The organism is Hydrogenophaga sp. PBL-H3, assembly GCF_010104355.1.
Taxonomy (GTDB): domain Bacteria; phylum Pseudomonadota; class Gammaproteobacteria; order Burkholderiales; family Burkholderiaceae_C; genus Hydrogenophaga.
This window is the reverse complement of the sequence record NZ_CP044972.1, coordinates 1,564,869-2,026,241: the sequence shown is the minus strand read 5'-3', so window position 1 is coordinate 2,026,241 and position 461,373 is coordinate 1,564,869. Positions and strand designations below refer to the sequence as shown.

Annotated in this window: 376 protein-coding genes, 3 tRNA genes and 3 pseudogenes (2 of these 382 running past the window's edge); 156 read left to right on the top strand and 226 right to left on the bottom strand. The window is 66.2% G+C overall.

Going from position 1 to position 461,373, the window contains the following annotated elements; translation table 11 throughout:
• Nucleotides 1–568: the 3' portion of an AraC family transcriptional regulator gene (locus F9Z44_RS09380; RefSeq protein WP_159605520.1), read on the top strand. 326 nt of this gene lie to the left of the window's left edge; the window shows 568 of its 894 coding nt (coding positions 327–894); the start codon falls outside the window, past its left edge; it ends in the stop codon at nucleotides 566–568.
• Here the strand turns inward: F9Z44_RS09380 and F9Z44_RS09375 are convergent.
• Nucleotides 535–3,003: a DUF1631 family protein gene (locus tag F9Z44_RS09375; RefSeq protein WP_159605518.1), complete on the bottom strand. Its 2,469-nt coding sequence runs from the start codon at nucleotides 3,001–3,003 to the stop codon at nucleotides 535–537. The two genes, F9Z44_RS09380 and F9Z44_RS09375, sit on opposite strands and share 34 nt — an antisense overlap.
• A 221-nt stretch (nucleotides 3,004–3,224) precedes the next feature.
• Between F9Z44_RS09375 and F9Z44_RS09370 the strand changes: the two genes are divergently transcribed.
• Nucleotides 3,225–3,479: a hypothetical protein gene (locus F9Z44_RS09370; RefSeq protein WP_159605516.1), complete on the top strand. Its 255-nt coding sequence runs from the start codon at nucleotides 3,225–3,227 to the stop codon at nucleotides 3,477–3,479.
• A 19-nt stretch (nucleotides 3,480–3,498) separates the two neighbouring features.
• Here F9Z44_RS09370 and F9Z44_RS09365 read toward each other — a convergent pair whose 3' ends face one another.
• From F9Z44_RS09365 to F9Z44_RS09320, 10 genes are all read right to left on the bottom strand, one after another.
• Nucleotides 3,499–4,926 (bottom strand): coniferyl aldehyde dehydrogenase, encoded by a 1,428-nt coding sequence (locus F9Z44_RS09365; RefSeq protein WP_201450037.1) that lies wholly within the window; start codon nucleotides 4,924–4,926, stop codon nucleotides 3,499–3,501.
• An 86-nt stretch (nucleotides 4,927–5,012) separates the two neighbouring features.
• On the bottom strand, nucleotides 5,013–7,631 hold the full coding sequence (gene clpB / locus F9Z44_RS09360; RefSeq protein ID WP_159605514.1) for an ATP-dependent chaperone ClpB: 2,619 nt from the start codon (nucleotides 7,629–7,631) through the stop codon (nucleotides 5,013–5,015).
• Between the two features lie 127 nt (nucleotides 7,632–7,758).
• Nucleotides 7,759–8,508 carry a GNAT family N-acetyltransferase gene (locus tag F9Z44_RS09355; protein ID WP_236574311.1) on the bottom strand — a complete coding sequence of 250 codons (750 nt, stop codon included), beginning with the start codon at nucleotides 8,506–8,508 and terminating at the stop codon, nucleotides 7,759–7,761.
• Nucleotides 8,509–8,525: 17 nt separating this feature from the next.
• Complete coding sequence (locus F9Z44_RS09350; RefSeq protein WP_159605512.1) at nucleotides 8,526–8,999, bottom strand: molybdenum cofactor biosynthesis protein MoaE; 474 nt, start codon at nucleotides 8,997–8,999, stop codon at nucleotides 8,526–8,528.
• Between the two features lies 1 nt (nucleotide 9,000).
• Nucleotides 9,001–9,252, bottom strand: coding sequence for a molybdopterin converting factor subunit 1 (gene moaD / locus F9Z44_RS09345; RefSeq protein ID WP_159605510.1), 252 nt, complete (start codon nucleotides 9,250–9,252; stop codon nucleotides 9,001–9,003).
• Nucleotides 9,249–10,532: a molybdopterin molybdotransferase MoeA gene (locus tag F9Z44_RS09340; protein ID WP_159605508.1), complete on the bottom strand. Its 1,284-nt coding sequence runs from the start codon at nucleotides 10,530–10,532 to the stop codon at nucleotides 9,249–9,251. The genes moaD and F9Z44_RS09340 overlap by 4 nt, the downstream gene beginning before the upstream one ends.
• The gene (gene mobB / locus F9Z44_RS09335) at nucleotides 10,529–11,065 is read right to left on the bottom strand and encodes a molybdopterin-guanine dinucleotide biosynthesis protein B (RefSeq protein ID WP_159605506.1); all 537 of its coding nucleotides are present in this window, start codon (nucleotides 11,063–11,065) and stop codon (nucleotides 10,529–10,531) included. Before mobB ends, F9Z44_RS09340 begins: the two co-directional genes overlap by 4 nt.
• Nucleotides 11,062–12,504 carry a threonine synthase gene (thrC, locus tag F9Z44_RS09330; RefSeq protein WP_159605504.1) on the bottom strand — a complete coding sequence of 481 codons (1,443 nt, stop codon included), beginning with the start codon at nucleotides 12,502–12,504 and terminating at the stop codon, nucleotides 11,062–11,064. Before thrC ends, mobB begins: the two co-directional genes overlap by 4 nt.
• A complete protein-coding gene (locus tag F9Z44_RS09325; protein WP_159605502.1) occupies nucleotides 12,504–13,826 on the bottom strand; it encodes a homoserine dehydrogenase in 1,323 nt (440 codons plus the stop codon). The genes thrC and F9Z44_RS09325 overlap by 1 nt, the downstream gene beginning before the upstream one ends.
• A gap of 26 nt (nucleotides 13,827–13,852) precedes the next feature.
• Complete coding sequence (locus F9Z44_RS09320; RefSeq protein WP_159605500.1) at nucleotides 13,853–15,079, bottom strand: pyridoxal phosphate-dependent aminotransferase; 1,227 nt, start codon at nucleotides 15,077–15,079, stop codon at nucleotides 13,853–13,855.
• Nucleotides 15,080–15,218: 139 nt separating this feature from the next.
• Between F9Z44_RS09320 and F9Z44_RS09315 the strand changes: the two genes are divergently transcribed.
• From F9Z44_RS09315 to F9Z44_RS09305, 3 genes are all read left to right on the top strand, one after another.
• Nucleotides 15,219–15,599, top strand: a complete 381-nt coding sequence (locus F9Z44_RS09315; RefSeq protein WP_159605498.1) for an Mth938-like domain-containing protein — start codon at nucleotides 15,219–15,221, stop codon at nucleotides 15,597–15,599.
• Between the two features lie 166 nt (nucleotides 15,600–15,765).
• Nucleotides 15,766–16,242, top strand: coding sequence for a peroxiredoxin (locus tag F9Z44_RS09310; RefSeq protein WP_056276841.1), 477 nt, complete (start codon nucleotides 15,766–15,768; stop codon nucleotides 16,240–16,242).
• Nucleotides 16,243–16,428: 186 nt separating this feature from the next.
• Nucleotides 16,429–18,192, top strand: coding sequence for a PhoH family protein (locus F9Z44_RS09305; RefSeq protein ID WP_159605496.1), 1,764 nt, complete (start codon nucleotides 16,429–16,431; stop codon nucleotides 18,190–18,192).
• A 41-nt stretch (nucleotides 18,193–18,233) separates the two neighbouring features.
• Here the strand turns inward: F9Z44_RS09305 and F9Z44_RS09300 are convergent, their stop codons facing one another.
• The 14 genes from F9Z44_RS09300 to ppsA all read right to left on the bottom strand — a co-directional run bounded on the left by F9Z44_RS09300 (nucleotide 18,234) and on the right by ppsA (nucleotide 31,288).
• Nucleotides 18,234–18,596 (bottom strand): hypothetical protein, encoded by a 363-nt coding sequence (locus tag F9Z44_RS09300; protein WP_159605494.1) that lies wholly within the window; start codon nucleotides 18,594–18,596, stop codon nucleotides 18,234–18,236.
• A 48-nt stretch (nucleotides 18,597–18,644) separates the two neighbouring features.
• Nucleotides 18,645–19,040, bottom strand: coding sequence for a roadblock/LC7 domain-containing protein (locus tag F9Z44_RS09295; protein ID WP_159605492.1), 396 nt, complete (start codon nucleotides 19,038–19,040; stop codon nucleotides 18,645–18,647).
• Between the two features lie 5 nt (nucleotides 19,041–19,045).
• Nucleotides 19,046–19,609, bottom strand: coding sequence for a GTP-binding protein (locus F9Z44_RS09290; protein WP_236574310.1), 564 nt, complete (start codon nucleotides 19,607–19,609; stop codon nucleotides 19,046–19,048).
• Nucleotides 19,606–20,514 (bottom strand): hypothetical protein, encoded by a 909-nt coding sequence (locus tag F9Z44_RS09285; RefSeq protein ID WP_159605490.1) that lies wholly within the window; start codon nucleotides 20,512–20,514, stop codon nucleotides 19,606–19,608. Before F9Z44_RS09285 ends, F9Z44_RS09290 begins: the two co-directional genes overlap by 4 nt.
• Nucleotides 20,515–20,766: 252 nt before the next feature.
• Nucleotides 20,767–22,194 (bottom strand): replicative DNA helicase, encoded by a 1,428-nt coding sequence (gene dnaB, locus F9Z44_RS09280; protein WP_236574309.1) that lies wholly within the window; start codon nucleotides 22,192–22,194, stop codon nucleotides 20,767–20,769.
• Nucleotides 22,195–22,392: 198 nt separating this feature from the next.
• Nucleotides 22,393–22,845, bottom strand: a complete 453-nt coding sequence (gene rplI, locus F9Z44_RS09275; protein ID WP_159605488.1) for a 50S ribosomal protein L9 — start codon at nucleotides 22,843–22,845, stop codon at nucleotides 22,393–22,395.
• A gap of 13 nt (nucleotides 22,846–22,858) precedes the next feature.
• The gene (gene rpsR / locus F9Z44_RS09270; protein ID WP_056276851.1) at nucleotides 22,859–23,140 is read right to left on the bottom strand and encodes a 30S ribosomal protein S18; all 282 of its coding nucleotides are present in this window, start codon (nucleotides 23,138–23,140) and stop codon (nucleotides 22,859–22,861) included.
• An 11-nt stretch (nucleotides 23,141–23,151) separates the two neighbouring features.
• Entirely contained in the window at nucleotides 23,152–23,415 is a 264-nt protein-coding gene (gene priB, locus F9Z44_RS09265; protein ID WP_443135133.1) for a primosomal replication protein N, read from the bottom strand.
• A 50-nt stretch (nucleotides 23,416–23,465) separates the two neighbouring features.
• A complete protein-coding gene (gene rpsF / locus F9Z44_RS09260; protein ID WP_159605486.1) occupies nucleotides 23,466–23,855 on the bottom strand; it encodes a 30S ribosomal protein S6 in 390 nt (129 codons plus the stop codon).
• Nucleotides 23,856–23,992: 137 nt separating this feature from the next.
• Nucleotides 23,993–24,466 (bottom strand): hypothetical protein, encoded by a 474-nt coding sequence (locus tag F9Z44_RS09255; protein ID WP_159605484.1) that lies wholly within the window; start codon nucleotides 24,464–24,466, stop codon nucleotides 23,993–23,995.
• Between the two features lie 209 nt (nucleotides 24,467–24,675).
• Nucleotides 24,676–26,358 (bottom strand): MFS transporter, encoded by a 1,683-nt coding sequence (locus tag F9Z44_RS09250; protein ID WP_159605482.1) that lies wholly within the window; start codon nucleotides 26,356–26,358, stop codon nucleotides 24,676–24,678.
• Nucleotides 26,359–26,484: 126 nt separating this feature from the next.
• Nucleotides 26,485–28,548: a VC_2705 family sodium/solute symporter gene (locus tag F9Z44_RS09245; protein ID WP_159605480.1), complete on the bottom strand. Its 2,064-nt coding sequence runs from the start codon at nucleotides 28,546–28,548 to the stop codon at nucleotides 26,485–26,487.
• On the bottom strand, nucleotides 28,541–28,810 hold the full coding sequence (locus tag F9Z44_RS09240; RefSeq protein WP_159605478.1) for a DUF4212 domain-containing protein: 270 nt from the start codon (nucleotides 28,808–28,810) through the stop codon (nucleotides 28,541–28,543). Before F9Z44_RS09240 ends, F9Z44_RS09245 begins: the two co-directional genes overlap by 8 nt.
• 72 nt (nucleotides 28,811–28,882) lie before the next feature.
• Complete coding sequence (gene ppsA / locus F9Z44_RS09235) at nucleotides 28,883–31,288, bottom strand: phosphoenolpyruvate synthase (protein ID WP_159605476.1); 2,406 nt, start codon at nucleotides 31,286–31,288, stop codon at nucleotides 28,883–28,885.
• A gap of 156 nt (nucleotides 31,289–31,444) precedes the next feature.
• On the opposite strand from ppsA, the gene ppsR reads away from it, so the two are divergent.
• The 9 genes from ppsR (at nucleotide 31,445) to F9Z44_RS09195 (ending at nucleotide 44,582) form a co-directional block, all read left to right on the top strand.
• Nucleotides 31,445–32,266, top strand: coding sequence for a posphoenolpyruvate synthetase regulatory kinase/phosphorylase PpsR (gene ppsR / locus F9Z44_RS09230; RefSeq protein WP_159605474.1), 822 nt, complete (start codon nucleotides 31,445–31,447; stop codon nucleotides 32,264–32,266).
• 141 nt (nucleotides 32,267–32,407) lie between these two features.
• Nucleotides 32,408–32,578: a hypothetical protein gene (locus tag F9Z44_RS22770; protein WP_201450036.1), complete on the top strand. Its 171-nt coding sequence runs from the start codon at nucleotides 32,408–32,410 to the stop codon at nucleotides 32,576–32,578.
• 74 nt (nucleotides 32,579–32,652) lie between these two features.
• On the top strand, nucleotides 32,653–33,405 hold the full coding sequence (locus F9Z44_RS09225; RefSeq protein WP_159605472.1) for a metallophosphoesterase family protein: 753 nt from the start codon (nucleotides 32,653–32,655) through the stop codon (nucleotides 33,403–33,405).
• The gene (locus F9Z44_RS09220; RefSeq protein ID WP_159605470.1) at nucleotides 33,402–34,829 is read left to right on the top strand and encodes a serine/threonine protein kinase; all 1,428 of its coding nucleotides are present in this window, start codon (nucleotides 33,402–33,404) and stop codon (nucleotides 34,827–34,829) included. The genes F9Z44_RS09225 and F9Z44_RS09220 overlap by 4 nt, the downstream gene beginning before the upstream one ends.
• Nucleotides 34,830–34,939: 110 nt before the next feature.
• Entirely contained in the window at nucleotides 34,940–35,845 is a 906-nt protein-coding gene (locus F9Z44_RS09215) for a caspase family protein (RefSeq protein ID WP_159605468.1), read from the top strand.
• Between the two features lie 41 nt (nucleotides 35,846–35,886).
• Nucleotides 35,887–36,828, top strand: coding sequence for an N-acetylmuramoyl-L-alanine amidase (locus tag F9Z44_RS09210; RefSeq protein ID WP_159605466.1), 942 nt, complete (start codon nucleotides 35,887–35,889; stop codon nucleotides 36,826–36,828).
• A 36-nt stretch (nucleotides 36,829–36,864) separates the two neighbouring features.
• On the top strand, nucleotides 36,865–42,483 hold the full coding sequence (locus F9Z44_RS09205; protein ID WP_159605464.1) for a CHAT domain-containing protein: 5,619 nt from the start codon (nucleotides 36,865–36,867) through the stop codon (nucleotides 42,481–42,483).
• Nucleotides 42,480–43,529 carry a toll/interleukin-1 receptor domain-containing protein gene (locus F9Z44_RS09200; protein ID WP_159605462.1) on the top strand — a complete coding sequence of 350 codons (1,050 nt, stop codon included), beginning with the start codon at nucleotides 42,480–42,482 and terminating at the stop codon, nucleotides 43,527–43,529. The genes F9Z44_RS09205 and F9Z44_RS09200 overlap by 4 nt, the downstream gene beginning before the upstream one ends.
• A gap of 27 nt (nucleotides 43,530–43,556) precedes the next feature.
• A complete protein-coding gene (locus tag F9Z44_RS09195; RefSeq protein ID WP_159605460.1) occupies nucleotides 43,557–44,582 on the top strand; it encodes a pre-peptidase C-terminal domain-containing protein in 1,026 nt (341 codons plus the stop codon).
• 71 nt (nucleotides 44,583–44,653) lie between these two features.
• On the opposite strand, the gene ahpF is transcribed toward F9Z44_RS09195, so the two are convergent.
• Together ahpF and ahpC are read right to left on the bottom strand one after the other, a co-directional pair.
• Entirely contained in the window at nucleotides 44,654–46,246 is a 1,593-nt protein-coding gene (gene ahpF, locus F9Z44_RS09190; RefSeq protein WP_159605457.1) for an alkyl hydroperoxide reductase subunit F, read from the bottom strand.
• Between the two features lie 93 nt (nucleotides 46,247–46,339).
• Complete coding sequence (gene ahpC / locus F9Z44_RS09185) at nucleotides 46,340–46,903, bottom strand: alkyl hydroperoxide reductase subunit C (RefSeq protein WP_159605455.1); 564 nt, start codon at nucleotides 46,901–46,903, stop codon at nucleotides 46,340–46,342.
• Nucleotides 46,904–47,269: 366 nt separating this feature from the next.
• Between ahpC and F9Z44_RS09180 the strand changes: the two genes are divergently transcribed.
• The 7 genes from F9Z44_RS09180 (at nucleotide 47,270) to hemP (ending at nucleotide 53,581) form a co-directional block, all read left to right on the top strand.
• Nucleotides 47,270–49,411: a TonB-dependent receptor gene (locus F9Z44_RS09180; protein ID WP_236574338.1), complete on the top strand. Its 2,142-nt coding sequence runs from the start codon at nucleotides 47,270–47,272 to the stop codon at nucleotides 49,409–49,411.
• Nucleotides 49,412–49,437: 26 nt separating this feature from the next.
• Nucleotides 49,438–50,124 (top strand): Fe2+-dependent dioxygenase, encoded by a 687-nt coding sequence (locus tag F9Z44_RS09175; RefSeq protein ID WP_159605451.1) that lies wholly within the window; start codon nucleotides 49,438–49,440, stop codon nucleotides 50,122–50,124.
• Nucleotides 50,121–51,248 (top strand): alpha-hydroxy acid oxidase, encoded by a 1,128-nt coding sequence (locus tag F9Z44_RS09170; protein WP_159605449.1) that lies wholly within the window; start codon nucleotides 50,121–50,123, stop codon nucleotides 51,246–51,248. Before F9Z44_RS09175 ends, F9Z44_RS09170 begins: the two co-directional genes overlap by 4 nt.
• 205 nt (nucleotides 51,249–51,453) lie before the next feature.
• Nucleotides 51,454–52,188, top strand: a complete 735-nt coding sequence (locus tag F9Z44_RS09165; RefSeq protein WP_236574308.1) for an energy transducer TonB — start codon at nucleotides 51,454–51,456, stop codon at nucleotides 52,186–52,188.
• A gap of 27 nt (nucleotides 52,189–52,215) precedes the next feature.
• Nucleotides 52,216–52,962: a MotA/TolQ/ExbB proton channel family protein gene (locus tag F9Z44_RS09160; protein ID WP_159605447.1), complete on the top strand. Its 747-nt coding sequence runs from the start codon at nucleotides 52,216–52,218 to the stop codon at nucleotides 52,960–52,962.
• A gap of 14 nt (nucleotides 52,963–52,976) precedes the next feature.
• Nucleotides 52,977–53,387, top strand: a complete 411-nt coding sequence (locus F9Z44_RS09155) for an ExbD/TolR family protein (protein ID WP_159605445.1) — start codon at nucleotides 52,977–52,979, stop codon at nucleotides 53,385–53,387.
• A complete protein-coding gene (gene hemP, locus F9Z44_RS09150; RefSeq protein ID WP_159605443.1) occupies nucleotides 53,384–53,581 on the top strand; it encodes a hemin uptake protein HemP in 198 nt (65 codons plus the stop codon). The genes F9Z44_RS09155 and hemP overlap by 4 nt, the downstream gene beginning before the upstream one ends.
• 100 nt (nucleotides 53,582–53,681) lie before the next feature.
• Here hemP and F9Z44_RS09145 read toward each other — a convergent pair whose 3' ends face one another.
• A complete protein-coding gene (locus F9Z44_RS09145) occupies nucleotides 53,682–54,089 on the bottom strand; it encodes a GlcG/HbpS family heme-binding protein (protein WP_159605441.1) in 408 nt (135 codons plus the stop codon).
• A 249-nt stretch (nucleotides 54,090–54,338) separates the two neighbouring features.
• On the opposite strand from F9Z44_RS09145, the gene F9Z44_RS09140 reads away from it, so the two are divergent.
• Together F9Z44_RS09140 and F9Z44_RS09135 are read left to right on the top strand one after the other, a co-directional pair.
• Nucleotides 54,339–55,034 (top strand): Bax inhibitor-1 family protein, encoded by a 696-nt coding sequence (locus F9Z44_RS09140; protein WP_159605439.1) that lies wholly within the window; start codon nucleotides 54,339–54,341, stop codon nucleotides 55,032–55,034.
• A gap of 138 nt (nucleotides 55,035–55,172) precedes the next feature.
• Entirely contained in the window at nucleotides 55,173–55,517 is a 345-nt protein-coding gene (locus tag F9Z44_RS09135) for a hypothetical protein (protein WP_236574307.1), read from the top strand.
• An 18-nt stretch (nucleotides 55,518–55,535) separates the two neighbouring features.
• On the opposite strand, the gene rlmD is transcribed toward F9Z44_RS09135, so the two are convergent.
• From rlmD to surE, 5 genes are all read right to left on the bottom strand, one after another.
• Nucleotides 55,536–57,017, bottom strand: coding sequence for a 23S rRNA (uracil(1939)-C(5))-methyltransferase RlmD (gene rlmD, locus F9Z44_RS09130; protein WP_159605437.1), 1,482 nt, complete (start codon nucleotides 57,015–57,017; stop codon nucleotides 55,536–55,538).
• A gap of 100 nt (nucleotides 57,018–57,117) precedes the next feature.
• Complete coding sequence (locus F9Z44_RS09125; protein ID WP_159605435.1) at nucleotides 57,118–57,903, bottom strand: 3'-5' exonuclease; 786 nt, start codon at nucleotides 57,901–57,903, stop codon at nucleotides 57,118–57,120.
• Nucleotides 57,904–57,915: 12 nt separating this feature from the next.
• Nucleotides 57,916–58,782, bottom strand: a complete 867-nt coding sequence (locus tag F9Z44_RS09120) for a peptidoglycan DD-metalloendopeptidase family protein (protein WP_236574306.1) — start codon at nucleotides 58,780–58,782, stop codon at nucleotides 57,916–57,918.
• 85 nt (nucleotides 58,783–58,867) lie between these two features.
• The gene (locus F9Z44_RS09115; protein ID WP_159608648.1) at nucleotides 58,868–59,581 is read right to left on the bottom strand and encodes a protein-L-isoaspartate(D-aspartate) O-methyltransferase; all 714 of its coding nucleotides are present in this window, start codon (nucleotides 59,579–59,581) and stop codon (nucleotides 58,868–58,870) included.
• Nucleotides 59,582–59,691: 110 nt separating this feature from the next.
• Nucleotides 59,692–60,492: a 5'/3'-nucleotidase SurE gene (gene surE / locus F9Z44_RS09110; protein ID WP_159605433.1), complete on the bottom strand. Its 801-nt coding sequence runs from the start codon at nucleotides 60,490–60,492 to the stop codon at nucleotides 59,692–59,694.
• 126 nt (nucleotides 60,493–60,618) lie between these two features.
• Here surE and F9Z44_RS09105 point away from each other — a divergent pair, with 126 nt between their 5' ends.
• Nucleotides 60,619–61,605 carry an NADPH:quinone oxidoreductase family protein gene (locus F9Z44_RS09105; RefSeq protein ID WP_159605431.1) on the top strand — a complete coding sequence of 329 codons (987 nt, stop codon included), beginning with the start codon at nucleotides 60,619–60,621 and terminating at the stop codon, nucleotides 61,603–61,605.
• A 16-nt stretch (nucleotides 61,606–61,621) separates the two neighbouring features.
• Nucleotides 61,622–64,036 (top strand): serine/threonine protein kinase, encoded by a 2,415-nt coding sequence (locus F9Z44_RS09100; RefSeq protein ID WP_236574305.1) that lies wholly within the window; start codon nucleotides 61,622–61,624, stop codon nucleotides 64,034–64,036.
• Here the strand turns inward: F9Z44_RS09100 and F9Z44_RS09095 are convergent.
• The 4 genes from F9Z44_RS09095 to F9Z44_RS09080 are packed head-to-tail and all read right to left on the bottom strand — an operon-like array spanning nucleotide 64,025 to nucleotide 67,332.
• Nucleotides 64,025–64,783 (bottom strand): GntR family transcriptional regulator, encoded by a 759-nt coding sequence (locus tag F9Z44_RS09095; protein ID WP_159605429.1) that lies wholly within the window; start codon nucleotides 64,781–64,783, stop codon nucleotides 64,025–64,027. The genes F9Z44_RS09100 and F9Z44_RS09095 overlap by 12 nt on opposite strands.
• Entirely contained in the window at nucleotides 64,767–65,969 is a 1,203-nt protein-coding gene (locus F9Z44_RS09090) for an amidase (protein WP_236574304.1), read from the bottom strand. The genes F9Z44_RS09095 and F9Z44_RS09090 overlap by 17 nt, the downstream gene beginning before the upstream one ends.
• An 8-nt stretch (nucleotides 65,970–65,977) precedes the next feature.
• Nucleotides 65,978–66,901, bottom strand: coding sequence for a polysaccharide deacetylase family protein (locus tag F9Z44_RS09085; protein ID WP_159605425.1), 924 nt, complete (start codon nucleotides 66,899–66,901; stop codon nucleotides 65,978–65,980).
• A gap of 11 nt (nucleotides 66,902–66,912) precedes the next feature.
• Nucleotides 66,913–67,332, bottom strand: a complete 420-nt coding sequence (locus F9Z44_RS09080) for a nuclear transport factor 2 family protein (RefSeq protein WP_159605423.1) — start codon at nucleotides 67,330–67,332, stop codon at nucleotides 66,913–66,915.
• Between the two features lie 259 nt (nucleotides 67,333–67,591).
• Between F9Z44_RS09080 and F9Z44_RS09075 the strand changes: the two genes are divergently transcribed.
• From F9Z44_RS09075 to F9Z44_RS09060, 4 genes are all read left to right on the top strand, one after another.
• Complete coding sequence (locus F9Z44_RS09075; RefSeq protein WP_159605421.1) at nucleotides 67,592–68,791, top strand: ABC transporter substrate-binding protein; 1,200 nt, start codon at nucleotides 67,592–67,594, stop codon at nucleotides 68,789–68,791.
• 111 nt (nucleotides 68,792–68,902) lie between these two features.
• A complete protein-coding gene (locus tag F9Z44_RS09070) occupies nucleotides 68,903–69,781 on the top strand; it encodes a branched-chain amino acid ABC transporter permease (RefSeq protein WP_159605419.1) in 879 nt (292 codons plus the stop codon).
• The gene (locus tag F9Z44_RS09065) at nucleotides 69,778–72,330 is read left to right on the top strand and encodes an ATP-binding cassette domain-containing protein (RefSeq protein ID WP_159605417.1); all 2,553 of its coding nucleotides are present in this window, start codon (nucleotides 69,778–69,780) and stop codon (nucleotides 72,328–72,330) included. The genes F9Z44_RS09070 and F9Z44_RS09065 overlap by 4 nt, the downstream gene beginning before the upstream one ends.
• Nucleotides 72,331–72,412: 82 nt before the next feature.
• Nucleotides 72,413–75,340: a toll/interleukin-1 receptor domain-containing protein gene (locus F9Z44_RS09060; protein WP_159605415.1), complete on the top strand. Its 2,928-nt coding sequence runs from the start codon at nucleotides 72,413–72,415 to the stop codon at nucleotides 75,338–75,340.
• A gap of 122 nt (nucleotides 75,341–75,462) precedes the next feature.
• Here F9Z44_RS09060 and ltrA read toward each other — a convergent pair.
• Both ltrA and F9Z44_RS09050 read right to left on the bottom strand, forming a co-directional pair.
• Nucleotides 75,463–76,847 (bottom strand): annotated as a pseudogene (ltrA, locus tag F9Z44_RS09055) (group II intron reverse transcriptase/maturase).
• Between the two features lie 483 nt (nucleotides 76,848–77,330).
• Nucleotides 77,331–77,696: an RNA recognition motif domain-containing protein gene (locus F9Z44_RS09050; RefSeq protein WP_159605413.1), complete on the bottom strand. Its 366-nt coding sequence runs from the start codon at nucleotides 77,694–77,696 to the stop codon at nucleotides 77,331–77,333.
• Between the two features lie 255 nt (nucleotides 77,697–77,951).
• Here F9Z44_RS09050 and F9Z44_RS09045 point away from each other — a divergent pair, with 255 nt between their 5' ends.
• On the top strand, nucleotides 77,952–79,625 hold the full coding sequence (locus F9Z44_RS09045; protein ID WP_159605411.1) for an AMP-binding protein: 1,674 nt from the start codon (nucleotides 77,952–77,954) through the stop codon (nucleotides 79,623–79,625).
• A gap of 27 nt (nucleotides 79,626–79,652) precedes the next feature.
• Here the strand turns inward: F9Z44_RS09045 and F9Z44_RS09040 are convergent, their stop codons facing one another.
• The 5 genes from F9Z44_RS09040 to F9Z44_RS09020 are packed head-to-tail and all read right to left on the bottom strand — an operon-like array spanning nucleotide 79,653 to nucleotide 85,232.
• Entirely contained in the window at nucleotides 79,653–81,086 is a 1,434-nt protein-coding gene (locus F9Z44_RS09040; protein WP_159605409.1) for an aldehyde dehydrogenase family protein, read from the bottom strand.
• Between the two features lies 1 nt (nucleotide 81,087).
• Entirely contained in the window at nucleotides 81,088–82,005 is a 918-nt protein-coding gene (locus F9Z44_RS09035) for a dihydrodipicolinate synthase family protein (RefSeq protein WP_159605407.1), read from the bottom strand.
• Between the two features lie 7 nt (nucleotides 82,006–82,012).
• Nucleotides 82,013–83,185, bottom strand: a complete 1,173-nt coding sequence (locus F9Z44_RS09030; RefSeq protein WP_159605405.1) for an L-rhamnonate dehydratase — start codon at nucleotides 83,183–83,185, stop codon at nucleotides 82,013–82,015.
• Nucleotides 83,186–83,214: 29 nt separating this feature from the next.
• On the bottom strand, nucleotides 83,215–84,231 hold the full coding sequence (locus F9Z44_RS09025; protein ID WP_159605403.1) for a 4-hydroxythreonine-4-phosphate dehydrogenase PdxA: 1,017 nt from the start codon (nucleotides 84,229–84,231) through the stop codon (nucleotides 83,215–83,217).
• A 38-nt stretch (nucleotides 84,232–84,269) separates the two neighbouring features.
• Nucleotides 84,270–85,232 (bottom strand): Bug family tripartite tricarboxylate transporter substrate binding protein, encoded by a 963-nt coding sequence (locus F9Z44_RS09020; RefSeq protein ID WP_159605401.1) that lies wholly within the window; start codon nucleotides 85,230–85,232, stop codon nucleotides 84,270–84,272.
• 113 nt (nucleotides 85,233–85,345) lie between these two features.
• On the opposite strand from F9Z44_RS09020, the gene F9Z44_RS09015 reads away from it, so the two are divergent.
• Complete coding sequence (locus tag F9Z44_RS09015; protein WP_159605399.1) at nucleotides 85,346–86,284, top strand: LysR family transcriptional regulator; 939 nt, start codon at nucleotides 85,346–85,348, stop codon at nucleotides 86,282–86,284.
• On the opposite strand, the gene F9Z44_RS09010 is transcribed toward F9Z44_RS09015, so the two are convergent.
• From F9Z44_RS09010 to F9Z44_RS08925, 18 genes are all read right to left on the bottom strand, one after another.
• Entirely contained in the window at nucleotides 86,277–86,828 is a 552-nt protein-coding gene (locus F9Z44_RS09010) for a hypothetical protein (protein ID WP_159605397.1), read from the bottom strand. The two genes, F9Z44_RS09015 and F9Z44_RS09010, sit on opposite strands and share 8 nt — an antisense overlap.
• 24 nt (nucleotides 86,829–86,852) lie before the next feature.
• Entirely contained in the window at nucleotides 86,853–87,056 is a 204-nt protein-coding gene (locus F9Z44_RS09005) for a YjfB family protein (RefSeq protein WP_236574303.1), read from the bottom strand.
• Between the two features lie 185 nt (nucleotides 87,057–87,241).
• Nucleotides 87,242–88,474 carry an NF038122 family metalloprotease gene (locus tag F9Z44_RS22765; RefSeq protein WP_201450035.1) on the bottom strand — a complete coding sequence of 411 codons (1,233 nt, stop codon included), beginning with the start codon at nucleotides 88,472–88,474 and terminating at the stop codon, nucleotides 87,242–87,244.
• 109 nt (nucleotides 88,475–88,583) lie between these two features.
• Nucleotides 88,584–89,099 carry an ureidoglycolate lyase gene (locus F9Z44_RS08995; protein WP_159605395.1) on the bottom strand — a complete coding sequence of 172 codons (516 nt, stop codon included), beginning with the start codon at nucleotides 89,097–89,099 and terminating at the stop codon, nucleotides 88,584–88,586.
• A gap of 7 nt (nucleotides 89,100–89,106) precedes the next feature.
• A complete protein-coding gene (locus F9Z44_RS08990; protein ID WP_201450034.1) occupies nucleotides 89,107–90,030 on the bottom strand; it encodes a MurR/RpiR family transcriptional regulator in 924 nt (307 codons plus the stop codon).
• Nucleotides 90,031–90,071: 41 nt separating this feature from the next.
• The gene (gene hydA, locus F9Z44_RS08985) at nucleotides 90,072–91,601 is read right to left on the bottom strand and encodes a dihydropyrimidinase (RefSeq protein WP_236574302.1); all 1,530 of its coding nucleotides are present in this window, start codon (nucleotides 91,599–91,601) and stop codon (nucleotides 90,072–90,074) included.
• Complete coding sequence (locus tag F9Z44_RS08980) at nucleotides 91,598–92,833, bottom strand: cysteine desulfurase-like protein (protein ID WP_159605393.1); 1,236 nt, start codon at nucleotides 92,831–92,833, stop codon at nucleotides 91,598–91,600. The genes hydA and F9Z44_RS08980 overlap by 4 nt, the downstream gene beginning before the upstream one ends.
• Before the next feature lie 13 nt (nucleotides 92,834–92,846).
• Nucleotides 92,847–93,581, bottom strand: coding sequence for an amino acid ABC transporter ATP-binding protein (locus F9Z44_RS08975; protein WP_159605391.1), 735 nt, complete (start codon nucleotides 93,579–93,581; stop codon nucleotides 92,847–92,849).
• A gap of 28 nt (nucleotides 93,582–93,609) precedes the next feature.
• Nucleotides 93,610–94,281 (bottom strand): amino acid ABC transporter permease, encoded by a 672-nt coding sequence (locus F9Z44_RS08970; RefSeq protein WP_159605389.1) that lies wholly within the window; start codon nucleotides 94,279–94,281, stop codon nucleotides 93,610–93,612.
• A gap of 31 nt (nucleotides 94,282–94,312) precedes the next feature.
• Complete coding sequence (locus F9Z44_RS08965) at nucleotides 94,313–95,107, bottom strand: transporter substrate-binding domain-containing protein (protein WP_159605387.1); 795 nt, start codon at nucleotides 95,105–95,107, stop codon at nucleotides 94,313–94,315.
• Nucleotides 95,108–95,305: 198 nt separating this feature from the next.
• Complete coding sequence (locus F9Z44_RS08960; protein ID WP_201450033.1) at nucleotides 95,306–96,046, bottom strand: aspartate/glutamate racemase family protein; 741 nt, start codon at nucleotides 96,044–96,046, stop codon at nucleotides 95,306–95,308.
• Nucleotides 96,043–97,074, bottom strand: a complete 1,032-nt coding sequence (locus F9Z44_RS08955) for a CobW family GTP-binding protein (RefSeq protein WP_159605385.1) — start codon at nucleotides 97,072–97,074, stop codon at nucleotides 96,043–96,045. Before F9Z44_RS08955 ends, F9Z44_RS08960 begins: the two co-directional genes overlap by 4 nt.
• Nucleotides 97,071–97,388, bottom strand: coding sequence for a hypothetical protein (locus F9Z44_RS08950; protein ID WP_238407294.1), 318 nt, complete (start codon nucleotides 97,386–97,388; stop codon nucleotides 97,071–97,073). The genes F9Z44_RS08955 and F9Z44_RS08950 overlap by 4 nt, the downstream gene beginning before the upstream one ends.
• 10 nt (nucleotides 97,389–97,398) lie before the next feature.
• Complete coding sequence (locus F9Z44_RS08945) at nucleotides 97,399–98,286, bottom strand: polysaccharide deacetylase family protein (RefSeq protein ID WP_159605381.1); 888 nt, start codon at nucleotides 98,284–98,286, stop codon at nucleotides 97,399–97,401.
• Nucleotides 98,287–98,321: 35 nt separating this feature from the next.
• Entirely contained in the window at nucleotides 98,322–99,209 is an 888-nt protein-coding gene (locus F9Z44_RS08940; protein ID WP_159605379.1) for an ABC transporter permease, read from the bottom strand.
• A gap of 3 nt (nucleotides 99,210–99,212) precedes the next feature.
• Nucleotides 99,213–100,127: an ABC transporter permease gene (locus tag F9Z44_RS08935; protein ID WP_159605377.1), complete on the bottom strand. Its 915-nt coding sequence runs from the start codon at nucleotides 100,125–100,127 to the stop codon at nucleotides 99,213–99,215.
• 18 nt (nucleotides 100,128–100,145) lie between these two features.
• Nucleotides 100,146–101,429, bottom strand: coding sequence for an ABC transporter substrate-binding protein (locus F9Z44_RS08930; RefSeq protein ID WP_159605375.1), 1,284 nt, complete (start codon nucleotides 101,427–101,429; stop codon nucleotides 100,146–100,148).
• A 44-nt stretch (nucleotides 101,430–101,473) separates the two neighbouring features.
• Nucleotides 101,474–102,514 carry an ABC transporter ATP-binding protein gene (locus F9Z44_RS08925; protein ID WP_159605373.1) on the bottom strand — a complete coding sequence of 347 codons (1,041 nt, stop codon included), beginning with the start codon at nucleotides 102,512–102,514 and terminating at the stop codon, nucleotides 101,474–101,476.
• 331 nt (nucleotides 102,515–102,845) lie between these two features.
• On the opposite strand from F9Z44_RS08925, the gene F9Z44_RS08920 reads away from it, so the two are divergent.
• Together F9Z44_RS08920 and F9Z44_RS08915 are read left to right on the top strand one after the other, a co-directional pair.
• Nucleotides 102,846–103,484: a dienelactone hydrolase family protein gene (locus tag F9Z44_RS08920; RefSeq protein WP_201450032.1), complete on the top strand. Its 639-nt coding sequence runs from the start codon at nucleotides 102,846–102,848 to the stop codon at nucleotides 103,482–103,484.
• Nucleotides 103,481–104,224 carry a phosphoribosyltransferase gene (locus F9Z44_RS08915; RefSeq protein WP_236574301.1) on the top strand — a complete coding sequence of 248 codons (744 nt, stop codon included), beginning with the start codon at nucleotides 103,481–103,483 and terminating at the stop codon, nucleotides 104,222–104,224. Before F9Z44_RS08920 ends, F9Z44_RS08915 begins: the two co-directional genes overlap by 4 nt.
• Here F9Z44_RS08915 and F9Z44_RS08910 read toward each other — a convergent pair.
• The 4 genes from F9Z44_RS08910 to F9Z44_RS08895 are packed head-to-tail and all read right to left on the bottom strand — an operon-like array spanning nucleotide 104,221 to nucleotide 110,628.
• Nucleotides 104,221–107,169 carry a CheR family methyltransferase gene (locus F9Z44_RS08910; RefSeq protein ID WP_159605369.1) on the bottom strand — a complete coding sequence of 983 codons (2,949 nt, stop codon included), beginning with the start codon at nucleotides 107,167–107,169 and terminating at the stop codon, nucleotides 104,221–104,223. The genes F9Z44_RS08915 and F9Z44_RS08910 overlap by 4 nt on opposite strands.
• Before the next feature lie 51 nt (nucleotides 107,170–107,220).
• A complete protein-coding gene (locus F9Z44_RS08905; protein ID WP_159605367.1) occupies nucleotides 107,221–107,907 on the bottom strand; it encodes a response regulator in 687 nt (228 codons plus the stop codon).
• Complete coding sequence (locus F9Z44_RS08900) at nucleotides 107,904–109,073, bottom strand: PAS domain-containing sensor histidine kinase (RefSeq protein WP_159605365.1); 1,170 nt, start codon at nucleotides 109,071–109,073, stop codon at nucleotides 107,904–107,906. The genes F9Z44_RS08905 and F9Z44_RS08900 overlap by 4 nt, the downstream gene beginning before the upstream one ends.
• 10 nt (nucleotides 109,074–109,083) lie before the next feature.
• Nucleotides 109,084–110,628, bottom strand: coding sequence for a sensor histidine kinase (locus F9Z44_RS08895; RefSeq protein ID WP_159605363.1), 1,545 nt, complete (start codon nucleotides 110,626–110,628; stop codon nucleotides 109,084–109,086).
• Nucleotides 110,629–110,893: 265 nt separating this feature from the next.
• Between F9Z44_RS08895 and F9Z44_RS08890 the strand changes: the two genes are divergently transcribed.
• From F9Z44_RS08890 to F9Z44_RS08880, 3 genes are read left to right on the top strand one after another with little or no spacing between them, the layout of a single operon-like run.
• Nucleotides 110,894–111,751: a Crp/Fnr family transcriptional regulator gene (locus tag F9Z44_RS08890; protein ID WP_159605361.1), complete on the top strand. Its 858-nt coding sequence runs from the start codon at nucleotides 110,894–110,896 to the stop codon at nucleotides 111,749–111,751.
• A gap of 12 nt (nucleotides 111,752–111,763) precedes the next feature.
• Complete coding sequence (locus tag F9Z44_RS08885) at nucleotides 111,764–113,014, top strand: class I SAM-dependent methyltransferase (RefSeq protein WP_236574300.1); 1,251 nt, start codon at nucleotides 111,764–111,766, stop codon at nucleotides 113,012–113,014.
• A gap of 23 nt (nucleotides 113,015–113,037) precedes the next feature.
• Complete coding sequence (locus tag F9Z44_RS08880; RefSeq protein ID WP_159605359.1) at nucleotides 113,038–113,691, top strand: BON domain-containing protein; 654 nt, start codon at nucleotides 113,038–113,040, stop codon at nucleotides 113,689–113,691.
• Between the two features lie 71 nt (nucleotides 113,692–113,762).
• On the opposite strand, the gene F9Z44_RS08875 is transcribed toward F9Z44_RS08880, so the two are convergent.
• On the bottom strand, nucleotides 113,763–114,083 hold the full coding sequence (locus tag F9Z44_RS08875; RefSeq protein WP_159605357.1) for a hypothetical protein: 321 nt from the start codon (nucleotides 114,081–114,083) through the stop codon (nucleotides 113,763–113,765).
• On the opposite strand from F9Z44_RS08875, the gene F9Z44_RS08870 reads away from it, so the two are divergent.
• Both F9Z44_RS08870 and F9Z44_RS08865 read left to right on the top strand, forming a co-directional pair.
• Nucleotides 114,082–114,546 carry a pyridoxamine 5'-phosphate oxidase family protein gene (locus F9Z44_RS08870; protein ID WP_159605355.1) on the top strand — a complete coding sequence of 155 codons (465 nt, stop codon included), beginning with the start codon at nucleotides 114,082–114,084 and terminating at the stop codon, nucleotides 114,544–114,546. The genes F9Z44_RS08875 and F9Z44_RS08870 overlap by 2 nt on opposite strands.
• Before the next feature lie 289 nt (nucleotides 114,547–114,835).
• A complete protein-coding gene (locus F9Z44_RS08865) occupies nucleotides 114,836–115,504 on the top strand; it encodes a PEP-CTERM sorting domain-containing protein (protein ID WP_159605353.1) in 669 nt (222 codons plus the stop codon).
• Here F9Z44_RS08865 and F9Z44_RS08860 read toward each other — a convergent pair.
• The 5 genes from F9Z44_RS08860 to F9Z44_RS08840 are packed head-to-tail and all read right to left on the bottom strand — an operon-like array spanning nucleotide 115,447 to nucleotide 118,840.
• A complete protein-coding gene (locus F9Z44_RS08860) occupies nucleotides 115,447–116,403 on the bottom strand; it encodes an alpha/beta hydrolase (RefSeq protein WP_159605351.1) in 957 nt (318 codons plus the stop codon). The genes F9Z44_RS08865 and F9Z44_RS08860 overlap by 58 nt on opposite strands.
• Nucleotides 116,400–117,533 (bottom strand): polymer-forming cytoskeletal protein, encoded by a 1,134-nt coding sequence (locus F9Z44_RS08855; RefSeq protein ID WP_159605349.1) that lies wholly within the window; start codon nucleotides 117,531–117,533, stop codon nucleotides 116,400–116,402. The genes F9Z44_RS08860 and F9Z44_RS08855 overlap by 4 nt, the downstream gene beginning before the upstream one ends.
• Before the next feature lie 6 nt (nucleotides 117,534–117,539).
• Nucleotides 117,540–118,064, bottom strand: coding sequence for a flavodoxin family protein (locus tag F9Z44_RS08850; protein WP_159605347.1), 525 nt, complete (start codon nucleotides 118,062–118,064; stop codon nucleotides 117,540–117,542).
• A 7-nt stretch (nucleotides 118,065–118,071) separates the two neighbouring features.
• Nucleotides 118,072–118,566: a universal stress protein gene (locus F9Z44_RS08845; RefSeq protein ID WP_159605345.1), complete on the bottom strand. Its 495-nt coding sequence runs from the start codon at nucleotides 118,564–118,566 to the stop codon at nucleotides 118,072–118,074.
• A 25-nt stretch (nucleotides 118,567–118,591) separates the two neighbouring features.
• Nucleotides 118,592–118,840 (bottom strand): biotin/lipoyl-containing protein, encoded by a 249-nt coding sequence (locus tag F9Z44_RS08840; protein WP_159605343.1) that lies wholly within the window; start codon nucleotides 118,838–118,840, stop codon nucleotides 118,592–118,594.
• 122 nt (nucleotides 118,841–118,962) lie between these two features.
• On the opposite strand from F9Z44_RS08840, the gene F9Z44_RS08835 reads away from it, so the two are divergent.
• From F9Z44_RS08835 to F9Z44_RS08795, 9 genes are all read left to right on the top strand, one after another.
• Nucleotides 118,963–119,412 (top strand): host attachment protein, encoded by a 450-nt coding sequence (locus F9Z44_RS08835; protein WP_159605341.1) that lies wholly within the window; start codon nucleotides 118,963–118,965, stop codon nucleotides 119,410–119,412.
• 4 nt (nucleotides 119,413–119,416) lie between these two features.
• Complete coding sequence (gene acsA, locus F9Z44_RS08830) at nucleotides 119,417–121,180, top strand: acetate--CoA ligase (RefSeq protein WP_159605339.1); 1,764 nt, start codon at nucleotides 119,417–119,419, stop codon at nucleotides 121,178–121,180.
• A 38-nt stretch (nucleotides 121,181–121,218) separates the two neighbouring features.
• The gene (gene pdhA / locus F9Z44_RS08825; protein ID WP_159608640.1) at nucleotides 121,219–122,157 is read left to right on the top strand and encodes a pyruvate dehydrogenase (acetyl-transferring) E1 component subunit alpha; all 939 of its coding nucleotides are present in this window, start codon (nucleotides 121,219–121,221) and stop codon (nucleotides 122,155–122,157) included.
• Nucleotides 122,154–123,128 (top strand): alpha-ketoacid dehydrogenase subunit beta, encoded by a 975-nt coding sequence (locus tag F9Z44_RS08820; RefSeq protein ID WP_159605337.1) that lies wholly within the window; start codon nucleotides 122,154–122,156, stop codon nucleotides 123,126–123,128. The genes pdhA and F9Z44_RS08820 overlap by 4 nt, the downstream gene beginning before the upstream one ends.
• Nucleotides 123,125–124,264: a dihydrolipoamide acetyltransferase family protein gene (locus tag F9Z44_RS08815; RefSeq protein ID WP_159605335.1), complete on the top strand. Its 1,140-nt coding sequence runs from the start codon at nucleotides 123,125–123,127 to the stop codon at nucleotides 124,262–124,264. The genes F9Z44_RS08820 and F9Z44_RS08815 overlap by 4 nt, the downstream gene beginning before the upstream one ends.
• Entirely contained in the window at nucleotides 124,261–124,503 is a 243-nt protein-coding gene (locus F9Z44_RS08810) for an acyl carrier protein (RefSeq protein ID WP_159605333.1), read from the top strand. Before F9Z44_RS08815 ends, F9Z44_RS08810 begins: the two co-directional genes overlap by 4 nt.
• A gap of 68 nt (nucleotides 124,504–124,571) precedes the next feature.
• Nucleotides 124,572–125,000 carry a c-type cytochrome gene (locus F9Z44_RS08805; RefSeq protein ID WP_159605331.1) on the top strand — a complete coding sequence of 143 codons (429 nt, stop codon included), beginning with the start codon at nucleotides 124,572–124,574 and terminating at the stop codon, nucleotides 124,998–125,000.
• 5 nt (nucleotides 125,001–125,005) lie between these two features.
• Nucleotides 125,006–126,370 (top strand): trypsin-like peptidase domain-containing protein, encoded by a 1,365-nt coding sequence (locus F9Z44_RS08800; RefSeq protein ID WP_159605329.1) that lies wholly within the window; start codon nucleotides 125,006–125,008, stop codon nucleotides 126,368–126,370.
• Nucleotides 126,371–126,388: 18 nt separating this feature from the next.
• Nucleotides 126,389–127,345 carry a hypothetical protein gene (locus tag F9Z44_RS08795; RefSeq protein WP_159605327.1) on the top strand — a complete coding sequence of 319 codons (957 nt, stop codon included), beginning with the start codon at nucleotides 126,389–126,391 and terminating at the stop codon, nucleotides 127,343–127,345.
• Here F9Z44_RS08795 and F9Z44_RS08790 read toward each other — a convergent pair.
• The 4 genes from F9Z44_RS08790 to F9Z44_RS08775 are packed head-to-tail and all read right to left on the bottom strand — an operon-like array spanning nucleotide 127,296 to nucleotide 129,803.
• Nucleotides 127,296–127,832 carry a hypothetical protein gene (locus F9Z44_RS08790; RefSeq protein ID WP_159605325.1) on the bottom strand — a complete coding sequence of 179 codons (537 nt, stop codon included), beginning with the start codon at nucleotides 127,830–127,832 and terminating at the stop codon, nucleotides 127,296–127,298. The two genes, F9Z44_RS08795 and F9Z44_RS08790, sit on opposite strands and share 50 nt — an antisense overlap.
• A 25-nt stretch (nucleotides 127,833–127,857) precedes the next feature.
• Complete coding sequence (gene ypfH, locus F9Z44_RS08785) at nucleotides 127,858–128,523, bottom strand: esterase (RefSeq protein ID WP_159605323.1); 666 nt, start codon at nucleotides 128,521–128,523, stop codon at nucleotides 127,858–127,860.
• The gene (locus F9Z44_RS08780; RefSeq protein WP_159605321.1) at nucleotides 128,520–129,305 is read right to left on the bottom strand and encodes a dioxygenase family protein; all 786 of its coding nucleotides are present in this window, start codon (nucleotides 129,303–129,305) and stop codon (nucleotides 128,520–128,522) included. Before F9Z44_RS08780 ends, ypfH begins: the two co-directional genes overlap by 4 nt.
• A 42-nt stretch (nucleotides 129,306–129,347) precedes the next feature.
• Complete coding sequence (locus tag F9Z44_RS08775) at nucleotides 129,348–129,803, bottom strand: DoxX family protein (RefSeq protein WP_159605319.1); 456 nt, start codon at nucleotides 129,801–129,803, stop codon at nucleotides 129,348–129,350.
• 119 nt (nucleotides 129,804–129,922) lie between these two features.
• On the opposite strand from F9Z44_RS08775, the gene F9Z44_RS08770 reads away from it, so the two are divergent.
• From F9Z44_RS08770 to F9Z44_RS08700, 15 genes are all read left to right on the top strand, one after another.
• Nucleotides 129,923–130,867, top strand: a complete 945-nt coding sequence (locus tag F9Z44_RS08770; RefSeq protein WP_159605317.1) for a LysR family transcriptional regulator — start codon at nucleotides 129,923–129,925, stop codon at nucleotides 130,865–130,867.
• Between the two features lie 161 nt (nucleotides 130,868–131,028).
• A complete protein-coding gene (locus F9Z44_RS08765) occupies nucleotides 131,029–132,276 on the top strand; it encodes an AfsR/SARP family transcriptional regulator (protein ID WP_159605315.1) in 1,248 nt (415 codons plus the stop codon).
• A gap of 131 nt (nucleotides 132,277–132,407) precedes the next feature.
• Nucleotides 132,408–163,373, top strand: coding sequence for an LEPR-XLL domain-containing protein (locus F9Z44_RS08760; RefSeq protein WP_159605313.1), 30,966 nt, complete (start codon nucleotides 132,408–132,410; stop codon nucleotides 163,371–163,373).
• 194 nt (nucleotides 163,374–163,567) lie between these two features.
• Nucleotides 163,568–164,347 (top strand): SapC family protein, encoded by a 780-nt coding sequence (locus F9Z44_RS08755; RefSeq protein ID WP_159605311.1) that lies wholly within the window; start codon nucleotides 163,568–163,570, stop codon nucleotides 164,345–164,347.
• A gap of 77 nt (nucleotides 164,348–164,424) precedes the next feature.
• A complete protein-coding gene (locus F9Z44_RS08750; RefSeq protein WP_159605309.1) occupies nucleotides 164,425–166,299 on the top strand; it encodes an HlyD family efflux transporter periplasmic adaptor subunit in 1,875 nt (624 codons plus the stop codon).
• Entirely contained in the window at nucleotides 166,296–168,458 is a 2,163-nt protein-coding gene (locus tag F9Z44_RS08745; RefSeq protein ID WP_159605307.1) for a peptidase M50, read from the top strand. The genes F9Z44_RS08750 and F9Z44_RS08745 overlap by 4 nt, the downstream gene beginning before the upstream one ends.
• Before the next feature lie 4 nt (nucleotides 168,459–168,462).
• Nucleotides 168,463–170,463 carry a preprotein translocase subunit SecA gene (locus F9Z44_RS08740; protein ID WP_159605305.1) on the top strand — a complete coding sequence of 667 codons (2,001 nt, stop codon included), beginning with the start codon at nucleotides 168,463–168,465 and terminating at the stop codon, nucleotides 170,461–170,463.
• Nucleotides 170,460–171,305, top strand: coding sequence for an efflux RND transporter periplasmic adaptor subunit (locus F9Z44_RS08735; RefSeq protein WP_159605303.1), 846 nt, complete (start codon nucleotides 170,460–170,462; stop codon nucleotides 171,303–171,305). The genes F9Z44_RS08740 and F9Z44_RS08735 overlap by 4 nt, the downstream gene beginning before the upstream one ends.
• Nucleotides 171,306–171,617: 312 nt before the next feature.
• Nucleotides 171,618–173,084 (top strand): tyrosine-type recombinase/integrase, encoded by a 1,467-nt coding sequence (locus F9Z44_RS08730; protein ID WP_159605301.1) that lies wholly within the window; start codon nucleotides 171,618–171,620, stop codon nucleotides 173,082–173,084.
• Between the two features lie 14 nt (nucleotides 173,085–173,098).
• Nucleotides 173,099–173,815: a leucine-rich repeat domain-containing protein gene (locus F9Z44_RS08725; RefSeq protein WP_159605299.1), complete on the top strand. Its 717-nt coding sequence runs from the start codon at nucleotides 173,099–173,101 to the stop codon at nucleotides 173,813–173,815.
• Nucleotides 173,816–173,847: 32 nt separating this feature from the next.
• Entirely contained in the window at nucleotides 173,848–174,240 is a 393-nt protein-coding gene (gene tnpA, locus F9Z44_RS08720) for an IS66-like element accessory protein TnpA (RefSeq protein ID WP_159605297.1), read from the top strand.
• Nucleotides 174,237–174,569 carry an IS66 family insertion sequence element accessory protein TnpB gene (gene tnpB, locus F9Z44_RS08715; protein ID WP_159605295.1) on the top strand — a complete coding sequence of 111 codons (333 nt, stop codon included), beginning with the start codon at nucleotides 174,237–174,239 and terminating at the stop codon, nucleotides 174,567–174,569. The genes tnpA and tnpB overlap by 4 nt, the downstream gene beginning before the upstream one ends.
• Before the next feature lie 76 nt (nucleotides 174,570–174,645).
• Nucleotides 174,646–176,214 carry an IS66 family transposase gene (tnpC, locus tag F9Z44_RS08710; protein ID WP_159605293.1) on the top strand — a complete coding sequence of 523 codons (1,569 nt, stop codon included), beginning with the start codon at nucleotides 174,646–174,648 and terminating at the stop codon, nucleotides 176,212–176,214.
• Between the two features lie 150 nt (nucleotides 176,215–176,364).
• Entirely contained in the window at nucleotides 176,365–177,084 is a 720-nt protein-coding gene (locus F9Z44_RS08705; protein ID WP_159605291.1) for a Crp/Fnr family transcriptional regulator, read from the top strand.
• 337 nt (nucleotides 177,085–177,421) lie between these two features.
• A complete protein-coding gene (locus tag F9Z44_RS08700) occupies nucleotides 177,422–177,631 on the top strand; it encodes an integrase core domain-containing protein (RefSeq protein ID WP_442907285.1) in 210 nt (69 codons plus the stop codon).
• A gap of 65 nt (nucleotides 177,632–177,696) precedes the next feature.
• Here F9Z44_RS08700 and F9Z44_RS08695 read toward each other — a convergent pair whose 3' ends face one another.
• The 10 genes from F9Z44_RS08695 to F9Z44_RS08650 form a co-directional block, all read right to left on the bottom strand.
• Nucleotides 177,697–178,668: a caspase family protein gene (locus F9Z44_RS08695; protein WP_159605287.1), complete on the bottom strand. Its 972-nt coding sequence runs from the start codon at nucleotides 178,666–178,668 to the stop codon at nucleotides 177,697–177,699.
• Nucleotides 178,665–179,078, bottom strand: a complete 414-nt coding sequence (locus F9Z44_RS08690; RefSeq protein WP_159605285.1) for a TIR domain-containing protein — start codon at nucleotides 179,076–179,078, stop codon at nucleotides 178,665–178,667. The genes F9Z44_RS08695 and F9Z44_RS08690 overlap by 4 nt, the downstream gene beginning before the upstream one ends.
• Before the next feature lie 438 nt (nucleotides 179,079–179,516).
• Entirely contained in the window at nucleotides 179,517–180,314 is a 798-nt protein-coding gene (gene drmC, locus F9Z44_RS08685; protein WP_201450031.1) for a DISARM system phospholipase D-like protein DrmC, read from the bottom strand.
• 5 nt (nucleotides 180,315–180,319) lie between these two features.
• Nucleotides 180,320–182,161 carry a DUF1998 domain-containing protein gene (drmB, locus tag F9Z44_RS08680; RefSeq protein ID WP_159605283.1) on the bottom strand — a complete coding sequence of 614 codons (1,842 nt, stop codon included), beginning with the start codon at nucleotides 182,159–182,161 and terminating at the stop codon, nucleotides 180,320–180,322.
• A gap of 11 nt (nucleotides 182,162–182,172) precedes the next feature.
• Entirely contained in the window at nucleotides 182,173–185,610 is a 3,438-nt protein-coding gene (drmA, locus tag F9Z44_RS08675) for a DISARM system helicase DrmA (protein WP_159605282.1), read from the bottom strand.
• A gap of 106 nt (nucleotides 185,611–185,716) precedes the next feature.
• Complete coding sequence (locus tag F9Z44_RS08670; protein ID WP_159605281.1) at nucleotides 185,717–189,739, bottom strand: Eco57I restriction-modification methylase domain-containing protein; 4,023 nt, start codon at nucleotides 189,737–189,739, stop codon at nucleotides 185,717–185,719.
• Nucleotides 189,736–192,897 carry a DISARM system SNF2-like helicase DrmD gene (gene drmD / locus F9Z44_RS08665; RefSeq protein WP_159605280.1) on the bottom strand — a complete coding sequence of 1,054 codons (3,162 nt, stop codon included), beginning with the start codon at nucleotides 192,895–192,897 and terminating at the stop codon, nucleotides 189,736–189,738. Before drmD ends, F9Z44_RS08670 begins: the two co-directional genes overlap by 4 nt.
• Nucleotides 192,898–193,116: 219 nt before the next feature.
• Entirely contained in the window at nucleotides 193,117–193,392 is a 276-nt protein-coding gene (locus F9Z44_RS08660; RefSeq protein ID WP_159605279.1) for a hypothetical protein, read from the bottom strand.
• Between the two features lie 107 nt (nucleotides 193,393–193,499).
• Nucleotides 193,500–194,030 (bottom strand): hypothetical protein, encoded by a 531-nt coding sequence (locus tag F9Z44_RS08655; RefSeq protein ID WP_162147752.1) that lies wholly within the window; start codon nucleotides 194,028–194,030, stop codon nucleotides 193,500–193,502.
• A gap of 442 nt (nucleotides 194,031–194,472) precedes the next feature.
• A complete protein-coding gene (locus F9Z44_RS08650) occupies nucleotides 194,473–195,282 on the bottom strand; it encodes an NYN domain-containing protein (RefSeq protein ID WP_159605277.1) in 810 nt (269 codons plus the stop codon).
• A 667-nt stretch (nucleotides 195,283–195,949) separates the two neighbouring features.
• Here F9Z44_RS08650 and F9Z44_RS08645 point away from each other — a divergent pair.
• Both F9Z44_RS08645 and F9Z44_RS08640 read left to right on the top strand, forming a co-directional pair.
• Nucleotides 195,950–196,693 carry a hypothetical protein gene (locus F9Z44_RS08645; protein ID WP_159605276.1) on the top strand — a complete coding sequence of 248 codons (744 nt, stop codon included), beginning with the start codon at nucleotides 195,950–195,952 and terminating at the stop codon, nucleotides 196,691–196,693.
• Nucleotides 196,672–197,724 carry a PcfJ domain-containing protein gene (locus F9Z44_RS08640; protein ID WP_159605274.1) on the top strand — a complete coding sequence of 351 codons (1,053 nt, stop codon included), beginning with the start codon at nucleotides 196,672–196,674 and terminating at the stop codon, nucleotides 197,722–197,724. Before F9Z44_RS08645 ends, F9Z44_RS08640 begins: the two co-directional genes overlap by 22 nt.
• Before the next feature lie 10 nt (nucleotides 197,725–197,734).
• Here F9Z44_RS08640 and F9Z44_RS08635 read toward each other — a convergent pair whose 3' ends face one another.
• The 7 genes from F9Z44_RS08635 to F9Z44_RS08605 all read right to left on the bottom strand — a co-directional run bounded on the left by F9Z44_RS08635 (nucleotide 197,735) and on the right by F9Z44_RS08605 (nucleotide 204,476).
• Nucleotides 197,735–198,343: a hypothetical protein gene (locus F9Z44_RS08635; protein WP_159605272.1), complete on the bottom strand. Its 609-nt coding sequence runs from the start codon at nucleotides 198,341–198,343 to the stop codon at nucleotides 197,735–197,737.
• 151 nt (nucleotides 198,344–198,494) lie between these two features.
• Nucleotides 198,495–199,274, bottom strand: coding sequence for a plasmid recombination protein (locus tag F9Z44_RS08630; RefSeq protein ID WP_159605270.1), 780 nt, complete (start codon nucleotides 199,272–199,274; stop codon nucleotides 198,495–198,497).
• A gap of 1,336 nt (nucleotides 199,275–200,610) precedes the next feature.
• Nucleotides 200,611–200,686, bottom strand: a tRNA-His gene (locus F9Z44_RS08625).
• A 61-nt stretch (nucleotides 200,687–200,747) separates the two neighbouring features.
• Nucleotides 200,748–202,673 (bottom strand): SurA N-terminal domain-containing protein, encoded by a 1,926-nt coding sequence (locus F9Z44_RS08620; RefSeq protein WP_159605268.1) that lies wholly within the window; start codon nucleotides 202,671–202,673, stop codon nucleotides 200,748–200,750.
• A gap of 87 nt (nucleotides 202,674–202,760) precedes the next feature.
• Nucleotides 202,761–202,836: transfer RNA gene (locus F9Z44_RS08615), tRNA-Val, on the bottom strand.
• A gap of 22 nt (nucleotides 202,837–202,858) precedes the next feature.
• Nucleotides 202,859–203,131, bottom strand: coding sequence for an HU family DNA-binding protein (locus F9Z44_RS08610; RefSeq protein WP_056273362.1), 273 nt, complete (start codon nucleotides 203,129–203,131; stop codon nucleotides 202,859–202,861).
• 253 nt (nucleotides 203,132–203,384) lie between these two features.
• Entirely contained in the window at nucleotides 203,385–204,476 is a 1,092-nt protein-coding gene (locus F9Z44_RS08605; RefSeq protein ID WP_159605266.1) for a tartrate dehydrogenase, read from the bottom strand.
• A 110-nt stretch (nucleotides 204,477–204,586) separates the two neighbouring features.
• Here F9Z44_RS08605 and F9Z44_RS08600 point away from each other — a divergent pair, with 110 nt between their 5' ends.
• Nucleotides 204,587–205,567 (top strand): LysR family transcriptional regulator, encoded by a 981-nt coding sequence (locus F9Z44_RS08600; protein ID WP_159605264.1) that lies wholly within the window; start codon nucleotides 204,587–204,589, stop codon nucleotides 205,565–205,567.
• Here the strand turns inward: F9Z44_RS08600 and F9Z44_RS08595 are convergent.
• From F9Z44_RS08595 to uvrC, 3 genes are read right to left on the bottom strand one after another with little or no spacing between them, the layout of a single operon-like run.
• Nucleotides 205,524–206,414, bottom strand: a complete 891-nt coding sequence (locus F9Z44_RS08595) for a DMT family transporter (RefSeq protein ID WP_159605262.1) — start codon at nucleotides 206,412–206,414, stop codon at nucleotides 205,524–205,526. The two genes, F9Z44_RS08600 and F9Z44_RS08595, sit on opposite strands and share 44 nt — an antisense overlap.
• 10 nt (nucleotides 206,415–206,424) lie before the next feature.
• Nucleotides 206,425–206,994: a CDP-diacylglycerol--glycerol-3-phosphate 3-phosphatidyltransferase gene (gene pgsA / locus F9Z44_RS08590; RefSeq protein WP_159605260.1), complete on the bottom strand. Its 570-nt coding sequence runs from the start codon at nucleotides 206,992–206,994 to the stop codon at nucleotides 206,425–206,427.
• Nucleotides 206,995–207,042: 48 nt separating this feature from the next.
• On the bottom strand, nucleotides 207,043–209,076 hold the full coding sequence (uvrC, locus tag F9Z44_RS08585) for an excinuclease ABC subunit UvrC (protein WP_159605258.1): 2,034 nt from the start codon (nucleotides 209,074–209,076) through the stop codon (nucleotides 207,043–207,045).
• A 41-nt stretch (nucleotides 209,077–209,117) separates the two neighbouring features.
• Between uvrC and earP the strand changes: the two genes are divergently transcribed.
• From earP to F9Z44_RS08565, 4 genes are all read left to right on the top strand, one after another.
• Nucleotides 209,118–210,221: an elongation factor P maturation arginine rhamnosyltransferase EarP gene (gene earP, locus F9Z44_RS08580; RefSeq protein ID WP_442907271.1), complete on the top strand. Its 1,104-nt coding sequence runs from the start codon at nucleotides 209,118–209,120 to the stop codon at nucleotides 210,219–210,221.
• Between the two features lie 151 nt (nucleotides 210,222–210,372).
• Complete coding sequence (gene efp / locus F9Z44_RS08575) at nucleotides 210,373–210,927, top strand: elongation factor P (RefSeq protein ID WP_159605254.1); 555 nt, start codon at nucleotides 210,373–210,375, stop codon at nucleotides 210,925–210,927.
• Between the two features lie 70 nt (nucleotides 210,928–210,997).
• Nucleotides 210,998–211,876, top strand: coding sequence for an AEC family transporter (locus tag F9Z44_RS08570; RefSeq protein ID WP_201450030.1), 879 nt, complete (start codon nucleotides 210,998–211,000; stop codon nucleotides 211,874–211,876).
• A gap of 40 nt (nucleotides 211,877–211,916) precedes the next feature.
• A complete protein-coding gene (locus F9Z44_RS08565; RefSeq protein ID WP_159605252.1) occupies nucleotides 211,917–212,786 on the top strand; it encodes a TIGR00730 family Rossman fold protein in 870 nt (289 codons plus the stop codon).
• A gap of 114 nt (nucleotides 212,787–212,900) precedes the next feature.
• Here F9Z44_RS08565 and F9Z44_RS08560 read toward each other — a convergent pair whose 3' ends face one another.
• From F9Z44_RS08560 to F9Z44_RS08550, 3 genes are read right to left on the bottom strand one after another with little or no spacing between them, the layout of a single operon-like run.
• On the bottom strand, nucleotides 212,901–214,322 hold the full coding sequence (locus F9Z44_RS08560; RefSeq protein ID WP_159605250.1) for an efflux transporter outer membrane subunit: 1,422 nt from the start codon (nucleotides 214,320–214,322) through the stop codon (nucleotides 212,901–212,903).
• Nucleotides 214,323–214,338: 16 nt separating this feature from the next.
• Nucleotides 214,339–217,494, bottom strand: coding sequence for an efflux RND transporter permease subunit (locus tag F9Z44_RS08555; protein ID WP_159605248.1), 3,156 nt, complete (start codon nucleotides 217,492–217,494; stop codon nucleotides 214,339–214,341).
• A gap of 12 nt (nucleotides 217,495–217,506) precedes the next feature.
• A complete protein-coding gene (locus F9Z44_RS08550) occupies nucleotides 217,507–218,772 on the bottom strand; it encodes an efflux RND transporter periplasmic adaptor subunit (protein WP_159605246.1) in 1,266 nt (421 codons plus the stop codon).
• A 152-nt stretch (nucleotides 218,773–218,924) separates the two neighbouring features.
• On the opposite strand from F9Z44_RS08550, the gene F9Z44_RS08545 reads away from it, so the two are divergent.
• A complete protein-coding gene (locus F9Z44_RS08545; protein WP_159605244.1) occupies nucleotides 218,925–219,593 on the top strand; it encodes a TetR family transcriptional regulator in 669 nt (222 codons plus the stop codon).
• A gap of 6 nt (nucleotides 219,594–219,599) precedes the next feature.
• Here the strand turns inward: F9Z44_RS08545 and F9Z44_RS08540 are convergent, their stop codons facing one another.
• The 8 genes from F9Z44_RS08540 to F9Z44_RS08505 form a co-directional block, all read right to left on the bottom strand.
• A complete protein-coding gene (locus F9Z44_RS08540) occupies nucleotides 219,600–220,715 on the bottom strand; it encodes an MFS transporter (RefSeq protein WP_236574337.1) in 1,116 nt (371 codons plus the stop codon).
• Between the two features lie 62 nt (nucleotides 220,716–220,777).
• Nucleotides 220,778–222,154 (bottom strand): DNA recombination protein RmuC, encoded by a 1,377-nt coding sequence (rmuC, locus tag F9Z44_RS08535; RefSeq protein ID WP_159605240.1) that lies wholly within the window; start codon nucleotides 222,152–222,154, stop codon nucleotides 220,778–220,780.
• Entirely contained in the window at nucleotides 222,154–223,146 is a 993-nt protein-coding gene (locus F9Z44_RS08530) for a 2-hydroxyacid dehydrogenase (RefSeq protein WP_159605238.1), read from the bottom strand. The genes rmuC and F9Z44_RS08530 overlap by 1 nt, the downstream gene beginning before the upstream one ends.
• A gap of 18 nt (nucleotides 223,147–223,164) precedes the next feature.
• Entirely contained in the window at nucleotides 223,165–224,577 is a 1,413-nt protein-coding gene (locus F9Z44_RS08525) for a sodium:proton antiporter (RefSeq protein WP_159605236.1), read from the bottom strand.
• 23 nt (nucleotides 224,578–224,600) lie between these two features.
• Nucleotides 224,601–224,948: an FKBP-type peptidyl-prolyl cis-trans isomerase gene (locus F9Z44_RS08520; RefSeq protein ID WP_159605234.1), complete on the bottom strand. Its 348-nt coding sequence runs from the start codon at nucleotides 224,946–224,948 to the stop codon at nucleotides 224,601–224,603.
• Nucleotides 224,949–224,990: 42 nt separating this feature from the next.
• Nucleotides 224,991–225,713 carry a nitroreductase gene (locus F9Z44_RS08515; RefSeq protein WP_159605232.1) on the bottom strand — a complete coding sequence of 241 codons (723 nt, stop codon included), beginning with the start codon at nucleotides 225,711–225,713 and terminating at the stop codon, nucleotides 224,991–224,993.
• Complete coding sequence (locus F9Z44_RS08510) at nucleotides 225,710–226,159, bottom strand: acyl-CoA thioesterase (RefSeq protein ID WP_159605230.1); 450 nt, start codon at nucleotides 226,157–226,159, stop codon at nucleotides 225,710–225,712. Before F9Z44_RS08510 ends, F9Z44_RS08515 begins: the two co-directional genes overlap by 4 nt.
• Entirely contained in the window at nucleotides 226,156–227,148 is a 993-nt protein-coding gene (locus F9Z44_RS08505) for a histone deacetylase family protein (protein ID WP_159608637.1), read from the bottom strand. Before F9Z44_RS08505 ends, F9Z44_RS08510 begins: the two co-directional genes overlap by 4 nt.
• Before the next feature lie 259 nt (nucleotides 227,149–227,407).
• On the opposite strand from F9Z44_RS08505, the gene F9Z44_RS08500 reads away from it, so the two are divergent.
• Nucleotides 227,408–227,950, top strand: a complete 543-nt coding sequence (locus F9Z44_RS08500) for a phasin family protein (RefSeq protein WP_159605228.1) — start codon at nucleotides 227,408–227,410, stop codon at nucleotides 227,948–227,950.
• A gap of 199 nt (nucleotides 227,951–228,149) precedes the next feature.
• Here F9Z44_RS08500 and F9Z44_RS08495 read toward each other — a convergent pair whose 3' ends face one another.
• Nucleotides 228,150–229,112, bottom strand: a complete 963-nt coding sequence (locus F9Z44_RS08495; RefSeq protein WP_159605226.1) for a patatin-like phospholipase family protein — start codon at nucleotides 229,110–229,112, stop codon at nucleotides 228,150–228,152.
• Between the two features lie 81 nt (nucleotides 229,113–229,193).
• Here F9Z44_RS08495 and F9Z44_RS08490 point away from each other — a divergent pair, with 81 nt between their 5' ends.
• Nucleotides 229,194–230,249 (top strand): extracellular solute-binding protein, encoded by a 1,056-nt coding sequence (locus F9Z44_RS08490; protein ID WP_159605224.1) that lies wholly within the window; start codon nucleotides 229,194–229,196, stop codon nucleotides 230,247–230,249.
• 114 nt (nucleotides 230,250–230,363) lie between these two features.
• Here F9Z44_RS08490 and ppk2 read toward each other — a convergent pair whose 3' ends face one another.
• Nucleotides 230,364–231,269, bottom strand: coding sequence for a polyphosphate kinase 2 (gene ppk2, locus F9Z44_RS08485; protein ID WP_159605222.1), 906 nt, complete (start codon nucleotides 231,267–231,269; stop codon nucleotides 230,364–230,366).
• Between the two features lie 142 nt (nucleotides 231,270–231,411).
• Between ppk2 and F9Z44_RS08480 the strand changes: the two genes are divergently transcribed.
• The 6 genes from F9Z44_RS08480 (at nucleotide 231,412) to xdp1 (ending at nucleotide 242,566) form a co-directional block, all read left to right on the top strand.
• Nucleotides 231,412–232,170 carry a 3-hydroxyacyl-CoA dehydrogenase gene (locus tag F9Z44_RS08480; RefSeq protein ID WP_159605220.1) on the top strand — a complete coding sequence of 253 codons (759 nt, stop codon included), beginning with the start codon at nucleotides 231,412–231,414 and terminating at the stop codon, nucleotides 232,168–232,170.
• A 17-nt stretch (nucleotides 232,171–232,187) separates the two neighbouring features.
• Nucleotides 232,188–233,978 carry a gamma-glutamyltransferase family protein gene (locus tag F9Z44_RS08475; RefSeq protein ID WP_201450029.1) on the top strand — a complete coding sequence of 597 codons (1,791 nt, stop codon included), beginning with the start codon at nucleotides 232,188–232,190 and terminating at the stop codon, nucleotides 233,976–233,978.
• A 42-nt stretch (nucleotides 233,979–234,020) separates the two neighbouring features.
• Nucleotides 234,021–235,985, top strand: a complete 1,965-nt coding sequence (dnaG, locus tag F9Z44_RS08470; RefSeq protein WP_159605218.1) for a DNA primase — start codon at nucleotides 234,021–234,023, stop codon at nucleotides 235,983–235,985.
• A 317-nt stretch (nucleotides 235,986–236,302) separates the two neighbouring features.
• Nucleotides 236,303–238,639, top strand: a complete 2,337-nt coding sequence (rpoD, locus tag F9Z44_RS08465; RefSeq protein WP_159605216.1) for an RNA polymerase sigma factor RpoD — start codon at nucleotides 236,303–236,305, stop codon at nucleotides 238,637–238,639.
• Between the two features lie 261 nt (nucleotides 238,640–238,900).
• Entirely contained in the window at nucleotides 238,901–241,642 is a 2,742-nt protein-coding gene (gene prsT / locus F9Z44_RS08460) for an XrtA/PEP-CTERM system TPR-repeat protein PrsT (protein WP_159605214.1), read from the top strand.
• A 141-nt stretch (nucleotides 241,643–241,783) separates the two neighbouring features.
• Nucleotides 241,784–242,566, top strand: coding sequence for an exosortase-dependent surface protein XDP1 (gene xdp1, locus F9Z44_RS08455; protein WP_159605212.1), 783 nt, complete (start codon nucleotides 241,784–241,786; stop codon nucleotides 242,564–242,566).
• 79 nt (nucleotides 242,567–242,645) lie between these two features.
• Here xdp1 and F9Z44_RS08450 read toward each other — a convergent pair whose 3' ends face one another.
• The 3 genes from F9Z44_RS08450 to F9Z44_RS08440 are packed head-to-tail and all read right to left on the bottom strand — an operon-like array spanning nucleotide 242,646 to nucleotide 245,212.
• Nucleotides 242,646–243,995 carry a HAMP domain-containing sensor histidine kinase gene (locus tag F9Z44_RS08450; protein WP_159605210.1) on the bottom strand — a complete coding sequence of 450 codons (1,350 nt, stop codon included), beginning with the start codon at nucleotides 243,993–243,995 and terminating at the stop codon, nucleotides 242,646–242,648.
• A complete protein-coding gene (locus F9Z44_RS08445; protein ID WP_159605208.1) occupies nucleotides 243,992–244,699 on the bottom strand; it encodes a response regulator transcription factor in 708 nt (235 codons plus the stop codon). The genes F9Z44_RS08450 and F9Z44_RS08445 overlap by 4 nt, the downstream gene beginning before the upstream one ends.
• A 42-nt stretch (nucleotides 244,700–244,741) precedes the next feature.
• Entirely contained in the window at nucleotides 244,742–245,212 is a 471-nt protein-coding gene (locus F9Z44_RS08440; RefSeq protein ID WP_159605206.1) for a Spy/CpxP family protein refolding chaperone, read from the bottom strand.
• A 160-nt stretch (nucleotides 245,213–245,372) separates the two neighbouring features.
• Here F9Z44_RS08440 and F9Z44_RS08435 point away from each other — a divergent pair, with 160 nt between their 5' ends.
• Nucleotides 245,373–245,801: a lysozyme inhibitor LprI family protein gene (locus F9Z44_RS08435; RefSeq protein WP_159605204.1), complete on the top strand. Its 429-nt coding sequence runs from the start codon at nucleotides 245,373–245,375 to the stop codon at nucleotides 245,799–245,801.
• A 41-nt stretch (nucleotides 245,802–245,842) separates the two neighbouring features.
• On the opposite strand, the gene F9Z44_RS08430 is transcribed toward F9Z44_RS08435, so the two are convergent.
• Genes F9Z44_RS08430 through F9Z44_RS08395 form a run of 8 tightly spaced genes read right to left on the bottom strand, consistent with a single transcriptional unit; the run spans nucleotide 245,843 to nucleotide 252,526 of the window.
• The gene (locus F9Z44_RS08430; protein WP_159605202.1) at nucleotides 245,843–246,844 is read right to left on the bottom strand and encodes an aldo/keto reductase; all 1,002 of its coding nucleotides are present in this window, start codon (nucleotides 246,842–246,844) and stop codon (nucleotides 245,843–245,845) included.
• 4 nt (nucleotides 246,845–246,848) lie between these two features.
• Nucleotides 246,849–247,811, bottom strand: a complete 963-nt coding sequence (locus F9Z44_RS08425; protein ID WP_159605200.1) for a Gfo/Idh/MocA family oxidoreductase — start codon at nucleotides 247,809–247,811, stop codon at nucleotides 246,849–246,851.
• Between the two features lies 1 nt (nucleotide 247,812).
• Complete coding sequence (locus F9Z44_RS08420) at nucleotides 247,813–248,667, bottom strand: class III extradiol dioxygenase subunit beta (RefSeq protein ID WP_159605198.1); 855 nt, start codon at nucleotides 248,665–248,667, stop codon at nucleotides 247,813–247,815.
• Between the two features lies 1 nt (nucleotide 248,668).
• Complete coding sequence (gene ligA, locus F9Z44_RS08415; RefSeq protein WP_159605196.1) at nucleotides 248,669–249,109, bottom strand: protocatechuate 4,5-dioxygenase subunit alpha; 441 nt, start codon at nucleotides 249,107–249,109, stop codon at nucleotides 248,669–248,671.
• Between the two features lies 1 nt (nucleotide 249,110).
• Nucleotides 249,111–250,043 (bottom strand): amidohydrolase family protein, encoded by a 933-nt coding sequence (locus tag F9Z44_RS08410; protein ID WP_159605194.1) that lies wholly within the window; start codon nucleotides 250,041–250,043, stop codon nucleotides 249,111–249,113.
• 9 nt (nucleotides 250,044–250,052) lie between these two features.
• Nucleotides 250,053–250,736, bottom strand: coding sequence for a 4-carboxy-4-hydroxy-2-oxoadipate aldolase/oxaloacetate decarboxylase (gene ligK, locus F9Z44_RS08405; RefSeq protein ID WP_159605193.1), 684 nt, complete (start codon nucleotides 250,734–250,736; stop codon nucleotides 250,053–250,055).
• A 1-nt stretch (nucleotide 250,737) separates the two neighbouring features.
• Nucleotides 250,738–251,772, bottom strand: a complete 1,035-nt coding sequence (locus tag F9Z44_RS08400) for an amidohydrolase family protein (RefSeq protein ID WP_159605192.1) — start codon at nucleotides 251,770–251,772, stop codon at nucleotides 250,738–250,740.
• 37 nt (nucleotides 251,773–251,809) lie between these two features.
• Nucleotides 251,810–252,526, bottom strand: a complete 717-nt coding sequence (locus tag F9Z44_RS08395) for a substrate-binding domain-containing protein (protein ID WP_236574298.1) — start codon at nucleotides 252,524–252,526, stop codon at nucleotides 251,810–251,812.
• A gap of 134 nt (nucleotides 252,527–252,660) precedes the next feature.
• On the opposite strand from F9Z44_RS08395, the gene F9Z44_RS08390 reads away from it, so the two are divergent.
• Nucleotides 252,661–253,563 (top strand): LysR substrate-binding domain-containing protein, encoded by a 903-nt coding sequence (locus F9Z44_RS08390; RefSeq protein WP_159605191.1) that lies wholly within the window; start codon nucleotides 252,661–252,663, stop codon nucleotides 253,561–253,563.
• A gap of 3 nt (nucleotides 253,564–253,566) precedes the next feature.
• On the opposite strand, the gene F9Z44_RS08385 is transcribed toward F9Z44_RS08390, so the two are convergent.
• The 9 genes from F9Z44_RS08385 to F9Z44_RS08345 all read right to left on the bottom strand — a co-directional run bounded on the left by F9Z44_RS08385 (nucleotide 253,567) and on the right by F9Z44_RS08345 (nucleotide 262,822).
• Nucleotides 253,567–254,538 (bottom strand): AEC family transporter, encoded by a 972-nt coding sequence (locus F9Z44_RS08385; protein WP_159605190.1) that lies wholly within the window; start codon nucleotides 254,536–254,538, stop codon nucleotides 253,567–253,569.
• 15 nt (nucleotides 254,539–254,553) lie between these two features.
• Complete coding sequence (locus F9Z44_RS08380; RefSeq protein WP_159605189.1) at nucleotides 254,554–255,462, bottom strand: NAD(P)-dependent oxidoreductase; 909 nt, start codon at nucleotides 255,460–255,462, stop codon at nucleotides 254,554–254,556.
• Between the two features lie 7 nt (nucleotides 255,463–255,469).
• Nucleotides 255,470–256,465, bottom strand: a complete 996-nt coding sequence (locus tag F9Z44_RS08375; RefSeq protein WP_442907270.1) for a Bug family tripartite tricarboxylate transporter substrate binding protein — start codon at nucleotides 256,463–256,465, stop codon at nucleotides 255,470–255,472.
• A gap of 7 nt (nucleotides 256,466–256,472) precedes the next feature.
• A complete protein-coding gene (locus F9Z44_RS08370) occupies nucleotides 256,473–257,789 on the bottom strand; it encodes a TRAP transporter large permease (protein WP_159605188.1) in 1,317 nt (438 codons plus the stop codon).
• Entirely contained in the window at nucleotides 257,786–258,262 is a 477-nt protein-coding gene (locus tag F9Z44_RS08365; protein WP_159605187.1) for a TRAP transporter small permease, read from the bottom strand. The genes F9Z44_RS08370 and F9Z44_RS08365 overlap by 4 nt, the downstream gene beginning before the upstream one ends.
• Before the next feature lie 118 nt (nucleotides 258,263–258,380).
• Nucleotides 258,381–259,418: a TRAP transporter substrate-binding protein gene (locus F9Z44_RS08360; protein ID WP_159605185.1), complete on the bottom strand. Its 1,038-nt coding sequence runs from the start codon at nucleotides 259,416–259,418 to the stop codon at nucleotides 258,381–258,383.
• 153 nt (nucleotides 259,419–259,571) lie between these two features.
• Nucleotides 259,572–260,558: a PDR/VanB family oxidoreductase gene (locus F9Z44_RS08355; RefSeq protein ID WP_159605183.1), complete on the bottom strand. Its 987-nt coding sequence runs from the start codon at nucleotides 260,556–260,558 to the stop codon at nucleotides 259,572–259,574.
• A gap of 9 nt (nucleotides 260,559–260,567) precedes the next feature.
• The gene (locus F9Z44_RS08350) at nucleotides 260,568–261,329 is read right to left on the bottom strand and encodes a GntR family transcriptional regulator (protein WP_159605181.1); all 762 of its coding nucleotides are present in this window, start codon (nucleotides 261,327–261,329) and stop codon (nucleotides 260,568–260,570) included.
• A 404-nt stretch (nucleotides 261,330–261,733) separates the two neighbouring features.
• The gene (locus F9Z44_RS08345; RefSeq protein WP_159605179.1) at nucleotides 261,734–262,822 is read right to left on the bottom strand and encodes an aromatic ring-hydroxylating dioxygenase subunit alpha; all 1,089 of its coding nucleotides are present in this window, start codon (nucleotides 262,820–262,822) and stop codon (nucleotides 261,734–261,736) included.
• Nucleotides 262,823–262,961: 139 nt separating this feature from the next.
• On the opposite strand from F9Z44_RS08345, the gene F9Z44_RS08340 reads away from it, so the two are divergent.
• A complete protein-coding gene (locus F9Z44_RS08340; protein ID WP_159605177.1) occupies nucleotides 262,962–264,092 on the top strand; it encodes a 5-methyltetrahydropteroyltriglutamate--homocysteine S-methyltransferase in 1,131 nt (376 codons plus the stop codon).
• A gap of 55 nt (nucleotides 264,093–264,147) precedes the next feature.
• On the opposite strand, the gene F9Z44_RS08335 is transcribed toward F9Z44_RS08340, so the two are convergent.
• On the bottom strand, nucleotides 264,148–265,188 hold the full coding sequence (locus F9Z44_RS08335; RefSeq protein WP_159605175.1) for a TRAP transporter substrate-binding protein: 1,041 nt from the start codon (nucleotides 265,186–265,188) through the stop codon (nucleotides 264,148–264,150).
• 187 nt (nucleotides 265,189–265,375) lie between these two features.
• Here F9Z44_RS08335 and F9Z44_RS08330 point away from each other — a divergent pair, with 187 nt between their 5' ends.
• The gene (locus F9Z44_RS08330) at nucleotides 265,376–265,966 is read left to right on the top strand and encodes a 2-hydroxychromene-2-carboxylate isomerase (RefSeq protein ID WP_159605173.1); all 591 of its coding nucleotides are present in this window, start codon (nucleotides 265,376–265,378) and stop codon (nucleotides 265,964–265,966) included.
• A gap of 3 nt (nucleotides 265,967–265,969) precedes the next feature.
• On the opposite strand, the gene F9Z44_RS08325 is transcribed toward F9Z44_RS08330, so the two are convergent.
• The gene (locus tag F9Z44_RS08325; RefSeq protein ID WP_159605171.1) at nucleotides 265,970–267,805 is read right to left on the bottom strand and encodes an AMP-binding protein; all 1,836 of its coding nucleotides are present in this window, start codon (nucleotides 267,803–267,805) and stop codon (nucleotides 265,970–265,972) included.
• Nucleotides 267,802–268,665 carry an amidohydrolase family protein gene (locus F9Z44_RS08320; RefSeq protein WP_159605169.1) on the bottom strand — a complete coding sequence of 288 codons (864 nt, stop codon included), beginning with the start codon at nucleotides 268,663–268,665 and terminating at the stop codon, nucleotides 267,802–267,804. The genes F9Z44_RS08325 and F9Z44_RS08320 overlap by 4 nt, the downstream gene beginning before the upstream one ends.
• 148 nt (nucleotides 268,666–268,813) lie before the next feature.
• Between F9Z44_RS08320 and F9Z44_RS08315 the strand changes: the two genes are divergently transcribed.
• The 13 genes from F9Z44_RS08315 (at nucleotide 268,814) to F9Z44_RS08255 (ending at nucleotide 283,543) form a co-directional block, all read left to right on the top strand.
• Nucleotides 268,814–269,602 (top strand): crotonase/enoyl-CoA hydratase family protein, encoded by a 789-nt coding sequence (locus tag F9Z44_RS08315; protein ID WP_159605167.1) that lies wholly within the window; start codon nucleotides 268,814–268,816, stop codon nucleotides 269,600–269,602.
• Nucleotides 269,603–269,607: 5 nt separating this feature from the next.
• Complete coding sequence (locus F9Z44_RS08310) at nucleotides 269,608–271,473, top strand: feruloyl-CoA synthase (protein WP_236574297.1); 1,866 nt, start codon at nucleotides 269,608–269,610, stop codon at nucleotides 271,471–271,473.
• A gap of 10 nt (nucleotides 271,474–271,483) precedes the next feature.
• Nucleotides 271,484–272,731 carry a thiolase family protein gene (locus F9Z44_RS08305; RefSeq protein ID WP_159605165.1) on the top strand — a complete coding sequence of 416 codons (1,248 nt, stop codon included), beginning with the start codon at nucleotides 271,484–271,486 and terminating at the stop codon, nucleotides 272,729–272,731.
• 16 nt (nucleotides 272,732–272,747) lie between these two features.
• On the top strand, nucleotides 272,748–273,512 hold the full coding sequence (locus tag F9Z44_RS08300) for an SDR family NAD(P)-dependent oxidoreductase (protein ID WP_159605163.1): 765 nt from the start codon (nucleotides 272,748–272,750) through the stop codon (nucleotides 273,510–273,512).
• On the top strand, nucleotides 273,509–273,928 hold the full coding sequence (locus F9Z44_RS08295; protein ID WP_159605161.1) for an acyl-CoA thioesterase: 420 nt from the start codon (nucleotides 273,509–273,511) through the stop codon (nucleotides 273,926–273,928). The genes F9Z44_RS08300 and F9Z44_RS08295 overlap by 4 nt, the downstream gene beginning before the upstream one ends.
• A gap of 54 nt (nucleotides 273,929–273,982) precedes the next feature.
• Nucleotides 273,983–275,116: an ABC transporter substrate-binding protein gene (locus tag F9Z44_RS08290; protein ID WP_159605159.1), complete on the top strand. Its 1,134-nt coding sequence runs from the start codon at nucleotides 273,983–273,985 to the stop codon at nucleotides 275,114–275,116.
• A gap of 254 nt (nucleotides 275,117–275,370) precedes the next feature.
• Nucleotides 275,371–276,411 (top strand): branched-chain amino acid ABC transporter permease, encoded by a 1,041-nt coding sequence (locus F9Z44_RS08285; protein WP_159605157.1) that lies wholly within the window; start codon nucleotides 275,371–275,373, stop codon nucleotides 276,409–276,411.
• A 1-nt stretch (nucleotide 276,412) separates the two neighbouring features.
• On the top strand, nucleotides 276,413–278,182 hold the full coding sequence (locus F9Z44_RS08280; protein ID WP_159605155.1) for a branched-chain amino acid ABC transporter ATP-binding protein/permease: 1,770 nt from the start codon (nucleotides 276,413–276,415) through the stop codon (nucleotides 278,180–278,182).
• A 1-nt stretch (nucleotide 278,183) separates the two neighbouring features.
• On the top strand, nucleotides 278,184–278,918 hold the full coding sequence (locus tag F9Z44_RS08275; protein ID WP_159605153.1) for an ABC transporter ATP-binding protein: 735 nt from the start codon (nucleotides 278,184–278,186) through the stop codon (nucleotides 278,916–278,918).
• Between the two features lie 49 nt (nucleotides 278,919–278,967).
• Nucleotides 278,968–280,713, top strand: coding sequence for a tannase/feruloyl esterase family alpha/beta hydrolase (locus F9Z44_RS08270; protein ID WP_159605151.1), 1,746 nt, complete (start codon nucleotides 278,968–278,970; stop codon nucleotides 280,711–280,713).
• A 4-nt stretch (nucleotides 280,714–280,717) separates the two neighbouring features.
• Nucleotides 280,718–282,517, top strand: a complete 1,800-nt coding sequence (locus F9Z44_RS08265) for an acyl-CoA dehydrogenase family protein (RefSeq protein WP_159605149.1) — start codon at nucleotides 280,718–280,720, stop codon at nucleotides 282,515–282,517.
• 2 nt (nucleotides 282,518–282,519) lie between these two features.
• The gene (locus F9Z44_RS08260) at nucleotides 282,520–283,062 is read left to right on the top strand and encodes a MarR family winged helix-turn-helix transcriptional regulator (RefSeq protein WP_159605147.1); all 543 of its coding nucleotides are present in this window, start codon (nucleotides 282,520–282,522) and stop codon (nucleotides 283,060–283,062) included.
• Between the two features lie 142 nt (nucleotides 283,063–283,204).
• Nucleotides 283,205–283,543, top strand: a complete 339-nt coding sequence (locus tag F9Z44_RS08255; RefSeq protein WP_159605145.1) for a winged helix-turn-helix transcriptional regulator — start codon at nucleotides 283,205–283,207, stop codon at nucleotides 283,541–283,543.
• Here the strand turns inward: F9Z44_RS08255 and F9Z44_RS08250 are convergent, their stop codons facing one another.
• The gene (locus F9Z44_RS08250) at nucleotides 283,544–284,395 is read right to left on the bottom strand and encodes a fumarylacetoacetate hydrolase family protein (RefSeq protein ID WP_159605143.1); all 852 of its coding nucleotides are present in this window, start codon (nucleotides 284,393–284,395) and stop codon (nucleotides 283,544–283,546) included.
• 157 nt (nucleotides 284,396–284,552) lie between these two features.
• On the opposite strand from F9Z44_RS08250, the gene grpE reads away from it, so the two are divergent.
• From grpE to dnaJ, 3 genes are all read left to right on the top strand, one after another.
• Nucleotides 284,553–285,119: a nucleotide exchange factor GrpE gene (grpE, locus tag F9Z44_RS08245; protein ID WP_159605141.1), complete on the top strand. Its 567-nt coding sequence runs from the start codon at nucleotides 284,553–284,555 to the stop codon at nucleotides 285,117–285,119.
• A 94-nt stretch (nucleotides 285,120–285,213) separates the two neighbouring features.
• Nucleotides 285,214–287,145: a molecular chaperone DnaK gene (gene dnaK, locus F9Z44_RS08240; RefSeq protein ID WP_159605139.1), complete on the top strand. Its 1,932-nt coding sequence runs from the start codon at nucleotides 285,214–285,216 to the stop codon at nucleotides 287,143–287,145.
• A 93-nt stretch (nucleotides 287,146–287,238) separates the two neighbouring features.
• Complete coding sequence (dnaJ, locus tag F9Z44_RS08235; protein WP_159605137.1) at nucleotides 287,239–288,372, top strand: molecular chaperone DnaJ; 1,134 nt, start codon at nucleotides 287,239–287,241, stop codon at nucleotides 288,370–288,372.
• A gap of 64 nt (nucleotides 288,373–288,436) precedes the next feature.
• Here the strand turns inward: dnaJ and F9Z44_RS08230 are convergent, their stop codons facing one another.
• Nucleotides 288,437–288,733: a hypothetical protein gene (locus F9Z44_RS08230; protein WP_159605135.1), complete on the bottom strand. Its 297-nt coding sequence runs from the start codon at nucleotides 288,731–288,733 to the stop codon at nucleotides 288,437–288,439.
• 171 nt (nucleotides 288,734–288,904) lie between these two features.
• On the opposite strand from F9Z44_RS08230, the gene F9Z44_RS08225 reads away from it, so the two are divergent.
• Nucleotides 288,905–290,269, top strand: a complete 1,365-nt coding sequence (locus F9Z44_RS08225; protein ID WP_159605133.1) for an MBL fold metallo-hydrolase — start codon at nucleotides 288,905–288,907, stop codon at nucleotides 290,267–290,269.
• Between the two features lie 55 nt (nucleotides 290,270–290,324).
• Nucleotides 290,325–291,515 (top strand): lytic murein transglycosylase, encoded by a 1,191-nt coding sequence (locus tag F9Z44_RS08220; RefSeq protein WP_159605131.1) that lies wholly within the window; start codon nucleotides 290,325–290,327, stop codon nucleotides 291,513–291,515.
• Nucleotides 291,516–291,531: 16 nt separating this feature from the next.
• On the opposite strand, the gene F9Z44_RS08215 is transcribed toward F9Z44_RS08220, so the two are convergent.
• From F9Z44_RS08215 to F9Z44_RS08210, 3 genes are all read right to left on the bottom strand, one after another.
• A complete protein-coding gene (locus F9Z44_RS08215; protein ID WP_159605129.1) occupies nucleotides 291,532–291,879 on the bottom strand; it encodes a heavy metal-binding domain-containing protein in 348 nt (115 codons plus the stop codon).
• A 150-nt stretch (nucleotides 291,880–292,029) separates the two neighbouring features.
• The gene (locus F9Z44_RS22760) at nucleotides 292,030–292,200 is read right to left on the bottom strand and encodes a hypothetical protein (RefSeq protein ID WP_201450028.1); all 171 of its coding nucleotides are present in this window, start codon (nucleotides 292,198–292,200) and stop codon (nucleotides 292,030–292,032) included.
• Nucleotides 292,201–292,266: 66 nt separating this feature from the next.
• On the bottom strand, nucleotides 292,267–293,160 hold the full coding sequence (locus tag F9Z44_RS08210; protein ID WP_159605127.1) for a transglutaminase-like domain-containing protein: 894 nt from the start codon (nucleotides 293,158–293,160) through the stop codon (nucleotides 292,267–292,269).
• Nucleotides 293,161–293,347: 187 nt separating this feature from the next.
• Here F9Z44_RS08210 and F9Z44_RS08205 point away from each other — a divergent pair, with 187 nt between their 5' ends.
• Together F9Z44_RS08205 and F9Z44_RS08200 are read left to right on the top strand one after the other, a co-directional pair.
• On the top strand, nucleotides 293,348–295,918 hold the full coding sequence (locus F9Z44_RS08205; RefSeq protein ID WP_159608632.1) for an ABC transporter permease: 2,571 nt from the start codon (nucleotides 293,348–293,350) through the stop codon (nucleotides 295,916–295,918).
• The gene (locus F9Z44_RS08200; RefSeq protein WP_159605125.1) at nucleotides 295,918–297,054 is read left to right on the top strand and encodes a lipocalin-like domain-containing protein; all 1,137 of its coding nucleotides are present in this window, start codon (nucleotides 295,918–295,920) and stop codon (nucleotides 297,052–297,054) included. Before F9Z44_RS08205 ends, F9Z44_RS08200 begins: the two co-directional genes overlap by 1 nt.
• Nucleotides 297,055–297,073: 19 nt before the next feature.
• On the opposite strand, the gene F9Z44_RS08195 is transcribed toward F9Z44_RS08200, so the two are convergent.
• Nucleotides 297,074–298,129, bottom strand: coding sequence for a M48 family metallopeptidase (locus tag F9Z44_RS08195; RefSeq protein WP_159605123.1), 1,056 nt, complete (start codon nucleotides 298,127–298,129; stop codon nucleotides 297,074–297,076).
• On the bottom strand, nucleotides 298,129–299,319 hold the full coding sequence (locus tag F9Z44_RS08190) for a YjgN family protein (RefSeq protein WP_159605121.1): 1,191 nt from the start codon (nucleotides 299,317–299,319) through the stop codon (nucleotides 298,129–298,131). Before F9Z44_RS08190 ends, F9Z44_RS08195 begins: the two co-directional genes overlap by 1 nt.
• A gap of 140 nt (nucleotides 299,320–299,459) precedes the next feature.
• Between F9Z44_RS08190 and F9Z44_RS08185 the strand changes: the two genes are divergently transcribed.
• A complete protein-coding gene (locus F9Z44_RS08185) occupies nucleotides 299,460–301,247 on the top strand; it encodes an ABC transporter transmembrane domain-containing protein (RefSeq protein ID WP_159605119.1) in 1,788 nt (595 codons plus the stop codon).
• Between the two features lie 129 nt (nucleotides 301,248–301,376).
• Here the strand turns inward: F9Z44_RS08185 and F9Z44_RS08180 are convergent, their stop codons facing one another.
• The 27 genes from F9Z44_RS08180 to tsaD form a co-directional block, all read right to left on the bottom strand.
• Nucleotides 301,377–305,993 carry an NAD-glutamate dehydrogenase gene (locus F9Z44_RS08180; RefSeq protein WP_236574296.1) on the bottom strand — a complete coding sequence of 1,539 codons (4,617 nt, stop codon included), beginning with the start codon at nucleotides 305,991–305,993 and terminating at the stop codon, nucleotides 301,377–301,379.
• 204 nt (nucleotides 305,994–306,197) lie between these two features.
• Nucleotides 306,198–306,680, bottom strand: a complete 483-nt coding sequence (locus tag F9Z44_RS08175) for a DUF1178 family protein (protein ID WP_159605115.1) — start codon at nucleotides 306,678–306,680, stop codon at nucleotides 306,198–306,200.
• Nucleotides 306,677–307,285 (bottom strand): NUDIX domain-containing protein, encoded by a 609-nt coding sequence (locus tag F9Z44_RS08170; RefSeq protein WP_159605113.1) that lies wholly within the window; start codon nucleotides 307,283–307,285, stop codon nucleotides 306,677–306,679. Before F9Z44_RS08170 ends, F9Z44_RS08175 begins: the two co-directional genes overlap by 4 nt.
• Before the next feature lies 1 nt (nucleotide 307,286).
• Entirely contained in the window at nucleotides 307,287–307,589 is a 303-nt protein-coding gene (locus F9Z44_RS08165) for a DUF2818 family protein (RefSeq protein WP_159605110.1), read from the bottom strand.
• A gap of 58 nt (nucleotides 307,590–307,647) precedes the next feature.
• Nucleotides 307,648–309,144, bottom strand: coding sequence for an NADH-quinone oxidoreductase subunit NuoN (gene nuoN / locus F9Z44_RS08160; RefSeq protein ID WP_159605108.1), 1,497 nt, complete (start codon nucleotides 309,142–309,144; stop codon nucleotides 307,648–307,650).
• Nucleotides 309,145–309,178: 34 nt separating this feature from the next.
• Nucleotides 309,179–310,657 carry an NADH-quinone oxidoreductase subunit M gene (locus F9Z44_RS08155; RefSeq protein WP_159605106.1) on the bottom strand — a complete coding sequence of 493 codons (1,479 nt, stop codon included), beginning with the start codon at nucleotides 310,655–310,657 and terminating at the stop codon, nucleotides 309,179–309,181.
• A 21-nt stretch (nucleotides 310,658–310,678) separates the two neighbouring features.
• The gene (gene nuoL / locus F9Z44_RS08150) at nucleotides 310,679–312,715 is read right to left on the bottom strand and encodes an NADH-quinone oxidoreductase subunit L (protein ID WP_159605104.1); all 2,037 of its coding nucleotides are present in this window, start codon (nucleotides 312,713–312,715) and stop codon (nucleotides 310,679–310,681) included.
• 25 nt (nucleotides 312,716–312,740) lie between these two features.
• On the bottom strand, nucleotides 312,741–313,058 hold the full coding sequence (gene nuoK, locus F9Z44_RS08145) for an NADH-quinone oxidoreductase subunit NuoK (RefSeq protein ID WP_159605102.1): 318 nt from the start codon (nucleotides 313,056–313,058) through the stop codon (nucleotides 312,741–312,743).
• A complete protein-coding gene (locus tag F9Z44_RS08140; protein ID WP_159605100.1) occupies nucleotides 313,055–313,711 on the bottom strand; it encodes an NADH-quinone oxidoreductase subunit J in 657 nt (218 codons plus the stop codon). Before F9Z44_RS08140 ends, nuoK begins: the two co-directional genes overlap by 4 nt.
• A 57-nt stretch (nucleotides 313,712–313,768) precedes the next feature.
• Nucleotides 313,769–314,305, bottom strand: coding sequence for an NADH-quinone oxidoreductase subunit NuoI (gene nuoI / locus F9Z44_RS08135; protein WP_159605098.1), 537 nt, complete (start codon nucleotides 314,303–314,305; stop codon nucleotides 313,769–313,771).
• A gap of 14 nt (nucleotides 314,306–314,319) precedes the next feature.
• The gene (gene nuoH, locus F9Z44_RS08130; protein ID WP_159605096.1) at nucleotides 314,320–315,402 is read right to left on the bottom strand and encodes an NADH-quinone oxidoreductase subunit NuoH; all 1,083 of its coding nucleotides are present in this window, start codon (nucleotides 315,400–315,402) and stop codon (nucleotides 314,320–314,322) included.
• A complete protein-coding gene (nuoG, locus tag F9Z44_RS08125) occupies nucleotides 315,399–317,531 on the bottom strand; it encodes an NADH-quinone oxidoreductase subunit NuoG (protein ID WP_159605094.1) in 2,133 nt (710 codons plus the stop codon). The genes nuoH and nuoG overlap by 4 nt, the downstream gene beginning before the upstream one ends.
• Before the next feature lie 22 nt (nucleotides 317,532–317,553).
• The gene (gene nuoF, locus F9Z44_RS08120; protein WP_159605092.1) at nucleotides 317,554–318,924 is read right to left on the bottom strand and encodes an NADH-quinone oxidoreductase subunit NuoF; all 1,371 of its coding nucleotides are present in this window, start codon (nucleotides 318,922–318,924) and stop codon (nucleotides 317,554–317,556) included.
• Nucleotides 318,921–319,442 (bottom strand): NADH-quinone oxidoreductase subunit NuoE family protein, encoded by a 522-nt coding sequence (locus tag F9Z44_RS08115; RefSeq protein ID WP_159605090.1) that lies wholly within the window; start codon nucleotides 319,440–319,442, stop codon nucleotides 318,921–318,923. The genes nuoF and F9Z44_RS08115 overlap by 4 nt, the downstream gene beginning before the upstream one ends.
• On the bottom strand, nucleotides 319,439–320,692 hold the full coding sequence (locus tag F9Z44_RS08110) for an NADH-quinone oxidoreductase subunit D (RefSeq protein WP_159605088.1): 1,254 nt from the start codon (nucleotides 320,690–320,692) through the stop codon (nucleotides 319,439–319,441). The genes F9Z44_RS08115 and F9Z44_RS08110 overlap by 4 nt, the downstream gene beginning before the upstream one ends.
• A gap of 27 nt (nucleotides 320,693–320,719) precedes the next feature.
• Complete coding sequence (locus F9Z44_RS08105) at nucleotides 320,720–321,343, bottom strand: NADH-quinone oxidoreductase subunit C (RefSeq protein ID WP_159605086.1); 624 nt, start codon at nucleotides 321,341–321,343, stop codon at nucleotides 320,720–320,722.
• Between the two features lie 43 nt (nucleotides 321,344–321,386).
• Nucleotides 321,387–321,866 carry a NuoB/complex I 20 kDa subunit family protein gene (locus tag F9Z44_RS08100; RefSeq protein ID WP_056273769.1) on the bottom strand — a complete coding sequence of 160 codons (480 nt, stop codon included), beginning with the start codon at nucleotides 321,864–321,866 and terminating at the stop codon, nucleotides 321,387–321,389.
• Nucleotides 321,867–321,902: 36 nt separating this feature from the next.
• Nucleotides 321,903–322,262, bottom strand: a complete 360-nt coding sequence (locus F9Z44_RS08095; RefSeq protein WP_159605084.1) for an NADH-quinone oxidoreductase subunit A — start codon at nucleotides 322,260–322,262, stop codon at nucleotides 321,903–321,905.
• 47 nt (nucleotides 322,263–322,309) lie between these two features.
• A tRNA-Leu gene (locus F9Z44_RS08090) sits at nucleotides 322,310–322,394 on the bottom strand.
• A gap of 155 nt (nucleotides 322,395–322,549) precedes the next feature.
• Nucleotides 322,550–322,963, bottom strand: coding sequence for a preprotein translocase subunit SecG (gene secG, locus F9Z44_RS08085; protein ID WP_159605082.1), 414 nt, complete (start codon nucleotides 322,961–322,963; stop codon nucleotides 322,550–322,552).
• A 52-nt stretch (nucleotides 322,964–323,015) separates the two neighbouring features.
• Nucleotides 323,016–323,762, bottom strand: a complete 747-nt coding sequence (gene tpiA, locus F9Z44_RS08080) for a triose-phosphate isomerase (RefSeq protein ID WP_201450027.1) — start codon at nucleotides 323,760–323,762, stop codon at nucleotides 323,016–323,018.
• Nucleotides 323,763–323,775: 13 nt separating this feature from the next.
• Complete coding sequence (locus tag F9Z44_RS08075) at nucleotides 323,776–324,765, bottom strand: NAD(P)H-quinone oxidoreductase (RefSeq protein ID WP_159608630.1); 990 nt, start codon at nucleotides 324,763–324,765, stop codon at nucleotides 323,776–323,778.
• An 11-nt stretch (nucleotides 324,766–324,776) separates the two neighbouring features.
• Complete coding sequence (pnp, locus tag F9Z44_RS08070) at nucleotides 324,777–326,903, bottom strand: polyribonucleotide nucleotidyltransferase (protein ID WP_159605080.1); 2,127 nt, start codon at nucleotides 326,901–326,903, stop codon at nucleotides 324,777–324,779.
• Between the two features lie 260 nt (nucleotides 326,904–327,163).
• Nucleotides 327,164–327,430 (bottom strand): 30S ribosomal protein S15, encoded by a 267-nt coding sequence (rpsO, locus tag F9Z44_RS08065; RefSeq protein WP_056273781.1) that lies wholly within the window; start codon nucleotides 327,428–327,430, stop codon nucleotides 327,164–327,166.
• Between the two features lie 134 nt (nucleotides 327,431–327,564).
• Nucleotides 327,565–328,767: a pyridoxal phosphate-dependent aminotransferase gene (locus F9Z44_RS08060; RefSeq protein ID WP_159605078.1), complete on the bottom strand. Its 1,203-nt coding sequence runs from the start codon at nucleotides 328,765–328,767 to the stop codon at nucleotides 327,565–327,567.
• Nucleotides 328,768–328,787: 20 nt separating this feature from the next.
• Complete coding sequence (locus F9Z44_RS08055) at nucleotides 328,788–330,095, bottom strand: branched-chain amino acid ABC transporter substrate-binding protein (protein ID WP_159605076.1); 1,308 nt, start codon at nucleotides 330,093–330,095, stop codon at nucleotides 328,788–328,790.
• Between the two features lie 118 nt (nucleotides 330,096–330,213).
• Nucleotides 330,214–331,317 carry a tRNA (adenosine(37)-N6)-threonylcarbamoyltransferase complex transferase subunit TsaD gene (gene tsaD, locus F9Z44_RS08050; protein WP_159605074.1) on the bottom strand — a complete coding sequence of 368 codons (1,104 nt, stop codon included), beginning with the start codon at nucleotides 331,315–331,317 and terminating at the stop codon, nucleotides 330,214–330,216.
• Nucleotides 331,318–331,383: 66 nt separating this feature from the next.
• On the opposite strand from tsaD, the gene F9Z44_RS08045 reads away from it, so the two are divergent.
• The 5 genes from F9Z44_RS08045 to F9Z44_RS08025 all read left to right on the top strand — a co-directional run bounded on the left by F9Z44_RS08045 (nucleotide 331,384) and on the right by F9Z44_RS08025 (nucleotide 337,548).
• A complete protein-coding gene (locus F9Z44_RS08045; RefSeq protein WP_159605072.1) occupies nucleotides 331,384–332,652 on the top strand; it encodes a nitrate regulatory protein in 1,269 nt (422 codons plus the stop codon).
• Nucleotides 332,653–333,006: 354 nt separating this feature from the next.
• A complete protein-coding gene (locus tag F9Z44_RS08040) occupies nucleotides 333,007–334,293 on the top strand; it encodes an ABC transporter substrate-binding protein (protein ID WP_159605070.1) in 1,287 nt (428 codons plus the stop codon).
• Between the two features lie 26 nt (nucleotides 334,294–334,319).
• Nucleotides 334,320–335,237, top strand: coding sequence for a nitrate ABC transporter permease (gene ntrB, locus F9Z44_RS08035; RefSeq protein WP_159605068.1), 918 nt, complete (start codon nucleotides 334,320–334,322; stop codon nucleotides 335,235–335,237).
• 94 nt (nucleotides 335,238–335,331) lie between these two features.
• Complete coding sequence (locus F9Z44_RS08030; protein WP_159605066.1) at nucleotides 335,332–336,135, top strand: ABC transporter ATP-binding protein; 804 nt, start codon at nucleotides 335,332–335,334, stop codon at nucleotides 336,133–336,135.
• 198 nt (nucleotides 336,136–336,333) lie between these two features.
• The gene (locus tag F9Z44_RS08025) at nucleotides 336,334–337,548 is read left to right on the top strand and encodes an MFS transporter (protein ID WP_159605064.1); all 1,215 of its coding nucleotides are present in this window, start codon (nucleotides 336,334–336,336) and stop codon (nucleotides 337,546–337,548) included.
• 9 nt (nucleotides 337,549–337,557) lie between these two features.
• On the opposite strand, the gene F9Z44_RS08020 is transcribed toward F9Z44_RS08025, so the two are convergent.
• Nucleotides 337,558–339,315 (bottom strand): bifunctional protein-serine/threonine kinase/phosphatase, encoded by a 1,758-nt coding sequence (locus F9Z44_RS08020; protein WP_159605062.1) that lies wholly within the window; start codon nucleotides 339,313–339,315, stop codon nucleotides 337,558–337,560.
• A 6-nt stretch (nucleotides 339,316–339,321) separates the two neighbouring features.
• On the bottom strand, nucleotides 339,322–340,617 hold the full coding sequence (locus F9Z44_RS08015) for a type IV pili methyl-accepting chemotaxis transducer N-terminal domain-containing protein (protein ID WP_159605060.1): 1,296 nt from the start codon (nucleotides 340,615–340,617) through the stop codon (nucleotides 339,322–339,324).
• Between the two features lie 359 nt (nucleotides 340,618–340,976).
• Between F9Z44_RS08015 and nirB the strand changes: the two genes are divergently transcribed.
• The 9 genes from nirB to F9Z44_RS07970 all read left to right on the top strand — a co-directional run bounded on the left by nirB (nucleotide 340,977) and on the right by F9Z44_RS07970 (nucleotide 351,776).
• Nucleotides 340,977–343,445, top strand: a complete 2,469-nt coding sequence (gene nirB, locus F9Z44_RS08010) for a nitrite reductase large subunit NirB (protein WP_159605058.1) — start codon at nucleotides 340,977–340,979, stop codon at nucleotides 343,443–343,445.
• Nucleotides 343,442–343,843 carry a nitrite reductase small subunit NirD gene (gene nirD, locus F9Z44_RS08005; RefSeq protein WP_159605056.1) on the top strand — a complete coding sequence of 134 codons (402 nt, stop codon included), beginning with the start codon at nucleotides 343,442–343,444 and terminating at the stop codon, nucleotides 343,841–343,843. Before nirB ends, nirD begins: the two co-directional genes overlap by 4 nt.
• Nucleotides 343,844–343,916: 73 nt before the next feature.
• Nucleotides 343,917–346,679, top strand: a complete 2,763-nt coding sequence (locus tag F9Z44_RS08000) for a nitrate reductase (protein ID WP_236574295.1) — start codon at nucleotides 343,917–343,919, stop codon at nucleotides 346,677–346,679.
• Nucleotides 346,680–346,736: 57 nt separating this feature from the next.
• Nucleotides 346,737–347,666: a DNA-binding protein YbiB gene (gene ybiB, locus F9Z44_RS07995; protein WP_159605052.1), complete on the top strand. Its 930-nt coding sequence runs from the start codon at nucleotides 346,737–346,739 to the stop codon at nucleotides 347,664–347,666.
• Entirely contained in the window at nucleotides 347,650–348,435 is a 786-nt protein-coding gene (gene cobA, locus F9Z44_RS07990; RefSeq protein WP_159608629.1) for a uroporphyrinogen-III C-methyltransferase, read from the top strand. Before ybiB ends, cobA begins: the two co-directional genes overlap by 17 nt.
• Before the next feature lie 69 nt (nucleotides 348,436–348,504).
• Nucleotides 348,505–349,632, top strand: coding sequence for a sterol desaturase family protein (locus tag F9Z44_RS07985; RefSeq protein ID WP_159605050.1), 1,128 nt, complete (start codon nucleotides 348,505–348,507; stop codon nucleotides 349,630–349,632).
• Between the two features lie 23 nt (nucleotides 349,633–349,655).
• Nucleotides 349,656–350,873, top strand: a complete 1,218-nt coding sequence (locus tag F9Z44_RS07980) for an NAD(P)/FAD-dependent oxidoreductase (protein ID WP_201450026.1) — start codon at nucleotides 349,656–349,658, stop codon at nucleotides 350,871–350,873.
• 138 nt (nucleotides 350,874–351,011) lie between these two features.
• Nucleotides 351,012–351,224, top strand: a complete 213-nt coding sequence (gene rpsU / locus F9Z44_RS07975) for a 30S ribosomal protein S21 (protein WP_056273869.1) — start codon at nucleotides 351,012–351,014, stop codon at nucleotides 351,222–351,224.
• A 105-nt stretch (nucleotides 351,225–351,329) separates the two neighbouring features.
• Nucleotides 351,330–351,776 carry a GatB/YqeY domain-containing protein gene (locus tag F9Z44_RS07970; RefSeq protein ID WP_159605048.1) on the top strand — a complete coding sequence of 149 codons (447 nt, stop codon included), beginning with the start codon at nucleotides 351,330–351,332 and terminating at the stop codon, nucleotides 351,774–351,776.
• A gap of 53 nt (nucleotides 351,777–351,829) precedes the next feature.
• Here F9Z44_RS07970 and F9Z44_RS07965 read toward each other — a convergent pair whose 3' ends face one another.
• Together F9Z44_RS07965 and pmbA are read right to left on the bottom strand one after the other, a co-directional pair.
• Nucleotides 351,830–352,717 (bottom strand): DMT family transporter, encoded by an 888-nt coding sequence (locus F9Z44_RS07965; protein WP_159605046.1) that lies wholly within the window; start codon nucleotides 352,715–352,717, stop codon nucleotides 351,830–351,832.
• 4 nt (nucleotides 352,718–352,721) lie between these two features.
• Nucleotides 352,722–354,152: a metalloprotease PmbA gene (gene pmbA, locus F9Z44_RS07960; protein ID WP_159605044.1), complete on the bottom strand. Its 1,431-nt coding sequence runs from the start codon at nucleotides 354,150–354,152 to the stop codon at nucleotides 352,722–352,724.
• A gap of 97 nt (nucleotides 354,153–354,249) precedes the next feature.
• Here pmbA and yjgA point away from each other — a divergent pair, with 97 nt between their 5' ends.
• Genes yjgA through F9Z44_RS07945 form a run of 3 tightly spaced genes read left to right on the top strand, consistent with a single transcriptional unit; the run spans nucleotide 354,250 to nucleotide 356,001 of the window.
• Entirely contained in the window at nucleotides 354,250–354,903 is a 654-nt protein-coding gene (gene yjgA, locus F9Z44_RS07955; protein ID WP_159605042.1) for a ribosome biogenesis factor YjgA, read from the top strand.
• A complete protein-coding gene (gene mog / locus F9Z44_RS07950; RefSeq protein WP_159605040.1) occupies nucleotides 354,900–355,505 on the top strand; it encodes a molybdopterin adenylyltransferase in 606 nt (201 codons plus the stop codon). The genes yjgA and mog overlap by 4 nt, the downstream gene beginning before the upstream one ends.
• 19 nt (nucleotides 355,506–355,524) lie before the next feature.
• Nucleotides 355,525–356,001, top strand: a complete 477-nt coding sequence (locus F9Z44_RS07945) for an FKBP-type peptidyl-prolyl cis-trans isomerase (protein WP_056273892.1) — start codon at nucleotides 355,525–355,527, stop codon at nucleotides 355,999–356,001.
• A gap of 4 nt (nucleotides 356,002–356,005) precedes the next feature.
• On the opposite strand, the gene cysE is transcribed toward F9Z44_RS07945, so the two are convergent.
• Entirely contained in the window at nucleotides 356,006–356,773 is a 768-nt protein-coding gene (gene cysE / locus F9Z44_RS07940) for a serine O-acetyltransferase (RefSeq protein ID WP_159605038.1), read from the bottom strand.
• 9 nt (nucleotides 356,774–356,782) lie between these two features.
• Entirely contained in the window at nucleotides 356,783–357,517 is a 735-nt protein-coding gene (locus tag F9Z44_RS07935; RefSeq protein WP_159605036.1) for an RNA methyltransferase, read from the bottom strand.
• 123 nt (nucleotides 357,518–357,640) lie between these two features.
• Here F9Z44_RS07935 and F9Z44_RS07930 point away from each other — a divergent pair, with 123 nt between their 5' ends.
• Nucleotides 357,641–358,570 (top strand): inositol monophosphatase family protein, encoded by a 930-nt coding sequence (locus tag F9Z44_RS07930; RefSeq protein ID WP_159605034.1) that lies wholly within the window; start codon nucleotides 357,641–357,643, stop codon nucleotides 358,568–358,570.
• A 3-nt stretch (nucleotides 358,571–358,573) separates the two neighbouring features.
• Here F9Z44_RS07930 and F9Z44_RS07925 read toward each other — a convergent pair whose 3' ends face one another.
• A complete protein-coding gene (locus tag F9Z44_RS07925) occupies nucleotides 358,574–361,795 on the bottom strand; it encodes a PAS domain-containing protein (protein ID WP_159605032.1) in 3,222 nt (1,073 codons plus the stop codon).
• Nucleotides 361,796–362,170: 375 nt separating this feature from the next.
• Here F9Z44_RS07925 and F9Z44_RS07920 point away from each other — a divergent pair, with 375 nt between their 5' ends.
• Nucleotides 362,171–362,995, top strand: a complete 825-nt coding sequence (locus tag F9Z44_RS07920; protein ID WP_159608627.1) for a plasmid replication/partition related protein — start codon at nucleotides 362,171–362,173, stop codon at nucleotides 362,993–362,995.
• Here the strand turns inward: F9Z44_RS07920 and F9Z44_RS07915 are convergent.
• From F9Z44_RS07915 to F9Z44_RS07900, 4 genes and pseudogenes are all read right to left on the bottom strand, one after another.
• Nucleotides 362,969–363,988 carry an NAD(P)H-dependent flavin oxidoreductase gene (locus tag F9Z44_RS07915; protein ID WP_159605030.1) on the bottom strand — a complete coding sequence of 340 codons (1,020 nt, stop codon included), beginning with the start codon at nucleotides 363,986–363,988 and terminating at the stop codon, nucleotides 362,969–362,971. The genes F9Z44_RS07920 and F9Z44_RS07915 overlap by 27 nt on opposite strands.
• Nucleotides 363,989–364,792, bottom strand: a complete 804-nt coding sequence (locus tag F9Z44_RS07910; RefSeq protein WP_236574294.1) for an enoyl-CoA hydratase/isomerase family protein — start codon at nucleotides 364,790–364,792, stop codon at nucleotides 363,989–363,991.
• Nucleotides 364,793–364,802: 10 nt separating this feature from the next.
• Nucleotides 364,803–366,051, bottom strand: a pseudogene (locus F9Z44_RS07905) (acyl-CoA dehydrogenase family protein).
• Between the two features lie 13 nt (nucleotides 366,052–366,064).
• Nucleotides 366,065–367,114, bottom strand: a complete 1,050-nt coding sequence (locus tag F9Z44_RS07900) for a phosphotransferase family protein (protein WP_159605028.1) — start codon at nucleotides 367,112–367,114, stop codon at nucleotides 366,065–366,067.
• Nucleotides 367,115–367,258: 144 nt separating this feature from the next.
• Between F9Z44_RS07900 and F9Z44_RS07895 the strand changes: the two genes are divergently transcribed.
• Nucleotides 367,259–368,059 (top strand): SDR family oxidoreductase, encoded by an 801-nt coding sequence (locus F9Z44_RS07895; protein ID WP_236574293.1) that lies wholly within the window; start codon nucleotides 367,259–367,261, stop codon nucleotides 368,057–368,059.
• Between the two features lie 428 nt (nucleotides 368,060–368,487).
• Here F9Z44_RS07895 and F9Z44_RS07890 read toward each other — a convergent pair whose 3' ends face one another.
• The 8 genes from F9Z44_RS07890 to F9Z44_RS07855 all read right to left on the bottom strand — a co-directional run bounded on the left by F9Z44_RS07890 (nucleotide 368,488) and on the right by F9Z44_RS07855 (nucleotide 376,978).
• Nucleotides 368,488–370,125: a 3-(methylthio)propionyl-CoA ligase gene (locus F9Z44_RS07890; RefSeq protein ID WP_159605024.1), complete on the bottom strand. Its 1,638-nt coding sequence runs from the start codon at nucleotides 370,123–370,125 to the stop codon at nucleotides 368,488–368,490.
• Nucleotides 370,126–370,209: 84 nt separating this feature from the next.
• Entirely contained in the window at nucleotides 370,210–371,436 is a 1,227-nt protein-coding gene (locus tag F9Z44_RS07885) for an ABC transporter substrate-binding protein (RefSeq protein WP_159605022.1), read from the bottom strand.
• Nucleotides 371,437–371,540: 104 nt separating this feature from the next.
• The gene (locus tag F9Z44_RS07880; RefSeq protein ID WP_159605020.1) at nucleotides 371,541–372,341 is read right to left on the bottom strand and encodes an enoyl-CoA hydratase-related protein; all 801 of its coding nucleotides are present in this window, start codon (nucleotides 372,339–372,341) and stop codon (nucleotides 371,541–371,543) included.
• Nucleotides 372,338–373,357, bottom strand: a complete 1,020-nt coding sequence (locus F9Z44_RS07875) for a branched-chain amino acid ABC transporter permease (RefSeq protein ID WP_159605018.1) — start codon at nucleotides 373,355–373,357, stop codon at nucleotides 372,338–372,340. The genes F9Z44_RS07880 and F9Z44_RS07875 overlap by 4 nt, the downstream gene beginning before the upstream one ends.
• Nucleotides 373,358–373,360: 3 nt before the next feature.
• Nucleotides 373,361–374,233: a branched-chain amino acid ABC transporter permease gene (locus tag F9Z44_RS07870; RefSeq protein WP_159605016.1), complete on the bottom strand. Its 873-nt coding sequence runs from the start codon at nucleotides 374,231–374,233 to the stop codon at nucleotides 373,361–373,363.
• A gap of 12 nt (nucleotides 374,234–374,245) precedes the next feature.
• Nucleotides 374,246–374,965, bottom strand: a complete 720-nt coding sequence (locus F9Z44_RS07865; RefSeq protein WP_159605014.1) for an ABC transporter ATP-binding protein — start codon at nucleotides 374,963–374,965, stop codon at nucleotides 374,246–374,248.
• Nucleotides 374,962–375,786 carry an ABC transporter ATP-binding protein gene (locus F9Z44_RS07860; protein ID WP_159605012.1) on the bottom strand — a complete coding sequence of 275 codons (825 nt, stop codon included), beginning with the start codon at nucleotides 375,784–375,786 and terminating at the stop codon, nucleotides 374,962–374,964. Before F9Z44_RS07860 ends, F9Z44_RS07865 begins: the two co-directional genes overlap by 4 nt.
• A 13-nt stretch (nucleotides 375,787–375,799) precedes the next feature.
• Nucleotides 375,800–376,978, bottom strand: a complete 1,179-nt coding sequence (locus F9Z44_RS07855) for an acetyl-CoA C-acetyltransferase (RefSeq protein WP_159605010.1) — start codon at nucleotides 376,976–376,978, stop codon at nucleotides 375,800–375,802.
• Between the two features lie 140 nt (nucleotides 376,979–377,118).
• Between F9Z44_RS07855 and F9Z44_RS07850 the strand changes: the two genes are divergently transcribed.
• From F9Z44_RS07850 to F9Z44_RS07830, 5 genes and pseudogenes are all read left to right on the top strand, one after another.
• Nucleotides 377,119–377,895 carry an enoyl-CoA hydratase gene (locus F9Z44_RS07850; RefSeq protein ID WP_159605008.1) on the top strand — a complete coding sequence of 259 codons (777 nt, stop codon included), beginning with the start codon at nucleotides 377,119–377,121 and terminating at the stop codon, nucleotides 377,893–377,895.
• Between the two features lie 75 nt (nucleotides 377,896–377,970).
• Nucleotides 377,971–379,269, top strand: coding sequence for a flavin-containing monooxygenase (locus F9Z44_RS07845; protein ID WP_159605006.1), 1,299 nt, complete (start codon nucleotides 377,971–377,973; stop codon nucleotides 379,267–379,269).
• A 214-nt stretch (nucleotides 379,270–379,483) separates the two neighbouring features.
• Nucleotides 379,484–379,552 (top strand): annotated as a pseudogene (locus tag F9Z44_RS23270) (hypothetical protein); the annotation flags it as partial.
• A 102-nt stretch (nucleotides 379,553–379,654) separates the two neighbouring features.
• Nucleotides 379,655–380,752: an AAA family ATPase gene (locus F9Z44_RS07835; protein ID WP_162147740.1), complete on the top strand. Its 1,098-nt coding sequence runs from the start codon at nucleotides 379,655–379,657 to the stop codon at nucleotides 380,750–380,752.
• 134 nt (nucleotides 380,753–380,886) lie between these two features.
• Complete coding sequence (locus F9Z44_RS07830; RefSeq protein ID WP_159605004.1) at nucleotides 380,887–381,423, top strand: HNH endonuclease; 537 nt, start codon at nucleotides 380,887–380,889, stop codon at nucleotides 381,421–381,423.
• A gap of 101 nt (nucleotides 381,424–381,524) precedes the next feature.
• Here the strand turns inward: F9Z44_RS07830 and F9Z44_RS07825 are convergent, their stop codons facing one another.
• The 3 genes from F9Z44_RS07825 to tesB all read right to left on the bottom strand — a co-directional run bounded on the left by F9Z44_RS07825 (nucleotide 381,525) and on the right by tesB (nucleotide 385,492).
• Entirely contained in the window at nucleotides 381,525–382,307 is a 783-nt protein-coding gene (locus F9Z44_RS07825; protein ID WP_159605002.1) for an SDR family NAD(P)-dependent oxidoreductase, read from the bottom strand.
• 40 nt (nucleotides 382,308–382,347) lie between these two features.
• Nucleotides 382,348–384,504 carry a fatty acid oxidation complex subunit alpha FadB gene (gene fadB, locus F9Z44_RS07820; protein ID WP_159605000.1) on the bottom strand — a complete coding sequence of 719 codons (2,157 nt, stop codon included), beginning with the start codon at nucleotides 384,502–384,504 and terminating at the stop codon, nucleotides 382,348–382,350.
• Between the two features lie 97 nt (nucleotides 384,505–384,601).
• Nucleotides 384,602–385,492, bottom strand: coding sequence for an acyl-CoA thioesterase II (tesB, locus tag F9Z44_RS07815; protein WP_159604998.1), 891 nt, complete (start codon nucleotides 385,490–385,492; stop codon nucleotides 384,602–384,604).
• 183 nt (nucleotides 385,493–385,675) lie between these two features.
• Here tesB and F9Z44_RS07810 point away from each other — a divergent pair, with 183 nt between their 5' ends.
• Entirely contained in the window at nucleotides 385,676–388,387 is a 2,712-nt protein-coding gene (locus F9Z44_RS07810; RefSeq protein WP_159604996.1) for a LuxR C-terminal-related transcriptional regulator, read from the top strand.
• A 162-nt stretch (nucleotides 388,388–388,549) separates the two neighbouring features.
• Here the strand turns inward: F9Z44_RS07810 and F9Z44_RS07805 are convergent, their stop codons facing one another.
• Genes F9Z44_RS07805 through F9Z44_RS07790 form a run of 4 tightly spaced genes read right to left on the bottom strand, consistent with a single transcriptional unit; the run spans nucleotide 388,550 to nucleotide 392,566 of the window.
• Nucleotides 388,550–389,449: an SDR family oxidoreductase gene (locus tag F9Z44_RS07805; protein ID WP_159604994.1), complete on the bottom strand. Its 900-nt coding sequence runs from the start codon at nucleotides 389,447–389,449 to the stop codon at nucleotides 388,550–388,552.
• A gap of 25 nt (nucleotides 389,450–389,474) precedes the next feature.
• Entirely contained in the window at nucleotides 389,475–390,272 is a 798-nt protein-coding gene (locus F9Z44_RS07800) for an enoyl-CoA hydratase/isomerase family protein (protein WP_159604992.1), read from the bottom strand.
• A gap of 20 nt (nucleotides 390,273–390,292) precedes the next feature.
• Nucleotides 390,293–391,441, bottom strand: coding sequence for an acyl-CoA dehydrogenase family protein (locus F9Z44_RS07795; RefSeq protein ID WP_159604990.1), 1,149 nt, complete (start codon nucleotides 391,439–391,441; stop codon nucleotides 390,293–390,295).
• A gap of 27 nt (nucleotides 391,442–391,468) precedes the next feature.
• Nucleotides 391,469–392,566 (bottom strand): CaiB/BaiF CoA transferase family protein, encoded by a 1,098-nt coding sequence (locus tag F9Z44_RS07790; RefSeq protein ID WP_159604988.1) that lies wholly within the window; start codon nucleotides 392,564–392,566, stop codon nucleotides 391,469–391,471.
• A 157-nt stretch (nucleotides 392,567–392,723) separates the two neighbouring features.
• Between F9Z44_RS07790 and F9Z44_RS07785 the strand changes: the two genes are divergently transcribed.
• Nucleotides 392,724–393,860 carry an MBL fold metallo-hydrolase gene (locus F9Z44_RS07785; RefSeq protein ID WP_159604986.1) on the top strand — a complete coding sequence of 379 codons (1,137 nt, stop codon included), beginning with the start codon at nucleotides 392,724–392,726 and terminating at the stop codon, nucleotides 393,858–393,860.
• Nucleotides 393,861–393,952: 92 nt separating this feature from the next.
• The gene (locus tag F9Z44_RS07780; RefSeq protein ID WP_159604984.1) at nucleotides 393,953–394,531 is read left to right on the top strand and encodes a phosphatase PAP2 family protein; all 579 of its coding nucleotides are present in this window, start codon (nucleotides 393,953–393,955) and stop codon (nucleotides 394,529–394,531) included.
• 48 nt (nucleotides 394,532–394,579) lie between these two features.
• Here F9Z44_RS07780 and F9Z44_RS22925 read toward each other — a convergent pair whose 3' ends face one another.
• From F9Z44_RS22925 to F9Z44_RS07755, 5 genes are all read right to left on the bottom strand, one after another.
• Nucleotides 394,580–395,548 (bottom strand): SdiA-regulated domain-containing protein, encoded by a 969-nt coding sequence (locus tag F9Z44_RS22925; protein ID WP_159604982.1) that lies wholly within the window; start codon nucleotides 395,546–395,548, stop codon nucleotides 394,580–394,582.
• Between the two features lie 18 nt (nucleotides 395,549–395,566).
• The gene (locus F9Z44_RS22920; protein WP_159604980.1) at nucleotides 395,567–396,238 is read right to left on the bottom strand and encodes a lamin tail domain-containing protein; all 672 of its coding nucleotides are present in this window, start codon (nucleotides 396,236–396,238) and stop codon (nucleotides 395,567–395,569) included.
• A 176-nt stretch (nucleotides 396,239–396,414) separates the two neighbouring features.
• Entirely contained in the window at nucleotides 396,415–396,987 is a 573-nt protein-coding gene (locus tag F9Z44_RS07765; RefSeq protein ID WP_159604978.1) for a PEP-CTERM sorting domain-containing protein, read from the bottom strand.
• A gap of 26 nt (nucleotides 396,988–397,013) precedes the next feature.
• Nucleotides 397,014–398,561 (bottom strand): alkaline phosphatase PhoX, encoded by a 1,548-nt coding sequence (locus tag F9Z44_RS07760; RefSeq protein ID WP_159604976.1) that lies wholly within the window; start codon nucleotides 398,559–398,561, stop codon nucleotides 397,014–397,016.
• A 154-nt stretch (nucleotides 398,562–398,715) separates the two neighbouring features.
• Complete coding sequence (locus F9Z44_RS07755) at nucleotides 398,716–399,495, bottom strand: DsbC family protein (RefSeq protein WP_159604974.1); 780 nt, start codon at nucleotides 399,493–399,495, stop codon at nucleotides 398,716–398,718.
• A 249-nt stretch (nucleotides 399,496–399,744) separates the two neighbouring features.
• On the opposite strand from F9Z44_RS07755, the gene F9Z44_RS07750 reads away from it, so the two are divergent.
• The 3 genes from F9Z44_RS07750 to F9Z44_RS07740 all read left to right on the top strand — a co-directional run bounded on the left by F9Z44_RS07750 (nucleotide 399,745) and on the right by F9Z44_RS07740 (nucleotide 402,799).
• Entirely contained in the window at nucleotides 399,745–401,166 is a 1,422-nt protein-coding gene (locus F9Z44_RS07750) for an undecaprenyl-phosphate glucose phosphotransferase (protein ID WP_236574292.1), read from the top strand.
• Nucleotides 401,167–402,429, top strand: a complete 1,263-nt coding sequence (gene epsL / locus F9Z44_RS07745; RefSeq protein WP_159604972.1) for an XrtB/PEP-CTERM-associated polysaccharide biosynthesis outer membrane protein EpsL — start codon at nucleotides 401,167–401,169, stop codon at nucleotides 402,427–402,429.
• A 115-nt stretch (nucleotides 402,430–402,544) separates the two neighbouring features.
• Nucleotides 402,545–402,799 carry a hypothetical protein gene (locus F9Z44_RS07740; RefSeq protein WP_159604970.1) on the top strand — a complete coding sequence of 85 codons (255 nt, stop codon included), beginning with the start codon at nucleotides 402,545–402,547 and terminating at the stop codon, nucleotides 402,797–402,799.
• 38 nt (nucleotides 402,800–402,837) lie between these two features.
• On the opposite strand, the gene F9Z44_RS07735 is transcribed toward F9Z44_RS07740, so the two are convergent.
• The 25 genes from F9Z44_RS07735 to phoB form a co-directional block, all read right to left on the bottom strand.
• The gene (locus F9Z44_RS07735) at nucleotides 402,838–403,269 is read right to left on the bottom strand and encodes a hypothetical protein (RefSeq protein ID WP_159604968.1); all 432 of its coding nucleotides are present in this window, start codon (nucleotides 403,267–403,269) and stop codon (nucleotides 402,838–402,840) included.
• A 2-nt stretch (nucleotides 403,270–403,271) separates the two neighbouring features.
• Nucleotides 403,272–404,138: a DUF3047 domain-containing protein gene (locus tag F9Z44_RS07730; RefSeq protein ID WP_159604966.1), complete on the bottom strand. Its 867-nt coding sequence runs from the start codon at nucleotides 404,136–404,138 to the stop codon at nucleotides 403,272–403,274.
• A gap of 13 nt (nucleotides 404,139–404,151) precedes the next feature.
• Nucleotides 404,152–404,802, bottom strand: coding sequence for a hypothetical protein (locus F9Z44_RS07725; RefSeq protein ID WP_159604964.1), 651 nt, complete (start codon nucleotides 404,800–404,802; stop codon nucleotides 404,152–404,154).
• Nucleotides 404,802–405,665 (bottom strand): ankyrin repeat domain-containing protein, encoded by an 864-nt coding sequence (locus tag F9Z44_RS07720; RefSeq protein ID WP_159604962.1) that lies wholly within the window; start codon nucleotides 405,663–405,665, stop codon nucleotides 404,802–404,804. Before F9Z44_RS07720 ends, F9Z44_RS07725 begins: the two co-directional genes overlap by 1 nt.
• Entirely contained in the window at nucleotides 405,652–407,211 is a 1,560-nt protein-coding gene (locus tag F9Z44_RS07715; protein WP_159604960.1) for a putative porin, read from the bottom strand. The genes F9Z44_RS07720 and F9Z44_RS07715 overlap by 14 nt, the downstream gene beginning before the upstream one ends.
• A gap of 50 nt (nucleotides 407,212–407,261) precedes the next feature.
• The gene (locus F9Z44_RS07710; protein WP_159604958.1) at nucleotides 407,262–407,918 is read right to left on the bottom strand and encodes an energy transducer TonB family protein; all 657 of its coding nucleotides are present in this window, start codon (nucleotides 407,916–407,918) and stop codon (nucleotides 407,262–407,264) included.
• Between the two features lie 17 nt (nucleotides 407,919–407,935).
• Nucleotides 407,936–408,346, bottom strand: coding sequence for an ExbD/TolR family protein (locus F9Z44_RS07705; protein ID WP_159604956.1), 411 nt, complete (start codon nucleotides 408,344–408,346; stop codon nucleotides 407,936–407,938).
• Nucleotides 408,347–408,357: 11 nt separating this feature from the next.
• Entirely contained in the window at nucleotides 408,358–410,100 is a 1,743-nt protein-coding gene (locus tag F9Z44_RS07700) for a DUF2341 domain-containing protein (protein ID WP_159604954.1), read from the bottom strand.
• Nucleotides 410,101–410,206: 106 nt separating this feature from the next.
• Entirely contained in the window at nucleotides 410,207–420,556 is a 10,350-nt protein-coding gene (locus F9Z44_RS07695) for a filamentous haemagglutinin family protein (protein WP_159604952.1), read from the bottom strand.
• 19 nt (nucleotides 420,557–420,575) lie between these two features.
• The gene (locus tag F9Z44_RS07690; RefSeq protein ID WP_236574291.1) at nucleotides 420,576–422,153 is read right to left on the bottom strand and encodes a ShlB/FhaC/HecB family hemolysin secretion/activation protein; all 1,578 of its coding nucleotides are present in this window, start codon (nucleotides 422,151–422,153) and stop codon (nucleotides 420,576–420,578) included.
• 132 nt (nucleotides 422,154–422,285) lie between these two features.
• Entirely contained in the window at nucleotides 422,286–423,755 is a 1,470-nt protein-coding gene (locus F9Z44_RS07685; protein ID WP_159604950.1) for a hypothetical protein, read from the bottom strand.
• A 39-nt stretch (nucleotides 423,756–423,794) separates the two neighbouring features.
• Entirely contained in the window at nucleotides 423,795–424,673 is an 879-nt protein-coding gene (locus tag F9Z44_RS07680) for a PEP-CTERM sorting domain-containing protein (protein WP_159604948.1), read from the bottom strand.
• A 208-nt stretch (nucleotides 424,674–424,881) separates the two neighbouring features.
• Entirely contained in the window at nucleotides 424,882–425,670 is a 789-nt protein-coding gene (epsA, locus tag F9Z44_RS07675; RefSeq protein WP_159604946.1) for an XrtB/PEP-CTERM-associated transcriptional regulator EpsA, read from the bottom strand.
• Nucleotides 425,667–426,188, bottom strand: a complete 522-nt coding sequence (locus tag F9Z44_RS07670; protein WP_159604944.1) for a type II secretion system protein — start codon at nucleotides 426,186–426,188, stop codon at nucleotides 425,667–425,669. Before F9Z44_RS07670 ends, epsA begins: the two co-directional genes overlap by 4 nt.
• Nucleotides 426,175–426,570, bottom strand: a complete 396-nt coding sequence (locus tag F9Z44_RS07665; RefSeq protein ID WP_201450025.1) for a type II secretion system protein — start codon at nucleotides 426,568–426,570, stop codon at nucleotides 426,175–426,177. Before F9Z44_RS07665 ends, F9Z44_RS07670 begins: the two co-directional genes overlap by 14 nt.
• Complete coding sequence (locus F9Z44_RS07660; protein ID WP_159604940.1) at nucleotides 426,564–427,040, bottom strand: type II secretion system protein; 477 nt, start codon at nucleotides 427,038–427,040, stop codon at nucleotides 426,564–426,566. Before F9Z44_RS07660 ends, F9Z44_RS07665 begins: the two co-directional genes overlap by 7 nt.
• Nucleotides 427,037–429,163, bottom strand: a complete 2,127-nt coding sequence (locus F9Z44_RS07655) for a secretin N-terminal domain-containing protein (RefSeq protein ID WP_159604938.1) — start codon at nucleotides 429,161–429,163, stop codon at nucleotides 427,037–427,039. The genes F9Z44_RS07660 and F9Z44_RS07655 overlap by 4 nt, the downstream gene beginning before the upstream one ends.
• Nucleotides 429,160–429,678: a hypothetical protein gene (locus tag F9Z44_RS07650; RefSeq protein ID WP_159604936.1), complete on the bottom strand. Its 519-nt coding sequence runs from the start codon at nucleotides 429,676–429,678 to the stop codon at nucleotides 429,160–429,162. The genes F9Z44_RS07655 and F9Z44_RS07650 overlap by 4 nt, the downstream gene beginning before the upstream one ends.
• Nucleotides 429,678–430,217 carry a hypothetical protein gene (locus F9Z44_RS07645; RefSeq protein WP_159604934.1) on the bottom strand — a complete coding sequence of 180 codons (540 nt, stop codon included), beginning with the start codon at nucleotides 430,215–430,217 and terminating at the stop codon, nucleotides 429,678–429,680. Before F9Z44_RS07645 ends, F9Z44_RS07650 begins: the two co-directional genes overlap by 1 nt.
• Entirely contained in the window at nucleotides 430,214–430,735 is a 522-nt protein-coding gene (locus tag F9Z44_RS07640; RefSeq protein WP_159604932.1) for a PilN domain-containing protein, read from the bottom strand. Before F9Z44_RS07640 ends, F9Z44_RS07645 begins: the two co-directional genes overlap by 4 nt.
• A 2-nt stretch (nucleotides 430,736–430,737) precedes the next feature.
• A complete protein-coding gene (locus F9Z44_RS07635) occupies nucleotides 430,738–431,559 on the bottom strand; it encodes a hypothetical protein (RefSeq protein ID WP_159604930.1) in 822 nt (273 codons plus the stop codon).
• A complete protein-coding gene (locus F9Z44_RS07630; protein WP_159604928.1) occupies nucleotides 431,546–433,240 on the bottom strand; it encodes a GspE/PulE family protein in 1,695 nt (564 codons plus the stop codon). The genes F9Z44_RS07635 and F9Z44_RS07630 overlap by 14 nt, the downstream gene beginning before the upstream one ends.
• Nucleotides 433,237–434,418, bottom strand: a complete 1,182-nt coding sequence (locus F9Z44_RS07625; protein ID WP_159604926.1) for a type II secretion system F family protein — start codon at nucleotides 434,416–434,418, stop codon at nucleotides 433,237–433,239. The genes F9Z44_RS07630 and F9Z44_RS07625 overlap by 4 nt, the downstream gene beginning before the upstream one ends.
• Nucleotides 434,419–434,420: 2 nt before the next feature.
• Nucleotides 434,421–434,852 carry a type II secretion system major pseudopilin GspG gene (gene gspG, locus F9Z44_RS07620; RefSeq protein WP_159604924.1) on the bottom strand — a complete coding sequence of 144 codons (432 nt, stop codon included), beginning with the start codon at nucleotides 434,850–434,852 and terminating at the stop codon, nucleotides 434,421–434,423.
• 193 nt (nucleotides 434,853–435,045) lie between these two features.
• On the bottom strand, nucleotides 435,046–435,732 hold the full coding sequence (gene phoB, locus F9Z44_RS07615; protein WP_159604922.1) for a phosphate regulon transcriptional regulator PhoB: 687 nt from the start codon (nucleotides 435,730–435,732) through the stop codon (nucleotides 435,046–435,048).
• Nucleotides 435,733–435,887: 155 nt separating this feature from the next.
• On the opposite strand from phoB, the gene pstS reads away from it, so the two are divergent.
• Genes pstS through epsG form a run of 5 tightly spaced genes read left to right on the top strand, consistent with a single transcriptional unit; the run spans nucleotide 435,888 to nucleotide 441,053 of the window.
• Nucleotides 435,888–436,925, top strand: coding sequence for a phosphate ABC transporter substrate-binding protein PstS (gene pstS, locus F9Z44_RS07610; RefSeq protein WP_159604920.1), 1,038 nt, complete (start codon nucleotides 435,888–435,890; stop codon nucleotides 436,923–436,925).
• 45 nt (nucleotides 436,926–436,970) lie between these two features.
• Nucleotides 436,971–437,981, top strand: coding sequence for an EpsD family peptidyl-prolyl cis-trans isomerase (locus F9Z44_RS07605; protein ID WP_159604918.1), 1,011 nt, complete (start codon nucleotides 436,971–436,973; stop codon nucleotides 437,979–437,981).
• A gap of 11 nt (nucleotides 437,982–437,992) precedes the next feature.
• On the top strand, nucleotides 437,993–438,805 hold the full coding sequence (epsE, locus tag F9Z44_RS07600; RefSeq protein WP_159604916.1) for a polysaccharide export protein EpsE: 813 nt from the start codon (nucleotides 437,993–437,995) through the stop codon (nucleotides 438,803–438,805).
• 26 nt (nucleotides 438,806–438,831) lie between these two features.
• Nucleotides 438,832–440,199, top strand: a complete 1,368-nt coding sequence (gene epsF / locus F9Z44_RS07595; protein ID WP_159604914.1) for a chain length determinant protein EpsF — start codon at nucleotides 438,832–438,834, stop codon at nucleotides 440,197–440,199.
• Entirely contained in the window at nucleotides 440,196–441,053 is an 858-nt protein-coding gene (epsG, locus tag F9Z44_RS07590; protein WP_159604912.1) for a chain length determinant protein tyrosine kinase EpsG, read from the top strand. Before epsF ends, epsG begins: the two co-directional genes overlap by 4 nt.
• A 3-nt stretch (nucleotides 441,054–441,056) precedes the next feature.
• Here epsG and F9Z44_RS07585 read toward each other — a convergent pair whose 3' ends face one another.
• Entirely contained in the window at nucleotides 441,057–441,467 is a 411-nt protein-coding gene (locus F9Z44_RS07585) for a VanZ family protein (protein WP_159604909.1), read from the bottom strand.
• On the opposite strand from F9Z44_RS07585, the gene xrtB reads away from it, so the two are divergent.
• The 16 genes from xrtB to F9Z44_RS07505 are packed head-to-tail and all read left to right on the top strand — an operon-like array spanning nucleotide 441,466 to nucleotide 458,379.
• On the top strand, nucleotides 441,466–442,371 hold the full coding sequence (gene xrtB, locus F9Z44_RS07580) for an exosortase B (RefSeq protein WP_159604907.1): 906 nt from the start codon (nucleotides 441,466–441,468) through the stop codon (nucleotides 442,369–442,371). The two genes, F9Z44_RS07585 and xrtB, sit on opposite strands and share 2 nt — an antisense overlap.
• A 4-nt stretch (nucleotides 442,372–442,375) precedes the next feature.
• Nucleotides 442,376–443,086 (top strand): exosortase-associated protein EpsI, B-type, encoded by a 711-nt coding sequence (gene epsI / locus F9Z44_RS07575; RefSeq protein WP_159604905.1) that lies wholly within the window; start codon nucleotides 442,376–442,378, stop codon nucleotides 443,084–443,086.
• A complete protein-coding gene (gmd, locus tag F9Z44_RS07570; protein ID WP_159604903.1) occupies nucleotides 443,083–444,201 on the top strand; it encodes a GDP-mannose 4,6-dehydratase in 1,119 nt (372 codons plus the stop codon). The genes epsI and gmd overlap by 4 nt, the downstream gene beginning before the upstream one ends.
• Before the next feature lie 8 nt (nucleotides 444,202–444,209).
• Complete coding sequence (locus tag F9Z44_RS07565; RefSeq protein ID WP_159604901.1) at nucleotides 444,210–445,205, top strand: GDP-L-fucose synthase family protein; 996 nt, start codon at nucleotides 444,210–444,212, stop codon at nucleotides 445,203–445,205.
• Nucleotides 445,202–446,173, top strand: a complete 972-nt coding sequence (locus F9Z44_RS07560; protein WP_159604899.1) for an SGNH/GDSL hydrolase family protein — start codon at nucleotides 445,202–445,204, stop codon at nucleotides 446,171–446,173. Before F9Z44_RS07565 ends, F9Z44_RS07560 begins: the two co-directional genes overlap by 4 nt.
• Entirely contained in the window at nucleotides 446,170–447,204 is a 1,035-nt protein-coding gene (locus tag F9Z44_RS07555; protein ID WP_159604897.1) for a CgeB family protein, read from the top strand. Before F9Z44_RS07560 ends, F9Z44_RS07555 begins: the two co-directional genes overlap by 4 nt.
• On the top strand, nucleotides 447,201–448,502 hold the full coding sequence (locus F9Z44_RS07550) for a lipopolysaccharide biosynthesis protein (RefSeq protein WP_159604894.1): 1,302 nt from the start codon (nucleotides 447,201–447,203) through the stop codon (nucleotides 448,500–448,502). Before F9Z44_RS07555 ends, F9Z44_RS07550 begins: the two co-directional genes overlap by 4 nt.
• Nucleotides 448,499–449,716, top strand: coding sequence for a glycosyltransferase family 4 protein (locus tag F9Z44_RS07545; RefSeq protein ID WP_159604892.1), 1,218 nt, complete (start codon nucleotides 448,499–448,501; stop codon nucleotides 449,714–449,716). Before F9Z44_RS07550 ends, F9Z44_RS07545 begins: the two co-directional genes overlap by 4 nt.
• Nucleotides 449,713–451,299 (top strand): hypothetical protein, encoded by a 1,587-nt coding sequence (locus F9Z44_RS07540; RefSeq protein ID WP_159604890.1) that lies wholly within the window; start codon nucleotides 449,713–449,715, stop codon nucleotides 451,297–451,299. The genes F9Z44_RS07545 and F9Z44_RS07540 overlap by 4 nt, the downstream gene beginning before the upstream one ends.
• 3 nt (nucleotides 451,300–451,302) lie before the next feature.
• Nucleotides 451,303–452,505 (top strand): glycosyltransferase family 4 protein, encoded by a 1,203-nt coding sequence (locus F9Z44_RS07535; protein WP_159604888.1) that lies wholly within the window; start codon nucleotides 451,303–451,305, stop codon nucleotides 452,503–452,505.
• Nucleotides 452,502–453,668, top strand: a complete 1,167-nt coding sequence (locus F9Z44_RS07530) for a glycosyltransferase (protein WP_159604886.1) — start codon at nucleotides 452,502–452,504, stop codon at nucleotides 453,666–453,668. The genes F9Z44_RS07535 and F9Z44_RS07530 overlap by 4 nt, the downstream gene beginning before the upstream one ends.
• On the top strand, nucleotides 453,665–454,615 hold the full coding sequence (locus tag F9Z44_RS07525; protein ID WP_159604884.1) for a class I SAM-dependent methyltransferase: 951 nt from the start codon (nucleotides 453,665–453,667) through the stop codon (nucleotides 454,613–454,615). The genes F9Z44_RS07530 and F9Z44_RS07525 overlap by 4 nt, the downstream gene beginning before the upstream one ends.
• The gene (locus tag F9Z44_RS07520) at nucleotides 454,612–455,172 is read left to right on the top strand and encodes a putative colanic acid biosynthesis acetyltransferase (RefSeq protein ID WP_159604882.1); all 561 of its coding nucleotides are present in this window, start codon (nucleotides 454,612–454,614) and stop codon (nucleotides 455,170–455,172) included. The genes F9Z44_RS07525 and F9Z44_RS07520 overlap by 4 nt, the downstream gene beginning before the upstream one ends.
• Nucleotides 455,169–456,020, top strand: coding sequence for a glycosyltransferase family 2 protein (locus F9Z44_RS07515; RefSeq protein WP_159604881.1), 852 nt, complete (start codon nucleotides 455,169–455,171; stop codon nucleotides 456,018–456,020). Before F9Z44_RS07520 ends, F9Z44_RS07515 begins: the two co-directional genes overlap by 4 nt.
• Nucleotides 456,017–457,255, top strand: a complete 1,239-nt coding sequence (locus tag F9Z44_RS07510) for a glycosyltransferase WbuB (RefSeq protein ID WP_159604880.1) — start codon at nucleotides 456,017–456,019, stop codon at nucleotides 457,253–457,255. The genes F9Z44_RS07515 and F9Z44_RS07510 overlap by 4 nt, the downstream gene beginning before the upstream one ends.
• Nucleotides 457,252–458,379 carry a glycosyltransferase family 4 protein gene (locus F9Z44_RS07505; RefSeq protein ID WP_159604879.1) on the top strand — a complete coding sequence of 376 codons (1,128 nt, stop codon included), beginning with the start codon at nucleotides 457,252–457,254 and terminating at the stop codon, nucleotides 458,377–458,379. Before F9Z44_RS07510 ends, F9Z44_RS07505 begins: the two co-directional genes overlap by 4 nt.
• Before the next feature lie 87 nt (nucleotides 458,380–458,466).
• On the opposite strand, the gene F9Z44_RS07500 is transcribed toward F9Z44_RS07505, so the two are convergent.
• On the bottom strand, nucleotides 458,467–459,375 hold the full coding sequence (locus F9Z44_RS07500) for a trypsin-like serine peptidase (RefSeq protein ID WP_159604878.1): 909 nt from the start codon (nucleotides 459,373–459,375) through the stop codon (nucleotides 458,467–458,469).
• 184 nt (nucleotides 459,376–459,559) lie between these two features.
• Here F9Z44_RS07500 and F9Z44_RS07495 point away from each other — a divergent pair, with 184 nt between their 5' ends.
• Entirely contained in the window at nucleotides 459,560–460,222 is a 663-nt protein-coding gene (locus F9Z44_RS07495) for a PEP-CTERM sorting domain-containing protein (RefSeq protein WP_159604877.1), read from the top strand.
• 23 nt (nucleotides 460,223–460,245) lie between these two features.
• Here F9Z44_RS07495 and F9Z44_RS07490 read toward each other — a convergent pair whose 3' ends face one another.
• Both F9Z44_RS07490 and F9Z44_RS23135 read right to left on the bottom strand, forming a co-directional pair.
• The gene (locus tag F9Z44_RS07490; RefSeq protein ID WP_159604876.1) at nucleotides 460,246–461,013 is read right to left on the bottom strand and encodes a PEP-CTERM sorting domain-containing protein; all 768 of its coding nucleotides are present in this window, start codon (nucleotides 461,011–461,013) and stop codon (nucleotides 460,246–460,248) included.
• Nucleotides 461,014–461,049: 36 nt separating this feature from the next.
• Nucleotides 461,050–461,373 carry the 3' portion of a 5'-nucleotidase C-terminal domain-containing protein gene (locus F9Z44_RS23135; RefSeq protein ID WP_159604875.1) on the bottom strand. 2,079 nt of this gene lie beyond the right edge of the window, so 324 of the gene's 2,403 nt are visible here — the last part of the coding sequence; its start codon lies beyond the right edge, outside the window — the gene reads right to left on this strand; its stop codon occupies nucleotides 461,050–461,052.

Below are 461,373 nucleotides of genomic sequence, written 5' to 3'. Positions count from 1 at the left end.
CCTGTACATCGATGGCAACGCGGTGCCGGCGCACTGGAGCCGGTCGCGCGTGCTGGTGGTCTCACCCCTGCTGCGCGAGTTGGTGCATGCCCTGAACCGGCCCCAGCGGCCAGCGGGTGAAGCCGGGCAGGCGCTGCTCACGCTGTTGCTTGACGAGATGGAACACGCCGACACCCAGCCGCTGGGGGTGCCCATGCCGAGCGCCACCGGCGGCGATCGGCGGCTGCGCAACCTCTGCGAGGCGGTGATGCAGGCCCCGGCCCAACACGGCACGCTGGCGGCTTGGGCTGCGCACGGCGGCGCCAGCGAGCGCACCCTTGCACGCCTGTTTCGCGACGAACTGGGCACGAGCTTTCAGCGCTGGCGCCAGCAGGTGGTGCTGGCGCACGCCCTGCCCATGTTGGCGCGCGGCGTGTCGGTGGGTCGGGTGGCCGAAGCCAGCGGGTATGCAAGCGAGAGCGCCTTCTCGGCCATGTTCAAGTCGGCCATGGGCTTGCCACCCACGCGCCTGCGCGAACAGGCCAGAACACGGCCTCAGGCGGACATGGACTCGGCCGCCAGAGCCTGATCGGCCGCGATCGCGTTGATCGCCTTGCCAACCACGCTCTGGCCGTCCACCAGGCGCAGCAGGCGGTTGGCGATCAGGCGCTCGCAACTGCGCTTGGTCATGGAATGCGGGCGACCACCCCGGCTCACGAACATGAACAGCGTGCCACGGTTGCTGGCCCAGATGAGTTGCGCCCGCAGCCATTCGCGGTGCGAATACAGGTCGACCCAGTCGCCTTCGCGCAAGCCGGCCAGCAAGGCGACCGCGTCAAACGGAATGCCCTCGTCGCCATCCGGTTCGGCCTCGCCATCGGGATGGAGAGGCCCGGCTTCGTTGGGTGCACGGACTTCGATGAGTTCGGCGAAGTCGGTCGGCATGGTGTCCTGAAAACCGGCGGCTTCGAGTTCGTCGCGGCCGAGCCAGGGCTGGTCGGACTTGCGCGGTTTGCGCTGCTCGGGCGTGGCGGCCAGGGTTTCGTCGAGCTCCATCGACATGGACGAGGCTTCCAGCGGTATGGGATTCGACGCACTGGCATCGGCCCGCACGCGCGCGCGCCGCAGGCCCAGCACCGGCTGGTGCAGGCGCATGAGCGCGTCAAAGAACGGCTTGGTTTCCACACGGCTGCGCCCCAGCGACTCCAGCCCGGCGTGCAGCGTGGCCAGCATCCCGGGCACCATGTCCAGCAGTTGCGCCGGCATGCGCAGGGTGACCTCTTTCTGGGTGCTCCACAGCAGGTTGGAAACCACCTTGCGGTAGCCGCCAGGATCGGTCTGGCCCTTCTCTGCATTGAGCTGGGCCGATGCGATTGCCAACGCCCAGGGACCGTAAAGGAAATCGAGGATGAAGCCGGGCGCGTGGTCCACATCGGGGCGCTGGCTCAGCTCCCAGGCCACCTGGTCGGCGAGGGTCTGGCGGGCCTCGGCGTGGCGAATGGCCTGCAGGTTGTCGTCCTGCGCAGCCAGGTCCTGTCGGTCCTGGCCCTCCCACTCTTGCAGCAGCTCGTCCAGCGCGATGGCAAACGCCTGCGAATCCTCGGTCTCGAGTTCGTTGAGGGCGTTGAAGGCCTGCTGCACCGGCAGGAAAAATTCGGCGAATTCGCTGCCAAACTCGTCGTTGTATTTGAAGCTGCGCTGCGCCACGCACTCCACCAGGCGGCGCGCAGGGTGCGAGTCCTCGCTGAAAAAGCGCGGGTTGGCCATGGCCAGGCGTAGCAACGAGGGCTCCAGCGCCACCACGGCTTCGCGCACCGGCGCCAGCAGCAGCGGGTCTTGCGCCACCTGGTTGACCAGCTTGCGCACGACGTCGAGACCCATGGCCTGCGCAACGCGTTCGGCCTTCTGCTTGAGCTGCATGAGCACGCGGGCGCGCTCGTGGGCCGCGGCAAAGTCGCCCCAGCTTTTCTGGCTGAGCTGGGTCCCTATGTCGACTTCGCGCGCGGGCCGGTCGACCACCGGCAGCGCCTTGTACTGCTGGCTGCGCTGAACCACCATCGACTCGTCGAGCGTGGGAATGGCAGCAAACGCCTCGATGGCCGCGAGCTCCTCGCTCACCTGCTCGTAGTACTCGGGCGCCAGCGACTGTTCGTAGCGCTGCCCACCCTTCTCCAGGAAGTTGTGCAGGTACTGGTTGTCCACCAGCGTATGCAAGCGGGCCAGCTGCGGCATGTCTTGCATGAAATTGCCGAAATGCAGATCCCGCGTGCTGTCATTGCCAAAGTCCAGCGGCGCCGGGCCCGACGGGCTCCAGCCAGCCGCCCCTCCGCGTGCGGCCCGGGCTGCGTTGGCGGCCGCTCGTGCCGCGGCCCCGGGGGCTTCGGCCAGCAGGCGCACACGGTAACCGGCTTCCTGCACGTTGGCGCGCTGCAGCACCAGGGTCAGGCGGACATAGAGGGCCTTGAGTTCGTCACCGATGGCGGGACCGCAATGGCGCAGCCACAGGGCGCGGATCTGGGACTCGGGTTCATCGAGCGCCATCATGTCGCGCAGCGTGCGCACGAAGACAGCAGGACGCAGCGGGTTCAACTCGGCCTGCACAGTCGACAGGCCCTGCAGCGAGCTCATGAGCGCGTCCAGCACCTTGAGTTCCTGCTCCAGAGGTGGCAGCAGGCTCTGCAACAGGCGGGCGGATTCGATCGACTCGGTCACCGCGTCGTCTTCCACCAGGGAGAGGTAGGTGGATTCGCTGAGCAACGCCGAACGCGACGATTGCGGGGCATCGGTGGGCATGGCAAACGCTTCGCGCAGCAGCCGCGCATAGTCGCCCACCCAGCCCGCCCTCTCCTGCCGCATGCGCCACCAGGCCTGCCCCAGGCGCTCGCGCTGAGCCGTGTCGGTGGATCGCCTCTCGGCCTCTTTCAGGCTGTCCACCGCTGCGTCAAGCCAGCGCCCGAGCATCGCCGGGGCGTCTTCGAGCACCTCGCCGAGGCACTGTTGAAGCAATCTGGGAGGAACCTTCATCGGCTGGTCGCGGTCCGGGACCGCTGTATCGAAGTGTGAGACAAGTCACAGTTATACCCGCGCATACACCCTGGGGCATGACGCCTCAGAAATAAGGCGGGTATCGGCCACCGAACGGTCAACCGGGGCCACTGAATGCCCCTTCGTCAAGGCAGTGTCACAACTGGCATGCAACATGCTCGGGTGCTGTCAACACACGCGCAGGCTTCAGGGAGACAACAATGATTCAGGGCATCCGGCGTTACGCCAAGACCACCATGGCGTGGGAGGCGCTGTCACGCCCCGACGCAGTGGGCCGCCAGGCCCACACCCTCCTGCTCATGGCCAATGGCCGGCGCAGCGAGCAAGAGCTGTCACTGTTGCTGGGCTCGGACGTGTCCGAGCTGGCCTATGGGTTGATGGAGAAGGGATATCTGCAGAACACGGCGGCGGCCTTGCAGCCCGAGGCCGACGACGACGCACTGGCCGGCGCCTGAACCGCCCAACCCGGACCGGTCACAACCAGCGCTTGAGCAGGCCCATGACCTGATCGAATCGCGGACCGTAGGGCGGGTAGAACAGATGCCCCATTGAGAAGCGCGACTGCACCAGAACGGGTTTTTGCTGCGTGAAACGCAAAAAGCCGGTTTCACCGTGGTAGGCACCCCAGCCACTCTCGCCCACGCCGCCGAATGGCAGGTTTTCGTGGGCCACGTGCATAAGCGTGTCGTTGATGCTCACGCCGCCACTCACCGTGTTGGCCATCACCCGGTCGCGCGCGGCGGTGTTGGTGCCGAACCAGTACAGCGCCAGCGGGCGCGCACCGGCATTGATGCGTTTGATGGCCTCGTCCAGCGAGTCGTAGGTAAGCACCGGCAGGATGGGGCCAAAGATCTCTTCGTCCAGCAGCCGCAGGCCGGGGACGGGGTCGAACACCAGGGTGGGGTTCATCTGGCGTGCGGTACTGGCCTTGCCCGTCGTGCCCCGGGGTGCCACGTCCACCACGCGGGCACCCTGCGCGGCGGCCTCGCCCAGCAGGGCTTCCAGGCGGGCCTGGTGGCGGTCGCTCACGATGGCGGCGTAGTCGGGGTTGCCGGCAATGCTGGGAAACAGGCGCGCCACGGCGGCCGTGTAGGCCTGCTCGAAAGCGGCTTCCTGGCCACGCGGCAGCAGCACGTAGTCGGGCGCAATGCAGGTCTGCCCGGCGTTGAGCAGCTTGCCGTGGGCGATCTTCACGGCGGCCTCATCCAGATGGCATGAGGCGTCCACGATGCAAGGCGACTTGCCGCCGAGTTCCAGCGTGGTGGGCGTGAGGTTGACCGCAGCAGCAGCCGCCACCTTGCGCCCCACGGCGGTGGAGCCGGTGAAGAACAGGTGGTCGAACGGCAGGCTGGCGAACTCGTGGGCCACGTCCGCACCGCCGAGCACCACGCTGAATTCGTCGGCCGAGAAAGCGGCGTGCACCAGCGAAGCCATCAGCGCCGAGCTGTGGGGCGTGAGTTCGCTGGGTTTGAGCATCACGCGGTTGCCCGCGGCCAACGCGGTGGCGGCCGGCCCCAGCGTGAGCTGCAGCGGGTAGTTCCACGGGCCGATGACCCCCACCACGCCCAGCGGCTGGCGCTGGATGAGCGCGCGCGCAGGCTTGAGGTAGAGCGGCGTGGCCACGCGTTGCGGCTTCATCCAGCGCGGCAGCTCCTTGTGCAGCTGGCCGATAGCCGCGCGCAGCACGAAGAAATCGGCCACCTCGGTGAGCTGGCGCGAACGCACGCCAAAGTCGGCCTGCACCGCGTCCGACAGGGCTGAGCCATGCTGGTCAATCAGCGCCTTCAGGCGCGAGAGCCGATCCCGGCGCAGCGCCAGCGGCACGTCGATCTGAGCGCGACTGGCGTGGTGCTGGGCGTCAAACAGGGCCCGCAATGGAAGGGTCGGGGGTATCTGGGTCATGAGGCGGATGATAGGTCTGGCGCCCCGGCTGCGGTAGAGGCAGACCCCCATCCCGACGGAAGGGGGCCTGCCTGTTCAAGCACGGTTCAAGCCTCGGCCACCGCATCACCGAACTCGAACACGCCGGGGTTCTGCACCGGGTCCACATTCACCGGAATCGACGATTTCGGCGGATAGCGGCCTTCGAGCAGGAACCTGGAGAGCGGGTTCTCGATGCGCTGCTGGATCGCACGCTTCAAGGGCCGTGCGCCGAACACCGGGTCGAATCCGACCTTGGCCAGCTCGGCCAGCGCGGCTGGCGACACCTGCAGGTGAAGGTCCATCTTGGCCAGGCGCGCTTCGAGCACCTTGAGCTGGATCGCGGCAATCGACTCGATGTGCTGCGCATCCAGCGCGTGGAACACCACCGTCTCGTCGATACGGTTCAAAAACTCCGGACGGAAGTGGTTCTTGAGCTCGCCCCACACCGCTTCCTTCACGTCGTCGTACGGCTCGCCCACCATGGCCTGGATCATGTGCGAGCCGATGTTGCTCGTCATCACGATCACGGTGTTCTTGAAGTCCACGGTGCGGCCCTGCCCGTCGGTGAGCCGACCGTCGTCGAGCACCTGCAGCAGCACGTTGAACACGTCCGGGTGGGCCTTCTCCACTTCGTCGAGCAGCAGCACGCTGTAGGGCTTGCGGCGCACGGCTTCCGTGAGGTAGCCGCCCTCCTCGTAACCCACGTAACCCGGTGGCGCGCCGATGAGGCGGGCCACGGAGTGTTTCTCCATGAACTCGCTCATGTCGATGCGCACCAGGTGGTCTTCGCTGTCGAACAGGAAACCGGCCAGCGCCTTGCACAGCTCGGTCTTGCCCACGCCGGTGGGGCCGAGGAACAGGAAGGAGCCAGTCGGGCGGTTCGGATCGGAGAGGCCCGAGCGCGAGCGCCGGATGGCGTTGGCCACCGCGCCGATGGCCTCGTCCTGGCCCACCACGCGCTCGTGCAGCTTGCCTTCCATCAGCAACAGCTTATCGCGCTCACCCTGCATGAGCTTGCTCACCGGGATGCCGGTGGCGCGCGCCACCACCTCTGCAATCTCTTCGGCACCAACCTGGGTGCGCAGCAACTGCGGGCGGCCCTTGCCATCCTTGTTCTGCGCCTTGCCGGATTCGACCGCCTGCGCGTCCTTCAAGCGCTTCTCCAGCTCGGGCAACTTGCCGTACTGGAGCTCAGCAACCTTGTTGAAGTCGCCCTTGTCGGTGAAGGTCTTGATCTGCGAACGGATGCGGTCCATCTCTTCCATCACATCCTTGGAACCCAGCGCGGCGGCCTTCTCGGCTTTCCAGATCTCGTCGTAGTCGGAGATTTCCTTTTCCAACCGCGTGATCTCTTCAGCAATCAGGCCGAAGCGCTTCTGCGAGGCCTCGTCCTTCTCACGGCGCACGGCCTCGCGCTCGATCTGCAGCTGGATCAGGCGGCGGTCGAGCCGGTCCATCACCTCGGGCTTGGAGTCGAGTTCGATCTTGATCTTGGAGGCCGCCTCGTCGATCAGGTCGATCGCCTTGTCGGGCAGGAAACGGTCGGTGATATAGCGGTGGCTGAGCTCGGCCGCGGCCACGATGGCCGGGTCGGTGATCTGCACGCCATGGTGCACCTCGTACTTTTCCTGCAGGCCACGCAGGATGGCGATGGTCGCCTCCACCGTGGGCTCGCCCACCAGGATCTTCTGGAAACGGCGCTCCAGGGCGGCATCTTTCTCGATGTACTTGCGGTATTCGTCGAGCGTGGTCGCGCCCACGCAGTGCAGCTCACCGCGCGCCAGCGCCGGCTTCAACATGTTGCCCGCGTCCATGGCACCTTCTGCCTTGCCCGCGCCCACCATGGTGTGCAGCTCGTCGATGAAGACGATGGTCTGGCCCTCGTCCTTGGCCAACTCGTTCAGCACGGTCTTCAGGCGCTCCTCGAATTCGCCGCGGAACTTGGCGCCGGCCAGCAGCGCGGCCATGTCCAGGCTCAGCACGCGCTTGCCCTTGAGGCTGTCAGGTACCTCGCCGGCCACGATGCGCTGCGCCAGGCCTTCGACGATGGCGGTCTTGCCCACGCCGGGCTCACCGATGAGCACGGGGTTGTTCTTGGTGCGGCGCTGCAGCACCTGGATGGCACGGCGGATCTCGTCGTCGCGGCCGATCACCGGGTCGAGCTTACCCAGGCGGGCACGCTCGGTGAGGTCCATGGTGTATTTCTTGAGCGCCTCGCGCTGGCCTTCGGCCTCGGGGCTGTCCATGGACTGGCCACCGCGCACCGCCGTGATGGCGGATTCCAGGCTCTTGCGGTTCAGCCCGTTTTCGTTCGCCATGCGACCGAGTTCGCCTTTGCTGTCGGCAATGGCAAGCAGGAAGAGTTCGCTGGCAATGAACTGGTCGCCGCGCTTGATGGCTTCCTTTTCGGTCGCCTGCAGCAGCTTGGCCAGTTCCTGGCCGACCTGCACCTGGTCTTGGCCCTGCACCTCGGGCAGTCGCTTGATGGCCGCTTCAGCCGCTTTGGCCAGCCCCGGCACATTGACGCCGGCGCGCTGCAACAGCGATTGCGGGCCATCGGCCTGGCGCAGCAGCGCCAGCAGCAGGTGGGCTGGCTCAATGTAGGCGTGGTCGGCGCCCAGCGCCAGCGTCTGGGCCTCGCTCAGGGCTTCGTGGAATTTGGTCGTGAGTTTGTCGAGTCGCATGGAAATGCCTCTCCGGGAAATCAGAATTGCTTGGCATGTGGAGTTGCTCCCTCCCTTTTCAAGCCAAGACCTTCAGCCTGCGCCCACCCGAGGCAGGTGGACTTGACCCAGATCAAGCGGGCGCCAGTCAAGCCTGAGGTGGGTGCCAGTAGGCGTACTGCCAGGCCGTGGTCAGGCCAGCCCGGTGGTACAGGGACCGGGCAGCCAGGTTGCTGGCATCCACCTGCAGGAACACGCCGACCAGTCCGCGTGCGATGGCCTCAACCGCCATGGTGTGCAGGATGCGACCCGCCAGTCCGCGACCGCGCTGAGACGCCGCCGTGCGCATGCCGTGCACGCCCAGCCACCCATGGCCGAGCGACGCCGCCCCGCAAGCCACGGTCTGACCATGCTCCCGCGCCGAGGCAAACAGCGCGCAGTTCGCACGGCTGAGCGCTCTCGAGCGGCTGGCTCCGTCGGCCGGGTCCAGGCCCTCGCCGAGGAACATGGCCATCCAGGCGGCGTCGGGCCTGGCGTCCAGTTCAACGGGTGGACCGCCATGCACCTGGAGCAGTTTCTCCAGTGTCCCTGTCATGGTCAGCGTGGGCTGGTCCCGCCACCAGCCGCGCTGGGCGAGCGCTTCATGCCAAGGCCCGAACGCAGGCAGATCGGGCAAACGGAAACGAGGCTCGAACCCGGATGCGGCGTAGCTGTCCAGGATGAGGGGCAACTGGTCCACGTCATGTGCCAGGTGGTGAAGTGGCACGGCGCTGCGGGCACGGCCCACGGTGCCTCGGTCCATGGCCAGCAGCCACCCGTCGAGCGACTCCACCTGCTCGGGCGCCACCGCCTGCAGCGTGGCGCGCTCGATCGCTTCGATATCGGCAGCGGTGAGCACGGCGTCGCTGCCGCCGTTCAGCTGTTGCTGGCCACAATGCCCCAGCGCGCCAGCGCCGCGTCGTCGCTCACGCGGGCATCCACCCAGCGAGCACCTTCCGGCGTCTGTTCCTTCTTCCAGAACGGTGCCTGGGTCTTGAGGTAGTCCATCAGGAACTCGCAGGCCTGGAAGCTCTCGCCTCGGTGCGCCGAGCTCACGGCCACCAGCACGATCTGGTCCAGCGGCTGCAGCAGGCCCACGCGGTGGATCACGCGGGTGCCAAAGATGTTGAAGCGCTTGTGCGCCTCGTCGATCATGGCTTCGATGGATTTTTCCGTCATGCCCGGGTAATGCTCCAGCTCCATGGTGCTGATGCGCTGACCGTCGTTGCGGTCACGCACAGTGCCAATGAAACTGCAGACGGCGCCAATGCCCTTCTCGGTTTCGCGCAGGCGCGCAACCTCTGCGCTGAGGTCAAAATCGTCGGTCTGGATGGAGACGCGCCCGGTCATGTCAGCCGCCGGTCACGGGAGGAAAGAAACCGATCTCAGCGCCTTCGGTGAGAACAGCCGCCTCGTCGCTCATGGTCTGGTTCAAAGCCACACGCACCGACTTGCCAGGCGCCAGCGCCTCGGCATAAGCACCGCCGCGCGCCACCAACTCGGCGCGCAGCGCAGCCAGGGTGGTGGCCTGGGTGTCCAGCGATTCGCTGCCGGTGGCCAGGGACTCGCGGATGGAGGCGAAATAACGCAGTTGGACTTTCATGCGAGCAGATCCGCAAAGGAGATGAAGGACACCGGGTCACCGTGGGCAATGGTGCTGCCGGCCGGGTTGTCCACCAGACCGTCGCCCCACACCACCGAGGTGAGCACGCCCGAACTCTGATTGGGAAAAAGATCGAGGCCGCCGGCCGCATTGCGGCGCACGCGCAGGAACTCCCGGCGCTTGTCGGCCTTGCCCAGCGTGAAGTGCGCGGGCAGCGTGGTGGTCTTCAACGCAGCCGCTTCCACCCCTTGCAGGCGCAACAAGAAAGGCCGCACCAGCAGAAGGAAGGTCACGAAACTGGACACCGGGTTGCCCGGCAGACCGATGAAATGGCAGGGCTCGCCAGCAGCCGGGCCAGCTCCGGCGTCGCGTTTCACGGTGCCGTAGGCAAACGGCTTGCCCGGCTTCATGGCGATCTGCCAGAGATCGAGTTGGCCGAGCTGCTGCACGGCGGGTTTGATGTGGTCTTCCTCGCCCACCGACACGCCGCCGCTGGTGAGGATGAGGTCGTGGTGGTCGGCCGCGGTCTTGAGAGCGGCCAGCGTGGCCTCGCGCCTGTCCGGCACGATGCCCAGGTCGCTCACTTCGCAGCCCATGCGCTGCAGCAGCGCACGCAGGAAAAAGCGGTTTGAGTTGTAGATGGCGCCGGGCCTCATGGCCTGGGGCGGCACTTCGCCCGGCATGACCAGTTCGTCACCGGTGGAGAACAGCGCCACACGCGGGCGCGCCACCACGTTGAGGTGGGCCAGGCCCAGACTGGCGGCCAGACCCAGGCTGGCGGGAGACAGGCGCTCGCCCCGCGCCAGCACCACGGCGCCGCGCCTGACGTCCTCGCCCGCGCGCCGCACCCACTGGCCTGGCTGGGGCACGACCTGGATGTGCACCCCGTGGATGTTGCCCCCCACCTCGACCGTGTCTTCCTGCATCACCACCGCATCGGCACCGGCAGGCATGGGCGCGCCGGTGAAGATGCGTACACAGGTGCCGGGCTCCAGCGGCTCGCCCGCGTGGCCGGCTGCGATGCGCTGCGTGACGGGCAGCACCTGGCCCGGCTCTGTCACGTCGGCCGCGCGCAGGGCGTAGCCGTCCATGGACGAGTTGTCGTTGGGCGGCACCTGCAGCGCAGACACGAGGTCTTGCGCCAGCACGCGGCCATCCGCCTCGAAGGTGGTCACGGTCTCGGTACCCACCAGGGACGTGGCCTGGGCAAGCAATGCGACCATCGCGTCGTCCAGCGACATCAATGGCGCACGGTTCTGTGGTGGAGGGGGCGTGGTCATGGCAGGCTCAACGGAGTGCAGTATTCGAATCGGCCTTCATTGTCGACCAACCAGGCGGCCACGTCATCGGCCCGGTTCAAATCCAGCACGGTGCAGTGGCCGGACGCCGGCAATGTGTCCGGCGTGTCGGTGGCGATCGCCACGATGTGTGGGTCATCGGGAAAGCGCAGTGGCTTGCCATGGGCCCGCCGCCACACCTCCACCTTGGGCAGATCGCTCTGCTTGAAACCCTCGACCAGCACCCAGTCGACGTCGGCGCGCAGCTGGGCAATGAGGTCGTGCACCGAATGCTCGGTGATGGCCTCGATTTCGCGCATGAGCACCAGCCGTTTGGGCGAGGCGGCGAGCACTTCGAAAGCGCCGGCTTCGCGATGGCGCCAGGTGTCCTTGCCCGGGTGATCGATGTCGAAGCTGTGGTGCGCGTGCTTGACCACCGAGACGCGCTGACCCCGCAACTTGAGTGCGGGAATCAACTGCTCGACCAGCGTGGTTTTCCCCGATCCCGAGAAGCCGGCAAACCCGACGACCTTCATGCCCTGGCGCAATGCTCGGCGATGAAGGCCTGCACGACGGCCGTGCTCGCCGGCATCACCTGCACGCGCTTGGGCAGGTCTTCAATGCCTTCGAACTGCGGCGGACGGTGGGGTTGCTGGCCCAGCGCTTCCACAATGGTCTCGGCAAACTTGATCGGCAACGCCGTCTCCAGCACGATCATCGGCACTGCCGCGTCAATGTGCTCGCGCGCCACTTTCACACCATCGGCGGTGTGGGTGTCGATCATCACGCCGTGGCGCTTGAAGATGTCGCGGATCGTGTCGAGGCGGTTCTGATGTGTGCTCTTGCCACTGCAGAAACCGTAACGGGTGGCGGCGTCGGAAAACGCTGCATCAGCACTCAGGTTGAAGCTGCCTTCGCGCGCGAGTGCCTCGCCGAACAGCGCCTTGACGCGCGGGCCGTCGCGGCCCAGCAGATCGAACACGAAGCGCTCGAAGTTGCTGGCTTTGGAGATGTCCATCGACGGGCTGGAGGTCTCATGCGTGTCGGCGCTGGCGCGCACGCGGTACACCCCGGTGCGGAAGAACTCGTCGAGCACGTCGTTTTCGTTGGTGGCCACCACCAGTTGCTCAATCGGCAGGCCCATCTGGCGCGCGACATGGCCGGCACAGACGTTGCCGAAGTTGCCGCTGGGCACGGTGAAAGACACCCGCTCGGCGTCTTTCGTGGTGGCCTGGAAGTAACCCGCGAAGTAGTAAACCACCTGCGCCAGCAGCCGCGCCCAGTTGATCGAATTGACCGTGCCGATCTTGTGCCCACGCTTGAAAGCAAGGTCGTTGCTGACGTTCTTGACGATGTCCTGGCAGTCGTCGAACACACCTTCGATGGCGATGTTGTGGATGTTCTCGTCCATCAGGCTGAACATCTGCGCTTGCTGGAACGGGCTCATGCGGCCGTGCGGGCTGAGCATGAAGACGCGCACGCCTTTCTTGCCACGCATGGCGTACTCGGCCGCGCTGCCGGTGTCACCCGAGGTCGCGCCCAGGATGTTGAGCTCTTCGCCACGGCGTGCCAGCTCGTACTCGAACAGGTTGCCCAGCAGCTGCATCGCCATGTCCTTGAAGGCCAGCGTCGGGCCATTGGACAGGGCTTCCAGGTAGAACCCGGCTTCGAGCTTCTTCAGCGGCACGATCTGCGGCGTGCCGTACACCGCCTCGGTGTAGGTCTTCTCGCACAGCGCGCGCAAGTCGGCGGGGGGGATGTCGTCGATGTAGAGGGACAGCACCTCGAACGCGAGCGCTGCGTAGCCACCCGCCGCACCTTGGTTGAACACCTGACGCCAGCGCGCGAGCGCGGCGGCATCGACCTGGGGGTAGCGTTCGGGCAGGTACAGGCCGCCATCGGGTGCGAGGCCTTCGAGCAGGATCTCGCAGAAGTGCTTGCGCCCCGGGTCGCCGCGCGTGGAGAGGTACAGCATCAGTTCAGCTCTTCCTTGCGGATGCGCACGATGGGTGCGAGCACCGTGGGCAGTTTCTGCAACTGCGCCAGGGCATCGTTCATGGTGCCTTCGCGGGTGTCGTGCGTGAGGATGATCAGGTCGGTGGACGTGCCGCCCTCGCCGCTCACCTCGTCGGCTTCGCGCTGCAGCACCGCGTCGATGCTGATGCCGGCATTGGCCAGCAAGCCGGTCACTTTGGCCAGCACGCCTGCCTCATCGGCCACGCGAAGACGCAGGTAGTAGCTCGTCACCACCGCGCTCATGGGCAGCACGCTCAGGTCGCTCATCGCATCGGGCTGGAAGGCCAGGTGCGGCACGCGGTGGTGCGGGTCGGCGGTGTGCAGGCGGGTGATGTCCACGAGGTCTGCGATCACGGCGCTGGCGGTAGGCTCGCTGCCCGCACCCTTGCCGTAGTACAGCGTGGTGCCCACGGCATCGCCCTGCACCACCACCGCGTTCATCGCACCTTCCACGTTGGCAATCAGCCGTTTGGCCGGCACCAGGCTCGGGTGCACGCGCAACTCGATGCCTTGGGCCGTGCGTTTTGTGATGCCCAGCAGTTTGATGCGGTAGCCGAGCTGTTCGGCGTATTTGATGTCGGTGGCGCCCAGCTGCGTGATGCCTTCCACGTAGGCCTTGTCGAACTGCACGGGGATGCCGAAGGCGATGGCACTCATGAGAGTGACCTTGTGCGCCGCGTCCACACCCTCGATGTCGAAGGTCGGGTCGGTCTCGGCGTAGCCCAGGCGCTGCGCCTCCTTGAGCACGACGGCAAAGTCCAGGCCTTTGTCGCGCATTTCGGAAAGGATGAAGTTGGTTGTGCCGTTGATGATGCCGGCTATCCATTGAATGCTGTTGGCGGTCAAGCCCTCGCGCAGCGCCTTGATGATGGGAATGCCACCGGCCACCGCCGCTTCAAATGCCACCATCACGCCCTTGGCCGAAGCCGCCGCGAAAATCTCCGTGCCGTGCACGGCCAGCAAGGCCTTGTTGGCCGTGACCACGTGCTTGCCTGCGGCGATCGCCTCCAGCACCAGCGCCTTGGCGATGCCGTAGCCACCAATAAGCTCGATCACGATGTCGATGTCGGGGTTGGCGATCACAGCGCGCGCATCGTTCACGACCTGGACGTCCGGGCCCACGATGGACTGGGCACGCGCCACGTCCAGGTCGGCCACCATGGTGATTTCAATGCCGCGGCCGGCGCGCCGGCGGATCTCTTCCTGGTTGCGCTGCAGCACGTTGAACGTGCCGCTGCCCACGGTGCCTATGCCCAGAAGGCCTACTTGGATCGGTTTCATGTCGGTCATGGTTGGGGAGCAAAAAATCAGGTGCCGTGGCGTTTTCGCCAGCCTTCAAAAAACTTCGCGACGCGGCTGATGGCTTCGCGCAGGTCGTCTTCGTGCGGCAGGAAAACGATGCGGAAATGCTGGTTGTCGGGGTAGTTGAAGCCCGAACCTTGCACCAGCATCACGCGCGTTTCCTGCAGCAGTTCCAGAAACATCTGCTGATCGTCTTCGACCGGGTACATCTTCGGGTCGAGCTTGGGGAACATGTAGAGCGCAGCCGAGGGCTTGACGCAGCTCACGCCGGGAATGGCCGTGATCAGCTCGTAGGCGAGATCACGCTGGCGGCGCAGGCGGCCGCCCTCGCCCACCAGATCGTTGATGCTTTGGTACCCCCCCAGCGCCGTCTGGATCGCCCACTGGCCCGGCACGTTGGCGCACAGGCGCATGTTCGAGAGCATGTTCAGGCCCTCGATGTAGTCCTTGGCGGGCTTCTTGTCGCCCGAGACGACGAGCCAGCCAGCGCGGTAACCGCACGATCGGTAACTCTTGGACAGCGAGTTGAAGGTCAGGGTGAGCACGTCGTCCGAGAGGCTGGCGATGGCTGTGTGTTTGACACCGTCGTACAGCACCTTGTCGTAGACCTCGTCGGCAAAGATCACCAGGCCGTGTTCGCGCGCAAACTCCACGATGGCCTTGAGCAACTCATCGGAATACAACGCGCCGGTCGGGTTGTTGGGGTTGATGACCACGATGCCTTTGGTGGCAGGCGTGATCTTGCGACGGATGTCCTCCAGGTCAGGCATCCAGCCGTTGGACTCGTCACACATGTAGTGCACAGGTGTGCCACCTGACAGACTCACGGCGGCCGTCCACAACGGATAGTCGGGCGCTGGCAGCAGCAACTCATCGCCGTCATCGAGCAGCGCATTGGTGGCCATCACGATCAGTTCGCTCGCACCGTTGCCGAGGTAGATGTCATCCAGCGTCACACCCCTGATGCCCTGCGTCTGCGTCTCGTGCATCACCGCCTTGCGCGCGCCAAAGATGCCCTTGCTGTCCGAGTAGCCCGCCGAGTTCGGCAGGTTGCGGATCATGTCTTGCTGGATTTCCTCTGGCGCATCGAATCCAAACACCGCCAGGTTGCCGATGTTCAGGCGAATGATCTTGTGACCCTCGTCTTCCATCTTGCGCGCGGCGTCCATGATCGGGCCCCGGATGTCGTAGCACACGTTGGCCAGCTTGGCGGATTTCTGGATGGTCTTCAAAGTCACTCCCTGGGGGTTCTGGGGTCGTGCGGGGCGATGTTCCCGGTGCGTTGCAGCGGGCGTTATATTCGGTCTCGTCAGCAGGGAAAACCTGCAATTTGACCACAGTTCCGCACCCCGTTCGATTGGCCTCTGCCCCATGAAACTGCACTCCGACAAACTGGATATCCAGTCCGTCACGGCCTACGGCGACGACTGGATCGCCGTGAACGGGCAGCGCCATTCCCACAGTCTGGTACTCATGCCAAAAGGGCAACTGCAGCCCTGGCCATGCTCCCGTTTTGAGTTGATCGAGGCCTCGCACTTCGACATGCTCATTCAGCTGACCAATGAGCCTCCCGAGCTCATCGTGTTTGGCAGCGGCTCAAAGTTGCGCTTCGTGCCACCCGCCCTGCTGCGCGGCCTGATGGCCCAACGCATCGGTGTTGAAACCATGGACACAGCAGCCGCCTGCCGCACCTACAACATCCTTGCGGGAGAAGGGCGACGCGTGATTGCGGCCTTGTTGCTGGAGACCTGAGCGTCGGGCGGCCACCCCCGGTTGCCGCCGTGACGGCATGGCCCAATCAGGGTAAAATAGCCGATTGTTTCCTGCCACGGGTCCCATTGCTGCAACGCAGGGCTCGCCGTGAAACAGCCGGGAAGCCAACGCATCACCACCAACTTACGTCAGGGGTCCACGCAGTATGGCAGTCGTTGTCAATAAACCCATTCCCGAATTCGAATCGATGGCCACCGGCGGCATCAAGGTCAGCAACCAGACGCATCTGGGCCAGACCATCGTGCTGTACTTCTACCCCAAGGACAACACGCCCGGTTGCACCACCGAGGCCATGCAGTTTCGCGACAAGTACAAGGACTTCGTGAAGGCGGGTGCCCAGGTGTTTGGCGTCTCGCGCGACAACATGAAGTCGCACGACGACTTCAAAACCAAGCTTGAACTGCCCTTCGAGCTGATTGCCGACACCGAAGAGAAGATGTGCCACATGTTCGGCGTGGTCAAGAACAAGATCATGTACGGCAAGAAGGTCAAAGGCATCGAACGCAGCACTTTCCTGATTGGCCCCGATGGCGTCTTGAAACAGGAATGGCGCGGCCTGAAGGTCCCGGGCCATGTTGAAGATGTGCTCAAGGCCGTCAAGACGCTCAAGAAAGCCGCCTGATCTCCGCTTGGCCAGGCTGGACTGTTGGCGCGGGTCTTGCGTCACCGGAGTCATGCATAATGAATTCATGACGCCGGGAAGCCTCTCAGCCCCATCCCTTCTGCACTCCTCAAGCAGCCCCGAAAGCCGCCCGGTCACCCAGGCGGCTTTTTGTTTTCCAGCCCTGCGCTGAACACACAAGCCCACATGCCACTGCCTCCCGCCCCCTCCAAACGCGCCGCCCTCCTTTCATCCGAGGCCTACAGCCTCAAAGCAGCCGACGAACCGTTCGACCTCCAGGCCGATGTGCCACCCGCGCCGACGGCGCAGCCGGTCGAGCGCAAGACCGCCGCACCGGGCCTCCCTGCTGGCAAGCCGAGCGTCAAGCCTGCAGGCCGGGGTCGCAAGCCCGCTGTCGCAGCTCCTGCGGTGGCCGATGCACCAAAGGCTCAGCCTCTGCTGGAAAAATCCATTCCAACAACGGCGCTGACGTTCGATCAGGCCGCAACAAACCCTGTCTCCGCGCAGGTCACGGCGTCCTCCGGAAGCCGTCGACGCGCTAGCGGCAAGGCAAGCTCGGGACCGGCCCGGCTGTTCGTGCTGGACACCAACGTGTTGCTACACGACCCGATGAGTCTGTTCCGGTTCGAGGAACACGACATTTTCCTGCCGATGATCGTGCTTGAGGAACTCGATGGCCACAAGAAGGGCATGACGGAGGTCGCCCGCAACGGGCGCCAGACGAGTCGCACGCTCGACGCCCTGGTGGCCCAGCAAGGCGGCGACATGACCAAGGGCCTCAAGCTCTCGGCCACGGGTCACCATGGTGCGCGTGGGCTGCTGTTCTTCCAGACGGAGCCGCTGGACAACAACCTGCCTGCCAGCCTGCCGCAAGGCAAGGCCGACAACCAGATCCTGGGTGTGGTGCATTCACTGCGCGAGCGCCACCCGCAACGCGAGGTGATCCTGGTGTCGAAAGACATCAACATGCGCGTGAAAGCGCGCGCGCTGGGCCTGGCCGCCGAGGACTACCAGAACGACAAGACGCTGGACGACGGCGAGCTGCTGTATGCGGGTGCGCTGGCGTTGCCACAGGACTTCTGGACGCGTCAGAGCAAGACCATCGAGAGCTGGCAGAGCGGCAGTCACACCTTCTACCGCGTCAGCGGCCCGGCGGTGGGGCAGTTCTACATCAACCAGTTCGTCTACTTCGAAGCGCCGGGCGAGCCCTCGCTCTACGCCCGCGTGACCGAGATCCGCGACAAGACCGCGGTGCTCAAGACGCTCAAAGACTACACCCACCTGAAAAACGCCGTGTGGGGCGTGACCAGCCGCAACCGCGAACAGAACTTCGCGCTCAACCTGCTGATGGACCCGGAGATCGACTTCGTCACGCTCGCGGGCACGGCAGGCACCGGCAAGACGCTGATGGCTCTGGCCAGCGGCCTCACGCAGGTGCTCGACGACCGCCGCTACACCGAGATCATCATGACCCGCGCCACCGTGAGCGTGGGTGAGGACATCGGCTTTCTGCCCGGGACCGAAGAAGAAAAAATGGGCCCCTGGATGGGCGCACTCGACGACAACCTGGAGTTCCTGGCCAAGGGCGACGGCGGCAATGCCGGCGAATGGGGCCGAGCCGCCACCAATGAACTCATCCGAAGCCGCATCAAGGTCAAGAGCATGAACTTCATGCGCGGTCGCACCTTCATGAACAAGTACGTGATCATCGACGAGGCGCAGAACCTGACGCCCAAGCAGATGAAGACACTGATCACGCGCGCGGGCCCAGGCACCAAGATCATCTGCATGGGCAACCTCGCGCAGATCGACACACCGTATCTCACGGAGGGCTCGTCGGGCCTGACCTTTGCCGTGGACCGCTTCAAGGGCTGGCCGCATGGTGGTCACATCACGCTGGCGCGTGGCGAGCGTTCACGGCTGGCCGATTTCGCCTCCGAGGTGCTTTGATCTGCAGATAGCGGCCGCTTGGCCGCCACCGGCACTCTCGTTCAGATCGAGGCCTGAGCCTCTGCCTCAAGCACTTTGCGACGGGCCATGGCCAGGTTGGAACGCGAACGGTCGAGCACGTAGTAGATGAACAGACCTTCGTGCTTCTCGACCGGGCGGATGATGTGGTACTGGTTCTTCAGGGTGATCAGGATGTCCTCGATCTGACCATCGATGTTGAGCATCTTCATGGTCTTGATCTTGGCGCGAACGACCTCGGTATTGCCAGCGGCAGCGAGTTCCAGATCAACCCCAGAGCCAGCAGATTCGAGCAGCATGCCGCTGGTGTAGTCCACAAGCGCGGCGCACATGGCGCCCTCGGTCTGCATCAACTGGTTGAGTAGTTCTTTGGGGCTCAGGGCCATGGTGTTCTCCAGAAATATGCGCGTTGCTGCGCGGGGTTGAAAAGCAGTTCAGGTCGCGGCTAGTCGGTCAACGGTCTGGCGGCAGCTCCACAGCAGCTTGCCCAGCACAGCCTGCGCGTCGGTCACCACGGTGAGGACCAACTCGCCTGCAGGGCGGGGCACGGCCATCGCCAGGATCAGGCCCTGTGCCGATTCCATGATCATCCGGTGGGGAGTGCCGTGGCCGCTCTCGCGTGAGAGTGCGGCCGCCAGGCCACCCATCGAGCCAGCCATGGCAGAGAGCCGATCGGCCTCGCGGCTGTTGCTCAGGGTCGATGTCACAGTCAGACCGTCGGCGCTGGCCAGAGTGACGCTGACCACACCGGGCGTGTCTCGCATCAGCGCGCCCAGCAGATCCGCAAAGCGGGCGATGGTCACGAGGGGGAGATGGATGGCTTCACTCATGGTTTTCAGTTGGTTGGAATGACCGGTTCTGTTTCGGCCATGCTGACGAGGACGGACAGCAGCAAACGCACGTCTGCCTCGCGGCGCACGTCGACGTCGATCACCGGCACCACGAACCCCGCCGCCTGCAGGTGTGCGCAGTAGTCGTCCAGACCGGGTGATGGGCAGGTGTCGAGCCGCCCCACGCCCACGATGGTCCGGCGAGGCCCGATGCGCCCGGCGAACGCGCGCAGGTAGCGCTCCACCTCCGCGATGGGATCGGGCCGGCTGTTGTCAGCCAAAACGATCAGGCCGAAAGCGCCGGTGGCCAGGATGTCCCACATGAACGCAAAGCGTTCCTGCCCCGGCGTACCGAACAGCTTGAGCCGCTGGCCTCCAGCCATTTCACAGGTGCCGTAGTCCAGACCGACCGTGGTGGAGGTCTTGTCTCCGATCGGACCGCCGCTCATGGGCACGTCTGTGGACACGGTTCCGTTGTCACTGATGCAGCGGATGGCGGTGGTCTTTCCCGCACCCATGGGTCCCGTCACGACCACCTTGATGTCGCCCGCGAGGGGCTCGAGATTCACCACAGCTTGAGCCTTTCCCTGAGTTGACCTAACCAGCCGGGTGCGACGGCACCGCCGACCGCTTGAGGGGTGTGGGTGGCGTCGCGAACGCCCAGACCGAGGGCCTCGCACGTGGCGAGGAACGCATGCACAGTGGCCGACGGCAGCGCGGTGCTGGCCATCAGTTCGTCTGCGGTGTGCGCGCGCTGGGTGAGCAAAGCGGCCAGACGCGGATGTCCGGCTGTCATCAGGCCCGCCGCCGAAGGCCAGCGTTGCAGCCGCCAAGCGCCAGAGGGCGCCAGCGGTGCGGCATTGGCCGCAGCCATCGCGGCACTCAAGCGCCACAACACCTCGTGCAAGGGATGCACGGCGGCACCGTGCAGCATTTCCTCGTCCACCGCGCTGGCTGCGCGCCAAGCGCCCGCGCGGTGGGCCTGTCCGATCAACTGCTCCAGCGGCACCGCGCTCTGCAGGCGAAGGGTGACCGTGTCCAGCAACAGCAGCTTCCCTGCTCCGATTGCCAGAACAGAACGACCACCGCGCCGCAGGGCCTCACGCAGGCACGCGAACAGTGCACCTTGCCACTGGATGCGTTCGACCGGTGCTGCTGGCGCCAAGCGGGACAGCACGGCCTGAAGAACGCCGATCACACCACTCATGCGCAGCGGGCAAGGCACGAACAGGCGGTCTGGAGCGCATGCGGCCTGGTTCGATGGTTCCAGCAGCGTGACTGTGACCGCGCTGGGCATGAGCGCGCGCGTGACACCGACCTCTGCTGATACGAACACGACATCGCAATGCGACACATCGTCGTCAAAGCGCAGGTTCACGCCCAAGGTGCAGTCCAGCAAGCGCACGAGCGCTCGCAGCACCGTTTCGTCCTTGCCGGGCAGATCGATCGCACCGATCACCAGGCTGTCATTCATGGGTGTGACTGCGGCGTGATGGACTCGCCGCAACCATGCAATCAAGTAGGCGGTTTGTCTTGCCCAGCGGGGTCATGCGTGTTCCTTGAAGCCCTTTTTGAAGGGGTTGCTTCAAAGATCGGCTGCATGTCCGACCCTCTTGAGGGGTGATTCAGCTCGTTACACCGGCTCGACAGAAGCACCAATCCGGTCGATCAAGGGTGTTGACAGAAACAGCGAAAACTGAATACAGGGAAAGCTTGACTCTATGTGTCAGTAATCCCCGCCACCGGCGAGGCTTTCGAAACGCGTGAGCATGTTCAGGAAAGCCAGCTTCACCGTGCCCGTGGGGCCATTTCGCTGCTTGCCGATGATGATCTCGGCCACGCCCGGCTCCTTGCACGCGTCCTTGGTGTAGTACTCATCGCGGTAAATGAACATGATGATGTCTGCATCCTGCTCGATGGCACCCGATTCGCGCAGATCGCTCATCATCGGGCGCTTGTCGGTGCGCGTCTCCACGCTGCGGTTGAGCTGCGAGAGCGCGATCACCGGGCACTGCAGTTCCTTCGCGAGCATCTTCAAGCCTCGCGAAATTTCACCCAGCTCCGAGGCCCGGTTGTCGCCGTCGCCGCCGCTGCCGCTCATGAGCTGCAAGTAGTCGACCACGATCAGGCCCAGCTTGCCGCACTGGCGCGATAGCCGCCGCGCGTTGGCGCGCAGCACGCTGGCGGTGAGACCCGGGGTTTCGTCGATGTGCAACGAGACGTTGCGCAGCTTTTCAATCGCTTCGGTCAACCGCGGCCATTCGTCATCGGTGAGCTTGCCATTGCGCAGGTGAGACTGGTTGATACGACCGATCGAACCAACGATACGAACCGCCAGCTGGGAGGCGCCCATTTCCATTGAGAACACCGCCACCGGCAGGCCCTCATTGAGCGCCACGTGCTCGGCGATGTTGATGGCGAACGCCGTCTTGCCCATGGAAGGGCGCGCGGCCAGCACCACCAGGTCACCGGCCTGCAAGCCCGAAGTCATGCGATCCAGATCGACGAAGCCAGTGGGCACACCGGTGATGTCGTTGGGGTTGTCGGCCATTTCCTGCACACGGTCGAGCAACTCGACCACGAGCGTGTCCATGCCCTGGAAGCCTTCCTTCATCCGCGAGCCTTCCTCGCCGATGTTGAAGATCTTCTGTTCGGCCTCGTCAAGGATTTTCTCAACCGCCTTGCCCTGCGTGTTGAATGCTGCCGTGGCGATCTCGTCGCTGGCAGCAACCAGCTTGCGCAGGATGGCCCTCTCGCGCACGATCTCCGCATAGCGGCGGATATTGGCCGCGCTCGGCACGTACTGCGCCAGCGAGTTGAGGTACGCAAGGCCGCCGGCCTCCTCGGCCTTGCCCAGGTTCTGCAGGTGCTCGAACACGGTCACCACGTCAGCCGGCTTGCTGGCATTGACCAGCGTGGCAATGACGGAATACGTCAGGCGATGCTCGTAACGGTAGAAGTCGGAATCGTTGACGAGATCAGCCACCCGATCCCAGGCACCGTTGTCGAGCAACAGACCACCCAGAACACTGGACTCGGCTTCGATGGAATGAGGGGGAACGCGCAGCTGTGCGATCTGGCGGTCAGCGCCACCGCCTCCTTCGTCCAGGCCGGCATCAAAAGAAGAGAAAGAGCTGGAAAAGACGGCGGACATCGGCGTGGAAAAAGTAAAGGGCCATGGTAAGCGCTGGACCCTGGAAAGTCATGGGACAAGTCTGTGGACAAGCCCGGTAAAAGTGGTGGATGACGGGCGGGTCCATCAGGACACCCAGGCCACACAAAATCCAACAAAAAAGCCGCGGCCCGAAGGGCAGCGGCTTTTCAGCGAAGCGCCTGGGCGCCCGCGCGGGACTCAGGCGGTTTCGCCGAGCACCGTGACGTTGACGTCGACCGTCACGTCGGTGTGCAGGTTCACGCTCACCGTGTAGTCGCCCACGTTCTTCAGGGGACCGTTGGGCATGCGCACTTGCGACTTCGCAACCTTGAAGCCTTGTTTGTTCAGCTCTTCGGACACGTCGTGGTTGGTGACGGAGCCAAACAGGCGACCGTCAACACCGGCTTTCTGCGACAGCTTGACCGTCACGGCGGAGAGCTTTTCACCCAAGGCCTGGGCTTCAGCGTGCTTGGCAGCGGCCACCTTTTCGAGTTCGACGCGGCGTGCTTCGAATTCGGCGATGGCATTTTGCGTGGCGCGGCGGGCGCGGCCGGAAGGAATCAGGAAGTTGCGGGCGTAGCCGTCCTTGACCTTGACCACATCGCCGAGGGCGCCGAGATTGACAACTTTGTCGAGCAGGATGATTTGCATGTCAGGCTCTCTTTCAGACGCGGTGCTGGTCGCTGTAAGGCAACATGCCAAGGAAGCGCGCGCGCTTGATGGCGGTGTTGACCTGACGTTGGTAGAAGGCACGCGTGCCGGTCAGGCGCGCGGGGATGATCTTGCCGTTCTCGGCGATGAAGTCGCGCAGGACGTCAACGTCCTTGTAGTCGACTTCTTCGACGTTGGCCACGGTGAAGCGGCAGAAGCGCTTGCGCTTGAACAGCAGCGATTGGGTGTTGCGCTTGGGGCGCTTGTCTTTGTTGAAACGTTTGGGTGACGCCATGATGGGCCTTCCTATGTCTTGCTGAAATCTTGGATGTGGAACACCACGCCTTTGCCATTGCGCGCGTTGGTCAAGAAGCCGTGAAACTCACAAACCGAATCGAGGCCCTGTCGGGAGAGGATTTCGGCGTGCGACCCGAAGGCGATGGCCCTGAGTTGCAGTTTCACTTGCCTGGGGGTGTCCAGTTCGACAATCTGTGATTCGTGTTCGAGCACGAGGTTGACTGCCGGTATGCCTGCCGGCGTGTACCGCAGGCTCTGCACCTGCACCACCACGGCCGACAATTGAGTCTGGTTCACCCGTTGACGTTAACGCGCACCGGGCATCAAGCCTGGGCCTGTTCCTGCGGTTGGTGCTGCTGGGCGGGCTGCTGAAGCTTGCGGGCTTCTTCGCGCTCGACCGACTTCATCATCGAAGATGGGCCGGTGTCGGCTTTCTTGCGCAGCACGGTCAGGTGGCGCAGCACGGCGTCGTTGAACTTGAAGGCATGCTCCAGTTCAGCCATCACGGCCTGATCGGCCTCGATGTTGACGCACAGGTAGTGGGCCTTGGACAGCTTGTTGATCTGGTATGCCATCTGGCGACGACCCCAGTCTTCAACGCGGTGGATCTTGCCGCCGCCGGCGGTGATCATGCCCTTGTAGCGCTCCAGCATGGCTGGAACCTGTTCGCTTTGATCCGGGTGGATCAGCAAAACGATTTCGTAATGACGCATGGACTCTCCTTGTGGATTCACCCGCCGATGGGCGGGCTTGGGTTAAAGCTACCCCCAGCGTCGGATGGGGTGCAGCAAGGCAAGCCCACGATTATAGCAAAGTGTCCCTTCTGGGACGACAACACGCCTCCAGCGCCTCAAAGATCCCTCAATGCCCTGTCCAGCGTGGCGTACTTCTCAGCCCCCACGGCGTCGCGAATGCGTGGGGCCAGTGCCAGCAGTTGATCGTAGTTGCCAGCGCCCTCCACCGCCAGATTGAGGAGCACCCCACGCAACCCCAGCGCGGCGGTGAGCTGGGTGGCAATGGGATAGGCATCCTGGTAGCGCTGAGTCGGGCTGCGCGCGTTGTGAACGTTGATCGCAGCGGAGTTGAGCACCCGGGCGTCCTGCTCTGCCTGCGTCTCGACGGGAGAGGTGTCTGTGATGAGTCCCAACTGAAAGAGCTGCTCCACGTCCTCGCGCGAAACACCCATGGCTGCGGACGAGGTCAGGATTTGATCCAGCGTGCGCTTGCCGTCGATCAGGATGAACGCCGAACGCTGCCTCGGTGTCAATGGGATCGAGCGATCCTTCAATACACGGATTCCGGCTTCGGTTTTCGCAACAATCATGCTGTTCCCAATGGAGCGCTGCGTGGCTGGCCAGCGCTTGGTGACGCCAAAAAGAGGCGGTTTCGTCTACATAACTGCCAAGCTTTGCACGAGGCTGTGGTCATTTGAACTGGGGTTTGTCCATACGCTGAAAGTTGTAGCGAAAAAAAGTGCCCGCACGGGGCGGGCACTTTTGAGCGAGGAGGCACCCGCAAGGGGTGCTGTCGGCATCAGTCGCGAGCGTAGATGTCGACGTCCTTGGTTTCCTTGATGAAGATCATGCCGATGATGAAAGTGCCCGTGGCAACGATCACCGGGTACCACAACCCGTAGTAGATATCCCCGGTCGCGGCCACCATGGCAAATGCCGTGGTGGGCAGCAAGCCACCGAACCAGCCATTGCCGATGTGGTACGGCAAGCTCATCGAGGTGTAGCGGATGCGGGTGGGGAAGAGTTCGACCAACATGGCGGCGATGGGGCCATAAACCATGGTCACCAGAATCACCAGGAAGACCAGGATCACCAGCACCATGCCTTTGTTCATCTTCGCAGGATCGGCAGGCACCGTGAGGCTGGCGGCCTTGGCGGTATCGGCGAGCTCCTTGCGGAAGTCGGCAATGGCCTTGGCGCTTTCAGGTGTGAAGCCGTTGCGCTTCTCGTTGAGAACACCGACGGGAGCCGTCAATACCTTGTCACCCAACGTGATCGTTGCCGCCGTACCCGCCGTGCCCTGCACGCTGAGGTAAGGAATGTAGGACTGGGTCAAGGCGCGCTTGGCGATATCGCACGAGGTGCGGAAATCGATGTCGCGTGCAATCGGGCTTCCCTGGAACGAGCATTCCGCGAGGTTGGCCGTCACGGTCACCTTGCTGACCCGTTGTGCTTCCACCAGCGCCGGGTTGGCGTAGTTAAGCAACATCGGGAAGACCGTGAAGTAGGTCAGCGCAGCGATCAGGCAACCACCCATGATGATTGGCTTGCGGCCGATCTTGTCGGACAACGAGCCGAACACGATGAAGAACGGCGTGCCGATCAACAGCGAGGCAGCGATCAACAGGTTGGCCGTGGTGGCGTCGACCTTGGCAATCGTGGTCAGGAAGAACAGCGCATAGAACTGACCCGTGTACCAGACCACGGCTTGACCTGCCGTGAGGCCCAGCAGCGCAATGATCACGACCTTGAGGTTCTTCCACTCGCCGAAGGACTCGGTCAATGGAGCTTTCGAGGTCTTGCCTTCGGACTTCATCTTCTGGAACGCGGGCGATTCGTTGAGGCTCAGACGAATCCACACCGAGATACCCAACAGGACGACCGACAGCAGGAATGGAACACGCCAGCCCCAATCACCAAACTCCTTGTCGCCGATCGCGGTGCGCACACCCAGAATGACCAGCAGCGACAGGAACAGGCCCAGCGTTGCCGTGGTCTGGATCCACGCGGTGTATGCGCCGCGCTTGCCATGGGGCGCATGTTCGGCCACGTAGGTTGCTGCGCCACCGTACTCACCGCCCAGCGCCAGGCCTTGCAGCATGCGCAGGACGATCAGGATGACGGGAGCAGCCATGCCGATCGAGGCGTAGCTGGGGAGCAGGCCCACGATGAACGTGGAAGCACCCATGATCAGAATGGTCACCAGGAAGGTGTACTTGCGACCGATCATGTCGCCCAGCCGGCCGAAGAAGATGGCACCGAAAGGACGAACCAGGAAGCCCGCCGCGAAGGCCAGCAGCGCGAAGATGTAGGCGGATGTTGGATCCAGGCCGGAGAAGAACTGCCGCGCGATGATGGCCGCGAGCGAGCCGTAAAGGTAGAAGTCGTACCACTCGAAAACCGTGCCGAGTGAGGATGCAAAGATGACCTTGCGCTCCTCCTTGGTCATCGGTGCGGAAGCAGTTGCCGTCGATGTTGCCATGATGTGAATATCTCCTTGGTTGTGACCCGACAGGGGCAGCGGACGTAGTCTTTGAAGAGCGTCTGACTGCAAGCTGACAGAACCCATGAAGGGGGTGCAACGGACCCCCTGGATCAGTGCAAACCCCTAGGGTAAAGAGGGGCTCCGACGCCACAAACAGCTCACGGCGATGATCACGGCGAAGCCCAGCGGCACGCCAAAAACGCCGGCAGAAACGGGCTGAATGCTGAACCAGAGGTTCTGTCCCGGAGCCAGTCCCACCCAGGCGCGCACAAGCGGCGCGTTGACCATCATGTAGGCCACGGTCAGGCCCAGGCCCAGCAACATGCCGGCAACCGCAGCCGCGCCCGTGGTGCGTGACCAGAAGATGCCCATGATCATGGCGGGAACGAGCGCCGATGCAGCCAGCGAGAATGACGAGGCCACCAGCGGCAAGATCTCTGCAGGCTTGTAAGCCGCCACAAAAGCCGCCACGGTGGCCACACTCAGCAGAACGAACTTGGACAGAATCACGCGCTGCTCGGGCGGCACAACGCGCTTGACCTCACTGCAATAGGTATCTCGCACCAGCGAGTTGCTGATCGTCAGCAGCAACCCGTCAGCAGTGGACAGTGCCGCAGCCAGGCCACCCGCAGCCACCAGCCCCGACACCACATAGGGCATGCCGCCGAGCTCTGGCGTGGCCAGCATGATCACGTCGGCCCCCAGGCGGATTTCACCGAACTGCAGGATGCCATCTCCATTGACATCGCTCACCGACACCAGCGACGAATCCAGGCGAGCCCATTGCGCGATCCAGGCTGGCAGGGCATCGAAGCTGCTGCCCACCACGTTCTGCATCACCTCGAACTTGACCAGCACCGCCAGCGCGGGCGCACTCAGATAAAGCAGGGCAATGAAGAAAAGTGTCCATGCCACGGAAGCCCTCGCCGTGGCCACCGAGGGCGTGGTGAAGTAGCGAGTCAGCAGGTGTGGCAATCCGGCAGTGCCCAACATCAGGCAGAACATGAGGGCCAGAAAATTGGCGCGTGAGGACTGAAATGCCTGCTGCTGTGCCGGCGTTCCATCGGGGTCTCCCGCGAACGCCTGGCTGTGGGGCAGCAAGCCGCCGAGTGGCCGCGAACGCTCCTGGCTTTCCTTCATCGCCTGGGTCCAGCGCTCCCGCGCAGTGGCCACGTCCTTGGGCAGCGCGGAGAGCTGGCGCCCCGCAGCATTCACCAATTGTTGTGGCGCATTCTGAGCCTTGAGCGTTCGCACGTGCTCCTCCGCCAATGCGCGTTCACGTGTAAGCGTGCCTTCCACGTCCTGCAGCCACACCGCGTACTGGTTTGCCCGTCGCAGAAACTCCGCCTGCACTTGCTGCTCCGAGGGCGAGGCCATGAGTTCGTGTTCAAGCTTGGTGATCTTCTCGATCTGCTTGCCATACACCAGCGGGGCCAACGGATTGCCCACTTGTTTGTAGGCAAGCCATGAAACTGGAATGAGGAATGCCAGCAGCAAGATGATGTACTGCGCCACCTGCGTCCAGGTGATGGCGCGCATGCCACCGAGAAACGAGCACAGCACCACACCGCCAAGGCCGAGCATGATGCCGATCTCGAATTGCACGCCGGTCAGGCGCGATGCCACCAGGCCGATGCCATAGATTTGCGCCACCACATAGGTGAAGGAACACAGCACCGCGGAAAACGCCGCAATGCGCCGCGGCCAGTTGCCGCCGTAGCGCAGCTTGAAATAGTCGGGCACGGTGTAGAGGTTGAGCCGGCGCAGATGGGGCGCGATCAGCAAGGCCACCAGGCAGAAGCCGCCCGTCCAGCCCATGACGTAGGCCAGGCCGCCCACCTGACCTTCGGTGCCTCCAAAGCCTTGCAGGTAGAGGCCGCCCGCAAGGCTGATGAATGAGGCTGCGCTCATCCAGTCCGCCGCAGCGGCCATGCCGTTGTAGACGGGCGGAATACGACGCCCCGCCACGTAGTACTCCTCGGGATCGACAGTGCGCCCGTAGATGCCGATGCCCCCGTACATCATGACGGTGGAAAACAGAAAGATCGGACCGAGCCAGCTTCTCGACAAACCGCTGCGCTCGGCCCAGGCCATCAGCAGCAGGAAGGCGATCAGCGCCAGGATGTAGAGCGTCAGGATCCGGTGCAGCCGTCGTTTGTAGGCAGCGTAGGCGGGGAGCTCAGCCATCGCTGGACCCGCCCTGCTCGCTTTCTGCCTGGGCTTCCAGCCGGTTCATGGCCCACGCGTAAACCACCACGATGACGATGAACACCAGCACCGCTCCCTGGGAGGCCACCCAGAAGTGGAACGGCCAACCGAGCACCGCAAAGCTGATGTCGCGGGCAAAGAAACACAGGCCGAACGACACCGCAAACAGGACCATCAGCAACGCGGCCTTCAAGGCGAGGGCTCGGCGATCGTGGTTCTCGTTGCTGAATGGCTCTGACATTGCGGAATCATCGCATCTCGGCGCCTTGCGACGCCTAGGTGTTTCCTGGGGCCTCGGTGCGCCCGGCTGGTGTCAGCCCTTGGCCAGCAGCTGCCAGGTGTCGACCACCGAGTCCGGATTCAACGAGATCGAGCTGATGCCTTCGTCGCGCAGCCACTGCGCAAAGTCGGGGTGGTCGCTGGGGCCCTGGCCGCAGATACCCACGTATTTGCCTTCAGCCTTGCAGGCGCCGATGGCCATTCTCAGCAGCGCCTTGACGGCCGGATCGCGCTCGTCGAAGTCGTGCGCCAGCAGCTCCAGACCGGAATCGCGGTCCAGCCCCAGGGTGAGCTGGGTCAGGTCGTTGGAGCCGATGGAGAAGCCGTCGAAGTACTGCAGGAAGTCCTTGGCCAGCACCGCGTTGCTCGGGATCTCGCACATCATGATGACCTTCAGCCCGTTCTCGCCGCGCTTGAGGCCCTTGTCGGCCATGAGCTCGGTCACGCGCCTGGCCTGGCCCAGCGTGCGCACAAACGGCACCATCACCTGCACGTTGTCCAGGCCCATGTCTTCGCGCACGCGTTTGAGCGCTTCGCACTCCATGGCGAAAGCTTCGCGGAAATCTTCACTGATGTAGCGCGCTGCGCCACGGAAGCCGAGCATCGGGTTCTCTTCGTCGGGCTCGTAGCGCGAGCCACCCACCAGCTTGCGGTACTCGTTGCTCTTGAAGTCCGACAGGCGCACGATGACTGGCCGGGGCCAGAATGCCGCCGCGATGGTGGCCACCCCTTCAGCCACCTTGTCCACGTAGAAAGCGCGTGGCGAAGCATGGCCGCGCGCCACCGACTCCACCGCCTTCTTCAGATCGGCGTCGATCTGCGGGTAGTCCAGGATCGCCTTGGGGTGCACCCCGATATTGTTGTTGATGATGAATTCAAGCCGCGCCAGACCGACACCGGCGTTGGGAATCTGGCAAAAGTCAAACGCGAGCTGCGGGTTGCCCACGTTCATCATGATCTTCACGTCCAGCGGTGGCATCTCGCCACGCTGCACCTCGGTGATTTCGGTCTCCAGCAGGCCGTCGTAAATGTGGCCGGTGTCGCCTTCGGCGCAGCTCACCGTGACCAACGTGCCATCCTTGAGCAGCTCGGTCGCGTCGCCACAACCCACCACCGCCGGAATGCCCAGCTCGCGCGCAATGATGGCCGCGTGGCAGGTGCGCCCGCCTCGGTTGGTGACGATGGCGCTGGCCCGCTTCATCACCGGCTCCCAGTTCGGGTCGGTCATGTCGGTCACCAGCACATCGCCGGGCTGCACCTTGTCCATCTCGCTGATGTTGTGCACCAGACGCACCGGGCCCGTGCCCACTTTCTGGCCAATCGCGCGGCCGCTGGCCAGCACCGCACCCTTGCCTTTGAGCTTGTAGCGCACCTCGGTCTTGCCCACACTCTGGCTCTTCACCGTTTCGGGGCGGGCCTGCAGGATGTAGAGCTGACCGTCCACGCCGTCCTTGCCCCACTCGATGTCCATCGGGCGGCCATAGTGCTGCTCGATCACGATCGCGTAGCGCGCCAGTTGCTCCACGTCGGCGTCGGTCAGGCTGTAGCGGTTGCGCAGCTCCACCGGCACATCGGTGGTCTTCACCAGTTTGCCTTTGAGCGCGCCGTCGCCCGACTTCTCTGCCTCGGACGTAAAGCCCATCTGGATCAACTTGCTGCCCAAGTTGCGGCGGATCAGCGCGCGCTTGCCCGCCTTGAGCATGGGCTTGTGAACATAGAACTCGTCGGGGTTCACGGCGCCCTGCACCACGGTTTCACCCAGGCCATAGCTGCTGGTGATGAAGACAACGTCTTCAAAGCCGCTCTCGGTGTCGATGGTGAACATCACGCCGGCGGCACCCAGGTCGGAGCGCACCATGCGCTGCACGCCGGCGCTCAGGGCCACGTCGGCGTGGGCAAAGCCCTTGTGCACGCGGTAGCTGATGGCGCGGTCGTTGTAGAGCGAGGCAAACACCTCCTTCATCTTGTGCAGCACCTCTTCGATGCCGATCACGTTGAGGAAGGTCTCCTGCTGGCCGGCAAACGAAGCGTCGGGCAGGTCTTCGGCAGTGGCCGACGAGCGCACGGCGAACGAGGCGGTGGCGTTGCCATTGGTGAGCGTCACGAAGGCTTCGCGGATGGCCTTTTCCAGATCGGCCGGAAACGGCTGGTTTTCCACCATGGCGCGGATCTCGGCACCGGCCTCTGCCAGGGCGCGCACGTCTTCGGTGTCCAGTGCGTCCAGGCGCGCGTTGATGCGTTCGGTCAGGCCGTCGTATTGAAGGAATTCGCGGAACGCGTGTGCCGTGGTGGCGAAACCCGTGGGCACTTTCACGCCGGTGGGCAGTTGCGAGATCATCTCGCCGAGGCTGGCGTTCTTGCCGCCGACGGCCTCGACATCGCTCATTCGCAGGTGCTCGAACGGCACGACCAGATCGGTCACTCCAAACAGGTGGGACATGGGAAAACTCCTAAGGTTGAAAAACCGGGGTGTCCATGCGGGGCTGGTGACCTGTTGTTCTGTTGTGGGTCTGGCACCGGGCAGGGAGGCAAATGAGACGGCGGCGCCACGGATAATGGCCCCGACACAACACCCGGTATTGTAAGGACGCGCCCCATGCCCAACAGAACGGTCTTCTTCATCTCTGACGGTACCGGCATCACCGCCGAAACCTTCGGCAACGCCCTGCTGGCCCAGTTCGAGACCGAGGTGCGGCGCGTGCGCCTGCCGTTTCTGGACAGCGTGGACAAGGCCCACCAGGCGGTGCGCCAGATCAACCACACCGCCGAGGTCGAGGGCAAGCGCCCGCTGGTGTTCACCACGGTAGTCAACATGGAGGTGCTCGCGGTGTTTCAAGGACACTGCAACGGCATGATGCTCGACATGTTCGGCACCTTCGTGGAGCCCATGGAACATGAGCTGGGCATCAAGTCCAACCACCGCGTGGGGCGCTTCTCCGATGCGTCCAAGAGCAAGGCCTACAACGACCGCATCGAGGCCATCAACTTCTCGCTGGCGCACGACGACGGCCAGAGCCACAAGGACCTGCAGGGGTCTGATGTGATCCTGGTCGGGGTGAGCCGCAGCGGCAAGACGCCGACCTCGCTCTACCTGGCCATGCAGTACGGCTTGAAGGCTTCCAACTACCCGCTGATCCCCGAGGACTTCGAGCGCCGCAAGCTGCCGCCCGCGCTGGTGGCACACCGCAAGAAGATCTTTGGCCTGACCATCGCGCCCGATCGCCTGAGCGAGATCCGCAACGAGCGCCGCCCGAACTCCCGCTACGCGAGCCTGGACAACTGCCGCATGGAAGTGAGCGAGGCAGAAGGCATGATGCGCCGCGAGGGCATCCGCTGGTTGTCGACGACGACCAAATCCATCGAAGAAATCGCGACAACGATCCTGCAGGAGATCCGGCCGGAGCGTCTTGAGTACTGAGCCCGCGCCGACCCGCAAGGACCGGCGGCACCCCGCCCGTCAGAGCGACGTCAGCTTGAACCAAAAGAATCGGTTTTCGGGTTCTGCCCCTCCTTGCAACCCATGCCCCCGTGCATGTTGTGGCATCCGCCACCGAACACCATGATCAAGATCCTCATCGCCTTCGTCCTGTTTGCCGCCGTCAGCCTGTTCGCACTCATGAAGGGTGGTGACATCGACATGGGTGGAGAAAAGCACGGCGTCGATGCCTCCCCCGCCCCCGCGGAAAGCCAGGCCCCCGCTAGCCCGGCGCCTGCCAGCCAACCCAAGTAAGGGCAGGACGGCCCCCGGGCCGTGACGGAGGTGGGGAATCCCGCGCTGGTGCGCGCGGCTTGAAAGGTCTCCCCTTGAAACTGGCGCTGCTCTCCGATCTTCACGCCAACCTGCAGGCCCTTGACGCCTGCCTGGCGCACGCCCGGCAGCAAGGCGCCACTCGGTACGCACTGTTGGGCGATCTCGTGGGCTACGGCGCAGACCCCTGCGCCGTGATCGACCGGGTCGTGCAACTGGCCGCGAACGGCGCCTTGGTGCTGAAAGGCAACCACGATGCCCTGGCCGTGGCACCGTCTGCACAAGGCGCGCGGCTGGAAGATGCCACCTCGCTGTGGACCCACCAACAACTCTCGGCGGACCAGCGCACCTTCCTCGCGTCGCTGCCCCTGACCGGCCACATCGGCCACTGCTGGCTGGTGCACGCAAGCGCCGAAGCACCGGAGCAATGGCGCTACGTGGATGACGAGCGCAGCGCGCTGGCCAGCCTGGATGCGGCCACACGGCATCCCGGCGTGCGCTACGTCTTCGGCGGCCACGTTCACCACCAGACGCTGTACTACAAGGGCCGCAGCCACGGACTGATGGCGTTTGCGCCCACCCCGGGCGTGGCCATTCCCACGCCGGCCCACCGGCGGTGGATCGCCACCATCGGCTCGGTCGGGCAGCCGCGCGATGGTCAGCCACTGGCGATGTACGCGCTGTTTGACGCCGCTCAAGCCCGCCTCACTTTCCACCGCGTACCTTACGACCATGCCGGCGCCGCCGCTGCGGTGAGGCGGGCGGGCCTGCCGGAGTACTTCGCGAAACGGCTGGAAGAAGGACGATGAAACTGCTGACACCGGGCACAGCACTGGACGGGTTCGTCGTTGGCGAATGCGTGCATGCCGGCGGCATGGCGCACATCTACCGAGTCACGTACGCCGACGACCGCCACGACCCCGGATTCCCCATGGTCATGAAAGTGCCCCGCATGACGGTGGGCGACGGGGCCGAGACCATCGTGGGTTTCGAGATCGAGCACCAGTTGCTGGAGGTGCTGACGGGGCCGCACGTCCCGCGTTTCGTGGCCGCTGGCGATCTGACGCAGGTGCCCTACATCGTCATGGAACGCATTGAAGGACGCACCCTGGAGAGCTGGCTGAGGCCGTCAGACCACGGCTCGACGCTGCCGCCCGACGAGATCGCCCGACTGGGCTCTGCACTGGCCCATGCCCTGCACAGCCTGCACCGGCAAAACGTCTGCCACCACGACATCAAACCCGGCAACGTGCTCATCAGACCCGATGGCACCGCCGTGTTGCTGGACTTCGGCCTCTCCTGCCATGCCGACTTTCCCGACCTCCTGGCCGAAGAGCTGCGCCTGGCGGTGGGCTCCCCCGCCTGGATAGCCCCCGAGCAGGTGGTGGGCGTGCGTGGCGACCCTCGCAGCGATCTGTTTGCCGTCGGCGTGGTGCTCTACGAACTCGCCACCGGCGAACTGCCCTTTGGCGAGCCACAAACCACCGGCGGACTGCGGCAGCGTTTGTGGATGGACCCGAAACCTCCGCGGGCCTTGCGCCCCGACCTGCCCCCTTGGTTGCAGGAAGTGCTGTTGCGTTGCCTGGAGCCTGTCGCCGCCGATCGCCACCCTTCGGCGGCGCACCTGGCGTTCGAACTCTCGCACCCCGATCAGGTACATGTCACGGAGCGCGGCCAACGCACGCGGGGCACGAGCTTGCGAGCGCATGCGGCGCGCTGGTTCAGGGCCGCGGGACGACACTACCAACCCAGTCCCAAGCCAGCCCACCACCTGCAGAGCGTGCCGATCCTGATGGTGGCGATCGCGCACACCGACGTCAGCGATGCCACCCTTTATTCCCTGCGCGAGACGGTCGCGCGCCAGTTGCACGCACGTCCCGGTGCGCGGCTGGCCTGCGTCACGGTGATTCCGCCACTGGACGCGGCCCCCACGCGCGAGCAGGACAGCGAGACCCATGCCCACCGCCGCCAACTTGCGCGGCTGATGCAATGGGCGCAGCCGCTCGATGTGCATCCGGTGTCCTGCCACGTGCTGGAAGCGAGCGACGTTGCGCATGCGCTGGTGCGGTATGCGCAGGGCAACCATGTCGACACCATCGTGATGGGCGCTGCGACCCACGGCTTGCCGCTGCAACGCTGGGTGTCCACCGTCCCCATCAAAGTGTCCATGTCCGCGCCGTGCACCGTGATACTGGTCAAACCGCACCTCCCGTTCGAACGTCTGGCTGACTGAATCGGGCGCGCATTGACAACTGATTACATAAATAGGTTGCGTCTTGCGGGATGAGCCACCAGAATCCGTGACGGAATTCACATTCTGAAACGTGATGAGGGGGAGTGATCATGGCGAACAAGACCAACGTCAACGCCGCCAAGGGGCCTCAAGCCCTGGCACTGCACATCGGCCTCAATGAGGTCAGCGCCGCCCACTATGCGGGCTGGAGCGGGCCACTGGCAGCCTGCGAGTTCGACGCCCACGACATGGCGGCGATCTCCAGTGCCCAGGGCATGAAGAGCAGCCTGCTCATCACCAAAAAGGCCACGCGCGCCAACTTCCTCGCGGCGGTCCGCAAGGCGGCCAAGGCGCTCTCCGCTGGCGACCTGTTCTTCATGACGTTCTCTGGCCACGGTGGTCAGGTGCCCGACGTGAGCGGCGAGGAACCCGACAAGCTCGACGAGACCTGGTGCCTGTTCGACGGCCAGCTGATCGACGACGAGCTGTACTACGAGCTCAGCCGTTTCAAGGCGGGTGTGCGCATCCTGGTGCTGTCCGACAGCTGCCACAGCGGCACCGTGGTGCGCGCCGCCCGACCTGCCCCGGGCACGCCGGAGCAGCGCCCGCGCATCATGCCGCGCTCCGTGGCCCTGCGCGTCTACGGGGAACACAAGGCCTTCTACGACCAGCTGCAGAACGACGTGGCCAAGGCTGCGGGCGGCAAGGTCACCGACCCCGACACGGCCCTGGGCAATGTCACCGTGAGCGAGCGGCTCACCGCGATCGTGAAGGACTTCCACCCTGCGGTGATCCTGATCTCGGGTTGCCAGGACAACCAGTTTTCCATGGACGGCGACCACAACGGCGCGTTCACCGAACAACTGCTCAGCGTCTGGAACAACGGCAGCTTCAAGGGAAGCTACGCCAGCCTGCATGCGCGGGTGCGCGCGGGCCTGCCGCCCACGCAATCGCCCAATCTGTTCACGCTGGGGCCGGCGGCGGCCTTTCTCAAACAGGCGCCCTTCTCGCTCTGATTGCTGTCGCGTTCCTGCGTTGTTGTCCTCGGGAGGATTTCATGCTTGGCATACAGAACCACCGCCTCACCGGCCCCGACGTGAGCTTCCGGCCCACACCCAACGTGGGCGGCACCATGCGCCCGCAGTTCGTGGTGCTGCACTACACCGCCGGGCGCACGCTGGAGAGTTCGGTGGAGTCCTTGTGCACGAAGAAGCCGCAGGGCAATGCCTCGGCGCACATCGTGCTCGGGCGCGATGGGCGCATCGTGCAGCTCGCGCCGTTCAACACCGTGACCTGGCACGCCGGCGTGAGCCAGTGGAACGGCATCGACGGGTTGAACCACCACGCCATCGGCATCGAGATGGACAACGCCGGCCTGCTGCACCGCGAGGGCGAACGCTGTGTCTCCTGGTTCGGCAAGGCCTACCCTGACAACGAGGTGGTGGTGGCCGAACACCGCCACGGCGGTGGTGTGCGGCCCTGGCACCACTTCACCGAGGTGCAGATCGAACGCGCGCTGCAACTTTGCGAGGCGCTGGTGGCGCACTACAGCCTGCAGGACGTGCTGGGCCACGAAGACATCGCACGCGGGCGCAAGGTCGATCCCGGCCCGGCCTTCCCGCTGGCCGCCGTGCGGGCCCGCGCCCTGGGCCGTGGCGGTGATGTGGCGGTGCGGCTGGTGGTCACGGCGGCCAGCCTGAACATCCGCAGTGGTCCGAGCGCCGATTTCCCCAAGGTCGCGCCCGCGCTCAAGCGTGGTGCCGAGCTGGTGCTGCTCGAACCCCAGGATCGCTGGAGCCGTGTGGCTGTGGTGGGTGCCACCGACCTGGAAGGCTGGGTGTGCAACGACTTCGTGGCGCGCCAGGCGGCCACGCGCTCCCAGGCCGGTGTGCTCTCGCGCTCACAGCGCGCCGTGCCGTTGGCCACCACGGCGGCCAGCGCCCCGGCCAAGAAGCAGGCCGCGCCTGCCAAGAAAACCACCACCCGCGCCCGGCGCTGACGCCAGGCACGTGCACCCGCTGCAGAAAGTGCCTCCATGACCACCGCATCCGACCCCATCACCTTCATCGTTCGCGGTCAGCAGCAGACCGCCTTGGCCGCCACGCGCGGCAGAGCATCGGGTTCCTCGGCCAGCTTTGGCGGACGCGGGCAGACCACGCAGCGTGTGCAGGTGGGCGCCACCCGTGGCAGCAGCGACGTGGTTCGGCTCACCGCCCGCCCCGGGCTCGATGCGGTGGTGCTGCACATCACCAACGGCCCCTCGCTCATGCTGCACCCCGAGACCGCGCGCGACCTGATGCTGGCGCAGTCGGGCCTCACGCGCAGCGGTGTTGAAGCACAACCACGCAGCCGCTCCGGCGCCAGCGCAGCCAGCACCGAAATCAACGTGCCCGCGCAGCTCGGCTGGCAAGGCCTGGAGCAGGCGGGGGCTTCACGCGGCGCCTCGCGTGGGCGCCTGGGCGACGTGCTGCTCTCGGCCGTCGAGGTGGTCACCGGCCTGCTGCTGGAGCCGGCCTCGCGCATCACGGCCGCCAAGATCGCGGCACGGGTGGACAACCAGGTCGAGGCCGGCCTGTACCCGCTGTCGGCGGAGAGCTTTGCCACCGCACTCAAGGGCAATGGCCAGCGGCTCACACAGCTCGCCCCTCCCACGCCGACCGACTCACCGTTGCTCGTGCTGCTGCACGGCACGTTCTCGGAAACCCATGGCACCTTCGGCAAGTTGTGGCAGCACCACCCGAACAAGGTGCGAGAGCTGTTTGCGCGCTATGGCAACCGTGTCTACGGCTTCGACCATCCCACGCTCACGGCCAGCCCGATCGACAACGCCCTGCTGCTCGTCCGCTCGCTGCCCAAGGGCGCGCGCCTGCACCTGCTCACCCACTCGCGCGGCGGGCTGGTGGCCGAGGTGCTGGCCAGGGTGTGTGCGCGACCCGATCTCGATGAGAAATCGCTCGCCCCGTTCAAGGCGCCAGACCACCGCAACCAGTTGAAAGCCTTGCGTGACCTGGCTGCCGCGCTCAAGGGGCGCGACATCCGCGTGGAGCGCGTGGTGCGCGTGGCCTGCCCTTCTCGCGGCACGCTCCTGGCCTCCCAACGGCTCGATGCCTACGTGTCGGTGCTCAAGTGGTCGTTTGAGCTGGCCGCGATTCCGGTGGCACCCACGCTGATCGATTTCATTGGTGAAGTGGCCAGCCAGCGCACCGACCCCACGCTGATGCCCGGCCTCGAATGCATGATGCCGCAGAGCCCGCTGGTGCAGTGGCTGCACGCCAGCGAAGGCACAGACGCCGGACCACTGCCAGGCCAGCTGCGCGTGGTGGCGGGCGACATCCAGGGCGACTCCATCACTTCGTGGGTCAAGACCCTGCTGGCCGACGCGTTCTACTGGACCGACAACGACCTCGTGGTGCAGACCCGGTCGATGTACGGCGGCACGCCACGCGCGCCCGCCGGTGGTCATGCGGCGGCCACCTTTGTGCTGGAGCGCGGTGGCAAGGTGACCCACTTCAGCTACTTCAGCGAACCGCGCTCGGCCGAAGCCATCTGCAACGCCCTGGTGCAAGACAACCCTGCGGGCTTCCAGCCGATCGGTCCGATGTCGTGGGCTGGCAGCTCCAGCGACGGCCTGCGCGGCATGCCCCGCTCGGCTGGTGCGCCGCCCGCCTCCGAACGGCCCGCAGTGATCATGCTGCCGGGCATCCTGGGCAGTCACCTTGCCGTGGACGGCAAGCGCGTCTGGCTGAGTGCGCGCATTCTCGGCGGCCTGGGCCGCCTGGCCTACCCCGATGAAGGCGGGCGCGTGCTGCCCGATGGCGCCATCGGCAGCGTCTACGACGACCTGGCCACCTTCCTTTCGGACACCCATGAGGTCATCGAGTTCTCATTTGACTGGCGCCGCCCCATCGAAGAAGAAGCCGCCCGACTGGCCGACGTGATGGACCAGGCCCTGGCCGCGCGCGCCACCAGCGGCCAGCCCGTGCGACTGCTCGCGCACTCCATGGGCGGGCTGGTGGCGCGCACCGCGCAGCTGGAGCGCCCCGACGTGTGGCAGCGCTGGCTGGAACGCCCGGGCTCGCGCATGCTGATGCTGGGCACGCCCAACGGCGGCTCGTTCGCCCCCATGCAGGTGCTCTCGGGCGACGACACCATGGGCAACGCGCTCTCAGCCTTCGGCATGCCGTTTCAGGACCACAAGGCGCGCCGTCTCATGGCGGCCATGCCGGGCTTCCTGCAGCTGCAGGCCGGTCTGCTCGATCCCGCGCTGGGCCTGGCCCAGAGCGAGCGCTGGCAGGCGCTGGCCACGCAAGACATGAAGACGCTGGAGGACGCCAACTTCTGGCACAGCGTGGAGAGCCAGCGCGCCATTTACCGCTGGGGCGTGCCGTCGCAAGAGGTGCTGGATCGGGCCGTGGCGTTGCGCCGCCGACTGGACCAGCAACGCGATGCCGCACTGCCCGGCTTTCGCGACCGGCTGCTGATGGTGGTGGGTCACGCCCGCTTCACACCCGCCAGCTTCGAGATCGACGCGCGCGAGGGCCTGGTTTATCTGGACCAGCCCGATGGTGGCGACGGTCGGGTGACGCTGGAAAGCGCCCTGCTGCCCGGCGTGCGCGCCTGGAAGGTGGACTGCGAACACGGCGGTCTGCCCGATGCGGCCTCCGCATTTGCCGCCTACCTTGAACTGCTGCAGCACGGCGACACACAGCGCCTGCCCCTGGTCGGCGCGTTGCCCCTCGCGCGCAGCGGTGGCGGCGCCGTGCCGGCACTGGTGCGCAGCCGCCCATCGAGACAGCGCAGCACGGTCATGCAGCCCCCCACGGGACTGGGTGATGTGCTTGCATTGGCTGCCGAGGCGCCCATCCGCACCGAAGCACCACAAAGTGCGCTGCGCATCAGCGTGCACAACGCCAACCTCAAGTTCATCAGTTCGCCCTTGCTGGTGGGCCACTATTTTTCGTCCACCCTCAGTGGAAGCGAAGCGGTGGTCGACCGCTTCATCGGTGGCGTCATGTCGGCATCACTGGCGGCCGGCCTCTACCCGGAAGCGCCGGGCACGCACCAGATCTTCGTCAACAACCGCCAGGATCCGGACAGCCCCCTCTCCCTGCCCCGCCCGCCTCATGTGGTGGTGGCAGGCCTGGGCTCCGAGGGCAAGCTCAAGAGTGCGGCAATCACCCACACGGTGCGCCAGGCCACCTTGGCCTGGGCACAGCGGGTGGCCGAAGCGCCAGACGGAGGTGCCACCCAGTTCGAGCTGGCCGCCACGATGATCGGCAGCGGCGGCAGCGGCATCAGCGTGAGCACGTCGGCCCAGGCCGTGGCGCAAGGCGTGCGCGAGGCCAATGAAAAGCTCAGCGCGGGTGGCTGGCCGGTGGTGAGCCACCTGCGCCTGGTGGAGCTGTATCTCGACCGGGCCACCGAGGCCTGGGGCGCGCTGACCCTCCTGTGCGCGGCATCGCCCGACCACTTCGTCCTGTCTCCCTGCGTTGTCTCGGGCGTGGGGGCGCTGCGCAGGACACTGGACAACGGTTACCGCGGCACCGCCTACGACTTCATCAGCGCGGTGACCGTGACCGACGAAACGGGTGAACCCAGCATCGTCTACACACTGGACACCCAGCGCGCCCGCGCCGAGGTGCGCGCCCAGGCCACGCAGGCACGGCTGGTGGGTGAGCTGGTGCGGCGCGCCTCCAACGACGCCAACCGCGACCGCAACATCGGCCGCACGCTGTTCCAGCTGCTGGTGCCGGTGGAGATGGAGTCCAGCCTCAGTGGAACCAGCGAGCTGCTGCTGGAACTCGACGACGGCACGGCCGCCATTCCGTGGGAGTTGCTGGACGCGCCCGACGATGGCCGCGGCGGGCCCGAGGCGCCCTGGGCCATCCGCAACAAGCTGCTGCGCCGCCTGCGCACCGTCGCCTTCCGCACCCAGGTGAGCGACGCACGACTGGAAGACTGCGTGCTGGTGATCGGAGAGCCGCTGAGCGACCCGGCGCTCTACCCACCGCTGCCGGCCGCGCGGGTGGAAGCTGAAGCGGTAGTGGAAGCACTCAGCGGACAGCTTGGGCTCGACGCATCCCGCGTGCATGCCTTGATTGCGCCCGACGACGGCCTGGGACCCGACGCCGCCGCCGTGACCACCGCGCTGCTGGCGCGGCGCTACCGCATCGTGCACATCGCCGGCCATGGCGAACCCGAACTCCTGCGCCCGGGCAAGCCACCGCTGTTGCGCGGCGTGGTGCTCAGCGACAACACCTTTCTCGGCCCACGCGAAGTGCAGGCCATGCGGGTCGTGCCCGAGCTGGTGTTCCTCAACTGCTGCCACCTCGCCGCCGACCCTGACAAGCTGCTCAAGGGCGGCTACGACCGTGCGCAGTTCGCCGCTGGCGTGGCCAAGCAACTGATCCGCATCGGCGTGCGTTGTGTGGTGGCCGCAGGCTGGGCTGTGGAAGACGACGCAGCGAACCTGTTTGCCACCGAGTTCTACCGCGCACTGCTCTCGGGCCAGCGCTTCATGGACGCGGTGCAGGCCGGGCGGGTGGCCGCCTACAACGCCAACCCGCAAGGCAACACCTGGGCCGCCTACCAGTGCTACGGCGACCCCGACTGGGTCTGGCAGCGCAACGAGACCGACACGCGCCGCACCCCTCCTCCGCTGTCCAAGCTGTACGCCGGCATTGCTTCACCGGTGGCGCTGGCCCTGGCCCTGGAAACCCTGGCGGTGCAGAGCGCCACCCAGGGCGCCGCACCCGAATCGCAACGCGAAAAGATCCGCTACCTGGAAGCCCGTTTTGACAGCGAATGGGGCGGCATGGGCGCAGTGGCCGAAGCCTTTGGTGTGGCCTGGGCCGCTGCGCGCGACATCGAGCGAGCGCTGCACTGGTACCGCCGCGCGGTGGCGGCCAACGACAGCAGCGCGTCTGTCAAGGCCAACGAGCAACTGGCCAACCTCGGTGCGCGCCAGGCTTGGACGCGGCTGGAAGCCGCGGGGCGCAACGGGTCACGGCCGGCGGCGCTGAAAGCACTCGTGGAGCAGGGTCGCAAGGAGATCGGGCAGGCCATTGCCATCCTGGACGCGCTGGTCACGCTGTCGCCCACGGTGGAACGCGAAAGCCTGCTGGGCTCGACCTGGAAACGCATGGCCCGGCTCGAAGGCATGGCGGGTGCTTCGGCGGCCGCAGCCAAGGCCCATGCCATCGACCGCATGGCCGAACACTACCGCCGGGCCGAGGCCCTGGCACTGCAAGGCGGCCAGGCCGACCTGTTCTACCCCGCGCTGAACCTGGTGGCGGCCGAACTGCTGTCGCGCGGGCGTGATCGCCAGTGGGCCGGCTTCGGCGCCGAGCGCCTGCAGCGTGTGCGCCAGAGCCTGGAGCTCAAACAACGCGAAGACCCGGACTTCTGGAGCGTGGTGGGCATTCCCGAACTCAGCGTTTACGAAGCCTTGGCCAGCCACGCGCTGGAGGCGCAGCTGCCCAACATCCTGACCAGCTTCGACGACATGCACCAACGCGCCGGCACCGCCTGGATGTGGGCCTCGGTCGCCGATCAGCTCGGCTTTGTGCTGGCGCATCTCGAGGGCGTCACCCGCGCCGACCGGCAGGCCGCCGATGAGTTGCTGAGCGTGTTGAACCGCTACGCCGCCGAATGAGCCGCATCTTCATCAGCTACCGGTCGTCCGACGGCAAGAAGGACGCAGACCGTTTGTGCGCCGACCTCAGCCGGCTCTACGGCGAGGACCAGGTGTTCTTCGACAAACAGGACCTGCGGGGCGGGCACTCGTGGCGCAGCGCCATCCTGGCTGCGCTGGGCACGCGGCCGGTGGTGCTGCTGCTGATCACACCCGATCTGCTGGGTATGGTGCATCCCGAAGGTGGCAGGCGCGTCGACCGGGACGACGATCCCATCCGGGGTGAAGTGCTCACCGCCCAGGGCCATGGCGCGACCATCATCCCGCTGCTGACCGAGGGCATGTTGATGCCCGCAACCACCGACATTCCAGCACCGCTGAGGTTCCTCAAAGAGTCGCACGCGCTCAAGCTGCGCACCGAGGACTGGGCCGACGACCTGAACAAGATCGTGGCCGACCTCGCCAGCCACGGCATCCATCCGCTGACGACGCCCCCACGCAAGGAGGACCCCACGAAGCGCGGCTGGATGCTGCGCATGCAACGCGGCTTCATGTGGATCGGTGGCATCTTCGTGGGGCTGGTGGTGATCGGCCTGCTGCTACCCGAGGAAAACGAGGCTCCCCTGCCCGCGTCGGCACCGTCCGCATCACCAGCACCTGCGCCGGGTCAGAACGCTCGCGATGTCTCGGGCCTGTGGTGGTCGATCGACCAGGACAACCGGCGCCTGCGGGTGCAGTTCACCGTGAGCAATGGCACCATCGAGTTGCAGACCGACGCCTTCCCCATCGCGGGGTACCCGAAGTGGCAGGCCTACGCGCAAAGCGTTCGCGACCAGGGCCTCATCGTCACCGACGTGCGCTATGTGGGCCAGGGCGTGCTCGCCGACGTGATGGGCGTGCCGCGCATCGAGATTCCCTACCAGGCCACCACCGGCGACGGCCGCGGGCCACTGGACACCGGCAGCGTGGTGCTCACGGCCAGCGCCGACGGCCAAGAGCTCACCGGCCAGCTCTGGAGCAACGGCGAACAGGCCGAAACCCCGCTGCGGCTCGTGCGACAACCCTGACCCCACCGACAACCCAAGGAGGCCCCCATGACCAAACTCGTTCACGTCTGTACCCAGCGCGTGCTGCCCGCCGAGCTCATGCAGTTCCAGCCCACGGTGCGCAGCCGAGGGCGCACGCGTGCCGTCATGCCGCTGGGCAAGCTCTGGATGAACGGCAGCACGCTGCGCGTGCGCTTCATCGGCGGCACCGCGGCACAGCAGGCCAAGGTGCGCGAGCAGGCGCTGTGGTGGACGGCCCACGCCAACCTGCATTTCGATTTCAACAACGCTGCGGATGCCGAGATCCGCATCAGCTTCGACCCGGGCAAGGGTGCGTGGTCCTACGTGGGCACCGACAACCGCAGCATTCCGCTGGACCAACCCACGATGAACCTGGGCTTCATGGACGGCGGCACCGTGGCGCACGAGTTTGGCCACGCCATTGGCCTGGCACACGAACACCAGAACCCGGCGGGCGGCATCCAGTGGAACGAAGCCGCCGTGATCCGCGACCTCTCGGGCCCACCCAACAACTGGACCGAAGCGACCATCCGACACAACGTGCTGAACAAGTACCGGGCCGATCAGGTCAACGGCACCACCTTCGACCCCGACTCGGTGATGCTGTATTTCTTTCCGGGCAGCTGGGTGCAGAGCGGCGTGGGCACGCGCGCCAACCCTGTGCTCTCCGCGCTGGACAAGGCGTTCATCGGGGGCGCCAAGGCCTACCCCAAGACCGCACCCACGCTGCTCGATGCACAAGAGCTGACGATAGGCGCCTTGCGCCGCACCTCGGCCGCCATCGGCAAGGCGGGCGAGGAAGACCTGTTCCAGTTCAACGTGAAGACCGGGGGCAGTCACACCGTAGACACCCTGGGTCCGACCGACGTGGTGATGAAACTCTTCGGCCCCGACAGCCCCACCGCGGTGATTGCCGAGGACGACGACAGCGGCGTGGAGACCAACGCGCTGATCCGCTCAAACCTCATCCCGGGCCGCTACTACGTGCAGGTGCGCCACTACAACAAGGTCAGCGGCATGGGGAACTACTCGGTGAAGGTGCGAAGGACCTGAACGGTCTGTGCTCGCCGAAAATGAAAAAGGCTTCGGCTCCCCGAAGCCTTTTCTCCTTCAGCGTGTCGCTGTCAGGCGGCGACTGCCTCAGCCGTTTCCGAGACCACCACGGGCTGGCGGATCAGGTAGTCGAAGGCGCTGAGCGCGGCCTTGGAACCATCACCCGCAGCGATCACGATCTGCTTGTACGGCACGGTGGTGCAGTCACCCGCGGCAAACACGCCGGGTACGTTGGTGTGGCCCTTGGCATCCACCTCGATTTCGCCGTAGCGGCTGAGGTCCACCGTGCCCTTGAGCCACTCGGTGTTGGGCACCAGTCCGATCTGGACGAACACGCCCTCGAGCTCCACGTGTTTCACATCGCCACTCACGCGGTCCTTGAACGACAGGCCGTTGACCTTGCCGCCAGCACCCGTGATCTCGGTGGTCTGCGCGTTCACGTTGATGGTCACGTTGGGCAGGCTTTTCAGCTTGCTCACCAGCACCGCGTCGGCCTTGAGCGCGTCGGCGAACTCGACCAGCGTCACGTGCTTCACGATGCCAGCCAGATCGATCGCGGCCTCCACGCCGGAGTTGCCACCACCAATCACTGCCACGCTCTTGCCCTTGAAGAGCGGACCGTCGCAGTGCGGGCAGTAGGCCACGCCCTTGTTCTTGTACTCAGCTTCGCCAGGCACATTCACATTGCGCCAGCGCGCACCGGTGGACAGGATCACGCTGCGCGACTGCAGCACCGCACCGTTGGCCATCTGCACCCGCACCAGGCCGCCCGACTCGGTGGCGGGAATGATCTTGTCGGCGCGCTGCAGGTTCATGATGTCCACGTCGTAGTGGCGCACCTGGGCTTCGAGCGCGGCAGCAAACTTCGGCCCGTCGGTCTCCAGCACGCTGATGTAGTTCTCGATCGCCATCGTGTCGTTGGTCTGACCACCGAAGCGCTCGGCGGCCACGCCCACGCGGATACCTTTGCGCGCGGCGTACACCGCGGCGGCTGCACCAGCCGGGCCACCGCCGACGATCAACACGTCGAACGGGTCCTTGGCGTTGAGTTTGGCGGCTTCGCGCTCGTCGGACTTCACGTCCAGCTTGGCCACGATCTCTTCCAGCGTCATGCGGCCCGAGCCAAACAGTTCGCCGTTGAGGAAGACCATGGGCACGGCCAGGATCTGGCGCTCTTCGACCTCGGCCTGGTACAGCCCTCCGTCGATCACCACGGCCTTCACGGCGGGGTTGATGATGGACATCAGCGACAAGGCCTGCACCACGTCAGGGCAGTTGTGGCACGAGAGGCTCATGTACATCTCGAAGCGGAAATCACCTTCCAGACCTTTGATCTGATCGATCACACCGGCCTCAACCTTCGGCGGATGGCCACCGGTCCACAGCAGCGCGAGCACCAGCGAGGTGAACTCGTGGCCCAGCGGGATGGCAGCAAAACGCACGCCGGAGGCCTCGCCTTCGCGGGCAATCACGAACGACGGCTTGCGCGCATCGGTGCCTGTCTCATCAAAGCTCACCAGGTCGGACAGCTCGGCGATCTCCTGCAGCAACTCTTTCATCTCGGCCGCACCAGCGCTGGCGTCGAGCGATGCGATCAGGCGGATGGGCCGCTGCAACTTGCCGAGGTAAGCCTGCAACTGGGTCTTGAGGTTGGTGTCGAGCATGAAAATCTCCTGAATGAAGTTGAGGCATCAATGCCGCTGGTGGATGGGCCCAGGCGGCCCATCGGTCTGCGGTACTAAAGACTGCGGGGGTGCTTAGATTTTTCCAACGAGGTCCAGCGAAGGCGTGATGGTCTTGGCGCCTTCATTCCACTTGGCGGGGCAGACCTGGCCAGGGTTGTTGGCCACGAACTGGGCGGCCTTGAGCTTGCGCAGGGTTTCCTTCACGTCGCGAGCGATCGCGTTGTCGTGGATTTCGGCGGTCTTGATCACGCCTTCGGGGTTGATGATGAAGGTGCCGCGCAGTGCCAGGCCTTCTTCTTCGATGTGCACGCCAAAGGCGCGGGTCAGCGTGTGGGTCGGGTCACCGATCAGGGGGAACTTGGCCTTGCCCACGGCGGGCGAGGTCTCGTGCCACACCTTGTGCGCGAAGTGGGTGTCGGTGGTCACGATGTAGACCTCGGCACCGACCTTCTGGAACTCTGCGTAGTTGTCTGCAGCGTCCTCCACTTCGGTCGGGCAGTTGAAGGTGAAAGCAGCGGGCATGAAGATCAGGACCGACCATTCGCCGCGCAGGCTGGCGTCGGACACGGGCACGAACTTGCCGTTGTGGAAGGCTTCGGCCTTGAAGGGCTGGACGGTGGTGTTGATCAGGGACATGGTGGTTTCCTTAAGTGTGGAGTTGCAGGGAAGGGTGAAAAGGGTGCTGTTGCTGCAGCAATGGGTCAGACTATAGCTCAGGTCTATCGATAAGACGGATTGATAGTCACTATCCGATCGATAGCTGATCTGTTGCAACGCAGCATGGAAGCCAGTTTCAGCATTACATATTAATGCGAATCGTTCTCGTTATATATACAATTGCCGCTTCAAGCCAGCCAGGACGCAGACGCGTGCAGCCAGCCGAAAACCCTTCAGCTTGTTGCCACCATGTCCCATCGGAAACCCCATTCCCGCCCAGCCCCCGTCCGCCCCGCTTCTTCGACACACTCGACCGCTTCCACGGCCGTGCTGCCCTTGGGCGCCATGCTCCTGGCCGGCTCGCTGAGCGCCATGGCACAAAGCACACCGTCCGACACCCTGCCCACCGTTACCGTGCGCGAGCAGGCCGATGTGCCGCAAACCAAAAACAGTTTGCGCACCACCGAGAGCGGCATCGGCAAAGGCAACCAGGCGCTGCGCGACATCCCCCAATCAGTGACGGTGATGACCGAGCGCCTGATCGACGACCGCAACCTCGACGACTTTCGCGAGGTGCTGCGCACCACCGCCGGCGTGACTTTCCAGGCCGGCGAGACGGGCGAGGAAGACGTGCGCCTGCGCGGCTTCTCGCTGGGCCAGGCCGGCGACATCTACACCGACGGCATCCGCGACGGCGCGCTCTACGAGCGTGACACCTTCAACAACGACCGCGTGGAAGTGCTCAAGGGCTCGGCGTCCATGCTGTTCGGCAAGGGCTCCACCGGCGGCGTGGTCAACCAGGTCAGCAAGCAGCCGTTTTTGCTGGACCAGCACGAGGTGACCACCACGCTGGGCACCGGCCGCGAAGCCCGCCTGACCGGCGACTTCAATTTCATGACCGGCGAAGACTCGGCTTTCCGACTCAACGCCATGGTGCACGAGGAAAACAACTATGGAGCCAAGGTGAGCAAGCGCGGCATTGCGCCCACCTACCGCTGGGGCATCGGCTCGCGCGACGAGTTCTCGGTGGGCCTCTACCACCTGGAATCCGAAGGACGGCCGAACTACAACCACCCCTGGTTCACCCAGAACGGCGTGATCCAGCCCACGCTGTCAGCGCGCAACTACTACGGACTGGCCAGCGACCACCTCAACACATCGGCCGACTACGTCACGCTCAGTCACACCCACCGTTTTGACCGCCAGAACTCGTTGACAACGCGCGTGCGCCATGGCCGCTACGAACGCGACCTGTGGGCCAGCGTGATCGGTTTCCGCCCGGCGGCCGAACAACCTGGCGGCGTGGCTGTTTCGCCATCCACCCTCGGCCCCAACACGGTGCTCGGCCGCACGCCCAAGGGCCGCATCGGCGTCAGTGAAACCACGCAGATCCAGAGCGACTTTGTGGGCACCTTCAATGGCCTGGGCAAGAAGCACGACTTGCTCGCCGGCCTGGACCTCTACCAGGACGACGCCAGGCGCGCCAACAGCTTCGCGGGTGCCAACAGCGGCCTCACCACCACGGTGGGCACGCCCAACGACGGCGACTCGCGCGCCGACCTGCGTGGTGCCGTGCCGTTCAACACCTTCGATGCGCGCAACATCGGTCTGTACGTGCAGGACACGGTCAGCCTGACCTCCACCGTCAAGCTCATCGGCGGCCTGCGCTACGACAACTTCAGAGCCACCTACGTGACCAACACCGGCGTGGCCAACGATGTGTCGGCGAACCTGTGGAGCCCACGCGTGGGCGCCACGTTCCAGCCCGATGACGACACCTCGTACTACGTGTCGTTCGGCACCTCGTTCAACACCTCGGGCGACACCTACCAGTTCACGCCGGGCGCCCCCAACACCCGGGACGCCAACACGCCACCCGAGAAGAGCCGCAACCTGGAAATCGGCGGCAAGTTCGAGCTGTTCGAAAAACGCGCATCCCTGGGCGCGGCGCTCTTCTACTCGGAGAAATACAACGAACGCAACACCGACCCGGACACCGCCAGCCAGCAACAGCTGCTCTCGGGCAAGCGCCACGCGGCGGGCATGGAGTTCAACCTGTCCGGTCGCATCACGCCAAAGTGGGACATCTTCTACAACCACACCTGGATCCCGAGCGCGAAGATCGACCAGAGCAACGTGGCTCGCAACGCCGCCGGCACGGGCGCACAGGTGCAGGGCGACCGCCCCGCCCTCACACCCAAGCACAGCGCCAGCCTGTGGACCACCTACCTGGTGTTGCCCAAGCTGCGCGTCGGTGGTGGCCTGAACTACCGGGGCAAACAGAGCCCGGAAGGCGCGCGTCATCTCGTGGCCGACAGCTTCGTCACGTTCGACGCCATGGCCGAATACACGATCACCGAAACCACCACGCTCAAGCTCAACGTCACCAACCTGACCGACGAGCTCTACGCCGACTCGCTGTACCGCGGCTTCTACGTCCCGGGTGCTGCGCGCAGTGTCCAGTTGACCTTGAAGAAGCTGTTCTGACGCTGGCTCTACCTCACTGACACACCATGCTGCTGCACCTCAAGAACATCCTCACCGCCCCTGAGATCGACACGGCCCGCTCCCTGCTGGGCCCACAGGCGGCCTGGATCGACGGTCGCAGCAGCGCGGGCGTGCAGGCCCTGGGTCAGAAGAACAACCAGCAACTCGCTCAAGACAGCGATGCCGCGCAGTCCCTGCGCGGCATCGTGCTGGCGGCAGTCAACCGCGACCCGCTGTTTTTCTCGGCCGCCTTGCCACGCAAGGTGTTCAACCCGCTGTTCAACCGCTACAGCGGAGACTCCAATGCCTACGGCGCGCATGTGGACGGCGCCGTGCTGCATTCCAAAGCCACCCAGCAATGGGTGCGTTCCGACATCTCCTGCACCCTGTTCCTGAGCGAGCCCGACAGCTACGACGGCGGCGAACTGATCGTGCAGGACACCTTTGGCGAGCAGCGCATCAAGCTGCCCGCCGGCGACATGGTCATCTACCCCGGCTCCAGCGTGCACCGCGTCGAACCGGTCACGCGAGGCGAGCGCATCGCGAGTTTTTTCTGGGTTGAGAGCATGGTGCGCAGCGACGAACACCGCCGCCTGCTGTTCGACCTCGACATGAACCTTCTCGCGCTGCGAAAGCGCCACGGCGAAACCTCGGAAGCCACAGCCCTGACCGGCACTTACCACAACCTCCTGCGCCTGTGGGCCCACACATGAACCCCTCCCTGCTCGCCGACACCTTGCCCGATGGCATGTTCACACTCGCCGACCATGAGCACCAAGCCGGCTTGCGCCTGAGCGAAGCGGTCCGGGCCTATTTCAACGGCGGCGCCGCCGACCAGCTCACCCTGCGCGCCAACACACGGGCCTGGCAAGACATCGCTCTGCTTCCCCGGGTGATGCGGCCCCTGGCCAGTGGCCACACCCGCGTCGAGCTGCTGGGCCGCACGCTGGCCCACCCGCTGCTGGTCGCGCCCATGGCCTATCAGGCGCTGGCCCACGCCATGGGCGAACAGGCCACAGCCATCGCAGCCGCTGCGCTCGGTACCGGACTGGTGCTCAGCACCCAGTCCAGCACCCGGCTGGAACAGGTGGCGCGCGCCTACCTGCCAGATGCCGGGCGCGGCCCGTTGTGGTTCCAGCTCTATCTGCAGCCCGACCGCGGTTTCCTGCGGGAACTCATTCAACGCACCGAGGCTGCCGGCTTTGAGGCCCTGGTGCTCACGGTGGACGCTCCGGTCCATGGTGCGCGCGATGCCGAGCGCCGCGCCGGCTTCGAGCTTCCGCCTCACGTGTCGGCGGTCAATCTGAATGGCATGCGCCTGCCACCCACCACGGCCTTGCAGCCCGGCCAAAGTGCACTGTTCGACGGTCTGCTCACGCATGCGCCCACCTGGGACGACATCGCCTGGCTTCGCTCCATCACCCGCCTGCCCGTGCTGCTCAAGGGGGTGGTGCACCCGGACGACGCACGCCAGGCGTTGACCTGCGGTGCGGCCGGGGTGATCGTCTCCAACCACGGTGGGCGCACACTCGACACCATGCCCGCCACCGCCGCACTGCTGCCGCGTGTGGTGCAGGCCGTTGCCGGTGATGCACCGGTGCTGGTGGACGGCGGCATCCGCCGTGGCACCGATGTGCTCAAGGCCATGGCGCTTGGTGCATCGGCCGTGCTGGTCGGCCGTCCCGTGCTGCACGGTCTGGCCAACGCGGGCGCCAACGGTGTGGCACACGTGCTGCGCCTGCTGCGCGACGAACTCGAGATTGCCATGGCGCTCACCGGCTGCCGCACCCTGGCCGATGCGCCAGGGGCGCTGTGGGCCCAGGCGCACAGCCGTTGATTGCTCCTTTTTTCGCCTATTTGTGTAAATGCGAAGCATTCTCGTTTAGAATGAACCATCGCGATCCAGTATCCATCCACACCATCGAAAGAGCACACCATGACCACTGGACTCGTCGCCTTCGGCACTGGCCTGATCCTGATGTTGTGTGCTGTGTGGTGGATCTTTCGCGCCTGATACACACACAGCCCACGCCGCTAAACTGATGAACCCGTCCAGCGCCACCCTGGCGCAGCCCTTCTCCTCCCTGCCTGACGCCATGCCCAACCGCCTGCACCGCCGTCTGGCCATCGTGCTTGCGGTGGTTGCGTTTCACGTGGGCGCCCTGTGGGCACTGCAGAGCGGCTTGCTCAAGCGCGCCGTGGAACTGGTGATCCCGGTGCAGGTCATGGCCGAACTCATCGAGCTGCCGCAACCCCGGATCGAACCTCCTGCTCCTACTCCTGCGCCTGCCCCGCCGGTGGCCGCCCCCACGCCGCCCCGGCCCAGGCCGCAGCCGGTACCTCAGCCCGTGCCGCAACCAGTGGCAACACCCACGCCAGCACCCTCCACGCTGGCGCCCGTGGTGCCACCCAGCCCGCCCGCGCCGTCCACACCCACGGAGCCGGTGGTGGCCGCGGCGCCACCGTCCCCGCCCGCGCCCCCGGCACCACCCCGCATCGAACTGCCGTCGAGCAGCGCCGACTACCTCAACAACCCGCGCCCGCCCTACCCGCCGCTGTCCAAGCGCCTGGGTGAACAAGGCAAGGTCGTGGTGCGCGTTTTCATTGAAGCGGACGGCACCGCCTCGCGGGCTGAGGTGCGCACCTCCAGCGGCTTCGAACGCCTGGACCAGACGGCCGTGCAGACCGTGCTGCGCTGGCGCTACGTGCCCGGCAAGCGCGCCGGCGTGCCCGAGGCCATGTGGTTCAACGTGCCGATCAATTTTGTTTTGGAATAAACCCCGCACACGGGAGTCAGGAAAATCATGGAACCGCAACTCGCAACTTCGGGCATTGCCCACGTCTGGACCCAGGGCGACTGGGTCACCCGCTCGGTGGCCATCGTGTTGCTGCTCATGTCGCTGGCCACCTGGATCATCATCCTGTGGAAGGCGCTGGACCAGCGCGCCCAGCGCCGCCAGGCCAAGGGCGTTGAAGGCTTCTGGCACAGCGCCGACTTCGCCGAAGGCCTGGACAAGCTCGGTGACGCCGAGGGCAACCCGTTTCGCGCCGTGGCCCTGGAAGGCCGCGAATCGACCCGCCATATCCTGCACAAAGATGGCCACAACGGCTCGCCGCCGCAGCGCCAGCTGCACGACAGCCTGGATGTGAGCGACTGGGTCGAGCGCTCGCTGCGCAAGAGCGTGGACGATTTCACCGCGCGCGCCCAGAGCGGCCTCTCGGTGCTGGCCTCGGTGGCCTCCACCGCGCCCTTCGTGGGCCTGTTCGGCACGGTCTGGGGTATTTACCACGCATTGCTGAGCATTGGCGCGGCTGGCCAGGTCAGCATCGACCAGGTGGCCGGTCCGATCGGCGAGGCACTGATCATGACCGCGCTGGGTCTGCTGGTGGCCATTCCAGCCGTGCTGGGCTACAACGCCCTGGTGCGCGGCAACAAGGGCATCAGCCACCAGCTCAACCGCTTCGCGCACGACCTGCACGCCTACTTCGTCACCGGCGCCCGCGTCACTGCGGGTGGTGATGGCAAGGTGCTGCCGATGAAGAAAGCCTGAAGAGGAACCACACCATGGCCATCGGAACCCAACAGGACAGCGACGACATGATGAGCGAGATCAACATGATCCCGTTCATCGACGTGATGCTGGTGCTGCTGATCATCTTCATCATCACGGTGCCGGTGATCAAGCACGCGGTCAACATCGAGCTGCCACAGGCCAGCATGGAGAAGGTGCAGGACAAGCCGGAGAACATCCGCCTGTCGGTGAACGCCGATGGCGCCTATTTCTGGAACGATCAGCGCGTGGAAGACGCCGAGTTCGCAGCCCGCCTGCAGGCCGCGGCCGCCCGGGAGCCTCAGCCCGAACTGCACATCCGCGGCGACAAGGCCGTGCGCTACGAGCGCGTGGCCCAGGCCATGGCCACCGCGCAGCGCAGTGGCGTGCGCAAGATCGGCTTCATCACCGAGCCCGCGCCATGACCACCGAGCCTCGCCTGGACCCCAACCGGGAGCCAGCCCCGGCAGATCGCGGGTCCGACCCGAGACAAGGCACCTCGGCCGCCCTCTCGAGCGATTCGCTGCTTCGAGGCCAGAAGGCCGTGACGATCAGCCACAACGGATCCGTCTACCGCCTGCAGGCCACACGCCAGGGCAAGCTGATCCTGACCAAATAGTGTTTTGAATCGTGGGGCGACCCCGGGGAACTCAGCGTTCCCGGGTGTCGTTTTTGACCAGCCAGGGGGCGTTGCGCCCGGTTAGCCAGGTCTTTTTTGATCAGAGTCCGATGGCCGCGATGCCCGCTTTGGCAATCTGCGCGTCTTCGGTCGACTTCACGCCGCTCACACCCACCGCGCCGAGGCACTGGCCGTCTTTCATGATCGGCACACCGCCCTCCAACATGCCCGAGAGGAACGGCGCGCTCAGGAACGACATGCGGCCCTGGTTGATCACGTCTTCATAGACCTTGCTCTCACGCCGGCCCATGGCTGCGGTGTGGGCCTTGGCCGGAGCAATGTGCGAGGAGATCGCCGGTGCGCCGTCCAGGCGCTGCAGGCCCAGCAGGTGACCGCCGTCGTCCACGATGGCGATGGTGACCGCCCAGTTGTTCTTCAGCGCTTCGGCCTCCGCAGCGGCAGCGATCAGTTTGACGTCGGCGCTTTCCAGCGTTGGTTTGTTTTTCATGAACTCAAGTCCTGTTGGAGTGTCTGATGGAGATTGCAGACCGGGATTGTGAACGCCCGAGTACGCATGCAGGACGATACCGCGACCATTGAGGGCCGTCAGGTCACAAGTGACCTTACCAAAAATGCGGTTTCCGCCTCGCTGTGCCCGAGCAGCATCCGAACCCTACAATGCATTTCCACCGGTCGGGCCTCATTCCGATGCCCAGACACCGGCCCCACGTGTCAGATGATGAAGGAGATCACCACCATGACCGATCAAGTCCACACCAGCGGCCGCTTCGGCACCGCCGTATCGAGCGATGCGCAACGCAACAACGTGATGCGCAACACCTACTGGCTGCTGGCCTTGTCCATGCTGCCGACCGTGCTGGGCGCCTGGATCGGCGTGCAGACCGGCATCACCGCCAGCCTGGGCGGTGGCCTGGGCCTGATCGTCTTCCTGGGCGGCGCCTTCGGATTCATGTACGCCATCGAGAAGACCAAGAACTCCGCCGCCGGTGTGCCCGTGCTGCTGGGCTTCACTTTCTTCATGGGCCTCATGCTCTCGCGCATGCTCGCCACGGTGCTGGGTTTCAGCAACGGCTCCAGCCTGATCATGACGGCCTTCGGCGGTACCGCCGGCGTGTTCTTCATCATGGCCAATCTATCGACCTTGATCAAGCGCGACATCTCGGGCATGGGCAAATGGCTCTTCGTCGGTGCCCTGGCCATCATGATCGGCGCGATCATCAACGTGTTCGTGGGCAGCCCGGCCGCCATGGCCGCCATTGCCACCATCGCCATCGTGGTGTTCAGCCTGTACCTGCTGTACGACCTCAAACGCATCGTGGACGGCGGCGAGACCAACTACATCACCGCCACCCTGGGCCTGTACCTGAGCCTGTTCAACATCTTCCAGAGCCTGCTGATGCTGCTGGGCATGTTTGGCGGCGAGCGCGAGTAAGCCGTTCGCTGCGCACTGCGCGCACTTCGGGAAAAGGACCTTCGGGTCCTTTTTCTTTGCCGGTTCACGTCTGTCGCCAATCAGGTGTCAAGTTCTCGGGGAAGACGCCGAAACAACTGGAAACCCACACCAAACACCATGCGACACACAGCCCTCACCGCCTGCCTTCTTGGTGCCGCCAGCCTGCTGGCGGGCTGTGACGCGCTCGGCGTCGAGAGCGCCAGTCAGGTTGCTGCCAAAAAGGAAGCCGAGGGCAAAGCCATTGGCAGCGCCTGCCGCCATGCGGTGCGCAGCATCGAGGACTGCTTCGGCGGATACCCGCGCGCCGGCAAGGCCGCTGTGTTCGCCGGCTGGAAAGAGATGGACGAGTACATGCGCGAGAACTCGATCGTCGGCATGCCGGCCGAGCCCGCACCGGCCGGAGCCACCCCCGCCGCCGGCCCCAAAACACCCGACGGCGGCAAGCCCGCGCGCACCTCCTGAGCCGCAACAGGCCCGCGCCTATTCGGTCGCGGCGTCCTGGCCGGGCACCCGTGTCGGGTCCAGCTCGAACACCGCCATGCTCTCCACGTGCGCCGTGTGCGCAAACATGTTGACCACGCCCGCCGCCACGCAGCGGTAACCCGCCTGGTGCACCAGCAGGCCTGCGTCGCGCGCCAGCGTGGCCGGGTTGCAGCTCACATACACGATGCGCTGCGGTGGCGTCCAGCCACCGCGCTGGGCCGGGTTCTGGTGCAGGTCAGCCAGGGCCTTGGCCAGCGCGAATGCACCCTCGCGAGGCGGATCCACCAGCCACTTTTGCGCCGATCCGTCGGACACCAGCAGCCCCGGGGTCATCTCGAACAGGTTGCGTGCGGCAAACGCCGTGGGCGCCAGCGGAGCGCTGCGCCCGGCCTGGTTCAACGCGAGGTTGTCGCGTGAACGCGCCACCAGCGCCTCACTGCCTTCGATGCCCAGCACTTCACCGGCGGTGGTGGCAATCGGCAAGGTGAAGTTGCCCAAGCCGCAGAACCAGTCGATCACGCGCTCATCCTTGCGAGCGTCGAGCAGACGCAAGGCCCGTGTGACCAGCACGCGATTGATGGCCGGATTGACCTGGGTGAAATCGGTCGGCTTGAAGGGCATGGTGATGCCGAACTCGGGCAAGGCATAACTGAGCACGGGACCGTCCACATCCAGCAGCTTGACCGTCTCCGGTCCCTTGGCCTGCAGCCACCACTGCACACCGTGCTGCTGTGCAAATGCACGCAGGCGGCTGAGGTCGTCCTCGCTCAGCGGCTCCAGGTGGCGCAGAACCATGGCCGTGACTTCATCGCCACAGGCCAGCTCAATCTGCGGGCAGGTCTCGCGCGCATCCATGCCGAAGATGAGTTCGCGCAGCGGCATCAGCATCTCGCTCACATGGGGCGGCAGCACCGGGCAGACCTTCATGTCGGCCACGTAGCGACTCTTGCGCTCATGAAAACCGATCAGCACCTCGCCCTTCTTGTGCACATGGCGCACCGACAGGCGCGCGCGGAAGCGGTAGCCCCAGGCCGGCCCTTCGATCGGGCGCAGCATCCGCTCGGAGCGGACCTTGCCCAGGTGCCAGAGGTTGTCTTCCAGCACGCGCTGCTTCACGGCCACCTGGGCGGACTCGTGCAGGTGCTGCATCTTGCAGCCGCCGCATGCGCCGGCGTGCAGGCCGAAGTGCGGGCAGCCCGGGCGAACGCGCTGTGAAGACTCGTGGTGCACAGCCGACACGACACCGGCTTCCCAGTTGTTCTTCTTGCGGTGCACGTTCACGCTGACCTGCTCAAACGGCAGGGCGCCTTCAATGAAGACCACCTTGCCATCGGGCCGGCGGGCGATGCCCTGGGCATCGATGTCCAGGGATTCCACGGCGAGCCAGCCGTCGGGCAAGGGGCTCTCGGGTGCGTCGTGGGCCGCGGCGTTGGCGGTGGTGAGGAGGCTGTTTTCGTGGAGGGTGGCTGCGGTTGTCATGCCCCGATTGTCTCAGGCCGCGTTTCGCCACCGGGCCGTCCCAAGGCGAAACATTCCTCTCAGGCGACAGCGACCCGCGCAGTGATGGAGCGTGGGGGTCCTATACCCAGGCTTTGAGATATTCGTCCCAGTGCGATTCGGTGGGCGCCAGGTTGCCCAGCGTCTCCTTGACCATCGCGATTTCCTGCTCGTATTCGGCCTCGGTCAAGCCGCCCCGCATCTTCTGGAAGCGGCAATACACGAGGTAGGTGTTCATCACGTCGGTCTCGCAGTAGCGGCGGATGTCCTCGGTCTGCCCCGCCAGAAACTGCGCGTACACCTGCGAGCCGTCCATGCCGAGCTTGCCGGGGAATCCGCAGAGCTTGGCCATGGCGTCCAGCGGGGCGTTGTTCTTGGGCGAGTACATGGCCAGCAGGTCCATCAGGTCCAGGTGACGCATGTGGTAGCGGCTGATGTAGTTGTTCCACTTGAACTCGCGGTCGTCCTCGCCGAGGTCCCAGTACTTGCTCGCCTCCACGCCGTGGCGCAGGCCGCGGTAGTGCAGCACCGGCAGATCAAACCCGCCGCCGTTCCAGCTCACCAGTTGGGGCGCGTGTTTCTCCACCGCGTGAAAAAAGGTCTGCACCACCTTGCCTTCGCTCTGGCCGTCGCGGTCCACAAACGAATGGATGCGCAGCCCCTCGGCGTTGCGAAACACACAGCTGATCACCAGCACACGCTGCAGGTGCAGCGGCATGAAATCGCTCTGCCCCTTGGTCTTGCGCTCTTCGAGCCAGGCCGCGTAGACCTGCTCGTCGGTCTGGTCGGCCGGTGCGCCGCGCAGTGCGCGCAAGCCATCAACGTCGGGGATGGATTCGATGTCGAAAACGAGCACGGGCCAGGCCATGGTGGCCCCGGCTCAGCGTTTGGGCAGATAACCGATCGGATCGACCGGCTTGCCCAGGCGGCGCACCTCGAAGTGCAGCTTCACGCGGTCGGCGTCGCTGCTGCCCATCTCGGCGATCTTCTGACCCTGGCGCACAGCCTGGTCTTCGCGCACCAGCAAGGCCTGGTTGTGCGCGTAGGCAGTGAGGTAGGTGTTGTTGTGCTTGAGGATGATCAGGTTGCCGTAGCCACGCAGGCCAGCGCCGGCGTACACCACGCGGCCATCGGCGGCGGCCAGCACCGGGTCACCGATCTTGCCGGCGATCGACACGCCTTTGTTGGTCGTCTCGTCGAAGCTGGACACCACCGTGCCCTGGGCAGGCCACACAAAATTGAGTTCGTCGGCGCCGGCCGAAGCAGGCGCGGGCGCAGGCGCCGGGATGGGGGCGGCAGCGGGCGCGGCTTCGGTGAGGGGGCGCGCCACGACTCCAGCCGGGCTCACGGGGGTGCTCGCCACGGCGGCCGCATGGGGTGCGGCTGCCGGTGGCTGCACGCGCAGCACCTGCCCCACTTCGATCGCGTTGGGGTTGGTCAGGCTGTTCCAAGCCTGGATGTCGCGCCAGTTCTGGCCGTTGTCCAGAGCGATGCGAAACAGCGTGTCGCCCGATTTCACGGTGTAGTAACCGGGCTTGCCGGCATTCTCGGCACCCGGCTGGACCACGGCTTCTGTGGACCGGCCCATGGCGCGGTCTTCGACCGGAGCGGGTCCGGACACACGCCGGGTGGAACAACCCGCGGTGACCAGCAAAGCCGCCAGAACGGTCAGCAGCGCAGCCCCTCGCCAGGCGGAACGACGCGATTCAAGGGGCAGGCCCGATGCCTGGGACAAACGCATGTACATGAAAACTCCCAACCATTGCCGGGGCACGCCAGTGGGCGGCCCCGAATGAAAAAAAATGCTGCCGCTGCTCAGGGCAACGGGACATTCATGCGATGCCCGATTTTAGAGGCACAAAAAACACGGCCTCCAGCTCCGTGCGAACCACGCCGGTAGCCGTTTTGTCCAACACCACGAGGTTTTGCCTGCCTGCCGCCGTGACGGCCGGCGCCACCAGCCGCCCCCCCACCGCCAGCTGATCAATCCAGGCCTGGGGGATGTCGTTACCACCGGCGGCGGCAATGATGGCGGCATAAGGAGCACCTTTGGCATACCCCAGCATGCCGTCACCGAACAACAAGTGCAGATTGGAGACGCGGAAGGCACGAAGGTTCTCGCGCGCTTTCTCGTGCAGGCCACGCAAGCGCTCGATGCTGTAGACCTCGCGCGCCACGTGGGCCAGCACGGCGGCCTGGTAGCCGCAGCCGGTGCCGATCTCCAGCACCCGCCCGAGTCTGGCGGTGTGGCCAGCGCACAGCAGCTCGATCATGCGGGCGACCACGCCGGGCTTGGAGATGGTCTGGCCCAGGCCGATGGGCAGACTCGTGTCTTCGTAGGCCTGGTTCACCAGCGCGGTGTCGACAAACCGGTGGCGCTCCACCGCCTGCAAGGCCGCCAGCACGCCCGCGTGGCTCACGCCTTGCGCCTGGATCTTGCGCACCATGGCCGCGCGCACCGCAGACGAGTCCATGCCCACGCCACTGGACACCACAGGTCTCTGCGCCGGCACGGGCTTGACGACCGGGCGCGGCACTGGTTGCATGGGCGTCAGTGCGGGCTGCGACACCCGTGCGACCGGCTTGCGCACCGTTGGCGGGTGGGGCGCGACCGGCAGCTTGGCCGGAAAGCCCGGACGTGCCTTGCCGCCGTCTTTCAAGAATTCACTCCGGCCGCGGCTTGCAGCACCGCCGGAGACGACAGGCTGGCGGCGGTCGGTGCCCAGTACGCCAGCCGTTCGTGGTCGGTCAGGTCGACTTTCAGCGGCGTGATGGTGGCGTAGCCCTGCACGGCGGCATGGAAGTCGGTGCCCTCGGCATCGTCCTTGGCCTTGCCGGCGCTGCCGATCCAGTACATCGTGTCGCCGCGTGGGTTGGTCTGCGAGATCACCTGCTCGGCCGCATGGCGCCGACCCAGTCGCGCGACCTTGAAGCCCAGGATGTCGGCCAGTGGCCGGTTGGGGATATTCACATTGAGCAGCCAGGGGTCGCCGGGCGGCCCGTTTTGCAATGAGGGCATCAGTTGCGACACCAGCCGCGCCGCCATCTGGCCGGCATCGTCCAGGTGCGCCCAGCCCTTTTCGGTCTGCGAGAACGCAATGGCCGGAATGCCGAACAGGTAGCCTTCCATGGCCGCCCCCACGGTGCCTGAATAGATGGTGTCGTCGCCCATGTTGGCGCCGTTGTTGATGCCCGAGACCACGAGATCGGGCCGGTAGCCCAGCAGGCCGGTGAGCGCGATGTGCACGCAGTCGGCGGGCGTGCCGTTGACATAGCGAAAGCCGTTGTGCGCGGTGTGCACATACAGAGGGGAATGCAGGGTCAGCGCGTTGGACTTGGCGCTGTTGTTGTGCTCGGGGGCCACCACCTCCACATCGGCCAGGCCCTTGAGGGCTTCGTACAGCGCCAAAAGGCCGGGCGCCTGGTAACCATCGTCGTTGGAGATGAGTATTTTCATTGCCCCGATTTTAGGTGGGATCATGCCGGTCACGCTTGAGACAGACAGCGGGCTTACCCGCTTCAAGGCGGGGTCCTGCGCTGCCTATCATGGGGCGATCAAGAACCGTTCAACCGAGGAGATGGCATGCACGCCTGGCTTTGTGAAAACCCCGTGGGCGTTGACGCCCTGACCTGGAAAGAGCTGCCCACGCCCGAGCCCAAGGCGGGCGAGGTGCTGATCGAGATCCAGGCCGCGAGCCTGAACTTTCCCGACCTGCTGATCGTGCAGAACAAGTACCAGATGAAGCCCGCCCTGCCCTTCGTGCCGGGTTCCGAATACGCTGGTGTGGTGCGCGCCGTGGGCGACGGTGTGAAACACCTGCAGGTGGGCCAGAGCGTGGCGTGCCTCAGCGGCACCGGTGGCTTCGGCACCCACACGATCGCACCCGCTGCCCTGTGCATGCCACTGCCTGCCGGTTTTCCGGCGGTGGACGCAGCCGCCTTCATCATGATCTACGCCACCTCGTGGCATGCGCTGATGGACCGCGCGGCGCTCAAGGCCGGCGAGACCGTGCTGATCCTCGGCGCGGCCGGTGGCGTGGGCACGGCGGCGATCCAGATCGCCAAGGCCGCCGGTGCGCGCGTGATCGCCGCCGCGTCGAGCGACGAGAAGTGCGAGCTGTGCAAACAGCTCGGCGCCGACGCCACCATCAACTACAGCGTGCACACGCCGAAAGAAGGCCTGCGCGATGCGATCAAGCAGCTCACCGACGGCAAAGGCCCCGACGTGATCTACGACCCGGTGGGCGGCGATTTCGCCGAGCCCGCGTTCCGCTCCATCGCCTGGCGCGGCCGTTACCTGGTGGTGGGTTTTGCCAGCGGCCCCATTCCCGCCCTGCCGCTGAATCTCACCCTGCTCAAGGGCGCCAGCATCGTGGGTGTGTTCTGGGGCGACTTCGCGCGCCGCGAACCCAAGGCCAATGCCGAGATGATGCAGGCGCTGGCCGTGATGTACGCCAAGGGCCAGGTGAAACCGGTGATCGACCAGACCCTGCCCATGAGCGAGCTGCACAAGGCCTACGCGATCATGGGATCGCGCTCGGTCAAGGGTAAGCTCGTGATGGTCAACTGAACCCCGCCGGAGCCATGTGAAAGCAACCCCATCCCCCAGCCCCAGCGGCCGCCCCAACCACCCGAAGTACCTGGGCCGGTACGAGCTGCGTCAAGTGCTGGGCAAGGGGGTGCACGCCACGGTGTGGCTCGCCCACGACCCGCGCCTGGACCGGCTGGTTGCCATCAAGGTGATGCAGGGGGTGCGTCCGGGCGCTGGTGCCGCCATGGAACCCTGGCTGCGCGAAGCGCGCCATGTGGCCCGGCTGTCGCACCCACACATCGCCACGCTGTTTGAGGCCGACGTCATCGACGGTCAGCCTTCGCTGGTGTTCGAATACGTGTCGGGCCAGACGCTGGCCGGGCACCTGCAGGACACCGGTGCACTGCCCGCGGCAGACGCGGTGGCCCTGATGCTGCCGGTGCTCGATGCCTTGCAGGTGGCGCACGCCGCCGGGGTGGTGCACCGCGACCTCAAACCCTCCAACATCCTGCTCGACCGCAACCTGCGCCCCAAGGTCACCGACTTCGGCATCGCAGCGCGCATGGGCACCTCCGACGCGGATGCCAGCACGGTTCAGGGAACGCCGGGCTACCTGTCGCCAGAAGCCGCCACCGGGCAGGCCGCCACCGCCACCAGCGATGTGTTTGGAGCCGCACTGGTGCTCGCCGAAATGCTGTTCGGCAAGCCGCTGGTGGACGGCAGCGACACCTACCGTGCGATCTACCGCGTGACCCACGAAGACCTGGTGCTGCCCCAGGACAGCGTGCACGAGGTGGACGACGCGCTGCGCACCTTGCTCATGCGCGCGCTGGCGCGCGACGCGCGCAAGCGCATCGGCAGTGCGCAGGCGCTCGCCCAGGACCTGCGCAACTGGCAGGCAAAGCAGCAAGACAACACCAGCGCTGCAGAGCCGCAAGGTAGCCACGCCACGCTGGGCTTCCTGCTGCGGCGCATGCGCCACAAGAGCGATTTCCCCGCCATGTCCGAATCCATCGGCCGCGTGCAGAGCATGGCCTCGTCGGAAAACGAAAGTCTGAACTCGCTGACCAGCGAGATCCTCAAAGACGTGGCCCTGACCAACAAGCTGCTGCGCCTGGTCAACACGGCGCAGTTCGCACACGCTGGCGGTGGCAGCATCAGCACGGTGTCCCGCGCGGTGAGCCTCATTGGTTTTGTGGGTATCCGCAACATCGCCATGAGCCTGGTGCTGCTCGAACACATGCAGAACAAGGCACACGCCAACCTGCTCAAGGCCGAGTTCCTGCGTGCGCTGCTGGCCGGCTCGCTGGCCAGCGATCTGTGCGCCCTCGCGCGCGAGGGCGAAGAGGTGTTCATCGGGTCGCTGTTCCAGAACCTGGGCCGCCTGCTCACCGAGTTCTACTTTCCCGAAGAGGCGCAGCAGATGCGCCAGGGCGTGGCCGCCGGCAAGAGCGAGGACGTGGCGGCCCTGGCCGTGCTGGGCATGACCTGCGAAGACCTGGGTCTGGGTGTGGCGCGCGTGTGGGACCTGCCCGCCAGCATCCAGCGCCTCATGCGCAAACCGGCGGGCAACCCACCCACGCGCACGCCCGCCGACACCGAAGAGCGCTTGCGCTGGTTGTGCCTGGCGTCCAACGAAATGGCCGACGCCTTCCTGCACAAGGAAGGCGATGCGCTGGCGCGCGAACTCGCGCGCCTGTCCACCCGCTACGCCAGCGGCCTGGGGCTGGACAGCCGACACATCCAGGCCACGGCGCTGGCCGCACGCGAAAAACTCGCACAGACCGCCGAAGCCATGGGTGTGCAGGTGGCCGGCGATTCCCCCGCCGCCAGATTGCTGCGCCCCGCACCCCTCAAGGTCCTGCCCGCCGACTCCCTGCAGCCCCTGGAACTGACGGCCGAGCATGCGCCCGACGCGCCCGAGGTCGTCCAGCCATCGGCCCCGCCGCGCCTGGTGTCGGCCGAGCTGCTGGCCACCGGCATCCAGGACATCACCAACGCCATGGTGGAAGACTTCGAGCTCAACGACGTGCTGCGCATGGTGCTGGAAACCATGTACCGCGCGCTGGGTTTTCGCCGGGTGCTGTTCTGCCTGCGCGACGCGGCCACGCAAAGCCTCACGGGCCGCTTTGGCCTGGGCGACGACGCCGCTTCGGTGGCCAAGCTGTTTCGCGTCCCGCTCAAGGACGCGCAGGACCTCTTCGGCATGGTGTGCAACAAGGGCCTGGACACCTTGATCCGCGATGCCAGCGTGCCCAACGTGGCGCAGAAGCTGCCCGTGTGGTACCGCAGCCAGATCAACGCGCCGGCCTTCCTTCTGCTGCCCCTGCAGCTCAAGGGCACGCCTTTCGGCCTGATCTACGCTGACAAGGCGAGTGCTTCCGACATCGCGCTGGACGAGAAGGAACTCGCCCTGCTAAAGACGCTGCGCAACCAGGCGGTGATGGCGTTTCGCCAGTCAAGACCCTAGCCCCAGCATCTGCGCGAGCCCGTGCGGTTCGGCGGGCCGCTCCAGCATCAGGTGGCGCTCCAGATCGCGCAGATGCTGGTCCATCAGCGCCACGGCCGCGTCGGCGTCTCCGCGCGCGATGCAGTCCACGATGCGCTCGTGTTCGTCGTGCTCGCAAGCCGCATTGCCCGGCGGCTGGTGCACTGCCACGATGAGCGAACACCGAGAGACGATCTCGATCAAATAGCGCTGCAAGATGGCATTGCCCGAGAGCTCGGCCAGCCGCAGGTGGTAGGCGCTGGCCAGGCGCGCCCACGACGGTTGGTCCGAACGGTGCATCGCCTGATGCTCCTGCTTCAACTGGGTGCGCAGGGCCTTGAGATCCGAGGGCGTGGCCCGCTCGGCCACCAGCCGCACGATGGCAGCCTCCAGCGCACGGCGCGCCTCAAAGATCTGCTGCGTTTCCTCGCGTGTGGGCACGGCCACGATGGCGCCGCGGTTGGGCCGCAGCTGCACGATGTGGTCGTGCGCGAGCTTCTGCAGCACTTTGCGCACCACCGCGCGGCTCACGCCGAACAACTCGCACAGCGGCGCCTCGGGCAGCTTGGTGCCGGGCGCCAGGCGCTGGCTCATGACGCTGTCGAACACGGCGCGGTAGATGCGCTCTTCCACGTCGTCGTCGTTGGGTTCTGCAGCGGGCGGCAGCGCCTTGGCGCGCGCGGTGGGGGCACGGCGCGGGCGGGCCGGGGGTTCAGCGGTCTTGGGCATTCAGCGTTCCTTGCAGTTGCACCGCCAGTCTGATGAGCGCCAGGTCGCTGCCCGCCGGGCCGAGCAGCGAGATGCCCAGCGCGGTGCCACCGTGCAGCCTGAGTGGCAGGCTCACCTGCGGCAGGCCGGCCAACCCGGCGATGCAGGTGATGGCCATGGTGCGCAGGCGCACCGCGTCCACGGCGGCGGGGTCGGCGTCGCGGCGCGGCGCCAGGCTCGCGGCTGAAGGCAACACGGCCACGCCGTCGCTGCCCAGCAGCGCCCTGACCTGTGCGCGCACGGTGGCGGCCTGCGCCCGCGCGGCAACGGCGGCTTCATCGGTCACCGCACTGGCGGCTTTCCAGCGCGCCCCGATGGCCGCGCCGAACGCCGGCTGGTGCTCGGTGATCCAGGCACCGTGGGTGGCCCATCCCTCAAACGCACCGGCGGTGGCGTAGGTCTGGCGCCAGTCGGTCAGCGGTGTGTTGCCGGCCACGCGCAGGGTGTACGGCTCCGTGTGCAGCAGCGTGGCCAAGGCGTCGCGCGCACGCTGCAGCGGCTCGAAAAACACCGGGTCGGCGAGGTCCCACGCGTCTTTCGGCACCAGCACGCGCGTGGGCGCAAAGTCGCTGGGCGGCAGCAGCACGGCACCCACACGCTCGAAGGTCGCGCTCTCATGCGCCAGCCAGGTCACGGTATCGAACGCGGGGTGCAGCGGCACAAGGCCCTGTGCCGACACCAGGCCGTGTGTGGTGCGCAAACCCCAGAGCCCGGCGTAGCTGGCCGGCACGCGGGTGGAGCCGCCGGTGTCGGTGCCCAGCGCAAAGTCCACCAGGTGGGCTGCCACCGCGGCGCACGAGCCGCTGGACGATCCACCGGGCACGCACTCGGGCGCGGCGCTGTTGATGGGCGTGCCGTAGTGCGCGTTGTCGCCGTGCAGGCTGTAGGCCAGCTCGTCGGTGAGCACCTTGCCCATGAGCGTGGCGCCGGCGCCCAGCAGCTGGGCCACCACCGGGCTGTGTTCGGTGGGCACGGCGTGCGTGGCCAGCCAGGTGGGGTTGCCCGCGCCGGTGGGGTGGCCGGCCACATCGAACACGTCCTTGGCGGCAAACGTCAAACCACTCAAGGGGCCGCTGGCACTGGGCGCGATCACGAAACGGCCGTGCGGCACCCAGGCGCCAACGGTGTCTTTGATGAGAAAACTCATGTCGGCTTTCATGCGAAGGAAGAGGGATCGTTCAACGCGAGGCCATTGACGTACTCGCAGATCTTGCCCGGCGTGGTGAACCAGATGTCGCCGCGGTCGCGCGCCGCGCACAGGTGCTGCAGGGCGCGGCGCAAGTGGCGCAGCCGGTAGGGCTGGCCCACCAGGTAGGGGTGCAGCGCGATGCCCTGCACCAGCGGCTGCGTGCGCGCCTGCTCCAGCATCTCGTCGGTGTTGTCGATGATCATTTGCGCGAAGTCCTTGGCGTCCATCTGGCGCGCCACGATCATGGGAATGTCGTTGAGCTCCTGCGGATACGGCACGGCCCACAGGCCCCGCCCGTCGCGCGTGCGCATGCGCATGGGCTGGTCGTCGTGGCACCAGTTGAGCGTGTAGGTGTAGCCGGTCTCGGCCAGCAAATCCGGCGTGCTGCGGCTCTCGGAAATCCAGGGTGAGAGCCAACCTTTCGCGTCGGCCCCGCTCTCGGCTTTCATGCGCTCGCGGCACAGCACCAGCAGTTCGCGCTCGGCAGCCTCGGCCAACACGCCCTGGCGCTCGGCGTTGCTGTGGCCATGGCCCACCAGCTCGTCGCCCCGCGCCACGAAGGCCGCCACCAGCTCGGGGCAGTGGTCGTACAGCGCGGTGTTGATGAGCGCGGCGGTGGGCAGACCGAGCTGGTCGAAGAGGTCGAGGCAGCGCCACGCGCCCACCCGGTTGCCGTACTCGCGCCAGCTGTAATTGAGCACATCGGGCTGCGGCGAGGCCGGGCCGATGCCGGCGCCCAGTCCTTCACCGAACGCGAAATGCTCGATGTTGAAACCCAGGTAGACCGCCAGGCGCGCGCCGTTGGGCCAGCGGTAGTCGGGCCGGCGCGTGATCGGGCGGTAGGCAAAGCGCCCGTGGTCGGGCAAGGGTCCAAGGTACTGGGCAGGCATGGTGGTTTCCGTCACAGCGTTTCCAGGCCAGCGCGCACCAGCAGCCACTCGGCGCTGTCGTTCCACACCTCCATCTGCGTGATGAGGCCGCAGCTCACCACGTAGCGGTCCACGTAGCGGTTGCCTTCGAACGGTGTGCCGTCGGGCCATTCGCCGTGCAGGGTGCCGATGCTGTAGATGACGGTTTCGGCGTCGGTGCCGCCGGCCACCGTCTCGGTGCGCTCGATGCGTTTTTTCACCCAGCGGTAGCGCGTGGCGTTGAAGGCCGAGCACTCGGCCGGGTCGCTCATGGCGCGCCCGCCGGTGAAGCGGATGCGCAGACCGGGCGCGGTGAAACGGCGAGCGCCGGCCGGGTCGGGAATCATGATGATGCGCAGGAATTCGTCGACCACCTGGGCCGGCGAGAGGGACTGCAAAGGCGCTTCGGACATCGGCTTCTCCACAAAAAATGCACCGTGTTGAGGAATCGTGCACCGCCTTGGTCAGCGACCGGAGCCGGGTGCATGCACGCTCAAAGTGCGTGCAAGACACGTGCCAGATTGTCAACAATTTGATTTTCACAGTGTCTACATACCAAAGCAAGTCTTGGCGACACGGCTGGCACGGCACTTGCAAACAGAGGCTGCCAAGACGGCACCCCTGCCGCCCGAATCCCCGTTGCCCTTTCCTCACTTCTTCTGGAGTCCTGCCATGTCCTCATCTGTCCAATCCACCCGCCGCGTCCTGCTCGCTGCCGGCTTCGCGCTCGCCGGTGCCACGCTCGCTGGCCAGGCCCTGGCCCAGTCGGGCGAGCCCATCAAGCTCGGCCTGGTCACCGCGCTCTCGGGCCAGTCGGCCCTGGCCGGTGAGTCCATCACGCGCGGCATGCAGATCGCCATCGACGAGATCAACGCCAAGGGCGGCCTGCTGGGCGGACGCAAGCTGGAACTGGTGCGCCGCGACGACGAGGCCAACCCGGCCAAGGGTGTGATCGCCGCGCGCGAACTGATCTACCGCGAAAAAGTGGCGGTGGTCTTCGGCGGTCTGGACACGCCCGTGTCGATGGCCATCGTGCCGCTGATCAACCAGGAGAAGGTGCCGTTCATGGGCCCATGGGCCGCGGGCACCGGCATCACCAAAAACGGCGCCGAGACCAACTATGCGTTTCGCGTGTCGGCGGTGGACGAGATCGTGGACGTGGGCATGCTAGCCTACGCGCAGAAGACCTTCAAGGCGGCCAAGCCCGGCCTCATCCTGGTGAACAACCCCTGGGGCGAGAGCAACGAAAAAGGCCTGAAGGCCGCCATGGCGGCCAAGGGCGTGGTGCCCGCCGGCGTGGAGAAGTTTGAAGCCAACGACGTGGACATGGTCCCGCAGCTCACGCGCCTGAAGGCCGCGGGCGCCGACACCTTGTTCATGGTCGGCAACGTCGGCCCCTCGGCGCAGGTGGTCAAGTCGCTGGAGCGCATGGGCTGGAAGGTGCCGGTGGTCTCGCACTGGGGCCCCGCCGGTGGCCGCTTCACCGAACTCGCCGGCCCGACCGCCAAAGAGGTCCACTTTGTGCAGACCTACAGCTTCTTCGGCAAACAAGGCCCGGTCGGCGAGCGTGTGGTCAAGGCCATGATGGCCAAGTACCCCAATGTGAAAACCCCCGCCGATATCACACCCGCCGTGGGCGTGGCCAACGCGTACGACGCCACGCACCTCGCCGCGCTGGCCATCCAGGCTGCCGGCTCCACGCAGGGTGAGGCGGTGCGCCAGGGCTTCTACAAGATCGAGAGGTACGAAGGCCTGATCAAGACCTACACCAAGCCGTTCACCCCCACGGTGCACGACGCTGTCACATCGGATGACTACGTCTGGGCCCAGTTCATCGACAACAGGATTGTTCCGGTCGGAACCACGAACTAACGAGCCCCCACGCTCCGCCGCTGCGCGGGTCGCTGCCCCCCAAGGGGGCTGGGCCTGCCTTGGGGCGGCCCGGCGGCTGGCCCGGCCTTCTCTTTTTCACAAGGACATTGAATGTTGGAGTTGTCAGCGCTGGTCAGCGGCCTCGGCCTGGGCAGCATGTATGGATTGATGGCGCTGGGGTTCTACGTGACCTACGCCGTCTCGGGCACGGTCAACTTCGCGCAGGGCAGCTCCATGATGCTCGGCGCGGTGTTGACCTTCACCTTCGCGCAGACCTTTGGCTGGCCCGGCTGGGCCGCGGTGGTGCTGGCGCTGGCCCTGTGTGCGCTCTACGGCCTGCTGGTCGAGGCGCTAGCGGTTCGGCCGTTCGTGAACCGCGGTTCCGATGCCTGGCTCATGGCCACGGTGGCCATGGGCATGGTGCTGGACAACGTGGTCATGTTCACCTACGGCAAGGAGCCGCGCAGCCTGCCCTCGCCGCTGGCGCAGGCGCCGCTGGAGATCGCCGGCACCAACCTCGGCGTCTACCCGCTGCAGTTGCTGATTCCGGTGGTGGGTCTGGCGCTGGCCGCCGTGCTGCACACGCTGTCAACCCGCACGCGCTGGGGCATCGCCATGCTGGCCGTGGTGCAGAACCGCTCGGCCGCGCGGCTCATGGGCATTCCGATCCGGCGCGCGGTGGCCGTGGCGTTTGCACTGTCCACCTTGTTCGCTGGTGTGGCCGGCGTGCTGATCGCGCCGCTGTTCAACGTGCATTCCGACATGGGCACGCTGTTCGGCCTCAAGGCCTTTGCGGTGGCTATCCTGGGCGGCATCACCAGCGCCTGGGGCGTGATGATCGCGGGGCTTTTGTTCGGCGTGGTCGAGGCGCTGATCACGGCCACCCTGGGCTCGGGCTACACACAGATCATCACCTTCGCGCTGGTCATCGCAGCACTGGCCTGGCGACCCAACGGCCTGTTTGGCCGCGCGGAGGTGAAGAAGGTATGAGCTTGCTGACTCCTTCCAAACCGCTACTGGGTCTGGGCAGCGGCTGGCAGATCGCAGCCGTGGCCGCCGTGCTCGCGCTGGGCGCCGCGCTCGCACTCACCCTCAACGGCTACTGGGTCTTCGTGCTGGCCAATGTCGCCCTGCTCGCCATCGTGGGCGTGGGTCTCAACGTGTTGGTCGGCATCACCGGTCAGGTGTCGTTCGGCCACGTGGGCTTCTACGCCATCGGGGCCTACACCATGGCCATCCTCACCACCAGGACGGGCCTGAGCTTCTGGCTGGTGTGGCCGATCGCCGCGCTGATCGGCGGTGTGTTCGGCGCGCTCGTGGCGCTGCCGGCCTTGCGCGTGAAGGGACCGTACCTGGCCATGATCACCATTGCGTTCGGCCTGATCGTGGAGCACAGCATCGTCGAGGCCAGCGGCCTCACCGGTGGGCAGAACGGCATCATGGGTCTCACCGCGCCGTCGCTGGGCAGCCTGGCCCAGGGCGAACGCGCCATGGCGCTGCTGGCCATCGGCGCAGCAGCCCTGGCGCTGGCGGCCTACGCGTGGCTCTCGCGGGGCACCTGGGGCGCGGCCATGCGCGCGGTGCGCGACGCCGAAACCGCTGCCGAGTCCGTGGGCCTGAACCCGCTGGCCATCAAGACCGTGGCGTTCGCTGTCTCGGCCTTGTGTGCTGCCGCAGCCGGCGCCTTGTTTGCGCCGCTCTCGGGCTTTGTCACGCCGCACACCTTCGGCTTCGTGCAGTCCATCCTGTTCGTGCTGGTGGTCATGATCGGCGGCGCCGGCTCGGTGGCCGGACCCCTGGTGGGCGCGATCATCGTCGGCTTGCTGCCCGAGCTGCTGTCGGGTCTGGAGGAATACCGCCTGCTCTTCTTCGGCGCCATGCTGCTGCTGGTGCTGTGGGTCGCGCCCGACGGCGTGGCCGGCCTGGTGCGCCGCCTGCTGCCCCGCCCTGCTGCCGCGGCCCCGGCACCCGCCACCGCCACGCTGGCCCTGCCCGCCCGCGCGCGACAGCCCATCGCCGCACAGGGCATCACCATGCAGTTCGGTGGTGTGCGCGCCGTGTCCGACCTCCACTTCACCGCGCACGCGGGCCAGGTCACCAGCCTGATCGGTCCCAACGGCGCAGGCAAGTCCACCGCGCTCAACATGCTGGGCGGCTTCTACCTGCCCACGGCGGGCGGCTTCGCGCTCGGCGGCCAGGCGCTGCAGGGGCAGAACGCCATGCAGATCTCGCGCCGTGGCGTGGCGCGCACCTACCAGACGTCACAGCTCTTCGGCTCGCTCAGCGTGCAGGACAACGTGGTGCTGGCCATGCAGCGCGGCACGCTCGGCCCGCTGCTGGGCAGCGCGCGGCGCAACGCCCCCGCACTCACCGAGCGAGCGCGCCAGCTGTTGGCCTTTTGCGGCTACACCGGCCACCCCGGCACGCTCGCCGCCGACCTGCCCCACGTGGACCGCCGCCTGGTGGAGATCGCGCGTTCGCTCGCCACCGACCCCGACGCCCTGCTGCTCGACGAGCCCGCTGCCGGCCTCTCGCGCGAGGACAAGCTGCGCCTGGGCACGCTGCTGCAACGCATCGCCGACGCGGGCCTCACCGTGCTGCTGGTCGAACACGACATGACCCTGGTGATGGACATCAGCCACCAGGTGGTGGTGCTCGATGCCGGGGTGCGGCTGGCGGCGGGCACCGCTGCTGCAGTACAAGCCGACCCGGCGGTGCAACTGGCCTATCTGGGCGAGGCCCTGGAGACCGAAGCTTCAGCACCACGCGACACCACCGCCAACCGACCCGAGATGCTCGGCGTGGGCTCACTCGTTGCCGGCTATGGCGCCGAGCCGGTGCTGCACGGCATCGACCTGCAGGTGAGGCGCGGCGAGGTGGTGGCGCTGCTGGGGGCCAATGGCGCGGGCAAGTCCACGCTCATGAAGGCGCTGGCGGGTCTGCACCGCCCCATCCAGGGTGGTATCCACCTCGAAGGGCGCGAGCTCATGAACATGGGCGCCGAGCAGGTGGTGGCCCAAGGCGTGGTGCTGGTGCCCGAAGGCCGCCAGGTGTTTCCCGAGCTCAGCGTGCTCGACAACATCCGCCTGGGTGCCTTCCTGCAAACCGACGAGCGCGAGGCGCGGGTCGAAGAACAGCTGGTGCGCTTTCCGCGCCTGCGCGAGCGCCTGCACCAGCGTGCCGGCCTGCTCTCGGGGGGCGAACAGCAAATGCTGGCGATCGCGCGCGCGCTCATGTCGCGCCCACGCATCCTGCTGCTTGACGAGCCTTCGCTGGGTCTCGCGCCCAAGGTGATTGCCGAGCTGTTCGCCGCGCTCGATGCGCTGCGCCGGGAAGGCATGACGCTGCTGCTGGTGGACCAGATGGCAGGCCTGGCGCTGGCCCTGGCCGACCGCGCCTACGTGATGGAGGAAGGTCGCATCAAAGCGCAAGGCACCTCGGCCGAGATCGCGGCCGACGGCGCACTGGCGCAGGCCTACCTGGGTGAGTCGGGCGTGGCCCACACCGCGTTGCAGGAGATGGCAGACATCACACCCTGACGGTGGAACGAGCCGCCCTGGGGGTCAGTTGATGGGCGGGCCGTGTGCAAGGCTCTTGCGCTTCTGCGCGGATGGCGCTTGAATGGCAGCCATCATGGCCACGCTCTTCCTGTCTTACTCACGCAGGGACACCGAGTTCGTCCGGCGCCTGCACGGCGAACTGGTCAAAGAAGCGTTTGACCTCTGGGTCGACTGGGAAGGCATCCCGCCCGCCGACGACTGGTTGCGCAAGATCCATGCGGCGATTGAAGGCGCCGATGCCATGGTCTTCGTGATCAGCCCCGACTCGCTGGCCTCGCCGGTTTGTCACGCCGAGGTGACCCACGCGGTGCAGCACCACAAGCGCCTGCTGCCGGTGGTGGCACGCGACTGCGACGCCGCCGCACTCTCCGGACCCCACGTGCACGAGGCTGTGCGGCGGCTCAACTGGATCTTCTTCAACCGGCCCCAGGACACCTTTGACGCCGCCGTGCGCCTGCTCGCGCAGGCCGTGCGCACCGATCTGCCCTGGGTGGAAACCCACACGCGACTGCTGCAACGCGCCCTGGAATGGCAGGCCAGCGGCCGCGACGACAGCTACCTGCTCGTCAAGACCGATCTGGCAGCGGCCGAGCAGTGGCTGGCCAGCGCGGCCGACAAGGAGCCTTCTCCGACACAGCCGCACAGCGACTTCATCGTCGCCAGCCGAAGCGCCGCCACGCGCCGCCAGCGACGCCGCACCCTGCTGGCCTCCACGGCGGCCGTGCTGGTGAGCATCGGCGCGCTGGTGGCCACCTGGCAGTTCCTGCTGGCCGAGTTGCGCCGCCAGGATTCGCTGTCGCGCCAGCTCGCGGCGGTGGCACCGGCACTGCTGGACAACGACCCCGCACTGGGCCTGCTCCTGGCCGCGCAAGCGGTCGCCGTCTCACCCACCCACGAAGCCTCCAACACACTTCTGACGGTGCTGGAACGTGCACGCGGTGTGCGCGCTTTTTTGCCCGGGCGTTTTCAATGGGGCACGCTGGCATCGACAGCCGATGGCAGCCACCTCGCTGCCGTGCGCTGCACCGACGGCGAGGGGATCGACTGCCGTCGCGCGCGGCTCGAGATCTGGCAGAGCTCGCCGCCCGTGCTGCTTGCTTCGGCACCGGTGCCCACCTGGGTGGAGAGGATCGAGTTCTCACCCGACGACCGCCAGTTGGCGGTGCTGGGGTGCTGCGTCGGGCCCGACGGACACCCCGTTGAACGCTTCACCGACGGCGCACTGCACCGCCTTCAGGTGTTTCGATTGCCGGCCTCCTCGCCGGCCAGCGCCGCGCCTGCGGAGCTTGTGGCGACGTCGGATCGGCGCCTTGCCGAAGACCAGACACCCCAAGCGCTCTGGCCCACCCCGGCACCCAAAACCTCGGCTCCGCCCCCCGGTGGGCTGCAGCTCGCGGTAGACGACAACCGCGATGGCCCGACCTTGACGCTCTGGCGGCCAGGGCCATCCAGAACCCGGGTGGCGCAGCTGCAACTGCAGCCGGGCTGGTTGCACGATGCCACCTTTCGCCAGGACAGCCGGGTGGCCGCAGCCTGGGCTTGCCAACCCATGGCCAGCGGCAGACTGTGCCAGGACATGCAACTGGGCGTGATCGACGCCAGCGAAGAACCGGCCGTCACAGCCCGCTACACCGAGCCCTGGCCCGACTGGATCAGCGCCATCGCGGTGCTGCCCGGCGTGCCGGTGGTGCTGTCTGCCGGCTGCGCCCGCCACGACTACCAGCGGTGTGGCGGCGGAGAGCTGCGGCTCTGGCAGGCGCGCCGCGGCGAGAGCGTGGTTGACCAGCCCAGGCCCATCCCCGTGCTGGGCGGCGGGGTGCAGGGCATGGCGCTGTCCGCCGACGCCCGCTCGATGGCCCTGCTGAGCCAGGACGGCCTGCTCTCGCTGTGGCAGGTGGACCCGCAGCGGCTGGCCGAGACCGATCGCTTCAGCTCGGTGTTGGAGGTGCCACCCGATCCGTCGGCCAAGCCGGGTGCTCCGGCGCCAGCCATCACATGCGGCGGCGAGCCCGTGCCGACACCGCTCATGGGCCTGGCCCGGCGCCTTCGGGAACCGGACACACTGTGTGCCGCACTCGCCGAGGTCGATGCCTTCCACGGCAAGGAACGGACCCTGCTCGACCCACAGATCGCCATGGCGTCGGCAGACACTGCCGGCCGCTTCGCCGTGGGCGGCTGTGTTGACGTGGACGGCCCCTCGGGCACCTGCCGTGCCGGTCGCATCGCCGTCTGGTCGGTTGCCCAAGGGCAACTGAACCGCATCGCCACTTTCAACGAGCCGGCTGCGGCGCTGCAGGTTGCGTTGAGCGCCGATGGAAAGGCACTGGCGGCATCGGTTTGCACGCCGGTGCGCTGGCGCGACTGCAGCGATGCCCGCGTCCTGCTCTGGCGGCCAGACGCACCGGCCACGCAACCCCTGGTGCTGGCGTCCGGGATCCAGGAGCCCACCGCGCTGCAACTCTCGGCCAACGCCGGCCATTTCGCGGTGGCACGCTGCCAACGCTATGCCGATGCCGGTGGTGCCGATCGGCCCTGCGCGCTGGCCCGCATCGAGTGGGGTGTATCCCTGTCCGATGCGACGCGCCAGACCCAGAGCGGGCATGCGAGCTTCATCACCACGCTGGCGTTCAACGCGGACGGTCGCCTGCTGGCGTCCGGCGATCTTGAGGGCGGGTTGGGCGTGTGGGATCTGCGCCAGGGCGAAGCGCTGGGGCCGGTGGTGGCGGGCCCGCCCGGGCCGGTGGGCTCACTGCGGTTCAGCACCACCGGTGCACGAATGGTCCTGGTCGACGACGAAACCGCAGTGCAGTGGCCGCTCGATCCCACCACCTGGCGAATGACCGCCTGCCGGCTGGCCATGCGGCCTTTGAGCAGCGCAGAACGAGACCGCTATCTGCGAGACGATTCGGCACCCGACGCCTGCCAGACGCAGACCAGCACAACGCAGCGCTTCTGGCGCTGGCTGCGCGGCATGCTGCTGCCGGCTTGACCAGGCGCCGGCCCATCTACCGAGCTGGAGCACAATCGGCATAGGGGGCCTCCATATTCGGAGGCACCCCTGCCACACCACCCGGCGTGCGGGTCCGCACCGGGCGGTTCGAGAGCTTGAGGTCAGGACAGCCTTGGCATTCCCAATCGGTCGAAGTACGCAATGGTGAGTACGGTCTTGAGCAGCCGGTCACTGTTGCGCCACCAGCGGCGGCTGTTGCCAGCCACTTGTAGCGCCACGTTTTCCCTCGCCCCAAGCGCCTTGAGCTCCCGGTAGATCGGCCGCGGCCGCTTCCAGTGCTTGAGCTGGATGGCCCGCAGCCGGTGGCGCAGCCACTCATCCAGCTCTCGCCAGACTTTGGGCGTTTGCGCCATCTCGAAGTACGCCTTCCAGCCCAGCAGATAGGGCCGCAACTTCTCCACCACCTCGCCCATGCTGCGCCCGCCCGAGCGGCGTGTGAGCTGCCGCACCCGGGCCTTGAAGGTCTCCAGTGCCTTCTTTGCGACTGCACATTTGACTTCTCCTCCCTTGCTCACCCACAACGCATACCCCAGGAACTTGCGCCCGAAGGCGCTGGCCACCGCGCTCTTGGCTTCGTTGATCTGAAGCCTCAAACCGGTGTACAGCTCCCGGAGATAGGCCATCACCCGCTCCCCGGCTCGTCTGCTGCCCACGTAGACGTTGCAGTCGTCGGCGTAGCGCGCGAAGCTGTAGCCCCGGGCCTCCAGCGCCTTGTCCACATCGTCAAGCAGCACGTTGGCCAGCAGTGGCGAGAGGGGCCCACCTTGCGGCGTGCCCAGGTGGCGATCAACCACCACCCCGCCATCCATGATCCCAGCGTTCAGATAGGCCCGAACCAGCCGGATCACTCCAGCATCGTCGATGCGCTTTCTCACTCGATCGATCAGGATGTCGTGGTTGACCCGGTCGAAGAACTTCGTCAGGTCCACGTCCACCACCACGCGCTTGCCCGTTTGCACGTACGCCCGCGCGGCCTTGACCGCATCGTGCGCCCGCCTGCCCGGACGAAACCCATGGCTGTGATCGCTGAAGGTGGGGTCGATCAGGGGTTGCAGCACTTGCAGCAGTGCCTGCTGGATCAGTCGGTCCAGCACCGTGGGGATGCCCAGCTCGCGCTGGCTTCCATCCGGCTTGGGAATCATCACCTTGCGTACCGGGCTGGGCCGGTAGTGCCCTGCCAGCAGCTCTTGGCGGATGTCGGGCCAGTGCTGGCGGATCAGCTGGGCGGTTTGCTCGATGTCGAGCCCGTCCCCCCGGCGGCACCCTTGTTGGCCCTGACCCGCTTCCAGGCGGCTTGCAGGTTCTGTCTCGTCAGCGCCACTTCCAGCAGGCCACCAGTGCCCGCCTTCGGCTGTGCCGACCCTGTGTGCGGGTGCTCAAGGAGCGGGCCGCAGGCTTCGTCGCTGATGAGATCGCGCACGGCTTCACCGTACGCTACGCCCACCCGCCCGGATCGCTCCAGCATCTGACGCATGGCCTTTGACATCTCCTTGTCCTCGCTCACTCACTCTCGTTCGGTCCTTCGCTCTTGCCTTCTGGCCTCATCGGCCCCGGCGCCAGCTACTACGACCTATGCTGACTTCTCGCTCCGGCAGAGCCGTCTTCCTTTCAGAAACAAGGCGAGATCTCCCCAGGTAAGAACGCACACCTTCAGCGCACAACCGCCGCATCTACGTCGCCTCGCCTTTGGTCACAAGAGCTTCGTGGTTTCTGGCCCACTCGCCCTGCTCGGCAACGCCTTCTATGCGGTTCTTGTTCATCGGCTCGCGCTTTACGCTCCACGCTTCCTTCCCACGCTCGGTCGCCCTCACGCAGTTGCGCTTCACTTTGCTCACTGTGACCAGCTCGCAGCGGGACTTGCACCCGCAGGTGGGCGCCCATGCTGGGCGCACCAAAGAAAAAGGCCCCGGAACCGGAGTTCCGAGGCCTTTTGGGCTTTGCTCAGCGCGGGGCTGAAGCAGCGCAGGGCTTAGTAGCCGCCGCGTCCGCCGCCACCACCACCACCGTAGCCGCCACCGCCGGAGCGGTCGCCACCACCGTAGCCACCACCACCGCCGCCGTAGCCGCCGGTGCGGGGAGGACGTGCCTCCATCGGACGGGCTTCGTTCACGGTGATGCTGCGGCCGCCGAGCGACTGGCCGTTCATGCCGGAAATGGCGGCTTGCGCTTCTGCGTCATTGCCCATCTCGACAAAACCGAAACCTTTGGAGCGGCCGGTGTCGCGCTCCATCATGACTTTGGCGCTGTTGACAGAGCCGAATTCGCTGAAAGACTGTTGCAGGTCTTCGTCGCGGACGGTGTACGGCAGGTTGCCGACGTAAAGTTTATTGCCCATGGGGACTCCTCAAAAAACACATAACACACAAGCGATGGGGTCCCGAAAGCACAACAAATCCAAGAAGTACCGCCGTAGCGCGCGAAACTGACCGATCACCTAGCTTGAACGACCGATACACAGCCGAACGCGTGGATTATGCGCCTTGTGGTGACGGATCCCCACCACAGGACAAACCCCCATGCGCCGCCCGCCTCGAAAAGGCCCAATGCGCACGGGGCGGGTTCGTCCCGCCCCCCCACACGGAGACGCGCCATGGCCAAGCTGATTCTGGAACACGCCTATGAACACGAACGCCTGCGACGGGATCAAACTTTCCTGACGCAGCCCATGGGCCGGGGTGAGGTGGTCAGCTTCACCTGGGGCCAGGTGATGGACCAGGCACGGCGCATGGCCGCCCACCTGCGGGCCCAGGGCTTCGAGCCTGGTGCGCGCATTGCGATGCTGGCCAAGAACAGCGCCCATTTTTTCATGGTCGATCTGGCCGTGTGGATGGCTGGCGGCACCACGGTGGCGATCTTTCCCACCGAGTCGGCACACAACATCCGCTACGTGCTCGACCACTGCGAAGCCCGCCTGCTGTTCGTGGGCAAGCTCGACGACTGGTCCAGGCAGGCGTCTGGCGTGCCGCCATCACTGCCCTGCATTGCCCTGCCGCTGGCGCCCGACACCGGGTTCGAGGCCTGGGACGACATCGTGGCGCGCACCGCGCCGCTGGCCGGCGAGCCTGCCCGCGCCGCCGACGACCTGGCCCTGCTGCTCTACACCTCGGGCTCCACCGGCCAACCCAAGGGCGTGATGCAGACCTTTGGCAGCGTGAGCGCGGCCACGGAGTGCATCGTCGAAGAAATGCGACATCGATTCCCCGAGGGCATGGAGCTGCGCGTGCTGTCCTACCTGCCACTGGCGCACTGCTTCGAACGCGCCTGGGTGGAGTGCCAGGCCTTCGTGCGCGGGGACATGCGGGTGTTCTTCACCGACACCGCGGCCACCTTCATGGAAGACCTGCAGCGCGCGCGGCCCACCCTGTTCATCTCGGTGCCACGGCTGTGGACCAAGTTCCAGCAAGGCGTGCTGGCCAAAATGCCGGCGCAGCAGCTCGACGCCCTGCTCGACGACCCGGCCACCGCGGCTGCGGTCGGTGCGAAAGTGCTGACCAGCCTGGGGCTGGACCAGGTGAAGAGCGCCGGCAGCGGCTCGGCGCCCTTGCCCGCAGAGCTTCTGGTCTGGTACAGGCGCCTGGGGCTGAACCTGTTCGAGGGCTACGGCATGACCGAAGACTTCGCCTATTCGCACGGTGGTGATGGCGAGGCCTCGCTGCCCGGCCATGTGGGCAAGCCCTACCCCGGCGTGCAGGCGCGCCTGGCCGACGACGGCGAGATCCTCGTGAAGTCGCCCGGGCGCATGGCGGGCTATTACAGGCAGCCCGAGCTCAATGCCGAGGCATTCACCGACGACGGCTTCTTTCGCACCGGCGACCTGGGCGTGCTCAACGAAACCGGTGTCTTGCGCATCACCGGGCGCAAGAAGGAACTCTTCAAGACCGCCAAGGGCAAGTACATCGCGCCCGTGCCGATCGAGAACCTGATCAATGCACATCCCATGGTGGAGCTGGCCCTGGTCTCCGGTGTGGGGCAGGCCACGCCGTACGCGGTGCTCCTGCTCGACGAGGCCCTGCGCCCACGCCTGACCGATGCGGTCGTGCGGGACCAGGTGCAGACTGCACTGACCGATCTGCTGAACCAGGTGAATGCGCAGCTCGCCAGCCACGAGCAACTGCAGTTCCTGGCGGTGGCGAGCGAGCCCTGGAGCATCGAGAACGGCTGCCTCACGCCCACCATGAAAATCAAGCGCAGCCGCATCGAGGCCAGCATGGCACCCCACCTGCCGCAGTGGTACGAGCAGCCGCAAGCGGTCATCTGGGCCTGAGCGTTCGCCCTCGGCGGGCGAGCCCGCTCAGGCCAGCGTGTAGGCCGTTTTCACCGTGGTGAAGAACTCGGCCGCATGGTGCCCCTGCTCGCGCGGCCCGTAACTGCTGCCTTTTCTGCCTCCAAAGGGCACGTGGTAATCCACGCCCGCCGTGGGCAGGTTCACCATCACCATGCCCGCCTGCGCGTGGCGTTTGAAATGCGTGGCGTGCTTGAGGCTCGTGGTGGCGATGCCGGCCGACAGGCCGAAGGGCGTGTCGTTGGCCACCATCAGCGCCTCGTCGTAGTCCTTCACGCGGATCACGCTGGCCACCAGACCGAACACCTCCTCGCGGTTGATGCGCATGGCGGGTGTGCTGTCGGTGATGAGCGCCGGGGCCATGTAGAAGCCCTCGGTGTCGCGCTGCAGGCGCTGGCCGCCACACAGCAGCGTGGCGCCTTCGTCCCGGGCGATCTGCACGTAGCTCAAGTCCTGCCCGAGTTGCGCCTGGCTCACCACCGGGCCGATCTCGGTGCCGGGCTTGCGCGCGTCGTCCACCCGCAGCGCCGACACGCGCGCCTGCAGAGCGGCGATGAAGGCCGGGTAGATGCCCTCGGTGACGATGAGGCGGCTCGACGCGGTGCAGCGCTGCCCGGTGGAGAAGAAGGCGCTCTGGGTGCACAGCTCCACCGCCGTCTTGAGGTCGGCGTCGTCCAGCACCACCTGCGGGTTCTTGCCGCCCATCTCCAGCTGCACCTTCTTGTGCTGCGCCATGCAGGCCTGGCCGATGCGCTGGCCCACGCCCTGCGAGCCGGTGAAGCTGATGGCATCCACCCCGGGGTGGTTCACCAGCGCCTCGCCCACCGTGCGGCCCTGCCCCATGACGAGGTTGAACACGCCGGCGGGCAGGCCGGCGCGGCTGATGATGTCGGCCAGCGCCCAGGCGCTGCCGGGCACCAGGTCGGCCGGCTTGATGACCACGCAGTTGCCGTAAGCCAGGGCCGGCGCGATCTTCCAGGCCGGAATGGCGATGGGGAAATTCCAGGGCGTGATCAAACCGATGACGCCCAGCGGCTCGCGCGTGATCTCCACGCCGATGCCCGGGCGCACCGAGGGCAGCAGTTCGCCCGCCAGGCGCAGGCATTCGCCCGCGAAAAACTTGAAGATGTGGCCGGCGCGCGTGGCCTCGCCGATCGCTTCGGGCAGGGTCTTGCCCTCCTCGCGCGCCAGCAGGTTGCCCAGCTCCTCGCGGCGCGCCAGGATCTCGCTGCCGATGCGCTCAATCGCGTCGCTGCGGGCCTGGATGCCGGATGTGGACCAGGCCGGAAACGCGGCGCGCGCGGCGGCCACCGCAGCGTCCACCTGGGCTGCGTCGCCCAGCGCGTACTCGCCCACCACGTCGGACAGATCCGAGGGGTTGATGTTGGGTGCCGCGCCGGTGCCCGCGAGCCACTCGCCCGCGATGAAATTGAGGTGCACCATCTCAATGGCCCCAGCGCAGCACGAGGGGATCGAGGCGTTTCGCGGCGTCGAGCAGACCCGCGCGCACCTCGGGGTGCATGGGCGGGAAGGGGTGGCGCGAGGCCTCGCAGGCGATCACGCCGCCGGCTTTCATGAGGGCCTTGGCGCTGAGGATGCCGCCCTGGCGGTTCTCGCAGTTGATCAGCGGCAACCACTTCGCATACGCCGCCACCGCGGCCTCGCGGTCGCCAGCGAGGTAGGGGTCGATGATGGTGCGGATGCCGTCGGGAAACGCGCCGCCGGTCATGGCGCCGGTGGCACCGGCGTCCAGATCGGCCAGCAGGGTGATGGCCTCTTCGCCGTCCCACGGGCCTTCGATCGCGTCGCCGCCCAGGCGGATCAGCTCGCGCAGTTTGCTGGCCGCGCCGGCGGTCTCGATCTTGAAGTAGGCCAGGTGCTCGATCTCCTTTGCCATGCGCGCGAGAAAGGGCGCCGAGAGCACCGTGCCGCTGGCGGGCGCGTCCTGCACCATGATGGGAATGTCGATGGCGTCAGACAGCCGCGCGTAGAACTCGAAGATCTGCGCCTCGGGCACGCGGAAGGTGGCGCCGTGGTAGGGCGGCATCACCATCACCATGGCGGCACCCTGCTCTTGCGCGCGCCGGCTGCGCTCGGCGCAGACCGCCGTGCCGTAGTGGGTGGTGGTCACGATCACCGGCACGCGGCCCGCCACGTGCTCCAGCGCCACGCGGGTGAGCGTTTCGCGCTCGGCGTCCGACAGCGAAAACTGCTCGGAGAAGTTGGCCAGGATGCACAGGCCGTTGGAGCCGGCGTCGATCATGAAATCGAGGCAGCGCTTCTGGCTCTCCAGATCGAGCGAGCCGTCCTCGTGGAAGGTGGTGGGCACCACCGGAAACACGCCCTGGTAGCGTCGGTTCATCGCGCGCTCAACCAATGATGTTGAACTGGTCGAGGAACTCGGTCTTGAGCGTGAGGCCCAGGCCGGGCACGTCGTCGCGCAGATCCAGGAAACCGTTCTCCGCCACCGGCTCGCCGTCGAAGATGTAATAGAACAACTCGTTGCCGACCTCCACATCGAACATCGGGAAGTACTCGCTCATGGGCGAGGCCAGCGTGCTCATGGTCAGGTGGTAGTTGTGCATCTGGCCGGCGTGCGGGATCACCGGCACGCTGTAGGCCTCGCACAGCGCGTTGATCTTGTGCGCCGCGGTGATGCCGCCCACGCGGTTGGTGTCGTACTGCACCACGCTCACCGCCTTCTTGTCGAGCAGCTGCTTGAAGCCGTACAGGCTGAACTCGTGCTCGCCGCCGGAGATCGGGATGTCGGTGAGCTGGTTGAGTTCGGCGTAGCCGTCGATGTCGTCGGCGATCACCGGCTCTTCCAGCCAGCGCGGCTCGTACTTCACCAGCTTGGGCAGGATGCGCTTGGCGTACTCCAGGTTCCAGCCCATGTAGCACTCGAGCATCAAATCGTTTTCGTAGCCGATCACCTCGCGCACCGCTTCCACCGATTTCAGGTTCTCCACCACGCCCTGCTGGCCGTGGCCCGGGCCGTAGCCAAAGCGCATCTTGAAGGCCTTGAAGCCCTGGTCCTTGTAGGTCTGTGCCTCTTCCTGCATGGCCTTGAGGTCGGTGCGGTAGAGCTTGGAGTAGTAGCAGGGAATCTTTTCCTTGGTGCGCCCGCCCAGCAGCTTGAACACTGGCTTGTCGACGCTCTTGCCCAGGATGTCCCAGATCGCGAGATCAATGGCCGAGATCGCCGCCATGGTCACGCCCTTGCGGCCCCAGGCGTGCGTGCCGCGGTACATGCGCTGGAACAGGTATTCGTAGTCCCACGGGTCCTGGCCCAGCACCAGCGGCGTGAGGTACTCGTCGATGATGGCCTTGGCGATCTTGGGCGCGAGCGCCACGTTGCCCAGGCCGACGATGCCGGTGTCGGTCTCGATCTCCACCACCGTCCATGAATGGAAGCGGAAGGTGCTCATGGTCTCGGACTTCGAGTACAGCAGGTCCATGGCGTTGGAGCAGAAGTTGCCCTGGGGCGGAACGGTTTTGCCTTTCCACTCGAACACACGGGCGCGGACGGATTTGATCTTCATGGCAGTGATTTCTTGGGGGATGAAAGGGTTCAGGCCAGGCGCGCGGCGCCCATGCGGGCGGCGATGCGCAAGGCGTTGTAGGTGGCGTTCACATCGGCGCGGCCGAGGCCTGCGATGTCGTAGGCGGTGCCGTGGGCCGGCGTGGTGATGGGCACCGGCAGACCACCCTGCACCGTGACGCCCTTGGAGAAGCCCATCAGCTTGATCGCGATCTGGCCCTGGTCGTGGTACATGGTCACGATGGCCTGGTATTCACCGTCGCGCGCCTTCAGAAAGATGGTGTCGGCCGGGAACGGGCCGCCCACCGCGATGCCCTCGGTCGCGAGCTCGCGCACCGCCGGCTCGATGATCTCGACCTCTTCCCGCCCGCAGGTCCCGCCGTCGCCGCCGTGCGGGTTGAAGGCCGCCACCGCCACCTTGGGCTGGGCGAAGCCCGCCGCCTGCAGCGAGCGGTAGATCAGGCGCGCGGCGTCCTTGATGCGGTCCTTGCTGAGAAAGCTGGCCGCGTCCTTGAGCGGGATGTGCGAGGACACGCGCGAGGTCCACAGTTCACCCAGTGTGTTGAACTCGCAGAAGTAGCCCTGCACGCCGAGGTACTCGGCAAAGTGGTGCAGTTCGTCCTCATGCTTCAGGCCGCCCTGTTTCATGGCGAACTTGTTGAGCGGCGCGAAGCAGATCGCATCCACCTCACGCCGCAGGGCCGCGTCCATGCAGGCGTTGAGCACCCGCAACACCGAGGCACCGCCCGCCGCCTGGGCCTGGCCGCGCTGCACCTGCTCGGGCACCACCGTGTCCATGGCCAGCCAGGCGGGTGTGCTTGCATCGGCGCGGCCGCGCACCTCGGCAAAGCTGCGCACCGGCGTGGTGGCCACCGGCACATCGGCCACCTGCTGGCCCGCGGCCCACAGCCAGGGGTCACCCACCAGCACCAGGTTGGCGTGCTCGGTGGCGTCGGTCTGGCCCAGCAGGCGGGCGATCAGCTCGGGGCCAATGCCGGCGGGGTCGCCCAGGGTCAGGGCAACGACGGGAAGTTCGGTCGGATTCACAGGGTCTCCTCGGGGCTCGGGGTATCAGCGGTTCACGCTCATTCGAGCTTGATGTTCTTGCGGCGGATCAGGTCGCTGTAGCGCTTGTTCTCGGCGTTGTGAAAGGCCAGAAAAGCTTCGGGCGTCATGGGGGTCAGGTCGGCACCGATGGCCGAGAGGCGGGCCTGCGTCTCGGGCATGGCGATCACCTTGTTGACCTCGGCGTTCACCCGGGTGATGACGTCCCTGGGCGTGGATGCCGGCATGTAGATGCCGTACCAGGCGCTCATCTCCACACCCTTCACACCCGCTTCGGCCATGGTGGGCACGTCGGGCATTTGCGGGTTGCGTTTGGCCGCGGCCACCGCCAGGGGTCGGATCTTGCCGTTGCGCACGTGGCCGATCACCGAGGGCATGGTGTCAAAGCTGATCTGCACGGCCCCACCCATCAGGTCGACCAGCGCGGGCGAGCTGCCACGGTAGGGGATGTGGGTGATGAAGAGGCCCGTCACGTCCTTGAACATCTCGGCCGCGATGTGCTGCGTGCTGCCCGAGCCGCTGGTGGCGTAGTTGAGCTGTCCGGGTCGGCTCCTGGCGAGCTTGACCAGGTCGTCCACGCTGGTCACGGGCAGGGCCATGTTGGCCACCAGCACGTTGGGCACCGAGCCCACAAAAGCCACGGGCACCAGGTCCTTGTCGTTGTTGTAGTTGAGCTTGAGCAGGTGGGGCGCGATGGCGTGCGCGGTGGACACGCCCATGATCATCGTGTGGCCGTCGGTGGACTTGGCGGTGAGGTCGGCGGCCAGGGTGTTGGACGCACCGGCACGGTTTTCCACCACCACGGCCTGCTTGAGCAGCGGGCCGAGCCGGTCGGCGATGGCGCGGGCCATGGCGTCGGTGCCGCCGCCGGGCGAGGAGCCCACCAGGATCTTCACGTTCTGGCGCGGCCAGTCTTGTGCCGTGGCGAGGCCGGCCGTCGTGCACAGCACCAGCGCGCCCAGTGCCCAAGTCAATGTCTTCATCGTTGTCTCCTGTCTGTGAAAGTGATTGGCAGCGGACGGATAGTAGGATTTCAATTGATTCACGTATATTGAAAGTTTGGAAAGCATTGATAACCCTTGGTTATCATTCCGGCATGAGCACATCCCCCACCCCACAGCTGCTGAACCGCATGCGCATGCGCCAGGTGGCGCTGCTGCTGGCCATCGGCAAAAGCGGCACGCTGCGCGCGGCCGCGGCCGAGCTCGGCATGACCCAGCCGGCCGCCACCAAGATGCTGCACGAGTTGGAGAACGCGCTCGGGCATGCGCTGTTCGAGCGCGCGGGGCGGGGCCTGAAGCTCACCGAGTCGGGCCGCTGCACGCTGGGCTACTTTCAGGGGCTGCAGGGCAGCCTGGATGCGCTGACGCGCGAACTTCAGGGCATCGAGCAGGGCGGCAGCGGCAAGCTGTTCATCGGCAGCATCATGGCCGCCTCACCCGAGCTGCTGTCGGAGTCGTTGCTGCGGCTGCGCGAGACCTACCCTCAGCTGGCCATCGAGATCATGGTGGACACCAGCGACCGGCTGACCGATGCCCTGCGCCGGGGCGACCTCGACCTGGTGATCGGCCGTGTGCCCGAAGGCGCCCTGGACGACATGGAGTTCAAACCCGTGGCCGACGAGGCGCTGAGCGTGGTGACCGGCCCGACCCACCCGCTGGCGCACAAGCCCCGCGTTGCCTTTGCCGATCTGCTGGAGCACCCATGGATATTGCAGCCGCGCGGCAGCCCCATGCGCGAGGTGCTGGAGCAGGAGTTCCGCCGCCACAAGGCCCGCCTGCCGCGCGGCCTGATCGAGACCTCGTCCATCCTCACCACCATGAACCTGCTGGTGCGCTCGGACATGATCGCGGTGATCCCGGCCGAGGTGGCGGCGCGCTACGAGTCACACGGCATGCTGGCCTGCATCCGCTACGCGGTGCGCCAGCAGCTGGGTGTGTTCGGCTGCCTCACGGCCCGAGGCCGACCACCCAGCCCACCGCTGGCGCACCTGCTGTCCCTGCTGCTGCCCGCGCAGTCGGGTGGCGTCAGATGAAGCGCTCGATGTAGATCAACGCACCCTCGTCAAAGTGGTCGAAGTTGCGGTGGATCGCGTGCGAGGCCTGGATGAGTTCTTCTTCGTTGAAGCGCGGGCAGTCGATGGCCCACAGCTGCAGCGGGATGTTGGCCGCCGCCGCCAGCATGGGGCCGCTGGGCGCCCAGAACAACGTGCCGCTGTCGTGGCCGACCCGCAGGTCCTGAAAGTTGTACTGGTAGCGGCGCGTGAACATGACCGCCACGAAGCGCAGCGCCGCCGCCATGGCCACCGCCTTGGGCTGGCCCGCCGCCACGAACTGGTGCTGCAGGTACTGCATGCCCAGCTCCAGCGAAGGCAGGTCCTCGATGCCGGGGATCACCGGGTACGGCTCCAGCGCCGCCCGGTCGGTCTGCAGCTTGTTGCCCATGAGTTTCAAGGCGCGGCGCGCGGCCTCCACGAACAGCAGGCGCGGCACCGGCTGGCACGCGCTCTCCAGGTCGATCTGCACCGCAGGCCCGTTGCCCTGCGGTTTGGTGTTTCCGTCGTGTGGCTCGGCGTTCATGGCAGCGTGTCCAGCTGGGAAACGTCAAGCCAGCAGGTTGAGCTGCGTGCCCACGCTGCCACTGGTGGCCAGCGGCAGGTTGCCGGTGAGGCTGTTCAGCAGCGAGATGGCGCCTGCACCCTGCATGTCCATGGCCTTCTTGAGCACGGCCAGCTGCACTTCCTGGGCCGCGCCGGCCTGTTTGTTGGCCACATAAGCGCCAACGATTTCAACGGGAGATACGTCCACGGTGGTTCCTGGTGGATGGAGATATCTCCTGTATCGGTCGGCGCGGGGGGATCTTGATGCCAGTGCAAGCCATCCTGGGTCGGCAATGTGTCTTGTGCCGGCGAGCGCTTCAACCGGCAGGGTCGGGATCGGGCAAGCCCCGGGCAAGACCCGTCGAGCCGGGTGTTCTGCCGCGCAGGGGTGGGTCAGGCTTGTTTGCGCCTGCGCATGGCAGCGAGGCCGGCCAGTCCCATGGCCAGGAGAGCGAGAGAACCGGGTTCGGGGACTTCGCTGCTCCTCAGATCCCAGCCAATCACATCAAATGCAAGGATGTCGAGCGCGGTGATGACCGGTGCTGCCGGCCCATAAGGTGCCGTAGGGTCCATGAGGCCGATGTTGAAGTCATCAAATCCGTAGTGGGCGTCATAGCCCTTGGATTCGTCGAAGTCGTCTTTCCAGTGGCTGGCTTGGCGGCCGTCTCCAAACACGGTTCCCGTGGAGAACTGCGCCAAAGGCGTGGCTCCACCGTCAATTGAAAAGTATTTGTCCCAGGCGTCGGCGGTCCAGTCGATCGCGTTGAGGCCAGCGCTGTCGGTGGAGTACCGGAACAAATCGAGTGTGTTCACAAACGGGTAGTCGTCGGCGCTGAAGCCAGGGTTGTAGTCCAGATCGTCCACGCCGCTGACAAAGCCGAGCATGTGGCCGATCTCGTGGGCGGCCACGCCGAGAAGGTCAAAGAAAAACGGCGTGATTCCGTCCAGTGGATCGAGATCGAAGTTCGCCAGCGGGTTTGAATTGAAGGTGATGAACGCATCCAGGGCGGCATTGGTGCCTGACAACAGCCCCAGTGCCTTGGCGTTGGCATTGGTCATCGATATGGTTGTGTTGTTGAGGCTCCCGTCGTTGTCAAGGTACGGTATGGCGCTTGCCGGTCCGAACGGGCTGTCGGACGTGCGGTTGATCAGCAGATCCAATGCAGCGCCCGCCTGCAGGTTGGACGTGGCGATGGCATCGTTGGCCGATGTGGCGTCCATGAGCATGGCCGACCGGACGTCGGTGTAAGAGTAGCTCTGCATGTAAGACCCGGCACTGCCGAGAACGCGAGCCCCCATGTCCTCCCACGCGACCTGGATGTTCAGGGTCACGTTGTCGTCGAACAACCCCGACCACAAGGCACCGGCCTGCGCGAACAGACCATCGATCTGCGCATTGCCGGTAGAACTGGTGAAGTTGATCACCAGGCCAGCCTGTGCATGGCCCGCACCAAAGAGCGTGGCCAGCGCCACAACCAGCCCCGCTGCGGCGTGCTTGGCGCCGCGAATTGCGTGGACGCGCGCGTTCAATCTGCTTGCTTCTGCCATGGGGACTCCGTTGAGACCTGATTTGTGAATGAGCGTCCCACTTGTCAAGCGTCGCTGCCCATGGGGGTTGTCGATCAAATCACCAAAGGCAATTTACATGCCATTCAAAATAACCAAACGGAATCAAACATCGGGCTTCAACTGACGTGACACCCTGTAAGGAATCTCGACATCAAGTCAGTAGGCCTCAGCGCTCCAGCCAGAGCGCGCCCTCGGGCAACGCGATCTCGTCGCAGTTCCCGCCGTCGGCCACGCCACCCCGGTCGATCACCAGAAAATCTCCCGGCGCATCCAGCGCAATCAACGGGTGGTGCCACGTGCCGCGTGCGTAGTTCACGCCCTGACCGGCCGCCGCCAGAAAACAGCGGATGTCTTGCGGACCGGGCGCTGCGCCCGGCCTGGCCACCACCACCAGAAACGGCATGGGCGCCAGGGCCACAAAAGCCTGGCTGCCCAGCGGGTGGCGTTCCATCAGGGTGATGGCCAAGGGGAAGGTTCGGGGCAGGGCCTTGAAGATGCTCACCACGCTGTGGCCGCCCCCGCCTGCGGTGTCGATCCGGGCGAGGTCGTGGTAGCGCTCGGCGAAGCCCTGGTTGATGGTGAAGTGGCGTGCCGCATCGCTGGCTTCGATCACGTCGCCAAAAGCGCGGAAGGCCTCGGCGGTGAGGGGTTCGATGGTCAGGCGGGTTCCGGGTGCTGTCATGGAGTTCTCAGCAGTCGATGCCTTGCAGGTCGGGCGCGGACGGCTTGCCTTTGCCACCAGCGCGTCTGGCGCGCTGCGTGCGCTTGCTGAACGCCAGACCCATGGCCAGGGTCTGCGCCAGGCACAGGGCCGAGGTGAGCGACCGAAAACCCAGCAGTTCGGCGTCGTTCACTTCCAGCGTCAGGTCGGCATCTTTGGCGATGGGGCTCAAAAAGGCGTTGGTGATGGCCAGGCGTCTGGCGCCTTGCTGGCGCACCTGCTCGCACACGGCCAGGGTGTCGCCCGCGTAGGGCGGGAAGCTGATGGCGATCAACAGGTCTTGTGCGTTGGCGCCAAACGCCTGCTCGCCGATGGCGCCGCCCAGTCCGTTGAGCTGCACCGCGGGCTGGCCCACGCGGTTGAGCGCATAAGCCAGGTAGGCGGCCACAGCGTAGGAACGGCGCAGGCCCACCACGTACACCATGCGCGCGCTCTGGATCAGATCGATGGCCTGCTTCAAGGGCAGCGCACCGGCATCGGCCGCCAGGTGTTCGAGCGAGACGATGTTGGCCTGGCTGAAGGCGTGCAGCACTTCGGCCGGGTCAGCCGGGTTGTCCAGCGCCTGCTCGCCGCCGTAGTGACGAATGCGTTCGCGAAAGGTGGGCTTCACCGCGTCCTGCAGCGGCGCGATGAACAGGCGCTGCAGGTCGGAGTAACCATCAAAGCCCAGCGCCTTGGCCATGCGCACGAAGGCCGAGGGCGCCATGCCGGCAGCGGCGGCCACGCTGGCAATGGGGCTCAGGGCCACGTCGTTGGGGTGTTCGAGCGCATGGCGGGCGGCGTCGCGCATGCGTGGGGTGAGGCGTTCGCTCTCGCGTGCGATCAGTTCGCGCAGCTCGTCGAGGTTGGTGGGTTTGGGGGCTCTTGCGCTCGCCTTGGTCGCCATGTCCATGCCGTGTGTTGGGAGTTGGGTGTTGGGGGGATGGCCCGCCCTCAGAAAGCGCGGACCTCCCCGCGCGGCACAAAGCGTCCCATGCCTTCGCGGCCGTGCCATTGCTGGCCGTCGACGATCAGCTGGCCACGCAGGAACACCTTTTCAACGCGCCCCTGCAATGTACGGCCTTCAAGCAGCGTGTAATCGACGTTGCTGTGCAGTTCACTCGCGGTGATGGTCTGGCTCACCGCCGGGTTGAAGAGCACCACGTCGGCGTCGCTGCCCACGGCAATGGTGCCCTTCTTCGGAAACAGGCCGAAGAGTTTGGCCGGTGTGGTGGAGGTCAGTTCCACGAAGCGGTTGAGCGAGAGCTTGCCGCGCATCACGCCGATGTCGAACAGGCTCACCAGCCGCGTCTCGATGCCGGGCGCGCCGTTGGGGATGAGCGAGAAGTCGTCTTTGCCGCGCATCTTCTGCAGCTGGTAGCCCAGGTGGCCTTCTTTCATGCAGAAGGGGCAGTGGTCGGTGGCGATCACCTGCAGGTCGTCGTAGCGCAGCGCGCGCCACAGGTGCTTCTGGTCGTCGGGCGTGCGCAGCGGCGGCGTCATGACGTATTTCGCGGTGGCGAAGTCGTCGTTGTTGTAAACGGTGTCGTCGAACAGCAGGTAGTGCGGGCAGGTTTCGGCGAACACCGGAATGCCCTCGGCCCGCGCGGTGACGATGTGCTTGAGCGCCTGGTTGCTCGACACGTGCACGAAGTAGATGGGTGCTTCGGCCAGCTCGGCCAGGCGGATGCCGCGGTGCGTGGCCTCGCCTTCCAGGATGGCCGGGCGCGTGAGCGCGTGGTAGCGCGGCGAGGTGTGGCCGGCCTCCAGCGCTTCCTTGATCAGGAGGTCGATCACGGTGCCGTTTTCGGCGTGCAGCGCCACCATGCCGCCCTCGGCACCCACCTGGCGCAGCATGCGGAAGATGGCGGCGTCGTCGGCCATCATCACGCCGGGGTAGGCCATGAACATCTTGAAGCTGGTCACGCCTTCGTGGCGCATGGCGTGGCGCACGTCGTGCAGCACCTGGTCGTCCACGCGGGTCACGATCACGTGCAGGCTGTAGTCCACGTTCACCTGCGGGTCGGCGCTGCGCTGCGCGCGCTCGATCGCACCCAGGGGCGAGTCGGTGGCGTTCTGCAGCGCGAAGTCCACCACCGTGGTGGTGCCGCCAAAGGCCGCCGCCTTGGTGCCGCTGGCAAAGGTGTCGCAGGTGATGGTGGGGCCGATCACGTTTTCCATGTGCACGTGTGTGTCCACACCGCCGGGCAACACATAGAGGCCGGTGGCGTCGATCACAGCCACGTCAGACCCCACGGCGATGTGTTGGCCGATGGTGTCGATCACGCCGCCCCGCAGCAGCACGTCGGCCACGTAGTCGTCGGTGGCGGTGATCACGCGCCCGCCGCGGATCAGCACCGGACTGCCGTGGGCGAGCGTGGCCTTGGCGGAGGTGGCCACGGCCGCCACGCTGGGTGGCTGGGCGTGGCCGTGGGCGGCGTCGTTGCAGGCCGGGTCGACGCAGGCGTAGGGTCTGGGGGTCACTTCACCACCTCGTCCAGGTGCGTGATCAGCCGGTCGATCTCACCCACGGTGTTGTAGTGGGCGATGGACACGCGCACCACACCGCCCTGTGCGTGCAGGCCCAGGGTTTCGATCAGGCGTTTGGCGTAGAAGTCGCCGAAGCGGATGCCGATGCCGTGCTGGTCCACATGGCGCACGATGGCCTCCGACGGCTGCTCGCCCGCCATGAAGGCGATGGTGGGCACACGGGTGCCATCGGTGGCGCCCGTGTGGCCGATCACGCGCACCGACTTCTTGCTGCGCAAGTAGCTCAGCAGGCGCTCGGCCAGCAGGTTCTCGTGCGCCTCGAACGCGTCGAAAGCGGCCTGCATCTTCTGCCGGTCGCTGCCCGTTGCACCCAGCGTGTTGCCCACATGCACCAGGTAGTCGTTGATACCCATGCAGCCGTAGGAGAGCTCGTAGTTCACGTTGCCCGGTTGCAGCTTGTAAGGCACCACGTCGGTGCCGATGAAATAATGGTTCAAGCTGGGCAGGCCCAGCAGCAGGTCGCGCTGGATCCACATCACCGCGTAGTGCGGACCGAACACCTTGTAGAAGCTGAACACGTAGGCGTCGGCCCCGCTGGCCTGCACATCCACCAGGCGGTGCGGCGCGTAGGCCACCGCGTCCACGCACAGTCGCCCGCCCACCGCGTGCACGCGTTTCGCCACCTCGGCCACCGGGTTCACCGTGCCCAGGATGTTGGAGGCGTGGGTCATGGCCACCCAGGTGGTTTTCGGCGACAGCAGACGGTCGAGGTCGGCCAGGTCGAGCTCCAGCGTCTGGTGATTCACCTCCCACACCTTCACCACCGCGCCGGCGCTGCGCAGGCGCATCCAGCAGCCGATGTTGGCCTCGTGGTCGGTGTTGGTGACGATGATTTCGTCGCCGGGTTTCACACCCGGCAGCAGGGCCTGGGTGAAGAGGAACATGAGCGAGGTGGTGGCGCTGCCCATCACCACCTCGTCGTCCGCCGGGGCATTGATCAGCTCGGCCACCGCGCGGCGCGCGGCCAGCACACGCTCGCCGGCGGCCTGGCTCTGCGCGTAACTGGCGCCCAGCTGCACGGCGCTGGTGAGCAGGTAGTTGCTCACGCGGTCGGCCACGCGCTGGAGCACCTGCGAGCCACCGGCGTTGTCGAGGTAGACGCAGCCGTCTTGCAGCGCGGGGAATTCGGCGCGGATCAGGTCGAGGTTGAGAGCGTTCAAGGACATGGGAAAGGCTTGTTCAGTGTGAAAGGATGGCCTGCAGAAAGGCCTGGGTGCGCGGTTCGCGCGGTGCATCAAAAAACACGTCGGGCGGCGCCTGCTCCACAACGGCGCCGGCCTCCATGAAGATCACGCGGTCGGCCACACGGCGGGCAAAGCCCATTTCGTGCGTGACCACCACCATGGTCACGCCGGTGCGCGCCAGGTCCTGCATCACGTCGAGCACCTCGCCCACCATCTCGGGGTCGAGCGCCGAGGTCGGCTCGTCGAACAGCAGCACCTTGGGCTCCATGGCCAGCGCACGCGCAATGGCCACGCGCTGCTGCTGGCCGCCCGAGAGCTGGCCGGGAAACTTGTGCGCGTGTTCGGCCAGGCCGACCTTGGCCAGCAGGCCGCGGGCGCGCTCTTCGGCGTCCTTCTTGAGCAGTCCACGAACGCGCAACGGGCCCAGCGCCACATTGGCCAGCGCGCTGAGGTGGGGGAACAGGTTGAAGCTCTGGAACACCATGCCCACCTCTGCGCGCACCTTGGCCAGGCCTTTGCCGCGCAGCACCTTCTCGCCGTCCACGGTCACGTCGCCGTACTGGTAGTCCTCCAGCAGGTTGAGGCAGCGGATGAGGGTGGACTTGCCCGAACCCGAGGGCCCGATGACCACGACCACTTCGCCGAGCTCGATGTCGAGGTCGATGCCCTTGAGGGCTTCGAAGCTGCCGTAGGACTTGCGCAAGCCCCGGATCTGGATCAGTGCGGCCATGAATGGGTGTGTGCAAAGAGGCGTGGCATCAGCGCAGGCTGGCGCGGTGCCGGGTTTCGAAATAGCCGACCAGCCGCACCAGCGGCAGCAGCAGGATGAGATAGAGCACGGCCGCGCCAATGAGCGGCGTGGGGTTGGCGGCGAGCGCCTGGGCCTGCGTGGCCTGCTTGAGCAGATCGGGCATGGCCACCACCGAGGCCAGCGCGGTGTCTTTCAGCACGTTGATGCAGTTGCTGGTGAGCGGCGGCACGACGATGCGAAACGCCTGCGGCAGGATCACGTCGCGCATGCTGCTGAAGAAGCTCAGGCCGATCGCGTCGGCCGCTTCGAACTGACCCTTGGGAATGGCCTCGATGCCAGCCCGGAAAATTTCGGCCGTGTAGGCACACGACACCATGGAGATGGCCAGCGCAGCGGCGGTGAACGAGGTGAAGCGCACCCCCACAAACGGGAGTGCGTAGTACACCAGCACCAGCAGAACCAGCAGCGGGATGGAGCGGAACACATCGATGTAGATGCGCGCCAGCATCCGCAGCGGCGCCGGCCCGTACAGGCGCAGCAGCGCCATGAACAGGCCGGACACCAGCCCCGCCACGATGCTGACCACCCCCAGCATCACCGTGACCCCCAGGCCCTCCAGCAGTTGCGGCAGGGCATCCCGGAAAACGGGCCAGTTGAAGAAGGTGGCGATCAGGTCCATGGGGTCGGGGCTGCGGTCTCAGACAGGGGTATCAGAGCTTGGGAACGTCCATCACCTTGACGGTGGACGAGGTATCGGGTGGCGTCGTGCCGAACCACTTCTTGTGGGTGGCCGAGATGAAGCCTTCCTTCTTGAGCGTGGTCAGGATGTCGTTGACCTTGGCGGCATCGGGGAAGGTCTTGGCAAACATGAACGAATAGCGCTCGGCGGTGGGGATGCGCGCGGCGATGCGGTATTGCGGTTTGTCCTTGATGTAGTACTCCACCGCCGGAATGTCGCTGATGTAGCCGTCGATACGGCCCGAGGCCAGGTCGAGCATGGCGGGGGCCAGGCCTTCGTAGCGGCTGATCTTGGCGATCTTGAGCTTGGCGGTGTTCTCGGTGGCGTAGATGTCGCCGGTGGACGCGGTGTCCACACCAACCGTCTTGCCGCCCAGGTCTTCGAGCTTGTCGATCTTGGCGGTTTTCAGCACGGCGAGCGACTGATCGCTGTCGTAGTAGGGCTGGGCGAAGGCCAGCGACTCCAGGCGCTTGGGCGTGATCGTGATGGAGGAGATCGCAATCTGGATGCGGTTGGACTGCACGGCTGGGAACAGGCCGTTGAACGGGATGTTCTCGATTTGAACGGTCTTGCCCGCGCGCTTGGCCACTTCGTTGACGAGGTCGATCTCGAAGCCGACGAACTTGCCCGAAGCGTCCTGGAACTCCCACGGCACATTGCCGATGTTGGCACCGACCACCCAGTCGGCCGCCCAGGCGGGCGTGGCGGCAGCGGCGGCCGCAGCGAAGGTGAACGCAAGCCTTGCGGCCAGTGATTTCAGTTTCATGGTGAGTAACTCCGGGTTGGGATGAGGTGGACTGGGCCGCCGTACCGCGGCATCAACGGTGATCGGTGCGCGTTTTTGCGGCTGCCACACGATAGCAAAATGAAACGAATAAATCAATATTTTCCTTAGTGAAATATTCGTTCCATTGTGGTGCGCCATGCCCGCATTCGGGCCTGGGCACGCACTCGAATGGGGTGCTCACGCTGGCCGCGAAAACGGCGTGGCTCGGTGCAGCTGTGCGAGCAGCTCGGGGCTGGGGTGCGGCGCGATGCAGGTGGTGGTGCCGAGCTGTCGCTGCGCCCAGTGGCCCGCGGCCGATACGCTGTCGATGAGGGGCACGTTCACCTCGGGCTGCAACTGCGCGGCCATGCCGGCCAGGCCCGCGCCGCCCACGATGACCGACTGCACGCCCCAGAGGCGGTGGGCATCGCGACAGGCTTGCGCCAGCAGGGCGCGCGCGCCGGCGGGGTCGGCCGCCAGCTGCGCGCCGGTGGGAGCCACGGTGTGCACGCCCGCGAGCGCATCGCCCACCCCCAGCGTGTGGGCCAGCCGCTGCAGCATCGGCCCCCAGCGCTCGCCGCCGGTGACCACCGCAAACGGGCCCAGCCGGGTGGCCTCGGCGAAGGCCGCTTCGGCCAGCCCGCTCACGGGCACCGGGCTGCTCTCGCGCAGCGCCAGCAGCCCCGGGTCGCCGAAGCAGCCGATGAGCACCGCGTGGGGTGCGGTGTCGCTGGTGTGCAGCGCGTGCAGCCAGGCGTCGAGCACGCCGTGGCTGGCCACGGCGCAACCGGCCTCGTCGGAAATGTAGGGCGGGCCGAAACGCGCCGTGACCGCGCGCACTTGCACGGCGGGCGACAGCACGCCACCCAGGTGGCGCGCGAGCAGATCGGTCACCGAGGTCGTGGTGTTGGGGTTGATCACCAGCAGCTGCGGTGTCATGCGTTCATCGCCTCCCGCGCCGTGCGTGGCGAGAGCGCCGCCAGGAAGGCCGAGAGCGAACGCCGGATGAGGTCGGGCGCCAGGCCCTGGGTGATGAAGACCAGCCGCGAGCGCCGCTCCCCCGCCGGCCAGGCCGCCAGGTGCGTGGGCGGGTGGATGAGGTGCTGCACGCCATGCACAACCACCGGTCGCTCGGTGCCCGCCACATCGAGCAGCCCCTTCACGCGCAGCACGCGGTCGCCATGGGCATGCAGCAGCAGGCTGAGCCAGACACCGAACACGGTCCAGTCCATGGGCCCGTCCAGGTCCAGGCTGAATGAGGCCACACCGCTGGCGTGTGCACCGGCTTCGCGCACCAGTGACCGGTGGGTGCCCAGCGGTGCGCGTTCGGGCGCCCGGTGCGAGGGCCCTGCCCCGCCCTCCTCACCCAGCAGCCACGCAGCCGCTGGCGGTGCTCCAGCCGACTCCAGCAGCAGCGCCAGGCCATTCATGCCGGCGAGACGGGCCCGCAGGGCCTGCACCGCTTCAGGCGCGGCCAGGTCGGTCTTGGTGACCACGATGCGGTCGGCCACCGCGATCTGCTTGAGCGCCTCGGGGAAGCGCTGCAAGGTGGTGGCGGCGTTGACCGCGTCCACCGTGGTGATGACGGTGCCCACGCGGAAATGGTGGCGGATCACGCGTTCGTGCATGAGCGTGGACAGCACAGGCGTGGGGTCGGCCAGGCCGGTGGTCTCGATCACCATGCGCGTGAACGCGGGCACGGTGCCGGCATCGCGCCGCGCGTGCAGCGACCGGATGGCCTCGGCCAGGTCACCGCGCACGGTGCAGCAGATGCAACCCGAGGGCAGCAGCACCACGTCGCCCGGCACGGCTTCGATCAGGTGGTGGTCCACCGCCACGTCGCCGAACTCGTTGACCAGCACCGCGCAGTCGGCGTATTCAGGGCTCCTGAGCATGTGGTTGAGCAGCGTGGTCTTGCCCGAGCCCAGAAAGCCGGTGAGCAGGTGCACGGGAATGGGCTCGCTCATGCGGTGCCTTCGCGCGCGGCCAGTTGCACCCACAGCGCCGGCTCCAGCGGGTCGATGGCCGCACCCGATATCGCCTGCGCCCTGGCCCACACCTCGGGCAGGCTGCCCAGCACCTCGCGCTTGCCGGTGGCACTGCTCAGCACCAGGGCCGTGCCGTGCCAGTCGTCCAGGCGCAGGCGCTGGGTGTGCAGCAGCGCGTTGCACACGCGCACCTGGTGCTGGCGCTCGGCACGCCGGGTCTGGGTGGCGTCCAGCCGCCCGGCCCCTTCGGTCCAGTGGGCCGGTCCCCCCAGGGCGCCGCACAGGCCACACATGGCGGCGCTGTCAGGTCGAGACCAGGCGCGGGCTGCGCCGCGCGAAGTCATCAGCCATCTCGTCCATGGTCACGAAGCGCACACCCGGGTGGCGGCTCATGTGGGCGAACAGGCGCTCCAGCATCAGCAGCACCTGCGGGCGGCCCGCCACGTCGGGATGGATGGTGATGGGGAACACCGCGTAGTCGTGCTCGCGGTAGACCCAGTCGAACTGGTCGCGCCACATTTCTTCCAGGTGGCGCGGGTTCACGAAGCCGTGGCTGTTGGGCGCCTTCTTGATGAACATCATGGGTGGCAGGTCGTCGAGGTACCAGTTGGCGGGGATCTCGATCAGGTCGGTCTCCACGCCGCGCACCAGCGGCTTCATCCAGGTCTCGGGCTTGTTGGCGTAGTTGATGTTGGTCCACTGGTCGCCCACGCGCACGTAGTACGGGTGGAAGTCGTTGTGCATCAGCGAGTGGTCGTACTTGATGCCCTTCTTCAGCAGCAGCTCGTTGCTCACGCGCGAGAACTCCCACCACGGCGCCACATAGCCCGTGGGCCGCTTGCCCGAGAGCTGCGTGACGAGGGCTATGCACTTGTCGAGCACCTCCTCTTCCTGCGCCGGTGTCATGGCAATCGGGTTCTCGTGTGTGTAGCCGTGGATGCCGATCTCGTGGCCGGCGTCGGCCACCGCCTGCATCTGCTTCGGGAAAGTCTCGATGGAATGACCGGGGATGAACCAGGTGGTCTTGATGCCGAAGCGCTCGAACAGCTGGAGCAGGCGCGGCGAACCCACCTCGCCGGAAAACATGCCGCGCGAAATGTCGTCGGGCGAGTCCTCGCCACCGTAGGAGCCGATCCAGCCGGCCACGGCGTCCACGTCCACACCAAAACCACACAGGATCTCTTTTGCCATGGGTACCTCCAGAAAGCGGTTGACTGGCCGCAGGCTCAGGGGCGCTTGCCCTGTTTCTGCAACCGGCTGAAGAAAGACGCGAGCGCCAGCGCGGCGGCCATGACCACCAGCGAGACCACGGTGGTCACCGTGCCCAGCGCGTAGATGGCAGGCGTGGTCACGGTGGTGGTGAGGCCCTGCAGCTCCAGCGGCAGGGTGTTCACATCGCCGATGGCCTGCGAGGTGCGCGCGATCTCGTCCCAGCTCAGCGTGAAGCCGAACATGGCGATGCCCACCACCGAAGGTGCGATGAGCGGCAGCACCACGTGGCGAAAGCCCTGCCACGGCGTGGCGCCCAGATCGCGCGCGGCCTCCTCGTATGCCGGATTGAAGCGGTTGAAGATGGCAAACATGATCAGCAGGCCGAACGGCAGCGTCCAGGTGAGGTGCGCGCCCAGGGCCGAGGTGTAGAGGCCCAGCGTGGTGTTGAAGGTCTCCTGCATGCTGGTCATGCCCAGCGCCTCGAACACCCATTTCAGGCCGGTGTCGAGCAGGCGGAACTCCAGGCCGATGCCCAGCGACACGATGATGGACGGCATGATCAGGCTGGCCACCACCACGAAGAACAGCGCGTTGCCGCCCCAGAGCTTCTTGCGAAACGCGAGACCCGCGAGCACCGAGAACACCACGGTGAACACCATCACCGCCAGCCCCAGACCGAGCGATCGCCTGAGCGCCGCACCGATGTCCACCACGCCCAGGCCTTCGGCGAGCTGGCGGAACCAGTGCAGCGAAAGGCCACGGATCGGGAATGTGAGCCCCCCTTCGGGGCCCTGGAAACTGAGCACCACGATCACCAGCATGGGGCCGTAGAGAAAGGCCACGAAGGCCGCAAAAAACAGGGCCAGGAACCAGAAGCTGGCGGGGCGCTTGTCGTGGTTCATGGCTCAGAGCTCCTTGCGCACATCGACCAGCCGCGTGAGCGCCCAGATGATCATGAGCACCAGCGCCAGCAGGATCACCGCGTTGGCCGCGGCCAGCGGGAACTGCAGGTACGAGGTCTGCACCTGGATGATCTTGCCCACCGAGGCGATCTGTTGTCCGCCCATGACGCCGATGGTGACGAAGTCCCCCATGACGATGGTGATGACGAAGATCGAGCCGACGATGATGCCGGTGCGCGAGAGCGGAACGATCACGTTCCACAGCGTCTGCCAGGCGGAGGCACCGCTGTCGCTGGCGGCCTCCAGCAGGCTGCGGTCGATGCGCATCATCGAGTTGAAGATGGGCACGATCATGAACATGGTGTAGAGGTGCACGAAGGCCAGCACCACGGAAAAATCGGAAAACAGCAACCACTCCACCGGCTGCTTCACCACACCCAGTTCCAGCAGCGTCTGGTTCACCAGGCCGTTGCGTCCCAGCAGCGGCACCCACGAGATCATGCGGATCACGTTGGACGTCCAGAACGGGATGGTGCAGAGCACGAAGAGCAGCGTCTGCACGGTGCTCGATCGCACGTGAAACGCGAGGAAATACGAGACCGCAAACCCCACCACCAGCGTGATCAGCCAGACCAGCAGGCTGAACTTGAAGGTGGACAGGTAGGTCTTGAGGGTGGTGCACATCTCCGCCGTGTTGCCGCAACCCTCGAAGATCGAGACGTAGTTCTTGACCGTGAAGGCAGGCAGCAACTCGTACTCGTTGAAGTCCCAGAAGCTCACCATGCCGATGAGCAAGAGCGGCACCAGGAAAAACAGCACGAACACCGCCGTCAAGGGCAGCGCCTGCCACCACGCGGCCAGGGCCTGGCCCGGACTGCCGGTGGTGGGTGCGTGCGCGGAGACGGCGGGTGAACTCATGGGTGCGTCAGCTCGGGTTCAGGCCGCGACAAACTCGTTCCATTTCTGGACCATGTAGGTGTTCTCGTCCATCAGCGCGTTCCAGCAGGCGATGCCCCCCATGCGCTGCTCGTAAGAGCCACCGTCGCGGATGCCGCCGGCCTTGTGCAGCAGGTCGCCGTTGGGGCTCTTGATGTCTTTCTCGGCGGGCTTGCCCTCCATCCAGTAGGCCCACTCGTAGGGCTCCATCTTGGCCTTGGCGGTTTCCAGCACGGCGCTGTAGTAGCCCTGGCGGTTGAGGTAAGCGCCGGCCCAGCCGTCGAGGAACCAGTTGATGAATTCGTAGGCGCCGTCGAGCTTGCGGCCCGAGAGCGTGGTGGGCAGGCCGAAGCCGGCGGCCCAGGCGCGGTATCCCTCCTTCAGTGGCTGGAAGGTGCAGGCGATGCCCTTGGAGCGCACGGCGGTGACGGCCGGCGACCACATCGACTGGATCACCACCTCGCCCGAGGCCATGAGGTTGACCGACTCGTTGAAGTCTTTCCACAGGCTGCGGAACTGGCCGGCCTTCTTGGCTTCGATCAAGGTCTTGATCGTGAGGTCGATCTCCTTCTTGGTCATGTTGCCCTTGTCGGGGTACTTGTAGATGCCCATCGCCTCGACCACCATGGCCGCGTCCATGATGCCGATGGAGGGAATGTTGAGGATGGAGGCCTTGCCCTTGAACTCGGGGTTGAGCAACTCGGCCCAGCTGGTGATCGGGCGCTTGATCAGATCGGGGCGGATGCCCAGCGTGTCGGCGTTGTAGACCGTGGGAATCAGGCTCATGAACTGCGTGGGCGAGGTCGCGAACTTCTTGGATTTCTCGCCTTCGAGGTACATCACCTTCTTGGGCGCGGTGCCCTGGTCGCCCACCTTCTTGCCGCCGACTTCACCCTTGGTGAACAGCGTGGTGATCTTGTCGGCGTTCTTGATCTTCTTGGTGTCGATGCCCTTGAGGTTGCCGGTGGGCACGATCTTCTTGAGCGAGAAGTATTCGGAGTCCAGCAGGTCGAAGCTGTTGGGCGCGGTCACGGCGCGCTTGGTCACATCGTCGGTGGTCACGGCCACGTACTGGATCTCGATGCCGGTGTCGGCCTTGAATTTTTCGGCAATCGCCTTGTCCTGGTTCACCGCGGTGCCCAGGTAACGCAACACGATCTTCTCTTGCGCATGCACCGCCGGGAACATGCCCGCGGCCAGGATGCCGGCCGTGCCCTTGAGCAGCGAGCGGCGCTGGACGTGACCGCTTGGCGAATCGGCGTCGTTTTGAGGTTGGTCTGACATGGTGAGCTCCTTGAGCAGGGGTGGGTGGAAACGGAAAAAAGGAATCAGGCGGCCAGCGCGTGCGCGGCGTCCGCGGCCCAGGCCAGCTGCACCTCGTCGCCCAGCGCAAAAGGCTGGGCAGCAAAGGCGGCCTCGGAGACCATCACCGAGATCTCGGCGGTGGTGCTGGCGGAGATGGCGGCACCGGCGTTTTGCAGACCCAGCAGCACGTAGGTGCCCTGGTACTCCACATCGGTGATCACGGCGCGGCGGTTGGTCGCGCTCTCGCTGCCGGCTTGCGCCAGGGGCAACACCGCGATCTGGTCGGTGCGCACACCGACCTTGCCGTCGGGCGTCTCCAGCACGTTGTGGCCGCCCATGAAACGGGCGACGAATTCGCTGACCGGGCGGTTGTAGACGGTGTGGGGCGAACCCACCTGTTCGATCAGGCCGTGGTTCATCACCACCATGGTGTCGGCCAGGGCCATGGCTTCCTCCTGCGAATGCGTCACATGGATGAAGGTCAGGCCCAGCTCTTTTTGCCAGCGGCGCAGCTCGGCACGCATCTGGATGCGCAGGAAAGGGTCGAGCGCGGAGAGCGGCTCGTCGAGCAGCAACACGCGCGGCTGGGTGATGAGGGCGCGCGCCAGCGCCACGCGCTGTTGCTGCCCGCCCGAGAGCTCTGCCGGCTTGCGCTGCGCGAGGTGCCCCATGGCCACGCGCTCCAGCAGCTCGGCCGCGCGGGCATGGCGCTGCGCCTTGTCCACGCCCTTCATCTTCAGGCTGAAGGCCACGTTGTCCAGTGCACTGAGGTGGGGAAACAGCGCGAAGCTCTGAAACATCATGGCCGTGCCGCGGCTGGCCGCGGGCAGATCGGTGATGTTGCGGTTCTCCAGCAGGATGTCGCCACTGGTGGCCGACTCGTGGCCCGCGATCATGCGCAGCGTGGTGCTCTTGCCGCACCCCGAGGGCCCGAGCAGGCAGCAGTAGCTGCCGCGCTCGATGCGCAGGTTGATGCTGTCCACCGCCGGGGTGCCGGTGCCGTAGCGCTTGGTGAGCGCGACCAGTTCGATCGCGGGGCTGGAAGGAGTCGCGGAATCCGTCATGCCTTCCACAGTGCAAAGACCATGCCATACCTTTCGTGCGGCTACCGCGGGCCGCCCTCCCCACCGGCTCACCAAAGCAGTGCGGGCACGCCCTGTCCGCACCAGAATGGAATGAATATTCCCTTGTCTGGCCCACTGATCCATTTGTTTCACTGCCGGGGCCAGGGCCGAAAAATCCACCGCGTTGCGCAGGCTCAATCGGTTGGCCAGCCGGCCGCCAACAATGGCTTGTCCCGTGCGAAGGGTTCGAGGCTGAGGGCCCGACGCACGGGTGTTTCAACCGCATTCCCGGAAACGTCCGGGGCTAGGCACCCGGATGTCGACTGTGCTCATGACGGAGCCGGTACAACTCGGCTCACTGGCGCTGCCAGGCGATCTGGTGATCCCGGCCCAGGCGCTGGGGCTGGTCCTGTTTGCGCACGGCAGCGGCAGCGGGCGGCTGAGCCCGCGCAACCAGTGGGTCGCCCGCGCACTGCAGCGCGTGAACATGGCCACGCTGCTGTTTGACCTGCTCACCGAGGAAGAGGCCCGTGACCGCCGCCTGGTGTTCGACATCGATCTGCTCGCGCGGCGCGTGGTCGAGGCCATTCACTGGACGGAGCACCACCCCGACCTGACCCATCTGCGCCTGGGCCTGTTTGGCGCCAGCACGGGCGCGGCCGCCGCGCTGGTGGCCGCGGCCACCCGGCCCGACCGCGTGGCCGCCCTGGTTTCGCGTGGCGGGCGCCCCGACCTGGCCATGGCCAGCCTGCCCAAAGTGCAGGCGCCCACGCTGCTGATCGTGGGCGGGCTGGACACCGAAGTGCTCGAACTCAACCGCCACGCCTTGCGCCAGCTGCGCGCGCACAAACGGCTGGAGGTGGTGCCCGGCGCGAGCCACCTGTTCCAGGAACCCGGCGCACTGGGCAGCGTGGCCGCCTTCGCCTGCAGCTGGTTTCAGGAACACCTGGGCAAAGGGAGGCGCGCATGAGTCGGCCCCATCACGCGGGGGTTGGCCACCCGAGCGTGTTCCAGGACAGCATGGCCCTGCTGCACGGCCTGAAGCTGGCGAGCAAGCCGTTTGCCAACCGCACCCAGGCCGGCCAGGCGCTGGCCGATGAATTGCTCGGCATGAAGCTCACGCCTCCGCTGGTGGTGCTGGCCCTGCCGCGCGGCGGCGTGCCGGTGGCCGCCGAGATCGCCCGCTCGCTGGGCGCGCCGCTGGACCTGCTGCTGGTGCGCAAGATCGGCGCGCCCTTCCAGCCCGAGCTTGCGGTGGCGGCGGTGGTCGAGGGCACACCACCCGACGTGGTGATGACCGACGAGACCGCCGACCTGCCCGGCGTGGACGAGGCCTACATCCAGGCCGCGCTGCCAGCCGCCATCGAGGAGATCGCGCGCCGCCGCCGTGTCTACCTGCAGGGCCGGGCACAGCAGCCGGTGCAAGGCGCCACCGTGATCGTGGTGGACGACGGCATCGCCACCGGCACCACCATGCGCGCAGCCCTGCAGGCGCTGCGCCGCCGCCACCCCGCGCGCCTGATCGTGGCGGTGCCGGTGGCGCCGCACCAGACGGTGGTGGCCCTGAGCGACGAGGTGGACGAGGTGGTGTGCCTGCAGGAGCCCCGGCCGTTTCGCGCCATCGGCCTGCACTACCTCGACTTTCACCAGCTCGGCGACGACGAGGTGTGCGCGGCGCTGGACGCGGCCGATGCCGCCTTGCGGCCCTAGGACGCCGCGTTCGGCTCCACTGCAAAGCTCACCAGCACCAGGCCGGTGATGCCGCTCTTGCCGGCCACGCGGCGTGTGCGCACGCGCAAGCGCTGCACGCCGATGCCGGCGAATTCGTGGCTGACCACGCGGTCTTCACCCGGACGCTGGACCGGCGCCGGGCTGTCGAGCAGCTCGTGCATCGCGGCAAAGTCCCACTGCCCGCTGGCAATCGCAAAAAAGCCGCGGCCCAAGGTGTCTTCAGCCTGACCCCCAAAGAGCGCGAGAAAGGCCCGGTTGGCGGTGAGCACCCGCAGTTGTTCGTCGAGCACCACGAGCGGTTCATAAGCCGTGTCCACCACCGCCTCGGCCAGGTCGCGCGCCTGGCGCATGGCCAGGGCCAGCACCCGCTCGGTCACGTCGTTGAAGGTCAGCACCACGCCGTCGATCACGTTGTCCAGCGTGCGGTAAGGCTTGATGCGCGCGAGGTACCAGGTGTTGCCGGCCGTGCGCACCTCGCGCTCCACCGGCGCGAGCGAGTCCAGCACAGCCTGGGCATCGGTCAACAGGTCCACGTCCTGCAGTTCGCAGCGAATATCGGCCAGCGAACGCCCCACATCGGAGGGCACCAGGCGGTACACCGCCGAGGCGTCGCGCGTGAAGCGGCGGATCAGCAGGCGGCGGTCCAGAAAGATCGAGCCCACGCTGATGTTGTCGAGCAGGTTCTTCATGTCGTCCTGCATGCCGGTGAGTTGCTCCACCTTGGTCTGCAACTCCGAGTTGACCGTGACCAGCTCCTCATTGACGGATTGCAACTCTTCCTTGGAGGTTTCCAGTTCTTCGTTGGTGGACTGCAGTTCCTCGTTGGTCGACTGCAGTTCTTCATTGGTCGATTGCAGCTCCTCATTGGAAATCTGCTGCTCCTCGACCATCGCGCCCAGCGTCTGCTTGCTGAGCGTGAGCTCGTGCTCCAGCGCCTGCACCCGCTGCGCCTCGGTCGTGGCACCGGACTTGCGCCGGCGCGCCGGGCTGCGGGTCTGCGCCGCGTCCTGCTCCTGAAAGCTGAACAGCAGCAGGTTGCGGCTGGGCTCGGGGCCGGCGAGCGCGCGCACGCTCAGGTTCACCCTGCGGATCTCGCCATCAACCTTGAGCGCAACCTCGCGGCTGAAGCTGCTCAGCCCACCGGCCGCCGCTTTCTGCAAGGCATCGCGCACGTCGATCTGCAGCCCTTCGGTGGCCATGTCCACCACGTTGTGCGTGGGCTGGCCCGGTGCCAGGCGCAAGAAGCGCCCGGTCTCGCCATGCACGAACAGGATGTCGCCCTGCAGGTCGGTGAGCACCGAAGCCGGCGCAAAGGCCTGCAGCAGCGTGCGCCGAGCCAGGTCGGCCGCGGCCGTTTCGCGTGGTTTGGTCACCACCGCCGGCAGTGCCGTGCCCTGCCCGTCGGTGGCCCACGACAAGCGGCTGCTGATCACCGCGCGCCGCGAGGCCACGGTGGGCCGGGCGCGGTAGATGTTGAGCCGTCGGTCCAGCGTCTCGAACAGCTCGCCGTGGCTGCCAATGCTCTCGGACGGCGACAGGCACAGCACACCACCGGCACGCAGCGCATAGTGAAAGATGGGCACCAGCCGCTCCTGCAGCTCGGGCTCCAGGTAGATCAGCAGGTTGCGGCAGGTCAGCAGGTCGAGCCGTGTGAAGGGTGGGTCCTTGATGACGCTCTGCACCGCGAACACCACCATCTCGCGGATTTCCTTGCGCACACGGTAGCCCCCCTCTTCCTTCACGAAGAAGCGGCGCAGCCGCTCGGGGGTCACGTCCTGCGCGATGTTGGGCGGGTACAGGCCGGCGCGGGCCACGGTGATGGCATCGGCGTCGATGTCGGTGCCGTAGATCAGCACCGACCAGTCGCGCTGCTGTTCGTCGGCCAGCTCGCGCAGCACCATGGCCACTGAGTAGGCCTCTTCTCCGGTGGCGCAGCCGGCCACCCACACGCGCAGGGACTCGCTTTCGGCGCGGTGCGCCAGCAGCGCGGGCAGCACCTCGCGCTTGAGTGTGTCGAACACCGCCGGGTCGCGGAAGAAGCTGGTGACGTTGATCAGCAGTTCGCGAAACAGCGTCTGCACCTCGGGCGGGTGTTCCTTGAGGAAACGTTCGTAGGTGGCGATGTCGTCAATGCCCTGCTGCGTCATGCGCCGCTCGATGCGCCGGCCCAGGGTGCTCTTCTTGTACTGCGAGAAGTCGTGGCCCGTGCCCAGGCGCAACTGCATGAGCACGCCCGCCAGCCGTTTCGAGGCCTCGCTGCCGTCACCGCCGGCCGGTCGCGAACCCAGTTGCCGGGCATGCGCCAGCAGCAGCGCCGGCATGGCCTCCACGGCCAGCGCCTGGGTGGCAAAGCCCGACTTCAGCGCGCTGGCGGGCATGCCGTCAAAGCGTGCGGTGGACGGCTCCTGCACCAGCCCCAGGCCGCCCGCGCCATGAATGGCCCGGATGCCCAGGGTGCCGTCGGTGCCGGTGCCCGAGAGGATGATGCCGACCGCGGCTTCGGCGCGGTCGGCCGCCAGGGCGCGGAAAAAGCTGTCGATGGGCAGGTGACGGCCGCGCGGCTCGCTCGGCAGGCTCAGGCCCAGCACGCCGCGCGCGATCGCCATGTCGCGGTTGGGCGGGATCACATGCACACGGTTGCGCTCGACCACCATGCCGTCGGTGGCTTCCACCACCACCATGGTGGTGCTGCGCTGCAGGATCTCGGCCAGGATGCTCGGGTGGGTCGGGTCCAGGTGCTGCACCAGCACGAAGCCCATGCCACTGTCCACCGGCATGGCGCGCAGGAATTGCTCGAAGGCCTCCAGGCCCCCGGCCGATGCGCCCAGTGCCACCACCGGCCATCCCGCGTCCGCAGCCGGTGTGGCCGGCTGGCTGCTGGCAGCGCTGCTGCCGGGCGATGCTTGCTGTTTTTTCGTGACCATGTCCACTCCTCGATGCCCGGTATTGTCACCCCGGGCCTGGCGCTGCAGCGCTCAATCGGGGTGGGGCATGGCACCCAGGTCGGCCTTGTCGAACTGGTGCTCCAGACCAAACCGGATCAGGGCGGCCGTGCTGTCGAGATGGAGTTTCTCCAGGATGCGTGTCTTGTGTGTGCTGACCGTCTTGATGGACAGGTGCAGGGCCTCGGCGATGTCGACCATGCGCTCGCCGGCCACGATGCGCTGCATGATGTCCAGCTCGCGGTTGGACAAGGCACTGAGGTCGCTGGCCTGGCGGCGGCCATTGAGCTGCTGCACCACCCGCTCGGCCAGCACCGAGGTGACGAAGACCCCGCCCGAGGCCACCTTGCGCACGGCCGAGACCAGCTCGTCGCAGGCGGTGTCCTTGGTGACGTAGCCACTGGCGCAGGCCTGAAACGCGCGCAGCGCGTACTGTTCCTCGCTGTGCATGGTCAGCACCAGCACGGCCACGCCGGGAAAACCGTCCTTGATGCGGTGGATGAGATCGAGCCCGCTCATGCCGGGCAGCGAAAGATCGGCAATGACGAGGTCGAAGCGCTCGCGGCGCAGGCATTCGAGCGCCTGGAAACCGGTGCCCGCCTCGGTGATGGACCACTGGTTGCCCTGCGGATCGAGCAAGCGCTTGAGGCCCTCGCGCACCACGGTGTGGTCGTCCACCAGCAGCAGCCTGAGCAGCGGCGTGGCGTGTGGGCTGTTCATGACGGCCGGCCCGAGTGGTCCACCGGGGTTTCGTTCAGGCCCAGGTTCTGGGTCAGTTTCAGGCCGATCCAGCCCGCGCCGTCGGGCGTGGTGTCAAAGCTGAGCCGCCCGCCCAGCAGGCGGGCGCGGTGCTCCAGGATGAGCGAGGGCTCGGAGCGGGTGTCCAGCCGCCAGGGTGCCTTCAGGTCGGTGCCGCGTGCGCGCATGGACAGCACGAATTGGCCCAGCGGACGGCGCACCTCGATCACGAGGTCGGTGGCGTTGGTCTCGTGCAGCAGGTAAGACAGCGCCTCCTGGAAAAAGCGGTACAGCGCCAGCGAGAGCGCACGACCCAGCGGTGGGTGGTCGTTGTCCAGGGACAGGGTCAGCTTCATGTTGAGCCGGCGCGCCATGTCCTTGGCCAGCCACTCCATGGCCGGCCCGAGCCCAAGGTCGTCCAGCATGGGAGGGCGCAAGTCGCTGGTGATGCGCCGCACCAGCGACACCGCCTGGTCGATCTCACCCTGCAGGGCGGCTTTGTGCGCAGCCATCGGATGCCCTGGCCCGTCGGGCAGCTCGGCCAGGTGCATCTTCAGAGCGCTCAGGCGCTGGCCCAGGTCTTCATGCAATTCCAGCGCCAGGCGCCGGCGCTCCGACTCCCGGGCGTCGGCATCGATGGCTGCAATGCGCCGCTCCACCTCCGAGCGCATGCGGTCGGTCACGTCGGTGATCGACACGCGCAAGGTGGGCATGCCGTCATCCACGAGCACGCGAACGCTGTTGATCGCGGCGAACCACTGCAGCGTGCCGTCGGCGAAGTTCATCGTGAGGTCGATGCGCTGCGGTGTTTCGCGGCCCAGGGCCCAGCGCAGGTAGAGGTGCCAGCGATCGGCGTCGTTCTGGCTCACGAAGCGCGCCAGTGGCTTGCCCTGCAGCGCCGCGCGCGGCTGCCCCAGCAGGCCGGCACCCGTGAGGTTGATCTTGACGATGCAACCCTGGGCGTCCAGCGTGCAGTAGCCCACCGGGGCGAAGTCGTAGAGGTCGCGGTAGCGGTCGTGCGCCGCCGCCAGGTCGGATTGCGCGCGCTGCAACTCCTCGTTCTGCTGCTCCAGCTCGATCTGGTGCACGCGCAGTTCGTGTGTCAGAGCGTCGTGGCTGGCGGCGGATGGCAGGGGTTCGTTGCTCATGGTGTGCTCTTTAGTCAAGACTGCCTCGCGTGGAATCTTCAAACAGCGGCTCCACCGCCTCTTTGTCATTGTCGTCGAGCACCTGGGCCATGGGTTGGGCCAAGGGCACATGCACCACCAGCCGGGCGCCACCCTCGGGCGCGTTGCTCACCGCGAGGCGCCCACCCAGCATCAGCACCCGCTCCCGGATGCCCAGCAGGCCGAAAGAGCCGGGGTTGCGCGAGCGACTGCCCTTGGCGAAACCCACGCCGTTGTCCTGGATGGTCAGCCGCAGTTCCTGCTCTCGGCTCTCCAGCGCCAGCGAGACCCGGGTAGCCCGCGCGTGGCGTGTGATGTTGGTCAACGCCTCCTGCACGATGCGGTAGAGCGTGGTCGCCAGGTTGGGCGCAAGCCCGCCCAGCCCGTCGCCCAGCCGGGTGTCGACTTCAATGCCCGTGCGGCGCCTGAACTCCTTCACCAACCAGTCGATGGCCTCGGGCAAGCCCAGGTCGTCCAGCATCAGGGGGCGCAGGTCCATGGCAATGCGCCGGGCCGACGCCACCGTGTCGTCCAGCATGTCCAGCATGAGCTGTGCGCGCTCGCCCCCCGCCATGTCCGGGTGGTCGCGCTGCCAGGCCGCCATTTCCAGCTTGAGCGCGGTGAGCCGCTGGCCCAGTTCGTCGTGCAGTTCGCGGGCAATGCGCCGGCGCTCCTCTTCGCGCGCCTCCACCATGCTGGCCGAAAGTTCGCGCAAGGTGCGGCGCGAGCGCAGCAGGTCCTTCTTCTCGCGCGAACGCTGGGTGATGTCGTTGATGACCATCTGCACGAAGGAGCGCTCGTGGTCGGGCAGTGTGGCCACCACCAGCTCGACTTCGCGCACGGTACCGTCGGTGCGCTGGATGGAGCCCACCACCACCGCGACCCCTTCGTCCCGCTCGATGTCCTGCAGCTTGCTGCGCACCGGTTCGTGCGAGGTGGGCGAGAGCAGTTCAAAGATCGAGCGGCCGACCAGCTGCTCGGGCTGTCCCAGCCCCACCAGCTGGGCACAGGCGCGGTTGGCGAACACAACCTGCTCGCGCTCGGTGATCCAGATGGCCACGGGCGCGCGCTCGAAGACAGAGCGCAGGCGCTGGTTGAGCTGGTCGATGATCGAGCTCATCCGGCTCAACTCGCTGAGGTCGCGCAGCAGTGCGGTGTAGTAGGTCTGGGTGCCCGAGGGCTGCACCACCTCGCTCTTGAAGATGGCCGCCTCCATCGGGAACTCTTCGCCGTTGGCGCGCAGCCCCAGCACCCGGCCACGCTGCCCCATCGGGCGTTCGATCTGGCCGGAGTCGCAAAACTTGCGGACATGGCGCCCGTGCGAGGTGCGCAGCCGATCAGGAATGAGCCGCTCCAGCGCCATGCCCAGCGCCTGCTCGCTGCTCAGGCCGAACATGCTCAGCCCCGCGGGGTTGATCATGACGATGCGCTGCTCGTGGTCCACCGTGATCACCGCTTCCAGCGCCGCATGCGCCAGCCGTTGCTCCGCCAACACCTCGACGGAGGGAGGAACAAAGGGCAAGGCGTTGGAGGGCATGGCAACGGGCTCGATCAAATACCGGTGGGGGCATCTTAGAAAGGTTTTGCCGGATCAACCAGTCCCCGCTGCCGGCCCCGCTTGATGCACATCAAGGTCCGGCACCGGGGTAGGACTATTCCGAACGCCTTGTGGGAATCGGTCACATCGCGGGCCGCTCCAGTCCGAGCGCAGGTCGCGCCGGATTCCGATGGTGCGCCGCCGGCCACCGGCGCATTCTTGATCCAGCAACCCCGAACCACCCCACAAGCCCGAGGAGCCGCCCTTGAACACACCGATCAACACCCCGGTCTGCGCCACGTCGCCCGAAATCAGCCCCTGCGCGCTGGTCGGGCGAAGCACCCTGACCGACCTGCTGCGCATGCTGGGCAGCGACGCCTTGAGCGCATCGGACGTGGAACCCACCGCCAGCCGGATGCCGGTGAGCCTGCGCCGGGTGCCGGCTGGCGCGCAGCTGGTCCACATGGGTGCGCCGACCGACGCGCTCTTCTTCGTGTGCACCGGCACCTTCAAGATTTTCCGCACCGACGAAGACGGCTACGAACAGGTGCTGGCCTTTGCCGGGCGCCGCGAGGTGCTGGCCTTTGACGCGCTGTGCATGGACCACCACCCCACCGCCGCCAGCGCGCTGGAGGACTCCACCGTCTACGTGATCCACAAGGCCGACCTGCCCGCCTTCAGCCGCGCCGTGCCGGCGTTCGAGCGCGAACTGCAACGCGCCGGCAGCCGAGCGCTCACCCGCACCAACGAGCTGGTGGATGTGATGGCGGCCGTGGCGGCCGAGGTGCGGCTGGCTCGCTTCCTGTTGCAGCTCTCGCGCCAGATGGCCGCCAGCGGCCAGTCGCCCCGGCGCTTTCACCTGCGCATGGGCCGGCGCGACATCGCCAGCATGCTGGGCGTAGCGCACGAGACCGTGAGCCGCTCCTTCACCGCACTGGCGATGGCCTGCCTCATCCATGTGAGCGACCGCGACGTGGAAATCCTCGACATGGACGGGCTGCGGGCGTACTCGCGCAGCACCCGCAGGTCGCTGGACGACGTTGGTCACCCGGGTGGGCGCCGTCAGACCACCCAGCGCGCCAGTGGCTGCGCTCCCATGGGCCTGCGCCCGCTGGCTGCCTGAGGAGACACCCCCATGCAGCTCACCATGCCCTCCCTGATCGAATCGCGCATCGGGCAACTCTCGCGCCCACTCGCACTGCAGTGGCCCGGCGGCCACGCGGGCGCGCACGACGCGCCGGTGCGCCTGAAAGTCAACGATGCCCAGCAGCTCAGGTGGCTGGCCAGTGGCCAGATCGGTACCCTGGCCGACGCCTACGTGCGCGGCGACCTGGAGATCGAGGGCGACCTGCGCGAGGTGATGGAGATCGCTGCCGAACTCGTGGGCGATCCGGTGGCGCAGGGCCACGCCGGGCTGGGCAACCAGCTGCTGCAACACCTGCGATCGCGCTGGCTGCACCGCCAGCACAAGGACGCCGAGCAGGTGCGCTTCCACTACGACCTGTGCGACGACTTCTTCGCGCTGTGGCTCGATCCGATGCGGGTGTACTCGTGTGCCTACTTCGAGCGCCCCGACATGACGCTGGCCCAGGCGCAGGAAGCCAAGCTGGAGCTCATCTGCCGCAAGCTGCAGCTGGAGCCGGGTCAGCTGTTCCTCGACATCGGTGCGGGCTGGGGCGGCTTGCTGCTGTGGGCCGCCGAACACCACGGCGTGCACGCCATGGGCATCACGCTCTCGCACGACCAGCACGCGCACGTGAACCGCCTGATCGACGAGAAAGGCCTGCGCGACCGGGTGACCATGCGCCTGCTCGACTACCGCGACCTGCCACCGACCGCACGCTTCGACCGCATCGCCTCCGTTGGCATGTTCGAGCACGTCGGCAGCGCCCAGCTCGACGGCTATTTCGCGCGGTTGCAGGGCCTGCTCAAGCCCGGCGGCCTGCTGCTCAACCACGGCATCACCGCCGGCGGGGTCGACAACCACCAGCTCGGCGCCGGCATGGGCGACTTCATTGACCGGCACATCTTTCCGGGCGGCGAACTGGTGCATGTCTCGCGCGTGGCGCGCAGCCTGAGCACCAGCGGCCTGGAGCTGCTGGACGCCGAGAACCTGCGACCGCACTACGCCCGCACGCTGTGGGCCTGGTCAACCGCGCTGGAGAGCCAGCTGGAGCGCGCGCGCGAGCTCACCAGCGAGGCCACGGTGCGCGCCTACCGGCTCTACCTCGCGGGCTGCGCCGTGGCGTTCGAGCGCGGCTGGATCTCGCTGCACCAGTTGCTGGCATCCCGCCCCACCGGGCAGGTGAGCGACACGCCGCTGCGTGGCGCGCAGTCGGTGTACCCCTTCAACCGGCGTCACATGTACGCGGCGGAACACGCCTGAATCACACCAAGGAGACACATGCCATGAAAACCGATGCACAACTCAAGAAAGACGTCGAGGCCGAGCTGGAGTGGGAACCCGCGGTGGACGCGGCGCACATCGGGGTGGCGGTGAAGGACGGCGTGGTCACGCTCACCGGCCACCTGGAGACCTTCGCCGAGAAGTACGTGGCGGAGCGCGCCGTGCGGCGTGTGGCCGGCGTGCGGGCGATCGCCGAAGAGATCGACGTCAAGCTGGCCAAGGGCCATGTGCGCAGCGACTCCGACATCGCGCAGGCCATCGAGGGGGCGTTCTCCTGGCACACCCTGATCCCGAGCGATCGCATCCAGGTGAAGGTCGAACAGGGCTGGGTCACACTCACCGGCGAGGTCAACTGGGACTACCAGCGCCGCGTGGCCGAACAGACCGTGCGCCCCATCATGGGCGTGGCCGGCATCACCAACAGCATCACGCTCAAGACCACCTCCACACCCTCGAACATCACCGAACGCATCGAGCAGGCCCTGGGCCGCCAGGCCGAGCGCGAAGCAAAAGGCATCGAGGTGACGATCACCGGCAGCACCGCCACGCTGCGTGGCCAGGTGCATTCGTGGGCGGAGCGCAACGCGGCACAGGGCGCGGCTTTCTCGGCACCCGGCATCACCACGGTCTACAACGAGTTGCGGGTGACAGGCTGACATGGGCCAGATCGCACTCGATCTGCAGTCCGACCTGTTCGTGCTGCCCGCGCCCATGGTGGCGCCGCAGCTCACGCTGGTCGAAGCACTGCGCCAGCGCGCAGGATTTCGTGGGCGAGGCGCCGCTCAACCTGGTCTATGTCGCGAACTTCGACCGCATGACCGGGGCCACGGACGACGAGCGCCATTTCCTTGCCGGCGCCGATGCGGGCTGCATCGCACAGAACGTCTGACTGTACTGCGCTGGCGTTGGACTGGCCACCGTGGTGCGAGGCCTGGTCGACCGCCGCCAGCTCGCGCGAGACCTCGGCCTGCGGCCCCACCAGCGCATTGCCCTGGCCCAGACCGTGGGCTGGCCCGCCCCTTGAACACAACCGGAGCCATGCCGCCATGGACATCCAGATCCGACAACAGATCCTGCGGCTGCTGGACCAGCACCGGATCATGACGGTGGCCACGCTGCGCCCCGATGGCTGGCCCCAGGCCACGACGGTGGGCTACGTGAACATAGACCTGACGCTGTATTTCCTCTGCGGGAAGGACAGCCAGAAGGCGAAGAACCTGGCGCAGGATGATCGGCTCTCGCTCACCATCGACCATGACACGCCGGAGCTGATGGCGATCACGGGCCTGTCCATGGCCGCGCGCGCCCGGGCGGTCCATGACCGCGCGGAAGCCGAGGAAGTCCTGCGGCTGATGCCGCTGAAGTACCCGCAAGCGCAATCTCGGCCGCTGCCCTTCAAGATGCCGACGCCGGACGACGTCCGCATCTTCCGCGTGACGCCGGTGGTCATCTCGGTGCTCGACTACACCCAGGGTTTCGGGCACACGGATCTGGTGGTCTGCCCGGTGTGATGAGCCAGGAGGGGCTGTTTCGACTTTTCAGCGCCATGTAGCCCTATCGCATTACCCATGACGCGCACAGCGGCCTGTTGCGATGTCGAACATCTTTACAAGGCGCCGCGACGGGCAACGCCTGACAGTCGACAAGTGTTTGATAGACAACGGTATTCGCCGTTTTGACCTTGTTGGCACATTCCGTGCTGCCACTCGACCCGTGCTCCCTCTTGGGCGGACACCGCTGTGCAGGCGGTTCTGACTGGGCTGGCCCCACCTCGTTCGTCTTCAACCACTGGAGTGCTCCATGCCGTCACTTGGCCGTCGCCTGTTTGCTTTTCTGGCACCGGTGGTGCTTTTCTTGTCCATCGGTCACGCCCAGGCGACTGTCACGCCCATCGTCATCGACGGCAAATTGACCGGCGCCACAGGGGTGACTGTGAATGGCGGCCTGTATGACGTGAGGTTCGAGGACGGAACCTGCGTCGCCTTGTATTCGGGATGCGACAGTCCCGAGGACTTCCTTTTTCAAAGTTTCGATGCGGCCAATGCGGCCGCGGTGGCACTGCTTGAGCAGGTCTTCATCGACTCCGCAGCGGGGCCATTCGATACGGACCCCACGGCAACCGCCGGCTGCATTGACACCTTCGAATGCGGTTTCTTCACGCCCTACGAATACGACGCTGAAAACGACTCCCTCCTGTTGCATATGTTTTTCAACCGCTCCGGGGCATTTGTGGACACGTTGTCGGGCGGAAGCACGAGCCGCACTGGGGTTTTTTCTGCAGCCGAAGGGGTCACGTACGTGGTCTGGACTCCGGTACCCGAGCCGGGAACACTGGCCCTGGTCGCCGCCGCAGGCCTGGGCGTGGGGTGGATTCGCCGCCGGGGTCGCTCCGGGTCGCAGCGCCGGATGGCTCAGGGCACCCAGCCCGTGCGGGCCACCACAAAAGCCGAGATGCGCTCCATCGCCTGAGCCGCTTCGGGCAGGAAGGCCGCGAGCTGAAAGGCGTGCGGCACGCCGGGCCACAGCTCCACTTCCACATCCACTCCCGCTGCATGTGCCTTGTCGGCCACGCGCAAGGCCTCGTCGCGCAGCAGCTCGGTGCTGCCGGCCTGCATGAACAGGGGCGGAAAGCCGGTGAAGTCGGCAAAAAACGGTGACACGTCGGGGTGGCGGTACAGCTCCGGGCTGGGCACGTAGCCCTCGCGCAGCGCAATCAGACGGGGCAGGCTGATCACGGCGTCCGAGCGGTGGTTGGCCGTGATGCTGGGACTGGCCAGGGTGCAGTCCACGGCCGGCGAGAGCAGCACGGCGCAGGCCGGCACAGGCTCGCGCTTGCGCAGGCTGCGGTTGAGCGTGACCAGGCTCAGCGTGCCGCCCGCCGAGTCGCCCACGAAGACCGTGTTGGCGGGCCGGCAACCGTGGGAGCGCGCCCAGCGCCAGGCGCGCTCGCAGTCGTCGGGCGCAGCCGGAAACGGGTGCTCGGGCGCGAGCCGGTAGTCGGGCACCAGGGCGCTGGCGCGCAGCAGGCGGCACAGCCGCGCGGCAAACGCGGTCTGGGCATGGGGAAAGCGAAAGGCAAACGAGCCGCCATGCAGGTAGAACAGCGTGCGCCCGGGCAGGCTCTGCGGCACGCTCACCCAGTGGGCGGGCACCCCGTCGCAGTCCACCGCCTCACGCCGCACCGATCGGTGCAGCGGAAAGCAGCGCGCGTCCATGCGCTCGTAGTGCTCGCGCAGCGCGGCGAAGTCGGCGTCGGGGTCCAGGGTGCTGCCCGAGGCCAGGCGCAGCACCGCGTTCAGGGCGCGGCTGCGCCAGCTGCCCGGCCCCTGGATGGTGAACACCCGGGGCGTGGCGTCGCCGGTGCTCATGGCGGTCCGGCGGGTCGGCTGGCCAGCCGGCGGCGCCACTCCAGCACACAGGCGCCCAGACCGGCAGCCACGGTGAGCATCACCAGCAAGGGTCCGAGCAACGGCACTGCCGCCAGCACCAGCAGCGCGATCACGGCCACCGCCATCCAGCCGTACGGCACCGGCGCGGTGCCGGGCTCACCGGCCGATGCGCGGGACGCCAGCCAGCGCGCCACGCACAGCGCCCCGATCAACCAGCCCAGCAGCAGCAACGGTGGGTACAGAGCCATCACCACCAGGCCCAGCGGAATGCCCAGCAGCGTGAACAGCAACAGCAGGGCCAGCACCGGCAGGGCCAACAGCAGAGCGGCGCCCACAGCCAGCGCTTGCCACGGCGTGGTTTCGATCTGGTGCGCGGCCTCGCCGGCAAAGCGCGAGAAAGCGAACAGCACCACACCCGCCAGGGCCAGCACACCGAGCAGCCCCATCGACAGGGGCACCAGAAGCCACCAGCCGGCCATGGCAGGCCATGCGTCATCGTGCATGGGGTGCCGACCGCCCCGGCCCGGGCCGTGCTCGAACAGCCGGTCAACGCGCTCGACCGGCCCGGCGACCACCGCGGCCGGGTCCTGCGTGAAGCTGGCCGAGGCATGGCGCAGACCACCGCCCAAGCGCGCCTGTGGCCCGAGTTCGATCTGCTCGACGGCAGCCTCCACGCTGCCGCCCACCGGCCCGTTGAGCACCAGCCGGCGGGCGCGCACGCTCAGCGAACCGTCCACCCGGCCGTCCACCAGCACATCACCGCCAGCGAGGTCGGCGCGACCCGCCACCTGGGCCGCGCTGGTGAGCTTGACCTGGCCCCCGGCGGCCATGAAGTCGCCCCCCACCGAGCTTTCGACCACCACGTCACCCCCGGCGGTGCGCAGGTCGTCGCCCACCGGGGCTCGCACATCGACCGTGCCGCCGAACAGCAAGGCGTCACCGGCCACCGGCTGGTCCACCAACACCCGCCCACCCATGGCCGTGAAATCGCCCTTCACCGCCGCTTCGGGCCGCACCGACGAGCCGAGCACCTGCACGTTGCGCTGCACCGGCTGGCTGAACGCGCCGGGCCACCACAGAAGCAGGAGCACGAGCAGCGCGGATCTCATGTCGCTTCAGGCGGTCGCCTGATCCTGCGCGGGAGGCAGCGAGACCGAGACCGAGCTCACCCGCTTGAGTTCAAGCATGAACCGGTGGAGCGCCGGGTCGCGCTGGCATTGGCCCACCGCCCGTTCGGTCATGACCAGCCGGGCCAGCGCGCGCTGCCCACACAAAGCTTCCAGATCGTCCAGCACCTTGGCATGGCCGGAGCCGCCGCAGGTGCAGAACACCGCCACATTGGTCAGCGCGCTGCGGTGGCGCTGCAGCCAGGTGCGCAGCGGACTGGCCACGTTCCAGCACCACACGGGCGTGCCCACGATCACGAGGTCGTAGTCGGCCGGGCGGCGGCGCAGGCGTTCGATCGGTGGGCGCAGGCCCAGGACCGCCTCCACCACCGAGCGCAGGTATCCCAGCACACCCTGGCGGCTGTGGCGGTCCTCGATGCGCTCGAGATCGGCGTGGCAGCGCGCCGCGATCTGCCGGGCCACGAACTCGGTGTGACCACTGCGGGAGTAATAGACGACGAGGATGCGTTTCACAAGGGCCTCACTTCACCAGCAGCACCGGCACATGCGACTGGTGCACCACGCCCAGCGCCACCGAGCCCAGGAACAGGCTGCCCACGGCGCCCATGCCGCGTGTGCCCAGGGCGATCAGGTGCGCCCCGGTCTCGCGCGCCAGCCCCACGATCTCCGTGGCCACCGGCCCGCTCGTGCCATGGGTGGCACCGACCGTGAGGCCGTTGGCGCGCACCAGCTGCGCTGCGTCCTCCAGCACGCGCTCTTGCTGGCCGCGCCGGGCTTCGTCCACCTGCTGCAGCGCCGAGGCCGGAATCTCGCCGTAGTACACCGGGTTGCTCACATTCACGAGCACCACCTCCAGGCCATCCGACTCACGCGGCAACTTCGCCACCGCCTCGATGGCGTGATTGGCGTGAGCGGAACCATCGACCGCGATCAGGACCTTGTACATGTCTTTCTCCTTGCCCTGCGGGCCGTGCACGCAAGTCTGCGGGTGCACGCGCGCGGCGCGCTTGAGCATGCTCAATGGCCGCTCAGGTTCGCCCTCACAAGGGAATGATGCGGGCCAGCACCGCGCCGTGCGCAAGGCGCTCGCCCGCGGCCACCTGGATGGACTCCAGCACGCCACTGTGGGGGGCCGCGATGTCCACCGTCTGGTGCACCAGCCTGGCCTGCGCCAGCAACTCGCCCGCGTGCACCACATCGCCCTCGCTCACCAGCCAGCGTTCCAGGCGCGCCTGATCGCCCGCCTCCAGGGTCAGCCACAGATGGGGGTCCAGCGTTACCTCGTGCATGTCGTCTCTCCTGCTCGAACGCCATCTTGTCGCCAGGCTCCCTGCGCGGGCGTTGATCGAACTCAACGGTGCGCGCCCCCGCCGGTCCTAGATTGGATTTCTTCGCCTTGAAAGGACCCGTCATGAAAAAGCAGTGGATTCTGGTTGCCAACGGGTCCCTCGCCCGTTTCTTCAGCCGCACCGGCGTGGGCGACCCGCTGGTGCCGCTGGAGACCATCGATTTCCCCGAAGGCCGCCTCAAGGGCAGTGAGCTCGCACGCGACCGGCAGGGTCATGAGAGCAGCGACAACAGCAGTGCAGCGGCGCACTTCGAGCCGCACACGAGCACGCGCAAGAAGGTGCTGCACCAGTTTGCCCGTGAACTGGCCGCGCGGCTGGAGGAAGGCCTGGTCGACGGTGAGTACGACGCACTGTGGCTCACCGCTTCCAACCCCTTCCTCGGGGAACTCAAGGCCGCACTGAACCAGGCCGTGGCCGCGCGGTTGCAGTGGTCGCACGATGCCGACTTCACCAGCCTGGACGTGGGCACCATCGAGACCCGCCTGCGCGACCTGCGCATGCCGGCGCGCTGACGCCATGAGCACCATCGCTGAAACCATCCACAAGCCCGAGACGGTGCGCCCGCCCAACCTGGAAGACCACCGGCTGGCGTGCGCGGCGTTCAGCTGGGCACAGGCGCGGCGCGCGCTGGACGAAAGCCTGGAGGGCAAGCCCGGCTTCAACATGGCCACTCTGGCGGTGGACCGCCACGCCCACAGCCCCCACGCGGCCAAGCTGGCCCTGCGCTGGCTGGGCAAATCGGGCGCGCGGCGCGACGTGACCTACGCCGAACTCGCACACCTGAGCAACCGTTTCGCCAACGTGCTGCAAGACCTGCAAGTGGACGCAGGCGACCATGTGTTCCTGCTGTGTGGTCGCCTGCCCGAGCTGTATGTGGCCCTGCTCGGTGCGCTCAAGCGCCAGTGCGTGGTGACACCGCTGTTCTCGGCCTTCGGGCCCGAGCCCATCGCCACCCGCCTCACGCTGGGTCACGGGCGGGTGCTGGTCACCACCGCCTCGCTCTACCGCCGCAAGGTGCAGGCCATGCGCGCGAGCCTGCCCGAGCTGCAGCACGTGCTGCTGATCACCGACGACGACCAGCCGCTGCCGCCCGACACGCTTGACCTGCGGGCCTTGCTCGATGCGGCAGCGGTGAACTTTCACCCCATGCCCACCGACGCGCAGGCCCCTGCCCTGCTGCATTTCACCAGCGGTACCACCGGACGACCCAAGGGCGCCGTGCATGTGCACGAGGCGATCGTGGCGCACATGGCCACCGCGCGCATGGCGCTGGACCTGCAGGACGACGACGTGTACTGGTGCACCGCCGACCCGGGCTGGGTCACCGGCACGAGCTACGGCATCCTGGCACCGCTGGCGCTGGGCGTGACGCTCATCGTGGACGAAGCCGACTTCGACGCCGAGCGCTGGTACACCATCCTGGAGCAGCAGCGCGTGAGCGTCTGGTACACCGCGCCCACGGCGGTGCGCATGATGATGCGCAGCGGCAGCGCCGCCCCCCGCACCCACCACTTCCCCTGCTTGCGCTTCATTGCCAGCGTGGGCGAGCCGCTCAACCCGCAGGCGGTGCGCTGGGGGCTGGAGGCCTTCGGTCTGCCCATCCACGACAACTGGTGGCAGACCGAGACCGGCGGCATCATGATCGCCAACTACCGCAGCATGGACATCAAGCCCGGCTCCATGGGCAAGCCCCTGCCGGGCATCAAGGCGGCCATCGTCGAGCGCCTCGCCGATGGCAGCCTGCACGAGATCACCCAGCCCGACACCGAGGGTGAACTGGCGCTGCTGCGCGGCTGGCCCTCGATGTTCCGGGCCTACCTGGGTGAAGACGATCGCTACCGCAAGTGTTTCGCGGGCGACTGGTACCTCACCGGTGACCGGGCCCGGCGCGACGCCGACGGCTACTACTGGTTCGTCGGGCGCAACGACGACATGATCAAGTCCTCGGGCCACCTGATCGGCCCGTTCGAGGTGGAGTCGGCGCTGATGGAACACCCCGCCGTGCTCGAAGCCGGCGTGATCGGCAAGCCCGACCCGCTGCTGGGTGAGCTCGTCAAGGCCTTCGTCGTGCTGCGCCCCGGCGCGCGGGCCAGCGAGGACGTGAAGCGCGATCTGCTGGGCTTCGCGCGCCTGAGCCTGGGCGCGGCCGTGGCGCCCAAAGAGCTGGAGCTGGTGGACACGCTGCCCAAGACGCGCAGCGGCAAGATCGTGCGCCGCCTGCTGCGCGCGCGCGAGTTGGGCCTGCCCGAAGGAGACACCTCCACGCTGGAGGCCACGTGACCCTCGGTGCCCTCGATGCCGCCGCCTGGCTGCAGCAGATGCTGCGCATCCGGCGCTTCGAGGAGCGCTGCGCCGAGCTGTACGGCGCGGGCAAGATCCGCGGCTTCCTGCACCTCTACATCGGCGAGGAAGCGATTGCGGCGGCCGCGGTGCCCGAGCTGCGCGCCGACGACCACCTGCTGTGCACCTACCGCGAACACGGCCATGCACTGGCGCGCGGCGTGCCCATGCGCTCGGTGATGGCCGAGATGTTCGGCCGCCAGGAAGGCTGCAGCCATGGGCGCGGCGGCTCCATGCACCTGTTCGACGTGTCGCGCCGCTTCTTTGGTGGCAACGCCATCGTGGCCGGGGCGCTGCCGGTGGCCGCCGGCTTCGCGCTGGCCGACCAGCTGCAGGGCAACGACCGGGTCACCGCCTGCTTCTTCGGCGAAGGCGCGGTGGCCGAGGGCGAGTTCCACGAGACCGCCAACCTCGCCGCCCTGTGGCGCCTGCCCCTGCTGCTGATGTGCGAGAACAACCTCTACGCCATGGGCACGGCGCTGGCGCGCTCGGAGTCCAGCACCGACCTCTGCGCCAAGGCCCGCAGCTACAACATGGAAGCGATCACGGTCAACGGCATGAACGTCTCGGCCGTGAGCACCGCCACGCGCCATGCGCTGGAACATGCGCGCGCCAAGAAGGGCCCGGTGTTCGTGGAACTGCGCACCTACCGTTTCCGCGCCCACTCGATGTTCGACCCCGAGCTCTACCGCAGCAAGGCCGAGGTGGAACTCTGGAAACAGCACGATCCGATCGACACGCTGATCGCACACGCCAGGTCACTGGGCATCGTGCTGGACCGGGCGGTGATGGAGGCCCGCGTCCAGACCGAGATCGACGACGCCGTGGCCTTTGCCGAGGCCGGCACGCTGGAGCCGCTGGAAGACCTCACCCGCCACGTGCTGGCCGACACCGCGCCGGGCGCTGGCTCACCATGATGACCAGCTACCGCGACGCGCTGCGCCAAGGCCTGCGCGAGGCCCTGCAGGCCGACCAGCGCGTGTTCCTGATGGGCGAAGACGTGGGCCGCTACGGTGGCACCTACGCGGTGAGCAAGGGCCTGCTGGAGGAGTTCGGGCCGCACCGCGTGCGCGACACGCCGCTGTCGGAGTCCGGCTTCGTGGGCTGCGGCATCGGCGCGGCCATCAACGGGCTGCGCCCCATCGTGGAGGTGATGACGGTCAACTTCAGCCTGCTGGCGCTGGACCAGATCGTCAACAACGCAGCCACGCTGCGCCACATGTCGGGTGGCCAGGTGGGCGTGCCGGTGGTGTTGCGCATGACCAGTGGCGCCGGCCGGCAGCTCGCGGCCCAACACTCGCACAGCCTGGAGGTCTGGTACGCGCACGTGCCCGGCCTGCGCGTGCTCGCCCCGGCCACGGTGGCGGACGCACACGGCATGCTGCTGGCCGCCCTGCGCTGCCCCGACCCGGTGGTGATCTTCGAGCACGCGATGCTGCTCAACACCGAAGGCGAACTGCCCGACCCGGCCCCCGCCGTGGCGCTGGAGGGTGCGGCCGTGCGCCGCAGCGGCACCGACCTGAGCCTCATCACCTACGGCGGCTCGCTGCCCCGCTGCCTGGTGGCGGCCGACCAGCTGGCCACCCGGGGCATTGAAGCCGAGGTGCTGGACCTGCGCTGCCTGCGCCCGCTGGACGTGGCCAGCATCACCGCCAGCGTGCGCCGAACCCGACGCGCGCTGGTGGTGGACGAAGGCTGGAAGACCTGCGGGCTGGCGGCCGAAATCATCGCGCTGCTGATCGAGCAGGTGTTCTTCGAGCTCGACGCGCCCCCGGCGCGCGTGTGCAGCACCGAGGTTCCCATGCCCTACGCCAAGCACCTGGAAGACGCGGCGCTGCCCAACGCCGCGCGCATTGTCGAGGCAGCGCTTGCGCTGATGCACCCATGATCGAGCTCCGCATGCCCTCCTTCGGCGCCGACATGGATGCCGCGCGCTTTGTCCAGTGGCAGGTAAAGCCGGGTCAGGCGCTCAAGCGCGGCGACGTGGTGGCGGTGGTCGAGACCCAGAAGGGCGCCATCGACGTGGAGCTCTGGCAGGACGGCACCATGGCCCGCCTGATCGCACAGCCCGGCCAGCAGATCCCGGTGGGCGATGTGCTGGCCGTGCTCGCGGGCGAAGGCGAGGATTGGCAGGCCCTGGCCGCCGCGCCACCGGCAACGCCGCCCCAGCCCGCCGCAGGGCAGCGCTCACGGGTGTCGCCGGCGGCGCGCCAGCGCGCACAGGCACTGGGTGTGAACATCGAGGCGCTGGCGGCGCAGCTGGGTGAGCAGGTCGTCACGCTGGCCGACGTGGAACGCGCGGCGGCCGGCACACCCGCCGCATCCACCGCCACGCCCGCCACCATGCCCCCCAGCCGCGCCGAAGCGATGCGCTCGGCCATCGGCGCGGCCATGGTTCGCTCCTGGCACGAAATACCTCACTACCACGTGGGCTGCGAGATCGTGGTGGAAGCCCCCCTGCGCGCCCTGGAGGCCTTCAACCGCGACCGCCCTGTCAACGAGCGGGTGCTGTTCGCGGCGGTGCTGCTGCGCGCGGTGGCGCAGGCGGTGGCCGAGACCCCCACGCTCAACGGCCGGTTCGAGGGCGGCCACTTCCAGCCCGCCGAGGCGGTGCACCTCGGGGTGGTGACCTCGCTGCGCGGCGGCGGCCTGGTGGTGCCCACGGTGCACGACGCGCAGCGGCTCTCGCTGCCCGAGCTGATGGCGGCGCTGCGCGCGGTGCTGGAGCGCGCGCGCAGCGGCCAGCTGCGCAGCTCCGACCTGGCCGACTCGACCTTGAGCGTGAGCCACCTGGGCGAGCTGGGCGCTGAGTCGGTGATGGGCGTGATCTACCCGCCGCAGGTGGCTCTGGTGGGCCTGGGTCGGGTGGTGCTGCGCCCGGCGGTGGTGGACGGCCAGGTGGTCGCGGCGCGCACGCTGCGGGCCACGCTGTCCGGCGACCACCGGGTGAGCGACGGCCTGGTGGGCTCGCGCTTTCTGGCCGCACTCACCGCGCGGCTGGCCAGCACGGAGCCCGCGCCATGAACAGCCCCGAAGCACTGCGCCAGGCGGTGGCGGGCGCCCTGCGCGGCATCGCGCCGGAGGCCGACATCGACCGCATCGACCCCGCAGCCTCGCTGCGGGAACAGCTCGACCTGGACTCGTTCGACTTCCTCAAGCTCCTCATCACGCTGCAGGAGACCGTGGGTGTGGACATTCCGGAGGCCGACTACGGACGGGTCGATTCGTTGAACGCGCTGGTGGCCTACTTGCGGGGCGTTTGAGGCAGGTCAATACGCAGCGCGCGCAGCGGCGTAAGTTGGGGCTGTTCCCCAACCCTCAGGAGACAAGCATGAAACACAAGTTCACACCCCTCTGGCTGGCACTGGGTCTGGTGGCGCTGGCCGGCAGTGCGCTGGCGCAGCCGCGCTCGGCCGCGAACGACCCCGGCAAGCGCGAGTTCGACAACAGCTGCGCGAGCTGCCACGGCACCACCGGCAAGGGAAACGGCGCGCTTGTGCCTTTCCTGACCAAGAGCCCGCCAGACCTCACGCTGCTGGCGAAGAAGAACGGTGGCGTGTTGCCCATGAGCCGGCTCTACGACGTGATCGATGGCGCCGAGGTGCCGGCCCACGGCTCGCGCGACATGCCGGTGTGGGGACGTGACTACCGCATCAAGGACGCCGAGTACTTCCAGGAGTCGCCCTACAACGCCGAGGCGCACGTGCGTGCTCGCATCCTGGGCCTGCTGGAATACATCAACCGCATCCAGGCCAAGTGAGCGCCATGCACTGGCGCCTGCCCTGCGTGGCGTTGCTGGGCTGCGCGCTGGTGGCCGCCGTGGCCGCCGAACCCGGGGGCGCCGCGCCGCTGCCGGGCGGCTTCACGCCCAACCACCGCGCCATCGCCGCGCAGGCCGGCCCGGCCGTGGTGGGGATCGAGGTGGTCGGCATGCGTGCGCCGGAGTCGTCCGAATGGACCCCCGACGACGTGGCGCCCCTGCCCCCGCTGGCGCGCAAGCAGCCGTTCCACAGCCAGGGCTCGGGCTTCATCATCAGCAGCGACGGCCTGGTGCTCACCAGCGCCCACGTGATTGCCGGGGCGCGGCGCGTCACGGTGCGCCTGAGCGACTGGCGCCAGTTTCGCGCGCGGGTGCTGGGCACCGATCCCACCACCGATGTGGCCGTGTTGCGCGTGGAGGCCCAAGGCCTGCCGGTGCTGCGCCCGGGCCCAGTGGGCCGGCTGCAGGTGGGCGATCCGGTGGTGACCATCGGCGCGCCGTTCGGGCTGGAGCAGAGCGTCTCGCACGGCATCGTCAGCGCCACGGGCCGCGCACTGCCGGGTTTTGCCGCCGTGCCGCACATCCAGACCGATGCCCCGGTGAACCCCGGCCACTCGGGAGGCCCCCTGCTCGATGCGAGCGCCTCGGTGGTGGGCATCAACTCGCAGATCTACACCGTGTCGGGTGGCTACGTGGGCCTGTCGTTCGCGGTGCCGATCGATGTGGCGCTGCGGGTCAAGGACCAGATCGTCGCGAAGGGCCGCATGTCGCATGGTTACCTCGGGGTGGCGATGCAGAACCTGGACCTCACGCTGGCGCGCGCCTTTGGCCTGGACCGGCCCCATGGCGCGCTGGTGTCTGCCGTGGAAGTGGGCAGCGCTGCCGAGAAAGGTGGTCTGCGCGCGGGCGACATCATCACCGCGTTCAACGGCCAGCGGCTCCACATGGCCGGGGATCTCACCAGCCACATGGGGGTGATTGCTGCCGGTGAACGGGTGCGACTGGAGGTGTGGCGCGCCCGGGCCTCGCACGAGCTGGTGGTGCGCATGGACCCGGCCATCGGAATCGACGATGCCGTTGACCCGGAGGCCCGCTCGCCAGCACCACGCGAGCTGGGCTGGCAGATGCGACCGCTGAGCACGCAGGAACGCCAGCAGCTCGGCGTGCCCGGTGGCCTGTGGGTGCAGGCCGTGAGCGAACTGAGCGCGCAGGCGGGCCTGCAGGTGGGCGATGTGCTGCTGCTGATCAACCTCTCACCGGTGCAGTCGCTGGACGATCTGAACCGGCTCACGCAGGTGCGGCCGCAGCAGCTGGGCCTGCTGGTGGACCGCGATGGGGAGCGCCGGTTCATACCGCTGGAACTGGAATGAACCCACCGGTTCGCCCGGGTGGATACGACCTCACAATGGACGATGCACTCCATCGAACAACTGTCCCTCCACATTGCCTCTCTGAACGCACGTCGCTGGGCTCCTGCCCTGCTGCTCGCCTGCCTGGTGATCCACCCGGCGCGGGCGCAGATCCCGCCACCCGATGCCTTGCGCGCGCAGTTCGCTGACCTGCGCGAGAAAGGCACGGGTCAACTGACGGACCGCTCGATCTACCTGCGCTCCACGGAGGCGACCGACCGCATGCAGGGCGAGGTGCATGCCTTGATCGATGAGCCGTTCGAGCATGTGCGCCAGGAACTGGCGACGGCCGGGCACTGGTGCGACGTGCTGATCCTGCACATCAACGTGAAGTACTGCCGTGCCCTGCGCACCGCTGGCGGTGACGAACTGGTCTCGGGCGTGGGCCGCAAGTTCGACCAGGCCCTGTCCGAGGTGTACTGGGTGCGCTTCGGCTTCAAGGTGCTGGCCGATCGCAACGACCACCTGCTGGTCGAGCTGCGTGCGCCCACCGGCCCGCTGGCCACGCGCGACTACCGCATCGTGGTGGAGGCCGTGCCCCAGGCCGCTGGGCAGACACTGGTGCGCATGACGTATTCGTATGGCTTCGGCACGGCCGCGCGCTGGGCCATGAAAACCTATCTGGCGACCCTGGGGCGCGGCAAGACGGGTTTCAGCGTGGTGGGTCGATCACCCGATGGCCAGCCCATCCGCGTGGAGGGCGTGCGCGGCGTGGTGGAGCGCAACACCCTGCGCTACTACCTGGCGCTGCAGTCGCACCTGCAGTCGCGTGGCGCACCGGGTGCCGCCGCGCTGCAGCAAAGCCTGGGGCTGTGGTTCAGTGCCACCGAGCGCTACGCCGAGCAGCTGCACGAGATGGAGCGCGCGGACTATGTCGCCATGAAGCTCAAGGAGGTGAAGCGCCAGGAGATGGTGGCGCCACCACCACCTGGCTGAAACTCAGGTGGTGCATCAGCTCGCGCAGGATCAGCAGCGTGGCGGCCGCCTCGCGACCCGCGGGCAAGCCCTTGAGCGCGGACGGATCGCCCAGCGCACCCGAGGCCAGGCGCTGGAACACGGCTTCCACCGCGTCGCGCGTGAGCAGGGCTCCGGTCGAGCCATGGGCTTGCGTCAGACCCCGCACGAGCGGGTGGTCCGTGGCGAGGGTGGCATGCCCCGCCGACCAGGCCACCGCACGCATCAGTTCGTCCTCGACATGGTCGATGGCGCGCTCCAGCTCCACCGGCCGGGGCAGGTCGGACCGGAAGAAGAGCCGGGCCGTGCTGTCCGTGCCCAGGTCCAGCGCCACCGATGCCGGTCCACTCTCGTCGCCCTCGCGCACCAGCCACAAGGTGTCGGCCCCCAGGTGGAGCCACACCAGCGGCGCACCCGCTGCCTTTGTCGCACGGTCGAAGGCGTTTTGCACGGCGCAAGGCAGGCTCATGGCGGGGTCCTTCTTTGCTGGGTGTTCAACCGGCCAGGCCGGCCGGCGCAAGCGCCCCATCTTGCAGGCGCCGGACGATCGCGTCCAGCACGCGCTGATCGATGCCATGCCCCAGACCGGGAAACCGGTCCAGCGTGACCGGGGCGCGCAGCGCGTCCAGTTGACGCAGCGCGTCTTCGGCCAGCCGCAGCGGCATCACCGGATCGGCGTCACCGTGCATCAGGTGGATGCGGGTCTGGCCAGGTGCGCTTTGCGGAGGCTGGGCGAAGCGGCCCGCGATGGCCACCACCGCTGTTGCCAGCGGCTCTGGCTGCTGCGTGGACTCCAGCGCCATGATGGCGCCCTGCGAAAAACCCACCAGGGCAGTGCGGGTGGCGTCCACCCCGGTCTGCTGCTGCCAGTGCCGCACCGTGTCCACAAAGCGCGGCAGGGTGGCGGCCACGCGGTCCGGGCGGTTGGCCTCGGTGACACCGGCCACCGAGAACCACTGCCAGCCCCGGCCCAGGTCGCTCGGGTCGGGCGAACGCAGGCTCAGCACACAGGCCGTGGGCCACTGCGCGGCCAGGGCCCGCCCCAGTGGCACCAGGTCTTGCGGCTGCGCACCCACGCCATGGAACAGGAGCACCAGCGATGTGGCCGGGGTGGCCGGCTGGTGGACGGCGATCGCATCGAACACGCCGGCCCCGCTCATTGCAATGGACCGAAAACGAAGGCGTCCATCGACAGCACGCCGTGCGTGATGCCGCCGTCGATCACCCGTGCGGGCACCGCGTCGCCCGCGGCACCGGCCGCCACCAGCAGCGGCAGGAAATGCTCGGTGGTGGGGTGGGCGCGCTGTGCGTGGGGAGCGATCTCCAGCGTGCGTTGCAGGCGTGCGCCATCACCCTGCTGCACGGCCTCGCGCACCCAGGCCACGAACTCCGTGGCGTAGGCTTCTTCGTGGCCGTGCCCGGCGCGGAACTCGTACAGGTTGTGCGTGAGGCTGCCCGAGCCGACGATGAGCACGCCTTCATCGGCCAGCGGCGCCAGGGCCTGGCCGAAGGCCCAGGCACCAGCGGCGTCCAGCGTGGCGGGCAGCGACACCTGGAACACCGGCACGTCCGCGTCGGGGTACAGGTAGAGCAGCGGCACCCAGGCCCCGTGGTCCAGGCCGCGGCGCTCGTCTCCGTGCGTGGTCCAGCCGGCCTGCTGCAACACGTCCAGCGTGCGACGGGCCAGCTCGGGGTGGCCGGTGGCCGGGTAGCTGATCTCATACAGCGGCTGCGGGAAGCCGCCGAAGTCGTGGATGGTGGCCGGCTGCTGCGACAGGCCGACGCGCGCACCGTGTGTCATCCAGTGCGGCGAGACGATCAGCACCGCCCGGGGCCGGGGCAAGGCGCGGCCCAGGGTGCTGAGTTGCGGCCCGGCCAGGCCGGGCTCCAGCGCGAAGGTGGGCGCGCCGTGGGACACGAAAACGGTGGGCAAGCGGGTCATGCGTTTCTCCTGCGGCGCAGCGCGCCGTGCGGTCAATGAATCTCAGTCGGCGCGGCGGGCCAGCGTGGCGTCTACCGAGGCCTTGCCGGCACCGCTGACGAGCAGCGAGACCGCAGCGGCGAACAGGGCCAGGGCGAACTCGTAGCCGTTGTTGGCCATGAACAGGCCCTTGTCCAGGTGCACGGTGGCAATGGCCACCAGCATGGTCACGGCCAGCACGGCGGCGGCTGGGCGCACCAGCAGACCCAGCAGCAGGGCCAGGCCACCGAAGAACTCGGCGGAGCCAGCCAGCAACGCCATGAGGTAACCCGGGCTCAGGCCCAGCGAGTCCATGAACTGGCCGGTGCCTTCCAGGCCGTAGCCGCCAAAGGCGCCAAACAGCTTCTGCGCGCCGTGGGCCACGAAGACGATGCCGATGGGGATGCGCAGGGCCAGCGGTGCCCAGCCGGCACTGGTGCTCAGCAGGCGTTGCAGGGGGGAAGTGGTGGTGGTGTTCATGGTGGGTTCCTTAAAAAGCGGGTTGAAGGTGAATCGGTGACTGGACTTTAGGAGTTCCTCAATGGAAGATAAACATGCTCCAATGAGACTGACTGTTCCTCAAAATGAGATAAACCCAGATGGACCGATTTGAAGAAATGCGGGTGTTCGCGGCGGTGGTGGACGCTGCCAGCTTTGTGGGCGCATCCGACGCACTGCCCATGTCGAAGGCTGCGGTATCGCGCCATGTGGCCGAACTCGAAACGCGTCTGGGCGTGCGGCTGCTGCACCGCACCACGCGCAAGCTCTCCCTCACGGCCGAGGGCGAGGTGTTTCATGCGCGCTGCAAGGAGGTGCTGTCCAGCGTGGACGAGGCCGAGGCCGAGATCACATCGAGCAGTGGCGAGGCCAGTGGCCTGCTGCGCATCAACGCGCCCTTCACCTTCGGTCTGCTGCACCTGGCGCCGCTGTGGGTGGAGTTCATGGCGATGCACCCCAAGGTCACGCTGGACGTGACCCTGGCCGACCGCATGGTCGATCTGGTGGAAGAAGGTTTTGATCTCGCGGTGCGCATCGCCCGCCTGCCCGACTCCACCCTCATCAGCCGCCAGCTCACCACCACCCGCCTGGTGCTGTGCGCCTCGCCCACCTACCTCCGCCTGCACGGCACGCCGCGGCACCCGTCGGACCTGGCGCACCACGCCGTGGCGGCCTACAGCCTGTTCTCGATGGGCGACAACTGGGTGTTCACCGGGCCCGACGGGCCGGTGGCGGTGAAGGTGTCGCCGCGCCTGCGCAGCAACAACGGCGACACCTGCCGCATGGCCGCGCTGCGCCATCTGGGCATCGTGCTGCAACCCTCGTTTCTGGTCGGGCCCGACCTGCAGGCCGGCACCCTGGTGGAAGTGCTGCCCACTTTTCAGTCGCTGGAACTCGGCGTGTACGCCGTCTACCCCTCGCGCAAGTTCGTCTCGCCCAAGGTGCGCCTGCTGATCGAATTCCTCCTGGAAGCCTTCAAGATGCAGGCCTGGCCCTCACCCCGACCCACCTCCCGCGCCAGGGTCTCCGGGCGCAAAACCCGGTAAAAGTCCGTAAATACTTACATGGACACGCAAGGCCCGCAGTGCTAAAACTCCGGGCAAACCATGGGCAGGGGGCCTTTGTGGATCATGTCAACAAAAACGACGGGGGGACTTCGAGCCGCCCGCCTCAGGCGCTGGATCGCGATTCCGATTTCGCAGATCTGATGGTGGATTCGATTCCAGCGCCGCTGGGTGCGCGGCCGCTGGTCGCGTCAGGCGATGTTCATCGCGGCGCATGGCGTGGGCCCAACGCCGTGCGGGGTCAGAACCTCGACAGCGAGCTCGTGGCCTGCATCCAGGCCTGCACAAACATGCTGCTGCACCCGGACAGTGGAGATGCCCCTGGCGAGATCCCGACCGAGCTGCTGATGCTCTCGCTGCCCCACAACCCCCAGGTACAGCTCAGCGCCCTGCTCTACCTCGCCGAGGTCGCCCACGAGCACGACCCGCAACCACTGGGCCACATTCTGTTGCGGCACGCGCTGACGCTGGTGCGTCTGACCAATCTGCACGCCGCGCCCGCCGCGCCTGCCCAGTCGATGAGCCACCTGTGCTCCTCGGCCCTGCAGGCCCGCATCGAGACCGAGACGGTCAAGCGGATCATCGTCGAGCAGAAGCTCCAGCCCGGCCCTGCCGATACCCTGCACTGGCCCTGGCCGATGCGCATCTACACGCTGGGGCGGTTCGGCATGCGGCTCAACGACGAGCCGCTGGTCTTCAACAGCAAGTCGCCACGCAAGGCGCTGGAGTTGCTGCAACTGCTCATCGCCAGTGGCGGGCGAGAAGTCAACACCACAGCGCTCATGAACGGGCTGTGGCCCGAGGAAAGCAGCAGCAACCTGCGCAACCTGTTCGACAACACCCTGCACCGCCTGCGGCGCCTGCTCGGCACGCCCGAGGCGCTGCCCATGCACAACGCCAAGCTCTCGCTCGACCCCAGGTATTGCTGGGTCGACGCCTGGGCGTTTGGCCGCCTGACCAACGCCAGCAACCTCCCCGGCGTGCAGGACATCCCCGCCCGGACACCCCTGCAAGAGCGGGAGGCGCGCGCGGCGATGCGGCTCTACACCGGGCATTTCCTGCAGTCCGAAGGCGACATACCGTGGGCCTTGCCGTTTCGCGACCGGGTGCGCAATCGCTTCCACCGACTGATCACCAGCCTGGGCCAGCGGCTGGAGAATGAAGAGGCCTGGGACAAGGCCATCGCGGTCTACGAACACGGGCTGGAAATCGACAACCTGTCGGAGGCGCTGTACCAGCACCTCATGGCCTGCCATCTGCAGCGCGGCGAACACGCCCAGGCGCTCATGGTGTACCGCCGCTGCCGCGAGCTGCTCTCCATCGTGCTCGGTGTGGCGCCCTCCGCGCGCACCGAACAGCTTTACCGCACCGCAACCGCCGCCCGCCGCTGAGCCGACGGGCGGCGCCCGCCGCGCCCGTGGCTCGTTCATTTCTATGTGATCTCTAGGGTTCCCCTGCCTAGCATGAACCGATTTTCTGCCGTCGGCGGAAGAGCGTGTCGTGAATACAGCTGGAGGGTGCCATGGAAAACATCGGCCTGTCGGGTGAGTCGTTCAAAGCGAGCCGTTCCATCTTTTTGTCGAAGCTGCTGAAACCGCGAAAACTCTGGACGCGGTTGCAAGACAGCTACCTGCAGTGGCGTGACCGACACGCCTGGTTCACCCAGCCCAACCCGCCAGCGCACGCGCGCCGGCAAGCCAGCTTCCGTGCGGACGACCGCGCCTGGACGCTGCCCCAGACGCAGGTGCCCCGCGCACGCCTGCGCATGCGCCCGCGTCGCATGCACCTGGTTCGCACCGGTCGGGGCTTCGGCCTGGAAGCCATGGAACCCCGCCTGCTGCTGTCGGCCGACATCTCCTACATGGCGCAGGCCGACGGTGCCTTCACGCTGCGCATGGACGACATCGACGGCGTGGCCACCGTGCGCCTGATGGACAACGCGCAGGGCCTGATCGTGGCCTCCGCCGCGCTGACCGACATCGACGGCAGTTCCGGCGCCGGCGTGCGCGTGATCAGCAGCCACTACGACGTGCGCCTGACCATCGACTCCAGCATCGTCAAGGCCAACATGGCAGGCGGCATCGCCTTCGAGGGTGGCACCGGCGAGGACAGCCTGCTGGGCTCCAGCCTCGATTCCATCTGGACACTGATGGGCGAAGGCAGCGGCCAGCTGAACAGCAACCCGCTGTGGACCGGCGTGAGCTTCAGCGGCCTGGAAAACCTGATGGGCGCCGCCGACAACGAAGACACCTTCGTGGTGAAGGCCGGGGGCGCTCTGGCCGGTGTGATGGATGGCGGAGCCGGTGGCTTCGACTCGATGGTGCTGGACGGCGGGACGTTCGAGAACGTGACCTACAGCGCCAGCGGCCCGAACTCGGGACACGTCGAGCGCGATGGCCAGCGCCTGAACTACGACGGGCTGGAGCCCATCACCGACAACATGACCGTGGACAACCGGGTCATCAGCACCAACGCGCTGGACGGCGACCCGATTCCCTTCCCCGACGACATGGCCGACGAAGCCACCCTGACCGACAACGGCGACGGCACGGTCACGTTCGCCTCGGTCTCGGGCATCCCGACCTTCGAGTCCATCACCTTCAACAAGCCCAGCACCAGCCTGACCATCAACCTCGGCGGCGACCTGGGCGTGCCGTTCTTCAACAAGGACGTGCTCACGGTCAACGCGCTGGACCTCGGCACCGCCAACCTCACCATCAACGGCGAAGACGGCAACGACGAGATCACCTTTGCCGGCACCGTCACGGCGGGTGCCATCGTTGTCAATGCCGAGTCGATCACGGTCAACAGCACCATCAACGCCAGCGCCCTGACCTTCACAGCCGACGTGCAGGAAGACGGCACGGTGCCACTGGCCAGCAGCTACCTGGGGCTGTACGTGGTGGCCGACAGTGGCGCCCTGATCGACCTCACCGGCGCCACCATCAACGTGGCCGGTGCCGTGGTGCTCACCGCCACGTCCACCTTCGACATCAACGCCAATCCGGCCGAGTTCGGCACCGATGTGTTCGCGCTCGCCGGCCTGGCGGTGCTCGGCTCGGCCGAGATCAAGGTGCACGACACGCAGTTGAGCGCGGGCAGCCTGCTGGCGCACGCCAAGGTGGACGTGGGCTACACGCTGGTGGCCGATGCCGACGACAGCACCGCCCCCCAGAGCCCGCAGACCGACGCGGCCGTGACCATCGTCTACCTGGAAACAGAGGCCCGCACCGTGGTCTCGGGCAATGCCAACCTGCAGGTGTCGGGTGACGTGAGCCTCAAGGCCGAGACCCTGGCCGACGTGAACGCCACCGCCGACGGCGGCACCGACAGCGGCAACATCGGCGCCACGCTGGCGCTGACCATCGTCAATCTCACCACCGAAGCCGCCGTGACCGGCACCTCGACGATCAACGCCACGGGCGCGGACGCCGACGTCACGGTGCAGGCCATCGAAACCGCCACCGTGGTGGCCGATGCCACCTCCACCGCCGGCGGTGCCAGCGAAGGTGACGGCAGCAACCGCTCCCAGCAACGCCTGGACAACCCCGACAAGGACGTCGACACCAACGACAAGGTGAAGACCGCCAACGGCAATGTGAACTTCGCCGGCGCCATCGCCCTGTCCTTCTTCACCTCCAGCACCACCGCCGGCATCGACACCACCGGCAGCGTCAGCGCCGATGGCTCGGTCGATGTGAGCGCCCAGGCCACCGAAACCGTGACCACCACCGCCGACGGCAGCAACACCGGCAGCGGCGCGGCCACCGGCGTGGGCATTGCCGTGGCGTTCGCCCTCTCCGACAGCTCCACCAGTGCCAGCATCGGCGGCCCCGTCCTGATCGACGCAGGCGATGGCGTGAACGTGTCGGCCACCCTGGCCGCCGGCAACAGCTACAGCGTGACCGCCACGTCCGGTGCGGGTCAATCCACAGACAACGCCGTGGCGGGCTCGGTCGCCATCCACGTGCTGAGCACCAGCGTGGAAGCCGCCGTGCTGACCGACACCACCCTGGCGGCAGGCACCGACGTGAGCCTTTCGGCCACCAACACCACCACCGCCACCACCACCGCACAGCCCGTGGTGGTGGACGCCGACAGCCCCAATGCCGACAACGGCATCGGTGCTTCGGTGGCCGTTGCTTCGGTGGACAACCTCTCGTCGGCCCGCATTGCGCAGAACGCCGACCTCACGGGTGCCGCCGACGTTTCCCTGGACGCCACGGGCACCTACACCACCACCACCACCGCCAAGGCCGGCGGTGCGGGCGACAGCGTGGGCTTTGGCGGCGCGTTCGCCATTTCGGTGGTCGACAACACCACCCAGGCGGTCGTGGAATCGGGCAACGAACTCACGGTGGCCAGCCTGGACGCCACCGCCACCCACACCGGCCACACCACCACAAAAGCCCTGGGCGACGCCGTGGGCGGCACCGCCGTGGGTGCGGCCATTGCGCTGAGCTTCGTGGACGACGTGGCGGTGGCCACCACCGCGCGCGACATCACCGCCACCGCAGGCGGCGTGAGCTTTGCCGTGGTGGCCGAAGCCAGCAGCCTGGCCGAGGCCAAGGCATCGGCCAAGGGCACCACCAGCGAAGAGGAAGGCGGCGGGGGCAACAGCTCGGCCAACGACCAGGTCGGCAAGCAGACCACCCTGGCCAACAGCAAATCGGGCGACGGCGACGCCGCCGGCCAGAGCGCCGACGATGGCAACGGTGGCTCGGTGGGCGTGGCGGCGGCGCTGGCCCTCAACGTGGCGTCCGCCCGCGCCGACGCCTCCATCGTCGCGCCCGTTGCCGTCACGGCCACAGGTGCAGTCAGTCTGAGCAGCGAACTCGACATGGATGCTGAAGCCGTGGCCGATGGCGCGGCTGCGGGCACCGAAGGCGACGGTGGCACCACGGTGGGTGTGGCCGTGGCGCTCAACGTGGCCAACCTGGACAACGTGGCCTTGCTGGGTGCCGGCGCCTTCGTGAGCAGCCAGGGCTTCACCGCCTCGGCCACCATGAAAGGTGGCGACACCGCCAAGCACAAGACACGCGCCAAGGCGACCTCGGGCGCCAGCGAGGGCGACACCGGTGTGGCCGGCTCGTTTGCGCTGAACGTGACCAACAAGGGCGACGACATCGGCACACGCGCGGCCATCGAAGACGGCGCGGTGGTCCAAGCCGGCTTCGGCGATGTGCTCATCGAGGCCGAGAGCACCAGCGAGAACACGGTGGAAGCCACCGCCGCCGTCACCGGTGGCGGTGCCACCGGCGTGGGTGTGTCCATCGCCGTGCATGTGGTGGAAAACACCACCGAGGCCCTGGTCCTGGGCACGCTGCTGGGTGGCGACGACGTGACACTCACGGGCGACGGCAGCCACGACACCACCACCGACGCGTCCGGGGGCGCCAGCCCGACCGACCCCAGCGCCACCGGCGTGGGCGGCTCCTTTGCCATCACCGTGGCCGACAACGCCACCCGCGCCACTCTGGGCAGCGGCGCGGCCCTGAACATCGGCGGCAGCCTGGAGGCCACCGCCAACCACCACGGCAGCACCCTCACCGAAGCGCTCGGCCAGGCCCAGGGCAGCACCGCGGTGGGCGCATCCATCGCGCTGAGTTTCGTCAACGACGAAGCCAAGGCCAGCACCGCGCGCAACGTCCTCGCGGACGGCGCCGTGGCGTTCGGCGCCCATGCCGATGCCACAAGCCAGGCCAAGGCCACCGCATCGGTGGCCGGCGCCAGCAGCGAAGAAGACGAAGGCGGCGACACCTCCAACGCCCAGCTGGGCAAACAGAAGAACACCGCCAACAGCAAGGGCGGCGCCGGCTCGGCCGACACCCCGGCCGAGGCCACGGCCGATGACGGCAGCGGTGGTGGTGGCTCGGTTGGCGTGGCCGCCGCGCTGGCCCTCAACGTGGCGTCGTCGACCGCTGAAGCAAGCATCGGCAGCTTCACCACCGTCACCGCCAGCGGCGGCCAGGTGGCCCTGCGCTCGTCCAACAACATGGACGCCAGCGCCGTGGCCGATGGTTCGAACGTGGATGTGACCGGCGCCGACCCCGAGGCCGCCGACCCGAAACCAGCAGATACCGCCGTGGGCGCAGCCGTGGCCATCAACGTGGCCGACATGCGCAACGTGGCCATCGTGGGCACGTCCGCCAACGTCAGCGGCCTGGGCTTCGTCGCCAGTGCCACCATGAAGCAGGCCGAAGGCGAGACGCTGCACAGCCTGGCCGCCACCGCCAAGTCGGGTGCGGCGGCCGGGGAGACCGGCGTGGCCGGCTCGTTCGCGCTGAACATCGTCAACCCCGCCAGCGGTTCGGTGACCGAGGCCGCCGTTCGCTCGGGTGCCACCGTCAACGCCAACAGCAACGACGTGCAGATCTCCGCCGCCAACCGCAGCGAGAGCGAGGCCAGGGCCGAAGCCTCGGCCACGGCCGGCAAGACCGGCGTGGGTGCGTCCATCGCCATCCAGGTGATCGACCAGCTGACCGAGGCACAGATCGAGAACGGCGCCACGCTCACTGGGGGTGACGACGTCACGCTCAGCGCCAGCGGCGAGCACGACAACACCACCTACGCCCAGGGCGGCGCGGGCGGCGAAGGCACGGCCACCGCGGTGGGCGGGTCGTTCGCACTCACCATTGCCGACCACAGCACCGAAGCCAGCCTGGGCACGGACACCGGCCTGAACATCACGGGCGACTTCTCCGCCACCGCCACCCACCACGGCGACACCGAGACCGAGGCCGAAGGCAAGGCCGAGGCCAGCGACACCGCCGTGGGTGCCGCCATCGCACTGGCCTTCGTCACCGACGATGCCCTGGCCAGCAGCTCGCGCAGCATCCGGGCCGACGGTGACGTGAGCCTGAGCGCCCTCGCCGACGGCGCCAGCCTGGCGCAGGCCACGGCCTCGGCCAAAGGCGCGGACAAGGACAAAGAATCGGGCAACGGCAACGACACGGCCGACCAGCAGAAAAACAAACAGGTCGGTGTGGCCAACAGCAAGAACGCAGGCGCCGACAAATCGGCCGGCGGCACCACCTCGGCCAACGACGGCAGCGGTGGATCGGTGGGCGTGGGTGCGGCCCTGGCCCTCAACGTCTCGGCCTCGCGCGCCGAGGCGTCGCTGCTGGGCGGCACCACGCACATCATCGCCAACGACGACGGCACCGATGGCGGCGCCGTCTCGCTCACCTCGTCGAACAACATGGACGCACAAGCCATCGCCAGCGGCGAGGCGGTCGGGCCATCCGTGGCCACCGCCGTGGGCGTGGCCATTGCCATCAACGTGGCCGACATGCGCAACGTGGCCGTGGTGGGCTCTGGCGTCGAGGTGGACGGCGACGGCTTCACCGCCAGCGCCACCATGAAGAACGCGGGCGACACCGTGCACGTGTTCGAGGCCAAGGCCATCGCTGGCGCCAGCGCCACCGACACCGGCGTGGCCGGCTCCTTCGCGCTCAACATCGTCAACCCCGGCAGTGGCTCGGTGACCGAGGCAGGCATCCAGGGCACGGGCAACGTGGACGCCGGCTCGGGCAACGTGAGCATCACCGCGGCCAGCACCACCGACAGCGAAGCGCGCGCCGAGGCCGAAGTCGAGGCCGGTGCGACCACTGGTGTGGGCGCCTCCATCGTGGTGCAGGTGGTGGACAACGACGTGTTCGCGCGCGTGGCCAACGGTGCCACCCTCACGGGGGGCAACAACGTCACCCTGAGCGCCACCGGCAGCCACGACACCACCACCTTCGCCCGGGGCGGCGCCGCTGGCGCCGAGACCTCGGTGGGTGGCTCGTTCGCCATCGTCGTGGCCGACAACAAGACCCAGGCCACGCTGGGCACCAGCGCCGGCGCCGGCCTGAACATCGACGGCGACTTCAGCGCCACCGCCACGCACCATGGCAACACCAGCAACACCGCCAAGGGCGACTCGGCGGGCGCCACCGCGGTGGGCGCAGCCATCGCGCTGAGCTTCGTCAGCGACGAAGCGGTGGCCAGCACCGCGCGCAACCTCCTGGCCGATGGCTCGATCGCCTTCACCGCCAACGCCGATGGCAAGAGCACGGTCGACGTGCTGGCCTCGGCGGTGGGCGCCGACAAGAGCGAAGAAAACAACTCGGGCAGCAGCAAGGCCAACGACCAGACCAGCAAGAAGACCGGCCTGGCCGACCAGAAATCCGGCCGAACCAACGAACAAGGCACCAGCCGCACCAGCGCCAACAGCAGCAGCGGCGACGTGAGCGTGGCCGCCGCCATCGGACTGAACGTGGCCAAGTCCATCGCGCGCGCCAGCATTGGCTCGGGCCTGACCGTCAGGGCCGATGCGGACAACAACAACACCGGCACCGGCACGCTGTCCTTGCAGGCCTCCAACAACATGGACGCCACCACGAGCGCCGATGGCAAGGCCAAGACCAGCAGCGGGGGCGACAGCATCGGCGTGGCGGTGGCCATCAACGTGGCCGACATGACCAACGAGGCCAGCATCGGCACCGGCAGCACCATCTCGGCCGACGGCCTGACGCTGCGCGCGACCATGAAAGATGTGGCCGGCGATTCGCCCGACACGCACCGCTTCGGCGCCAGCGCTCTGTCGGGTGCCAGTGGCGGTGACATCGGCGTGGCCGGCTCGGTGGCCATCAATGTGGCCAACACCGACACCATTGCCCGCGTGGGCAGCGCCAGCAGCGTGACGCTCAACGGTGGCAGCGTGGGCGACGTGAACATGGCCGCCACCAGCCGCACCGACAACACGGTGTCGGCCAAATCCAAGGCCCAGGGTGGCGACACCGGCGTGGGCGCCTCGATCGCGGTGAACATCGCGCTCAACGACACCATCGCCGAGGTGCAGAACGGCACCACCGTGAGTGGCGGTGCCGACAACTTTGCCATCAAGGCCAACAACACCAGCAACGTGAACACCACCGCCGAGGCCGGTGCCGCGGGCAGCACGGCGGTGGGCGGCGGCATCGCGGTCACCGTCTCGGAGAACGACACGGTCGCGCGCATGGGCAGCGGCGGCGGCGGCACCATCGCTCTCACCGGCGGCCTGGAGGTCGAAGCCACGCACAGCAACACCGTCTACACGTTGTCCAACGGCGAGGCCGCCGGCGACGGCGTGGGCGTGGGGGCCTCGGTCTCCATCAACATCGTGGTGGACGACACCACCGCCGAGGTGGGCCACAGCTTCAGCGGCGCCGACTTCATCGACGTGATCGCCACCTCCACCATCGACGCCAAGGCCGAATCCAAGGCCAGCGCCGAGGGCGGCAGCAGCAAGAAGGCAGACGGCACGACCGACTCCGACGACGCCGACCAGGAGTCGGCCAAACAGAGCACTTTTGCCTCCAACAAAGGCGGCACGTCCACCACACCGCAAAGCACCACCAATGCCCAGAGCGGCTTGAACTCGGGCAACAGCAACGCCAACAGCCAGTCGGGCTCGGGCACCGGCAGCAGCAGCGTGAAGGTGGCCGCCACCGTGGCGGTGAACTTCATGGATGCCGACAACGAGGCCATCGTCGGCCCGAACGTCTCGCTGGGTTCATCAGGCGCGGCCAAGGTCGAGGCCATCGGCCATTTCGACGGCCAGGCCATCGCCACGGCCACCTCCACCGACATCAGCTCCGACACCGGCGTGGCCGGTGCGGTGGCGGTCAACATCGGGCTGGCCGACAACCAGGCGCGCGTGGGCAGTGGCGCCACCATCAATGCCGCCAGCGTGGCGGTGCGCGCCGTGATGGCCGACGGAGAGACCAACACCTGGAAAACGCGCGCCCTGGCCGGCGCGGTGTCCAACGGCGACGGCATCGGTGGCTCGATCTCGGTCAACTACCTGGATGTGACGACCCTGGCCGACGTGGGCAACAACGCCACGCTCATCGCCAACAGCGGCAGCATCAACGTGCAAGCCGAGAGCCACAACCAGTTGCAGAACATCGCCGGTGGCGCCGGGCTGGGCATCGACGGCGCGGGCGTGGGCATTGCCGTGGCTGTCAACGTGCTGACCAACCCCAACGAGGACCCGGTCACCGACACCGAAGGCCTGTACACCGGCGCACGCATCGGCAGCAACGCCACGCTCAACGCGTCGGCCGCTGGTGGCGTGAATGTCTCGGCCGATGCCGAGCTGCTGCCCGTGACCGAATCGCTGCCGGTGATCGGCAGCGTGGACGTGACCAGCTTTGCCGCCGGCATCGCCGGCAGCGGCAGCAGCACTGCGGTGGGCGGCTCGGCATCGGTCAATGTGATCGAGATGAAGACCGAGGCTTCCGTGGGCGACGGCTCGAACGTGAGCGCGCGCGACAACATCACCGTGAAGGCCACGGACGAACTGCACCTGTTCACCGGGGCGGGCGCCCTGGGCGCCTCGGCCGGTGGCACGGCGGTGGGCATCGGCATCGACGTGACCGTGGCTTTCCGCGACACCCTGGCCACCGTGGGTGGCGGCGCCAGCCTCACCAGCTCGCAGGGCGGCATCACCATCGAGGCCGACGCCGACGACGAGCACACCGCCATCGCGGCCTCGTTCGGTCTGTCGGTGGGCAGCGGTGCCGGTGTGGCGGGCTCCATTGAAGTGGCGGTGTGGGACACCGAGACCCGTGCCACCGTGCAGGCGGGCACGGCGCTGGACAAGAGCGTCCTGTCCGCCGCGGCCGGCAATGTGGCCGTCACCGCCAACGGCGACTTCGACATGTTCGCCCTGGCCGGCGGTGTGTCCTTCGGCCTGAGCGGCTCGGCCGCCGGCATCTCGGGCATCGTGGTCGTGCACTCCGATGTGGTGAGCGCCGACCTGGAGGGCTTCGCCGACGTGACCACGGGCGGCAGCCAGGGCCTGAAGGTGCACGCGACCTCCACCGACAACATCATCACCATCGCTGCGGCCGGCAGCGGTTCGGGCAGTGGCGCGGCGGTGGCCGGCTCGGTGGCGGTCACCGTGCTCGACGAGGACACCATCGCCAACCTGGGGGCCGACAGCAAGGTCACGGCCACCTCGGTATCGAACAACCCGGGCGTGGACATTTACGCCAGCGCCGACACCGACCTGCTGACCATCGCGGGCTCGCTGGCCATTTCGGCCGGTGGCGCCGGACTGGGCGCCGGGGTCAACGTGGCCACGATGACCAAGGTCACCGAGGCCAAGATCGGAGCCCGCACCGAGATCGACGCGGACGGCAACGTGGCGGTGGAAGCGGTGAACAAGGAAGACATCGGCTCCTTCTCGGTGGCCGCCGGTGGTGGATCCAACGTGGGCATCACGGTGTCGGCCGATGTGTTCGTGCTCACGCTGGACACCCGTGCCACCGTCGGTGCGCAGGCCGACATCAACGCCAACGGCAGCGTGCTGGTCCAGACCCAGGACGAGAGTGACCTGGACCTGATCGTCGGCGGCGTGGCCATCGGCGGCACGGCCGGCGTGGGTGTGGCGGCTGGTGTGGTGGTGGTCAACAAGACCAACGAGGCCGGCATTGGCGCTGGCGCACTGGTGACCGGGCGTGGCAACAGCGCCGTGTCGGCACGCACAGGCGCTTACGACATTGCCTATGTGGCCGCAGCAGCGCCTCAGGACTACGACCCCGCCACCCAAGGCGGCACCAAGCCCACCAAATCGCAGCTGGAGGCCGGCACCCCCGGTGGGATGGACCAGTTCAGCGACCTCGACCAGGACGGCAACGACGGAGACGCCGAGGTGGACCCCGGCTTCACCGGCAAACGCACCGCCAACGCCACCAGCAACACCGATTTCCGGGGTGTGGCCGTGTCGGCCACCAGCAAGGACGACATCGCCACCATCGCGTTGAGCGTGGGCGGTGGCGGCACAGTGGGCGTGGCCATCGGCGCGGCGATCAACGTGATCGACGTCAACACCCGCGCCACGATCGGCGCCAACGCACAGATCAACCAGGCCGCTGGCACGCCGAATGCGGCCCAGACCGTGCTGGTGGCCGCCGCCAGCGACTTCAACCACGTGGGCGTGGGCGCCGGGGCGGCCTTCGGCGGCTCGGGCGCTGGTGCTCCTGGTGTGGACGTGTCGGTGGTCGACATCGAAACCCTGGCCTCCATCAACGACGGCGCCATCGTGGACGCCGCGGACGACGTGGCGGTGGTGGCCAACGCCCAGGAAAAGATCCTCATCGTCTCGGCCGGCATCGCCTTCAGCGGCGTGGTCAGCCTGGCCGGCGGCGTCTCGGTGCTTTCGCTCAACGCCAACACCACGGCGGCCATTGGCCAGAACGCCGATGTGGACGCCGGCGGCGATGTGGCCGTGATGGCCAGCGACGACACCCAGTTCACGGTGGTGTCGGGCGCTGTGGCCGTGGGCATCAGCGGTGCCGGCGCGGCGGGCTCGGTCGGCGTGGTGACCATCACCAAGGAAACCAATGCCAGCATCGGCAACAACGCCGAGGTGGACGCACAGGCCACGGGCGTTGGCGGCGGAGTATCGGGCGTGCTCGACGGCAGCATCGCCGGCAGCAGCTTCGGCACCGAAGCCGCGCCAGTGCGTGGCGTGGTGGTTCAGGCCGAATCGAGCGAAAAGGCCACCCATGTGGCGGTTGCTGGCGGTGTGGGCCTGTACGCCGGCATCGCCGGCGGCGTCACTGTCACCATCTTCGACTCCGACACCAACGCCACCATCGGCACTGGCGCAAAGATCAACAACGACGAATCGAACTACCTCACCGACAACACGGTGGGGGCCGGCCAGGGGGTGTATGTGGTGGCGGCCAACCGCGCCGACATCACCTCGTTCGCCGGCGCGCTGGGCGTGGGCTTCGTGGGCCTGGCCGGTGCGGTGGACTTTGGCAGCATCAAGAACGACACCACGGCCACGATCGGCGACAACGCGATCGTCAAGGCCAAAGGGGACGTCGAACTGCACGCGCTGGCCAACCGCCACCTGCAGGGCTTCACCTTCTCCGGTGCTGGTGGCGTGGTTGGCCTGGGCGCTTCGGTGTCGGTCTGGTCCATCGGCGAGGATTTCTCCGACTCTTACGCCGATTCGGAAAACGACGGCGACAGCGATTCCGACAGCGCCCTCAGTGGCGATTCGGGCAATGCCACCGCCGACGCGGGTGCCCAGTCAGAAGATGGTGTGTCCGGCCTGTCGACCGAGCTCAACAAGTTCAGCAACGGCACCAACAGCAACAGCGCCGATTCCCGCGTGGCCAGCACCATGGGCTCGGCCACCGGCTCATTGACCACCAAGTCGCTGACCAGCGCCCAGCTGAGCAACCTGCTCACCACGCCCCTGCCGCTGGAGCGCGGCACCACCGCTGCCATCGGCAATGCCGATGTTCGCGCGGGTGACGACATCGAGGTCACGGCCGCTGAAAACATGGAGGTTGACCTCCTGCTGGGCAACCTGGGCGTGGGCCTGGTGGGTGCGGGCGCCTCGATCGCGGTGCTCAATCTGTCGGGCAACGTCAACGCCAAGGCTGGCGGCAAACTGCGCGCGGGCGACAACATCCTCGTGGACGCCGACTTCACCCAGGAAGTGGATGTGCTGTCGGTGGCGCTGCAGGGCGGCTTCGTCGGCCTGGGCGCCTCTGTCGTCGTGGTCAATGACACCAGTGCCGTGCGCGCCCTGGTGGCCGACGGATCGGCCATCGACGACGCCGCGCAGGTCACGGTCTCGGCCAGTGCCGACCAGAACTTCGACCTGGCCTCCACCGGCGTGCAGGTGGGCGCCGTGGCTGCGGGCGCCTCGTTCACCAAGCTCACCGTGGGCGACGACGACGGCAACACCAAGGAAGTCAAGGCCGCCATCGGCAACAACGTCGACATCGGCAAGATCGCCGCCATCGACAACCTCTCGGTGACGAGCTATTCCGAACTGGACGCCGAAGCCGACACCTTCGCGCTGGCCGGCGGCGCCATCGCACTGACGATCAACTTCGCGTACGTGGACGTCAACACCGACACCGAGACTTCCATCGGCGACAACGTCGAGATCGTGGCCAACGGCGCACTGTCCCTGACCAGCAGCACCAGCCACAAGGCCACCACCGACGTGTTTGCCCTGTCGGTCGGCCTGGGCGTGATCGGGTCGAGCATCGCTGAAACCAACGTCACTCCGACGCTGACCACTTCGATCGGCAGCAACGCCACCATTTCGGCTGGCAGCCTGTTCATGCGCTCGCAGCACAACTTCAACGGCGAGGCCGCCGACAGCGACCGTTACTCCACCTCCACGACCGAGGCCGCCGGTGGCGGTCTGTTCAGCGGCCAGGGAGCTTTCCCCAAGGCCACCTCCAATGCCACGGCCACCACAAAGGTGGGCGGCGGGGGCAACATCGCGCTGACCGGCAACCTGGAGCTCAAATCCCGGGTGAACAACATTGCGGACGCCAACACCAACGTCTTCTCCTTCGGTGCGGCGGCCATCGGCGCCACCATCACCATTGCGGAGGCCAACGGGGGTGCCACCACCGAGTTTGGCGCTAACGTGTCGGGCGCCAACGACATCAAGGTGGAGGCGCTCGCCTACAGCGTGGCCGACGCCCGCTCCGAATCCGCCGCGGGTGGCCTGCTCGCCGCCGTCTCGGTGAACTCGTCCGAAGCCAGGGCCAATCCGGAAGTGGCGGCCCGCATCCTGAACAACACCCAGATTTCGGGTGTGCGCAATGTGACTGTGGAGGCCAGGGGAGCCTCCGAGGGCGACGCCCGCGTGGAAGGTGTGGCCATTGGCGGCGTGCTGGGCGCTGGCGCCTCCGACGCCGAGACCACGGCAACGCCCAAGGCCAACGCGGCCATCAACGCGGGCACGCGCATCAGCGCCACCGGCGACATCACCGTGCGCGCCGAGGCGGGTCCGCTGGACATCGACTCCAACGAGTTCGGCATCTCGGCAGCCAACTCCACCGAGGACACGATCACCGTCAACAGCCACGGCCTGAGCACGGGTGATGCGATCGAATACGACGCCGGTGGCAACACCGAAATCGGCGGCCTGGACCAATACGAACCCGACCAGATCACCATCGTGCTGCCCGGCGGCATCGAGGTCGATGTCAACCAGCGTCGCCTGTACGGTGTGATCGCCTACGAAAACGACGACGGCAGCATCGACCCGAACAAGATCTATCTGGGTGCGGCCTTCGACACCGCCAAGATCGACAGCGCCACCGAGATCATCACCTTCGCCCAGGCGCACAACTTCATCGCGGGTGACCGCGTGCGCTACCAGCGCGGCAGCAGCGATGGCCTGGCGAACTTCGGCCTCAGTGAGGCCGACGGCGTCTTCTACTACGTGCTGGTGATCGACGAGACACGCATCCGACTGGTCGACAGCTACACCAAGGCCACCGACCCCGACAGCGCGTTCAAGAACTTCGACGTCATCGACGACGTCAATGGCGGCACCAACGTCATCTCGATCACCAACCACGGCTTCAACGACGGCGATGCCGTCACCTACGACGCGCCAGACCCGTCCAGCTTCCTCACCGGCCAGGTGGATGCCAGCTACAACATCCTCACGAACAAGCTGGATTTCGTTGACAACAACAACATCGTCTTCGTCAACGACGACGGCAACCTCATCGCACACGGCTTCACGGGCGGCGAAATCGTGCGCTACAACGTGACGGACGCCGGTGGCGTTCCGGCCAATGCGCAACCCATCGGCGGGCTGGAGAACGGCGGCACCTACCGGGTGCTCGTGGTGGATGCCTTCACCATCCAGCTCAAGCGCAACTCGGTGGTCTCCACCGACGCCGATTTCCTGCTGGACAACGGTGTGCAGAAGTTCGTGCGCAACGATGGCGGCAGCTTCTCGGCCGACGGCTTCACCACCGACCTTCCACTCTCCGTGGTCGATCTGTCCCCGCTCTTCGTCGGGGTCTACACCGTGACCAACGTGGCCGGCAGCACGATCTCCGTGTCGGGCGGCGTCGACTTTGCCGCCACCCGCGTGCGCGACACCATTGATTTCGTGCGGGGCGCCACTGCAGCCGACTTCGACACCATCGTGCTCAACGGTCGACCCGGTTTCAGCTGGGCCGACGAAGGCTTCGGTTTCGGCAGTTCGATCAACGTGACCGGGGCGGGCAGCTACAACGGCACCTACTCGGTGCTCGCGGTCAGCGCCGACGGCACCACCCTGACCATCAACCAGAAGCAGGGCTTTGGCGCGACCACGAACAACCTGGCGAACGTCACGGTTGACCGGGGTGATCGCACCAGCGTCACCTTCGATCAGGGTGCCATCGCCCTCTCACGGCCCCAGGACACGGTCCTTGACGCGCAGAATCCCGCCGACCCCGGAGATCCGCCCAACACCAAACTGCGCGACAGCAACGACCTGCATGCCCTGATCCGCGTGGCGGATCTGCCCATCGGCAACCTGCAAGACCAGAAGACCTACTACGTCGACAAGCTCAGCGACAACACCTTCCGGCTCACGACCGACAAGCTGCTGACCAACGTGGTGGACCTCCAGCCCACCGCCGACACCCTGCGCACACCGGATTCCCACCGCATCGGCATGCTCGCGGTGGACCTCACAGCGGTGAGCTTCCTCGACAAGAGCATCCAGATCGACGCGGTGGCCGACACCATCACCTTCCTCAACGAGGAACACGGCTACAGCAATGGCCAGACCATCCGCTACCAGCTGGGGGTGGGCATTGCCAATGCCAGCGAAGGCGATGCGGCCGGCACGCTGTACTACATCCGCGTGCTCGACAACCGCACCATCCAGCTGGTGGACACGCTGCAGAAAGCGACCAACCCGGGCGCCGTGCTCGACAGTTTCACGCCCACCGTCGTCAGCGATGCGGGCAACACCATCACCCTGAACGGCCACGGTTTCAACAACGGTGATGTGCTGACCTACGAAGCCCCCGACCGCGCCACCGCAACCACCAGCCAGGTGGCCGGCAACAGCGTGAGCTTCAGCAGCAACCACGGCCTGACCGACGGCGACAAGGTGCTGTACACGGTCAATGACTACTTCAACCCCGACCCGACACCGGCACCGGGCTTCGAGAACGACTACACCCGCACGCCGATCACGGGCCTGGTGCACAACACGGTCTACCGGGTCGAGTTCGTCGACGCCGACACCATCAAGCTCAAGCGCAACGACACCGTCATCGGCAACCTGCAGTTCGTGCTGGACGGCACCACGCAAAAACTCATCCGCACCAACGGCGCCAGCTGGGCCGATGCCGGCTTCGCCAGTGGACACACCATCATCGTCACCGGTGCCGGCGCCGACAACAACGGCAGCTACACCGTGGGCAGCGTGTCGGGTGCCACCCTCAGCCTGACCGGCGGGCCCAACTTCAAGGCCACGCAGGTCACACAGCAGTTCAACTTCGTGCGCGGCACCAACCCGGGCGACAAGGACCAGATCGTCTGGTCCGGCGGCGACTGGGCCGCCGAGGGCTACCTCGCCGGCCAGGGCATCACCGTCACCGACGCGGGCGGGAACGACGGCCTGTTCACCATCGACTCCATCGCGGGTGGCACGATCACCCTGGTGCAATCGCAGGTGGTGCTCAATGTCACCGGCGACAAGTCCAGCGTGAGCCGTGGCGCCATCAACAGCACGGTTGACGAGAGCGTGATCACGATCTCGGCCAACGCCGCCAACCGCGACACGCACTCCTTCGTCCGGGTGCAGAACGTGCCCATCGGCGGCCTGTCGGACAACGGCACCTACTACGTGGTCAACGCAACCACCAACACCTTCCAGCTGGCCACCACGCCCAACGGCGCAGCGCTCAACCTCACGCCCACCACCCTGGCCGGGCCTTACGCCAACCACCGCATCGGTCAGCTGGTGGTGGACCTGGTCGACAACCAGCCCATCTCCTCGGTGCAGTTCCTGATCATCGACATCACCGGTGACTCGGTGGACGGCAACCAGCGCATCACCGGTGCCGGTGGCGTGTCCTTGAGCGAAGTGGCACCCAGCCAGGGCGACGGCAAATCGTCCGCCTTCGCCAAAGGCTCTGGCGGCGGTTTCATTGGCGTCAACATCAACGAAGCCATCATCACCACCAATCCCGAGGCCTACGCCACCCTGGCCGCCGCGCAGGTGACCACCGCAGGCAACGTGATCGTCAGCAGCCTGGCCCAGACCGACAGCAGCGCCTCGGCCGCCAACGGCACCGGCGGCTTTGTGGCCGTCGGCTCGGCCGACGCCGAAAACAACCAGAGCCTCACCAGCATCGCCACCATCGCGGCCAATGCCAGCGTGGTCGCCACCAGCAACGTCACCGTCGAGGCGGACACCATCGCCAGGGCGGGGGCCACATCGCGCGCCAGTGCCGGCGGTTTTGTGGGCACTGTCTACCCCGACACCGTGGTGGACATCGACTTCACCACCGAGGCCAGCGTGGCCGACGACGCCGTGGTCAAGGCGGCCGATGGCATGGCGCGCATCGACGCGAACACACAAGTCACCCTGACCGCCAAGGCCACAGGCTCCGGCATCGGCTTTGGTGGCGATGCCAGCGCCGACGCCGAAGTGACCGTGAATGGCGAGAACCGTGTCGTGATCGGCCAGGATGCGTCCGTCGAAGGCAACCGCGTGCTGTTGCGGGCCACCATGGACAACTTCAACGCACGGGTCGAAGGCGACGGGCGCGGCGCGGGCTTCTATGGCGAGGGCACCTCCCTGGCCGAGCTCGATGCGGCCATTGCCCTCAAGGTCGATGTCAAGACCAACGCCAAGGTCACCGGCTGGGAGGGGGTGGACTTCATCACCCGCTTCGACAACGTCAACACGCTGACCAAGGCCTTCGCGCGCTCGACCGGCCTGTTTGGCTATGTCGAATCCGATGCCGAGACCGATGTGGACCTCACCTCCACGGTGCTGGGTGCGGCGCAGGCACTGGTGACGGCCGGCCCGCGGGCCAAGGACGACCCGGTGCTGGCCCACCCCACCGATGGCGGCATTCCCAGCGGCGTCAACGAGCACCTGGCCTTCTACGTGTCCACCGACAACGGGACCATCTCGCACGACCAGGACGCCAGCGTCAGCCGGCGCTCGCTGGCAGCCGGCGACTCCGACGAGGACAACGAATCCAGCGACACCGAAAGCATTGCCTTCGACTCCAACGTGCTGATCCTCTCGGGCCGCTCGCCCGAGCTGATCGTCAAGGGCATCAGCATCGGTGCGGATGGCACGATCGAGGAAGCGGTGGAGGTCACGGTCAATGACTCGGCAGGCGGTGGCGGATCGGCCGAAGGCAAGGGTGACACCATCCAGAGCAACACCATCATCGTCAACGACATCACCAACCCCGGCCCGGGCGACGTGGCGTTCAAGTCGGCGTTGATCGCGGGTGCCGGCGGCACCTGGACTTTCCGCGAGACCCTCTCGCGCGTGAAGATCGTCAACAAGTCAGACAAGGACATCGTGATCAACAAGATCGACGTCACCGGCGGCGATCAATCGGTGGTGTGGTTCGACCCGGCATCGACCGGCGTGGGTGGTTCACCCGGCGCCATGAGCTTCCGCATCGTTCAGGACGTGGCACCCACCTTGATCGAGATCCAGAACCTGGGCATCGTCGGTGTCCCCGGCGTCGAGTCCGACGTGTATCTCAACGGCACGATCAACAACCCCATCGGCACCACCTCCATTGTCAACACGGTGGGCTCGGTCTACGGCACGGGAGACCGAGCCAGCGCGTCTCTGGTGAGGACCAACATCCTCAAGATCGATGCGAGCGCCAACGTCGGCCAGGTGGTTCCCGGCTCGGTCGGCAACCCCGCTGGCTACCAGGCGCACCGGGTCAACGTGGACATCGTCGACGCCGCCGACCTGCCGGTGGGCCAGGCATTCCGCACCAACCTGGTCAACGGCACCACCAACCAGATCCTGCTGGGCAAGGGCAACCCCTTCGTCACGGGCGAACTGGTGCAGTACATCAAGAACACCGGTGCCGACGTCGGTGGCCTGACCAGCGGCAACTACTACTACGCCTCCGTGTCGGACGACGGACTCAGCGTTGGCCTGTCCACCACGCTGGCCAACGCACTGGCAGGCACGCTTGTCGACATCAATGCTGGCGGCAGCCCCGACGACACGCACACCCTCATCGCCAGGGAACAGTTCACGGTGGATGCCGGCATCAACGCCGCCATGGACCTGCGCGCCCTGCAACGCATGAATGGCGCGGACTACATTGTCGAGATCGATCGTGTGTCGGCCGGCAACGACATCGACCTGCGCCTGCAATCCAGCCTGAACCAGACTGGCGGCGGACTCTACGGCGGCATCATCGTCAAGTGGGACAACATCCCGGGCGGCGAGGTGCACTACACCTTCTTCGACCAGGACGACGGCGACCAGCAGCCGCGCAACCGAGGCGTGTACGCCGACGTCAGCTCGAACATCCCGTCCACCTACGACTTCCGGGGGCGTTTGCCCAACAGCACGCCCACCAAGGGTGCCTACGAGCTGCCCGGCCTGCAGGCAGGCAACAACGTGAAGGTCGTGGCCGTTGAGGCCGCCAGCAACACGGCCAACCTCGCCGTCAATGTGCTGGGCATCACCGAGCTCGATGTCAGCGGCGTCCAGATCGGCACTGGTCACATCACCGTGTTGACCAACGGCTGGGTGGCACTCACCGAAAAAACCGGCGACATGCGGGTGGAGAGCATCACCTCCAACTTCAGCGACGTGCTGCTGTATTCGCCTCAACGCATCGTTGACGCGACAGGTGACGCCAACACCAGCTCCGACGTGGCCGGGCGCAACATCACGCTGGTCACCGCATCGAGTTTTGTGAATCCCGATGCCTCCGAGGTTCCCGGTGAGGTGCTCGATCCGACACGTGTGGTCGGCTCCGGAAATCCGCTGGGCGGAATTGGCCGCCTCGACAACTTCCTCGAAATCAACGTGGCCAACAGCGCAACCGGCGTGCTGCGCGCTTACGACATGGCCGCGCAAGGCCGCACGCAGGGCATCTTCGTCGACGAGATGAGCGGCGACTTGCTCGTGCACACCGTCAAGACCTCGGAGAACGTGTCGCTGCGCACCAAGGCCGGCTCCATCCTGGACCGCAAGGTGGGCAGCGATGTGGATGGCGACGTCAATGTGCTGGGTCAATCGATCGACCTCGACGCCAACGGCGGCAGCATCGGCGAGTTCGGCGACGACCTGGAGATCGACAGCCGCCGCGCGTCGGTCGCCTTGTCGCCGGTTCTGGAGCGGCCCGATGGCACGAACGCAGACGACATCACGGCCATCCGCAGCGACCTGGGTGGTGACCTGGACGACGTTGCGCTGGAGGCCAGCGACAACATCTACCTCACCGAGACCGACGCCGAGCTGCGGCTGGTGCTGGCCCACACCTACAACGGCCACATCCGCCTCACGGTGCGCGAGTCCGGCGATCTGGACGAGCACCTGCTGCTGATCGACAGCGGCTCTGCCCGTTTCGCCGAAGACACCAGCACCCTGCCGGGCAACCAGCTCGACGCCACACGCGCCATCGCCAACGGCCAGATCTTTGCTGAGAAAGGCAGCGTCGAGCTGCTGGTGGGCGACAACGTGTTCACCGACGAGAACAGCGCCATCATCGCGGCGCTGGGCGTGCTGCTCAAAGGCGACCACCTCAGCGCCGACCTCAACCGCGGGACCAACATGATCCTGCGCGGGCGCCTGATCGCTGGTGCCAACCTGACCACCGCAGGGAGCGAAACCGGTGCAGGCGCCACCGGCGTGGCGGTGCCCACGCTGACCGCGCCGACGCGCCTGTTCGAGATCTACGGCAACAGCGAGGTCGACACCATCCAGTTCGGCGATCCCACGGGCATCGCCGGTGGCGTGGCGCAGGGCAGCGCGGGCTACATCCTCATCGGCAGCAAGACCCGCGTGCACGGCTCGGCCGACAACACCGTGGCGCTGGGCGACGTGAACAACGACGGCGAAGACCGCATGCGGGTCTATTACCTGCAGGACACCGCCACCCGCACCGCTCCCCCCACCGCAGCGGTGGTGGCGCAGCACACGCTGACGCTGGACGGTCAGGCCGGCAGCGACAGCTATTTCATCCACACCATCGGCTCCAACGGCGCCGACACCCGCAACTACATCATCAACATCCTGGACAAGGGCCAGTCGGACGACGGGGTGGACGAGGCCTTCGTCTATGGCAACAACAGCACGCAGAACGGTCTGGACAACCTGGGCCAGAAGAAGCCCACCGACGACATCTTCCTGCTGCGCGCCGGCCAGGAGATCCCGGGCGAGGTGGGTGAAGACCACCCCGGCTATGTCGCCATGCTGCACGGCCTGGTGTCCACCTACGAGGACGTGGTGCTGGGCAACGAGTCGTCAAACGAAGTCCAGCGCATCAACTACGACACCGGTCTCAATGGCCGCCTGATCATCGAAGGCCAGGGCGGAAACGACGCGTTCTACAGCGACGACACGACCGTGGTGACCACGCTGGACGGTGGTGAAGGCTTCGACCTGTTCCAGGTCGGCCAGATCTTCGGCAGCAACCGCAACCAGGCCGAAGGCAACCTGCTCTCCGAAGACGTGTTCGCCAACCTGGTGGCCACCACCCGCGGCTGGCTCTCGGCCGGCGCCACCGCTCCGCTGGTGGCCCAGGGCGGCAGCGGCAACGACGAATTCCGCGTCTACTCCAACCAGTCCGCCCTGCGCCTGGAGGGTGACGACCAGAACGACCTCTTCATCGTGCGGGCCTTCGCGCTCGCCGCCACCGTCGACTTCGACTGGAACAACGACGGCGTGAAGAACAAGGCCGACCTCGAAGGCGGCGTGGCCGTGCTCAAGGCGCTGGACGCGCTGCACGTGGCCAACCCTGCATGGACCATTGCCCAGACCGTGGCCGCCCTGCCCGCCCTGGGCAATGCCGGCACGCTCGCGGCCTGGCGCGCCGAGCTCACCGCCAAGCTGACCGCACTGGGCGCACCGCCCGCCGGTGTGAGCCCGTACGACGTCAACCGCGACACCACGATCAACTTCGTTGACCTCAGCCTCACGCGCAACAACGTCAGCGACGACACCATCGTGCTCGAGGCCGACGGCGTGGCCTCACCGCAGATCGGCCGTGGCTTCTCGGTGGCCCAGGCCCCCGACATCCGCACCGGTGGCGGCAACGACGAGGTGCGCTACAACGTCAATGCCCCGGTCTCGGTGGATGGCGGTACCGGCTTCGACAAGCTGGTGATCCTGGGCACCGAATTCGCCGACGACATCGTGATCACCAAGAAGGGCATCTACGGTGCCGGCCTGAGCGTGACCTACACCACCATCGAGATGGTCGAGGTCGACGGCCTGGAAGGCGACGACGAGTTCTTCGTGCAGTCCACCGAGTTCGGCGTGGCCTACCGCGTCATCGGCGGCCTGGGTTCGGACACCATCAACGTGGCGGGTGACGTGACCGAAGACATCGTGACCCGCGAGCTTGAGGGCGCCTCGGGCTGGGTCGAGCACCTCGTCACCTCCGGAGACTTCCTCTACAACGGTCTGCTCATCGACGGCATCGACTACAACGTCCCGGTCAAGACCGAAGGCCTGGTGGTCATCAACGAAGAAACCGGTGGCGCCACCAACGGCCGCACCCTGGTGCAGGAGCATGGCATCGACGACAACCTGCCCGGCATGTTCGACTTCTACACCGTTCGCCTGGCCGAAGCCCTGCAAGTGGGCCAGGTGGTGTACATCACCGTCTCGGCCTCGCGCTCCAACCAGGAAGAACGCGATGGCTACGACCTCAACCCGGCTCCGCTGGTCGACGGCCTGGGCGACAGCATCTGGCTGTCCGAAGTCAATCCCGGTGGTGTGGTGTTGCCCGCCGACTTCCAGCGCAGCATCAACGTCAACGGCGTGCCCACGCAGGTGGACAAGCGCGCCATCGTGCTGCGTTTCGATCACACCAACTGGGACCAGACCAAGAACGTCTTCGTCTACGCCCCGGACGATCCACGCTCCGAAGGCGACCGCGTGGTGGTGATCCAGCACTCGGTGTTGTCCAACAACGCGCTCTACAACGGCATTGATGTGCGCAACGTCGAAGCCACGGTGATCGACAACGACACCCCCGGGGTGCAGATCACCGAGATCAACCCGAACAACCCACTGGAGAACGACGGCCGCACGCTGGTGGTCGAGGGCGCGGGCGCCACCGGCCTCACTGACGCCTTCCTGGTGCAGCTGTCCAAGAAGCCCGAGGCTGGCGAGACCATCGTCATCCGCATCGACTTCGGCGCGGGTGACGACGCGGCCATCGCGCTCAGCGACGGGGGCAGCGGCCGCTTCAATGCGCTCACCCGCACCATCTCGTTCAACGAGACCAACTGGAACACGGGTGTGCGCGTGAACGTGCAAGCCCTGGACGACTTCGTGGGCGAAGACCCCGAGACCGCGGTGCTCAAGTTCGTCAAGGACGCCAGCTCGGTCGACATCAACAACGACTACGTCATTCCCAACCTGCGGGCCAACCCGGCCATCCTCGATGTCGAGGTGATCGACAACGAAACCGAAGGTGCGGTGGTGCTGGAGAGTGGTGGCACCACACTGGTGATCAACGACGACGCCAGCCTGCCCGGCGACCAGAGCGTGGACGACACCTACACCATCCGCCTGACCCGCCAACCCACGGCACCGGTGAACGTGGCCATCCTCACCGACGGTCTGGCCGACGTGAAGGAAATCCGCAACAGCCTGGGCGCGGTCATCCCCACCAGCTACCAGACCATCGGCGGCCTGCAACCATCCGAGCGTTTCAGCGGCTCCATCGTGTTTGGCAACAGCGGCGGTTTTGCCACCCTCACGCGCGGCACCGGGGCCGACCTGGGCAGCTTCATTGACGAAGGCTGGAGCGTGGGCGACCAGATCCGCGTCGGCGGCGCGGGAGCCGGGCTCAACGGCGACTTCCTGGTCAAGCAGGTGTTTGCCGACCACCTGGTGCTCACCACCGCCCTCGGCGGCGCGGCCGGCGAGGTGCTGGACACGGTCACGCTGTCGGTGCTCTCGCCCGACAGTGTGTGGAAAGGCCTCGTCAAGCTGGAAGAAAACGTGAAGGACGACCTGCTCTCGCTGCAGGCCGGGGTCGACGTGTTCGTCGACCGCCTGCTGCGCGTGGGCGCCACGGGCAATGTGCAGGGCTGGCTGGGCGAAGGCTTCCTGGAAGGCCAGCGCGTGCGCGTCTTCGAACTCGATGCCAACGGAGTTCGCACGGGCAACGCCATCGACCTGAAGATCGCCATCATCCGCGGCAGCAACGACACCTTCGACAACCGCCTGCAGTTCACACTGGAAGTCGGCGGCGCCCTGCCGGCCTGGCTGGCCAACCCGGCGGGTCTCAACGTGGAGGTGAACCGCATCGCCAAGGTGGCGGTGTTCACCGGCACCGAGGCCGACGCACAGGCCTGGTACAAGCAGCAGACCATCGTGCTCGAAGCCGATCCGTTCTTCGAGGTGCCTTCGGTGCGCGAAGGCGTGAAGATCTTCCCGGTGCAGGGTCATTACCTGTCGAATCTGCGCGGCCCGCTGGCCGTGGAAGGCGGCCCCACCGGCGCCGACCGCTCGCTCACCAACGGCGTGAAGCTGCCCGGCGAGAAAGACGGCTTCCTGATCGCCATCGGCACGCAGGCGCCTGAGAGCCAGCAGATCGACGTGCTCAACATCTTCAACGACACGAGCAAGGCCAATGGCAACGGCGTGATGACCCGAACCACGCTGACCGGCTTCAACATGGCCGATCCGCTGAACTTCGGCGAGCTCTTCGGCCTCACCCCCGCCGACGCGGCCACGTTCGGCGAGAGCCTGACCGTTCCTGGCGGCATCAGCTTCGGCAAAATCAATTTCGGTGCCACCAGCTTCAGCACCGACACCCAGCAGTCCACCATCGAGGTGGTCAACCTCATGCTCGGGGAAGGCAACGACAAGCTGGACATCACCAGCACGATCGAGGCCGCACCGTTCGTGCAGGCGCAGAACGTCTTCAAGTTCACGCCCAACGCCACCGGCGGCACCATCGTGCGCGACGATTTCGACTGGAAGGCCCAAGGCTTCCTGGTCGGCCAACTGATCCAGATCGCCGGCCAGACCGGCACCTGGGAGGTGGTCGCCATCGAAGACGACTTTGAGTACAAGGACGCACTCGGCAACCCGATCACCTCGCCCGCCAATTACATCGACCCCGCCACCGGCCAGGCCTGGAAGGATCCGAACGACAACTCCATCCTGCGGGTCAAGAAAGTGGCGGTCAACGGCGTTGAAACGGCGCTGCCAGTGCTCACCGGCGAGCAGAAGATCATCGCCATCGACAAACTCGTGATGCTGCTCAACCAGGCGGTGTCCACCGTGGGCACCGCCACCGGCGGCACCATCAGCAAGACCGGCAAGACCTGGGCCGAGGAAGGCTTCCTCGAAGGCCACCTGATCACCCTGCGCACGGCCACCGGCGACCAGCAGTACCGCGTGGTCGACTTCACCGCCAACGGGCTGGGCATGGTGCTCGAAGGCCAGGCGCTGGCCACCAGCCCGGCCACCACCTACAACGCCATCTTCGTCCAAGGCCCCCACGGCGGCCTGACCGTCACCCACGGTGGCGGCAACCGCTGGGTGGAAACCGATGGCAAGTTCAACATTGCCACCACCACCACCGTCCTCAATGGAAGCACGGTGAGCGCTGTGTCACTGACCCGTGCCGACGGTCGCAGCTACAGCGACGACCGTTACGCGGTGGGCCAGACGATCCAGGTCGGCAATGGCGCCTACACCTATGTGATCACCGAAATCCGCAACGCCGCCTGGAACCCGGCCGACGGGACCAAGCCCTACGCGGCCTGGGGCACCGCCGCCACGCTGGTGCTGGTGCCCAGACAGGGTGCCGCGCTGGCCAACGGGGTGAACGTGCCGCTGCACATCCACGTGGCCGAGCCGCTCAAGACGGTGGTGACCGAGGTGGTGTCTGTGGCCTTGCTGGACTTCAACGCCGACCCGCTGATCGACGACCTGCGCACCACGCTCACGCGCAGCAGCGGCAACTGGGCTGACGCCGGCTTCTACCAGGGCCAGGTCATCTTCGTGGACGGCTTTGCAGGTGGCTTCACCGTGGCTTCTCTCAACGGCAACCAGCTGGTGCTGGCCGACGCCGCGCTCACCGACTGCGGCTGCGGCGGCGCCCAGAAGATCACCGTGTTCGGCTATGACGTGCGCAAGGACGGCGGCAAGCGCGTGGGTGGCGACCATTTCGTCGTCACCGGCGGCGCCGGCCCCGACAGCCCGCTGGTGATCTACGGCGACACCAGCCAGGACGGCGTCTGGTACAGCGGGCGGCCGCAAGACCGCCTGGGCCTGGAGTTCGGCGAGAAGCCCTTTGATCCGTTCCCGCAGCTGCCTGACGAAGAAAACGAGGACGACGAGTGGATCTTCCCCGTGGCCAACCCGTACAAGCTGGCCGGCCACGACATCATCGACGCCAGCGCGCTGTTTGCCGGCAAGACAGACGCCCAACTGGCCGCTGCAGGCATCACGGTGGGCATCACCGCCTACGGTGGCGCGGGCAACGACCTGATCATCGGCAGCCAGGCCGGTGACCACCTGGCCGGCGGCTCGGGCGACGACACCATCCGCGGTCAGCGCGGCACCGACCACATCTACGGCGACAGCGGCGTCAACGTCAACATCCTGACGCGTGCGCTGCAGATAGCCACGGTGGACAACAGCCCCGAGCCCTCGGTCGACGAGAACCTGGCCAAGGCCGACAGCACCTTCAAGCCCGTGCCCTCGCCGGTGCGCGACACCCTCAAGGCCGGGCGCGACGTGCTCGAAGGCAACGGTACCGCCAGCCCCGATCTGCCCAACATCATCTTTGGCGACCATGGCCAGGTGGTGCAGGCGGTGGAAGACCCCAACATGCCGCCCGTGCTGCTGCAGAAGATCCAGACCACCGAGCTGGCCTCGGTCATCTCCATCGTCTCGGTCGAACTGCAGAACGGTGACGACGACACCATTCGGGGCACCGACATCGCCGACATCCTGATCGGCGGCGCCGGCAACGACCTGATCGACGGCAAGGAAGGCGACGACCTGATCTTTGGCGACAACGTGCGCCTGACCAACCAGGGCACGCCGTACGACGGCAGCCTGATCGACGACATCGCCAGCTTGCGCTTCCAGACCCTGTACGGCACCCTGCTCTACACCCGCACCGACCGCATCACCCAGCTGGCCCTGGGCAGCGCCTACGCCACACTGGGCAATGCCACACAGATCAACGAGTACAACAGCGGCCGGCTGCTCACCGATGGCATCGCACGCGGCTACCGCGACCCCAACGGGCCGCAGTGGTGGGCCGAGTTCACCATCGACTACGCCGACCTGCACACCTTCTCGATGGACCAGGGCGTGAGCGGTGTGGGCAGCTTCGGCAACGACTACATTGCCGGCGGCTCGGGCCACGACCAGATCTTCGGCCAGCTCGGCCACGACGTGATCCAGGGCGACGGCTCGATCGAGAGCGCCGTCAACGGCGGCGCCCATGTGGGTGCCGAGCGCACCAAGGGCACGGCCGACGACCCCATTGGCGCACTCAAGGTCGTGGCCAGCGAGGACAACCTGGCCACCGATGGCCAGGACTACATCGAAGGCGGCGGCGGCTGTGACGTGATCTTCGGCAACCTCGGCCAGGACGATCTGGTGGGCGGCTCCTCGAGCTTCTTCAGCCTGACCAGCGACAACAGCCGACCCGATGACGACGACCGCATCTTCGGCGGCTCCGGCACGCAGATCGTGCGCAATGCCGCATTCCGCGCCGACGGCACGCTGGCCGACACCGGGGCCGAGTCCACGCGCCACGCCGAAGACGCCGACACCATCGTCGGCGACAACGGCAACATCATCCGCATCGTCGGCATCAACGGCGTGGACGTGAACCCGCGGCCCGACCTGACGCCGCAGGCACAGAACTACCTCACGTTCAATTACGACATCTATAACGGCCAGAAGCTGGTGGTGCATGGCGTGAACCTGCTCGACTACACCCCGGGCGGTCCCGATTTCCGACCCGACCTGTTCTCGCTCACCGGTCTCCAGACCGGCATGCGCGCCGAGTTCGGCCTGTACGCCCGCAACGACATCGGCGGCCACGACGAGGTGCACGGCGAGCGCGGCGACGACACCATCTACCTCGGTGGCGGGGCCGACATCGCTTACGGCGACGCCGAAGACGACGACATCGTCGGGGGCTGGGGCGCGGACTTCATTTCTGGCGGCACCGGCGAAGACGGCGTGCTCGGCGACGACGGCCGCATCTTCACCAGCCGCAACACGGCAGACGGCACCAAGGCCGAGCGCCTGTACGGCGTGGAGCCGCTGCTGGGTAACGACCCCGACACCCGCACCAGCCAGGGCAACGTGCTCAACGAGTTCATCTCCACCCCGGGCTCGGTGCAGACCGAGACCATCAACCTCGCCAACGAGCTCAAGAAAGCGGTCGACATCACGCCGCACAACCTGATCCCGCAGGCCCTGGTGCCGACCTCAGACCCGCTCACGGTTCAGCTGTTCGATCCCCTGTTCGCCGACGACATCATCTTCGGCGGCCTGGGCGACGACTTCCTGCACGGCGGCGCCGGTGACGACGCCATCAGTGGCGCTGAAGCACTCACCGCGTCGTACACCGTGCGCTTTGGCAACGGCGTCAACACCGGCCAGCTCGAACAGCAGGCCACCCCCGTGGCCGGCCTGGTGCGGGTGGACTTCAACCGGCCCTGGAACCCCGGCAACATCCTGTATTTCGGCAACGACACCAACCCTTGGAACGCACCGAAACCCATCGTGCCGCGCCTGGGCGAGTTCTTCCTGTACGACGAATACGACCCGCGCCGCGCGATCCTGTTCCACGCCAGCGGCGAAGTCTGGGACGACAGCAACCCCCTGACGGCGGGCCAGACGCTCAACGACCTCAAGCAGTACTTCCTGAACTTCGCTGAAGACGAAGGCGTGAAGATCGGCGGCTACACCCAGTTCAACCCCAATGGCACGCCGGTGACCACGTCCTACACCCTGCGCGAGAGCGACGGCAAGGATGCGATCTTCGGTGACCTGGGCAACGACTGGATGTCGGGTGGCACGGGCCGGGACCACCTCTACGGTGGCTGGGGCAACGACCTGCTCAACGCAGACGACCTGATCGGCGGGCGCAACGTGTTCGTCGATCCGCTGACGGGCGTGCGCACCTACAGCAAGGTGTACGACACCTCGGGCGCGCTCAACGACATTCCCGACACGCACCCGTCGTACGAAGACCGTGCCTTCGGCGGTGCCGGCCTGGACATCCTGATCGGCAACACCGGCGGTGACCGCCTGATCGACTGGGTGGGCGAGTTCAACAGCTACATCGTGCCGTTCGCGCCCTTCGGCATTGCCACGGTGAGCCGCCAGGTGCCGCCCCACCTGTTCGACTTCCTGTACGCGCAGGCCTTCAGCGACGGTGCCGACATCACCCGCGGCACCGACACCGGCAACACCAACGGCACCGACCGCTACAGCAACGTCAACCGCCTCATGGGCGGCACCGACAGCGAGATCGGCCTGATCACGCAGCAGGACCATGGCTTCTGGCAAGACCAGACCGGTGGCCCGAGCGACCCGCAGGCGGGCAACATTCCCGGTGGGCGGCGCGACGTGCTGCGCACCGCAAGCTTCAGCGACGGCACGCTCGACGCCTTTGCAGTCGATGCGGGCAAGTTCAGCGTCAGCGGCGGCAAGCTGACCGCTTCCGCCGACAGCGGCACCACCCAGGCCGCCGCCGTGTACTACCTCGACAACTACCTGCCGAGCTACTTCGAGATCAGCGCCACCATCACGGCCGACAAGCCCACCGGCACCTGGAAAGCCAACAGCTACGTGATCTTCGACTACCAGTCGCCAACCGACTTCAAGTACGCCGGCATCAACGTCTCGAACAACCAGATCGAGATGGGGTACCGCGACGCCAGCGGCTGGCACCAGGTGGTCAAGTCCAACAAACCTGTGTTGCTCAAACCGGGCACCGCCTACGACATGCTGGTGGCCATCAACGGCACCAACGTGACGGTGTCGGTGGCGGGGGTGAACTGGTTCAGCTACACCTTCGCGCCGCGCATGGACGGCGAGGAAGCCCTGCCCCTGAGCCGCGGCCTGGTGGGCTTTGGCCTGGACGGCTCCAAGGGCACGGTGGACAACTTCACCGTGCAGGTGCTGCCACCGGACTGGACCTTGCAGGTGACGGACACCTTCGACAGCAACACCGGAACCCTGTTTGCGGGCGGCACGACCACCGGCAACTGGAGCCTGGGCAGTGGCGTGACGGCGGTGACAGTGCCCACCGGCACCAACGCCCTCAAGCTGGCCAACCTGGGCGCCGACATCGCCGCCGACGCCATCATCGAGGTCGAGGCCCGACTCAAGCTCACCAGCACCAGCGGTGTGGCTGGCATTGCCTTCGACGTCTACAGCAGCACCGACTTCAAATTCGTCGCGGTGGACGAAGCGGCCGACAAGATCCTGGTGGGTCACTTCACGGCGCGCGATGGCTGGGTCGTTGACCGCAGCTTCGCCCGCACCATCGCGTTCGGCTCGGACGTCACGCTCAAACTGCTGTCCAACGGCGCCTCGCTCAGCATCTACGCCAATGGCTCGCTGGTCGGCAACCACGCCTTCAATGCGGCCCTGGTGGATGGCGAAGTCGGCGTCATGGCCCGTGGTGGCAGCGCCAGCTTCGACAGCTTCACGCTGCGCGCCAATGACCGCGCGCTGGCCAACTACGTGTTGCCTCAGTCGTCCACCATGCAGTTCCTGCACGCCGACACCCTGGGCAGCGCAGCCCGCGGTGGTGAGGTGAAGCTCGGCGAGGCGCAAGCCCTGCTGGATGCCGCGATCCGCCGCCTCAGCCTGAGCGAAGACGCCGCCCTGATGGCCGCCGTGGCACGGGCCACGCTGCGCATCGAGGACCTGGACGGCACGGCCCTGGCCACCTGGGATGACGGCGTGATCACCATCGACATCGATGCAGCGGGCCACGGCTGGTACGTGGACCTCACACCCGAGGTGGACGAGGAGTTCGATGCCAACGGCCTGGCCACCTTCGGCGGTGCCCGGGACCGCATGGATCTGTTGTCAGCGCTCATGCACGAGCTGGGCCACGGCATGGACCTGGAGCATGGACAGACGCCCTGGATGGGTGAGACCCTGTCGGCCGGCTGGCGCAGCGCACCCACCTGGGTGCCGGCCACCAGCACCACGCCCGGGTTCGAGTTGCCACCCTACGGCATGCCTGCCCCTGCGCCAAAGGCACCGGTGGTGCCCGCAGCGCCACCCGCCATCGACTGGACCCTGGTGGCTGGCCGCACCACAGCGGCACCACACGTGGCCGCCTCCAACGCCATCTGGGTGCGCGACTTCGTGCAGCACCTGGGCCAGGACGAAACCACGCGCAACCCCAACGCCGGCCTGCGCATCCACCTGCCGCTGAACAGCGGCGTGACACCGGACGCCCGCGTCCGCTGACCACGGCGCCCACGCCAGGCGCCTGACCGCCCGGGGGACTGAGTCCCCCGGGTTTGCCCGCACCCCAAGGGCGCTGTGCCGTGCGTGATTTCTAGGTCATTTCTACGTCGCCCAGTCTTAGCATGGATCGCACAGGGGCCCAGTTGAGGGCCGCTGACATGTCGGTCGAACTGCAAGCCTAGGAAGGAATCCCCATGAGCACGCAAATGCTGATTTATGAAAACGCATTCCCGGTGTCGTCGCGGCGCCACGCCCAGTGGTCCATCGAGCCCTCGGGCGACTACGCCTTCAGCGCCAAGGTGAACTCGGTACCGCTCATGGCGGTGGAGTTTCCGCCTGCGGCCAGCGAGTACGCCATCGTCTTCGCGGGCAACGACAAAGGCATCATGCCGGTCGTCATCCTGGGCATGCGGGGCAACCAGAACGTCTACCTGAATTCAGCCGGCAACTGGGACGGCAAGTACATCCCCGCCTTCATTCGCCGCTACCCGTTCATCTTCTCCAGCGACGAGCAGGGCAAGACCCTGACGCTGTGCATCGACGAGGCCTACAAGGGCTGCAACCAGGCCGATCGCGGACAGCGCCTGTTTGACGAGGCCGGCAAGGCCACGCCCTATGTGGACAACGTGCTGAAGTTCCTGCAGAACTACCAGGCGCAGTTCCAGCGCACTCAGGCCTTCTGCCAGAAACTCAAGGAACTGGACCTGTTTGAATCCATGCAGGCCTCCGTCACCCTGCCCAGCGGCGAGAAGCTCGCGCTCACGGGCTTCATGGCGGTGGACCGCAAGAAGCTCAAGGCCCTGTCGGGTGACAAGCTCAGCGAACTGGCGCAGACCGACGAGCTGGAGTTGATCTACCTGCACCTGGAGTCCATCCGCAATTTCGCCGGCATGCGCGATCGCTTGACGGTGATTGCCGGCGGCAAGGAAGACGACGCTGCGCCCGCCCCGGTGCGCCAGCAGGCCGCCGCCTGATCCACTGACGTCCTCCCCCGCCCCCGAAGCGGGGCGCTCGGGGCGGCGCCTTCCGACCCCGCCCATCCAGGCCAGCCATGTCGAGCACTGCCTCCATTCATTCGCTGGTCCAGAGCGATCCGGCTCGGGCCGAGTCGGTGGCCTGGGCCCAGTTCACCGCACCGGCCACGGCCGGCGAGTTCAACACCAGCTGGCTGGGCATCCTGTGCGCACAGATGGAGCAGGCGCGCGGCGCCCTCCTGCTGCTGCGCGATGAAAGCGACAGCAGTGCCGGCGGCAGCTACGTGGCCGCCGCCGTGTGGCCCGACGCCACGCGCCCGATGCAGTACCTGGCAACAGCGGCCACCCGGGCGCTGCAGGAGCGCCGCGGTGTGGTCGTGGGTGCCGACGGCAGCTCGCCCCCCGGGCGCGACCAACCGGTGCACATGGCTTACCCGATCGAGGTCGACGGCGAGTTGCACGGTGCCGTGGTGGTGCACCTCACGCCGGGCGCCGAAGCCGAGTTGCAGCGCGGCCTGCGCCTGGTGCACTGGGGCACGGCCTGGCTGGTCGACCAGTTCCGCCAGCGCCGCCACACGCGACAACTGGAACACATGCAGCGCCTGGGTCTGCTGGCCGATGTCATGGCCACCGCCGTGCAGGACCCGGGGCTGGGCGTGTCGTGCGTGGCCACGGTCAACGACCTGACCCTGCGCCTGGGTTGCGAGCGCGTGAGCCTGGGCCTGGACAACGACGGCGAGATCCGGGTGCAGGCCCTCTCCAACACCGCCACCTTCGACGCCCGCAGCAACCTGGTTCGCCTGCTGTCCGACTCCATGGACGAGGTGCTCGACCTGGACACCGCGCTGGTCCATCCACCACCCGATGGCGATGAACTCGGCGCCCTGGCCCACGCCGAACTCGCCCGCGAAACCGGCTCGGCGGCCATCTGCTCGGTGCCTCTGGTCGACCAGGGGCAGGCCATCGGTGTGCTGAGCTTCGAACGCGCCACGCCTTTCGACCCCGCCACGGTCGAGACCTGCAAGGCCCTGGGCCTGGCGCTGGGGCCGGTGCTGGCCCTCAAGCAAACCAACGAGCGCGGCTTGTGGCAACGCGCCGCCGATCACGTGCGCCATGCCGGCGTGGTGATGTTCGGCCCGGGCCACCCGGGCGCCAAGCTGATCGGTCTGGTGGTGGTGGGCCTGCTGCTGGTGTTGGGTCTGTTCAATGCCGACCACCGCGTGTCCGCGCGCACCGTGGTTGAGGGTGCGGTGCAGCGCGCCGCGGTGGCGCCGTTCAATGGCTATGTGATCGAGAGTCTGGCGCGCGCGGGCGACACGGTGCGTCAGGGCCAGGTGCTGGCCCGCCTGGACGATCGCGACCTGCGCCTGGAGCAGGCGCGCTGGAATGCCGAGCTGCAGCAGTTGCAGGGCAAACAGCGCCAGGCCATGGCCATACAGGACCGCACCAGCATGCTGCTGGCCGGTGCCCAGATCGAACAAGCCCAGGCCCAGCTCTCGCTGGTGGAGTCCCGACTGGCGCGCGCCAGTCTGCAGGCCCCGTTTGACGGCGTGGTGGTGGCCGGCGATCTGAGCCAGCTGCTGGGCACGCCGGTTGAGCAGGGCAAGGTGCTGTTCGAAATTGCGCCGCTGGACGCCTACCGCGTGATCCTGCAGGTGGACGAGCGGGACATCTCGCACCTGCAACCGGGCCAGACCGGCGAGCTGGCGCTTTCGGGTCTGCCCGGGCAGACGCTGGCGTTTTCGGTCAAGCACATCACCCCGGTGACCACCGCCGAGGACGGACGCAACCACTTCCGGGTCGAGGCCCAGGTCGACCTGGCATCCGAGCGGTTGCGCCCGGGCATGGAAGGGGTGGGCAAGGTTCTGGTCGGCGAGCGCCGACTGCTCTGGATCTGGACCCACCGTTTCGTCGACTGGTTGCGCCTGGCGCTCTGGAACTGGTTGCCGTGAGCAGCGGACCGGTCACCAGCAGTTCGTGGCACCGGGTGTCGGCGCTGCGACCTCGCTTGCGCACCCAGGCCCGCCTGTACCGCCACCGCTACCGGGGCGAGGTCTGGTACCTGCTGCAAGACCCGGCCACCGGGCGCGTGCACCGTTTCACGCCGGCCGCGCGGCTGCTGATTGCGGCCATGAACGGCGAACGCACGGTGGACGAGCTGTGGACCATTGCCAACCGCCACCTGGGCGACGACGCGCCCACGCAGGACGAGGTCATCCAGCTGCTGGGCCAGTTGCATGGCACCGACCTGCTGCAGACCGACGTGACGCCCGACACCGCCGAGCTGTTCGAGCGTGGCGAGCGCGAGGTGAACACCAAGCGCCGCCGCTCATGGACCAACCCCATGGCGCTGCGCCTGCCCCTGTGGGACCCGGAGACTTTTCTGAACCGCACCCAGTGGCTGGCGCGCCCGCTGTGGAGCCGCTGGGGGGCGCTGCTGTGGCTGGTGGTGGTGCTGCCGGCGCTGCTGATGGTGCCGGCCCAATGGGGTGAGCTCACCGAGAACCTCAGTGACCGCGTGCTGGCCGTGGACAACCTGCTGTTGCTGTGGCTGGTGTTCCCGGCACTCAAGGCCCTGCACGAACTCGGCCACGCCTACGCCACCAAGGCCGGCGGTGGCGAAGTGCACGACATGGGCCTGATGTTCCTGGTCTTGATGCCCGTGCCCTATGTGGAGGCCTCGGCCGCCACGGTATTCCGCTCCAAGACGCAGCGCGCGGTGGTGGGCGCGGCCGGCATGCTGGTGGAGATGTTCGTGGCGGCGCTGGCCTTCTACCTCTGGCTGATGGCCGAGCCGGGCCTGGTGCGGGCGGTGCTGTTCAACGTGATGCTGGTGGCGGGCATGTCCACGGTGATCTTCAACGGCAACCCCCTGCTGCGCTACGACGCCTATTACATCCTGGTCGATCTGATCGAGATGCCCAACCTGGCGCAGCGCTCGCTGAAATACTGGAGCCACCTGTTCGAGCGCTACCTGCTGGGCGTGCGGGACGGTGAGGATGTGGCGCACACCACGGGCGAACGACTGTGGTTCCTGTTCTACGGCTTCGCGTCCACCCTCTACCGCATCTTCGTCACGGTGGCCATCGCGCTGTTCGTGGCCACGCAGTTCTTCTTCATCGGCGTGCTGCTGGCGCTCTGGGCGGTGGCCACCATGGCATTGGTGCCCGTGTTCAAGGGCCTGCGTCATTTGTTCACGAGCGGACGGCTGGCCCGCCACCGCACCCGCAGCATGGCCGTGGTGGGCGGTGCGCTGGCCACGCTGCTCGTGCTGGTGCTGGTCGTGCCCATGCCCTTTCGCACCCAGGCCGAAGGCGTGGTGTGGCTACCCGACGAATCGCTGGTGCGCGCGGGGCGCAACGGCTTTGTGACGGCGGTGCTTGCGGTGCCTGGCAGCAGCGTGCGACCCGGTGACGCACTGGTGCGGCTGGAGGACCCAGCCCTGCAGGCCGAGTTGCAGCGACTTCAGGCGCGAGTCGACGAGCTGGGCATCGAACTGGCCTCGCGCATGTTCAGCCAGCCGGCCGAAGCCGAGATCGTGCGGCAGAAGCTGCAGGCCGAGCAGACCGGCCTGCGCCTGGCGCGCGAGCACGCCGATCGCCTGGTGGCGGTGGCCGGTGCGGCTGGCGTCTTCCAGCTGCCCCAGGGCGGCGACCTGCTTGGGCGCTATCTGCGCCAGGGCGAGGTGCTGGGCTATGTGATCGACCCGGCGCGGGTGCAACAGACCACGCTGGCGCGGGTGGTCATCACCCAGGCCGAGATCGATGTGGTGCGGCTGACCACCGACCGGGTGCAGGTGCGCCTCTCGGATCAACTGGCCCAGGTGATCGAAGGACGCGTGGTGCGCGAAGTGCCGGCGGGAGAATCGCTGCTGCCCAGCCGCGCGCTGGCCACCAGCGGCGGCGGACGCATCGCCACCGACCCGCAGGATCCGCATGGAACGAAGACGCTGGAGCGGCTGTTCCAGTTCGACGTGGAGATACCCAGCGGCCCGGCGGCCGAGCTTTTCGGCCAGCGGGTGCATGTGCGCTTTGACCATCAGCGCGAGCCACTGGGTCGGCAGTGGTACCGCGGCATCCGCCGCGTGTTCCTCACACAGTTCCAGGTGTAGGGCGATGTCGCGCGCGCTCAGCCACCCCGATCTGGTGTTGCGCCCCTTCGCCGAGCGCGGCCAGGGCCAGCCCGGCTGGACCGACCGCCTGGCCCGAACGATCTACTCGGCCACGCTGAGGCCTTTGCAGCAACGCGCCTTGCGGGCACGGCGTCGCTACCAGCCCCTGCTGGACGTGGTGCGAGAGCACAACCCCGGTGTGGCGAACCTGGACGACGCGGCCCTGCGCGCGCGCATCGACCGCTTGCGCCCGGGCCTGCGGCGCGAAGGCTTCACCCCGGCGCTCACGGGCGAGGCTTTCGCGCTGCTGCGCGAAGCCACCGGGCGCGTGCTTGGCCGGCGCCATTTCGACACCCAGCTCATGGGGGCCTGGGGCCTGCTGCATGGTCGTCTGGTGGAAATGGCCACGGGTGAAGGCAAGACGCTCACCGCCGCGCTGGCCGCCGCCACGGCAGCGCTGGCCGGGCGGCCGGTGCACGTCATCACGGTGAACGACTACCTGGCGGAGCGCGATGCCGAAGAACTCGGCCCGCTCTACCGGTTTGTCGGCCTGGACGCAGGCGCGGTGATACAGGGCCTGTCGCCCGTCGAACGGGCACGCGCGTATGCACGGCCCATCACCTATTGCACCAACAAGGAAATCGCCTTCGACTACCTGCGCGACCGCGTGGCACTCGGTGTGCGCCAGAGTCCGCTGCACCTCTCGCTGGAGCGCCTGGGCGGCGCGAGCGCGGGTGCGGGCCTGGTGCTGCGTGGCCTGCACTTCGCCATCGTCGACGAGGCCGACAGCGTGTTCATCGACGAAGCCCGCACGCCATTGATCCTGTCGGCCACCGCACCCGGCAACGAGCTGGCCGAGAACTGCACGCAGGCCTTGGCGCTGGCGCAAGCGATGCAGCCCGGTGCCGACTGCGAGATCGACCTGGCCGCCCACCGCGTCGTGCTCACCGACGAGGGCATCGACCGCGTGGACGCCTTCGCGCAAGACCTGCCCGGTATGTGGACCTCCACGCGCGGACGCGAGGAATTGGTGCGCCAGGCCCTGAGCGCACTGCACTTCTTCCGCCGCGACGAACACTACGTGGTGGCCGAGGGCAAGGTGCAGATCGTCGACGAGTCGACCGGTCGCATCCTGCCCGACCGAAGCTGGGAGCGCGGCTTGCACCAGATGATCGAGACCAAGGAAGGGGTGGAGCTCACCGACGAGCGCCGCACGCTCGCGCGCATCACCTACCAGCGGCTGTTCCGCCGCTACCTGGTGCTTGGCGGCATGACCGGCACGGCGAGCGAAGTGGCCGGAGAACTGAACGCGGTGTATGGCCTCTCGGTGGTGCCGATCCCGCTGCACAGACCGTCACTCCGGGTGATGGCGCCCACCCGTGTCTTTCTCACCACCGCCGAGAAATGGCAGGCGGTGGCCGACGAGGTGCAGCGCATCGCACAGGTTGATGGTCGGCCCGTGTTGATTGGCACGCGCTCGGTCAAGGCGTCGGAAGAAATCAGCGCGGTGCTGCACGAGCGCGGCCTGCCGCACGCCTTGCTCAACGCCAAGCAGGACCACATCGAAGCCGAGGTGGTCGCCCAGGCGGGCCACGCCGGACGGATCACCGTGGCGACCAACATGGCCGGCCGGGGCACCGACATCCTGCTCGAAGACGACGTGCTCCAGCGCGGCGGGCTGCATGTGGTGCTGACCGAGTACCACGAGTCGCAGCGCGTGGACCGCCAGTTGTTTGGCCGCTGCGCCCGCCAGGGCGACCCCGGCAGCTGTTCGGCCCTGGTGTCGCTTCAGGACGAGATATTCACCTTGCACGCACCGTGGGCCACGCGGCTGGCGCGGGCCCGGCTCAGCCGCGGACAAGCCCTCTCACCCAAGCTTGTCCAGGCCCTGCGCCGGCTCGCGCAGGCGCGCGCGCAGCGGCTGCAGGCCCAGACTCGGGTACAGACCCTCAAGCAAGACCAGCAGCTGGACCAGCTGTTGTCATTTTCCGGGAGACAACCATGAACCACCGCCCTCACCTGCTCGCTGCCGCCTGCCTGCTGGTCCTGCCGCTTCACGGCACCGCCGCCAGCTTCGACTGTCTGCTGGAGCCGTCGCAGACGGTGGAGATCCGCAGCGCCGTGGAGGGCCTGATCCACCGCATCCATGTGCAGCGCGGTGACGAGGTGAAAGCCGGTCAGACCGTGGTGGAACTGGACGCCGCGCTGGAGCGCTCGGCCTTGGCCGTGGCGCGCTTTCGCGCCCAGGCCGACGGGCGCATCGCCGCGTCGAAGAACCGCATGGAATACGCGCAGCGCAAGACCAAGCGCTCCGACGAACTGCACGGTGGCAACTTTCTCTCGGCGCAGGCGCGCGACGAAGCGGAGACCGAACGCAGGCTGGCCGAGGCCGAGCTCAAGGAAGCGATGGAGAACCAGGAGCTGGCGCGCCTGGAACTGCAGCGCTCGATGGACCTGCTCAACCAGAAGACCTTGCGCAGTCCGTTCAACGGCGTGGTGGTGGACCGCATGCTCAACCCCGGCGACCTCGCCGAGGCTGGCAACGGGCGCAAGCCCATCCTGAAACTGGCCCGCATGGACCCGCTGCGCGTGGAGGTGGTGCTGCCGCTGGCCACGTTTGGCCAGCTCAAGCAGGGCACCAGCGGGCAGGTGAAGACCGAAGCCGGCGAGGTGTACGACGCCAAGGTCAAGGTGGTGGACCGCGTGTTCGACGCGGCCAGTGGCACCTATGGCGTGCAGCTGGAACTGCCCAACCCCAACGGAAAGATTCCGGGTGGCCTGCGCTGCCGGGTGGACTTCCCCGGCATTGGCAGTCTGGCTGCGGCCAAGGTCAACTCGGTGCGCTGACGCCGGTGATTCTGGCAGGGCCAGAAACACGAAACCCCAGCAAAGCCTTTGTCAAGGCCTTGCTGGGGTTCAAATGGTGGGGTGGCTGATGGGGCTCGAACCCACGACAACAGGAATCACAATCCTGCCAAGTAATCATTTCACGGTGTTGATCTTTGTAGACAAATAATATACAACTCAACACCTTATACGATTATATCTGTGCATTTATCCAGTTTCTCCGTTGATCCGTATTCATCAAAACTGAGGATTTTTGGCTACACTGTGGCTACACGAAATGCCAATCTGGCTTCTGAACTGATAAGGCCCAACATGGCTAGACCAAAAAAAACCGATGCACCGGATACTAGCCAGGCCATAGAACTGACTGCAGGGGCCATCGAGCGCTTGAACTGCCGCGCTGACTCCAAAGCCCAAAGCTTTCTGCGCGATACCAAAGTCCCCGGCTTGCGCGTCAGGGTTACGAACACGGGAGCCAAGTCGTTCGTATTCGAGTCAAAGCTGAATAGGCAAACCATCCGGCGCACTATTGGCGACGTTCGCATATGGAGCATCGACCAAGCGCGCACGGAAGCTCGCGCCCTGGCAGTAATGTTGGACAGGGGACAGGACCCCCGTGAGATTGATCGACTGCAACATGAGTCGCGCAGAGCATCTAAGGCACAGGAGGTGGCAAGGGAGGTAACTGTGGGAGAAGCTTGGACGGCCTATGTCGCAGAGCGCCGACCCCACTGGGGAGAGTTGCATCTGCGCGACCACCTCATCAAGGCCTCCCCAGGCGGCGAACCTTCCAAACGCCGTGGGCAGACTGACCGCAAAACGCAGCCTGGACCGCTGGCAGCGTTGATGCCAATGCGGCTCAGCTCCTTGGACAGCACCGCTATCGAAAGTTGGGCTGCAGCTGAGGGGAAAACCCGCCCGTCGTCGGCTCGACTTGCTTGGCGTTTGCTCTCAGTGTTCTTGAGGTGGTGCGCCGAACAGCAGCAGTACGCAGGTATTGTTCCGACTCAGAACCCCGCTAAAAGTCGCAAGGCCAGGGAGGCGCTTGGAAAAGCTGGTGTCAAGTCCGACGTCTTGACACGTGAACAACTGTCCGCATGGTTTGGACAGGTTCGGCAAATACAAAACCCATGCATCGCCGCTTACCTACAGATGCTGCTCTTAACCGGTGCAAGGCCAGGTGAAGTGTTGGCCTTGCAGTGGGCAGACGTAAACACGCAATGGAAAGGCATAAGCATCAAGGACAAGGTGGAAGGGACAAGGGAGATCCCGCTCACGCCCTACGTAGCTCATCTACTGTCCACCCTTCCACGTCGCAACGAGTGGGTGTTTTCCAGCGTTTACGCTCTGGACATGAGCCCCACGAATGTCAGGCGCCGCGCTGAGAAAGCCGTCCACATGGGAGTGGATGCACCTGTAGGTGATGTCAAGATGCGGGGTGCAGGCGGCAAACTGTCCGAGCCAAACACTCCGCACACTCGCGCGTGCAAAGCGGCAGGAGTTGAGGGCCTGACCCTCCACGGGCTCCGACGCTCGTTCGCGAGCCTGACAGAATGGCTGGAAATACCCGCAGGTGTGGTGGCACAGATTCAAGGCCATAAGCCCAGCGCGACTGCAGAAAAGCACTACAAGCGACGCCCCCTCGATCTGCTACGAGTTCACCACGAAAGAATTGAAACTTGGATACTGGAGCAGGCCTGCGTGAAATTCGACACCCAGGCTGAGAGAAAAAACCTGCAAGCTGTGCCTTCGCCTGACCCTATTCTTCAACTCGTTTAATCAGGCTAAAGCGAATGCCACGACATATTCGAGCCGAAGCCATCGCACGTGCCATGATTGAGGAGGTTGCGCAAGACGGCGCAAGGACGTTGTCCCTGAGCGATTTGCGTATTGAAGTCTTGCCAAGCGACTTGGCGAAGCTTTCTGGCTCACTCGTGGAGTTGCATCTGACCAATTGCCACCAGCTTATCGAATTGGCGCCGCTTGCTTCCCTCCTCGACTTGCAGTGTCTAAACCTGAGCGGCTGCGACCAACTTAGCGATCTCGCGCCACTGGCCTCTCTCACCAAGCTGCAGACGCTTGACCTTAGCAACTGCCACCAAATAAATGATCTGGCGCCGCTGGCCTGCGTCACAGGACTGAAATCGCTGGACCTGCGCGGTTGCCACCAGCTAACTGATCTAGCGCCGCTGACTTCCCTCACAGCCTTGCAGTTGATGGACCTGCGCAGCTGTGACAAGCTCAAAGATCTGGCCCCGCTGGCATCCCTCGCAGCCCTGCAGTCGCTGGACCTGAGCGAATGCGAGCAGCTCCGCGATTTGGCGCCCCTGGCTTCCCTCACCAGCCTGCAAAGGCTGAACCTGAGCGGTTGCACCCAGCTCAGTGATCTGGCGCCCCTGGCTTCCTTCACCAACCTGCAGTGGCTGAACCTGGGCGGTTGCACCCAGTTAAGCGATCTGGGCCCGCTGGCCTCCCTCATCAACCGTATGCGTCCGGCAATCCCATCTTGAGATAGACCCAGCGCCGAGGCATCGTGTGCACGATGAAGATGATGCACACCATGGCGAACGACACGATCGCCCAACGCCCCAAGCGGCGCTACTACCCTCCAGAACTCAAAGGTCAGATCGTGGCTGAATGCCAGGTCTCTGGCGCGTCAGTGGCCGGCGTGGCGCTTGCCCACGGAATCAACGCCAACATCGTTCACCGCTGGATGCGCGAGCAAGCGGACTCCCTGCTGCCAGCGCCCCGGAATGAGTTCGTGGCGTTGAATCTGCCTCCACCAGTTGAACAGGTCCCAGCAACTGAGACCAGCTCGCCCCTGGCGCGTGCGATCCAAGTTGAGGTTCGGCGCAGTGCCGGCGTGGTGAACGTGAACTGGCCACTGGAGGATGCAGCGTCATGTGCAGCGTGGCTGCGCGACTGGCTCCGATGATCCGTATCGATGCACTGTGGCTCTCCACCGAGCCGCTGGACATGCGGGCTGGCACCGAGACGGCGCTGGCCCGCGTAGTGGCTGTCTTTGGCGCGGCGCGCCCACACCACGCCTACCTGTTCGCCAATCGACGGGCCAACCGCATGAAGGTGCTGGTGCACGACGGCATCGGTGTGTGGCTTGCGGCCCGGCGCCTGAACAGAGGGAAGTTCGTCTGGCCGAGCGATGCCGCCACCACCGCAACACTCAGCCGCACGCAGTTCGATGCGCTCGTGCTGGGCCTGCCGTGGAAGAACGTCGGCGAGGGCGGAATCATCACCGTGCTTTGAGTGGTCGGGTCGTTGGCTAAGCAATCAGAGCTTGCACCGATGCGCGAGGGTGATGTTCGTCGCATCATCCTTTCTCGTGATCACCGCAGACCACCTTGACACCCTGGAGCCGCAGCAGATGCGAGCGGCTCTGCTGTCGTTGATGAGTGAGCTGGCCGAGCGAGACGGCGTGATTGAGCGCCAGGGCCAGGAGGTGGTCTTCAAGCAGGCCCTGATCGACAAGCTCACGCACGAGAACGCGCTGCTAAAGCGCATGAAGTTCGCCGCGCAGTCGGAGCGCTTCAGCGCCGAGCAGAAGAGCCTGCTCGATGAATCGCTGGATGAGGACCTGCAGGCCGTGGCCGATGAGATCGAGCAGGCCACGCCGCCAGTGGCATGCCGCCAAGACAAGCAAGTCCCCAAACGCGCACCCCTGCCGGCCAACCTGCCGCGGCGCGAGATCCGCCACGAGCCCGAGTCCACGACTTGCCACACCCCGGGTTGTGGCTGCCAGATGAAGCGCATCGGCGAGGAGGTGGCCGAGAAGCTGGACTACGTGCCCGGCGTGTTCACGGTTGAGCGTCACATTCGCGGCAAATGGGCCTGCGCTCAATGCCAAACGCTCGTCCAAGTTCCCGTCGCTCCGCACGTCATCGACAAGGGCATCCCCACCACCGGGCTGCTGGCGCAGGTGCTGGTGGCCAAGTACGCCGACCACCTGCCGCTATACCGCCAGGAAGCGATCTTCGGTCGAGCAGGTCTGGCCATCCCACGCTCCACGCTGGCGCAATGGGTGGGCTCGTGTGGCGTTCAGTTGCAGCCACTGGTCGATGCCCTGAGAAACGAGCTGCTACAGCAACGCGTGCTGCATGCAGACGAGACGCCTGTGGCCATGCTCAAGCCGGGCAACGGTAAGACACACAGGGCCTACCTCTGGGCATATGCCACGGGGGCCTTCGAGCACACGAGGGCGGTAGTCTACGATTTCTGCGAGAGCCGCGCAGGCGAGCACGCGCGCAACTTCCTGGGCACTTGGAAGGGCAGTCTGGTGTGCGATGACTTCAGCGGGTACAAAGCGCTTCTGGCCGCCGGCGTCACCGAGGTGGGCTGCCTGGCGCACGCGCGGCGCAAATTCTTCGATCTGCACGCGGCAAACCAGAGCCAGATCGCCCAGAGGGCGCTGGAGCAGTTGGCCCGCATTTATGAGATCGAGCGTGAGGTCAAGGAGATCAGCGCTGAGCAGCGCCTGGCAGTTCGGCAGGAGAGAACGAAGCCTGCCATGGACGCCCTGCACGAATGGATGACGCTGCAGCGGCGCAAGGTTCCCGACGGATCGGCCACCGCCAAGGCACTGGACTACAGCCTTAAGCGCTGGGCAGCACTCATTCGGTTCGCCGATGATGGGCAACTGCCGGTTGACAACAACTGGATTGAGAACCAGATCCGGCCCATCGCAATCGGCCGCAACAACTGGCTGTTCGCTGGCAGCTTGCGCGCAGGCCAGCGGGCGGCAGCGGTGATGAGTTTGATCCAGACGGCGCGCATGAACGGGCACGACCCCTACGCCTACCTGCGCGACGTGATGGCACGCCTGCCTATGCATCGGGCAAGCCGAATTGACGAACTGCTGCCGCACCGCTGGCAGCTCCACAGCCCAATCCAATAAAAGAATGCCTGGTAGCGCACCCAGCGAATACGGTTGACACTATGTACGGTATCGTACAGATTTCCCTGTGAATCCGTTTGATCCTGCGACATCTACAGATCCATCGGCGAGCCTCGTCCTGTGACAGTAGTCAACCTTGAGGTAGGCCACATGACTCAACACGACGATCCACGCAAGAACCAACTGCTGGCTTGTTTACCCCATGCCGAATGGCAGCACTGGAAGCCCATGCTTGAGTTGGTTCACTTACCTCTGGGCAAGGTCCTATACGAATCTGGCGAGCAGATGACTTTCGTCTGTTTCCCCACGAGCGGCATCGTTTCTCTGCTGTACGTTTTGCAGAACGGATCCTCGGCTGAAATTGCGGTGGTCGGAAACGAAGGTGTCGTTGGCGTCTCGATCCTCATGGGCGGGAACACAACCCCAAGCAGAGCTGTCGTTCAGAGCGCTGGTATGGGCTACCGTCTCAGCGCCGACACCATCAAGCGTGACTTCGATACCGCTGGCCCCGTGATGCACTTGATGTTGCGTTACACGCAGGCGCTGCTCACACAGATGTGCCAGACAGCGGTGTGCAACCGCCACCACTCCCTTGATCAACAACTTTGCCGTTGGCTGCTTCTCAGCTTGGATCGCCTGACTGGCAATGAGCTGAGGATGACCCAAGATTTGATTTCAAACATGTTGGGAGTGCGGCGTGAGGGTGTGACCGAAGCGGCCCTCAAGCTGCAGGCAGCTGGAGTGATCCGCTATTCACGGGGCCGTATCACGGTGCTTGATCGCCCGAAACTTGAGGCCCGGACTTGCGAGTGCTACGAAGTGGTGCGAGCGGAGTACGAGCGCCTGCTGCCTGACCTTGTGGCAATCTGAAATATTGCGGTTGAAGAAATTCGCGTCTTGCACACCAGTCGCTTACTAGATGGGATTGCCGCACGCTTACCATCAACCTGCAATGGCTGAACCTGGGCGGTTGCACCCAGCTCACCGATCAGGCGTCCCTGGCATCCCTCAAGGCCCGGCTCGGCGCACTGAGCAATGATCTGCTGCTTGAGCTCGGCGCTGTGCCGCCGGCGGGTCTTCTTCTTGGCTTCATTCATGGTGTCCACCTAAATCGTTGGCGGACACCATCGTTGCCGCTTAGACAGATCCCTTCAAGGGTGGGATGGCCGCGCGCTTACAGAGTTGCGCCGCCGATCCATGATTGTCAGTGCTCGACGGAGAGTTGACTCACAAAGATCCCACCCAGAACGCATCTGTCGAACTCTTCAACAAGACCTACCGTACCGAAGTGTTGGACTGCTACGTGTTCGATTCACTGCAGAAGGTCAGAGACATGACCACCGACTGGCTTAACCGTTACAACCACCACCGACCGCATGAGTCACTGGGCCGGTTCCCTCCAGTCGAATACCTTTGAAACAATTCCCCAACCTCTACTTCTGACTGACTCAGGAAATGGAGGTGGCTTCACTGCGTCGCAATCTAGATGCGGCCCTTAGTAATGAGATACCAGTAGTGCTCCCCTAGAACAGTAAGCTTACAAGGTTTGGAATTCATGGCGGCAAAGTACATGTGCTCCTCTCCCACCGGCTTCACGAGGTTCAAACGGTTCAGTTTCTGAAGGATCGCGAACTTTCGATTGTTCTCAGGGTCTGGCGCCACGCCATGGTTGGGGGCGGGCGGTTGTGGCTCGAAACTCGGATCGAGTGCAAAGTCTGCTCCTGGCTTCGGGAAAAGAGCCGTGATTTGCTTCAGGTCATTCAACTGAATCGGCGGGGCGACCTTTCGCAGCGAAGTGAAAGCCTTGACATTAGTCTTGAAGATTGGTCGCTGTTCCCACGCACCGAGCGACTGGTCTATGTGCGCGTAGATGCTTCCCGGGGTGATGTCCCCCAACAGATTTGCGGCGCCTCCATTCAAGGCATCAACAAGCAAGGAAGTAAATACCCCCGAACCGTTTTCTTCCATTGCATATTGGTCTTTGCTAGAAGCCGTCAGGATTGTCATGCCTTCGCTGAGAAGCGCCTTGTCGCCCAAGGACTTGGGAGTGCCCGCAGCGCCGGAGTAACAGCTGTCGAGGACCAGTATCTTGTTCTTGGCCTCGGACTCGTTTGCAAAGTTGAGCACTTCGTCGAGCGACAGTCCGTCATCCCCGTCTTCGCAATCTGATGTGACGAGGTACCCGCCGACATCTTCGACGTGGCCGTGGCCGGCGAAATACAAGAGCGCGACCTCGCTGTCGTCTGTGAAAAGAGCCGTCACCGCCTCCTTCAGCGCCTTGCGACTAACTGCGCTCGACGAGTCTACCGCGGTGACAAGCCGCACATCGAAGTTCAGCTGCCCATCCATATGACGGGCCAGCACCTGGCTTACTGCGTAGGCATCATTGACGCAGCCATGCAGGTGCCCGACCTTAGGGTAATAGTTGATGCCGACAACTAGCGCCTTTTTCATTTCGCGTTCTTCCCTTCGCTCATCATCTGCTTAACCGCAGATGCGACGCCGTCCCATGTCCAGGAAATGACTCGGTTGCGGGCCAAACCAGCGGGCAGAACGCTTGTGCTGTTGGCCCCATCGACATAGATTCCAAAGACCGGAACGTTCTGGCTTCTCGCCATAGCAATTTCTTTAACGACGCCTGTAGCTGTAGCCATGTGCCGGCCCACCAGAACGACCATAAAGTGCGTCCTGTTCACCTTCGCCTTGACTAGGGACTCCCACTGCACCTGCGGCATCGGTTCTTTCGCGGACCAGTCTTCAAGAGAAAACGGCGTTTTGGAATGCCAAGCTTGCCCAGCGAACAAAACTTTGTGGTCGTTGTTGTTGTCGATGTCAAAGCTGATGAAAGCCCGTGGTTCTGCCATGTTGCCTGCTCCTGTTATTGCCATGTAGGAATCGAAGTGTCGGCGATTCGCGTTGCGTCTACAACGATTTGTTAAGGCAACTGGGAAGCTCAAGTCAGGTTTCCATCCTTAGACCAGCCCGGTACCTAACCGTGCACCAGATGTTATCGGGTACCCAGTTGCTGCAAGAAAGCCTAAAGACAACCATCAATTCAAACAAGTCCAGCTAACGAAGGTTGCCGCCAGCTCGCCACCCTTGAAGGGAACTGCCTCCCAGGTTTGGTGGATTCACCCTCCGTCGATGTCCTCGGATTTATTGACCCTGCGAATAGTCGATCAAGCATCCGCCGGCAGTCCCCAACATGCTCTCGCGTCGGTTCTCGGTTCCAGCCCTTGTGAATGGTTGTTGGCATGGTGTCGAGGCTGGTGTCTGTCAAAAAACGTCGCGTACCCGCTACTTCAAGCCCTCGTAGGCAACAGCTTCAATGTTTGCTCCGCTACGAGAGCATCGAAATAATTCTTGATCGAAAGCAACAATTTGGCGTCGGCCGCCACGACTCCAATCTCAAGGTTTCGATTGAATGCGTCGTCTGTCAGGTTGGCGCTCGAAAGTAGCACGATGTCATCGACGATCGCGACCTTGGCGTGCAGCTTTCCCGGTCGACCCGCTTGGTTACGCTCGCGCTTATCGACGGGCCATTGATAGACCTGGACAACGCTGATCAGCTCCACCGGAAACGCTTTCAGGGCGTCATAGCTTAGTTGTCCTTCGGAGGTCTTCTCGAACTCAAGGATCAGGCGAATCTTCACCCCTCGCCGTGTTGCATTCAGCAGTTGGTCGGTCAGTCGACCAATCTTTGCTGCGGCAAAGGTGACGAGCAGGATCTCGCGTTTTGCACTAGCGATCAGGTCGTACAGGGCCTGGTCTATCCGGCGGGCTGGAATCTGGCTCGCGGGCGAAGGGCCGGCCCAAAGAAGTTCAATGCGGTGCTGCGCCTGCCAACGCTGCTGCGTGATCGAGTTGGTCTGAAGAACCCAGCTCAGCGCTTCCCACGACATCGTGGCCGAGGCTAGGAATACGGTCTCAGCAACCAAGATCGAGAGATTGGCGTTGGAAGTGGTGGGGAGCCGCTGCAGAACGAACTCCGTGGTCGCGGTCGCGGGAAGGCCGCGCAGCACGTCACAGGCAGAAATGACCCATGCTGGTGGCGCGCGTCGAACGAGGTTCTCGACTGAGATTGCGACTTCGTTCGACACTGCTATCAGTCAAAGAACGCCGTGCCGCGGGCGGAGAAGGTGTTGACCAGCACCGACCTGTCGAGATACCGATTACCGCGCTCACACGATGTCTCCGGGGCGAACTGGCAGGCATGGCAGCACGCGCCCTGAATGCCGCGGCCCAGAGTATCGGGACGATGCTCTGAGCACAGCGGGTCTGATGCGCACAGGCGCATGCTTTCAAGAGCTTGCTGCAGGTGACGGCCCAGCGTGAGGGGGTCCCCCAGTTCGACAAGGCCGCCAAGCGTCCCTTCACTGTCCGGCGCGGCTGTGTACAGCAAGATCCCGGCCATCGGCCCACCGTCTTCACCTGGCATCCGCGAGTACAAGCGTTCGCGCACGCTGGCCGACGTGTAGCCACAGTCGAGCACGATCTGGCGCATCAAGGCATGCGACAGCGAATGGAGCAGCACCAGACGGATGCCCGGAAAACCTTCGTCAAGCGGTTGAAGCTTTCTCAGCGCCCTCCATGCCTTGTGAGAGGCCAGGAACTCTTGCGTCAGTTGCTGCACAGCCGGTTTCGCCTCCCACGCCAACAGCGCATCTTCGCGCACGCGAATGAAGATCCCTTCCCCACGCACCTCTGAGGCGGGCAGCCACTTGGGGCTGGTACGACTCAGGTTGGTCAGCCGGCCATCCTTCAACACGGTCGCTTCAGCAAAGTCGGCGTTCGATTCGATCCGGGTAAAGCCCAGCAACGCACGGACTTCGCGCACACGCTCAACCAAGACGGTGTCTCCCAACAAGGCATCAAACCCCAGCGGCGGCGCCACCTGCCTCAGCTTAAAGTCTCGGTTCTCTGCAGCGCTGCCCGGCTGCGAAAACGCCAGCCACTCGGGTAACTTGAGGTCGTCTGCCGGCGCTTTATCCTTGAGCCCACCCGCAAGCTTGGTCTCGATGGCCTTCCAGATTTCCTCGTCCTTGAACTCCGTGAACAGCGGGATCAGAGACTGGAATTTCTGCAGCTTCTTACGCAGCAGCCGGACCTCGTCGATGTCCTCGGTGTCCTTCAGCTCGGCCCATTGTTCCTCGATCAGCTTGCTGAGCTTGTCGACCGCTCTGGGCACCGATAGGGCAGAAAGTGCTGTTGGGAACCAACTGTTTGATGACCCGAGCAGGATTGCCTTGGCTTTCTCCTGGCAGCCGGCCTCGAGCAGCCTCAGATGCGGGTGATGGCCCGAGCAAGCGACCGCCGCGTCGGGATCGAACGCATCGGCCATGCGTCGCTCTGCTCCACAGGAGTGGCACTTCACCGCGATGTCCGACGCGTCGCCAGAAGCACCGAACTCCCTCAGCGTCAGTGTCGCCGGCCGGCACGGTACATTGCCCTTGTGCACGAAGTCTAGCCAAGGGAAGTCGGTCAAGTGGCCCTCCCTGCATGCCAACAGAAAACGGACGGACCTCGCCGACGGCGCACGACTGCCCTGGCTCTTCAAACAACCTTGGTGAACGTACTCGGTCTTGTCAGGGCGGTACGGGTCCTGGACCAGCTTAAAGACACCCGACTCAACCGTAGCCAGCGTGTCACACAGTGAGCATCGAAGCCACCGCGGGAAGGGCACCACTGGCACCCCTACCGCGGGCGCCGTGGGATCGCGATCCATGCCGTCCGACTTGATGGGCGGCAAGTAGAGCCTGCTCATCTGTGCCCCCAGCCGCTTTTGTACCGCTGCGACGAGGCGCTCTTCCTCGATTTCCTTGCAATAGCGGGTATCCCAGTCGTCGAGGCCCATCACCAAGGCCGACATGTTGGGCAAATCGATCAGAGAGCCGATGCCAAAGGTAAAGATCAGCTGGCTGGGGCGCAGTTCGCCAAGTTCGTTCATTCTTGTTGTCCTCAGTCGGCTCGCAAGCCTGTAGCACGCTGGTCCAGCACCAAATCAACAGTGCCTTCAACATCCCTCAGCGAATTCAGGCAAGTGAACGGCTCCCAATCTGCGTCGCCAGCCTCCACCAACAGGCCCACTGTGGCACCGCCTTCGGATTTGTACGCCAGCTTGTGGTCCTTCTGGTTGTGCACTCGGCTCAGCCACTCGTCGCGGCGGCGATCCAGCATGTCCTTGATGCGCGCCGCCACGGCAGGGTCGTGGGTTGCATTGGCGGCGCGTTTGATCAGCACGTCGAACACCTTGGCCCACAACGGGTCGGTATCGGCCACCTCGCCAGCCTTCAGGTTGGCGTTCAGATGGTCATCGCAGAGCCGCATCAGCGCCACCATCACGCCCGACAGGCCGCGGTCCAATGCACGCGCCGAGAAGGGTGTGACCGACAAGGCCTCCACATGCTTGTAGAACGTCTCGTGGTAGTGCTCGAAGCGCTCGTAATGCGACAGGTCGCGCGGCCTGGCCCAGTTGAAGACGGTGCAGACCAAGCCCGGCCCGTCGTTCGATCGGCCCACGCGGCTGGTGGCCTGGATGTACTCCGAGGTGTTCTTCGGTTGTCCGGCCACCAGCATCAGACCCAACCGCTCGATGTCCACGCCGACAGAGATCATGTTGGTGGCCAGCACCACGTCATAGGGCACAGCCGATGTCATCGGCTGGTTGGCCTTCCTTTCAGCCGCCCGCTGTACCTCCAGCGCCTGAGAGAACGTCGCCTCCAGCCTCTCCAAGATCTTGGGAATATCGGTTCCTGACTTGCGCGATGTCATCTCCTCCAACGCACGCACCCTGCGCTTGGCCAGACCACGCTGATCGGCATCCCGCAATCGCGCACGGATGTCGTCCTCCACCAGGCGCCGGGTACCGGCCAGCTCGCGGATCGAGTTGAAGTAGCCCGCCAGCGTCATCCAAGGGTCGGCCAGGCTGTCGTACTTTTCATAGAGCGCCTGCGCCGCGCCCATGTGGGCCACGTAGCTGCGGATCATCGCCACGGGGTACCGGCGCCCGAAGGCACTCACCCCGAGGTAGCGACGCCCTGGGTACTCGGCGCCGGTCGGACGCTGAAGAGCAAAGAAGCTGTCGCGGATGCTGGTGCCCTGGGGCGGGAAGACCTCCAACCTACGAACGAAGAGTTTCTGCACTTGGTCGGGCGCGCGACGGATCGTCGCGGTGGAAGCGACCACCTTTGGCCGAACCTTCTTGCCGTCCACCTCCCAGGAGCAAAGCTCGTCCACCGCGGCCTCGTACAACCCCACCATGGACCCCAACGGGCCGCTGATAAGGTGCAGCTCGTCCTGGATGATCAAGTCGGGCGGACGCAAGGGACTGTGCGGCCGGTTCTTGACCGATGGCAGTCCGTTACGCGCGGGATGGAACGACCCATCGTCCACCTCAGGCGACAGAAAGCCGTGACGGTCGCAGACCTCGTTGACCTTGCCGAAGAGCATCTGCGTCTGCCCGTTCCATGGCATTTGCGCGAACTTGTCGACCGTGGCGATCAACAGCGACGGCGGGCGCCGGTAGATCTCCTCGTCCACCACCATCACCGGCAAGCCCTCCTTGGGAGAATTCCGCTCGGTGAACTCGCATCGGCCGAGACTGTCGCCGCAATAGGTGACACAGCGGCCGATGTCTGAGGGCGCTTCATACACGCGAAGGTGCTGCTCCCGGATCTCGCTCCCGCACCATGGACATGTTGTGATCTGCAGCGGTGTGCCAGTGCCAGACGGCTTGCCACCCATGCTTTTCTGCCGCAGTGCGTTGGCGGCACCGGCCAGCTTGTTGGGTGTTGTCTTGCCACCCACCCACAGGCCCAGCCGGAACGGCGTCTCGCCCCACTTGGCAGTGTCGGCTCGCCGGATGGTTTCGCAAGCGCAGATCAGGGCCGTTGCGCGCTGGAACTGCTGCAGAGTCAACAGACGCAGCGTGTAGCGCATCAGCACCGCAACGCCGTGGTCACCGCGGCGCCCCTCCACCACTCCTTGCAGGCGTCGAAGCGCCAGCGTGTAGGCCGTCAGACCCAAATACGCTTCGGTCTTACCGCCGCCGGTTGCGAACCACAGCAGGTCGGCCACCGCGTCCGTCTCATGACTGCGGTCCGGATGATGCAAGTCGGTCAGGCTGGGCAGGTTGATCAACACAAACGCCACCTGGAACAGACGCCAGCTGCGATTCCTGGCCGAGTCCTCTGTGTCTACGCCAGCCTCAATAGTCGTCGCCTTCTTGCGCACCTTGCGCGAGAAGGTCGAGTGGATCCGCTGCTTCCACATCGCCCTGTTGGCGAATCGAAACGCCTCTTCGGCCAGTGGATTAGTCTCGATCAGGCTGATGCCGGCCTTGATGCGCTCCAAGGCCCGTCTACAGTTCTTGATGGCGCGCCGGGCAGCATCCTCATGGCCGGCAAGCGCTTCCACCTGCATCGTCAGCTTGGCCTCTTCGGCCTTGATCCAAATACGGTAGGCCGTTTCTATGTGCCGAAGGCTAGCTATCAGGCCAGCGGTGGGCAATTCCGCCAGCGCCTTCATGTCCATCGTCAGGCCGGTTAGGTTCTCATCGTCGGCGGCCGATCGCGGCGTCTGCTGCGGCACATCGAACTTGGGAACCCATTCGGTTTCGACCATGGTGGCGCGTTCCGCCAGCGGTTCGGTCAGCGTAGAGTGGACCGAGATGCCATGTCCGACCGCGAACTCGCGCTGGTGGCGGTAGAGCATCTCGAGCGTCTCGGTCTCCTCGCGGGTCAAGGCGTCCATCTTGGACAGGTCCGATTTGGCGCTCTTGCGCTGAACGAAGACCGGCTGCCCTAGTTTGCTGGCATGAACGCGCAGCTTGGGCTGGAACACCCAGACCTCATCGCGCGGCTCGCCCCGCCCTTTGCGCTCTTCCTGCTGGTTGACCATGAACAGCGTCACCACCCAGCCGTCTGAGGTCGACCGGATGCGGCCCTGCAGCAGCACATCCGGGTGATCTGGATGCAACTGCACTGGTGCCATCGTGGTATCCGTCAGTGGCAATACCATGGCGGGCGCGACGATCGGCGATCGTTTCCAAACGTTCGCAGGGCTGCCATCCTTCTTGACCTGCCTGGCGCTCTTGACCCTGAGGTATTGGCCCCAGTCGGCCTCGACGACGATTTCATTTATCTCGGAGGCGACGACAAAACTCAGACCCATTGATGACGGGAAGTAGGTGCCGCCCGCTGGCACCCCCGACTCTGGCGCGCCTTCTTCACCCTCATCGCCATCGCCCGTTGCCAACTCGTCGAGTTCGCCTCCCGAGACCTCGCTACCCTTCGGGGCGAGCATGCCCACGAGGTACCGCTGGTAGGTATGGTCTTCGTGTTGGTCCAATTCCTCGTCTTGGCCGCCTGCAGGGCCGATGAGGTCGCGGACCACCATCTCTGTCAGCTCGTCTCGGATTGAAGAAGGAGTGTGTGGCGTCAATGTAGACAGAGCAATCGGCTTCGATACAGGTGGTGTCGGCACGGTCACGGATGATCTCCAATCACAAGTTCATCTCGATTTGGCCGCGGTTGTCATCCTGCTTGCGACCTCCCTTCGCAGATCTCGCGGCAGGTAGTACGGCATTCTTGGCTTCCTCTTCGGCGTGGCGCTGATGGTTTAGGGCCAACAGACGATCGAGAACTTCATGGTGCGCGGTCTCGGAAATTGTGAAACGGATACCCTGCTTGGATTTTTGGAAAGCGTGGCCGAGATCCAAGCCCACCCATCCGTATGCAGCGGAAATCGCTTGATCCATATCCGTGTGCAAGCGACGTAATTCTGCTATATCCGACGAGCGCTCGTCGGGATCATGAAATCGGTTATAAGTCTGCGTTAATCCCTCACCTCGATTAATCATTATTGATTGTCGAGCCTCACTATATTCATCACCTATTCTGTTCAATTGCTGACTCAACTCGGGAAATGGAAATGTTTCAAAACAATCAGTAGGTGTGTAGCTTAGTCGGGTTTCTAAAGTGGCACTATATTTTCTGGCCCAAACTTCATGCAACGTACTCTGCAACAATGCTAGATGCCCTCCAGAGTGCATCGCGAATACTGTTAGTCGATTAGAAAAAACTTGAGAAGGATCAACAAAGACCATGCAGCAGTGCTTCGCGACTTTACACATTGCTATTACGCGATGCAACCCCGATATTGACTGATACAAATCAACAGCCCTGCGTCCAAATTGCCACCATTTTTCGCGATACCCTTTATCCTTGAGAATATCGCGCTCGGGCTTAACATTGGCGACTACGATACTCATACATTCCGCGTATTTTGCTGCCTCGTCTAAAGACCTGTCGCCAAAGTTGATCACCCATCGACTGGCAGTTTGATCAAAGCGATCCAAAAGGTCTTCGCCGTTAATATATGGAAACAGAATATCCCTACTTCTGGGCGCGCGCTGAATGAGAAGTCTTCCTTCTTCGGGCTGCAACACAAACCCCAAGCCCAACACAATTGTCCCTTGAAAACCAAGCATCGAATTGGAAGACAGGACATAAGGCTTACCCCGAATTTTAGAAACTTCCATTAAGTCGCTACCGACTTCCGGAACAACAATTCCATCGAGATAAATGTCACCGCTCCACAAGCCTTTAAAAGCCCATACATAGGCGACTTCAAGATTTGCAGCTCCTGGCCAGGGGGTACTTGATACTGCCCTTATGATCGAACTGTCGACGACGAGTTGATCTAACGCTACCTCGCGCGTCTCCCCTTGGCCAATAGTATTTGTTGCTACTAGACCCAATAGACCTGATTTTTTGCAGAGGCTTGATGCGCGAAGAAAAAAGTAGGCACACAAATCTGCATTGCCTTTGACACCCTTAGCAAGATGAGTGACGCAGTAATTCCTATAATCGGTGCCGGTTGCGGCAGTAATCTTTTTTCCGCCCATAAAAGGTGGATTACCAACAAAAGCGTCGAATCCACCATTGCGTAAAACTTCTGGAAACTCTAATGCCCAATGAAAGACTTGATAATGGATCAGTTCCTTGGCAAAATCTTTCAGATCACTAACTCCCCTCACCCAACGAATCATCATATGATCGACTGACGCTTCACGCTCTGTGTCGTATGCTCGACCCTTCAGCTCCTTCATTTCGACCGCAATTAGCACATCTGCTACTGAATTGAGTTTAGCCACAGCTTCTCCAGCTTCGGCATACAACGATGCCTTCACCGAAATTTGTTCTGGGGTGTCAGATGGCATCGACTCCAGTTCCTCGCGCTTCTTTTGCGCCTCTTCAATATGTCGCTGCAAATTGAGCGTGCCAAACGCATGTTGCCTGCCACCCCCTGGTCGCATGCTGAAGTTCTCTAGTTGCTCCAACGAGGTAATGCCGAGTAACGAGTCGCCACACTTGAGCGCGTGGTCGAGGAACGTGAACGGTCGGTTGGAGTCCACCGTTATAAGCCACAGCGACAACTTCGCCATTTCTACCGCCATAGGGTTGATGTCAACCCCGTAAAGACAGCGGTCAGCCACCACGCGGCGCGCAATCGCGATGCGCTCATTACTGTCCGCGGGCACCAGGCGCTCACTCGGGTTTCCCGCGGAAAACACGCCATCGGGCGTGATCAGCACTTCACCTGGGTGGCGGCTTTCCTCGTTCTCCCAGGCTTCGGTCAAGCGTTCGGCCAAATATCGGCAGACTTGAACAAGGAAGGCGCCGGAGCCCATGGCCATGTCGCACACCTTGAGCGATAGGATTTCCTTCGGAGACTTAAGCTTCCATGCGTCCCGCGGAAGACCTTCAGCGGGGCCGAGGTAGACCAAGGGTTCCAGCGTGTGCTGCACGATGGGCTCGGTCAGCGACGGTGGCGTGTAGTGCGCGCCGGTGCTGCGCCGGGTGGAGCCGGCTGTGACGAATACGCTCCCGGTGAGCACGACCAGAGGCTGCTCGAACGAATCACTTCGGATCAGCCCCGCGAAGGGGCGAAGTCGGGTCTGCAGGCTTTCATCCTGGTTGCAGGCCAGGAGCAGCCGGTGCGCGTCCAGCATGCCACCTTCGTTCAGCGTTCGCCGGATGGCAGGAGCTGAACGACCGGTCTCTTCCTTGAGGAAGTCGATCAGCTTGTCCTGCCCCTGCGCCAACAACAACTCCAGCTTGGCCAGCGCAATCTCAGGCTCTTTTCTGCGCGTGCCCTTAAGGCCCAGTACGGGCTCGGTGGCGCGCACCGCGGTGTGGTCGAGCAGGCCCTCGTAGACATGGCCAATCTGCTCGACGCCGAGGGCGCGGAACGAGACACGCCGTGTTTCGGTAGTGCCGCCGGCCCCGCCCCTGATGCGCAGGCGCTGCAAGGAGTTGAGCAGGTGGAGCACTACCCGGTTGTTGACCGCCAGCGGATCGGCCGCCGTGTTGCGCCAATTGCTGCCCGCGGCGCGGCCTTCGAGGAAGGCATAGCGATCGGGGTCGAACAGTGAACCGCCGTAGGCTTGCATCAGCAAGTCCTGATGCCGGGTGCCGGCGTGCACGGCCCGAAAGCTGGCCAGCAGACGCGCCCAGGCGTCAGAACGGCGCTCCAGCACCTCTTCGCCATGTTGGTCGGCGACCTCCTGTAGCTGCTCCTGCAGAGTGGATACGGCATAGTTGTCGTCGTAGAGAGGCTTCCCCAAGTGCAGGAGGCCCCGCTCTTCTGCCGAAAACAGGAACACCAGCCGCATCATCACGGTGAGTGCGGCGTCGTACTGGGCCGCGGGGCTGACACCCTTCAACAGCGTGCGATTGCTTTCCTTGTCCAGCGCGTCGAAGGACTGCACTAACACTTCAACGGCTTCACGCACCTGGTAGCCGAGCTGGTCGGTGACCTCCTGCTGGTCGCTGGCGCTTTCCCTCAGCAATGCCTGCAGCGTTCCGTCTGCAGCAACGCCGAAAAAGCGGCGGACGCCCAACAACGAGTGGAAGGCGCGCAGCGTGATCGGCTCGTCCAGCCACAACGACGTATACCAGGACGCGTAGCCGGTGACTTCCCCGCGGGGAGCGTAGACCAGCATCCACTGTTCGCCATTGGTGACCAGGCCCAGCGACACGCCTGCGCCGTGCAGCAGCTCCATCATGCGGGTGCCGGGCGTGGCCTTCCAGTGCCGACCGGTGACGGGCTTGTCGAGCGCCTGTTCGGCTGGATATGTGGCGATCAAAAGCTGCGTCTGACCCGCGCTGTCGGTGCCGGCGGGGCCAACGAGTGCCAGGTCGGGCCGCAGGGTCTCGCCCATCTCGGGCATGCGCGCTTCCAGCCCTGCGGGCAGTGCCTGACCTTCGACGACCTGGTGGCTGGGGTAGCCCAACAGCGCAGCTAGGACGTGCAACAACCAAGCGCGCTGTTTACCAGCGGCTGCCGGGTTGTCCTGCCAGTCCTCGAAGGCTTCGCGCAACGCCTTGGCCTGAACCGGATCACGCGCGTCCAAGCCCTGCGGGAAGGCGCGCATCAACACGGGCAGCGAAACGAACGGGCCGGAAACCTCGACGAGCGAGAGCCAGTCGGCGTGCTGGCGGGAAACGCTGGGCGGGCTCATGCCTTGCCCCCGGTCACCGCATGCACGGCGCGCCGTGGGATCAGCCAGGTCACGGCCACCGGGAACAGGCGGGCGCTGGGGTTCGCAAAGCGGGATCGGATGTGCTCGGACTCACGCGCGATCTCGTCAGGGATCTCGTTGAAGCGCCGGCGCAGCGCATCCAGGTCGCGTTCGCGCTGGTGGCGGCCGGGTTCGTCACCACCCAGGTCGAGCAAGAGTTGGGGGTTGTCTTTGTCCGTCAGCTCAAGCTGGATGCTGCGTTTCAGTTCGGTCATGACGGCAGCAATCTTGTTCACTTCTTTCTCGGCCAGTTCGTCGAGGTTCTTTTCCAGGTTCTTAGTGCGCTCGACGCGACGCGCTTCCAGCGCACTCAACAATGCGTCACGCTGCTTGGGCCACAGGTCCTGGAACCTTGCCTCAATGCTGGCAGGAGCAGGTATGTCGGTAATGGCAGCCAATGCCGCCTTGGTTTCGCTGACATTCAGCCGGTTGAAGCGCCCTTCGACCAGGGCGCCGCCCGCGGTAATGACCTCTTCGTGAAGCCGGTGGTTGTCACCCCCCAACACCACGATGCGTCCATGCGCGATGACCACCGGGTGGCTGAGTGCCGAATCGTCCACCACGCAGGCCGACACGCGCGACAGGTGCTTGGACTGGCTGCCCAGCGACCAGATCTCTGCGCGCAAAAGCCGCAGGCACATCTGCACCAGACGGTGATTTAGGTGGGCGAGCACCACGCCATCACGACCCGTGGCTAGGGCGGCATCAAAGACGATGGGGCGCAGCATCTTACTGTGCGGGTGGGCCAGGCCATCCGCGCACTGCGCCCAGCTGTTGGTGAGCGCCGGTAGGCGGAACACCGGGCAGGTCTTGCGTATGCCGGCGGGGTCAGGCCAGATGCCATCCACTTCCACCGGAATCAACCCTGGCTGGCCTGCGAGATCCAGGCCGACGCGCACAACGTTCTCGATGTGTTCGGGCGTGAGGTTCAACTCGTGTTTGGTGTCATTCAGCTGGGAAGCGAGCCGTTCCAATTGTTCACGCAGCTTGCGATCGAACTTGAGCATGCGGCGCACCGGCTCGGCGTCTTGCTCGGCTCGGTTGGTGTCCAGGCGGCTGCGTTTGCCCAGCATGGCCTCTTCCACCTGCAGGGCAATGACGGGGCCGACCTTGCCTAGGTCTTCGCGGATGGTCTCGACCTTGAGTGCGGCGCGCATCAGGAACTCAAGGTCTCCTTCCAATTCGCCTACCTTGCCGGTGGTGCTGGCCCTGTCAAACCCGCGTCCCACGAAGTGGTGGATGTGCACCTCGTTGGCCTTCTGGCCGTGGCGGTCGACGCGGCCGTTTCGCTGCTCCATGCGGTTGGGGTTCCAGGGGATCTCGAAGTGGATCAGCTTGGAGCAGTAGTTCTGCAGGTTGACACCTTCGGAGGCAGCGTCGGTGGCGAGCAGAATGCGCACCGCCGAGTCCTTCGGATGGGTCTGGAATGCCGCCTTGATCGGCTCACGATGCTCATTCGGCATACCGCCGTAGATCATCTCTAGGCGGCCGTCCTGGGCAAATTCTTCGCGAGCGAGCAGGTCGAACAGCCATTTCTGGGTGGCGCGGTACTCGGTGAAGATGATGACGCGCTCGTCGTTCCATTTGCCGCCCGGCCGCAAGGTGGCCTTAAGCCAGTCGATCAAGGCCTGCGCCTTGCAATCGGGGCGCTGGCTAGCTTTGGCGGCAAACTCGCTGAGACGACGCAGCAAGGCTTTCTCTGCAGCTGAGGTCGGCGAAAGCCCCTGGCTGACCGCGCTGACCAGTTCGCTGGTCTCGGCCTCATACGCTTCGTCATCAGCGAAATCATCGGAGTAGTCCTCGATGTCGCGAGTGGTCGCCTTGGAGGCTTTGCTCCTGCCGACCGTGCCGATGTGTTTTTCGAGGGTGAGACCGAAGGCTGCCGGCGACGAGAACAGGCGCTTCTTCAGCAGCTTTAGCACGAACTCGGCAGCCATGCGCTCGCCGTCAGAGGTCGCTTGCTTAAGGCGAAGCTCGGAATATTCACGCAGGGCGCGGTGGGCCTCGCGTTCCTCGTCTGTGTAGGGCACCTCCAGGTGCTTAACCATGCGCTCGGCAAAGCGCCGGCTGCCGTCCCAGCGCAGCTTGAGCTCGGACTTCATGCGTCGCACCATGACGGCGTCCAGCTGCGCGCGGTTGGGCGTGACGGCGCGAGCGAAGCGTTGGTTGTCCAGCAACTCCAGCAGCGCGGCGAAGCTTTCCCGGTAACCGTTGTGCGGTGTGGCGGATAGAAACAGCTTGTGCTCGAAGTGCGGCACCAAAGATCGGATGGCTAGGGTGCGCATCGAGTCTGTCGCGTACTTGCCGCGGCCCGAAGGCGCCACGTTGTGAGCCTCGTCGACGATCATCAGGTCATAGGCCCGCGGGAATGTAGGCTGATCACCCGAGGGCAGCGTTTCCCGGAAGCTGCGCAACTGCCGCTCACGCTTGAGGTAATCGACCGAGGTGATCAAGCGGGGGAAGTGGTTCCACGGGTTGACGTGGATGCCTCGCTTGCGGCGCAACTGGCTGACCGACTCGCTGTCGACGATGCGGAACTCCAAGCCGAACTTGTCGCGCATCTCCTCCTTCCATTGCATCTGAAGCGACGATGGACAGGCGATCAGCACCGAGCGAACCCGGTGCCGAAGAATCATTTCCTGGATGACCAGACCGGCTTCAACGGTCTTACCAAGTCCCACGTCATCAGCGATGAGCAAATTGACCCGCGGCATGGACAGCGCCCGCACCACCGGATCAAGCTGGTACTCATCAATCTCGATGCCGCTGCGGAAAGGCGACTGGAGAGCCTTGTCGTCGGCCTGGGAGACGGCCCCCCAACGGACGGCGTCGAGAAATGCTTGCAAGCGTTTGGGGTGGTCGAACGAGTCCGGATCGGGCAGATTGGATTTTTCGTACACCGAGGTGCCCGGCTCCAGTTCCCAGATGATCTGAAGCTCCTCGCCGAGGCCATCATCTTCGACAGAGGAGAGTTTGATTAGATGGTTGGGCTCAGAACCGATGCTGCCCAGGCCCGGCGCCGACGGAACAATCTCAGTTACGACAAATGGACGCTTGCGCACCACTGCAAGCTGTCCGACCTCTGGCAGTCGGTGCATCTTATCCCGTCCCACTTTTTGTTTATTCAAGCAGGCCAAACGCACGGGAGCTTCCTTGCTAACCTGACCCTACCCCCCTAGCCTATGCGCGGCCGATCTCAGCATAACTGAACTGGACTGAGTTTCCATTTGGTCGACCTTCACGAGTGGACGGAGATCGCCCACCTAAGGTCAAGGAGTCAGGCGATAGCCTTCTCCGGTTTGATGCTGGGGGCGAATTCAGGAGAGTGCGTCGCTCACGTCCTCGCGGTTCGGTGAAATGCCAACCACGTTCCCATTGAGGCTCTCAATGATGTCCGCCATCAGGCTACGGCTGCCACGCTTCGATGGCAAACAGGTCGCTCGTTCCACCCCAGCCCAGAACTCATTGGGAACGTACACCAAGCCATGCTCTGCTTCGTAGCGCTCATGGTGTTGGTCGCTGATGACAATGACCTTGCGGTAGTTCTCTTGAGCACTCGCCAACTCCCGCTTGTGGCTTTCCCAGTCGGCCACCGGCGCACCTGCGACTGGCGCCGTCGCCCTGGTCTTTGGCGTGCTGCGCCAACGTGGCGTGCCTCCCAGATTGCAGCAGAGGCCTTGCTCTCGGCGGCCGTCATTCCTTATGAGTTCCAGTCGCGCATGGCGTACTGAGTACGGGCAATCTGAACTTTATACAGATCCAGCCAAGTACTAGGTCCTGAGAAGAGCCTTGCATACGTTTGTGCGGGTTTCATTTCGGTCGCCCCTGGCTGATCTTTAAGTACACGTCGAATTGCTGCGGCTGCATGACCAGGAAGAATGTCGTTCCGAAAGATCAAGAGAAAGAAGAAGAGCGGACCGAAGCCTACGATTCGCATCGTGTAGTAGTCGTTGTGAAGACCGTAGCTGATGCGCACAATGAAAGGGTTACTCACATCCATCGCCTCGTCGCTCGTCTTTAGCTTCTCTGGCGCAGCCAGATAGCTCAACATCGCCAGCTTTGATCGACTTGGCGTCGAGGCGCGTCCGAGCATGTAGGGGATGTACTCTTCAAAAATGGGCGAATGCACACCATCTGTGCGGGCAGAGTTGAACGATATTTTCAAAAGCCATCGTGCGAGCTGATCGTAGTTATATCTGAGCGTAAGGCTGCGGTGCGGGAAGTCCAGCACTAGGACTCCTGCAGATTGGAGGAGTTCTTTGCCGTACCGATCAAGCAGACTAAGGACTCCGCTATTGCAAGCTTCGCAAACGTCCTTCACTTTCATTTCACCGCCAACCATTTTGTTGGCGGGCTCACTCCACCCCAGAGGCTTTTCAGAGGCCGTTCGTTGAAGGGAGTATGCGAATGACGGGATCACATGCTCTCGAGTCATGGTTCCCTCTCGCAAGCAGTAGGCACAAAGAGGCATAAAGTTGTTCCAAAGCGAGTGACCCTCAATGTACCTGCGGCTGACACCGCTTCATCGGGTTTGTCGGTGCACCAGGTGCCGTGTCCTGGGCGTGTCTGCCAGTGGCTTCTATGCCTGGCGGTAGCCGGCGCCCTCCCAGCGCAGCATTACCAACGCGGCAATGACCGAGAGGACAAAGCGAGGTGCGCTGATTCAACAAAACCTATGCGGTTTCGACCGCGAGTGCATCGCTTGCATCGTGACTGGGGGCCAGCCTCACAGACCAGTGCCCACCATGCTCTTGGTGAAGTGTCAAAAGATCGTACGTGCGCAGCATGTCCAACAGGCCTGAGTGGCCATAGGTTTGCGGCGAAAAGGCAGGATCGGTGCGCTTCAGGTACTGCCCCAAAGGCCCCAGGTTCACTTTGCCTTCAGGGGTGTCGCTGGCCAGCAGCTTCACGGCTTCAACAACGAACAGTGGGCGGCGCTTGATCACCGTCTTGGGAGCCTCTGACTTGGGAGCCTCCGCCCTCCCCTCACCTGGCTTCAATGCAGCGGCAGGAGCGCCAGAGGAGACCTCGACTGGAGCTGGCTTCACCCACTCGAAGAACTGGTCACTGGCATTGCGAAGCGCATCAGGCGTCTTGGCCTCGCCGACGATGTGAACGGTGGCACCGCGCTCGCGAAGTTTTCGGCAGAGGTAGGCGAAGTCGGAGTCACTCGTGACCAGGCAGAACGTATCAGCGCGATCATCAAACAGCGCCTCCACCGCATCCAACGCCAGGGCGATGTCCGAGGTGTTCTTGCCTGAAGCGTATTGGTATTGCAAACAGGGTGTAAAAGCCAACCGGACGAGTGCTTCTTGCCACTTGTTGGCCAGCGTCGCGTGGTTGCCATAACCGCGGCGAAGCACCACTCGACCAAACTGTGCAACGACGCGCAGGGCGTACTCAAGGACTTCTGGACTCGTGTTGTCGCAGTCCACGAGCACTGCGACTCTCGCCTCGACCTGAGCTGATGCTCGATTTGACATATCTCCCCCCTTAGATGCGCAATGGTAGTGCCGAGAAGGGAACTTCCTTGCAAAAGTTCTTCTCCCGATTCTTGAAAACTTTCTGAAGGATCCCAGACAGTGCAGCGTGAGCTCTCTGCAGATGCAACTGCGAGAAGCGACCCGCTCCAATATTGTCCGAAGTCTGTACGCAATGTGTCCGGTTCTTGTCCGCATGACATGCGGACAAGAACCGGACAAGCTGGCCGGTGCAGGGCCCGAGTTCGTCATCAATCTGCGGATCTATTTCGTGCAGTAGCTTGGCGTGGGGGAGACGTCAGAGTGCACTCGCCGTTTGACACATTGGTTGCGTATGTGGCAATCTAAAAAGCATCACTTGGGCCTCACAGCCCGTCGCCGGATTTGATCGACATCTTGCCGGGGCGACTCACAAATGCTGGCTAAAGCGGCGGCTCTGCGGTCTACCTGCGAGCCATTTCAGTCAACCGTCTGACTCACTGAAACGTCTCGAGGACACGACCATGCAGCACCACCCCTGGCTCTACGCCACCCAGCGCCCGCGGCGCTGATCCCCCCCCTCATCTCCTCACCACGACCTCGTTCGCGCGGCTTTGTCTCAGCGCGTCCTCTCGCTGCACCGTCCATGCACTTTGCAGCTTGTATGTGCCTCGAACCCCAGGAGTTTTGTATGACCCCCATCGGCGATTTCCGCACGCGACTCACAAGCTCCACTGCCCTCTTCCCCCTCACGGAGTGGAGAAACTATGGCGTCAACCCTGCCCCACTGGTCGGCCCCGGTTACCCGCTGGATTGGCTTGGCCAAATACCTCATCCCCTATGCCGTGTGCACCACCCCGGCCTGCTGCAGCGGATGGCGCTGCGCATGATCGCCTCGACTTTGGACCCCGTCCAGATCGAATGCGAATTCGGCTATCGCCGGGTGCAGCTCCTGCAGACCACGGTAGTGGAGTTCGGGTCTGAAGGACATCTGCGTACTTACGCCTGGGGGCGCACCAAGCAACGGCCCTGTCTTACTCCACTACCCACATCCTTCGTCTCTGCCGTTGGTTTGGGACATGAAGGGCGCTGGCACAGCGGCTTCGCCCTGGGCCTGCTGGCGGCCATGCGGCGTCTCCATCACTGGCATTCAGCGGAATGGTCCCTCGTTCCGCCGTATGTGGTGTGGGTGATGGATCGGCTGCGTTCGTACCTTCGGGACACCGTCGACATGGCACCGGTGCATGAGGCCATCCGGCAGGCGCTGCTGAGTGATCCCAAGGCTGAAGGACGTTCAACCGTCCGATTGGGCCTGGATCCCCAAGTGCTGGATCAAGCCAAGACCCTGGCCCTTTATTCGGCCGACGTCACATGCCCGTACCCGACGCTCAGCGACTACCAGGAGTGCATTCCATGTCTGCAGAACAGAGACTGATAAAGGAGACACCGCAGCTGTTCGCCCTCTACGGGCTACTGAAGGATGCGCTGCCACATGAGGGCGAGCGTGCAGAGGTCATGCGCCACCACCTGATGCGCAAAGGTGTGCGCCCCTCAATGTGGCGGCTTCTGCACAGGGACGGCAGCGAGTGGATGACTTCCATGCTGTCGTTCTACAGGCGAAAGGCTCTTTGGAAAGCGGACGCGGCGCTGGACCTTTTGCTGCTGGCGCAGTCCTTTGGCACCCAGTCACTTGTTCCGGGTTGGCTGCTTCAGGTACTGATGTCGCAATGTGCCAATCCGAATCGTCCGTCCAGCGGTTACCACACCAAGCTGAACGACCTCGACCAACTGAACGCGCGGCTGGGTCGATGGGTTCAATACGAACAGCTGGAACCGGTTCTGCGAGCAAACGCTCAGCTCGTCTTCCAATGGGCGAACACCCAGTGGAGGAGAGGTTCAGGGCATGGCCTAAAGCGGTTGACGCTGCAAAGCCTGCTGCGCGTAGTAGCCGAGTATGAAGCGCGAGAACGAGCCCGAGCGATGATCTCCGAGCCTTGGCGTATTTCCGTCGACTTGATGCTCAATTGCCGATTGGAAGGGTATGAGGCGGTGGTGATTCGCAATGCTTTGGAGCTCTGGGAGGAAGGCTATGCGATGCGGCACTGTGCGTACGAGCACTTTTCAAGCTGCGCATCTGGCAGCTACCTCGTGGTCTCGCTGCGACCCGTGTCTGGTGGCCGTCCACTGGCGACGGTGGGCATACGGCGAATGAGTGATCTCGCGATGTTCCACCAGGTCACCGGATTCGCCAACCAGGCGGTGCGCCGAGATGTCTACGTTGAGGCTCGACGGCTGGCGGGAGAGCTCAACCGACAGTTGAAAGACCGGCCGACACACCTCAAAGATCCATCACTGATCCAGGTAGGGTCAGCGAAAGAGGCCCCGCTGCTGCTCCAGGAGCACCGTGAGGTCTCGGCCAAAACGGCGCAACGCAATGCGAACACCACCGCGCTCAGCGTTGCGTGAGGACACCTGCCTACCCGCGACGCTTCGGGGTCCGGTGGACAGCTCCCATGGCCGGGTCTGGTGAATTCGCTCGGCCTGCTGTCTTCGCTGCTCGGGTGTCCAGTGTCGGGTAGCCATGCATGTCCTCCTCGTGAGCTTTCAGTTCGATTGGCGCGGCGCGCTGCTTCTCCACGCGTGAAGGTGGCTTGTCTCCGTTGTTGACCTGCTGGTTGTGCGCCACGTTGGTCTGGCGTACGAACACTGGCCTGGGATTCTTCAGCTCGGCCAAGGTCTGCAGTGTTGCCCTCGAGCCCGACTGTGCCTTGAGCGCCAGCTGTGTAAGTGTCTGCATGCCAGGGAGGCTGGTTTCCCCCTTGGCTCGAACGGCGAGATCCATGAACATCGACTGCAGCGCGATCGCCTGGTGCAACAGCATCTGCTCCACCAGGTCCAAGTCTTCGGCTTGAATGCTCGCAGACTTCGCCTTCAGCTCCTCCATGATCGCGAGGGGCTCAGCCAGACTGCCAGAGTAGCCGGCCACCACGAGTGCTGCGGGCATGGCGCTGCCGGTGATATGTTGCGCGTTTTTTTTGTGGATTGACGAGTTCACGCTTGCTCGGCTGTCATGTGGATCGTTCATTTTCCGTCTTCAGTTCTTGGCTTTCTGGTCGTTTGCTCGCTTAGCGTGCGTTGAGGCAGGCCTTCGAGAGCGTGCTGGTTGATCGAACCCTACAGAGCATTGGGTTCGAGATGGAGATCAACACGAACCCAGACCCAGAAACCTTCCCACATCACTGTGAAAGGGAGGGGTTTGAAGCTGGTTGAGACGCTGCTCTCAGCTTCAACGCCACCTCACGGTCGCTCAGTTCCAGGGTTTGCAAGAAAGGCAGAGGATTGGTTTTGATAGCCCTTTGTGTGATGGGCCAGAGAACGGAGAAAACCGAGGGATCCTCCATGCGCTGGAGATACTCTGTAACCAGTGCCACGGCGGCAGTTTTTACAGCACCGTACAACTTTGCCGCTGGGCGCTTGAATCCTGCAGGTGCGGCAACTTTCTCCCAGAAGCTTTCGCGCAGTTCTCTAAAGGCGGTACTGTTGACGAGCTTCGATCCTTCAAACTTCCCCCTCAGCACGGGCGAGACCAAGCAGTGCATGTGTTCGTTGTCCTCGTCGCGATGGATGTCTGCTGTCAGTACCTGCATGCCACGCTCTGCAACAAGCCAGTTCAGGCAGCACTTCCAGTAATCGTCTCGATCGAAGACAGTGCAGTCGTCTCCAAGGCTGAAGACGAACTCCACTGCCTGTACCCTGTCGTAGCGAATCTTTCTTTGACCGACCTCCACAGAGGCAAGGAGTTCGTTTGCCGCATGAAGCACCCCTTCGGTCGTCGGTGCCCCGAACAAAATCACATTTCTGGAGCTCCTGGTGGGATTGATTCGCCCGATCGCACCCAGCTCTGCTTGAATTTCTCTGCGGTTGTGGCGAACAGCATCGCGGAGGCTGCACGGCTTGCGCCCGCCAAGCCTCGAGAGACCGATGGTCTTGACGGCCATGACGTAGTCATTGGCCATTGAAGTGCTCCGTGCTTTTCAAGCCCACGCCGCAGAGTGAACGGATTGCGCACACTGGCCATGCCAAGCGTCCATTGATATTCAGTGCGCGGAGAGGGCCGTTTTGTTTGGAGGCCCACGCTCGCAGGGTCTGCGGCTGGCGATTCAAGTAATAGGCGGCGGCCGCAGTGTCAACAGAGGGCTTGGTGACGTTCTCCAGCGGGGGATGGTTGTTTTCAACCTTAGAGGGCATTGCGTTCTTCCAAAAAAGAAGCCCGCTTGACTTACGCCAGAGCGGGCTAAAAAGGTCCGTTTTGTGACGGGCCTTGAAGGGTGTGTGGGGGTGAGCGCGTTCGGCTACATGAGGTGGCTCCAATGCAGAAACGAAAAAGCCCGCCGGGAAGAATCCGGGCGGGCTTGTTGGGAAATTTGGACGCAGGTCGGCCCAAAAATGGGCCGCTATTTTTTATGTGGGGGCTGTCTGTCCCACTTTATCGCTGATGCCACTATACCGATGTCAACAGCCCTCTACAACTGGACATTTGTTCATTTAATACCGCCATCTGCGTTGCCTTGCACAGGGTCGCGCGGTGAATCCGTTAGCCAACCAAGCCTCGCCCGAGGAAGCATTGCGCTGCTCGAGAGCTTCCTGGCGGTTGAGTTGACCGCAGGTGTCTCGCGTCACGGCGTTTTGGTTTTGTCCCCAGTTCGGTTTGAAGCCCCTAAAGCCGTTTGCTGCGGCCTGCTGGAAGACTTATGCGGGGGTAAGGCCTGCCCCACTCCCTCGAACTTCACAACCTCTTGAGCGATCCTGGCGAGCGGCAGCTCCATGGTCTTGCGAACCAGCAGCCAGCCGGCTGCGTGTGCTCGGTCGGCAAACTCGGTCACCTAGTCTTCAGTCATCACCAGGATGGACGCCGGTTTCTACTTCGGCTTATTGGGTTCAGGTAGAAGAGGTGGGGGCGCAGCCCCTTCCCCAACCCTTTCCCATCAATCGTAGACGGAGACGAAGCATTGCTGCCACCCTGCTGCTTGTCAGCATCTAGTTGCAAATAGCATTGCTATTAGCAACCCCTACAGCAGCGCAGTGGGGTATGAGTCGATCCGTATGAGCATCACCGTAGTAGCGCTTAGCAGCGTTCCAGCGGGCCTTAGCTTTGCGCATGCACCCCAGCGTTTTGAGTGGACTCGCCGTCTGAACGATGCTTCCGCGAAGTCGGGCAAGTTGGAAAGTCGTGCGACCTTCTCTACGTGCATTGACCCCCAGAAACTAGTCACCCGCGGCTACACAGTGGCTACACGCACGGCTGAAAAACAAAAAAGCCCGGTCGAAACCGGGCTAAGTTGTTGATTCATTTGGGGTGGCTGATGGGGCTCGAACCCACGACAACAGGAATCACAATCCTGGACTCTACCAACTGAGCTACAGCCACCGCAAGCCGCAAATTATAGCCGGAAGTCGTGCTGCTCTTTCAGGTGGCCCGAGGAGAAAACTCAGCGAGCGGGAGCAACCGGGGCAGCGGCCTTGGGCTCGTTCACCAGAATGCGGGCCTTGAAACGCGTCTTGAGCGCGTCGTAATAAGCCAGACTCTCCGCCGTGGCCCACCACTGGCTGTACTGCTGCACTTCCTGAGCCAGTGCTTGCGCCGGGCGAGCTTCGCGCGGCAGCACCTTTTCAACCTTCATGACGGCATAACCCTGGTCACCCAGCGGCACCCCGACCCAGGCGGGCAGGCTCTTGGGATCTGTGCTGAGCGCGGCAAGCATGACGGGCTGCGCCATACCTTGCGCATTCTCGCGAGAAATGGTCTGGACAGCGGAAAGACCGGTGGCGGAACCGCCCGCCTTCCAGGCCTGCAGCTGTTTGTCACCCTCTTCGCGCGCCAGTTCGGCCGAGCGCTGCGCCACCAGGCGTGCCCGCACGGCTTCACGCACTTCGTCCAGCGGACGGGTGCGAGCCGGCAAATGTTGAACCACGCGCGCGGCCACCAACTGGTTGGTGCCGGTTTCAATGGCTTCCGTGTTGCGCTTCTTGTCTATTGCGTCGGGCGCGAACAGGGAGGCCAGCAGGCGCTCGTTGGTCAGGACGCCGCTGGCAGCTTGCGGCTGCCGCTGAACACCTTTCGCAGTGCGGATTTCCAGCTTCAGGCGATCGGCTGCGGGCTTGAGGCTGTCGGCCTGCTCGTACACCAGATTGCTGAAGGTTTCGGCCGCTTCGGCAAATTGCTTCTGCGCCTGCTGCTGCTTGAGTTCGGCTTCGATCTCGGGCTTCATGGACTCGAAGCTGCGTTGAGGCGGGGCCTTGATGTCGGTGAGCTGGATGATATGAAAGCCGAATTCGGTTTCCACCAGATCGGAGATGCCTCCCTTGGCCAGCGAAAACGCCACGTCTTCAAACGGCTTGACCATGGAGCCGCGGGCGAAGAAGTCCAGATCGCCACCGTTGGCGGCAGAGCCGGGGTCTTGCGACTGCGCCTTGGCCACGTCGGCAAAGCTGGCAGGGTTCTTGCGCAGTTGCTCCAGCAGGGCAGCGGCTTTCACACGCACGGCTTCCTTGTCGGCGGCGGGCGCGCCGGCAGGCACGGTCAGCAGGATGTGGCGGGCACGGCGCTCCTCGGTGCCGGCCAGGCGTCCTGCGTTCTGGTCGTAATAGGCGCGCACATCGGCTTCGTTGAGCGTGAGCGATGCCTGCAGCGAACTGGCATCAAGCACGAGATACTCAATGTCGGCCTGCTCGGGCGCCTGAAACAACGGCCCGTTGGCGTTGTAGAACCCTTCGATCTCGGCATCGGTCGGCTTGACGCGCGCGGCGAAATCAGTCGCGTTGAAACGGGCCACTTGCACCTCGCGGCGCTCGAAGAATGCATTGAGCGACACGGTGGCCAAAGCCACGGGCGCGAAGCCTGAGCCCACGATGTTCTGCGAGACCTGCCGCTGCGACAGATCGGCACGCACGCGGGCTTCGAACATCTCCGGAGTGAGGCCCTGGCGAGCTACCAGCGAGCGGTACGCCTCCACGTCCAGCGAACCGTCGGGTTTGCGCAGGGCTGCGATGGCTTCGTTCTGCTGCAGCTCACGCGCCAGGCGCTGGTCGCTGGTGAAGAGGTTGAGCTTGCGCGCTGCGGTGGCCATCACGCGATCGCGCACCAGACGCTCCAGCGTGGCGTAACGCGCCTCGTCGCTCTCCAGCACCTTGGCGTCCAGCGTGGGCATGGCTTCGCGCAGGCGCTGGGATTCGATCTGGTGCGCCTGATCCCATTCGGCCTTGGTGATCCCGGTTCCGTCCACCGACGCCACGGGCTCACCGCTTTCGTTGAATCGGGTGTACCCCTCGATGCCGAACAGGACAAACGAAGGAATGATCAGGATCAACAAGAAGCCCATGAGGTACTTCTTGTGGTTGCGGATGGTATCGAACATGCCTGGAACCCTGCTGCTTCAAAAGGAATGTAAAGAGCTGTCTGAGCGACAACAAAAAAGGCGAACCCGGGTTCGCCTTTTCGATGGTGGTGGGTGCTGACGGGGTCGAACCGCCGACCTACTCCGTGTAAAGGAGCCGCTCTGCCAACTGAGCTAAGCACCCCACCGGGAAAGGGGCGACACCTTCAGTTCAGCGCGTCCTTGAGGGCCTTGCCCGGACGGAACTTCGGCACCTTGGCGGCCTTGATCTTAATCTCGTCGCCGGTGCGCGGGTTGCGGCCCTTGCGGGCTGGGCGCTTGGTCACGGCGAACGAGCCGAAGCCCACGAGCGACACGGTGCCGCCTTTCTTGAGCGTGGTGCGGATCGCGGTGATGGTGGAGTCGAGTGCACGCGTGGCAGCCGCCTTGGAGATATCGGCGTTCTTGGCAATGTGTTCGACGAGTTCTGTTTTGTTCACAAATGGCCCCTCTTGGATTGAGATGAGTTGTTCCGCTGGTACAAAGCTTGTCCTGGAACGGCGTTGTTGGCGGCCGTGGGACTGGTTCTGTGGATCGCTGGACACGGTGATGACCGTGGCGCACGAAATCTGATTAGACCCATGGGCCGCAACCCCTGTCAATACACGAGGGTTGCGTGCCCAATTCCGACGGCACAAGAGGCGAGATTCTAGACGCTTTCAACCGCTGCACCCTCGCGCGGAGCACCCCGGATCAACCCTTGATCGCCCGCGCAATCGCGCGGCCCACATCCGCAGTGCCCGCCGTTCCGCCGAGGTCTCCGGTGCGGGGCGCGCCGCTGCCGGGCTGCAGAACCGATTCAATGGCGGTCATGACGGCGTCGTGCGCGGCCTTGTAGCCCAGGAAATCCAGCATCAGTGCGCCGCACCAGATCTGGCCGATCGGATTGGCAATGCCCTTGCCGGCGATGTCTGGGGCCGAGCCGTGAACAGGCTCGAACAACGAGGGGTGTTGGCGCGTGGGGTTGAGGTTGGCGCTGGGGGCAATGCCGATGGTGCCGGTGCAGGCCGGACCCAGGTCGGAGAGGATGTCGCCGAACAGGTTGCTGCCCACCACCACGTCGAAGAAATCGGGGCGCTGCACAAAATGCGCGGTCAGGATGTCGATGTGAAACTTGTCGACCAACACATCCGGATATTCCTTGGCCATCTCGGCCACGCGCTCATCCCAGTAAGGCATCGTGATGGCGATGCCGTTGCTCTTGGTGGCGCTGGTGAGGTGCTTCTTCGGGCGCGAGCGCGCGGTCTCGAACGCATACCGCAGCACCCGGTCCACGCCGATGCGCGACATCACGGTTTCCTGCATCACGATCTCGCGCTCGGTGCCTGGGTACATGCGCCCACCGATGCTGGAGTATTCGCCTTCGGTGTTCTCACGCACGATCACCATGTCGATCTCGCCAGGCGCGCGCGCGCTGCCGTCGCGCCGCACCACCGGAGCGATCACACCAGGCATCAGACGCGCGGGACGCACATTGACGTACTGGTCGAACTCGCGGCGGAACAACAGCAACGAACCCCAGAGCGAGATGTGGTCCGGCACCTTGTCTGGCCAACCCACCGCGCCAAAATAAATCGCTTCATGCCCGCCGATCTGGTCCTTCCAGTTGTCGGGCAGCATCTTTCCGTGCCGCTCGAAGTAGTCGCAACTGGAAAAGTCGAAGTGGTCGAACTGCAGGTCGATACCGAACTTCGTGGCGACGGTCTCCAGCACCCGAATGCCCTCGGGCATGACTTCGGTGCCGATGCCGTCTCCGGCGATGACTGCGATGCGGTGTTTGCTCATGGAGGTTCCTTTGGGTGGATTCGGGACAGAAAACGTGTTCGACGTGGACGCGAGCATAGCCCGCACCAAGGCAATAATGCGGCAATTGATTCATTCCATTAAGGAAACAATTGGACCGTCCTGATTTGGAACTCGTGCTTGCCGTGCGCCAGCATGGCAGCTTGGTGATGGCCGCTCGCGCGCTGCGCGTGGCGCCCTCGGCCGTGACCAAGCGCCTGGCCGCGCTGGAGTCACGCCTGGGTCTTCGCCTGTTCCAGCGCACCACGCGGCGCGTGAGCCCCACGGCTGAGGGCGACACACTGTGCGAGCGCGCGGTGCATCTGCTGCGCGCGTTCGACGAGGTGGAAGCCGAACTGCGCGAACGACAGGTCGAGCCGGCCGGGCCGGTGCGGCTGGCGGCCACCTTCGGGTTTGGCAGGATGTGGGTGGGGCCGGCGCTGGCGGCTTTCCAGGCACAGCACCCCGGCGTGCAGCTGCAGCTGCAGCTCACCGAGCAGCTGCCCGATCTCGCGGTGGAAGGATTCGACGGCGCCATCTGGCTCTGGAACGCGCCGAATGAACGCGCGGCCGAATGGGTCTCGCGGCGGCTCGCCAGCAACCAGCGCGTGCTGGTGGCGGCTCCGGGCTACCTGCAGCACCATGGCGCACCGCGCTCGCTGCAGGACCTCGCTGGCCACAGCTGTCTGGTGGTGCGTGAAAACGGCGGCGGGCCCGGCCAGCGCTTTGACCACTGGCGCCTGCAACTCACAGGCGACGCGCAGGTGCAGCACGTGCCGGTGAATGGCCCGCTCTCCAGCAACTCGGGCGAGATGGTGCGCGACTGGTGCCTCGCGGGCCACGGCATCATGCTGCGCAGCCTGTGGGACGTGGCCCCACAACTGGCCAGCGGCGAACTGGTGCGCGTGCTGCCCGACCACGCGATGCCGGACGCCGACATCCACTGGCTGGCACCCTACCGTTCGCAGACCCCGAGGCGCATTCGCCTGTTGGTGGATTTTCTGGTGGAGCGCTTCCACCTTGAGCCCTGGAAGCCCGTGCAGCCCGCCCCTACCGGGAAGCGCGCACCACCAGGCTCACGCCAAAAGCGGTGAGCGCGGTACCCGCCAGCGTGACGGCCGTGATGGGCTCGGCGAACAGCGCCCAGGCGATCAGCGCGGTGCAGGGCGGCACCAGGTACATCAGGCTGGTGACACTGGCCGCCGCCCCGCGCTGGATCAACAGGTACAGCAACGAGCTGCCACCCAGGGTCAGGCCCAGCACCGACCAGGCCATGGCGCCCATGAGCTGGGCATTCCATTGCATGGCCTCGGCTTCCAGCAATGTCAGCGGCAAGGTGACCAGCAGCGCGGCCAGCAGTTGCACCGCGTTGGCGGTGCGCACATCGCACGCCGCCACGAAGCGCTTCTGGTAGAGCGTGCCGATCGTGATCGAGAACAGGGCCATGACCGCCAGCGACAGGTTGAACCAGGTGGCCTGGTCGCCCGGGCCACCCGCGCCGAACTTGCGCGAGACCACCAGCACCAGGCCGGCAAAGCCCAGCAGCAGACCGAGCCACTGCCGCCTGGAGACCCTAGAGCCAGTGCCCGAGAGCCAGATGGCGGTGAGCACCGGCTGCAGCCCGACGATGAGCGACGACAATCCCGACCCCATGCCAGCCTTGACCGCCACCCAGACCCCGCCCAGGTAGCCCGCGTGCATGAACACACCGGTGACAGCCAAGTGCATCCATTGCGTGCGGGTGGTCGGCCACTTCACGCCGGCCAGCAAAATCCAGGGCAGGAAACAGGCGATGGAGAGCGCATAACGCACCGCGAGGAACTTCATGGGCGGCGCATGCGGCATGCCGTAACGCGCCACGATGAAACCCGTGCTCCAGATGAGCACGAACACCCAGGGCATGGCGCGCAGCCACGCGTTGTCTTGCGTCGGGGAATGCATGGCCAAGGCCTCAGCGCGACTTGGCGCGGATTTCGGGAATGGCCTTCTGCAGGTAATACACCATCGACCAGATGGTGAGCACAGCCGAAATCCAGATCAGCCAGGTGCCCCAGAGCCGGGTGTCGACCAGGCCGAACAGCGTGCCGTTGAACAGCAGGAAAGGGATCGCGATCATCTGCACCATGGTCTTGACCTTGCCGATCATGTGCACCGCCACGCTCTTGGTCGCGCCGATGATGGCCATCCATTCGCGCAACGACGAGATGGCGATTTCTCGGCCGATGATGATGAGCGCGACGAACACGTCGGCGCGGTCCAGGTGCACCAGCACCAGCAGCGCGGCACACACCAGAAACTTGTCGGCCACCGGATCCAGGAAGGCGCCGAAGGCCGAGGTCTGGTTGAGCTTGCGGGCCAGAAAACCATCGGCCCAGTCGGTCAGCGCAAAGACGACGAACATGACCGTGGCGATCAGGTTCTGTTGCGCGACGCTCATGTCTTCCAGATAGAACACCCCCACGATCAACGGGATGGCGACGATGCGGGCCCAGGTGAGCAGGGTGGGGAGGTTGAAAAACATGGGCTGATTATGCGTTGACCACCGCAGGCCCGTTGCGGGGCAAGACCCTCAATGCAAGGCCCTGTAGATCGCATCGGCCAGCTCGGCGGAAATCCCCTCCACCGTGCAGAGGTCCTCCACACTCGCAGAACCCACGCCGCGCACACCACCAAAGCGCTGCAGCAGGCGCGCGCGCTTCTTCGGTCCCACGCCGGGAATGTCTTCGAGCTTGCTGCCACCGGTGCGCACTTTGGCGCGCTGGGCGCGCATGCCCGTGATGGCGAAGCGGTGGGCTTCATCGCGGATCTGCGCCACCAGCATGAGCGCGGCCGAGTCGTGGCCGAGGTAGACCTTCTCGCGACCGTCGGCAAACACGAGCTCCTCCAGTCCGACCTTGCGGCCTTCCCCCTTCTCCACACCCACGATGAGCGAGAGGTCCAGGCCGAGTTGCTGGAACACCTCGCGCGCCATGCTCACCTGACCCTTGCCGCCGTCGATGAGCACGAGGTCGGGCATGCGCGGGCCGGTGATGGACTCTGCAGTGGGCTCGGCCGCTTCATCGGCGAGGGCTGCGCCAGGCTCCGCGACCACGGTGGGGTCTGGCTGCGGTGCGTCTTCCGAGCGCATGGCTTCGGCGATCTTCCCGTAGCGTCGCAGCAGCACCTGCTTCATCGCCGCGTAGTCATCCCCTCCGGTGATGCCCTCGATCTTGTAGCGGCGGTACTGGCTGTTCTGCATCTTGTGGCCCTCGAACACCACACACGAGGCCTGGGTGGATTCACCGGCGGTGTGCGAGATGTCGAAGCACTCGATGCGCAGGCTGTCCAGTTGATCGTCGGGCAGTTGCAGCGCGTCGGCCAGCGCGCGGGTGCGGGCTTGCTGACTGCCCTCTTCGGCCAGCAGCCGGGCCAGCGCGATGTCGGCGTTTTTCTGCGCCATGTCCAGCCAGATGCGGCGGTGCTCGCGCGGGTGGTGCACCGCGTTCACCTTGGCTCCGGATTGCTCCGAGAGCGCGTCCAGCAGCGGCCTGCCCACCGCGTGGCTGGTCACCAGGATGTGGGGCATGGCAATGCCCAGGTAGTGTTGCGCAATGAAGGCTTCGAGCACCTGCACGGCCACGCGCTCGCTCGGGTCACCGGTGTGGGCCTCACCTTCTTCTGAGAGCGCGTTGTCGATCGCGGTGGCGTCGTCCACGTGCGCGGGGAAGTAAGGCCGGTCGCCCAGGTGGCGCCCGCCGCGCACCATGGCCAGATTCACGCAGGCGCGCCCGCCATGCACCTTGACCGCCAGCACATCCACGTCCTTGTCGGACAGGTTGTCCATGGTCTGCTGGTGCAGCACGCGAGAAAGCGCGGTCATCTGGTTGCGCAACTCAGCGGCTTGCTCGAACTCCAGTTTTTCGGCGTGCACCAGCATGCGCTGCTCCAGCGCGTCGAGCACCGCTTGCGTCTCGCCACGCAGGAAGCGCTCAGCGTCCTGTACGTCACGCGCGTAGTCCTCGCTGTCCACCAGGTCCACACAGGGACCGCTGCAGCGCTTGATCTGGTAGAGCAGGCAGGGCCGCGTGCGGTTGGCAAACACCGTGTCTTCGCAGGTGCGCAGGCGAAACACCTTTTGCAGCAGCGTGATGGATTCCTTCACCGCCCAGGCGCTGGGGTACGGGCCGTAGTAACTGTGCCGCCGGTCCACCACGCCACGGTAGTAGGCCATGCGCGGAAACGCCAACGAGGGCGACGGCATCTTCGCCGAGGTGCGGAAGGTCTCGCGCGTGCCGGTGATCTTGAGGTAGGGGTAACTCTTGTCGTCGCGGAACAGGATGTTGAACTTGGGGTTCAACGTCTTGATGAGGTTGTTCTCCAGCAGCAGGGCCTCGGCCTCGGAGCGCACCACCGTGGTCTCCATGCGCACGATCTTGCTGATCATGTGGCCGATGCGCGTGCCATCGTGGCTCTTCTGGAAGTAGCTCGACACGCGCTTCTTCAGGTTGCGCGCCTTGCCCACATAGAGCAATTGGCCCAGGGCATCGAAGTAGCGGTAAACACCGGGCAGCCCGGGGAGTGCGGCCACCTCGCTGAGCAGTTGTTCGGAATGCGTGTCTGACATGGGCGCGTATTGTGCGCGGCCTGAAAAGCCTTGCCCCGACAATGGCGACCATGCGTTGGGACATTTTCTGCAGGGTGATCGACAACTTCGGCGACGTGGGCGTGTGCTGGCGGCTGTGCGCCCAGCTCGCCAGCCGCGGCGAACAAGTGCGGCTCTGGCTCGACGACCCACAGGCACTGGTCTGGATGGCACCGGGCGCCCTTGAGGGCCGGTGGCCGGGCGTGGAGGTGCTGCACTGGAGAACGCCGCTGGCACCTGCCCTGGTGGACGGCTCGCCACCCGCCGATGTGTGGATCGAAGCCTTCGGCTGCGAGCCCCCCACCGAGTGCATCGAAGCCTTGGCCACGCGCGTCGACGCAGGCGAACCAGCACCGGTGTGGATCAACCTGGAGTACCTGAGCGCCGAGCCCTACGTGGAGCGCTCTCACCGTCTGCCCTCCCCGGTCATGAGCGGGCCGCTGCGCGGTCTCACCAAATGGTTTTTCTACCCCGGATTCACCGAGCGCACCGGCGGGCTGCTGCGTGAAGCCGATCTGCTGCAGCGGCAGGCCGCGTTCGACGCCGCCGCCTGGCTGCACGCTCTGGGCCTGCCACCCGCGCAGCGCCGGGTGAGCCTGTTCTGCTATGAGCCCGCCGTCCTGCCCGACGTGCTGCGCCAGGCCGACAGTGCGCCAGTCAGCACCAACTGGCTGGTGACGCCCGGACGCGCCTGGCAAGCGGCGCAGGCCGCGCCGGCCGGCCGGCTGCACGCCCTGCCCTTGCTGAGCCAGCCCGAGTTCGACCACCTGCTCTGGGCCTGCGACCTCAATTTCGTGCGCGGCGAGGACTCGCTGGTGCGCGCGCTCTGGGCCGGCCAGCCCTTGGTCTGGCAGATCTACCCGCAGCACGACGACGCCCACCACGCCAAGCTCGACGCGTTCCTCGGCTGGCTGCAGGCGCCGGGCTCCCTGCGGGCGTTTCACCGGGCCTGGAACGGCGTCGACCGCACGCCGGCCGTCTGGCCAGGACCGAGCGAGCTGGACGACTGGCGAGCTTGTGTGCAGGCGGCCCGCGCCCGCCTGCTGGCCCAGCCCGACCTGTGCACCCAGTTGCTCGGCTTCGTGCTGCAGAAGCGGCAGGCCGAAGGTTCAGGCGAAAAGCGATAAAATTCGAGGCTTTGCAGAAATCGGCCCGGGCGCCAGCCCGGCGCTTCGTTCCTGCCAGCCATCTGTCTCGCCGCACAGATCGCCACCATCAGATCGGTTCCCGGGTGTCCAGCCCACGCCGGGAACGCGCGGCCCAACCGTTGGAACCCTTATGAAAATCGCTCAAGAACTCCGCGCCGGCAACGTCATCATGCACGGCAAGGACCCGATGATCGTCCTGAAAACCGAATACAGCCGTGGCGGCCGCGGTGCTGCCACCGTGCGCCTGAAGCTCAAGGCCCTGCTCAACAACATGGCCACCGAAGTCGTCTGCAAGGCCGACGACAAGATGGACCAGATCATCCTGGACAAGAAGGAGTGCACCTACTCCTACTTTGCCGACCCGATGTACGTGTGCATGGACAGCGACTTCAACCAGTACGAAGTAGAAGCCGAGAACATGGGCGACGCGCTGAACTACCTCGAAGACGGCATGACCGTGGAAGTGGTGTTCTACGACGGCAAGGCCATCTCGGTCGAACTGCCCACCAGCGTCGAGCGCGTGATCACCTGGACCGAACCCGCTGTGAAGGGCGACACGTCCGGCAAGGTGCTCAAGCCCGCCAAGATCGCCACCGGCTTTGAAGTGTCGGTGCCGTTGTTCGTGGCACAAGACGACAAGATCGAGATCGACACCCGCACGGGTGAGTACCGCAAACGGGTCTGATCACACGTGATCGTTTGATTCAAGAGGCTCCTGCGGGAGCCTCTTTCGTTTGTATTCAACGCCCCGTGCCATGGAACTGATTGCCCGCATCGCCGACGTCATCATCCCGGTCTTTCTGATCGTGGCCATCGGCTATGGCTACGCGCGCCGTGGCGTACCGGACATGGCGGTGTTCAACCGCATCGCACTGGATGTGCTGGCGCCGCTGCTGGTGTATTCGGCGCTGGCCTCGCGCGACTTCCGCATGGCGGACCACACCGCCCTGCTCATCGGCGGCACAGTCCTCATCCTGCTCAGCGGTCTGCTGGCATGGCCACTGGCGCGGGTGTTCGGCGCTCAGCCGCGCACGCTGGTGCCGGTGGTCATGTTCAACAACTGCGGCAACATGGGCCTGCCGCTGGCACTGCTGGCCTTCGGCCCGGCCCATTTCGGCGCGGCCGTGGCGCTGTTCTCGGTGAGCAACCTGTTGCATTTTTCGGTGGGGGCGCGTGTCACCAGCCGCCTGGCGCGCACGCGCGACCTGCTCACCAGCCCGCTCATGATCGGCACCGCGCTCGGCTTCATCAGCGCGCTCACCGATGTGCGCCCGCCCGACGTGGTGCTCTCCGGTCTGAAGCTGCTGGGCGACGCGCTGCTGCCCATGATGCTGTTTGCGCTGGGTGTGCGGCTCACCGCGCTCACCCGCTCGGGGCTTGCGCTGGGTTTGCTGGGTGCCCTGGCCCGGCCCATGATCGGTCTGGCCATCGGCATCCCGCTGGCCTGGGCGTTGGGCCTGGAGGGCGCGGCGCGTGGCCAGTTGCTGTTGTTTGCAGCCCTGCCGCCGGCCGTGATGCAGTTCATGCTCGCCGAGCGTTATCACCAGCAGCCGGACAAGGTCGGCGCCATGATCATGCTGGGCAACGCGCTGGCGATCCTGTTCGTGCCGCTGGCTCTGGCGCTGGGTCTGTAGTCACACAAATCGAAGACACTGAAGTCTCAAGGAGACCCTCATGGAAACCACACAGAACATCAGCGAACGGCGCCTGGCCGATGCCTGGGCCGAGCTTCAAACCCACGCCAATGAAGGCAACGCCCTGCACGCCGACGCCTACCGGCTGGCCTTTGCCGACCCGGAGTTCCTGCTGCGCCGCGAGACGCGCGGCATCCGCTTTCAGCTGGAAATGCTCAAGCCCGACCTGGCGCAGCAAGACGCCGGCATCGAGAACACCGTGGTGGTGTTCGGCAGCGCGCGCTTTCGCGAAGCCAGTGAAGCCCGGGAGATGCTGGTGCGCGCCGAGCGCAGCGGTGAGGCGGCGGACATTGCACGCGCCAAGGCCATGCTGCGCAACGCGCCCTACTACGACCACGCCCGCGAGTTCGCCCGCACCGTGGCGCGCTACAGCGCCAGTTGCCCCAAGGCCGACCAGCTGTACATCTGCACTGGTGGCGGCCCCGGCATCATGGAAGCCGCCAGCCGTGGCGCGCACGATGAAGGCGCGCTCAACGTAGGCCTGAACATCGCGTTGCCGCACGAGCAGGCGGCCAACCCGTATGTGTCACCCGAACTGAGCTTCAAGTTCCACTACTTCGCGTTGCGCAAGATGCATTTCATGATGCGCGCCAAGGCGCTGCTCGCGTTCCCCGGCGGCTTCGGCACGCTGGACGAGTTGTTCGAGGTGATCACGCTGGTGCAGTGCAAGAAGTCCAAGCCGGTGCCGATCCTGCTGTTCGGCTCCGACTACTGGAAGCGCCTGATCAACCTCGATGTGCTGGTGGAGGAAGGTGCGATCTCGCCCGAAGACTTGAAGCTGTTTCAGTACGTGGACGATCCGCAGGTGGCGTGGCAACACATCGTGACGTTTTACGACCTGAAGGCGTAAAGCCCACGCGTTTCGCACGCCCATCCCCCGGCCAGAACGCCGCGGAACCGGCTTTGCCGGGCCGCAGGCGTTGTCCCCCTTTCAGGGGGAAGCCGCGTCAGCGGCGCAGGGGGTTCACTCCACTGTCCAGCCGCCGCCGAGCGCCTTGTAGAGCGCCACCTGGTTCTGCTGCTGCGCCAGGCGCGTTTGCGCCAGCGCCTGCTGGGTCGTGAACAGCGAACGCTGCGCGTCCAGCACGTCCAGGAAACTCGCCACCCCATTGCGGTAGCGCAGCTCGGCCAGACGGAAACGCTCGGCCTCGGCCGTGGCCTGCACCTGCTGGGCCGTGAGCTGGTCGCCCAGCGTGGCGCTGCCGGCCAGCGCGTCGGCCACTTCACGGAACGCGGTCTGGATGGCTTTTTCGTACTGCGCCACGGCGATGCTGCGCGCGGCTTTGGCCGAATCGAGGTTGGCGTTGTTGCGCCCGGCATCAAAGATGGGCAGCAGTGCCTGTGGCGCGAGCGTGAAACCCCAGGAGCCGCTTTCAAACAGGCCCGAGAGGCTGCTGCTGGCTGTGCCGGCGCTGGCGGTGAGCGAGATGCGTGGGAAAAATGCAGCGCGCGCTGCACCGATGTTGGCATTGGCCGCAATCAACAGCTGCTCGGCCTGGCGGATGTCCGCGCGGCGCGTGAGCAGATCGGAAGGCAATCCGGCCGGTACCTCACGCAGCATGGGCGCGGCTGGCACGGGTGCCACCGGCACCGCCACGCCGTTGGCCGTGGTGGCTTCGGGCATGGTGGGCGCGGCGGGCAGCAGCGCGGCGGGCGGCGTCTGCCCCACCAGCAGCGTGAGCGCATTGAGGTCGAGCGCGCGCAGGCGGCGCTGCTGGGCCAGGGCGGATTGCGCCGCGGCGGTCAGCGATTCGGCCTGTCGAAGGTCCAGCGCGGAGCTGGCACCGTTGTCGAAGCGCAGTTTGCTCAGCCGCAGCGAGTCTTGCCGTGTGGCCACGGTGCGCTGGGTCAGGGCCAGCAGTTCGTCATTCGTCTGCAGGCTCAGCCAGGTGCTGGCCACCGCCGCCACCAGGCTGGTCTGAGCCGCGTGGCGCGCCTCCTCGCTGGCGAGGTACTGGGCCAGCGCCGCTTCTTTCAGGCTGCCCAGGCGACCGAAGAAATCGATCTCCCAGCTGCTCAAGGCCAGGCCTACGCTGTAGGTGCTGGCAATGCCGCCATTGGCATCGGGCTGGCGGTTGCCGGCGGCTGCCAGGCCCACCGAGGGGAACTGGTCGGCACGGCGGATCTGGTACTGCGCGCGCACCTGCTCGATGTTGAGCGTGGCCACGCGCAGGTCGCGGTTGTTGGCCAGCGACAGCGCAATCAGATCGCGCAACCGCGCATCGCCCACGAACTCGCGCCACGCCATGTTGTCGCCCTGGGCTGCCACGGGGGCGGCTTGATCGGGGAACGTGGCGGCCACGGGCGCCGCGGGGCGCTCGTACTTGGGCGTGAACGAGCAGCCGGCCAGCGCGGCCGCGGCCACCAGGGTGAGCGCTGCGCGCATTGAGGATGAGGAAGGCTTACGCATCTTTGTGCACTCCGTGTTGTTGCGCCTGCTCGGCGTCTCGTCGGTGCTGACGTTCGCTACCTTTGAACAAGGTGCGCACCACCACAAAAAAGATCGGCACAAACACGACCGCCAGCACGGTGCCGGTGAGCATGCCGCCGATCACGCCGGTACCGATGGCGCGCTGGCTGGCCGAGCCAGCGCCGGACGCAATGGCCAGCGGCAACACACCCAGCGTGAACGCCAGCGAAGTCATGACAATGGGGCGGAACCGCAGGTGGGCCGCGGCCAGCGCCGACTCGATCACGCCCTTGCCCTGCGCCTGCAGGTCCTTGGCGAATTCGATGATCAGGATGGCGTTCTTCGCAGACAGACCGATGATGGTGATCAGCCCCACCTGGAAGTACACGTCGTTGGAGTACCCCCGCAGCAAGGTTGCGAGCAGCACACCCACCACCCCCAGCGGCACCACCAGAATCACCGACAACGGAATCGTCCAGCTCTCGTACAGCGCGGCCAGGCACAGGAACACGGCCAGGATGGCGAATGCATAGAGGATGATGGCCTGCGAGCCGGCGAGCTTTTCCTCGCGCGTCTGGCCGGTCCACTCGTAGCCGATGCCTTGTGGCAACTGGGCGGCGAGCCGCTCCATCTCGGCGATGGCCGCCCCCGTGCTGGCGCCGGGCGCTGCGCTGCCACTGATGCGCATGGACGGGTAGCCGTTGTAGCGCACGGTCTGCATCGGGCCGGTGATCCACTTGGTGGTGGCGAACGCCGACAACGGCACGGCCTGCGCCTTGCTGTTCACCACGTTCAAGCGCAACAGATCCTCGGGCTGCATGCGCGCGGGTGCATCGGCCTGCACCACCACGCGCTGCAAGCGCCCGGCGTTGGGGAAGTCGTTCACGTACGTCGAACCCAGCGCGGTCCCGATGGCGGTGTTGATCGCATCAAATCCTACGCCCAGGGCATTGGCCTTGTCGCGGTCGATGTCGATCTGCAGTTGCGGTGCATCTTCCAGGCCGTCGGGGCGCACCTGGGTGATCACCTTGCTTTGTGAGGCCAGGCCGAGCAACTGGTTGCGCGCGGACAGCAGGGCGTCTCGACCCAGGCCACCACGGTCCTGCAAACGGAAGCTGAAACCGGACGACGCGCCCAGCTCGGGAATGGGGGGTGGGCTCAACGGGAAGATGAATGCGTCGCGCACGCCCGAGAGCGCGCCGAACGCCCGACCCGCCACGGCCTCGGCCGAACTGCCGGGCGCCGTGCGCTCGGCCCAGTCCTTGAGCGTGATGAAGGCGAGCGCGGCGTTCTGGCCCTGGCCCGAGAAGCTGAAGCCCAGCACACCGACCATGCTCTGCACTTCGGGCTGCTTGAGGATGAAGCCTTCCACCTGCTTCATCACCTCCAGCGTGCGCTCCTGTGTGGCGCCTGGCGGCAACTGCACGTTCACCAGCATGGTGCCCTGGTCTTCACCAGGCAGGAAAGAAGTGGGCAGGCGCATGTAGACCACCACCGCCGCGGCGACGATGGCCAGGTAGATCACCAGGGTGCGGCCGGCGCGCGGCAGCAGCCTGGCCACGCCACCTTCGTAGCCCTTGGCGGTGCGCGCAAAGCCGCGGTTGAACCAGCCGAAGAATCCTTTCTTCTCGTGGTGGTGACCGGCTTCCACCGGCTTGAGCAGCGTGGCGCACAGCGCAGGTGTGAGCGAGAGCGCAAGAAACGCCGAGAACGCGATGGACACGCCCATGACGGCGGAGAACTGGCGGTAGATGTTGCCCACCGACCCGGCAAAGAAAGCCAGCGGCACGAACACCGAGATCAGGACCACCGTCACGCCGATGATGGCGCCCGAGATCTGCGTCATGGCCTTGCGCGTGGCCTCCAGTGGGGGCAAGCCTTCTTCGCTCATGATGCGCTCGACGTTTTCCACCACGACGATGGCGTCGTCCACCACGATGCCGATCACCAGCACCATGCCGAACATGGTCAGCACGTTGATGGAGAAGCCCATGGCCAGCAACACGGCAAACGTGCCCAGCAGCGCCACCGGCACCACGATGGTGGGAATGATCGTGTAGCGGATGTTCTGCAGGAACAGGAACATCACCAGGAACACCAGCAGCATGGCCTCACCCAGGGTGACCGCCACCTGTTCGATGGAGATCTTCACGAAGCGCGAGCTGTCGTAAGGAATCGACCAGGTCATGCCCTTGGGGAAGAAGCGCTCGAGCTCCTGCATCTTCGCGCGCACCGCATTGGCCGTGGCCAGCGCATTGCCGCTGGGCGAGAGCTGCACACCGATGCCGGTGGAAGGCTTGCCGTTCAGGCGCGCCGAGGTGGCGTAGGCCTGCGCACCGAGTTCGATGCGGGCCACATCTTTAAGGCGCACGGTGGCGCCATCGGCACTGGCGCGCAGCACCACGTTGCCGAACTGCTCGACGCTGGCGAGCTGCCCGTTGACCACCACGGTGGCCGCGATGCTCTGGCCGCCCACGTTGGGCAAGGCCCCGATTTCACCGGCCGAGACCTGAGCGTTCTGTGCACGAATTGCATTCGTGACGTCGGCCGCGCTGAGGTTGTAGCCCAGCAGCTTGGCCGGGTCGATCCAGATGCGCATGGCGCGCTCGGTGCCGAACAGCTGCGCCTGGCCCACACCGGGCAGGCGTTGCAGCTCGGGCACCACGCTGCGCGAGGCGTAGTCGCCCAGCGCCACCGGGTCCCAGGCCGGGTCGTCGCTGGAGAGGATGGCGAACAGCAGGAAGTTGCTGCGCGACTTGTCGACGCGCACACCCTGCTGCGTCACCGCAGAAGGCAGGCGCGGCGAGGCGCGAGACAGACGGTTCTGCACGTCCACCTGCGCCAGGTCGGCGTTGGTGCCGGTCTGAAAACTCAGCGTGATGCTGCCAGTGCCGTTGGCCTGCGCCACCGACTCCATATAGATCAGGCCGGGCGAGCCGTTCATCTCCTGCTCGATCACCGACAACACGCTGTTCTCCAGCGTGGCGGCCGAGGCACCGGGGTAGGTGGCGTTGATGATGATGGCCGGCGGGGCCACGGGGGGGTACTGCGCGATGGGCAACTGCGTGATGGACACGCCGCCCATCACCATGATGAAGAGCGCGATCACCCACGCGAAGATGGGCCGGTCAATGAAGAATTTCGCCATGTCGGGCGCTCCTTACTTCGCAGCCGCAGGCGCGGGCGCAGCCGCAGCTGGCGCGGCCGGTGCACTGCCGGGCGCCTGCCACGGCACGGCCTTCACGGCGGTGCCCGGCGGCATCATCTGCAGCTTCTGGAAGCCGTCGACCATGACTTGCTCACCGGCCTTCAGGCCGTCGAGGACCACCCAACGACCGTTCTGCTGGCCGCCGACCTTGATGTTGCGCGACGTGATCTTGCCGTCGGTGCCCACCACAGAGACAGTGTCGCCCTGGGCCGAGCGCGTCACCGCCTGTTGCGGCAGCGTGATCGCATTGCCCGCCGTGGCCTGTTCCAGGCGCACGCGCACGTAAAGGCCGGGCAGCAGAGCGCCCTTGGGGTTGGGCACCTCGGCGCGCAGGGTCACCTGGCCGGTGGTGCTGTCCACGGTCAGGTCGGCAAACAACAGACGTCCAGGCTGCTCATAGACGCTGCCGTCTTCCATCACCACCTGCACGGCGGCGGCTTGCGCGCCAGCGCCCTTGAGCTGGCCACTGTCCATGGCCTTGCGCAGCTTGTAAACCTCGGCGGCAGACTGGGTGAAGTTCACATACATCGGATTGATCTGCTGGACCACCGCCAGCTGCGTGGCCTCGCCTTGTCCAACCAGGGCTCCCTCGGTCACCAGCGCGCGACCGATGCGCCCGGAGATGGGAGCGGTCACGCTCGCGTAGCCCAGGTTGATGTTGGCGGTCTGCACCGCTGCCTTGCCCGCGGCCACGTCGGCCTCGGCCTGCTTCTGGGCTGCCACGGCGCTGGCGTACTCCTGCTGGCTGATGGCGTTTTCCTTCACCAGCGGCGCATAGCGTTCGGCCAGCGCGGTGGCCTGCGTGAGGTTGGCCGTTGAGCGGGCCAGACCTGCCTGGGCGCTTTGCAGTGCCGCCGCATAAGGGGAAGCGTCGATGCGGAACAGCGGCTGGCCCGCCTTCACGTCGCTGCCTTCGCGGAACAGCCGCTCCTGCAGGATGCCCGCCGCGCGCGCCCGCACCTGGGCCACGCGCGAGGCCTCCAGGCGACCCGGCAACTCGGTCAACAGGCCCACATCACCCGGGGCCACCGTGATCACGCCGACCTCGGGTGCCGGCATGCCGCCTCCTGCTGCCGCGGGCGCTGCGGGTTTGCCGCAGGCGCTCAGCACCACAGCAAGCGCCACCACAGAAAGGCCTCGCAGCAGGTGCGTCGAGGGCAGTGAAGCAAACCGGGTGCGCGAAACGGGCGCGAACTTGAAGGGGCTCAAGGCGGGCATGGGAGTCCTTGGGATTGAAGATGGGTGAGGCACAAAAGCAGGGAATACCCTGGCCGGATGCTCCATTGCAAAACGGCGGAGTATACATACATACAAGAATGTATGTATAGTCCTACGCATGCCCAAGGGATTCCGTTCTGGAGACACAAACCATGGTTCGACGCACCAAAGCCGATGCGCTGGTGACACGCAACACCCTGCTGGATGCTGCCGAGCATTTGTTTCAGGCCAATGGCGTTTCACGCACATCGCTCAACGACATCGCCACCGCCGCGGGCACCACGCGGGGTGCGATCTACTGGCACTTCAAGGACAAGGCCGACCTCTTCAACGCCATGATGGAACGCGTGACCATGCCGCTGGAAGGCACGCTGGCCTGCACGGCCCGCCTGATTGAAACCGCCGCCGACCCCCTGCTCGCGCTGCGCGACTCGATGATGAATGCGCTGCGGCAGACCGCCACCGACGAACAGACCCGCCGTGTGTTCGAGGTGGCCACACACAAGGTGGAGTACGTGACCGAAATGCAGGCGGTGCGCGACCGCCACCTGAGGGTGCGCAACCAATGTGTGGCCATGACCGAGCAAGCCCTGCGCGAAGCGGTGCGCCGCGAAGACATCCGGCTGGCCATGCCGCTGCCCACCGCGGCACTCGGCCTGCATGTGATTCTGGATGGCCTCATCCAGAACTGGCTGCTGGACCCCGGCGCGTTCGACCTTGAAGAGAGCGGGCGCCACTCGGTGGACACCTTCCTCGCGGGCCTGGGCTTCGACCTGACCACCACCCGATCGGCCGCCATGCCGCTCGCCCACGCGGACTGAACGCCTTCAGTCCGGCTCTCGCTGTGGCGGCTCTCCCGCCGGCGTGCGCAAGGTCCACGCCAGAGGCGAGCCCGCGCCCACCACCGCGCCCACGATCCAGAACACCGCGCCCACGCCCACCAGCGCACCCACGGAGCCGAACAGCAGCGGCATCACCACGCTCGATCCGTTGATGGCCATGGCGCGCAGGCCCAGCGCCTCACCGTGGCGGTGGTGTGGCGTCATCTGATGCAGCGTGCTCATGATCATGGGCTGCACCGAGCCCAACGCCAGGCCCAGCAGGATCGACAGCGCCGCCATGGCCCAGGCGCCTTGCGCCAGCGGGTAGACACCGAACAGCAGCGCGGTGGCGCCCATCGCAGTGCCAATCACCACCGACTCGCGCAGCCGCGCGGCCAGCCAGGGCATGAGCACGCGGATGGCGGTGGCGGCCAGCGCGAAGGCGCCGAGGATGGACCCGATCACCGTGGCGCTCAGGCCGCGTTCGTGGCCGAGCACCGGCACCAGAAAGGTGTGCACATCCCAGCACGACGACAGCATCCAGTTGATGAGCATCAGCTTGCGAAAGCCCGCGTCCTTGAGCAGGTTCCACGAGGAGCCGCTGGACTGTCGCAGCTCGGGTGCCACCGGCTCGTGCTCGACCGTGTGGCGCACCCAGATCCAGGCCAGCGAAGGCAGCAACGCCAGCAGCAGGAAGGCCGCGCGAAAGCCGAAGCTGTCGATCATCACGCCCGCGGCAAACGGACCCAGGAAATTGGAGATGGACGGGCCGATGGCCATCCAGCTGAACACCTGGCGGAGTTCGGTGGCGCCATTCGCCAAGCGCCCCACATGGCGCTGCAGCGAGATCATGGCCAGGCCGGTGGCCGCTCCGCAGGTGAGCGCGGTGAGGCACAACACGCCAAACACCGGGAAGGCCACCGACAACGCCGCACCGGCCGACGCGACGCCCACCGCCATGGCCACGGGCTTCCTGAGCCCACGCCGATCGGCGTAGCGCCCGGCCGGCAAGGCCATGAAGACCGGTGCCAGCGCGAACAAGGCCAGCAGCATGCCCACGGCAGCCGGGCTGTAGCCCTCGCGCAGCGCCATGAGTGGCGCGGCCATGCGAAAGCCGGTCATACAGGCATGAAGGCAGATCTGCGCCGCGATCAGCCGCGCCAGATCGGACCGAAGCGTGGGGTTCAAGCGTCCCCGGTGTCGTTGGGGTCCAGCGGCAAGAGCGCGCTGGCCTGGTCTTGCGGCAGTGCCTCCACCGCCTTGAGAGCGCGGCCCATGGCGCGGCTGCGCGTCTCGGCGCTGTCCAGCGTGTTGAGCACGGTCTGGGTCTGGCTCTTCACACGCGCCAGCACGTCGCCGAACTTGCCGAACTCGGTCTTGACCGCCCCCAGCACCTGCCAGACCTCGCTGGAGCGCTTCTCCAGCGCCAGCGTGCGAAAGCCCATCTGCAGCGAGTTGAGCATGGCCATCAGCGTGGTTGGGCCAGCGAGTGTGACGCGGTACTCGCGCTGCAACACCTCCATGAGGCCAGGCCTGCGCAGCACCTCGGCGTAGAGGCCTTCGGTGGGCAGAAACAGGATCGCGAAGTCGGTGGTGTGCGGTGGCTGCAGGTACTTGTCGGCCATGGACTTGGCCTCCAGCTTGATGCGCTGCTCCAGGCCGCGCGCCGCGACCTCAGCCCCCTCGGCGTCGGCGCGCTGCTGCGCGTCAAGCAGGCGCTCGTAGTCCTCGTTGGGAAACTTCGCGTCGATCGGCAGCCAGCAGGGCACACCGTCGTCGCTGCGGCCCGGCAGCTTGATGGCAAAGTCGACCGTGAACCGGCTGCCCGGTTTGGTCATGACCTGCGTGGCGTACTGGTCTGGCGCAAACACCTGTTCCAGCAAGGCTGCGAGCTGCGCTTCACCAAACATGCCGCGCGTCTTCACGTTGGTCAGCAAGTGCTTCAAATCGCCCACGCCTTGGGCCAGCGTCTGCATCTCGCCCAGGCCCTTGTGCACCTGCTCCAGCCGGTCGGCCACCTGCTTGAAGCTCTCGCCCAGGCGCGCCTGCAACGTGCTCTGCAGTTTTTCGTCGACGGTGGCGCGCATCTCGTCGAGCTTGGCGGCATTGCCCTGTTGCAGCTGCATCAGCTGCGCCTCCAACGTCGCGCGCACCTCGGCCAGGCGGCGCGAGTTGGCCTCGCTCAGGTCTTGCAGCTGGCGCGTGAGCGTGTCGCCCAGCGTGCCGCGCAATTGCACCAGCTGCTGCGCAAAGGCATCGATCTGCGCGTTCTGCGTGCGCGTGGCCTCGGCCCCCTGGCTGGTGAGGGCTTCCTGAAACGTGGCCAGGGTCTGCTGCAGTTCCTGGCGCGCCGTGCGCGAACCCTCGGCCATCTCGCGGCGCAGCTCTCCTTCGATGCGCTCCACGCGCTGCGTTGTCTGCTGCAGTTGGGCCAGCAAGGTCTGGCGGTGGGCCAGTTCGCCCGCGTCCGCCACCGGCTTGCGCAGCCAGAGCAGTATCTGCATCAGCACGCCGATGGCGGCGAGCACCAGCAGCGCGATGAGCAGCGCGGAGTCGGCCATCAGCGCGCGGCCTTGCCAATGATCTCGGCGTTGATGGGGGTCAGCGGCTTGCCTTGGGTGAGGTAGGCAATCACGTTGTCGGCGGCCAGCTGGGCCATGGCACGGCGCGTCTTGAGCGTGGCGCTGGCGATGTGCGGCGTGAGCACCACGTTGGGCACGGTCAACAGATCGGGATGCACCTTGGGCTCACCCTCGAACACATCGAGACCGGCGGCGGCAATCACCCGATTGCGCAGGGCCAGTGCGAGGGCGGCGTCGTCCACGATGCCGCCGCGCGCGATGTTGACCAGCGTGGCGGTGGGCTTCATCTGCGCGATCTCGGCCGCGCCGATGGTGTGGTGGTTTTCCGGGCTGTAAGGCAGCACGAGGATCAGGTGGTCGGCCGTCTTGAGCAGCGTGGCCTTGTCCACATAACTGGCCTTGCATTCGGCCTCTGTGGCGGCGTCGAGTCGCGAGCGGTTGTGGTAGATCACATTCATGCCGAAGCCGTGGGCGCCACGGCGCGCAATCGCCTGGCCGATGCGGCCCATGCCCAGGATGCCCAGCGTGGTGCCGTTCACCTCGGCGCCCGCGAACATGTCGAGTGCCCAACGGTTCCACTGCCCTGCGCGCAGGAAATGCTCGCTCTCGGTCAGGCGCCGGGCCGTGGCCATGAGCAGCGCAAAGCCGAAGTCAGCGGTGGTCTCGGTCAACACGTCGGGCGTGTTGGTGGCCAGCACGCCGGCCGCGCTCAGGGCGGGCACGTCGAAGTTGTTGTAACCCACGGCGATGTTGGCCACCACGCGAAGCTGCGGGCAGGCCGCAGCCACCGCGCCATCGATGCGCTCGCTGCCGGTGGTGAGCGCACCCACCTTGCCCTGCAGGCGTGCGATCAGCTCGGCGGGAGTCAGCACGCTGTCGGTGTCGTTGGTGTCCACGTCGAAATGCTGGCGCAAGTGGTCAACGACATCGGGGAAGATCTTGCGGCTGACGAGGATGGATGGCTTTGTCATGTGTATGTCTCCAGAAAATCAGGTGAACCAGAACCAGGTCATGAGGGCGAACAGCGGCACCAGGATGCCGAACGACCAGGCCATGTAACCAAAGAAGCTCGGCATCTTCACGCCACGGTCTTCGGCGATCGCCTTGACCATGAGGTTGGGCGCGTTGCCGATGTAGGTGTTGGCGCCCATGAACACCGCGCCGGCCGAGATGGCCACCAGCGTGGGGGCCAGGGCATTCATCAACATCTGCGGGTCTCCCCCGGCGGTGTTGAAGAACACCAGGTAGGTCGGCGCGTTGTCCAGGAACGAGCTCAGCGCACCCGTGGCCCAGAAATACATGGCCGGGTTGGGCGTGCCGTCGGCGTTCGTCACCGCCTTCACCACCGCACCAAACGGTCCGTCCACACCCGCCTTGAGCATGGCAATCACTGGAATGATGGTGAGGAAGATCGCGGCAAACAGCTTGGCCACTTCGAGCATCGGACCCCAGCCGAACTGGTTGCCCTCGTGCGCGCTGGACGGCGTGATCCGGAGCGAGACGAGCGTGACGATGATGAGGCCAACGTCGCGCACGATGCCGGGCAGGCCGACGTCGGTACCCGCGATGTTGAACACCACCGACGACTTCCACAAACCACTCAGCAGCACCAGCACAACCACCGCGCCCAGCAACGCAAAGTTGACCGCGCCGTCAAATCCCACGCGCTGCGTATCGGGTGTGGGGTCCACCGGGCGAATCTCTTCGCGGCGGTGGTAATACCACCAGTCGATGGCATAGAACATCGCGAGCAGCGCACCGATGAGGAACAGCGTGTGGCCCCAGAGGTGGCTCACGGTCCAGAAAAAATCCACGCCTTTCAGGAAGCCCAGGAACAGCGGCGGATCGCCCAGCGGCGTGAGTGCACCACCCGCGTTGGAGACGATGAAGATGAAGAACACCACCACATGGGCCTGGTGTTTGCGGTTGTCGTTGGCACGGATGAGCGGGCGGATCAGCAGCATCGACGCACCGGTGGTGCCCATGAAGCTCGCCAGCACCGCGCCAATGGCCAGCAAGCCGGTGTTGAGCACCGGGCTGCCGTGCAGGTTGCCGCGCACGAAGATACCGCCAGCCACGGTGAACAGCGCGGTGAGCAGGATGATGAACGGTATGTACTCGGCAAACGCCGCGTGCACCACCGCCACACCTGCCGCGACGGAACCAAAGGTCAACGCAAACGGGACCAGGAAGGCCAGGCCCCAGGCCGCCGCCACCTTGCCAAAGTGGTGGTGCCAGAAGATGGGGGCCACCAAAGGCATGAGTGCGATGGACAGGAGCACGCCGGCAAACGGCACGCCCCACAACACCGACAGCTGTGCACCATCGAGTTCGGCCGCGCGCGCAAGACCGGGTAACAGCGCGCCGGCCAGGGCCAGCGCCTGCGCGCCTTTCTTGTTCATGGGATTCGCTCTGTTGGGAACGCTCAGACCGCGAGCAGGTCCACTTCGAACAGCAGTGTGGCGTTGGGTGGAATCACCCCACCCGCACCGCGTGCGCCGTAGCCCAGCGCGGCCGGAATCACCAGGCGGCGCGTGCCGCCCACGGCCATGCCCTGCACGCCCTCGTCCCAACCTTTGATGACATGACCCGCGCCCAGCGGAAACTCGAACGGTTGGCCGCGATCCTTGCTCGAGTCGAACTTGGAACCCTGCACGCCGTCGTTGAACAGCCAGCCGGTGTAATGCACCTGCACGGGACGGCCGGCCTTGGCGACCTCGCCATTGCCGACCACGGTGTCTTCGTATTGCAGGCCGCTGGGGGTGGTGATCATGGTGTCTCCTGAGATTGAAAAGAAAAGGGAAAAGAGGCGCGATTATTCCAGCCAGGTCGTGAACGTCTCGACCGGCTCGCGCGGCGTGTGAAACCCATTGACCTTGTCGGACGGGTCGGCGTAGCCCAGGGCCATGCCGCAGACCAGCATTTCGCTATCACCCGCGCCGATGTGGGGCAGGATGATCTTGGCAAATCCGTTCCACGCGGCCTGCGGACAGGTGTGCAGGCCATGACCGCGCGCGGCAACCATGATGTTCTGGAGGAACATGCCGTAGTCCACCAGCGAGCCACGGCCCATGACGCGGTCCAGCGTGAACATCAGGCCCACGGGCGCATCGAAAAACCGGTAGTTGCGCTGGTGCTGCGCGTGCATCTTGTCCTTGTCGCCCTTGGTGATGCCGAGCAAGCCATAGAGGCTCCAGCCGTTTTCACGCCGACGGTCGATGTACGGGCTGACCCATTTTTCGGGGTAGTAGTCGTATTCCTCACGGTATTCCGAGGCCAGCGCCGGGTCGGCCCGCAGCGCGTCATGGGCGGCACAGACCTTGTCCACCAGCGTGTTGCGGCTCTGACCCTGCAGCACATAAACCTTCCAGGGCTGCGTGTTGGTGCCCGACGGAGCGCGGCTGGCAATCTGCAGCAGGTGCTCGATGGTGGCGCGCGGCACCGGCTGCGCCAGGAAGGCGCGCGCCGACATGCGGCTGGTGATCGCGGCATCGACACTGACGGCGTCGATCACGGGCGCGGTGGGGTTGTGGCTCATAGCAATGTCTCCAGGGTTGTCTTCAAAGCGGGGGGCAAGGGCACAGGTCGGCGGGTCGTGCGGTCGACGTAGACATGCACGAAGTGACCGCATGCCGCCGCCAGGTCTTCACCATCGGCAAACAGGCCCACCTCGTAGCGCACGCTGGACTTGCCCAGGTGCGCCACACGCAGACCGGCCCACACGGTTTGTGGAAAGGCCAGCGGCGCAAAGTAGTTGCACTGGGTTTCGATCACCAGCCCGATCACGGGCCCGTGGTGGATGTCGAGCGCGCCCTGCTCGATCAGGTGGGCATTGACCACGGTGTCGAACCAGCTGTAGTACACCACGTTGTTCACGTGGCCATACACATCGTTGTCGGCCCAGCGGGTGGTGATCGGACGCAGCACACGGTAATCGCTGCGGGTCAAAGGTGTGGGGCGTGCGACCGGCGCTGGACTGCTCATGGCGCGGAATTGTGCCAGCGCGTGGCGCCCGACGCTGTCGCAGCCGTCGCCGTGGAGGCGGACGCTCGCCAGCGCCCGTGGTACTCCACCGCCGTGCGGTAGGTGTTCATCTGCACCTGCACGGTGGCGTCCATGTCGGTGCCATAGCCCCCGGCCATCACGAAGGCCAGCGGCAGGCGACGGGTCCAGGCCCAGTCCATCACGCGCCGGTCGCGCGCCTCCATGCCGTCAAAGGTGAGCTTCAGGCGGCCGAGCCGGTCCCCTTCGTGCGGATCGGCGCCAGCCAGGTAGATCACCAGCCCAGGCTCGAAGCGGCGCTCCATTTCCTCCAGCGCCCGCTCCAGGGCCTCAAGGTACTCGGCATCGCCGCAGCCATCGGGCAGCTCCACGTCGAGGTCGCTCGGCTCCTTGCGAAACGGGAAGTTCCTGGCGCCGTGCAGCGACAGCGTGAACACGGAATCGTCATGGGCAAAGATGCGCGCCGTGCCGTTGCCCTGGTGAACATCGAGATCGACGATGACCACGCGCAACATGCCGCGCGCACGGTGGGCGCGGGCGTGCTCGGCCTGCATCAGCCGGGCCGCCACGGCAGCGTCGTTGAAGACACAGAAGCCGCTGCCTTTGTCCGGGTAGGCGTGGTGGGTGCCACCGGCCAAATTGGCAGCCAGGCCACCTCCACCCATGGCGCGGCGACACGCCTGCACCGTGGCGCCCACCGAGCGACGAGCGCGTTCGGCCATGGCAGGGCTCCACGGGAAACCGATCTCCCGCTGGGCAGCGGGCGGCAGGGTGCCGGTGTGCACGGCTTCTATATAGGTGGGGGTGTGCACCAGCGCCAGCTCGCCGTCGCTGGCTGGCCAGGCTTCGAGCAACTCCACCTGCGGCAACTCCCGGGCCAGGCGCTCACGCAGCCGGGCGTACTTGGCCATTGGAAAACGGTGCCCTGCCGGCAGCGGCAGAACGAAGTGGTCGGCGTAGAAAGCTTGCAAGGCGGTGCGCACGGTGGAGGGCGGAGTCTGGGATTGTGTCTTCGTCGGGAATTCGTTGGGCGCGTGCGACTTTTAGGCCATGGCACCTAGAATGGTGCAACGCAGCAAAAATCGCTTGCGCTGTTGAGGGTTATCCCTATAATCGCGGTTATGTTGCAGTGCAGCAATGTGAACAAAAAGCAAAAGCGTCCAGACACAGCGCGATGTTCCCAGCAGCCCTCAACTAAACCCTGTTTTACCCAAGTTTAGGAGTACGAATATGCTGACCGCCGAACAATTGATTGCCGCCCAGAAAGCCAACATCGAGACCATTTTTGGTCTGACCCAGAAAGCCTTTGAAGGCGTGGAAAAGCTGGTTGAACTCAATGTTCAAGCCACCAAGGCCGCCCTGTCCGAATCCGCCAACAGCACCCAGGCCCTCCTCAGCGTCAAAGATGCTCAGGAACTGCTGACCCTGCAAGCCAGCCTGATGCAGCCCCTGGCCGAGAAGACCGTGGCCTACAGCCGCCACCTGTACGACATCGCTCAAGGCACGACCGCCGAATTCGGCAAAGCCGCTGAAGCCCAGGCCAGCGACACCCAGAAGAAATTCATGGCCGTCGTCGACAACGCTTCCAAGAACGCACCTGCCGGTTCCGAAACCGCCGTGGCCGTGATGAAGAGCGCCGTCTCCGCCGCCAACAACGCCATGGAATCGGTGCAGAAGGCTGTCAAGCAAGCCACCGAAATGGCCGAAGCCAACTTCAACACCGTGACGACCTCCGCCGTCAACGCTTCGAAGTCGGTTGCCAAAAAGCGCTGAACAAGCGGTTGATCGTGCCGCTGATCGCCCGACTGGACGCTTCGCCCAGCGCGCAAACTAGCATCACTGCACGATCTGCCTGACTCTCACGGGAACAGGTTTCAGATCAAACCCGTTCTTCTGGTTGTCTCCTCGGGTCCTTTTCGAAATCCGGTTTCATCGGACCCCTTGAGCCCTTGTCGCAAGACAGGGGCTTTTTTTATGGTCGCACGCCGTTCACCGGTTTCAAGCGGGCCAGCTGGGCCTTGAGTTGCGGCAGTGCCGCCAGCATCGCCGCCCTGCCCGCGTCGATCGAGCGTTTGCGCGAGGCGAAGTCGGCGCTGCCCACGCCCGCCAGCGCTGGACGCACCACAACGTCGGCGGTGGCCAGTTCGTGGCGGTTGATGCTCTGGCCCATGATCGCGAAAGTCTGCAGCAGCACGCGGATATTGCCCACCGCCAGATTGCCTTCGGGTGCGCTGGAGATGTCCACCGCCAGCACCACCTCGGCCCCCATGTCCCGCGCCTGCTGCACGGGCACGGGTGCCACCAGGCCACCGTCCACATAGTCGCGCCCGGCAATGGCCACCGGCGCGAACAGGCCAGGCACCGCGCTGGACGCCCGCACGGCTTGCGCCACGTCACCCCTGCGGAACAACACGCCCTGCCCGGTGCCCAGGTCGGTGGCCAGCACGCCCAGGGGAAGCGCCAACTTTTCGATCACGCGGCCGTCCACCGCCTGGCTCACATAACGCGCCAGCGCGTCGCCACGCAACAGTCCGCGCCCCAGGATCGGCAAAGCCCAGTCGGTCAGGGTCACCTCGTCCATGCTCATGGCCACCCGCTCCAACTCGGTGGGGGTCTTGCCACTGGCGTACAACGCGGCCACCAGGCTGCCGGCCGAGGTGCCGGTCAACAAATCGGGTCGGATGCCGTTTTCTTCCAGAACCTGGATCACGCCCACATGAGCGAAACCGCGCGCCGCCCCTCCGCCCAGCGCCAGGCCCAGCCGGGGCGCCCGCATCGCCGGGGCCACAACGGGTTCCTGAATGTGCGGCTGTGGCACAGGCGGTGCCGCCACGGGCCCTTGCACCGTGGAGCAAGCCGAGAGGAAGGCCAGGCCCAGCACAAGGCCCCAGGCCTTGCAATACTTATTGAGAACAATTCGCGTTAGTGTTAGCATCGTTCACATTATCGGGCAAGCCCTGCGGGCGAAGCCGAGCGAACACCCTTGTTTCCTTCATTTCAACTCCCGAGGACCTCCATGACCCCGTTCCGCAAACTCTCGATTGCCCTGGCCGCTGTGGCCGCCACGCTTGGCCTGCAAGGTCAGGCGCTGGCGCAGGACAAGGTGCTCAATCTCTACTCGGCACGCCACTACCAGACCGACGAAGTGATGTACGACACCTTCACCAAAACCACCGGCATCAAGATCAACCGCGTGGATGCCGACGACGCCGGCATCGTCGCTCGCCTGCGTGCCGAAGGTGCGGCCTCCCCAGCCGATGTGATCCTGCTGGTCGACGCCGCGCGCATGGCCTCGGCCGACAGCCAGGGCCTGTTTCAGCCGATCAAGTCCGCCAAGCTCGATGCATCCATCCCCGCCAACCTGCGAGCCACCCCGGGCGAAGGCGGCGTGACCTGGACTGGGTTCTCCACCCGCGCCCGCGTGATCGTTTACGACCCGATGCGCGTGAAAGCCGCCGACGTGGCGACCTACGAACAACTCGCCGACCCCAAGCTCAAGGGCCTGGTCTGCACGCGCTCGGGTTCGCATCCATACAACCTCTCGCTGTTCGCCACCGTGGTGGAACGCCTGGGTGATCAAAAGGGCGAGGCCTGGCTCAAAGGCGTGGTGGACAACATGGCCCGCGCTCCCAAAGGTGGCGACACCGACCAGATCAAGGCCGTGGCCTCCGGCGAATGCGGTGTGGCGCTGAGCAACACCTACTACATTGCCCGCCTCATCAAGTCGGACAAACCGGAAGACCGCGCCACGATGGAGAAGGTGCGCGTGGTGTTCCCCAACCAGGCCACCACCGGCACGCACGTGAACATCGCCGGTGCGGCCGTGGCCAAACACGCCAAGAACCGCGACAACGCCGTGCAGTTCATGGAGTTCATGGCCAGCCCGTTCGCGCAGGACTACTTTGCCAACGGCAACAACGAATTCCCCGCCGTCAAAGGCCTGAAGATTGCCAACCCGGCCATCAAGGCCATGGGTGGTGACAACTTCAAAGCCGAGACCGTGCCCTTGGGCGTGGTGGCAAAGAACATGACGAAAGTTCAGCAGATGCTGGACCGCGTGGGCTACAAGTAAGTGCACCCCTCCGACGTGGAGTGGCTCTGAACAAGGATGCCGTGGAACTGGCTTTGCCAGGCCACAGGCATCGCCCCCTTGAGGGGGTCGCGCGCGGCGCGGCGGGGGTGCTTTTCAGTACACCTGAGGCACGTGAATTTCACCGGGGACTTGATGGCGCCGGTAGCCTTCGTGGCGCACGCGCTCGGGCAGCGTGATGGTGGGGCGCTCCACCTCGCCATACGGCATCTGCTCCAGCAGGTGATGGATGCAGTTCAGGCGCGCCTTTTTCTTGTCATCGGCCTGCACCACCCACCAGGGTGATTCGGGGATGTGGGTGCGTTCCAGCATGACCTCCTTGGCCTTGGTGTAGAGCTCCCAGCGGCGACGGCTCTCCAGATCCATGGGGCTGAGTTTCCATTGCTTGAGCGGGTCGTGGATGCGACCGAGGAAGCGCAGATGCTGCTCTTCGTCGGAGATCGAAAACCAGTACTTGATGAGCTGGATGCCCGAGCGCACCAGCATCTTCTCGAACTCGGGCACCGAGCGGAAGAACTCTTCGTACTGTTCGTCGCTGCAAAACCCCATGACACGCTCCACGCCGGCGCGGTTGTACCAGCTGCGGTCGAACAGCACCATCTCACCCGCGGCCGGCAAGTGTGCCGCGTAGCGCTGGAAATACCACTGCGTTCGCTCGCGGTCGTTGGGCGCGGGCAGCGCGGCCACGCGGCACACGCGCGGGTTCAGGCGCTGGGTGATGCGCTTGATCACACCGCCCTTGCCCGCTGCGTCGCGCCCCTCGAACACGATCACCACCTTGTGCCCGGTGGCCACCACCCAGTCCTGCAGCTTCACCAACTCGGCCTGCAGGCGGAACAACTCGCGAAAGTAAGCCTGCCGCGCCTCCTTGTGCTGAACCGACGCCTGGGCCACCTGCGTTTCGTCGGCGCGGTCCTCCATTTCCATCTCCAGCTCTTCGTCGTAGCCGTCCATCAAGTCAATATGGATGCGGCGCAGCAGCTCGTCCTGGCTGTCGAACATGGGGGGACTCCGTTGGTGGCAAAAGGCATTCAGACTAGATCGGCCCAATGACAATCTCATGACGCCAGCCTGCCGCATAATCGCCCTCTGATTGACGTTTACGTCAACGTCAATCCACCATTCAACGACACAGGAGCACAGCATGGACATTCAAGGCAAGGTTTTCATCGTCACCGGCGGCGCATCGGGCCTGGGCGAAGGCACGGCACGCATGCTGGCGGCCAACGGAGGCATGGTCGTGATCGCCGACATGCAAGTTGACAAAGGCGAGGCCGTGGCCAAGGAGATCGGTGGCGCCTTCGTGAAGTGCGACGTGAGCAACGAGGCCGACGGCCAGGCCGTGGTGGCCAAGGCCACCTCCATGGGCAAGCTCATGGGCCTGGTGAACTGCGCGGGCATTGCGCCGGCCGAAAAAACCGTGGGCAAGAACGGACCGCACAACCTGGGCGTCTACACCAAGACCATCATGGTCAACCTGGTCGGCAGCTTCAACATGATCCGCCTGGCCGCGGATGCCATGTGCAAGAACGAACCCGAGTCCACGGGCGAGCGTGGCGTGATGATCAGTACCGCCAGCGTGGCGGCTTATGACGGGCAGATCGGCCAGGCAGCCTACGCGGCCTCCAAGGGCGGCGTGGTCGGCATGACGTTGCCCATCGCGCGCGACCTTTCGCGCAACGGCATCCGCAACATGACCATCGCCCCCGGCATTTTCGGCACACCCATGTTGTTCGGCATGCCGCAGGAGGTGCAGGACGCGCTGGCCGCCAGCGTGCCATTCCCCAGCCGCCTGGGCACACCGGCCGACTACGCCAAGCTGGCCAAGCACATCATCGAGAACGACATGCTCAATGGCGAAGTCATTCGCCTCGACGGCGCGATCCGCCTCGCACCGCGCTGAGTCCTGAAGGTACGAGCGTGAACGCTTGCAAGCCTCTGCTCGCCGCGCTGGGGTTGGCGCTGCTGGGCGCTTGCACGGCACCTCCCTCGGTCCAGCAGCCCGAAGCCGCATCGGGCTTCAACGCCAAATCCGGCTGGACCTTTCAACGCCAGGCCGTGGCCGCCGCCAACCCGCTGGCCACCGAAGCGGGCGCGCAGATCCTGCGCGCTGGTGGCAGCGCGGTCGACGCAGCGATCGCGGTGCAGATGGTGCTCACGCTGGTGGAGCCACAGTCCAGCGGCATCGGTGGCGGAGCTTTCCTGCTGCACCACGACGGTCGCAAGCTGCAGGCATTTGACGGACGTGAAACCGCTCCCGCGGCAGTGGACGAGAAGCTCTTTCTGAACGAGCAAGGCGAACCGTTGTCCTTCACCACGGCCGTGGCCAGCGGACGCTCGGTGGGTGTGCCGGGCGCGGTGATGATGCTGGCCCTGGCCCACCGACAACACGGCAAACTGTCCTGGGCTCGGTTGTTCGATCCAGCGATCACGCTGGCCGAACGGGGCTTTGCGATCAGCCCCCGCCTGCACACCCTGCTGGTGGCCGATGCGGCCTTGAAGGCCGACCCGGTGGCCGCAGCCTACTTCTACCGCGCCGACGGTCAGCCCCACCCGGTGGGCCATGTGCTGCGCAATCCCGAACTGGCGCAGGTGCTTCGCAACATCGCGGCCACCGGCCCCGTCGCGTTGCACGAAGGTCCGGTCGCGCGCGCGATCGTGAACAAGGTGCGCCAACACCCCACGCTGCCCGGCGCAATGAGCCTGGATGATCTCCAGCGCTACCAGCCACGCGAACGCGCTGCCCTGTGCCACGATCACAGCGCTGCCGGGCGCGCGTTGCGCATCTGCGGATTTCCGCCACCAAGTTCTGGCGCGATTGCCGTCGGCCAGATTCTGGGTTTGCTCTCGCGCACGCCGCAAGCCGCAGCGCCGTTGATCAACGGGCTGCCCTCGGCCGACTGGCTGCACAGCTACAACGAGGCCTCGCGGCTGGCGTTTGCCGACCGCGCCCAGTACGTGGCCGACCCGGACTTTGTCGCGCCGCCGGCCAGACGCTGGACCAGCCTGCTGGACGCGCGCTACCTCGACGACCGCGCGCGCCTGATCACAGAAACACGCATGCCCACGGCGGCGGCCGGCGAGCCTGATGGCGCACACAGCAGTTGGGCACCCATGCCCGATCAGCCCGAACACGGCACCAGCCACCTCAGCATCGTCGACGCTTTCGGCAACTCGCTGGCCATGACCACCACCATCGAATCCGCCTTCGGCTCGCGGCTCATGGTCACCACCGATCCATCTCGCCCTGGTGGCTTTCTGCTCAACAACGAGCTCACCGACTTCAGCTTCGCGCCGCGCGACGCACAAGGGCAAGCAGTGGCCAATCGGGTGGAGCCCGGCAAGCGCCCGCGCTCGTCGATGTCACCCACGCTGGTGTTCGACAAAGCCACGGGCGAATTGCTCATGAGCACCGGCAGCCCGGGCGGCGCTTTCATCATTCACTACACGGCCAAGGTGTTGCACGGTGTGTTGCAGTGGGGCCTGTCGCCGCAGGCCGCCGTGGACCTGCCCAACGTCGGCACGCTCGGCGGCCCGCTGGTGCTGGAGCAAGGCCGCTTCCCGGCCACCGCCGTGAATGCTTTGCAGCAGCGCAGGCACACCGTGCAGCAGGGTGAACTCACCAGCGGTGCGCAAGCCTTGGTGCGCGGGCGCGGTGTGTGGCTGGGTGGCGCCGATCCCCGGCGCGAAGGCATCGTCGCCGGCGACTGACCCCCCTCGGCCCGCTCGAAACCCATCGGTCAGAATACCCCGGTGGCCATCCCCCAGACCTTCATCCAGGAACTGCTCAACCGCGTCGATGTGGTCGACGTGGTGGGGCGTTACGTGCAGCTCAAGAAGGGTGGCGCCAACCTGATGGGCCTGTGCCCGTTCCACGGCGAAAAATCGCCCTCGTTCAGCGTCAGTCCCACGAAGCAGTTCTATCACTGCTTCGGCTGCGGGGCCAACGGCAACGCCATCGGCTTCCTGATGGAACACGCGGGCATGAGCTTCATCGAGGCGGTGAAAGACCTGGCCCAGCAAACCGGCATGCAAATTCCGGAAGACGATGCCTCGCCGCAAGACCGCGAGCGCGCCGCGCAACAACGCCAGAAGCAGGCCACGCTCACGGACGTGCTGGAGAAAGCCGCCCAGGCCTATGCGAAACAGCTCAAGGTGGCGCCGCGCGCTGTTGCCTACCTCAAGGGCCGCGGCCTCTCGGGCCAGATCGCCAAGACCTTCGGCCTGGGCTATGCACCCGAGGGCTGGCGCGCGCTGGCCAGCGTGTTCCCCGACTACCAGGAACCGCTGCTGGTGGAGTCTGGCATGGTGATCGAGCACGAGGACGAAAAAGGCGCCGACGGGCAAGCCAAGCGCTACGACCGCTTCCGCGACCGCATCATGTTCCCGATCCGCAACGTCAAGGGCGAGTGCATCGGCTTCGGCGGGCGCGTGCTCGACAAGGGCGAACCCAAGTACCTGAACTCACCCGAGACGCCGGTGTTCAGCAAAGGCCGCGAACTCTACGGCCTGTTTGAAGGCCGCACCGCCATCCGCGTGGCGGGCTACGCGCTCGTCACCGAGGGCTATATGGACGTGGTGGCCCTGGCCCAGCTCGGCTTTGCCAACGCCGTGGCCACGCTGGGCACGGCCTGCACGCCAGACCACGTGCAGAAGCTCTTTCGCTTCACCGACTCGGTGGTCTTCAGCTTCGACGGTGACGGCGCCGGCCGGCGCGCCGCGCGCAAGGCGCTCGACGCCGCCCTGCCCCTGGCCACCGACACGCGCAGCGTGAAGTTTCTGTTCCTGCCCGCCGAGCACGACCCCGACAGCTTCATCCGGGCCAACGGCGAGGCAGCGTTCGCCCAGTGCGTCAAGGAGGCCGTGCCGCTCTCGCGCTTTTTGATCGAAGCCGCCAGCGCCGACTGCGACCTCTCCACGGCGGAAGGCCGTGCCCGCATGGCCAGCCAGGCGCGCCCGCTCTGGAGCGCCTTGCCCGACGGCGCCTTGAAACGCCAGTTGATCGGCGAGTTGTCCGCCGGCATAGGCATCGGCAGCTCGGACCTGCTGCAACTCTGGCAACAGGCTGGCGGATTGCGCGCGCCGCGCTCAGCGGGACCAGCGCCCGCCCAGTCGTCGCACGACGCGGGTTACGACGGCGGCACCTCGTACGAATCCCCGGCCAGCGCCTACGAACCCAGTGCCGGCAGCTACCGCAGTGACAGCGGCAGCAGCTACGGCAAAAAGGGCTACAGCAAGTGGCGCAAGGGCCCTCCCCCGCCGCCGCGCATGCTGGGCACGCGACGTGCGGGCGGCAGCCGCGCCGACCGAGCCGTGGGTCTGCTGCTGGCCAACGCCCAGGCCTGGGACGGCCTCTCGGCGGACGACCACAGCCTGCTGGCCCACCTGCCCGCGCCCCACGGCGCGCTGTTCGCCTGGCTCGAAGCGCAACTGCACGAACACGGCCCGCAGCCCTGGGCCGCCCTGCGGGAAGCCCTGCGTGGGCACGAACACGAGGTGTTTGCCTGCACGCAGGTGGAACAGGTCCCGCCCAGCGACGACCCCGCCTCCGAGCTCTCGGAGCTGACCGACGTGATGAACCGCCTGCGGCGCGACGCGCTGGAAGCCCAGGCGCGCCTGCTGGCCACCCGCGTGGCCGAAGGCGACACAGGCGCAATGGACGACTACAAGCGGGTCAATGCCCAGCTCGCCGCCCTGAAAGCTGGCGCCTCGGCCTAGTCAAATACGGCCTGCGCGGTATAATCCACGGTTTTGCACCGCAAGCGCGACAGCAGCACCTCCGGCACCGGCCCGGCCCTTGACAAGGGCTACATGGACACTTCTCCTGGCCACCTCAGCGACCCTCCTAGGGCCTGACGGAATCCCCGCAAGGACTGCACACCAAATGTTCGCCCCAACAGCTTGCAGGCCCACCCTTTCCGGCGAAAGGTGGGCGTTGTGCCCAACAAAATCACCGGGGTGGACCGCGTCGCGCGGCCTTCAGGCGTTTTTTGTGTGTTCTGCCGGTTCCAGTTCGACATTTTTCTGAGGTCCTCATGCCCGCGAAGAAATCCAGCACGCCCGTCTCGTCCAGCACAAAACCCGCCAACAAGGCCGTCTCACACGCCACCGCCCCGGCTTTGCCCCCGAAGAAAGCTCCTGCTGTGACCGACAAGACCCCTGCCAAAGCCGCCGCCAAGGCCGTGCCTGCCAAAAAGACCGTTGCCAAGGCCCTCGACGCCGAACTGATTGAAGACGCGCCAGCGAAAAAGAAGGCTGGCCGCCCGGCCAAGGCCGCCGCAGGTGACGACAAGCCCGCCGCCAAACGCGGCCGCAAGCCCAAGGCCGATGCCAAAGGCAAGTCGTCCGATGGCGACATGGACGATGCCGATCTCAGCGACATCGAAGACGACCTGACCGGTGAAGTCGAGGCCGAAGCGGTTGACACGTCCTCGACGACGACCGAAAAGGTCAAGCCGCTGCGCATGAAGATCAGCAAGGCAAAAGAGCGCGCGCTGATGAAGGAATTCGGCCTGGACGAGACCGTCCTGTCCGAAGAAGAAGCGCGCAACCGCCGCGAACGCCTCAAGACCCTGATCAAGCTGGGCAAGACGCGCGGCTACCTCACGCACGGCGAGATCAACGACCACCTGCCCGACAAGCTGGTCGAAGCCGAGACGCTGGAAGTGGTTGTCTCGCTGCTCAACGACATGGGTGTGGCCGTCTACGAACAGACTCCCGACGCCGAAACCCTGCTGCTGAACAACACCGGTCCCACCGCCGCCACCGAAGAAGAAGCCGAAGAAGAAGCCGAAGCGGCTCTCTCCACGGTGGACAGCGAATTCGGCCGCACCACCGACCCCGTGCGCATGTACATGCGCGAAATGGGCACCGTGGAGCTGCTCACGCGCGAGGGTGAAATCGAGATCGCCAAGCGCATCGAAGGTGGCTTGAACGACATGATGGCCGCCATCAGCGAGAGCCCCGCCACCATCGCCGAAATTTTGGTGATGGCCGAAGACATTCGCAGTGGCAAGGTCGTCATCTCCACCGTGGTCGACGGCTTTGCCGACGCCGACGCGGCCGACGATTACGTGGCCGAAGAAGACTTCGACGACTACGACGAAGCCGACGACGATGACGGCAAAGGCGGCTCCAAGGCCCTCACGCGCAAGCTCGAAGAACTCAAGCGCGAAGCCCTCACACGCTTCGACACCATGCGCACACTGTTCGAGAAACTGCACAAGACCTACGACAAGGAAGGCTACGGCACGCCGACCTACCTGAAGACGCAGAAGGCGATCACCGAGACGCTGATGTCGATCCGCTTCACCGCCAAGGCCATCGAAAAGCTGTGCAGCACCATGCGCAGCCAGGTGGACGACGTGCGCAAGAAGGAACGCGAACTGCGCCGCATCATCGTGGACAAGTGCGGCATGCCGCAAGAGAAGTTCATCGCCGACTTCCCGGCCAACCTGCTCAACCTGAAATGGGTGGAGAAGCAGGCCGCCGCCGGCAAGCCCTGGAGCGTGGTGATGGAGCGCAACATCCCGCCGGTGCAGGAACTGCAAACCGGCCTGATGAACATCCAGAGCAGCGTGGTTGTGCCGCTGGCGCACCTCAAGGACATCCACAAGCGCATGAATTCGGGCGAGTCCACCTCGCGCGACGCGAAGAAGGAAATGATCGAGGCCAACCTGCGTCTCGTGATCTCCATCGCCAAGAAGTACACCAACCGCGGCCTGCAGTTCCTGGACCTGATCCAGGAAGGCAACATCGGCCTGATGAAGGCGGTGGACAAGTTCGAATACCGCCGCGGCTACAAGTTCTCCACGTATGCCACGTGGTGGATCCGCCAGGCCATCACCCGCTCGATCGCCGATCAGGCGCGCACCATCCGCATCCCGGTGCACATGATCGAGACCATCAACAAGATGAACCGCATCAGCCGCCAGCACTTGCAAGAGTTTGGCTTTGAGCCCGATGCGTCCATCCTGGCCGAGAAGATGGAGATGCCCGAAGAGAAGATCCGCAAGATCATGAAGATCGCCAAAGAGCCGATTTCCATGGAAACGCCGATCGGCGACGACGACGACTCCCACCTGGGCGACTTCATCGAAGACCAGGCCAACACCGCCCCCATCGAGGCGGCGATGCAGGCCGGTCTGCGCGAAGTGGTCAAGGAAATCCTCGACAGCCTCACGCCGCGCGAAGCCAAGGTGCTGCGCATGCGCTTCGGCATTGAGATGTCCACGGACCACACGCTGGAAGAAGTGGGCAAGCAGTTCGACGTGACCCGCGAACGCATCCGCCAGATCGAGAGCAAGGCGGTGCGCAAGCTCAAGCACCCCAGCCGCTCGGACAAGCTGCGCAGCTTCATCGACACGTTGTAACGCACGTCGAGATCACCACTCAAAGGGGAGCCACTGGCTCCCCTTTTTGCTGGGCGAAACACACAGCGCAACTCGCGCAACGGACGAAAGAAATCGGCTCTGGTCGTGATGCCGATCCTGGCGGCGGCAATTTTTTAGTACCAATAACTCATATCAATGAGTGAAAATGACTACATGAATCAACCCAATCCGCCCTCATTCGCCCGCGCATCAAGCCTGCATCGGCGGGTCCTCCTGGCAGTTCTGTGCTCCGCAAGCAGCATGGCGTTCGCCCAAGGCAACATGTCATCACCCTTCTACGAAGATGCGCTGCAGCGCTTCGAGAAAAAAGACTACCCCGGTTCCATCATCCAGCTCAAGAACGCGCTGAAGCAAACCCCGAACAACCTGCCAGTGCAACTGCTGCTGGGCAAGGCGCTGCTGGAAAACGGCGATGTGGTGGCGGCCGAAGTTGCATTCAACGAAGCGCTGAGGCTCGGCGTCAATCGGGCCGAAGTGGTCGTCCAGTTGGGACAGTCCATGGTCGCCCAGGGCAAACAGCAGGACATGCTGTCCCATCCCGCCCTTCAACCCGCGGGCCTGCCCAATGGCATTCAGCTCAAGATGCACCTGTTGCGCGCAGGTGCTCAGGCCGATCTCGGACAGACCGCACCTGCCCTGCTGTCCATCGATGAAGCACGACGGCTGGACAACCGTTCGCCCGAGGTGTGGCTGGCCGAAGTGCCCATCCGGATCCGAAGCAGGCAGTTCACCGAGGCACTGCAAGCGGCGGATCGCGCGCTGGGCATTGCACCCCAACTGGCGGAAGCCCACTACCAGAGAGGTTCGATCCTGCATGTGCAGGGCGACTTGAACGGTGCGAGGGCCTCCTACACCCGGGCCTTGCAGCTGGATGCCGGCCACGCCGAAGCGCTGATCGCACAGATCGGCCTCCACCTGGACGCCAACCGGATGGACGACGCGGTGCGGGACGTGGCCACCTTGCGGCGCATCTCTCCCAAGGAGCCTCGGGGCTCCTATTTGAAGGCCTTGCTGGCTGAACGCCAGGGCCGTGTGCCAGAGGCCCAGGCAGCTCTGCGAGAAGTGACGGCGCTGCTCGACCCGGTCCCCATGTCATTCATGCGGTACCGCTCACAGTTGCTCATGCTCAACGGCCTGGCCCACCACGGGCTCAACGAGCCAGGAAAGGCCCGGCAATACCTGGAAGCATTCCTGCGCACCCAACCGAACAGCCCGGTCAGCCGACTGCTGGCGCGCATCTACCTCAGCACGGGCAGCGTGAACGAGGCAGGCACCTTGCTGGAGAACTACCTGAAAAGCCAGCCAGGCGATGGCCTGGCCAGCAACCTGCTGGGCTCGGTCTACATCGCCCAAGGCAAACACGCGCGAGCCGCCGCCCTCATGCAGCAAACGATCAAGTTGCAGGATTTGGCCGACTACCGGACCACCCTCGGCATGAGCCTGCTGGGCTCGGGCCAGACCACCGGTGCGCTGACCGAGCTGGAGGCCGCCTACAAAAAGGACCCCAAACAGCTGGCCGCTGCCATCGTGTTGTCACAGCTGTATCTGCACGAGGGCCAGCAGGCCAAGGGCCTGGCCTTGATCCAGACGCTGGTGAAGCAACAACCCGCCAACGCCAGCCTGCACAAGCTGCTCGGCATGGCTCTGGTGCAGAACGGCGACGCTCAGGCCGCTCGCGCCTCGTTCGAGAAAGCCGCCCAACTCTCACCCGAACTCACCCAGGCCCAGCTCCATCTGGTGCGACTCGACCTGGAGGCGCGCGCACTCCATGCGGCCGAACAGCGCCTCACGAGGCTGCTCAAGGCCAACCCGCGCAACACCGAAGCCCTGGCCGAGATGGCCCGCGTGGCCGACCTGCGCGGCAAAGCCGCTGAAGCGCAAACCTGGCTGGAGAAAGCCCGGGACAACTCGGGCCCGCGCGAGCTTCGATGGAACCTGGCACTGGTGGACCTTCATCTGCGCGCTGGTCGGCCAGAGCAAGCGCTGGCCGAGGCCAGGATCGCGCAGGGGAAATCGTCCGACAACATCACGGGTCTGCTGCTCTACAGCCGCGCTCAGTTGGCCATGGGCGACGCCCAAGGTGCACGCGGCACCCTCGGCAGAGCCACCCGCCTGGCCGACTTCGACGCCGATCTGCAGGTGGACATCGCGTCCCAGCAACTGGCGGCACACAACCCAGATGGTGCGTACTACAGCCTGGACAAGGCCCTCACCGGCCAGCCCGACTCCTTGCCCGCGCAGGTGCTGATGGCTCGTGTGGAGTTCCAGCGCGGTGAGGTTGCCAAGGCGGAGCAGCGTGCGCGCAGCATCGTGCAGAAGCATCCGCGTCGGGCAGTCGGTCACATGCTGATGGGGGATCTCGCCAGCGCTCAAAACCACCCGGGCCCAGCGCTGGAAGCGTTTCGCAAGGCACACGCCGTGGAGCCTTCGAGCGGCACCACCCTGCGGCTCATGCAGACGCTGGAAACGCAGGGCAACGACAAGGGCGCCCGGGAAGCCGCCACCCAGCGGCTTCGTCAGATGCCCAAAGACGCGGTCGTTCTGCACGCCCTGGCCGGCCTGCATGCGCGGGCTGGCCGGTACACCGACGCAGGCCATTCCTACCAGGCGCTGCTCCTGTTCCAGCCGCAAGATGTGTCTGCACTCAACAATCTGGCCAACGTGCAACTGAAGCTCGGTGACAAGGGCGCGCTCCAAACCGCCGAGAAGGCGCATGGCCTGGCACCCACCAACGCCCTGGTGATCGACACACTGGGCTGGGCACACCACCATTTCGGCCAGCACGATCTGGCTCTGAGCTTGCTGCGCGATGCCCGTCTGAGGGAGCCTGCCAACCCGGAAATCCGCTATCACCTGGCCAAGGTGCTGGTGCAGACTGGCCGCCAAGGCGAAGCCTTGGAAGAGTTGCGAGAAGCCATGAAATCCGGACGCCCGTTTGAAGGTGCCGGGGACGCGGAGCAACTGCTGAAGTCCCTGAACTGACGTCGGGATTCTTTACAGCCCAAGTTCATGGAGCTCGACAGCATGCGGTAACTGTTTGATTGTCCAAGCACTTTCTGATCTGGCCCGGTTCCTGCATGCCATCTTATTAATTACTTCTTTTTGACTATTTAAATACTTTCTATGAACAAACAAATCAATCTTTCAAACTACTTTTCAACACTTGCTGCAGCCTGCCTGCTGCTCGCAGGAGCTTCAGCCCAGGCCGCAACGAACTGGGCCGCCTCCTACGGCGGATGCGGAGACAGCGGCAACGTGGTGGCCGCAGCGGGCAGTTTCGGCACGTGCGGCAGCAGTGGGGTTGAAGTGCGGGCCACCTCGATCATCAGTTCGAGCATCACGGACGCCACCGTGAGGGCCTGGAGCGGTGGCCTGGGCGTTCAGAACGTGAACGAATCCAACACGAACGGCCCACACGCCTTGGACAACGCGAGCGGACTGGACGCACTGATCTTCAAGTTCACCGAGGCGGTTTCCCTGACCAGCCTCACGCTGGGGTGGAATGGTCATGACAATGCCGTGAGCAGCGGCGGCGTGAGTTACAACGATTCCGACGTGTCGATCTATGCGTGGACTGGCGCGTCCGCCACGCCAACGAGCTATGCGTCTTCTGTTGCTGGCTGGGTGTTGATTGGCGACTACTTCAACGTCGGCACCCAATCCGGCAACACGCAGGGGGTTTCCACCCCTGTTTTTTCGAGCTACTGGCTCGTGAGCGCCTACGGGGCGGGCAGCACCAGCACCACCGATGCGTTCAAGGTGCTGTCGCTCGCGGGCACCTACTGCGGCGCCCTGTGTGCACCTCCCGGTAGCGACGTGCCGGAGCCCGGTTCACTCGCCCTCATGGCCATGGGCGCTTTCGGTTTGATGGCTGCTCGCCGCCGCCAGAAGATTCCCGTCGTCTGAATCCCACCGGCCTTGAGCCTGGTCATGCGAGAGGGAGCCCGAGCGGCTCCCTTTTTTGTGTGGCATTCAGGCGCGGCGATCACGCCCGCGGCAAGGTCACCGTCACAGACAGCCCCGGTCGTGCATTGCGCACGGCCAATGTGCCGCCATGCGCCTGCGCCACCAGCCGGCACAGGTAGAGGCCCAAGCCCACACCGCCGGCATTGCGCGTGCGGGCGGTATCGGGGCGGAAGAAGGCCTGGGCGAGATGTGGCAACTGGTCTTCCGGCACGCCAGGGCCGTGATCGCGCACCTCGATCTCGATGCCATGCCCGCCTTCACCCATGCGCCGCATGTGCAGCTCCGGCGCAAGCGCAGCGCCCGCGCCGTGACGCAATGCGTTGTCCAGCAGGTTGCGCAGCAACAGCCGGACGCGGACGCGGTCCAGCGGCAAGGTGGGCAGGTGTGCTGCCATGTGCAGATGGATGCGCCCGGCCGCGGGCTGGGTGGGGGCGAGTTCGTCAATCACTTCGCGAGCAAGCTGAGCGGCATCGGTGGGCTCCCGGTGCAGGGCCTGGTGGCGTCCGGCCAGGCGTTCACTCTCCAGCAGATCGCTGATGAGCTGGGCCATTTCAGCCAGGTCTCGCAGCAGGGCGTCGCGTTGCGGCGCGACATCTGCCGTGTCGGGCAGCAGCTCGGTGTTGAGCCGGGCGCGCGTGAGCGGACTGCGCAACTCGTGGCTGATGGCCAGCAGCAGTGCACGCTGGGCTTCCAGCATCTGGTGGATGTCCTGGCCCATGGTGTTGATGGTCACGGCCAGCTCCCCCAGCTCGTCGTGGCGGCGCGACGGCGGCAGAGCGATGGCTTGACCAAACTCGCCGGCGCCAAAACGCATGGCGCCGGCGCGGATGTCGTCCAGCGGGCGCAGCAAGCGGCGCGCATACAGCCACGCCAGAGCGGTGATGAGCAGCAAGGCCGTGAGGGCAAAGCCAAACAGGCGCGGACGGCGCTCGAACGCGGTCTCGTTCAAGCCGAAGGTGATGGTGTGTCCGTCGGCGCTCGCGCGCTTGAGCAGCGCATCCCAGTCGCGGTCGTCACCCCAATCGTGACGATCCCCTTCGCGAGCGGGCTTGCGTCGGCCCTGCAGGGCCTCCAGGCCCGGGTGTGAGCGCCAGTTCACCTGGGGGCCGCTGATGTCGATGGTGATCACGGGCAGGCGCGACACGATGGCTTGCGCGCGCTGAATCTCGGGTGTGCCAGCGGGTGCCACGTCCGCAGCCAGGCGGCTCACGTAGTCCATGAGGAGCGGACGCGCCGCTTCTCGCCAACCGAGTGAAAACGCCTTCTGCGCGCCGCTGATGAAGATGAATGCCACCGACAGCGCCAGCAGCAGAAACACCGCCAGCAGGCGCAGCTTGATGGAGTGGCGCAGGCGGCGCAGCCAGGTCATGGGGGTGTGGGCCCGAGGCGACGCAGCGCGAGCGAGTAGCCGGCGTTGCGCAAGGTCTTGATGCAGTCCAGCGGCTCGAGTTTCTTGCGCAGGCGGCTCACCACGATGTCCACCGCGCGGGTGTAGAGATCGGCTTCGTGGCCGCGCAACTGGTTGAGGATGTCGTCTCGGGTGAACACGCGCCCGCTCTCTCGCGCCAGCAGGTGCAGCAGCTCAAACTCGGTACCGGTGAGATCCACCATCTCGCCCTGGCGGGTCACGCTGCGGCGCGCCGGGTCGATGGTGAGGCCCTCGAAAGCCAGCACGTCTGGCACCGCAGCACCATTGGCCGGCCCGTTGTGACCGTTTCGACGCCGCAGCATGGTCTGGATGTGGGCCACCAGTTCGCGGGGCTCGAAGGGTTTGGGCAGGTAGGCGTCGGCGCCGAGCTCCAGGCCGACCACGCGATCCATCACGTCGCCACGCGCGGTCAGCATGACGATGGGAATGTCGCTTTCCTTGCGGATGGTGCGGCAGAGTTCGAAGCCATCCATCTCGGGCAGCATGACGTCGAGGATGGCGGCGTCAAACACGCCACTGCGCAAGCGCGCCAGGCCTTCGCTGGGTTTGAGTGCATGAGTGAGTTGAAGCTCGAACCGCTGGAAGTAGGTGGCCAGCGGCGGCCCGAGCTGTTCGTCATCGTCAATGAGCAGTACACGGTGCATGCGGCATTCTCACACTGCGTTGCTGTGGATGGCGTGGCGCCATCAGCTGCGGCCAAACCAGCCCCTGCGCTTTTGCATCAGTTCGCGCACCTCGGCCTGCTGGGTCGGGTTGAGGCTGTCGTAGAAGTCGGCCATGGCGTTGATCACGTCGGGGCTGCTCACCTGTACCACGCGGGTTTTCTCGTCCAGCAGGCTCAGTGCGCGGGCGCGATCGAATTTCTCGCCGGCCACCAGTTGGCGCACCTCGGCGCGCGGGTCGGTGGTCTGACCGATGAAGGCGGCGCGTTGCGCCTGCAGCTTGTCGGCCAGCACACCGAGCTTCTGCTGCTGCTCGGCGGTGAGGTCGAGCTTCTTCGTCACACGGTCGATGACCTTGCCGCGCATCTCGGTCATGCGCTCGGCGCTCATGGGGCCGTGTTCATGGTGGCCGCGCGTGCCGCAAGCGGTGAGGCCACCCACGGCGATGGTGACGCCGGTCAGGGCGATGAGGGAACGTTTGATCCAGGGATTCATGACGGTGTCCTTGATGGGGAGGGGTTGAACATGACCGTGATGGTGCCGACACCCCGCTCGCGCGTCGTCTCAAGGCGGTTTCGGTTTGTTTCGTTTCATGTCGGGCGGGATCACCGCACAATCCGACCACCGCGCCACTCCGGCGCCACGGAGCGCCCGCATGAAAGCCACCCTGCTGAAACGTCTGTTGATCCTGGGCCTGACAGGCCACTGCGCGTTGGCACTGGCCACGGGCAACAAGTCAGAGCCCGTGGACTGTTCGAAGGCACCCGGCACCCAGAGCGCGCTGAACGCCTGCGCCTTTCAGGATTTCGAGAATGCCACCGCCGCTTACAGCACGGCCTACAAGACCCTGTCGCAGAGCGTGGGCAACCCGCAGCGAAAGCTGCTTCGCCAGGTGCAGACCGAGTGGATTCAGTACCGCGTGAAAGCGTGTGAGTTCGAGAAAAGCGGCATCGAGGGAGGCAGCGCCGCACCCATGGTCAACTGGCAGTGCCAGGCGCGCATGACCCGCGAGCGCACCGCCGAGTTGCAGCGGTTTCTGGATTGCAGGGAAGGCGACTTGAGCTGCGTGCGGCAGCCCAGGTAAGTCCGGGGGCAGCGACCCGCGCAGCGGCGGAGCGGCTCGGATCACCAGGCTTCGGTGTCGACTTCGCGGTTGGCCTGCTCGTTGTAGCGGTTGCCTTTGACGGTCTGCTGGTTGATCAACGCGTCCAGTTTGGCCATGGTGGCCACATCCAGCTTCACATCCGCCGCGCCGATGTTCTCGCGCAGGTGGTCTTCGCGCGCCGTGCCGGGAATGGGCAGGATGTCGTTGCCCAGGTGCAGCAGCCATGCGATGGCCAGCTGGGCGGGCGTGCAACCCACCTCGCGCGCGATGGCCTGGAACGGGGCCAGCAGCTTGAGGTTGGCAGCGTAGTTGTCGGGCGCAAAACGCGGCATGGTGCGGCGGATGTCCTTGGCGTCCAGCGTGCCCACATCGATCTCGCCGCACAGGAAACCACGCGCCACCGGGCTGAACGCCACGAAGGCCACGCCGAGTTCGCGGCAGGCTTGCAACACCGCGATCTCGGGGTTGCGCGTCCACAGCGAATACTCGGTCTGCAATGCGGTGATCGGGTGCACCGCGTGGGCGCGGCGCAGCGTGGAGGCCGACACCTCGCTCAAGCCGATGGTCTGGATCTTGCCCGCACGCACAAGGTCGCTCAGCGCGCCCACGCTCTCCTCGATCGGCACTTGCTTGTCCCAGCGGTGCAGGTAGTAGAGGTCGATCACATCGGTCTTCAGGCGTTTGAGTGCGGCCTCGCAGGTGGCGCGGATCGTCTCGGGTCGACCATCGATCACGCGCACCAGTTTGCCGTCGCCCGCCAGGTCCACACCCTGCATGCCGCACTTGCTGGCCAGCGTGAACTCGCTTCGGCGCTTTGAAAGAGCCTTGCCCACCAGCGTCTCGCTCACACCAAAGCCGTAGAGCGCTGCAGTGTCGAAATGCGTAACGCCCTGGTCCAGCGCAGACAGCAACAGACGCTCGGCTGCATCGGGTGTGACGGGCGCACCGTAGGCATGGCAGATGTTCATGCAGCCCAGGCCCAGGGCCGAGACTTTGAAGGGGCCGAGTTGTCGTTGTTGCATGGCTTCAGCCGTTCGCGTTCAACTGCTGTTCCAACTGGTGCAGCACTTCGTAGCAAGCAAAAACACTGGCCACGCTCGAGTTGGGCTCGCGGCCTTCGCGGATGGCGGCGAAGAATTCGCGGTCCTGCAGCTCGATGCCGTTCATGCTCACCGCCACCTTCGACACATCGATCTTTTCTTCCTTGCCGGTGAACAGGTCGTCGTAGCGCGCGAGGTAGGTCGCGGTGTCGCCGATGTATCGGAAAAAGGTGCCCAGCGGGCCGTCGTTGTTGAAGCTCAGGCTGAGCGTGCAGATGGCGCCATTGGCGGCCTTGAGCTGGATGCTCATGTCCATCGCAATACCGAGTGCGGAGTGGATCGGTCCCTGGATGGCGTTGGCCTGCACGATCGGACTGCCGCACTGGTAGGCGAACAGATCAACCGTGTGTGCGGCGTGGTGCCACAGCAGGTGGTCGGTCCAGCTGCGTGCCTGGCCCAGCGCGTTGGTGTTGGTCCGGCGGAAAAAGTAGGTCTGCACATCCATCTGCTGGATGTTGAACCGCCCGGCCTTGATCTCGTTGTGCACGTGCTGGTGGCTGGGGTTGAAGCGGCGGGTGTGGCCGCACATCGCAACCAGCCCGGTCTTCTTCTGTTCTTGCACCACGGCCTGCGCACCCGCCAGGCTGTCGGCCAGCGGAATCTCCACCTGCACATGCTTGCCGGCCTTCAGGCAGGCCAGGGTCTGCTCGGCGTGCATCTGCGTGGGCGTGCACAGGATGACGGCGTCGAGCTCCTTGAGCGCGAGCGAATCGGACAGCTCGGTGGTGACGTGCTTGATGCCGTACTTGGCCGCCACTTCCTTCGTCTTGTCGAGATCGCGGCTGATCAGCGAGATGACTTCAACGCCGTCGATGTTCTTGATGCCGTCCAGGTGCTTGATGCCGAAGGCACCGGCGCCTGCGAGGGCGACTTTGATGGTTTTTGTCATGTCAGGTGTTCTCCAGAATCAGGTGGCCCACCGCCGTGTTCGAGGCAGGCACATGGTAGAAGCGGCGCACAGCCTTGGGCTTGGGCCCACCGGCCGCGTCGGCCATGGCGCCACGCGCGATCAGCCACATCACGAGCTCGATGCCCTCGCTGCCGGCTTCGCGCACGTAGTCGATGTGCGGGATGCTCGCCGCGGCTTCGGGGTCGTTGATCAGCTTGTCGAGGAACTCGTTGTCGAAGTCCTTGTTGATCAGGCCGGCGCGTGGACCCTGCAGCTGGTGGCTCATGCCGCCCGTGCCCCAAATCTGCACATTGAGGTCTTCATCGAAACTCGCCACCGCCTTGGCAATCGCCTTGCCGAGGTTGTAGCAGCGCCGCCCGCTGGGCACGGGGTACTGCACCACGTTGACCGCGAACGGGATCACCGGACAAGGCCAGGCCTGGGGCTGGCCGCACATCAGCGAGAGCGGCACAGTCAGGCCGTGGTCCACGTCCATCTTGTTGACGATGGTGAGGTCAAAGTCCTGCTGGATGACCGACTGCGCGATGTGCGCGGACAGCGCCGGATGGCCGATGACCTTGGGCACCGGGCGCGGGCCCCAGCCTTCGTCGGCCGGCTGGTACTCGGCCGCCGTGCCGATGGCGAAGGTGGGAATGATGTCCAGGCTGAAGGCTGTGGCGTGGTCGTTGTAGACCAGAAAGATCACATCGGGTTTGTTGTCCTTCATCCACTGCTTGCCGAACTCGTAGCCCTGGAACACGGGTTGCCAATACGGCTCCTGCGTCTTTCCGAGGTCGAGCGCAGCGCCGATGGCGGGCACGTGGGAGGTATAGACGGATGCGGTGATGCGTGCCATGTCAGTTCACTTTCTTTCCAGCGGAGCCTTGCGGCTGGCGGTGCGCCTGCGCGTCCCCTCCTTCACCGATCACGCGGTTGCCGTCGGCCGAGCGGCCACCGGCGATCATCATGTTGCGGTACTCGTCTTCGGTCATGCCGGTCATGGAGCCCGCCATCTGCTGAAAGCTCTTGCCGTCGGTGGCGCCGATCTTGGCGAGGAAATAGATGTTGCCGCCCAGACGGATGCACCAGTTGAGGTCGCGCGCGAGCACGGCCAACTTCTGCTCTTCCGTCATGTCCCATTCGTTCAAGTAAGCGCGCTCGTCCTTCTTGAATCGCTCGCGGTTCTCGGCCTTCATGAGGCTCATGCAGAACTGGTTGAGCCAGTAGCCCTTGCGGGATTGTTCTGCGTCGAAGATGGTCGTGCCGGGCACGTCGAGGTAGGGTTTGTCGAGTGCCATGTCAGACCTCCTCTGGCCAATACAACTTCATGGGGTTGTCCACGAGAAGTTTTTTCTGCGCCTCGGCCGAGGGCGCGATTTGCGGAATGAAATCCACCAGCAGACCGTCGTCGGGCATGTGGTCCTTGAGGTTGGGGTGCGGCCAGTCGGTGCCCCAGAGCACGCGGTCAGGGAACTCCTCGATCACCTTGCGCGCGAACGGCACCACGTCCTGGTAAGCCGCCTGTTCGCCGTTCAGGGCCTTGGGGCCGGTCACGCTCAAACGCTCGGGGCAGCTCACCTTGCTCCACACATTGGGGTGCTGGCGCATGAACTTCAGGAACAGCTCGAACTCGGGGCCGTCCACCGGCTTGCCCACGTCGGGACGGCCCATGTGGTCCACCACCACGGTGGTGGGCAGCGCGGTGAAGAAGTCCCACAGCTCGGGCAAGTCCACCGCCTCGAAATAGATCACCACGTGCCAGCCCAGCTTCTGGATGCGGGCGGCGATCTCCATCAGCTCGTCCTTGGGCGTGAAGTCCACCAGGCGCTTGACGAAGTTGAACCGCACGCCGCGCACGCCGGCTTTGTGCAGGGCCTGCAGCTCGTCGTCGCTCACGCTGCGCTTGACGGTGGCCACACCGCGCGCCTTGCCGTCGCTGTGCACCAGCGCATCGACCAGCGCGCGGTTGTCGGCGCCGTGGCAGGTGGCCTGCACCACCACGTTGCGCGCAAAGCCGAGGTGGTCGCGCAGCGCGAACAGTTGGGCTTTGCTCGCGTCACACGGCGTGTACTTGCGCTCCGGCGCATAGGGAAATTCGGCGCCGGGGCCGAACACGTGGCAGTGCGCGTCCACAGCGCCGGCGGGCAGTTGGAAGCGCGGCTTGCTGGGGCCCGTGTACCAGTCGAGCCAGCCGGGGGTTTTGGTGAAGTCTCCGGATGTCGGATTTGTCATGTCAGGCTTTCAATCGAAGTACTTGAGACCGGCCTTCTCGAGCGGCTCACGCATCTTGTACATGTCCAGCCCCAGCACCCCGCTGGCCAGCTTGGCCCGCTTCTCGCCTTCAAAACTCTCGCGGTGCTGCGCAGCTTCGAGCGTGGTCACGGCACGCGCGGCCGGCACACACACCACACCATCGTCGTCGGCCACGACCACGTCGCCCGGCGTCACCAGCATGCCGGCACACACCACGGGGATGTTCACCGAGCCGATGGTGGCCTTGATGCAACCTTTGCTGCTGATGGCCTTGCTCCACACCGGGAAACCCATCTTCTGCAGCTCTTTCACGTCGCGCACACCGGCGTCGATGATGAGCGCGCGCGCGCCACGCGCCTGGAAGCTGGTGGCCAGCAGGTCGCCAAAGTAGCCATCGGTGCATTCGGCTGTGATGGCGGCCACCACGATGTCGCCGGGCTGGATCTGTTCTGCCGCCACATGCAGCATCCAGTTGTCGCCCGGGTGCAGCAGCACGGTGACTGCCGTGCCGCTCACCTGGCAGCCCGGGTAGATCGGGCGCATGTAGGGTTTGAGCAGGCCCACGCGGCCCATTGCCTCGTGCACCGTGGCCGAGCCGAGCGCGGCCAGGCCGTCGGCGGCTGCGCGGTCCGCGCGTTTGATGTTGCGGTAAACAACGCCGAGTTCGTACATGTCAGATCCCCTTTGCCTTCAGTCGCGAATCGAGTCGAGTGAACACCCGGCGCACATTGCCTTCGTAGATCTGGTGCTTGTCGTCCGCACTCAGGATCTTCGAGCCTTCGATGTAGCGCTTGGTGTCGTCGTAATAGTTGCCCGTGGTCGGGTCGATGCCGCGCACCGCGCCGATCATCTCGCTGGCGAACAGCACGTTCTTCACCGGGATCACGGTGTTGAGCAGGTCGATGCCGGGCTGGTGGTAGACGCAGGTGTCGAAGAACACGTTGTTCATCACGTGCGTGTCCAGCAGCGGCTTCTTCATCTCCTGCGCCAGGCCGCGGAAGCGGCCCCAGTGGTAAGGCACCGCACCGCCGCCGTGGGGGATCAAAAACTTCAGCGTGGGGAAGTCCCTGAACAGATCGCCCTGGATCAGCTGCATGAAGGCCGTGGTGTCGGCGTTGAGGTAGTGCGCGCCAGTGGTGTGGAAACACGCGTTGCAACTGGTGCTCACGTGGATCATGGCCGGCAGGTCGTGCTCGACCATCTTCTCGTAGATGGGGTACCAGTGCCGGTCGGTCAGCGGCGGGCTGGTCCAGTGGCCGCCCGACGGATCGGGGTTCAGGTTGATACCCACCGCACCGTATTCCTTGACGCACTTCTCCAGTTCGGGAATGCAGGTGGCTGGGTCAACGCCGGGTGACTGAGGCAGCATGGCCACCGGCACGAAGTGGTCGGGGAACAGCTCGCTCACGCGAAAACAAAGTTCGTTGCAGATGGCGGCCCAGGTGCTCGACACGTTGAAGTCGCCGATGTGGTGCGCCATGAAGCTCGCACGCGGGCTGAACAGCGTGATGTCGCTGCCGCGCTCCTTCATGAGCTTGAGCTGGTTGGTCTCGATGGACTCGCGCAACTCGTCGTCGCTGATTTTCAGATCGTCGACTTTGGGCATGGCCGCCGGGTCTTTGATGCCGGCGATCTGCGCGTTGCGCCAGTTCTCCAGCGCCTTGGGTGCCGTGGTGTAGTGGCCGTGGCAATCGATGATGAGGCTCATGTTGTCTCCTGGGTGTCTTGTTGTGGTCTGAAAAGGCTCACGCGGGCTCCATGCCCTGTCGTCGCTTGGCATCGGTCGCCTGCGGCGCGGCCATGTACGCCAGCAGGGCGCTCACGGCCTCGGCGTGGGTCGTGTGCACCGGGATGCCAGCGGAAAACGTGGTGACGATCTGGATGGCCGCAGGCAAGGGGCCAGCTATTGCGATGCCGGCCACGCCGAGCAGTTCGCTGAGCTGCTGGAAACCCAGCTCCACCTCGCCGCGGGCCACCAACGAGGCCACCGGCACGCCGGGTGGCGCCTGAACGATGCGGCCCTGGATTTGCTCGGTGATGCCCCAGCGCTCGAACAATTTCGCCAGCGCGACACCGCTGGGCCCGGTGGAATAACTGATGCTGCGCGCGGCCAGCACGGCGCTGCGCACCGCGTCTTCGGAGCCCAGATCGGGCACAGGTGCACCGGCGCGCACGGCCACCGCCACGCCCGAGCGCACCAGGTCCACCCGGCTGCCGGGCCGCAGGTGACCGCTGGCGACCAGCTTGTCGATGGCATCCATCGCGAGGATCACGACGTCGAAGGCTTCACCGGCCTGCACCCGCCGGGCGGCGTCCACACCGCCCACCGATTCGATCGCCACCGACACGCCGCTGGCAGCCTCGAAGCCCGCCACCAGTTCGGCCAGCACCTGGCGCGTCGCCATGGACGAGATGCCATTGAGGCGGGTGTTGACAGGGGGGGTGGCAGAGGTATTTGGCATGGGCTTGGGACAAGTTGGTGGATTGTGAACCCTGCCTCTTCGCGAGAAAAGTCACATGACTGGCTAGCAGCTAGAACGAAATTACATAACTATGATCAACACCTGTTTCCACCTTCCGTTCGCCTGTCAGCACCATGGACCTCAAGCAACTCGAATACTTTGTCCGCGTGGCCGAGCTGGGCAGTTTCACGCGGGCTTCGATGGCGTTGAATGTGGCGCAGCCCGCGCTCTCGCGCCAGGTGCGCCAGCTCGAAGTGGAACTGCGGCAAAACCTGCTGGTGCGCAACGGACGGGGTGCCACCCCCACCGAAGCGGGCAAGCTGCTGCTGGCCCATGGCCGAGGCATCCTGCACCAGGTGGAGCGCGCGCGTGAAGAGCTGGGCCGCGTGCGCGGCGCGCTCGCCGGGCGCGTGGCCATCGGCCTGCCACCCAGCCTCGCGCGGGTGCTCATGGTGCCGCTCACGCGCGCTTTCCGCGCGCAACTGCCCGAGGCCAGCCTGTCCATCAGCGAAGCGCTGTCGGTCACCATGCTGGAGTGGTTGACCACCGGGCGGCTGGACATCGCCGTGCTCTACAACGCACAACCCGCCGCCGAGATCGACATCCACCCGCTGCGCGACGAAGAGTTGCTGCTGGTGGAGCCGCGCCCACCCGGCCTGAGCGAAGACCCACCCACCGCCATCAGCCTGCGCGAGGTGGCCAGCATGCCGCTGGTGATCCCCAGCCGGCCCAACGCGATCCGCATGCAGGTGGAAACCGAGATGGCCAACATCGGCTGCCGGCCCACGGTGGCGCTGGAGATCGACGGCGTGTCGGCCATCCTCGACCTGGTGGCCGACGGGGCAGGTGCCGCTCTGCTCTCGCGCAACGCCGTGGCCAGTTCGATCCGGCCGTCGGCCTACCGCATCCGCTCCGTCAGCCCGCCACTGAAGACGCGGCTGAGCCTGGCCACCAGCTCACAGCGCCCGGCCACGCTCACACAGCAGAAGACGCTGGACCTGATCCGCCAGACGCTGGACGCGCTCAACGCCCGCTGACACTCAGCCCAGCCAACCGGCGCTGTGGCGCATCAGCCAGAGGATGGCGCTGAGCGTGAAGAACGAGGCCACGGTGGTGGCCAGGAGCGCCGCCGCGGTGAAACCCTCGAAGCCGTGACGCTGCGCCAGCAGCGGGTAGATGCCCAGCATCGGCATGGCCGCCGAGAGCACGGCGGCGGCGCGCAACTCGCCCTGCACCGCGGGCAGCCCGAGCAAGGGCAGCAGTGCGACGGCGCCAAACACCGCCAGCGGATGCAGCAGCAGCTTGCCCGCGCTGATCAGCGCCACCTGCCGGCGAAGGCCGCGCACCTGCAAGCCCACCAGCGTGCCGCCGATGACAAACAGCGCGATGCCGCTGCTGGCCGCGGAAAACAGCGTGACCGTGCGGGCCACCACGGTCGGCAGTTGCCAGTCGAACAGCGCGACCACGAAGCCGGCCAGGATGGCCACGATCATGGGGTTGCGCACCAGGCGCGCGCCGGTCTGCCGCAGGGCTTGCGTGAGCGAGAGGCGCTCGCCCTCGTGCGCGCCAGCATCGGCCAGCGTGAACAGCAGCGGCAGCTTGATCAGGTTTTCCACGATCAGGTTGAGCGCCAGGATCACCCCGGCCAGCGGCCCGAAGGCCAGCAACATGACCGGGTAACCCACGTAACCGCTGTTCGAGCAGCTCATGCCCATGGCCATGTAGGCGCTTTCGGTCAGGCCCTTGCGCTGCACCTTGAGCGCGAATGCCAGCGCACCCAGCAGCACCAGCACCGAGCCCGCCGCGAAAGCCAGCAGGTAGCCCGGGTGCACCACCTCGCGCAGCGGGCGCGAAGCCAGTGAATTGAACAGCAGCGCCGGTATCGCGATCTGGATCACGAAGCGACCAAGCACGCGCATGTCGGCCTTGTCGAAGATGCGCCAGCGAACGCAGGCGAAGCCGGCTGCGATGCAGAGGTAGATCGGGCCGGTGATGGCCAGGATGTCGAGCACGCTGCGGGTCCGCGCTCAGGTCTTGCTGCCCGGCCCGCGCGCGGCGAGCAGGCGGTCGGCCCATTCCTGCCACGGCGGGCTCGGTGCCAGGCCGTCGAAATGGCCGGCGCGCGCCTGGGCAGCCATCCAGTCGTGCTTGCCGGCGATGGCCTCGGCCATGAAGGGCTCGAAGCCGGCCTCGCGCACGGTGTGCGCCGCCTCGCGCATTTCCTCGGCGCGGCGCTGGCCGTGCTTTGCCACACGACTGAAGAAGTAGCTGCCTTGCTGTTGCCAGTCAATGCCGGGAAACGTTTCCTGCAGCGTGGCGATCATGGCGTCTTCCACGCCGTGGTGGCGCGCCGTCGCATAGCTCTCCAGCACCAGGGCCTCCAGGCCCTTGATCATCACGCTGCGGCACATCTTGGTGGCCGAGGCCACGCCGATGCGCTCGCTCACCACCTGCACCTCCATGCCCCAGGCCCGCAGTTGGTCGGCCAGCTCGGCTGCGTGCAGCCCACCCAGCAGCATCGGCACACGCAGCCCGTGCGGAGGCACCGAGGTCATCACACCGGCTTCCACACAGCGTCCACCCGCCGCATCCACCAGCCCGGCGGCCCGCTGCTTGGTGCCGGGCGAGGCGGAGTTCAGGTCGAGAAAGAAGGCATCGGGCTGGACGTGGGCCGCGACGTCATGGGCCACCGCCAGGGTGCCGGATGCGGTGACGGCGGAGATCACCAACGTGGCTTGGGCGCACAACTCGGCCGCGCTGGCGCAGGTCTGCACGCCCTGTGCCGCTGCAACGGCCTGCAACTCGCTGCGCTGATCGGGGTCGGCGAGCTTCAAGTCCCACACCCCGACCCATTCGACCCCGGCGTCCTTCAGGCCGGCCGCGAAGATGCGGCCCACCTCGCCGTAGCCCACGATGCCGACGCGCTGCACCGCCATCCAGGCCTCACTGTTTTGGAATGCCGGCGCGCTCGATCACGGCGCCCCAGCGGCGGATGTCGGAGGCCAGCAGCGCGGCGGTCTGCTCGGGGGTGGACGCACGCGCGTCGATGTTGAGCCCGCGCAATTTCTCGCGCACAGCCGGGTCGGCCAGCGCCGCGGCGATCTCGCGCTGCAGGCGATCCACCACAGGACGCGGCGTCTTCGAGGGTACGGCCAGTGCGTTCCACGACGAGGCCACGAACTCCTTCACACCCGACTCCAGCGCGGTGGGCACATCGGGCAGCACGATGGAGCGCTTCTCGCCGGTCACGGCCAGGGCGCGCAGGGCTCCGCTCTGGATGTGCGTGAGCATGGGCGAGAGAATCTCGACCGCCACATCGACCTGCTGGCCACGGATCGCACCGATCAGCTCGGGTGTGCCTTTGAACGGCACGACCTGGGCCTCGATATCGGCCGTGCTCTTGAACAGTTCGGCGGCCAGGTTCTGCGTGCTGCCGATGTTGATGCTGCCCACGTTGAGCTTGCCGGGGTTGGCCTTTGCGAAGGCCACCAGCTCTTTCAGGGTCTTGTGTGGCGAGTTCGCCGGCACGATCACGGCGATGTCGAAGTAGCCCAGCGTGGACACGGGCGTGAAGTCCTTGACGGTGTCGAACGGCAGGCTCTTGAACAGGCCGGCGGTGACTGCGGTGCCGTTGGACATCAGGAACAGGGTGTGGCCATCGGGCTCCGAGCGCGCCACGGTTTCGGCCGCGACCACACCGCCGGCACCAGGGCGGTTTTCGATCACCACCGGCTGCTTGAGCAGATCGGCAAGCTTGGAGGCCACGATGCGCGCGGTCAGGTCGCCCACGCCACCAGCGGCGAACGGCACGACGATGCGAAGGTTCTTCGACGGAAAGGCCGCCTGGGCCTGGGCCGGTGCGGCCATGCCGAAGGCAGCAGCGGCGATACCGGCACCCAGAACGGTGCGGCGCGTGAGGTGTTTCAGGCTTGTTTTCATGTGCGTGTCATCCTACGAATTGAACCAGCCAGAGGGAGATGCCCGGGAAACTCAACAACAGCAAGGTGCGGAACACGTCGCTGATCAGGAAGGGCATCACGCCCTTGTAGCTCTCGCTGATCGGCACATCCTTGGCCATGCCGTTCACCACATAGACGTTCAGACCCACGGGCGGAGCCAGCAGGCCGAAGCCCACCGTCATCAGCACCATGATGCCGAACCAGATCGCCACCGATTCCTGCGACATCCCGAAGTCCAGCCCGATGACCACGGGGAAGAAGATCGGAATGGTCAGCAGGATCATGGAGAGCTCGTCCATCACGGCGCCGAGCACCACGTAGAACAGCATGATCCCGGCAACCACCATCACAGGCGAGACGTTGAGGCCCTGCACCACCTCGGCCAGCTGAGCCGGCACCTGGGTCAGCGCCAGCGAGGTGTTCATCATGTCCGCACCGATGAAGATCAGAAAGATCATGGCGCTGGCAGCAGCGGTGGAGTAGAAGCACTGACGGATCTTGGCCAGCGTGAGTTCGCGCTTGAGCATTGCGGCCACGAAGGTCGCCGCCGCGCCCACGCCCGCGCCCTCGGTGGGCGTGAACAGGCCACCGTAGATGCCACCGAAGACGATCAGGAACACGATGGCGATTGGCGCCACGCCGATGAAGGCTTCCATCGTGAGCTTGGCCTGCTCTTCGTGCTCGGGAGCATGGCCCGGCACCAGCCGCACATAGACCGCAATCGCGATCATGTAACCCACCATCGCGATGATGCCCGGCACCATGGCTGCAGCAAACAGCTTGGCGATGTTCTGCTCGGTCAGGATGGCGTAGATCACCAGCGGCACCGAGGGCGGGATCAGGATGCCCAGCGTGCCGCCCGCGGCTAGCGTGCCGGTGGACAGGCGCCCGGAGTAACCGTGGCGCTTCATCTCGGGCAGCGCCACCGAGGTGATGGTGGCGGCCGTGGCCACCGACGAACCGCAGATGGCACCGAACCCAGCACTGGCCAGCACCGCCGCCATGGCCAGCCCGCCCTTGAAGCGGGAGGTGACCACGCTGGCAAACTGGAACAGGGCCTTGGAGATGCCGCCTTGTGTGGCGAAGTTGCCCATCAGGATGAACAACGGGATCACCGACAGGTCGTAGCTGGCGAAGCGTGCGAAAGCCGCACCGTTGAGGTTGTTGAAGAACGGTGGCCAACCCACCTGAAAGATGTAGCCGAAACAGCCGGCCGAAAACATGGCGATCGCGATCGGCACGCGAATGGCCATCAACACCAGCATGGTGGCGAAGATCATCCCCGCCAGTGACAAAGAACTCATGCGCCCTGCTCCGAAAAATTGCCAAAGATGGTCTGCGTCCAGGCAATCACGCCGGTGAGGATCAGGGGCGGCACCATGAGGGCGTAGACGATCCACTCAGGGAAGGCCAGCATCATGGTGGTGGTTTGTGCGCTGTAGGCACTCATGCCGCCCACCCCGGTGCGCCAGGCCAGCAGCAGCATGGCGCCGCCCAGCAGAAAACTGCCAAAGCGGTCGAGCTGGGCGTTCGCCCCATCAGACAGCTTGGTGGTGAAGAAATCGACAATGATGTTCTCGCGCTTGAGCTGGCACCAGGGCAGGAACATGGCAACGGCTGCACCCGCCGTCACTGCCGTGAGTTCGTAGTCACCGACCAGCGTGACGCCGATGGTGTTGCGCCCGATCAGGCTCACGCAGGTGATCAGGGTGATCAGCGTGAGCAGCACGCCGGCCAGGATCGCGCTGGCACGGGCCAGCAAGGACAGTAACTTCAATTTTTCACCTTCAACAAAAAAGAAACCGGCTGCCAGCCGCCGGTTTCGGCGATGGGGAGCCGGTCGTGCAGGCCCCGGACACGATACCCCCGGGGCCGGCCGGAATTATCGCTGCCCCTTACTTCTGGTTCTTTGCGATCAGGGCGCGCGCCTCCGACACCAGCTTGGCGCCGTCGATGTTCTTGCCCTTCATCTCGTTGATCCAGTCGGTCTCCACCGTGGCGGCGGTGCGCCTCCAGCGTTGGGTCTCGGCGATGTCGAGCGCCACGATGTTGTTGCCGGCCTTCTCGGCGATGGCGCGGCCTGCCTTGTCGCCTTCGTCCATGGCGCGCCCGAAGAAAGCCGCCGTCTCGATGCCCGAGTTCTTGTCGATCACCGCCTTGAGGTCGGGCGGCAGCTTGTCGTAGGCCGCCTTGTTCATGGAGAACGCAAAGGTCTGCGTGTACAGGCCTTCCTTGCCGGCAAAGGTGGTGTGGTTCTTCACCAGTTCGGTCACCTTCAGCGAAGGCGTGACTTCCCACGGAATGGTGGTGCCGTCGATGGTGCCCTTGGAGAGCGCGTCGGTCACGGCGGGCACGGGCATGCCCACGGGGGTGGCGCCCAGCTTGGTGAGCATGTTGCTGATGATGCGCGAGCCGCCGCGCACCTTCATGCCGCGCAGGCTCTCCAGGCCGATCACGGGCGTCTTGGTGTGAAACAGTCCCGGGCCGTGGGTGTGCACGGCAATCAGCTTCACATCCTTGAATTCATCAGCCGCGAACTTCTCGACGTACTCCTGCAGCGCGCGCGACGATTGCTCGGCCGAACCGCTCATGAAGGGGAGCTCGAACACCTCGGTCTTGTTGAAGCGGCCCGGGGTGTAGCCCAGCACCGTCCAGGTCAGGTCGACCACGCCGTCGCGGGCCTGGTCAAACAGCTGCGGAGGCGCGCCGCCGAGCTGCATGGCGTGGAACAGCTGGACCTTGATCTTGCCGCCGGATTCGGCCTCGACCTTCTGCGCCCACGGGATCAGCGCCTTGGCGGGAATCGTGGCTTGCTGCGGCAGCATCTGGTGCAGGCGCAGGGTGACGGTCTGGGCCAGGGCCGAGCCCGCCAGGGTGGCGGCGGTGATGGCGCCCAGGGCCAGCAGCGTGGTGCGGCGTTTGAGGAAGGTCATGGTTTGTCTCCAGCTTTTGGGGGGGTATTGCGCCCGGGTGACAGGATCAAGATGGCCCTGCCCCGGATCGCCTCTTTATTCGAACACCCGGACTGTGCATGGGCCAGGGTGTTAACGCCAGTGTGCGAACTCACTTTCAGTTATGCCGTTATCTTATGAAACGACCTCCTCTCGCCAGGCCGTGTCCAGGGTGATGCGCCCCACCACGCGCGACACGCAGGCGCAGATGCGCTTGTTCTCCTGTTTCTCGTGGGTGCTGAGGAACACGTCGCGGTGATCGATCTCGCCGTCCAGCGCCAGCACATCCAGCGCGCACAGACCGCATTCACCCCGGCGGCAGTCGTTCATCACCTCGATGCCGGCGGCCTCCAGCACCTCGATGAGCGACTGGTCGGGCGCCACATGCAGCTCGGTCCGGTGGCGCGGCAAAGCCACGTCAAAGCCGGCCGGGGGCAACTGGCCACCGCTGCCAAAGGTCTCGAAGCGCAGGCTGGGTTCGGGCCGACCGGCGTCGAGCCAGCGCTGGCGCACGGCGCCCAGCAGGCCCGCGGGGCCGCACACATACACCTGGGCGCCCGCCGGCAACTCGTCGATCGCCCGACCCAGGTCGAGCGCCTCGCCCAGATCAGAAGCACAGGTGACCAGTGCGTCTCCCAGCAGGGCGCGCAGCGGCTCCGCGAACGCCAGTTCGGCGGTGGAGCGGGCGGCATACAGCAGCTTGACCGGCTTCCCGCGTTTGACCAGCGCCTGCGCCAGGGAAACCATGGGCGTGATACCGATGCCGCCCGCCACCAGCAGCGTGGCCGGGGCGAGAAAAGCCAGGGAAAAGTGGTTCTGCGGTGCACTCACCTCGATGCTGTCGCCCACCGCCAGCTGCCACATGGCGCGCGAGCCACCGTGGCCGTCCAGCAGGCATTTCACGGCAATGCGGTAGCCCGCTGCATCCTCGGGCAGGCCGACCAGCGAATACGAACGCGTCTGCGGCCGGCCCGCCACATTCACCTGCACCATCAGATGGGCACCAGGCGCCCAGCGCTCGGCCGCTCCTTCAGCCGGGGTGATGATGAATTCGCGCACCGTGGGCGTCACGTCGCGCAAGGCCGCGATGCGCGCGGTCTGCCAGTTGGGGTTGCTTTTCATGGTGGTCGTTCAGCGTCGTCGAATGAGTTTGATCGCAGGCATGGAGACGGGCATGTGGCCCAGGGCATGGCCGGCCAGCACCTCGCGCAGGTTGCGCTGGGCCAGGCGGGAGTGCTCGCGCATGATGGCTTCGGCGCGCGCGCCCTCGCGGCGTTCGATGGCGTCCAGCACCTGGCGGTGCTGGTCCTGCGCCACCACGAGCATGTCGCGCGCCTGCGGCGAATGCGCCTGCATCACCACAAAGCCCGAGGGCGAGGCAAACGGCAGGCTGGCCACGCGCTCGAGCTGGCGGGCGATGGTGAGGCTGTCGGCCAGCTCGTACACGAGGGTGTGGAAGTGGCTGTTGAGCGCCACGTAGTTGGCAAAGCCCTCGTCATTCAACGAGGAGGCGGCCAGCACGGTGTCGATGCGGTCCAGGCATTGTTTGGCCTCCGCCAGCACCACACCGGGCGCGCCGCGCTCGGCGGCCAGCCGGGCGAGCAGCCCTTCCAGGGTGCCGCGCAGTTCAATGGCGTCGGCAATGTCGCGCTCCGAGAACGTCTGCACCACATACCCGCCGTTGGGCAGCGCCTGCAGCAAGCCTTCTTGCTCCAGTCGCATGAGCGCAGCGCGAATCGGTGTGCGCGAAACACCCAGCCGCTCCACGATGGCGAGTTCGGCAATGCGCGAGCCACCCGGCAGTTCGCCGGAGAGGATGAGTTCGCGCAACTGCAGCAGCGCACGGACTTGGGCGCTTTCCAGGGGAGCTTCGGTGGTGATGGTGTTGGTCATGGGGTGCGGTTGCGTTCGCTGCGGGTTGGCGGGTGTCAGGGGTGGGTGTGCGGCACGCCAGCACGCCGATTGACGAGGGCTTGGGGCGCGCCGCTGGGGGCGCCTATGCGCTGGCGAGGAGCGCAGTGGCTCGGGGTTGCCGCGCTGGCGCGGCCGGGTTCGCATGTTTGAGCGAAGCGAGTTTGCGAACCCGCCTCGGGCCGCGAGCACCGCAGCGAACCCCGAAGGGGCAGCACATTGAAGCCCCCAGCGGCGCGAGGCGGGTTCGCATGTTTGAGCGAAGCGAGTTTGCGAACCCGCCTCGGGCCGCGAGCACCGCAGCGAACCCCGAAGGGGCAGCACATTGAAGCCCCCAGCGGCGCGCCCCAAGCCCTCGGCGCTCAAACGCAGGCCATAACGCTTCATCAACCCACCCGACGAATCGGAATGACCGTTGCACCACCCCGCTCCGCATCCACCATGCGGTCGATCAGACGCCGGGCCCACATCGCCCCCGCGTCGATGTTGAGGTTGTAGAACTTGTGGTCCGGGTGCTCGTCGATCGCTTTTTGCTGGGCTTCGAGCACCAGTTCGTCCTCGCGGAAGATGGTGGCCACCCCCTCGCGCAGCTGGTGCGTGAGGCGCTGCTCGCCCAGCGAGTAGTTGCGCGCAAAGGCCCAGAAATACAGGCAGGTGCCGTCGGTTTCGGGCGTGATGGTGTTGAGCACGTAGCCGTTCACACCCTGGCTGCGGTCGCCGCCGTCTTGCGGCAATGCACCGCTGCCGGCGGGCGCCACGCCCACGTCAATGGCCACGGTGCACGGCGCCTCGAAGCGCACGATCTGCCAGCGGTCCACCGGGCCTGTGTAGCCGCGCGCATCCTGGATCTGCCCTGCCCAGAACGGCGGCGCCTCGATGTTTTCCATCCAGCGCGTCACGGTGGCGAAACGCTCTCCGTGCGTGGCCACGAACGGGGCTTCGGCCACCGCGCGGTTGCCGATGCTGCTGCCGTGCACGAAGGTCTCGTGCGTCAGGTCCATCAGGTTGTCCACCACCAGTCGGTAGTCGCACTGCACGCGGATCATCTTGCCGTCGCCGGCCCACGCGGGGTCGTCGTTCCAGTGCAGGTCGGGCACCAGCGCCGGGTCGGCCAGGGCCGGGTCGCCCGGCCACACCCACACGAAGCGGTGCTTCTCCACCACCGGGTAGGAGCGCACGCAGGCCGAGGGGTTGAGGGTTTCCTGGCTGGGCATGTGGGTGCAGCGGCCCTCGGCGTTGTAGACCAGGCCGTGGTAGCCACACACCACCTCGTCGCCTTCCAGCCGGCCCATGGACAAGGGCAGCAGGCGGTGCCAGCACGCGTCTTCGAGCGCTGCGGCCACGCCCGTGGTCTGGCGGTAGAGCACCAGTTTCTGGTTGCAGATGGTGCGGGCCAGCAGGCTGCGGCCGACCTCGACGTCGTACGCGGCGGCGTACCAAGCGTTCAGCGGGAAATGGGCTTTGTCGGTGTTCATGGATACGCAATGTATACAGAAACACCGTTCAAACCAAGAAAATTCTGACTTTCAAGCCATTTTTTCCAATTTATGTATTCATTGAGCCCACTCACATTCGCTGTAAAGTTGCCTCTCCACCCCACAACGAGGACGACACATGACACTGCGCAGCCACCCTCCCTTCCGCGCCGACCACGTCGGCAGCTTCCTGCGTCCAGCCTATTTGCTCGAAGCGCGCGACCAGTTCTTCAACCAGAAAAGCATCACCGCCGAGCAGTTGCGCAAAGTCGAAGACCGCGCCATCACCGAGATCGTTAAGTTCCAGGCCGACGTGGGCCTCTCCTCGATCACCGACGGTGAATTCCGCCGCACCTATTTCCACATCGACTTCCTGGAGCAGCTCGGCGGCGTGAAGACCGATATCCCGGTGACCATCGTCAAACCCGACGGGACCGAAGAACTGGCCCCGCCGGTGATCCGCGTGATCGACAAGGTGCGCCACGCCAAGAACATCCAGCTGGCCGACTTCGAGTTCCTCAAGGCGCAGGTGGAAGCCCTGGGCAAGCCGGGCCTCACGCCCAAGGTGACGATTCCCTCGCCCACCATGCTGCACTTTCGCGGCGGGCGCGCCGGCATCAGCAAAGAGGCCTACCCCGAGCTCGACCCGGTTTTCTACGACGACGTGGCCAAGGCCTACGGCGAAGAGCTGCAAAGCCTGGCCGACGCCGGCTGCACCTATGTGCAGATGGACGACACCAACATGGCCTATCTGTGCGACGAGCGCATGCGCGAAGCCGCCCGCAGCCGAGGCGACGACCCCAACGAACTGCCGCACCGCTACGCGCAGTTCATCAACAAGGTGGTGGCACACAAGCCCGCCGGCATGACGCTGGCCATGCACCTGTGCCGAGGCAACTTCAAGAGCACGCACGCGGCGGCCGGCAACTACGAGCCGGTGGCCGAAGCACTGCTGAGTGAGATGAAGCTCGACGCCTTCTTCCTCGAATACGACGACGAGCGCTCGGGCGACTTCCGCCCCTTGCGTTACCTGGGCAAGGACAAGATCGTGGTGCTGGGCCTGGTGACCACCAAGTTCGGCCAGCTGGAGACCAAGGACGCGCTCAAGCGCCGCATTGAAGAAGCCGCGAAATACGCGCCGCTCGACCAGATGTGCCTGTCGCCGCAGTGCGGTTTCTCCAGCACGGTGCACGGCAACAACATCGCGATGGAAGACCAGCGCAAGAAGCTCGCGCTGGTGGTGGAAACCGCCCAGGACGTCTGGGGCTGAGCCAACGCAAAAGGGCCGCGCAAAGCGGCCCTTTTGCACCTATGGAGTCACCCCATCACTTGATTTGCCTGGCAATCAAGGCACGCGCCTCGGCCACCAGCTTCGCGCCGTCGATGTTCTTGCCCTGCACTTCCTTGACCCAGTCGGCCTCCACCGCCACGGCTGCAGCCTGCCAGCGCTTGGTCTCGGCGGCGTCCAGCGTCACGATGTTGTTGCCGGCCTTTCTGGCCACCTCCAGGCCTGCCTTGTCGCCCTCGTCCATCGCACGGCCGAAGAAGGCCGCGGTCTCCACGCCCGAGTTCTTGTCGATCACCGCCTTCAGATCGGCCGGCAGCTTGTCGTAGCTGGCGCGGTTCATCACCAGCGCAAAGGTCTGGGTGAACAAGCCGGTCGGACCTGAGAACGTGGTGTGGTTCTTCACCAGCTCGGCAATCTTCAGCGAGGGCGTCACCTCCCAGGGAATGGTGGTGCCGGCGATCGTGCCCTTGGAGAGCGCGTCGGTGACCGCATGCACCGGCATGCCCACCGGCGTGGCGCCAAGCTTGGCCAGCATGTTGCTGATCACACGCGAACCACCGCGCACCTTCATGCCACGCAGGCTCTCCAGACCCGTCACCGGGTCCTTGGTGTGGAACAGGCCCGGGCCGTGGGTGTGGGCTGCCAGCAGTTTCACGTCCTTGAACTCGTCAGCGGCGAACTTCTCCACGAACTCGTGGAAAGCGCGCGAGGCCGGCTCGGCCTGACCGCTCATGAACGGCAACTCGAACACCTCGGACTTGTTGAAACGGCCCGGCGTGTAGCCCAGCACTGTCCAGGTCAGGTCCACCACGCCATTGCGGGCCTGGTCGAACAGCTGCGGCGGCGTGCCACCCATCGACATCGAATGGAACAGTTGCACCTTGATGCGCCCACCGGATTCGGCCTCGATCTTCTTGGCCCACGGCGCAATGGCGCGCGCGGGAATGGTGGCCGAGGGCGGCAGGAACTGGTGCAGGCGCAGCGTGACGGTCTGCTGGGCCAGGGCGCTGCCCGCCAGGGTGGTCGCGCCCAGCGCGGCCATCGCCACGATGGCGTTGCGGCGTTTGAGAGAAGTCATCGAAAGATTCCTGTCGTCAGAAAAGAGTGGCATTCGGCGGCCCCTCGGGAGGGGCGCCCGGACATGTGTCACGTCAGACACAGGGCCGGTACTGTGCCGCCAAGGCTTTACGTACACCAGCCCGTTTCCCGACTTGCAGCTATTCCGTGTCGGCATGAAACGCGCGCCGCGTGGATACCATGCACGCATGACGCCACCGCTCGCCTTCCATTTCGATTTCATCTCCCCCTTCGGCTACTTCGGCTCGCTGCGCATCGAGGACCTTGCCGCGCGGCACGGCCGCACGGTTGAATGGCACCCCATGCTGCTGGGTGTGTCGGTGATGAAGGTGATGGGCCTCAAGCCCTTGCTGGACACACCGCTGAAAGGCCCCTACACCGAGCGCGATGTGCTGCGCTATGCACGCGAACACAACGTGACCATGCAACGCCAACCCAGCGACCCGGTGATGAACCCGCTGGCCTGCGGACGCGCGATGGCTTGGGTGAACCGCCACCAGCCCCAGCGCGCGGCCGAGGTGGCGCACGCCCTCTACGGCGCGTACTGGGGTCGTGGGCTGGACCTGTCCACGCCCGAGTCGCTGAACCCCGTTGTGGGCGAAACAATTGCGCAAGCCGCTGCCAGCGACGAAGCTGCAGCACTGCTGCGCGCCGAGGTCGACACCGCGCTGCAGGCCGGCGTGTTCGGCTCACCCACCGTGGTGGTCGATGGCGAGCCGTTCTGGGGCATCGACAAGTTCGAGCAGATCGACCGCTGGCTCACGCGCGGTGGGTGGTGAACCTCAGCCGAAGCGGATCTCGACCGCCAATGCAATGGCCGCGAGCGCGGCGCGCAACCGCTGCGACAGGTCTTCATCGGCGGCACCGCCCAGCGTGATCAGTGCGCGCTGGCGGCCACCTTCGTCGCTGGCCTCCACACGCACCACACGGCCCGGCGCCAGTTCCTGCGCGATCTCGCTCAGGCGGATCTCGATGGCCCGAAGCCGCAGCGTGGGCTTGAACACCTTGCCGATGGCCGTCAGCGGCAGCAACTCGACCAGCACCACGCGCTTCGGGCACGCCGGCCGCTCATACACGTGCGGCGCCACCTCGCGCAACAGTGCGTCGGCGTCCAGGCCCGCGCCGGCGCGCAACACCACAAAAGCCACCGGCACCTCGCCCGCGTAGGCATCGGGCTCGGCCACCACGGCGCACTGCAGCACGGCGGGGTGGGCCATGAAGGCGTCTTCCACCAGGCCGGGGTCGATGTTGTGCGAGCCACGGATGATCACGTCCTTGGCGCGGCCGGTGATATGGATGCGACCCGCCTCATCGAGATGACCGAGATCGCCGGTGACGATCCAGCCGCTTTCGAACAGGCCGGCGTTGCGCTTCGCATCGAGGTAACCCGGGCTCATGTGCGGGCCTCGCAGCACCAGAACACCGGTTTCTCCCGCCGCGCATCGTTCGCCGAGCTTCGCCTCGCCGTCTCGCCAGGGCACGGCGTGCACCTCGGTGTAGGGCAGGCGCAGGCCGGCCGAGCCGGGCGTGCGCGGTCCGCGCAGCGGCTCGATGCTCACCAGCCCCGCGCACTCGGTCATGCCCAGGATGTTGCGCACGGGAATGCCGGTGGCGGCCTCGAAGCGCTGCGCCAGCTCGGCCGGCAGCGGTGAGCCCCCGGTGAAGGCGGCGCGCACGCTGGCGATGTTGGCGTTCACCGGCACACCCAGCAGGCTGGCCAGCACGGTGGGCACGCAGGCCAGGTGCGTCACGCGCTCGCGTTCGCAGAACTGCCAATAGGCCTTCACAAAGCCGGTGTTGCGCATGCCGCTCAGCGTGGGCAGCACCTGGCGCGCGCCGATGGCCAGCAGCGCCAGGCCATACACGAAGGCGCCGGCCACATGAAACAGCGGGAAGCCGTTGATCTCCACCGCGGTTTCGTCCATGTCATAGAAGGCGTGGGCGAACCAGGCGGTGTGGGCCTCGTTGCCAGCCGTGTGCTGCGCGAGCTTGGGAGCGCCCGTGGTGCCACCCGTGTGGAACAGCGCCACCACACGGTCGGGGTTCAGGTCGGGCTCGAAGGTCAGCGTGTCCGGCTGCGCGGCCATGAGGTCTTGCAGCGACGGCGTGCCGGGGACCGCCTCATGCACGTCGATGGGCACGAGCACGGTGGCGTGCAACGCCTGCACGGCCAACGCCGTGGGCCACACCGCCAGCTCCGCATTCGGCCCGAGCGCCACCAGCACCTTGGCACCCGAGGCTTGCAGCAGCGCGGCGATGTGGTCCGGTTGCAGCAGGAAGTTGATCGGGCACACGCGACCCGCCAGCTGCGCGCCCCACAGCACGGCATGCGCCTGCGGCGTGTTGGGGGCGAGCATGGCCACGGCGTCCGCCTCATGCACACCAAGCACGCGAAACGCATTGGCCGCGCGGTGGATGTGGGCCAGCAGCTCGCGGTAGGTCACGCGTTGCGGCGGCGTGTCCAGCGACGCGTCGGGCAGGAAGGTGAATGCCTCGCGGTCCGGAAAGCGCGCAGCCGTGGCGCGGATGAGCTCATACGGCGTGCGGTGCGGCGCCACCTCGGCCAGCGGGCGTCGCTCCAGCGCCTCGATGTCGGCAAGCGAGTTGAAGGCCTTCATGCCAAGCCGAGCAGACGGACCGCGTTGCCTTTCAGGATGCCGGGCATCACCTCGGGCTTGAAGCCGGCCACCTCAAAGTCCTTCATCCAGCGCTCGGGCGTGATCAGCGGGTAATCGCTGCCAAAGAGGATGCGGTCTTTCAGCAGCGTGTTCGCGTACTGCACCAGCTGCTTCGGAAAGTACTTCGGGCTCCAGCCACTCAGGTCGATCCACACATTGGGCTTGTGCGTGGCCACGCTGAGCGCCTCGTCCTGCCACGGAAAACTCGGGTGCGCCATGACGATCTGCATGTCGGGGAAATCGATGGCCACATCGTCCAGGTGCATGGGGTTGCTGTACTCCAGCCGCAGGCCGCCGCCACAGCGCATGCCACTGCCAATGCCGCTGTGCCCGGTGTGAAAGATCGCGGGCAGCTTGTGCGCATTGATCACCTCGTAGATCGGCCAGGCCATCTTGTCGTAGGGGTGGTAGCCCTGCACGGTGGGGTGGAACTTGAAGCCCTTGATGCCCTCCTCCTTGATGAGACGCTCGGCCTCGCGCGCGCCCATCTTGCCTTTGTGCGGGTCGATGCTGGCGAACGCAATCATCATGTCGCTGTTCTCGCGCGCGGCCTGCGCGATCTCCTCGTTCGGAATGCGCCGGCGGCCCAGTTGGGACTCGCTGTCCACGGTGAACATCACCAGCCCGATCTTCTGCTCGCGGTAGTAGGTCACCGTCTCGGCAATGGTGGGCCGGCGGTTGCTGCCGAAGAACTTGTCGGCCGCGCGGTCGTACTCCTCGCCGTAGTTGTCGAAGGGGTTGCGGCAGCTCACTTCGGCGTGGGTGTGGATGTCGATTGCGATCAGGTTCTTGTGGTCCATGGATGTCTCTCGGTGGGGGTCAGACCTAGGGAAAACACGGGGTTCGGTCGGACGGGATTGCCTTGTTTTGGTTATTGTTTATAACCATAATCAGCCCTCGATTCAAGCGCAAAAACCCCGAACAGGCGGCCGACGCCGACACCCCGACATGCCCATCCATTCCACCGACATCAGCCTGAGCCTGCAAGGCACTTCATCTGAAATCGCCGTCATCACGCTCAACCGCCCGGCCAAGCGCAACGCGCTCAACGACGGCCTGATCCTGGCCATCCGCGACATGTTCCAGGCCATGCCGCACGGCGTGCGCGCCGCCGTCATCCACGGCAGCGGCGACCACTTCTGCGCCGGTCTCGACCTCTCCGAACTCAGCGAGCGCGACGCCGGCCAGGGTCTGCACCACTCGCGCATGTGGCACAGCGCGCTGGAGTGTGTGCAATACGGCCCGGTGCCGGTGGTGGCGGCCCTGCACGGCGCGGTGGTGGGTGGTGGCCTGGAACTGGCCAGCACCTGCCACATCCGCGTGGCCGACGAATCGGCCTTCTTCGCACTGCCCGAAGGCTCGCGTGGCATCTTCGTTGGCGGCGGCGGTTCGGTGCGCATCCCGCGCCTGATCGGCGCCGCGCGCATGGCCGACATGATGTTCACCGGCCGTGTCTACAAGGCGGCAGAGGCCGAACGCGTGGGCCTCACGCAGTACCTCGTGCCGCAAGGCACGGCGCTGGAAAAGGCCATGGAACTGGCCGCGCGCATCGCGCAGAACGCACCGCTGACCAACTACGCGCTGATGCACGCGCTGCCGCGCATCGCCGAACAACCGGCCGACCAGGGCTACCTCACCGAAGCCATGATGGCCGCGATCGCGCAGAGCGACCCGGAAGCGAAAACGCGCGTGCGTGCGTTTCTCGAAGGTCGTGCCAACAAGGTCAGCAAGGACTGAGCGCCATGAGCCAGAACCCGACCATGGCCCGCTACCGGCCCCTGAAGTTCGGCGTCACCCGCGCCACCCTGCGCGACGGCGCCCAGGGCACGCATTACCTGAGCGCTGATCAGGACCTGCCGCCCTTCCCTGAGCGCATCACCGACCGGCTGGTGCACTGGGCGAAGACGCGCCCCGAGCAGACGGTGTTTGCCCGGCGCACCAGGAACGCCGACGGCACAACCGGCGACTGGCGCCACATCACGTTCGCGCAGGCACTCGACGCCGCGCGGCGCATCGGTCAGGGCCTGATCAACCGCGGTCTGTCGTCCGAGCGCCCGGTGCTGATCCTGAGCGAGAACGACCTCGAACACGCGCTGCTGGCGCTGGGCTGCGCCTACGCCGGCATCGCGTATTGCCCGACCTCGCCCGCCTACTCCCTGGTGAGCCAGGACTTCGACAAGCTGCACCACGTGGTGAAGACGCTGACGCCCGGCCTGGTGTTTGCCAGCGACGCGCAGCGCTACAGCCGCGCCATGCTCGCCACGCTGGGCGACGGCGTGGAGCTGGTGACGACCGAAGGCACAGTGCCCGGCCGCGCCACCACCTCGTTCGCGGCTCTGCTGGCCACCGAGCCCACGCCTGCGGTGGACGCCGCCATGGCCGCCACGGGGCCAGACACCATCGTCAAGTTCCTCTTCACCTCGGGCTCGACCAAGATGCCCAAGGCCGTGATCAACACACAGCGCATGTGGTGCGCCAATCAGCAACAGATGATGGCGTCGATGCCGGTGCTGGCCGAGAGCCCGCTGGTGCTGGTGGACTGGCTGCCCTGGAACCACACCTTCGGCGGCAACCACAACGTGGGCATGGTGCTGTTCCACGGCGGCACGCTCTTCATCGACGACGGCAAACCCACGCCCGCGCTGATGGGCGAGACGCTGCGCAACCTGCGCGAGATCGCGCCCACGGTGTACTTCAACGTGCCCACCGGCTTCGAGGCGATTGCCAACGCCATGAAGACCGACGAGGCCCTGCGCAAGACGCTGCTCTCGCGCGTGCAGATGTTCTTTTATGCCGGCGCCTCGCTGGCCCAGCCGGTGTGGGATGCCCTGCACGCCGCGCAGGAAAGCGAGATCGGCGAGCGCATCGTCATGGGCACCGGCCTGGGCATGACCGAGTCCGGCCCGTTCGGCATTTTCGTGACCAGCCCCAATGTGAAGGCCGGTGACCTGGGCCTGCCCACGCCCGCGCTCGAACTCAAGCTGGTGGACGCGGGTGGCAAGACCGAGGTGCGCTACAAGGGTCCCAACATCACGCCCGGCTACTGGCGCATGCCGGCCGAGACGGCCGAGGCCTTCGACGAAGAAGGCTTCTTCAAGACCGGCGACGCGGTGAAGTGGATCGACGAGACCGACATCCACCTCGGCCTGAAGTTCGACGGCCGCATTGCCGAAGATTTCAAGCTCGCCACCGGCACCTTCGTGAGCGTGGGCCCGCTGCGCGCCAAGATCATCGCGGCCGGCGCGCCCTACATCCAGGACGTGGTGATCACCGGCCTGGACATGAAGGAAGTTGGCGCCATGGTGTTTCCCACGCAGCTGGTGCGCACGCTCAGCGGGCTGGGTGCAGAAGCCTCCCTGCACGACGTGCTCAACAGTCCGCCGGTGCTCGCGCACTTCCAGCGCGTGGTGACCGATCTGGCCAAGACATCCACCGGCAGTGCCAGCCGCATTGCACGCCTGTGCCTGCTGGCCGACCCACCCACCATCGACCGCGGTGAGGTCACCGACAAAGGCTCGATCAACCAGCGCGCAGTGCTGGCGCACCGCGCCGAGACCGTGGCCCTGCTGCACAGCGACGGCCTGCACGCGATCCTCAAACCTGAATAAAGAGACTCCCATGGCAACCCGCGGATTCTTCAACGCCTTCGACGACGTCTGGCTGCTGGCCGGCGTGCGCACCCCCATGGTGGACTACTGTGGCGCGCTCGGTCACATCTCGCCCACCGACCTCGGCATCAAGGCCGCGCGCGCGGCGCTGGAGCGCGCCGGCGTGCCGGGCGAGCACATCGGCTCGGTAATCGCGGGCAACATGGCGCCCGGCGACTTCGACCAGTTCTTCCTGCCGCGCCACATCGGCCTGTACGCCGGTGTTCCGGTGGAAGTGCCAGCCATCATGGCGCAGCGCATCTGCGGCACCGGCTTCGAGCTGTTCCGCCAGGCCGGTGAACACATCCAGGGCGGCGCGTGCGATGCCGCGCTGGTGGTGGGCACCGAGAACATGACGCGCAACCCGATTGCCGCCTTCGACCACCGCACCGGCTTCAAGCTCGGCGCACCCGTGGGCTTCAAGGACTACATGTGGGAAGCGCTCAAAGACCCGGCGGCCGGCATCAACATGATCCAGACCGCCGAGAACCTCGCGAAGCAATACGGCATCACGCGCGAGGAAGTGGACGCATTCGCATCAGCCTCCTTCGCCAAGGCCGTGGCCGCGCAGGAGAGCGGTTTCCTAGCGGGTGAGATCGTGCCGGTGGTCAGCGAGAAGTTCGAACTCGCCGGCTACAAGCCGCGTGGCATCAAGCTGCAAGGCAAAGCAGCCGAGGTGGCGGCCGACACCCACCCGCGCGTCTCACCGGTGGAGGTGCTGGCCAAGCTGCGCGCGGTGTTTGAAGGCGGCGTGCAGACCGGTGGCAACAGCTCGGCGCTGGTGGACGCGGCCGCGGCTTGCGTGGTGGCGTCAGGAAGTTACGCGAAGGCCAACGGCAAGCAACCGCTGGCCCGCGTGGTTGCTGCATCGGCCGTGGGCGTGCCGCCCGAAATCATGGGCATCGGCCCGGCGCCCGCCATCCGCCTGCTGCTGGAGCGCACCGGCCTGAAGCTGGCCGACATCGCCCGCTTCGAGGTGAACGAAGCACAGGGCGCACAAACACTCGCCGTGGCGCGCGAACTGGGCATGGACCTAGACCGCCTCAACGTCAACGGCGGCGCCATCGCACTGGGCCACCCACTCGCCGCCACCGGCGTGCGCCTCACGCTCACGCTGGCGCGCGAGCTGCAGCGCAGCGGCCAGCGCTACGGCATCGCCAGCGCCTGCGTGGGCGGCGGCCAGGGCATGGCCCTTCTCATCGAAAACCAGAACGCATGAACACAAGGAGAACACCATGAACATTCAAGGACATGCCGCCCTCGTCACCGGCGGTGGCTCGGGCCTCGGCGAAGCCACCGCGCGCGAACTCGCGCGCCTGGGCGCCAAAGTCGCCGTGCTCGACGTGAACCTGGACAACGCCAAACGCGTGGCCGGCGAGATCAACGGCATTGCCTGCCATTGCGACATCACCAACACCGAGAGCCTGCAGGCCGCCATGGACGCCGCTGAGGCTGCCCACGGCCCGGCCCGCATCCTCATGAACATCGCCGGCATCGGCAGCGCCAAGCGCGTGGTGGGCAAAGACGGCTCGGCCGCGCCGCTGGAAGACTTTGCCAAGGTGGTCACGGTCAACCTCATTGGCACCTACAACGCCAGCCGCCTGTTCGCCGCCGCCTGCGCGAAGCTGGAACCGCTGGAAGACGGTGAGCGCGGCGTGATGGTGTTCACCGCCAGCGTGGCCGCGTTCGACGGCCAGGTGGGCCAGCAGGCCTACAGCGCGTCCAAGGGTGGCCTGGTGGGCATGACGCTGCCGATGGCGCGCGATCTGGCGCAACACGGCATCCGCGTGTGCACCATTGCGCCCGGCCTGTTCAGCACGCCGCTCATGCGCACCCTGCCCGAGCCGGTGCAGGCCTCGCTGGCGGCGAGCATCCCGTTCCCGCCGCGCCTGGGCAAGCCCGAGGAGTTCGCCGCACTGGCCGCGCACATCGTCACCAACACCCACCTGAACGGCGAAGTCATTCGTCTGGATGGCGCCCTGCGGATGGCCCCCCGATGAGCAAAGTTGTCGTGTACGAAGTGGAGGTGATGTTCGGCGACTGTGACCCGGCCGGCATCGTGTTCTTCCCCAACTTCTCGAAGTGGATGGACGCATCTTCGCTGAACTTCTTCGTGAAAAACGGTGTGCCGCCCTGGCGCGAGCTGGTCAAGACACGCGGCATCGTCGGCACGCCGCTGCTGGAAATCCACACCAAGTTCATGCGCCCCGCCACCTACGGCGAACGCCTGCAGATCCACACCAGCGTGACCGAATGGCGCGAGAAGGTCTTCATGCACAAGCATGTGGTCAAACGCGGCGATGACGTGTTGTGCGAAGGCAGCGAGACGCGCGCCTTCGTGATCCACCCGCCCGAGGCACCCGACCGCATCAAGGCCATTCCCGTGCCCGAGGACATCAAGGCACTGTGCACTTGATGGCCAACTGATCCTTACCCAGCCCTTTCCCAACCACCCCGAAGGAGACATCCCATGAAAGCCGTCAAGACCCTCGTTGCCCTGGCCATCACAGCCCTGAGCAGCACCGCTGCCCTGGCCGACATCAACATCGGCGTGAGCCTGGCGCTCACCGGGCCCGGCTCCGGCCTGGGCATCCCGATGCAGAACCAGTTCAAGCTGTTCCCGCAGACCATCGGTGGCGAGAAGGTCAACCTGATCATCCTGGACGACGCGACCGACCCGGGCAAGGGCGCTGCCAACGCGCGCCGCTTCGTGACCGAAGACAAGGTCGACATGATCATCGGCTCGTGCATCACGGCTGTGGCCGCCGCCATGAGCGACATCGCGACCGAAGCCGGCACGGTGCAGCTCACCGGTTCGCCGGTCGGCCTGCCACCGGGCAAGGACAAGTGGGTGTTCCGCCTGCCGCAGTCCAACACCGTGATGGGCCACGCCATGGTCGAGCACATGAAGAAACAAGGCATCAAGACCATCGGCTTCCTGGGCTACACCGACGCCTATGGCGAGCAGTGGCTGAAAGAAAGCGCGCCGCTGCTGGAGAAGGCCGGCATCAAGGTGGTGGCCACCGAGCGCTTCGCGCGCACCGACACCAGCGTGACGCCACAGGCCCTCAAGATCACCTCGGCCAACCCTGACGCGGTGCTGATCGTGGCCTCGGGCAGTGGTGCGGCCATGCCGCACATGGCCATGGTCGAGCGCGGCTTCAAGGGCAAGATCTACCAGACCCACGCCGCGGCCACGCAAGACCTGATGCGCGTGGGCGGCAAGGCCGTCGAGGGCGCGTTCGTGGTCTCCGGCCCGGCCGTGATCGCAGAGCAGTTGCCAGACAGCCACCCGTCCAAGGCGGTGGCGATCGACTTCGTGCAGAAGTACGAGAAGGCGGTCGGCGCCGGCCTGCGCAACCAGTTCGCCGGCCACGCCTACGACGCGCAGATCACGCTGGAGAAGGTGATCCCGATGGCGCTGAAGAAGGGCAAGCCCGGCACGCCCGAGTTCCGCGCCGCGCTGCGCGACAGCATGGAAACCATGGGCCGCACCGTGTTCGCGCACGGCGTGATGAACTGGACGCCGTCGGACCATTGGGGCTTCACCAACGAAACCGGCGTGATGCTCAAGGTCGTCGACGGCAAGTTCAAAGTGGAGTAAGCACCCCCCGCGCCGCTTCGCGGCACCCCCCTCTCTCGCCTGCGGCGGGAGGGGGGCGACACCTGGGGCCGGCGGAGCCGGACCCGCGGTGTCTCTGGTTCAAGGCACGTTGTGCGGTGCGATGTCTTCTGGCTCCCTCGCCCCTCTGGGGAGAGGGCTGGGGTGAGGGGCAAGCGCGAAGGGGTCTCTCTTGGAAAGCCTTTGTGCGTCGCCGTTTGAGTTTTTTTCGCCCTTTCCTTTCTCGTTAGGCTTTTATGGATTTCTCCATTGCCAGCATTTTGTTGCTGGACGGTTTGACCAACGGCGCGGTGTACGCGCTCCTGGGCCTGGCCACCGTGCTGGTGTTCACCGTCACGCGGGTCATCTTCATCCCCCAGGGCGAGTTCGTCGCGTATGGCGCGCTCACCCTGGCCATTTTTCAAACCGGCAAGGTGCCCGGCACCGTGTGGCTACTGCTGATCCTGGCCGGTGTGGCTGCGCTCATGGAGCTCTCGGGCCGCTGGCAGCACCACCGCAACGCGCTCGTGGCCGCCAAGGCTGCGGGGCGCATGCTGATCGCGCCGCTGGTGGTTTCGGCCATCGCCATCTGGGCTGCGCCGCAGCAGTTTCCGCTGGCCGTGCAAGCCGCGCTCAGCGTGGCCATCGTCACCGTGTATGGCCCGTTGGTCTACCGCGTGGCCTACCAGTCGCTGGAGAGCGCCACGCCGCTGGTGCTGCTGATCGTCTCGGTCGGCGTGCACTTCGCCATGACCGGTCTGGGTCTGCTGTTCTTCGGCGCCGAGGGCTTCCGCAACCCGGCGTTCTGGGACGCGCGTTTTCAAATCGGCCCGGTCATGCTCTCAGGCCAGGCCATCATCACCGCGCTGGCCACCATCGCGCTGATCGTGCTGCTGTGGCTCTACTTCGAGCGCTCGCTGCGCGGCAAGGCGCTGCGCGCCACCGCCGTCAACCGCACCGGCGCGCGCCTCATGGGCATCTCGTCGCAGGCTTCGGGCCAGCTCACCTTCACCATGGCGGCTTTCATCGGTGCGCTCTCGGGCCTGTTGATCGGTCCGACCACCACGGTGTTCTACGACTCGGGTTTCCTGATCGGCCTCAAGGGCTTCGTGGCCGCCGTGGCCGCGGGTCTCGCCAGCTACCCCGGCGCGCTGGTCGCCGCCCTGTTCGTGGGCGTGATCGAGGCCTTCGGCTCGTTCTGGGCCAGCGCTTTCAAGGAAGTGATCGTGTTCACGCTGATTCTTCCCGTCCTCCTGTTCAGATCCCTGAGCAGCAAACACTCCGACGAGGACCACTGACATGCCGAAGCTGCAAAACATCGGCCTGCTGATTCTGGCCCTGGCCATTCCCTTGGTCGCCGTGCTGCCCCTGCCCGATTTCTGGATCGCCCAGCTCAACTACATCGGCATGTACAGCATGACGGTGATGGGCCTGGTGCTGCTCACCGGCGTGGGTGGCCTCACCTCGTTCGGCCAGGCGGCGTTTGTGGGCATCGGTGCCTACACCACAGCCTGGCTCACGCTCAACACCGGCCTCTCGCCCTGGATCACGCTGTTCATCGGCATGGGCCTGACCGCCGCCAGCGCGCTGCTGGTGGGCCTGATCACGCTGCGCATGTCGGGCCATTACTTGCCGCTGGCAACCATAGCCTGGGGCCTGTCGCTCTACTACCTCATGGGCAACCTCGAAGCGCTGGGCAAGTACGACGGCTTGCTCGGCATCCAGAGCCTGAGCATCGCCGGTTTCGACATCGGCCAGGGCCGCGCCTTCTTCGTGCTGACCTGGGTGATCCTGCTGGCCTTCGCCGCCGCGTTGCTGCACCTGCTGGATTCGCGCCCCGGTCGCGCCATCCGCTCGCTCAAGGGCGGCTCGCAGATGGCCGAGGCCATGGGCATCAGCACCTTCCGCTACAAGGTCACCATCTTTGTGCTCGCGGCGCTGTTCGCCTCGGTGGCGGGCTGGCTGCTCGCGCACTTCCAGCGCACGGTCAACCCCTCGGCCTTCGGGCTGAAGATGGGCATCGAGTACCTGTTCATGGCGGTGATCGGAGGCGTGGGCCATGTGTGGGGCGCCATCGTCGGCGCCGGCCTGATCCGCGTGCTCGAAGACCAGCTGCAGGTGCTGTTGCCCAAACTCATCGGCACCAGTGGCAGCTACGAGGTGATCGTGTTCGGCATCGCACTCGTCGTGGTGCTCAAGTACCTGCCCGACGGCCTGTGGTCGCTGGTGGGGCGCAACCTGCTGCAGCGTCCGCGCAAGGTCGACTGGCAGGACGCCGCCGCCCTGCCCGAGCGCGCCAAACCCGCCACCGGTGCGCTGGTGCTCGACGTGCAGAAGGCGCGCATGCAGTTCGGCGGTCTGGTCGCCGTGAACGACATCAGCTTCCAGATCCACGCCGGCCAGATCGTGGGCCTGATCGGGCCCAACGGCGCGGGCAAGTCCACCACCTTCAACCTCATCACCGGCGTGCTGCCGGCCACCAGTGGCGCGGTGCAATTTCAGGGCGGCAACGTGGTGGGCCAGCCATCGCGCGAGATCGCCCGGCTGGGCATGGCGCGCACCTTCCAGCACGTCAAGATGATCCCGGACATGACGGTGCTGGAGAACGTGGCGCTGGGCGCGCACACGCGCGGCCGCAAGGGCGTGCTGCCCGCCATGCTGCGCGCCAACCGCAGCGAGGAAAAGCAGCTGTTCCGCGAAGCGCAGCGCCAGCTGGAGCGCATCGGCATGGGGGCCTACCTGCACGAGCAGGCCGGCAACCTGGCCATGGGTCCGCAGCGCCTGATGGAGATCGCGCGCGCCCTGTGCGCCGACCCCACCCTGCTGCTGCTCGACGAACCCGCCGCCGGCCTTCGCCACCAGGAGAAGCTGGCCCTGGGCGGTGTGCTGCGCCAGCTCAAGGGAGAAGGCATGAGCATCCTGCTGGTGGAACACGACATGGACCTGGTGATGCAGATCTGCGACCACCTGGTGGTGATGGAATTCGGCACCCTGCTCACGCAGGGACCACCCGAGCAGGTGCAGCAAGACCCGAAGGTGCGCGCGGCCTACCTCGGCACGGAGCATTGAAATGAGCAACCCCATTCTTCAGATCAAGGGTCTGCGCGCCGGCTACGGCCGCGCCGAGGTGCTGCACGGCATCGACATCGAGGCGCAGCCCGGCGGCGTGATCACCGTCATCGGCCCCAACGGCGCGGGCAAGTCCACGCTGCTCAACACGCTCATGGGCATCCTGCCTGGCCAGGGCGTCATCAACTTTCGCGGCCAGGACATCACCACGCTCACGCTCGAAGAGCGCGTGATGAACGGCATGGCACTGGTGCCCGAGAAGCGCGAACTCTTCGGCACCATGCCGGTGGAAGACAACCTGCTGCTCGGCGGTTTCCGCCAGATGCGCCTGGGCAATGCGAAATGGCGCAGCACGCTCGACGATGTGTACAGCATCTTTCCGCGCCTGCAGGAGCGCCGCACCCAGCTCGCCGGCACGCTCTCGGGCGGTGAACGCCAGATGTTGGCCGTGGGCCGCGCGCTCATGTCCAGCCCCGACCTGCTCATGCTCGACGAACCCAGCCTGGGTCTGGCGCCGCTGATCGTGCGCGAGATCTTCGCCATCATCGAGCGCCTGCGCCAGACCGGCGTGACCATCGTGCTGGTGGAGCAGAACGCGCGCGCCGCGCTGCAGGTGGCCGACCACGGCTACGTGCTGGAGATGGGCGAACTCAGCGCCCAGGGCCCGGCCAGCGAACTCGCCAGCGACCCACGCGTGATCGAGACCTACCTGGGCAGCGCGCGAAAAGCCGCCTGACCCACGCCCCCCCGACGACCCGAGCACCTCACCCACCGAGCAGACAAGCATGAAGAAAGCACAGCGTCGCGACCCCCGCACCACCCGACTGGGCCTGTCACTCGGACTTGGCCTGCTTCTGACCGCCTGCGGCACCAGCCCGGGCACCGGCACCGGCGCACCGGCCACACTCACGCCCGCCGTGGGCGCCAGCCTGCGACAGTGCGACACGCTGGCCAGCGAGTTCCGCTTCGACCAGACCACCATCGACTCCGCCGCCCCGGTGGCCGCGGGTGGCCTCGTGCTGGCGGGCCAGCCGGTGGCGGCGCACTGCCTGGTCAAGGGCCAGATGCACAAGCGCAAGGGCAGCGACGGACGCGACTACGCGATCGGCTTCGAGATGCGCCTGCCGCAGGCCTGGAACGGCCGCTTCTACCACCAAGGCAACGGCGGCCTGGACGGCGCGGTGCGCCCGGCCGAGGGCGCGCTCGGCGGCGGCCCGCTCACCGGCGCGCTGGTGCAGGGCTTTGCGGTGATCAGCTCCGACGCCGGCCACACCGGCGCGCAGACGCCCTACTTCGGCCTGGAGCCGCAGGCGCGGCTGGACTACGGGTACCAGGCCGTGGCCAAGCTCACGCCCATGGCCAAGGCGCTGATCGCCTCGGCCTACGGCAAGGGCCCGGACCGCTCCTACATCGGCGGGTGCTCCAACGGTGGGCGCCACGCCCTGGTGGCCGCGAGCCGCCTGGGCGACCAGTACGACGGCTACCTGATCGGCGCGCCCGGCTACCGCCTGCCCAATGCGGCGCTGGCGCAGCTCTGGGGCGCTCAGCGCTGGACACCACTGGCCACACCAGGCGCCACGGTGAAGCACCCTCTCAACCCCAACGCGAACATTCCCGATCTGGCCAGCGCCCTCACCGCGCCGGAGCGCCAGAGCGTGGCGCGCGCCGTCCTCAACCGCTGCGACGCGCTCGACGGCCTGCGGGACGGTCTGGTCCAGGCCACGCAGGCTTGCCAGGCCGCCTTCGACGTGGTGCGAGACGTGCCCGCCTGCAGCGGCGCACGCGACGGCACCTGCCTCACGCCGGCGCAGAAGGACACCCTGGCGCAGGTGCAAGCCGGCGGCAAGACTGCCAACGGCCAGGCCATCTACAGCGCCTTCCCGCACGACACCGGCATCGCCGGCAACAACTGGGCCACCTGGAAGTTCGTCAACGCCGTGGCGCTGGACCCGCTCTCGGTCGGTACCGTTTTCACCGCGCCGCCGGCCGCACCGGTGAACGTTGCCAGCGCCAACATCGACGCGCTGCTGCCCGCCCTCTCGACCACCAGCGACACCTACCGCGAATCGGGCCTCTCGCTCATGGGCCCGCCCGGCCACGAGAAGCCCGACAACCTGCTGCCACTGCGCGCGCGCGGCGCCAAGCTGGTGCTGTACCACGGCGTGAGCGATGCGATCTTCTCGGCCGAGGACACGCGCCAGTGGGTCGAGCGCGTGAACCGCTCGCAGGGCGGGAAAGCCGCCGACTTCGTGCGCTACTTCCCGGTGCCCGGCATGAACCACTGCAGCGGTGGCCCGGCCACCGACCAGTTCGACCTGCTCGGCCCGCTGGTGAAGTGGGTCGAGCAAGGTGTGGCACCCCAAGCGGTGACCGCCAGCGCGCGCGGCGCGGGCAACGCCGGTGGCGCCAACCCCGAGCTGCCGGCCGATTGGTCGGCCACCCGCAGCCGCCCGCTGTGCGCCTACCCCACGGTGGCGCAGTACACGGGCACGGGCCCGGTGGAAACCGCGTCCAGCTTCTCCTGCCGCTGAACCTATGAACGCCTACCAACCCCACTCCAGCGACCACGCCTTCGTTCTGTTTGACGTGCTGCGCGCCTCAGACCGCCTGGCCGAACTGCCGGCCATGGCCGAGCACGCCGACACCGCTTTGCTCACCCAGGTGATCGACGAAGCGGGCAAGTTCGTCGGCGAGGTGGTGGCTCCGCTCAACCGCAGCGGCGACGAAATCGGCGCGCAGTTCAACGCCGGCAAGGTCACCATGCCGCCGGGCTTCCGCGACTCCTACCAGGCCTTCTGGCAAGCGGGCTGGCCCTCACTGGCCTGCGCGGTGGAAGACGGCGGCCAGGGCCTGCCCACCGTGGTGGAAGCGGTGCTGCACGAGATGCTGAACGCCGCCAACCACGGCTGGACCATGGCACCAGGCCTGCTGCACGGAGCCTACGAGTGCCTGCGCCACCACGGCAGCGAAGAACTCAAGGCGCGCTACCTGGCCAAACTGGCCAGCGGCGAATGGCTGGCCACCATGTGCCTGACCGAGCCCCATGCCGGCAGCGATCTGGGCCTGGTGCAAACCAGAGCCGTGCCGCTGGCCGACGGGCGCTTCGCGTTGTCGGGCACCAAGATCTTCATCTCCGGTGGTGAACACGACCTCAGCGACAACATCGTTCACCTGGTGCTCGCGCGCCTGCCCGACGCGCCTCCGGGCCCCAAGGGCTTGTCGCTGTTCCTGGTGCCCAAATTTGACGAAGACGGAAACGAGGGCCGCCGCGCCGGGCCGCCCCAAGCAAGGCCAGCCCCCTTGGGGGGCAGCGAACCACACGAAGTGGGGAGCGTGGGGGTACGCACCCGTGTCCACTGCGAACGCATCGAGGAGAAGATGGGCATCCACGCCAGCCCCACCTGCGTGATGCGCTTCGACGAAGCAGCGGCTTCGATCGTGGGCGAACCCGGCAAGGGCCTCAACGCCATGTTCGTCATGATGAACGCGGCGCGCCTGCTGGTGGGCCTGCAAGGCATCGGCCTGCTGGATGCCGCGTGGCAGAAGGCGAACGCCTATGCACAGGAACGCCGCCAGATGCGCGCACCCGGCAGCACAAGCAAGGCCGGCCAAGCGGACCTGATTGCGCTGCACCCCGCCATCCAGCGGATCCTGAGCACACAACGCGCCTGGATCGACGCCGGGCGCGTGATCGCCTACCGCACGGCGCTTGAACTCGACACCCAGAAACACCACCCGGACGCCGCGCGTCGCGAAGCCGCGGCGCGCTGGTGCAGCCTGGTCACCCCGGTGCTCAAGTCGGCCTGGACCGAACAGGCCTTTGTGGGTGCGAGCGCCTGTCTGCAGGTCTTCGGCGGCCACGGCTATGTGCGCGAATGGGGCATCGAGCAGCACGTGCGCGATGCACGCGTGGCGATGATCTACGAAGGCACGAACGAGATTCAGGCGATCGACCTGCTGGTGCGCAAGACCCTGCCAGACGGCGCTGCGGCACTGCAGACCCTGCTGGCCGAACTGGCGGCCGACACCGAACCCGGCTCGCGCGCCCGGCAGGCCTTGCAAGCCTTCAGCGCGTTCGTGCGGGCGCAGGTCGTGCCCGACACCAGCACGGCCAACGCAGCCCCCGAACAGCCGTTCTGGCTGGCCGACGATTTCTTGCGCGCCCTGGCGCTGCTGCTCATGGCCTGGGCGTGGGAGCGTCTGGCCACGGCGCCCGATGTTGACGCCACCGCGCACGCGGCTTTCTGGCGCTGGATCTGGCCCGAGTTCGACATGCGCATGGCGATGATGGACACCACCTTGTCGATCGGGCGGCAGCACCCGGCTATGCTCTGACGATGCCCGAGACCTCCATTGCCAACGCCATGCGCCGCCCCCGCGGGCCGCGCAAGAACGCCGCAAGCGAGGGCCTTCAACTCGAGGGCGACCCCGCGGGCACACCGGGCGATGCACCCGAGGTCGACACCTCATACCTGGAGACCCTGCTGGGCTACAACGCCCGGCGCGCAGCGCTGACCATCATCGCGCTGTTCCTGCGCCGCATGGCGCCCTACGACCTGCGCCCGGTCGACTTCTCGGTGCTTACCGTGGTGGCGCACAACCCCGGCGTGACCTCGCGCCAGATCTGCGCCGCGCTCGACATCCTGCCGCCCAACCTGGTGGGCATGGTCAAGGCGCTGCACAAGCGCGGCCTGATCGAGCGCCAGCCCCACCCCACTGATCGCCGCGCCCAGGGCCTGCACCTCACGCTGGCCGGGCAGCACCTGCACACCCAGGCCCAGCAGACGGCCACCGCCCTGGAGCAGGAAGCCACGCATTCGCTCACCGCCAGCGAACTGCGCACCCTCACCGCCCTGCTGCGCAAGGTCTACCGCCGCTAGACCCTGGCAATCCGGGTAAATCCGTATCGTGGGTCTTTACGCCACATTGCTGCATCGCACGCAGCTAGCAAACTGGTAGCACCTCGCCTTCGTGTCTATAGTTCTCGTTCGGGCTTTCGCCAGGCCTCCCAGGAGAATCCGCATGAGTGCCAAAGACAACGCTGCCGTGATCCAGCTCTTCGACCTGCTCGAATCGCGCTACGCCATGCGGGTGATCTGGGCCCTCTCCGACGGCCATCCCCAGACGTTCCGCCTGCTGCAGGACAGCGTGGGTGGCGTGACGCCCAACACCCTGAACACCCGCATCAAGGAACTGCGCGCTGCGCGGCTGGTGGACCACAGCGGCCACGGCTACCGCCTCACGCCCCAGGGGACCGAACTGGCGCGCCGCCTGAGCGAGGTGCAGCCATTCGCCAGCAAGTGGGCGCACCAGCAGGCGCGCGCCGCAGCCAGCGCCACGCCGCACCAGCCGGGCGCCTGATCAGGCGCCCGGGCTCGCCACCACCGTCTGGCGCTGCTCGCCCAGGCCCCGAGCGCCCAGCGTCATCACGTCACCCGGTTTCAAGTACAGCGGCGGCTTGTGGCCCATGCCCACGCCGGGTGGTGTGCCCGTGGGGATCACGTCACCCGGCTGAAGCTTCATGAAGCGAGAGAGATAGCTCACGATGGTCTTCACGCCGAAGATCATGGTGCGGGTGTTGCCGGTCTGGCGGCGCTGGCCGTTCACGTCCAGCCACAAGTCCACGTCCTGCGGGTCACCCAGCTCGTCGGGCGTGACCAGCCAGGGGCCGATGGGGCAGTGGGTGGGGTAGCTCTTGCCCTTGGCCCACTGGCCTTCATATTCCATCTGGTAGGCACGCTCGGACACCTCGTTGAGCAGGCAGAAGCCGGCCACGAAGTCCATCGCCTGGTCTTCGCTCACGTGCCAGGCGGTGCGTCCGATCACGATGCCCAGCTCCACTTCCCAGTCGAGCTTCTGCGAACCCGGCGGCAGCCACACGTCATCAAAGGGGCCGCAGATGGCGCCGTTGTGCTTGTTGAACACGATGGGCTGGCCCGGTGGCTTGAGGCCGGCCTCGGCCGCATGGTCGGCGTAGTTCAGGCCAATGCCGATCACGTTGCCCACGCCGCCCACGCAAGGGCCGAAACGCGTGCCGGGTGGCACGGCGGGCAGGCCGGTCGGGTCGAGCGCGGCCAGCCGGGCCATAGAATCACGCCCCAGGGTGGCCGGGTGGATGTCGGCCACCACCCCCGAGAGGTCGCGCAGCGTGCCGCTGGCGTCGATCAGACCGGGCTTCTCGGCGCCTGCGGGTCCATGGCGAAAGAGTTTCATGGGTTAAGCCTGTTGTGTCTTCTGTTGGAAAGGGGCCGATTGTGGACCCCGACCCGTCAAACACCTGTCGCCTCCTTGAAACCGGGCCCATCGCCCCCATGTGCCTGGCTGCGGCCAGCGCTGCCCACCTTTTTCACGAACTTTTCCATTCACTTCCATGAGCCAAGAGAACCAGCCCGCTGACAACGCCTCCCCGGAACACAGTGCGCCCGTGAGCCCTGAAGAGGCGATGGCAGCCGCTGCGGTGGCCGAAGCCGAAGCCATCAATGCCCTGAGCCACGAAGTGGCCACGCTCAAGGCGCAGAACGCCGATCTGGCCGAGCAGTTTCTGCGCGCCAAGGCCGAGGCCGAGAACACCCGCCGTCGAGCCGAAGAAGAGATCAGCAAGTCGCGCAAGTTCGCGGTGGAGAGTTTTGCCGAGAGCCTGCTGCCGGTGGCCGACAGCCTGGAAGCCGGTCTGGCCATCACCGAGGCCACGCGCGAGCAACTGCGCGAAGGATCTGAAGCCACGCTCAAGCAGCTCAAAAGCGCGCTGGAGCGCCACCGCGTGCTGGAGATTAACCCCGCGAGTTCCACGAAGTTCGACCCGCACCAGCACCAGGCCATCAGCATGGTGCCGGCCGCCCAGGAGCCCAACACCGTGGTGAGCGTCCTGCAAAAAGGCTACTCCATTGCCGACCGCGTGCTGCGCCCGGCCCTGGTCACGGTCACGGCGCCCAAATAAATTTCCGGAGGCGTCGCGCTCTTGAAAAGAGCCCGACTTATCCACACCTCATCCACATCGTTTTCAACAATCTTTTTCTACACGGAGTCACAACATGGGACGAATCATCGGCATTGACCTGGGCACCACCAACTCGTGCGTGTCCATCATGGAAGGCAACACCACCAAGGTGATCGAGAACTCGGAAGGTGCGCGCACCACGCCGTCGATCGTGGCTTACCAGGAAGACGGTGAAGTGCTGGTGGGCGCCTCGGCCAAGCGCCAGGCCGTGACCAACCCGCGCAACACGCTGTATGCGATCAAGCGCCTGATCGGCCGCAAGTTCACCGAGAAGGAAGTGCAGAAGGACATCAACCTGATGCCCTACTCCATCGTGGCCGCCGACAACGGCGACGCCTGGGTGGAGGTGCGCGGCAAGCAGATCTCGGCCCAGCAGGTGTCTGCCGACATCCTTCGCAAGATGAAGAAGACCGCCGAGGACTACCTGGGCGAGCCAGTGACCGAGGCCGTGATCACGGTGCCCGCGTACTTCAACGACGCCCAGCGCCAAGCCACCAAGGACGCTGGCCGCATTGCCGGCCTCGATGTGAAGCGCATCATCAACGAGCCCACCGCCGCGGCCCTGGCCTTCGGCCTGGACAAGCAGGAAAAGGGCGACCGCAAGATCGCGGTGTATGACCTTGGCGGTGGCACGTTCGACGTGTCCATCATCGAGATCGCCGACGTCGATGGCGAGAAGCAGTTTGAAGTGCTCTCCACCAACGGCGACACCTTCCTGGGCGGCGAAGACTTCGATCAGCGCATCATCGACTACATCATTGCCGAGTTCAAAAAGGAACAAGGCGTTGATCTGAGCAAGGACGTGCTCGCGCTGCAGCGCCTGAAGGAAGCCGCAGAAAAGGCCAAGATCGAGCTCTCCAGCTCGGCCGCCACCGACCTGAACCTGCCCTACATCACCGCCGACGCCTCGGGCCCCAAGCACCTGAACATCAAGCTCACGCGCGCCAAGCTCGAAGCCCTGGTGGAAGAGCTGATCGAACGCACCATCGCGCCCTGCCGCATGGCCATCAAGGACGCCGGCATCAGCGCGTCCGACATCCACGACGTGATCCTGGTCGGCGGCATGACCCGCATGCCCAAGGTGCAGGAGAAGGTCAAGGAGTTCTTCGGCAAGGAGCCACGCAAGGACGTGAACCCCGACGAAGCCGTGGCCGTGGGCGCTGCCATCCAGGGCCAGGTGCTCAGCGGTGACCGCAAGGACGTGCTGCTGCTCGACGTGACCCCGCTCTCCCTGGGCATCGAGACCATGGGCGGCGTCATGACCAAGATGATCCAGAAGAACACCACGATCCCGACCAAGTTCGCGCAGACCTTCTCGACCGCCGAAGACAACCAGCCGGCCGTGACCATCAAGGTGTTCCAGGGCGAACGCGAAATCGCCTCGGGCAACAAGCTGCTGGGCGAGTTCAACCTCGAAGGCATCCCCGCTTCGCCGCGCGGCATGCCGCAGATCGAGGTGTCGTTCGACATCGACGCCAACGGCATCCTGCACGTGGGCGCCAAGGACAAGGGCACCGGCAAGGAAAACAAGATCACCATCAAGGCGAACTCGGGCCTGAGTGAGGCTGAGATCCAGCAGATGGTGAAGGACGCCGAGCTCAACGCCGCCGACGACAAGAAGAAGGTCGAACTCGTGCAGGCGCGCAACCAGGCCGAGGCCATGGTGCACAGCGTGAAGAAGAGCCTGAGCGAACACGGCGACAAGCTCGAAGCGGCCGAGAAGGAGGCCATCGAGTCGGCCCTGAAGGACGCGGAAGAAGCGGCCAAGGGCGAGGACAAGGAAGCCATCGAAGCCAAGACCGAAGCGCTGATGACCGCCAGCCAGAAGCTGGGCGAGAAGGTGTACGCCGCTTCGCAAGCCGAGCAGGCCGCCACCGCGAATGCGGAGAGCGCCACCCAAGGCAGCAGCAAGGCAAACGACGACGATGTCGTCGACGCCGAAGTGAAAGAAGTGAAGAAGTCCTGATCGACTGAGCGCTTTTGATCATCCGCCGCGTCAGGGCAACCTGCCGCGGCGTTTGTGTTCCAACCGAACTCCAGGGGCTGTCCCCCAAAGACCATGGCTAAACGCGATTTTTACGAAGTGCTGGGCGTGCCCAAGAACGCCGGCGACGACGAGATCAAGAAGGCGTATCGCAAGCTGGCGATGAAGCACCACCCCGACCGCAACCAGGGCGATGCGGCCAAGGCGGCGGAAGAGCGATTCAAGGAGGCCAAGGAGGCCTACGAAATGCTCTCGGACCCGCAGAAGAAGGCGGCTTACGACCAATACGGCCACGCCGGCGTGGACCCCAACCTGCGCGGTGGCGCGGCCGGCGCTGAAGGCTTCGGCGGCTTCTCAGAGTCGTTCGGCGACATCTTTGGCGACATCTTCGGTGGTGCGCGCGGCCAGCGCAGCGGCCGCCAGGTCTACCGTGGCGCCGACCTGTCGTACGCCATGGAGATCTCGCTTGAAGAAGCGGCCGGCGGCAAGGAAACGCAGATCCGCATCCCGAGCTGGGACGACTGCGAAACCTGCACCGGCACCGGCGCCAAACCCGGCACCAGCGTGAAGACCTGCAGCACCTGCCACGGCCAGGGCTCAGTGCAGATGCGCCAGGGCTTCTTCAGCGTGCAGCAGACCTGCCCGCAGTGCAGCGGCACCGGCAAGATCATTCCCGAGCCCTGCACCACCTGCCACGGCCAAGGCAAGATCAAGAAGCAGAAGACGCTGGAGATCAAGATCCCCGCCGGCATCGACGACGGCCAGCGCATCCGCAGCACCGGCAACGGCGAACCCGGCCAGAACGGCGGCCCTTCGGGCGACCTCTACATCGAAGTGCGCCTGCGCAAGCACGACATCTTCGAGCGCGAGGGCGACGACCTGCACTGCCAGGTGCCGGTGAGCATGACGGTGGCCGCCCTGGGCGGCGAGATCGACGTGCCCACGCTCGCGGGCAAGGCCACCATCGACCTGCCTGAAGGCACACAGAGCGGCAAGACCTTCCGCCTGCGCGGCAAGGGCGTCAAAGGCGTGCGCAGCAGCTACCCCGGCGACCTGTACTGCCATGTGGCAGTGGAAACACCCATCAAGCTCACCGAGCACCAGCGCAAGCTGCTCAAGGAGCTGGACGAGTCGTTCAAGAAGGGCGGCCACAAGCACAGCCCGAACGACAAGGGCTGGTTCGAGAAGGCGAAGTCGTTCTTCAGCTGAGCTGTCCCGGGCCTGGCAGAACAAAGCGACGCTGCGGCGTCGCTTTTTTTGTGGCGCGGCCTGTTCAACGGCGCGCGCGCCGGTGAAGACGGCGGGCGCCAACACCCGCCAGGACGGCGACCACCCCCAGCACCACGGCCAGGAACCCGAAGGCATATTCGCTGCCCGCCCGATGCACCACCAGACCGTCGAAGTACCTGCCCTCTTCGTTGTAAGGCAGACCGAGCTTGCTGATCGCGTAGCTGGCCACAAGAACGGCCAGGACAGCGGCAATGACAGCCAGCAGCCCCAGCGCAAGGGCGCCCAGTTGGAGTCTGGAGCTTGGCTTCATGAGGGTCTTGAACGGGGTTTGGTGCTGCACGGTGGGCAGGCAGTGCGGGCACACGCCAGGCCAGGTTGGGCAGAGCCCAATGGCTTGCGAAGTTCGCGCCGGGTAACCCGCACTCTAACGCTGTACAGACCGCCCAGCCTGTCTCCCACATGGGCCGCAGCGCTGAACCTGCACCGACCAGCGCGGCGTAAGATGCCCCGCATGAACGTCCACATCCGTTTTCTCGGCGGTGCCGGCACCGTTACCGGCTCCAAGTACCTGATCGAACACGACGGCCAGAGCCTGCTGGTCGACTGCGGTCTGTTCCAGGGCTACAAGCAGCTGCGCCTGCGCAACCGCGACCCGCTGCCGGTGATGCCCAACCACATCGGCGCCGTGCTGCTGACCCATGCGCACCTGGACCACAGCGGGTATCTGCCGCTGCTGGCCAAGGAGGGATTTCACGGCAAGGTGTGGGCCACGCCGGCCACGCGCGATCTGGCGCAGATCCTGTTGCCCGACAGCGGGCACATTCAAGAAGAAGACGCGGCGTTTGCCAACCGCAAGGGCTTCTCCAAACACGCGCCCGCGCTGCCGCTCTACACCGAGAGCGACGCACTGCAGAGCCTGAAGCTGTTTCGCACCGTGCCCATGCACCAGGCTTTCGAGCCACTGCGCGGCTGGACTGCGCGCTTCTCGGGCGCCGGCCACATCCTGGGCGCGGCCAGCCTGCTGCTGGAGGTGGGGGGTCGGCGCATCCTGTTCTCGGGCGACCTCGGGCGGCCCGACGACGCACTCATGCTCGCACCCGACGCGCCCCCCACCGCCGACGTGGTGGTGTGCGAATCCACCTACGGCGACCGCGACCATCCGGACGAAGACGTGATCGCCGAACTTGCTCCCGCACTGCAACGGGCCTCGGCTCGGGGCGGCACGGCCGTGGTCCCGGTGTTTGCCGTGGGCCGCGCGCAAGCATTGCTGCACGCCATCGCCCAGCTCAAGGCATCGGGCCAGCTGCCGCACAGCCTGCCCGTTTACCTTGACAGCCCGATGGCGATCCACAGCACCGAACTGTTTGCGCGCCACCTGGGCGAGCATCGCCTGAACGCTGCGCAATGCCACGCCATGGCGCAGGTGGCGAAGATGGCGCGCACAGCCGACGAGTCCAAGGCGATCGCACGCCAGCACGGCCCCAAGGTGATCCTGGCCGCCAGCGGCATGGCCACCGGCGGACGTGTGCTGCACCACCTGGTGCAATACCTCGGCGATCACCGCAACATGGTGCTGCTCACTGGCTACCAGGCGCCAGGCACGCGCGGCGCCACACTGGCCAATGGCGGCACGCAGCTGCGCATCCACGGGCAAGATCTGCCGGTGCGCGCCGAGGTCGTGCAACTCAAGTCCGCTTCGGCGCACGCCGACGCCGGGCAGCTGATGGCCTGGCTGCGCGCCCTGCCCCAGCCGCCGCGCCGCGTGTTCGTCACGCACGGTGACATGGAAGCCTCCGACCGGCTGCGCCACCGCATCGAGACCGAACTGCGCTGGCAAGCGCTCGTACCGGAACACGGCAGCACCTGGGCGGCCTGAAACAACCGCACACACGGCCGAGGGAACGCGGCCGTTCCTCACCACTCTCACCCCGATGAATCTTCGCAATCCACTGCTTCTCTGTACCGCCTTGCTGGCAGCACCCACCTGGGCACAAACACCCACCCCCGAATTCGACAACTGCCTGAGCACGCTGCGCGCACCCGCGCGCGCTGCCGGCGTGCGCGACGAGACCTTTGCGCTGCACACGCAGAACCTCGCGCCCGACATGAGCGTGATCGACAAGCTCAACTTCCAGCCCGAGTTCCGCACCGCCATCTGGGACTACCTCGCCGGCCTGGTGGACGAAGAGCGTGTGACGGAAGGCCGCGCCCTGCTGCAGCGCCACGCCGAGACGCTGGCGCGGGTGAGCGAGAAATACGGTGTGGACCCGGCCACGGTGGTGGCGGTCTGGGGTGTCGAGAGCAATTTCGGCCAGACCTTCGGCAAGTCGCCGCTGGTGCAGTCGCTGGGCACGCTCTCGTGCTTCGGTCGGCGGCAGGCGTATTTCCGCACCGAGCTGTTTTCGGCGCTGCGCATCCTGCAGGCCGGGCACATCGCGCCCGAGCGTTTCGTGGGTTCGTGGGCGGGCGCTTTTGGCCATACGCAATTCATGCCGAGCACCTTCGAGCGCCTCGCGGTGGACTTCGACGGCGACGGCCGGGCCGACCTGATGGACAGCACCAGCGACGCGCTGGCCTCCACCGCCAACTTTCTGGCCAAGGCGGGCTGGCAGAGTGGCCAGCCCTGGGGCTTTGAAGTGAAGCTGCCCGAAGGCTTCGGCACCGCCGGCGAAGGCCGACGCAGCAAACGCGCCATGGGTGAGTGGGCCGCGCGCGGCGTCAAGCGCGTGGACGGCACGGCCCTGCCCGCCACCGGCAGCGCCGGCCTCATGACACCCGCCGGAGCGCAAGGGCCGGCCTTCCTGGTGCTGCGCAATTTCGACGCGATCTACAGCTACAACGCCGCCGAGAGCTACGGCCTGGCCATCGCCCACCTGGCCGACCGGTTGCGCGGCGGCGCTGTGTTCACCACACCGTGGCCCACCGACGACCCGGGCCTCTCGCGCGCGGAGCGCCGCGAAGTGCAAACATTGCTTGTGGCACGCGGCCACGACATCGGCACGGTGGACGGCATGCTGGGCGACAAGAGCCGCGTGGCGATCCGCGTGGAGCAGGAACGCCTGGGCCAGGAGGCCAGCGGGCGCGCCGGGCAGAAGTTGCTGAAGGCCTTGCGGGGCGGCTGAGTCAGCGGCCGGGCACTCAGCCCAGTTTCACCGCCGTGCCGCTCACCGCCACCATCATCATCCCGTTGGTCTCGCCCAGCACTTCGTAGTCGAAGTCGATGCCGATCACGGCATTGGCGCCCATCTCGCGCGCGGCCTCGACGAGGTCTTCCACCGCCGCGTCGCGCGCGCCCGAGAGTGCACGTTCGTAGCCCCCGGCCCGCCCGCCCACCACGTCGCGCACCGACGAGAACATGTCGCGAAAGATGTTGGCGCCGATGATGGCTTCACCGTTGACCACGCCCAGATACTGCGAGCGGTCGATGCCCTCGGGGGTGGTGGTGCTGAGGAAGAATCCGTCTTGTGCTTTGGAAAACCATCCCATGTGAACACTCCTGTTGTGGCAGCGCCCGGCGGGCGTCCCGGTCATTGTGCAGTCCGCGCACCAGGGTTGGGCTTCGTGCGCTCAAACGCAAAAAGCCCGCATCGCGGGCTTTTTGCAACTTGGCAAGGTCGGCCACCAGGGCCGGCCCGATCAGCCGCCCTTCTTGGAGCGCTTGCCGGGGTTCTTCTTGCTGCGGGTGGCCACGCCACGCTCCAGGCTCACGCGCTGGCCACGGCCAGGGGAGGTCAGGGACACGCCGGCGATGGGCGTGGGGCGGGGGGTGGCTTTGCGGTCGGCTTCGGTGACGATTTTGTTGCCCATGACTGGATCCTGAGAAAGTTGCAAAAATGACGGAACCCCCTATTAGGCCACAAGGGCCCGCGGGAGTCAGGCTGCGTCGACGGCGTTCCAGGTGAAGGCGGAATCGGTGGACAGGGCCTCGGGACGGCGCACCGGCATGTGCCAGCCATGGCCCGGGTGCGTTTGTGCCGAGATGTCGATGCGCGGGGCGTGGGCCGTCACCGGGCCGAAGATGGTGGCAAACGAGGCGTCGGCCGCGTCGCGACCGGTGCCGATGCGCACGAACCCCATGGGGATGGCGGTGCCCGAGGGATCAAACAGGTACCAGCGGTGGCCGAGATAGGCCTCCACATAAGCGTGGAAGTCGGTCGGGCCCAGGGCCGGATCGGCGCCGAAGTCGATGGCGGTGGTGAAACGCGCCGGGATGTTGAGCGCGCGGCAGAAGGCGATCATGAGGTGCGCGAAATCGCGGCACACCCCTTTGTGGTCGTTGAGCGTGTCCAGTGCCGAGGTCATGGAGTTGCTGGTGTTCGACTCGAACTTCACCTGGCTTTGCACCCAGTTCTGAATCGCCTCCACGCGGCGGTAGCCCGGCGGCAGGTGGCCGAAAAGCGTGGTGGCCATGGCGGTCACGCAGTCCGACTGGCAGTAGCGGCTGGGGTAGATGTAGGTCAGCACCTCGGCCGGCAGCTGGCTGATGGGTGTCTCGAACACGCTGTCGGGCTGGGCGACGTGGTGAACGATGTCCAGCGTGGCGCGGTAACGCAAATGCAGCGGCCCGGGGCTGGCGGTCAGGCGAAGGATGCGTGTGCGCGTGGCGGCGTCGGTGTGCGAGACCATGGGCACGGGTTGGCTGACCTGCAGCTCTTCCCACACCACGGTCTGCTGCGGTGCATGGGCGGCTTGCACATTGAAGATGAAGTCGGCGCTGGGGTGGTTGACCTGGTATTGCAGGTCGATGGCGAGGTGGATGCGAACCATGGGTCACCGTGAAGAATTAGTGGACCGGCCGAGTGGGCAGGTGGCAGCGTGGGTGTTCGCTGTGGGACGGTGAGAAAAGCCTCGATGGATGAAAGATGTTACGCGCCTGCACCGGGGTCTTCTGTGCGCCAAGGCACCTTGTCCCGCGTTCCAACCGGACAAGGCCATGGGCGTAAGCTCGAACGCCATGCGCGCGCTGCTCTCCACGTTTTCCTTGCAAGAGTTGCGCCACCACCCTTGGCGCAACGCCTCGGCCGTGGTGGCCGTGATGCTGGGCGTGGCACTGGCTTTCGCGGTGCACCTCATCAATGCCTCTGCACTCGCCGAGTTCTCCAGCGCGGTGAGTTCGGTAAACGGCCAGCCCGATCTGGAGCTGCGAGCCCGCCAGGGACTGTTGCCCGACACCTTGCTGGACCGGGTGGCCGCCCACCCGGGCGTGGCGCTGGCCAGCCCGGTGCTGGAACTGCCCACGCAGGCCGTGCTGCCCGGTGGCGAACGCGTGGCCGTGAAGCTGCTGGGGGTGGACGCGCTGGTGGTCGCGGGCCTCTCGCCTGCGCTGATGCCGATCCCCGAGGCCGCCACCGACAACACCCAGACGCGCCGCTTCGAGCTGTTTGCGCCCGATGCGGTGTTCCTGAATGCCGCCGCGCTGCAGGCGGTGGGCGCCACCAGCACGCTGCAACTGCAAAGCGGCCTGGCCCTGCGCAGCGTGCGCGTGGCCGGCCGGGTGAACGCACCGGGGGCGCCGCTGCTGGTGATGGACGTGGCCGCCGCGCAAGACCTCATGGACCGCGCGGGCCAGCTCAGCCGCATTGACCTGCGTCTGCTGCCCGGTGCTCAGGCGGACGCGGTGCTGGCCTCACTCGCCTTGCCCGCCCAGGTGATGGCGCAGCGGCCCGAGCAGTCGGGTGAACGCGTGAGCAACCTCTCGCGCGCCTACCGGGTCAACCTCACCGTGCTGGCGCTGGTGGCGCTCTTCACCGGCGCCTTCCTCGTGTTTTCGGTGCTCTCGCTGTCGGTGGCGCGGCGCCAGCCGCAGTTCGCTTTGCTGGGCGTGCTGGGCCTCTCAAGCGACGCGCGCCTGCGCCTGGTGCTGGCCGAATCGGCTCTGCTGGGCCTGCTGGGCAGTGCCCTGGGCATTGCGCTGGGCACGGCGCTGGCCGCACTCGCGCTCAAGCTGCTGGGTGGCGATCTGGGCGGGGGCTATTTCTCCGGCGTGGCGCCACCCCTGCAATGGAGCGCCTGGGCCGCGCTGGTCTATGGCGTCCTGGGCGTGGTGGCCTCGGTGTTGGGCGGCTGGTGGCCCGCGCAGGCCACCGCCCGCATGGCGCCGGCACTGGCCTTGAAAGGGCTGGGCGCGCCGGTGCGCCCGGGCGCGCGCCGACACACGCTGGCCCTGGCCCTGGTGGCGCTGGCGGCGGCCCTGGCCTGGGCGCCCCCGGTGGCCGGCATTCCGCTGGCCGCGTACCTCTCGGTGGGGCTGCTGCTGGTGGGCGGCATCGCGGCGCTGCCGCTGGCGGTGGGCTGGCTGCTCGACCGCATCGCGCCCCACATCGCACGGCATGCGCTGCCGGTGCTGGCGGTGGAGCGGGCGCGCCGCCTGCGCGAGACCGCCGCCGTGGCCACCAGCGGCGTGGTCGCCAGCCTGGCCTTGTCCGTCGCGCTCACGGTGATGGTGGCGAGCTTTCGCGAATCGGTCACGCAATGGCTTGACGCGGTGCTGCCCGCGCAGCTGTATGTGCGCAGCAGCGGGAACACCGGCAACGACACGGCCCATCTGCCCACGGACTTCGTGGAGGCGGTGGCGCGCATGGAAGGTGTGGCGCGCATGGACACGCTGCGCGCCACACCGGTGCAGCTGGACCCGGTGCGCCCGGCTGTGGTGCTGCTCGTGCGCCCGCTGAACATGACCCCCGGCTCCGCGCTGAGCCTGCCGCTGGTGGGCAACCCGCTGCCCGCCCCGCCAGCGGCCGAAGGTGAAAGCGTCATCACCGTGTACGTGAGTGAGGCCATGGTGGACCTCTACGGCGCGCGGCCCGGCGGGTGGCTGCCGAGTCTGGCGCAGGCCTTTGCAGAGCCGAAAGTGCGTGGGACCCGCTTTTTCGTGGCGGGTGTGTGGCGCGACTACGCGCGCCAGCACGGCAGCGTGGCCATGGACCGCAGCGACTTCGTGCGCCTGACGGGTGATGCACGCGTGAACGACCTCGCGCTGCACCTCGCTGCCGGCACGGACGAGAACGCGCTGCGTGAACGCATCCGCGCGCTGGCCTCCAGCGAAGGTGCTGGCGGCCTGATCGAGTTCGCCTCGGCGAGCCAGATCCGCGCGGTGTCGCTGCGCATTTTCGACCGCAGCTTCGCCGTCACCGTGTGGCTGCAGGCAGTGGCCATCGGCATCGGCCTGTTTGGCGTGGCGGCCAGCTTCAGCGCGCAGGTGCTGGCGCGACGGCGTGAGTTCGGCCTGCTGGCGCACCTGGGCCTCACGCGAGGGCAGATCCTGTGTGTGGTGGCGCTGGAAGGCCTGGCCTGGACGCTGCTGGGTGCACTCGCCGGCCTGGCGCTGGGTCTGGCGGTGAGCCTGGTGCTGGTGCACGTGGTCAATCCGCAGAGCTTTCACTGGACCATGGACCTGGTGCTGCCCTGGGCCCGCCTGCTCGCGCTGTGCGCGGCCGTGGTCGCAGCAGGCACGCTCACCGCGTGGCTGGCCGGGCAGGCGGCGGCGAGCCGCGATGCGGTGCGTGCGGTGAAGGAGGACTGGTGATGAAACTCGCATTGAATTGCCTGCGCCGCAACCTCTTGATCGCATCGGCGGGCGCCCTCGCCTTCCCGCACGCTCAAGCACAAGCCCCTCACCGTCCTGGCAACGCACTGCAACCCCGCCCGCTGGTGTTCCCGCGCGACCACGGCACGCACAACGACACCCGCACCGAGTGGTGGTACCTCACCGGCCATGCCCAGGACGAGAAGGGCCGCGGGTTCGGCTTCCAGGTCACGTTCTTCCGCAGCCGCGTGGACGGCACACAGGCCCTGCAAAGCCGACTGGCGGCCCGACACCTGCTGTTTGCCCACGCCGCCATCACCGACGTGCAAGGCGGCAAGCTCCTGCACGACCAGCGCATCGCGCGCTGGAACGGCGAGCCCTCCGCTCAGCCCGAGCGCGGTGTCTTCGCCAGCGAAGCCGACACCCGCGTGGTGCTGCGCGACTGGCACATCACCCGCACACCGGACGGCCGCTACAGCACCCGCATCGATGGCGACGCGCTGAGCATCGACCTCGTCGCACGTCCGCTGCAGGCCTGGTTGTTGCAGGGGGACGAAGGTTTTTCGCGCAAGGGGCCCGATGCGTCACAGGCGAGCTTCTACGTGTCGCAGCCCCACCTGGCGGTGCAAGGAACGCTGGGTATCCACGGTCAACGCTTCGACGTGCGTGGCACGGCCTGGCTCGACCACGAATGGAGCGAAGCGCTGCTGCACCCCGAGGCCGTGGGCTGGGACTGGATCGGCATGAACCTGTTTGATGGCCACAGCCTGACCGCGTTTCAGCTGCGCCGCGCGGACGGCAGCAAGGTCTGGGCGGGTGGTTCGTTTCGCGCGGCGGGCAGCGCTCAGAGTCCCACCGACATCTACCGCTTCCGGCCAGGCGAGGTCGACTTCAAACCGCAACGGTTCTGGACCAGCCCGCTCACCCGGGCGAAGTACCCGGTGGAATGGCTGATCCGCACACCGGCCGATTTCTACACGGTCAAGGCGGTGATCGACCCGCAGGAACTCGACAGCCGCCAGGGCACCGGCACGGTGTACTGGGAGGGTCTGTCAGACCTGTTCGAGAGCAACGGCCGCCGCGTGGGGCGCGGCTATCTGGAGATGACGGGTTACGCGCAGCGGCTGGTGTTGTAGCCACGGCCGTCGGCGCCCCTCAGCCGGGCCGCCAGTCGCGAAAGAAGCGGATGCGCTCCTCGTGGTCGGGGTGGCTGGAAATGGCGATCGGAAGCGGGCTGCCTTGCTCGCCGTCATCGTCCGGGTCTGCAGTCTTTTCCAGTTGCTGGATGCGCTCGAAGAACACGACCATGACCGATGGGGACACACCGCTCTGGTCGAGCAATCGCGCGGCAAAAGCGTCGGCGGCGCGCTCGGCATCTCGGGAATAGGCTTGTGTGGCCAGGGTGGCGGGCACCGTGGCCAGGAAGCCGCTGGCATCGCCCAGCACCACGCCCACCAGCGCACTGACCAGGCTCGCGCGCACCATCAGGTCGAGCCCGTCACGGTGCTGCACATGACCGAGCTCGTGCGCCAGCACGCCCACGATGGCCTCCGGCCGGTCGGCCAGCAGGTTCACCAGATCGTCCGTGATCACGATGTGACTACCCGGCAATGCAAACGCGTTGGCACCCAGGACCTTGGACCGGTGAAAGGCAAGCCGCCAGGCTGGTGCATCGCCCTGCGGATGGGCGCGTTCCACGGCCGACTTGAACCGGGCACGCAGCGCTTCCTGCCGATGCACCGGTAGTGCGCTGGGCTGCAGGAACAGGCGCTCCAGCTGCTGCATGCCCTGTTCACCCAGGCGGGCCTCCAGCGACTGTGGTATCTGGTGCGCCAAGGCCTGGCTCAGCCAGGGTACGCCCCAGGTCCAGGCCGCCCCCAGAAACAGCGCGGTGGCCACCATGGCCACCAGCGTGGCGCGCCAGCTCTGCATCCAGCCCACCACCGCGCCGTCGCGCTGGCCGCTGGCCTGCCGCCAGGCGTCCCACTCACCGGCCTCGGCGTGCTGGATCAGGCCGCCGTCGGGCAGCTCGCTCTGGCGCTGACCGTGCGAACGGCGTTCTGCCCAACGCACCTGCCGCACCCGATAGCGGCGTTCCCCGCCATCCACCGTGAGCACAAGTTCATCACCCTCGATGCGCAGCTCGCAGACCTGCGCGCGCGGGCTGTGGCCGTCAAACCAGGTGCTGACCAGCCGGGGCGCTTCACTCATCACAGGCCCATATCGATGCCGAAGAAGTCGCCCGCCGCGTCACCCAGAATGCCTTTGTCACCGCCTTGCGCCTGCGCGAGCCAGGCGTTCACATCGCCCTGCACCGTGATCGCCATGGCCTCCAGCCGCATGCGTGCGGTGTGCACTTTCGCGAACGGCCAGTAAAGTCCCAGCGTGAGTGCGATGAACAGCCAGTTGCGGGCGGTGAGTTTCATCAAGGGTGCGAACTTCAACCGACTCGTGAAGTGAATGCGCCGACTGCGGGTGTAGCTCCACAAAAGGTTCTGCAGACGTGCCGTGGTGTAGGGCATGAGCACCAAGGGGAACACAAGATAGCCCAGGGCCAGCACCAAGGGCAGCGCGATCATGGCCGCGCCGCCCGAGCTGCCCAGCGTCACCGCCACGACGGCACCCACAGCGGCGAGCACCGCCGCGCACAGCAAGGACACACCAGCCACCCGAAACGAGAACCCGTAGAAAGCACCGGCGCCGGCTTTGAGTCGCGCGCGCTCCTGTGCGAAGGCGTAGCCGCCATGCTGGTACTGCTTGATGCGCGCCATCAACCAGGGCGACAGCGCGGCCATGGCCAGCACGACCAGGCCCATCGCTGTGGCGAGCATGGCGCCAGCCGCTCCGTCCTTCGATGCCTGCAAGCCGGGCGCGACCAGTGCGATGACCAGCCCGAAGGCCAGCACCGGCGCGAAAAAGGGCAGCATGCACCCATAGGCGCCCTGGAGGCCACCTTCAAACGACATGCGCACGCCGCGCCAGCTGGTGTTTCGCAACCGGAACTGCAGCGAGGCGCGCCACAGCGCGGGCCACAGCACCGCCAGCACCAGCACTGGCACCCAGGCGAACGCCGGCGCAAAGTTCGACACCGCCCCGTACGACACGCCGAACAGCAGCATGAGCAGGTAGCCGCGAAACATCTTCCAGGGGTCGCCATGAAAACCCAGCGGGTCCTTGCCCACCAGCGTGTTGTTCTGGAAGTAGGCCAGGCGCCGGGCACGGGCAAAGGGCCAATACAGCGTGAGGGTGACCAGGGTCAGCAGCAGGTTGACGATCCAGATGCGGAAGTACTCGCTGCCCGAGCCCGTGAAGCGGATGTCGAGCGTCTGCGTCGGATCACTTCTGGGAGCTCGGCTGTCGGACAAGAACTCCGTCGCCTCGAATTCGCTGTGTTGTGCCATCCCTGTCCCTCCTAGTGGTTGAAAATTTGGCCGCGATGCTAGCACCAAAAATTTGTACCAATGGCTTACCCCTGGCAGATGTGCGCAGCGCCGTTGGCGGCTCAAAACGGGCGCACTCAAAACCCGGCACACTTCCCTGCATGAGCACGCCCTCCCCCTCCGACCGCCCCAAGGGCACCACCCCCACATCGCTCAGCGGCCTGCTGCCGTTCCTGCGGCCCTACCGCATCCAAATCGGTCTGGCGATCCTGTTTCTGGTGCTGGCCGCCGCGGCCACGCTGGCGTTTCCGCTCGCCTTGCGCTTCCTCATCGACAGCGGCCTGGCGCCAGCCGGGCGCGGTGAGCAGGCGCTGGCGCTGCGAGGCCATTTCGCGGCCTTGTTCGGCGTGGCGGTGGCACTTGGCTTCTTCTCCGCGATGCGCTTCTACCTGGTGAGCTGGCTCGGTGAACGCGTCACGGCCGATCTGCGCAACGCGGTCTACAGCCACGTGCTGCGCCAGAGCCCGCAGTTCTTCGAGACCACGCAGACCGGCGAGGTGCTCTCGCGGCTGACCACCGACACCACGCTGGTGCAGACGGTGGTGGGCTCGTCGCTTTCCATGGGCCTGCGCAACGCCGTCATGGGCATCGGTGCACTGGTCATGCTGGTGTGGACCAACCCCTATGTGATGCTGCAGGTGCTGCTGATCATCGTGCTCGTGGTGCTGCCCAGCATGTGGTTCGGGCGGCGCGTGCGCAAGCTCTCGCGCGCCAGCCAGGACCGTGTGGCCGACTCCAGCGCCATCGCAGCCGAAGTGCTCAACGCCATCCCGGTGGTTCAGAGCTACACCGCCGAAGACCGCGAAGCGGCGCGCTTCAATGCGTCCACGCAGTTCGCCTTCGAGACCGCGATCCGGCGCACGCGCGCCCGCTCGGTGCTGGTGGCCTTCATCATCATCAGCACGGCGGGTCTGCTGCTGTGGGGGCTGTACCAAGGCACACAGGCGGTGCTGGCCGGCACCATCACGCCGGGCCACTTGGGGCAGACGGTGCTCTACATCATCATCCTGGCCGGCGCGGTGGCGGTGCTTGGCGAGGTGTACGGCGACCTGCTGCGCGCCGCTGGCGCCAGCGAGCGCCTGATGGAGCTGCTGGCCAGCGCCTCGCCCGTGCAGTCTCCCGCGCAACCGCAGCAGGCGCCCACGCCCCAGGGCGGCAGCGCGCTGGTGTTCGATGACCTCACCTTCCACTACCCCTCGCGCCCGGCTCAGGCCGCGCTCGCAGGCTTCAGCCTGGCGGTGGCGCCCGGGCAGACGGTGGCGCTGGTGGGCCCCAGTGGAGCGGGCAAAACCACGGTCTTTGGCCTGCTGCTGCGTTACTACGATCCGGCACTCGGCACGATCCGGCTGGACGGTGTGCCCATTCACCAGATGAGCCTGCACGATCTGCGCAACCGCGTGGGCATCGTGCCTCAGGACCCGGTGATCTTCTCCAGCAGCGCAATGGAAAACATCCGCTATGGCAAACCCGGCGCGAGCGACGCCGAGGTGCGTGCCGCCGCAGCGGCGGCCTTTGCCGACGAGTTCATCGACCAGTTGCCCGAGGGCTACAACACCTTTCTCGGCGAACGCGGCGTGCGGCTCTCAGGCGGGCAGCGCCAGCGCATCGCCATCGCGCGCGCCATGCTCAAGAACCCACCGCTGCTGCTGCTGGACGAAGCCACCAGCGCGCTGGACGCGCAGAGCGAGCGCATGGTGCAAGCCGCGCTGGAATCGGCCATGAAGGACCGCACCACGCTGGTGATCGCGCACCGCCTGGCCACGGTGCAGCAAGCAGACCGCATCGTGGTGCTGGACCACGGCCGGCTGGTGGAGCAAGGCACTCACACCGAGCTGGTGGCGCAAGGCGGCGTGTACGCCGGCCTGGCCGCGTTGCAGTTTCAGGTCTGACTGCGCGACGCGACCTCACCAGAGGCATCAAGGGTCCGGCTCCGCCGGCCCAAGATGCCATTCCCCCTCCCAGCCGAAGGCGCCAGAGAGGGGAGAAGCCGCGTCAGCGGCGCAGGGGGGTGCTCCAAATCACCCCAGCTGGCGCAACTCTCTAAGGGCGACGGAGACTGGGGCCAGATCCGGCGCCAGGTTCGCAATGCTCTCGTGCATTGCGTTGATGCGCGCAATCGCTTTGGCGTGCTGCTCCTGCCAGGCCGCCAGTGTTTGCTGGCTGCTCAGCAGCGACAGCACCAACTGGCCCGCGATGGAATACACGTCGTCGCGCGCGCTGGCACGGGCCTGGGCTTGCCACAGCGAGTCGGTCGGCAGCTGGCCGATGCGCTCACGCCAGTGGTCCAGGCCCAGCGTGTTTTCGATCGCGAAGTAGGTGCGCGCCGCCTGCTCCAGCGTGCTGCCGGCCTTGGCCGCCACATCCACCAGATCCAGCACCGGGTACAAGTGGTCGAGCACCGTGAGATCGTCGGCCAGACGGGCATCCACACCAGCCTGCACCAGTCGGGCGCTGGCCGCTTTCCACTGCTCCAGCGCGGTGGCGGGCAGCCACTGCTCGACGTGTTCACGCAGCGTGCGGGCCGCCGGGCGGTACTTGGCGATCAGCGTGGGCAGGTCGCCCTGTCCACGGTGGCGCAGCATCCAGCGGCTGGCGCGCTGCGCGATGGTGGCGAGCTGGGTGAGCAGGCTCAGCTGCAGCTCGGTCGTGACCTTGTTGTCCAGGGCGTCGATCTGGTCCCAGATCGGCTCCAGCGCAAACACCTCGCGCGCCAGCGTATAGGCGCTGACCACCTCGGCCGCCGTGCACGAAGCCTCCACAGCCAGGAAGTTGACAAAGGTCGCGCCGACGCGGTTCACGACCGTGTTGGTCATGAAGGTGGCGATGATCTCGCGCTTGAGCGGGTGCCGTGCGATGAAGTCGCCATGGCGTTCGCCCAGCACCGTGGGGAAATACATCTTGAGCACGCGCGCGTAGAACGGGTCGTCGGGCAGGCTGCTGGCGCACAGCTCGTCGAACAGGTTCATCTTGGCGTAGGCCATGAGCACGGCGTTCTCCGGGCGGGTCAGGCCACGGCCTTCTCGCTTGCGCCTGGCCAGTTCCTCGTCGTCGGGCAGGAACTCGATGGCGCGCTTGAGCAGGCCGATCTGGCCGAGCCAGCGCATCAGGTTCTGCTGGCCGTCGAGCAGGTACACAGGCCGGGTGGCGGCCAGCTCGATCTGCTGCGTCTGGTAGTAGTTGTCCTGCAGCACGAGGTGGCCCACCTCGTCGGTCATGCTGGCCAGCAGGTCGTTGCGGCTCTCCAGCGTGAGGCCACCGGCTTCCTGCACGGCGCCCAGCAGGATCTTGATGTTGACCTCGTGGTCGGAGCAGTCCACACCGGCGGAGTTGTCGATGGCGTCGGTGTAGATCAGGCCACCGGCCTGCGCGAACTCGATGCGGCCGTTCTGCGTGCAACCGAGGTTGCCACCTTCGCCGAACACCTTGCAGCGCAGTTCGCTGCCGTTGACACGGAAGGCGTCGCCCGCCTTGTCGCCCACCTGGGCGTGGCTCTCGAAGCTGGCCTTCACATAGGTGCCGATGCCGCCGTTGTAGAGCAGGTCCACCGGGGCCTTGAGGATGGCGTTGAGCAGCTCGTTGGGCGCCATGGCCGTGGCCTCGGTGCCGATGACGGCACGCGCCTGCGCACTCAACGGTATCGACTTGGCGCTGCGAGGGAAGACGCCACCGCCTTCGCTGATGAGACCCTTGTCGTAGTCGTCCCAGCTCGAACGCGGCAGCTTGAACAGGCGCTCGCGCTCGGCGTAGCTGGCGGCGATGTCCGGGTTGGGGTCGATGAACACGTGGCGATGGTCGAAGGCCAGCACGAGCTTGATCTGGGTGGACAGCAGCATGCCGTTGCCAAACACGTCGCCCGACATGTCGCCGATGCCGGCCACGCTGAAGGGCTGGGTCTGCGTGTCCACGCCCAGGCCGCGGAAATGGCGCTTGACCGATTCCCAGGCGCCGCGCGCGGTGATGCCCATCTTCTTGTGGTCGTAGCCGACCGACCCGCCGGAGGCGAAGGCGTCGCCCAGCCAGAAACCGTAGGCCGCGCTCACGCTGTTGGCGATGTCGCTGAAGGTGGCCGTGCCCTTGTCGGCGGCGACCACCAGGTAGGGGTCGTCCTCATCAAAGCGCACCACATCGGCCGGCGGCACCACCGCACCTTTGACCAGGTTGTCGGTGACATCCAGCAGACCCGAGAGGAAGGTCTTGTAGCAGGCCACGCCTTCGGCCAGGTAGGCCTCGCGCTCGCTCGCGGGCGGTGCCTTCTTGAGCACAAATCCACCCTTGGAGCCCACAGGCACGATCACCGTGTTCTTCACCATCTGCGCCTTGACCAGGCCCAGGATCTCGGTGCGGAAATCTTCGCGCCGGTCCGACCAGCGCAGGCCGCCGCGCGCGACCTTGCCGCCACGCAGGTGCAGGCCCTCGACGCGCGGTGAATAGACCCAGATCTCGAACAGGGGCTTGGGCTCGGGCACGTTGGGGATGTCGCGCGGACTGAGCTTGAAGCTCATGCAGTCCCTGCCACGCTGGTAGGCGTTGGTGCGCAGCGTGGCCTGGATGGTGCTGAGGAACTGGCGCAGCACGCGGTCTTCCTCCAGGCTGGCCACATCAGCCAGCAGGGCTTCGAGCGCGCGCACACGGGTCTGGATGCGCTCGGCGCGACCGTCGGCCTTCGCAGGGTCGAAGCGGGTCGCGAACAGATCGGCCAGGCCCTGCGCGATGGCGGGGTTCTTGTTGAGCGTGTCCTCGATGTAGCTCTGGCTGAAGGCAAAACCGAGCTGCTTGAAGTAGCGCACATAGGCGCGCAGCACGGCAATGGCGCGGGCATCGAGCTCGGTGGAGAGCACCAGGCGGTTGAGCGCGTCGCTCTCCACTTCCTGGCGCCAGACCGCCTGGAACAGTTCCTCGAAGCGGAATTTGAGGCGCTCCACATCCAGCGGCTGGGCAAACTGCAGGCCCCAGTCGTGGATCCAGTAGCCCGGCGCGGCGAGGTGGTAGGGGTGCTCGTCGAGGACGCGCGCGCCCATGGACTCCATCACCGGCATGGCGTCCGACAGGGTGATCTTCTGCGTGGCGTAGGTCTTGAAACGCACCTGATCCTGGCGCTGGTAGAGCTTGAGCGCGAGCGGCTGCTGCTCACCCAGGCCACTGAGCACGGCCGCGTCGCTGGCGGCGGTATCGGCGTCGAAGTGCTCGCGGTAGGCGGTGGGGAATGCGGCCACCAGGGCCTCCAGGCCGCTGGCGCTGCGGCCGCTCTGGGCCAGCAGCACGGCGTTCACGCCGTCGACCCAGCGCTTGCAGGCCTGGGCCACGCGGGCTTCGAGTGCGGCCAGGTCCACTTGAGCGGGTAGCTTGTCCTTGGCACGCACGACGTAGTGGATGCGCGCCAGCGCGCTGTCGGTGAGCATGGGCGTGAACTCGATCGACGCCGCGTCGAAGGCCTCGGTGAACAGGGCCCCGAGCTTCACACGCAGCTCGGTGGTGTAGACGTCGCGCGGTACGTAGACCAGCAGCGATGCCAGGCTGCCATAGGCTCCACGGCGCACGAACAGGCGCACGCGCTGGCGCTCCTGCAGGCGCAGGATACCCAGGGCGTGCTGTTCCAGCGTGGCGGCGTCGATCTGCAGCATCTCGTCGCGCGGGTAGGTCTCCAGGATCGCCTGCAGGGCCTTGTGCGCGTGGCTGCCGGTGACCACGCCGGCATGGGCCATGACCTGCGCCACATGCTGGCGCACCACCGGGATCTGCTCCACCGACGCGGCATAGGCCGCCGAGGTGTACAGCCCCAGGAAGCGGCTTTCTCCCACCAGCTTGCCGGCGGCGTCCAGCCGCTTGACGCTGATGGCGTCCATCCAGGCCGGGCGGTGCACGGTGGAGCGGCTCATGGCCTTGGTGGACAGCACCAGGTCGGGGTTGGCCACGAAGGCCGCCGCGGGCTGGGCCGGCAGCACCTGCGCACCGGGTGCCTTGAGCAGACCCAGAGCGGTGCCGGGCACCGGCACCAACGCATCGCCCTGCAGCACGTAGTCTTCGGCCGCCAGGAAGGTGAAGTGGCCCTGTTCAAGCCAGGTCAGGAAGGCCTTGGCCTCATCGGCCACCGATGCATCCAGCGCGGTGAAGCTGGCGTTGAGCACCTGCACGCGCGAGAGCATGGCGCGCCAGTCCTGCACGGCCAGGCGCACGTCCTGCAAGGTGTCTTCGATGGCCTTGCGCAGCGCCACGCCCTCGGGGTCGGACGCGAGCCGGTCGCACTCGACGAGGATGCACGAGACCACCTGGCCTTCGGCGCTGCCCTGCTGCGCCGCGCCGCTGATCTGGGCCACATGGCCCGCAGCGTCGCGCGTCACGCGCAACAGCGGGTGGACAATCCAGTGCAGGGTGCGCCCGCTGCGGTTGACCGCCATGCCCACCGAGTCCACCAGAAAAGGCATGTCAGGGTGCACGATCTGCAGCACGTGCGTGCCGCTCTCGCGGGTGGGCTGCGTGGGCAGGTCCAGGATCTGCACCCGCACCTCGCCGCCCGCCGATGCGCCCAGCAGGGCCTGGTGCGCGGCGGCCATGGTCTGCAGCAAGGCGGGGTCGCGACTGCGCAGTTCTTCGGGGTCGGCAGCGGCGAAATACAGGTCCTGAAAGCTCGAGTTCATGGTCGGCATCCGGTCAAATAGGGGCGTTGGCGAGGGAAGGTGTGCGCGATTCTAGGAATGCTCCCCGCTTCGAAACGGCCCCAGAAAAGGATTGCATGGACCCATGCCATGCCGTCATGCGCAAAACGCATGATGCGCCCCTGCGGCGCGAGCGAGCAGAAAAAAACCCCGCACAGCGGGGTCTTGTCTTTGAGGCGAGGCTCGCTACTGCAAGGTTTCCTTGATCGCCGGCAGCGTGGGCAAGGCAATCACCTCGATGCCCTCTTCCATCATGGCCAGCGCCTCCTCGGGACTGGCCTGGCCACGGATGTTGCGGTGCTCCACTTCACCGTGGTGCATGGCGCGCGCCTCATGTGCAAAGCGTTCGCCCACGTCTTCGGTGTTGGCCACCACCTCACGCAGGGCGCGCAGCATGCGGGCCTGCAAAGCAGCCAGATCGGGGTTCATGCCTTGGTTGGTCATGGCCACTGCCGCACTGGCGGGGGTGGGTGTTGCCGTGGCTTCGGCGTCACCACGCCCGACACGCAGGTTCAGTCGGGGGGCCGAGAGCTTCTTCTGGATGTGTGCATCACCACACAACGGACACGTGACCAGGCCACGGCCGAGCTGGCTCACGAAATCGTCTTCGGAGCCGAACCAGCCTTCGAATTCATGCTGGTGGGCACATTGCAGGTCGAGAACCTTCATGCCACCGATTGTCCTGCCGAAGGCGATCCGGCGGCATCCTTCCACTGCAGCGTCCACTCACCGGCCTGCACGTTCTGCATCCACATCGAACCAATCAAGGTCTTGCAGTCAATCACCTGGCCACTGAAGCACCAGGCCCGAAGTTCGGCGGGTGTGGCGGTGAACACGTCGAGGAGTTCACCGTCGTCGAGCTGCCTCTCGCCCAGCGTGAGGCCGCGCGCGAACCAGATATCGATGGTCTCGTCGGAGTACGCCACCGTGGGCGCCAGCCGCCCGGCAAAGGCCCATTCGCGAGCGCTGTAGCCGGTCTCCTCCAGCAGTTCACGCTGCGCACACACCCAACTGTCTTCGCCCTCGTCGAGCTTGCCCGCTGGAAATTCGATCATCACCGCCTGCATCGGATGGCGGAACTGGCGCTCCAGCACCACCCGCCCATCGTCCAGCAGAGCGATCACCATGACCGCACCCGGGTGCAGCACGTACTCGCGCGTGGCCTCGGCTCCACCGGGCAGGCGAACCGTGTCGCGCACCACATGCAGGAAGTGGCCACGCAGCAGCTCGGTGCGCGACAGCGGCGTTTCGATCAGGTGGTTGTCGTCGTTCATCTCAACCGCGGTGGCGGTAAAGGTAGCGGTAGACGAAACCGGGAAAGGCCAGTGTGATGAACAACGCACCGGTGGTGGCGTAGAACTCCCAACCTTGCGGAGCAATCTGCCCGGCGCTGTTCTCCAGCGCGAGCCCGAGAGCACCCACGATGAAATACAGCAGCACCATCTCGACCAGCCTGATCCAGAGGGTCTTGGGTTGGCTGCGTGGAATCAACGCCAACCAGCGGTCGTTGATGAAGGGCAGATTGGCCGCAACCAGAGCGGCAATCAACACCAGCCAGACGGAAAAGCTGTGGTTCATGGTGAAAAGTGTGAGCCGGCTGCGCCGGCCAAGTTCACCGGAGGCAGCGGCAAAGCGGTCAGGCGAACAACGAAGCCACGGCGCGGGCACACAAACTCATGAGGCCACCAGGCAGGATACCCAGCAGCAACACCAGTGCACCGTTGATCGAGAGCACCGAGCGGGCATCCAGGCCAGCTTCGATGCCGGCGGTCTGCGCGGGCGCATCGAAGTACATGACCTTGACCAGGCGCAGGTAGTAGAAAGCACCGATCAGCGACATGATCACTGCGAAGACCGCCAAGCCCACGTAGAACGCACCACTGGAAGCCAGCAGCGCCTGCAGCACGGACAGCTTGGCGTAGAAACCCACCAGCGGTGGCACGCCGGCGAGCGAGAACATGCAGATGGCCATGACGCCGGCGTACAGCGGACTGCGCTGGTTCAGGCCGGCCAGATCGCTGATGTTTTCCGACTCGAAACCGCTGCGCGACAGCAGCAGAATCACACCGAAGGTGCCCAGCGTGGTCAGCACATAGGTGATGACGTAGAACATCGACGAGCCGTAGGCATTGGCCATGTTGCCTGTGTCGCCATTCACCACGCCGGCGAGCAAGCCCAACAGCATGAAGCCCATCTGCGCGATGGTGGAAAACGCCAGCATGCGCTTGAGGTTGGTCTGCGCGATGGCGGCGAAGTTGCCCACCAGCAACGACATGACAGCCAGCACCGCGAGCATCTGCTGCCAGTCGAAAGCCAGTGGCTGCAGACCTTCGACCAGCAGGCGGATGACGATGGCAAATGCAGCAAGCTTGGGCGCGCCACCGATCATGAGGGTGATGGCGGTGGGGGCACCCTGGTACACGTCAGGAACCCACATGTGGAAAGGCACCACGCCGAGTTTGAAGGCCAGACCGGCGACCACGAACACCAGGCCCAGCGTGAGCACCTGGGCAGAACCCTTGAGCGTGGCCTCGCCGCCCGCGATGGACTTCATCACCTCGGCCAGATCCAGCGATCCGGTGGCGCCGTACACCATCGACAGGCCGTAGAGCAGGAAACCGCTGGCGAGTGCGCCGAGCACGAAGTACTTCATGGCTGCCTCGGTGGCCTGAACGTCGTCGCGGCGCAGCGCCACCAGGGCATAGCTGGACAGCGTGAGCAGTTCAAGGCCGAGGTAGATCACCAGGAAGTTGTGGCCCGAGATCATGACGAACATGCCCAGCAACGCAAACATGGACAGGGTGAACATCTCGCCGCCGCGCAACATGTCGCGCTGGCCGGCGTAGCCGCGGCCATAGACCAGCGTGACCATCATGGCAATGGTGGCAAAACACTTGAGCCAGTTGCCCATGGGGTCGCTGACGATCATGCCGCCGAAGCCCAGCGTGGTCGTGCCCGAGACGGCCGCCATGCCAAGCAAGAACGCCACCGCGCCGAGCGAGAGCAAGGTCAGTGCGTAGGTGGCGCCGCGCAGGGGCGACTTCACCGTCAGATCGGCCAGCGCGATCACGCAGGCCATCGTCAGCAGGAGGATTTCAGGGTAGGCCGCGACCCAGCTGAGCTTGTCAATCATTGTTCGTTCTCTTGTGTCGTGTGACGGCCGTGGTTCACTGGGGCAGCTTGGAAACAGCCACGTGGCGCAGCAAGTCCGCCACGGAGGCGTCCATGACGTCGGTGAAAGGCTTGGGGTACACGCCCATGAAGAGCACCGCCACCGCAAGCACCGCCATCACGAGGAATTCACGCGGGTTGAGGTCGATCAGGGCCTTCACGTTGTCGTTGCCCGCGGCGCCCAGGTACACGCGCTTGTACATCCAGAGCGAATAAGCAGCGCCGAAGATCAGGGCTGACGCAGCGAGCAGGCCGATCCAGAAATTGGCCTTCACGGCCGCCAGGATCACCATCCACTCGCCCACGAAGCCGGCCGTGCCTGGCAAGCCGCAGTTGGCCATGGTGAACAGCAGCGCGAACGCAGCAAACTTGGGCATGGTGTTGACCACGCCGCCGTAGTCGGCGATCTCACGCGAGTGCACGCGGTCGTACAGCACACCGATGCCCAGGAACATGGCGGCCGACACAAAACCGTGCGCGATCATCTGCACGATGCCACCAGACACGCCGAGGTCGCTGAAGACGAAGAAGCCGAGCGTGACGAAACCCATGTGGGCAACCGACGAGTAGGCCACCAGCTTTTTCATGTCCTGCTGCACCATGGCCACCAGACCCACATAGATCACCGCGATCAGCGAGAGCCCAATCATGAGCCAGGCCCATTGGTGCGAGGCATCGGGCAGGACGGGCAGCGAGAAACGCAGGAAACCGTAGGCACCGAGCTTGAGCATGATCGCCGCCAGCACGGCCGAGCCACCGGTGGGGGCTTCGACGTGCACGTCGGGCAGCCAGGTGTGCACGGGCCACATCGGCACCTTCACGGCAAACGCTGCGAAGAAGGCGAAGAACAGCAAGGTCTGCGCGGTACCGCTCAAGGGCAGCTTGTACCAGTCGGCCAGGGCGAAGCTGCCACCGGACACGGTGTACAGGTAGATCAGCGCCACCAGCATCAGCAACGAGCCGAGCAAGGTGTACAAGAAGAACTTGAAGGCTGCGTAGATCTTGTTCGGGCCGCCCCAGATGCCGATGATCAAGTACATCGGAATCAACGTGGCTTCGAAAAACACGTAGAACAGCATCGCGTCCTGCGCGCTGAACACGCCGATCATCAGGCCCGAGAGGATCAGGAAGGCGCCCATGTACTGGTTCACGCGCGTCGTGATCGACTCCCAGCTGGCGATGATGACTACCACGTTTATGAACGCGGTGAGCAGGATCAGCCACAACGAGATGCCGTCCACGCCCAGGTGGTAGTGGATGTTGAAGTTCTGAATCCAGGGGGCTTTTTCAACGAACTGCAGCGCGGCCGTGCCGAGCTTGAAACCGGTGTAGAGCGGCACCGTGACCGCCAGGCCCACCACCGCACCCACGAGCGCGACCCAGCGCACCATGGGTGCCTGGTCGTCGCGGCCCAGGGCCAGCAGCACGACGCCAAAAGCGATGGGCGTCCAGATGGCAAGGCTCAGCAAACCCATGATGTTCTTCTTCCTCTTGTTTTATTTGGCGAGCCAGACGAAGTACGTCATGAACAGCAGCACACCCACGATCATCATCAGCGCGTAGTGGTACAGGTAGCCGGTCTGCGCGCGGCGCACCACGCCGGAGACCAGACCCACCAGCTTCCAGCTGGCGTTGACCACACCACCTTCGATCACACCCCGATCGCCACCCTTCCACAAACCGATGCCCAGACCGCGTGCGCCTTTGGCAAGCACGTTCTCGTTGAACCAGTCCATGTAGTACTTGTTCTCCAAAATCACCACCAGCGGACGCAGGGCGCGGCCGATGGCGGCCGGCACTGCAGGGTTGATGAGGTACATGTACCAGGCGCTCACGGCACCGGCCAGGGCGAGGTAGAGCGGTGGGGTGTAGAGCGAATGCGCGGCCATGGACAGGGCGCCATGGAACTCTTCGGCGAACGTCGCCATGGCGGGATGGGCCGCGGCATTGATGAAAATCGCGTCCTTGAAGAAGCCACCGAACAACATCGGCTGGATCGTCATGAATCCGATCACCACCGACGGAATGGCCAGCAGCACCAGCGGCACCGTCACCACCCAGGGCGACTCATGCGGCTTGGCGTCATGGCCGTGGCCATGCCCGTGGTCATCGTGGTGTCCATGGTCGTCGTCGTGGGCGTCGGGGTTCTGGTCGTAGCGCTCTTGTCCGTGGAAAACCAGGAAGTACAGGCGGAACGAATAGAACGAGGTGACGAACACACCGGCCAGCACCGCAAAGTAAGCGAAGCCCGAGGCCGGCAGGTTGCTGAAGTGCACCGCCTCGATGATGCTGTCCTTGGAGTAGAAGCCCGAGAACAGCGGTGTGCCGATAAGGGCCAGCGTGCCCAGCAACGAGGTGATCCAGGTGATGGGCATGTACTTGCGCACGGCGCCCATCCAGCGGATGTCCTGGTTGTGGTGCAGACCCATGATCACCGAGCCAGCAGCCAGGAACAGGAGCGCCTTGAAAAACGCGTGGGTCATGAGGTGGAACACCGCCACCGAGTAGGCCGACGCGCCGAGCGCCACCGTCATGTAGCCCAGCTGCGAGAGCGTGGAGTAGGCGACGATGCGCTTGATGTCGTTCTGGATGATGCCCAGGAAGCCCATGAACAGCGCCGTGATGGCACCGATCACCATGATGAAGTTCAGCGCCGTGTCCGACAGCTCGAACAGCGGCGACATGCGCGCCACCATGAAGATGCCGGCCGTGACCATGGTGGCGGCGTGGATCAGCGCCGAGATGGGCGTGGGGCCTTCCATGGAGTCTGGCAGCCACACGTGCAGCGGGAACTGCGCGCTTTTGCCCATGGCGCCGATGAACAGACAGATGCAGATGACGGTGATCAGCAGCCAGTCTGTGCCGGGAAAACCCAGCGTGCCGAGCTGGGGCGCCCTGGCAAACACCTCGGTGTAGTTGAGCGTGCCAGCGTAGGCAACGATCAGGCCGATGCCGAGAATGAAGCCGAAGTCACCCACGCGGTTGACCAGGAAAGCCTTCATGTTGGCGAAGATCGCTGTGGGCTTGTTGAACCAGAAGCCGATCAGCAGGTACGACACCAGGCCCACCGCTTCCCAGCCGAAGAACAGCTGCAGCAGGTTGTTGCTCATCACCAGCATGAGCATGGAGAAGGTGAACAGCGAGATGTAGGCGAAGAAGCGGTTGTAGCCCTCGTCTTCTTCCATGTAGCCGATGGTGTAGAGGTGCACCATGAGCGAGACGAAAGTGACGACCACCATCATCATGGCGGTGAGTCCGTCGACCAGGAAGCCGATTTCCATCTTGAGACCACCGACCACCATCCAGGTGTAGAGGGTCTCGTTGAAGCGCGCGCCGTCCATGGCCACGCTCTTGAGCGTCATGGCCGAGAGGATGAAAGCGACCAACACGCCCAGGATGGTGAGCGTGTGCGAGGCGCGGCGACCGATGACGTTGCCACCGAAAGTGGTGCCCAGAATGCCGGCCAGGGCCGCGCCGATCAGCGGCGCCATGGGGACAGCGAGCAGGGTGCTGGCAGAGAGGGTTGTACTCATGGTGTTCTTGTCTTGGGGCTGGTGCTCAGCCTTTGAGCGTGTTCAGCTCTTCGACGCTGATCGAGTTCTTGTTGCGGAACAGCAGCACGAGGATGGCCAGGCCGATCGCTGATTCGGCGGCGGCCACGGTCAGGATGAAGAACACGAACACCTGCCCGTGCATGTCACCCAGGAAGTGCGAGAAGGCCACGAAGTTCATGTTCACCGCGAGCAGCATCAGCTCGATGGCCATGAGCAGCACGATCAGGTTTTTGCGGTTGAGGAAGATGCCCACCACCGACAAGGCGAACAGGATCGCCCCCACGGAAAGGAAGTGACCCAGTGTCAGGCTGGTGAAATTCATGCCTTGCCCTCCTCGGCGGTGCTGGCGGGCGCCTCGGGCGCAGCTTTTTGTGTGGCGGACATGGGCAGCACCACCAACCGGTCGCTGGCGCGCACATGCACTTGCAGCCCGGGGTTGATGGCCTTGCTGTCCTTGCGCTGGCGCAGGGTGAGCGCAATGGCGGCAATCATGGCTACCAGCAGGATCACAGCAGCCACTTCGATCGGGTACAGGTATTCGGAATACAGCAGCAGGCCGAGTTCACGGGTGTTGGAATACCCGGCGGCGTTGATGCCGGCACCAGCCGCGTCGGGGTTGGTGGCCAGGCTCGGGAAGCCGGCAAACAACACGGCGATCAGTTCGGCCGCCACCAGACCGCCCAGGATGGCGGCCAGCGGAAAGTGTTTCCAGAATCCCTTGCGCACGCTGTCCATGTTGATGTCGAGCATCATCACGACGAACAAGAACAAAACCATCACCGCACCCAGATACACCAGCACCAGCGTGATGCCAAGGAATTCGGCCTTGAGCAGCAACCACAGTGCAGACGCCTGAGAGAATGCCAGCATCAGGAACAGCACGGCATGCACCGGGTTGCGCGCGGTGACGACGCGGAAAGCTGCGAACAGCAGCACCGCGGCGAAGAGGTAAAAAAAGCCGGTCTGGTAATCCATGGCGTTGTTCTTGTGTCGTCTTTTCCGGTATCGGTGTGGGCCCGGGATCGCAATGGATCAGCGGTAAGGGGCGTCGGCAGCCCGGGCAGCGGCAATCTCGGTCTCGTAGCGGTCGCCCACGGCCAGCAGCATCTCTTTGGTGAAGTACAGGTCTCCACGCTTCTCGCCGTGGTATTCGAAGATGTGGGTCTCGACGATGGAGTCGACCGGGCAACTCTCCTCACAGAAGCCGCAAAAGATGCACTTGGTCAAGTCGATGTCGTAGCGCGTCGTACGGCGGGAGCCATCGTCGCGCACATCGGATTCGATGGTGATCGCCATCGCCGGGCAGACCGCTTCGCACAACTTGCAGGCGATGCAGCGCTCTTCGCCGTTCTCATAGCGGCGCAGGGCATGCAGGCCACGGAAGCGCGGCGACAGAGGCGTCTTTTCCTCGGGGAACTGCACCGTGATCTTGCGCTTGAAGGCGTAACGACCGGTCAGGGCCATGCCCTTGAACAACTCCACCAGCAGGAAGCTGTTGAGGAAGTCGCGGAAGGAAAACGGCGCCACGACCGCAGGGGATGCGACGGGGTTGGCGGTGAAGGTGGACATGGTCAATCGCCCTCTTATTTCCAGAGGTTCCACGACGTCTGCATCAGGCCGCCGACGAGCAGCAGGTAGATGAGCGTGACGGGAATGAAGATCTTCCAGCCCAGACGCATGATCTGGTCGTAGCGGAAGCGCGGAAAGGTGGCGCGGATCCAGATGAACATGGACACCACGAGGAAGGTCTTCAGGCCGAGCCAGATCCAGCCGGGGATCCAGTTGAACAGCGCGCTGTCGATGGGTGGCAACCAGCCGCCCAGGAACATCAGCACCGCCAGCACCGAGATCAGCCACATGCTGGCGTATTCGGCCAGGAAGAAGATGGCAAAGCCCATGCCCGAGTACTCGACCATGTGACCGGCCACGATCTCGGCCTCGCCCTCAACCACGTCGAACGGGTGGCGGTTGGTTTCGGCCACACCCGAGATGAGGTAGACGAAGAAAATGGGCAGCAGCGGCAGCCAGTTCCACGACAGGAAATTGAGGCCTTCAGAAGCGGCCATGCCGCGCGCTTGCGAGTTCACGATGTCAACCAGGTTCAGGCTGCCCGAGACCATGACGACCACCAGGAAACAGAAGCCGATGGCAATCTCGTAGCTCACCATCTGGGCGGACGCGCGCAGCGCACCAAGGAAGGCGTATTTCGAGTTGGATGCCCAGCCCGCGATGATCACGCCATACACCTCGATCGAGGTGATCGCCAGGATCACCAACAGACCGGCGTTCACGTTGGCGAGCACCGCCTCGGGGCCGAAGGGAACCGCCACCCACGCGGCGAGCGCCGGCATGATGGCCATGATGGGGCCGAGGCGGAACAAGCCGTTACTCGCAGCACTTGGGCGGATCAGCTCTTTGGTCAACAGCTTGAGCGCATCGGCAATCGGCTGCAGCAAACCGAAGGGGCCGACGCGGTTGGGTCCGTGGCGCACCTGGATCCAGCCGAGCAGCTTGCGCTCCCACAGCGTGAGGTAGGCCACGGCGCCCATCAACGGCGCCAGCACTGCCACGATCTTGATCAGGTTCCAGATGACCGGCCAGGCGGCTGATGTCCACCAGGGAGCGGCGATCAGGCCCAGGCCGCCGTTGTACATCGCGTCGATCATGCGAGCACCTCGTCGGCGATCAGGGTTGCGCGGGCGTCGGCCGTCATCTGCAGCGCGGGGGCGCGGCGCACGAGGCCATCGAGCTGATAGATGCCGGCGACGCAGGGCTCGGCGTTGGCGGGCACCATGTCGATCGGAGCGGCGCTGGCGTTGTTCAAGCGCGCGGCGTCCACAACAGCGCCACTCGCCACACCCGGCAACGCACTGGCCAACACGGCCTGCGACGAGTCGGCGTCAAAGCCGGCCAGGCCGAGCAGATTGCCCAGCACGCGGATCACTTTCCACGCAGGGCGCGTTTCACCCAAAGGGCGCACCACAGCGTGGAAACTCTGCAACCGGCCTTCGGCGTTCACGAAGGAGCCAGAGGTTTCGGTGAACGGAGCGATCGGCAGCAGCACGTCGCTGATGTCGAGGTTGGTCTTGAACGGGCTGAGTGTGACGACCATGCCGGCTGGCGCCAAGCCAACTGCACCAGCCGCGCTGTCGTGCGCTGGTTCGGTGTTGAGCAGCACCAGCGCCTTGAGCGAGCCGCCCAGCATCTGACCAGCGTTCAAGCCGCCCTGCCCTGGCAATGCATTGACGAGCTGCGCGCCTACCGTGTTGGCGCTCTCGCTCAGGTAGCCCACGCTGGCGCCGGTCTGCTGCGCGATCCAGTTCGCCAGCGACAGCAGGCTGGCCGCTTTCTCGTGGTGTGCTGCGGCGTTGCCAAGCAACACAGCCCTGTGTTCGCCACCCAGCAGCGATTTCGCCACTGCGCGATGCGCATCGGTCACGTCCGCGGCGACCGGTGCAGCTGCACCATTCTCGGCGGCCACGGCAGCGGCGATACCAGCCAGCGCGGACACCCATGTGCGGCTGTCGGACAGCACGGTGTTTTCCACCGACATGGCCCAGTCTTGAGACTCGGCGCCGAGCACGTTCACCTGGCAACCCTTGCGGACTGCCTGGCGGATGCGCTGCGCGAACAGCGGGTGATCCTTGCGCAGGTTGGCGCCCACCACCAGCACGCGCTGCAGGGTGGAGAGCGATGCGACGGGCAGGCCGAGCCAGCGCGCCGCACCGGCTGGTGCTGCGTTCGAAAAGTCGGCGTGGCGCAAGCGGATGTCGATGTTCTGGCTGCCCAGCCCTCGCACCAAGGCGCCGGCCAGTGCCAGCTCTTCCAGCGTGCTGTGCGGGCTGGCCAGCAGGCCGATGGCGCCAGCGCCGTGCTCGGCCTTGACCTGCTTCAAGCCATTGGCCACGTACTCGAGCGCGGTTTGCCAGTCGACCGTGTGCCACTCGCCGCCCTGTTTGAGCATGGGCGCGGTCAGGCGGTCTTCGCTGTTGACGGCTTCGTACGAGAAGCGGTCGCGGTCGGCGATCCAGCATTCGTTGACGGCTTCGTTTTCCAGCGGCACCACGCGCATGACCTTGTGGTTCTTCACCTGGACGATCAGGTTGGCGCCGGTGCTGTCGTGCGGGCTCACGCTCTTGCGGCGCGAGAGTTCCCAGGTGCGGGCGCTGTAGCGGAACGGCTTGCTGGTGAGCGCGCCGACCGGACAGATGTCGATCATGTTGCCCGAGAGTTCGGAGTCGACTGTGTCACCGAGCACCGTGGTGATCTCGGAATGCTCGCCACGGTGGATCATCCCCAGCTCCATCACGCCAGCCACTTCCTGGCCGAAACGCACGCAGCGGGTGCAATGGATGCAACGGCTCATCTCTTCCATGGACACGAGCGGGCCCACGTCCTTGTGGAAGACAACGCGTTTTTCTTCTTCGTAGCGCGAACCCGAGCCACCGTAACCCACGGCCAGATCCTGCAACTGGCACTCACCGCCCTGGTCGCAAATGGGGCAATCCAGCGGGTGGTTGATGAGCAGGAACTCCATCACCGACTGCTGGGCCTTGATCGCCTTGTCGCTCTTGGTGCGCACGATCATGCCCTGCGTGACGGGCGTGGCGCAGGCCGGCATGGGCTTGGGCGCCTTTTCCACATCGACCAGGCACATGCGGCAATTGGCTGCGATGGACAGTTTTTTGTGATAGCAGAAGTGCGGGATGTAGGTGCCGGCCTTTTCGGCCGCATGCATGACCATGCTGCCCGGGGGCACTTCCACCTTCTTGCCGTCGAGTTCGATTTCAACCATGGTGTTTCTCGTGTCCGGCTGCTCAGGAAGCCTGTGCAGCATTGGCTGCGTTGATCTTGGCCTCGAACTCGTGCCGGAAATGTTTGATCATGGCGCGCACCGGCATGGCCGCCGCATCGCCCAGGGCGCAGATGGTACGGCCCATGATGTTCTCGGCCACGTTGTCCAGCAGCGCCATGTCGGCCAGGCGACCTTCGCCTTCGTCGATGCGGCTGACCATGCGCCAGAGCCAGCCCGTGCCTTCGCGGCAGGGCGTGCACTGGCCACACGACTCGTGCATGTAGAAGTAGGACAGGCGCTTGAGCGACTCGACCATGCAACGGCTGTCGTCCATCACGATCACGGCGCCTGAGCCCAGCATGGAGCCGGCCTTGGCGATGGAGTCGTAGTCCATGGTGCAGTCCATCATGATGGACGCGGGCAGCACGGGCGACGACGAACCACCGGGGATCACGGCCTTGAGCGTGCGGCCTTTGCGCACGCCACCGGCGAGCTCCAGCAGCTTGCTGAACGGCGTGCCCATGGGCACCTCGTAGTTGCCGGGCATCTCCACATCACCGCTCACCGAGAAGATCTTGGTGCCGCCGTTGTTGGGCTTGCCGCAGGCGAGATACGCCGCGCCACCGTTGCGGATGATCCAGGGCACCGCGGCAAAGGTCTCGGTGTTGTTGATGGTGGTTGGCTTGCCGTAGAGGCCGAAACTGGCTGGAAACGGTGGCTTGAAACGCGGCTGGCCTTTTTTGCCTTCGAGCGATTCGAGCAAGGCGGTTTCTTCGCCGCAGATGTAGGCACCGAAGCCGTGAAACGCATGCAGCTGGAAGCTGAAACCGCTGTCCAAAATATTGTCGCCCAGCAGGCCGGCGGCGCGGGCTTCTTCCAGCGCGGCTTCAAAGCGGTCGTAGGCCTCGAAGATTTCGCCGTGGATGTAGTTGTAGCCCACGCTGATGCCCATGGCGAAGGCGGCAATGGCCATGCCTTCGATCACGATGTGCGGGTTGTACATCAGGATGTCGCGGTCCTTGCACGTACCCGGCTCGCCTTCATCGGAATTGCACACCAGGTACTTCTGACCCGGGAACTGGCGCGGCATGAAACTCCACTTCAAGCCGGTGGGGAATCCCGCACCGCCACGGCCGCGAAGTGCCGACTCCTTGAGTGTGGCAATCACCTGGTCTTGCGTCATGCCCACCACCGGTGGATCACCGGCCGGCTCGGCGCCGTCTTTGCCCAGCACCTTGCGCAAGGCCTGGTAACCGCCTCGCGCCACGTAGTCCTTCAGCGACCAGTTGCCACCGTCAAGGTCGGCGTAGATCTGAGGGTTGATGTGGCGGCCGTGGAAGCAGGTCTGCACGCCGTTGGCGCGGAACTGCGAGAGGATCTGATCGGCGTTCATGGCTGTCCTTCCGCGGCACGCAAGCCATCGATCAGCTGATCGAGCTTGTCATTGCTCATGAAGCTGCACATGTGGCGGTCGTTGACCAGCATCACCGGCGAATCGGCGCAGGCGCCCAGGCATTCGCTTTGTTGCAGGGTGAACAGGCCATCAGGCGTGGTACCGCCCATGGTGATGCCCAGCTTGCGCTCCAGGTGGTGCAGCGCGTTCTGGCCATCGCGCAACTGACATGGCAGGTTGGTGCACACGTTCAGCTTGAACTTGCCCGTGGCCTGCTGGTTGTACATGTTGTAGAAGGTCGTCACCTCGTGCACGGCAATCGGCTCCATGCCCAGGTATGCGGCCAACGACGCTTCAGCACCTGTGCTCACGAAACCCATTTCCTGCTGGATGATGGCCAGACACGCCATGACTGCCGACTGCGCCTGATCAGCCGGGTACTTGGCGACCTCGCGCGCGAAGCGCTGCTGGGTGGCGCTGCTGAATTCCACAGTGGCAACTGCGTGGCCGGTGCTCATCGGTCGATCTCCCCGAAAACAATGTCCATGGTGCCGATGATGGCCACGGCGTCGGCCAGCATGTGGCCGCGCGCCATTTCGTCCATCGTGGCCAGGTGCGCAAATCCAGGTGCGCGGATCTTCAGGCGGTAGGGCTTGTTGGCGCCATCGCTCACCAGGTAGATACCGAACTCACCCTTGGGATGCTCGACCGCCGCATAGGCTTCGCCCTCGGGCACGTGGAAGCCTTCGGTGAATAGCTTGAAGTGGTGGATCAGCTCTTCCATGTTGGCCTTCATGGCCTCGCGGGCGGGAGCGGCCACCTTGTGGTTGTCGGTGATCACCGGACCGGGGTTGGCGCGCAGCCACTTGGAGCACTGCTCGATGATACGGTTGGACTGCTTCATCTCTTCCATGCGGACGAGGTAACGGTCATAGCAGTCGCCGGTTTTGCCCACCGGAATGTCGAAGTCCATCTGACCGTACACGTCGTACGGCTGCTTCTTGCGCAGATCCCAGGCGATCCCGGAGCCGCGCAGCATGGGGCCGGTCATGCCGAGGTTGAGTGCGCGCTCGGGGGTGACCACACCGATGCCGACCGTGCGCTGTTTCCAGATGCGGTTGTCGGTGAGCAGCGTGTGGTACTCGGCCAGGTAGGTCGGGAAACGTTTCGTGAAATCGTCGATGAAGTCGAGCAGCGAACCCTGGCGGTTGGTGTTCATCTGCTCCATCGCACGGGCATTGCGGATCTTGCTGTGCTTGTACTGCGGCATGGTGTCCGGCAGATCGCGGTACACACCACCCGGACGGAAGTAGGCTGCGTGCATGCGAGCACCCGACACCGCTTCGTACATGTCGAACAGATCTTCGCGCTCACGGAAGGCGTAGATCAGGATGGTGGAGCTACCGCAGTCGTTGCCGTGCGAACCCAGCCACATGAGGTGGTTGAGCAGGCGCGTGATCTCGCTGAACATCACGCGGATGTACTGCGCGCGGATCGGCACCTCGATCCCGAGCAGCTTCTCGATCGCAAGGCAGTAAGCGTGCTCGTTGCACATCATCGAGACGTAGTCCAGCCGGTCCATGTAGGGCAGCGACTGGATGTAGGTCTTGTGCTCGGCGAGCTTTTCGGTGGCGCGGTGCAGCAGGCCGATGTGCGGGTCAGCGCGTTGCACGACCTCGCCGTCGAGCTCAAGCACCAAGCGCAGCACGCCGTGCGCGGCCGGGTGCTGAGGACCGAAGTTGAGGGTGTAGTTCTTGATTTCAGCCATGTCGATGTCACAGGAAGGCCCGAGGCCTCAGTGCAATCCCCCGTAGTTGTCTTCGCGGATGATGCGGGGCGTGATTTCGCGGGGTTCGATACTCACCGGCTCGTAGATCACGCGCTGGCGCTCGGCGTCGTAGCGCATCTCGACATGACCCGACAGCGGGAAGTCCTTGCGGAAGGGATGGCCGATGAAACCGTAGTCGGTGAGGATGCGGCGCAGGTCGTCGTGGCCTTCAAAGACGATGCCGTACAGGTCGAAGGCTTCGCGCTCGTACCAGTTGGCCGCCGCCCAGAGCGGTGTGACCGAAGCCAGCACAGGGAAGTCGTCTTCCGGGCAGAAGACCCGCACGCGAACACGGTGGTTGTGGCTCACTGACAGCAGATGCACCACCGCCGCAAAACGCAGACCTTCCCAGCGACCGTCGCCATACGTCTGGTAGTCCATGCCACAGAGATCGATGAGCTGCTCGAACGCCGCGACAGGTGCATCGCGCAGGGTCTTCATGACCTCAAAATAGTGGGTGGCCGCAACGGTCAGCGTGAGCTCTTCGCGAACCACGTCGAGCGAGGCCACGCGGTCACCAAGCAACTCGGTCAGGGCCAGCTTCAAAGCTTCCGGCGCAACGGCGTAATGGGTCGTTGAGGTGTCGGTCATGGATACGTCTCGTGGGACTCGGTTCGCCGTGTTGCCACGGCGCTCAGGCGCGGGCAATGGTCTGGGTGCGGCGGATCTTCTGCTGCAGCTGGATGATTCCGTACAGCAGCGCTTCGGCCGTGGGCGGGCAGCCGGGCACATACACGTCCACCGGCACGATGCGGTCACAGCCTCGCACCACCGAATAGCTGTAGTGGTAATAGCCACCGCCGTTGGCACATGAACCCATGGAGAGCACCCAACGCGGCTCGGCCATCTGGTCGTAGACCTTGCGCAGGGCCGGCGCCATCTTGTTGCACAAGGTGCCGGCCACGATCATCAGATCGGACTGGCGCGGGCTGGCGCGAAACACCTCGGAGCCGAAGCGACCGATGTCGTAGCGCGCGGCCGCCGCGTGCATCATTTCCACTGCGCAGCAGGCCAGACCGAAGGTCATGGGCCACAGCGAGCCGGTCTTGGCCCAGTTCACCACCGAGTCGTAGCTGGTGGTGACGAAGCCTTCCTTGAATACGCCTTCAATCATGAGCCGCTCCCCTGGATTCGTGTGTGGTCGTGTCGGTCATTCCCAGTCCAGCGCGCCCTTCTTCCACTCGTAAGCAAAGCCCACGGTGAGGATGGCCAGGAACACGACGCCCGCAAGGAAGCCGGTCATGCCGATGTCCGAGAGGGCCACGGCCCAGGGGATGAGAAAGGCGATCTCGAGGTCGAACAGGATGAAGAGGATGGCCACCAGGTAGTAGCGCACATCGAACTTCATGCGGGCGTCTTCGAAGGCCTCGAAACCGCATTCATAAGGGGAGTTTTTCTCGGCGTCCGGGAGGTTCGGACCAAGGATATAACCCAGTACCTGCGGAATGATCCCGATGGAAATACCCACCAAGATGAACAGGAGCACGGGTAGGTATTGTTCGAGACTCATCTTGGTCTGTTCCACTGACACGGCGTGAGGCCGTGTTGTCCAAAGATTGGTGCCGACGGCGAGACTCGAACTCGCACAGCTTTCGCCACTACCCCCTCAAGATAGCGTGTCTACCAATTTCACCACGTCGGCTGGTCTGCATTGCCGGCTCACGAGGTCTGTGTGAGCCTTGCTGACAAGCATTGGAGTTTACCCTGAAACCACCTCTCTTTTGAGAGGCGGCGGGCCTTTTTCAACTCGATTGGAAGCTGACTCGGCGCGCGCGCAAAGCGTGCGCTCCACCACGCTCACTTCGCCGGGATTTGCGCCGCTCCGGTGGGGGCTGGCGTGGCCGCAGCGGGCGCAGGGGTGGAGCCCGTTGCTGCCGCTGCACCGGGAATCTGCTGTGAAGGGTCGGCAGGTTGCGCGGGCGTCACCACGCCTTCAAGCACGCTGCCCGAGGTGGGCGCCGCCACCCGCAGGTTGCCAAAGTAGGCAAGACCCAGCGTGCAAGTCAGGAAGATGGCCGCCAGCACAGCCGTGGAGCGCGACAGGAAATTGGCGCCACCGGATGCGCCGAACAGGCTGGCAGAACCTGCCCCACCGCCGCCGAAGGCAGCGCCGGCATCGGCACCCTTGCCATGCTGCATGAGGATCAGGCCAATCATGGACAGCGCGGAAAGGATCTGCACGGCCAGAAGGATGGTCAACACAACGTTCATTTTTTACTCCGGAATCACGATTGTCGATGCGCCCTTGAGGGCACGAAAAAGGTCAGCGGGCCGAGGCCACGATCTGAAGGAAGTCAGCCGCCTTGAGCGACGCACCGCCGATGAGGCCGCCGTCGATGTCTGGCTGAGCCAGCAGACTGGCTGCATTCGCCGCGTTCATGCTGCCGCCGTAGAGGATGTGCACACGCTCGGGATGCTGCGTGGCTGCTGCAATCTGGGCACGAAGCACCGCATGCACTTGCTGCGCCTGTTCGGGCGAGGCGGTCTTGCCGGTGCCGATGGCCCAGACGGGCTCGTAAGCCACCACGATTTCGCTGGTGCAATGCGCCACCGCGTGGATGACCGCAGCCAGTTGGCGCTTGACCACGGTCTCGGTCTGACCGGCTTCACGCTCGGCGAGGGTTTCACCCACGCACACGATGGGCGTGATGCCGTGGGCCAGTGCCACCTTGGCTTTGTCGGCCACCTGCACGTCGGTCTCGCCGTGGTACTGGCGTCGCTCCGAGTGGCCCACGATCGCATAGCGGCACGCGAAGTCCTTGAGCATGGTGGCTGACATCTCACCGGTGTAGGCGCCCTGCTCGTGGCTGGACACGTCCTGCGCACCCCAAGCAATCGAGCTGCCATTCAACAGCGACTGCATTTGCGCCAGGTAAGGTGCGGGCACACACAGGGCCATGTCGGCGGCCGGTGTCTGGTCGCCCAGGCCATCGAGCATGGCTTTCACCAACGCCTCGTTGGCAGCCAACGAGCCGTTCATTTTCCAGTTGCCTGCGATCAGTGGTTTCATGTCTGAGATGCCGTCATGCCCAGGTCAGGACGAGCTTGCCGATGTGGCGATTGGACTCCATGAGTGTGTGTGCCGCTGCGGCTTCGCTGGCGGAAAACACCTGATGGATCACGGGTTTGATGCGCCCCTGAGCCAGCAGCGGCCAGACGCGCTCGCGCAGCGCTTGCGCAATGGCAGTCTTGAACGCGATCGGACGCGGGCGCAAGGTCGAACCGGTGATGGTCAGGCGTTTGCGCAGCACCATGCCGGCGTTGAACTCGGCCTTCACACCACCCTGCACCGCGATGATGACCAGGCGGCCGTCTTCGGCCAGGCAGTCGACCTCACGAGCCACGTAGGCGCCAGCCACCATGTCGAGCACCACATTCACACCCTGCCCACCCGTGAGGTCGGCCACGGCAGACACGAAGTCCTGCGTCTTGTAGTTGATGGCGTGATCCGCGCCGAGCGCCAGGCAGGCCGCGCATTTGTCGTCACTGCCCGCAGTAGCAATCACGCGCGCACCCAGGGCCTTGGCCATCTGGATCGCTGTCACGCCGATGCCGCTGGTGCCTCCCTGGACCAGCAGAGTCTCGCCAGCTTGCAGGCGCGCGCGGTCGAAAACATTGCTCCATACGGTGAAGAAGGTTTCGGGCAGCGATGCGGCGGCGATGTCGTCCATGCCCTCGGGCACCGGCAGGCACTGGCCCACAGGCGCCACACACCACTGGGCATAACCGCCACCGGCCACCAGCGCACACACGCGGTCACCCACCTTCAGGCCAGCGACGGCCATGGCCGCCGCGTCGCCCGAGGCGATCACGCCCGCCACCTCAAGGCCGGGAATGTCGGACGCGCCGGGCGGCACGGGGTAGTTGCCGGTGCGCTGCAGCACGTCGGGACGGTTCACGCCCGACGCACTGACGCGGATCAGCACCTCACCTGCGGCCGCCATGGGCACCGGGCGCTCACCGAGACGCAGCACCTCCGGTGCACCGAAGCTGCTGATCTCGACCGCTTGCATCACCGCCGGAATCACGACTGTGACTGCTGCTGCGGCTCGACCGCGTTGCGATCGGCCAGCGCCTTCATAGACAGCTTGACGCGACCTTTTTCGTCGGTCTCGAGCACCTTCACGCGAACGATCTGGCCTTCGGTCAAATAGTCGGTGACGCGCTCGACACGCTCGTGCGCGATCTGGCTGATGTGCAGCAGGCCGTCTTTGCCTGGCAGCAGGTTGATCAAGGCACCGAAGTCCAGGATCTTGGTGACCGGGCCTTCGTAGACCTTGCCCACTTCCACTTCAGCGGTGATCTGCTCGATGCGGCGCTTGGCTTCGTCGGCTTTGGCCGAGTCGGTCGAAGCGATGGTGATGGTGCCGTCTTCGTCGATGTTGATCTGCGTGCCGGTCTCTTCGGTCAGCGCACGGATGACGGCGCCGCCCTTGCCGATCACGTCGCGGATCTTCTCGGGATTGATCTTCATGGTGAAGAGCTTGGGCGCGAAGTTGGACACCTCGGTCTTGGCTTCGCCCATGGCTTCCTGCATCTTGCCCAGGATGTGCATGCGGGCTTCTTTGGCCTGTGCCAGCGCGACCTGCATGATTTCCTTGGTGATGCCCTGGATCTTGATGTCCATCTGCAGCGCCGAGATGCCGTTGGTGGTGCCGGCGACCTTGAAGTCCATGTCGCCCAGATGATCTTCGTCACCCAGAATGTCGGTCAGCACGGCGAAGCGGTTGCCGTCCTTGATCAGGCCCATGGCGATACCGGCCACGTGGGCTTTCATCGGCACGCCGGCGTCCATCAGTGCCAGGCAGCCGCCGCACACCGACGCCATCGACGAAGAGCCGTTGGATTCGGTGATTTCCGACACCACGCGCATGGTGTAGGGGAAGTCTTCCTTGCTCGGCAGCGCGGCAATCAGCGCGCGCTTGGCCAGGCGGCCATGGCCGATTTCGCGGCGCTTGGGGGTGCCGAAACGGCCGGCTTCGCCGGTGGCGAAGGGAGGCATGTTGTAGTGCAGCATGAAGCGGTCTTCGAACTCGCCGGCCAGCGCATCGATGCGCTGCGCGTCGCGGTCGGTGCCGAGCGTGGCCACGACCAGCGCCTGCGTTTCACCACGGGTGAACAGGGCCGAACCGTGGGTGCGGGGCAGCACGCCGTTGCGGATTTCGATGGCGCGCACGGTGCGCGTGTCGCGACCGTCGATGCGCGGCTCGCCGGCCAGGATCTGGCCACGCACGATCTTGGCTTCGATCTCGAACAGCAGGGCTTCGATGGCCACGCTGTCGAAGGCCACGCCTTCGGCTTTGAGCGCAGCGAACACGTCGGCGTAGGCCGAGCGGCAAGCTTGCGTGCGCGCTTGTTTGTTGCGGATCTGGTAAGCGGCTTCGAGCTTGGCCTTGGCCAGACCGTCGATCTTGGCGATCAGCGGCTCGTCCTTGGCCGGCGCTTGCCAGTCCCAGGCCGGCTTGCCGGCGTCGCGCACCAGTTCGTTGATGGCGGCAATCGCGATGTTGCCTTGCTCGTGGCCGAACACCACGGCGCCCAGCATGACTTCTTCGGACAACTGGTCGGCTTCGGATTCCACCATCAGCACGGCGGATTCGGTGCCCGCGACCACGAGGTCGAGCTGGCTGTCTTTCAACTGGGTCTGACCCGGGTTGAGCACGTACTGGCCATTGACATAGCCCACGCGGGCGGCGCCGATCGGCCCGTTGAACGGGATGCCGCTGACCGACAGCGCGGCGGAGGTGGCGATCATGGCGGCGATGTCGGCCTGCACTTCGGGGTTCAGGCTCACCACGTGCACGATCACCTGGACTTCGTTGTAGAAGCCTTCGGGGAACAGGGGGCGGATCGGGCGGTCGATCAGGCGGCAGGTCAGCGTTTCGAGTTCGCTCGGACGGCCTTCGCGCTTGAAGAAGCTGCCGGGGATCTTGCCGGCGGCGTACGACTTCTCGGTGTAGTCCACGGTCAGCGGGAAGAAGTCCTGGCCGGCCTTGGCCTCAAGCTTGGCAACCACGGTGGCGAGCACCACGGTGTCGTCGATGTTGACCAGCACGGCGCCAGTGGCCTGGCGCGCGATTTCGCCGGTTTCCATGGTGACCGTGTGGGGGCCCCACTGGAAGGTCTTGGTGACTTTGTTGAACATGCTCATGGTTGATCTCCTGGAATTTTTTCCGCCACCCGGCGGAAAACACAGCGTGCGGCAAACCCGCACAAAACCCGGAAACACAACCCAGAACACGATGCCATTCCAGATGGATTGAGTGTTTCGCCGGTGGCGCTCAACCCGTTTGGAATGACACAGCTTCGCTCTGTAATCAATGCTCCGGAATCAAAAAAGCGGATTGACAAGCAAAAAACGCCCGAGCCAGCGAACCAACTCAGGCGTTTTGTGTGTCAAACCGGGCTCAATTACTTGCGCAGGCCCAGTTTCGCGATCAGCGCGACGTAACGCTGGGCGTCTTTGGACTTCAGGTAGTCCAGCAGCTTGCGGCGGCGGCTCACCATGCGCAGCAGGCCGCGACGACCGTGGTGGTCTTTGGCGTGCGTCTTGAAGTGGGGGGTCAGTTCGTTGATGCGTGCGGTCAGGATGGCGACCTGCACTTCTGGGCTGCCGGTGTCGTTGGCGGCGCGGGCGTTGGCCGCGACGACTTCGGCTTTGATGGATTGGGCAATCATGGAATTTCCTTCAGGGTTACATGCGTCCCGGCGCAGCAAGCAGGCGTGTGGAGTTGCTCCAAAGCCGGCCGCCGCATCGGGCGTGGGTATGCTGTCCTTTCGAACGGCAACCGCGGATTATAGGGCAGAAGGCGTCAGGTGCCGCCACCTGGCTGGGCGTCGATCCAGCGGCGCAGGCGGGAGACGCCCTTGTCCAGCCGGCTGGTGTCGCGGCTGGCGAAGCACCAGCGCAACCAGCCGGACGCTTCCGGACTGAAGGCACTGCCCGGCGCGAGACCAATGCCGGCCTCGCGCACCAGCCGCTTGGCCACGGCCAGGCAGTCGTCTTGCCCCTGCAGCTTGAAAAAGGCGTACATGCCGCCCAGCGGCTCGGCAAGCGTCACGCCGGGGACCGCGCGCAGCAGAGGCACCAGCGTGTCGCGGCAGGTTTTCAGGTGTGCCACCAGGGCAGGCGTGACCTCGGCGCCGCGCTGCAGGGCCACCGTGGCGCCGCGCTGCACGAACACCGGCGCGCACGAGGTGTTGAACTCGATCAGCTTGCCCACCGCCGCCGTGAGGGCGGCGGGCAGCACCAGCCAGCCCAGGCGCCAGCCGGTCATGAGGAAGCTCTTGGAGAAGCTGTGGGCCACGATGACCCGGTCGTCGGGCTCGGCCACGTCCAGGAAACTGCTGGCAGCGCCATTGGCGGTGTCGCCCGCGTAGTAGAGCCGCTCGTAGACCTCGTCGGCCAGGATCCAGGTGCCGGTGCGGCGGCAGTGCGCCAGGATGGTGGCCTGCTCGTCGCGGGTCAGGGTCCAGCCGGTGGGGTTGTTGGGCGCGTTGACGATGAGCAACCGCGTGGCGGGCGTGATGGCCGACAGCAAGGTGTTCATGTCCAGAGCCCAGGCACCTGCTCGGGGTCCTTCGGTGAGCACCTGCAGCGGCACGCTTTTCACGTTCGCACCCATGATCTGCGGCTGCGCCACCAGGTTGGGCCAGGCCGGTGTGACCACCACCACCTCGTCACCCGCCTCCACCAGCGCCTGCGACGCCAGCATCAGGCCGTTGACACCACCCGAGGTGACGGCCAGCCGGTCCGTCCAGTGCGCGGCACCGCGCCCCGGGTGCAGGCCGTCGGTGTAGGTCGCAAGCGCTTCGCGCAGTTCGGGCAGGCCGAGGTTGTGGGCATAGAAGGTTTCGCCGGCTTGCAGCGAAGCCATGGCGGCCTCGCGGATGAAGCCGGGCGTGACTTCATCGCTCTCGCCAAACCAGAACTTGAGCACGTTGTCTCGGCCCAGGCCCTCGTTGGCCACCTCGCGGATGCGAGAGGCTTCGAGGTTTTCAACCACGGGGCGCATGAAGGGAGTGTGTAGAGGCATCAGGGTCGGATCATGTTGCAGCGGTGAGGCTGTTCGGCTTGTTGAGGTGCCAGGTTGCGGATCACGCGAAAGCCGTAGCCCGAGCCTTCGACGTCGAATTTGGCGCCGGGCGCGCCCTGTCGGTCCATCACGGCCACCGCCAGCGGCTGCTGGAACTGGTGGTCGGCGGCGCGCATGCGGGCGGTCTGCCCGGCCAGGGTGACTTCGGCTTTTTCAAGCTGGGCCGCGATGGTCGCCGCATTGACCGGGCCGGCCGCGCCAGCGCGTTCGATGGCCTGCGCCAGCGATTCGACCATGAGCTGCATGCGCATGTGCACGTAGTCGTCGGCGGGGTTGGGGAAGCGCTGGCGAAACGACTGGTAGAAGGCTTCCGACTCGCGCGTGGGCACGTTGGGGAACCAGTCGGCCACCGCAATCACTTTACCGATACCGGCTTCGCCCATGGCCGCGGGCGCACCGAGTGCGTTGCCGTAGAAGGTGTAGAAGCTGCCGTCAAAACCCACCTCGCGCGCGGCCTTGACCAGCAGCGTGAGGTCGTTGCCCCAGTTGCCGGTGAGCACGGCCTGCGCGCCACTGGCCTTGATCTTGGTGGCGTATGGCAGGAAGTCCTTCACGCGGGCCATGGGGTGCAGCTCTTCGCCGACGATCTTCACGTCGGGCCGCTGCGCGGCGAGCTGGTTGCGGCCTTCGCGCAGAACGGCCTGGCCAAAGCTGTAGTCCTGGCCGATCAGGTAGATGTTCTTGAGCTGCTTGTCTTCGCGCAGCACGCTCATGAGCGCGGTCATGCGCATGTCGGCATGGGCGTCAAAGCGGAAGTGCCAGTAACTGCATTTCTCGTTGGTCAGCGCCGGATCGACCGCCGAGTAGTTGAGAAACAGCATCTGGCGCGCCGGCTCGCGTTCGTTGTGCTTGTTGATGGCATCGATCAGGGCACTGGCCGCCGCCGACGAGTTGCCCTGAGCGACGATGGTGATGTCGCGGTCCACCGCCGAGCGCAGGGCGGACAGCGCCTCTTCGGTCTGCCCCTTGCTGTCGAACCGCTCGATCAAGAGCGGGCGGTTGCCACCTGGCAGCTTGACACCGCCACGCGCGTTCACGCGCTCGGTAGCCCAGACCAGATTGCGGTAGACGGCTTCGCCGGTGTTGGCGATCGGGCCAGACAGGCCTTCGATCATGGCGATGCGGATGGGCGCAGCGCTGGGCGTGGGGGCCTGGGCCAAAGACACCGTGACAGAAAGAACGCCGATCAGGGCGGCAGCCAGCGCGCGACGGCGCTGGGCAAAAACGGGATCACACAGGTATTTCATGGGAAGGTTGCTCTTCGGTGCGGGAATGCCCGATCGCGGACGCTCGGGCTGAATGTCGCTAGCGCGACAACACCGAAATTCTAATTCATAATTACAGAGCTTCGCCCACCACGGTACTTCAGAGGGTGCCCACGGGCTCGCTCCGACCAATATCCGACAGCGGCCAGCGCGGCTTCACGTCAAAGCTGTAGCCGTCGGCCAAGCCCAGCTCGACCAAGCCGGCCTGCACCCGCATGCCACCGGCCAGCGCGATCATGGCGCCGTTGTCGGTGCAAAGGTGCAACTCCGGGTAGTGCACCCGAACCCCCGCCCTGCCACAGGCCACACCAAGTTGCTCGCGCAGCAGCGCATTGGCACCCACGCCGCCGGCCACCACCAGGCGGCGCAAGCCGGTCTGGCGGATCGCCGCCATGGACTTTTTCACCAGCACCTCGACGATGGCGGCCTGCACGCTGGCGGCCACATCGGCCTTTTGCTGCGGAGACAGCGGATCGGCCAGGTGCAGCGTGGCCGGGCCGTCCAGGCTGGCGTGGGCCAGCCTTTTCACCTGGGTCAACACCGCCGTCTTGAGACCGGCAAACGAGAAGTCGAGGTCACCGCTGTGCAGCAGTGGACGCGGGAACTTGTAGGCCATAGGGTCGCCCTGCAGCGCCAGCTGCGCCAGGGCCGGGCCACCGGGATAGCCCAGACCGAGCAGCTTGGCCGACTTGTCGAAAGCCTCACCGGCCGCGTCGTCGATGGTTTCGCCGAGCAGCGCGTAGCGCCCCACCCCGTCCACGCGCATCAGCTGGCTGTGGCCACCCGACACCAGCAGCGCGACGAACGGGAACTCGGGCGGGTCGGCACTCAGAAATGGCGAGAGCAGATGGCCCTCGAGGTGGTGCACGCCGATGACCGGCTTGCCGAGCGCAAAACCCAGCGCGCAGGCCACGCCCGACCCCACCAGCAGTGCACCGGCAAGACCAGGGCCACGGGTGTAGGCCACGGCGTCCACGGCCGACAGCGTCAGGCCCGCCTGGGCCAGCACGGCGTCGGTGAGCGGCAACACGCGGCGGATGTGGTCGCGACTGGCGAGCTCGGGCACCACGCCACCATAGGCACGGTGCATCTCGATCTGGCTGTGCAGCGCGTCGCCCAGCAGCCTTGGCGTGTGGCCGCCGCTGGCGTCCACCAGAGCCACGCCGGTTTCGTCGCAAGACGACTCGATTCCCAAAATCAGCATCGTCCAAGTGTACGGGCGGCATGTTTGTTGCTCAGCCTTGGGGATGAGCGAAAAACCCCCTCGGACATGAAATCGGCTCTGAACTTTCTGGTGGCAGCCAAACGCTGCGAAATCGCCGAGCTGCAGCAGCTCGCGCTCACGAGCGCCCTGGTGAATGTGACCGGGCGTCTGGTGCACGGCTTGCAGCGCGAGCGGGGTCTGTCCAACCTGTTCCTCGGCTCGCAAGGTCTTCAGTTTGGCGAGATGCGGGCGGGCCAGATCCGGGAGTGCCGCCAGATCGAGGCCGAACTGCGCGCCTGCTTTGACGACCTGGACACCGAATCGGCCCTGGTGGGCAACGGCGCGCGCCTGTTCAGCCGCATCGCCTACGTGCTGCATGGCCTGGACGCGCTGGACGGGCTGCGCTCGCGGGTGCAGGCGCTGGAGTGGACGACCCAGCAGGCGACCGAGGCCTACGTGCGCCTGATCTCCGGCCTGCTGGCGGTGGTGTTCGAGGCGGCGGACAGCGCCAGCGATCCGGAAATCTCGCGCCTGCTGGTGGCCTTGTTCAATTTCATGCAGGGCAAGGAGTTCGCCGGCCAGGAACGCGCGGCCGGGTCCGCGCTGTTCGTCGGTGGCCGCGCCGAGGCGGGCGAACAGCAGCGTCTGCTCCACCTGATCGAGTCTCAGGAACGCTGCCTGGAGGTGTTTGCCGAGTTTTCGAAAGCCCAGGCCGTGGACCTGTGGCACGCCACCCAGGCCAGCGCCACGCTGGCCGAGCTGGAACGGCTGCGCCGCGTGTTGTGCACGGCCGCCCATGGCTCGCCGCTGAACGCGCAGTTGAGTCGCGCGTGGTTTGACTGCTGCAGCCGGCGCATCGACCGCATGAAGGCGGTCGAAGAACGCCTGGCGCTGGACCTGCTGCAAACCTGCGAGCAGAAGATCGTTGCGGCCCATGCCGAGCTCAACAGCTTTCACGCGCTGCAAACAGGCCCCGCCACCGAGGCAGACGTCCTGTCATTTTTCAGGGCACCCAGGGATGGGGACAGCGTTGATTTCGCCGCAGGCCCGCAGAACTACGGCCTTCAGCTGGAGCGCTCGATCCTGGAGCTGGTGCAGGCGCAGGCGCGGCGCCTGCAGACCATGAGCGAAGAACTCGACACCGTGCGTGCCAGCCTCAACGAACGCAAGCTGATCGAGCGCGCCAAAGGCCTGCTGATGGCGCACCGCCACCTCAGCGAGGAAGAAGCCCACAAGGCCATTCGCCAGATGGCCATGAACCAGAACCGCCGCCTGATCGAGGTGGCCGAGGCCGTGCTGGCCATGGCCGACGTGCTGCCCGAACGGCTGCGCTGAGCGCACCGCATCCTGTTGCAGCGCACAAATTCCGTGCCGCCGAGGCCGGGCGCACCAGTTTGAGGCATCCGCAACCACGATCAGACCGCCACCTGGCCGCTGACATGACGCGACCCGGATCGATTTCTGCTTTGAAATCAAAGCTCTTGCCACGGCCACCCGGGTCAACCCTGATGCTGGCACACAAACTGCTGTAACCAAGACAAGGAAACGCGAGCCAATGGCGGCCCGGGTTTCGACAGTCTCCCCAGACACAGGACAACGGCGTCCATTTCCGGCTTGCGCATCACAGGCTTGGAGATGGTCGCCGTTTTGCTTTGGCAACCGGTTTTTTTCATCAGCAAGGAGTTGGACATGAACGCAGACACCCCCAGCGCAACCGTTCCCCAGGCCCTGGCCGACACCGCAGCGGCTTCCCGGCGCGACTTCATCAAGAAAAGCACCGCCATCGGTGGCGCCGCCTTCTTCTCCACCCTGGGCCACAGCGGCGTGTGGGCGGCCGGCTCCGACGCGCCTGAAAAAACCGAGGTCAAGATCGGCTTCATCCCGCTGACCGACTGCGCCAGCGTGGTGATGGCCGCCGAACTCGGCATCGATAAAAAGTACGGCGTGAAGATCGTTCCGACCAAGGAAGCCAGCTGGGCCGGTGTGCGCGACAAGCTGGTCAATGGCGAGCTGGACTTCGCCCACGTGCTCTACGGTCTGATCTATGGCCTGCAGCTGGGCACCGCCGGCCCCAAGAAGGACATGGCGATCCTGATGAACCTGAACCAGAACGGCCAGGCCATCACGCTGTCCAAGAAGCTGGCCGAAAAAGGCGCGGTGGATGGCCCCTCGCTGGCCAAGCTGATGGCCACCGAAAAGCGCGAATACACCTTCGCCCAGACCTTCCCAACCGGCACCCACGCCATGTGGCTCTACTACTGGCTGGCAGCAGCCGGCATCGACCCGATGAAAGACGCGCGCGCCATCGTGGTGCCGCCACCGCAGATGGTGGCCAACATGCGCGTGGGCAACATGGACGGCTTCTGCGTGGGCGAGCCCTGGAACCACCGCGCCATCATGGACGGTATCGGCATCACGGCCAACACCACGCAGGACATCTGGAAGGACCACCCCGAGAAGGTGCTGGGCACCTCGGCCGAGTTCGTGCAGAAGAACCCGAACACCGCGCGCGCCGTGACGGCCGCCATCCTGGAAGCCGGCAAGTGGATCGACGCCGGTCTGCAGAACAAGAACAAGATGGCCGAGACGATCTCGCAGCGCTCTTACGTGAACACCAGCGTGGATGCGATCAACCAGCGCATCCTGGGCCGCTACCAGAACGGCATGGGCAAGACCTGGGACGACCCCAACCACATGAAGTTCTACAACGACGGCGCGGCCAACTTCCCCTACCTGAGCGACGGCATGTGGTTCCTGACGCAGCACAAGCGCTGGGGCTTGCTGAAGTCGCACCCCGACTACCTGGCCGTGGCCAAGGCCGTGAACCGCATCGACATCTTCAAGGAAGCCGCCACGGCCAGCAAAACGTCGTTGCCCAAGTCCGAGATGCGCAGCGCCAAGTTGATGGACGGCGTGGTGTGGGACGGCAAGGACCCGGCGAAGTACGCCGACAGCTTCAAGATCAACGCGGCCTGAGCAGGCCGCCGCACCGGAGAAACACCATGGTCAGCGCCGTCTTTCATACGCCACTGGAGGGGCTCGCCTCCACCAAGACCGAGCCGCCCTCCTCACCTGCGGCAGTGCCTGTCGCGGTGGTGGCGGCACCCGTTGCGGTGGCGCAAGCCCGGCGCGGCTGGGACCTGCGCTTTTTGTGGGCCAACGTCCTGCCGCCCCTGCTGGGCCTGGTCTTCCTCATCACCGTGTGGGCGGTGGTGGCGGGCACCGGCGCCAGCGGCATTCCGACACCTCTGGAAACGTGGAAGCAAGCCATCGAGGTGTTTTCCGATCCGTTCTATCAGGTCGGCCCGAACGATCAGGGCGTGGGCTGGAACGTGCTCATGTCGCTGCAGCGCGTGGCCATCGGTTTTGGTCTCGCCGCAGCGGTGGGCATCCCGGCGGGTTTTGCCATCGGCCGCTTCGAATTTCTGAGCCGCATGTTCAACCCGCTCATCAGCCTGCTGCGCCCGGTGTCACCACTGGCCTGGTTGCCGATCGGCCTGCTGGTCTTCAAGGGCGCCAACCCGGCCGCCATCTGGACCATCTTCATCTGCTCCATCTGGCCCATGATCATCAACACCGCGGTGGGCGTGCAGCGCGTGCCGCAGGACTACATGAACGTCGCGCGCGTGCTCAACTTGAGCGAGTGGAAGATCTTCACCAAGATCCTCTTCCCAGCCGTGCTGCCCTACCTGCTCACTGGTGTGCGCCTGGCGGTGGGCACGGCCTGGCTGGTGATCGTGGCCGCCGAGATGCTGACCGGCGGCGTGGGCATCGGCTTCTGGATCTGGGACGAGTGGAACAACCTCAACGTGGCCAGCATCATCATCGCGATCTTCGTGATCGGCATCGTGGGCCTGGTGCTCGAATTCGGCCTCATCAAGCTGGCCACCCTGTTCACGTTCGACGAAGTCAAAAGCTGACACCTCCGTTCGGGCCGAGCTTGTCGAAGCCCTCACCCATCACTTGCGTTCGCTGCCCTTCGACAGGCTCAGGGCGAACGGTTTGGAGTTCACCATGCAACACGAAAAATACATCGAGATCCAGGGTGTGGAGCAGACCTTCAAGACGAAGAAGGGCAACTTCCCCGCGCTGCGCGACATCAACCTGGCCGTGGCCAAGGGCGAGTTCGTCACCCTCATCGGTCATTCGGGCTGCGGCAAGTCCACCTTGCTCAACCTGATTGCCGGCCTGACCGTGCCCACCAGCGGCGTGCTGCTGTGCGCCGACAAGGAAATTTCCGGCCCCGGCCCCGAGCGTGCCGTGGTGTTCCAGAACCACTCGCTGCTGCCTTGGCTGACCTGTTTCGAAAACGTCTACCTCGCGGTTGAACGCGTGTTCGCAGCCACCGAAAGCAAGGCCCAACTCAAGGCCCGCACCGACGCCGCGCTGGCCCTGGTGGGCCTCACGCCCGCCGCACAGAAACGCCCCGGCGAGATCTCCGGTGGCATGAAACAGCGCGTGGGCATTGCCCGCGCCCTGTCGATGGAACCCAAGGTCTTGTTGATGGACGAACCCTTCGGCGCACTCGATGCACTCACCCGCGCCAAGCTGCAGGACGAGCTGCTGGACATCGTGGCGCGCACGCACAGCACAGTGGTCATGGTCACGCACGACGTGGACGAAGCGGTGCTGCTGAGTGACCGCATCGTGATGCTCACCAACGGCCCGGCCGCCACCATCGGCGAGGTGCTCAGCGTGGACCTGCCGCGCCCGCGCAACCGCGTGGCGCTGGCAGACGAACCGCGTTACCAGCAGTGCCGCAAGGCGGTGATCGATTTCCTCTACACGCGCCAGGCGCACGTCGAAAAAGTGGCCTGATCCCCAAAAGAGGGCGTGACTCCCGGCATGGAATTTGCGAGATGGAACGCGAAGGCTGACGATGGCCTTTGCTCTTGCACCAGGCTGGCGGCTCCGGCAGTCTGGTGCGCCCCATGCACCGCACCCGGCACTTAGATCCGGACGTCTGCGGCGTGGGTTTGATCTTCACCCCACTCCCCTCTCACAAAGGTCCACGCCATGGCGGGTTTCCGTACGTTCCTCAAAGCAGGCCACAGCCCCACCCTGCTGGCCTCGTTCGTCTACTTCACCTACTGCTGTGGCGTCTGGGTCACCAACGGGGCCATGGCCCCGTTCATCAAGGACTCGCTCAGGCTGAGCCCGGCCCAGCTCGGCGTGATGCTGTCGGTGCCGATCTTTGCCGGTGCGCTCATGCGGTTTCCGCTGGGCATCCTGGCGCAGTACATCGGCCGCAAGAACGCCACGCTGGTGGAAATGGGCGGCATCGCCATCGCCCTGCTGTTCGGCTATTTCTTCGTCGACACCTTCAACGACTTGCTGGCCATGGGCGTGCTGCTGGGCATCGCCGGTGCCAGCTTCGGTGTGGCGCTCTCGCTGGGCTCGGGCTCCTTCCCGGCGCGCTACAAGGGCCTGGCCATGGGCCTGGTGGGCGCGGGCAACGTGGGCACGTCGCTCTCTGCGCTGCTGGCGCCGCAACTGGCCCAGGCCTATGGATGGAAAGCGGTGTACGGCCTGGCCGCCCTCGGTCTGCTGATCCCGGTGGCGGTGATGATCGTCTTTGCGCGCGAGCCCGACGACGTGGACAAGCACGCCGGCATGCGCGAACACACCGCCTGCCTGTTCGAGAAGGACGGCTGGGCCTTCAGCGCCATCTACGCCATCACCTTCGGCGGCTTCATCGGCCTGGCCACCTTTCTGCCGAGCTACTACTACGACCAGTTCGGCGTGAGCAAGGTGCAGGCCGGACAGCTCACCATGCTGGCCGCCTTCATGGGCGCGGCGCTGCGCATCTTCGGCGGCTGGATCTCCGACCACTGGGGCGGCATCAACACGCTCACCGCCGTGCTCGCCATCATCGCCGTCACGCTGCTGGCCTGCGGCATGGCGGGCGGTTCGCTGGTGGTCACCACACTGCTCATGATGCTGTGCTTCGCGGCGCTGGGCGCGGGCAATGGCGCGCTGTTTCAGCTGGTGCCGCTGCGCTGGCCGCTCACCACGGCCGTGGCCGGCTCCATGATCGGCGAGATCGGCGCCCTGGGCGGCGGCCTGGTGCCCAACGCCATGGGCCTGTCGCGCCAGTACACCGGCACCTACTTCTGGGGCTTCGCGCTGTTCTCGGTGCTCGCCCTGTGCGCGCTGGGCATGATGCGCTTCATGCAGATCCGCTGGACGCGCACCTGGGCTGAGAAAGGTGGGCGGGCGCGCTCTGCTTGAAGCTCTGCGCTACGTCGGCAGGAACAGCAGCCAGTACACCAGCAACACGTTGAACAGCGCGCTCAAGCCCAGCAGCAGCTTCCACAGCATCGTCGGGTCGCGCTGCAGCAGCGCCGAGGCCGGCGGCATGGTCAGCGGCCGCGACGCCCCGCGCTCCAGCGCCAGCAAGAACTCTTCGGCGGTCTCGAAGCGCAGCGCCTTGTCGCGCGCCACCGCCTTCTGCACCACGTGGTCCAGCCAGATCGGCACCTCCGGGTTGTGTCGGCTGGGTGGGGTGGGGTCGCGGTAGTAGCGCCCCACCTGGTAGGGCAGCACCTGGCCATAGGGCAGACGTCCGGTGAGCAACTGGTAGAGGGTGACGCCCAGCGCGAACAGGTCGCTCTGCGCATCGGGCAGCTCCTTGGACTCGGCATCGGAAGCACCCGAAGCCTGCCGCGTGTTGTAGCCCCACTGCTCGGGGTTCACATAGCTCGCCGTGCCGGCGTGCAGGCGGCGCATGCTTTCGGGCTCGCGCCCGCTCAGGGCCACACCGAGGTCCAGCACACGCAGCACGCCGTCGTCGCCCTGGTGCAGGTTGGCGGGCTTGATGTCGCGGTGGATCACACCCTGGCGGTGCATGCGGCCAAGCACGCGCAGGGTCTGCATGGCGATCTGCACCGCCTGGGCGGGCGCGAAGCGCTGCATGCGGTCCAGCATCTGCTGCAGGGTCTCGCCGCCGTGCCAGTCGTACAGCAGGTAGTAGGCGCTGCGCGGGCGCTGCGTGGGCAGGCTGTGGTGCAGGCACACCAGGTTGTCGGCCGCGCGCGACGACTGCATGCGCCGCGAGAGCCAGGCCTCATGCGCGAGCATGGCGCGCTCGTCGTGATCGTGCGCGCGGGCCGGGTGCAGGGTCTTGAGCGCATACAGCGCCTGCGTGGCGGGATCGCGCACCTGGTAAAGCAGGTTGATGCCGTTGTCGGCCACCGGCGCGGTCACCACAAAGCCGTCGATCGGGTCGCCCACCTTGAGGCGCGGCGCCATGGGCAGGGTCTGGGCCGCGCGGCTGGCGTCCTCCAGGTTCGGATCAAGCAGGCCCAGCACGCGCACCACCATGGCGGTGAGGTTGTCGTCGCTGCCCGCGGCCAGCGCTGCTTCCACCAGGCGCTCGCAGGTGTCCTGTGCGCGGGTTGACGGATCGGCGCAGTCGGCGAGGCGACGCTCGGACAGCCTGGCGTGCACGCCATCGGTGAGCATCACGAAGGTGTCACCCACCTGCAGGTCGCCCTGCACATAGTCGACCACGAGATGGTCTTCCAGGCCCACCGCACGCAGCAGCTGGTGCTGCAGGTCGGGGTGGTTGACCACGTGGTCGTGCGTGAGCCGCAGCGTCTGGCCATCGCGCAGCAAATAGCAGCGCGAGTCACCCACATGCGCCAGCGTGTACGACTGGCCGCGCAGCACCAGCGCGGTGAGTGTGGTCAGGCCCATGGCGGGCTGGCGGCTTCGGTTGACCCCGGCCAGCCACGCGTTTTGCGCGCCGATGATGCGGTCCAGCGCCACGGTGGTGTCCCAGGTTTCGGGCGTGCTGTGGTAGTCGCGCACCAGGCTGGTCACCGTGGTCTGGGCCGCTTCGCGCCCCAGGCCGCCGGCGCTGACCCCGTCGGCAATGGCCACGATGGAGCCCATGTCTTCCTGCCCCTCGGGCGGCAGCATGGCGGCGCAGAAATCTTCGTTGGGCTCCTTGCGGCCGGCCTTGCAGACAAATCCGATGTCGATGTCAAAGGCCACAGCGCATCACCCCATCAGCATCTGCATGCTGCGCTCGTACTCGGCCGACAGCTGCTCGAAAGCCTGGAGCAGGCTTTCGCTGGCCACGGCCAGACCTTCGAGCCGCAGCAGCCGGTCGCGCCCCGCGGGGCGCTGGATGTGGGCGGCACCGGCGAGCACCTGCTCCCATTCCTGGGCCGCAGCCTCCAGCGTGCGGCGGATTTCCGGGGTGGACAGGGGCAGGCCATTGAGCATGGCCAGGCCCGACTCGAAATCCCGCTGCGCCCCGACCAGGGCAGCGTCATTGGCGGGCGCGCGCTCACCGTCCTCCATCAGGTGCATCAGCGCGCACTTGGCAAACCGCTGGCACAGCATGCGCTGGCGCCCTGCGGTGTTGAGCAGCTTCAGCGGCGGGGCCGAGCCCGCGCTCTCCAGGCTCGCCGTGAGGCGCTCGGCCTCCTGCAGCAAGCGCTCTGCGAGCTCGTCCACCTGCGCCACCTGGCCTGCCGCAGGCTTGCCCTTGAGGGTCGGTTTGAGGCGCTGCCACGTGGCCTCCACCTGGGCCAGCAGGTCGCCGAAAGTGGGCGCCGAGAGCGTCTTGCCCAGCAGCGCGATGTTGGCGTCCACGCGCTGGATCGAGTCGTCCAGCAGCGCCTGCTGCTGGCGCGGCTGCACTTCGGCCAGGCGCAGCAGATGGAGCTTGACCAGGCGTTGCGAGAGCATGCGCAGCTGCCCGGCCCGGTTCACCCCTTCGGCGAAGTGGGCCGACTGGATGATGTGCTGCGACACCTGGCCCAGCCGCTGGTTGCTGTGCATGGAGGCGGTGCGCAGGATCTGAAAGGCATCGTCATCGGACACCTGCCGCGCGCGCATCAGGATGCCCTTGGCGCGCTCCACCATCTTGCGGTCCTCGAAACGCTGGGACACGTCGCGCAACTGCTCCTGCAACGCCTGTTCGCGCCGGAAACGCGCCTGCGCCAGGTGAACGAGCGCGCGCAGGCGATGCGCCGCGTAACCGTTGACCACGTAGACGTGCACGCCGCATGCCACGGCCTGCTCGATGTGGCCGGCATCGCTGTCGGTGGTGAACACGATCACCGGGCACGGTGCGGTGTCGGCCAGCGCCTGCGTGGCCTTGAACAGTGCATCGGCACTCGCCGACACCTCGCCGATCACCACATCTGGTGCATGGCGCACAACGCCCTGCACCAGTTTGCTGCAGCCCTCTTCCTGCGCAATGACATCGATGCCCATGGCCTCCAGGTCAAGCGCGAGCGGCAAGTTGGCCTGGGGGCCGCTCCGAAAAACCAGCGCAGATGTCATATGAATCAAGAGCTTGTGAGTGAATACCGGGCCCAGCCCCGGCAACCGCAGCACGCTGCGTGCCGGCTAGGCGCTGCACTGCCGCGGGGTGTCGATGATATGGCACACGTTTTGCATGGTTCAACGCAGACGTGACGAAGCGTCTGACCCCGACCGCAGTGTCGCGGGACTGTGCACAACGACGTGCGCAGCGAGACAACGGGGCCCGCCAACAGAGGCGCGCCTCAGCCCGGCTTCTCGGCCGGAACAACCGCATATCCCATTTTTCTGGTGCCCAGGCTCAAGGCGCGCGTGCGCGCAGCGTTCACTGGCACGGGGTATGCACCTGACGCTTTCGAATCACAACTGGAGTAGCCGCGATGAAGAAATCAAGACTGGTGATGGTGGGCAACGGCATGGCCGGCGTGCGCACGCTCGAGGAGCTGCTCAAGATCGCCCCCGACCTCTACGACATCACGGTGTTCGGCTCCGAGCCCCACCCCAACTACAACCGCATCCTGCTCTCGCCGGTGCTCGCCGGTGAGCAGACGCTGGACGAGATCGTGCTCAACGACTGGGCCTGGTACACCGACAACGGTGTCACGCTGCACGCGGGCAAGACCGTGACCGAGGTGGACCGCATCAAGCGCGTGGTGCGCGCCACCGATGCCGACGGCAGCGTGATCGAGGCACCCTACGACCGCCTCATCATGGCCACCGGCTCCAACCCCTTCATGCTGCCGCTGCCCGGCAAGGACCTGCAAGGCGTGCTGGCCTACCGCGACATCGCCGACACGCAGGCCATGATCGACGCGGCCACGAAATACAAACACGCGGTCGTCATCGGCGGCGGCTTGCTGGGCCTGGAAGCGGCCAACGGACTGATGAAGCGCGGCATGACAGTGAGCGTGGTGCATGTGGCGCCCTGGCTCATGGAACGCCAGCTCGACGACGTGGCGGGCAAGCTGCTGCAGCAGTCGCTGGAGACGCGCGGCATGAAGTTCCTGATCGGTGCGCAGACGCAGGAGCTGGTGGGCAACGACGAAGGCCGCGTGAAGGCGATCCGCTTCAAGGACGGTACCGAGCTGCCGGCCGACCTGGTGGTGATGGCCGTCGGCATCCGCCCCAACACCGCGCTGGCCGAGAGCATGCGCCTGCACGTGAACAAAGGCATCGTGGTCAGCGACACGCTGCAGACCGTGACCGACCCGCGCATCTACGCGGTGGGCGAATGCGCGGCGCACCGCGGCATCGCCTACGGTCTGGTGGCACCGCTGTTCGAACAGGGCAAGGTGCTGGCCACACATCTCGCAGAGTTCGGCATCGGCCGCTACGTGGGCTCGCTCACGTCGACCAAGCTCAAGGTCACCGGCATCGACCTGTTCAGTGCCGGCAACTTCACCGGCGGCGCCAACACCGAAGAAATCGTGATGAGCGACCCCTCGGGCGGCGTCTACAAGAAGCTGGTGATCCAGGACGACAAGCTCGTGGGCGCCTGCCTGTACGGCGACACGGTGGACGGCTCCTGGTACTTCAAGCTGCTGCGCGACGGCCGCAGCGTAGCCGACATTCGCGACAAGCTGATGTTCGGCGAGTCCAACATCGGCGACGTGGGCCACCAGGGCCAGAGCAAGGCCTCGGCCATGGCCGACACCGACGAGGTGTGTGGCTGCAACGGCGTGACCAAGGGCGCCATCTGCAAGGCCATCAAGGACAAGGGCCTGTTCACGCTGGAAGAGGTGCGCAAGCAGACCAAGGCCAGCGCCAGCTGCGGCTCGTGCACCGGCTTGGTGGAGCAGATCCTGATGTTCACCGCTGGCGGCGACTACTCGGCCACGCCCAAGCTCAAAGCCATGTGCAGTTGCACCGACCACGGCCACCAGGCGGTGCGCGACGCGATCCGCGAGAGCAAGTACACCAACACCGGCGCGGTGTTTGCCGGCATGGGCTGGCGCACGCCCAACGGCTGCGCGTCGTGCCGCCCGGCCGTCAACTACTACCTCATCAGCACCTGGCCGAAAGAGGCCAAGGACGATCCGCAAAGCCGCTTCATCAACGAGCGCATGCACGCCAACATCCAGAAGGACGGCACCTACAGCGTGATCCCGCGCATGTGGGGCGGCGAGACCACGGCCGACGAGCTGCGCCGCATCGCCGATGCGGTGGACAAGTACAAGATCCCGACAGTGAAGGTCACCGGCGGCCAGCGCATCGACCTGCTGGGCGTGAAGAAGGAAGACCTGCAGGCCGTGTGGAACGACATCGGCATGCCCAGCGGCCACGCCTACGCCAAGGCCCTGCGCACGGTGAAGACCTGCGTGGGCAGCGAGTGGTGCCGCATGGGCACGCAGGACAGCACGCAGATGGGCAAGGACCTGGAGCGCGCCATGTGGCGCATGTACGCACCACACAAGGTGAAGTTCGCCGTCTCGGGCTGCCCACGCAACTGCGCCGAGGCCGGCATCAAGGACGTGGGCATCATCGGCGTGGATTCGGGCTGGGAGATGTATGTGGCCGGCAACGGAGGCATCAAGACCGAGGTGGCCCACTTCTTCACCAAGCTCAAGACCGCCGAGGAAGTGCTGGAGTACACCGGCGCCTTCATGCAGCTCTACCGACTCGAAGGCTGGTACCTGGAGAGGACCGTGCACTACGTCAACCGCGTGGGTCTGGACTACGTGAAGAAAAAGATCCTGGACGACCACGAAGGCCGCAAGGCGCTGTGGGCCGAGCTGCAGTTCGCGCTCGATGGTGAACCCGATCCGTGGTTCGATTTCAAGCAGGCCTCGGTGGACACGCGCCAGTTCATTCCAATCAAACCCGTATCACTCGAAGGGAGCGCAGCATGAGCGTTTGGATTCCCATTGCCCGCGTGGACGACATTCCCGTGCTGGGTTCGCGCTGCGTCCAACGCGAAAGAGGCCTGGACGTGGCGGTGTTCCGCAACGCACAGGACGAGGTGTTCGCCCTGCTCGACCGCTGCCCGCACAAGGGCGGCCCCCTCAGCCAGGGCATCGTCTTCGGCACCAGCGTGGCCTGCCCGCTGCACAACTGGACCATTGGCCTGGACAGCGGCTGCGCGAAGGCGCCCGACGAAGGCTGCACGCCGAAGTTCGCGGTGAAGGTGGAGGACGGCGTGGTGCACCTCGATGCACACGAACTCGCCACGCAGGCGACCGACCTCACCCGCCCGATCGCCGGCCCGGCGAGACGTGATTTGTCCCCTCTCCCCCTGGGAGAGGGCTAGGGTGAGGGCTTTCCCCGTGCCCCTGCGCTCCGGAAGCGGCCCTCACCCCAACCCTCTCCCAGGGGGAGAGGGGGTGAAATCCACGTGCCCTTACTGCGGCGTCGGCTGTGGCGTGATCATCGATACCGACGGCAGCCGCATCACCGGCGTGCGCGGCGACCCCGAGCACCCGGCGAATTTCGGCAAGCTCTGCACCAAGGGACAGACACTGCACCTCACTGCCTCGCCAGCCATCACGCAGCAAACGCGACTGCTGCAACCCCTTCGGCGCCTGCAGCGTGGCGGGCCTGCCCAGGCGGTGACCTGGGACGGAGCGCTCGATCTCGCCACCGATCGCTTCGCCTCGGTCATCCAGAACCACGGCCCCGATGCCGTGGGCTTCTACATCAGCGGCCAGTTGCTCACCGAGGATTACTACGTCTTCAACAAGCTGGCCAAAGGCCTGATCGGGACCAACAACGTCGACACCAACTCGCGCCTGTGCATGAGCAGCGCGGTGGCCGGCTACAAGCTCACGCTGGGTGCCGACGCGCCGCCCGCCTGCTATGACGATGTGAACCACGCGCAGTGCCTGTTCATCGTCGGCAGCAACGCGGCCTTTGCGCACCCGGTGCTGTTCCGCCGCATCGAAGAAGCCAGGAAGGCCAACCCGGCCATGAAGGTGATCGTGGCCGATCCCCGCCGCACCGACACCGCCGGCTTTGCCGACCTGTACCTGCCGCTGCAGCCCGGCAGCGACGTGATGCTGTTCCACGGCCTGCTGCACATCATGCTGTGGGATGGCTGGCTGGATGCAGCGTACATGGCGGCCCACACCACCGGGTTTGACGCACTCAAAACGCTGGTGCGCGACTACACGCCCGAGCGCGTGGCCCAGGCCTGCGGCTTGCCCAAGGAAGACCTGTTCACCGCGGCGCAGTGGTTCGCCACCTCACCGGCCACGCTCAGCCTTTACTGCCAGGGCCTGAACCAGAGCAGCAGCGGCACCGCGAAAAACGCCACGCTGATCAACCTGCACCTGGCCACGGGCCAGATCGGCAAGCCCGGCGCCGGCCCCTTCAGCCTCACCGGCCAGCCCAACGCCATGGGCGGGCGCGAGGTTGGTGGCCTGGCCAACTTGCTGAGCGCCCACCGCGATCTGGCCAACCCGCAGCACCGCGCCGAGGTGGCCGCGCTCTGGGGATTGCCCAGCGTGCCCGAGAAACCGGGCAAGAGCGCGGTGGAGATGTTCGAAGCGGCGGCCGACGGCGAGATCAAGGCGCTGTGGATCGCCTGCACCAACCCGGCCCAGTCCATGCCCGACCAGGCCACCGTGCGCCGCGCGCTGCAGCGCGCCGAGTTCGTCGTGGTGCAGGAGGCCTACGCCACTGCCGCCACCTGCGACTACGCCGACCTGCTGCTGCCCGCCACCACCTGGGGCGAAAAAGACGGCACCGTCACCAACAGCGAGCGCCGCATCAGCCGCGTGCGCCCGGCCGTGTCCGCACCGGGCGAAGCGAGGCACGACTGGCGCATCGTGGTCGACTTCGCGCAGCGGCTTGAAACCCGTGTGCGCCCCGCCCAGCCAACGTTGTTCCCCTACCTCTCGCCCGAGTCCATCTGGAACGAACACCGCGAATCCACGCGCGGCCGCGACCTCGACATCACCGGCCTCTCCTACGAAAAACTGGAGAACGAAGGCCCGCAGCAATGGCCCATCAAATTCGGCGAGACGCAGGGAAAACAGCGCCTCTACGAAGACGGCGTCTTCCCCACCGCCGACGGCAAAGCCCGCTTCGCCGCCCTGCCCTTCGTCCCCCTGGCCGAGCCGCGCGAATCGCGTTACCCGTTCTCGCTCACCACCGGCCGCCTGCGCGATCAGTGGCACGGCATGACGCGCACCGGCACACTCGGCCGGCTGTTCGGCCATGTGGCCGAGCCGGCGGTGCAGCTCAACCCGCAAGACATGGAACGCCGCGGTCTGAAAGAGGGCGATCTGGTGCACGTGACCAGCAAGCGCGGCTCCATCCTGGTGCCGCTGCAAGGCTCGACCGACATCGGCCTGTCGCAGGCCTTCATTGCCATGCACTGGGGCGCGGAGTACCTCAGCGGCCTGAGCAGCACCGGCGAGCGGCTCGCGGGCGTCAACGCCCTCACCACCTCGGCCTACTGCCCTTCGTCGAAACAGCCCGAACTCAAGCACGCAGCGGTGAAGGTGCTCAAGGCCGAGCTGCCCTGGACGCTGCTGGCCATGGCCTGGCTGCCCGAGACCGGCGCCTTGAGCGCCCTGCAAGGTCTGCGCGAACTCATGGCCCAGTTTCCGTTTGCCTCGTGTGTGCCGTTCGGACGGGAGCGCACGGGCGTGCTGTTTCGCGCCGCAGCCCACGATGCGCCCGACATGGCGCTCCTGGAGCGCGTCGAGACTTTGCTCGGCCTGAACACGCCGGACGTGCTTCGCTATGCCGACAAGCGCCTGGGCCAGCGCCGCGCCGCACGGCTGGTGCGGGTGGGCGAGGTCACGCAGCTGGACGGCTTCATGCTCGCCGGCGACACGCGCGCCGAGGCCTGGCTCAAGCCGCTGCTGCAGGACGAACTGCCCGCCGACGCGTATGGTCGTCGCCTGTTGATGCCAGGTGCCAAACCGCCGGTGGCCATCGAGACCAAAGGCCGGCAGATCTGCACCTGCTTCAACGTGACCGACCTGGCCATCACCGAGAAGCTGGCCACTTGCGATGGCAGCGACGACGAACGCCTGACCGCGCTGCAAACCAGCCTGCGCTGCGGCACCAACTGCGGCTCCTGCGTGCCCGAACTCAAGCGCCTGGTGCGCGCCACCCCGGCGCTGCTCCCCGCCTGAACCCCGGCTTTGGCCATATAACGCGCAGTCATCAAACTTGCCCGACAATCGCGCGCCATGGGAATCAGCCAATACATCAAGGAGATCGGTCGCGGCAAGGACGGCGCGCGTTCGCTCACGCGCGAGCAGGCCACCGATCTGCTGGGCCAGGTGCTTGACGGCACGGTGACCGACCTGGAGGTGGGCGGCTTTTGTCTCGCCATGCGCATCAAGGGCGAAACCGCCGACGAGATGGCCGGCTTCATGGATGCCACACACGCCCGGCTGCACAAACTGCCCGACAACGACCACACCACGGTGGTGCTGCCCAGCTACAACGGCGCGCGCAAACTGCCGGTGCTCACACCCCTGCTGGCCTTGCTGCTGGCACAACGCGGTGCGCCAGTGCTGGTGCACGGCACGGCCACCGAAGACAAGCGCGTGTTCGCCTCCGCCGTGTTCGCTGAACTCGGCGTGATGCCGGCCAGCCGCGTGCCCGCGCTGGCGGCGGGCGAGGTGGCATTCGTGCCCACCGAGGTGCTCAGCCCCGGCCTCAAGCGCCTGCTCGATGTGCGCCGCGCGGTGGGCCTGCGCAACCCGGCGCACAGCTTGGTGAAACTCATGAACCCGTGCGCAGGTCGGGCCTTCATCGTGGGCAGCTACACCCACCCCGAATACGCCGGCTCCATGGCCGCCACCTGGGCACTCACCGGCGCACACGCCATGCTGCTGCGCGGCACCGAAGGCGAACCGGTGGCCGATGCACGGCGCACACCGCGCATGGAAATTTTTCGCAACAGTGAGCGCACCGAGGTACAACCCCAGCAAGACGGCCCGCTCGCGCAACTGCCTTCACTGCCCACCGTGGACGCGTTGAACACCGCTGCTTACATCCGCGCGGTTCTCGACGGCAGCATGCCCATTCCCACACCGATCGCACTGCAGGTGGAACACATCTTGCGAGCGGTTCAACACCATGATTCCCCAGCCCATGCACACGCCCTCTGAGTTCCTGCCAGGCACCGTTTCGCTCGTGGGCGCGGGCCCGGGTGATCCGGAGTTGCTCACGCTCAAAGCCGTCAAAGCGATCAGCGCGGCCACGGTGTTGCTGGTCGACGATCTGGTGAGCGACGCGGTGCTGGCCCACGCTCGGCCGAGCGCGCGCATCGTGCACGTGGGCAAGCGCGGTGGTTGCAAGAGCACGCCGCAAGCCTTCATCGAAAAGCTCATGGTCATGGCCGCGAGCGAGGGCGAGGTGGTGGTGCGTCTCAAGGGCGGCGACCCCTTCATCTTCGGGCGCGGCGGTGAAGAGGTGGAGCACCTGCGCGCCGCCGGCATCGAGGTGCAGGTCATCAACGGCATCACGGCCGGCCTGGCCGGCCTCACTTCCCTGGGCGTGCCGCTCACGCACCGCGAACACGCGCACGGCGTGGTGTTCGTCACGGGCCACGCCAAGCCAGGTGACAGCGGCACCGACTGGCCCGCGCTGGCCGCCACTGCGCGCGACGCCAAGCTCACGCTGGTGATCTACATGGGCGTGAGCGGCTCGGAGCAGATCCAGACCGAGCTGCTCACCGGCCTGCCAGCCCACACGCCCGTGGCCGTGATCCAGCACGCCAGCCTGCCCGAACAGCGCCACGCCGTCACCACGCTGGGGCAGCTGCGCGCCACCATCGAGCGTGAGGGGCTGGGCAGCCCGGCGGTCATCGTGGTGGGCGATGTGGTGAGCGGTATCGCCGCTCTTCAGTCGCCTCTGCCGCTCGCCCGCACCGCCTGAATCCGCGCGCAAGCGCCCCGCTACACTGCCGCAGCCGCGCCCCCGTCGGGGCGCACGGGAGCTTGCCTCGTGCTCAAGAAACTCAACCAGTTCACCGAAGGTCACGGCGCGCTGCGCCCAGGCCGTGGCCTCGTCACCGGAGCCATTGCGCTGTCGCTGGCCATCCTGTGTTTTCTGGGCGTGATGGCCTTTCACTTCCCGCAGTACCTCACCACGCCCCAGCTGCGCCAGCAGTACGACGTGGGTCTGATGCGGCAGTTGCTGTTTGGAGCCATGGTGATCGCTGGTGGCCTGAGCCTGGTGAATGTGTTGTTCAACCGCGCCCGCTGGCTCTCGGCTTTTGCCTTCGCGCTGGTCACGCTCAGCGCGCTGCTGGGTGGGCACCAGGTGGAGGTGGACCCGAACTTCCCCGACCACACGCCCTACATCGGCATGGACTGGTTCATCCTCGATCTGCTGGGCTCGGCGCTGATCTTCATCTTCATCGAGAAGCTGTTTGCCTTGCGCAAGGACCAGCCGGTTTTTCGCCCCGAGTGGCAGACCGACTTTCACCACTTCATCGTCAACCACATGGTCATCGGCTTCATGCTGCTGGCCACCAACCTGCTGGTGCACAACATCTTCGGCTGGGTGCCGGTGGACGGTATTCGCGGCTGGATCGCGGCGCTGCCGTTCTGGGCCGCGCTGCCGCTGATCATCCTGGTGGCCGACCTCGCCCAGTACTGGACGCACCGCGCTTACCACGAGACCCCATTGCTGTGGCGCCTGCACGCGGTGCACCACAGCACGAAACACATGGACTGGATGGCCGGCTCGCGCCAGCACATCCTGGAGACCATCATCACGCGCACGCTGGTGCTGGGGCCCATCTACCTGCTGGGCTTTTCCAAGGAAGTGATCGACGCCTACATCATCGTGGTCGGCTTCCAGGCCGTGTTCAACCACGCCAACGTGAGCGTGCGCCTGGGCCCGCTGCGCTACCTCATCGTCACGCCCAACTTCCACCACTGGCACCACAGCCAGGACGCCGACGCGCTGGACAAAAACTACGCCGCGCACTATGCCTTCCTCGACCATCTGTTCGGCACCGCCGTCAACAGCAACAAAGTCTGGCCCGAACGCTACGGCGTGCTGGGCGACTACGTGCCCAAGGGCTTTCTGAAGCAGCTCGCGTTCCCCTTCACCTGGAAGGGCTGAGCGCGCCACCTACACTGCGCGCCATGCAAAACTTCGACGCCATCGTCATCGGCGCTGGCGCCGCCGGCCTTTTCTGTGCCGGTGTGGCAGGTCAACGCGGCCTGCGCGTGCTGGTACTCGACCACAGCGAGAAGGTGGCCGAGAAGATCCGCATCTCGGGTGGCGGGCGCGCCAACTTCACCAACCGCGACCTCGACCCGCACGCCCCGCACAAGCACTTCATCAGCGCCAATCCGAACTTCTGCCGCTCCGCGCTTTCGCGCTACACGCCGGCCGATTTCGTCGGGCTGCTGCAGCGCCATGGCATCGCCTTCCACGAGAAGCACAAAGGCCAGCTGTTCTGCGACCGCTCGGCCGAAGACCTGATCCAGATGCTGCTGCGCGAGTGCGACGCCGGTGGCGTGCAGCGCTGGCAGCCCTGCGGCGTGAAAGCCATCCGGGTGGACGGCGAGGGTGTCTACGAACTCGACACCGACCGCGACACGGTGCGCAGCCGCTCCGTGGTGGTGGCCACCGGTGGCCTGTCCATCCCCAAGATCGGCGCCACCGATTTCGGCTATCGGCTGGCGAAGCAGTTCGGCCTGCGCCTGGTCGAGCCGCGTCCGGGCTTGGTGCCCATGACGTTCGACGGTGACCATTGGTTGCCGTACGCCGGGCTCTCCGGCCTGGCGCTGCCAGTTCGCATCGAGACCGGCGACAAGAAGACCCGCATGGCGTTCAACGAAGACCTGCTCTTCACGCACCGCGGGCTATCGGGCCCGGCGGTGCTGCAGATCTCCAGCTACTGGAGCGACAACACCCCGATCCGCCTGAACCTGGCGCCAGACGCCGACCTGCCCGCCGCACTCGCCCGCGCCAAGGCCACCTCACGCAAGCTGCTTGCCAACGAACTCGCGGGTCTCGTGCCCAGCCGCCTGGCCGACGCCTGGGTGCAGCAGGACCCCGACTGGCAGCGCCCGGTGGCCGAGGCCTCCGACAAGGCCTTGGCCCGACTGGCCGAGCGCCTGTCGCGCTGGGAGATCACCCCCACCGGCACCGAGGGCTACAAAAAGGCCGAGGTGACGCTGGGCGGCGTGGACACGCGGGACCTGTCGTCGCAAACCCTGGAATCGAAGCAGCCGGGGCTGTATTTCATTGGCGAGGTGGTGGACGTGACCGGTTGGCTGGGCGGCTACAACTTCCAGTGGGCCTGGGCCAGCGCCCACGCGTGCGCCATGGCTCTGGGTAGCCAATCGCATTGAAGTGGCTATAATCCAAGGCTTTGCTGGCAAATACCCGTCTGCCAATACTAGTTAACGACGGGACATTTTGCGGAAACGACGCTTGGGCCCGATCTTCCCGAACATCCTCTTTCCGCGCATTCTGGACATTTCTCGCCCATGACGACCATCCGTGTAAAAGACAACGAACCCTTTGACGTCGCTCTGCGCCGTTTCAAGCGCACCATCGAAAAGCTCGGTTTGCTGACCGATCTGCGCGCCCGTGAGTTCTACGAAAAGCCCACCGCCGAGCGCAAGCGCAAGAAGGCCGCCGCCGTCAAGCGCCACTACAAGCGTGTGCGCTCGATGCAGCTGCCCAAGAAGCTGTACTGAGTCTGTGCCGCCGGGTTCGCCCGGTCGCCCAAAAGCCCGCTGGAAGACGTTCAAGCGGGCTTTTTTGTTGTCTGAACATCCCTTCACCACCCCACAGGAGCCCCCATGAGCCTCAAGGAACAGATCACCGAAGACATGAAGGCGGCCATGCGCGCCAAGGACAGCGAGCGCCTGGGCACCATCCGCCTGCTCACCGCGGCCATGAAGCAGAAGGAAGTGGACGACCGCGTGGAGCTCGACGACGCCATGGTGGTGGCCATCGTCGACAAGCTGATCAAGCAGCGCAAGGACAGCATCGAAGCCTTCACCAAGGCCAATCGCATGGACCTCGCCGACAAGGAGAGCGCCGAATTGAAGGTGTTGCAGGCCTACCTGCCCGCGCGTCTTTCCGCCGAGGAGGTGACCGCCGAAGTCAAGGCCATCGTGGCGGAGGTGGGCGCCACAGGTCCGGGCGACATGGGCAAGGTCATGGGCGCTGTGAAGGCCCGCCTGGCGGGCAAGGCCGACATGGGCATGGTGTCTGCTGCGGTGAAAGCCGCGTTGACGAACTAAGCCCCTGCGCTCCGCCTTGGGGCGGGGCGGTGGATCGTCACCACGTCTGCGGTTCAGTTCAAGATGAGTGCGGTGCCCGCCACGGCCAGGACGGCACCCAGCCACGCGCCCGCCGCTGGCCGGCGCCGGTAGACCAGCCACAGCAGCGGCAGGATCAGGATCGGTGAGACCGAGGACAGCACGGCCACCAGCCCCGCCTGACCGAGCCGCATGGCCGCCAGGATCAACGTCATGCCCAGGGCCATGGCCACGGCGGCGCTCAGGAAGGTGAGGAAGGCATCCTTCCACCGCAGCGGCAACTTGGCGCGAGCGCCCTGCCATCCACTGGCAAGCAGCGCGGTGTGCGCCAGCAGCGCCACGCTCATGCGCGCCGCGCTGGCGGCCACCGCATCCACGCCGGTGGTCATTAGCGGCTTGAGCATGAGCGTGGCCACCGACTGGCACAACGCAGCCGCCAGCCCAAGCCCGACACCGATCAGCAGCGGTCCCTGCGTTTGCTCCCAACCGTGCTGCTCGTCGCTGCGCCGCCCCCAGACGATGGCCAGCATCACGCCGCCCACCAGCAGGCCGCTGCCCAGCAAGGCCCTGCCCCACAGAACTTCACCCAGAAAGAACCAGGCGATCACGGCCGAAAACAGTGCATGGGTCGCGAACAGCACACCCGAGCGGCGCGGCCCCAGGCGGTTCATGCAGGCAAACAGCACGGTGTCGCCGATGAAGATGCCGATGACACCCGAGAGGGCCAGCAGGCCGAGGGCCGATGCGTCGAGGCTGCGCCAGCCGCCGCCCAACAGCGCCAGCGCCCACAGGATGAGGCTCGCAAACAACATGCGCCAGCGGCTGAAGGCAAATGCACCCAGGCGCTGCGCCGGGCCGGCCGAGAAGAGACTGGATACCGCCCAGCAGGCTGCGGCGAGCAGCGCCAGCGCTTCCGGGCGCATGTGATCAGCTACCGGCGATCTTCATGCGGTTCACGAGGATTGATCCCACCGTTTTTGCACCGAAGTTGTATGCATCCGCTCCCACCGCCTCAATCCCCTGGAACATGTCCTTGAGGTTGCCTGCGATGGTGATCTCGTGCACCGGGTAGGCGATCTCGCCGTTTTCCACCCAGTAGCCCGAGGCGCCGCGCGAGTAGTCGCCGGTCACGTAGTTCACGCCCTGGCCCATGAGCTCGGTGACCATCAGGCCGCGGCCCAGCTTCTTGAGCATGGCGCGCAGGTCGTCCCCGGGCTGGGTGAGGCGGCTGGTGAGCGTGAGGTTGTGCGAGCCGCCGGCGTTGCCGGTGGTGCGCATGCCCAGCTTGCGCGCCGAGTAGGTTGAGAGGAAATAACCCAGCACCTTGCCTGCCGAGACCACCTTGCGCTTGGCGGTGCGAACACCCTCGTCGTCGAACGGCGAGCTGCCCTTGCCGTTGCGAACGTGTGGGTCTTCCAGGATGTCGATGTGTTTGGCCAGCACGCGCTTGCCCAGGCTGTTGGGCAAAAAGGTGGTGTTGCGGTAGAGCGCACCGCCGCTGGTGGCCTGCACGTAGGCGCCCAGCAGGCCAGCGGCCATGGGTGATTCGAACAGCACCGGGCACTCGGTGGTGGCGATCTTGCGGCCGTTCAGGCGCGCCAGCGTGCGTTCGGCGGCGTAGCGGCCCACGGCCTGCGGCGAGGCCAGGTCTTGCGGCGAGCGCTGCGAGCTGTACCAGTAGTCGCGCTGCATGTTGGCACCGCGCCCGGCGATGGGCGCGACCGACAGGCTGTGTCGCGAACTGGCGTAACCGCCGCTGAAGATGCCGGCACCGGAGCGCGCGCCCTCGCGCATGTGCGCGGTGAAAAAGTGCGACTGCTGGGCCGACACGCCGGCGCCTTCGCTGTTGTTGATCTTCTTGCTGGTGGCAAAGGCCGCAGCCTCGCATTCCAGCGCGATGCGCATGGCCTCTTCGGAGTTCAGCGCCCAGGGGTGGAACAGGTCGAGATCAAGGTAGCTGTCGGCCACGTCGTCGGCGTCGGGCAGGCCGGCCATGGGGTCTTCGGCGGTGAAGCGGGCTATATCAAACGCGGCTTGCACCGTCTGGCGCACGGCGGCGGCGGAGAAGTCGGAGGTGGACGCGTTGCCGCGCTTCTGGCCCAGGTACACCGTGACGCCGAGCGACTTGTCGCGGTTGCGCTCCACGTTTTCCAGTTCGCCCTTGCGCACCGACACGCTCAGGCCAGCACCTTCGGACACCTCGGCGGCGGCGTCGACCGCGCCCAGTTGTTTGGCGTGCGACAGGGCCAGGTCGACCAGCTCTTCAAACTGGCTGCGGGCGTACTGGAAACCGGGGAGCGGGGCATTGGCCGAGCTTGAGGCGGTGGGCTGGGCCGGGGTGTGGGGGGCATTTTTCATATCGACGGCTATGATACTGGCCGCCCTACCCGGGCGCTGCATCGCGCGCAGATGCCCATGCTGCCCAGCGTGCAGCCCTCCCCTTTCGAGTACCCACATGTCCCGCAAACCCACCAAAGGCTATTTCGTCCGCGGCCAGTTCGTCGCCCTGGGCAGCGAGCTGGACCTGGAACTCAAGCGCGAGCTCAAGGGTTCGGACGACATGAGCAAGACCGATCTCAAGAAGTACAGCGACCGCTTGCAGGAACTGGGCGAGAGCCTGCTCACGTTGCGCGCCGACCTGATGAAGCGGCTTGACCTGTCCGAAAAACTGGTGGACGCGGTCAACGACGCCAAGAAAATCACCAACTTCGAAGGCCGCCGCCGCCAGATGCAGTACATCGGCAAACTCATGCGCGGCGTGAACGAAGCCACGCTGGCCGATGTGGAAGCCGCGCTCGACGAACAAAACAAGGGCTCGGCCAAGGGCACACTCTCATTGCATCTGGCCGAGCAATGGCGCGACCAGCTGATCGCCAACGACGACGCGCTCACGCGCTGGCTGGAGCAAGCCCCGGACACCGACGTGCAGCAACTGCGCGCGCTGATTCGCCAGGCCCGCAAGGACGCACAGGCCAACGAGGCGCAGGAACGTCCGGGCGAGGCCGTGCGCCACGGCAAGGCCTACCGCGAGATCTTCCAGCTGGTCAAAGCCGCGCTGAACCAGGGCGCCGACGAGCCCGACACGCCTGTGGAAGAAGACCCGGCATGAACGAAAAAACCCGCCCATCCGAAGACCCGGTGCGCATCGGCATCGTGTCCATCAGCGACCGCGCCAGCACCGGCGTGTACGAAGACAAGGGACTGCCCGCACTGCAGGAGTGGCTCACGCGTGCGCTCAAGAACCCCATCACCTTCGAGCCCCGCCTGATCCCTGACGAGGTCGAGCGCATCAGCGCCACGCTGATCGAGCTGGTGGAAGCCGGCTGCTCGCTGGTACTCACCACCGGCGGCACCGGCCCCGCGCTGCGCGACGTGACGCCCGAAGCCACGCTGGCCGTGGCGCACAAAGAGATGCCGGGCTTTGGCGAACAGATGCGCCAGATCAGCCTGACATTCGTGCCCACCGCCATCCTCTCGCGCCAGGTGGCCGTGATCCGCGACCAGAGCCTGATCCTGAACCTGCCGGGCCAGCCCAAGGCGATTGCCGAGACCTTGGAAGGCCTGAAAAACGCTGACGGATCGCAGAAGGTCAACGGCATCTTTGCCGCCGTGCCTTACTGCATCGACCTGATCGGCGGACCCTACCTGGAAACCAACGACGAAGTCTGCAAGGCCTTCCGCCCCAAATCCGCCGTGCGCCCCGCGCGCTGACATTTCCACCAGACACACCATGAAGATCACCAAAGACACCATCGTCACCCTCACCTTCCGCGCCACCGATGCCCAGGGCAAGGTGCTTGAAGACGGCAAGGAGCCGCGCGCGTATTTGCACGGCGGCTACGGCAACACGCTGCCGGGCATCGAGAAAGCGCTGGAAGGCCAGGAGCCCGGCTTCGCCGCCACGCTGGTGCTGCCGCCCGAAGACGCCTTTGGCGTGCGCGACGAAAGCCTGGTGACCACCATGCCCAAGCGCGACTTTCCGCCGGGTGTGAAGGTCGGCGGTCAGCTTGAAGGCAGCGACGACAAAGGCCAGCAGCACGTGTTCACCGTGATGAAGATCAAGGGCGACACGGTGCACCTGGACGGCAACCACCCGATGGCCGGGCAGACGCTGAAGTTCGCGGTGAAGGTGGTGGACGTGAAAGCGGCTTCGGCCGAGGAAATTTCACACGGCCATGCGCATGGCGCGCATGGTCATCACCACTGATCCGTCACTTGCCGATCAGCTGATTCAGCTTTTCGGCCTCAAAACACTCTTCGCGCGCCGCATCCTTCGGCACGCAGTCCCCGTCACGCGACGACTGCGAGAGCTTTTCGATCGCGCACCACAGCAACGCAATCTGGTGCTCCTGGCTCGCGGTGGTGTCGATCAGGCCGCGCATGGCCTGCGAGAGTGGGTCATCTTCCTGCGTGATGCCGTAGGCCTGGAATTTCGGGTCGGTCACGTCGGCGCTCTCGCCGGTCTTGCTGGGGATGATGCGCGCCGGAATGCCCACCGCCGTGGCGCCTGCCGGCACCGGCTTGATCACCACCGCGTTGCTGCCGATCTTGGCACCGTCGCCCACCAGAAAGCCACCCAGCACCTTGGCGCCCGCGCTCACCACCACGTCTTTGCCCAGGGTGGGGTGGCGCTTGGTGCCCTTGTAGAGCGAGGTGCCACCCAGGGTCACGCCCTGGTAAATGGTGCAGCCGTCGCCGATCTCGGCAGTCTCACCCACCACCACGCCCATGGCGTGGTCGAAGAACACACGCTCTCCCACCTTGGCGCCGGGATGGATCTCGATGCCGGTGAAGAAGCGCGCCAGGTGCGAGATGAAACGCCCCGGCCATTTGAGGCCGTGCGTCCAGCACCAGTGCGCCGGGCGGTGCAGCCAGACCGCGTGCAGGCCGGGGTAGCAGGTGACAACTTCCCAGACGCTGCGCGCGGCGGGGTCGCGGTCAAGGACGCACTGGATGTCGGAGCGGATGCGGGCAAACATGGCGGCAGTCTAGCGCCTGGCCTTCTCGGCCGCCTGCAGCATCGCCTTGGCAACACCTCGCAGGATGTGGATTTCTTCCTCGCTCGGCGCAGCGCGGTTGAAAAGCTGGTTCAACCGCGGCATGAGCTTCTTGGGCGCGGCGGGGTCGAGAAAATCCACCGCCACCAGCGCCTGCTCCAGGTGGGTGAGCATGCCCCCGATGGCCTGCGCGTCGGCTTGCTGGCGCGGCGGCGCGGGTGGCAGCGGCGCGAAACCGCCGAGCGCCTGGCGCCAGTCGTAGGCGATCAGCTGCACCGCCGCGGCCAGGTTGAGCGAGCCAAAATCGGGTGCGGTGGGAATGCTGAGCGCCGCGTGGCAGCGGTACACGTCTTCGTTGCGCATGCCGAAACGCTCGGAGCCAAACAGAAACGCCACGCCCTCGGGTGGCTCGGGTGTGGCCAGCAGGGTCTGGAAATGTTCGCGCGGTGCGAGCGTGGGTGGGCCGAAGTCGCGCGGCGTCATGGCGGTGGCGCACAGGTGGGTCATGCCGTCGAGCGCTTCGTCCAGCGTGTCGACCACGCGGGTCTTCGCCAGCACGTCGTTGGCGCCGCTGGCTCGCTGGATGGTTTCTTCGCGGCGCAACACGTTGGCCCAGCGCGGCTGCACCAGCACGAGGTCGTCAAAACCCATCACTTTCATGGCGCGGGCCACGCCGCCCACATTGCCGGCGTGGCTGGTCTGGATCAGTACAAAACGGGTGCGCATGCTGGGGTGTGGAGGTGGCGGTAAAATCTCGCACATTGTCGCCGCCCCGCATCGCCGGGGCGCATCTAGCTGCTCTTCCACTGCTGCGCGCCACTTCCCGTGTCGCGCCGAGGTTCACAATTCATGTCGTCCACGCTCCACCCCATGCTCAACGTGGCCATCAAGGCCGCTCGCCTTGCCGGCACCATCATCAACCGCGCCGCACTGGATGTGGAATCGGTCCGCGTTTCGGTCAAACAGACCAACGATTTTGTGACCGAAGTTGATCAGGCCGCCGAGGCCGCGATCATCGACACCCTGCTCACGGCCTACCCCGATCACGCGATCTGGGCCGAGGAGTCGGGCAAGCGCGAAGGACGGCATGGCGGCGCAGACCACGTCTGGATCATCGATCCGCTGGACGGCACCACCAACTTCATTCACGGCTTCCCGGTGTACTGCGTGAGCATCGCGCTCATGGTGGGCAACAAGCTCGAACAAGCCGTGATCTACGACCCGACCCGCAACGACCTCTTCTGCGCCACGCGCGGACGCGGCGCCTACATGAACGACCGCCGCATCCGCGTGGCCAAGCGCACCACGCTGCGCGACTGCCTGATGTCCACCGGGTTTCCGTTCCGCCCGGGCGACGCTTTCCAGACCTACCTGCAGATGCTGGGCGACGTGATGCCGCGTGTGGCGGGTGTGCGCCGCCCCGGTTCGGCCGCGCTCGATCTGGCCTATGTGGCCGCCGGCTTCACCGACGGCTTCTTCGAGATGGGCCTCTCGCCCTGGGACGTGGCCGCAGGCGCGCTGCTGGTCACCGAAGCGGGTGGCCTGATCGGCAACTTCACCGGCGAAGCCGACTTCCTGGAACAGAAGGAATGCATGGCCGCCAACCCCAAAATCTACGGCCAGCTGGTCGGCGTGACCAGCAAATACAGCAAGTTCGCCAGCGCGGGCGACAAGGCCTCGGTGCGGCAAGCCCGCACCATCGGCGCGCCTGCCGCCGAAGCACCTGCTGTCGAAACGCCGGCAGCTGATACCACCAGCCAGGGCGACGCGCCCTTCTGAGGCTCAGGCCCGCGGCACGCGGAACCAGAAGCAGGCGCCCTGCCCGGGCGCCGATTCGGCCCAGATGGTGCCGCCATGGCGCTCGATGATGCGCGCCACGATCGCCAGCCCCACGCCCATGCCGGGCACATCGATGCCGGCGTGCAGGCGCTGAAACAAGCCGAACAGCTTGTTGGCCCGGGCCATGTCGAAACCCATGCCGTTGTCGCGCACGAAATAGGCGCCTGAGTCGGCATCAAAGCCCACGCTCACCACCGGCTCGCCCTGGTGGCGGGAATACTTCAAGGCATTGTCCAGCAGGTTGCTGAGCACCTGGCGCAGGAGCGTTGCGTCGCCCAGCGCGTCGGGCAGGTTGCCCACGTCGATGCGTGCCTGCGGTACCTGCGGTGCCAGGCCGTCGGCCACCGCGCTGGCAAGGGCTGCCATGGGCACGGGCTGGGGCACGAGCTCCACCTGCACCACGCGCAGCAACTCCAGCATGTCGGTGATCATCTGCCCCATGTTGCGTGAAGAGCGCGCGATGCGTTCGAACATCAGGCGCCCAGTTTCGCTCAGCCTGTCGCCCTCCTCCTCGGCGATCACCTGCGCAAAGCCATTGACCGAACGCAGCGGCGCGCGCAGATCGTGGGCGATCGAATACGAGATGGCCTCCATGTCGCGCATGGATCGCTCCAGCTCGGCCGTGCGTGCCTGCACCCGCTGCTCCAGGCTGGCATTGAGCGCATGGATCTGCTCCTGCGCGGCCACGCGCTCGCTGATGTCCAGGTGCGTGCCCGACATGTAGAGCGCACGATCGCCGCTGTCGCGCTGGTGCACACGGCCGCGCGTGTTGATCCAGACCCAGTGACCGTCCTTGTGGCGCAGGCGCACATCGCAATCGTAGAAAGGAAGCTCGCCGCTGACGTGTCTGTCACGCACGGCGTTGGCCCTTTTCAGATCATCGGGGTGCACACGGCTTCGCCAGGTCTCGTAGTCGATCGGCTCCAGCTCTTGCAGCGTGTAGCCCAGCATCTCGGCCCAGCGCTCGTTGATGGTCAAGGTCAGTTCGCTGAGGTTGGTTTCCCAGATGCCGGGGCGCGTGGCGTCCAGCACCCAGGCCAGGCGCTGCCGTTCCTCGCGCAGGGCTTCCTGGGTCGAGATGTAGGAGGTCACGTCGGTGAAGGTGCGCACCACCCCACCGTCGGGCAAGACCCTTGAGCGAATCTCCAGCGTGCGCCCTTCCTTCGTCCTGCGCCAGTAGTGATCGGGCAGGTTGACCGGATCGGGTTCCCCCAGATAGCGCCTGGCCAGGGGGTCCACCAGCTGCAGTTGCGGACCAAAATCACCACGATCGCGCTGAAACTTCACCACCTCCTCGTGCGTGGGCCGCCGCGCCAGCAATTCGTCGGGCAGGTCCAGCAACTCCAGCGTGCGGCGGTTGTAAAAGAGGATGTGCCCCTGGGCATCGACCTTGGTCAGACCCTGGCTGATGCTGTCCAGCGTGGCCTGCAGCGCCGACGTCTTCTCGGTAAGCAAGGCGCCGGTGGCTTCCAGCTGGTTGCGGGTGCGCTTGCGTTCCTGAAAGTTGCGCCAAGCCAGCACCAGCTGCCGCACCGCGCCCAGCAGCGGCTGCAGGAACTCGATGTCGGCCTCGCTGTAGCCATCGGGCTGGTTGGCCAGCCCGACCATGGCCACCAGCCGGTCACCCACGGCCAGTGGAATGCCGAGGAAGGCGTCCATGCCCGGATGTCCGACGGGCATGCCACCGGCACGCGGATCGTGGCGCGGGTCGTTGGCAATCACCGGTTGTCCGCTCGTCATGGCCCGACCAAACAGGGTTTTGAGGTTGCTGAAGGTCATCCCGGCATCGAGCTGGTCCATGTACATGCGCCTGGACTTCTCGTCCCACGAAATGTCGGTGACGGCGTGGGTCTTCAGGTAGGGGTTGTCGTTCACGTCGTACAGAACCTCGCCCACGAAACCGTAGCCACTGCTCGTGAGCTGCAGGAAAGCGTCCAGCAAGCCCTGGAAGGCGCTTCGCTTGTCCTCGGTCTCGATGAACACAGCCTGTGCCCGGCGCACCGCTTCGAGCATGCGTTGCTGCCGCTCCACGCGCTGCTCGGCCACGCGCGCCTCGGTCACGTCGGACGTGAAGCCGTGCCAGATCACCGAGCCATCGGGTTCGCGCTGGGGCACCGCCTCCACGCTGTACCAGCGCTGGCCGCGCCGGGGCAGCACCACCCGGTAGGTCTGCCGCCAGGAGGTCAGGTCACGGGCCGAGGCAGCCAGCGAAGCCAGCACGGCGGGCCGGTCGTCAACGTGCACCCGCTCGAAAAGGACGCGCGCATCGCTCTGCAGGTCCAGCGGCTCGACCTCCAGCATGTCGCGCGCCGCGTCGTTCACGTACGAGATCGTGCTCTTGCCGTCGGGCCAAAGGCGGGCCCGGTACATCATCCCCGGCACGCGCGCGGCAATGGCCTGCAGCAGCTTGAGCTGTTCGGCGAGCTGTTCAACGGCCTCACGCTCAGGCGTGATGTCTTGCACCACGCCAAAATCGGTCTGGGGATTGCCCGCCACCATGGTCTGGCCGATGCGGGTGCGGAACCAGCGCAGCACACCATCGGGGCGCAGCCAACGGAACGCCACCTCACGCCCGTCCATGGCAGCGCGCGCAGCCAGCCAGGCGGGTTTGTCGTCCGGGTGAATGCCGGAACGCCCCTCCATTCGCCGAATGCGGTCGCTGGGCTGCAACCCGGCGATGTCGTAGAGCCCCAGCGACCAGACCACCTCGTCTTCGTTCTCGGCGTTGGTCCAGTGGCCCACCCGCGCCATCTTTTCGATCGCGGCATGGAGCTCCACCTTTTGCTGCAAGGCCACGTTAGCCCGTTGCAGGGCTTCGTTGGAGGTGACAAGCGCAGTCTCGACCTCGCGCTCACGCGTGGTCTCGGTGAAATAGATCAGCAGCAACTTCTCGGGAACCGCGTCCAGCACCGTGGCGTGCATGCGCACCCGGTGGGGCTGACCACCGTTGAAGCGAAGCACCTGCACATCGTCAGGGCCGGGCAGATTGAGCAGGAAACGGTCGCGCTCGGCAATGTCTCGCCAGTGACCCAGCTCCACCGTGGTGCGACCGATGGCCTCGTCCCGCGACAAGCCGGTGATATGCAGCCAAGCCTCGTTGACCGCCAGCAGACGGCCGTCGCGCCAGCGGGACACCGAAGCCGGCAGCGGTGCGGCCATGAACATGGCATCGAATGGAAGGACGCTAGCCCCAGTCGGCGCGGGAGCAGACAAATGGGCGACCCGCTCGCTTGAGGCAGGTTCTGGGGCAGCTTCGGGCATGCTTGCTCTGTGATTGGGGTCGACGGGTACCGGTGTCCGCACAATAGCTGAGTGACTTCTCGCAGGCAGGAACCGCGGGCATCCGACCTGCGGCGCACCCTGAGTCCCCATCCTGTTTCCATCGGCAAACGGTGGCCGCACTTGAGTACGCAAGTCCTGCCCGCCCGAGCGGCCCACCGTCGCACTAATGTACGCCCGCACGCAGGCGGCGAACAGCGGGCATCCGTCACGGTCCATCTACAATTTCGGCCCCCAAGCATCCCCGTGAACCCCTACCCCATGCACATCACCGTCAACCCGGACCTCAAAGCCTACATAGACCCCCTGACACGCGACGAACACGAGGCACTGGAGCGCAGCATCCTGAGCGAGGGCTGCCGCGATGCGCTGGTGCTCTGGAACGACGTGCTGATCGACGGACACAACCGGTACGGCATCTGCCAGAAGCACGGACTGCCGTTTCAAACGGTGCAGAACCCGAATTTCCAGTCGATGGAGGACGTGCACCTGTGGATGATCGACCAGCACCTGGGGCGGCGCAGCGTCTCGGACTTCCAGCGCGGCGTGCTGGCCTTGCGCAAGCGCGAGATCCTGTCCGAGCGGCGCTCGCGCTTTCTGGCATCGGCCCCCGCACCCGAAGACGTGGCGGCCGATGAAGTGCTGACCACCCCACCGCCAGACAATCCAGCGGTACCCACGCCCAGACCGCTGCACAGCCGGGAAGACATCGCCAAGGCCGCGCGCCTGAGCAGCAGCCAGGTGGTTCAGATCGAAAAGATCCAGAAACAGGCCGCTCCCGAGCTGGTGGAGGCGCTCAAGGCCGGCGCGATTTCGCTCAACGCTGCGGCGGCCGTGGCTGGCCTGCCGGCGGACGAACAGAAGGCCGCTGCCCTGGCGGGCAAGGACGAGCTCAAGCTGGCGGCCAAGCGCGCGCGCGAAGCGCGCCGCAAGCCAACCGACGCCATGGACGAGGCACCGGTGACTTCGCCCTCCGATGAACTCGCGGCACTGCGCCAGAAAGTGCTGGAACTGCAGGCCGACAACACCGCGCTGCGCGACGAGCTGGCGGCGCTGCGCTCACAGCTGGAGGCGCAGTCCGTCTGAGGCTGGCGGGGCGGTGAGGTCGTGTGCGGCCCACGCAGCGGCCCGCGCCAGGCTCTCGCGGCACTGCGCCACCATGCGCTGCAGCAGTTCGTCGCAGGTGGGGATGTCGTCGATCAGGCCCACCACCTGACCGGCCCACACCAGGCCGGCGTCGACCTCACCGCTGTGCAGTGCGCCGCGCCCGCGCGCGCCGGCCACCAGCGGCTGGATGTCGCTGAACTCACAACCACCGGGCCGCCGCTCGGTGGCCACCACCTCGTCGGACACCGCGTTCTTCAACACACGCCCGGTGTTGCGCAGGCGGCGGAAGATCAGCTGCGTGTCGCGTTCGGTGGCCTTCACCAGCGCCTGTTTGATCTGCTCGTGGATCGGCGCCTCCACCGTGGCGCAGAAGCGCGTGCCCATGTTCACGCCCTCGGCACCCAGCGTCAGGGCTGCTGCCATGCCGCGCCCGTCGGCAATGCCACCCGAGGCCACCACCGGGATGCGCAGCACACGCGTGGCCAGCGGAATCAGCACCAGGCCCGGGACGTCGTCTTCGCCCGGATGGCCAGCGCACTCGAAGCCGTCGATGCTCACCGCGTCCACGCCATTGCGTTCCGCCGAGAGCGCGTGACGCACGCTGGTGCACTTGTGCACGATGCGCACGCCGTGGTGCTTGAGCTTCTCGATGAAATCCCTGGGGCTGTTGCCCGCGGTCTCGATCATCTTCACGCCGCGCTCGATCACCACGTCGAGGTACTCGGCATAGGGCGGCGGCTTGACCGAGGGCAGGATGGTCAGGTTCACGCCAAAAGGCTGGTCGGTCATGCCGCGGCAGCGGTCGATCTCGCGAGCCAGCGCTTCGGGCGTGGGCTGCGTGAGCGCGGTCAGGATGCCCAGGCCGCCGGCGTTGGACACGGCGGCCGCGAGCTCGGCGGTGCCCACCCATTGCATGCCACCCTGGATGATGGGGTAGCGGATGCCCAGCAGTTCGGTGATGCGGGTTTTCATTCAACGGCCTTTGAAAATCGGTTTGCGTTTGTCGAGAAAGGCGCCCACGCCTTCGGTGAAGTCGGCGGTCTGCGCGCAGGCAAGGAAAGCCTGGGCCTCGGCGTCGAGGTGGGTGGGCAGGTCGTTCTGCGGCGCGCTGCGCAGCAGGCGCTTGAGTTGGCCCAGGGCCTGCGTCGGCCCGGCGGCCAGGCGCTGCGCCAGCCGTTCGCCCTCAGCGTGCAGCGCCTCGGCCGGCACCACGCGGTTCACCAAGCCGAGGCGCAGCGCCTCGGCGGCGTCGACCACATCGGCCAGCAAGGCCAGTTCCATCGCCTTGCGCAGGCCCAGCACCTGCACCAGGCCCCAGGAGGTCGAGCAGTCGCTGCTGGCGCCGATCAGCGGGTAGGCGATGCCCAAGCGCGTGCCCTCGGCGGCCACCACCAGGTCGCAGCCCAGCACCAGGCCCAGCCCGCCGCCGAACACAGCACCCTGCACGCTGGCCACCACCGGCGCGTGCAGGTTCGCCAGCAGCAGCAGGCCACCGTGCATGCCTTGGATCAGTTCGCGCGCCACCGGCACCGGGTCGGCGCGCATGGCCGCGAGGTCACCCCCGGCCATGAAGGCGGCGCCCTCGGCCGAGATGTGCACCGCGCGCACCTGGGGATCGGCCGTGATGGCCTGGCAGGCGGCGTGGAAGCCCTGCGCCATGGCAACGTCGATGGCGTTGAGTGCGCGCGGCCGGTTGAAGCGCAGCTGCGCCACCGCGCCCTCGCGCCAGCACAGCACGCTGGCGCCCATGTCACTGCCGCGGTCGGGGTAGGCCATGCCGTGCTCCTCAGGTGACGTTGTAGTAAGCAGCGGTCGAGCCCAGGCTCTCGCGCGCCCGGCTCAGTTCCTGGCGCGCAATGGCGCGCAGGTGCACCTCGTCCGGGCCGTCGAAGAAGCGCATCGCGCGGCCCCAGGTCCACAGGTACGACAGCGGCGTGTCGGGCGTGATGCCCATGGCACCGAAGACCTGCATCGCGCGATCGAGCACGCGGGTCTGCAACAGTGCAGCGACCAGCTTGATCGCGGACACATCGATGCGCGCGGCCTTGTTGCCCTGCGTGTCCATCAGCCAAGCGGCGCGCAGCACCAGCAAGCGGGCCTGGTCGATCTCCACCCGCGAGTGGGCGATCCAGTCCTGCACGTTGGCGAAATCGCTCAGGTGCTTGCCAAAGGCCTTGCGCGTGAGGGCGCGCTCGCACATCAGTTCCATCGCCAGCTCGCACTGGCCGATGGAGCGCATGCAGTGGTGCACGCGCCCCGGGCCCAGGCGGGCCTGCGCCAGTGCGAAGCCCGCGCCCTCCTGGCCGAGCAGGCTGGAGACCGGCACGCGCACGTTGTTGAAGGTGACTTCGCAGTGCCCTTCGGGCGTGTGGTGGTTCATGATGGCCACGTTGCGAACGATGGTGAAACCGGGCGTGTCCAGCGGCACGATGACCATGGAATGCCGGCTGTGCGCACTGGCCTGCGGGCTCTCGTCGGAGACCCCCATCACGATGGTGAAGCGGCACAGCGGGTGCATGGCCCCGGTGCTGAACCACTTGCGGCCGTTGATCACGTACTCGTCGCCTTCGCGGCGGATCGTGGTCTGGATGTTGGTCGCGTCCGACGAGGCCACATCGGGCTCGGTCATCGAAAAAGCACGAACGGATCTCGCCCGCCAGCAGCGGCTTGAGCCAGCGCTCGTGCTGCTCGGGCGTGGCGAACAGGTGCAGCATCTCCATGTTGCCGGTGTCGGGTGCGTTGCAGTTGAACACCTCCGAAGCCCAGGGGATGCGGCCCATGATCTCGGCCAGCGGCGCGTACTCCATGTTGCTCAAGCGCGTGCCCGGTTCGCCCTCGCGCAGACCGGGCAGGAACAAGTTCCACAGGCCGGCATCCTTCGCCAGCACCTTGAGCGGTTCGATGACCGACGAGGGGTAGACGCCGCTGTCGGCCAGGCGCTGCCACTCGCGGTTTTGCGGCAGCACGTGCCGCTCCATGAACTGGCGCAGCGTGCGCTGCATCTGCTGGTTGTCTTCGGAAAACTGGAAATCCAAGGGGTGCTCCTGATCAGGCTGTGAGGACGGGTGTGTCGATGGCTTCGAGGCCGCGCTGCGCCATGGCCACGCTGAGCGCGCCAACCTCGGCCGCGTTGTCGGCCACCGCGTTGCCACGCTGCGCGCGTGCCGCGATGCCTTCAAAAATGACGGCCCAGCGCATGAAAGCAAAGGCCCAGTGAAAGGGTTCGGGCAAGGCGCCACAGCCGATGGCGCGGTGGTAGTGCGCCATGTAATCCCGCTCGTCGGGAATCCCCAGTGTCTCGAGGTCCAGCCCGCGGATGCCGCCGAACTCGGTGGGCAGGGTGCGCCAGGGCACGGTGTTGAAGGCCACGTCGGCCAGCGGGTGGCCCAGTGTGGAGAGCTCCCAATCGAGCACGGCGACCACGCGCGGCTCGGTGGGGTGGAACATCAGGTTGTTGAGCTTGAAGTCGCCGTGCGCGATCGTGGTGGTGTCGTCGTCGGGCATGTGCACGCCCAGCCAGGCGATGAGTTCGTCGATGGCCGGGTTCTCGCGCGTTTTCGACAGCGCCCACTGCTGCGTCCAGCGGCGCAGCTGGCGCTGGAAGAACTGCCCCGGCTTGCCAAAGTCGCCCAGGCCGGCGGCGCGCCAGTCCACCTGGTGCAGGCGGGCCATGGTCTCCGCCATGGCCAGGTAGACCGCGCGCCGCTCCGCCGGCTCCATGCCCGGCAGAGCGTTGTCGCCGAACACGCGGCCCTCGACCCGGTCCATCAGATAAAAGGGCGTGCCGATCACCTCGTTACCCGCGTGGTACAGCACGGTGGGCGGCACCGGCAGCGCGGTGTCGGCGAGCGCGCGCATCACGCGGTACTCGCGGTCCACCGCGTGCGCCGAGGGCAGCACCTCGCCCGCGGGCTTCTTGCGCAGCACCATGCGGCGGTTGTCGAAGTCGACGAAGTAAGTCGGGTTGGACTGCCCGCCGCCAATGGCCTGCAAGCGCATGGGACCGGTCAGGCCGGGGAGGTGATGGCGCAGAAAGGCCTCCAGCGGCGGGGCAAATCCGGGCGGGGTCGTGGTGAGCGGGGTATCGGAAGGTGGCATGGCGTCACAAGGCGGGACCGGTGCGCCGAGGTGGGCACCGCGCCAGCGATGGTGGAGGAAATCCGCCGCGCCGCATTCGTCCGATCCGACGATGTGGCACCGCATGCACCGGAATTAGTCTGGGACCCACCACAGGAGACCCACGTGAGCACCACCCACCGCACCGTTCAACAACTTCACGACCTGCGCGGCCGCACCGCGCTCATCACCGGCGGCTCGCGCGGCCTGGGCCTGCAGCTGGCGCACGCGCTGGGCGAGGCCGGCGCGCACCTGCTGATCAGCGCGCGCAAGGCAAGCGACCTGGAGGATGCCGCCACCGAGCTGCGCGCCGCCGGCCACACGGTGGACGTGTTCGCCGCCGACGGCCGCGACGACGCGCAGGTGCTCGCGCTGGTCGACCACGCGCTGGCGACGCTGGGCCAGATCGACATTCTGGTGAACAACGCCGGCGCCACCTGGGGCGCGCCGGCCGAAGACCACCCCATGGACGCCTGGGACAAGGTGATGGACCTCAACGCACGCAGCGTCTTCCTGCTCACGCGCGAGGTGGTGCGCCGCTGCATGTTGCCGCGCGGCGAAGGCCGCATCGTCAACATCGCCTCGGTGGCCGCGCTGGGCGGCACGGCGCGCTCGATGCAGGCCGCGGCCTACCACGCGAGCAAGGGCGCGGTGGCCAGCCTCACGCGCGCGCTGGCCTGCGAGTGGGGCCCGCACGGCATCACGGTCAACGCCATCCTGCCCGGCGTGTTCCCGAGCAAGATGGCACAGCACATGCTCAAGCCCGACGTGCTGGCCCCCATCGTCGCGAGCGTGCCGCTGCGCCGCATCGGCGACGACGAAGGCCTCAAGGGCGCGGTGCTGCTGTTCGCCTCCGACGCCGGCCAGCACATCACCGGGGTGCTGCTGCCAGTGGATGGCGGGGCTTCGGCGGTGGTGGGGGCTTGAAGGTCATGCCTGCGTTGGCTCAGGGCCGCTGGCGTGGGCGCCCGTGCTCCGGCGCACCTCGCGGACGAGTGCCCGGGCAGTCGATACATCACCGCATCAACGCCGTGGCTGGCGCGCAACCTCTGCGGCAAGCGCGAATGGCGCCTGCGCACAGTCGCCCCCACCATCGACCCCAGTCGCACCCTTGTGCGCCAGCAGCAAGTCAGACTCCCCTGCAGGCGTACCCACCCGTCACTCTCGACGTCGGGTGGGGTTCGCGGGCGCAGGCGCCATTCGCGGTTGCCACAGAGGCTGCGCGCCGACCACGGTGTTGACGCAGCAGCGGCGGCGCCCCCGGGCAGGCGCCCGCGAGCGAGCGCCGGAGAACGCGGACCACGCCCGGCGTCAGCGCGAAACCCGCGAGCGAAGCGGGCAACGCGACAACCAGCTCAAGCCGTGGGCAGCTTGTGCTCGCGGTACTGCTCACGCAACTTGGTTTTCAGCAACTTGCCGGTGGCCGTGTGGGGCAAGGCGTCGACGAACAGCACCTCGTCGGGCAGCCACCACTTGGCGATGCGTGTGCCCAGGTGGTCGAGCAGGTCTTGCGGCTCCACGCTGGCACCGGGTCGCTTCACCACCAGCAACAGCGGGCGCTCCTGCCACTTGGGGTGCGAGACACCGATCACCGCCGACTCGGACACGCCGGGGTGCGAGGCCGCTGCGTTCTCCACGTCGATCGACGAGATCCACTCGCCGCCCGACTTGATCACATCCTTGGCGCGGTCCACCAGCTGCAGGTAACCGTCGGGGTCGATGGTGGCCACGTCGCCGGTGGGAAAGAAGCCTTCTTCATCGAGCACCGAGCCGCCCTCACCGCGGTAGTAGCCGCTGGCAATCCAGGGGCCGCGCACATAGAGGTTGCCGAAGGCCACGCCGTCCCAGGGCAAGGCCTTGCCGTCTGCGTCGACGATCTTCAGGTCCACGCCCCAAACGCCCCGGCCCTGCTTGAGCTTGATCTTCACCAGCTCGTCCTTGTCGATGCCCGCGTGCTTGGGCAGCAGCTTGCTGATCACGCCGATCGGGCTGGTCTCGGTCATGCCCCAGCCCTGCACCACCTCGGCGCCGAACTGGTTCTCGAAGCGCTCCAGCACCGAGCGCGACACCGCCGCGCCGCCAATGCCGATGCGTTTGACGCCGAGCGTGCGCGGGTCGAGCTGCGGATTCTTGTCGAGGTACTGGAACAGCATCATCCAGACCGTGGGCACGCCCTGCGAAAAAGTCACCTTCTCGTCGCGCATGAGCGTGTAGACGCTCTCGCCGTCCAGATGCGGGCCAGGCAGCACCAGCTTGGCGCCCACCATGGCCGCCGCGTAGGGTGCGCCCCAGGCGTTGGCATGGAACATGGGCACGATCAGCATCAGCGTCTCGGCCGAGCTGATGCCGAAGGTGTCGGGCGCCAGTTCCATCAGCGTGTGCAGCAGCGTCGAGCGGTGCGAGTACAGCACGCCCTTGGGGTTGCCGGTGGTGCCCGAGGTGTAGCAGAGGGACGACGCGCTCTTCTCGTCGAACTCGGGCCAGGTGTATTCGGTGCTCTGGGCGTCCAGCAGCTCGTCGAAGCACATCAGGTTGGGCACGCTGATGGCCGGCATGTGGGCGCGGTCGGTCATGGCGATGAAAGCCTTGACCGATTTGAGGCGCGGAGCGAGCTGCTCCACCAGCGGCGCGAAGGTGGTGTCGAAGAACAGCACCTGATCTTCGGCGTGGTTGACGATGTAGTCGATCTGCTCGGGAAACAGGCGCGGGTTCACCGTGTGCAGCACCGCGCCACTGCCCGAGACGCCGTAGTACAGCGCCAGGTGGCGGTACGAGTTCCAGGCCAGGGTGCCCACGCGGTCTCCCTGCTGGATGCCCAGGGTCTTGAGCGCGTTGGCCACCTGGCGCGAGCGCAGGCACACGCCCTGCCAGTCGGTGCGGTGCACCGTGCCTTCGGGCAGGCGAGAAACAATCTCGGTGTGGGGGTGGAAGGTGGCTGCGTGCTCGATGAGTGACGAGATCAGCAGCGGGCGGTCTTGCATCAGGCCGTGCATGGGATGTCTCCTGGTAAAAAACAGTTCACCCGCAGCGACTGCCCGGTGGGAGCACCAGGGCGGCCGTGCGGGTGTGTGTGGGCTTCAGCCGCCGAAGATGGGGCCGAACGACTCGTAGGCCTTGCCGTTGAAACGCTGCAGCGTCTTCTTCTCGATCGGATAGTAGTCCGTCGGGGAGGTCTTGATGTCGATGCCCGGATACAGCATGGGTGGCGTGAAGTTCAGGTTGGCGGCCTGCTTCATCACGTTCTCGCGCGTGAGGTTGTCGCCGGCCTGCTTGAGCATCTGCGTGATGGTGGCCGCGGTGGCGTAGCCGATGACGTTGAGCGTGTCGTACGGGTCGCCAGCGGGGTAATACTGCTTCATCACCGACAGGTACTCGTCCACGTCCTTGTTGCCCTTGCCGGCCGGGTCGTCAGCGCCGAGCAGGTAGGTGGAGGTGATGATGCCCACGGAGTTCTCGAAGCCGGCTGGCTTGAGCACCGAGTTCATCGACTGCGACACACTGGAGACGTAGTGCGCGGGCTTCCAGCCGATCTCGGCCGCCTTGCGGATGGCCTGGGCCGCGAACTTGGGCGTGGAGATGTTGAAGAAGGTGTCGGCGCCCGAGGCCTTGAACGACACCATCTGGCTGTCAATGGTCGGGTCGGTCACCTCGTAGGTCTGGAACGACACGACCATGGTCTTGGCCTTGTCGCCCAGCGCGTCCATGAAGCCCTTGTGGAAGTCCTTGCCGAAGTCGTCGTTCTGCATCAGCACGGCGATCTTGGCGTTGGGGTTGGTCTGCAGGATGTGCTGCGCGTAGACCTTGCCCTCGGCCTGGTAGGTTGGCTGCCAGCCCATGGTCCAGGGGAAGGCCTTGGGGTCGCCGAAGCGCGTGGCGCCGGTGGCCACGAAGAGCTGCGGCACCTTCTTCGCGTTCATGTAGCGCTGCACCGCGATGCCGTGCGAGGTGCCCAGCGATCCCACCATGGCCAGCACCTCATCCTGCTCGACCAGCTTGCGCGTCTGCTCGACCGACTTGGCCGGGTTGTAGGCGTCGTCGGCGGTGATGAAGTTGATGCGCCGGCCATTCACGCCACCGCTGGCGTTGACCTTCTCGAAGTAGGCCGTCATGGCCTTGCCGATGGTGCCGTAGGCCGAGGCCGGGCCCGAGTACGGCACCAGGTTGCCGAGCTTGATTTCCTTGTCGGTGGCGCCGGGGTCGTACTGCTTCTGCGCCTGGGCCGACAGGGGCAGCAGGGCGGCCAGCACGAGGCTGGCACCGAGCTGGAGGGACCGGCGCAAGCCGGCGTTGTGGGTCTTCTGCATGTGTGTCTCCGTCTGGGTGGTGATGGCTGGGGCTCGGGCCTCATCGTAGGAACGCGGCCTGCGCGGGGCATCGTCGAAACTGACGATATTGGTGGCGCGACAAGTCAGCGTGGCGGGAACACCGGCTCGCGCTTGCCCAGAAACGCCTGCACGCCCTCGGCAAACGTGGGCCGGTCGATCAGCTCGCGCTGGCGTTCGGCTTCGCTGCGCATCTGCTCCACCAGCGTCTGCTGGCCAGCGAGTTCATACACCGCACGAACCTCCTGCGCCGCGTGCGCCGGCAGCGCGGCCAGGCGTCGTGCGATCGCCAGCGCCTGCGCGGGCAGATCGGCATCGTCGATGCACCTCCATACCAGGCCCCACTGTGCGGCCTGCTCGGCGCTCAGGCGCTCGCCCAGCAGCGACATGGCCACCGCCCGCGCGCGGCCCACGCTGCGTTCCAGGAACCAGGTGGTGCCCAGGTCGGGCACGATGCCCAGGCGCGGCATGAAGGGCAGGTAGAAATACGCCGAGCGCGCGGCCAGCACCACGTCGGCCGCCAGCGCCACGCCCACGCCGGCGCCGGCACACGCGCCGTTGACCGCGCTCACCACCGGGAAAGGAAGCGTGCGCAGGTCTTCGATGAGGCGGTTCGACAGCGCTTCCATCGCGTCCGCAGTCTGCGCACCCAGGCTGCCGTCGCCCGGCGGTGACATGGAGCCCAGATCGGCACCCACGCAGAAGGCCTTGCCGGTGCCGGTGAGCAGCAGCGCGCGCACCGTGCGGTCTTCGCGCAATTCGGCCAGCGCGGTGCGCAGCGCCTGCTGCAGCGGCATGGTGAGCGGGTTCAGCCGCGTGGGGATGTTCAGGCGCAGCAACGCCACGGCGCCGTGGCGCTCGCTCACCAGCACGGTCTCTTCGCTCATGGAGCCGCCCGGCGTTTCCAGCGCGCGCTGGTGCTGCGCAGCAGGCCCACCACGCCGCCCGGCATGGCGAACATGATGGCGATCAGCACCACGCCGTACACCGCCCAGGGCGCAGCCTTGGAAATGCTCTCGGCAAAACTCGGCACGAACATGATGAAGAGCGCGCCGAAGAACGCGCCCCACACCGTGCCCAGGCCGCCCACCACCACGCCCACCAGCAGCGAGATCGAGAGGAACAGCGTGAACGAATCGGGCGAGACGAACTGCACCGCAATGGCCGAGAGCGCACCACCCACGCCGGTGAACGCGGCCGAGATGCCGAAGGTCATGGACTTGTAGTGCGGGTTGTCCACGCCCATGGCCTCGGCGGCCAGCGCGTGGTCGCGAATGGCACGCATGGCGCGGCCGCTGCCGCTGGAGAGCAGGTTGTGCCCGATCACGAACATGACCACCGCCACCACCAGCGCGTAGAGAAACAGCCACTGGTCTTGCGAGAGCGGCAGGCCGAAAGGCGCGTCGGGCTTGATGAGCACGATGCCGCCGACACCACCGGTCCACTGCTCCAGGTGCTTGTATTTCAGCAACTGCGGCATGGCCACGGCCAGCGCAAACGTGGCCAGTGCCAGGTAAAGGCCTTCAAGCTTGAGCGCGGGCCGGCCAAAGAGATAACCGATGACCAGGCAGGCCACGCCCGCCACCGGCACCGCCACCCAGTACGGCAGGCCGCCGTGTTCCATGGCGATGGCGGCGGCGTAGGCGCCCAGCGCGAAGAAAGCGCCGTGACCCAGCGAGATCTGGCCGTTGTAGCCGGTGAGGATGTTCAGGCCGAGCAGCGCAATGGCGTAACACAGCACCATGGTGCCCTGGAACAGCTGGTAGCCCTTGAGCACCCAGGTGAGGCCGGCCACGACCAACACCAGCAGCACGACCCAGGGCCAGGTGGCGCGTGGCGCCGCGGCGCGAACGGGGGTGGCGGAGCGCACGGGATTCAGAACGGCGGAATGGCTGGAAGACATGGTTCAGACCCGGGTGACGATGGTCTTGCCGAGCAGACCGGAAGGCTTGACGATGAGCACGCCGATGATCAGCACCAGCGCCACCGAGAGCTTGAGCTCGGTGCCCACCACGTAGGTGCCGAGCAGGTTCTCCAGCACGCCGACGATGAAGCCGCCGAGCACCGCGCCGATGGGGTTGTCGATGCCGCCGATGAGGGCGCCGGCAAACGCGTAGAGCAACACGCCGGTCATCATGTTCGGGTCCAGAAAGACCACGGGCGCGACCATCATCCCGGCCACCGCACCGATGGCCCCCGCCAGGCCCCAGCCCAGCATGAGCATCCGGCCCACGTTGATGCCCACGAGCCGCGACGAGGCAGCGTTCTGCGCGGCGGCGCGCATGGCCAGGCCCAGCGGCGTGAAGCGCAAAAACATGAAGAGCAGCGCCACCATGCCCAGCGCCACCACGATGGCGCCCACCTCGTGCGCCGACATCAGGCTGCCGCCATACCAGGCATCGGCCGGGAACGGGCTCGGGAAAGGCTTGATGGTGTAGCCGAACAGAAAACCCGCCAGGCTGTGGAAGATCACCAGCAGACCGATGAAGACCACCACCACCGAGAGCACCGGCGCGTCGTGCATGGGCCGGATCACCGCGAACTCGATGGCTGCGGCGAGCACGAAGGACAGCACCACCGTGATGGCAAACGCCGCCCAGTACGGAAAGCCGGCCTGGATCAGCGACCAGGCGATGAAGGTGGAGAACATCGCCATCTCGCCCTGGGCGAAATTGATGTGGTGCGTGGCCTGGTAGATCATCACCAGCGCGAGCGCCACGCTGGCGTAGATGCCGCCGGTGGCCAGACCGGCGAGGAGTTGGTGCAGGAATTCGTTCATGGGAAGGTTGTCCTATTCACCGAGGTAGGCGCGGCGCACCGCGTCGTTCTGGCGCATGTCGGCCGAGGGGCCGCTGAGCACCACGCGCCCGGTTTCCAGCAGGTAGGCGGTGTCGGCCAGGTCGAGTGCGAGCTTGGCGTTTTGTTCCACCAGCAGGATGGAGACTTTCTCCTCCTGATTGATGCGTTTCATGATCGCGAAGATGTCTTTCACGATCAGGGGCGCAAGACCAAACGAGGGCTCGTCGAGCAGCAGCAGGCGCGGGCGGCCCATGAGCGCGCGGCCGATGGCCAGCATCTGCTGCTCACCACCCGAGAGCGTGCCGGCCTGCTGCGTGGCGCGCTCGCGCAGGCGTGGAAAGTAGCCGTAGATGCGCTCCATGTCGTCGGCCACGCCGCTGCGGGTGCGGCGCGAGAAGGCGCCGAGCTGCAGGTTTTCTTCGGTGCTCAGGCCCATGAAGGTGCCGCGCCCGTCGGGCACGTGGCCCACGCCGAGCTGGGCGATCTGTTCGGTCGAGCGGCCGTCGATGCGCTCGCCCGCCAGCGTCACCGAGCCGCTGGCCTGCACCATGAAGCGGCAGAGCGCGCGCAGCGTGGTGGTCTTGCCGGCGCCGTTGGCGCCCAGCAGCGCGGTGACCTGGCCCTCGGCCACGTCCAGGTCCAGCCCCTGCAGCACCTGGGTGGCGCCGTAGCGGGCCCGCAGGCCGCGCACTTCCAGCAGGTTGGTCGTCATGCGGTGGCTCCCTCTTCTTCGTCGGCGCCCAGGTAGGCGCGGATCACCTCGGGGTGGGCGCGCACCTCGGCCGGCGTGCCCTGCGCGATCTTCTTGCCGAAGTTCAGCGCCACCACGCGGTCGGAAATCTTCATCACCAGGCCCATGTGGTGCTCCACCAGCAGCACCGTCACGCCCAGGCGGTCGCGGATGTCGCGGATGAGGTCGCCCAGGCCTTCCAGCTCTTCGTGGTTCAGACCGCAGGCGGGTTCGTCGAGCAGCAGCAGCTGCGGCTCGCTGGCCAGCGCGCGCGCCAGCTCCACCCGCTTCTGCGTGCCAAAGGGCAGGTCGGCCACCACACGTTCGGCCACGTCGCCGAGCTGCAGGAAATCAATCAGCGATTCGGCACGCGCCTGCGCCTCGGCCTCGATGCGCGCCGCACCCGGCAGGCGAAAGGCGTTGCGCAGCATGCCCGCGTGGTGCTTGCTGTGGCAGCCCACGCGCACGTTGTCCCTCACGGTCATGGATCGGAACAGCGCGAGGTTCTGAAAGGTGCGGCCGATGCCGATGCCGGCCATGCGGTGGCGCGGCAGGCGCGAGATGGTCTGCCCTTCAAACACGATGCTGCCGGCGTTGCACTCGTACAGGCGCGAGAGGCAGTTGAACAGCGTGCTCTTGCCAGCGCCGTTGGGCCCGATCAGCGCGCAGATCTCCCCGCGGCGGATGTCGAACGACACCCCGTCCAGCGCCACGATGCCGCCGAAGCGCACGGTGACCCCCTGCACCTGCAGCAGGGGGGTATTTGTTGTCTTGTCTCCGGAATCTCTTTTGTGGGGGGTCATGGCAAGGCGGGCGTTACAAGCGTTCTATGACGGTGACGTTGGCCATGCCACCGCCCTCGCACATGGTCTGCAATCCGTAGCGCTTGCCGCGCGCGCCCAGCGCGTGGATCAGCGTGGTCATGAGCTTGGTGCCCGAGCCGCCCAGCGGGTGGCCCAGGGCTATCGCGCCGCCATTCACGTTCAGGCGGTCGGCGTCCGCGCCCAGCGCCTTGAGCCAGGCCAGCGGCACCGAGGCAAAGGCCTCGTTGACTTCGTAGAGGTCGATGTCGGCGATGTTCATGCCGGCTTTCTTCAGCGCGCGCTCGGTCGCGGGGATGGGCGCCTCCAGCATGATCACCGGGTCGTGGCCGATCACCGTCATGTGGTGGATGCGCGCCAGCGGCTTCACACCCAGCGCCTTCAGGCCTCGCTCGTTGACCACCATCACGCCGGTGGCGCCGTCGCAGATCTGGCTGGCGTTGGCCGCGCTGATCACGCCGCCCTCCTGCAGCAGCTTCACGCCCTGGATGGACTCCAGCGTGGCCTCGTAACGGATGCCTTCGTCCTTCGTGTGCATGTCGGCCGTGTCCACGCCGTTCGCATCGCGCACCGGCAGCGGCAGGATCTCGGCGTCGAACGCGCCGGCCTGGGTGGCGGCGATGGCGCGCTGGTGGCTCAACAGGGCGAAGCGGTCCAGGTCTTCGCGCACAAAGCCGTACTTGCTGGCCATCATCTCGGCGCCCACGAACTGGCTGAACACCACGTCGTTGTAGCGGCGGTTGATGGACGGGCTCTGGTAGAAGCCCATGCCGGCCTTCTGCGCCAGCGAAGAGGGACTGAACATGGGCACGCGCGTCATCGACTCCACGCCCGCGGCGATCACCACGTCCATGGCGCCCGACATGACGGCCTGCGCCGCGAAGTGCACCGCCTGCTGCGAGGAGCCGCACTGGCGGTCCAGCGAAGTGCCGGGCACGGAGTCGGGCAGCTTCGAGGCCATCACCGCGTTGCGCGCCACGTTGGTCGACTGCTCGCCCACCTGGCTCACGCAGCCCATGATCACGTCTTCCACCAGGGCCGGGTCGGCGCCGGTGCGGTCCACCAGGGCGTTGAGCACCTGGGCGGCCATCTCCACGGGGTGCCAGCCGGCGAGGCGGCCGCCACGGCGCCCCCCTGCGGTGCGGACGGCGGCGACGATATAGGCTTCAGACATGGGGCTGCATCTCGTTGGTTGATGGGGTTGCGGGCATTCTGGGCGGCCCCCCCGGCAGGGGCGTCGTCGGAACGGACGATTTTTGAAACGCCCCGCCCGGCGCACACTGCGCGCACCTGTTTCAAGAGGACGCCCCTTCCATGACCGATACCACCCACCTGCTCGTCAGCCACCCACTGCCCGGCTGCGCCCTGCTCACACTCAACCGCCCGCAAGCGCTCAACGCGCTCTCGGCCGCGCTGCGCGGCGCGCTGGTGCAGGCGCTGCACACACTGGACGCCGACGACAGCGTGCGCGTGGTGGTGCTCACCGGCGCTGGCAAGGCCTTCTGTGCCGGGCTGGATTTGCGCGAGCTCGGCAACGAAGGCGTGCCCACGCTGGGCGACGCCAACGACCCGGTGCGCGCGCTGGCCGCCTTCGGCAAACCGGTGATCGCCGCCGTCAATGGTGCGGCCGTGACGGGTGGCTTCGAACTCGCCCTGGCCTGCGACGTGCTGCTGGCCTCCACCGGCGCGCGTTTCGCCGACACCCACGCGCGCATCGGCGTCATCCCGGGCTGGGGCCTGTCGCAGAAACTGAGCCGGCTGATCGGCCTGCCGCGCGCCAAGGAAATGGCCTTCAGCGGCAACTTCATCGACGCCGAGACCGCCGAACGCTGGGGCCTGGTGAACCGCGTGCTCAGCCCCGACGCCCTGCTGCCCGCCGCGCTGGCCCTGGCCGCCGACGTGGCCAGCGCCGAGCCCGGCATGCTGCACGCCTACAAGCGGCTGATCGACGAGGGCTTTGAACTGCCCATGGGCGAGGCCATGGTGCTCGAATCAAAAAGGTCCAGCGAATGGGCGGCCGCGCAGACGCCCGAGGCCCTGGCGAGGCGGCGCGAAGCGGTGCAGCAGCGCGGACGGGCACAGGCAGGCTGAAGGAGCCGCCTGCGCATGGACAGGCATGGCCTGCCTGGGCCATGATGTGGCCACAACCAGGCCCAGGAGCCCCGCATGGAAAGCAGCACCGGCAAGCGATTCGACGTGGCCATCGTGGGCGGCGGCCTGGCCGGCGTGGTGGCCCTGGCCTATGCGCGCCGGGCCGGGCTGGGCGCCGTGGTGCTGGAGCGCCAGGGCCGCGTGGGCGGGCTGTGGCGCGACCTCCCGGCCTGGCAGGACATCCAGATCAGCACCGCCGACTGGCAGCTCGGCGAGCTGCCGCTGCAGGGCGCGACGCAGCCGCACATCCTGGCCAACATCGAAGCCTGGGTCGAGCACTTCAACCTGGCCGACGGCATCCGGCTGAACACGCCGGTGCAGTCGGCGCGCGAAGACGCCGCAGGCTGGGAGCTGGCCACGCCACAGGGCCTGGTGCACGCGCGGCACCTGGTGGCGGCCACAGGCGCACACAACACACCGGTGATTCCTGCGTGCCCGCGCACCGGCAGCACGGTGCAGGAGTTCCACTCGAGCACCCTGCGCGACCCCAACCTGCTGAACGGCCGCGACGTGCTGGTGGTGGGTGGCGGTGCCTCGGCCTTTGACCTGCTGGACCTGTGTTTTCAGCAGGGCGCGCGGCGCGTCGTCTGGGCCTTTCGCGGCACCCGCTGGTTTGTGCCCACGCGCAAGCCCAAGCAGGTTGCCGGCAGCGTGCGCGGCTTTGCCCGCCTGCAGGCCAGCGGCATGACGGCCGAGCAGCAAAGCGCCGCCATCGGCGCCGACATGCGCGAGCGCTACGAGAAGTTCGGCATCACCGACATCATGCCCACGCAGCCCTTCGACGTGCTGCGCGACCAGCTCATTCCCGGGCGCCCCGGCATGCTCGAACACTACGCAGAGATCGAACGCCACCACGCCAGCGTGGACAGCATCACCAGCGACACGGTGGCGCTCTCAAACGGGCAGCGCGTGCAAACCGAGCTGCTGCTCTGGGGCACCGGCTACGGCATCGACCTGTCGTACTTCGCCTCCGACAAGATCGCCTCCATCCGCACGCTGGACGAATTGGCCGCGCGCTGCGGCTGCATCTTCCGCAGCCTGGACGCCGCCAACCTGTATTTCCCCGGCGTCGGCCTGGACGGCATCGGCTCGTCCCCGTGGGCCTACTCGCTGCTGTGCCGCACCATCATGTCGCACATCCAGGGCACGGCGCGGCTGGACGAGGTGGCCATGGGCCACAAGCTCAACCACTTCGACATCGTCAACCACCTGGCCCCGCGCGACCCGGCGAGCTACCCGCCGGACAGCTGGCGGGCGCAGTACCGGGACATGGCGATGAATACGCCGGATGAGCGGCCTTATCCGATTCCTTGAGGTGGGGCCAATCGCTCAGCGCGCGTTGCGAAATCCGCGCGATGCCGCCCAGTCTTGTCACACGAAGACGTACAGCACCACCGCCTTCACGACAACTCATCAACGCTATCTCTGGGGAGCAGTCGGTCATGCGTAATACTCCATTTTTGACTTGATTCTCGCCGCGAAACCCGCTGCCTCATTGCCTGCTCCGTACTCCAACTGAAAGACCTCAATGTTCAAAACGTTAGTGCTCCACGGATGGCGTCAATTTAGGCGCGTGGAAATAGATTTCCATCCCAGGCTTACGATCCTTACAGGCGCAAACGGAGCCGGCAAGACCACTCTGCTCAGCTTGGCTAGCAGACACTTTGGTTGGGCTAGTTCATTCATTAGCACGCCGACCATGCGCAACAGCAGCGCCGGAATGATGTATTCCGCAGACTTTTGGGACTGGGAAGAGGATGTAGAACCCGAGGTACAAGTCAGCAGACGGAGCGAGCCAGTGGGGCCCCAGATGCCAGTTGGTTCGATCGTGTATGCGAACGACGTTCACGCCGCGTTGACTGTTCCAACGAACAACCCTGGATCAGCCTACGACGTCAACGTCAACGGGCAGCAGAGTGTTGAAGGTCTTCACATACCTTCACACCGAGCCACATACAGCTATCAACAGGTTCAGACTATTCCTACGGTGCCTCGCCGTCGAGCTGACGTTTTCAACAACTATTCCGGCCTCATTCGAACCCGCTTCAGCGGCGGGCACACACAATGGTCTCCGCAGTACTACATGAAGGAGACTTTGATATCACTTGCAACATTTGGGTATGGGAATGCAGCTGTTGAAGCTGATCCTGAGTCAGCAAAGATTTTTGAGGATTTTCAAGAGGTACTGCGACGCATGCTCCCGCCGAAGCTAGGCTTTCAGCGGTTGATGGTGCGAATTCCCGAGGTAGTGCTAGTGACCAACACTGGCAACTTCTCGATAGACGCAGTGTCCGGTGGAGCCGCCGCTGTCATAGATCTCGCTTGGCAAGTTTTCATGTACCAACCTGCCGGCAACGCTTTTGTTGTCACATTGGACGAACCGGAAAATCATCTTCATCCGGAGCTTCAGAGGCGCGTTCTTGCTGATCTTCTAGCGGCCTTCCCTCAGGTTCAGTTTGTAGTTGCAACCCACAGTCCATTTATCGTTGGATCTGTCCCTGAATCTCATGTCTATGTGCTGGACTATGACGACACGAACAAGGTGAACAGCTCGCTGCTAGACACTGTGAACAAAGCAGGATCAGCGAACGAAATATTGAGAGATGTTCTGGGATTGGACTTTACGATGCCCGTCTGGGTGGAGACCAAGTTGGAGGGCTTGGTCGCGCGTTACTCTGAAAGAGATTTCACGAGCGAGATCGTTACTGAGCTCCGGAGAGAAATGGATGAACTTGGCTTGGCAAAGCATGCGCCACAGACAATTGCAAAGCTGGCTGAAAGGAAGGCTGTTCAGTGATACGGCTTCAGAAGCAAAACATCCCAGAGGAGCTCGCCTCCCAAATCTCGCAGAGAACTACACGTTTTCTCCAACTAAATGCTGCGGCTGCGGAGGTTCCAGCGGCATTGGCAAACGCATACAAGACTCCCGAAGTGAAAGCCCTACTTCGAGCTGAGACATCTGACAAATGTGCGTACTGCGAAAGTAAGGTCCCTCATGTCGACTACGGCGACGTAGAGCACATCCTTCCTAAATCAGTAAAACCTGAGCTGCGATACGACTACTCGAATCTCACCTATGCATGCGGGATCTGCAACAACAAAAAGGGGGAGTACTACGATGCCGCAATGCCACTCTTGGACCCTTACCGAGATCAACCCGACGAGCATCTCATTGCCATGGGCCCGATGGTTTTTCGCAGCCCGGCAAGTGACCGAGGTCTACTTACCCAGAAACGTCTAGATCTGAACAGGCCTTCTTTGGTCGAGCAGCGTGCGGAGCGACTGGAGGCCATCGCGACATTGATGGATCAAATCGCTCGCACTACGAACGATGCCATCAAGCAAGTTCTAGTCGAGCAGGTCGAACGAGAATGTGAGTCGGACAAAGAGTATGCATTCGTAGTTCGAAGCTATGTGCAAGCTACCAAGACACTACTAGAGCAAGCGAATCAAGGCGGAGCCAACTGAGATAACCGTCACGCGTTGGACGAGACACTGAATGCATCAAGTGACCGTACACGGCAGAGCGGCTAAGCTCTGCTTCAGATTGAAATGGCCTGCAATCGATCTCACCTCGGCGCCATCCGTATCGCCCCATCCAGCCGCACGCTTTCCCCGTTGAAGTAGCCATTGGTCACCATGGTCTCGACGATGTGGGCGTATTCGTCGGGCTCGCCCAGGCGCTTGGGGAAGGGCACCGATGCCGCGAGCGCGGCCTTCACGTTGTCGGGAGCGCCTTGCAGCAATGGCGTGTTGAAGATGCCGGGCAGGATGGTGTTGACGCGGATGCCTTCGCCCATGAGGTCGCGGGCGATGGGCAGCGTCATGCCGACGATGGCGGCTTTGCTCGCGGCGTAGCTGGCCTGGCCCATCTGGCCGTCTTGTGCGGCCACCGACGCGGTGTTGACGATGGCGCCGCGCTCACCGTCCTGCAGCGGCTCCAGCGTGAGCATGCCGGCGGCGGACTTGGCGATGCAGCGGAAGGTGCCCACCAGGTTGATCTGGATGATGCGGTCGAAGTTGGCGGTGGGAAAGTGTTTGATCTCGCCGGTGGCCTTGTCGCGGCTGGCGGTCTTCACCGCGTTGCCGGTGCCGGCGCAGTTCACCAGGATGCGTTCCTGCCCGTGTGCGGCGCGGGCCTTGGCAAAGCCGGCGTCCACCTGCTCTTCGTTCGTCACGTCCACCGAGCAGAAGACGCCGCCGATTTCTTTGGCCAGGGCCTCGCCTTGTGTGGCGTTGAGGTCGAACAGCGCGACCTTCACGCCGTGGGCAGCGAGGCGGCGCGCGGTGGCCGCGCCCAGGCCGGAGGCACCACCGGTGATGACGGCGGCGACGCTTGAATTGAGTTGCATGGCAAAGACTCCAGAGATTTGGAAAAGGTAAGAGAGGGGTTCAGGCGGCGTGATACCGCTCACCGCCCGCGGCCATGGCGCGCATGCGGGCCGTGGGCTGCAGGGCCGCACCCAGCGTGGGGGCGAGGCGGTCGCAGCGGGCCACCACCTCGGCCAGGCCGAGCCAGTCGGCGTACTTGAGCGGGCCGCCCGCGTAGGCCGGGAAGCCCAGGCCGAGCTGCAGCGCGGTGTCGAGCTCGGCGGGCGTGCCGACCACGCCCTCTTCCAGCGCGTGCGCAGCCTCCACGATCATGGGCAGCATCATGCGGTCCACGATCTCGGCATCGGTAAAGCTGCGCAGGCCGTTCGGTTGCAGGCGCGCCAGCAGCGCGGGCGTGTCGGGCGCGGGCGAGCGGCGCGGCTTGCCTTGCGCGTCGGTCTCGTAGCGGTAGAAGCCGATGCCGTTCTTCTGGCCGTAGCGGCCCTCGCTGGCCATGAGGCGCAGCGCATCAAATTCGATGCGCGGCATGCGCTCGGGGTAGCCGGCCGAGATCACGTCGCTCACGTGACTGCCGGTGTCCATGCCGACCACGTCTTCCAGATACGCCGGGCCCATGGGCCAGCCAAACGCTTCCATGGCGCGGTCCACCTGCACGAAGTCGGCGCCGTCGGCCACCAGCAGCAGGAAGCCGCGCATGTAGGCGGTGAGCACGCGGTTCACCAGAAAGCCCGGGCAGTCGCGCACGACGATGGGCGTCTTGCCCATGGCCACGGCGTAACCCACGGCGGTGGACACCGCCGCCTCGCTGGTGCGGCTGCCGCGGATCACCTCCACCAGCGGCATCATGTGCACCGGGTTGAAGAAGTGCATGCCCACGAAGTTCTCGGGGCGCTTGAGCGGTTGTGCAATGTCGTCAATGCGCAGGCTCGATGTGTTGGACGCGATCACCGTGGTGGGTGCCACACGGCTTTCCAGGTCGGCCAGCACCTGCTGCTTGATGGCGATGTTCTCCACGATGGCTTCGATCACGCAGTCCACCGCGTCAAAACCCGTGTGGTCCGTCTGCGGCGTGATGGACGCGAGCACGCCGTTGGCGCGGTCCTGCTTGAGCTTGCCGTTCTTCACCTGCCGCGCGAGCTGTTTGGCGGCCTCGCCCATGCCCAGCGCCAGCGCGGGCTCGGCAATGTCTTTCATGCGCACCGGCACACCGCGCAACGCGCTGGTGTAAGCGATGCCGCCGCCCATGATGCCCGCGCCCAGCACGGCCGCATGGCGCACCGGCGTGCCGGTGGTGGCGTGGCGCTTGAACACTTTCTTGATCGCCTGGTCGTTCAGAAACGCCTGCACCAGCGCGCCCGCAGCCTGCGTGCGCGCCACCTGGCCAAACACTTTGGCTTCGAGCGCGAGGGCACCCGCGCGGTCGTGGCCTGCTGCCTCGGCCATCATCTGTATCGCACTGTGCGCGGCGGGCTGCTGGCGCGCATTGAGCGGCGCCATCTTGGCCAGCGCGGCTTCAAACACCGGCGCGCGCTCGGCCGCCGGCATGGCCACCGCCTCGCGCTTGCGCTGCTGCAACGCAGTCCAGTCCACCTCGCCGGCCAAGGCGCGGCGCAGCAAGGCCAGCGCGGCGCCGCGCAGGGCCGCGGGCGCCACCACCTCGTTCACCACACCCACGGCCAGCGCCGTGTCGGCCGCTTGCGGCTGGCCGCTGCCCACCCATTCACACGCCACGGCCGGGCCGGCCAGACGCGAGAGCCGCACCGTGCCGCCGAAGCCGGGGAACAGGCCGAGCCTGACCTCGGGCACGCCCACCTTGGCGCAGTCGGCCATCACGCGCAGGCTGCCGGCCATGGTGAGCTCCAGCCCGCCGCCGAGCGCGAAGCCGTTGATGGCGACCACGCTGGGCACAGGCAGGTCTTCAAAGGCGTTGAGGATGGCGTTGCTCTGCAACACGTCAGCGCTGATGGCCTCGGCCGTCAACTGAAACTTCTTCCCGAACTCGGTGATGTCGGCACCGACGATGAACACGTCTTTCGCGCTGGTGACGAGCACGCCCTTGAGCCCGGGCTGCGCGGCCAGCAGCTGCGTGGCCTGGCCGAACTCGGCGATGGTGCGCGCATCGAGCTTGTTGATCGCATCACCCTGGCGGTCGAAACACAGCTCGAACACACCGGGCTCGTCGAGCACACGCACCCACACACTGTGACCTTGAAACACTGGCTGCCTCCCATGCACCGGCACCGCGCCGGGCGTGCACGCAGTCTAGGCAGCGCCCCTGGCGGGCACATCGTCCGAAGCGACGAAAACCAGGCCCTCAGTCGTGGACCCGGATCAAGCCCTCTTGCGCCACCGAAGCCACCAGCACACCGTCGCGCGTGAACACGCTGCCACGGCAGAAGCCGCGCGCACCGGCGGCCGAGGGCGAGTCGGTCTCATACAGCAGCCAGTCGTCGAACCTGAAATCGCGGTGGAACCACATGGCGTGGTCCAGGCTCACGCCCTGCACCTTCGGTTGCATGAAGTTCAGGCCGTGCGGGCGCATGGCCACGCCGAGCAGGCTGAAATCGGACGCGTAGGCCAGCAGCGCCTGGTGGATCAGCGGGTCGTCGGGCAGCTCGCCGGGCGCGCGCAGCCAGGTCTGCGCATGCGGCGGCGTGATGGCGGGGTGCAGCAGGTGCTGCGGGTCCACCGGGCGGATATCGACCGCGCGCGCCTGGTCCACCACCGCCAGCGCCACCGGTGGCAGCAGGTGGCGCAGCTCGCGCCGGCCTTCGCTTTCGTCGCGCAGGCCTTCGGGCGGCGGTGCCTCAGGCATGGCGCGCTGGTGCTCCACGCCGCTTTCGCGCCCGTGGAACGAGGCCGAGAGGTGGAAGATCGGCTTGCCGTGCTGCAGCGCCACCACGCGGCGCATGGTGAAGCTCGCGCCGTCGCGCACGCGGTCCACCTCGTAGTCGATCGGCACGGCCTTGTCGCCCGCGCGCAGAAAGTAGCCGTGCAGCGAATGCGCACCGTGGGCCTCCACCGTGCGCGCGGCCGCCATCAGCGCCTGGCCCAGCACCTGGCCGCCAAACACCGAGGGGCTGCCGATGTCCACATGGCCGCCGCGAAAGCGGTTGTCGTCCAGCCGCTCCAGGCTGAGCTGGGCGACGAGTTCGGCCAGGGCGGCGCGGCGTTCGGTGGGGGCTGCGGAGGTATCGGGTTTCATGCGGAGAGAGCGGGGTGCTGTTGACAAGCGGGGGACAGCCGCGGCGGTTGTCCGGCAAAGTGTACGGAGCAGAATGGGTCACCGAATCGTCTGAATGGACGGGTTGCACGCCGTCCATTGCTGGCACAGTCCGGCGAACGCCGGATGCGGCTGCCCCGACCGACCGCCTGCTCACCGCCACCCATGCCCTCATCCGAACCTTCCCAACGCCCCCACAGCCCACCCGCCTCGCCCGGCACGCGCCCGCGCAGCGGTGTGGCGCTGGAGACCAAGTTCCATGCCCCCGCACCCGTGGCCTCGCTGGTGGTGCGCGAGGGCCTGGCTGACGCGATCTGCAACGGCGTGGGCCAGCTGGTGCTGGTGCGCGCACCGGCCGGCTTCGGCAAGACCACGGCCATGGTGCAGGCGCGCGAGCGGCTGGAGCGCGAGGGCGTGGCCACCGTGTGGCTCACGCTGGACCGCGCCGACAACGACGCCTCGCGCTTTCTGAGCGCGCTCGACGAGGCCGTGGCGCGCCTGGGCCTGCTCGACCCGCAGGACACCGGAGGGCGCGACGCGGTGCAGGCGCTGGCGCAGGCCGAGGCACCGTTCGCCCTCTTCCTCGACGAGTTCGAGACCGTGCACGAGGCCGCCGTGCTGGGTCTGGTGCGCGAAATTGCCGAACACCTGCCACGCAGGGGACGCCTCATCATCGGCTCGCGCAGCCTGCCGCCACTGGGCCTGGCGCGCCTGCGCGTGCGTGGCCAGCTGACCGAGATCGACGCCGAGCGCCTGCGCTTCACGCTGGCCGACGCGGCCACCTACTTCAACCAGCGCCGCGCTCACGTGCTCAGCGCCGACCAGCTGTTTCGCCTGCACCAGAAAGCCGAAGGCTGGATCGCCGCGCTGTGGCTGGCCTCGATGGCGCTGGACCGCAGCGGCGATGCAGCCGATTTCGTGGAACGCTTCTCGGGCTCGGACCGCGCCGTGGCCGACTACCTGGCCGAAGAAGTGCTCGCGCGCCAGCCGCCGCCGATCCGCCAGTTCCTGCTGCGCACCAGCCTGCTGCGCCAGCTCGACGCCTCGGTGTGCGCCGCGCTCAACCCCTGGACCGACTGCGCGAGCCTGCTCGAACAGCTCGACGCCGACCACCTGTTTCTCACGCCGGTGGCGGGCGAGCAGCGCACCTGGCGCTACCACAGCCTGTTTGCCGATTACCTGCGCGCCCAGCTCGAACGCGAGCGGCCCGACGAGGTGGCGCGCCTGCACCTGGCGGCCTCGGGCTGGTACGAGTCGCAAGACCGGCCGGTGCCGGCGATCGACCACGCCATCGAGGGCGGCGACTTCCCGCACGCCATGGAGCTGCTGGACGCGAATGCCGAAGACTTCCTGGAGCAGGGCCGCATGCGCCTGCTCTCGCGCTGGTTCACCACCCTGCCCCCGGCCCAGCTGCGCCTGCACCCGGGGCTGCAGATGATCGCGGTGTGGGCGGCCTGCTTCACGCGCGGCCCCTGGGAGGCGATGGACCTGCTCGAACGCAGCGGCGCCGACGCCAGCGACGACCCGCACCTGCGCGCCCACGCCGCCGGCCTGCGCCCCATGCTGCTGGCCATGCAGGACCGCAACGAGGAAGCGCTGGCCATCGGCCGCGAATCGCTGCGCCGCCTGCCCACCGGCAACCACTTCGCCGACAGCACGCTGCTCAACGCGATGGCGCACATCACCGCCGTGGCGGGCCAGCCGCGCGAGGCGCAGCAGCTGCTGGACGCGGCGCGGCGTGAACAGGGCGGCAGCACCTTCAACCGCATGTACAACGAGTCCACCGAGGGCCTGCTCGATCTGCAGCAGGGCCGGCTGCGCCAGGCCACGGCGCGCTTTCGCCTGGCGGTGGACGCCACGCACGCGGTGAACTACCACCACACCCACGGCAACGCCTGGGCCGGCGTGTTCTACACCAGCGTGGTCTACGAGGCCAACCAGATCGCGCAGGCCGACCACCTGCTCAACGTGTACCTGCCGCTGGCGCGCGACGTGGGCCTGCCCGACCACATGATCCTGAGCCACGCCATGCGCTCGCGCATTGCCTTCATCAACGGCGACGTGGACGCCGCCTCGCTCGCGCTGACCGAGCTGGAGTACCTGGGCAACCAGCGCAAGCTGCCGCGCGTGGTGGCTGCGGCCAAGCTGGAACGCGCGCGCCTGCTGCTGCTGCAGGGCCACGGCGCGGCGGCGCACGACGAGCTGATGCGCGCCGACGATCCCACGCTGTGGGACCGGGAGCAGCACCAGCGCCTGCTGGCGCACGACATCGAATACATGGCGCTGGCGCGCCTGCGCTGGGACATCGTCTGTGGCGACGCGGGCACCAGCCTGCCGCTGCTGGACGCACAGATCAAGCAGGCCACCGCTGCCGCGCGCCACCGCCGCGCGCTGGTGCTGGGCCTGCTGCGCGCGCTGGCACTGCAACGCACGGGCGACACACCGTCGGCCGTGACGCAGATGGGCAGCACCCTGCAGTTCGCCTGCCAGGAGGGCTACATGCGCCTGGTGCTCGACGAGGGCCCGGCCATCGGCATGCTGGTGCAGCGCTACCAGACCCTGCACGACAGTGGACAGGCGCGCGACCCGCTGATGGGCGACTACCTGCAGCGCCTGCTGCAGGCCTTCGGCCCCCTGCCCTCGGACGCCGAAGCGGTGGGCGAGCTGCCCGGCGGCGCGCTGGAGCCGCTCACCCGCAAGGAGATCCGGGTGCTGCAGCTGCTGGTGGAGGGCTATTCCAACAGCGCGATGGCCGAGAAGCTCTACGTGTCGGACAGCACGGTGCGCACGCACCTGCGCAACATCAACATGAAACTCGGCGCCCACAGCCGCACGCAGGCGGTGGCGATCGCGCGCCGCCTTGGCCTGGTGGCCTGACAGGAAACACCCCCTCCCGTGCGCGCCACTCGCGACGCATGAAGCAGCGCCATCCAGGGGCACCGAGGAACCGGCTTTGCCGGGCCTCTGGTGCCGTCCCCCCTCCAAGCGCCGAAGGCGCGCAAGGGAGGGGGGAAGCCGCGCAGCGGCGCAGGGGGGTGTTCAAGAACCGCGCTGCTGCTTGTCGGCGGCGTTGCGGCGCTGGATGCTGGTGCGCGCGGCTTGCCAGTCGGCGTCCGTCATGCTGGCCAGGCTGGCGAAGTTGCCGCCCGTGGCCTGGTACTGGCCGCCGTCGATGGCGATGGTCTGGCCGGTGAGGTACTCGGAGCCCGGCCCCATGAGGAAGACCGCGAGGTTGGCGAGCTCGGGCATCTGGCCGTTGCGTCCCATCGGGTTGCCCTCCACCTTGTGTTCACCGCCCTGGGGGTTCAGGCGCGCGCTCATGCCTTCGGTGGGGAACAGCCCGGGCGCGATGGCGTTGAAGCGGATGCCGCGACCGCCCCACTCCACCGCGAGCGACTGTGTCATGGCGTGCAGGCCGGCCTTGGACATGGCCGAGGGCACGGTGTAGGGCGAACCGTTCCAGACCCAGGTGGTGAGGATGGACACCACCGAGGCCTTGCGGCCCTCGGCCAGCCAGCGCTTGCCGCATTCGAGCGTGGTGTAGAAGCTGCCGCGAAACACGATGTTGGCAATCGCGTCGAAGGCGCGCGCCGAGAGGTCTTCGGTGCGGCTCACGAAGTTGCCCGCTGCGTTGTTGATCAGGCCGGTGAGCGCGCCGCCGTCGGCCCAGATGGCGTCGAGCATGGCCATGATCGCCGCGTCGTCGCGGATGTCGCACACCAGCGGCACCACGCGCCCACCGTGCTGGGCGTGCGCGGCCATCAGTTCTTCGGCGGTCTGCTCCACCACGGGGCCGCGCCGCCCGCAGATGTAGACCGTGGCACCCAGCATGAGCAGGGCTTCGCTCATCACACGGCCCAGGCCGGTGCCGCCACCGGTGACGAGGATGCGGTCGCCTCTGAGCAGGCCGGGTTTGTAGATCAGGTCGTCGAGCGTCATGGCTTGTCTCCGTTGTGTTGGTCGTTCAGGTGTTGCGGTACACGGGTGCGCGTTTTTCGAGGAAGGCGGCCATGCCCTCGCGGAAGTCGCCACTCTGGGTGCACAGCACCTGCTGGCGGTCTTCCATGGCGATCACGGCTTCCAGGCTGCCGGCGTCGATGGCGTGGCCCAGGCCTTCCTTGGTCAGGCGCAGGCCCAGTGGTGTGTTGCGCAGCATGTCCTCGGCCAGCGACTGCGCTTCGCGCTGCAGTTCATCCAGCGGCGCAACCTGGCTGAACAGGCCCAGACCGAGCGCGCGCTGCGCGTTCATGAAGCGGCCGGTGAGCAGGTATTCGGCCGCCACCGAGCTGCCCACCATGCGCGGCAGGAAGTAGCTCACACCCATGTCGCAGCCGGTGAGGCCGATGCGGATGAATGAGGCGTTCATGCGCGCGTCGGGCGTGGCCAGGCGCACGTCGCAGGCCAGGGCGAGCGCGAAGCCGCCGCCGCTGGCCGCGCCCTGGATGACGCCGATGACGGGCTGCGGGCAGCGCCGCATGGCGATCATGATGTCGCGGATGCTGTGCTGAACGGCCATCATGGCCTCGGTGCCGAGCGCGTCGCCGGGCTCCTGCTCCTTGAGGTCGAGCCCGGCGCAGAACTGCGCGCCCGCCGCCTGCAGGATCACCACGCGCACCGCCAGCCGGCGCTGCAGGCCCTGGAAATACTCGCGCAGTGCGGTGGCCAGCGCGGGGTTGAGCGCGTTGAGCCGGTGTGGGCGGTTGAGCGTGACGCGCGCGATGCCGCCCGCTTCCTCGACCTGCAGGATGTTGTCGTCGGTCATGTGGTCTCCGTGGGCAGAAATCAGAGCGCGCGCGAGATCACTTCTTTCATGATCTCGCTGGTGCCGCCGTAGATGCGCTGGATGCGCGCGTCGGTGTACATGCGGGCAATCAGATATTCGTTCATGTAGCCGTAACCGCCAAACAGCTGCACACAAGCGTCCACCACACGGCCCTGCGCCTCGGAGCCCCAGAGCTTGGCCATGGACGCGGTGGCGGTGTCGAGCCGGCCGGCCACCAGGTCTTCCACGCAGCGGTCCACGAAGGCGCGGCCCACGGTGATCTCGGTGGCGATCTCGGCCAGCTTGAAGCGGGTGTTCTGGAAGTCGGCCACGGTCTGGCCGAAGGCCTTGCGCTCGCGCACGTAGTCCAGGGTGGCCTGGTAGGCGCCCTCCATGGCGGCCAACGCGGTCACGCCGATGATCAGGCGCTCGTAGGGCAGGTCGGCCATGAGCTGGAAGAAGCCCTGCCCTTCGCGCCCACCGAGCAGCTGCCCGGGGCCCACGAACACGTCGTCGAAGAACAGCTCGGAGGTGTCCTGCGCCTTCAGGCCCATCTTGTCGAGCACGCGGCCCACGCGGTAGCCGGGGCAGTCGGCGGTTTCGACAATGAAGATGGAAGTGCCGCGCGCACCCTGCGTGGGGTCGGTCTTCACCACCACCAGCACCAGGCCGGCGAGGAAGCCGTTGGAGATGAAGGTCTTGGAGCCGTTGATGACATAGCCATCGCCCCGGCGCTCGGCGCGTGCGCGGATGCCTTGCAGGTCGGAGCCGGTGCCGGGTTCGGTCATGGCGATCGCACCCACGCACTCACCGCTCACCAGACGCGGCAGGTAGCGCCGCCTCTGCTCGTCGGTCCCGTGGTTGAGCAGGTAGTGCGCCACGATGGTGTGCACCGAGGCGTTCATGCCGGTGAGGCTGCGGCGCGCCATCTCTTCGTAGAACACGGCTTCGTGGCGGAAGTCGCCGCCGGCGCCACCCCATTGTTCGGGGATGTCGGTGCACAGCAGGCCGGTCTGGCCGGCCTTGCGCCAGAGCTCGTGGCCCACGTGGCCCTGGCGGCGCGCGGCCTCGTCGGCGGGTTGCATTTCTTCCTCGATGAAGCGCACCACGGTGTCGCGGTACTGGTCGAGGTCGGGGTCGCTCCAGGAGCGGCGGAATTGCAGGGTCATGGCGTTCCTGTTCGGTGGATCTGGGGTTCAGGCCGTGGCCAGCGCGGGTTGACGCCAGCGCTGCAGGACAGCGTCTGCAGTGGCGGTGGCGCTGCTCGCGGGGGCGCCCGGTGGCGTGCGTGTGAAGCGTGGCGCGGGTGCGGGCTGCAACACGCCGTCGAGTTCGCAGAAGGTCTGGCGTGCCTGGTTGTGTGGGTGCAGCGGCGCTTCGTCCCAGTCGAGCACCGGGGCGAAGCAGGCGTCGCAGCCTTCGAGCAGCAGACACCACTCGTCGCGCGTGCGGGTGCGGAACACCTCGGCCAGGCGCAGCTTGAGCAGTGGCCAGGCGTCGCGGTCCATCTGGGCGTCGAAGGCCGGGTCGTCGGCGATGCCGCAGCGCTCGCGCAGCAACGCATAAAACTGCGGCTCGATCGCACCCACGGCCACAAAGCGGCCGTCGGCGCAGGCGTAGGTGTCGTAGAAGAAGGCACCTCCGTCGAGCATGTTTTCGCCGCGCTGGTTGCTCCACTGCCCGGCGGCTTTCATGCCGTACATCATGGCCGACATGAGCGCCGCGCCATCGGTCATGGCGGCGTCCACCACCTGCCCGCGCCCGGAGCGCGTTGCCTCGAACAAGGCGCTGAGCACACCCACGGCCAGCAGCATGGCGCCGCCGCCGAAATCACCCACGTAATTGAGCGGCGGCACGGGTGCCGAGCCCGAGCGGCCGACGGCGTGCAGCGCACCGCTGATGGCGATGTAGTTGATGTCGTGCCCGGCCGCGTGCGAGAGCGGGCCGTGCTGGCCCCAGCCGGTCATGCGGCCGTAAATGAGGCGCGGCTGGCGCGCCAGGCACACGTCGGGCCCCAGGCCCAGGCGCTCCATCACGCCGGGGCGGTAGCCTTCGATCAGCACGTCGGCGTGCTCCACCAGCGCGAGCACCTCCCGCACCGAGGCCGGGTCGCGCAGGTCGAGATGCAGCACGGTGCGGCTGCGGGCGAGCACGTCGTTGGGGTCGAGCGCGGCACCCGGACGCGCCACGCGAATGACCTCGGCACCCAGATCGGCCAGCACCATGGCGCAAAACGGCCCAGGCCCGATGCCGGCCATTTCAACAACCCTGAGTCCTGCAAGTGGTCCCGCCATGTTTGCGCTCCCGAATCGGCACCGAGGGGTGCATCCATCGGGCCATCTTGCCGGCCGGCGGGCGGCTTGGCATCGTCTGAACGGACGAACTCGCGCGGCGTTGGCCTTGTCGCGCAGGCGTGAGCCGATCGGCAGGCCCATCTGGAACAATCCGGCCATGACCACCGATGCCCCCACCCCCGATGGCCGACCGGACGATCCTGCCGCCGCACCCGACACACCCTACGCGCTGCAATACCCCTGCGGCGAGCCGCCCGCACCGGGCGAGGTGCGCGAGGTCGCGCCCGGCGTGCTGTGGCTGCGCATGCCGCTGCCGTTCGCGCTCAACCACATCAACCTCTGGGCCGTGGCCGACGAGGACGAGCAGGGCCCGGGTTGGGCCGTCATCGACACCGGCACCAAAACGCCCGAGGCCCTGGCCGCCTGGCGCCAGCTGATCTCACCCGAAGGCCCGCTGGCCGCCACGCCCCAGGGCGCGCGCATCACGCGCATCTTCTGCACCCACATGCACCCCGACCACGTGGGCATGGCCGGCTGGCTCACGCGCAAGTTCCAGTGTCGGCTGTGGATGACGCGGCTCGAATACCTGACCTGCCGCACCCTGGTGGGCGACACCGGGCGCGAAGCGCCCGAAGAGGCCATCCAGTTCTACCGCCAGATGGGCTGGAACGAAGAAGCGCTGGACATCTACCGCACCCGCTTCGGCGGCTACGGCAAGTACATGCACGCGCTGCCCGACAGCTTTCGCCGCCTCACCGACGGCGAGACGGTGCGCATCGGCGCGCACAGCTGGCGCGTGATCGTCGGGCGCGGACATTCGCCCGAACACGCCTGCCTGCTCAGCGAAGAACTGGGCGTGCTGGTCTCGGGCGACCAGGTGCTGCCACGCATCTCGTCGAACGTGAGCGTCTTTCCCACCGAGCCCGACGCCGACCCGCTGGCTGACTGGATCGGCAGCATCGAACACCTGCGCGCCACGCTGAGTGACGAGCTGCTGGTGCTGCCGGCGCACGGCGAGCCCTTTCGCGGCCTGCACGCGCGGCTGGACCGCCTGGCCCACGGCCACGAGCGCGGCCTGCAGCGCCTGAGACGCAGCCTGGCCGAATCACCCAGGCGCACGGTCGACGTGTTCGGCGCGCTGTTCGCACGCTCGATCGACAGCAATGGCGAGCTGCTCGGCATGGCCACTGGCGAAGGCGTGGCCCACCTCAACCACCTGCTGGTGCGCGGCGAGGCCGTGCGCGAGGTGGGTGCTGACGGCGTGTACCGCTACCGCCTGCACGGCGCCGGATAAGCACGCCTGCAACGCGCCCTCTCGCAGCCAGGGCGAAACCAGCCTGGGTGTTGGCCCTGGACAGCCCGGACGGCAGCCCGTGATTCACACGCGTGACACACGCACTGCGCAAGCTCACGGCCATGCCGAGCCTGTCCCAATCCTTCGAACCCAGCCTTGTTCCATCGTTGCGCGCCCTCGACGTGCGCTGCTTCCGATGGCTCGGCGCCGGCCGGCTCGACCTGCCCTTGCGCTTGCGCCTGGCCACAGGGTTTGCGCGCTGGAGCTGGGTGCCCATGGTGGCCGTGATGGGCGGCACGCTCCTGGGCAGGCATGCCATGGCCACTCCGCTGGTGTCGGCCCTGCTGACGGCCACCGTGGTGCAGTTGCTCGTCAAACGCGCATCCAGGCGGTGGTCGGCGAAGCGCCCTTTTGCCATCGGTCTTTGCCAGAACCACCTGGGCCACTCGGATCGAGGTGGCATGCCCAGCACCCATGCAGCGGTGATGGGTTGTGTGGCGGGCTCGCTCCTGCCCTGGGCTGGCGTGTACCCCGAGCTCGCTTTGATCCCGGTGATCGCCGCACTCACCGGCTGGGCACGCGTTCACGCGGGCGCGCATTTCCCTTCGGACGTGCTCGTGGGCCTGCTGATGGGCATGGCTGTCGGCCGCGCCGTGAGCCACTTTCTGTGAGCGCCTGACGGCGCAAGTGGGGGCGCGGCACGGGCGCCCCGCCACGCCTCACTTGTGGCGACGGCGCTGCGCGGTGGCGCCCAGCAAGAGCAGGCCGGCCAGCAGCATGGCGTAGGTCTCTGGCTCCGGCACGGGCGTTGCCAGCACGAACAGCCGCGAATTCCCCGTACCCGAGTCTTCGGCGACCAGGTACAGATTCCCCAGATCGTCCACTGTCACGCCTTCGATGGCCTGCGAGGTGATGCTCGACAGGTCCAGGCTGCTGAGCACCTGTCCGCTGCGGGTCACCTCCAGCAGCCTGCGCGACTCCAGGCTCAGGACCAGCAGGTTGTCGGCGCCGTCGGTGCCCGCCAGCGCCGTGATCGGCGAGAGCGTCTGCACATCGGACAGGCTGGCCACACCCAGCAGCGTGGGGTCGAACAAGGCGCTCATGGTGGATGCGCCGGTGGCAAAGTCCAATGCACCGCCCAGCAGGGCCTGGGGCAAGGCCTGTTTCACGGACACGAAGCTGCCGTTGCGGGGATCGTAGGAGATGCCTTCAAGGCCGTTGTTGCCCACGCTGCCGCTGCCGATCGAGACCACGGGCGCGTTGGCCAGGTTGACGCTGCCGCCCGCCACGTAGCTGAACCGAAAGGCGTCCTGCAGGCGCTCTTCGGCCACCACCAGAACACCGTTGCCCAGGTAGGTGAGGCCCTCGGAGTCCCGGTTGCTGCTGGTGGTGGGCCAACCCAGGTTGGTACCACCGCTGAACGACATGCTGCTCAGCGTCTGGCCGGTGAGCGAGACCTCGACCACGCCCGTGCCTTCGTCACCCACGAAAAACAGGGTGCCGTTCGTGCCACGGTCGCGCGCGAACGTGATGGCAGAGGCCTCCAGGCCGGAGACCGCGTTGCCGGGGTTGGCGTCCAGCGTGTAGTTGCCCGTGACCTGATACGTCGACAGGTTGATGCTGGTGGCTGCAAACGCATTGAAGCCGAACGCGCACGAAGCGGCCAGCAAGGTTGAAATCAATCGCATGGCTGTTCCTCGTGAAGCTCAAGCCTGGCGGCGGCGAACGGCCGCGCCCATCAGGCCCAGACCGGCCAGCAGCATCGCGTAGGTCTCGGGTTCGGGCACCAGCGAGGGGGAGCCGATCTCCAGGCCCGAAGCGACCACGAAGGCGCCGTTGGTGCCAGCGGTGCTGAGCGTGCCGAGCAACACGTTGTTCAGACCGGCCGAGTTGTCGAAGGTCTGGTAGGGCGACGCGGCATCGGACACGCCAAAATCAACGCGCGCCTGCAGCACGCCGGCGGCGTTGAAGATGTTCACGGCGTCACCACCCGTGCCCAGGCCAATGCCCGAACCGCTGTAGGTGCCCACCACCACACCGGCATACGACGGCGAGCCGAACCAGTTGCTCAGGAAGTTGCTGGCCGTGGCAGCCGAACCATCGACGAAGATCACCGACTGGCCCGCGCCAATGCTGGACACGCCGCTCAGCGCCAGGGCCGAGCCAAACGCGTTGGAGTTGTCGTCCACCTTCCAGCCCGCGATGTCGACAGCGGCGTTGCCGAAGTTGGTCAGTTCGAACCAGTCGGCCGCCACCACGGAGTTGCCGCTGCTCCAGGGTGCGACCTCGGTGATGCGGACCTGGGCCGTGGCGGCGGTGGCCGACAGCACGAGCGCCGAGAACAGGGCGGACAAGGAGATCGAAGAACGCAGCGACATGGGAGCCTTTGCTGAAAGGATTGGAAAAATGCGGAAACCGCCGACATGCACCCACCAAGGCTACGGGGGGCATGTAACGGCGGCTTGACAAGACACCCCCACCGGCATGGTCCGAATGGACCACGCCGGTCGAGGTGTGGGAGAGGCGCAGGCTGCGCCCGGGACGGGCCTGAAACTCAGGCTTTGCGACGGCGGCGCGTGACCCAGCCCACCACGCCCAGGCCACTGAGCAGCAAGGCGAGGGACTCGGGCTCCGGCACGGCCGAGACGGTGATGTTCAGGCTGTCGCCAGCGCTCAGGCCGGCGATGGTCCAGTTCACACCACCCTGGCCGAGCGGGTCGCCGATTTCGACGTCAAGGAATTCCAGCGGCGAGAACGACACGGTGGCATTTGCGCCATTGAATGCGATGTCGCTGCTGCCACCGAACTGCCGCGTCACGGTGCCCAGGTTGCCAAAGGTGCCCGAGCTCAGGCCAAAGGTGTAGGCGCTGATGCCCTCGCCCGTGAAATTGCGCAGCACGGCGTTGAAGGACAGACCACCCAGCAGATCGGCGGCGTCGATCGTGTAGCCCAGCGTGGTCGAGGTGAGCGAGGAAAAATCGATGTCGAAGGAAATCAGGCCGTCGGCGCTGTAGTCGGCCACGGTGGCGGAGGTGCCGCCGACGACACCGGTGTAGGTGGCAGCCTGGGCGGGAGCGAGACCGGCCAGCGCGGCGGCTGCAACCAGGGCGAGGAGATGCTTGTTCATGGTGTTCGTTTTTTTGTGGGGTTGGTTCAAAGGGTGCCCTTGGTCCACGGGCCGGTGATGGCCAGCGTGACGCCGGTGTAGAGGTTGACGAACAGCACGCGACCGTCGGGGCTGAACACGCTGCCCGCCCATTCGGTGTTGCGCTGGTTGCCGCTGGTGGCACCTGTCTTGCCCACGGCGTCGAGCTGGGCGCGCGTGAAGTCGTAGTTGTGCTTGGCAAAGATGTAGCTGCGACCATTGGGTGCCAGCACCTTGAGGTGTTGCGACACGATGGTGGCGCTGGTGGGGCTGCCGTCACCACCGTCTTCGTTGAACAGCAGGCCACCGCGCGGGCTGATGCAGATGTTGTCGGGCGAGTTGCCCACGACACGATCGCGGCTCACGAAGATGGCCTTGAGCACCATGGTGGCCAGATCCAGCGACCAGATCACGCCGGCGCGGGCAGGCGCCGTGGCGGTGGCGGCGCTGGTGGCCTTGTCGGTGAAGAACACCACGCCGTTGGCCACCCAGCAACCTTCGTTGGCGCCGAAGATGGCGCCACCGTTGGCATACGCGCCGCGGAAAGGACCGCTGCCCGTCACCGTTCCGGCGGTGGTGCTGATGGATGCGCGGTCCGCATCGGGATCGGCCACCTCAACCCAGTCGCACTGGAATTCCTGGCACAGCGTGGGATAGCGCAGATCGGCACCCGGCTGGCCACGCACGGCCAGGCCCTGCATGCGGCCGCCTTCGTGCAGCGAGCCCAGGCCGCCGTTGATGTTGTTGGGCAGGAAACGGTAGAGCGTGTTCGCGTTTCCGGCGTCTTCGGTGAGGTACCAGTAGCCGGTGTCCGGATCGAGTGCGCTGGCTTCGTGGGCCATGCGGCCCATGTCGACGATGGGGTTCACGTTGGCCGCGTTCAGGCTGGTGTCGGCCGGGATCTCGAAGATGTAGCCGTGCTTCTTGCCGGTGGTGCTGATGCTGTTGCTGCCGATCTCTTCGTTGCTGAGCCAGCTGCCCCAGCTCGACGAGCCGCCAGCGCAGGGACGGTAGATGCCGCCGAACGTGGCGTAGCTCTCCACCCAGTTGCCGTCGCGGAACACCAGGTTGGTGTTGCCGCCGACCTGGTAGCTGCCACCCGTGAGGCCGGTGTCGTACTTGGCCACGTTGGCGCGCCCGGCACCAACGATGTTGGCCGCGTTGGTGGACAGGGACAGCTCGTGGTTGCGCACCAGGATGATTTCGTTGCTGCGGCCGACACGGCGCGACAGCACCACACCCATGCCGTCGTGCGCGCCTGGCGTTGGCAGGCCATCGCTCATGAGGTCGCCGCGCCAGCCATAGCTCTTGTAGGTAAAGCCCGCTGGCAGCTCGATCAGGGGCAGGCCCGTGGTCATGTCGTTCACGGGCGCCGTGGGGCCGTAGGGGCTGGCGGTCAGCGTGGAAGCGTCGGCAGCGGCGCAGTTGTCACCGTAGCCCTGATCGATGGTGGCGGCCATCGCGGCGACGGGGCCACCGAATGCGGCGGCGATTGCGGTTGCGCTACCGCCGAGCAGCAGGTTGCGGCGGGAAAGTTCGGTTGGTTTGTCTGACATGGGGCGGACTCTCGGGTGGTTGAAGGAACGAAACCTAGCTTTGCCTGTGGCTGTGAAACACGGGTGACACGGCGGCCGACGCATGGGTGCGTTTCATGTCAACGGACCCATCAGCATCACCCAAACGGCCCATTGCCGCGCGCCCCCCTGTCGCTCAACGCGCACCGGCCTTGAGCGCCTCCTCGATCGCCGGCGCACCCACCGCCCCAGCAATGCGAACGCCGCCCGCGGCGAACAGCGTGGGCGTTCCGCTGATGCGGTATTTGTTGGCCAGCGCGGTGTTGCGGTCCAGGGCCTGAAGGTCACATCCGCTGCTGCCGACCGGTGCCGGCCCATCCTTCATCACCTCCTGCCAGGCCTTGCTGCGGTCGGCAGAGCACCAGATGGCCTCGTTCATCGCTCGCGACTGAGGCCCCAGGAAGGAAACCGGAAAGGTGTACAGCACCAGGTCGGGCACATCGCGCAGGCTTTGGTGGAGTCGCTTGCAAAAGCCACAGCGCGGGTCCTCGAACGTCACCAGCACACGACCGGCCACCTCCTTGCCCTTGACGGTCTTGATCGCGTCGGCCAGATCGAGCGTGGCCATGTCGAGCACGGGCGTGTTGGCCAGCTCGTGCTCCTGCTTTCGGCGCTGCGTGATCGACGTGCGCGTGGCCACGTCCACCAGTTCGCCGTTCACCAGGTGGTTGCCGGTTGAATCGATGTAGAAGATGTTGCCGTTGACGATGACTTCAAAGAGGCCTGTCACCGGGGACGGAGCAATCGACTCCACCTTGGCGCCCACAAGGCGCTCCACGACGCGCGCGAGGGCCTGGGTGTCGGGGACCGGACTCTGGGCCGAAGCGGGTGCCACGCCCAGCATCAGGGCCAGGGCAAGGGCGGCGCCGCCGAGGCTGGCCCACCGTGTCGAGCGGAAAAAAGGGGTGATGGTCATGACGCAGGTTCGTAGAAAGCTCACACGCGAGCGGTGCTGTGATGCTGCGCTCCCCATGTGACGCGCATCTGAAAATCGCGTCGGCAGCCTGGTCCGAATGGATGGTTGCCAGGGCCCCAGCCACCTGCCCGACCGAATTCAAGCTGTCACACAAGGCCTTCAAACTCCTCGCTCTGGTTGTGCCCGCATGAACGGCAGACACCCGGATTTCCGTCCGTTGCGAACACCCGCTGTACCGAGGGAGCGCCCTTGAACCACCCATCCGTCTCAGTTCCATCCTCTGGCACCCCTGCGCGCGGCGCGCAGGGCGCGTCCAGCCGGGGCAGTCTGTTGCACGCGCTCGAGACGTCACTGAGCCCGTTGATGGGCGTGTGCTGCCTGTGGGCGCTGGCCATCGGCATGGACGGCGGCATCCACACCGAGTACTTCCTGCTCGGCCTGGTGGTGTTCGCCCTCACCTATCCCGGACCTTCACGCCTGAACCTGTCGGTGCGCGCCACCTTCGTCGACTTGCTGCTCAGCTGGTTCACGACGATGGGCCTGCTGTTCGCTGCAGGCTGGGTGACCGGCTATGTGCGCATCTTCCCGCTGGACGTGATCCTGACCTGGCTGGCGGTCACGCCCGTGGCCGACTTCGCCGCCTGGATGCTGCTGCGCTGGACCGCGCCGACGCTGGTGCGTCTGCAAGGGCCCGCGGAGCGCGCACTGGTGGTTGGAATGAACCACCAGGGACTGGCACTCGCCAGCAACCTGGCCGCCACCCGCTTCAACAACATCGAGGTGGTCGGCTTCGTGGACGACCGCAGCCGCGAACGGTTGCAGGCGGGCGATGGATTCACACTGCTGGGGCGCTTCGACCATCTGGTGGAAGTGATCAACAACCAGCGCATCAGCCTGATCTACATCTCGCTGCCCATGGCGTCGCAGCCGCGCATCCTGAAGATCCTCGACGACCTCAAGGACACCACCGCGTCGATCTACTTCGTGCCCGACATGTTCGTCACCGACCTGATCCAGAGCAAGCCCACCGTGCTGTGTGGCGTGCCCGTGATCTCGGTCTGCGACACACCCTTCCACGGCATCAACGGCGCGCTCAAGCGGGGCAGCGATGTGGTGCTTTCATCGTTCATTCTGCTGGCGCTGGCACCGGTGCTGCTGACGATCGCGGCCGCCGTCAAGCTCGGCTCGCCGGGCCCGGTGATCTTCAAGCAGCGCCGCTACGGCCAGGAAGGTGAAGAGATCGTTGTCTACAAGTTCCGCTCGATGACGGTGGCCGAGGATGGCCCCGAGGTCCGCCAGGCACAACGCGACGACAAACGCATCACCGCGCTGGGCGCCTTCCTTCGCAAGACCTCGCTCGACGAGCTGCCGCAGTTCATCAACGTGCTGCAGGGCCGCATGAGCATCGTGGGGCCGCGCCCGCATGCCGTGGCCCACAACGAGCTCTACCGCAAGCTCATCAAGGGCTACATGGTGCGCCACAAGGTCCGGCCGGGCATCACCGGCTGGGCCCAGGTCAACGGCTTTCGGGGCGAGACCGACACCCTGGAAAAAATGGAGGGGCGCATCGAGCGCGACCTCGACTACCTGCGCAACTGGTCGCTCAAGCTCGACGTGTTGATCATCCTCAAGACCATCCGCCTGGTGTTCAGGGACCAGCAGGCTTACTAGATGACACACCCCCTGCGTCTCCTTCGGCCCGAGGCACGGCAAAGCCGGTTCCCCGGTGTCTGCCGGACCTTCTGGGTTCCCGCCCTCCTGGCGAGCAGCATCCTGGGCACGGCCACGGCACAAACCGCCGACGGCCTGACCCTGCGGGCGGGCCACACGCTGAGCCGTGACGACAACCTCTTCCGCCTGCCCGACGGTGTGGACCCGCAGACCGTGCTGGGCCGACCGAGCGCGGCCGAGAGTGTGGGCATCAGCACACTGGGCATGAGCTATGCGAAGACCCACAGCCTTCAGCGCCTTGAAATCGATGTCAGCCTGGTGGACTACCGCTACCAGACCTACAGCCGCCTGGACCTGCTCGCCACCAACTACGACGTGAGCTGGCGCTGGGCACTCACCCCCCGCCTTCGCGGCAGCCTGGTGGCTGAACGCGACGAAAGCGTCAACAGCTTCGATGACACCAGCGTCCTGAGCCGCGGCAACCAGCGCGTTCGGCTCTACGAGGGCTTCGACGCGCTCTACGAGCTGGACGGCGTCTGGCGCCTGGTCGCAGGCGTGCAGAGCACACGCAACCAGAACGAACAAGCCCGGGTCGGGGAAGACAGCTATGTGTCGCGGTCGGCCGACGTGGGGCTGCGCTTCGAGGCGCGCTCCGGCAGCTCGGTCACCGCCCGGCTGCGAAACGGCAGCGGCACCACGGTCGGTGGCGCGGTGCTTCCCGCCTCGCTGAGAGACCCGGATTTCAATCAACGCGAGCAAGTGCTCGACATTCGCTGGCTGCTCAGCGAGAAGGCCAGCGCCGACCTCAGCCTGGTGCGACTCGATCGCACGCACGCGCGCGTGGCCGCCCGCGACTACGCCGGCACCAACTCGGCGCTCTCGCTGCGCTGGGCGGCCACCGCCAAGACCCTGTGGACGCTGCAGTGGGCCTCGGATCTGTCGAGCTACCAGACCACCAACGCCAGCCACGCGCGCACCGACCGCCTCACCGCCTCCCACGCCTGGCAAATCTCGGCCCGCACCAGCCTGCAAGCCAGCGTGAGCGAGTCGCGCCGGCGGTTCCTGGGTCCACCCCCCGGGCAGCTCCCGGACCCTCAGCGGGACACCACCCGCGACGCATCGCTGGGCCTGCGCTGGAACGCCACCCGCAACCTCGCGCTCAACGCCTCGGTGCAACACACACAACGCGGCAGCAACCGCCCCGGGCTGGCGTTCTCCAGCATGCAGGCCGTGGTCGGTATCAGCCTCTTCACCAACCAGTAGACAGAAGGAGCCCGGCATCGGGTACTGGTAAGGGTTAACCCGTATAACATACCCGCCGGAGATGGAAGGCCAGCGCTGCGCTTTGTTCGTGTCCCCTCGTCGTCAAGGAATCCTCATGATCGCTCTCAAAAAAGCCCGGAAACTCATTCAAGCCGACCCCGAGACCCCCAGCGCGAAGGTGCTGTCAGCGCTGGTGATTGCCCTGGAATCCAACCAGGCATTTCCGCTGAACCAGCTCTACACCCTGAGCTACCCCCAGTTTGAACTGGCGCTCGAAATCCTGGCTGAATGGCGGCTCGACCGTTACTACAGCAGCAAGGGCCGGCTGCTGGATCTGTCGGTCCACGCGGCCGAACTTCAAACCGCCTGAACCTGCGGGCCCCGTGAGCCAGACCGCGCTCGCAGCGGTCACTTCCACCGCAGGTCGAACAGCTTCCAGTCGCCACCGTCGAGCTGCCACTCCAGCGTCACGCCATAGGGTGCCGCCTCGTCGGGAATCAGTCCCTGGGCGCCGGTGACCAGCACCTGCGCTTCGGTGTAGCCCTTGTGGGGCGCAGCGGGATCAACGCGGCTGCTGCGGGTGACGGCCACCAGCCGGATGTTGGCGTAGCGCAGGAACATGACCGTCATGGTCTGCCGGGCCCAATCTCTGTCGAGCTCGCCTTGCGCCCTGAACTTGCTGTGCAGCTGCTCCAGCACCGCGCTGGTCTTTTTGGCCTCCAGGTGGTCCTGCAAGCGCTGAACTGCGGCCTCCAGCGAAGCTTGTGGGTCGTCCCTGGTGCAACCGGCCAGACCGGCACCGGTCAAGAGCCACATCAAGGCGAAGCGTCGGGTGAGCATGGTCAATCCTTTCGGTCAGAGGCCAGCTGGGGTTCGGAGGAGCGGCGTGGCGACAGCATCATCGGCCCAAACCATGCGCTGACCCGCTCCCCGGTGTTGTTGGAGTCGGTCATGACGCCCATCGCGGTCACACGCCCGGGCAGTTCGCCAAACACCAGGCGGAAATCGGCCTCGATGTCGCGCTCTTGGTCCACCCACTGGTTGAGCCGCTGCGGCCCCGAGTCGATCACCAGCTTGCGGATGCGCTGGGTGTGCGGGTTGGGGATCACGCTGCCCACAGGGTAGCGGTGGTCCCACACATACATGAGCGTGGCAAACGGCAAGGGTTCGCCCGTCACCAGGTTGGCCAGCTCCGAGAGCATGTTGTCCCGCACACTCAAACGCTCGCGATCTCCGTCGAACGTGACGATCACCCGCGCCACCGCATCGTCGATGTCCTGGTCTTTCAAGTCGGCCCGTTCGTTGAGCGCGGGCACGAACCATGAAAACGTCAGCCACCGCGGATTCACCACCGCGTCGGTGGGCAAGCGCAGGCGTAGGGTGCTGTTGCCGGCGTCGCTGCGTGCATGCATGGCCAGGCGTCCCTCGTGCACCGCAGGCTCATAAACCGTCGGCTTGTGACGGCCGTAGCGCCGGTGCACCCAGGTGCCTGGCGCCTCACCACCTACCACCTGGCTGAGCTGTGCCCAGGCCGAGCCCGACAGGTCGGCGGCTTCGGCCTCCAGCATGGCGTGGTGCGCGTCTTCCTCGCCCTCGTCCTCGCCCTCATCGCGCGAGACCGTCATGCAGCCGGCCAGCAGGCTCAGCGACAGCAACGCCAGCCCAAACCGCTGGCGCGCTGTTCTCACCAGCGAGCGTGCCGGGTGCATGGTGCTCGTGCGCTCACTGCGCGGCGATGCCGGTGGCCGGGGTCTTGTGTTCGTCGAGCTTGTCGCGGTGCGCCTCCAGCATGTTCTCGATGCCGACGCGGCCCATGCCGGTGAAAGGCTCCAGGCGCAGCACACGGTCGGTGGCGCTGCGGTCGCGGCATTGTTCGATCAGCGAGCGCCCCGTGGCATACAGCTGTGTGTTGCGCCCCTCGCAGGCGGCCACCTGCTCGCGCAGCCCTGCGCCCTGGGTGTCCAGCTGCTGGCCACGCTGACGGGCGGCAGTCAGGTCGCGTTCGAGCTGCGCGCTCTTCGCCGCGAGTTCCTGCAGCTTGCGCTCGTGTTCTGCGTTGCGCGCCTGCAGCGCGTCGCGCTCGCCGGTCACCGCCTGCAGGTCGCGCAGCAGCCGTGCGCCGCGCGCGGACTCACTCTGCGCCCGACCCTGCGCGCCACTCACCTGCTCGGCCAGTTTGGCGCGCTCCTGTTCGGCGGCGTCAAACCTTTGCTGCAGCGCGCTCAGGTCCTGACTGGACTTCTGCACCTGCTGCTGCGCCCGGCGCAAGGCCTCGCGCTCGCGGCTCTCGCGCTTGTCCTGGGCCACAGCGGGCAGGGCCATGCAGCACGCCAGCAGCACCAGCCACAGGCATCTTCCGGTTTGTCGGTTCATCACAGGTCATCCTTGGGATAGGGGCGGCTGGCCCGCAGCACCTGGCGGGTCTGGCTGGTGGACGCACCGGCCTTCACCAGCCGCTGCGCCAGGTCATCGCGCTGGAGTCGCATGGCCCAGTACAGGGGGGTGAGTCCATCGGCATCGGGCTGGTCAGGGTCCAGGCCATGGTCCAGCAGCATGTCCAGCATCCGGGGCATGTTCTCGTTGATGGCCACCACCAGCAGGCCCGAGCCCAGTCGGTCGGTCACCTGCGTGTTGGCCCCGGCCTTGAGCAGCACGCTTGCCACCTCGATCCGGTTGAGCTTGACCGCGTTCATCAACGGCGTCTGTTCGTTCAGTCCGGTGGCATCCACTCCGGCACCGGCGCGCAACAGCAGGCGCACCAGGTGGATGTGGCCGCGCAGTGCTGCCTGGCCCAGCGGTGTGAGCGGGCCGGCGCGGCCATCCACATCGGCCCCGGCGCGCAGCAGCACACGCGCGGTCTCCAGGTCGCCTTCGCGAGCGGCCAGCAGCAGGGCCGTGTTGCCCCACTCGTCCACCGCATTCACCTGGGCACCGTCCTGGATGAGCTGGCGCAGGGCCCCCACCTCACCCCTGCCCGCCGCGCGGACCAGTTGCTGATCGAGCCCGCTGGCCAGACGCAAAACCGGGTCGTCGGCACCCCCCGCCAAGGCCTGGTGCTGGCGCTGTGAGGTGTTGAAGCGCTGGCTGTCTTCGGGTGTGAGTGCGCCCTGCTCGATGCGATCGCGCAAGGCCAGCTGTTCGGGCGCGTGCCGCGCACAGCCCTGCAAACAAGCCGCACCCAGCACCACCACGAGCAGCGCCCACCTGGTGTCCCGGCGAACTTCAGAACTTCGCATTGAGCTGGACCTGCAGTGTGTTGATGGTCAGTGGCAGCCCCCTGATCTCGCGGCTGGAGAGCCAGCGTGCGTTGATCCAGGTGTTGCGGCTCAGGCCATACTGCGCACCCACGATGAAGCCCTTGCTGTTGGTGCCGCCGAGGTGGAAGTCCGAGTCGGTGAAGGCATCCACCGTGGCGTCGGCTTCGAGGTAGCGGTAGGCCAGCGAGAGCTGCCAGTCGTTCTTCAGCAGCATCGCGGGCATGCCCACCGCCACACGCACCATGTAGCCGGTGTCTTGCTTCGGCAGGGTCAGGCCGCTGCGCGCCAGCGTCTTGCTGCTGCTCAAACCGATGTTCTTGACATAGTCACCGGTCACGATCAGGTGCACCGGGTTGTAGAGGTTGAAGTCCACCGCACCGGTGAGGTTGAGCACCTGGTAGTCGTTGGCCAGGCCGAACGGGCCATTGAAGTTGAAGGCGGCCGGGTTCGAGATGTTGAAGAGCGTGTTGCCCTTCTGGCGCGACAGTGGGGAGGTGTCGTCGGTGTTGGTGCTGTTGCTGTTGCGCACGCCGCTGATGTTGCGGAAGTCATAGAGCCCCAGGCCCACCTTGGCCCGCAGGTCGTTGCTCGGCACCCACTCCACCCCGCCCTGCGCAGCCACCAGCCATTTGCTCTTGGCCTGGTTGCTCTCCGATGTCTGGATGTCTTCCAGCGGGAACACGCCCACCGTGCCAAACGGGCGCCAGGTGCGCGTTGCCGCCACCGGGTCCTCGTATTGAAGGGCCAGGCCGTCGAAGTTCAGGTCGTCGTCCCACATCAGGTCGGTGCTGAAGAACGGGTTGGGTATGCGCCCGGCGGTGGTGGTGAGCCAGGGCAGAAACTCGGTCGAGCGAGCGCGCAGAAAAGCGCGGTCCAGCGCGAAGGTGTACTTGCTGCCGTAGCTGCCCAGCGTCTGGTTGGTCGATACCGGATCGCCCGAACTGCCGGTCACCAGCCGCAGGTTGGCCGTGATGTCGGGCGTGACGCGCGCAGTGACGCCCAGGCGCGCACGCAGGCGGGCGCGGTCGCGGTCTTCGGTGGTGTTGGCGATGTTCTGGCCCTGAACCCGGAAAAAATCAGCGCCTGCATTGGATTCAGAGAACATGTCGCGCTGGTAACCCAGCCGCAGATCCCCTTCGAACTTGAACCGGTCCACCCACTCTGGCACGGCGTTCACGTCGCCCCAGCGCTCGGCCTTGGCCTGGGCCACCACCTCTTCGCGCACCTCGTCGGCGATCTGCTTGCGCACCGACACCGGCACGAACTGCACCCGCACCGTGGCCTGCTCGGTTTTCTTGGCGTCGGCCACCGCGGCCTTGGCCTTGGCTTCGGCCTGCTTCACCAGCGCATCGGCCTTGTCGGCCGGCAACACGCCTTGCTGCACCAGCGCCTGGATGAGGTTGATGGTGGTCTGCTTGAGTGTTTCGAGGTCTTCTCGCTCGTCTGCCTGCGCAGAACCGAGGCCAACGGAAATCAGGGCCGCCAGGGTCACCTGGCGCATCGCATGGTGCAAAGGTCGTTTCATGGGGTGTCTCGCAAGGTGCGATCGTTGAATGGAGCTCGGGCCCGCGTGTATCAGGAACGGGTGGAAATGCGCAGTCGAATCGGTTGGGGCATGTCGCCCGGTGCGCCCTCGCGCACTGGCGCGAGATTGCGCAGGGCCAGGCGCAGCGCCTCGTCGAGCTCGGGCTTGTCGCTGGTGCCCACCAGTTCGACCCGGGTGACCAGGCCGCTGCTGTTGACCCACACATTGACCACGCGCTGGTACTCGGCGGCTTCGCGCAGTTTCTTGTCGCGTTGCACAGCGTCGCTGATGCGGTCTTTCACCAGCGCGCCGTACCAGGCGAAGCGGTTGCCGCCACCGCCACCACCACTGCCGATCAGGTCGCCACCGCCCGGTTTGCCCACCAGGCCGAAGTTGTCGCCACCGCCGCTGCCGGCGGCATCCACGCCCAGGTTCGGGCCCGGGGGCGGCGCCTCCGAAGGCTGGTCGGGTGCGGCGTCCGGCTTGGGCACGTCGATTTTTTCCTGCTTCTGCTCGGGGGGCGGCGGAGGCGGTGGCGTCTTGGGCGGCGGAGGAGGCGGCGGCGGTTTGAGCAATGAGATCTCCTGCACCGTGCGCTTCTTGGTCGGTTCGGCGGGCCTGGACATCAGCTCGTAGAGCCACACGGCACCTGCGATCAACAGGACAACCAGCAGCGCCAGCGCGGCTTTGCGAGCGTGGCGTCGCATGAACGACTCGTCCGGCTTCACTTGACGAGCCGCTGCGTCACAAGGCCGATCTGGTTGAGTTCGAGCCGCCCCAACAAATCGAGCACCTCCACCACCTTCTCGTATTGCACCGCCGAGTCGCCCTTGACCACGATGGGGAACTCGGGTGCGCCGGCCTTGAACTGCAACAGGCGCGCTTCGAGGTCGGCCAGCGTGGCCATGGGGTAGGCATCGAGGTAGAGCGCGCCGGTCTCGGTGATGGTGATGGCGCGGGTGGCTGGCTTGGCCAGGCTGGGGGTGTCGCTGGCCTTGGGCAGGTTCACCTTGATGCCCTGCACCGAGGCCGTCGTCATGAGAATGAAAATGACCAGCAGCACATACGACAGGTCCAACATCGGGGTGATGTTGATGTCGTCGTAGATCGCGCCGTCTTCCTGGGCTTTGGACATGGTCGTGCTCCTCAGTCGCCGTAGGTTTCGGCCATCTTGGTCACGAACTCGTCCACGAACACGTTCATGTCGTTGGAGATCGACTTGATGCGCGTCTGCAGGTAGTTGTAGCCAAACAGCGCGGGGATGGCCACGCCCAGGCCAGCCACCGTGGCCACCAGCGCGGCGGCAATGCCGGGCGCGATCGCGTTCACGTTGACGTCGCCCGCCGCGGCGATGGCGGCGAAGGTGATCATCACGCCCACCACCGTGCCCAGCAGGCCCAGGAACGGGCCACCCGAGATGGCGATGGTCAGCAGCACCATGCCTTTGTCCAGGCGCTGGCGTTCGCGCGTGAGCTGCGCGTCCAGGCTGGAGCGCACGGCGAGCATCGCGCGTTCGCCCACCGAGGGCGCCACCACGCCGTCGTGTTCCACCGTGGCACCCGGCGAGCCATCGGCATGGAAGCGCGACTTGAGTTCTCGCGCACCGACCTGGTAGATGCGGTGCAACGGCGAGTCCTTGTACTGATCGGCCTGCGAGGCGAGCTGGTCGAGCTGGCTGGCGTGCAGGGAAGGCCCCCCTTGCAGCGTGCGCAGGCGGGTGGCGAGCTGGTCAAACGCCTCGGTGAAGCGCGGGTTGCTGCGGTCCTGGCGTGTGAGCAGCACCGCCTTGGCCCACATGATGTAGATCGCGATGAAGAACATGAACACACAGATCACCACCACCACCCAGCCATCCACGGTGAGGTTGTTCATGGTGGCCATGAAGTAGCCGGTCTGTGCGCCCTGCTCGGTGGTCTCTTCCTCACCCATGCGCACCAGCTTGCCCGCCTGGCCCTGGCTGTCGGCCTGCGCGGCGATCCAGGCCTCGGGGCGCTGTGCGGTGGAGATCTGCACCTCGTCGATCTCGCCCACCAGGCCCGCGCCCACGCGCAGCGCGCCTGCCGGCGCAAAGGCGGTGGCGATGTTGGCCACGGCCTTGCCGTCGACATACAGCAAGGCGTTGGCTCCAGCGCTCACGGCCACATGGCGCCAGGCGTTCAGCGCCAGCGGCGCGCCGCCCTGGGCCACCGTGCCGCCTGCGCCGAGCACCGGCACACCGCCGCGCAATGACAGCGTGAGGCCGCCGAAGGCCAGCAGCTCGCCGTCGGCCCGCTCCGGCTTGATCCAGGCAGAGAACGTGAAACCAGTGGCCGCCTGCAACGAAGCATCGCCAATCTGAAAACCCCCGTCGGCATTGAGGCGCGCTGCCCCACCGATCAGGCCGCTGGGCACGAAGGTGGCGGTGCCGCCCGACACGTGGTGGCCTGCGGCGGTGGCGTCCTGCGGCAGGCCACCGGGTTCGCCGAGGTGGTACACCGCCCACTGCGCGGCGTCGTACAGGCCAGCGCCGGTGACCGGCTGTGCCTTTTCGTTGCCGTAGTACAGCCACACATGCTGCAGGGCATTGCTGCCCGCCACGCGCGGCACCTGCACCCACACGAAGGCGAGTTCGTTGGTGCTGTCAAAGCGCTCGATGTGGTGCGCCAGCACCGTCTTGTCGTTCTCGGCCACGAAACGCAGGTCGGAGCCGTCTGGATGGGCGGCAAGAAAATCGAAGTTGCCGGTGGACAGGCGCACCAGCACCGGCACGCCGGTGGCCTCAGACGTGATGCCGGCGGCCTGCGTGTCCAGCGTGATCTTCTTGCGGATGGTCCAGCCCTCGTCCCACCAGGCATGGGCGGAGAGCGGCAACATCAACACGCAGAGGGCGAGAGCAAAAATGCGTTTCATGGGAATGCAAAAAATGGGCGTGCCGCCCGCAACGCGGGACAAGCACGAAAGGTACGAAGGAACGATGGCGGTGGCGTTACAAAAAGGGCTGGACCATCCGTTCGGACTACTCGCCGAATCCGAGCACGTCCACGCGCACCACCGATGGGCGCAGGGCTGAAGCCAGTTCCTGCGCCGCCTTGGCCGATTCGGCCGCCGCCTGGTTGAGCGCCTCCACCACCTTGCCGGTGTCGTCGCCACCCGAGGTGGCCCCCGACGAGGCGGCAGAGACCGCACTGGTGTCGGCGATCGGCGTGCCCGCCGAGGTGCCCGACACCGAGATGTTGTCGGCGCCCAGCACCACCAGGGCGGCAATGTTGAGGTTGCCCGCGCGGATGCCGGCGTCGCCAGCGTTGACCGTGCCTTTGGGGGCGATGAGGTCGACGTCGCCGGCGGTCACTCCGTTGGTGGACAGCGCTCCGATGCCGCTCCCCGACACAGCACCCTGCAGCACCTGGGTCACGTTGCCCTTGTCATCCACCGTGATCAGAGGCGGAGGCACGGCCGAGGCCGTCTTCTTGCCCTTGCCGGCGTCGATATCGCCCTCGCTGGACCACAGCAACACATCGCCACCGCCCACCGTGAGGATGCGCGACTGGTTGACCAGCATGTCGTCACGCGCAAATCCGCGCACCGTGCCCTCGGCGGCAGCCACGATACCCAGCACGTTGCTCCCGGTGTTCACGAGGTCTGCAGGGGTGTTGGCCAGACCGACGATGAGATCACCGCCAGGAATGAGGAACTCGATGTTGCCGTTGCGCTCGGTCTTTATGCGGCTTGCGAACAGATCGATGTTGCCCTGGTACCCGGCACCCGCACCGCCTGCTGTGGTGTCGGAGATACCGGGAAACAGAACCTCCAGGGCCGCGTAGCCGCGGCTGTAGTCGCCGGCGAAGCCGCTGGGGGCCAGATTGGAGTCGCGCCCGGTGGTGCGCAGCGCGGTGAACACCATGCTGCGCACGCGCTCGCGCTGCACCTCGGGTGACAGCGCCGCCACGGCCTGCACAGCCCCCAGCGCTGCGCCCGCGGTCAGTGCGTCGTCGCCCACCAGCCAGCGCGCCAGCCACAGGCTGGACGATGCGCCCGGATCGGCTTGCAGACGTCCCAACAGGCGTTCCACCGCGCCGGTGTAGTCCGTCCCCGCTGCGCCAGTGCCGGCCGTCAACTGAAGGTCGGCACCGCTGGCGGGCAGGTTGTTGTTGTCCAGGTCGCCACGGCTGACCACACCGCCCGAGGTGCCCAGGTCGATGTTGCGCCCGGCGTTGACCTCCATCCGACCCTGACCACCAATCCAGATCTTGGAGGTGTCGCGTCGACCCACGCCAGAGAACGTCACGTCGCGCCCGGCCTCCACGTGGCTGATGTCAGCGGCATCGCTGTGCTGAACCACCACGTTGAAGTCCTTCACGTCGCGCCCTGCCCGCACCAGGGTGGCCTTGGGCACCGAGATTCCTCCGTACAGGAACTCGGCCTGGCTGTCGTAGAAGCCACTCACGTCGCCCTTGACTGCATACACGCGAGCTGGCTCGGTGTCGCCGGTGTGCACCGGCACCGAAGCGTGGTCCAGCGCAAGAGGGGCCTCGGGATTCACCACCAGCCGAGGTATCAGCAGTTCGGTGGTGGTCTGGCTGACCGTGTTGGCTGGACGCAGCGGGGAAGGCACCAGCGCCGCGTCCTGGTCACCCATCGTGAGCGTGGAATTCACCTGGACGGAGTCGGCCGCGAGCACCGACAACTGCCCACTCGCCGATGGGCTCATGGTGAGATTGCGGGTGCTGGTGCCCAACGCCACGCTGCCCTGGAACGCAGTCGCCGACACGCTGGAAGGCAACAGGAAAGCCAGGTCGAACAGGCCGGCGCGGTTGCCCTCGGCCGTGGTCAGCAGGCTGGTGCCAAAAGCCGCGGTCAGATCCAGCGGATTCTCCCGAAGCACCACTTGCCCGCTCAGGCTGGACACGGAGGCGGCGCTGTGAGCGCCGTAAGTGGAAAACAGGCTGCGCGATGGCTGGACACCCAGGGTGACCGCCAGGTTGCGCTGCGTCTGGGCTAGCAGATGCGGGTTGAGCAGGTTGCTCAGGGTCACATTGCCGTTGGCCTGGACGCGGGCCTGTGCGTCGCCGAGCGCCAGCAGCGTCGCCACCGGTTGCGCATTGCCGTTCACGGCCACGCTGCTCGGACCCACCGAGCCCCGCGCCTTGATCACGAGTTCGTCTCGCGCTGCGTAGTACTGCCCGCCCAGCACGTCCCGGCCCGCTTCCACGCGCAAGTCGCCGCCACCGGTCTCCACCAGTTGCGCGGTTTGCGGACCCGCGCCTGTCACTCGACCTTGTGTGGGCGTGCTGACCGACAAATCCTGGATGTCCACCCCTGCGCGCAGGCTCACGTCGCCGCCACCGAGCGCGCCGACGCCTTGCTGGAACTGGTCGTAGCGCACCCACCAGGCCGGCTGGCGCGTGTAGGCGCCGGTCGCGCTGTTGAGCGCGCCCTGGCGGAACAGCCACTGCGAGTACAGCTGCGCCGACGGCTTGCCGATGATGCTGCCCATGGCCGTCAGGTCCACATCACCGCCGCCTTGCCCGAACACGGGGTTCAGGATGGCGGGTGGCGTGGCGAAGCCGGTCACCGCGTCGGCAACCCGCCCTGCGGTGTAGATCACGGACTGGTTGTTGGCGAGGACGATGTTGCCGCCCGCAGCCACCTGGATGTCACCGGTGCCCGTGCGCACCAGCTTGCCGCCCGCCAGCGTCACATCGCCCGCGTCCTTGAGGACCGACAGCGGATCGGCCGCGGTCGAGTCGGCACCGGCCACCAGCCGATACGACCAGGAGTTGCCTGCACGCAGGATCGAGGGCACGGGCGTGGTGGCGTTGCAGACCGCCGTGGTGCAAGCGGTTGCGGTGCTGAAACCGTCAGAGAGGTTGTTGTTGAGATTGAGCGCGCCCTGTGCACGCAAGGTCAGCACCCCGGGCTCGCCCGCAGAGCGCGCCGGGTCCAGGTTCCAGTCACCGGCCAGGGTCAGGTCCGGGCTGACGCTGCCATCGGTGCGCACCTCCACTCCACTGAGCACATGGAATCTGGCCTGGCCGGTCTGGCCCAGCTTGCTCTTGATGGCTGCGTGGTGCTGGGCGAAGCCGGTGGTCCCGGCGGCATTCCCGTTGTCGTTGCGAACGGTCTCCAGCGACAGCGTGCTGCCGCTGCTGGCGCCGGAGGTTGTCAAGGTGTTGATGCCGGCATACACCCGAACCGCCTCCACAGCCACCGAGCGCGCGCTGTTCATTGCGCTGTCCAGTGCGCCGGCCTGCGCCGTCACCGCCACATCGGTGTTGCCCGCCACGCGCGGCGCGCGCAGCAGCAGGGTGCCTCCCTCACCACCGGCGCCGCCGCCGAGCTGGATGGAGCCGCCATTCAAGCGGATGGTGCCGTCGCGCGTGCCGATCACCACGTCGCCGCCGTCCTGGCGTGCGCCGCTGGATACCGCGGCGATGCGCGCGCTGGCTGCCAGCGTCACGTCATTCTTCCCAAACAGCTCGACGCGGCCTGCGTCGGCGCCCGAGGCATCGAGCTGGCCGGCCACGGTCAGCGCACCACCATCCACCGACATGCGGATGTCCTGGGCCTTCGTGGTGTCGCCTGCAGCGATGGTCACATCGCCCTGGCGCACACGCAGCGTGCGCTCGCCGTCAAAGCCGGCGGAGTAGCCGCCGTTGCCATCCGGGATGCCGCCCTGGTTCAGCGCCTGGTTGAGGTTGCTGAAGCTGGCCAGGGTACCGGTGTCGATGTCGACCCGTGCGCCATCGCCTCGCTGGCCCGATGCGTCGGCCACGGCCGCGCCGCGCACCGTGCCATCGGCCAGGCCAACCGTGCCGTTGACGGCGCGCACGACCAAGGTGCCCGCATCACCGCCGGCAGCCGCCGACACGTCCAGGCGCGCGCCGCCGACGACGTTGACGTCGCCGGTTGTGCCGCCCAGCGTGATCTGGCCGGCCTGCGCCGCCGCGCTGGTGTCGAAGAAGCGCACCGTGCGGCCGGCCACGTCGATCGACGCATTGGCGCCAACCGTCAGGTCGCCACCGGTGGCCTGCAGGCTGAGCGCGCCCGACGGCAGCACCGCCTGGGCATTGAAGTTCACCGAGCTGCCCGCGAGCGACATCTGCGCGCCCAGTGCCGTCACCTCGGCCAGCACCCGATCGGACACAGTGCGGTTGACCACCAGCGCGCCCGTGCTGGCGATGGCCTGGTTCGACCGGCTCTCGCCGCTGAGGCGGGCCACATTGAGGGTGGTGGGTGCGCTGAAGGTGGTGGCGCCCTGTCCGGTCGCGACCACCACTTCATTGCCGGTCACATGGACCTGGGAGAAGCCTTGAACCGCCTTGGTGCCGACGCCCAGGGTGAGCGTGTCAGTCACCAGCTCCAGCGTGCCGGTGCCCAACGCACCGCCAGCGGCAAAGGCCACCGACGCGGGGTTGTTCAAGGTCAGGTTGTCCGCCCGCACGGTGGCGGTGCGGCCGCTGTTGTCGATGCCGGCCAGGCCTGCGCCCTGCAGCGTGAGACGCTCCAGCGTGGACTTGCCGTCCGCGCCCTCCCGGCCCACCTGCACGTCGCCGTACAGATCGAAGGTGCTGTAGCTGGTGAGCACAAGGTTCTTGGTGTCGCTCAAGGCGTCCAGATCGGCCTGGCTGTAGGTGATGCCTTCTGCAGCGGCGGGTGCCGCGCCGAAGTTGATCCGGGTGGCACCCACCGAGAGATCCGCCGCCACGTCCACGCCGCTCTTGCGGAACTCCGTGGTGCCCTTGAAGGCGTTGTTGCGTGTGGCATCGATGGTGATGGCTCCCGCAGCACGAACCACGCTGCCGGTTTCGCCGATCAGGGTTCCTGCGCTGCGGTCCGGGTCGCCAGTGCGCTGGAAGCGTGCTGACGTGGATGCCGCCCGCACCAGCGCGCCGTTGCCTGCGGTGGTGTACGAGCCCGCGTCGCCACCCTCGCCTTGCGCGTCGATCACGCTGCCGCTGCGCAGCGTGACGGTGTCCCTGGCCGCGAGGATCACCTCGGGCGCGGAAAGCGCATGGCTGGCGTCGTTGGCCAGCGTCACCGTGTCGGCACCCACGGTCAGCGTGGTGGTGTCTGCGTTCACCGTGCGCGTGCCGCCAATGAGCAGACTGCCCGCGCCCAGCGCGTTGAGTTTGTCCACATCAAGCACCGTGGTGGTGGGCGCAATGCCGGTGGGCGTGCCGCTGGTGATGGCCAGGTTGGCGGCGCTGATGTCCACCGCCGCCGCACGCCCCCCCTGGGCCGCAGCCAGCTTGAAGGCCGCATCCAGGCGCAGGCTCTCGGGGCCGGCGCCCGTGGTCGCCACCGACAGCTGTCCGGCGTCTTGCGGACGGTTGTTGGCGTCCACGAAGAAGCTCGATGCCCGGACCAGAGAGAACTCGGAGCGCTCTTTCACCTGATCGCCCGTCAACACCTGAACCCCTTGCCAGCGCGCATCGCGTGGTGCGCCGGCGCGGGTGTCGGTGAGGTACCCGGCGGCGATGCGCACACCGTCCTGGCGGGTGTATGCCTGGCCGGGCAGGAGGTCTTGCACGCCGGTGTTGACTTGCACCGCCATCGCGCCCGGCAGCAGCGCGTAGTGGGCCGGCAGCAGGGTGTAGACGCCATCGGCAAGCCCCGGCACGCCAGAGAGGTACACAGCGTCGCCCGCCTGGCGGTCGAAGCCCTTGGCCTCCTGCACATCGCCCGGTGCAACGCCGCCCCGGTACCCGGGCAGGATGGCGTAGGTGTCGGGCTGCGCAAGAATGTCGCGCGACCCACCTGGCCCGACGGTCCATTCGTAGGCCTGCAGGTCACCGCCGCCAGCCACATCGACCTTGGCGCCGGCTTGCAGATCGACCACACGGCCACTGGTGCGGATGGATTTCTCGCCCAGTGCCGTCTGCTCCAGCTGGCCTGCCGGGACCTTGTCCGCATCCACGTCGTACACCCAGGTGCGGCCATTGAGAATCTTGCCGAAGGGCAACACGGAGCCCGGCAGGGCAGCCACGGTCGTGGTGCTGCCTGGCAGCAGCGTCACCGTGTCGGCGGCCTGCAGGTCGATCCGCCCCAAGGGTGCCCAGAGATGGCCCCCCTGCACGATGTTTTCGGCTTGCACGGTGAGCGTGCCCAGCGCCGACAGCGGTTGCGTCGGCGCATCGGTGTTGCGGGCAAAGCTCACATCGCGCCCCGGAGCCACCACCTTGTAGTCGGTGTAGGTGGTGGGTGCCACCAGGGCGCTGTCAAAGTTCAGGTTCGCCGTGGTGTCCAGTTCACCCACAGGGCGGGTTGTGCCGGCGGTGACGCCGGCCAGTGCGATGCGTTCGGTGCCCACCAGCTGCGCGCGCTCCATGCCCTCCAGGCGCAGCGTGCCGGCCAGCTCCAGTTGAGCCCCCTGCAGCGTGAGAGTGCCTGTGTTGCCGGTCGCCGCGCGACCGCTCACGCGCGCCGGATCGTAGTTGCCGGCTCGAAGCGTTTCCGCCTGAATGGACGCATGACCGCCCTCGGTGCGGATCAGTGCAGCGTCGAGCGTCACTTCCCGCAACGCCTGTGCACGACCGGCTCCCAGCGCCACGCCGTCCTTGATCTCGATCGTGTCGCGACTGGCCAGACGGATCCGGTCGAACCCAGCGGCTTCCAGCGCGTCTGTGCCGAGCTTGACGCGCTCGATGTCCCCATTGGGCACAGCCGAATCGGCGGTCAAGCCGGTGGCCTGATGGGCCACGCTGGCGGCCAGGCTGAGCGTGATGTCGGGTTGCGGTGGTTGACCCAGCCCGGGTGCTACATATTTGCTGAGCATCAGTTCGAAATCACCACCACGCTGGCTGGCGCTGCCGCCAGCCGCGCGGACCTCTCCGTCGAGCAGAGCGCCCTGCTCGACAAACAACTTCACCGTGCCCGCATCGCTGGCCACGGGGCGGCCCAGGCCGCTGGCATCGTTCATCACACCGAGCACCACCGGTGCCGCGCCCGACACATCGATGCGCGACCCGGCCTGGGTGATCACATATCCGCTGCGGGCATTGAGGTCCACGACGCCGCCATTCAATACCTGGCCCCGCGTGAGCCCGCGGCCATCAACCCGGGTGAGGGCCTGACCTGCGACATCCAGCACCGCCGCGCTGCCCAGGAAGATCGCGTTGGCGTTGGTCGCACCGTTCACCTGACCCTGGGTGCGGTCCAGCGTGGCGGTGATGCTGCCGCCGGCGGCTTTCACCGTTCCCAGGATTTCGATTTTGTTGCGTGCTGCAAAAGACACGCTGCCTTGCGGATCGGTCTCAATGCGCGCACCCTCGCCCACCACCACCTCACCAGTGCCGCGTGCGCTTTGTTGCGCGCTCAGCTTGAGCTGGGTGGTCTGGCGCTCCAGATCGTCGCGTCGCACCACACTGGCGATCTGTTCGATCGGCGTACCGCTGGCGGCCACGCGGTGGCTGCTCTGCAGCTCCAGGTTCTGCAGGGTGGGCTGGATCACGGTTCCGGCTTCCACGCTGAGCCGATTCAGCGCGTTGAGATTGATGTCGGCAAAGCCACCGGCCTGGAAGAACCCGGCGTCGAGGTTGAGCACCCCGGTTGTGGCGTCCGGCGTGCCACCGATGCGGATGTCGTTGCTGCCCAGGGTCAGCTTGCCCCCCTGGCCCGCGCCATGCGCATGAAGATTGCGGCTCACCCCGCTGACCTCGAAACCCGTGACGCTGATCTCGCCACCATCACCCAGTGCAAGCTCACCCTGGGCATTCAGGCGGGCACCCCCCGTGGCATCCAGCACAGCGCCCTGCCCCAGCGACACGACGCCTCGGGACACCACGTCGGTGCCGCTGGTCTGCGACTCCGCAGACAGGGTGATGCGTCCACCATCGATCAGCACCGCGCCCGCGCCGGGCGCCTGACCTGGCAAATCATTGACCCATGCGCCACGGGTCGACAGTTGCACCCCGTCTGCGATGTTCACACGGGGGTCGGCCAATGGGCCCGCCAGCGCAGGCGGTACGGTGGACACCGTGTTGCGCGCCGTCAGGCCGATGGCGCCACCAACTGCGGTGATGTCGGCCGCCACATCCACGCCACTGCCAACGATGGAGACACGCCCCCCGGGTGCGGTGCGCAGCGCATCCCGCACGGTCACGGCCTGGTTGCTGAACACCTCCAGCTGCGCCACCTTGTCCTTGCCCAGCAACTGAGCATCCAGCGTCAGCGTGGCGGCCAGTTCGGCCGGCAATGCGTCCCCGAAACCGAATCCGCCGGGCAACGACAGGGCCGCGTTCGAGATCGAGACCGCCTGGTTGATCTTGTAGTCGCGCGTGCGCACCGCCAGGTCCACGGCGTTCCGATCGGACACCACGTCATCGAACCCCACCGTCAGCCGCGCCCCCTGGGGCTGGGTGCCCGCATTGCGCTGCAGTTCACCCACCGTCGTGCGGCCTTGCACGTCGGCCCGCATGTAGGTGCCCCCCATGCCGAACACGCTCATGCTGCCGGCGTCCTTGCCTTCCACATAGCCCGGGTCGAAACGCATGTTCTCGCCCAGGTCGATCGTCTCCTTGACGTTCCAGCGGCCGTAGTCGATGGTGTAGCGCGTTGCGATGCCGGTGTAGAGGGTTTCGGCGTCCGCCTGGGCCAGATCGACGTAACCACCGGCCGAGCTCAGCAGGGTGGACTTCACCAGCGCCGGGTCGTATTGCACCCGACCGCCCGACAGGTCCACCTGCACGCTGGACTCGATGATGGTGGCTCCCTGCGACGCGATGCTCACGCTGCCGCCGCTGGTGGAGCGCTCGGCCACCGTGCGCTCCGTGCGGGCCTGGTAACCCTCCAGGCTGTCCCTGGCCATCAGGGTCGATTCACCTGACTCGGCACGTGCCAGTGCACGAGCAATGTCCACATAGGCCGTCTGTCCACGCAGCGGACCCGCGCGGTTGATCGGGGAGTCCTTGAGTTCGTCGCCACGCAGCTCCACCTGCACGGTATTGCGGGCCGCGGACACCTGAACCTCTTCGACACCGGCCACGTCGATGCGGGCGCCACTGGCGATGTGCACACGGGCGGTGCTGGAAACCGGGCTGTTGCCGGTGAAGATCGAGCCCGACAGGCCGGGCACATCCACGGCCGTGATGCTCACCTGACCCGAAGGCGCCTTGATCAAGGCCCCCCCCGCCATGCGAATGTCCTGGCCCACCACCTGGATCTGCGACCGCTTCTCAAGGCCATCCGCCTGCGTGCCATCGACCGAACTGGTCGCGTCGGCCATCTCGGGCAGGACCTGGGTCACGCTGCCTGCACCCAGCACCACACGGCCACCGCGCTGCGCGCCAGCGGGGTCCAGCGTCCCGGAGGTGCTGCTGATCGCACGGTCCTTGGCCTGCAGGTACACCGAACCATTGGCCACCACCGATGTGGTTGCGCTGGCCATGCCCATCTGGTTGACGGCAAAGCCCACCATGGTCACATTGCCCCGGGCGGCCGAGAGCTGGCCGAAGTTGCTCACATGGCCGAGCTTGTCATCGCTCGCGCTGGTGAGAGCCACTGCCTGCCCGTTCAGTTCGCCGTTCCGGATGCCGGTGTTGGTGGTGTCGACATTGCTCAGGCTCGCCGGAGAATCGATCTCCACCAGCAACCCGCGCACGTTGCTGTCGTCGCCACCGGCCGCACTCAGATAGACCTTGGAGGCAGCCGCGGCAATCACCTGACCATCGGGCGCCTGCACCTTGCCCCGGTTGATCACGGTGGGCGCGAGCAGCATCACGCGGCCGAAATTGCCCGCCGTGATCTCGGCGCCTTCGAACACCTTGATGAATCCACCGGTGCCGACAAACTGGGGCGTGCGATCGCCGGGAAACAGGGACTCGTTGATGAAGCGATCCGCAATGTCCAGGCTGGAGGCCGTGAAGCTGTTCAGGTTCACCTGCGAGCCGCCCATGAAGGCAATGCCATTGGTGTTGACCAGGATCACATTGGCCTTCTGGCCGGCCGCCTGCGTGATGCTGCCGGCGATCACGCTGGGGTTGATGTCCCAGATGCGGTTGAGCGTGGTGAAACTCGCGCCCTGCACCAGCTGGTTGTTCACCAGGTCGTTGACCTGGCCGAACTGCACGGTCTTGCCCGCGCCCACGTTGAACTGTTGCCAGTTCAGGATGGCCTTGTTGCCCACCTGGTTGACGAACGCCTGGTTGCCGTTGACCCGGTAACCGGCCTGGCCCGCCGTCACAAAACTGGCAGCGCGGGGCACCGGAACCTCGGCCAGCGCAGGCAACGCCAGCAGCAGGCTGCCCAGCAACGCACCGGCCCGGCGGGCACCGCTGGCCGACTTGCCGCGCCCGCGCGCGCTTTCGGACACAGGCACCAGACCCCCGAGACTCTGGCTGAAGACGAGGCGGTAGCGTTGACGGTTCATGGGGTTCTCCTGCGCTGCATCACCACTCGTAGGCGACGCTGAAATGAATGCGGTGATCGCCGCGGGCGGTGTTGCCCACGGCTTTGAGGGGGTAGGCCCATTGCAGGGCGGCATCAAGGCCGTTGAAGCCCTTGAGGCGCAAGCCCAGACCCAGGCTGGCCAGGGTGAAGCGGCTGGTGGCGGTGATGGGCTCCAGCACGCGCACGGTGCCCGCGTCGACAAAGGCAATGGCGTGCAGGTCGGTCACCGCTTCGCCCAGCGCGGGGAAGCGGCCCTTGAGGTTGGGCGACTTGCCCTCCAGCGACACCGCCAGGCCACTCTCACCCAGGGCGGCCGACTCCAGGTAGCCGCGCACCGTGTCCACACCGCCGATGGCGAACTGCTCGTTGGAAATGAGGGGCTGCCCGGCCAGCTGCCAGGTGGTGCGCACGGCCACGCCATAGTTGTTGGCCAGCGTGCGCTCCTGCGACGCGTTGCCGCGCAGGTAGGCATACGAGGGGCGCCCCTTGAAGCGTTTGTCGGCGAACTCCTGCTCGTCGCTGCCCAGGCCCTGCACGTTGAAGTTGAACGACAGGCCCAGGCGCGTGGTGCGCTGCTCGGCCAGCCAGGTGCCGTCCCAGCCGATGGTGAAGGGCGTGTACTTGATCGGCGTGTTGAAGCCGCCACTGCCGATCAGGTTGACCGACTGGTCGAAGTCCTTGATGTCCACACCGAGCGAGGCGCTGTGGAAAAACGCGTCGCTGCCGGGCAAGGACTTGATGTAGCGCGTGCCCAGGATGGTGCCGCGGCCCACCACGTTGAGCGTGCCCACGGCCGACACGTCGGAGTCGGACTTCACGCCGTAGAACGCCAGGAAATCACCCCCGTTCAGCGGCAGGGTGTAGTTGGCCGAGAACACCTGGCTCTCGCTGGGGTTGCTCGGGGCGGTCTGCAGGCTCAGGCCGATGCTGTGCTGTTGGCCCCAGAGGTTGTCGTAGCGGATGCTGGCGTTGAGCCGCGTGCGCGAGGTGTCAGGGCTGTAGCGGTCGTTGAGCTCCACACTGCCGTGCAGCGGCAGCTTGTCCTGCACCTTCAGGTCCACCTCCACCGTGCCAGGCGTCTTGCCCGGACGCAACACCGGCGAGACGCGCCGGTCGGCGTTGCGGTTGAGCGCGGTCAGCTCGGTCTGCATGTCCTGGAAATTGGGCACATTGCCCTCGGCCAGCTCGGGCACGCCGGCGCGAATGGCGCCCTGGTCAAAGTAGCGCGAGTCCACCACGCGCAGGCGGTCCACAGGCGCCTCGGTCACGGCCAGGCGCACCACGCCTTCGTTCACCCGCTGCTGCGGGATCGTCACCAGCACGGTGAGGTAGCCCACGCCGTGGTAGGCCTTCTCCAGCGCTTCGCGCGCTTTCTCCACGTCGGCCAGCGTCTTCTGTTCACCCATGTGCGGGTACACCGCCTTCTCGACCGTCAGCGCGGGGATGAGGGTCGTGCCTTCGACGCGGTATTCGAAGATGTCGAACTGCGCCTCCTGCGCCTGGACACCACCGGCCAGAACCACCACCAGCGTCACCAACCAACGCGACACACGCACACCCATTGCAAAGCGCTTCATCATTTCGAGAGGTCTCGCCACAGCCACACCACACAGGGCTTCATGAAAACGAAAAACCACCCCCTGCTGCAGGGGGTGGATGGATGAGGATCCGAACCCGGCTGGCCCGCGCCAGTCCGGGTGGGGCGGCCATTACTCGGCCAGGACCTGCGGTGCGCAGAAGTTGCCGTTGCGCGTGCCTTTGTGCACTTGCGTCGGGAAGGCGGCGAAGGTCGAACCCAGGGCCGGGTTGTTGGCCTGGAAGATGCCGGCGGTGTTCAGCGCGGTCGGGTCGGAGAAGGTGTCCTTCAGCTTCGTGAAGAAGGTGTTGAAGGCCGAACCGTTGGGCCAGAGCATCTGGAATTCGGGCGACACGGGGTACTGGCCACGGATCGTGCTGATGCGGCGGGTCGAGTCTTGCGCCCAGCCGTCGGCCACGGCGCCATCGGCCGCGCTGCCCACGGGCACCTGATAAGCGTCAGGCGACACGCCGTCGATCTTGATGTACTTCCAGCCAGCAGCCGGTGCGTTCTCCAGCGAGATCCAGCCGATGGCGTACTTGCCCAGGGCCGGGTCGGCCACGTTGTTGGGGTTGTTGCCGTTGTTGCGACGGATCACGCAGTTGCGTGCGTCGCCCGTGCCGGAGCCTTCGAACAGGCCGAAGGCGCCGCCGAAATCGTCGTAGTTGCCGGTCACAGCGTTGGCTGGGGAAGCGAACACCACGGCGGTGGGCGAGTTCACCAGGTCAACCGACTTGGGAGCGACGAAGCCGTTGGTCGGGCTCGCTGCTGCACAAGGGTTGTTCAGGAAGAACGCGTTCGACACGGCCTGTGTGCCCGAGGTTTCCACACGGCGGCACAGGTTGACCGGGTTGGCATCGCCGGACAGCGCGCCGTTGTTCACGTAGGCGAAGTTGTTGCCGTCGATGATGGCGGTGTACTCCTCCTTGGTGATGCTGGGCTGGGCAGCGCCGGGCGTGTAGTCGCCCACCACCACGGTGCTGGCCAGGCGGCCTTCGGCCTTCTGCTTGGTCTGCATGGCCTTGTAGAGCTCTTCGCTCACCATGACGCCGAAGCCCTGGCCGGCAAAGCCGCCGAAGGCCTGGGTGGAGCCCAGGGCGGGCACAGGGATGCTGAGCGCGCCGGTGCTGGCCGAGCCGACCCACACGTTGGTGTCCACGTCGGTTAGACCGGCGTTGGGCTTGATCGGGGTGGTGGTGTCCAGCGTGCAGTTGGTGGCGGTGCAGCTGTTGATGTCGGCCCAGCGCAGCAGGTTGGTCTGGCTGATGACGGGACCCACGCCGGCGAAGGAGCCGTCGGTGTCGCGCTTGACCAGGGCAAACGGGCCGGCGAACTGGGCGCCCGCCACACCGCTGGTGGTGCAGACGAACACGCGGCCATCGGAGGTGCCACCGCCGATGGTGAGGGTGCGCACGTTGGCGGAGCCACCGGTGCACAGCTTGGCCATCACGGCGGTCAGGGAGCCGGTGAGGGCGGAAGCGCCCGACATGAACATGGTGTTGGCCACGGGCACGTTGAACTGGGACAGCAGGCTGGCAGAAGCGGGGGCGGAGGCCAAGGCGGCCACGGCGGCCACGGCGAAGGAAATGGTGCTGAGTTTCATGGTTCTGAATTCCTGGGAATGATGGGGAATGCGCTCGGCTCAGGCCTGGCGGCGGCGGCGGGCGATGGTGCCCATGAGGCCCAGACCGGCCAGCAGCAGGGCGTAGGTTTCGGGTTCCGGCACGGGGGCGGCGGACGAATAGATCAGCTGGTTCTGCAGCGTGTCGAACGACCAGGTGCCGGCGTACTTGGTCACGCTGGCAGCGTTGGCAGCGGTCGAGCTGGTGTTGGACAGGTAGAAGAAGTTCAGTGGGCTTGAGGCGGAGCCAGGGCTGGTGAAGGACACGGCACCCTTCCAGTTGTCGGCGCTGCCGTTCTGAAAGCTCACGTTCTGTGCATCGCCTGCGTCGTACATGTTGGCACCCGCAGCAGCGATACCGTGCGTGCTGTTGGTTGCATCACCGTTGGCAGCGGTCGTGTAAGCGTCAACGTTGTCCATGGCAAAAACCTGGCCATTCGACGCGGTAACCGAAGCGGCCGCCGAGGTAGAGAGGTAGCGGTTGGCACCAGCACCAGCAAGGCTCGTCGGCAGGCCGTCCATGGCCTTGACGTCGAACACCAGGTCGGAAGCCGAAGCCACGGATGGCGTCTCGAACAGGTTGAAGATGCCGCCGTAGTTGATGGTTTGCACTTGAGCGGCCAGGCCGGTCAGGGTCGTGCTCAGGTCGGTGAAGCTGCCGGCGCCGTCCAAGTCCCACACCAGTTTGATGCCCAGGGCCGAAGGCGACACGGCAGCGGCAAACTGGTCCAGGCGCAGACCCAGGTCCACCGTGAAAGTGGCGGAGTTGGCGGCGCTGTAGAAGCTGCCGAACAGGTCGCCCGACAAGGTGGCACCGTTGTCGTTGCTGTCGGCAATCGCGGCATTCGCAGCACCAGTGGCGGCCATCATGGCGGCCAGTGCAATGAGTTTGAGTTTCATGGGTAAATCCAATCTGAAGTGAATTGACAAGGAAGGGGAACTTTTCGCCGGTTGCAGGTCCGAAGCCATCGGCTGCACAGGACAAACTTTAGAAATCCAACGTTGCACACCGTTGGGACAGTTCCCGGGCCGGCGTAGTCCGTTCAGGTAGTGAATTCCGTCACGCAACGGGTCACTGCCCTGCCCTTCCCCGGTTCGCTTCCCCGCTTCAGTTCAGATCGCTGTGCGCCATCAGGCGCAGCGTGGCGCTCTTGCCCACGGCCTGGGCGCGGTTGTTCACGTTGAGCTTGCGCATCACCTTCTGCAGGTGGTTCTTCACCGTGGGTGGGCTGATGCCCAGGATCTGGCCGATCTCCATGTTGGTCTTGCCGTTCTTCACCCAGTGCAACACCTGGATCTCGCGTTTGGACAGCAGGGTGACCGGTGTCACGTCGGCGCAGCTGCCGCCGCTCTCGCGCATGCGCATGCGGTGCAGGGCCAGGTGCAGGTGGGGCATGAGCAGCTCCAGCAGGTAGGCGTCGCGCTGGTTGGGCACATGGTCCATGCCGGCGAACACGAAGAAGCTGCCGTGTTCGCCCTGCATTTCGCGCACGCCGTGCACCGCCACGTGGCTGAAGCCGCAGTGCTTGAGGTCGCTGATGAGCTGGCGCCGGCCGACCTGGTCTCCGCCTTCGCTGCTGAGCAGGCGCGGAATGCGGCCGCCGCGAATCCAGTCGTCCACCAGCCGCGGCAGCAGGCCATCGGTGGCACCGGTCACCTGGGCCTCGATGCGTTCGCTGGTGACGCCGTTGGAGAAGGACTCGACCCGAAAGCGCATTCGCTCGATGTCGCCGTGGGCGCACCACAAGGCGTCGTGGGCAATGAAGCCCTGCAGCGCGCCCTGGGCCCACAGAAAGAACTGGGACCGGGTCTGGACTTCCAGCGCCCGCTCCATGGTCATGAGCAAGTGCTCCAGATCGCTGGCGTTCAGTCGAACAAACGAGGAGGTGGTGTTCATGGGGTTCCTGCCGAAAGGGATGGGGTGACGGACGGGGCGGTGGCGGGCGGCTCGGCTTCAAACACCCACTGGCTGTAGGCGTTGGTGCCGCTCAGGGCGGCATCGCGCGGCTCGTGGGCGTTGCGCAGCGGCTCGCCGCCGTGGCGGGTGTGCACGCCGGTGATGCGTCCACCGGGTTTGACCAGCACCCACTCGGTGCTGTTGGTCATGGGGTCGCGCCAGAGGCGCCGAAGGTGGCGCACCGGGGTGGGAAAGCGCCTGTCTTGCAGCAGCTCGTCCAGCGTGGCCGGTGCAGCGGGTGTGCCGGGCGGGCTGCGGTCGCGGTACGAGGCCAGGGCCAGCCGGAACTGGTGGCCCACGAACAGCAGCTGCGCCTCTTTCTCGCGCTGGGCCGCGGTGTGCCACACCTGGCCGGCACTGGCCAGCGAGATGCCCATGGCCGCCAGGGCAAACAGCACCATCAGGTATCCAAAGCCGCGCTGCTGGCGCATGGCCGGCCGGCGCTCACCACTGGTCATACGTCTTGCCTTCCTCCTGCGCGCCGCTGCGCAGGTCCCACACCCCGCTGGTGGTTTCGGTCGCATCGCCCTGCAGGCGGCTGGGCGGCGGCAGCAGGGTCCAGGTGTCGTTGCGGTCGGTGATCGGATCGGTGGGCAGGCTGCGCAGGTAGCGTTTGTCCACCAGCTCGTCCAGCGTGGCGGGGTAGCGGTCGTTGTCGGCGAGGTACTTGTCGATGGCGTCCCGCGTGACCGCGAGCGTCTGGCGCAGCGCGGTTTCCTTCGCGTGCTCCAGATGCGCAAAGTAGCGCGGCGTGACGATGGTCAGCAGCGTGGCCACGATGGCCATGACCACCATGAGTTCGATGAGGGTGAAGCCGCGAGGCCGTTTCATGCTCACCATTGCCGGTACGGTTCGCCGTTGAGACCGGTGCGCCCGGAACGGGAGTACACGTCGTACACGTCGTCTCCTTCGGCGGGTGCATCCGGCGGGCTGCTGTAGGTGCGCAGGCCCCAGGTCTCGGCGGGGTCGAGGTGGCGGTCGGCGTTGAACGGATCGCGTGGCAGGCGGCGCAAGAAGTAGATGCGTGCGCTGGTGGGGCTCTTGGCGTCGGACACGCCATCGACCAGTTCGTTGAGCGTGCGCGGATAGCCGCTGCCACCGGTGCGGGCCAGCACCCGACCCTCGTCGGTGGCGCGCTTGTGCGCGTCAAGCGCGCCGCGAATCTGGCGCAGCGCGGTGCGCAGTTCGTGTTCCCGGGCCCGTTGCACGCTCAACTCCACCAGCGGCACCGCCACCGAGGCCAGGATGGCCACGATGGCCACCGTGACCACCAGCTCGATGAGCGTGAAGCCGCGGGCGCGGTGCTTCATGGCGCCTGGCCCGAGGGACGCGCGGGCACCTGGGGTGTCACCGGCGTGAGGGTCACCGACGACGGTGCGCCGGGCGGGGCTGCCTGTGCGGCTGGCGCGGCGGGCGCAGGCGCTGGCGCGGCCGGGGTGTCGCCCGTGGTGGGCGCAGCCTGCGATGCCGTCGCCGCGTCTGGCGCGGCCTCGGCGGCAGGTGCCTCGGCGGGTGCGTCGGACGTGGCGGAGACTGCCGGCAGCGCGCCGGGTGGGCGCAGCGCGGGCCGCGCCGCTCCACCGCCGCTGGACATGGACAGCGTGCGGGGCGTGGTGCGCTTGAGCTGCAGCGGCGCGGTGCCCACATCCGACTCCGAGCCAGCGGGTTCGTTGAACGCACCGGCATCCGGACGGGCCACGTTGCGCACGATGCGCGGCGTGATCAGCAAGACGATCTCGGTCTTGCTGTTGTTGTCGCGGGTGCTGGAAAACAGCCGCCCCAGCGTAGGGATGTCGCCCAGACCGGGCAGGCGGTTGGCGCTGCTGCGCTCTTCGTCGCTGATCAGGCCGGCGAGCACCTGGGTTTCGCCGTCGCGCAGGCGCAGCACGGTGGCCGCGCTGCGCGTGCCGATCTGGTAGGCCAGCGAGCCCGCCGGGCCAGTGACTTCACGGGTCACCGAACTCACCTCCATCTGCACCTTGATGCCGACCTCGTCGTCCAGGTACACGTTGGGCTCCACGTCGAGCTTGAGGCCCACGTCGAGATAGGACACGGAGGAAGACACACCCACGTTGGCGGTGGAGGTGGTGGTGAACACCGGCAGCTTGTCGCCGATGTGGATCTTGGCTTTCTCGCGGTTCTTCACGCGGATGCGCGGGTTCGCCAGGGTGTTGCCGTCCCCCGCCTCGCTGCGCAGGTTCAGCGTGAGTGCCGGGTTGGACACGAACGCAGTGAGGCCGTTGCGGTTGCGCAGGTCCACGAAACCCTGGGCCAGCGTGCCGCCCAGCGTGGTGTTGCTCTGCGTCACGCCGTTGTTGACGATGGTGGTGTTGAGATCGGGCTGCAGCCGGCCGTAACCGATCTGGTCAGGGAAGCGCACGCCGAGTTCCTGCAGGCGGCTGCGGGTGACCTCCAGCACTTCCACGTCCAGCATCACCTCGGGCTCGGCCATGTCGAGCGACTCCACGAGTTTTTCGGCCAGGCGCACCGCGTCGGGGGTGTCCTTGATGATCACCAGGTTGAGCTTTTCATCGATGAAGATGTCCTTGGTCTTCACCAGGGTGCGGATCATGGCCTGGGCCTGCTTCACGTCCGCGTTGGCCAGGTAGAAACTGCGCGTCACCAGCTCCTTGTAGTCGCGCGCCTTGGCCGGCGTGTCAGGGTAGATCATCAACGTGTTGTCGTTGAGCAGCTTGCGTTCGAGCTGGTTGGTGGCGAGCACCAGGCCGATCACTTCTTCCACACTGGCGTTGCGCACGAAGATGGTGACGCGGGTGTCGGAACGCACGTCCTTGTCAAAGACGAAGTTCACGCCCGAGGTGCGGGCGATCACGTCGAACACCGCCTTGATCTGCACCTCGCGGAAGTCCAGCGTGATGGGTTTGGACAGGGCCGCGGTCAGGGCTTCGGGTGGCGCGTCGGGGCGCGGCGCGTCGGCCCGCAGGCGGGCCAGCAGGCGGCGCGCTTCCGACTGGGTGGGCGCCACCGAAAGCACATCACGCAGCACACGCTCTGCACCGGCCTGGTCGCCCTTGGCCACGAGGGCACGGGCCTGGGTCATGCGCGAAACCACGCGGCGTTCGTTGTCCAGCGCGATCATGCCGTCGCGCACGCGCGGGTTGCCGGCGTCCATCTTCAGGGCGCGCTGGTAGAGCGCCTGCGCCTCGTCCAGGCGACCCTGCAGGCGCTCGGTTTCGGCCAGTGCGATCAGCTGGGCCGAAGCGCGGTCGCGCTGGCGGAAATACAGGGCGCGCAACTCGGTGTCGTTGCCCGATTCGCGCACGCCCGCCTCCAGGCGGGCGACGCCTTCGTCGAGCCGGCCGGCCGCGATCAGCGCCTGGCTTTCCCTGATCGCCGGATGGGTGGCACAACCCGCGCACACCGCGAGGATCAGGGCAGCAGCCAGACGGCTTGAAATGAACAAGGGTTTCAAGGGTTGCTTCCAAACAGCAGACGCTGCGTTTCGTTCAAGGGGAGGTAGGTCAGGCGCATGCCCTGGTCGGTGACTTCATCGACGCGGTAGTTGGGCAACAGGTCGCCCTGGCGCACCACACGCGGCTGGGGCTGGCTGCCTTCGGCCAGGAACACGGTGATGCGGCCGTCTTCTTCCATGCGGCCCAGGTAGCGGTAGGGCAGTTCGGGCGCGCGTGGTGGCGGCGCGGCGGCTTGCCGCGGTGGTGGGGGTGGCGGGGGTTTCCAGCTGTGCGTGGGGAACAGGTTGCCGCCATCGTGCGACATGCGCTGCTCGCCCGATGCGTCGGCCCGGGCTGGTGGTGCGCTCGCCACATCCACCGAGGCGTCGGGCGCTGCGGACCGGGCAGGCGCCGCCGCGCGCGCGGGTGCGGCCAGCGGCTCGTCGCCCGCGTCTTCAATGCCGGCGGCGTACCAGGTGGCCACCAGCGTGAGCACCAGGCCAGCGCCCAGCATGCGTGATCGGCGGTTGGTCATCAGGGCACCCGCAGGTAGAACGACCAGCGCACGCGCGCCTGCACCTGGGTCTCGCCCACGGCATTGCGCTTGAGGCTGATGTCGTCGAGCGCCATCGACGGCAACTCGTTGAGCACGTCGGCCATCCAGGCCCGCAGGTCGGGGTAACTGCCCTCGGCCGGCAAGGTGATCAGGTAGCGCTGCAGGCGCCCGCCCGGCTCGGGCACCAGGCGGTACTCGCCGCTGGCCAGCACCACGCCGTGTTCGGCCGCGCTGCGGTGCATGTGCCGGACCGCTTGCAAGGCGGCCGGGGCCTGCGGCAAGTGGGCTTCGAACTCGGCCAGCCGGGTGGCCTGGTCGGCCGCTGGATCGGGCTGGCGGGCCTGGCGCTCGCGCTGCTCGGTTTGCGCCTGCTGCAGTGCACGCGCCTGGGCCCGCGCGCCATCGGCACCGAAGTGGGCCAGTGGCCAGGTGAGCGCCATCAGCAGCAGCCCCAGCAAGGCGGGCCACCCGTGGCGGTGCAGCACGAAAAACAAATGGCTCTGAAGTGAGGCTTTCACGAGGCCGCTCCCCAGGCCATGTCCAGCGAAAAGCGGATCACCGGCACACCGTCCTGCGTGACCACTTCGTGCGAGCCCAGCACCACCGAACTGCTCAGCGGCGAGCGGCGCAGGCTCTCGACATAGGCGATCACCTCGGGCATGGTCCTGGCCTCTGCGGTGATGCGCAACTGGCGCGAAGCGCCCTGGGCTTCGATGCCCAGCAGGGCAATGCCCGGATCGGCCACCTGCTCCAGCTCCCTGAGCAGGCGTCCCCACGGCGGGGAGACCGCTGTGCCCACGCGCGCACTGGCCGCCAGCACACCCGCCGCCGGCACGGCTGCGGTGCTGCGCGGTCGCGTCTTGGCGCTGCGCGCCTGGCGCTCGGCCCGCTCCAGCGTGGACTGCAGTTCTTCGCGCGCCTGCGCGTAGTCGAGCGCCGCCAGGGCCATGCCGACCAAGCCCACCAGCATGAGTGCCCAGCCCAGCAATGAAGCCGGTGGCCGGCGCCGCAGGAAGTCAATGCGCAACGGTGGCATCTCTAGACTCCCCAGGCCATGCGCTCGACCCCCGACGGCCCGCCACCTTCGGCCGCGAGCCACACCACGCCGGCCTCGCGGCGATCACCGGCCACGCCACCGCAGCCCACCAGGTACACCGGCGGTGACGGGTCGACCTCGATGCCGCTGGCCAGGCGGATCTGTGCCTGCAGCGCGGGCAGCAAGCTGCGCCAGCCGGTGGCGGAAGGCTGGGCGTGACGCGCCGAGCGCAGCCCCTGCCAGACACCCCGGTGCAGCAGGCCCAGCGTCAAGCTGCCGGGCTCGATCACGCCGAACCACGCGGTCTGATGACCCAGGCTGCCGCGCCAGCGGTCGAAGGCGGCGGAAAAATAGGGCACCACGCTGGCCACCTTGGTGTGGCCAATGCTGCCCAAAGCCTGCAGCTCGGCCAGCAGCGCCTCGTCGATCGCGCAGGCGGGCAAGGCACGCCCGGGCAAGGGCTCGGTGTGGACCACGCGCCAGCCGTCGGCCACAGCGCCGAAGGTGGCGCGAAAGCGAAGATGCACATAGGCGTCCAGCTCGCGCGGGCGTGTCAGTTGTGGCTGCCATTCGAGCAGCTGCCAGCGCACCAGCTGGCTGCTGAGGAACACGCGCAGTTGGGCGCGCTGCAAGCCACGCTCGCGCAGCCAGCCAGACAGCGCGGCCACGGCTGGCTGCCAGGCCGGGGCCTGGGGCGCGGCCATGGGCAGGTTCAGCACGTCCGCCTTGTGCCCGGCCTTGTTGCGTTGCCGCTCGGCGTTGCCGATCACGAGGCAGTTTTCCAGCAGGGCCACCTGCAGCAGGGGACGGTCAGCGAACAACACGGTTGAGCTCCTGCAGAGTGGTCTCGCCCTGACGCACCAGATCCAGGCCAACATCGCGCAACACGCGCGTGCCCTTGCGGTGGGCAGCCTCCTTGATCCGGCGAACAGGCTCCTTGGTGACGATCATTTCGCGCAGCTCGTCGTCCAGCAGCAGCACCTCGGCCACGGCCTTGCGCCCCTTGAAGCCGGTGCCGCGACAACCCGCGCAGCCCCGTCCGGCCATGAAGCGGAAACCACCCACGTCGCCCAGACCGCTCTCCGCCAGCAGCTCGGCCGAGGGGGTGTCGGGTGCCGCGCAATCGGGGCAGTTCACACGCACCAGGCGCTGCGCCACGATGCCGTTGAGCGCGGCCACCAGGCTGTAGGGGTCCACGCCCATGTGGGTGAAGCGGCCCAGCACGTCGAACACGTTGTTGGCGTGCACGGTGGTGAGCACCAGGTGGCCGGTGAGCGCGGCCTGCACCGCGATCTGCGCGGTCTCGCCGTCGCGGATCTCGCCCACCATGATCTTGTCGGGGTCGTGGCGCAGGATCGAGCGCAGTCCGCGCGCAAACGTCAGGCCCTTCTTCTCGTTCACCGGGATCTGCAGCACGCCCGCGAGCTGGTACTCCACCGGGTCCTCGATGGTCACGATCTTGTCGTGGCCGTGGTTGATCTCGTTGATCGCCGCGTACAGGGTGGTGGTCTTGCCGCTGCCGGTGGGGCCGGTGGCCAGCAACATGCCATAAGGCTCCTGGCACAGCGCGCGCAGGGCCCGCATGGTCTGTGCATCGAAGCCGAGTGCCTCCAGCCGCAGGCCCGTCACCTGGTCCGACAGGCGCTCCTTGTCGAGCACGCGCAGCACGGCGTCCTCGCCGTGGATGCTGGGCATGATGGAGACGCGGATGTCGATGTCGCGTCCGAGTGCCGCCACCTTGAAGCGCCCATCTTGCGGCACGCGGCGCTCGGCGATGTCGAGCTCGGCCATCACCTTGATGCGCGAGATCACCTGCTCGGCGTTCTCGCTGCCGTGGATGCCGCCGACGCTGGCCAGCACGCCGTCGATGCGGTACTTGATGTAGATGCCGCCCCCGGCGGTCTCCAGGTGGATGTCGCTCGCACCCGATTTGAGCGCGTCGTACAGCGTGGAGTTGACCAGCCGCACCACCGGGCTGGCGTCCTCGCTGATGCTGCGCAGGGAAATGTCTTCGCCCTCGGTGGCGCCCGTGGCCTGCTGCATCGGGGCCAGGCTGTCCATCGCGCGCAGGCTGTCTTCGTGGCGGGCCAGGTAGGCCGCGATGTCGGCGCGGTGGGCCAGTTGCAGCTGCTTGGGCTGGCGCACGCGCTCTTCGGCCCAGGCCAGCAGGTCGGTGTTGAAGGGGTCGGACACCACCAGCACCAGATCACCCTCGGTGCCTTCTGCCAGAGGTTCTGCGCGCATCAGCAGGCATTCGCGCTGCAGCGCCTCGCCATAAGGCAACAGGTCAAAGGCGGGCCGCAGCGCGTGCAGCTCTTCCATGCCCAGGGCGGGAACGCCGGCGGTCGCGGCCAGCCGGGCGAGCCAGCCACCGGGCTGACCATCCTGGCCCTCCAGCCAGGCGATCAGGCCCATGCCCTGGGTCAGCGCGGCGGCCCGCGCCTGCTGCAACTCGGCCGCCGAAAACGCCTGCGCCAGGTGCTGCATTTCGCGCGGCGCGTTCATTGCACACTCTCCGCCAGCTGGAAGATGGGCAGGTACATGAGCACCACGATCGCGCCGATCACCAGGCCCATGATCAGCATCAGCGCCGGGCCCAGCAGGCGGGTGGCCCAGTCGGCCCAGCGGGACAGCTCCTCGTCGTGGAAGGCGGCGGACCGCTCCATCATCTCGCCCATGTTGCCGGTGCGTTCACCCACCCGCAGCATGCGCAGCGAGACCGACGTGCTCAGGCCCTGGGTCTCGAACGCCTGCGACATGGGTTGCCCTTCGCGGATACGGCTGGTGGCGGCCGCCAGTCGGGGCTGCAGCGCGGGCGACAGCAGGCCGCTCACCATGTCGAGCGCGGGAACGATGGCAATGCCGCCACGCAGCAGCATGCCCAGCGTGCGGTAGAGGCGGGCCAGCTGGAACACGCGCATGCGCTCGCCCACCGCAGGAATGCGCCAGAGCTGTCCCATCAGGCGCTGGCCGAGCCAGCGGCCACCGCCCATGGCCAGAGCGGCCACCAGCGCAGCCATGAGCCCGAGCAACACAGGCCAGTGCTGCTCGACCGCCTGACCCCACTGCAGCATGAGTCGCGACATGAAGGGCAGCTTGTCGCCCATGTCTTCGTAGATGTGCGAGAAGCGAGGCACCACGTAACCCATGAGGAACAGGATCACCAGGGAACTCACACCGATCAGCATGGCGGGGTAGATGGCGGCACTGACCAGCTTTCCGCGCAGGGTCTCCAGCTGGTTGCCATAGGCGATGTAGCGAGCGAGCGCCTCGCTCAGATCGCTGGTGCGCTCGCTGGCACGCACCGTGGCCACAAACAGCGGCGCAAAGGTCTGCGGCATGGCCTGCAACGAACTGGAGAACGTGTGCCCTTCGCGCAGACTCGCCAGCAGGCGATCCAGCACGGCGCGCACGGGCGGGCGATTTTCTTTTTCGGCCAGCGTCTCCACCGCTTCGACGATGCTCACACCCGAACTCAACAGGGAGAGCAGCTCCTGGCTGAACAGCAGCAAGGGGAAGTCGTTGCGGCCACCGCCCGTTCCCAGCCGGGTTTCCCGGGTCAGGGAAACGACCGACTGGCCCAGCGCCTGCACCTGGCGGCGCGCATCGTCCAGCGTGGCCGCGTCGATGCTGCTGACGGTCACGGACAGGTCGGCCTGCAAGGCCTTGACGCGGTAGCGCATGGCTACCAGCTCACCAGGTCTTCGGCTTCGCCGCTGCCACCGGGCTGGCGGTCCTTGCCATAAGACAAGAGGTCGTATTCGCCCTGCTCGCCCGGTGAACGGTAGATGTAGGCCTGGCCCCAGGGATCCAGCGGCACACCCTTCTGGAGATACGGCCCCGACCACTTGCCGGGGTTGGCGGGGCGCTCGTTGAGCACCGCCAGGCCTTCCTCGCTGGTGGGGTAGCGCCCCAGGTCGATCCGGTACTGGTCGAGCGCCTTGCCCAGCGCATCGATCTGGGCACGCGCGGTCTTGACCTCGGACTTTCCGATCTGCGCGAAAAACCGGGGGCCGACAAAGCCCGCCAGCAGGCCGATGATGACCATGACGACCAGCAGTTCGAGCAGCGTGAATCCACGCGATCGCGGGATGCGGCGGACAGGTTTTCGAGGCATGAAGGGAGCTCCGCGACAGTGATGCTTGCAAGGGGCCTTGCGTTCACACGACTTTAGGAAGGCCGTGTGAAGGGCGGGTTACACCGGGACGTTGGGAGGACTGAATTCGTTCATCCAACGCCTTTTTGATCCAAACGGACCATGCGGGGCCGGACCAGCCGCAGCAAAGCCGACACAATCGCCGACCCCGCGATCAGGCAACGGTGAGGCTGTAGCCGCTGCCCCGCACCGTGCGGATCACCTGGTCCAGACCGGCGGGCAACAGCGCATTGCGCAAGCGGCTGATGTGGACATCCACCGTTCGGTCGTCGCCCACGAAGTCGGCGCCCCAGACGTGGTCGAGCAGCTGGCTGCGGCTGTAGACACGGTCGGTGTGCGTGATGAGGAAGTGAAGCAGGCGGAACTCGGTGCTGCCCAGCGCCAGCGGCAAACCCTTCGCGATCACGGTCTTGGCCGCAGGGTCGAGCACCAGCCCGCCGATGCGCACCACCTCCACCGTGACCTGCGGCACCCGGCGGCGCAGGATCACGGACACGCGCGCGATCAACTCGCGCGGCGAGAAGGGCTTGGTGATGTAGTCGTCCGCACCCACCTCCAGGCCGGAGATCTTGTCGCGCTCTTCAATGCGGGCCGACAACAAGATGATGGGAATGTCGCGCGTGCGGGCCTCCGAGCGCAACATGCGCGTCAGCTCCACGCCGCTCATGCCCGGCAGCATCCAGTCCAGCAACAGCAGGTCGGGCAGGGAGCGCTGCATCATCTCGCGCGCCTGTTCGGCGTCTGGTGAACAACGCACGACGTGCCCGGCACGTGTCAGGTTGATGGAGATGAGTTCCTGTATGTGCGGCTCGTCCTCGACGACCAGAATTTGAGCGGCCATGTTCCATCCATCCATCCGTAATTTGCGTTCATCCTAGTGGCGCGCAGTGACGGTTTGATTGCAGTCCCGCGCCCTGTGGACTTGCACCAGTCACACATCTGACGTACTTGCTCCCTAGACTCGCGGTCTTCTCAGTCAACCGGTGTTCGCGTCACATGAAGCTCCTCAACTTCACCAGCCATTGGGTCGCGGCCAGCATGGCCATTTGCTCGCTGAGCGCCATGGCTCAAGACATCACCGGCGCTGGCGCCACCTTCCCCGCACCGGCTTACGCCAAGTGGGCCGATGCCTACAAAAGCACGGCCGAGGTGAAGGTGAACTACCAGGCCATCGGCTCCAGTGGCGGCATCCGGCAGATCGATGGACGCACGGTGGACTTCGGCGCCACCGACGCGCCCTTGAAGGACGACGAGCTCGCGCGCAAGGGTCAGATCCAGTTTCCAACCCTCATCGGCGGTGTGGTGCCGGTGGTGAATCTGCGCGGCATCAACCCCGGCCAGCTTCGCCTCACGGGCGCCATCCTGGGCGACATCTATCTCGGCAAGGTCACCCGCTGGAGCGACCCCGCCATCCAGGCCCTCAACCCCCAGCTCCCGCTGCCCGACACCGCCATCACGCCGGTGTTCCGCTCGGACGGCTCCGGCACCTCGTTCATCTTCACGAACTACCTGAGCAAGGTGAATGCCGACTGGAAAGCGCGCATCGGCGAGGGCACCCAGGTGGGCTGGCCCACAGGCAGCGGTGGCCGGGGCAACGTGGGCGTGGCGGCCATCGTCGCGCGCACGCCCAACGCGATCGGCTACGTGGAGTACGCCTACGTGAAGCAGGCCAAGCTGAACTTCGCGCTGCTGCAAAACGCCTCCGGCGCCTTCGTGGCACCGGGCACCGATGCGTTCCGGGCCGCCAGCACCGGCGTCGACTGGACCACCTCCCACGCGCACATGCTGACCCAGCAACCCGCCGCCGACGCCTGGCCCATCACCGGCGCCACCTTCGTGCTGATGTATGCCAAGCCCGACAACGCGGCCAACGCGGCGCAGACCTTGCGCTTCTTCCACTGGGGGCTGACCAAGGGCGAAGCCATGACTACCGATCTGGGCTACGCGGCCCTGCCCAAGCCCGTCGTGGATTCGATCGAGTCCTTGTGGGCCCGGGTGCGGGACCCCTCGGGCAAGGCCGTTGCCTACAAGTAATTCAGTTCCGCGCCCCGCGCGCCCGTTTTCTTCTTTGAGTTCGACATGAATCACTTCAAACGCACCCCCCTGGTCACGCTGCTGCAAACAACGGCGCTGGCCTTGTCACTCACCGTTGGCCTGAGCGCCTGCGGCAGCCAGGAAGACAGCACCAAGGCCACGCAAGTGGCCGCCAAAGTCGGCTCCAGCGAAATCTCGGTGCACCAGATCAACCAGGTGCTCAGCCGCACGCCGGTGGGCAATGCCTCCAAGGACGAGGTGCAGGCCGCCAGCCGCCAGGTGCTCGAACGCCTGATCGATCAGCAACTGGCGGTGGACCAGGCCACCGAGAGCAAGCTGCACCGCTCGCCCGATGTGGTCGCCCAGCTCGAAGCCGCCCGCCGCGAGGTGCTGGCTCGCGCCTTCCTTCAGCAGCTCACCGCCACCGTGGCCAAGCCCACCGCCGACGAGGTGAAGCAGTACTACGCCGCCAACCCGGCGCTGTTTGCCGAGCGGCGTGTCTTCAACCTGCAGGAAATCCGGGTGCCCAAGGCCACCGGCGTGGTCGGCGACCTGGCCAAACTCGCCGAGCAGGCCCGCCCCATCGAAGAGGTGGCGGGCTTCCTGCGCACGCGCAACATCCAGTTCGGCGGCGGCAGCGCCACCCGCACCGCAGAGCAGATTCCGCTGGAACTGCTGCCCCGCGTGCATGCGCTCAAAGACGGTCAGAGCACCGTGGTCCAGGCGGGCGACAGCGTGACCTTCCTGCGCATCGCTTCTTCGCAGCAGGTGCCGGTGAGCGAGGCCGTGGCCACGCCCGGCATCACCCAGTTTCTGGGCAACCGGCGCAACACGGAGGCCGTCACCAACGAGATCAAGCGCCTGCGCGAGGCCACCACCATCACCTACCTCGGCGACTTCGACCGCGCCGCGGCCAAGCCGGCTGCCGCACCACAAGGGCCGAGCGATGCCGTTGCGGCACCGCCCTCTGCCGTGGTGCCCGAAGGCCAGGGCGACAAGCCCGCCACCAGCCCCGAACAGAGCGCCATCGAACGCGGCCTGCAGGGCCTGAAGTGAGCGCCAAGCCCATGAGCCTGCCTACCCTGCTGCGGTCCCTATTGTTGCTGGCTGCCTCGGCGTTTCTGGCCTTGGGAGCACAGGCGCAGACCGGCCCGGTGGACTACCCGCTGGCCGCTGGCGACACGGTGCGGGTGCAGGTGTTCCAGAACCCCGACCTCACGCTGGAGACCCGCATCACCGAAAGCGGCCTCATCTCGTTTCCCCTGATCGGGTCGATCCGCCTGGGCGGGCTGCCGGTCAGCGCTGCCGAGAAAAAGATCGCCGACGCACTCAAGAGTGGTGGCTTCCTGCAGAACCCGCAAGTCACGCTGCTGCTCACCCAGATCCGCGGGAGCCAGGTGTCGGTGCTGGGTCAGGTGGGGAGGCCGGGCCGGTTTCCGCTGGAGACCGCCAGCACCCGCCTGAGCGACATGCTGGCCAATGCGGGTGGCACCGCACCGAGCGGAGACGACGTGGTGATCGTGAGTGGTCAGCGCGCCGGCAAGCCGTTTCGCAAGCTGGTCGATCTGCCCGCCCTCTTCCTGCGTGAGCGCAGCGACGACGACATCGTGCTGCAGGGCGGCGACGTCATCTACGTGCACCGCGCACCGGTGTTCTATGTCTACGGCGAAGCCCAACGGCCGGGCTCGTTCCGCATCGAACGGTCCATGACCGTCATGCAGGCCCTGGCCCTGGCCGGTGGCCCCACTGCCCGTGGCTCGCGCGACCGACTGCAACTGCACCGCCAGCAGGACGACGGCAGCGTGAAGCTGCTGGCACCCCAGATGAACGACCTGGTGCTGCCCAACGACGTGCTCTACGTGCGCGAGAGCCTCTTCTGAAGTCCGGTGCCCGACACCTCCCCGCCATGACGCCCCAACAACTCCTGATCATCCTGCGCGCGCGCTGGCTCGTGGTGTTCATCACCTTCGTGCTGGTTGCGGCCAGCACCGCCGCCGTGTCCCTGCTCTCCGACAAGCAATACACCGCCACCGCGTCGGTGGTGCTGGACGTCAAGCCCGACCCCGTGAGCGGCACCATGGCCGGCATGGTCGCCACCGGCTACCTGGCCACCCAGGTCGACATCATCAAGAGCGACCGCGTGGCCAAACGCGTGGTGAGCAATCTGCGCATGGACACCAACCTCGCGGTGCAATCGCAGTGGCGCGAAGCCACGGGCGGCCGGGGGCAGCTGGTGGACTGGCTGGCCGGCCTGCTCAAGGGCAACCTGGATGTGAAGCCCTCGCGCGAGAGCAACGTGATCAACATCGAGTACGTGGGCGCCGACCCCGACTTCGCCGCCGCCGTGGCCAACGCATTCGCACAGGCCTATGTGGACGTCAACCTCGAACTGCGGGTGGCCCCCGCGCGCCAGTACGCCGGCTTCTTCGACGAGCAGACCAAGGCCGCGCGAGCGCGCCTGGAGACCGCGCAGAAAGCCCTGTCCGACTTCCAGCAGGCCAACGGCATCACCTCCAACGACGAGCGCGTGGACTTCGAGACCGCCAAGCTCAACGAGACCAGCAGCCAGCTCACCTCCATCCAGGCCGCCACCACCGACAGCCGCAGCAAACGCGCCCGTGCCGACGGCAATACCGTGGCCGAGGTGATGCAGAGCCCCCTGATCAACGGGCTGAAATCCGACATCGCGCGGCTGGAAGCCAGGCTGATCGAAAGCGGCGTGAACCTGGGCAAGAACCACCCGCAGACCCAACGCGCCGAGTCCGAGCTGGCCGCCCTGAAGTCCCAGCTCGAATCTGAAACCCGCCAGATCACCACCGCCATCAACACCACCTACGAGGTGAACCGGCAGCGCGAGTCGCAGCTGCAGTCGGCGCTGGCGGCACAGAAGTCGCGGGTGCTGTTGCTCAACCAGCAGCGTGACGACATCCGCGTGCTGCGTGGCGACATCGAGTCGGCCCAACGCGTGTTCGATTCGGTCAGCCTGCGCGCCTCGCAAAGCAGCCTGGAGAGCCAGACCAACCAGACCAACATCGCGGTGCTCAACCCCGCCGTGGCACCCATGTTTCCGTCGGGCCCCAGGGTCAAGCTCAACATCGCCATCGCCATGTTCCTGGGCGCACTGCTCGGGGTGATGCTGGCCCTGTCGCTGGAGTTCGCCAACCGGCGTGTGCGCTCCACCGACGATCTGCACGAACTGCGCGACGTCATTCTGCTCGGCGCCATCAGCCCGGCCAGCGGCATGATGAAAGCGGCCACCGGAGGCCGTGCATGAACGCGCCCGACCGCATGATTCCCCACGGCACCATCGGCGACCTGCTGGTGGCGCGCGGCGTGCTGCAGCCCGAGCACATCGGCCGCATCATCGATCGCCAGCATGCCCACAACGAGCCCTTCGGCGAGGCGGCCATTGCGCTGAACCTGCTGCAGCGCAGCGATCTGGACGCCGCCCTCTCGACACAGTTCAACTACGGCTACCTGCTCGAAGGCGATACCCACCTCAGCCGCGAGCTGGTCGCGGCCTTCAAGCCGTTTTCAAGAGCAGCCGAAGAAATGCGGGCGCTGCGGGGCCAGATCATGCTGCGCTGGCTCAACGAAGATCGCCGCCGCCGTGTGCTCTGCGTGGTCAGCCAGCGGCCCCGGGATGGCCGCAGCTTCATCGCGGCCAACCTCGCGGTCGTCTTCTCGCAGCAGGGCCAACGCACGCTGCTGATCGACGCCAACCTGCGCCAGCCGCGCCAGGACCAGCTCTTCCACACCGGCCACAGCGCCGGCCTGGCGGGCATCCTCGCCGGGCGCGCCGGGCTGGAGGTGATCGAGGCCGTGCCGGGCCTGCCGGGCCTGCGCGTGCTGCCGGCCGGCGCCACACCGCCCAACCCTCAGGAGCTGGTGGGCATGGCCAGCTTCGGGGAGTTGCTGCAAACGGTGAGCCAGCAGTTTGACGTGGTGCTGATCGACACACCGCCCTGCGAGCAATACGCCGACGCCGAGATCATCTCGGCGCGTGCCGGCGCTGCGCTGGTGGTGGCGCGCAAGAACCGCAGCCCCATGCGCGGTGTGAGCGAACTCGCCCGCAGGTTGCAGGACACCGGCGTGGCCGTGGTCGGCTCCATCCTCAACCACCACTGAGCGTCAATGGCGCTCACCCTCCACATGCGCGGCCACCCACGCCCTGAGCTGCATGCGAACCGCGAGCACGACCGTGCCCAGCGCCGCGCCCACCGCGTCCGCCACCAGGTCGTCGATTTCGGCGGTGCGCCCGGGCAGTCGCATCTGGCTGGCTTCGTCCACCAGGCCCACCAGCACGGCACCCGCAAAGCCGAGCAGCATGGCCGATGGGCCGTGGCGACGACTGGCGAAACCGATGGCGCACGACAGCACCGCGTACACGGCCATGTGGGCCAGCTTGTCCCAGGGTGCCGGCACCAGGCCAACCGCAAAGGGCTGCGCACCACCCAACCACAGCCCCAGCGGAATGCTCAAGGCCAGCAGCACGGCCAGCCAGCGCGCCATGCGCTGAATGCGCCGGAGTGAAAGATCCATGAACACGACAACACCTCTTCCTGATCCGGCCGGCGCCTCGATGGTGACGCGTCTGCTGCCCTACCTGCCGATTATGGTGGGCCTGGCCCTGCTGTACCTGCCCAGCCTGTACGACCTGTTCACCGGTATCTGGGCACAAGACGAGCAGTTCCACGGCCCGATCGTGCTGGCCATTTCGCTGTGGCTGCTGCAGCGCAACTGGGCCCGGATGGAAGAGGCTTCGAAGGGACAACAGCCCAATGCCTGGGGCTGGCCGCTGGTGGCCATCGCCCTGCTGCTGTATGCGCTGGGCCGCTCGCAAGGCATTGGCATTTTCGAAGTCGGCTCCGTGATCTGGCTGCTCGCCGGGCTGTTGCTGCTGCTGCGCGGCACCTCCGCGCTCAAGGCACAGTGGTTCGCCCTGTTCTTCATGCTGTTCATGGTGCCGCTGCCCGCGCAGGTGGTCGATCTGGTGACCATGCCCATGAAGATGGCGGTGTCGTATGTGGCCGAGAACGTGCTGTACCTCGCGGGTTACCCGATCGGACGCAATGGCGTGGTGCTGCAGATCGGCCAATACATGCTGCTGGTGGCCGACGCCTGCGCAGGCCTGCACACGCTGCTCACGCTGGAAGCGCTGGGCCTGCTCTACCTCAACCTCGTGCGGCGCGACTCCGTGTTTCGCAACATCACGCTCGCGGTGCTGATCGTGCCGATCTCGTTCACCGCCAACGTCATCCGCGTCATCGCGCTCAGCCTCATCACCTACCACTTCGGCAACGAAGCGGGCCAGGGCTTCCTGCACGGCTTTGCCGGCATGGTGCTGTTCCTGAGCGCCCTGCTCCTGATCATCAGCTCGGACACCTTGCTGCAGTTCCTGGAGGGCCTGCGCAAGCGCGGCGCCCACCGCCCTTCCAACGCCTGACGCCATGAAACTTCCTCTCAAGCACCTGCTGTTGATGGCGCTCATGGTGGCCTCGGCCGCGCTGGCCGCCGCCATCCGACCCACCGCCAGCCTGGCCGACGAACGCCCCACCATCGACCTCGCGGCCATGGTGCCGAGCCGCTTCGGGGACTGGCGCGAGCAGCTCAACGTGGCCGTGCAGATCGTCGATCCAGAACAGCAGGCCACGATCGACGAGATCTACACACAGACGCTCACCCGCAACTACATCCACGCCGACGGGTACCGCGTGATGCTGTCGATTGCCTATGGCAAGAACCAGAGCGACAACCTGCAACTGCACAAGCCCGAGGTCTGCTACCCGGCCCAGGGCTTCAAGCTGGAGAAGCTGGAGCGTGTGCCGCTGAATTTGCTCGACCAGTCGATCTCCGCCACGCGCATGCAGACCCACCTGGGGCAGCGCTTCGAGCCCGTGACCTACTGGACCGTGGTGGGCGACCACATCACCACCGGCGGCATCGACAAAAAGCTCACCGAGATGCGCTACGGCCTGCGCGGGCGCGTGCCCGACGGCATGCTGGTGCGGGTCTCGTCGATCGACCGCGATCCGGCCAGGGCCCACCGCATCCAGTCCGAGTTCGCCGCGGCCATGGTGGCCGCCATCGCAGCCGAGCACCGTCCCCGATTCGCGGGCGTCAGCCCCACCAGCGGCGTTCGCGCCACCACCGCACCATGAAGAAAAAAATCGCGCTCATCACCGGCATCACGGGCCAGGACGGCTCGTACCTGGCCGAACTGCTGCTGGACAAAGGCTATGAGGTCCACGGCATCAAACGCCGCTCCTCGTCGTTCAACACCGACCGCATCGACCACCTCTACCAGGACCCACACGAGTCCGACCGGCGTCTGGTGCTGCACTACGGCGACCTCACCGACAGCAGCAACCTGATCCGCATCATTGGCCAGGTGAAACCGGACGAGCTCTACAACCTGGGCGCCATGAGCCACGTGGCGGTCAGCTTCGAGAGCCCCGAATACACCGCCGACGTGGACGCCACCGGCACGCTGCGCCTGCTGGAGGCCATCCGGCTGCTCGGCATGCAGAAGACCTGCCGCTTCTACCAGGCCTCCACCAGCGAGCTCTATGGCCTGGTGCAGGAAACGCCGCAAAAAGAGACCACGCCGTTCTACCCGCGCAGCCCCTACGCGGTGGCCAAGCTCTACGCCTACTGGATCACGGTGAACTACCGCGAGGCCTACGGCATGTATGCCTGCAACGGCATCCTGTTCAACCACGAAAGCCCGCAGCGGGGAGAGACCTTCGTCACCCGCAAGATCACGCGGGCCATCTCGCGCATCGCGCTGGGTCTGCAGAAATGCCTGTACCTCGGCAACATGAGCGCGCTGCGTGACTGGGGCCACGCCAAGGACTATGTGGAAATGCAGTGGCTCATGCTGCAGCAGTCCAAGGCTGAAGACTACGTGATCGCCACCGGCGTGCAGTACAGCGTGCGCCAGTTCGTGGAGCTTGCCGCGCTCGAACTCGGCTTCACCCTGGACTGGATCGGCGAAGGCAGCGATGAGGCCGGGGTGGTGTCGGCCGTGCACCGCAAGGACCTGCGCGTGCAGGTGGGCGACGTGGTGGTGCGGGTGGACCCGCGCTACTACCGCCCCACCGAAGTGGAAACCCTGCTGGGCGACGCGAGCAAGGCGCGCACCCAGCTCGGCTGGACGCCCAAAATCACCTTGCCTCAGCTGGTGAGCGAGATGGTGCAGTCCGACTACCGCATGGCCCGGCGCGACGCCATGGTCAAGCTCGCCGGATTTCCGGCCTTCGAGTTCCACGAGTGAGCGCCGACATGCACACCGATGCCCGGATCTTTGTGGCGGGCCACCGCGGCCTGGTGGGCTCAGCCATCGTGCGCCAGCTGCGCGCGGCCGGCTACCACAAGCTGCTGCTGCGCACCCATGCCGAGCTGGACCTGACCGACGGACACGCCACCCGCGAATTCTTTGCGCGTGAGAAGCCCGAGTACGTTTTTCTGGCGGCGGCGCGCGTGGGTGGCATCCTGGCCAACCAGCAGTACCCGGCCGAATTTGTGCGGGACAACCTGCTGATCCAGACCCACGTGATCCACGAGGCCATGCACGCCGGTGTGCAGCGTCTGCTGTTCCTGGGATCGAGCTGCATCTACCCGCGCCTGGCGCCGCAGCCCATGCAGGAAAGTGACCTGCTCACCGGGCCGCTGGAGCCCACCAACCGGCCCTACGCGCTGGCCAAGATCGCAGGCATCGAAATGTGCTGGAGCTACAACCGCCAGCACGGCACCCGCTTCCTGGCGGCCATGCCCACCAACCTGTATGGCCCCGGCGACAACCACGACCTCGACACCAGCCACGTCATCCCGGCGCTGCTGCGCAAGTTTCAGGAGGCCCGGGCAACAGGTCAGCCCAGCGTCACGGTGTGGGGCAGCGGCGAGCCGCGGCGCGAGTTCATGTACAGCGACGACATGGCCGGCGCCTGCGTCTTTCTCATGAACCTGCCCCAGGCCACCTTCGACGCATTGCTCGGCAGTGACGAAGCCGTCTCGGGCCGGTTCGAACCACCGCTCATCAATGTCGGCGTGGGTCAGGACATCAGCATCCGCGAACTGGCCGAGACCGTGCGCGAAATCACCGGCTACCAGGGCGAGATCGTCTTTGACCGCAGCAAACCCGACGGCACACCGCGCAAGCTGATGGATGTGTCCTGCCTCAACGCGCTGGGCTTTCAGGCCAGCGTCTCGCTGCGGGAAGGCCTGCGCCGCTCACTCGCGGACGCACCCTACGCGCAAGCACTGGCGAGCCTGGCATGACCCACCGGCGCCATGGCCCGACGCGCAGCGCGCTGTGGAGTGCGCTGGCGGTGGTGGCTTTGCTGCTGGTGGCCGAAGGGGTGAGCCGTGCATGGTTAGGGCTGGGCACGCCGCCGCTGTACGAGCCCGACGCCGGCTTCGAGTACCGCCTGCGGCCTGATCAGGATGTGCACCGCTTTGGCAACCACGTGATGGTCAATCGCTGGGGCATGCGCTCCCCCGACTTCGAAAACACCAAAGGCAGCGCGGACGAATTTCGGGTCATGGTGTTTGGCGACTCGGTGGTCAACGGCGGCAGCCAGATTGACCAGTCCAATCTCAGCACCTCGCTGCTGCAGACCGCCTTGCAGCGCCACATGAACCGACCAGTGACCGTGGGCAATATCTCGGCCGGCAGCTGGGGCCCGGGCAACTGGCTGGCCTATGCACAACGCTTCGGCTTCTTTGGCGCGGATGTGGTGGTGCTGGTGGTGGGCAGCGGCGACCATGCCGACAACCCGAGCTTCGCACCGCTGGACGCCGATCACCCCACCCAGACGCCGACGCTGGCCCTCCAGGAGGCCATCGAACGCTACCTTCCGCGGTACCTGCCCGAGCCTTTGCGTGGCCTGGTCCGAGCGCCGAGTGCGGATCCGGTACCCCAGACCTCGAAGATGGACGGCGCACGCGGACTCGCCGACCTGAAGCGCTTCCTGCAACTCGCACAGAGCGAGGGCCGAAACGTCGTCGTGATGCACCACCCCGATCGGGAAGAGTTCCTGGGCGGTGGTTACCTCGACGGCCATCAGCAAATCCACGACAGCGTCGAGGAACTGTCGCTGCCCTTCGTCGAGCTGCGCACACCGTATCTGGCGGTGGGGCCGTCCATCTACCGCGACAACGTGCACCACAGCGCACAAGGCCAGCGCACGATGGCCGACGCCATGCTCCTGGCGGTGTTGCCCGCATTGCCCGGAGGCCCGCAGTGAGTGCGCTCGGACACACGGTCCTGTACCTGGGACCCAAGAGCGGGACCTGCCTGGACCGCGCCAACGCCTTGCGCCGCATCGGCTGCCTTGTGGAGCACATCGATCTGCGGGAGCTGCTGCCGTCCACCGTCTGGGTCGACCGCTGGACCTGGCGGGTGGGCGGCCACTGGTTTGAACCGTTGTTGCAACGTGCGCTGCCCGCCCAGCTGCAGCAGCGCCGCTTCGACCTGTGCCATGTCGACGGCGGCGAATGGGTGACGCCGGCGGTGATCAGGCTGCTGCGCCGATTTGCCGGCCGGGTCATCAACTACAACATCGACGACCCCACTGGCCCGCGCGATGGCGCGCGCTTTGCGGCCTACCGCAAGGCGGTGCCGCACTACGACCTGGTGGCGGTGGTGCGCGAGGAGAACAGACCCGAACTCGAGGCCCTGGGCGCCAGGCGGGTGAGGCGTGTGTACCGCAGCGCCGACGAGGTGAGCCACGCGCCGCGCACGCTCACGACGGTGGAGCACCTCACCTGGCGCTCGGAGGTGCTGTTCCTGGGCAGCTGGTTCCCCGAACGCGGCCCCTTCCTGCGCGAGCTGATCGGGTGGGGTGTTCCACTCACCATCCGGGGACCCAACTGGCACAAGGCGCCGGAGTGGGCCGAGCTGAAGGCCCACTGGGCGGGTGGCTCGATTGGTGGCGACGACTACGCCCGCGCCATCCAGTGCGCCAGGGTCAACCTGGGTCTGCTGTCGCTGCAGAACCGCGACCAGCACACCACCCGCTCGCTGGAGATTCCATCGCTCGGCGGCCTGCTGTGTGCACAGCGCACGGCGGAACACCAGGCCTTGTATGCCGAGGGCGAGGAGGCGCTGTACTGGGGTGACGCCGAAGAGTGTGCAGCGGCCTGCCAGCAGGCATTGAACGACGAGAACCGCCGCGCGCGCATCGCCCGGGCAGGTCACGACCGTTTCCTTCGCAACGATCACCGCAACGAGGTGGTGATGCGCTCGCTGATGCATGAAGCCGAGGCCTGCGCATGAGCCGGACCCTGCGCCAGCGTGTGCTTGCCGGCCTGGGTGCTCACTCGGTGGGCATGGCGTTCACCATCGGGATGCAGCTGGTTTCGTTGCCCATCTTCCTGTCGGTCTGGGACGCTGCCACCTACGGCACCTGGCTGGTCGTCGCGGCACTGCCCTCTTACCTCGCCATGGCGGATGTGGGCATGGTCACGTCGGCGGGCAACCGCATGACCATGGCCATGGGCGCGGGCGATACCGCGCTGGCCAACCGCGTCTTCCAGAGCGCACAGGTGTTCATGGCCCTGGTCTGCACGCTGCTGGCCCTGATTGCGCTGCCGTGCATCTGGTGGTCGCCCTGGCCTGCGGCATCCACGGACGATCAGCGCATCGCCCTGATGGCTTTGACTGCGGGCGTGCTGATGGCGCTCATCGGCGGGTTGTCGGAGCAGGTCTTCAAGGCCACCCACCGGTATGCGCAGGGCACGCACCTTGGAAACCTCACCCGACTGGCGGAGTGGGCCGGCTGGATGCTCGGCCTTCTGGCGGTGGGCAGCTTCAGTGCCGTGGCCATCGGGGGGCTGCTGTTTCGCGCCGCCGGCACCTTGATGAGCATGGCGGTGGCCAGCCAGGGCCAACATGGCCTGCGCTGGGGCTCGAACAGCGCCACGCGCTCGACGGTGCGCCAGTTGATCGGCCCTGCCTCGGTCTTCATGGCATTTCCCCTGGCCAACGCCTTGAGCTTCCAGGGCGTGACCCTGATCGTCGGTGCAACGCTGGGGCCGGCCGCCGTGGCCGTTTTCAGCACCTACCGCACGCTGGCCCGCACCGCCGTGCAGGTGACCGCGATGTTCAGCCATTCGTTGTGGCCGGAGTTCTCCAGGCTGTTCGGGCAGCGCGCAATGGCCGAGCTGCGGCAGCTGGCGCAGCGCAGCGCCTGGCTGAGCGCAGCGCAGGTGCTGCTGCTGTGCGCCGGTGTCTACCTCGTGGCACCCTGGCTGCTTCAAGCCTGGACGCATGGAAAGATTCCGTTTGATCCCATGGCGTTCGGCCTGCTGATGCTGTATGCGGCGGTGGCCGGTCTGTGGCATGTGCCGCGCGTGCTGCTGATGTCGACCAACCAGCACGGCTTGCTGGCGGTCTGGGCGGTGCTGGCGGGTGCGTTGTGCGTGGTGCTCTCGGCTTCGTTCGGCCCACCGCTGGGGCTGATGGGTGTGGGGGGCGCCATGTTGCTGAGCGAGCTGCTGGTGGCGCTGGCGTGTGGCGTGCTGGCGCTTCGATCGATTCCTGGCCCGATGCGGCATGAGGTGGTGACGTCATGAAGATTGCCTTGTCGGTGCCGGGAAAGTTCCACACCTTCGACCTGGCCCGTGAACTGCACGCGCACGGCATGCTCGCCGGCGTGCTCACGGCCTACCCCCGGTTCAAGCTGCGCGCCGAGCGGCTGCCCCAGTCGTCAATCCACACCTTCCCCTGGGTTCAGGCGCCCTACATGGCCAACCCCTTCAAGCAACACATGCCCAGACGCTGGGTGCAGGAATGGGAGAACCTGTCGGCCACCACCTTTGCACGCTGGACTGAACATGCCCTGCCGGCGTGCGACGTGTATGTGGGTCTGTCGGGGAGTTCGTTGCGTGCAGGCCGCCTGCAACAGGCGCGCGGTGCAAGCTATGTGTGTGACCGCGGCTCGTCGCACATCCGGGAGCAGGACTCTCTGCTGCGGGAGGAACACCTGGAGTGGGGGCTGCCTTACGAAGGCATGGACCCCAGGGTCATCGCGCGCGAAGAAGCCGAATACGCGCAGGCCGATTGCATCACGGTGCCATCCCGCTTTGTGTTCGACTCGTTCACCCGACGAGGCGTTGCAGAGCAACGTTTGCGCCTGCTGCCGTATGGCGTGAACCTGAGCCGATTCGAACCCGTGGGGGCGCCCCATCCTGAACGGTTTGACGTGCTCTTCGTGGGTGGCATGAGCCTGCGCAAGGGTGTTCAGTACCTTGTCCAGGCGTGGCAGAGGTTCAAGCATCCCGCCAAGTCGCTGACCTTCGTTGGTGCTCCGTCGCCCGAGGTGATTTCACGGCTCCAGGGTGCCCAGCTCTGGCCTGGTGAGGCGCAGGTCCTCGGTCACGTTCCGCAACAGGACCTCAAACGCCTCATGAGCAAGAGCCATGTCGTCGTGCTCCCGAGCATCGAGGAAGGCCTGGCCATGGTCATGGCGCAGGCCATGGCCTGCGGTTGTCCAGTGATCGCCAGCGAAAACACTGGCGCGCGCGATCTGTTCGACGATGGCCAGGAAGGTTTCATCGTTCCGATCCGGGATGCTTCGGCCCTGGCGGAGCGACTGCAGCGACTGGCCGATGAACCCCGGCTGCGCGCAGACATGAGCGTGGCCGCGCTGGCCCGTGTTCAGCGAATGGGGGGGTGGCATGACTACGGCCAACGCGCCGTGGCCATCTACCAGGAGCTGGTCTCCAGGCAGACCAGGCCTCAGTCGCCCGACGCTTGCGCAGCGCCGGGCACAGCGCTGATGTCATGAGCAACAGCCGCTTCATCTTGCTGGGCACGATGGTCCTGGCCCTGCTGGCCCTGCTTGCGCAGATGGTCATCGGCTTCACGTCCGACAACGTGGCATCGGCCTGCATCGTCTTTGCCTCGACGATGGCCACACTGCTGTACCTGCTGTGGACGCCCGCGATCCAGACACATCCGCTGTCCACCTTCGCGGTGTTCGGCTTCTGTGTCACGTCCCAGTTCGGCGCTTTGCTGGGCCAGACCCTCTACTGGACGCCGCTGGCAGACAACCTGCGCCAACCCATCGCCACATTCGCCCTGCTCGCCGCCTTTCAGGTGCTGGCCATGCTGGCCCACACCGGTCACCGCTGGCTGATGCCGCTGCCCAGCCCGGAGCGCGGCTCGCTGCCGCGTCAGCTGCTGCACAAGGCGGGCCTGTACGACACACCCAGCACAGGCGTGCTGTGGTTCATGGGCTATGTGGGGCTGCTGGCGTTCCTGCTGGGCTCGGGCCGCGAGGGCACCTTTGGCAAGGTCATGCAGGGGTTGGCGTTCATCACCTGGGCACCGTTCCTCATCCCCATGTACCTGATCCAGTTCGGCGATGCCTACAGCAGCTTTCGCAGGCAGTGGCCCTACCTGGCGGTGTTCGCCGGCCTGGTGATGCTCCTGGGTCTGGCGGCCAACGCACGGCAGGTGATGCTCTCCGGCTTCGTCACCATTGCGCTGTTTGCCCTGCTGGGCGCCATGCGCAGCAGCGCGAAGGTTTCCGCGGCACGGGTGTTGAAGCTCGGCGCGCTGGGCCTGGTGCTCGCGGGCCTGGCAATACCGCTGACCGACCTCGCCACCGCCATGGTGGTGGCGCGCAAGGTGCGCGGCAACGTGTCGGCGGTGCAGATGGTTCAGGAGACCCTGTATTACTTTCAGCGGCCCGAGGCGCTGGCCGATCAGAACGAAACACAACGCAACGCAACGCTGGGCAAGTACGACGAGTATTACTTCGAGAACCCGCTGCTGGCGCGGCTGGTCGAGACCAAGTTCCACGACAACTCGCTGTACTTCGTTTCCACCTTCACCCAGAGCGATACCGATCTGCTGGCACAGACCACGGTGGATTTTTTCTGGGCCATCCTGCCCGACCCCGTCATCAAGCGCCTGGGCGTGGACATCGACAAGAAGGCCCTGGAGTTCTCCATCGGCGACTACCTCAGCCACCTCAGCCAGGGCGCGCCTCTGGGCAGCCGGCGCACCGGCTCCATGCTGGCGCAGGGTGTGGCGCTGCTGGGCGTCGGGTTTGCCGTGGTCTACATGGCCTTCTGTCTGGTCGCGTTCGCCATGATGGACCTGCTCTCGTTTCGCAACCGCAGCGGACAGGTCGCGCTGTCGGCCGTGGGCATGCTGGCGGTGTGGCGGCTGTTCCAGTACGGCGTCACGTCGGAATCGCTCCAGGCCTGGGTGAGCGGAACGCTGCGCACGATCCCGCAGAACATCGTGCTGTTCCTGCTGGTGGCTGCGGTGGCGCGCGGCCTGGGCATGTTTTTCGGCGGGGGGTCGCGCGCCGGGCGCGCTCCCTTGCAGCGGGCCACCGGCCTTCACACCCCAGGCTGAGCCATGCGCATCGTGCTGTTCACCCACCCTCCCTTCATGGCCTCGCAGAGCATGCCGCGCTTTGCGCGCATGCTGCAACTCGCCTACCAGGAGCGTGGCCACGAGGTGCACCTGTGGGCACCTCGTCCGCTGGTGCACCGCTGTGTGCCGGCCGGGCGCCTGTCCAAGTGGGCGGGCTACATCGACCAGTACCTGCTGTTCCCGCTGTGGGTGCGGCGAGCGATGGCGCGCCAACCGGCCGACACCTTGTTCGTCATGGCCGATCAAGCCCTGGGGCCCTGGGTTCCGCTCGTCAAGCACCGCCCGCACGTGGTGCATGTGCACGACCTGCTGGCCCTGCGCTCGGCGCTGGGCGAGGTGCCCCAGAACCCGACCGGCTTCACGGGGCGCGTCTACCAGCGCTACATCCGGTGGGGCTTCGCACAGGCACGCCATTTCATCTGCATTTCGCAGCGCACCCGCAGCGATCTGGAGCGTGTGGGCGGTGTGGCTCCAGACAGCGCCGAGGTGGTCTACAACGGCCTCAACCAGCGCTTTGCACCCACGCCCCCTGCCCGGGCCCGCTCCTTGTTGCGGGCGGCCGGCATGCCCGTGCCCGACGATGGCCTGCTGCTGCATGTGAGCGGAAACCAGTGGTACAAAAACGTGACCGGCATCCTGCGCATCTACGCGCGGTATGCCGCCGGCCAGGCCTATCCGCTGCCGTTGTGGCTGGTCGGTGTGCCGCAAACCGAGGCGGTGCGCGCCGCGCTGGCCAGCGTGCCGCCCCAGGGCAAGGTGCACTTTCTCTACGGCATCGACCATGCGCTCCTGCAGGCCGCGTACTCGCTGGCCAGGGCCTTCCTGTTCCCCAGTCTGGCCGAAGGGTTTGGCTGGCCGATCGTGGAAGCCCAGGCCTGTGGTTGCCCGGTGATCACCACCGACGACTCGCCCATGAACGAAATCGGCGGCCCGCACACGGTGTACCTCCCCCTGCTCGGCCCCGATGACGACCGCAAGGCGTGGGCAGCCCAAGGCGCGGACGCACTGAACACCCTGCTGAACGAGTCGGCACAAGCCGCCAGCGAGCGGGCAGCGGCCTGCGTGGCCTGGTCCCGCCGCTTCGATGCGGACCATGCCATCGAGCAGTACCTGCAGGTGTACCAGCGTGTGCTTGCCAGCCACCACCCTTCCACCGAGCGGGCCCTGGCCCGGAGTCCTTCATGAAGATCCTGCACGTCATCTCGTCGGCCAACCCGGCGGGCGGTGGCCCCATCGAAGGTGTGCGCAACCTCGGGCAGCGCATGCTGGAACTCGGCCACACCTCCGAGCTGGTGACGATGGACGACCCGGCCGCACCCTGGGTGCAGAAGCATCCGCAACCCGTGCACGCGCTGGGCCCCGTGAGCACCAACTACGGCCTGAACCGGCGCCTGCTGCCGTGGCTCAGGCTGCACGCCACACACTACGACTTCGTCATCGTCAACGGCATCTGGCAATACCACAGCTTTGCCACATGGCGCGCCCTGACAGGGCTCAAACGCCCCTATGCGGTGTTCACGCACGGCATGCTCGATCCCTGGTTCAAGCGCACCTACCCGCTCAAGCACCTGAAAAAATGGCTGTACTGGCCATGGGCGGAGTACCGCGTTCTGCGCGACGCCTCGGCGGTGCTGTTCACCTGCGAAGACGAACGCCTGCTCGCTCGCGAATCGTTCTGGCTCTACCGGGCGCGCGAGCAGGTGGTGACCTACGGCACACGCCCACCGCCCAACGACAAGGCGGCGCTGGCCGCGCGCTTCTTTGCCGAATACCCCGCACTGCAAGGCAAGCGCGTGTTGCTCTTTCTGAGCCGCATCCAGGAGAAGAAGGGCTGCGACCTGCTGATCAGTGCCTTTGCCGACGTGGCCAGGCAGACACCGGACCTGCAACTCGTGATGGCCGGCCCCGACCAGAGCGGCTGGATGGCGGCCTTGAAGGCCCAGGCCGCGCAACTCGGCGTGGCAGACCGCATCCACTGGCCCGGCATGCTGCAGGGAGACATCAAATGGGGCGCTTTCCACGCCGCCGAGGCCTTCGTGCTGCCCTCGCACCAGGAGAACTTCGGCATCGCCGTGGCCGAAGCCCTGGGCTGCGGCCTGCCGGTGCTGATCTCCAACAAGGTGAACATCTGGCGCGAGATCGACAACGCCGGCGCTGGCCTGGTGGCGGATGACACGGTTGAGGGTACGCGCTCGCTGCTGACCCGGTGGCTGGCGCTGGAGCCAGCAGCGCGCGCAGACATGTCGCGGGCAGCCAGTCAACTGTTCAACAACCGGTTCACGGTGAGCGCCATGGCCGCCAGTCTGCTGCGCGTGATCGATCCCATCAACGCGAAGAGCGTTCCATGAGCAAGGCAAGCCACTCGGTGGGCCACATCGGCTCTGCGCTGGACTGGAGCTGGGAGAACCTGCAGTTCCTGCGCATGCGGATGCAAGGACTGAAGAACAAAGAGGCGGAGCTTGGCGGGCTGCTGGGCGAACTCGATGGTTACCGCTCACTCTATGAATCTCTGACGGGTCGCTCCTTCCAGCAGGCCTCCATTTTCGAGGTGGGTTACGGGGCGCGCCCTCTGCGCTTGCTCGCGCTCAGCTCCCTGGGCCTGAACGCCCGCGGCATCGATCTCGACGCGCCCTCGCTCGAAGGTTCTCTGCATGAACTGTGGCGCATCCTCAAGACCAACGGATGGCTGCGTTTCATCAAGAGCATGGTTCGCACCACCGTATTTGACGCCCACGAACGTCGCGCGCTGGACCGCACACTGGCACGCCGTGGCGCTCGGCTTCGTGTTCTGCCTGACCGGTTTCTGGTGGGAGACGTCGCCGACGTGGCATTGGCGCCCGCATCGCTGGACTTCATCTACTCCGAGGACGTGTTCGAACACATCCCGCGCGAGGCGCTGGACCGCGTGTGCGCCAGCCTGGCGCAGGCGCTCGCGCCTCAGGGCGTAGCCCTGATTTCGCCCGCCGTTTTCACCGGTATCGGGGGCGGTCACCTGGTCGAGTGGTACCCCGACACACTGGGCCGCGACATTGATCGCCGCTCCGAGCCCTGGGAACATTTGCGGCAGCGGCGCTACACGCCCGATTGTTTTCTCAACGAGATGCGGCTGTACGAATACCAGCGTCTGTTTGAGCGCCATTTCACTGTGGAGGCAGTGCACAACCTTCAGGCGGGCCATGGCCACGCCTTTCTGACCGAAGAGGTTCGTGAGGACCTGAACGACTACAGCATGGAGGAGTTGCTCGGAGACAAGTGGCGCTTCGTGCTGCGCACGAAACGGGAGGAGCCCGCGTGATCATCGAGAACAACGATCCGTTCACGCAGCCCTCGTTTTCACTGGGCAACCGGCTGGCTCGCCTGGCCTGGGGCGGCGTGTGGCTGCTGTTGTTTCGCACCAGTCCCCGCCCGCTGCACGCATGGCGGTGCTTCTTGCTGCGCTCGTTCGGTGCGGTCCTCGGGCAGGACGTGCACATCTACCCTGCCGTTCGCATCTGGGCGCCCTGGCAACTCACGCTGGGCAACCGCGTGGGTGTGGCCGATGGGGTGACGCTCTACAACATGGCGCCGCTGACCGTGGGAGACGGCTGCGTGATCTCGCAAGGCGCCCACCTGTGCGGTGGCTCGCACGATGTCGACTCACCCAACTTCCAGCTGGTGGCCCGCCCGATCACGCTGGGCGACAACGTGTGGATCTGCGCCGACGCTTTCGTGGGCCTGGGCGTGCGGATCGCACCGGGCTGCGTGGTCGGTGCCCGCTCCGTGGTGATGAAGGACATCAACGAACCGTGGACGGTGTGGGCGGGCCACCCGGCCCAGCGCAAGCGAGAGCGTCGACAAGGGAGCCAGCCATGATTCCGATTTCCGTCCTGATCCTGACCAGGAACGAACAGCAGGACCTGCCAGGCTGCCTGGAGAGTGTTGCGTGGTCTGACGACGTGCAAGTTCTGGACTCTTTCAGCACCGACGCGACTGTGTCCATTGCCGAGGCCGCTGGCGCGCGTGTGACGCAGCGGGCGTTTGATGGCTATGCAAGCCAGCGAAACGCTGGCTTGCGCATGCCTTTCAAACACGCCTGGGTTTTGACCGTGGATGCGGACGAACGCGTCCCTGCCGCGCTGCAGCAGGAGATGCATGCCTTTGTGGCCGCAGCAGAACCGCATGTCGCTGCAGCGCGCATGCGTCGGCGCGACATCTGGTGGGGTGTCTGGCTTCGCCGCTCCCAGATTTCGCCGCTCTATGTGCGCCTGGTCCGCCCGGACCGTGTGCACTACGAACGCGAGATCAACGAGGTGCTGGTGGCCGACGGTCCCATCGCGGATCTTCGCCAGCCTTTTGACCACTATCCGTTCTCGAAGGGGCTGGACCACTGGCTGAGCAAGCACAACACCTACTCGCGCATGGAAGCCGAATTGATTCTCTCCAGGTCCATCGCCAAGCCGTCATGGCGAACAGCCCTGGTTGGTTCCGACTTCAACGAGCGGCGGGTGCATCAGAAGGCCATCTTCTACCGATTGCCCGCCCGCCCGCTGATCAAGCTGGTGTACATGCTGGTGTGGCGGCGGGGGCTGCTGGATGGTGTGGCAGGCATCCGGTACGCCATCCTGCAGTCGATCTACGAATACATGATCGTGCTCAAGGTGAAAGAGCGCGAGCTCCAACTGGCGCAGGGGGCGACAACTGCAGCGCCGCAGCAGCCATGAAGATCCTGATCCACAGCGCCAACTTCGCACCCGAGCCCACCGGCATCGGCAAGTACTCGGGCGAGATGGCCGAGTGGCTGGCTGCGCAGGGCCACGAGGTTCGCGTGGTGGCCGCGCCGCCCTACTACCCCGCGTGGAAGCTCGACGAGAAATACCGTTGGCCGCCCTGGCGCCACGAGGTGTGGCGCGGCGTGCGGGTGTGGCGCGCACCGCTGTGGGTGCCGCGCAAGCCCGGTGGTCTCAAGCGGGTGCTGCACCTGTGCACCTTTGCCCTGTCGTCGCTGCCGGTGATGCTGCGCCAGGTGGTGTGGCGGCCCGACGTGGTGCTCACCGTGGCACCGGCACTGGTGTGCGCCCCCGCGGGCTGGCTCACCGCCCGCCTTGCCGGGGCCCAGGCCTGGCTGCATGTGCAGGACTTCGAGGTCGACGTGGCGCTGCAGATGGGCCTGCTCAAGGGGGCGCTGCTGGGCCGAGCCATTCGCGCGGCCGAATCGGTGTTGCTCAAACGCTTCGATGTCGTCTCCACCATTTCGCAGCGCATGCGCCAGCACCTGGTGCGCAAGGGCGTTGCGCCCGAGCGCACGCACCTCTTCGTGAACTGGGCGGACGTGGACCGCATCAAGCCCCTGACCCAGCCCAGCAGCTACCGCACCGAGCTGGGCCTGGCGCCCAGCACGCGCGTGGCCCTGTTCTCCGGCACGCTCAGCGCCAAGCAGGGACTGATGGTGATTCCGCAGGCCGCGCGCCTGCTCGCCCACCGCCACGACGTGCTCTTTGTGGTGTGCGGCAACGGGCCCATGCAGCCCGAACTGGAGCAGGCCGCCCGGACACTGCCCAACCTGCGCCTGCTGCCGCTGCAGCCGCTGGAACGCCTGGGAGATCTGCTCGGGCTGGCCGATGTCCATCTGCTGCCCCAGAGCCAGGAAGCCGAGGATCTGGTGCTGCCCTCCAAACTGACCGGCATGCTGGCCAGTGGCCGGCCGGTGGTGGCCACCTGCCGCGCCGACACCGAGCTGGCCACCGTGGTGCGGCAGTTCGGTCGCGTGGTCGAGCCGGGCGATGCCGCCGCGCTGGCCCAGGCCATTTCCGAGCTGTGGACCGACCCGGAACTGCGGCAAACGCTGGGCACACAGGCACGGGCGCACGCCATGCAACACCTCACGCGCGACGGCGTTCTGCAGGCCCTGGTGGACCGCATGCAGACACCCTCGCTTCAGACCCAGGCCAGCACATGAACAGCACCGCGCAACCCATTCCATTTCCGCCCCCGGGCGACATCGTCATCTTCCAGCCCGAGTTCGTGGAGTTCGGGGGAGAAGAACGGGTGATCCTGTCGTTGTCCGAAGGCTTGCACGCGCAGGGCAAACCACACAGCGTGCTGTGCTACCACGACCGCATTGGCCTGGAACGGCATGCGCAGCTGCCGCTGCGCGTGCACCAGCTGCGTCCTGGCCCACGTGCGGCCGAGCGCGTGCGCAGCCTGCGCGCGGCGCTGCAACGCATCGAGTCAGAGCAAAGCCCGGTGCCCGTGCTGTTCAACATCCAGGCCGCGCTGCACGCCGGACTGGGTGGCGCGCAGCGCTACCACCTGCGCATACCGGACACCTACCGACTGCTGTCACAGGCCGCACCGATGGCGCCCTGGCATCCGGGGCGCTTGAAGACGGGTTTGCGCGACTGGGCCACGGGGCGTGGCGTGCGCCGCGCCCGCGAGCTGCTGACCAACACCCGCGCGCTGGCCGACGAGATGCAGACGCTGTATGGCCGCCGTGCCGATGTGGTGTACCTGGGGGGCCAGGGCGACATCGCGCAGCAGGCGCCCACGCGGGCAGCGAGTCCGGTGGAGCTGCTCAGCGTGTCGCGGCTGCAGACCAGCAAGCGCATCGACTGGATCCTGCGTGCGCTGGCCGCGCTCAAGGACGACGCTGCCATGCCGCACTGGCAGCTGCATGTGGCGGGCACGGGCCCGGAACGGGACACCTTGCCCGAACTGGCACAAGCGCTCGGCCTCGGGGATCGCGTGCAGTTCCATGGCTTCGTGAGCGACGAGCAACTGGCGCTGCTGTACCAGCGCTCGCACGTGTTCCTGATGCCCGCGCTGCAGGGCTATGGCTTGCCCGCACTGGAGGCGCTGTACCGCCACAGCGCGGTGGTGATGAGCGAAGAATCCGGCGCCGCCGAGGTGCTGCGCGGCACGCCCTGGGTCACCGTGGCGCAGCCCGGTGAGCCGGCCTTCGCCACGGCATTGCGCGAGACGCTCCTGCGCGTGACGCAGCCCGGCTTCCATGCGCAGCCATTGCCGCCGCTGCCCACCATGCAGGCCTGGTCGCGCGAGCTGATCGACAGGCTGGGCTGGTAACTCCTTCCTCCGCAGGCAGGTGGACCACCCATGGTGCCGCCTGTCAGCGCTAGAGAAACCAGCGTCGGTTCGCAGCCGGCAACCCCCTCACGGGGCGCGCCCACCCGGCACCGGTGGCACCCGCTCCAGTTCGCCACGGATCCATTCCAGCTGCTCGCCCAGCACCACACCCCCACCACCCGTGCCGGCCACGCGTGCACCGCCGGCAGCACCGAAGCTGATGTTGAAGGTGTTGACGCCGGCGAGGTACCACCGGCCATCGACGCGCACAAAGGCCGCGCTGCCCGAGTCGCCGTTGGCCAGGGTCGCCTCCCGCTCAGCGCCCAGGGTGCCGTTGGCGGGCACGGCGGGGCCCAGGCGGTTGCTGGCGAGGTCGGGTCCATCGAAGTCGAACAGGTAGGTGGCCGGGCGTCCCAGAAAATCGGGGAACACCACGTCGGCGCGGTTCTCGCCGGTGGTGAAGAGCGTGGTGCTGCCGCCGTGGCTCACCAGGGTGAGGACGCGTCCCAGCACCGGCCCGGTGAACACGCGTGCGACCGGCATCGCTGATGGTGCCGGTGTGGCCAGCCGCACGATGGCCAGGTCGGCGTGCACGGAGGGGTCGCCCGGGCTGTTGTGGGCGCTGCTGCCGGTGTAGCCCGGGTGCACTTGCACCGAGGTGCCGGCGCTTGAAAAGCCGTCGGCGGCCGCGCTGCGAAAGCGGATGTTCGCCGGGTTTGCGCCTGCCACCACATGAGCCGCCGTGATCACATGCTGCCGACCGATCAGGGTGGCGCTGAACAGCCGCCCACCCACGTCCAGGCTGCCAACGGCGGCCCAGGCGGGGTCGGTGGGTTCTTCGCTCGGGCCGGCGCCGCCGGTGAGCGCCCGGGCAGCGCCCACGCCCAAGCAGACGCACGCGCAAACCCAACGCCGCAGCCACGCCTGGCCGGCGCGCACACGCTCCGCCCGTCGACCCGCTGCCCACCCACGCGCATCACCATCCAATCGGACCATGTCAGCACCCTCACCCAACGTGAAACGAACAAACAACCGCATCGGCCTCCCCGCAAAATTGGAGGCTCGTGGCTGACTCACGTGGTGACCATACCCAGGCTGGTGTGTCTTTGCTAGCGCGTGTCAGTCTTTCATTTGTTGGCACCGACCCGCTGCAATGCCGGGTCGATGAAAGGTGAACACCATGTTCCGTCTGAAAACCCTCTGCCGGGCCCTGTGTCTGGCCACCGGCCTGATCGTCTCGGCCGGCGCCGCCACCGCGGCAACTCCGCTGTCCGCCATCGGTGGCACCGCCACCCAGCTGCTCGGTTCCGCCGTTGCGTTCAACCCCGACTGGTTCGACGATGCATCGTCGTTCGCCCGCCGCAGCGCCAGCAGCTTCGACCTGAGCTCGATGCTCATGGGCGCTTCCCTGCTGCTCACGCAGCCGGCCAACGTCACATACACGCTGGTGGGGTTTGAAGCCGGCTTCAACAACGCCTTCGTGTCGGGCGGCGAACAACTGAACAACCGTGGCGGCTCGACGTCCCGGCTCGGCACGTCGATGAGCTTCAGCCATGTCACGGCATCGCCGCTGGACTTCGGTTTCCTGTCCAACGGAAGCGGCGCACTGTTCGGCAATGGCAACTCGCGCACGGGCCTGGTGATGTCCAACGACGGGCAGAGCGCGCTCATCCTGTTCAACGACTTGTACTCGGGCGACCGCGATTTCGACGACATGGTGATCCGCGTGTCGATTTCGGCGGTGCCCGAGCCCGAGATGCTGGGCATGCTGCTGGCCGGCTTGTGCCTGGTGGCAGCAGGTGCACGGCGTCGTGTGAAGCGCATGGACTTGTTGGCGGTTTGAAGTGATGCGGGCGGCAGGTCCGGTCAGGCCGCCGTCACGCCACCATTTTTCTGGCGACGGCGGATGTAGCCACCCATGAGTCCGAGGCCGGCCAGCATCAGCGCATAGGTCTCGGGTTCGGGCACGGCACTCACGCTCACGTTGTCGATGCGCAGTTCGCTGGTGCCCAGGTAGTCACCGATGTCGGCCACACCGATAACGATCGACACCGCGCCGTCGTTGGCGGCGGTGTAGGTGTAGCTGTTCTGGGTGAACACCCAGTTGGCCACGCTGAAGTCGCCGAAGTTGCCGGTGAAGCTGCTGGCCAGCGGGCTGCTGGCGATGTTCACGAAGCTGACGACGGTGTCGTTGATGGCAACGAAGCCGAAGTCGGCATTGGACGTGTCGGACGACAGGAACGCCCAGTCGAACTTGACGGTGATCTGGTCCCCGGCGGTGGCCGTGAAATCCTGCCGCAGGGCTGACCCTTCGTAGGCAATGCCACCGATGTCCAGCGAGCCCACGGCCACGCCGGCGAGGTTGTTGGTGAAAGAGAAGTCCACCGCTGCCGTGCCCGAGTTGTTGTTGAAGCCGGCGCCCAGGGGCACGTCGTCCTCATAGTCGAGCGAGGCGGTGGACAGGATGGCGATCTTGCGGCCGCTGGTGGTCACCAGCACGTCGCCATCGGTCGACCAGCTGCTCAGGCCGGATTCGAAGCTGCCGTTTTGAAAAGTGGTGCTCTGGGCCATGGCCGAGGCGCTGGCCAGTGCCATCACGGCGGTGGCAGCCAGGCTGCGGGAGATCGATTTCATGGGGTGCCTTTGTTGGATGAGGAAAGATCAAGAAATTCAGGGAGCGATGGGGGCCAGCAGGTCTCGACCCGGCGCCATCTGCGCGGCGGTGAGACCCTTGAGCAGGACGAGCGGGCGCGCCACGGCGGGGCCAGCGGCGCCGTCGGTGTCGATGGACAGCTGCACGCCACCGATCACGTCAAGGAAGGTCACGTGTCCGCTGGCCACCCCGTTGCCCGCCACACCCAGGCTGCCCAGCAGCGGGGTGAGGTCGAGCTTGTCGGCGTAGGGCGTGAAGTCGGTGATGGTGTCGCCCGCATCGCGGGTGCTCGTGAAGCGGAAGATGTCTCCGCCGGCTCCACCCGTGAGCGTGTCGGCACC

Bases quoted from the DNA above. Each gene is read 5' to 3' on its own strand.
- F9Z44_RS07680 (WP_159604948.1), bottom strand. From the start codon at position 424,673: ATGAAACTCAAACTCATTGCACTGGCCGCCATGATGGCCGCCACTGGT.
- F9Z44_RS07710 (WP_159604958.1), bottom strand. From the start codon at position 407,918: ATGCGACGCCACGCTCGCAAAGCCGCGCTGGCGCTGCTGGTTGTCCTG.
- F9Z44_RS09045 (WP_159605411.1), top strand. From the start codon at position 77,952: ATGGCCAAGCTGATTCTGGAACACGCCTATGAACACGAACGCCTGCGA.
- epsL (WP_159604972.1), top strand. From the start codon at position 401,167: ATGACACACCCCCTGCGTCTCCTTCGGCCCGAGGCACGGCAAAGCCGG.
- F9Z44_RS22925 (WP_159604982.1), bottom strand. From the start codon at position 395,548: ATGCGATTGATTTCAACCTTGCTGGCCGCTTCGTGCGCGTTCGGCTTC.
- F9Z44_RS08765 (WP_159605315.1), top strand. From the start codon at position 131,029: ATGGTGGATTCGATTCCAGCGCCGCTGGGTGCGCGGCCGCTGGTCGCG.
- ppsA (WP_159605476.1), bottom strand. From the start codon at position 31,288: ATGTCCCACCTGTTTGGAGTGACCGATCTGGTCGTGCCGTTCGAGCAC.
- prsT (WP_159605214.1), top strand. From the start codon at position 238,901: ATGGCGTTCGCCCAAGGCAACATGTCATCACCCTTCTACGAAGATGCG.
- F9Z44_RS08395 (WP_236574298.1), bottom strand. From the start codon at position 252,526: ATGCCAAATACCTCTGCCACCCCCCCTGTCAACACCCGCCTCAATGGC.
- F9Z44_RS09125 (WP_159605435.1), bottom strand. From the start codon at position 57,903: ATGGCCTGGCCCGTGCTCGTTTTCGACATCGAATCCATCCCCGACGTT.
- F9Z44_RS08285 (WP_159605157.1), top strand. From the start codon at position 275,371: ATGGATTTCTCCATTGCCAGCATTTTGTTGCTGGACGGTTTGACCAAC.
- F9Z44_RS09040 (WP_159605409.1), bottom strand. From the start codon at position 81,086: ATGGTGCACCTCAATTTCATCGCGGGCGAGTGGCTCGCGGGCACCGGC.
- F9Z44_RS07925 (WP_159605032.1), bottom strand. From the start codon at position 361,795: ATGTTCATGGCCGCACCGCTGCCGGCTTCGGTGTCCCGCTGGCGCGAC.
- tnpB (WP_159605295.1), top strand. From the start codon at position 174,237: ATGATCCGTATCGATGCACTGTGGCTCTCCACCGAGCCGCTGGACATG.
- F9Z44_RS07935 (WP_159605036.1), bottom strand. From the start codon at position 357,517: ATGCGCACCCGTTTTGTACTGATCCAGACCAGCCACGCCGGCAATGTG.
- F9Z44_RS07900 (WP_159605028.1), bottom strand. From the start codon at position 367,114: ATGCCACCTTCCGATACCCCGCTCACCACGACCCCGCCCGGATTTGCC.
- F9Z44_RS08380 (WP_159605189.1), bottom strand. From the start codon at position 255,462: ATGGCGGTGCAGCGCGTCGGCATCGTGGGCTACGGCGAGGTGGGCCGC.
- F9Z44_RS07560 (WP_159604899.1), top strand. From the start codon at position 445,202: ATGACCCACCGGCGCCATGGCCCGACGCGCAGCGCGCTGTGGAGTGCG.
- F9Z44_RS08340 (WP_159605177.1), top strand. From the start codon at position 262,962: ATGACACTGCGCAGCCACCCTCCCTTCCGCGCCGACCACGTCGGCAGC.
- F9Z44_RS09165 (WP_236574308.1), top strand. From the start codon at position 51,454: ATGAACCCGTCCAGCGCCACCCTGGCGCAGCCCTTCTCCTCCCTGCCT.
- phoB (WP_159604922.1), bottom strand. From the start codon at position 435,732: ATGGCCGCTCAAATTCTGGTCGTCGAGGACGAGCCGCACATACAGGAA.
- F9Z44_RS07855 (WP_159605010.1), bottom strand. From the start codon at position 376,978: ATGTCTGAAGCCTATATCGTCGCCGCCGTCCGCACCGCAGGGGGGCGC.
- F9Z44_RS09340 (WP_159605508.1), bottom strand. From the start codon at position 10,532: ATGACCACGCCCCCTCCACCACAGAACCGTGCGCCATTGATGTCGCTG.
- F9Z44_RS07715 (WP_159604960.1), bottom strand. From the start codon at position 407,211: ATGAAACGACCTTTGCACCATGCGATGCGCCAGGTGACCCTGGCGGCC.
- F9Z44_RS07870 (WP_159605016.1), bottom strand. From the start codon at position 374,233: ATGAACGAATTCCTGCACCAACTCCTCGCCGGTCTGGCCACCGGCGGC.
- F9Z44_RS08740 (WP_159605305.1), top strand. From the start codon at position 168,463: ATGTCGCGCGCGCTCAGCCACCCCGATCTGGTGTTGCGCCCCTTCGCC.
- F9Z44_RS07640 (WP_159604932.1), bottom strand. From the start codon at position 430,735: ATGCCACCGTTGCGCATTGACTTCCTGCGGCGCCGGCCACCGGCTTCA.
- F9Z44_RS07690 (WP_236574291.1), bottom strand. From the start codon at position 422,153: ATGAAGCGCTTTGCAATGGGTGTGCGTGTGTCGCGTTGGTTGGTGACG.
- pstS (WP_159604920.1), top strand. From the start codon at position 435,888: ATGAAGCTCCTCAACTTCACCAGCCATTGGGTCGCGGCCAGCATGGCC.
- F9Z44_RS08925 (WP_159605373.1), bottom strand. From the start codon at position 102,514: ATGACGGATTCCGCGACTCCTTCCAGCCCCGCGATCGAACTGGTCGCG.
- F9Z44_RS07760 (WP_159604976.1), bottom strand. From the start codon at position 398,561: ATGTCAGACAAACCAACCGAACTTTCCCGCCGCAACCTGCTGCTCGGC.
- cysE (WP_159605038.1), bottom strand. From the start codon at position 356,773: ATGTTTGCCCGCATCCGCTCCGACATCCAGTGCGTCCTTGACCGCGAC.
- F9Z44_RS08310 (WP_236574297.1), top strand. From the start codon at position 269,608: ATGAGCCAGAACCCGACCATGGCCCGCTACCGGCCCCTGAAGTTCGGC.
- mog (WP_159605040.1), top strand. From the start codon at position 354,900: ATGAACGAAAAAACCCGCCCATCCGAAGACCCGGTGCGCATCGGCATC.
- F9Z44_RS08075 (WP_159608630.1), bottom strand. From the start codon at position 324,765: ATGCAAGCGGTCGAGATCAGCAGCTTCGGTGCACCGGAGGTGCTGCGT.
- F9Z44_RS08225 (WP_159605133.1), top strand. From the start codon at position 288,905: ATGAACGTCCACATCCGTTTTCTCGGCGGTGCCGGCACCGTTACCGGC.
- ppk2 (WP_159605222.1), bottom strand. From the start codon at position 231,269: ATGTTCGACAGCCAGGACGAGCTGCTGCGCCGCATCCATATTGACTTG.
- F9Z44_RS08175 (WP_159605115.1), bottom strand. From the start codon at position 306,680: ATGAAGGTTCTCGACCTGCAATGTGCCCACCAGCATGAATTCGAAGGC.
- F9Z44_RS09370 (WP_159605516.1), top strand. From the start codon at position 3,225: ATGATTCAGGGCATCCGGCGTTACGCCAAGACCACCATGGCGTGGGAG.
- F9Z44_RS08265 (WP_159605149.1), top strand. From the start codon at position 280,718: ATGAACGCCTACCAACCCCACTCCAGCGACCACGCCTTCGTTCTGTTT.
- F9Z44_RS09350 (WP_159605512.1), bottom strand. From the start codon at position 8,999: ATGACCGGGCGCGTCTCCATCCAGACCGACGATTTTGACCTCAGCGCA.
- F9Z44_RS07800 (WP_159604992.1), bottom strand. From the start codon at position 390,272: ATGACCGACGACAACATCCTGCAGGTCGAGGAAGCGGGCGGCATCGCG.
- nirB (WP_159605058.1), top strand. From the start codon at position 340,977: ATGAAGAAATCAAGACTGGTGATGGTGGGCAACGGCATGGCCGGCGTG.
- earP (WP_442907271.1), top strand. From the start codon at position 209,118: ATGGCGACCATGCGTTGGGACATTTTCTGCAGGGTGATCGACAACTTC.
- F9Z44_RS08910 (WP_159605369.1), bottom strand. From the start codon at position 107,169: ATGGTCACGAAAAAACAGCAAGCATCGCCCGGCAGCAGCGCTGCCAGC.
- F9Z44_RS08980 (WP_159605393.1), bottom strand. From the start codon at position 92,833: ATGTCCTTGAACGCTCTCAACCTCGACCTGATCCGCGCCGAATTCCCC.
- F9Z44_RS07735 (WP_159604968.1), bottom strand. From the start codon at position 403,269: ATGCTCACCCGACGCTTCGCCTTGATGTGGCTCTTGACCGGTGCCGGT.
- F9Z44_RS07685 (WP_159604950.1), bottom strand. From the start codon at position 423,755: ATGAAACTCAGCACCATTTCCTTCGCCGTGGCCGCCGTGGCCGCCTTG.
- drmB (WP_159605283.1), bottom strand. From the start codon at position 182,161: ATGAACGAACTTGGCGAACTGCGCCCCAGCCAGCTGATCTTTACCTTT.
- F9Z44_RS08520 (WP_159605234.1), bottom strand. From the start codon at position 224,948: ATGATCACCACCCCCAGCGGCCTGCAATACGAAGACACCGTGGTCGGC.
- F9Z44_RS09205 (WP_159605464.1), top strand. From the start codon at position 36,865: ATGACCACCGCATCCGACCCCATCACCTTCATCGTTCGCGGTCAGCAG.
- F9Z44_RS08290 (WP_159605159.1), top strand. From the start codon at position 273,983: ATGAAAGCCGTCAAGACCCTCGTTGCCCTGGCCATCACAGCCCTGAGC.
- ahpC (WP_159605455.1), bottom strand. From the start codon at position 46,903: ATGTCCCTGATCAACACCACCGTCCAGCCCTTCAAGGCCGAAGCCTTC.
- F9Z44_RS09080 (WP_159605423.1), bottom strand. From the start codon at position 67,332: ATGTCCGAAGCGCCTTTGCAGTCCCTCTCGCCGGCCCAGGTGGTCGAC.
- F9Z44_RS08400 (WP_159605192.1), bottom strand. From the start codon at position 251,772: ATGAGCCTCATCATCGATTGCCACGGCCACTACACCACGGCACCCAAG.
- F9Z44_RS08425 (WP_159605200.1), bottom strand. From the start codon at position 247,811: ATGACAAAAACCATCAAAGTCGCCCTCGCAGGCGCCGGTGCCTTCGGC.
- F9Z44_RS09060 (WP_159605415.1), top strand. From the start codon at position 72,413: ATGGCAGCCATCATGGCCACGCTCTTCCTGTCTTACTCACGCAGGGAC.
- F9Z44_RS08755 (WP_159605311.1), top strand. From the start codon at position 163,568: ATGAGCACGCAAATGCTGATTTATGAAAACGCATTCCCGGTGTCGTCG.
- F9Z44_RS09285 (WP_159605490.1), bottom strand. From the start codon at position 20,514: ATGAATGACAGCCTGGTGATCGGTGCGATCGATCTGCCCGGCAAGGAC.
- mobB (WP_159605506.1), bottom strand. From the start codon at position 11,065: ATGAAGGTCGTCGGGTTTGCCGGCTTCTCGGGATCGGGGAAAACCACG.
- F9Z44_RS08115 (WP_159605090.1), bottom strand. From the start codon at position 319,442: ATGAGCACCGGCCACGCAGTTGCCACTGTGGAATTCAGCAGCGCCACC.
- dnaJ (WP_159605137.1), top strand. From the start codon at position 287,239: ATGGCTAAACGCGATTTTTACGAAGTGCTGGGCGTGCCCAAGAACGCC.
- gmd (WP_159604903.1), top strand. From the start codon at position 443,083: ATGAAGAAAAAAATCGCGCTCATCACCGGCATCACGGGCCAGGACGGC.
- F9Z44_RS08630 (WP_159605270.1), bottom strand. From the start codon at position 199,274: ATGGCCAATGACTACGTCATGGCCGTCAAGACCATCGGTCTCTCGAGG.
- acsA (WP_159605339.1), top strand. From the start codon at position 119,417: ATGAGCACCATCGCTGAAACCATCCACAAGCCCGAGACGGTGCGCCCG.
- F9Z44_RS08780 (WP_159605321.1), bottom strand. From the start codon at position 129,305: ATGACCCGCTTGCCCACCGTTTTCGTGTCCCACGGCGCGCCCACCTTC.
- F9Z44_RS08270 (WP_159605151.1), top strand. From the start codon at position 278,968: ATGAAGAAAGCACAGCGTCGCGACCCCCGCACCACCCGACTGGGCCTG.
- F9Z44_RS08965 (WP_159605387.1), bottom strand. From the start codon at position 95,107: ATGAAACTGAAATCACTGGCCGCAAGGCTTGCGTTCACCTTCGCTGCG.
- F9Z44_RS07625 (WP_159604926.1), bottom strand. From the start codon at position 434,418: ATGCGCTACCGCGTCAAGGCCTTGCAGGCCGACCTGTCCGTGACCGTC.
- F9Z44_RS22920 (WP_159604980.1), bottom strand. From the start codon at position 396,238: ATGTCGCTGCGTTCTTCGATCTCCTTGTCCGCCCTGTTCTCGGCGCTC.
- gspG (WP_159604924.1), bottom strand. From the start codon at position 434,852: ATGCCTCGAAAACCTGTCCGCCGCATCCCGCGATCGCGTGGATTCACG.
- ybiB (WP_159605052.1), top strand. From the start codon at position 346,737: ATGGGAATCAGCCAATACATCAAGGAGATCGGTCGCGGCAAGGACGGC.
- ahpF (WP_159605457.1), bottom strand. From the start codon at position 46,246: ATGCTCGACACCAACCTCAAGACCCAGTTGCAGGCTTACCTCGGCAAG.
- F9Z44_RS08105 (WP_159605086.1), bottom strand. From the start codon at position 321,343: ATGACCGACACCTCAACGACCCATTACGCCGTTGCGCCGGAAGCTTTG.
- F9Z44_RS09365 (WP_201450037.1), bottom strand. From the start codon at position 4,926: ATGACCCAGATACCCCCGACCCTTCCATTGCGGGCCCTGTTTGACGCC.
- F9Z44_RS09175 (WP_159605451.1), top strand. From the start codon at position 49,438: ATGCTGCTGCACCTCAAGAACATCCTCACCGCCCCTGAGATCGACACG.
- F9Z44_RS08725 (WP_159605299.1), top strand. From the start codon at position 173,099: ATGCCACGACATATTCGAGCCGAAGCCATCGCACGTGCCATGATTGAG.
- F9Z44_RS08790 (WP_159605325.1), bottom strand. From the start codon at position 127,832: ATGAGCCTGCCTTGCGCCGTGCAAAACGCCTTCGACCGTGCGACAAAG.
- F9Z44_RS07545 (WP_159604892.1), top strand. From the start codon at position 448,499: ATGAAGATTGCCTTGTCGGTGCCGGGAAAGTTCCACACCTTCGACCTG.
- F9Z44_RS09300 (WP_159605494.1), bottom strand. From the start codon at position 18,596: ATGGCCCTGAGCCCCAAAGAACTACTCAACCAGTTGATGCAGACCGAG.
- tpiA (WP_201450027.1), bottom strand. From the start codon at position 323,762: ATGAAACCACTGATCGCAGGCAACTGGAAAATGAACGGCTCGTTGGCT.
- uvrC (WP_159605258.1), bottom strand. From the start codon at position 209,076: ATGTCAGACACGCATTCCGAACAACTGCTCAGCGAGGTGGCCGCACTC.
- F9Z44_RS09120 (WP_236574306.1), bottom strand. From the start codon at position 58,782: ATGTACATGCGTTTGTCCCAGGCATCGGGCCTGCCCCTTGAATCGCGT.
- F9Z44_RS07500 (WP_159604878.1), bottom strand. From the start codon at position 459,375: ATGGTCCGATTGGATGGTGATGCGCGTGGGTGGGCAGCGGGTCGACGG.
- nuoF (WP_159605092.1), bottom strand. From the start codon at position 318,924: ATGAACGCCGATCAGATCCTCTCGCAGTTCCGCGCCAACGGCGTGCAG.
- F9Z44_RS22770 (WP_201450036.1), top strand. From the start codon at position 32,408: ATGATCAAGATCCTCATCGCCTTCGTCCTGTTTGCCGCCGTCAGCCTG.
- F9Z44_RS08250 (WP_159605143.1), bottom strand. From the start codon at position 284,395: ATGAAACTCTTTCGCCATGGACCCGCAGGCGCCGAGAAGCCCGGTCTG.
- hemP (WP_159605443.1), top strand. From the start codon at position 53,384: ATGACCACCGAGCCTCGCCTGGACCCCAACCGGGAGCCAGCCCCGGCA.
- F9Z44_RS08330 (WP_159605173.1), top strand. From the start codon at position 265,376: ATGACGCCACCGCTCGCCTTCCATTTCGATTTCATCTCCCCCTTCGGC.
- dnaB (WP_236574309.1), bottom strand. From the start codon at position 22,194: ATGTCCGCCGTCTTTTCCAGCTCTTTCTCTTCTTTTGATGCCGGCCTG.
- rlmD (WP_159605437.1), bottom strand. From the start codon at position 57,017: ATGACAACCGCAGCCACCCTCCACGAAAACAGCCTCCTCACCACCGCC.
- F9Z44_RS08550 (WP_159605246.1), bottom strand. From the start codon at position 218,772: ATGCCCGCCTTGAGCCCCTTCAAGTTCGCGCCCGTTTCGCGCACCCGG.
- cobA (WP_159608629.1), top strand. From the start codon at position 347,650: ATGCACACGCCCTCTGAGTTCCTGCCAGGCACCGTTTCGCTCGTGGGC.
- F9Z44_RS09215 (WP_159605468.1), top strand. From the start codon at position 34,940: ATGGCGAACAAGACCAACGTCAACGCCGCCAAGGGGCCTCAAGCCCTG.
- F9Z44_RS08855 (WP_159605349.1), bottom strand. From the start codon at position 117,533: ATGAGATCCGCGCTGCTCGTGCTCCTGCTTCTGTGGTGGCCCGGCGCG.
- F9Z44_RS08805 (WP_159605331.1), top strand. From the start codon at position 124,572: ATGAAACACAAGTTCACACCCCTCTGGCTGGCACTGGGTCTGGTGGCG.
- ntrB (WP_159605068.1), top strand. From the start codon at position 334,320: ATGGTCAGCGCCGTCTTTCATACGCCACTGGAGGGGCTCGCCTCCACC.
- F9Z44_RS08335 (WP_159605175.1), bottom strand. From the start codon at position 265,188: ATGACTTCTCTCAAACGCCGCAACGCCATCGTGGCGATGGCCGCGCTG.
- xrtB (WP_159604907.1), top strand. From the start codon at position 441,466: ATGAACACGACAACACCTCTTCCTGATCCGGCCGGCGCCTCGATGGTG.
- F9Z44_RS09200 (WP_159605462.1), top strand. From the start codon at position 42,480: ATGAGCCGCATCTTCATCAGCTACCGGTCGTCCGACGGCAAGAAGGAC.
- F9Z44_RS08170 (WP_159605113.1), bottom strand. From the start codon at position 307,285: ATGAACGACGACAACCACCTGATCGAAACGCCGCTGTCGCGCACCGAG.
- F9Z44_RS08480 (WP_159605220.1), top strand. From the start codon at position 231,412: ATGGACATTCAAGGCAAGGTTTTCATCGTCACCGGCGGCGCATCGGGC.
- F9Z44_RS09310 (WP_056276841.1), top strand. From the start codon at position 15,766: ATGGCAGTCGTTGTCAATAAACCCATTCCCGAATTCGAATCGATGGCC.
- F9Z44_RS08920 (WP_201450032.1), top strand. From the start codon at position 102,846: ATGACGGAGCCGGTACAACTCGGCTCACTGGCGCTGCCAGGCGATCTG.
- F9Z44_RS08280 (WP_159605155.1), top strand. From the start codon at position 276,413: ATGCCGAAGCTGCAAAACATCGGCCTGCTGATTCTGGCCCTGGCCATT.
- F9Z44_RS09295 (WP_159605492.1), bottom strand. From the start codon at position 19,040: ATGAGTGAAGCCATCCATCTCCCCCTCGTGACCATCGCCCGCTTTGCG.
- F9Z44_RS07720 (WP_159604962.1), bottom strand. From the start codon at position 405,665: ATGCGAAGTTCTGAAGTTCGCCGGGACACCAGGTGGGCGCTGCTCGTG.
- clpB (WP_159605514.1), bottom strand. From the start codon at position 7,631: ATGCGACTCGACAAACTCACGACCAAATTCCACGAAGCCCTGAGCGAG.
- F9Z44_RS08155 (WP_159605106.1), bottom strand. From the start codon at position 310,657: ATGGGTTTGCTGAGCCTTGCCATCTGGACGCCCATCGCTTTTGGCGTC.
- F9Z44_RS08320 (WP_159605169.1), bottom strand. From the start codon at position 268,665: ATGGACCACAAGAACCTGATCGCAATCGACATCCACACCCACGCCGAA.
- F9Z44_RS07860 (WP_159605012.1), bottom strand. From the start codon at position 375,786: ATGACCCCCCACAAAAGAGATTCCGGAGACAAGACAACAAATACCCCC.
- ypfH (WP_159605323.1), bottom strand. From the start codon at position 128,523: ATGAGCGGGGCCGGCGTGTTCGATGCGATCGCCGTCCACCAGCCGGCC.
- F9Z44_RS09010 (WP_159605397.1), bottom strand. From the start codon at position 86,828: ATGAACGCCGAGCCACACGACGGAAACACCAAACCGCAGGGCAACGGG.
- F9Z44_RS07550 (WP_159604894.1), top strand. From the start codon at position 447,201: ATGAGCCGGACCCTGCGCCAGCGTGTGCTTGCCGGCCTGGGTGCTCAC.
- tesB (WP_159604998.1), bottom strand. From the start codon at position 385,492: ATGAAACCCGATACCTCCGCAGCCCCCACCGAACGCCGCGCCGCCCTG.
- nirD (WP_159605056.1), top strand. From the start codon at position 343,442: ATGAGCGTTTGGATTCCCATTGCCCGCGTGGACGACATTCCCGTGCTG.
- F9Z44_RS08030 (WP_159605066.1), top strand. From the start codon at position 335,332: ATGCAACACGAAAAATACATCGAGATCCAGGGTGTGGAGCAGACCTTC.
- rpsF (WP_159605486.1), bottom strand. From the start codon at position 23,855: ATGCGTCATTACGAAATCGTTTTGCTGATCCACCCGGATCAAAGCGAA.
- F9Z44_RS07505 (WP_159604879.1), top strand. From the start codon at position 457,252: ATGAACAGCACCGCGCAACCCATTCCATTTCCGCCCCCGGGCGACATC.
- dnaK (WP_159605139.1), top strand. From the start codon at position 285,214: ATGGGACGAATCATCGGCATTGACCTGGGCACCACCAACTCGTGCGTG.
- F9Z44_RS07695 (WP_159604952.1), bottom strand. From the start codon at position 420,556: ATGAACCGTCAACGCTACCGCCTCGTCTTCAGCCAGAGTCTCGGGGGT.
- F9Z44_RS09375 (WP_159605518.1), bottom strand. From the start codon at position 3,003: ATGAAGGTTCCTCCCAGATTGCTTCAACAGTGCCTCGGCGAGGTGCTC.
- F9Z44_RS08015 (WP_159605060.1), bottom strand. From the start codon at position 340,617: ATGACATCTGCGCTGGTTTTTCGGAGCGGCCCCCAGGCCAACTTGCCG.
- xdp1 (WP_159605212.1), top strand. From the start codon at position 241,784: ATGAACAAACAAATCAATCTTTCAAACTACTTTTCAACACTTGCTGCA.
- F9Z44_RS08410 (WP_159605194.1), bottom strand. From the start codon at position 250,043: ATGACAAATCCGACATCCGGAGACTTCACCAAAACCCCCGGCTGGCTC.
- F9Z44_RS08185 (WP_159605119.1), top strand. From the start codon at position 299,460: ATGAGCACGCCCTCCCCCTCCGACCGCCCCAAGGGCACCACCCCCACA.
- F9Z44_RS08815 (WP_159605335.1), top strand. From the start codon at position 123,125: ATGATCGAGCTCCGCATGCCCTCCTTCGGCGCCGACATGGATGCCGCG.
- F9Z44_RS07810 (WP_159604996.1), top strand. From the start codon at position 385,676: ATGCCCTCATCCGAACCTTCCCAACGCCCCCACAGCCCACCCGCCTCG.
- F9Z44_RS07650 (WP_159604936.1), bottom strand. From the start codon at position 429,678: ATGACCAACCGCCGATCACGCATGCTGGGCGCTGGCCTGGTGCTCACG.
- F9Z44_RS07665 (WP_201450025.1), bottom strand. From the start codon at position 426,570: ATGGTGAGCATGAAACGGCCTCGCGGCTTCACCCTCATCGAACTCATG.
- F9Z44_RS08215 (WP_159605129.1), bottom strand. From the start codon at position 291,879: ATGGGATGGTTTTCCAAAGCACAAGACGGATTCTTCCTCAGCACCACC.
- F9Z44_RS08350 (WP_159605181.1), bottom strand. From the start codon at position 261,329: ATGACCAACACCATCACCACCGAAGCTCCCCTGGAAAGCGCCCAAGTC.
- F9Z44_RS07510 (WP_159604880.1), top strand. From the start codon at position 456,017: ATGAAGATCCTGATCCACAGCGCCAACTTCGCACCCGAGCCCACCGGC.
- F9Z44_RS09065 (WP_159605417.1), top strand. From the start codon at position 69,778: ATGAGCTTGCTGACTCCTTCCAAACCGCTACTGGGTCTGGGCAGCGGC.
- F9Z44_RS09305 (WP_159605496.1), top strand. From the start codon at position 16,429: ATGCCACTGCCTCCCGCCCCCTCCAAACGCGCCGCCCTCCTTTCATCC.
- pdhA (WP_159608640.1), top strand. From the start codon at position 121,219: ATGCTGCGCATCCGGCGCTTCGAGGAGCGCTGCGCCGAGCTGTACGGC.
- F9Z44_RS07670 (WP_159604944.1), bottom strand. From the start codon at position 426,188: ATGACCAGTGGTGAGCGCCGGCCGGCCATGCGCCAGCAGCGCGGCTTT.
- F9Z44_RS08370 (WP_159605188.1), bottom strand. From the start codon at position 257,789: ATGAGTTCTTTGTCACTGGCGGGGATGATCTTCGCCACCATGCTGGTG.
- F9Z44_RS07515 (WP_159604881.1), top strand. From the start codon at position 455,169: ATGATTCCGATTTCCGTCCTGATCCTGACCAGGAACGAACAGCAGGAC.
- F9Z44_RS08845 (WP_159605345.1), bottom strand. From the start codon at position 118,566: ATGCTCAAGCGCGCCGCGCGCGTGCACCCGCAGACTTGCGTGCACGGC.
- F9Z44_RS08540 (WP_236574337.1), bottom strand. From the start codon at position 220,715: ATGACCGGCTTTCGCATGGCCGCGCCACTCATGGCGCTGCGCGAGGGC.
- F9Z44_RS08735 (WP_159605303.1), top strand. From the start codon at position 170,460: ATGAACCACCGCCCTCACCTGCTCGCTGCCGCCTGCCTGCTGGTCCTG.
- thrC (WP_159605504.1), bottom strand. From the start codon at position 12,504: ATGCTGTACCTCTCCACGCGCGGCGACCCGGGGCGCAAGCACTTCTGC.
- drmD (WP_159605280.1), bottom strand. From the start codon at position 192,897: ATGCACCGACTGCCAGAGGTCGGACAGCTTGCAGTGGTGCGCAAGCGT.
- rplI (WP_159605488.1), bottom strand. From the start codon at position 22,845: ATGCAAATCATCCTGCTCGACAAAGTTGTCAATCTCGGCGCCCTCGGC.
- F9Z44_RS07805 (WP_159604994.1), bottom strand. From the start codon at position 389,449: ATGACGCTCGACGACCTGATCTACAAACCCGGCCTGCTCAGAGGCGAC.
- epsG (WP_159604912.1), top strand. From the start codon at position 440,196: ATGAACGCGCCCGACCGCATGATTCCCCACGGCACCATCGGCGACCTG.
- F9Z44_RS08305 (WP_159605165.1), top strand. From the start codon at position 271,484: ATGGCAACCCGCGGATTCTTCAACGCCTTCGACGACGTCTGGCTGCTG.
- F9Z44_RS07765 (WP_159604978.1), bottom strand. From the start codon at position 396,987: ATGAACAAGCATCTCCTCGCCCTGGTTGCAGCCGCCGCGCTGGCCGGT.
- tnpA (WP_159605297.1), top strand. From the start codon at position 173,848: ATGAAGATGATGCACACCATGGCGAACGACACGATCGCCCAACGCCCC.
- F9Z44_RS07945 (WP_056273892.1), top strand. From the start codon at position 355,525: ATGAAGATCACCAAAGACACCATCGTCACCCTCACCTTCCGCGCCACC.
- F9Z44_RS08945 (WP_159605381.1), bottom strand. From the start codon at position 98,286: ATGGCAAAAGAGATCCTGTGTGGTTTTGGTGTGGACGTGGACGCCGTG.
- F9Z44_RS08560 (WP_159605250.1), bottom strand. From the start codon at position 214,322: ATGCGCGCAGCGCTCACCCTGGTGGCCGCGGCCGCGCTGGCCGGCTGC.
- efp (WP_159605254.1), top strand. From the start codon at position 210,373: ATGAAAATCGCTCAAGAACTCCGCGCCGGCAACGTCATCATGCACGGC.
- F9Z44_RS08420 (WP_159605198.1), bottom strand. From the start codon at position 248,667: ATGGCACGCATCACCGCATCCGTCTATACCTCCCACGTGCCCGCCATC.
- F9Z44_RS07885 (WP_159605022.1), bottom strand. From the start codon at position 371,436: ATGCAGAAGACCCACAACGCCGGCTTGCGCCGGTCCCTCCAGCTCGGT.
- F9Z44_RS08200 (WP_159605125.1), top strand. From the start codon at position 295,918: ATGAAACTCGCATTGAATTGCCTGCGCCGCAACCTCTTGATCGCATCG.
- F9Z44_RS08650 (WP_159605277.1), bottom strand. From the start codon at position 195,282: ATGTCAAATCGAGCATCAGCTCAGGTCGAGGCGAGAGTCGCAGTGCTC.
- F9Z44_RS08645 (WP_159605276.1), top strand. From the start codon at position 195,950: ATGACCCCCATCGGCGATTTCCGCACGCGACTCACAAGCTCCACTGCC.
- F9Z44_RS22760 (WP_201450028.1), bottom strand. From the start codon at position 292,200: ATGGGCAACAAAATCGTCACCGAAGCCGACCGCAAAGCCACCCCCCGC.
- F9Z44_RS08995 (WP_159605395.1), bottom strand. From the start codon at position 89,099: ATGACAGCACCCGGAACCCGCCTGACCATCGAACCCCTCACCGCCGAG.
- F9Z44_RS08635 (WP_159605272.1), bottom strand. From the start codon at position 198,343: ATGAACGATCCACATGACAGCCGAGCAAGCGTGAACTCGTCAATCCAC.
- F9Z44_RS07730 (WP_159604966.1), bottom strand. From the start codon at position 404,138: ATGCACCCGGCACGCTCGCTGGTGAGAACAGCGCGCCAGCGGTTTGGG.
- F9Z44_RS09115 (WP_159608648.1), bottom strand. From the start codon at position 59,581: ATGCAACCAGTGCCGCGCCCGGTCGTCAAGCCCGTGCCGGCGCAGAGA.
- ligK (WP_159605193.1), bottom strand. From the start codon at position 250,736: ATGTACGAACTCGGCGTTGTTTACCGCAACATCAAACGCGCGGACCGC.
- F9Z44_RS08345 (WP_159605179.1), bottom strand. From the start codon at position 262,822: ATGAACACCGACAAAGCCCATTTCCCGCTGAACGCTTGGTACGCCGCC.
- F9Z44_RS08495 (WP_159605226.1), bottom strand. From the start codon at position 229,112: ATGCTAACACTAACGCGAATTGTTCTCAATAAGTATTGCAAGGCCTGG.
- F9Z44_RS08730 (WP_159605301.1), top strand. From the start codon at position 171,618: ATGGCTAGACCAAAAAAAACCGATGCACCGGATACTAGCCAGGCCATA.
- F9Z44_RS08705 (WP_159605291.1), top strand. From the start codon at position 176,365: ATGACTCAACACGACGATCCACGCAAGAACCAACTGCTGGCTTGTTTA.
- F9Z44_RS07970 (WP_159605048.1), top strand. From the start codon at position 351,330: ATGAGCCTCAAGGAACAGATCACCGAAGACATGAAGGCGGCCATGCGC.
- F9Z44_RS08440 (WP_159605206.1), bottom strand. From the start codon at position 245,212: ATGAATCCCTGGATCAAACGTTCCCTCATCGCCCTGACCGGCGTCACC.
- F9Z44_RS08885 (WP_236574300.1), top strand. From the start codon at position 111,764: ATGCAGCTCACCATGCCCTCCCTGATCGAATCGCGCATCGGGCAACTC.
- F9Z44_RS08670 (WP_159605281.1), bottom strand. From the start codon at position 189,739: ATGAGCCCGCCCAGCGTTTCCCGCCAGCACGCCGACTGGCTCTCGCTC.
- F9Z44_RS08295 (WP_159605161.1), top strand. From the start codon at position 273,509: ATGAGCAAAGTTGTCGTGTACGAAGTGGAGGTGATGTTCGGCGACTGT.
- yjgA (WP_159605042.1), top strand. From the start codon at position 354,250: ATGTCCCGCAAACCCACCAAAGGCTATTTCGTCCGCGGCCAGTTCGTC.
- F9Z44_RS09105 (WP_159605431.1), top strand. From the start codon at position 60,619: ATGCACGCCTGGCTTTGTGAAAACCCCGTGGGCGTTGACGCCCTGACC.
- F9Z44_RS08300 (WP_159605163.1), top strand. From the start codon at position 272,748: ATGAACATTCAAGGACATGCCGCCCTCGTCACCGGCGGTGGCTCGGGC.
- F9Z44_RS09135 (WP_236574307.1), top strand. From the start codon at position 55,173: ATGCGACACACAGCCCTCACCGCCTGCCTTCTTGGTGCCGCCAGCCTG.
- F9Z44_RS08260 (WP_159605147.1), top strand. From the start codon at position 282,520: ATGCCCGAGACCTCCATTGCCAACGCCATGCGCCGCCCCCGCGGGCCG.
- F9Z44_RS08435 (WP_159605204.1), top strand. From the start codon at position 245,373: ATGAAAGCCACCCTGCTGAAACGTCTGTTGATCCTGGGCCTGACAGGC.
- F9Z44_RS08555 (WP_159605248.1), bottom strand. From the start codon at position 217,494: ATGGCGAAATTCTTCATTGACCGGCCCATCTTCGCGTGGGTGATCGCG.
- F9Z44_RS08515 (WP_159605232.1), bottom strand. From the start codon at position 225,713: ATGAGCCACAACCCCACCGCGCCCGTGATCGACGCCGTCAGTGTCGAT.
- F9Z44_RS08935 (WP_159605377.1), bottom strand. From the start codon at position 100,127: ATGAGTTCACCCGCCGTCTCCGCGCACGCACCCACCACCGGCAGTCCG.
- F9Z44_RS07540 (WP_159604890.1), top strand. From the start codon at position 449,713: ATGAGCAACAGCCGCTTCATCTTGCTGGGCACGATGGTCCTGGCCCTG.
- nuoK (WP_159605102.1), bottom strand. From the start codon at position 313,058: ATGAATTTCACCAGCCTGACACTGGGTCACTTCCTTTCCGTGGGGGCG.
- F9Z44_RS09085 (WP_159605425.1), bottom strand. From the start codon at position 66,901: ATGCCTGCCCAGTACCTTGGACCCTTGCCCGACCACGGGCGCTTTGCC.
- F9Z44_RS08860 (WP_159605351.1), bottom strand. From the start codon at position 116,403: ATGAGCACCGGCGACGCCACGCCCCGGGTGTTCACCATCCAGGGGCCG.
- F9Z44_RS08960 (WP_201450033.1), bottom strand. From the start codon at position 96,046: ATGACACCGCAGCTGCTGGTGATCAACCCCAACACCACGACCTCGGTG.
- F9Z44_RS08045 (WP_159605072.1), top strand. From the start codon at position 331,384: ATGAAATCGGCTCTGAACTTTCTGGTGGCAGCCAAACGCTGCGAAATC.
- F9Z44_RS08870 (WP_159605355.1), top strand. From the start codon at position 114,082: ATGGACATCCAGATCCGACAACAGATCCTGCGGCTGCTGGACCAGCAC.
- epsF (WP_159604914.1), top strand. From the start codon at position 438,832: ATGACGCCCCAACAACTCCTGATCATCCTGCGCGCGCGCTGGCTCGTG.
- F9Z44_RS08445 (WP_159605208.1), bottom strand. From the start codon at position 244,699: ATGCACCGTGTACTGCTCATTGACGATGACGAACAGCTCGGGCCGCCG.
- F9Z44_RS08195 (WP_159605123.1), bottom strand. From the start codon at position 298,129: ATGAGTGAAGCGCCCCGGCTGGTCAGCACCTGGTTTGACGGCCACAGC.
- F9Z44_RS07850 (WP_159605008.1), top strand. From the start codon at position 377,119: ATGACCGATACCACCCACCTGCTCGTCAGCCACCCACTGCCCGGCTGC.
- F9Z44_RS09070 (WP_159605419.1), top strand. From the start codon at position 68,903: ATGTTGGAGTTGTCAGCGCTGGTCAGCGGCCTCGGCCTGGGCAGCATG.
- F9Z44_RS09035 (WP_159605407.1), bottom strand. From the start codon at position 82,005: ATGAACCGACGCTACCAGGGCGTGTTTCCGGTGGTGCCCACCACCTTC.
- F9Z44_RS07740 (WP_159604970.1), top strand. From the start codon at position 402,545: ATGATCGCTCTCAAAAAAGCCCGGAAACTCATTCAAGCCGACCCCGAG.
- F9Z44_RS08325 (WP_159605171.1), bottom strand. From the start codon at position 267,805: ATGAAGGCCTTCAACTCGCTTGCCGACATCGAGGCGCTGGAGCGACGC.
- F9Z44_RS07630 (WP_159604928.1), bottom strand. From the start codon at position 433,240: ATGAACGCGCCGCGCGAAATGCAGCACCTGGCGCAGGCGTTTTCGGCG.
- F9Z44_RS08060 (WP_159605078.1), bottom strand. From the start codon at position 328,767: ATGCGCCCCGTGGTTGAAAACCTCGAAGCCTCTCGCATCCGCGAGGTG.
- F9Z44_RS09075 (WP_159605421.1), top strand. From the start codon at position 67,592: ATGTCCTCATCTGTCCAATCCACCCGCCGCGTCCTGCTCGCTGCCGGC.
- F9Z44_RS07790 (WP_159604988.1), bottom strand. From the start codon at position 392,566: ATGGCGGGACCACTTGCAGGACTCAGGGTTGTTGAAATGGCCGGCATC.
- F9Z44_RS08275 (WP_159605153.1), top strand. From the start codon at position 278,184: ATGAGCAACCCCATTCTTCAGATCAAGGGTCTGCGCGCCGGCTACGGC.
- F9Z44_RS07980 (WP_201450026.1), top strand. From the start codon at position 349,656: ATGCAAAACTTCGACGCCATCGTCATCGGCGCTGGCGCCGCCGGCCTT.
- F9Z44_RS08055 (WP_159605076.1), bottom strand. From the start codon at position 330,095: ATGAAATACCTGTGTGATCCCGTTTTTGCCCAGCGCCGTCGCGCGCTG.
- F9Z44_RS09325 (WP_159605502.1), bottom strand. From the start codon at position 13,826: ATGAAACCGATCCAAGTAGGCCTTCTGGGCATAGGCACCGTGGGCAGC.
- F9Z44_RS07930 (WP_159605034.1), top strand. From the start codon at position 357,641: ATGTCGTCCACGCTCCACCCCATGCTCAACGTGGCCATCAAGGCCGCT.
- F9Z44_RS08690 (WP_159605285.1), bottom strand. From the start codon at position 179,078: ATGGCAGAACCACGGGCTTTCATCAGCTTTGACATCGACAACAACAAC.
- F9Z44_RS08810 (WP_159605333.1), top strand. From the start codon at position 124,261: ATGAACAGCCCCGAAGCACTGCGCCAGGCGGTGGCGGGCGCCCTGCGC.
- nuoH (WP_159605096.1), bottom strand. From the start codon at position 315,402: ATGATCGACGCGATGTACAACGGCGGCCTGGGCCTGATCGCCGCTCCC.
- F9Z44_RS07920 (WP_159608627.1), top strand. From the start codon at position 362,171: ATGCACATCACCGTCAACCCGGACCTCAAAGCCTACATAGACCCCCTG.
- F9Z44_RS08990 (WP_201450034.1), bottom strand. From the start codon at position 90,030: ATGGACATGGCGACCAAGGCGAGCGCAAGAGCCCCCAAACCCACCAAC.
- F9Z44_RS08500 (WP_159605228.1), top strand. From the start codon at position 227,408: ATGCTGACCGCCGAACAATTGATTGCCGCCCAGAAAGCCAACATCGAG.
- F9Z44_RS07660 (WP_159604940.1), bottom strand. From the start codon at position 427,040: ATGAAGCACCGCGCCCGCGGCTTCACGCTCATCGAGCTGGTGGTCACG.
- pmbA (WP_159605044.1), bottom strand. From the start codon at position 354,152: ATGAAAAATGCCCCCCACACCCCGGCCCAGCCCACCGCCTCAAGCTCG.
- F9Z44_RS07725 (WP_159604964.1), bottom strand. From the start codon at position 404,802: ATGAACCGACAAACCGGAAGATGCCTGTGGCTGGTGCTGCTGGCGTGC.
- F9Z44_RS09160 (WP_159605447.1), top strand. From the start codon at position 52,216: ATGGAACCGCAACTCGCAACTTCGGGCATTGCCCACGTCTGGACCCAG.
- F9Z44_RS09095 (WP_159605429.1), bottom strand. From the start codon at position 64,783: ATGCCCAAGACCGCTGAACCCCCGGCCCGCCCGCGCCGTGCCCCCACC.
- F9Z44_RS07495 (WP_159604877.1), top strand. From the start codon at position 459,560: ATGTTCCGTCTGAAAACCCTCTGCCGGGCCCTGTGTCTGGCCACCGGC.
- F9Z44_RS07785 (WP_159604986.1), top strand. From the start codon at position 392,724: ATGACCACCGATGCCCCCACCCCCGATGGCCGACCGGACGATCCTGCC.
- F9Z44_RS08930 (WP_159605375.1), bottom strand. From the start codon at position 101,429: ATGTCAGACCAACCTCAAAACGACGCCGATTCGCCAAGCGGTCACGTC.
- F9Z44_RS08190 (WP_159605121.1), bottom strand. From the start codon at position 299,319: ATGGCACAACACAGCGAATTCGAGGCGACGGAGTTCTTGTCCGACAGC.
- F9Z44_RS09015 (WP_159605399.1), top strand. From the start codon at position 85,346: ATGAGCACATCCCCCACCCCACAGCTGCTGAACCGCATGCGCATGCGC.
- F9Z44_RS09255 (WP_159605484.1), bottom strand. From the start codon at position 24,466: ATGATTGTTGCGAAAACCGAAGCCGGAATCCGTGTATTGAAGGATCGC.
- F9Z44_RS08140 (WP_159605100.1), bottom strand. From the start codon at position 313,711: ATGGATTACCAGACCGGCTTTTTTTACCTCTTCGCCGCGGTGCTGCTG.
- F9Z44_RS07565 (WP_159604901.1), top strand. From the start codon at position 444,210: ATGCACACCGATGCCCGGATCTTTGTGGCGGGCCACCGCGGCCTGGTG.
- F9Z44_RS08760 (WP_159605313.1), top strand. From the start codon at position 132,408: ATGGAAAACATCGGCCTGTCGGGTGAGTCGTTCAAAGCGAGCCGTTCC.
- rpsR (WP_056276851.1), bottom strand. From the start codon at position 23,140: ATGGCGTCACCCAAACGTTTCAACAAAGACAAGCGCCCCAAGCGCAAC.
- F9Z44_RS08770 (WP_159605317.1), top strand. From the start codon at position 129,923: ATGGACCGATTTGAAGAAATGCGGGTGTTCGCGGCGGTGGTGGACGCT.
- F9Z44_RS08100 (WP_056273769.1), bottom strand. From the start codon at position 321,866: ATGATTGAAGGCGTATTCAAGGAAGGCTTCGTCACCACCAGCTACGAC.
- pnp (WP_159605080.1), bottom strand. From the start codon at position 326,903: ATGAGCATGTTCAACAAAGTCACCAAGACCTTCCAGTGGGGCCCCCAC.
- F9Z44_RS08620 (WP_159605268.1), bottom strand. From the start codon at position 202,673: ATGTTCGATACCATCCGCAACCACAAGAAGTACCTCATGGGCTTCTTG.
- F9Z44_RS08865 (WP_159605353.1), top strand. From the start codon at position 114,836: ATGCCGTCACTTGGCCGTCGCCTGTTTGCTTTTCTGGCACCGGTGGTG.
- F9Z44_RS08840 (WP_159605343.1), bottom strand. From the start codon at position 118,840: ATGCACGAGGTAACGCTGGACCCCCATCTGTGGCTGACCCTGGAGGCG.
- F9Z44_RS08450 (WP_159605210.1), bottom strand. From the start codon at position 243,995: ATGACCTGGCTGCGCCGCCTGCGCCACTCCATCAAGCTGCGCCTGCTG.
- F9Z44_RS09315 (WP_159605498.1), top strand. From the start codon at position 15,219: ATGAAACTGCACTCCGACAAACTGGATATCCAGTCCGTCACGGCCTAC.
- F9Z44_RS08905 (WP_159605367.1), bottom strand. From the start codon at position 107,907: ATGAACAGCCCACACGCCACGCCGCTGCTCAGGCTGCTGCTGGTGGAC.
- F9Z44_RS08180 (WP_236574296.1), bottom strand. From the start codon at position 305,993: ATGAACTCGAGCTTTCAGGACCTGTATTTCGCCGCTGCCGACCCCGAA.
- F9Z44_RS08915 (WP_236574301.1), top strand. From the start codon at position 103,481: ATGAGTCGGCCCCATCACGCGGGGGTTGGCCACCCGAGCGTGTTCCAG.
- F9Z44_RS07890 (WP_159605024.1), bottom strand. From the start codon at position 370,125: ATGCACGGCCTGATGCAAGACCGCCCGCTGCTGATCTCGTCACTCATC.
- F9Z44_RS08530 (WP_159605238.1), bottom strand. From the start codon at position 223,146: ATGACAAAGCCATCCATCCTCGTCAGCCGCAAGATCTTCCCCGATGTC.
- F9Z44_RS08510 (WP_159605230.1), bottom strand. From the start codon at position 226,159: ATGAGCAGTCCAGCGCCGGTCGCACGCCCCACACCTTTGACCCGCAGC.
- tsaD (WP_159605074.1), bottom strand. From the start codon at position 331,317: ATGCTGATTTTGGGAATCGAGTCGTCTTGCGACGAAACCGGCGTGGCT.
- F9Z44_RS08875 (WP_159605357.1), bottom strand. From the start codon at position 114,083: ATGGCGGCATGGCTCCGGTTGTGTTCAAGGGGCGGGCCAGCCCACGGT.
- F9Z44_RS07535 (WP_159604888.1), top strand. From the start codon at position 451,303: ATGCGCATCGTGCTGTTCACCCACCCTCCCTTCATGGCCTCGCAGAGC.
- F9Z44_RS08975 (WP_159605391.1), bottom strand. From the start codon at position 93,581: ATGGCCGCACTGATCCAGATCCGGGGCTTGCGCAAGTCCTACGGCAGC.
- F9Z44_RS08355 (WP_159605183.1), bottom strand. From the start codon at position 260,558: ATGAAAAGCAACCCCAACTGGCAGACCGCGCGCATCGCGGCCTTGCGC.
- F9Z44_RS08025 (WP_159605064.1), top strand. From the start codon at position 336,334: ATGGCGGGTTTCCGTACGTTCCTCAAAGCAGGCCACAGCCCCACCCTG.
- F9Z44_RS07835 (WP_162147740.1), top strand. From the start codon at position 379,655: ATGCGCAACAGCAGCGCCGGAATGATGTATTCCGCAGACTTTTGGGAC.
- F9Z44_RS07875 (WP_159605018.1), bottom strand. From the start codon at position 373,357: ATGTCTTCCAGCCATTCCGCCGTTCTGAATCCCGTGCGCTCCGCCACC.
- epsI (WP_159604905.1), top strand. From the start codon at position 442,376: ATGAAACTTCCTCTCAAGCACCTGCTGTTGATGGCGCTCATGGTGGCC.
- F9Z44_RS07585 (WP_159604909.1), bottom strand. From the start codon at position 441,467: ATGGATCTTTCACTCCGGCGCATTCAGCGCATGGCGCGCTGGCTGGCC.
- F9Z44_RS09195 (WP_159605460.1), top strand. From the start codon at position 43,557: ATGACCAAACTCGTTCACGTCTGTACCCAGCGCGTGCTGCCCGCCGAG.
- F9Z44_RS07880 (WP_159605020.1), bottom strand. From the start codon at position 372,341: ATGAGCGAAGAGACCGTGCTGGTGAGCGAGCGCCACGGCGCCGTGGCG.
- F9Z44_RS08545 (WP_159605244.1), top strand. From the start codon at position 218,925: ATGGTTCGACGCACCAAAGCCGATGCGCTGGTGACACGCAACACCCTG.
- F9Z44_RS08800 (WP_159605329.1), top strand. From the start codon at position 125,006: ATGCACTGGCGCCTGCCCTGCGTGGCGTTGCTGGGCTGCGCGCTGGTG.
- F9Z44_RS07490 (WP_159604876.1), bottom strand. From the start codon at position 461,013: ATGAAATCGATCTCCCGCAGCCTGGCTGCCACCGCCGTGATGGCACTG.
- F9Z44_RS07795 (WP_159604990.1), bottom strand. From the start codon at position 391,441: ATGACCCTGCAATTCCGCCGCTCCTGGAGCGACCCCGACCTCGACCAG.
- F9Z44_RS07530 (WP_159604886.1), top strand. From the start codon at position 452,502: ATGAAGATCCTGCACGTCATCTCGTCGGCCAACCCGGCGGGCGGTGGC.
- F9Z44_RS09145 (WP_159605441.1), bottom strand. From the start codon at position 54,089: ATGAAAAACAAACCAACGCTGGAAAGCGCCGACGTCAAACTGATCGCT.
- nuoL (WP_159605104.1), bottom strand. From the start codon at position 312,715: ATGAGTACAACCCTCTCTGCCAGCACCCTGCTCGCTGTCCCCATGGCG.
- F9Z44_RS09210 (WP_159605466.1), top strand. From the start codon at position 35,887: ATGCTTGGCATACAGAACCACCGCCTCACCGGCCCCGACGTGAGCTTC.
- F9Z44_RS08640 (WP_159605274.1), top strand. From the start codon at position 196,672: ATGTCTGCAGAACAGAGACTGATAAAGGAGACACCGCAGCTGTTCGCC.
- F9Z44_RS08970 (WP_159605389.1), bottom strand. From the start codon at position 94,281: ATGGACCTGATCGCCACCTTCTTCAACTGGCCCGTTTTCCGGGATGCC.
- F9Z44_RS08565 (WP_159605252.1), top strand. From the start codon at position 211,917: ATGGAAACCACACAGAACATCAGCGAACGGCGCCTGGCCGATGCCTGG.
- F9Z44_RS08525 (WP_159605236.1), bottom strand. From the start codon at position 224,577: ATGAACAAGAAAGGCGCGCAGGCGCTGGCCCTGGCCGGCGCGCTGTTA.
- F9Z44_RS07825 (WP_159605002.1), bottom strand. From the start codon at position 382,307: ATGCAACTCAATTCAAGCGTCGCCGCCGTCATCACCGGTGGTGCCTCC.
- F9Z44_RS08605 (WP_159605266.1), bottom strand. From the start codon at position 204,476: ATGAGCAAACACCGCATCGCAGTCATCGCCGGAGACGGCATCGGCACC.
- F9Z44_RS08315 (WP_159605167.1), top strand. From the start codon at position 268,814: ATGCCCATCCATTCCACCGACATCAGCCTGAGCCTGCAAGGCACTTCA.
- F9Z44_RS08835 (WP_159605341.1), top strand. From the start codon at position 118,963: ATGAAAAAGCAGTGGATTCTGGTTGCCAACGGGTCCCTCGCCCGTTTC.
- drmA (WP_159605282.1), bottom strand. From the start codon at position 185,610: ATGGTGGTCCGCGACCTCATCGGCCCTGCAGGCGGCCAAGACGAGGAA.
- F9Z44_RS08570 (WP_201450030.1), top strand. From the start codon at position 210,998: ATGGAACTGATTGCCCGCATCGCCGACGTCATCATCCCGGTCTTTCTG.
- F9Z44_RS09250 (WP_159605482.1), bottom strand. From the start codon at position 26,358: ATGGCAACATCGACGGCAACTGCTTCCGCACCGATGACCAAGGAGGAG.
- F9Z44_RS08900 (WP_159605365.1), bottom strand. From the start codon at position 109,073: ATGAGCAACGAACCCCTGCCATCCGCCGCCAGCCACGACGCTCTGACA.
- F9Z44_RS08165 (WP_159605110.1), bottom strand. From the start codon at position 307,589: ATGAACCACAGCTTTTCCGTCTGGCTGGTGTTGATTGCCGCTCTGGTT.
- moaD (WP_159605510.1), bottom strand. From the start codon at position 9,252: ATGAAAGTCCAACTGCGTTATTTCGCCTCCATCCGCGAGTCCCTGGCC.
- F9Z44_RS08775 (WP_159605319.1), bottom strand. From the start codon at position 129,803: ATGAACACCACCACCACTTCCCCCCTGCAACGCCTGCTGAGCACCAGT.
- rpsO (WP_056273781.1), bottom strand. From the start codon at position 327,430: ATGATTGCCCAATCCATCAAAGCCGAAGTCGTCGCGGCCAACGCCCGC.
- F9Z44_RS07965 (WP_159605046.1), bottom strand. From the start codon at position 352,717: ATGCGCCCGGAAGCGCTGGCGCTGCTCGCCGCAGCCTGCTGGGCGGTA.
- F9Z44_RS09220 (WP_159605470.1), top strand. From the start codon at position 33,402: ATGAAACTGCTGACACCGGGCACAGCACTGGACGGGTTCGTCGTTGGC.
- epsE (WP_159604916.1), top strand. From the start codon at position 437,993: ATGAGCCTGCCTACCCTGCTGCGGTCCCTATTGTTGCTGGCTGCCTCG.
- F9Z44_RS09180 (WP_236574338.1), top strand. From the start codon at position 47,270: ATGCTCCTGGCCGGCTCGCTGAGCGCCATGGCACAAAGCACACCGTCC.
- F9Z44_RS08095 (WP_159605084.1), bottom strand. From the start codon at position 322,262: ATGAGTCTCGAACAATACCTACCCGTGCTCCTGTTCATCTTGGTGGGT.
- F9Z44_RS09155 (WP_159605445.1), top strand. From the start codon at position 52,977: ATGGCCATCGGAACCCAACAGGACAGCGACGACATGATGAGCGAGATC.
- F9Z44_RS08955 (WP_159605385.1), bottom strand. From the start codon at position 97,074: ATGAGCGAGCCCATTCCCGTGCACCTGCTCACCGGCTTTCTGGGCTCG.
- F9Z44_RS07605 (WP_159604918.1), top strand. From the start codon at position 436,971: ATGAATCACTTCAAACGCACCCCCCTGGTCACGCTGCTGCAAACAACG.
- secG (WP_159605082.1), bottom strand. From the start codon at position 322,963: ATGAACGTTGTGTTGACCATCCTTCTGGCCGTGCAGATCCTTTCCGCG.
- F9Z44_RS07755 (WP_159604974.1), bottom strand. From the start codon at position 399,495: ATGACCATCACCCCTTTTTTCCGCTCGACACGGTGGGCCAGCCTCGGC.
- F9Z44_RS08205 (WP_159608632.1), top strand. From the start codon at position 293,348: ATGCGCGCGCTGCTCTCCACGTTTTCCTTGCAAGAGTTGCGCCACCAC.
- rmuC (WP_159605240.1), bottom strand. From the start codon at position 222,154: ATGGCCGACTCCGCGCTGCTCATCGCGCTGCTGGTGCTCGCCGCCATC.
- F9Z44_RS07915 (WP_159605030.1), bottom strand. From the start codon at position 363,988: ATGAAAACCCGCATCACCGAACTGCTGGGCATCCGCTACCCCATCATC.
- F9Z44_RS09090 (WP_236574304.1), bottom strand. From the start codon at position 65,969: ATGAGTTTTCTCATCAAAGACACCGTTGGCGCCTGGGTGCCGCACGGC.
- pgsA (WP_159605260.1), bottom strand. From the start codon at position 206,994: ATGTTTTTCAACCTCCCCACCCTGCTCACCTGGGCCCGCATCGTCGCC.
- F9Z44_RS09240 (WP_159605478.1), bottom strand. From the start codon at position 28,810: ATGTCAGAGCCATTCAGCAACGAGAACCACGATCGCCGAGCCCTCGCC.
- F9Z44_RS08210 (WP_159605127.1), bottom strand. From the start codon at position 293,160: ATGGTTCGCATCCACCTCGCCATCGACCTGCAATACCAGGTCAACCAC.
- F9Z44_RS08750 (WP_159605309.1), top strand. From the start codon at position 164,425: ATGTCGAGCACTGCCTCCATTCATTCGCTGGTCCAGAGCGATCCGGCT.
- rpsU (WP_056273869.1), top strand. From the start codon at position 351,012: ATGACGACCATCCGTGTAAAAGACAACGAACCCTTTGACGTCGCTCTG.
- F9Z44_RS08255 (WP_159605145.1), top strand. From the start codon at position 283,205: ATGAGTGCCAAAGACAACGCTGCCGTGATCCAGCTCTTCGACCTGCTC.
- rpoD (WP_159605216.1), top strand. From the start codon at position 236,303: ATGCCCGCGAAGAAATCCAGCACGCCCGTCTCGTCCAGCACAAAACCC.
- F9Z44_RS09050 (WP_159605413.1), bottom strand. From the start codon at position 77,696: ATGGGCAATAAACTTTACGTCGGCAACCTGCCGTACACCGTCCGCGAC.
- F9Z44_RS08110 (WP_159605088.1), bottom strand. From the start codon at position 320,692: ATGGCTGAAATCAAGAACTACACCCTCAACTTCGGTCCTCAGCACCCG.
- nuoG (WP_159605094.1), bottom strand. From the start codon at position 317,531: ATGGTTGAAATCGAACTCGACGGCAAGAAGGTGGAAGTGCCCCCGGGC.
- F9Z44_RS08490 (WP_159605224.1), top strand. From the start codon at position 229,194: ATGACCCCGTTCCGCAAACTCTCGATTGCCCTGGCCGCTGTGGCCGCC.
- F9Z44_RS08695 (WP_159605287.1), bottom strand. From the start codon at position 178,668: ATGAAAAAGGCGCTAGTTGTCGGCATCAACTATTACCCTAAGGTCGGG.
- F9Z44_RS07705 (WP_159604956.1), bottom strand. From the start codon at position 408,346: ATGTCCAAAGCCCAGGAAGACGGCGCGATCTACGACGACATCAACATC.
- F9Z44_RS09030 (WP_159605405.1), bottom strand. From the start codon at position 83,185: ATGAAGATCAAATCCGTCCGCGCCCGTGTGTTCGAGTGGAAAGGCAAA.
- F9Z44_RS08820 (WP_159605337.1), top strand. From the start codon at position 122,154: ATGATGACCAGCTACCGCGACGCGCTGCGCCAAGGCCTGCGCGAGGCC.
- F9Z44_RS08360 (WP_159605185.1), bottom strand. From the start codon at position 259,418: ATGACCTTCCTCAAACGCCGCACCACGCTGCTGGCCCTGGGCGCCATC.
- F9Z44_RS07845 (WP_159605006.1), top strand. From the start codon at position 377,971: ATGGAAAGCAGCACCGGCAAGCGATTCGACGTGGCCATCGTGGGCGGC.
- nuoN (WP_159605108.1), bottom strand. From the start codon at position 309,144: ATGATTGACAAGCTCAGCTGGGTCGCGGCCTACCCTGAAATCCTCCTG.
- F9Z44_RS08595 (WP_159605262.1), bottom strand. From the start codon at position 206,414: ATGCATTCCCCGACGCAAGACAACGCGTGGCTGCGCGCCATGCCCTGG.
- F9Z44_RS09140 (WP_159605439.1), top strand. From the start codon at position 54,339: ATGACCGATCAAGTCCACACCAGCGGCCGCTTCGGCACCGCCGTATCG.
- F9Z44_RS09170 (WP_159605449.1), top strand. From the start codon at position 50,121: ATGAACCCCTCCCTGCTCGCCGACACCTTGCCCGATGGCATGTTCACA.
- surE (WP_159605433.1), bottom strand. From the start codon at position 60,492: ATGAAAATACTCATCTCCAACGACGATGGTTACCAGGCGCCCGGCCTT.
- F9Z44_RS08950 (WP_238407294.1), bottom strand. From the start codon at position 97,388: ATGTGTGGCCTGTGCGGCGCCCTGGGGGGACCGGCCCACTGGACCGAA.
- F9Z44_RS09245 (WP_159605480.1), bottom strand. From the start codon at position 28,548: ATGGCTGAGCTCCCCGCCTACGCTGCCTACAAACGACGGCTGCACCGG.
- F9Z44_RS08880 (WP_159605359.1), top strand. From the start codon at position 113,038: ATGAAAACCGATGCACAACTCAAGAAAGACGTCGAGGCCGAGCTGGAG.
- F9Z44_RS08040 (WP_159605070.1), top strand. From the start codon at position 333,007: ATGAACGCAGACACCCCCAGCGCAACCGTTCCCCAGGCCCTGGCCGAC.
- F9Z44_RS07865 (WP_159605014.1), bottom strand. From the start codon at position 374,965: ATGACGACCAACCTGCTGGAAGTGCGCGGCCTGCGGGCCCGCTACGGC.
- ligA (WP_159605196.1), bottom strand. From the start codon at position 249,109: ATGGCACTCGACAAACCCTACCTCGACGTGCCCGGCACGACCATCTTC.
- F9Z44_RS08220 (WP_159605131.1), top strand. From the start codon at position 290,325: ATGAATCTTCGCAATCCACTGCTTCTCTGTACCGCCTTGCTGGCAGCA.
- F9Z44_RS08375 (WP_442907270.1), bottom strand. From the start codon at position 256,465: ATGAAAACAAGCCTGAAACACCTCACGCGCCGCACCGTTCTGGGTGCC.
- F9Z44_RS08390 (WP_159605191.1), top strand. From the start codon at position 252,661: ATGGACCTCAAGCAACTCGAATACTTTGTCCGCGTGGCCGAGCTGGGC.
- F9Z44_RS08430 (WP_159605202.1), bottom strand. From the start codon at position 246,844: ATGCAACAACGACAACTCGGCCCCTTCAAAGTCTCGGCCCTGGGCCTG.
- epsA (WP_159604946.1), bottom strand. From the start codon at position 425,670: ATGAACACCACCTCCTCGTTTGTTCGACTGAACGCCAGCGATCTGGAG.
- F9Z44_RS07700 (WP_159604954.1), bottom strand. From the start codon at position 410,100: ATGAAACGCATTTTTGCTCTCGCCCTCTGCGTGTTGATGTTGCCGCTC.
- F9Z44_RS08940 (WP_159605379.1), bottom strand. From the start codon at position 99,209: ATGAACCACGACAAGCGCCCCGCCAGCTTCTGGTTCCTGGCCCTGTTT.
- F9Z44_RS07525 (WP_159604884.1), top strand. From the start codon at position 453,665: ATGAGCAAGGCAAGCCACTCGGTGGGCCACATCGGCTCTGCGCTGGAC.
- F9Z44_RS07910 (WP_236574294.1), bottom strand. From the start codon at position 364,792: ATGGCCTACCCCGACCGCGGCAGTGACATGGGCGCCAGCGTGCTGTGC.
- F9Z44_RS08895 (WP_159605363.1), bottom strand. From the start codon at position 110,628: ATGCCCTCCAACGCCTTGCCCTTTGTTCCTCCCTCCGTCGAGGTGTTG.
- F9Z44_RS09020 (WP_159605401.1), bottom strand. From the start codon at position 85,232: ATGAAGACATTGACTTGGGCACTGGGCGCGCTGGTGCTGTGCACGACG.
- grpE (WP_159605141.1), top strand. From the start codon at position 284,553: ATGAGCCAAGAGAACCAGCCCGCTGACAACGCCTCCCCGGAACACAGT.
- ppsR (WP_159605474.1), top strand. From the start codon at position 31,445: ATGCCCAACAGAACGGTCTTCTTCATCTCTGACGGTACCGGCATCACC.
- nuoI (WP_159605098.1), bottom strand. From the start codon at position 314,305: ATGTCCACCTTCACCGCCAACCCCGTCGCATCCCCTGCGGTCGTGGCG.